At 39.2% G+C, this 346,820-nt stretch carries 292 protein-coding genes, 1 other RNA gene, 7 pseudogenes and 1 riboswitch (1 of these 301 running past the window's edge); of the genes and pseudogenes, 198 read left to right on the plus strand and 102 right to left on the minus strand.

Going from position 1 to position 346,820, the window contains the following annotated elements; translation table 11 throughout:
- Positions 1-470 carry the 3' portion of a LysR family transcriptional regulator gene (locus ASU03_RS04755; RefSeq protein ID WP_057830712.1) on the plus strand. It extends 448 nt beyond the left edge of the window, so only the last 470 of its 918 coding nucleotides appear in the window; its start codon lies beyond the left edge, outside the window; the stop codon is at positions 468-470.
- Between the two features lie 55 nt (positions 471-525).
- On the opposite strand, the gene ASU03_RS04760 is transcribed toward ASU03_RS04755, so the two are convergent.
- Complete coding sequence (locus tag ASU03_RS04760) at positions 526-1,203, minus strand: DUF2982 domain-containing protein (protein WP_057830713.1); 678 nt, start codon at positions 1,201-1,203, stop codon at positions 526-528.
- 51 nt (positions 1,204-1,254) lie between these two features.
- Positions 1,255-1,692 carry a DUF4124 domain-containing protein gene (locus ASU03_RS04765; RefSeq protein WP_057830714.1) on the minus strand — a complete coding sequence of 146 codons (438 nt, stop codon included), beginning with the start codon at positions 1,690-1,692 and terminating at the stop codon, positions 1,255-1,257.
- Positions 1,693-1,838: 146 nt separating this feature from the next.
- Between ASU03_RS04765 and ASU03_RS04770 the strand changes: the two genes are divergently transcribed.
- Complete coding sequence (locus ASU03_RS04770; protein ID WP_057830715.1) at positions 1,839-2,732, plus strand: peptidoglycan DD-metalloendopeptidase family protein; 894 nt, start codon at positions 1,839-1,841, stop codon at positions 2,730-2,732.
- Positions 2,733-2,746: 14 nt separating this feature from the next.
- Here ASU03_RS04770 and ruvX read toward each other — a convergent pair whose 3' ends face one another.
- The 9 genes from ruvX to ASU03_RS04810 all read right to left on the minus strand — a co-directional run bounded on the left by ruvX (position 2,747) and on the right by ASU03_RS04810 (position 10,444).
- The gene (gene ruvX, locus ASU03_RS04775; RefSeq protein ID WP_057830716.1) at positions 2,747-3,196 is read right to left on the minus strand and encodes a Holliday junction resolvase RuvX; all 450 of its coding nucleotides are present in this window, start codon (positions 3,194-3,196) and stop codon (positions 2,747-2,749) included.
- 89 nt (positions 3,197-3,285) lie between these two features.
- Positions 3,286-3,906 (minus strand): YqgE/AlgH family protein, encoded by a 621-nt coding sequence (locus ASU03_RS04780; protein WP_057831000.1) that lies wholly within the window; start codon positions 3,904-3,906, stop codon positions 3,286-3,288.
- 84 nt (positions 3,907-3,990) lie between these two features.
- Complete coding sequence (gene gshB, locus ASU03_RS04785) at positions 3,991-4,965, minus strand: glutathione synthase (protein ID WP_057830717.1); 975 nt, start codon at positions 4,963-4,965, stop codon at positions 3,991-3,993.
- A 163-nt stretch (positions 4,966-5,128) separates the two neighbouring features.
- Positions 5,129-5,863: a 16S rRNA (uracil(1498)-N(3))-methyltransferase gene (gene rsmE / locus ASU03_RS04790; protein ID WP_057830718.1), complete on the minus strand. Its 735-nt coding sequence runs from the start codon at positions 5,861-5,863 to the stop codon at positions 5,129-5,131.
- A 569-nt stretch (positions 5,864-6,432) separates the two neighbouring features.
- On the minus strand, positions 6,433-7,620 hold the full coding sequence (metK, locus tag ASU03_RS04795) for a methionine adenosyltransferase (RefSeq protein ID WP_057830719.1): 1,188 nt from the start codon (positions 7,618-7,620) through the stop codon (positions 6,433-6,435).
- A gap of 181 nt (positions 7,621-7,801) precedes the next feature.
- Positions 7,802-8,611: a glutamate racemase gene (gene murI / locus ASU03_RS04800; protein WP_057830720.1), complete on the minus strand. Its 810-nt coding sequence runs from the start codon at positions 8,609-8,611 to the stop codon at positions 7,802-7,804.
- 206 nt (positions 8,612-8,817) lie between these two features.
- On the minus strand, positions 8,818-9,189 hold the full coding sequence (locus ASU03_RS04805) for a thiol-disulfide oxidoreductase DCC family protein (RefSeq protein WP_057830721.1): 372 nt from the start codon (positions 9,187-9,189) through the stop codon (positions 8,818-8,820).
- 556 nt (positions 9,190-9,745) lie between these two features.
- Positions 9,746-9,927, minus strand: a non-coding RNA gene (gene ssrS, locus ASU03_RS19720) — 6S RNA.
- 169 nt (positions 9,928-10,096) lie between these two features.
- A complete protein-coding gene (locus ASU03_RS04810; RefSeq protein ID WP_231731488.1) occupies positions 10,097-10,444 on the minus strand; it encodes a cell division protein ZapA in 348 nt (115 codons plus the stop codon).
- A 164-nt stretch (positions 10,445-10,608) separates the two neighbouring features.
- Here ASU03_RS04810 and ASU03_RS04815 point away from each other — a divergent pair, with 164 nt between their 5' ends.
- The 7 genes from ASU03_RS04815 to gcvP all read left to right on the plus strand — a co-directional run bounded on the left by ASU03_RS04815 (position 10,609) and on the right by gcvP (position 20,755).
- A complete protein-coding gene (locus ASU03_RS04815; RefSeq protein ID WP_057830723.1) occupies positions 10,609-11,211 on the plus strand; it encodes a UPF0149 family protein in 603 nt (200 codons plus the stop codon).
- A gap of 46 nt (positions 11,212-11,257) precedes the next feature.
- Positions 11,258-12,622, plus strand: coding sequence for a Xaa-Pro aminopeptidase (pepP, locus tag ASU03_RS04820; RefSeq protein ID WP_057830724.1), 1,365 nt, complete (start codon positions 11,258-11,260; stop codon positions 12,620-12,622).
- A 178-nt stretch (positions 12,623-12,800) separates the two neighbouring features.
- The gene (gene ubiH / locus ASU03_RS04825; RefSeq protein WP_057830725.1) at positions 12,801-14,108 is read left to right on the plus strand and encodes a 2-octaprenyl-6-methoxyphenyl hydroxylase; all 1,308 of its coding nucleotides are present in this window, start codon (positions 12,801-12,803) and stop codon (positions 14,106-14,108) included.
- 52 nt (positions 14,109-14,160) lie between these two features.
- Positions 14,161-15,468 carry a UbiH/UbiF/VisC/COQ6 family ubiquinone biosynthesis hydroxylase gene (locus tag ASU03_RS04830; RefSeq protein WP_057830726.1) on the plus strand — a complete coding sequence of 436 codons (1,308 nt, stop codon included), beginning with the start codon at positions 14,161-14,163 and terminating at the stop codon, positions 15,466-15,468.
- 355 nt (positions 15,469-15,823) lie between these two features.
- Positions 15,824-16,912, plus strand: coding sequence for a glycine cleavage system aminomethyltransferase GcvT (gene gcvT / locus ASU03_RS04835; RefSeq protein WP_057830727.1), 1,089 nt, complete (start codon positions 15,824-15,826; stop codon positions 16,910-16,912).
- A 275-nt stretch (positions 16,913-17,187) separates the two neighbouring features.
- A complete protein-coding gene (gcvH, locus tag ASU03_RS04840; protein ID WP_057830728.1) occupies positions 17,188-17,577 on the plus strand; it encodes a glycine cleavage system protein GcvH in 390 nt (129 codons plus the stop codon).
- Positions 17,578-17,854: 277 nt separating this feature from the next.
- Positions 17,855-20,755, plus strand: a complete 2,901-nt coding sequence (gcvP, locus tag ASU03_RS04845; protein ID WP_057830729.1) for an aminomethyl-transferring glycine dehydrogenase — start codon at positions 17,855-17,857, stop codon at positions 20,753-20,755.
- 185 nt (positions 20,756-20,940) lie between these two features.
- On the opposite strand, the gene ASU03_RS04850 is transcribed toward gcvP, so the two are convergent.
- From ASU03_RS04850 to mads1, 5 genes are read right to left on the minus strand one after another with little or no spacing between them, the layout of a single operon-like run.
- Entirely contained in the window at positions 20,941-21,918 is a 978-nt protein-coding gene (locus ASU03_RS04850; protein WP_057830730.1) for a hypothetical protein, read from the minus strand.
- Between the two features lie 24 nt (positions 21,919-21,942).
- A complete protein-coding gene (locus ASU03_RS04855) occupies positions 21,943-24,120 on the minus strand; it encodes a DEAD/DEAH box helicase (RefSeq protein WP_057830731.1) in 2,178 nt (725 codons plus the stop codon).
- A complete protein-coding gene (locus ASU03_RS04860) occupies positions 24,114-25,568 on the minus strand; it encodes a Hachiman antiphage defense system protein HamA (protein WP_057830732.1) in 1,455 nt (484 codons plus the stop codon). Before ASU03_RS04860 ends, ASU03_RS04855 begins: the two co-directional genes overlap by 7 nt.
- Complete coding sequence (locus ASU03_RS04865; RefSeq protein WP_057830733.1) at positions 25,565-26,692, minus strand: MBL fold metallo-hydrolase; 1,128 nt, start codon at positions 26,690-26,692, stop codon at positions 25,565-25,567. The genes ASU03_RS04860 and ASU03_RS04865 overlap by 4 nt, the downstream gene beginning before the upstream one ends.
- 9 nt (positions 26,693-26,701) lie before the next feature.
- Positions 26,702-26,875: a methylation-associated defense system helix-turn-helix domain-containing protein MAD1 gene (mads1, locus tag ASU03_RS04870; RefSeq protein WP_057830734.1), complete on the minus strand. Its 174-nt coding sequence runs from the start codon at positions 26,873-26,875 to the stop codon at positions 26,702-26,704.
- 506 nt (positions 26,876-27,381) lie between these two features.
- On the opposite strand from mads1, the gene ASU03_RS04875 reads away from it, so the two are divergent.
- Positions 27,382-27,648, plus strand: coding sequence for a hypothetical protein (locus ASU03_RS04875; RefSeq protein ID WP_057830735.1), 267 nt, complete (start codon positions 27,382-27,384; stop codon positions 27,646-27,648).
- Between the two features lie 64 nt (positions 27,649-27,712).
- On the opposite strand, the gene istB is transcribed toward ASU03_RS04875, so the two are convergent.
- Together istB and istA are read right to left on the minus strand one after the other, a co-directional pair.
- Entirely contained in the window at positions 27,713-28,477 is a 765-nt protein-coding gene (gene istB, locus ASU03_RS04880) for an IS21-like element ISShfr5 family helper ATPase IstB (protein WP_057830736.1), read from the minus strand.
- Between the two features lie 30 nt (positions 28,478-28,507).
- A complete protein-coding gene (istA, locus tag ASU03_RS04885) occupies positions 28,508-30,052 on the minus strand; it encodes an IS21 family transposase (RefSeq protein ID WP_057831001.1) in 1,545 nt (514 codons plus the stop codon).
- Positions 30,053-30,608: 556 nt separating this feature from the next.
- On the opposite strand from istA, the gene ASU03_RS20580 reads away from it, so the two are divergent.
- Positions 30,609-30,761: a hypothetical protein gene (locus tag ASU03_RS20580; RefSeq protein ID WP_157465810.1), complete on the plus strand. Its 153-nt coding sequence runs from the start codon at positions 30,609-30,611 to the stop codon at positions 30,759-30,761.
- 256 nt (positions 30,762-31,017) lie between these two features.
- Positions 31,018-33,282: an ankyrin repeat domain-containing protein gene (locus tag ASU03_RS04895; RefSeq protein ID WP_057830738.1), complete on the plus strand. Its 2,265-nt coding sequence runs from the start codon at positions 31,018-31,020 to the stop codon at positions 33,280-33,282.
- Positions 33,283-33,831: 549 nt separating this feature from the next.
- On the opposite strand, the gene ASU03_RS04900 is transcribed toward ASU03_RS04895, so the two are convergent.
- Entirely contained in the window at positions 33,832-36,525 is a 2,694-nt protein-coding gene (locus tag ASU03_RS04900; protein ID WP_057830739.1) for a DUF1554 domain-containing protein, read from the minus strand.
- Positions 36,526-36,850: 325 nt separating this feature from the next.
- Here ASU03_RS04900 and ASU03_RS04905 point away from each other — a divergent pair.
- The 12 genes and pseudogenes from ASU03_RS04905 (at position 36,851) to ASU03_RS04960 (ending at position 50,779) form a co-directional block, all read left to right on the plus strand.
- Positions 36,851-37,830: pseudogene (locus ASU03_RS04905) on the plus strand (transposase).
- Between the two features lie 308 nt (positions 37,831-38,138).
- Positions 38,139-38,351, plus strand: coding sequence for a hypothetical protein (locus tag ASU03_RS04910; RefSeq protein ID WP_157465812.1), 213 nt, complete (start codon positions 38,139-38,141; stop codon positions 38,349-38,351).
- Positions 38,352-38,413: 62 nt separating this feature from the next.
- On the plus strand, positions 38,414-38,854 hold the full coding sequence (locus ASU03_RS04915) for a hypothetical protein (protein ID WP_057830741.1): 441 nt from the start codon (positions 38,414-38,416) through the stop codon (positions 38,852-38,854).
- A gap of 199 nt (positions 38,855-39,053) precedes the next feature.
- A complete protein-coding gene (locus tag ASU03_RS04920; protein WP_057830742.1) occupies positions 39,054-39,794 on the plus strand; it encodes a hypothetical protein in 741 nt (246 codons plus the stop codon).
- Positions 39,795-39,852: 58 nt separating this feature from the next.
- Positions 39,853-41,649, plus strand: a complete 1,797-nt coding sequence (locus ASU03_RS04925) for a patatin-like phospholipase family protein (RefSeq protein ID WP_057830743.1) — start codon at positions 39,853-39,855, stop codon at positions 41,647-41,649.
- 119 nt (positions 41,650-41,768) lie between these two features.
- Entirely contained in the window at positions 41,769-42,614 is an 846-nt protein-coding gene (locus ASU03_RS04930; protein ID WP_057830744.1) for a hypothetical protein, read from the plus strand.
- Between the two features lie 158 nt (positions 42,615-42,772).
- Positions 42,773-43,753 (plus strand): hypothetical protein, encoded by a 981-nt coding sequence (locus ASU03_RS04935; protein ID WP_057830745.1) that lies wholly within the window; start codon positions 42,773-42,775, stop codon positions 43,751-43,753.
- Positions 43,754-44,414: 661 nt separating this feature from the next.
- Positions 44,415-46,394, plus strand: coding sequence for a methyl-accepting chemotaxis protein (locus ASU03_RS04940; protein ID WP_057831002.1), 1,980 nt, complete (start codon positions 44,415-44,417; stop codon positions 46,392-46,394).
- A 489-nt stretch (positions 46,395-46,883) separates the two neighbouring features.
- Positions 46,884-47,760, plus strand: a pseudogene (locus ASU03_RS04945) (transposase).
- A 188-nt stretch (positions 47,761-47,948) separates the two neighbouring features.
- Positions 47,949-49,163: a DEAD/DEAH box helicase gene (locus ASU03_RS04950; protein ID WP_057830746.1), complete on the plus strand. Its 1,215-nt coding sequence runs from the start codon at positions 47,949-47,951 to the stop codon at positions 49,161-49,163.
- A gap of 342 nt (positions 49,164-49,505) precedes the next feature.
- Positions 49,506-49,724: a hypothetical protein gene (locus ASU03_RS04955; RefSeq protein ID WP_082627170.1), complete on the plus strand. Its 219-nt coding sequence runs from the start codon at positions 49,506-49,508 to the stop codon at positions 49,722-49,724.
- A gap of 572 nt (positions 49,725-50,296) precedes the next feature.
- Positions 50,297-50,779 (plus strand): FKBP-type peptidyl-prolyl cis-trans isomerase, encoded by a 483-nt coding sequence (locus tag ASU03_RS04960; protein ID WP_057830748.1) that lies wholly within the window; start codon positions 50,297-50,299, stop codon positions 50,777-50,779.
- A 245-nt stretch (positions 50,780-51,024) separates the two neighbouring features.
- Here ASU03_RS04960 and ASU03_RS04965 read toward each other — a convergent pair whose 3' ends face one another.
- A complete protein-coding gene (locus tag ASU03_RS04965; RefSeq protein WP_057831003.1) occupies positions 51,025-53,643 on the minus strand; it encodes a TonB-dependent receptor in 2,619 nt (872 codons plus the stop codon).
- 344 nt (positions 53,644-53,987) lie between these two features.
- Between ASU03_RS04965 and ASU03_RS19725 the strand changes: the two genes are divergently transcribed.
- The 3 genes and pseudogenes from ASU03_RS19725 (at position 53,988) to ASU03_RS04975 (ending at position 55,563) form a co-directional block, all read left to right on the plus strand.
- Positions 53,988-54,155, plus strand: a complete 168-nt coding sequence (locus tag ASU03_RS19725; RefSeq protein ID WP_082627146.1) for a Type I secretion system protein TolC — start codon at positions 53,988-53,990, stop codon at positions 54,153-54,155.
- Positions 54,156-54,294: 139 nt separating this feature from the next.
- Positions 54,295-54,462 (plus strand): annotated as a pseudogene (locus tag ASU03_RS04970) (carboxymuconolactone decarboxylase family protein); the annotation flags it as partial.
- A 303-nt stretch (positions 54,463-54,765) separates the two neighbouring features.
- A complete protein-coding gene (locus tag ASU03_RS04975; protein WP_057830750.1) occupies positions 54,766-55,563 on the plus strand; it encodes a Rossmann-like fold-containing protein in 798 nt (265 codons plus the stop codon).
- Between the two features lie 729 nt (positions 55,564-56,292).
- Here ASU03_RS04975 and ASU03_RS04980 read toward each other — a convergent pair.
- Complete coding sequence (locus ASU03_RS04980) at positions 56,293-57,081, minus strand: amidohydrolase (protein WP_057830751.1); 789 nt, start codon at positions 57,079-57,081, stop codon at positions 56,293-56,295.
- Positions 57,069-58,199, minus strand: coding sequence for a methionine aminotransferase (locus ASU03_RS04985; protein WP_057831004.1), 1,131 nt, complete (start codon positions 58,197-58,199; stop codon positions 57,069-57,071). The genes ASU03_RS04980 and ASU03_RS04985 overlap by 13 nt, the downstream gene beginning before the upstream one ends.
- Positions 58,200-58,697: 498 nt before the next feature.
- Here ASU03_RS04985 and ASU03_RS04990 point away from each other — a divergent pair, with 498 nt between their 5' ends.
- Complete coding sequence (locus ASU03_RS04990; RefSeq protein ID WP_057831005.1) at positions 58,698-61,589, plus strand: M16 family metallopeptidase; 2,892 nt, start codon at positions 58,698-58,700, stop codon at positions 61,587-61,589.
- 609 nt (positions 61,590-62,198) lie between these two features.
- On the opposite strand, the gene folD is transcribed toward ASU03_RS04990, so the two are convergent.
- Positions 62,199-63,059, minus strand: coding sequence for a bifunctional methylenetetrahydrofolate dehydrogenase/methenyltetrahydrofolate cyclohydrolase FolD (folD, locus tag ASU03_RS04995; protein ID WP_057830752.1), 861 nt, complete (start codon positions 63,057-63,059; stop codon positions 62,199-62,201).
- A 230-nt stretch (positions 63,060-63,289) separates the two neighbouring features.
- Here folD and ASU03_RS05000 point away from each other — a divergent pair, with 230 nt between their 5' ends.
- Together ASU03_RS05000 and ASU03_RS05005 are read left to right on the plus strand one after the other, a co-directional pair.
- A complete protein-coding gene (locus tag ASU03_RS05000) occupies positions 63,290-64,645 on the plus strand; it encodes a M20/M25/M40 family metallo-hydrolase (RefSeq protein ID WP_082627148.1) in 1,356 nt (451 codons plus the stop codon).
- 331 nt (positions 64,646-64,976) lie between these two features.
- Positions 64,977-65,699 (plus strand): class I SAM-dependent methyltransferase, encoded by a 723-nt coding sequence (locus tag ASU03_RS05005; protein ID WP_057830753.1) that lies wholly within the window; start codon positions 64,977-64,979, stop codon positions 65,697-65,699.
- A 103-nt stretch (positions 65,700-65,802) separates the two neighbouring features.
- Here the strand turns inward: ASU03_RS05005 and ASU03_RS05010 are convergent, their stop codons facing one another.
- From ASU03_RS05010 to ASU03_RS05020, 3 genes are all read right to left on the minus strand, one after another.
- Positions 65,803-66,753: a transporter substrate-binding domain-containing protein gene (locus tag ASU03_RS05010; RefSeq protein ID WP_231731490.1), complete on the minus strand. Its 951-nt coding sequence runs from the start codon at positions 66,751-66,753 to the stop codon at positions 65,803-65,805.
- A gap of 341 nt (positions 66,754-67,094) precedes the next feature.
- Positions 67,095-67,394: a hypothetical protein gene (locus tag ASU03_RS05015; protein ID WP_057830755.1), complete on the minus strand. Its 300-nt coding sequence runs from the start codon at positions 67,392-67,394 to the stop codon at positions 67,095-67,097.
- Positions 67,395-67,400: 6 nt separating this feature from the next.
- A complete protein-coding gene (locus ASU03_RS05020) occupies positions 67,401-68,069 on the minus strand; it encodes an OmpA family protein (RefSeq protein ID WP_057830756.1) in 669 nt (222 codons plus the stop codon).
- 514 nt (positions 68,070-68,583) lie between these two features.
- Here ASU03_RS05020 and ASU03_RS05025 point away from each other — a divergent pair.
- On the plus strand, positions 68,584-69,201 hold the full coding sequence (locus tag ASU03_RS05025) for a DUF5610 domain-containing protein (protein WP_057830757.1): 618 nt from the start codon (positions 68,584-68,586) through the stop codon (positions 69,199-69,201).
- Between the two features lie 97 nt (positions 69,202-69,298).
- On the opposite strand, the gene ASU03_RS05030 is transcribed toward ASU03_RS05025, so the two are convergent.
- Positions 69,299-71,092, minus strand: coding sequence for a DUF885 domain-containing protein (locus ASU03_RS05030; RefSeq protein WP_442855127.1), 1,794 nt, complete (start codon positions 71,090-71,092; stop codon positions 69,299-69,301).
- A gap of 559 nt (positions 71,093-71,651) precedes the next feature.
- Here ASU03_RS05030 and ASU03_RS05035 point away from each other — a divergent pair.
- Entirely contained in the window at positions 71,652-71,933 is a 282-nt protein-coding gene (locus ASU03_RS05035) for a hypothetical protein (protein WP_057830758.1), read from the plus strand.
- 751 nt (positions 71,934-72,684) lie between these two features.
- Positions 72,685-74,217 carry a DEAD/DEAH box helicase gene (locus ASU03_RS05040; RefSeq protein WP_057830759.1) on the plus strand — a complete coding sequence of 511 codons (1,533 nt, stop codon included), beginning with the start codon at positions 72,685-72,687 and terminating at the stop codon, positions 74,215-74,217.
- 143 nt (positions 74,218-74,360) lie between these two features.
- On the opposite strand, the gene ASU03_RS05045 is transcribed toward ASU03_RS05040, so the two are convergent.
- From ASU03_RS05045 to ASU03_RS05055, 3 genes are all read right to left on the minus strand, one after another.
- A complete protein-coding gene (locus ASU03_RS05045; protein WP_057830760.1) occupies positions 74,361-77,753 on the minus strand; it encodes a PKD domain-containing protein in 3,393 nt (1,130 codons plus the stop codon).
- 578 nt (positions 77,754-78,331) lie between these two features.
- The gene (locus ASU03_RS05050; protein ID WP_057830761.1) at positions 78,332-79,378 is read right to left on the minus strand and encodes an endonuclease/exonuclease/phosphatase family protein; all 1,047 of its coding nucleotides are present in this window, start codon (positions 79,376-79,378) and stop codon (positions 78,332-78,334) included.
- 80 nt (positions 79,379-79,458) lie between these two features.
- Complete coding sequence (locus ASU03_RS05055; protein WP_057830762.1) at positions 79,459-80,118, minus strand: peptidylprolyl isomerase; 660 nt, start codon at positions 80,116-80,118, stop codon at positions 79,459-79,461.
- A 512-nt stretch (positions 80,119-80,630) separates the two neighbouring features.
- Here ASU03_RS05055 and ASU03_RS05060 point away from each other — a divergent pair.
- The 5 genes from ASU03_RS05060 (at position 80,631) to ASU03_RS05080 (ending at position 85,390) form a co-directional block, all read left to right on the plus strand.
- A complete protein-coding gene (locus ASU03_RS05060; protein WP_057830763.1) occupies positions 80,631-80,891 on the plus strand; it encodes a DnaJ domain-containing protein in 261 nt (86 codons plus the stop codon).
- Between the two features lie 84 nt (positions 80,892-80,975).
- Entirely contained in the window at positions 80,976-81,437 is a 462-nt protein-coding gene (locus tag ASU03_RS05065) for a hypothetical protein (protein WP_197411196.1), read from the plus strand.
- A gap of 25 nt (positions 81,438-81,462) precedes the next feature.
- Complete coding sequence (locus ASU03_RS05070) at positions 81,463-82,110, plus strand: hypothetical protein (protein ID WP_057830764.1); 648 nt, start codon at positions 81,463-81,465, stop codon at positions 82,108-82,110.
- A gap of 59 nt (positions 82,111-82,169) precedes the next feature.
- On the plus strand, positions 82,170-83,099 hold the full coding sequence (locus ASU03_RS05075) for a hypothetical protein (protein ID WP_057830765.1): 930 nt from the start codon (positions 82,170-82,172) through the stop codon (positions 83,097-83,099).
- Between the two features lie 248 nt (positions 83,100-83,347).
- Positions 83,348-85,390, plus strand: coding sequence for a tetratricopeptide repeat-containing sensor histidine kinase (locus ASU03_RS05080; RefSeq protein ID WP_197411197.1), 2,043 nt, complete (start codon positions 83,348-83,350; stop codon positions 85,388-85,390).
- Positions 85,391-85,419: 29 nt separating this feature from the next.
- On the opposite strand, the gene ASU03_RS05085 is transcribed toward ASU03_RS05080, so the two are convergent.
- Together ASU03_RS05085 and katG are read right to left on the minus strand one after the other, a co-directional pair.
- Entirely contained in the window at positions 85,420-86,631 is a 1,212-nt protein-coding gene (locus tag ASU03_RS05085; RefSeq protein WP_057830767.1) for an EAL and HDOD domain-containing protein, read from the minus strand.
- 337 nt (positions 86,632-86,968) lie between these two features.
- Complete coding sequence (katG, locus tag ASU03_RS05090) at positions 86,969-89,191, minus strand: catalase/peroxidase HPI (protein ID WP_057830768.1); 2,223 nt, start codon at positions 89,189-89,191, stop codon at positions 86,969-86,971.
- 209 nt (positions 89,192-89,400) lie between these two features.
- Between katG and ASU03_RS05095 the strand changes: the two genes are divergently transcribed.
- Both ASU03_RS05095 and ASU03_RS05100 read left to right on the plus strand, forming a co-directional pair.
- A complete protein-coding gene (locus ASU03_RS05095) occupies positions 89,401-90,309 on the plus strand; it encodes a hydrogen peroxide-inducible genes activator (protein ID WP_057830769.1) in 909 nt (302 codons plus the stop codon).
- Between the two features lie 510 nt (positions 90,310-90,819).
- Positions 90,820-91,419 (plus strand): GTP cyclohydrolase II, encoded by a 600-nt coding sequence (locus ASU03_RS05100; RefSeq protein ID WP_057830770.1) that lies wholly within the window; start codon positions 90,820-90,822, stop codon positions 91,417-91,419.
- Between the two features lie 98 nt (positions 91,420-91,517).
- Here the strand turns inward: ASU03_RS05100 and ASU03_RS05105 are convergent, their stop codons facing one another.
- On the minus strand, positions 91,518-92,420 hold the full coding sequence (locus ASU03_RS05105) for a radical SAM protein (RefSeq protein WP_057830771.1): 903 nt from the start codon (positions 92,418-92,420) through the stop codon (positions 91,518-91,520).
- A 310-nt stretch (positions 92,421-92,730) separates the two neighbouring features.
- On the opposite strand from ASU03_RS05105, the gene ASU03_RS05110 reads away from it, so the two are divergent.
- Entirely contained in the window at positions 92,731-94,335 is a 1,605-nt protein-coding gene (locus ASU03_RS05110; RefSeq protein ID WP_057830772.1) for an ABC-F family ATPase, read from the plus strand.
- A gap of 161 nt (positions 94,336-94,496) precedes the next feature.
- Here the strand turns inward: ASU03_RS05110 and ASU03_RS05115 are convergent, their stop codons facing one another.
- The 7 genes and pseudogenes from ASU03_RS05115 to ASU03_RS05140 all read right to left on the minus strand — a co-directional run bounded on the left by ASU03_RS05115 (position 94,497) and on the right by ASU03_RS05140 (position 100,457).
- Complete coding sequence (locus tag ASU03_RS05115) at positions 94,497-95,117, minus strand: TetR/AcrR family transcriptional regulator (RefSeq protein WP_057830773.1); 621 nt, start codon at positions 95,115-95,117, stop codon at positions 94,497-94,499.
- A gap of 317 nt (positions 95,118-95,434) precedes the next feature.
- A complete protein-coding gene (locus ASU03_RS05120) occupies positions 95,435-95,665 on the minus strand; it encodes a hypothetical protein (protein WP_057830774.1) in 231 nt (76 codons plus the stop codon).
- 3 nt (positions 95,666-95,668) lie between these two features.
- Entirely contained in the window at positions 95,669-96,226 is a 558-nt protein-coding gene (locus ASU03_RS05125) for an alpha/beta hydrolase (RefSeq protein ID WP_057830775.1), read from the minus strand.
- Between the two features lie 489 nt (positions 96,227-96,715).
- Positions 96,716-96,883 carry a hypothetical protein gene (locus ASU03_RS20585; protein WP_157465814.1) on the minus strand — a complete coding sequence of 56 codons (168 nt, stop codon included), beginning with the start codon at positions 96,881-96,883 and terminating at the stop codon, positions 96,716-96,718.
- 183 nt (positions 96,884-97,066) lie between these two features.
- Positions 97,067-97,231, minus strand: a pseudogene (gene csrA, locus ASU03_RS21385) (carbon storage regulator CsrA); the annotation flags it as partial.
- A 340-nt stretch (positions 97,232-97,571) separates the two neighbouring features.
- The gene (locus ASU03_RS05135) at positions 97,572-98,948 is read right to left on the minus strand and encodes an MATE family efflux transporter (RefSeq protein WP_082627151.1); all 1,377 of its coding nucleotides are present in this window, start codon (positions 98,946-98,948) and stop codon (positions 97,572-97,574) included.
- Positions 98,949-99,413: 465 nt separating this feature from the next.
- Positions 99,414-100,457, minus strand: coding sequence for a choice-of-anchor H family protein (locus ASU03_RS05140; protein ID WP_231731491.1), 1,044 nt, complete (start codon positions 100,455-100,457; stop codon positions 99,414-99,416).
- Positions 100,458-100,603: 146 nt separating this feature from the next.
- Here ASU03_RS05140 and ASU03_RS05145 point away from each other — a divergent pair, with 146 nt between their 5' ends.
- The 7 genes from ASU03_RS05145 (at position 100,604) to ASU03_RS05175 (ending at position 108,421) form a co-directional block, all read left to right on the plus strand.
- Positions 100,604-100,885, plus strand: a complete 282-nt coding sequence (locus ASU03_RS05145; protein WP_057830776.1) for a PepSY domain-containing protein — start codon at positions 100,604-100,606, stop codon at positions 100,883-100,885.
- 17 nt (positions 100,886-100,902) lie between these two features.
- Positions 100,903-101,580, plus strand: a complete 678-nt coding sequence (locus tag ASU03_RS05150) for a response regulator transcription factor (RefSeq protein ID WP_057830777.1) — start codon at positions 100,903-100,905, stop codon at positions 101,578-101,580.
- An 80-nt stretch (positions 101,581-101,660) separates the two neighbouring features.
- A complete protein-coding gene (locus ASU03_RS05155) occupies positions 101,661-103,025 on the plus strand; it encodes an ATP-binding protein (RefSeq protein ID WP_057830778.1) in 1,365 nt (454 codons plus the stop codon).
- A gap of 169 nt (positions 103,026-103,194) precedes the next feature.
- A complete protein-coding gene (locus tag ASU03_RS05160; protein WP_057830779.1) occupies positions 103,195-103,614 on the plus strand; it encodes a hypothetical protein in 420 nt (139 codons plus the stop codon).
- A 521-nt stretch (positions 103,615-104,135) separates the two neighbouring features.
- Positions 104,136-105,974, plus strand: a complete 1,839-nt coding sequence (gene secD / locus ASU03_RS05165) for a protein translocase subunit SecD (RefSeq protein ID WP_082627173.1) — start codon at positions 104,136-104,138, stop codon at positions 105,972-105,974.
- Positions 105,971-106,891, plus strand: a complete 921-nt coding sequence (secF, locus tag ASU03_RS05170; RefSeq protein ID WP_057830781.1) for a protein translocase subunit SecF — start codon at positions 105,971-105,973, stop codon at positions 106,889-106,891. The genes secD and secF overlap by 4 nt, the downstream gene beginning before the upstream one ends.
- A 228-nt stretch (positions 106,892-107,119) precedes the next feature.
- A complete protein-coding gene (locus ASU03_RS05175; protein WP_057830782.1) occupies positions 107,120-108,421 on the plus strand; it encodes a DUF3300 domain-containing protein in 1,302 nt (433 codons plus the stop codon).
- Positions 108,422-108,502: 81 nt separating this feature from the next.
- On the opposite strand, the gene ASU03_RS05180 is transcribed toward ASU03_RS05175, so the two are convergent.
- Positions 108,503-109,414 (minus strand): LysR substrate-binding domain-containing protein, encoded by a 912-nt coding sequence (locus tag ASU03_RS05180; RefSeq protein WP_231731492.1) that lies wholly within the window; start codon positions 109,412-109,414, stop codon positions 108,503-108,505.
- Positions 109,415-109,599: 185 nt separating this feature from the next.
- Here ASU03_RS05180 and ASU03_RS05185 point away from each other — a divergent pair, with 185 nt between their 5' ends.
- Together ASU03_RS05185 and ASU03_RS05190 are read left to right on the plus strand one after the other, a co-directional pair.
- A complete protein-coding gene (locus ASU03_RS05185) occupies positions 109,600-110,409 on the plus strand; it encodes an isocitrate lyase/PEP mutase family protein (RefSeq protein ID WP_057830783.1) in 810 nt (269 codons plus the stop codon).
- Between the two features lie 374 nt (positions 110,410-110,783).
- The gene (locus ASU03_RS05190; protein WP_057830784.1) at positions 110,784-111,908 is read left to right on the plus strand and encodes a DUF3083 family protein; all 1,125 of its coding nucleotides are present in this window, start codon (positions 110,784-110,786) and stop codon (positions 111,906-111,908) included.
- A 309-nt stretch (positions 111,909-112,217) separates the two neighbouring features.
- On the opposite strand, the gene ASU03_RS05195 is transcribed toward ASU03_RS05190, so the two are convergent.
- A complete protein-coding gene (locus ASU03_RS05195; protein ID WP_057830785.1) occupies positions 112,218-112,694 on the minus strand; it encodes a DUF4442 domain-containing protein in 477 nt (158 codons plus the stop codon).
- A gap of 304 nt (positions 112,695-112,998) precedes the next feature.
- On the opposite strand from ASU03_RS05195, the gene ASU03_RS05200 reads away from it, so the two are divergent.
- The gene (locus ASU03_RS05200; protein ID WP_057830786.1) at positions 112,999-113,202 is read left to right on the plus strand and encodes a hypothetical protein; all 204 of its coding nucleotides are present in this window, start codon (positions 112,999-113,001) and stop codon (positions 113,200-113,202) included.
- Between the two features lie 93 nt (positions 113,203-113,295).
- Complete coding sequence (locus ASU03_RS05205; RefSeq protein ID WP_197411198.1) at positions 113,296-114,453, plus strand: helix-turn-helix domain-containing protein; 1,158 nt, start codon at positions 113,296-113,298, stop codon at positions 114,451-114,453.
- Positions 114,454-114,631: 178 nt separating this feature from the next.
- Here the strand turns inward: ASU03_RS05205 and ASU03_RS05210 are convergent, their stop codons facing one another.
- Positions 114,632-115,363, minus strand: coding sequence for a hypothetical protein (locus ASU03_RS05210; protein ID WP_057830788.1), 732 nt, complete (start codon positions 115,361-115,363; stop codon positions 114,632-114,634).
- A 181-nt stretch (positions 115,364-115,544) separates the two neighbouring features.
- Between ASU03_RS05210 and ASU03_RS05215 the strand changes: the two genes are divergently transcribed.
- Positions 115,545-116,174, plus strand: coding sequence for a DsbA family protein (locus ASU03_RS05215; protein WP_057830789.1), 630 nt, complete (start codon positions 115,545-115,547; stop codon positions 116,172-116,174).
- Positions 116,175-116,380: 206 nt separating this feature from the next.
- Here ASU03_RS05215 and ASU03_RS05220 read toward each other — a convergent pair whose 3' ends face one another.
- From ASU03_RS05220 to ASU03_RS05230, 3 genes are all read right to left on the minus strand, one after another.
- The gene (locus ASU03_RS05220; protein WP_057830790.1) at positions 116,381-117,100 is read right to left on the minus strand and encodes a DUF5677 domain-containing protein; all 720 of its coding nucleotides are present in this window, start codon (positions 117,098-117,100) and stop codon (positions 116,381-116,383) included.
- Positions 117,101-117,323: 223 nt separating this feature from the next.
- Positions 117,324-119,585 (minus strand): carbohydrate binding family 9 domain-containing protein, encoded by a 2,262-nt coding sequence (locus ASU03_RS05225; protein WP_057830791.1) that lies wholly within the window; start codon positions 119,583-119,585, stop codon positions 117,324-117,326.
- Between the two features lie 360 nt (positions 119,586-119,945).
- Positions 119,946-121,151, minus strand: a complete 1,206-nt coding sequence (locus tag ASU03_RS05230; protein WP_057830792.1) for a serine hydrolase domain-containing protein — start codon at positions 121,149-121,151, stop codon at positions 119,946-119,948.
- A 159-nt stretch (positions 121,152-121,310) separates the two neighbouring features.
- On the opposite strand from ASU03_RS05230, the gene ASU03_RS05235 reads away from it, so the two are divergent.
- The 4 genes from ASU03_RS05235 to ASU03_RS05250 all read left to right on the plus strand — a co-directional run bounded on the left by ASU03_RS05235 (position 121,311) and on the right by ASU03_RS05250 (position 126,492).
- Complete coding sequence (locus ASU03_RS05235; protein ID WP_057830793.1) at positions 121,311-121,667, plus strand: DUF2750 domain-containing protein; 357 nt, start codon at positions 121,311-121,313, stop codon at positions 121,665-121,667.
- Positions 121,668-122,122: 455 nt separating this feature from the next.
- The gene (locus ASU03_RS05240; protein ID WP_057830794.1) at positions 122,123-122,683 is read left to right on the plus strand and encodes a type II secretion system protein; all 561 of its coding nucleotides are present in this window, start codon (positions 122,123-122,125) and stop codon (positions 122,681-122,683) included.
- 646 nt (positions 122,684-123,329) lie between these two features.
- On the plus strand, positions 123,330-125,000 hold the full coding sequence (locus tag ASU03_RS05245) for a glutamate synthase-related protein (RefSeq protein WP_057830795.1): 1,671 nt from the start codon (positions 123,330-123,332) through the stop codon (positions 124,998-125,000).
- 166 nt (positions 125,001-125,166) lie between these two features.
- Entirely contained in the window at positions 125,167-126,492 is a 1,326-nt protein-coding gene (locus ASU03_RS05250) for a DEAD/DEAH box helicase (RefSeq protein ID WP_057830796.1), read from the plus strand.
- Between the two features lie 149 nt (positions 126,493-126,641).
- On the opposite strand, the gene ASU03_RS05255 is transcribed toward ASU03_RS05250, so the two are convergent.
- Positions 126,642-127,478, minus strand: coding sequence for a mechanosensitive ion channel family protein (locus tag ASU03_RS05255; protein WP_057830797.1), 837 nt, complete (start codon positions 127,476-127,478; stop codon positions 126,642-126,644).
- A 319-nt stretch (positions 127,479-127,797) separates the two neighbouring features.
- On the opposite strand from ASU03_RS05255, the gene ASU03_RS05260 reads away from it, so the two are divergent.
- Complete coding sequence (locus ASU03_RS05260) at positions 127,798-128,253, plus strand: DUF1456 family protein (protein ID WP_057830798.1); 456 nt, start codon at positions 127,798-127,800, stop codon at positions 128,251-128,253.
- Between the two features lie 1,191 nt (positions 128,254-129,444).
- Here the strand turns inward: ASU03_RS05260 and ASU03_RS05270 are convergent.
- Complete coding sequence (locus ASU03_RS05270; protein WP_057830799.1) at positions 129,445-130,350, minus strand: LysR family transcriptional regulator; 906 nt, start codon at positions 130,348-130,350, stop codon at positions 129,445-129,447.
- Between the two features lie 105 nt (positions 130,351-130,455).
- Between ASU03_RS05270 and ASU03_RS05275 the strand changes: the two genes are divergently transcribed.
- On the plus strand, positions 130,456-130,920 hold the full coding sequence (locus tag ASU03_RS05275; RefSeq protein ID WP_231731493.1) for a carboxymuconolactone decarboxylase family protein: 465 nt from the start codon (positions 130,456-130,458) through the stop codon (positions 130,918-130,920).
- A gap of 372 nt (positions 130,921-131,292) precedes the next feature.
- On the opposite strand, the gene ASU03_RS05280 is transcribed toward ASU03_RS05275, so the two are convergent.
- On the minus strand, positions 131,293-131,622 hold the full coding sequence (locus ASU03_RS05280) for a VF530 family DNA-binding protein (RefSeq protein ID WP_057830800.1): 330 nt from the start codon (positions 131,620-131,622) through the stop codon (positions 131,293-131,295).
- Between the two features lie 939 nt (positions 131,623-132,561).
- Here ASU03_RS05280 and ASU03_RS05285 point away from each other — a divergent pair.
- From ASU03_RS05285 to ASU03_RS05325, 8 genes are all read left to right on the plus strand, one after another.
- Positions 132,562-133,152, plus strand: coding sequence for a DUF3313 domain-containing protein (locus tag ASU03_RS05285; protein ID WP_269432993.1), 591 nt, complete (start codon positions 132,562-132,564; stop codon positions 133,150-133,152).
- A gap of 1,145 nt (positions 133,153-134,297) precedes the next feature.
- The gene (locus tag ASU03_RS05295) at positions 134,298-135,044 is read left to right on the plus strand and encodes a hypothetical protein (RefSeq protein ID WP_157465816.1); all 747 of its coding nucleotides are present in this window, start codon (positions 134,298-134,300) and stop codon (positions 135,042-135,044) included.
- A gap of 26 nt (positions 135,045-135,070) precedes the next feature.
- Complete coding sequence (locus ASU03_RS05300; RefSeq protein WP_057830804.1) at positions 135,071-136,015, plus strand: CsgG/HfaB family protein; 945 nt, start codon at positions 135,071-135,073, stop codon at positions 136,013-136,015.
- Between the two features lies 1 nt (position 136,016).
- Positions 136,017-140,450 (plus strand): FG-GAP repeat protein, encoded by a 4,434-nt coding sequence (locus tag ASU03_RS05305; RefSeq protein WP_057830805.1) that lies wholly within the window; start codon positions 136,017-136,019, stop codon positions 140,448-140,450.
- A 969-nt stretch (positions 140,451-141,419) separates the two neighbouring features.
- Complete coding sequence (locus ASU03_RS05310; RefSeq protein WP_057830806.1) at positions 141,420-142,502, plus strand: MipA/OmpV family protein; 1,083 nt, start codon at positions 141,420-141,422, stop codon at positions 142,500-142,502.
- Positions 142,503-142,514: 12 nt separating this feature from the next.
- Positions 142,515-142,946: a DUF3019 domain-containing protein gene (locus tag ASU03_RS05315; RefSeq protein WP_057830807.1), complete on the plus strand. Its 432-nt coding sequence runs from the start codon at positions 142,515-142,517 to the stop codon at positions 142,944-142,946.
- Positions 142,947-143,036: 90 nt separating this feature from the next.
- The gene (locus tag ASU03_RS05320) at positions 143,037-143,765 is read left to right on the plus strand and encodes a response regulator (RefSeq protein WP_057830808.1); all 729 of its coding nucleotides are present in this window, start codon (positions 143,037-143,039) and stop codon (positions 143,763-143,765) included.
- A gap of 46 nt (positions 143,766-143,811) precedes the next feature.
- Entirely contained in the window at positions 143,812-145,140 is a 1,329-nt protein-coding gene (locus ASU03_RS05325; protein WP_057830809.1) for an ATP-binding protein, read from the plus strand.
- Between the two features lie 398 nt (positions 145,141-145,538).
- Here ASU03_RS05325 and ASU03_RS05330 read toward each other — a convergent pair whose 3' ends face one another.
- A complete protein-coding gene (locus tag ASU03_RS05330) occupies positions 145,539-146,036 on the minus strand; it encodes a CreA family protein (RefSeq protein WP_057830810.1) in 498 nt (165 codons plus the stop codon).
- A gap of 372 nt (positions 146,037-146,408) precedes the next feature.
- Between ASU03_RS05330 and ASU03_RS05335 the strand changes: the two genes are divergently transcribed.
- Positions 146,409-148,475 carry a S9 family peptidase gene (locus tag ASU03_RS05335; protein WP_057830811.1) on the plus strand — a complete coding sequence of 689 codons (2,067 nt, stop codon included), beginning with the start codon at positions 146,409-146,411 and terminating at the stop codon, positions 148,473-148,475.
- Between the two features lie 426 nt (positions 148,476-148,901).
- Positions 148,902-150,827, plus strand: coding sequence for a methyl-accepting chemotaxis protein (locus ASU03_RS05340; protein WP_057830812.1), 1,926 nt, complete (start codon positions 148,902-148,904; stop codon positions 150,825-150,827).
- 254 nt (positions 150,828-151,081) lie between these two features.
- Here the strand turns inward: ASU03_RS05340 and ASU03_RS05345 are convergent, their stop codons facing one another.
- Positions 151,082-153,085 (minus strand): M13 family metallopeptidase, encoded by a 2,004-nt coding sequence (locus tag ASU03_RS05345; RefSeq protein ID WP_442855128.1) that lies wholly within the window; start codon positions 153,083-153,085, stop codon positions 151,082-151,084.
- Positions 153,086-153,578: 493 nt separating this feature from the next.
- Here ASU03_RS05345 and ASU03_RS05350 point away from each other — a divergent pair, with 493 nt between their 5' ends.
- Both ASU03_RS05350 and ASU03_RS05355 read left to right on the plus strand, forming a co-directional pair.
- A complete protein-coding gene (locus tag ASU03_RS05350; protein ID WP_057830814.1) occupies positions 153,579-154,103 on the plus strand; it encodes a phosphatase PAP2 family protein in 525 nt (174 codons plus the stop codon).
- 78 nt (positions 154,104-154,181) lie between these two features.
- Positions 154,182-154,508, plus strand: a complete 327-nt coding sequence (locus ASU03_RS05355) for a DUF2956 family protein (RefSeq protein ID WP_057830815.1) — start codon at positions 154,182-154,184, stop codon at positions 154,506-154,508.
- 66 nt (positions 154,509-154,574) lie between these two features.
- Here ASU03_RS05355 and ASU03_RS21390 read toward each other — a convergent pair whose 3' ends face one another.
- The 4 genes from ASU03_RS21390 to ASU03_RS05375 all read right to left on the minus strand — a co-directional run bounded on the left by ASU03_RS21390 (position 154,575) and on the right by ASU03_RS05375 (position 158,056).
- On the minus strand, positions 154,575-154,775 hold the full coding sequence (locus tag ASU03_RS21390) for an FAD-dependent oxidoreductase (RefSeq protein ID WP_057830816.1): 201 nt from the start codon (positions 154,773-154,775) through the stop codon (positions 154,575-154,577).
- Between the two features lie 50 nt (positions 154,776-154,825).
- Positions 154,826-155,161, minus strand: a complete 336-nt coding sequence (locus tag ASU03_RS21395; protein WP_057830817.1) for an FAD-binding oxidoreductase — start codon at positions 155,159-155,161, stop codon at positions 154,826-154,828.
- A gap of 195 nt (positions 155,162-155,356) precedes the next feature.
- Complete coding sequence (locus ASU03_RS05370; protein WP_057831013.1) at positions 155,357-156,325, minus strand: dihydrodipicolinate synthase family protein; 969 nt, start codon at positions 156,323-156,325, stop codon at positions 155,357-155,359.
- Positions 156,326-156,748: 423 nt separating this feature from the next.
- Positions 156,749-158,056: an NAD(P)/FAD-dependent oxidoreductase gene (locus ASU03_RS05375; protein WP_057830818.1), complete on the minus strand. Its 1,308-nt coding sequence runs from the start codon at positions 158,054-158,056 to the stop codon at positions 156,749-156,751.
- A gap of 153 nt (positions 158,057-158,209) precedes the next feature.
- Between ASU03_RS05375 and ASU03_RS21045 the strand changes: the two genes are divergently transcribed.
- The 8 genes and pseudogenes from ASU03_RS21045 to ASU03_RS19745 all read left to right on the plus strand — a co-directional run.
- Complete coding sequence (locus ASU03_RS21045) at positions 158,210-158,449, plus strand: hypothetical protein (protein ID WP_197411199.1); 240 nt, start codon at positions 158,210-158,212, stop codon at positions 158,447-158,449.
- Between the two features lie 91 nt (positions 158,450-158,540).
- Positions 158,541-159,554: a 4-hydroxyproline epimerase gene (locus tag ASU03_RS05385; protein ID WP_057830820.1), complete on the plus strand. Its 1,014-nt coding sequence runs from the start codon at positions 158,541-158,543 to the stop codon at positions 159,552-159,554.
- A 139-nt stretch (positions 159,555-159,693) separates the two neighbouring features.
- A complete protein-coding gene (locus ASU03_RS05390) occupies positions 159,694-161,226 on the plus strand; it encodes an aldehyde dehydrogenase (NADP(+)) (protein ID WP_057830821.1) in 1,533 nt (510 codons plus the stop codon).
- Between the two features lie 192 nt (positions 161,227-161,418).
- Positions 161,419-163,221: an MFS transporter gene (locus ASU03_RS05395; RefSeq protein ID WP_057830822.1), complete on the plus strand. Its 1,803-nt coding sequence runs from the start codon at positions 161,419-161,421 to the stop codon at positions 163,219-163,221.
- 90 nt (positions 163,222-163,311) lie between these two features.
- Positions 163,312-164,391 carry a proline racemase family protein gene (locus tag ASU03_RS05400; protein WP_057830823.1) on the plus strand — a complete coding sequence of 360 codons (1,080 nt, stop codon included), beginning with the start codon at positions 163,312-163,314 and terminating at the stop codon, positions 164,389-164,391.
- Positions 164,392-164,447: 56 nt separating this feature from the next.
- Entirely contained in the window at positions 164,448-165,542 is a 1,095-nt protein-coding gene (locus ASU03_RS05405) for a M24 family metallopeptidase (RefSeq protein WP_057830824.1), read from the plus strand.
- Positions 165,543-165,669: 127 nt separating this feature from the next.
- Entirely contained in the window at positions 165,670-166,620 is a 951-nt protein-coding gene (locus ASU03_RS05410; RefSeq protein ID WP_057830825.1) for an ornithine cyclodeaminase family protein, read from the plus strand.
- A 388-nt stretch (positions 166,621-167,008) separates the two neighbouring features.
- Positions 167,009-167,695, plus strand: a pseudogene (locus ASU03_RS19745) (transposase); the annotation flags it as partial.
- A gap of 61 nt (positions 167,696-167,756) precedes the next feature.
- Here ASU03_RS19745 and ASU03_RS05420 read toward each other — a convergent pair.
- Positions 167,757-169,871: a TonB-dependent receptor gene (locus ASU03_RS05420; RefSeq protein ID WP_082627154.1), complete on the minus strand. Its 2,115-nt coding sequence runs from the start codon at positions 169,869-169,871 to the stop codon at positions 167,757-167,759.
- 148 nt (positions 169,872-170,019) lie between these two features.
- On the opposite strand from ASU03_RS05420, the gene ASU03_RS05425 reads away from it, so the two are divergent.
- The 11 genes from ASU03_RS05425 to ASU03_RS05470 all read left to right on the plus strand — a co-directional run bounded on the left by ASU03_RS05425 (position 170,020) and on the right by ASU03_RS05470 (position 182,214).
- Positions 170,020-170,784 carry a hypothetical protein gene (locus ASU03_RS05425; RefSeq protein ID WP_157465817.1) on the plus strand — a complete coding sequence of 255 codons (765 nt, stop codon included), beginning with the start codon at positions 170,020-170,022 and terminating at the stop codon, positions 170,782-170,784.
- Between the two features lie 885 nt (positions 170,785-171,669).
- Complete coding sequence (locus ASU03_RS05430; RefSeq protein ID WP_057830829.1) at positions 171,670-172,800, plus strand: hypothetical protein; 1,131 nt, start codon at positions 171,670-171,672, stop codon at positions 172,798-172,800.
- A 5-nt stretch (positions 172,801-172,805) separates the two neighbouring features.
- On the plus strand, positions 172,806-173,258 hold the full coding sequence (locus ASU03_RS05435) for a hypothetical protein (RefSeq protein WP_157465818.1): 453 nt from the start codon (positions 172,806-172,808) through the stop codon (positions 173,256-173,258).
- Positions 173,259-175,265 carry a putative bifunctional diguanylate cyclase/phosphodiesterase gene (locus tag ASU03_RS05440; protein WP_057830831.1) on the plus strand — a complete coding sequence of 669 codons (2,007 nt, stop codon included), beginning with the start codon at positions 173,259-173,261 and terminating at the stop codon, positions 175,263-175,265.
- Positions 175,266-175,429: 164 nt separating this feature from the next.
- Positions 175,430-176,404, plus strand: coding sequence for a transposase (locus ASU03_RS05445; RefSeq protein ID WP_057830832.1), 975 nt, complete (start codon positions 175,430-175,432; stop codon positions 176,402-176,404).
- Between the two features lie 168 nt (positions 176,405-176,572).
- Positions 176,573-176,917, plus strand: coding sequence for a DUF4277 domain-containing protein (locus ASU03_RS05450; protein WP_269432994.1), 345 nt, complete (start codon positions 176,573-176,575; stop codon positions 176,915-176,917).
- A 216-nt stretch (positions 176,918-177,133) separates the two neighbouring features.
- A complete protein-coding gene (locus ASU03_RS05455) occupies positions 177,134-179,983 on the plus strand; it encodes a TonB-dependent receptor plug domain-containing protein (protein WP_057830834.1) in 2,850 nt (949 codons plus the stop codon).
- Positions 179,984-180,137: 154 nt separating this feature from the next.
- Entirely contained in the window at positions 180,138-180,932 is a 795-nt protein-coding gene (locus tag ASU03_RS05460; protein ID WP_057830835.1) for a substrate-binding periplasmic protein, read from the plus strand.
- Positions 180,933-181,220: 288 nt separating this feature from the next.
- On the plus strand, positions 181,221-181,487 hold the full coding sequence (locus ASU03_RS05465) for a hypothetical protein (protein WP_057830836.1): 267 nt from the start codon (positions 181,221-181,223) through the stop codon (positions 181,485-181,487).
- A 122-nt stretch (positions 181,488-181,609) separates the two neighbouring features.
- On the plus strand, positions 181,610-181,765 hold the full coding sequence (locus ASU03_RS21050; protein ID WP_197411200.1) for a hypothetical protein: 156 nt from the start codon (positions 181,610-181,612) through the stop codon (positions 181,763-181,765).
- 194 nt (positions 181,766-181,959) lie between these two features.
- Positions 181,960-182,214 carry a hypothetical protein gene (locus ASU03_RS05470; RefSeq protein WP_057830837.1) on the plus strand — a complete coding sequence of 85 codons (255 nt, stop codon included), beginning with the start codon at positions 181,960-181,962 and terminating at the stop codon, positions 182,212-182,214.
- Between the two features lie 339 nt (positions 182,215-182,553).
- Here the strand turns inward: ASU03_RS05470 and ASU03_RS05475 are convergent, their stop codons facing one another.
- A complete protein-coding gene (locus ASU03_RS05475; RefSeq protein ID WP_057830838.1) occupies positions 182,554-183,786 on the minus strand; it encodes a M24 family metallopeptidase in 1,233 nt (410 codons plus the stop codon).
- Positions 183,787-184,058: 272 nt separating this feature from the next.
- Positions 184,059-185,438 (minus strand): NAD(P)/FAD-dependent oxidoreductase, encoded by a 1,380-nt coding sequence (locus ASU03_RS05480; protein ID WP_057830839.1) that lies wholly within the window; start codon positions 185,436-185,438, stop codon positions 184,059-184,061.
- 182 nt (positions 185,439-185,620) lie between these two features.
- Here ASU03_RS05480 and ASU03_RS05485 point away from each other — a divergent pair, with 182 nt between their 5' ends.
- Positions 185,621-186,184: a pyridoxamine 5'-phosphate oxidase family protein gene (locus ASU03_RS05485; protein WP_057830840.1), complete on the plus strand. Its 564-nt coding sequence runs from the start codon at positions 185,621-185,623 to the stop codon at positions 186,182-186,184.
- Position 186,185: 1 nt separating this feature from the next.
- On the opposite strand, the gene ASU03_RS05490 is transcribed toward ASU03_RS05485, so the two are convergent.
- Entirely contained in the window at positions 186,186-187,220 is a 1,035-nt protein-coding gene (locus ASU03_RS05490) for a lipid A deacylase LpxR family protein (protein ID WP_057830841.1), read from the minus strand.
- Between the two features lie 331 nt (positions 187,221-187,551).
- Here ASU03_RS05490 and ASU03_RS21055 point away from each other — a divergent pair, with 331 nt between their 5' ends.
- The 3 genes from ASU03_RS21055 to ASU03_RS05500 all read left to right on the plus strand — a co-directional run bounded on the left by ASU03_RS21055 (position 187,552) and on the right by ASU03_RS05500 (position 189,635).
- Positions 187,552-187,713 (plus strand): hypothetical protein, encoded by a 162-nt coding sequence (locus tag ASU03_RS21055; RefSeq protein ID WP_197410255.1) that lies wholly within the window; start codon positions 187,552-187,554, stop codon positions 187,711-187,713.
- Between the two features lie 296 nt (positions 187,714-188,009).
- Positions 188,010-188,585, plus strand: coding sequence for an elongation factor P-like protein EfpL (gene efpL, locus ASU03_RS05495; RefSeq protein ID WP_057830842.1), 576 nt, complete (start codon positions 188,010-188,012; stop codon positions 188,583-188,585).
- Positions 188,586-188,726: 141 nt separating this feature from the next.
- The gene (locus ASU03_RS05500) at positions 188,727-189,635 is read left to right on the plus strand and encodes a M14 family metallopeptidase (protein ID WP_057830843.1); all 909 of its coding nucleotides are present in this window, start codon (positions 188,727-188,729) and stop codon (positions 189,633-189,635) included.
- Positions 189,636-189,744: 109 nt separating this feature from the next.
- On the opposite strand, the gene ASU03_RS05505 is transcribed toward ASU03_RS05500, so the two are convergent.
- Positions 189,745-190,920, minus strand: coding sequence for a flagella assembly protein FlgT (locus ASU03_RS05505; protein WP_057831014.1), 1,176 nt, complete (start codon positions 190,918-190,920; stop codon positions 189,745-189,747).
- 263 nt (positions 190,921-191,183) lie between these two features.
- Between ASU03_RS05505 and ASU03_RS05510 the strand changes: the two are divergent.
- Both ASU03_RS05510 and ASU03_RS05515 read left to right on the plus strand, forming a co-directional pair.
- Positions 191,184-191,498 (plus strand): annotated as a pseudogene (locus ASU03_RS05510) (FlgO family outer membrane protein); the annotation flags it as partial.
- Positions 191,499-191,652: 154 nt separating this feature from the next.
- Complete coding sequence (locus ASU03_RS05515) at positions 191,653-192,120, plus strand: LPP20 family lipoprotein (RefSeq protein WP_057830844.1); 468 nt, start codon at positions 191,653-191,655, stop codon at positions 192,118-192,120.
- 104 nt (positions 192,121-192,224) lie between these two features.
- Here ASU03_RS05515 and flgN read toward each other — a convergent pair whose 3' ends face one another.
- From flgN to flgA, 3 genes are all read right to left on the minus strand, one after another.
- Positions 192,225-192,671 carry a flagellar export chaperone FlgN gene (gene flgN, locus ASU03_RS05520; protein ID WP_057830845.1) on the minus strand — a complete coding sequence of 149 codons (447 nt, stop codon included), beginning with the start codon at positions 192,669-192,671 and terminating at the stop codon, positions 192,225-192,227.
- Positions 192,672-192,719: 48 nt separating this feature from the next.
- Positions 192,720-193,025 (minus strand): flagellar biosynthesis anti-sigma factor FlgM, encoded by a 306-nt coding sequence (flgM, locus tag ASU03_RS05525; protein ID WP_057830846.1) that lies wholly within the window; start codon positions 193,023-193,025, stop codon positions 192,720-192,722.
- 161 nt (positions 193,026-193,186) lie between these two features.
- Positions 193,187-193,879, minus strand: a complete 693-nt coding sequence (flgA, locus tag ASU03_RS05530; RefSeq protein ID WP_057830847.1) for a flagellar basal body P-ring formation chaperone FlgA — start codon at positions 193,877-193,879, stop codon at positions 193,187-193,189.
- A gap of 207 nt (positions 193,880-194,086) precedes the next feature.
- On the opposite strand from flgA, the gene ASU03_RS05535 reads away from it, so the two are divergent.
- From ASU03_RS05535 to ASU03_RS05620, 22 genes are all read left to right on the plus strand, one after another.
- Positions 194,087-195,016 (plus strand): chemotaxis protein, encoded by a 930-nt coding sequence (locus tag ASU03_RS05535; RefSeq protein WP_057831015.1) that lies wholly within the window; start codon positions 194,087-194,089, stop codon positions 195,014-195,016.
- A gap of 106 nt (positions 195,017-195,122) precedes the next feature.
- Positions 195,123-195,953, plus strand: a complete 831-nt coding sequence (locus ASU03_RS05540) for a CheR family methyltransferase (RefSeq protein WP_057830848.1) — start codon at positions 195,123-195,125, stop codon at positions 195,951-195,953.
- 150 nt (positions 195,954-196,103) lie between these two features.
- Positions 196,104-196,502 (plus strand): flagellar basal body rod protein FlgB, encoded by a 399-nt coding sequence (gene flgB, locus ASU03_RS05545; RefSeq protein WP_057831016.1) that lies wholly within the window; start codon positions 196,104-196,106, stop codon positions 196,500-196,502.
- Between the two features lie 2 nt (positions 196,503-196,504).
- Positions 196,505-196,936 carry a flagellar basal body rod protein FlgC gene (gene flgC, locus ASU03_RS05550; RefSeq protein WP_057830849.1) on the plus strand — a complete coding sequence of 144 codons (432 nt, stop codon included), beginning with the start codon at positions 196,505-196,507 and terminating at the stop codon, positions 196,934-196,936.
- Between the two features lie 2 nt (positions 196,937-196,938).
- Positions 196,939-197,094 carry a hypothetical protein gene (locus ASU03_RS22050; protein ID WP_442855123.1) on the plus strand — a complete coding sequence of 52 codons (156 nt, stop codon included), beginning with the start codon at positions 196,939-196,941 and terminating at the stop codon, positions 197,092-197,094.
- Between the two features lie 2 nt (positions 197,095-197,096).
- Positions 197,097-197,252, plus strand: coding sequence for a hypothetical protein (locus ASU03_RS22055; protein ID WP_442855123.1), 156 nt, complete (start codon positions 197,097-197,099; stop codon positions 197,250-197,252).
- 2 nt (positions 197,253-197,254) lie between these two features.
- A complete protein-coding gene (locus ASU03_RS22060; protein ID WP_442855123.1) occupies positions 197,255-197,410 on the plus strand; it encodes a hypothetical protein in 156 nt (51 codons plus the stop codon).
- A 2-nt stretch (positions 197,411-197,412) separates the two neighbouring features.
- Complete coding sequence (locus ASU03_RS20620; RefSeq protein ID WP_157465821.1) at positions 197,413-197,580, plus strand: hypothetical protein; 168 nt, start codon at positions 197,413-197,415, stop codon at positions 197,578-197,580.
- 38 nt (positions 197,581-197,618) lie between these two features.
- On the plus strand, positions 197,619-198,311 hold the full coding sequence (locus ASU03_RS05555; RefSeq protein WP_057830850.1) for a flagellar hook assembly protein FlgD: 693 nt from the start codon (positions 197,619-197,621) through the stop codon (positions 198,309-198,311).
- A 476-nt stretch (positions 198,312-198,787) separates the two neighbouring features.
- Complete coding sequence (gene flgE, locus ASU03_RS05560) at positions 198,788-200,092, plus strand: flagellar hook protein FlgE (protein ID WP_057830851.1); 1,305 nt, start codon at positions 198,788-198,790, stop codon at positions 200,090-200,092.
- A 214-nt stretch (positions 200,093-200,306) separates the two neighbouring features.
- A complete protein-coding gene (gene flgF / locus ASU03_RS05565) occupies positions 200,307-201,050 on the plus strand; it encodes a flagellar basal-body rod protein FlgF (RefSeq protein ID WP_057830852.1) in 744 nt (247 codons plus the stop codon).
- 68 nt (positions 201,051-201,118) lie between these two features.
- A complete protein-coding gene (gene flgG / locus ASU03_RS05570) occupies positions 201,119-201,907 on the plus strand; it encodes a flagellar basal-body rod protein FlgG (RefSeq protein WP_057830853.1) in 789 nt (262 codons plus the stop codon).
- Between the two features lie 38 nt (positions 201,908-201,945).
- Entirely contained in the window at positions 201,946-202,686 is a 741-nt protein-coding gene (gene flgH, locus ASU03_RS05575) for a flagellar basal body L-ring protein FlgH (protein WP_082627157.1), read from the plus strand.
- A gap of 117 nt (positions 202,687-202,803) precedes the next feature.
- Positions 202,804-203,895: a flagellar basal body P-ring protein FlgI gene (locus tag ASU03_RS05580; RefSeq protein ID WP_057830854.1), complete on the plus strand. Its 1,092-nt coding sequence runs from the start codon at positions 202,804-202,806 to the stop codon at positions 203,893-203,895.
- A 74-nt stretch (positions 203,896-203,969) separates the two neighbouring features.
- Entirely contained in the window at positions 203,970-205,094 is a 1,125-nt protein-coding gene (gene flgJ / locus ASU03_RS05585; RefSeq protein ID WP_057830855.1) for a flagellar assembly peptidoglycan hydrolase FlgJ, read from the plus strand.
- Between the two features lie 147 nt (positions 205,095-205,241).
- Positions 205,242-207,236, plus strand: coding sequence for a flagellar hook-associated protein FlgK (gene flgK / locus ASU03_RS05590; protein ID WP_057830856.1), 1,995 nt, complete (start codon positions 205,242-205,244; stop codon positions 207,234-207,236).
- Positions 207,237-207,245: 9 nt separating this feature from the next.
- Positions 207,246-208,463 carry a flagellar hook-associated protein FlgL gene (flgL, locus tag ASU03_RS05595; RefSeq protein WP_057830857.1) on the plus strand — a complete coding sequence of 406 codons (1,218 nt, stop codon included), beginning with the start codon at positions 207,246-207,248 and terminating at the stop codon, positions 208,461-208,463.
- Positions 208,464-208,684: 221 nt separating this feature from the next.
- Positions 208,685-209,857: a flagellin gene (locus ASU03_RS05600; protein WP_057830858.1), complete on the plus strand. Its 1,173-nt coding sequence runs from the start codon at positions 208,685-208,687 to the stop codon at positions 209,855-209,857.
- Between the two features lie 403 nt (positions 209,858-210,260).
- On the plus strand, positions 210,261-211,427 hold the full coding sequence (locus ASU03_RS05605) for a flagellin (protein WP_057830859.1): 1,167 nt from the start codon (positions 210,261-210,263) through the stop codon (positions 211,425-211,427).
- 142 nt (positions 211,428-211,569) lie between these two features.
- Positions 211,570-211,998 carry a flagellar protein FlaG gene (locus ASU03_RS05610; protein WP_057830860.1) on the plus strand — a complete coding sequence of 143 codons (429 nt, stop codon included), beginning with the start codon at positions 211,570-211,572 and terminating at the stop codon, positions 211,996-211,998.
- Positions 211,999-212,055: 57 nt separating this feature from the next.
- Positions 212,056-213,447: a flagellar filament capping protein FliD gene (fliD, locus tag ASU03_RS05615; protein ID WP_057830861.1), complete on the plus strand. Its 1,392-nt coding sequence runs from the start codon at positions 212,056-212,058 to the stop codon at positions 213,445-213,447.
- 178 nt (positions 213,448-213,625) lie between these two features.
- On the plus strand, positions 213,626-215,671 hold the full coding sequence (locus tag ASU03_RS05620) for a motility associated factor glycosyltransferase family protein (protein ID WP_057830862.1): 2,046 nt from the start codon (positions 213,626-213,628) through the stop codon (positions 215,669-215,671).
- Between the two features lie 46 nt (positions 215,672-215,717).
- Here the strand turns inward: ASU03_RS05620 and ASU03_RS05625 are convergent, their stop codons facing one another.
- The 13 genes from ASU03_RS05625 to ASU03_RS05685 form a co-directional block, all read right to left on the minus strand.
- On the minus strand, positions 215,718-216,482 hold the full coding sequence (locus ASU03_RS05625; protein ID WP_057830863.1) for an oxidoreductase: 765 nt from the start codon (positions 216,480-216,482) through the stop codon (positions 215,718-215,720).
- Positions 216,483-216,484: 2 nt separating this feature from the next.
- Positions 216,485-217,180, minus strand: coding sequence for an acylneuraminate cytidylyltransferase family protein (locus tag ASU03_RS05630; protein WP_057830864.1), 696 nt, complete (start codon positions 217,178-217,180; stop codon positions 216,485-216,487).
- A complete protein-coding gene (locus ASU03_RS05635; protein WP_057830865.1) occupies positions 217,177-218,160 on the minus strand; it encodes a Gfo/Idh/MocA family protein in 984 nt (327 codons plus the stop codon). Before ASU03_RS05635 ends, ASU03_RS05630 begins: the two co-directional genes overlap by 4 nt.
- On the minus strand, positions 218,160-219,209 hold the full coding sequence (locus tag ASU03_RS05640; protein WP_057830866.1) for a nucleotidyltransferase family protein: 1,050 nt from the start codon (positions 219,207-219,209) through the stop codon (positions 218,160-218,162). Before ASU03_RS05640 ends, ASU03_RS05635 begins: the two co-directional genes overlap by 1 nt.
- A 1-nt stretch (position 219,210) precedes the next feature.
- Positions 219,211-219,852: an acetyltransferase gene (locus ASU03_RS05645; protein ID WP_231731494.1), complete on the minus strand. Its 642-nt coding sequence runs from the start codon at positions 219,850-219,852 to the stop codon at positions 219,211-219,213.
- Positions 219,845-220,930 carry an N-acetylneuraminate synthase gene (gene neuB, locus ASU03_RS05650; protein WP_057830868.1) on the minus strand — a complete coding sequence of 362 codons (1,086 nt, stop codon included), beginning with the start codon at positions 220,928-220,930 and terminating at the stop codon, positions 219,845-219,847. The genes ASU03_RS05645 and neuB overlap by 8 nt, the downstream gene beginning before the upstream one ends.
- On the minus strand, positions 220,923-222,086 hold the full coding sequence (neuC, locus tag ASU03_RS05655) for a UDP-N-acetylglucosamine 2-epimerase (RefSeq protein WP_057830869.1): 1,164 nt from the start codon (positions 222,084-222,086) through the stop codon (positions 220,923-220,925). The genes neuB and neuC overlap by 8 nt, the downstream gene beginning before the upstream one ends.
- Positions 222,079-223,242 carry a LegC family aminotransferase gene (locus ASU03_RS05660; RefSeq protein WP_057830870.1) on the minus strand — a complete coding sequence of 388 codons (1,164 nt, stop codon included), beginning with the start codon at positions 223,240-223,242 and terminating at the stop codon, positions 222,079-222,081. Before ASU03_RS05660 ends, neuC begins: the two co-directional genes overlap by 8 nt.
- Positions 223,243-223,249: 7 nt before the next feature.
- The gene (locus ASU03_RS05665; protein ID WP_442855124.1) at positions 223,250-224,431 is read right to left on the minus strand and encodes a UDP-N-acetylglucosamine 4,6-dehydratase; all 1,182 of its coding nucleotides are present in this window, start codon (positions 224,429-224,431) and stop codon (positions 223,250-223,252) included.
- Positions 224,432-224,802: 371 nt separating this feature from the next.
- A complete protein-coding gene (locus tag ASU03_RS05670; RefSeq protein ID WP_057830872.1) occupies positions 224,803-225,114 on the minus strand; it encodes a hypothetical protein in 312 nt (103 codons plus the stop codon).
- 210 nt (positions 225,115-225,324) lie between these two features.
- Positions 225,325-225,693: a hypothetical protein gene (locus tag ASU03_RS05675; RefSeq protein WP_057830873.1), complete on the minus strand. Its 369-nt coding sequence runs from the start codon at positions 225,691-225,693 to the stop codon at positions 225,325-225,327.
- The gene (fliS, locus tag ASU03_RS05680; RefSeq protein ID WP_057830874.1) at positions 225,693-226,091 is read right to left on the minus strand and encodes a flagellar export chaperone FliS; all 399 of its coding nucleotides are present in this window, start codon (positions 226,089-226,091) and stop codon (positions 225,693-225,695) included. Before fliS ends, ASU03_RS05675 begins: the two co-directional genes overlap by 1 nt.
- Before the next feature lie 92 nt (positions 226,092-226,183).
- Entirely contained in the window at positions 226,184-226,468 is a 285-nt protein-coding gene (locus ASU03_RS05685; RefSeq protein ID WP_057830875.1) for a hypothetical protein, read from the minus strand.
- Between the two features lie 559 nt (positions 226,469-227,027).
- On the opposite strand from ASU03_RS05685, the gene ASU03_RS05690 reads away from it, so the two are divergent.
- From ASU03_RS05690 to ASU03_RS05885, 40 genes are all read left to right on the plus strand, one after another.
- Entirely contained in the window at positions 227,028-228,536 is a 1,509-nt protein-coding gene (locus ASU03_RS05690) for a sigma-54 dependent transcriptional regulator (protein ID WP_057830876.1), read from the plus strand.
- A 153-nt stretch (positions 228,537-228,689) separates the two neighbouring features.
- On the plus strand, positions 228,690-229,988 hold the full coding sequence (locus tag ASU03_RS05695; RefSeq protein ID WP_057830877.1) for a sensor histidine kinase: 1,299 nt from the start codon (positions 228,690-228,692) through the stop codon (positions 229,986-229,988).
- On the plus strand, positions 229,988-231,328 hold the full coding sequence (locus tag ASU03_RS05700; RefSeq protein WP_057830878.1) for a sigma-54-dependent transcriptional regulator: 1,341 nt from the start codon (positions 229,988-229,990) through the stop codon (positions 231,326-231,328). The genes ASU03_RS05695 and ASU03_RS05700 overlap by 1 nt, the downstream gene beginning before the upstream one ends.
- 235 nt (positions 231,329-231,563) lie before the next feature.
- Positions 231,564-231,926, plus strand: a complete 363-nt coding sequence (gene fliE / locus ASU03_RS05705) for a flagellar hook-basal body complex protein FliE (RefSeq protein ID WP_057830879.1) — start codon at positions 231,564-231,566, stop codon at positions 231,924-231,926.
- A 118-nt stretch (positions 231,927-232,044) separates the two neighbouring features.
- Complete coding sequence (gene fliF, locus ASU03_RS05710) at positions 232,045-233,763, plus strand: flagellar basal-body MS-ring/collar protein FliF (RefSeq protein ID WP_057831018.1); 1,719 nt, start codon at positions 232,045-232,047, stop codon at positions 233,761-233,763.
- Positions 233,756-234,811, plus strand: a complete 1,056-nt coding sequence (gene fliG, locus ASU03_RS05715) for a flagellar motor switch protein FliG (RefSeq protein ID WP_057830880.1) — start codon at positions 233,756-233,758, stop codon at positions 234,809-234,811. Before fliF ends, fliG begins: the two co-directional genes overlap by 8 nt.
- 41 nt (positions 234,812-234,852) lie before the next feature.
- Complete coding sequence (gene fliH / locus ASU03_RS05720) at positions 234,853-235,644, plus strand: flagellar assembly protein FliH (RefSeq protein ID WP_057830881.1); 792 nt, start codon at positions 234,853-234,855, stop codon at positions 235,642-235,644.
- 60 nt (positions 235,645-235,704) lie between these two features.
- Complete coding sequence (gene fliI / locus ASU03_RS05725) at positions 235,705-237,066, plus strand: flagellar protein export ATPase FliI (RefSeq protein WP_057830882.1); 1,362 nt, start codon at positions 235,705-235,707, stop codon at positions 237,064-237,066.
- Between the two features lie 52 nt (positions 237,067-237,118).
- A complete protein-coding gene (fliJ, locus tag ASU03_RS05730; protein WP_057830883.1) occupies positions 237,119-237,562 on the plus strand; it encodes a flagellar export protein FliJ in 444 nt (147 codons plus the stop codon).
- Positions 237,563-237,752: 190 nt separating this feature from the next.
- Positions 237,753-239,804, plus strand: coding sequence for a flagellar hook-length control protein FliK (locus tag ASU03_RS05735; RefSeq protein ID WP_057830884.1), 2,052 nt, complete (start codon positions 237,753-237,755; stop codon positions 239,802-239,804).
- Positions 239,805-239,942: 138 nt separating this feature from the next.
- Positions 239,943-240,494 carry a flagellar basal body-associated protein FliL gene (fliL, locus tag ASU03_RS05740; RefSeq protein WP_057830885.1) on the plus strand — a complete coding sequence of 184 codons (552 nt, stop codon included), beginning with the start codon at positions 239,943-239,945 and terminating at the stop codon, positions 240,492-240,494.
- Between the two features lie 124 nt (positions 240,495-240,618).
- Complete coding sequence (gene fliM / locus ASU03_RS05745) at positions 240,619-241,683, plus strand: flagellar motor switch protein FliM (protein ID WP_057830886.1); 1,065 nt, start codon at positions 240,619-240,621, stop codon at positions 241,681-241,683.
- 51 nt (positions 241,684-241,734) lie between these two features.
- Positions 241,735-242,133: a flagellar motor switch protein FliN gene (gene fliN, locus ASU03_RS05750; protein WP_057830887.1), complete on the plus strand. Its 399-nt coding sequence runs from the start codon at positions 241,735-241,737 to the stop codon at positions 242,131-242,133.
- 5 nt (positions 242,134-242,138) lie between these two features.
- Complete coding sequence (fliO, locus tag ASU03_RS05755; RefSeq protein WP_231731495.1) at positions 242,139-242,735, plus strand: flagellar biosynthetic protein FliO; 597 nt, start codon at positions 242,139-242,141, stop codon at positions 242,733-242,735.
- Between the two features lie 127 nt (positions 242,736-242,862).
- Positions 242,863-243,621 (plus strand): flagellar type III secretion system pore protein FliP, encoded by a 759-nt coding sequence (fliP, locus tag ASU03_RS05760; RefSeq protein WP_057830888.1) that lies wholly within the window; start codon positions 242,863-242,865, stop codon positions 243,619-243,621.
- 53 nt (positions 243,622-243,674) lie between these two features.
- Positions 243,675-243,944 carry a flagellar biosynthesis protein FliQ gene (gene fliQ / locus ASU03_RS05765; protein WP_057180217.1) on the plus strand — a complete coding sequence of 90 codons (270 nt, stop codon included), beginning with the start codon at positions 243,675-243,677 and terminating at the stop codon, positions 243,942-243,944.
- Positions 243,945-244,005: 61 nt separating this feature from the next.
- Positions 244,006-244,788, plus strand: coding sequence for a flagellar biosynthetic protein FliR (fliR, locus tag ASU03_RS05770; RefSeq protein WP_057830889.1), 783 nt, complete (start codon positions 244,006-244,008; stop codon positions 244,786-244,788).
- Positions 244,789-245,919 carry a flagellar biosynthesis protein FlhB gene (gene flhB, locus ASU03_RS05775; protein WP_057830890.1) on the plus strand — a complete coding sequence of 377 codons (1,131 nt, stop codon included), beginning with the start codon at positions 244,789-244,791 and terminating at the stop codon, positions 245,917-245,919. It begins immediately after the preceding gene.
- 93 nt (positions 245,920-246,012) lie between these two features.
- On the plus strand, positions 246,013-248,115 hold the full coding sequence (gene flhA / locus ASU03_RS05780; RefSeq protein ID WP_057830891.1) for a flagellar biosynthesis protein FlhA: 2,103 nt from the start codon (positions 246,013-246,015) through the stop codon (positions 248,113-248,115).
- Positions 248,116-248,175: 60 nt separating this feature from the next.
- Positions 248,176-249,741 (plus strand): flagellar biosynthesis protein FlhF, encoded by a 1,566-nt coding sequence (flhF, locus tag ASU03_RS05785; RefSeq protein WP_057830892.1) that lies wholly within the window; start codon positions 248,176-248,178, stop codon positions 249,739-249,741.
- A 46-nt stretch (positions 249,742-249,787) separates the two neighbouring features.
- Positions 249,788-250,630, plus strand: coding sequence for a MinD/ParA family ATP-binding protein (locus tag ASU03_RS05790; protein WP_057830893.1), 843 nt, complete (start codon positions 249,788-249,790; stop codon positions 250,628-250,630).
- Between the two features lie 43 nt (positions 250,631-250,673).
- A complete protein-coding gene (locus ASU03_RS05795; protein ID WP_057830894.1) occupies positions 250,674-251,393 on the plus strand; it encodes an RNA polymerase sigma factor FliA in 720 nt (239 codons plus the stop codon).
- A gap of 105 nt (positions 251,394-251,498) precedes the next feature.
- Positions 251,499-251,882, plus strand: coding sequence for a chemotaxis response regulator CheY (cheY, locus tag ASU03_RS05800; protein WP_082627176.1), 384 nt, complete (start codon positions 251,499-251,501; stop codon positions 251,880-251,882).
- 74 nt (positions 251,883-251,956) lie between these two features.
- Positions 251,957-252,700, plus strand: a complete 744-nt coding sequence (locus ASU03_RS05805) for a protein phosphatase CheZ (RefSeq protein WP_057830896.1) — start codon at positions 251,957-251,959, stop codon at positions 252,698-252,700.
- Positions 252,701-252,713: 13 nt separating this feature from the next.
- Positions 252,714-254,807, plus strand: coding sequence for a chemotaxis protein CheA (locus ASU03_RS05810; protein WP_057830897.1), 2,094 nt, complete (start codon positions 252,714-252,716; stop codon positions 254,805-254,807).
- Between the two features lie 66 nt (positions 254,808-254,873).
- Entirely contained in the window at positions 254,874-256,013 is a 1,140-nt protein-coding gene (locus ASU03_RS05815) for a protein-glutamate methylesterase/protein-glutamine glutaminase (RefSeq protein WP_057830898.1), read from the plus strand.
- Positions 256,006-256,752, plus strand: coding sequence for a flagellar motor protein (locus ASU03_RS05820; RefSeq protein WP_057830899.1), 747 nt, complete (start codon positions 256,006-256,008; stop codon positions 256,750-256,752). The genes ASU03_RS05815 and ASU03_RS05820 overlap by 8 nt, the downstream gene beginning before the upstream one ends.
- Positions 256,749-257,774, plus strand: coding sequence for a flagellar motor protein MotB (locus tag ASU03_RS05825; RefSeq protein ID WP_057830900.1), 1,026 nt, complete (start codon positions 256,749-256,751; stop codon positions 257,772-257,774). The genes ASU03_RS05820 and ASU03_RS05825 overlap by 4 nt, the downstream gene beginning before the upstream one ends.
- 53 nt (positions 257,775-257,827) lie before the next feature.
- On the plus strand, positions 257,828-258,616 hold the full coding sequence (locus ASU03_RS05830; protein ID WP_057830901.1) for a ParA family protein: 789 nt from the start codon (positions 257,828-257,830) through the stop codon (positions 258,614-258,616).
- Complete coding sequence (locus ASU03_RS05835) at positions 258,617-259,351, plus strand: chemotaxis protein CheW (protein WP_197411201.1); 735 nt, start codon at positions 258,617-258,619, stop codon at positions 259,349-259,351.
- Positions 259,352-259,411: 60 nt separating this feature from the next.
- Positions 259,412-259,906 carry a chemotaxis protein CheW gene (locus tag ASU03_RS05840; RefSeq protein ID WP_057830902.1) on the plus strand — a complete coding sequence of 165 codons (495 nt, stop codon included), beginning with the start codon at positions 259,412-259,414 and terminating at the stop codon, positions 259,904-259,906.
- A gap of 360 nt (positions 259,907-260,266) precedes the next feature.
- A complete protein-coding gene (locus tag ASU03_RS05845; protein WP_057830903.1) occupies positions 260,267-260,737 on the plus strand; it encodes a DUF2802 domain-containing protein in 471 nt (156 codons plus the stop codon).
- A gap of 139 nt (positions 260,738-260,876) precedes the next feature.
- Entirely contained in the window at positions 260,877-261,677 is an 801-nt protein-coding gene (locus ASU03_RS05850; RefSeq protein ID WP_057830904.1) for an MlaA family lipoprotein, read from the plus strand.
- Positions 261,678-261,781: 104 nt separating this feature from the next.
- A complete protein-coding gene (gene ribH / locus ASU03_RS05855; protein ID WP_057180237.1) occupies positions 261,782-262,246 on the plus strand; it encodes a 6,7-dimethyl-8-ribityllumazine synthase in 465 nt (154 codons plus the stop codon).
- A 61-nt stretch (positions 262,247-262,307) separates the two neighbouring features.
- The gene (gene nusB / locus ASU03_RS05860; protein ID WP_057831021.1) at positions 262,308-262,724 is read left to right on the plus strand and encodes a transcription antitermination factor NusB; all 417 of its coding nucleotides are present in this window, start codon (positions 262,308-262,310) and stop codon (positions 262,722-262,724) included.
- Positions 262,725-262,776: 52 nt separating this feature from the next.
- Positions 262,777-263,739 carry a thiamine-phosphate kinase gene (thiL, locus tag ASU03_RS05865; RefSeq protein WP_057830905.1) on the plus strand — a complete coding sequence of 321 codons (963 nt, stop codon included), beginning with the start codon at positions 262,777-262,779 and terminating at the stop codon, positions 263,737-263,739.
- A 52-nt stretch (positions 263,740-263,791) separates the two neighbouring features.
- Positions 263,792-264,265 (plus strand): phosphatidylglycerophosphatase A family protein, encoded by a 474-nt coding sequence (locus ASU03_RS05870; protein WP_057830906.1) that lies wholly within the window; start codon positions 263,792-263,794, stop codon positions 264,263-264,265.
- 568 nt (positions 264,266-264,833) lie between these two features.
- On the plus strand, positions 264,834-265,190 hold the full coding sequence (hpf, locus tag ASU03_RS05875; RefSeq protein WP_057830907.1) for a ribosome hibernation-promoting factor, HPF/YfiA family: 357 nt from the start codon (positions 264,834-264,836) through the stop codon (positions 265,188-265,190).
- Between the two features lie 171 nt (positions 265,191-265,361).
- Positions 265,362-266,612, plus strand: a complete 1,251-nt coding sequence (locus tag ASU03_RS05880; RefSeq protein ID WP_057830908.1) for an efflux RND transporter periplasmic adaptor subunit — start codon at positions 265,362-265,364, stop codon at positions 266,610-266,612.
- A 14-nt stretch (positions 266,613-266,626) separates the two neighbouring features.
- Positions 266,627-269,740, plus strand: coding sequence for an efflux RND transporter permease subunit (locus ASU03_RS05885; protein WP_057830909.1), 3,114 nt, complete (start codon positions 266,627-266,629; stop codon positions 269,738-269,740).
- 164 nt (positions 269,741-269,904) lie between these two features.
- Here the strand turns inward: ASU03_RS05885 and ASU03_RS19750 are convergent, their stop codons facing one another.
- Positions 269,905-270,054 (minus strand): DUF2986 domain-containing protein, encoded by a 150-nt coding sequence (locus tag ASU03_RS19750; RefSeq protein ID WP_082627159.1) that lies wholly within the window; start codon positions 270,052-270,054, stop codon positions 269,905-269,907.
- 60 nt (positions 270,055-270,114) lie between these two features.
- Positions 270,115-270,540 carry a hypothetical protein gene (locus ASU03_RS05890; protein WP_057830910.1) on the minus strand — a complete coding sequence of 142 codons (426 nt, stop codon included), beginning with the start codon at positions 270,538-270,540 and terminating at the stop codon, positions 270,115-270,117.
- A 161-nt stretch (positions 270,541-270,701) separates the two neighbouring features.
- Between ASU03_RS05890 and dbpA the strand changes: the two genes are divergently transcribed.
- From dbpA to ASU03_RS05915, 5 genes are all read left to right on the plus strand, one after another.
- On the plus strand, positions 270,702-272,108 hold the full coding sequence (gene dbpA, locus ASU03_RS05895; RefSeq protein WP_057830911.1) for an ATP-dependent RNA helicase DbpA: 1,407 nt from the start codon (positions 270,702-270,704) through the stop codon (positions 272,106-272,108).
- Positions 272,109-272,149: 41 nt separating this feature from the next.
- A complete protein-coding gene (gene zapE / locus ASU03_RS05900; protein WP_057830912.1) occupies positions 272,150-273,259 on the plus strand; it encodes a cell division protein ZapE in 1,110 nt (369 codons plus the stop codon).
- Between the two features lie 225 nt (positions 273,260-273,484).
- The gene (locus tag ASU03_RS05905; protein ID WP_057830913.1) at positions 273,485-274,324 is read left to right on the plus strand and encodes a DUF2884 family protein; all 840 of its coding nucleotides are present in this window, start codon (positions 273,485-273,487) and stop codon (positions 274,322-274,324) included.
- Positions 274,325-274,482: 158 nt separating this feature from the next.
- The gene (locus ASU03_RS05910) at positions 274,483-275,328 is read left to right on the plus strand and encodes a tRNA-uridine aminocarboxypropyltransferase (RefSeq protein WP_057830914.1); all 846 of its coding nucleotides are present in this window, start codon (positions 274,483-274,485) and stop codon (positions 275,326-275,328) included.
- Between the two features lie 228 nt (positions 275,329-275,556).
- Positions 275,557-277,059: a CoA-acylating methylmalonate-semialdehyde dehydrogenase gene (locus tag ASU03_RS05915; protein ID WP_057830915.1), complete on the plus strand. Its 1,503-nt coding sequence runs from the start codon at positions 275,557-275,559 to the stop codon at positions 277,057-277,059.
- Between the two features lie 125 nt (positions 277,060-277,184).
- Here ASU03_RS05915 and serA read toward each other — a convergent pair whose 3' ends face one another.
- From serA to ASU03_RS05945, 6 genes are all read right to left on the minus strand, one after another.
- Positions 277,185-278,438 (minus strand): phosphoglycerate dehydrogenase, encoded by a 1,254-nt coding sequence (gene serA / locus ASU03_RS05920; protein WP_057830916.1) that lies wholly within the window; start codon positions 278,436-278,438, stop codon positions 277,185-277,187.
- Between the two features lie 177 nt (positions 278,439-278,615).
- Positions 278,616-279,272 carry a ribose-5-phosphate isomerase RpiA gene (gene rpiA, locus ASU03_RS05925; RefSeq protein WP_057830917.1) on the minus strand — a complete coding sequence of 219 codons (657 nt, stop codon included), beginning with the start codon at positions 279,270-279,272 and terminating at the stop codon, positions 278,616-278,618.
- A gap of 776 nt (positions 279,273-280,048) precedes the next feature.
- A complete protein-coding gene (gene dapD / locus ASU03_RS05930; protein ID WP_057830918.1) occupies positions 280,049-280,891 on the minus strand; it encodes a 2,3,4,5-tetrahydropyridine-2,6-dicarboxylate N-succinyltransferase in 843 nt (280 codons plus the stop codon).
- A 55-nt stretch (positions 280,892-280,946) separates the two neighbouring features.
- On the minus strand, positions 280,947-283,583 hold the full coding sequence (gene glnD / locus ASU03_RS05935) for a [protein-PII] uridylyltransferase (protein WP_082627160.1): 2,637 nt from the start codon (positions 283,581-283,583) through the stop codon (positions 280,947-280,949).
- Positions 283,584-283,650: 67 nt separating this feature from the next.
- Positions 283,651-284,439: a type I methionyl aminopeptidase gene (map, locus tag ASU03_RS05940; protein WP_057830919.1), complete on the minus strand. Its 789-nt coding sequence runs from the start codon at positions 284,437-284,439 to the stop codon at positions 283,651-283,653.
- 109 nt (positions 284,440-284,548) lie between these two features.
- Positions 284,549-285,169, minus strand: a complete 621-nt coding sequence (locus ASU03_RS05945; RefSeq protein ID WP_057830920.1) for a DsbA family protein — start codon at positions 285,167-285,169, stop codon at positions 284,549-284,551.
- 409 nt (positions 285,170-285,578) lie between these two features.
- Between ASU03_RS05945 and rpsB the strand changes: the two genes are divergently transcribed.
- From rpsB to tilS, 18 genes are all read left to right on the plus strand, one after another.
- Positions 285,579-286,307, plus strand: a complete 729-nt coding sequence (rpsB, locus tag ASU03_RS05950; RefSeq protein ID WP_057830921.1) for a 30S ribosomal protein S2 — start codon at positions 285,579-285,581, stop codon at positions 286,305-286,307.
- A gap of 137 nt (positions 286,308-286,444) precedes the next feature.
- Entirely contained in the window at positions 286,445-287,293 is an 849-nt protein-coding gene (gene tsf / locus ASU03_RS05955) for a translation elongation factor Ts (protein WP_057830922.1), read from the plus strand.
- Positions 287,294-287,549: 256 nt separating this feature from the next.
- A complete protein-coding gene (gene pyrH, locus ASU03_RS05960; protein ID WP_057830923.1) occupies positions 287,550-288,281 on the plus strand; it encodes a UMP kinase in 732 nt (243 codons plus the stop codon).
- 99 nt (positions 288,282-288,380) lie between these two features.
- On the plus strand, positions 288,381-288,938 hold the full coding sequence (gene frr / locus ASU03_RS05965) for a ribosome recycling factor (protein ID WP_057830924.1): 558 nt from the start codon (positions 288,381-288,383) through the stop codon (positions 288,936-288,938).
- 223 nt (positions 288,939-289,161) lie between these two features.
- Entirely contained in the window at positions 289,162-289,857 is a 696-nt protein-coding gene (uppS, locus tag ASU03_RS05970) for a polyprenyl diphosphate synthase (RefSeq protein WP_057831023.1), read from the plus strand.
- 90 nt (positions 289,858-289,947) lie between these two features.
- Positions 289,948-290,811 (plus strand): phosphatidate cytidylyltransferase, encoded by an 864-nt coding sequence (locus ASU03_RS05975; RefSeq protein ID WP_057830925.1) that lies wholly within the window; start codon positions 289,948-289,950, stop codon positions 290,809-290,811.
- Between the two features lie 43 nt (positions 290,812-290,854).
- Complete coding sequence (gene ispC / locus ASU03_RS05980) at positions 290,855-292,075, plus strand: 1-deoxy-D-xylulose-5-phosphate reductoisomerase (protein WP_057830926.1); 1,221 nt, start codon at positions 290,855-290,857, stop codon at positions 292,073-292,075.
- A gap of 8 nt (positions 292,076-292,083) precedes the next feature.
- The gene (gene rseP, locus ASU03_RS05985) at positions 292,084-293,442 is read left to right on the plus strand and encodes a sigma E protease regulator RseP (RefSeq protein ID WP_057830927.1); all 1,359 of its coding nucleotides are present in this window, start codon (positions 292,084-292,086) and stop codon (positions 293,440-293,442) included.
- Positions 293,443-293,860: 418 nt separating this feature from the next.
- A complete protein-coding gene (bamA, locus tag ASU03_RS05990) occupies positions 293,861-296,395 on the plus strand; it encodes an outer membrane protein assembly factor BamA (protein ID WP_082627162.1) in 2,535 nt (844 codons plus the stop codon).
- Between the two features lie 118 nt (positions 296,396-296,513).
- Positions 296,514-297,032, plus strand: a complete 519-nt coding sequence (locus ASU03_RS05995) for an OmpH family outer membrane protein (RefSeq protein WP_057830928.1) — start codon at positions 296,514-296,516, stop codon at positions 297,030-297,032.
- A gap of 65 nt (positions 297,033-297,097) precedes the next feature.
- Positions 297,098-298,147 carry a UDP-3-O-(3-hydroxymyristoyl)glucosamine N-acyltransferase gene (gene lpxD, locus ASU03_RS06000; protein WP_057830929.1) on the plus strand — a complete coding sequence of 350 codons (1,050 nt, stop codon included), beginning with the start codon at positions 297,098-297,100 and terminating at the stop codon, positions 298,145-298,147.
- A 127-nt stretch (positions 298,148-298,274) separates the two neighbouring features.
- Positions 298,275-298,727, plus strand: a complete 453-nt coding sequence (fabZ, locus tag ASU03_RS06005; protein WP_057830930.1) for a 3-hydroxyacyl-ACP dehydratase FabZ — start codon at positions 298,275-298,277, stop codon at positions 298,725-298,727.
- A gap of 48 nt (positions 298,728-298,775) precedes the next feature.
- Complete coding sequence (gene lpxA, locus ASU03_RS06010; protein WP_057830931.1) at positions 298,776-299,546, plus strand: acyl-ACP--UDP-N-acetylglucosamine O-acyltransferase; 771 nt, start codon at positions 298,776-298,778, stop codon at positions 299,544-299,546.
- 73 nt (positions 299,547-299,619) lie between these two features.
- The gene (lpxB, locus tag ASU03_RS06015) at positions 299,620-300,786 is read left to right on the plus strand and encodes a lipid-A-disaccharide synthase (RefSeq protein ID WP_057830932.1); all 1,167 of its coding nucleotides are present in this window, start codon (positions 299,620-299,622) and stop codon (positions 300,784-300,786) included.
- Positions 300,787-300,839: 53 nt separating this feature from the next.
- Positions 300,840-301,493, plus strand: coding sequence for a ribonuclease HII (gene rnhB, locus ASU03_RS06020; RefSeq protein ID WP_057830933.1), 654 nt, complete (start codon positions 300,840-300,842; stop codon positions 301,491-301,493).
- 48 nt (positions 301,494-301,541) lie between these two features.
- On the plus strand, positions 301,542-305,099 hold the full coding sequence (gene dnaE, locus ASU03_RS06025; RefSeq protein WP_057831025.1) for a DNA polymerase III subunit alpha: 3,558 nt from the start codon (positions 301,542-301,544) through the stop codon (positions 305,097-305,099).
- A 78-nt stretch (positions 305,100-305,177) separates the two neighbouring features.
- Positions 305,178-306,134: an acetyl-CoA carboxylase carboxyl transferase subunit alpha gene (accA, locus tag ASU03_RS06030; protein WP_057830934.1), complete on the plus strand. Its 957-nt coding sequence runs from the start codon at positions 305,178-305,180 to the stop codon at positions 306,132-306,134.
- 38 nt (positions 306,135-306,172) lie between these two features.
- Positions 306,173-307,594, plus strand: a complete 1,422-nt coding sequence (gene tilS / locus ASU03_RS06035) for a tRNA lysidine(34) synthetase TilS (RefSeq protein ID WP_057830935.1) — start codon at positions 306,173-306,175, stop codon at positions 307,592-307,594.
- 419 nt (positions 307,595-308,013) lie between these two features.
- Here tilS and sstT read toward each other — a convergent pair whose 3' ends face one another.
- Positions 308,014-309,246 (minus strand): serine/threonine transporter SstT, encoded by a 1,233-nt coding sequence (gene sstT / locus ASU03_RS06040; protein ID WP_057830936.1) that lies wholly within the window; start codon positions 309,244-309,246, stop codon positions 308,014-308,016.
- Between the two features lie 183 nt (positions 309,247-309,429).
- Between sstT and ASU03_RS06045 the strand changes: the two genes are divergently transcribed.
- Positions 309,430-309,999 carry a PhnA domain-containing protein gene (locus ASU03_RS06045; protein WP_057830937.1) on the plus strand — a complete coding sequence of 190 codons (570 nt, stop codon included), beginning with the start codon at positions 309,430-309,432 and terminating at the stop codon, positions 309,997-309,999.
- A 196-nt stretch (positions 310,000-310,195) separates the two neighbouring features.
- Here ASU03_RS06045 and fur read toward each other — a convergent pair whose 3' ends face one another.
- From fur to ASU03_RS06070, 5 genes are all read right to left on the minus strand, one after another.
- Positions 310,196-310,639, minus strand: a complete 444-nt coding sequence (gene fur / locus ASU03_RS06050) for a ferric iron uptake transcriptional regulator (protein WP_057830938.1) — start codon at positions 310,637-310,639, stop codon at positions 310,196-310,198.
- Between the two features lie 173 nt (positions 310,640-310,812).
- The gene (gene fldA / locus ASU03_RS06055; protein ID WP_057830939.1) at positions 310,813-311,340 is read right to left on the minus strand and encodes a flavodoxin FldA; all 528 of its coding nucleotides are present in this window, start codon (positions 311,338-311,340) and stop codon (positions 310,813-310,815) included.
- Between the two features lie 32 nt (positions 311,341-311,372).
- A complete protein-coding gene (gene ybfE / locus ASU03_RS06060; protein WP_057830940.1) occupies positions 311,373-311,654 on the minus strand; it encodes a LexA regulated protein in 282 nt (93 codons plus the stop codon).
- 3 nt (positions 311,655-311,657) lie between these two features.
- On the minus strand, positions 311,658-311,954 hold the full coding sequence (locus tag ASU03_RS06065) for a DUF2788 domain-containing protein (protein WP_157465822.1): 297 nt from the start codon (positions 311,952-311,954) through the stop codon (positions 311,658-311,660).
- A 136-nt stretch (positions 311,955-312,090) separates the two neighbouring features.
- A complete protein-coding gene (locus ASU03_RS06070; RefSeq protein ID WP_057830941.1) occupies positions 312,091-312,879 on the minus strand; it encodes an alpha/beta fold hydrolase in 789 nt (262 codons plus the stop codon).
- Positions 312,880-313,013: 134 nt separating this feature from the next.
- Here ASU03_RS06070 and seqA point away from each other — a divergent pair, with 134 nt between their 5' ends.
- From seqA to ASU03_RS22065, 6 genes and pseudogenes are all read left to right on the plus strand, one after another.
- Positions 313,014-313,616: a replication initiation negative regulator SeqA gene (gene seqA, locus ASU03_RS06075; protein ID WP_057830942.1), complete on the plus strand. Its 603-nt coding sequence runs from the start codon at positions 313,014-313,016 to the stop codon at positions 313,614-313,616.
- A gap of 53 nt (positions 313,617-313,669) precedes the next feature.
- Positions 313,670-315,331, plus strand: coding sequence for a phosphoglucomutase (alpha-D-glucose-1,6-bisphosphate-dependent) (gene pgm, locus ASU03_RS06080; protein ID WP_057830943.1), 1,662 nt, complete (start codon positions 313,670-313,672; stop codon positions 315,329-315,331).
- Between the two features lie 370 nt (positions 315,332-315,701).
- Positions 315,702-316,883 (plus strand): thiamine pyrophosphate-dependent dehydrogenase E1 component subunit alpha, encoded by a 1,182-nt coding sequence (locus ASU03_RS06085; protein ID WP_057830944.1) that lies wholly within the window; start codon positions 315,702-315,704, stop codon positions 316,881-316,883.
- 2 nt (positions 316,884-316,885) lie between these two features.
- The gene (locus ASU03_RS06090; protein WP_057180321.1) at positions 316,886-317,863 is read left to right on the plus strand and encodes an alpha-ketoacid dehydrogenase subunit beta; all 978 of its coding nucleotides are present in this window, start codon (positions 316,886-316,888) and stop codon (positions 317,861-317,863) included.
- 30 nt (positions 317,864-317,893) lie between these two features.
- The gene (locus ASU03_RS06095; RefSeq protein WP_057830945.1) at positions 317,894-319,147 is read left to right on the plus strand and encodes a dihydrolipoyllysine-residue acetyltransferase; all 1,254 of its coding nucleotides are present in this window, start codon (positions 317,894-317,896) and stop codon (positions 319,145-319,147) included.
- 201 nt (positions 319,148-319,348) lie between these two features.
- Positions 319,349-319,399, plus strand: a pseudogene (locus ASU03_RS22065) (hypothetical protein); the annotation flags it as partial.
- Here the strand turns inward: ASU03_RS22065 and ASU03_RS06100 are convergent.
- Positions 319,386-321,245 carry a M2 family metallopeptidase gene (locus ASU03_RS06100; protein ID WP_197411202.1) on the minus strand — a complete coding sequence of 620 codons (1,860 nt, stop codon included), beginning with the start codon at positions 321,243-321,245 and terminating at the stop codon, positions 319,386-319,388. The pseudogene ASU03_RS22065 and the gene ASU03_RS06100 overlap by 14 nt on opposite strands.
- Before the next feature lie 1,032 nt (positions 321,246-322,277).
- Here ASU03_RS06100 and ASU03_RS06105 point away from each other — a divergent pair.
- The 3 genes from ASU03_RS06105 (at position 322,278) to ASU03_RS06115 (ending at position 325,255) form a co-directional block, all read left to right on the plus strand.
- Positions 322,278-322,910, plus strand: coding sequence for a TetR/AcrR family transcriptional regulator (locus ASU03_RS06105; RefSeq protein ID WP_057830946.1), 633 nt, complete (start codon positions 322,278-322,280; stop codon positions 322,908-322,910).
- A 237-nt stretch (positions 322,911-323,147) separates the two neighbouring features.
- A complete protein-coding gene (locus ASU03_RS06110) occupies positions 323,148-324,500 on the plus strand; it encodes a DEAD/DEAH box helicase (RefSeq protein WP_057830947.1) in 1,353 nt (450 codons plus the stop codon).
- A gap of 44 nt (positions 324,501-324,544) precedes the next feature.
- Positions 324,545-325,255 (plus strand): hypothetical protein, encoded by a 711-nt coding sequence (locus ASU03_RS06115; protein ID WP_057830948.1) that lies wholly within the window; start codon positions 324,545-324,547, stop codon positions 325,253-325,255.
- Positions 325,256-325,286: 31 nt separating this feature from the next.
- Here the strand turns inward: ASU03_RS06115 and ASU03_RS06120 are convergent, their stop codons facing one another.
- Positions 325,287-326,204 carry a GGDEF domain-containing protein gene (locus tag ASU03_RS06120; RefSeq protein ID WP_057830949.1) on the minus strand — a complete coding sequence of 306 codons (918 nt, stop codon included), beginning with the start codon at positions 326,202-326,204 and terminating at the stop codon, positions 325,287-325,289.
- A gap of 360 nt (positions 326,205-326,564) precedes the next feature.
- Here ASU03_RS06120 and ASU03_RS06125 point away from each other — a divergent pair, with 360 nt between their 5' ends.
- On the plus strand, positions 326,565-328,532 hold the full coding sequence (locus ASU03_RS06125; RefSeq protein ID WP_057830950.1) for a monovalent cation:proton antiporter family protein: 1,968 nt from the start codon (positions 326,565-326,567) through the stop codon (positions 328,530-328,532).
- Between the two features lie 83 nt (positions 328,533-328,615).
- On the opposite strand, the gene ASU03_RS06130 is transcribed toward ASU03_RS06125, so the two are convergent.
- The 10 genes from ASU03_RS06130 to ASU03_RS06175 all read right to left on the minus strand — a co-directional run bounded on the left by ASU03_RS06130 (position 328,616) and on the right by ASU03_RS06175 (position 339,532).
- The gene (locus tag ASU03_RS06130) at positions 328,616-329,767 is read right to left on the minus strand and encodes a patatin-like phospholipase family protein (RefSeq protein WP_057831027.1); all 1,152 of its coding nucleotides are present in this window, start codon (positions 329,765-329,767) and stop codon (positions 328,616-328,618) included.
- Between the two features lie 258 nt (positions 329,768-330,025).
- Positions 330,026-330,385, minus strand: a complete 360-nt coding sequence (locus ASU03_RS06135; protein WP_231731496.1) for a DUF3718 domain-containing protein — start codon at positions 330,383-330,385, stop codon at positions 330,026-330,028.
- A gap of 59 nt (positions 330,386-330,444) precedes the next feature.
- Positions 330,445-330,547, minus strand: a riboswitch (cyclic di-GMP riboswitch).
- Between the two features lie 229 nt (positions 330,548-330,776).
- On the minus strand, positions 330,777-331,433 hold the full coding sequence (locus ASU03_RS06140) for a 3-oxoacid CoA-transferase subunit B (RefSeq protein ID WP_057830951.1): 657 nt from the start codon (positions 331,431-331,433) through the stop codon (positions 330,777-330,779).
- A 2-nt stretch (positions 331,434-331,435) separates the two neighbouring features.
- Positions 331,436-332,161, minus strand: coding sequence for a CoA transferase subunit A (locus tag ASU03_RS06145; RefSeq protein ID WP_057830952.1), 726 nt, complete (start codon positions 332,159-332,161; stop codon positions 331,436-331,438).
- Between the two features lie 42 nt (positions 332,162-332,203).
- On the minus strand, positions 332,204-333,151 hold the full coding sequence (locus tag ASU03_RS06150) for a hydroxymethylglutaryl-CoA lyase (RefSeq protein WP_057830953.1): 948 nt from the start codon (positions 333,149-333,151) through the stop codon (positions 332,204-332,206).
- Positions 333,151-335,211 carry an acetyl/propionyl/methylcrotonyl-CoA carboxylase subunit alpha gene (locus ASU03_RS06155; protein ID WP_057830954.1) on the minus strand — a complete coding sequence of 687 codons (2,061 nt, stop codon included), beginning with the start codon at positions 335,209-335,211 and terminating at the stop codon, positions 333,151-333,153. Before ASU03_RS06155 ends, ASU03_RS06150 begins: the two co-directional genes overlap by 1 nt.
- Before the next feature lie 4 nt (positions 335,212-335,215).
- Positions 335,216-336,070, minus strand: coding sequence for an enoyl-CoA hydratase/isomerase family protein (locus ASU03_RS06160; protein ID WP_057830955.1), 855 nt, complete (start codon positions 336,068-336,070; stop codon positions 335,216-335,218).
- A 42-nt stretch (positions 336,071-336,112) separates the two neighbouring features.
- Positions 336,113-337,729, minus strand: a complete 1,617-nt coding sequence (locus tag ASU03_RS06165) for a carboxyl transferase domain-containing protein (RefSeq protein WP_057830956.1) — start codon at positions 337,727-337,729, stop codon at positions 336,113-336,115.
- 125 nt (positions 337,730-337,854) lie between these two features.
- The gene (locus ASU03_RS06170; RefSeq protein WP_057180416.1) at positions 337,855-339,024 is read right to left on the minus strand and encodes an isovaleryl-CoA dehydrogenase; all 1,170 of its coding nucleotides are present in this window, start codon (positions 339,022-339,024) and stop codon (positions 337,855-337,857) included.
- Positions 339,025-339,142: 118 nt separating this feature from the next.
- The gene (locus ASU03_RS06175; protein ID WP_057830957.1) at positions 339,143-339,532 is read right to left on the minus strand and encodes a MerR family transcriptional regulator; all 390 of its coding nucleotides are present in this window, start codon (positions 339,530-339,532) and stop codon (positions 339,143-339,145) included.
- Between the two features lie 309 nt (positions 339,533-339,841).
- Here ASU03_RS06175 and ASU03_RS06180 point away from each other — a divergent pair, with 309 nt between their 5' ends.
- The 6 genes from ASU03_RS06180 (at position 339,842) to ASU03_RS06205 (ending at position 346,302) form a co-directional block, all read left to right on the plus strand.
- Positions 339,842-341,026, plus strand: coding sequence for an acetyl-CoA C-acyltransferase (locus ASU03_RS06180; protein ID WP_057830958.1), 1,185 nt, complete (start codon positions 339,842-339,844; stop codon positions 341,024-341,026).
- 188 nt (positions 341,027-341,214) lie between these two features.
- Complete coding sequence (locus ASU03_RS06185; protein ID WP_057830959.1) at positions 341,215-342,372, plus strand: acyl-CoA dehydrogenase family protein; 1,158 nt, start codon at positions 341,215-341,217, stop codon at positions 342,370-342,372.
- Positions 342,373-342,515: 143 nt separating this feature from the next.
- On the plus strand, positions 342,516-343,304 hold the full coding sequence (locus ASU03_RS06190; RefSeq protein WP_057830960.1) for an enoyl-CoA hydratase: 789 nt from the start codon (positions 342,516-342,518) through the stop codon (positions 343,302-343,304).
- Positions 343,305-343,348: 44 nt separating this feature from the next.
- On the plus strand, positions 343,349-344,521 hold the full coding sequence (locus ASU03_RS06195; RefSeq protein ID WP_057830961.1) for an enoyl-CoA hydratase/isomerase family protein: 1,173 nt from the start codon (positions 343,349-343,351) through the stop codon (positions 344,519-344,521).
- Positions 344,522-344,630: 109 nt separating this feature from the next.
- Positions 344,631-345,521, plus strand: coding sequence for a 3-hydroxyisobutyrate dehydrogenase (gene mmsB, locus ASU03_RS06200; RefSeq protein WP_057830962.1), 891 nt, complete (start codon positions 344,631-344,633; stop codon positions 345,519-345,521).
- Between the two features lie 10 nt (positions 345,522-345,531).
- Entirely contained in the window at positions 345,532-346,302 is a 771-nt protein-coding gene (locus ASU03_RS06205; protein ID WP_057831028.1) for an SDR family oxidoreductase, read from the plus strand.
- Positions 346,303-346,820 lie beyond the last annotated feature (518 nt).

The following is a 346,820-nucleotide window of genomic DNA, read 5'->3' on the forward strand; positions in this document are numbered from 1 at the left end:
GAGCAACAGAGCAGTTGGCTGAATCAAGTTTGGTTTGCCGTAAAATATATAGCTGTAAAGGCTATACCGTGGCATCGCCGGTTTACCTTAAACGCTTTGGTGTGCCTACAACGGTAGCGCAACTCAGTGAACACCAGTGCATTTGTTATAGTAATTTAAAGCAAGCTAATAAATGGAGCTATAACCATAACAATGGCACACATAGCCAAGTTGCAGTGAAAGCTAAGTTATTATGCAACAGCGCTAGTATGGAGTTGGCTATGGTTCTTGCAGGTCATGGTATTTGCCGCTTACCTGAATTTGTTATGGAAGAAGCCCTGCAACAGCAACAATTAGTTATCTTACTTAATGATTATATTCCTCCCACTATTGATGTTTATGCAATTTATCCCAGTAGAAAACACTTATCACCTAAAGTACGTTGTTTTATTGATTTACTGGTTGAAAAAATGCCTAAGGTTGCGCTTTAACGATATTTTAAAAAATTTTATAGCACAACCTTTGCATGATATTTTTAAAGAGTGCTCAGCTATATTCAACAGATGATTGCATGCACTGTTTTAGTAAAGTACAAAACTCATTAAGCTCACGGTCAAGGGCGGTTTCAGGCAGAAACAAATGGTAACCAAAGGCTTTATGTAACACGGTACTGTGGTGAAGAAATGCGGCTAAGGGGCCGACGATTGACTCTCCTGAAGATAATTGAAAAGGCTCGAAATTAAGCTGGCCTTGCTCCAGGCTAATACACTGTTGTTGAATAGCAAAGGCTAATAATGGCCTTTGTTCATGAATCAGGCGATTGGCTAAGCGCGGCGAAATTTGCTTGGCCAGAGTCGATAAATGTTTTAGACGAATACCAATATAGGGTAACTGTACTTGTATAAAGCCTAAGCTTTCATTCATTAAAGCAATGCGCTGTATCTGTTGCCAGTTAACTTGCCAGTGGCCATAGCTATGCTGATATCTGATGCCTTGAGGATTAAGGCATAAACTATATTTTGGTTGCAGGTACTTAGCTAATCCCGTGATAAAAATGACCAATGAGGTAAGGTAGATAAAAATCAATACCAGCTGATATTGTCGCCAATAGCCTTGGCTAAAGACTAAGGTGATAATAAATAGCATCAGCGCTGTTAACATTAAAAACATGGCATGGTGATTACTTTGCGCTTTAATCTTTATAACAGGTAATTTACTTGTCATTAGCCACACCTCTCACACCTAGGAGCTTACCTGAGCAAAATTATTTTTAAGTTACCGACAGGTTTTCTTAATTGTCTTATTGAGTTTTTTCTTTTGAGCCGTTAGTTGCGCTTCACTTTTAAAGCTACGCTGACCATCAGGTGACATCATATAAATTCGACCGCCTTGACTAATGATTGCTAGCTGGCTTTTTAGTTGCTTGCAATAGCCTTTATTTTTTTTAGCTAACGTGGCCTCTTTTTGTGCTCGTTCAGCTTTCGCTTGCTTAGTCTCATTATAGTCTTGTTGCCACTGACTGTCTTTGCTGACTACATCAGCAATATTATGATTTTCTTTGAGCGTTATGGTGGTGATTTTTTCACCATCTATGGGCTTATCACTGAAGTGAACTTTGCCGTATTTATCGGTCCAGGTATAAATTTCAGCGGTTAAATTAAATGATAAAGTGCTGGCTGCTAGTAGTAAAATCGTGCCTAATAGTCTTAACATATTGATAAAATCCTTTTTAATGCTCTTTAAATCGTTATGCAAAAGCATGAGTTCTCATTCAATATAAACCATAACATAGCTTGATCAGTATATGGCAGTTTGCAGTGAATAGTTTTATCACTTAAGGAAAACAAGGACGGTTAACAATGAAAATGTTATTGGCATTAATGTTACTTGTTGCTGGTCTTAATATGGGCCAAGCAGGGCAAATGTATAAATACCAAGATGCTAAAGGCAATTGGGTTTTCAGTGATAAGCCGCCAGAAAAAGAACAAAGCTTTGAAACGCTAAGCTATACTCAAGCCAAAAAACCAAGCAGTAAAATTGAGCTCTATTATGTTAAAAATAGTGAAGGTTTTACCCTCCATGGCAAAAATAATTTTTATACAGCAATTGAAATCGGCTTTACCTCACCCGTGACCCAAAAAGAGATTCGAAAAGTGATCCCCGCACGCGATAGTATTGCTTTATTTCACAGTGATAAAAATACTAGCAAGGTACAGTATCGTTGGGCACTGGGTGACCCCCGCAGTGTGGCTGATAATTATCCATACCATGCGCCTTTTTTTTCACCTAAGGGGCATAGGATCAGCCAAGCCTTTAATGGCAGCTTTTCTCATACCGATGATTATAATAAATATGCAGTAGATATCGCTATGGATGTGGGTACTTACTTAACTGCTGTGCGAGCAGGTACAGTCGTTTGGGTGAAAGATGATTATCATATGAGTGGCACTACTCGCTACTTCCGCGATAAAGCTAATGTCATTAAAGTATTGCATGATGATGGTACTTTTTCATCGTATGCACATATCTTGATGGCTACTGCTTTGGTTAAGGAGGGAGATAAAGTGGCCGTTGGCGATAGGCTGGCACGTTCAGGGTCATCAGGGTTTTCTACCGGCCCACATCTACATTTTTCTATTATTAAAAATGCTGGGTTAAAAAATATTGCCATACCCTTTAAGTTTATTGATAAAAAGGGCAGAGCATTTACCCCCAAAAGAGCAATGATTATGCTCGGAGCCAGTAAACCCTAATGTGCTCTTTGCCATTACTCGCCATATTGCTGTGCAAAATAACTTTCAATAATAAGTCGGGCCGACTCAGCATCAATATTATCCTTTTTAAGGTTCTTAAAGCCACCACGAGCAAATAGCTGCTCTTTAGCATCGGCGGTGGTTAAGCGCTCATCTTGAAATTCCACATTTATACCAAAACGGCCCTGGATTCGCTTGCCAAACTTCTTAGCATCGAGAGTCAATTGCTGCTCACTACCATCCATATTAAGGGGTAAACCAACGACAATAACGTCAGGCTGCCACTCGGTCAGGTATTTAGCTAAATTGTGCCAATGTGGCATACCGTCGGTCGCTTTTATAGAGCCAAGAGGCGTGGCACTACCGGTCATTTCTTGGCCGACGGCAACGCCAATATACTTTTTACCAAAATCAAAGCCTATAACGGTACGTTGGCCAATAGGCGCTTTAGTTTTAGTCGACATTTTTTTCCTTGGGTGCAATCAGTAATTAAGGGAGCCATAGTTCAGGTCACAGTATTTTTGCTAAGAATATTTTAAGCAATAGCGTTGATTTAAGCGTGGCCAATATCTGAGGATAAGTGAGCGAGATCGATTCCCAGTATTTCAGTGGCTTTTTTCCAACGTTGCTCTATCGGCGTATTAAAAAGAATTTCACTATCTGCGGGCGCGGTTAACCACGAGTTGGCTTGCAGCTCTTGTTCAAGTTGACCGGGTCCCCAACTAGCATAACCAAGTGTTACCATAAATTGCTCTGGTTCTTTTTCAGTGCCCAAAGCCATAAGGATATCTTTTGAGGTGGTGATCATTAACTCTTTACTCAAGGTCAATGAACTACTCCAACCCGTTTGTGAGCTATGTAAAACAAAACCACGGTGTTGGGCAAGGGGGCCACCTGATAGTACTAATTGCTTTAAGCTATTCTTGCTATCAGTTACCGCCGTGGTCTGAGTACTATCACTGTTATCAGGCAAGTCACAACTGTCGTTTTTGGCCGCTTCTACTGGCTCTATTTGCTTAAGTAAATCCGATAAGGTGATATTTACCGGCAAGTTGATGATCAAGCCCATAGCACCACCTTTATTGTGTTCACAAATGTAAGTTACAGTCTTCTGAAAATAGGGATCAGCAAGGGTGGGCATGGCAATCAACAATTGATTTTCTAAACTCATCATTGATGGCGACTCACCTTGCTGCTGCGAACGGGTTAACTTTGTTTTAAATGCTGTTTTTTGTGGTTTGTCCATACAGTTTAGCTCTTATTTATTGATGTTATCTTCAATGGCATCCATTAACTTGCCGCTAATATTTATTGGATAAGCCGCTTCAATTTCACGAATACACGTTGGGCTAGTCACATTAATTTCCGTGATTTTATCACCAATAACATCAAGGCCAACAAATAATAAACCACGCCTTTTCAGTTCAGGGGCAATGGCATCAGCAATAGCCTTGTCGCTAACACTTAATGGTTGAGCAACGCCACGTCCGCCTACAGCCAAATTACCACGAGTTTCACCTTTAGCCGGTATACGCGCTAAACAATAAGGCATAGGCTCGCCATTAACAATAAGAATACGTTTATCACCGTCGGCAATGGCTGGCAAAAACTCTTGGACCATGGCATATTGCTCGCCATGGTTGGTTAAGGTTTCGATAATGACGCCAATATTCACGTCATCAGCTTTTATGCGGAATATTGACGCACCACCCATGCCATCAAGGGGTTTAATAATGATGTCTTTTTGTGTTTGGTGAAATTCGCGAATTTTTTTACTGCTACGCGTGACTAACGTTTTAGGGGTATAATCACTAAACCACGCGGTAAATAGTTTTTCATTACAGTCACGTAAACTTTGTGGTTTATTGACAATAAGTGTGCCTTCAACTTCAGCTCGTTCTAGCATGTAGGTTGCATAAATAAATTCAGTATCAAACGGTGGATCCTTACGCATTAATACTACATCTAATTCACTTACCGCGATATCTTGAGGGTCAGACAATTCATACCAATGTTCACTATCATCAAAGACTTTTATTCTGTGTGTCGTCGCTCGACATTGACCTTGTTCAAGGTATAAATCCTTCATTTCCATGTAGTACAGTTCATAACCACGTTTTTGGGCTTCAAACATCATCGCCATGGTTGAATCTTTGGCCACATTCACTTGTGATATAGGGTCCATAACCACGCCAAGTTTAATTGCTTGAGATTTTTTTTGTGTTGTTGTCATTATCTTTCCTGTTCAGTGTTAAGGTTAACCTTGCCTTTATCCTACGTTATTGATTTCGATAAGGGAACAACCCTATACGCCATCAATGTTTGCTTTCATGGCGCTTATCATTCTTCTGAATCTGCCTTGTTAAGTGGCTTGGTTATAGTCATAATTCGTGTATTTATTTAAGATCGCCAAACTTACATTGTAAGGCGGTAATTGCTGTTAAGGCAGCGGTTTCAGTGCGTAATACTCTTGGTCCCAGCAAAACATCAATAAAACCACTGTCATTGGCTTGCCTTATCTCTTCATCACTTAAACCACCTTCTGGACCTATTAACAAGCGAACGCGAGTGTTTTTCATGGGTAAACTCATGATGGAGTGTTGCGCTTTTGGCTGTAAATTAATTTTCAAAGCACTGGTTTGCTGTGTTAACCAATCCGCTAAAAATATTGGCTCAGCAACAATGGGCACATGGGTTCGACCGCTTTGTTCACAGGCACTAATGACAATCTTTTGCCATTGTTGACGCTTTTTCTCCAGACGTTCAGCGTTTAACTTTACCCCACAACGATTGGTAAATAAGGGCGTAATGGTATTCACACCCAGTTCAACGGATTTTTGTAAGGTAAAGTCCATTCTATCGCCACGCGAAATACCCTGGCCTAAATGAATGTTTAGTGGCGACTCACTGTTATTTTCTTGCTGGGCGATTACTTTCACTTGAGCTGATTTTTTGCTGACATTACACAATGTTGCCGTGTATTGAAACGGCTCTTCGCCATTAAATAGTGTGATGGTATCACCATCTTTTAGGCGTAAAACTCGCACTACATGAGTAAACGCGTCATCCGATAAAGTTACAGTTTCGTTTAGAGTAAATTGGCTTGCTTGATAAATTCTAGGGTTTCGCATAAGGAGTACTGTCTTTTTTTCGCTATTTTAGTCGTGTTGATGCAATATAAAATATGGGCGCTTAGGTTAAAAAGCAATGTGAGATTGAATAAAACTTTTTATTTTATCGGTTTCAATTGACTCGTTAGCCGATAACTTGTGCCTAACTTGAATTCTGACGCCTGATAAGACGATACTGAAGTCAGCACAAAAGGTGCCAGTAAATTTCACTGGTTAGTTCATTTTCGTGACGGTAGTTCCTCAGTTTAATTCATATTTTTTCTGGCCCACACGCGATAGGCAATGACTACCAAGCAAATACTGAAATAGCATGGGCTAAAAATGCCAAGGTGTTATTTAAAGCTTAGGGCAAAGGTTTAGGTGAAAATTAGATGCCGCTAGCTAGTCTTTATGACTAAAACATAAATGACTACAGCATAAACAAAAAATCCGGTACACCTAAAGGTATACCGGCTTTTTTATGTACAGGATGTACGGTAGCTAACGGAGACCGGATGTCTAGGAGTTAGCACAATACATAATTTCTATTTGCTCACTCGCAGAAAATAGTATCTTGGAGCTAACTGACGTTATAAACCCGCAGCTTTGCGTAAATCGTCTGCTTTATCGGTTTTTTCCCAGCTAAAAGCGGTGAAAGTATCATTACCGACAGTCATTTCATAGGGCTCACGACCAAAATGACCGTATGCCGCCGTTTGCTGATACATAGGGTGTAATAAATCTAACATTTTAGTAATGCCGTATGGACGTAAGTCAAAGTGTTCACGGACTATCTCGACCAATTTTTCTTCAGATATTTTACCGGTACCAAAAGTATCGATTGAAATAGATGTCGGCTCGGCAACACCAATAGCATAAGAAATTTGAATCTCACAGCGATCGGCTAGGCCAGCGGCAACAATGTTTTTAGCGACATAACGACCCGCATAAGCAGCACTACGATCAACTTTTGAAGGATCTTTACCCGAGAAAGCCCCACCACCGTGACGTGCCATGCCGCCATAAGTATCAACAATAATCTTACGACCGGTTAAACCACAATCACCTACTGGGCCGCCAATAACAAAACGACCTGTTGGATTGATATGATATTTGGTTTCAGGTGTAAGTAACTCAGCAGGTAATACGTGCTTGATGATATTTTCCATAACCGCACTGACTAAATCTTCTTGTTTAATGTCAGGGTTATGCTGGGTAGAAAGTACCACGGTATCAATAGCGATTGGTTTATTATCTTCGTAGATAAAAGTCACTTGTGATTTAGCGTCTGGACGTAACCAAGGTAAAATACCTGATTTACGCGCTTCAGCTTGGCGTTCAACTAAACGATGTGCATAGTATATGGGGGCAGGCATTAACGTGGGTGTTTCATTGGTTGCATAACCAAACATTAAACCTTGGTCACCAGCACCTTGATCTTCTGGCTTACTGCGATCAACACCTTGAGCTATTTCAGGTGATTGCTGACCAATCAAATTCATGATGCCACAGGTTGCGCCATCAAAACCAACATCTGACGAGGTATAGCCTATTGCACTAATGACATTTCGGGTTATTTTTTCTAAATCAACCCAAGCATTAGTCGATACTTCACCCGATATAATAGCAACACCGGTTTTTACCATAGTCTCACACGCCACACGGGCATATTTATCTTTGGCAATAATGGCATCTAAAACCGCATCAGAGATTTGATCGGCAATTTTATCAGGATGGCCTTCAGAAACAGACTCGGAAGTAAAAAGGTATCTAGACATAAGTCCTCAGAAAAATTTGAGTTATACAAAATAATGCGGCGATTCTACACCTGTTGAAAACAACTATCTAGCTTTTTTTACGCCTAGACGGCTAAACGGCTAAAATCATTTAAAAAATTATTACCCGCTGTTAATTATTCTGGGTTATTTGCCTCTAGGTAAAGCCTTGTTCGGGTGATTTTTATTCATTCAATGGCTGTAAAGTCAATGGTGCTTGCCATAGTTGGCTGAATATTTGTTCTTGCTGTTTAGTCGCCAGCGAGCTAAAAAATTGAGTCTGCCCTTGTTGTTTTTTACTAGCAGTTAAATTATTTTCAGCCAATTTTTTCATTAACTGCTGGGTAACAGGAGCGGCAGTTTCAATAATGCTAACTTGCTGACCGGCAATAACGCTTATTTGTTGTTGTACAAAAGGGTAGTGGGTACAGCCCAATACTAGGGTATCAATACCTTGCTTAACTAAGGGCTCGATATATTGTCTTAATAAGGCATTACAGGCGGGGCTGCGTTGTTTCCCTTGCTCAATAAACTCGACCAGTCCAGGGCAGGGCTGAATGAAAACTTGAGCACCATTATGGTGTAGGTCAATCAAGTCTTTAAAACGTTGATTTTCACTGGTTGCTTGTGTTGCTAATATGGCAATTTTTTTACTGATACTTTGCTTTGCTGCGGGTTTAATTGCTGGCTCAACACCAATGATTGGAATATTTACTTGTGCTCTTAGTTGCTCTATAGCATTAACTGTGGCGGTATTACAGGCAATGACTAGGGCTTTAACACCCTTAGCAAGGAGTAATTTTGCCATGCTATTAACGCGCTGGATAATAAAATCGACCGACTTTTCGCCATAAGGGGCATGGCGGCTATCGGCAAGATAAATAATATTTTCATGGGGAAGTTGCTGAGCTATACACTTGGCAATGGAAAGTCCACCGACACCCGAATCAAATACACCAATCGCGGCTGAGTTGTCAGTTGTTTTTTGCTTCATTTATTGCTTGCTCTTATGCTTGGCTTTTTTAATTAGTGGCTTGATTATGTTTTTTGCCTAGTGATGGTCTTTGCTCAATTACATAAATTAGCTTGTTCTGGGCAAATTGTATTGCTTTTATCAGCAAAAAATCAATACAAATTAATGTAGAAATGATTACATTCTTCATTTATCTATCACCCGTGGTAGTTAGTCAGTAAAATCGTTTACATTCTACCTTGTAACTTCAATCGCTTGGCGACTCTTTGGTGATAAATATGGGCTATTAACGGTCTAATTAATGGCAGGGATATAAAATAGGCCAGTGGCTTGAGCAGCCATATTCGCATCATTAAAACAATATAAGCGTCTAATTCCGATAAAATGGTCATGTCCGCAAGTTGGATATGCAGCTCTGTCAGCGCTTTAAAGGGATTTATACCTAAGGTTTTTAAATATTCATCTTGGCCCGTGATATCTAGCCACTTTACCTGCTTACCACCTTGACCCGCAAAGCGCTCATAGAAACGCCTATCCTTAATGCATTGCGGGCAAGCACCATCGAAAAATACGGTAATACACTTTTGCTTATTAGTCATAACAAGCTCAACTGTTTTTGCTGTTAAGATACTTTTATTGTAGCATTATTGTTTGCTTTGCTTTGCTTTGCGTTGTAGCGAGGAGTGCGGAAATATTGTTGATATGTGATTGTTCTGAAAAGAGAGGAGGTTGCTTCCATTAGTTACATTAGCGCGCAGGGAATTTAGTCCTGAACACCGTGTGCTTTGCTAGAGTCGTGCGGAAATATGATTGATATTTTCTTTAACAATAGAGGATAGATTGCTTCCATCAGTAACATTAGCGCCGCAGGGAATTTAGTCCTGAACACCGTGTGCTTTGCTAGAGTCGTGCGGAAATATGATTGATATTTTCTTTAACAATAGAGGATAGGTTGCTTCCAAGGTGCCGCAGGGAATTTAGTCCTGAACACCGTGTGCTTTCCTAGAGTCGTGCGGAAATATGATTGATATTTTCTTTAAAAATAGAGGATAGGTTGCTTCCAAGGTGCCGCAGGGAATTTAGTCCTGACTACCGTGTGCTTTCCTAGAGTCGTGCGGAAATATGATTGATATTTTCTTTAAAAATAGAGGATAGGTTGCTTCCAAGGTGCCGCAGCTAACTTTAGTCCTGAACACCGTGTGTTCAGGGCGGAAGTATCATGCTAACCGTAGGCTTCCCGATACGAGCCGGGCTTGCACAATAGCTAATAGTCAATTTCCTAAGGTAAAACTTATCGGCTCAGGGACATAGTTCGCACACAAACACCCCAGAAGACAAAACCAGTATAGCGAAAAAAATATCATCCAATAAGCTTTTTTTGTAATTTTTAACTGAATGTTGAGTAAGTATTCGTTTTGCTTTATTTTTAGGCTTTAACTGTGGCAAAAGGAGTTGTCGGTGTAAATCATAAATTAAGAAAGGGTAAAAAGAGTAAGCGATTAATACTTAGGCTATTTTTATATTCTTTGGAGCAATGGCTTGTTCTATGGTTGTTTGCAATAAAGCTATTTTATTTTGGTTTTCTTGTTGCTCTACCTTTAATTGCTGTTGAGCTTTCAATAAATCATTGGCTAAATTTAACGCAGTCATTAATAACTTCTGCTCGGGTGTGCAGATCGTTTTGCTCGCACCCGCTTTGCTTAAACGGTTAGTTAATTCTTGAGCCGCAGATAATAAGGCGCTTTCTTGCCCTATTGGACAAGCTACTTTCAGCTTGCGCTCAACAATGTTGATTTCTACTGTTCGTTGCGCCATTGACAAGAAATTCCAAGAGTTATTAATAATAATAGCCATAAGTGGAGTGTTTTTAAGCTATTATTTTTATAATAACGATGCTAAGCCTGCTATGCAAGTATTTAGCGTCTATTATCGGATTTTTCTGTTATTTTCCTTTTCTGTCATTTTCCCCAGTGATACCATTACTGACCATAACTCCCCGTAATTATAGAAAGTAAATCATGACCCAAGCAAACTCAAATAACGATGACAACAATAACTTAATGGATTTTCCCAGTATACAAGCCATTTTAACTAGCGAAGATGTAAGATCACATGCCAGTGAAATTCATGGTGTATTAACCGGCTTAGTTTGTGCAGGTTTTGAATTTGAAAATCAAGGCTATATGGTTATGCTTAATGATTTATTTAATGACGGTGATGGCTTTCCAACAGCCGTTAAAATAGCCCTTAAGCAAATGTATAATGAATTGTGGACTAGCATATTAGATGACACCTATAGCTTTAATTTATTATTACCTGATGACGATGATACTATGGCCGAACGTGGTCATGCTTTGAGTATGTGGGTACAAGGCTTTAATTTAGGTTTTGGTTTAGAGCAAAAAGATAGTCCGGTTGTTTCTGCTGAAGTTAAAGAAGTACTGACAGATTTTAGTGAAATTGCTAACTTATCTGATGAAATGGACGAAGATGAAGATACTGAACAAGCGTATTTTGAAATCAGTGAGTATGTCCGAATTTCAGCTATATTGTGTTTCAGCGAGTTAGCGACACCACCAAACCAAGAAAGTAACGGAACTAAGAAAAAAATAATTCACTAATTTTTTATGACCCTTAGCACAGCAATAAATAGGCGCGAGTAATTACATGAGCACTTCACCGTTAAGTAAATCAGCCATTAGCCAGTTACCTTTGACTGACTTTGCTCAGCATCGTGCCGCATTGATGGCGCAAATACCAAATAATTCAATCGCTTTATTTCCTGCGGCCAGTGAACTTACGCGCAGTAACGATACCGAATATGCTTTTTGCCAAAATAAAAACTTTTTATACCTAACCGGTTTTAATGAACCCGATGGTTTATTAGTATTGCTTAAAGATGAACTGGGTAAAGCCGAGTCTATTTTATTTTCATTAGCGAAAGAGCCTTTACATGAAATTTGGCAAGGGCGACGCATTGGCCAAGTCAAAGCGGTGCAAGACTATGGTGTTGATGAAAGTTTTGTCGTCGCTGAAATTGATAACCTATTACCTGATTATCTTGATGGCAAAAGCCAAGTGCTTTTTGGTTTTAGTGACCATAACTTTGCTGCGCAAGTGTTTACTTGGTTAAAGCAAGTAAAGAGCAGTATTCGTCAAGGGGCCAAAACGCCACAGCATCTAACCGATACTGACCCTATTATTGCTGAGCTACGTTTAATTAAAAGCGATAATGAATTGGCCTTAATGCGCCAAGCCAATCATATCTCAGGGTTAGCACATCAACGCGCCATGCAAAAATGCCAAGTGGGTAAATTTGAATATCAACTTGAAGCGGAAATCCTCCATGAATTTGCCCGCCATGGTGCTAGGCATCCAGCCTATGCTAGTATTGTCGCGGGCGGTGATAACGCTAATATTCTTCATTACACCGATAACAACGCGGTATTAAAAAATAATGAGTTATTACTGATTGATGCTGGCGCCGAATTAGCCGGTTATGCTGCCGATATTACCCGAACTTTCCCGGTTAATGGTAAGTTTACCACGGAGCAAAAATCCATCTATCAACTGGTACTTGATGCAAAAAATCTTGCGATTAACGCCATTAAACCCGGTATGTCTTTTGCCAAGTTAAACGTACTAACCAATGCCTTTTTAACGCAAGGTTTACTTGATTTAGGCATACTGAACGGTGATTTAACCGAGCTTATTAATGACAAGAAAATAAAGGAATACTTCATTCATGGTCTAGGTCATTGGTTAGGCTTAGATGTTCATGATGTTGGTGACTATCATATCAATAGTGATAGAGAGCAGCTGCGTTTATTTGAACCAGGTATGGTGATGACCATTGAACCGGGCATTTATATCCCCCTTAGTGATTTAGCTGTGGCAGAAAAGTGGCGTGGCATCGGTGTGCGTATTGAAGATAATATTGCCGTGACAGCACAGGGCTTTGAGAATTTAACGGCTAACTCACCACAAACCGTTGCAGATATTGAAGACTTGATGATAAAAACGCTAAAGTAATGGCTTGATTGTTGAATTAACGCGTATTTGCCTTTAGTTAGCCTGCCTATAGCAAGACAATGCTAGCAGAAGTTAAGTAAGCTTAAACAGGCAGGTACTAAAACTGGTCATCTAACTTAAATAATGATGCGGGCAAAAAAACATTAATACTCATTCTGATAAAACTAAGATTAACGCGATGGAACACAGTAACCAACATTTTGATGTCATTATCTCAGGCGGTGGCTTATCGGGTAGTTTAATGGCGTTAAGTTTAAGTCAATTATGCAAAACTGATGGCAGTTTTTTAACCATTGCCATCGTTGAAACTCAGACGTTTAAACAAACTAGCTCAGCAGATGACCATGCTTTATTTGATGCGCGTGTATTAGCGCTATCTCACGGTAGCGCTAACTATCTCGCTAAGTTAGGCGTCTGGCAATACCTGAAAGATGATGCCTGTGCGATTACCGATATTGATATTTCTGACCGAGGGCACTTTGCTAAAGCAAGGTTAACCGCCAAGGACCATGGTGTTAATGCCTTAGGTTATGTCATCGATATGGCGCTTATTGGTAAAGCACAATTAAAAGCCTTAAGTCAAAACACTAACATAAATAATAATATCCACTGGTTTAATCCAGACTCAATAGCGGATATCGACTGGCAAGGCCAAGGTCTAGACAAAGACCAATCACAACAGCAAAACGATAGCGACACTGATAAGACGAAAATTAAGGTTACCCTCAACTCAGGTAAAGTCTTATCCGCACAGCTATTACTGGGCTGTGACGGCGTACATTCACCGGTTAGAAAACTTGCCAATATCGACGTTACTTGTGCTGATTATCAGCAAGTTGCTTTAATTGCCAATGTCTCAACCAGCAAAGCCCATCAGCAAAAAGCCTTTGAACGTTTTACTGAATTTGGCCCAATAGCCATGTTGCCGCTCAAGTCAGTAAACTCGAGCTCATCAACGGATGGCGAGTCACGTTGTTCGCTGGTTTGGACCATGACACCCGCGCAAGCAGATGAAATTAATAGCTTAAACGATGATGCTTTTAAAGTTGCACTAGAGCGCGCTTTTGGTAGTTATCTTGGCGCGATCACGCATGTCGGAAAACGTGATACTTACCCCTTGGTATTATTGCAAGCACAGCAGCAAAGCTATCATCGTATGGCATTGGTGGGTAATTCGGCCCATACTATCCATCCTATTGCCGGCCAAGGCTTTAATTTAGGCTTGCGTGATGTTGAGGTTATGGCTGAATTAGTGACTAAGGCCGTGGCAGCAGGGCAAGATATTGGACGTTTTTCCTTGTTATATAGTTATCAACTAAATAGGGCGAAAGATCAACGCGAAGTGATTCAATTAACGGATTCACTGGTGACCTTATTTGCTAATGATCTACCACCACTGGTGCTTGGCCGCAATATCGGCTTACAGGCGCTTAATTTTATTGCACCGCTTAAAAATGCCTTAGTTAAGAAAACTATGGGTTATTAGGTACAGGGATTATTAGTCCATGGGCATTACTTGAATTTAACCAGAGAAATACATGCAAAAATTTGATGTGTTAATTGTCGGTGCCGGCATGGTGGGTTTAACCCTGGCATTAGCGCTGCGCCAAGCAAGCCAATTAAAAATTGCCTTGGTAGATAGCTCAGCCGTAACTGAGCTTGATGAAAGCATCGATGTTAGAGTCAGCGCCATTAATGTTGCCAGCAAAAATATCTTTACTAACCTAGGCGTATGGTCTGCCATTGAACATAGCCGCGTGCAAGATTATCAACATATGCATATTTGGGATAAAGCCGGCCTAGGTAAGTTAGATTTTTCCGCAAAAGACAGTACCCGCTGGCCACCTGAAGAAAGCTTAGGTTGGATCATTGAAAATAAAGTTATTCGCCATGCGTTATGGCAACAAGCCGAGCTTGATGAAGGCATTCACTTTTTTACCGATAATAAATTAGCTAGCATTAGTCATGGCGATAGTGAAGTATTTGCTACTTTTGCTCATGACAGTGCTGATGACAGTGCTGATGAAAGTGCTACTAAGCCAACGCCGCCTATTATTGCTAAATTGGTTGTTGGTGCGGATGGCGCTAATTCCTGGGTGCGTCGACAAATGGCTATGGCGATGATCTTTAAAGATTACGACCACCACGCCATTGTTGCCACAGTTGAATGTCCTCAAGGTCATCAAAACACCGCTTGGCAAGTATTTCTACCGACTGGGCCATTAGCCTTTTTACCGCTAAAGTCAGGGCAACCTTCAGCACCATTAGCCGGGACTTTATGCTCTATTGTTTATTCAACCTCACCGGATGAAGCTAAACGTTTAACCGCGCTTGATGCCAGTGATTTTGCTAAAGAATTAACGGCAGCCAGTGATGGTAAATTAGGTGATATTAAATTAGTCAGCGAGCGCTTCACTTACCCCTTAACCATGCGTTTAGCACAAGATTTTGTTAAAGGCCGCGTAGTGCTTATTGGTGATGCGGCTCATACCATACATCCACTTGCTGGCCAGGGCGTTAATTTAGGTTTACTTGATGCTGCCGCTTTAGCACAAACCTTAACGGCCAAGCTTAGTGAGTATGATGAAAGCCATGCGCAATGGGTTAATGTCGCCGACCTTAAAGCGTTTTCTCGCTGGCGTAAAAGTGAAGCAAGTGAAATGATTGCGGCCATGGCCGGCATTAAACAAGCCTTTGCCCCGCAGCAATCCGCGTTTAAATTACTCAGAGGTATTGGTATGAACCTTATCAACAACTTTTCGCCAGCTAAACACCTGCTGATTACCCAAGCGTTAGGTCTCAAGGCAGATCTGCCCGATCTTGCCTATCATAAAGACACACTTTAACGCTGCTTTAACAAGTAATGAAACTACCTAGTTAAGCAAGTCATGTTATGCGTTGCCCCTTTTTCAAGGACATAAACATTAAAAAAGGGGCAACTTGAATATGAGTCGCTCAGCCATGCTGAAACAGGCATTTTTAAGAAGATCGGCTATATATAATTATTGGCTTTTATTTGTTCTGTGGCTAGAACATCAAGATAATAGTGCGATATATTCCATAATACGCTTGATTTTGAAATATAATTCCGATATTACATAGAACACGGGTTTATATTTTTAAATTGTAACTTTTACTGTTGAATCAACGGTAAGTGACAGTTATAATTAGCCAACTTTGTCAATTCTTAGAGTGGAACACATGACTAATAAAACAGTATTACATGCAAAGCATTTAGCTTCAGGCGCAAAAATGGTTGATTTTTATGGCTGGGAAATGCCAATTAACTATGGCTCTCAAATTGAAGAGCATCATGCGGTAAGAAAAAATGCCGGTATGTTTGATGTTTCACACATGACCATTGTTGACGTGCAAGGCACAGATGCAAAAGCCTTTTTACGTCGTTTAGTGATTAATGATGTTGCTAAGTTAACAACCCCAGGTAAAGCGCTATACACCGGCATGTTAAATGAAGCAGGCGGCGTGATTGATGATTTGATCATCTACTTCTTCTCAGACACTAACTACCGATTAGTGGTTAACTCTGCAACCCGTGAAAAAGATCTTGCTTGGATGACTAAGCAAGCTACAGGTTTCGATATTACTATTACGGAACGTCCTGAGTTTGGCATGATTGCCGTACAGGGCCCAGAAGCTATCGCTAAAGTCGGTACTTTACTTTCTGCTGAAGAAAGTGCTGCTGTTGAAGGCATGAAGCCATTTTTTGGTGTACAAGTAGGTGATTTATTTATCGCCACTACCGGTTACACCGGTGAACTTGGTTACGAAATTATCCTTCCTGAAAGTGCTGCAGAAGATTTCTGGCAAAAATTATTAGACGCAGGCGTAGCGCCATGTGGTTTAGGTGCCCGTGATACTTTACGTTTAGAAGCCGGCATGAACCTTTACGGTTTAGATATGGACGAAAGCGTTTCGCCAATCGCAGCTAACATGGCCTGGACCATTAGCTGGGAACCAACAGACCGTGACTTTATCGGTCGTGAGGTATTAACCGCACAAAAAGCGGCTGGCGATCAACCTAAGTTGGTTGGTTTAGTACTGGAAGAGAAGGGTGTTTTGCGTACCGCGCAAAAAGTTATTACTGAAGCTGGCGAAGGCATCATCACTTCAGGTACTTTCTCGCCGACACTAGGTCACAGTGTTGCTTTAGCGCGTGTGCCACGTAGCGTAAAAATAGGTGATGTGGTTGAAGTTGAAATGCGTAAGAAATTAGTTAAAGTTACTGTTACTAAGCCAAGCTTTGTTCGTAACGGTAAAAAAGTATTCTAATTCGTCCGTCATACTAGTAACCGCAGTTTTATTGTCGGCATTGACTCAGCGCAACCACTTAGTAAACTAAGCTCAGCGCAATCACTTAGTAAACTAAGCTCAGCGCTTCGCAATTTGACAGCTTCACTGTGATTACTATTATTTAGGATGCGTTAACTAGTACATAAATATTATTATCTAGCGGTTTTTGTGCTATATAAATTACAGAAATTTAATCTACTTTCTAATTAAGTAGTGAATCAATTTACTAATAAAGTGAAATAGGAAAAATAAAAATGAGCAACATTCCTTCAGAATTAAAATATGCAACATCTCACGAGTGGGTTCGTCTTGAAAGTGACGGTACTGCTACTATCGGTATTACTGAACACGCACAAGACCTTTTAGGTGACATGGTATTTGTTGAATTACCCGATGTTGATGATTCAATCAGTGTTGGCGATGATGTTGCCGTAGCAGAATCAGTAAAAGCTGCTTCAGATATCTACTCACCTGTTTCAGGTACCGTTATTGCAATCAACGAAGAACTAGAAGATGCTCCAGAGTTACTTAACTCTGACGCTTTTGGTGGCGGTTGGCTATTTAAAGTTAAACTTGACGATGCAAGTGAGTTAGAAAACTTACTTGATGCTGAAGGTTATAAGAACTCTATCGACGCAGACTAATTTTTATCGGTCGTATTCTAAATTTTATACTGCATTGTCAGCGTAATGAGTTTTCATCACTTAGTACACTAAGCTCAGAAAACTCATCACTTGACTGCTTTGTCTAAAATCAGACTACTTACGATAATCGCACTCTTAAGCCTCTTTCTTTTTTTAAGAACATGAGGCTTTCTTTTATGCTAAAAAGCATAAAAGAAAATCGTATTGTTACACCAAGCTAAAGCTTGCTGATATTTTTTAAACTTACGTAATTTACCTACATTTAAGTGAAACTGTTATGACTTCAAAAGTAATTGTTAACTCATTATCTGAGTTAGAGCAAACTCAAGATTTTATCCGTCGCCACATTGGTCCAGATGAAGCACAAACCCAAGCCATGTTAAATGACATTGGCGCAGAATCTGTTGATGCCTTAATTGATGAAATCGTGCCGAGTGATATTCGCCTTGCTGATTTGCCAAACATTGAAGAAAGCAAAACCGAAGTACAAGCACTCGCTGATTTAAAAGCGGTTGCTAGCTTAAACAAGGTTAACGACACTTATATTGGTTTAGGTTACTACGGTACCTTAACGCCAAACGTTATTTTACGTAACGTATTGGAAAATCCAGGTTGGTATACCGCGTATACGCCGTATCAACCAGAAATTGCTCAAGGTCGTTTAGAGTCATTATTAAACTACCAACAAATGTGTATCGACCTTACCGGTTTAGACCTCGCTTCTGCTTCATTGTTAGATGAAGGCACAGCAGCTGCTGAGGCCATGGCATTGGCCAAACGTGTTTCTAAAAATAAAAAATCAAACCTGTTCTTTATCTCAGAAGATGTTTTCCCACAAACCATCGACGTTGTTAAACAACGTGCTGAAATGTTTGGTTTTGACATTATCATTGCACCAGCTAATGAAGCTGCGGATCATGATATTTTTGGTGCCCTAATTCAATACCCAGGCGCTTCAGGTGAAGTAACTGATATTAGCGAGTTAATTGCTAAAATTCATCAGAAAAAAGCCATTGTTGCTGTTGCTGCCGACCTGATGAGCTTAGTCATGTTGAAGTCTCCAGGTGAGTTAGGCGCTGATGCTGTTATTGGTTCAAGCCAACGTTTTGGTGTACCAATGGGTTACGGTGGTCCACACGCGGCATTCTTCACTACGTCTGACAAGTACAAACGTTCGCTACCAGGCCGTATTATTGGTGTATCTAAAGATACTCGTGATAAGCCTGCTTTACGTATGGCAATGCAAACGCGCGAGCAACATATTCGCCGTGAAAAAGCCAACTCAAACATTTGTACCGCACAAGTATTACTAGCCAACATGGCAGCGTTCTACGCGGTTTATCACGGTCCACAAGGTTTAAAAACCATTGCTAACCGTATTCACCGTTTAACTGACATTTTATCTTTAGGGTTAGCGACTAAAGGGCTAACAGCCGTTCACGCGAACTACTTCGATACCTTAACTTTTAACGTTGAAGCGGCTAACAAAGCAGAAATCATTGCGCGTGCTTTAGCTGCTGACTTAAACTTACGTACTGATGTTGATGGTCAACTTGCTGTTTCTCTAGATGAAACCACTACCCGTGACAAGGTAGCGACATTATTTGATGTCTTATTAGGCGCAGGTCATGGTTTAGAGGTTGCTGCCCTTGATGAGCAAATCGTCAGCTGTGGTCATTCTTCTATTCCTGCATCACTAGTACGTGAGTCTAAAATCTTAACGCATCCAGTATTTAACTCATACCATAGCGAAACAGAAATGCTTCGTTATATTAAAAGATTAGAGAATAAAGATTTAGCATTAAACCATTCCATGATTTCATTGGGCTCTTGTACCATGAAGTTAAATGCCACCGCGCAGATGATCCCAGTAACATGGCCTGAATTTGCTAATATGCATCCGTTTGCTCCAGCTGACCAAGTTGTTGGTTACAAAAAAATGATTGACCAACTAGGCGACTGGTTAATTGAGTTAACCGGTTACGATAACATCTCAATGCAACCAAACTCAGGCGCTCAAGGTGAGTACGCTGGTTTAATCGCTATTGTTAAATACCACGAAAGCCGTGGTGATGCACATCGTAACATCTGTTTAATTCCTTCATCAGCACACGGTACTAACCCAGCGTCAGCTCAAATGGTTGGTATGAAAGTTGTGGTGGTAGCTTGTGATAAAGAAGGCAATGTTGATATGGCCGACCTAACCGCAAAAGCTGAAGAATTACGCGATAACCTTGCTTGTATCATGATCACGTACCCGTCGACTCATGGTATTTACGAAACGACCATTGCTGAAATTTGTAACATCATTCATGACAATGGCGGTCAAGTTTACCTTGATGGCGCGAACATGAACGCCCAAGTAGGCTTAACGTCTCCTGGTTCAATCGGCGCTGATGTTTCGCATCTTAACTTACACAAAACTTTCGCTATTCCACACGGCGGCGGTGGTCCAGGTATGGGTCCTATCGGTGTTAAGTCACACCTAGCACCTTTCCTGCCTGATCATGCCTTAGTGAATATCACTGAAGCTAATAAAGGCAATGGCGCGGTATCAGCAGCACCCTTTGGTAGTGCCGGTATCTTATGTATCACCTATCTATACATTGCCATGTTAGGTAAAAAAGGCGTTACTGACGCCACTAAGTACGCTATCACTAACGCTAACTACTTAGCGACTAAACTTAGCCAACATTACCCAATTTTATACACTGGACCTAATGGCCGTGTAGCGCACGAATGTATTATCGATTTACGCCCAATAAAAGCAGAATCAGGTATTACTGAAGTAGATATCGCCAAGCGCTTAATGGATTACGGTTTCCACGCACCTACTATGTCATTCCCAGTAGCGGGTACGTTCATGATTGAACCGACGGAATCAGAGTCTAAAGTTGAGCTCGACCGTTTCATCGAAGCGATGGCTTGTATTCGTGATGAAGTGCGTAAAGTTGAGTCAGGTGAGTGGACCTTAGAAGATAATCCTCTACATAATGCACCACATACCTTAGCTGATATTACTGATACATGGGATCGTGCTTATTCGATTCAAGAAGCAGTATTCCCAGTACCAGCAGTAGCGAAAGATAAATTCTGGCCAACGGTTAACCGTATTGATGATGTTTATGGTGACAGAAACTTAATATGTTCATGTCCTCCGGTTGAGAGTTATAAATAGTCATTTTTCTGATGTGAGGATCGTTAATGAAGTTGGTTAACGATTTAATGAAGATGGTTATCTTAATGATGTTGGTTAACCTACATTAATCTGATAAAAAAAGACAAACTTATGTTTGTCTTTTTTTTAATTGTTTATTGGTCTTGAGTGCTAGCTGAAATGCTCTGTATTTCTATTTCTTAACATTAATTTGGTTTAATAATGTCTACCTCAACGGTCAAACAAGTATTTTCTTCTATGTCATCCACAAAAGTATCCCATGTCCCTGGCTCTACTCTTTTTGAGCAGTAGATAGATGCACACTTTAAAAATGCTTTTGATACTTTTAAAAGGTCACTTATAAAAGTGTCGAGCGATTCTGAATTATTTTCACCATAGGTGAGAAATATTGAGTCTCGATAGTTTGATTTTCCTCTAAAACGATTAGCTTGAACAAGAAAATTAACGCAACCTTCTGATAGAATTGTATCCCTATATTCTCGTGCAATTTTTGTTTTAAAGTTATCGACTTTCAGTGATTTAAAGTGGTCTGTTTCTTTAATTTGTGCTTCGGCTTTCCATAATTCATACCCATGTGTTCCTTTCAAGGATGAACATAAGCCCCCATAGGCCATAGTTTCATTACGAATAGTATTATCGAGAGTATATGAATTTAAACCTCTGTAACTTTTAATAATTGCTTCAGATTCTTTTTTTACCAGTGTAGGTATGGATAAATTAAACGGAGAGGGGATAAGTTCATTAGTAACAATTGATTCTTGCCACAACTTATTAACCATACTTAACTCATCCATATTATGATCATCATCATAATAGGCAAATAGCATAGCTTTAGCTGAAAAAACAATAGCATCATGCCAACATACTATAGCTGAATTACAAATATCATTTTTAAATTCCACATCGTTATTTAATGCGTTTAATGATGCTATATTCTGAAAAGCGAAGTGAATATTATCGAATACTTTTGTATCAAGTTCTCGGTTCTGTGCTCGTGTAGTGATATCACCATATAAACTATTGGCTTCATCTTGAATAGTCGGATGTTTATCAATAATTAAAGATAATGATCTTAACCAATTCATAGCCCCTTGAAACGCAAATTGTGGTTGTAAAAGTTCCTTAGATTGTTCTTGTAATCTATCTAAAAGCCATTGTGACATTTTTATATACTCCTTTATAAAGCTTTACATGTACTTTATTGCATTGTTTAAAATTTCATGCTCAAAACTGGATATTGATTGATTTCTACTAATTGTACCGATATTTTCTTTTATTTTGCGGATAACATCGTCAAGATCATCTTGCTCATTCAATTTGATATCATTGATTATTTTTTTGGAAATATAAAAAGGGATTCCGTATTCCTCTAAATAACTAAGTGCAGGTAACTCAAAAAAAGATTCTAGGTGAACTGCAAAGGAACTATAGTCACCAGGTGTATAAGAAAACCGTTCGAAAATTAATTTTTGTATATCATTGATTGCAAATATTATTTTGGGGAGATTATAGCCTACTAAATTACGCTTAAATTCGAATATTACTTGTACTGCATCGTCTACAGTATATTTGCTATCTTTAGACTTTCTATAGTTATATTCTTCAAGAATCATATCTTTATCTGATACGTTCCTCATAATATCTCGAATTCGACTATTCAATTGCTTAGTTGAACGGATACAACCTGACCCCATTGTTGTTACCTTAAAGTAGTCTTTCATAAGTACACATAAATGGTTTAGTTGATTTTTTGTAGGGTAAGCTTCTGTCCACTTCATTAATCGGTGCCATTTTCCGCATTTATCCAGAAAAACTTCAGCAAATTCTAGAAGTCTTTCTGGGGGGATCCCTTGGTGTTTATTCAATAGGGCAATAGGGAGAATAGTTTGATTTGTATAACGAGCAATTTTACGTTTTCCTGCATCATCTAGCTCCTCACTTATTTGCAATAACATTGAGTCTGACGCGTTATCACTTTGTGATACAATTGGAATATCTACGAAAGGAAGTGCTTCTTGAGGCTTATCTCCTAGAATATAGACATTCCCCACATAATGTTTAAACATTCTCCCACTTCTACCAGAGATATTATTAAAAGTGAAAGTATCTAACTTCTGATTACCAGTTAAACAATCATCATAAATTATAATGTTTCTGGCATTTGTATTCACTCCTTCAATCAGGGTTGAAGTGCATACTAAAATGTTAATCTTAGAGCTATTGAACATTTCAACAATTAATGAACCTAGAGAGCGAGGCAATTTTGCATGGTGGCACGCTACACCATGTTCAATGCCAGATGCAAGGTTCCAGTCTTGATGATAAACTTCTTTTAACCAATTAGATAAATCACTATTCTTTTTCGATTTTTGAATAATTCCTAAGTTAATAATTTTGTTTATCAGATTGTTTGCTCGTTTTGGTGATTTACAAAATATGACTGTTTGTTGCTCGGCCCCAACAGTGTTTAGAATTGAGGCTAAATGTATATCTCTTTCTTCATCTTTTATCTTATCTGTGCCTGTACTTTTTATCTCGTAATAAAACTCATTGGTTGAGACTGTTTTGAAGTGGTCATACTTTACTAGATTGCAGTTTAAACTTTTTTCAATACCTTCTGATATACCTGCTATATTCGGCCCTAGCATATAAAAGTGCTGGCACTGTTTATGTAATTTATGGAATGCTAAATTTAGACGATCGCATCTGTAATCATCTGTACTTGTAGGAGAAAGTTTATAAAACTCGTCTATGACAAAAAAATCTACTTTTTCAAGGTTCTTTGAATCAATAACTCTCTCTTGTGTATAAATAAACAGATTACGATCTGCTACCTTTTGATTAGATTGAGTTACTATTTTGTACTTATCATTATACTTATGGAGCTTTTTCTTTAGTTCATCGATTAAGGCGATGGTAGGAACCACTATTACAATATTATCAAATTTATTATCGGCAATTATAGCCTCTATAATTAAGCTTTTTCCAAAACTAGTAGGAGCGCTAAGTGCTACACTTTTACCGGACATTAACTTATGAAAAACTTCGGCTTGTTTTATATGAAATGTTTTATCAACTGATTCTGGTGCCGAAAACAATGTATGTCTAATTTTATCCTTAAAATCCAACATGTTTTCTTGTAGATATGGATAAAGGCCAAGCTCTCCAATTAGGAGGTCTAATAGTTTAGTTGTATTACCTAAGTCTTTTCTTCGTTCTAATAACCTTAAAACAATATCACGGATATCATTATTGACGGTATGGGTGTTATAAATGTCTATTAGATTAATAAGTAAACTTTCCCAACTTTCAAATTGTGGGTCTGTAATGTTTTCTTTAAAGTTCGATAAAGTCATTTCTAGCATAAAGATATCCCCTCCTTAAACTGACTAAATAGATCCAATGTGTTGTTTACTGGGAAAATAAAAACTTTTAAATCAAGTAGCTGTATTATTTCATTGGAAAATTTTTGTTGAAGTATAAGCCTGCATTCATCCATTTCCTTTTTAAGATCTTTTTCAAATTTATTTTCATCATAGTTCTGTATTGACTGACTATCATGAGTAATAAATATTGGAATAACGATTTTATCAAAACGTTGAAATATTGGAGTTGAACTGTCAGATATTTTTTTTAGCTTATCTTTAAAAGGCCAAGAGTCATCCATTTCTTCTGTTATTAGAATTAACCTTTTTTCAATATCTTTATGTGATAAAAGAGCACTAATATTATCAATAGCTTTGTTAGTAGCATCTTTCAAATTGTCTTTTATTGAGGATACACCCAACCATATTTCAATTTTTCCTTTTTCTAACACTATATGTGAACATGAAAAAGTAGAACCTATTTGAGTATTAAAAACTTTATTTACAATTGGAATGGTTTTGTGATTTTCTCTTATGGCTATGTGAAGAAATAAATCACTCATTACATCGATGTCGGCTTCCTTAAATAGTTCTAAAGCGGCTTTCATTTGAGAATGTACTCTATTTTCTAAACTTTTCTTTACAGAAGCCGAGAGGGCGTAATCGACAATCCACTCTTTTGATAGATCAATTAAATTATTAACTCTCCAAATTGAGCGATCGAAGCCTATATCTAAGCCCATCATGTTAGGGGTATCATTTTTACAGTCAATTCTTGTATAAAAAGGAGATGGTGGCTGGTAGGGAGGTGAATATTCTATTTCATCTTTAGATATGGCTTGAAAATTTAGCTCTTCAAATAGAACTGGTATTTCTCGTGCAATATCTTTAATTGAAATAACTTTAAGAATAGTTGAGGACCTTTGCACCACTAATACCCCTATTGAGTGGTCTTTATATAAAACTGGTGAGCCAGACATTCCTTGGTAATCATTAACATTTAAGGCTTGTGATAACTCAAAGCTATAGTCATGAGTCTGAATATTTGAATAATCATTAGTTACGAAAACATCTATTGGAGAGTGGATATAACCAGCTTCTATAGGATAACCGCAACTCTTAACCGCAGTTAATCGTGGAATGTTGACATCACCTAAAGGAATAAACGTAGATAAATTTTTGTTTGATAACCTCAATATTGCAAAATCCCAGCTTGAATCATGCTTTATTATTTCAAGATATGAAAATTGTTTATTTTTAAAGTCGTCGCTTGTTAAATAACAACGAAAAATATTACGGTTAGATATTAAGTGCTTAGCCGTTAAAACTAAATTTTCTGATATAGCGAAACAAGTGCCTCTATTGATGTTTTCATTATTTGCATCTGCCGCTTCTAAAATAAAAATAGAGTCAACTTGAAATTCAGTACTTATTTCTTCACAACTCATATTGTGACCTCTTCTTTATCGAAGTGAACAAATGCAGGGTTAGGTAAATCACTTAAACTTTTAATAAATGAATTTGGGATATTTTCGATTTCATAATTGATATATATATTAGTATTAGGTTTAGATGAATACTTGGAAATAATTGCTAACGTTTCTAAATCAGGGTGATTTTTCTTTCCATTTGTACTAATCAAATATTTATTACATACAACTCTTTTTATAAACTCTGAATTAATATTATGTTTACTGCCATGGTGAGATACTTTAATCGCATCAACATGTAACATATCTATTTTATTGGAATCCATCCATTCAATGATCGTTTCTATATGGGAGTCACCCAACATAAGTATTGATTTATCATTATTTCGTAAAATAAAAGAAAAACTTGTTTCGTTTGATATTGAAGTATCTCGTTCATATTCCTTGGCACATAGCTCATCTATACAAAAGGTATTATTACTTGAAATGTTGGTGTCTTCATCTTGAGTTTGAGAAAGAGAGTTTACGAAGGATTCAAATGCTTTTGCATGTTTACGGGTAATTATTTTTTTGCGAATCCCTCTTTCTTCTAAAATGTCTAGCCAAAGCAATTTTAATTTATTTAACGACTTTAATGATGGCCCTAAAATTTGAATTGAAATATCTTTTATTTTTATAGGCGTGTTAAAAGACTCTTGATGAATTGCTTTTAAGTTGTTGATATTGTTTATTGAAAAACCTTTTTTTTCAATAAGGTAAGATAATGATGTCCCTTCTGAAAAGCCAATATTAACTTCTGTATTCTTCACTTGAGAGAAGTTACTCGTAATAGCATCGTAATCAGCACCGTAATCACAATCCAGTTCAGTGTCCATTTGTGTTATTTGTTTAACACCATTAAAAAATACATTTGAAATGTTGATATCTTTATAAGCTTTATCATCAAGTAATTTGATAATTCCATTTGTATGATCACTGTCAATATGAGTAATAAATAGCGCGTCTATTACACTTATATCAACTAGGGATTCAGACCAACCTTTGTATGACGAGGCTGTACCTCCATCAATAAGCAGATTTGAAAGTCTTGTTTGCACTAAAAAGCAATCACCATTAGCAGCTTTATTCATCCTTACTTTCATTTTACATCCTTATTTATCTTTCTGCTCTTCTATCCACTTTTCCAAATCTATACGCTTAAAGCGCCAACTACCACCAACCTTAAATCCAGGTAATTTACCTTCACTTGCAAGTCGATAAGCAGTTTTTTCATTGAGCTTTAAATACTCAGCGATTTCTTTAATGGTTAATATTTCGTCTGTCATATCTATTGCTACCATCAAAATGTTTAAAATGATTAATACGATAATATGAGAAAATTGAGGAATAAACAAGAATTGCTTCTGAATTGGCTAAAAATATTTTTAAATGATTTTAACTGCCTTTTATGTCAGAAATTGCTAGCAATTATATCAATGAAAATATAACTAATTTCATCATTACGATTGACGGTTTTAAGCTTTACGTTCTAATTCATTGCTTTAACCATTATTAATATACAAATAAATATATAAAAGTGTCAAAAATCTTCGAGGTACATAATATTAGCAAAAATATATATTCTTATTAAACAAATGGTTGCGATGATTTTTGTGGTTGACGAGAAAATTTTAGGAGCTAAACTATAGATAAGAAATTAATGGTTGAATCTAAGTTATGTTAATTAAATATGTCTATAAGTTGGTTTGTAACATTGAAAAGCAGGAGGTTTTTTCTTGTCTTGATTTGAAGCTTTGTTTTTTTGTTTTATTTCGTTTTTTGGAAATTTTTCATGAAGGTTAAAATTAATAACGCCACTAAAATTATTACTGCTTGGTTAAAGTTACTTTCCAATGGCACGTATGATCCTTTGATTAAAGTTTGGTCAGGTCCCAAAGGAACACGTAGGCATTTTTTAAAAGGTATTAAAGCAAAGCGAAATCATCATTTTTTATCGGATGGTGAATATCGGTCAGGCATATATAATGAATCACTACCTAATGTTATCGACTATTTTGAGCAATTTCCTCTTTGGGATATAGAGTGCGTAATACCATGATGCCGATCGCTCAATACCATTCAAGCCGATCACTTTTTTGTCTGCCAGTAGACCTCAGTAAAATCTAACTTGAGTGATCGCCATCAGTCAAGGAATTTAGTTTTTTTCGCATTGATTCACCTTTTAATTCCAACTTTATTGCCCCGTGAACAAGCCGATCTAGAATGGCATCTGCATGGGTAGATTCTCCGATCATTTCATACCAATTTTCTATCGGTAATTGGCTGGCAATCAAGGTCGATTTCGTATCATATCTCGCATCAATTAACTCCAATAAATCACTGCGTTGTTGAGCCGTTAATGGCTCTAATCCCCAATCATCTAAGATCAGTAAACTGGCCGAGCTAAGCTTGTTAATTAGCTTGCGATAACTGCCATCTGCCTGTGCCAGAAACATTTTTTCTAATAGCTCTTTGAGCCTAAAATAGTAAACGCTATTCCCTTGTTGGCAGTGGTTTTGACCAAGCGCGCAAGCAAGGTAAGTTTTGCCACAACCCGTTGCTCCCGTAATCAAGATATTTTGATGAAGGCGAAGCCATTCCCCTTGTGCCAATGAGCGGATCTGGGTTTTATCTAGTTGTCGCTCTGCACCATAATTGAGTTGGCTAAGCGTGCCGCCAACTCTGAATTTAGCTTGTCGAGTTAAGCGCTCAATTTTTCGTTGATCGCGTTGTGTTATCTCAACATCAAGCAGTAAGCTTAATCGCTCCTCAAAGCTCTGCTCTACGTATAGATTGGGCTGTTCATACTGTTGCTGTAGCGCATCACGTATGCCGCTTAGCTTTAAGTTACTTAATTGACTATTCACTTGTTGAGTTATATTTTGCATAGGGTTTCCTTGGTTTTATGGGTATTGGGTTTAATGGTAATAGTGGTTTCCACGGATATTTTGATGGTCAATATCTCTCAATAAATCACCTTGAGCTTGTGGCAAGGGTTGCTTATCTAAGCCTTTTTCTAAGATAGTTTTCACTTGTTTAACGCGAGTAACACCTGTGGCTAGGGCGCGATGACAGGCGGCTTCTAGTCGTTGGTCGGTAAACTTCTTACCTAAACTTAATAAGCCCATACAAGCGCGGTAGCTTTGCTCTGGATGCTTCTTAGCTTGCATCAGTTGCATAACAAACTGCTCAGTTGAACCGCCGAATTTACTTGCCCAACGTTCAAAGCGTTGTGGCGTCCATTGCTGCTGTTTTTGATGAGCGATTGGCATATGCAGATCAAGCGTGGTGTGAGCACCTTGTCGGTGGGATCTTGGGTGAACAGCGACTTGAACACCTTGATGGTAAAGTGTCACCAATTGCCCTGTCGCATGGGCTTCAAGCTTTTTTTTTATCAAGGTATACGGCACTGAGTAATAGTGTTTTTCAACTTCAACATGGTAATCAATATGCACGCTAACTTGTTTGACCAAGGTGTAACTGTAAGCCTGCGTAGGTAGCGTTTTTAACGCAGGCTTATCAATGGCTTCAAACTGACTGAGCCTTGAACCAGGGTGCTTTTTCATTTGCCGCTGGTTTAAATCGATAAGTAGTTCTTGTATTTTTAAGTTGAGTTGGCGCAAGCTAAAGAAGGTTTCATTGCGAAGCCGCGCCATGATCCAACGTTCAACAATTTGCACGCCCACTTCAGCTTTGGCTTTATCCTTTGGTTTATAAGGTCTAGCAGGAACAATGACGGTATCGTAATGTGTCGCCAGTTGTTGATAGGTTGGGTTTAAATCAGGCTCATATCGGCAGGGTTTGGTTACAGCACTTTTTAAATTATCAGGGATCACCAGCTCTGGCACACCACCAAGAAACTCAAAACAACGGGCATGACTCATCACCCAATCTTCGAGTTTTTGGCTGTAGGTCGCTTCAGCATAGGTGTAATTAGATGCGCCCATAACGGCGACAAACACCTGTGCCGTGCGGCATTCCCCGGTACTGCCATCGACAATATTCATGGTTGGCCCACAGTAATCTACAAACAGTTTTTCACCTGCTTTATGATTTTGGCGCATCGATGGTTTTTGGCCTTTAAGCCATACCTTGTACTGGCGACAGAAGTGGGTGTAACTGTAAAACCCTTCTGCGTGCCGTTCTTTGTATTCTTGCCAAAGCAGCAATAACGTCATGGTTTTGGGTCGAAGCTCTTGCTGAACTAACGACCAGTCAGGAATGGTAAAGCCCTTTAATCGAGGCTTTGTTTTGAAGAAAGCTCGTTGCAGAGAGTGATCATCCCACTTCTCATCAAGCGGCCAGTAAGCGATGCCTAGCTCTGCTGATTTACAGGCATATTTAGACACGATTGAAGGTGAAACAGATAAGCTTTTTGCTATCTGACGATGACTGAGTTTACAGCCGTATTTTAGTCTTAAAATCTCTTTAAGTTTACGCATTGAAATAGGTGCCGTTGGCATGGTCATTCTCATCATCAAAAATGAAAAGAATAACGGTTAAAAACACCTACTGGCTAGACAAAAAAGTACAAAAATAGAACGATACTATTCAAGCCGATCACTTAATACCCTTTTGACCGAAAAGTGATCGGCATCGATGGTATTGAGTGATCGCGATGGATAGTATTAGGTGATCGGCTTAGAGGGTATTAGGTGATCGCGATGCATGAGAATATGCAAGTGCTAGTTCTCTTAAAGAATCACTTCAAAATTCGAATGTCAAAAAGCCTCACTTAAGTCCCGATATTTATCATGCTTGGTTAGGTGATATTCAAAATGGGGTAGAAGGTATAAAGTTTTATGAAGCCGAATAAAGCCGCTTTTACTTAAAGCTTTTGAGTAATAAATATAAACTTTATTTATATTTATTACTATGTATCTGAACAAATAATTTTCAGAAAGTTTTAAAAATACAAAAATAAAAATTTCTCAGCCAGTTACGTAACTGACGGCTATCAATTTTCTTTATAGATTACATATCACCCAATGTCGGGTTAATTAAATCTCGGAGAAAATCATGTCTAAGCCAAAATCAAATCAAACACCTATGACCACAAAAGCAGTTGCTCGCATTCAAAGTAGTGAGGCAAAAGCCGGTGGCGGTCAAGTGTCAACTAAAGGCTTTGCTGCAAGAGCTGCTCGTGCTGCCGCTAATAATAAAAACGGTTAAGGAGTCTGGACTGGGAAGTTGTTGACTTCCTAGTCCATTATTTTGATTATGTACGCATACAGTAAAGATAAAGAAATTAGTAAGTTGGTAAAACAATTAATTAAGACTGGTTGGGTGTTCAAGCAAGGGAAAAAGCACGGTTTAATATATGCCCCCAAAGGAGGTCGCATTACTGTTCCTTGTACACCGAGCGATAGACGCTCACACCTTAACTTCAAACGAAACCTTAAAAGAATTATGACAATGGAAGTTGATTATGCCTAAAGAAAAGCGCCACCCATTTATGACACCTGTTGAAATCGTACGTATTATTGCGAGTGTAATAGGAATTAAAGCATCAAATAAACAGCTAGATACATTTGCTTTCAAATACGACCAGCCTTATACCCTAGCTTCAAGTTTGTTCAAAGAGTCTGTTATAGCTCCTCTTTCTAAATTCATCAATAAAGACTTTTCTAAAAAGTTAGAAACTAAATTTGAATCAATGATGCGGGAATATATTGAATTGGTTAACTCAACCCCTATGGATGGTGTAACTAGAGCGGATACTGAAGTAATTCTTACCAGATGGATCCTCGATACTGTTGCTGTTGAATTCAACCTTTTTATGGGAAAAGTAATTGAAGGGCCAAATTATTTAACGAGAAATAACCTTCATCCTAACGGAATAACTCAGGCGTTTGATTGGTTATCGTCAAATGTTGAGTGGTGGGATAGCTTTCTTAAATTTATTCCAAAAGAAAAACGTCATCGTTTTAAGCTTTGGAAAAGTAATGATGAACTGCCAAAGCTATCTAACATAACAAATATTCCAGATTACCTTCCTAACTCTGAAGTTGAAGGGCATGAATGGGAAAAGATTAAAGTTGTTATTTTAGCTGCACGTTTTATTGATAACTTACAGCATAATTATGCTGATATTTACCCAGAAAAGTTAGTTAATGTTGCTGTATTGAGCTTAAAGCAAGTTGAACAATATATTTGGCATTTAAAGAAGAAAAATCAAGATTGGCTCAAGCCGATTGGGGAGCAGGGATTAGAGATAGATTACATTTTTTATAAGAAACATGACTATAGAGAAATCTCTGATGCAGAACGAAAACAACGCTCTAAAACGTTGATTGACGAGCTTGAAGTCTCAACATTTAAGTGCTCTAAATTTAACATGGAATATTGGCTGAGCTGGTATAGAGCTCGATGGCATGCTTTGAATGGGGAGCTTAAAGAAGCAAATACCCACTTTAAATTAACGTTTGAGCAAGCTTTATTTTTTGCTGGGCCATCGATGCCTGAAATTATAAAAGAAGCCCTTAGTATTGCTTCTAGCCTTAAACCTACACCAGATAAAGCTTTTATTAAGAGGTTAAAAAACTCTGCAATCCTATTTGGTATTGATATACCTTTGCATAAGGAAGATAAAAGCCAATTAGAAGCTAATCGTTTTGATAGTGTCGTTGAGGATTGGGAAATAAAATTATATGAAGCAACATTTCAGAAGCACTTTCCATCGACTTTACAGTTTAATATCAGTTCCTCAACTGCATCACAACGGATAGGACCATTATTAGGTGCTTTTGAGCAAAGCATTAAGCCTAATTTCCGAAGCCCAAATAAAAAAATAGTTGTTGGAGATACTTGGGGTAAGCAGATGCCTCAAATAGTCTACTTTTCATGGATGAATCAGCTAGAAACTGTTTCTCAATTGATTAATAAAGATGTAAATGTAAATGCACTTTCTGATTCCAATGAATCTGCATTACTTTTTTCTATCTTGCAAATGGATGTGTTGGATCAGGGTTCAAGCATGGATGATAGTTTATTTAAACTTATAACCACTATTAGACATCGCGAAGATGTTGTTAATACCAAAACATCGAAAAAAGAACTATTACCTCTGGTATGCGCTGTTGATACTGGTAGGCCAGAAGTAGTAGCAAAGGTTATAGAGATGGGAGCAAACGTTAACTTTAGAGGGAATACTGATAAACAATCTGCACTCTTCGCAACACTATCTAGGATTGGAATGATAAAAAGGCCAGATGTTAGTAAGGAACTGATAAAAAACCATCCTTTGAATGATGAATTATTAGATACTATAAGGAGGCACTCCAACGGCCTTATGGGGGCTACATTGGATGAAGTCAAAAGAAATTATGAGAAGCAATTACAAGATCCTCTATTTAAAAAACTTACAGACTCTGGGCATAACTTGATAGTAGACAGGGTAAAAGAGTTTATGACATTAGGTAACATGAGAGAAATCTCAAAGCTACTTATTCATGCTGGTGCTGACGCTAATGCTCGTCATAAAACAAGAATTAATGGGTTTACCCCGTTAATGCTAGCAGCAGAACTTGATGAAGTTGAACTATTTGAAGCCATGATTCAGCATGATGGAGACCCCAAATTAACTTCTGAACATCCTGAAACAGGGAGACCATTAGATTGTAGGTATATTGCTTTTGCTCATCAATCAAACAAGGTATTAAGGTACTTAGCTTCCCAACAGAAAATAGCATAAGTTGAATCTAGAGTTGTTGGTCACAAACTTTATTAAAATAAAGATCAAATCTACTTTAAGTAGAAAAGGTTAGTCACAGACTGTATTACAAAGAAGCTTAGAAATTAACTTTATAATTGAGGCTCTCTAGTCACAATCTTTATTAACAGTAACCATCTGATTAGTCATGCCCGAGGTTTTTATCGGGGATCCAGTATTTGACTGATAAAATAAAAAGGTGAATCAGAAATGGTTCGCCTTTTTTATTTATTTTTAATGATCACTTTGTGCGCATTATAGACATTAGATAAAAAACATTTCCCATATATTTTCTAATGAATTTGCTATTAGCATAAACCGTGTCATGTCCTTTTGCATGGAAGTCTGTATAATTTTTCGAGGTGTGTTACTGAGACGTATCATAATGGGCTGTTTTAATAGCGCTATTAAATGTAGTTTATTTGAATTACAAAGTGCCGTTAATTAAAGCGAAGCTCAAATTAAGTTCGCTTTATGATCTTACAAAAGGAGGAAAGGGAGTAACCTTTCCATTAAGTTTATCTCATCCTGTTATTGTTGAAGACAATACAGTGCTAACTGAGATGTACAACTGCTGCCATCATTTTGCCACCAATCGTTCCATGCACCAGTATCGTTAATTTTACCCCTAGCCCCTAAGTAGTGAGTACTTGGAGTCTCTAATGTCCAGTTATTACATGTTAGATCAAGTTGATAGCCACTTGGGTAGTCACTTATATAGTAAGTTGCCAAAGAACCATCATCATCTGACCCGGTCCACGCATAACCTGAAGTAATAATTCCAGATGCGGTAAGATTGATAATATTTGCTATAGAGCCATCGACAAGATCGTTCCAATTATTGGCGACAATTGTGCCATCAACTAATTTATAGGGATCAGTTGAATGGGCCAATCGTGATACTGCTGAGGTAGTGTTATCCGATAAAAATGCTTTAAACGTGCCGGACAGACCTGCAACGTTAGCGTCTGATTGACAGATCGCGTCTGCACCTGAAAGACCTCCCATCTTGCCTGTATGACCTTGGTTAGTAGTAAAAATAACTTTGGATGCTGAACCTCCACCAGAATCATCAGATAAAGTTCCATTTCCTGTGAGTTCAATATCATCAATGGCTATATCACCATTATAGCCTCCAATAGCCGTTGTACGGAATCTGACTTGTGTTACCAAATAAGAGCTTAAGTCAATATCAGCAACTGTATATGCTTCGGCTACTGTTGAATGTTGTTGGCCTTTAAGGTACCAAACATCATTAATCCATGACAGACCATCAAATACATCTACAGCAAGTTTATTTATATCAATACCATACATATGATATTTAAAAGTTAAATGAATATTCGAGCCGTTAGTAATAACAGGGCCATTTAGAATTGCGCTATCACCAGCTGTATTAGCATGGCCGGCTGATGTTTCTACATACAGATAGAAATTACTATTTTCTGCACCACTGTTTGGTCCCGTAGCAGTGGATGGGGTATTACCGGTATTTCTAAGCCATGAGCTTGTATCACCACTCGAAGTATTACTCCAATGGCCTAAATTAGCTTCAAAACTGTCCTTACTTATTACAGGTAATGCAATATTATTGCTTACATAAATTTCAAGTATAGCGATATCTGCTAAATCACCATCATGAACTTTAACCTCAAAAATATTAATACCTATGTCACTGGCACTTGGTGTTCCACTAAGATCACCATTGGTAGCAATATTTAACCAGCTTGGGCCAGAACCCTTACTAAATGTTAAGGGATCACCGTTACCATCAAAGGCATCTGAAGCCAGACTTTCATTATATAATTGATCTTGGTTTGCATCAGACTTATAGATAGGGTCAGTCAGAAACTCTGGCGCCATAGGGCCTGTTGGGATACTTTGTATTTTCAGGTTATCTAATGCTATGTCACCTAAATAACCACCAACAGCCGTCGCACGGAAGCGTATTTGAGTTATATCATAACCACTGAAATTAATTTGCTGATGTTGATAATATTCGCTTAAATTGACTTGCTGCTGACCAGATACGGACCAAAGATCGATCCAGTCTCCATTTGAATAAACATCAACCGCAAGCGTGCCTATATTTTCACCGTACATATGATAGTCAAAATCCAAATGAATATTGCCGCCGATAAAAGTAGGGCTTTGAAATATTGCACTATCACCTGATGTATATGCTCGACCAGTTGAAGTTTCCAGATAGATATAATTAGCACTATTTGAGCCACTTGACGGGCCGGTGTTACTTGAAGGGGTAGAGCCTGAACGCCTGGTCCAATCATTATTATCTGCAACAGTTACATTAGTCCAATCACCTATACCCAGTTCAAAGTCATTCTCACTGATAGTAATAGGCGCCATATTGTCTGCGACATCTAAGGTGAGAGTTGTATTGTTTGATAATTCCCCATCGGAAACACGAACAATAAAAGTTTGTAACCCAAAGTCGACAGGCGTTCCGCTTAGGTTGCCGTTAGCTGATATATTTAACCATGCAGCTCCAGAGACTTTATTAAAAGTTAAAGTATCACCATTTCCATCAATGGCGTAAGACGCAATAGAATCACTATAGGCTTGATCTTGGCGGGCACCTAGCTTGTGAATAGGGTTACTTGTAAACACTGGTGCGACTGGCCCTATTGGTTTACTCTCAATTAGTATATTATCAATAGCTATATCACCAAGGTAATTGCCCTTGGCGGTGGCACGGAATCGTATTTTAGCTACATTATAACTGCTTAAATCCACATCTACTGAAGTATAAGTCGCGGTATTACTGTTTTGCGTCGCTCCTACTTTCATCCAAACATTATTCAGCCAAATACCTGATGACTGTACATCAATTGCGAGCGTACCAATATTATTTCCATACATATGATAATCAAACTTTAAATTTATAGCAGTACCTGTTACAACGGGCCCTTCTAATATCGCGGTATCACCAGCGGTATAAGCACTGCCATTGGAAGTCTCTAAGTATACATAGTAGGTGCTAGCATTTGCGCCTGTACTTGGACCGGTACCTTGCGATGGAGTGCCACCAGAGTCTCTTGTCCAGTCTTTGTTATCTCCGCTACTGACATTAGTCCAATTACCAAGGCTAGATTCAAAGTTATCAGCATACAAAGTGGTAGCTTGAGTAATAAAGCTGCTAGTACAAGCCATAATTACCCCAATAAGAGATAATTTATTAAGTAAAGGTTTGGTTGAGGTTTTCATATTTAAGACACCTCCTGTGTCTGTTTGTGTTCGAATGGCCGTTAATGGCCTATTTAGGTGAAGTGTTGTTGTTGTTGTTGTTGTTGTTGTTGTTGTGCTAGTATCAAATCTATATAAATTTCAGATACTTGTCCATTGAAATAGTTGAGGATTGTAACTAACTATTACCCTATTAATCAACTAGTCATTTATATTATTGGAAAAATATAGGTACCAGAGTAAATTGAAATGCGAGAAAAAACTTAATCTGCCACCCATAATAACTTGTACATATTTACATCAATAAACTAGGCTTAATTTACCTTCATTAAGTCTGGTGATTATTATGCCTAAGCCTCGCTCGCAACAGATCAGTTTGTTAGATACCCCGTATTATCATATTTGCAGTCGTACGGTGAGAAAAGCGTTTTTGTGCGGTGTTGATAAAGAGTCAGGCATTAGTTATGAGCACAGACGTATCTGGATTGAAAAACGTATTTTTCAATTAGCTCAAGTCTTTGCTATTGATATTTGTGCACATGCCGTGATGCATAACCACTTACATATAGTGTTGCATGTTGATAGTGAACGCGCGAAAATCTGGTCAACGGCTGAAGTACTTGAACGTTGGCATCAATTATTTAAAGGCACATTACTCACCCAAAATATCAAAATAAACAGTCCCTTGATAAATTCCAACTTGCCATGGTTGAGACTACTGCGAATGTTTACCAACAACGTTTGATGGATATCAGTTGGTTTATGCGCTCGTTAAATGAGCCTATCGCCCGACAAGCCAATCGAGAAGATAAATGCACCGGCCACTTTTGGGAAGGGCGTTTTAAATCCCAAGCCTTGCTTGATGAGGGTGCTATATTGTCGTGTATGGCGTATGTTGATTTAAACCCCGTGCGTGCAGGTATTGCTGCCACGCCCGAGAAGTCTGATTTTACTAGTATTCAACTACGTATAAAATCAGCGATAAAAGGTGAGCAACCCAAAGCGTTACTACCATTCACAGGTAATGAACACCAACAAAAAAATAAAGGTATTCGATTTAGCCTACAAGACTACTTAACCCTAGTGGACGAGACTGGACGTATTATTCGTGCTGATAAAAGCGGCGCGATTAGCCAGAAATCTGAGCGTATTTTAGCAAGGTTACACATTAATGAAGAAAGCTGGTTAAAGCTGACCACAGAATTTGAATGTATGTTCACTGGCGCGGTAGGTACAGCCGAGCACTTGAGTGAATTTACCGAACATGTTGGCTTGCAGAGAACCCATGGTATCGTTAATGCTCAAGCCTGTTTGAATAGCGCGTAACCACCAACACAATCACGAATAAACCTACCTTTTTTTTTCTCTTTAAATGGCTGCTTTAACTCGCCTAAATTTTATATTTTGACTGTTTTAGTGTGTTAAGCCTACGGTTGATAACTATTCCTTAATAATTATCCGCTTTTAGCTGTGACAAATTTCATAGCTAGTCTGTTTTTTTTATCTGTGTTTCTCGTTATTTATTATGGCTGGCAGAGTGAAATCATTCCAGCAACATAAGTTTTCAGCTGTGCTACCTGCAGAAAAAAAAGAAAGCAGCGAAACAAACGGCAGCAGTAAAAGAAACCAGCTCAGTGCCATTTTGGTCTATGCCACATAATGCCGCAGAAAACTGGCCTGATCCCGCGCAAGATAATGAGACAGAACAAGTCAATCATATTTCAGCTGCGTTAATTAAAAAAACAAGGCGATCATCCCCAATTCTGGTCTGGCGATCATTCGTTTTTAGAGACTATGGAGCAGTTTTATCAGCAAACACAAAAGAAAAATCAAAAAACTTATTTTGATTTATAAAATGTAAATCGGTAACCTTGCAGCGCTGAAAATACTTTTGAATTAAGGATAAACAATGAAAAGACTTATCTTACCTGTGCTGCTGACTTCGACGTTGATATTCGTTGCTATTCTTGCCATCGGCGGCAAGACCGGAGACTCAGGGCAATCCCATCATATGAAACATGGTCAAATTGATGTCTCATCCTATGCAAAAATACCTGGATTATCTATACAGGTATTACCGGACGCGATGTCTGGTTGGAATCTTCATGTAGCGACCGAAAATTTCCGCTTTACACCTGAAAATATTAATAAAGAACCGGTTGAAGGTGAGGGTCATGCGCATTTATATATAGACGGACAAAAAATATCTCGTCTTTATGGTGCCTGGTTTCACGTTGCTTACCTTTCTCCGGGTTCCCATACCTTTAGAGTCACTTTAAATGCCAATAATCATTCTGAGCTGGCATTGAATGGCACAACGATTGCGGGCAGCAAGAAAATGACGCGGTAAACCTTAGTTGCATTATTACAATGAACTGTAAATCTGTATAAGTAATTGTAAGTAAATGTAAGTTATTGTAAGGTGATTAACGTCAACTATAAAAGATATTTCGTTGTAAGTTGTTAAATTTTAAACTAAAGGATAAAAATTATGAAAGGAAATATAAATCACTTAATGTACGATATGCCTGCTCGCTACAGGAGGGGGTATGCTTAAGAAGATAGTCATTATTTTCCTGGTAGGCCTGTGTCTTTGGAATTTAACGAAACTACCTTATATTATTCTGTTTGATATTAACGATATGACCGACGCATACGCCAGGCATGGATTAGAAGGCAGTATCAACCTGGGCCACTGGATTGACGGCTATCATGGCGGTAAGTTAAAAAGCCCGTCAATTAATTTCCTGGCGGTGCATGCTGTTATAGGCATTACAGTATTAATTATGATGGCAATGTCACTGGTCAAAACTGAATTACGCAGAAAATACGGTCTGACGTTTTTTCTCTTTGCGATCCTTCTGGGTCTGCATACGCTCCCCGCTGCACTTTTAATGGATAGTACTTTCAAGCGTTACCTGTTTTCGGGTACCTGTATCACAGTCATAGGTGCAGCCATTTTTGGTTTATTTGTCTTGAGGAACTATGAACGTTATCAACCCTCTTCTGAAAAGTATCTGCTAATCGCTTATTCACTGATCACTCTTGGCGCTTATGGCGCTGGATTTGCCGAATTTTTCCAGATCGGTAAAAATATCGTTAACTATGTGAAAACAAATGTATGGCCGGAATATGGCGACTTGCCTGATAAACTCTATGGACATACCTGGTTTGATACTATCCCTGAAATTGTCGGTTTAGCTGTATTTGTCCTGTGGATCCTGATTATTTGGATTATTATTCCAGTGAAACTGTACCGGACTTCCAAGCCTGATACGTTAAAAGAGTAGACAAGTACATATCTATATAGTCATTTAATAGCGTCAATTATTAAAAGGAGCAAGACTGATGCAGGAGCAAAAAAAATTGGGTTTGAGTTTATCCGGTGGAGGCTTCAGAGCCTCATTTTACCATATTGGTGTATTAGCGCGTATGGCCGAACTCGGTCAGTTAAAAAAGGTTGAAGTCATTTCTACCGTTTCCGGTGGCAGCGTTGTCGGGGCTGCTTATTACATATTGCTAAAAACGATGCTGGAAACCCATGACGATAAAGATCTCACAGATCAACATTATATTGATCTGGTTGCCGATCTCGAACATGCTTTTCGTTTATCTGTACAGAAAAACATACGGTGGAGAACATTCGCGAACCCATGGGCTAATATCAAAATGGGTAGCGACAAGTTTTCCCGCTCAGATCAAATCGGGATTTTGTATGACAAATTCATTTATAACAGGTTAATCAATAGGGATAAAAACCAGCATGACGGCGGGCTATTTTCCAGCATCAAAAACTTTTTTTCATTCTGGTTAGTTAATCCTATAACGAATATTACCCAGTTAAAAATTTATCCGAAAAATAGTCCTGATTTCCATCCTCACAAAGATAACAGCAGTCGAAATGCCAAAGTACCTATTTTAGTTCTCAATGCGACATGCTTAAATAGCGGGCATAACTGGGCATTTACGGCCAGTAATATGGGTGAGATTCCACCACTAGACCCTGATGTCAATAAGACTGATCGATACCTGAAAGTAAAATACACAGATATACAAAAACCCAGAGAAAAAGGCTTTCCTCTGGGTAAAGCCGTTGCCTCGTCGGCGGGTGTCCCCGGTGCATTTCCTCCTTTATCTATATCCAACTTGTATCCGGAGGGTCGCACCATTCAGTTAATTGATGGCGGTGTATTTGATAACATGGGTATCGCAGGTTTACAAAACGATCCTGAGATTAAAATCACGCATTTTATTGTCAGTGATGCCTCAGGTCAGGGGGAGTCCAGCGACAATCCCGCAAACGGCACTTTTAGCGTGGTACTCGGCACAACTAATTTACTGATGGCCCGGGTCAGAGAAAAAATGATCTATGGCTTAAAGCAGCAGCATGAAGGCCGGGTTGCCTATTTCCACCTTAACAGGGGCATGGGCAGTCAGGCACATGCTCCGATAGGGGCGCCCGAGCCTGTGAAGGATCCAGATACAACACATGAGTTTGATGTCGAACCAGAAATGCAACACGCGCTTTCTAAAATTCGTACTGATTTAGATTCATTTAGCGATAAAGAGATATATGCGCTGGAGCTGGACGGGTATTTGATGAGTAATAAGGAGTTGACCGCTTTAGGAGTAGATTTAGGCAGTACGGCCTCTGGTCTGAACCATGACTGGGCTTTTCAATCTGTATCCCTTTCAAAAACGAGTGACGATTACCAGGACTTACTGACCCATGTCAGTGTCGGCCAGCACAAGATGTGGAAACTCTTTAATTTTGGTTTTTTAAAGAGTGTTCAGGCATTTATCGTGCATTTGCCAACGCTGGCTGTGTTTTTAGGACTGATCACCTTGTTATATACCTATGTTAAGGTCTATTTAGAGATAGATATAGATGAATTTTTAGATAACAGATCTTTGATTTATCTTACCCTGGCCCTACTTGGGTTTAAGGCCGTAGAGTTGCTGGCCGAAAAAATGATTAAAGGGTCAGCAAAAACCCTCAGACTGGTGAAGTTTCTGACACGTATCCCCCTGGGGATCATCCGATACTTAATAGTACCTATTCTCATTTCACTGCCGATACTTGTCTACCTGGCAACAGCTAACAAGTTTTTTGTATATCAAGGTCGGGTTAAAAAGCTTGATTAAGATCAACTGGCTGATCCATTGATGGCAACTGCTGGCGGATCATCTAAGGATAATAATTGAGGTGCAGCACTGCGCCTCATTCGAAAATATAGTGTTATTAACAACAAGGAAATTAAGATATGAGTAATACTCAAGAAAATCATGAATCAGATCTCAGGCTGGTGGTCGAGAAACTCCGACTTATGGGCTACGCCGGTTTTTGGCTTGTGGTCATCACAGGAATTATACTCACCAGGCTCTTCTCTGGCATAAATCTGGATGATTCACTGCTCACCCAGGTTTTTGGCTATAACAATATCTGCGTATACTTTGACTTCGCTCCTTCTACCTATGTATTGCCGCTTGTCTGGGCCGTTACCCTGGTGTTACTGCTCTTATATATCGTGGTGCATTGGATGCGCATGCGAGAGGAAATGCAGGAAGGGACACTCACTCCGGCGCTGTATAAAACATTGACCAGCCTGAAGGTGTTCGAGGCCTTAACCTTTATCAGCTTCACGACTATCTTTGCGGTCAACCCCGGTGATCCTAATGATGGCACTTATACCCTAGTGATCCATACTATGCCGTTCTTCCTGTTGCAGTTGGGCATGGTATCACTTGCTATGTCGAACACCCTGCACGGCATTCGATCTGGCTACTGGCAACGGCTTGGGCTGCCGTCATGGTTTACTAAGGGCGCGATCGTATATTGCATCATTTTCGCTATGGTGGTAGCGTTTAAAATTCCTGTGGCAACAAATGCGATGGTGCTCGCGTTTATGAGTCCGCAAGAGCTTAACGGGCTTGGCAATAGCATTTGGTGGGAGCAGACTCCTTTACTTAAGAGCATCGCTATGTTCGCCGATAAGATGTTCCTGGTGTGCGCAGCTATTATACCTATGCTGAAGGCCACTTATCTGATCCGTTGCCACTCAGACAAGATTGATGTTGTGGTTCTTAGAACCCGGCTTGTCACGGCTTAGTGCCAGTTGCTGGTCTGGTTATCTTGAGTGAACTTAATCTGCGGAACTTTGAACTTGGAACTTAATCTGCGGAACTTAATCTGCCACCCATAATAACTTGTACATATTTCCATCAATAAACTAGGCTTAATTTACCTTCATTAAGTCTGGTGATTATTATGCCTAAGCCTCGCTCGCAACAGATCAGTTTGTTAGATACCCCGTATTATCATATTTGCAGTCGCACGGTGAGAAAAGCGTTTTTGTGCGGTGTTGATAAAGAGTCAGGCATTAGTTATGAGCACAGACGTATCTGGATTGAAAAACGGATTTTTCAATTAGCTCAAGTCTTTGCTATTGATATTTGTGCGCATGCCGTGATGCATAACCACTTACATATAGTTTTACATGTGGATAGTGAACGCGCGAAATTATGGTCAACGGCTGAAGTACTTGAACGTTGGCATCAATTATTTAAAGGCACATTACTCACCCAAAAATATCAAAATAAACAGTCGCTTGATAAATTTCAACTTGCCATGGTTGAGACTACTGCGAATGTTTACCAACAACGTTTGATGGATATCAGTTGGTTTATGCGCTCGTTAAATGAGCCTATCGCCCGACAAGCTAATCGAGAAGATAAATGCACCGGCCACTTTTGGGAAGGGCGCTTTAAATCCCAAGCATTGCTTGATGAGGGCGCAATATTGTCGTGTATGGCTTATGTTGATTTAAACCCCGTGCGTGCAGGTATTGCTGCAACGCCCGAGAAGTCTGATTTTACTAGTATTCAACTACGTATAAAATCAGCGATAAAAGGTGAGCAACCCAAAGCGTTACTACCATTCACAGGTAATGAACACCAACAAAAAAATAAAGGTATTCGATTTAGCCTACAAGACTACTTAACCCTAGTGGACGAGACTGGACGTATTATTCGTGCTGATAAAAGCGGCGCGATTAGCCAGAAATCTGAGCGTATTTTAGCAAGGTTACACATTAATGAAGAAAGCTGGTTAAAGCTGACCACAGAATTTGAATGTATGTTCACTGGCGCGGTAGGTACAGCCGAGCACTTGAGTGAATTTACCGAACATGTTGGCTTGCAGAGAACCCATGGTATCGTTAATGCTCAAGCCTGTTTGAATAGCGCGTAACCACCAACACAATCACGAATAAACCTACCTTTTTTTTTCTCTTTAAATGGCTGCTTTAACTCGCCTAAATTTTATATTTTGACTGTTTTAGTGTGTTAAGCCTACGGTTGATAACTATTCCTTAATAATTATCCGCTTTTAGCTGTGACAGATTTCAACCTAGTCTGTTTTTTTTATCTGTATTTAGAGTTATTTATTATGGCTGGCAGAGTTATTTATTATTTTATGTATATTTCAAATATTAAATATGGCTATAAAACATAAGTCCTGAGGTGCGACTTGTGTTTTTTGTATTTATAATTAATAAATACAATGTGTTACGTTATTTTTTGATGAGTATTTCATGTTGGTAAATTGCTCACAACCATAATAAAACGCGTAATTCTACCCGTTATTTACATTCATTTACACTCAAAAAAAATAACTATAATTCAAATAGTATATCTTGTGTCATAAAACTGTAACAATTGAAGGTAGAAGATATACAATAGCCAATCCATATTAGGTTAATGCAGATGTTGCTGTTGTTTTTTTGCTTTTTCCACAATTAAAACTATATTAAATAAAAAAAATTTCAGCAGGACTTATCGTTCAATGGAAGGACGCTGCTTAACAATTTACGCGCACAGCTTTGAAAATACCGGAACTAAAAAATAAAATTATGAAATTAAAAACTAAACTATTAACCACTTTTTTTGCTATTGCACTAACGCCTATGCTTCTGGTGGGTTTTATATCAAGTTATATCGCAAGTAGTGCTATTGAAAATCAAGTTTTTTCACAATTAGTTGCCGTTAGAGAAATAAAAAAATCACAAATTGAAGCTTACTTCGATGAACGAAAAGGTGATATTGAAGTACTCAGTGAAACTATTCAAAAGGTATTAAACTTTAGCTCTGCAGAGGCAATGAATATCTCCGCACATGATAACCATCAATATTTTGAAACATTTATTAATACCTATGGGTATTATGATTTTTTCATAATTGATGACGCAGGTGACATTTTTTATACGGTAACGAAAGAAGCTGATTACCAAACTAATTTAATTTCTGGTCAATATCAGAATTCTGGTTTAGGAAAATTATTTAGACAAGTGCAAGGCAATCATGCTTTTGGTATGTCTGACTTTAGTCGTTACGCCCCTAGCAACGATGACCCTGCAGGGTTTATAGCATTACCTTTTATAACCGACACAGGTGCATCTGTTGTGATTGCATTACAATTATCTATTGAAAAAATAAATGAGGTAATGCAACAACGGGCAGGAATGGGCGACACCGGCGAAAGTTACCTTATTGGTAGTGATTTATTGATGCGTTCAGACTCTTTTCTTGATCCTAAATGGCATTCAGTAACAGCCTCTTTTGCAGGTACTGTGGAACAAAATGGCGTAAATACTGAAGGCGCTAAATTAGCAATTCAAGGTAAAACAGGGCAAAAAATAATTATTGATTATAATGGTAATCCCGTATTATCTGCATTCACGGCCATTGATATTAATGGTATACGCTGGGGATTGTTATCAGAAATCGATGTTGCAGAAGCTTTTGAGCCAATAGAGACACTTCACAGGAATATATTTATAATCCTATTAATTTTTGTTGTAGTGATAGTTACGGTAGCACTTTCCATAACCAAGTCGATTATAACCCCATTAGGTGGTGAGCCAGATGAAATGAAAAGTATTTCTGAGACCATTGCTAAAGGTGATTTAACCGTGATATTTGACACTGAGCGAGAAGTTCAAGGTGTTTACGGTGCTATGAAAGACATGGTAGCTCAGCTTCATAGGGTGGTAAGTGAAATCATTGATAACAGCAATAATTTAGCAAGATCAGCTGAGGAGACTAGTGCATTAAGTTTACAATGTTCAGTGAGTTTAGATAAGCAACAATCAAGTATTGAACAAGTTTCTACAGCGGTGGAAGAAATGTCAACGAGTATTCAGGAGGTTGCAAGCAATGCAGTTAATGCGGCAACTTCAGCGCAGTCAATACAGCATTCATCCAATGAAGCAAACAATAGGCTAACACAAACCATTAATGACTTAGGTCAATTAGATAATGAAATTAGTGGTGCTAGCGAAGTGATTCAAACCTTAGAAACTGATTCAAATGAAATTGGCTCTGTTTTAGAGGTGATACGTGGTATTGCAGACCAAACGAATTTACTTGCACTTAATGCCGCAATTGAAGCTGCAAGGGCAGGTGAGCAAGGACGAGGTTTTGCTGTTGTTGCTGATGAAGTAAGATCATTGGCATCAAAAACACAAGAGTCGACTAAAAATATAGAAGAAATGATTGGAAAGCTGCAAAGAGCATCAAACGATGCTGTAAAAGCAATGACTTCTAGTCGAAGTATGTGTGAGAGCACCTTAGAAAATGCTCATGTTACCGCGAAAATGATACAGACAATGAATGGAGACATAGACAATATTAGTCAAATGACTGAGTTAATTGCAACTGCAGTTGAAGAGCAGTCTTGTGTATCTAATGAGATATCTCAAAACATTACTGCAATCAATGATGTTGCCTATGAAAACTCTGCAGCGGCTACACAGGTGTCAACGGCAGGGCAAGATATTAGTGTAATAGCATCTAAATTAAATCAGCTAACACAACAATTTACAGTGGCTTAGTTTTAGTTGTTTATTATTAAAGTGATAATAAACAACTAAAATGACAAAATACATGCAACGGTAATCGTAGCTTTAATTTTACTGTTTTTTTATTCTACCCATGCAAAGAATGGATTAACAGACAATGTTGGTGTTACTAATAATGACTTATGGAGATACTTAGAACAAAGTAGCGGTAATATTTCAGTGTCAGGGGGATTGATTATGTTTCTGATACTGGGTTTTATCTTGGTAGTTGGGTATCTAATGCTAGTTGGTCTGAGGGGATAAAATATGAACTCAACGTTTATGGTGGTTAGTCGTAGGCCTTTAGTAGTGACCACCTATGGTGAAGCGTTGCAGATAATCATAGAGTGAAGTGGCATAGTTAATTTGGCCACCTACTTTAGAGGTGTTATTACAAATATAACAGACACCCACTCAAATGGAAATAATGAGTGACTCGACTATGCTTTAATAATCATCGAATAATACTTATTGATAGTTATTATGGTTACAGCAAGAAAACAACAAATAAGCTTAGTTGATACACCTTATTATCATTGTGTTTCTCGTTGTGTTTCTCGTTGTGTTCGCCGGGCATATCTTTGTGGTGAAGATAAACTCACCGGGCAAAATTATGAGCATAGATGAGCAGCAAGCTAAGTCATGGACAATGCATGAAGTGATTAGCCGTTGGCATCAGTTATTTAAAGGAACCTGCTAACACAACAATATTAAGGGGTGAGCCACTTATTGACACCTTACAACAGGTCGTCGAAGAAACTGCCAGGGTTTATCGTCAGCGATTGATGGATATCAGTTGGTTTATGCGTATTTTAAATGAAACTATCGCTAAACAAGCCAATTTTGAAGATAAATGTACTGGACGATTTTGGGAGGGACGTTTTAAATCTCAAGCCTTGCTTGATGACGCTGCGTTAATAGCCTGTATGGCTTATGTCGATTTGAACCCAATTAGAGCTAAAATAGCTAAAACCCCATAAACATCGAACTACACCAGCATTCAACGACGAATAAATGCAGCGGTTAAAGGGAAACAAGCCCAACAATTACTGCCCTTTATCGGCAATCCAAGTAAGAACACACCCACAGGTTTACCGTTTGAATTAAGCGACTATATACAATTGGTTGATTTAACCGGCCGTTGTATTCGAGCCGATAAACGCGGTTATATTGAAAAATCCCAACCTGAAATATTAACCCTCTTAGGCATTAGCACCCAAAACTGGCTAGTATTAACCACTCAGTTTAGACAATGTTTCCATGGTGCGGTAGGTAGAGCGCAAGCACTTACGGATTTTTGCGAACATCAACACTTAAAAAACGAGCAACGGTGTCAATTTACCAAAAGTTACTTGCTTAATAATTAATACGCCCTCTAAATAAATTACTCACTTAAGGCTAATTGTGCCTTAAATTGGGTGAAACCTCTGTTTTATAAATTAATTTGAATACCCTCTTCGTCAGAAACAGCCATCTTGAATACGTCTTAAATATATTAAAGCATTCTGTTAGAATAAGAGGCTATTGATTAAAGAATACCGAGGCAGCATGTCAGAATTTCAAGCATTTTCACTTTTAGAGTCAATTATTGACCGCATTAGTCTTAAAGGCTATAAACAACCCACACCGATCCAAAAAGAATGTATCCCAGCGCTTATTAATGGCAATGATCTTCTTGGTATAGCGCAAACGGGAACAGGAAAAACGGCGGCATTTTCATTGCCTATTATCAATAATTTTGCACGAAATAAAATAGATATCAAAGCGAAGAGCACACGTTCGCTCATACTAACGCCCACGAGAGAGCTTGCCTCGCAAATAATGCAAAACATTGATGACTACGCTGATGGTTTAGGGCTTAAAACTAAGGTTGTTTATGGTGGTGTAGGAAGACAAACTCAAGTTGACTCTATCGCACTTGGGCTTGATGTTTTAGTGGCCACCCCTGGAAGGTTATTGGATTTAATTGAAACGGGCGATATAAATTTTAAGTCATTAGAAGTATTTGTGTTAGATGAAGCCGATACAATGCTTGATATGGGGTTCTTTAATGATGTGCAAAACATCATATCTAAACTGCCAAAGAACCGACAAACACTATTGTTTTCAGCTACTATGCCTGCTGAAATAGAGATACTTGCAGAAGCAATATTAACGGATCCAACAAAAGTTCAAATTACGGCTGAAACGGTTACTATCGACTTGGTTAATCAAAGTGTATACCATCTTGAAAAATCGAATAAAGTACCTTTGCTCTTTAATATCCTGAAAAACCCTGACTATGAAAAAGTGCTCATCTTTTGTAAAACAAAGTATGGCGCTGACATCATTGTTAAAGCACTAGAAAAAGCATCAATAACTGCCGCTAGCCTGCACAGTGGTAAAACACAAGCTGTTAGGGAAGAAGCGTTACAAAACTTTAAAGATTCTCATTTAAGAGTATTAGTTGCAACTGATGTTGCTGCTCGTGGCATTGATGTTGATAATATTACTTTAGTCATTAACTATAACCTTCCTGAAGATCCAAGAAACTACATACACCGTATAGGACGAACTGCTCGTGCCGGAAAAAGTGGCATGGCCATTTCATTTGTTGTAGAAAATGATATAAGGCAATTAACTACTATTGAAAATAGCATAGGGCAAGTCATTGCTGTTGTTACAGAACAGCCTTTCCATAAAGAGTTTTCTAAAGCGCCTATACCAGACAAGAAAAAGAAACAGGTTAAAAAAACAAATAGAACAAGAACAAAGAGAAAATAAGGACAGGCATAAATTAGCCAACTAAAGGTTTTCGTCTAGACTACAAATATCACCTCATCTCACGATGCGTTAGAGGTGCCTTTCTTTGTGGTAAAGGTAGGCACACTGGGCCAAACTTATGAGCATCGGTGTGATTGGGTATTAGGCGACAATTAGCTTGACCGGGAGCACTTAAAAATACGACTGGTCAAACTAATTTTCGTCTAATAATACCCTCTTCGACACCATAAAAATCAAAGTAAAAAAACATAGCAAAACATAGCAGACACCCACTCAAATGGAATAATAAGTGGTATCTACTATGCCTGAATAATCATCAATAAATTTCCATTGAAAATTGTTATGGCCACGGCAAGAAAACAACAAATAAGCTTAGTTGATACGCCTTATTATCACTGTATTTATTGTTGTGTTCGGCAGGAGTTTCTTTGTGGTGAAGATAAGCTAACAGGAAAAAATTATCAGCATAGGCAAGGGGGGGTCGCCGAAAAATTACATACATTAAGTGGCGTTTTGCTTAGTAGTACCTTTATTTTAGGCAAAACCTTTTTTGTGCGTTGATGTTAATTCTCATTTTGTCACCACAATCAAAGTGTAATTCTACGCGAAACTTATCGGTAAGCCTGCTTTTGATTATTTGGAGTGGGTGTCTGTTATATTTTTGTAAGCCTGCTTTTGATTATTTGGAGTGGGTGTCTGTTATATTTTTTTATATTTTTATATTTGGTTATATTTGTTATATTTATCGAGGGCTGCCGTTGTTCATGGACGATAAATTGGCAGGAATCGTGGTTTACGCTAGTTAGTAATTGAATGTTCTGCTGAGTGGGCGGCAAGGGGATTCCAAAGGGGCTTTTGGCGTGTAACGCCCCTTTGGGTGTGGTCGCCACCGCGACGCCAAGCTATTGAGTTTATTGCAAGCAATCTTAATAAATGGGGACATGGTTATCCAATTAAAACAATAGCGCGCTAGAGAAGATGAATTGCTTACTTTAAAGTCATGACTTTAAAGTAACTTAGCTATAAAATCAGCTTTCCAATTAGTAATAACAAAGTGAAAAATAACTTTTCAAAAAGCCATGCTTAATTTAATAAATCATAAAATATCCTACTTATTAGTCGAGAGTAAAAAGATGTTAATACGCAATTTGTTCGTCAGTTTTGCTTGTACCTTGATGTTTGCTTGCACCAATTCAAACAACTCTGCTAGCGTGTATAGTCCCGAAGAAATTAATGCACACTGGTTAACCATGAACCTTAAACGAGAGGGGGTGGTAGCCACTGACTCGGGGTTGCAGTACAAAGTTTTAGAGCAAAGTGCTGGTTGTAAACCTGATCCTGATTTTAAAGTTACTGTGCACTATAAAATGTTGTTAGCTAAATCGAAACGAATCATCGACAGTAGTTATCAACGCGGTAACCCCGATAAGTTTCAGCTATCTAAAATGATTAAAGGATGGCGTGAAGGCGTACCTATGATGAAGGTTGGTGAAACCTGGGAGCTTTATATACCGCCCCATTTAGCGTATGGCAGCAGAGGTTCACCAGGATCAGTTGCGCCCAATAGCGTGCTTATCTCGCAAATCACGCTTGTTGATGCACATTGTCAGGACTAGTCACTAAATCATAGAAGATATTAATAAACGGGGTCAGAGGAAATTATATGATTTGTCGCGGAAAAATATGAAATATAACCGAAATATAACAGACGAAATATAACAGACACCCACTCAAGGGGAATTAACCCGAATTTGATAAAAATAACGACCATAAAAAGCCGCATCATAAAATATGATGCGGCTTTATGTGTTACCCATTAACTAATAAATACAGTATTAACTTTTATTAGTATTGGTCCAGTCTAGAACTTGTAGCTAGCCTTAAAGTAGGCAAAACGACCTTGGCCACTATGAGCATTTACCGCAAAGCCCATAAAATCATGATAGGCAAAGGGGGGCTTTTCATTGAACAAGTTGGTTGCACCTAGGGTGATGGTTGTATTTTCAATGCCGTAATAATTAACAGAGGCATCCACAGTCACCATAGCATCCAAGGGGGCTAATATGGTGCCATCGGTTTGCACTCTCACAGATTGATCTTGCTGAAACTCAGCAATATAGTTAATCGCGACATTGGCGGTTATATCGTCAAGTGACCAGTCAACAGCCGTTGTCCAGCGAAATTGTGGTTGTTCAAAATCACCTTCTTTAACATTAATACGTTGACCGCCATCGGCATCAGGGCGTTTATCTTCATATTTTAATACGTAGTTAAGAATATATGAAAATCTAAACTCACCCATACCGGTTTCTAAGGCATATCTTATATCTAAATCAATGCCCGTAGTGGTTAAGTCACCGATATTTTGGAAGGAGTCGAAAATGGTGACTACCTCACCAGGATCATTGGCAATATTGGTTGGCAGACGAGTAACTACATTAGGATCATCACCAAAATTACTGAAAACAAATTGAGTATCAGAGTCAATGATGTTCTCAATATCATAGCTATAATAATCAAGAGAAAGCTCTAACGATTCAGTAATGTTATACATTAGACCAAAATTATAACTGGTAGACTCTTCCGGCCCTAAGTCTGGGTTACCTTCAAATATCGCGGTGTATTCTTGAGGTTCACAGGCTTTGTTAACATTACCCACCGCATCACAACGAATAGTATCCACTAAGTTAGGTGACTCATCGGTGCGGCCTAAACCAAGTTGTGAAAGTGATGGCGCTCTAAATGCAGTGCCCCATGAACCACGAATGGCGATGTCATCCGTTGCGCTCCATATAAATGAAACTTTAGGATTGGTGGTGGTGCCAAAGTCGCTGTAATCTTCATAACGTGCCGCTAGTTGTACTTCAAGGCTATCTATAACAGGAATCGCTAATTCTAAAAACATAGCGGTATTATCGCGAGCACCACGGGCAGCAGTGGATTCTGTACCAAATATTTCACCACGCAAGAATTGATCATCCGGATTATCGTTGATGGTTTCTTCGCGATATTCGGCGCCTACCGCGATGAATAATTCACCCGCTGGCAATTCCATAACCGGTCCTGAAATTTTTGCATCATAGGTGCGGTTGGTCGATTTACCCACACGTGTGGTGGTGGTTTCAATATAATCTAAGGCAGCTTGGCTATTTTGTGAGGGTTCAAACGGGTTCCATGAGCCATTATCAATGGATTCTTGTACACGACGTGAGTTAGGGAAACCATCAACACCACGTTCAACCGAGGTGCTCTTGATGTAACTATAGGCCATTTCCCAGTCCCACTCACCCAGTTCACCTTTTAAACCTAGAACCGTACGATAGTAATTGCTGTCCACTTGTTTCATGCGATTACCAATATCTACCATACGACGACGCATGGTTAAGTCTTGCTGATAAAATTCATGGTCAGGCAAGTCGGCCATGGGATGATTCGGGTTATCACCCGCCATAAAGAGTTCATTAAAGCTTGGACTGCCAGCACCTTTTACCGTGGTCTTGGCATTTTGCCCGTTTAATTCAACAAAAGCGCGCATATTATCGTTAATTTCATACTTGCCCATGTAAGTGAAGCTGAAACGTTCTGATGCCGGAATCATGGTCATGTGTGGTGCATAATCGTAGCGACATAAGGTGTCAACAATATCTTCTGGCGCACAAACATCATTGCCAAAGGTGTCGGCCATACGATTGGTTGGATCCGATTTCAGGGCTATGGTACCAGGAATACCCGATGAACTTCTAAAGTCGGTGGCATAAGGGTCGTTAGGTCGCCGCGCTGCTTGGTTAGCGGTACTTGAGTAGCTGCGATCGGCATAAAGGACTTCTTCACGATTAAAATAATCTAAAATAAAGGTATTGCTGGTCTGGTCAGTATGATTACCAAATACCAGGCTGATACTTTGTTCTTTACCACCACCATCGGCGGTATCGCCAATTTTAGCGGATATTTCCATGCCATCAATGTCATCACGCAGGATAATATTGATAACACCGGCGATGGCATCGGAGCCGTAGGTTGCCGAGGCACCATCTTTTAATATATCAACACGCTTTATGGCCGATAAAGGAATATTATTGATATCGACAAAAGCAGTGTCTATTCCCTTAGCAAATGGGCTAACCGATACACGGCGGCCATTGACTAAAATTAGGGTAGAATCAGCGCCTAAACCGCGTAAAGAAACACTAGAACCACCGTTAGCGGTATCATCACTGCTGTTTGCTTGGGTAGAAAAAGTTCCTTGACCCGCTATGGGTAATTTAGCAAATAAACCGATTAAATCGGTAACCCCGGTTTTAGCAATATCCGAGGCGGAAATACTGGTTACCGGTGAGGGTCCGTCCATATTATGGCGTTTTATGTGCGAGCCGGTCACTTCAATTCGTTCTATGTCTTCTTCATCTGCGGCAAAAGCACTTAAGCTTTGTGAAGCTAACAGCGCCGTGGTGATACACAAGGCTAGCGTCTTTTTTTTCATCGTAATAGTGTTTTTAACTTTCATCTTAATATTCCCATTCCATGTTTTTATTATTAATTGTCAAAGCTCTCGCTAGGACTTTAAAACTAACTTTTTGTTATTTAAGGAAAACTATAACAATAAAGTTATATCAAAAAGGTTCATCTAAATAAACCAAATATCATGGTAATGAAAAGGTAAATTGTAAAGAAATTTTTACATCTCGTTGCCAGGCCAGCAAAAACAAATGGGCAAGGTTAATTATAAAATATAACAAAATATAACAGACACCCACTCAAACAGAAATAATTGAGTGGTGCGGGACTGCTTGAATAATGACCAGGTAATGCTTTTTTAGCGTTATTGTGGCTACCGCAAGAAAACAGCACATAAGCTTAGTTGATACCCCTTATTATCAGTGTGTTCGGCGGGAGTTTATTTGTGGTGAAGATAAGCTAACAGGACAAAGTCATGGACATAGGCGAGGGTGGGTCGCCGATAAATTACATACATTAAGTGGCGTTTTTCCTTAGTGGGCCTTAATTTCAGGAAAACCCCTATTTTGTCCGTTGATGTTAATTTCCGTTTCGTCACCACAATTAAAGTGTAATTATACGTGCTACTTATCGGTAAGCCTGTTTTTTAAGATTTTGAGTGGGTGTCTGTTATATTTTGGTGCGTAATCGTGGCATTATTTCAGCGCAAGAAGTGGCCGAGTTTTTTGCTGTTGGTTACGGTCAACGTCAATTACTTGAAATCATCTTAGGCTTATCACAAAAAGTGATGAGCAACTACACCAACCATGTTGCTAGTACGCCACTTGATAAACCATTCCAATAATTCAGTTGGAAAAAATAATTTGCTAACTTGGTTTTACCTGTTAGTAAAAATTACTAGCACCGCCAGCCAGTCAAATAAAAAATAATTGATATTATTTATTGATAATTTTTAGGTGGGTGTCTGCTATATCGCTTTCATGAACTAACTTCCAGATCCTGATACAGAGCAGCCCTTTAAGGACTGCTTTTTAGTCTCTAAAATAGTGTTCTGTTGGAGCAATAAAATCGAATGTAACGTAAAAATCGCTTACAATAACACTTCATTCACCACTCTTGACTTAAACTCAATAAGCGTTAGTTATCTATGTATATCAATCCGGCTTGGCGCATATTAACCATTGGTGATGGCGATTTATCCTTTTCGCATTCATTATTGAAAAATTATCGTCCACACGTTTTAACGGCGACAATTTTTGATGAATACTCCTCATTAAGTGCTAAATATGGGGCGACACATTTGCAGCAATTAGCAGCGCAAGGGTGCAAGGTGCTCACCGGTTTTGATGTAACAAACAATCAAACATGGGGTGAGCTGGGCAAACATCAATATGATGCCGTTTTTTTTCAATTTCCTTTGTTATCTGCGTTTAACTCGGCTGAAGATTTTAAGCAGCAGTGCCTAAATGTCAGTGTAAATACCTTGCACCGCCGGTTATTACGGACTTATCTTTTAAATTGTTTTGATTACTTTTTAGATAGTCATGGCGCACAACTGGCCTTTATTACCTCAAAAGATGTTAAACCCTACCGGCAATGGCATATTGAACAATCGTTAACATTACATAGTGATATTCATTACCTGGGAAGTATGCCCTTTGACATAGAGAAATTTCCTGGCTACAAAATAAGAAATGTTGATCGAGATAAATATGTTAAAGATACTCAAGGCATCACTTATGTATTTAGCCGTCGTATCAGTAGCGAACTTGAGGACAAAATCAGTAAAGCCAATTATCTAGGTGAGGGTTATTGCCCTTATTGTCGAGTGGGTCCCTTTTATACCGAACAAGATAAACAGCATCATCTAGCCAGTAAAAAACATCAGAAAATGGCGCATTTTGAACAACAGTGGTTAGATGATGTAGCGCAGTTTGAACAATAACTCGATAGACTGTTGCATCGAGTTATTGTTATTCAATAAGAATTTGCTCAGTAAGTTAACCTGCAACTCACCAAACACGCCTTTAAACCATGCTGATTGATCGCTTGTATTACTCTTTTTACTTGAATCCAAGGTAGAGAGTTACCAATGTGTAAGGCTCTGTCGTAATTAAGTGTGGCTCAATGTGCAATACTTTGATTTAAGGGGGAGTATTGCTGATGAAATAAAAGTGAGTTTCTCAAGCATGGATGCTTGTGTAGAGCCTCAGGGATGGATGGATGCACGTGTCTCACTTGTTTACTCAACACATACCCAACGGCGGCATAACAATTCAGCATCAATTAACGACGAAAAAGCCTAGGTGTATCTATGTGCAAGACTCTTAGCGTACTAGATGTTCTGTATTTTCCCCTTTGCCATTGGTGTATTTTCTTTGATAAAATGGTCAGTAGTTATTATCGATTACTCAAAGTAATGACCCCCGCATATTAATTAAAATCTAAGGTTTTAATTAATATGGACGACTGCTGCTCTTTGCCTTTTACCGCTTTAACAAAATTATCGGTGGTATTTATTTTTTTTCCGTCGATTTCTACAATACGTTGCATCGGATAAAGCCGCCGCTCTTGTTTCTCCTTCTGGAATTCCTCTGAACTACGTATCCAGCTAAACTGAATGTAAGCAAGAAAAACATATGGTTAGGTTCTAAATGATTATCTTGTTCACTCATTATAACAATTCAAATTCATCTGCATCTAAAAAGGCGGGGAAGTCATCTTTAAATTGCTCAAGTGTGCTGAAATCCAGTTGTGTGGTAATGATTTGTTGTAGATTATCCGCCGCACAAACAATGGTTTCACCGGTAAAATCAATGATAGTGGTGCCACCAGAGTGAGGGGTATTGCTACCGTCTGCACCTATACGATTCACGCCAACAACAAAGCATTGATTCTCCATTGCTCGTGCTTTTAATAAGGTATCCCAGACATGTTGTCGCGCAGCAGGCCAATTAGCGACATTGATCATAAGGTCGTAATCTTGGCGATTTCTACACCAAACGGGAAAGCGTAAATCATAACAAACCAAGGGCAGTATTTTGATGCCGTTAATGGTGATTACTTTTCTATTGTTGCCTGGTTCAACATGGTCTTGCTCTTTACCTAAACGAAATAAATGACGTTTGTCGTAATGTTCAACCGTGCCATCAGCAAACACCCAATAAAAACGGTTCACTTTTTTATCGTTGTGGCTCACTAAAACACTGCCAGCTACTACGCAGTTATATTGTCGTGCTATTTTCTTTAGCCAGGCTAACGCAAGGCCGCCATCTTCGGGCTCTTGTACCTCGCTTTTATTAATACAAAAACCGGTCGAAAAGGTTTCTGGTAGCAATAATAAGTCGGCAGCAGCATGGTCAGTAAAGTGATTTTCAATAAGCTGTGCTAAGTCATTAAAATTGGCTGGTTGATCTAACCACTGAATATCGTATTGTACTGCGGCTATGGTTAAAGTTGACATAATATTTCCGCGGCTTTAAGTAAAGTGTCGTCATTTTTAGCAAAACAGAGTCGGATCACTTTATTGTTCTGCTGATAGGCTGGCCTTTGCTCTGCTGGATAAAATGGGCTGAGTGGAATGGCGGCAACACCTATTTCCTTGGTTAACCACTGACAAAATTCACGGTCATTGAGTGGTGATATTGCCGAATAATCCAATAATAAGAAATAAGTACCTTTCGAGGGCAGTAGGGTAAACCGAGAGTCTTGCAGTGCATTAATGAGCACATCTCTTTTTTGTTGATAGAAACTTGCTAGCTCGGTGATATGCGCTGGTTGCGCTTTTAACATTTGTGCAATGGCAATTTGTGCCGGGGTAAAAGAGCAAAAGGTCACGAATTGATGAATTTTTCTAAATTCAGCGGTAAGCTCATCGGGTGCGATGCAATAACCCATTTTCCAGCCAGTACAATGAAAGGTTTTACCAAAACTAGAGACGACAAAGGCGCGTTTAAACAACTCAGGGTAACGTAAAACACTCTCATGGCGTAAACCGTCAAAGGTCATATGCTCATATACTTCGTCGCTGATGACATACAAATTATATTGCTCAACCAAGCATTGTAAGGCACTAAGATCGGCTTGACTCAATATTGAGCCGGTTGGATTGTGTGGGCTGTTGATAATAATCGCGCGTGTTTTGGCATTAATGTTTTGTTCTACTACGGCCCAGTTTATGGCATAACTTGGCGCATCCAGGGTGATATGACGACAAATGCCTCCCGCTAGTTCAACGGCAGGCTCATAAGAGTCGTAGGCGGGGTCAAAAATTATTACTTCATCACCTGGGCTAACTAGGGTTTGTATCGCGACCCATAATGCTTCGGTAGCGCCCGAGGTAATAGTAACGTTGTTTAGCCCATCGATCTTTTGTTCATCGGCTAAATGCACTTGATACTGCCTATGCACCATGTTGGCAATTTCAGTTAACAGCTCAGGCAAACCGTTTGATGGTGAGTATTGATTCTTGCCTTCAGAGATGGCTTGATTAATTTTATCTTTCAAAAAAGCAGGCGGTTCAAATTCAGGAAAGCCTTGCGATAAATTAATGGCTTGATACTGATTAGCCATTACCGACATTTCAGTGAAAATACTGGTCTCTACATGAGGTAGTTTACTGGTAAAAGAAGATGACACTAAAGACGCCCTTATTTTTTTAGTAGTAAATGTTTAGGTGAAATAGTTTAACTGGCTACCGTTTAAATGGAAATCGCTTAAGTGGCGATTACTTAAATAAGGTTCAAGGGGTTTTGTAAATAGACAGTGAACCGATCAATCAATGTTATGACTAACGGCTTATTAGTTCAATCGTTATCCGCTGTTAATCGATAACGGCACAAAGTTAACCTTCAGTTTTTTCCGAGTAGAGCTAGGGGACCCCCCTTTTACGGTTGTCACTACTGCCACGCTAAGCAGCCAATAGACCCGCTTCATTTTCTGTCTTTATGGCGTGTAACTAATTTGTTACATGAGGTCGCAGCTTTAACTCGAAGAACTAATGAAAAACTGCACAAAGTTACATAAGATACCGTGATAATAATATAGGGAACTATGATGAAAGTTAAGATGAAAAATAAGATGAAAAAGAAATATTTGGCGGCCGTAATAGCCGCAAGTTTAACGTTATCCGCCTGCATGGCAACCACTGACGCTGACTCTAGCACTAGCGCGTCAATACAATCATCTGCAAATGAAGCCAATAAAGTCTTTAGCCAAAAATACTTATTCAAAAAATTAGCGAATGGTTTAAGTGTATTAGTGGTGAGAACTGACTATCCAGATCTTGTTTCCGTACAAATCCCGGTGTCAGTTGGCTCTCGCGATGAAGATGAAGTGGGTAAAACCGGCTTTGCACATTTCTTTGAGCATATGATGTTTAAAGGCTCAGAAAAATTTCCACAAGATGTTTATTCTGATTTATTTAAAAATGCCGGTGTTGATAATGGTGCTTACACAACCAACGATTACACCAATTATCATTTAGATTTTTCTAAAGCACATTTAGATAAAGTATTAGAAATTCAAGCGGATCACTTTAAAAACCTTAGCTACACAGCGGCACAATTCAAAACTGAAGCGTTAACGGTAAAAGGTGAATACTTAAAAAACAATGCTAGCCCCATTCGAAAGCTACTAGTGGCTGTGCGAAAAGAAGCATTTGAAAGTCATACCTATAAACATACGACCATGGGCTTCTTTGAAGATGTAGAAGCAATGCCTGAGCAAATGGCTTATGGTGAAAAGTTCTTTAATCAGTTTTATAAGCCTGAATATGTTTCTATAGTGATTGTTGGTGATGTTGAGCCACAAGCCACAATGGCTATGGTAGAGAAACATTGGGGCAGTTGGCAAAAAGGTGATTTTGTTAATGAAATCGCGCCAGAGCCAAAGCAAACAGCAGCAAAGTATGTTCATGAACAGTTTGATGGTTTACCTGGTCATTGGTTATTAGTTTCTTATAAAGGCTCTGATTGGCAACCGAAGGAAAAAGATCGCGCCGCTTTAGATTTAATTGCTGAATTGTATTTTTCAAAAAACTCAGTATTGTATCAAGAGCTAGTGGTAGATAAGCAATTGGCGAGCAAAATGTTTAACTACAATCCTGAAACAAAAGATGCTGGCTTACGTCATGTATTCATCAAAGTGAATGAAGAAAAAGATTTAGCGATTGTCCGTGATGCCGTGAATCGTACTTATGCGCAAGCTCGTACTGAGCTGGTTTCAGCCGAAAAGCTTGATAACTTAAAATCCAATTTAAAATATAGCTTTGTCAATAAGTTAGATTCTTCCGAGTCTATCGCTTCTACACTTGCCAGTTATATGCACTTTGATCGTGATCCAGAAACGATTAACCACCTATATAATAGCTTTGATAAGATATCGGCTGAAGATATCAAAGACATCGCCAATCAATATTTTGTCGATGAAAACCGCACTACAGTGACGTTATCAGCATTAGATAAAATTGCTGGCTTTGCAGAAGAAGTTGACTTAAACGGCGCGGTGGCAAAAATCGAGATGAACAAGGCTCACCCTAGTGCGCCGCTGTTTTCGGTCTTAGATAAAACGAATGACTCGCCGTTGATTGATATTAACTTCCTGTTTTATACTGGTGCGGCAGCAGATCCAGTCGGTAAGAAAGGTGTGGCGGCATTGACCGCGCGCATGTTAACCCAAGGAGGTTCACAAACGCGTAGCTATAAAGACATTCAGCAAGGTCTATACCCTTTAGCCGGACAGTTTTCGTCTCAGCTTGATAAAGAAATGATGTCGTTTACCGGTCGTGTTCACAAAGACAATGCCAGCCAGTGGTATCAATTGATCAGTGATCAATTATTGAATCCGGGTTGGCGTGAAGAAGATTTTAAACGTCTGAAAAAAGAGTTAATTGAGGGCATTAAATCAGGGCTTAAATCTTCTAATGATGAAGAGTTAGGCAAAGAGGTGCTTTATAGCAAGTTGTATCAGGGCCATGTTTATGAAAACTATAATAATGGTGATTTGTCTGACTTAGCAGCACTCACCATTGAAGATGTTAAAACCTTCTACAGCACACAACTTACCCAAGCTAAATTACATTTGGGTATTACTGGCGCTATGCCGAGTGCTTTAAAAGCCCAGTTAATCTCCGACTTAACCGCTTTACCTGTTGGTGATGAAAAACGCTTAATTATTGCCAAAGCACCGATTTTAAAAGGTCATCATGCGACAATTGTAGAAAAGAATGCGCAATCAACCGCAGTATCTTTTGGTTTCCCCATCGATACAATCCGCAGTGACAAAGATTGGGCCGCGCTTTGGTTAGTGCGTTCATATTTTGGTGAACACCGTAGCTCTAACAGCTACTTGTATCAACAAATACGTCAAGCACGTGGTATGAACTATGGTGATTATTCTTATATTGAATATTTCCCACGTGGTATGTATCAAACTAAGCCTGATGCAAACCTAGGCCGTTCAAGCCAAATTTTTCAAATTTGGTTACGTCCTTTACGTTCAAATAATGATGCGCATTTCGCCACACGTGCCGCTATATATGAGTTGGATAAACTGATTAAAAATGGCATGAGCGAAAAAGACTTTCAGGCAACACGTAATTATTTAACTAACTATGCTCCGCAATTAGTGGCTAGCCAAGACCAGCAGTTAGGTTATGCACTTGACAGTGAGTTTTATCAAACAGAAGAGTTTGTTAAGTACGTACGTGGTGAGTTTGCCAAACTATCATTAGCTGATGTCAATCGTGTTATTAAAGAGAACTTACAAACTGATGATATTCATTATGTTTTCATTTCAAGTGATGCTAAAGATATGAAGAAACGTTTGTTGTCTGAACAAGTATCACCGTTAACATATAACAGTGAAAAACCGGCCGAGCTTTTAGCTACCGATAAAATTATCGAAAGTTACCCGTTAACGCTACCGGCGAAAAATGTTGAAGTTATTGCGGTAGACAAGGTGTTTAAATAAGCCTTTAGTTAAGGTTTTAAACTAAGCTTTTAAATAAGTCCTAACCATAACTCAGTATTCAACTGACTGGACTACCCAGACGTTAATAAAACACCACGCTTGCCGTGGTGTTTTTGTTTTTAATAGACGGGAAAAATGGCGGCAGAGTAAATTTAATTGATTGCTCGCTGTGGTGACAGAATGCAAACTTCACGCTAAATATGAAGCGACTAAACCAGAGTAGGCGTGGTCATTCGCCGCTTTGATGTAGTCGCCACCGAAGCGGTGCAATTATCAATAAAAAGATAAATATAAAAGGCTGGCACGCCCTGAAATCAAGCTTGACTGAGATCTTGTCTTTTCTAATACTTTAGTTGAATTTATTGCTAATAATCATAGGTTATTCATTTGAAAGCAACGCCTATTTATCTTGGTGTTTCGGACTTTAATGTTGCGATAATAACGCGATGTAAAAAGTTCATGTAATGTTACTAATGCTATGTTTAATGTTTCGAGCAAATAAGTGGCTGCGGTTATATTTGTCTATTTTTACACTATAAAAAAACCAATAACAGCTTATTGGTTTTTAGTCGTAATAGACAATATAACTCAGCTTTCGCTGAGGTTTAGTTAAGCGTTAGCTCTTGCCGCTTCAACAGTATTTTTTAATAGGCAAGCAATCGTCATTGGCCCTACGCCGCCGGGCACGGGTGTTATTGCACCACAAACCTTTTCAACGGCAGCAAAGTCAACATCACCAACAAGTTTACCCTTGCCATTCTCATCTTCAATACGGTTAATTCCAACATCAATAACGGTTGCTCCTTTTTTAACCCAACTTGCTTGAACAAAATTCGGACGCCCAACCGCGGCTATTAAAATATCCGCTTGTCGACAAATTTCAGCTAAGTTCTTAGTGCGTGAGTGGGTAATAGTTACCGTACAGTGCTCTTGTAAAAGTAATAAAGCTACCGGCTTACCGACAATATTTGAACGGCCAATAACGACGGCATGCAGGCCTGATAAATCTTCACCTAAATGCTTTTTCGCCAAAATAAGACAACCTTGTGGTGTACAAGGAACTAATGCGCCTTTTTCTCCATTGAGTAAACGGCCAGAGTTCAGGGCATGAAAGCCATCGACATCTTTATGAGGAGCAATGGCAGCAATGATGACACTTTCATCAATATGTTTAGGTAAGGGTAACTGCACTAAAATACCATGTACGCTGTTATCATTATTTAATTGCTCAAGCTGTTCAAGCAATTGTTCTTGAGTGGTATCAACTGCTAATTTAATTTCACTTGAAATCATGCCAACTTCACGAGTTTGCTTAACCTTATTACGAACATAAATTTGACTGGCAGGATCTTCCCCCACCAAAACAACCGTTAAACTCGGGGTAATATTTTTGTCTTTTTTAAGTTGTGCTACTTCAATCGCCAATGTTTTTCGTAAATCGGCTGCAGCTTGTTTACCATCAATAATCATAGGTTGTTCACTTGTTTAAAAGTTGGAATAATAAAATATATGGGGTCAGAGTAAAATAAAAGTAAGTTTATCCGAGGCCAATTAAGTCGGGACAAGAATTTGGGGGTATTTTACAGTGATATAAGTAGAAACGTTAGTAGAATAACGGTGGTCAGAGTAAATTAAAATAATTTGAAGTCAAATCACTTTTAATAGATATTAACTGTAATTTAAATTTATGCCAGATAACGATGTTTAAAATAATAAAATCAACAGTACTACTTTTTTTAGCCGTTTCATTCGGCTATTTATTAGTGTCTCCATCAGCTATGAGTGCCGATACCAAAACAGCATTAGATATCAACGAACAGAACATAGTTAAACAAGTTGCATTAGGCTTGGGGCAAGCACTTACAGACATTGAGCAAGCGGTAAATATAAATAGTGGTTCGATGAACTTTAAAGGGGTAAAACAGGTCGGTTTATTGGCTAAGCAACAACTTTCAGCCATAGGCTTTGACGTACAATGGCTCGATGGCAGTGCCTTTAATCGTGCGGGTCATATTTTAGCGACTCACCAAAGTCACAATGAAAACGCCATTAAAATTTTAATGATCGGTCATTTAGATACTGTGTTTGCCAAAAATGATGATTTTCAAAAGTTTAAAATGCTCAGTAAAACACAAGCTGCCGGTCCAGGTGTTGCAGATATGAAAGGCGGTAATACCATTATCATCTCTGCGATGCGGGCATTAAAAAAACTTAATTTACTTGATAATGTCAGTATAAAAGTGCTATTAACCGGCGATGAAGAAAGCAGTGGTCGGCCTTTATCTTTATCAAAACAAGCCATAGTCGATGGTGCTATTTGGGCTGACATTGCCTTGGGTTTTGAAAATGGTGATAACAATATTAATACCGGCATGGCAGCACGTAGAGGTTATACCGGATGGACTTTAAACGTTGAGGGCAAACCAGCACACTCGTCGCAAATATTTAATGATGAAGTTGGTTATGGTGCAATTTATGAAACCGCGCGTATTTTAGAAGCTTTTAGAGCCCAGCTGGAACAAGAAGAAAACCTGACTTTTAATCCAGGCATGATCATAGGTGGTACTAGTATAGATTTTGATGTCGCTAAATCATCAGGCTCGGCCTTTGGTAAAAGTAATGTTATTGCCCAAAAAGCCAAAGTGAAAGGGGATTTAAGAGCCCTTTCAAACAAGCAGCTAAAAAGTGCTAAACAAACCATGCAAAACATTGTTAAAAATAACTTAAACCACACTCAAGCTGAGCTGATTTTTTCCGTGGGTTATCCACCTATGGCTCTCACCCAAGGTAACTTAGACTTATTGGCGCAATATAGCCAAGTCAGTCAAGACTTAGGCTATAACGTGGTAAAACCGGCAAACCCACGAAAAGCAGGCGCAGCCGATATTTCATTTGCAGCGGAACATGTTGATATGTCACTTGATGGTTTAGGGTTAATGGGCTCAGGAGCACATACTAAAAACGAAGTTGCTGATCTCACCACGTTAAATAAAAATATTGAAAAAACGGCAATTTTGATTTATCGTTTGGCTAAAAAAGCAGCTAAACAAAAATAACCTTTCATTTTCGATGAGTTTACTGACGTCTAAAAGTAAACTCATCGAAGACATCAAGCTCAAATAAAACCTACCTAACAATGGCCTTGATTGGCATACTTGCCCATTACTTCCCGCTTAATTTCTGCCCTTAACTTCGGTCTCTTTTATGACGAGTACGATTCAATGGGATATACCTTGTTAATAATCAAAAAAGCTTCTATTAAATTTCTATAATGGCAAATTATAGATTTATTATAAGACTATTTTTACTAACCTTGCTTCAATCGAGTTAAATAAATCGCAGTAAGCGTAGCGATTACATTTAAAACAACAATTGAAGGAAGTATTCATGCGAAAATTATTTTCACCCTTATTAATGGCGACTACATTATGTTCTCCGGCACTTATTGCTGCAGAGTTTTTACAAAGTATCAAACAAGCAATGTCGTCATATATTCGTACCGACAAAGAAAAAGCTCGAGATAGCAACCGAAAACCGGTAGAAACGTTGCAGTTTTTCGGCATAAAAGATGATATGAGGGTCTTAGAATTGGTTCCTGGCGGCGGGTGGTACACAAAGTTACTGGCACCAGCACTGCGCGATAACGGACAATTTTATTTAAGCCTTGGTACTAAAAGGCTTAAAGAGTCACTGTTGAAAAATAATCCTTTTGATAAAGTTAAGTTAGTTGGTAGTGAAGGTTATGACTTTGAGAATCTTAACTTTAATTTAAATGACCTCGATGCGGTATTAACATTTCGGAACTACCATAATTTTGATGAAAATGAACGTGTCAGCGTAAATAAAGCGGCTTATAATGCATTAAAACCTGGCGGAATTTATGGTGTAGTGGATCATACGCGCAGACATATGCAAAAGAAGAATGATGAAAATGGTCGTCGCTTTGACCCTGTGCTTGCCATTAAAGAAATTCAACAAGCGGGTTTTGTTTTAGTGGATTACTCTAGCTTACATTACAAATCAGATGACGAATTACGTTATGAAGTTGGACGAAAAACCGTCCGAGGTAACTCCGATCGTTTCACGCTATTATTCAAAAAGCCAGAATAGGCTGTTGTACTAGTCATTTAAGGTACTAAAAGTAATAAAGCTAATAAATGGCCTCAAAGGTGGTTTTACTTTGCTGCCATTATTCACAATATAAATCGTCGTATTATTGAGCTGGGTCTAGGTATTTTTTTTCAGAAAAATTCTCAGCTAAAAAAAATTGTAAGCCAGCTAATTGTTTATCGGAGAACCATTTTTTGTGTGCTTGGTAATAGTCTTTAGTTTGATGGATTTTGGCTAATATTTTATTAATATCGTTAATTAGCTCTTGGCCCAATTCACTTTTTGAACAGTTGAAATGTGCAATAAGGTAAGGGGGTGCATCAGCAATGGTGTATTGCTCTAGTAAGGGTTTTTGTGTTTCATTTGGAGTTATATTTACAGGTAAGGCGAGGACAAAATCAACGCGCGATTTATATAACATCGACGCTAGTGCCACTACTCGCTGATTGCCGCCACGGTAATAGATATTTGCTGGATTTATTTGTTTTATTTGCTGGTCAAGAAAATTACCAAAAGAGACATCCTGCGCAACACCCATAGTCTGTGCTGGTAATGTTTTAAAGACACTGGCAAGATCTTTGATTTCACCCTTGGTATTAAATAATTGACTAGGTAAAGCAGACTTTTGATTAAAGCGGTAAAGTTTATGGGTCAGGTAAAAGCTTTGTGGATCTGAAAAGAGTGAATATTCTCTACGCTCTTGTGTATTCGCTCTATTGGCGACACAGACATTATCTTTGCTGCTTAGTGTTTTAATTATTCGGGGTGCTGTTACTCGTACTATTCGAACATCATATTGTGGTGATTTTTTTAATTGTTGAATGATTAAATTTTCAATATAAGAAGCGGTTGACGTTTCAGCAGAATTTTTAGCTAATAGATCTATATTTTCAATCTTGTCTTCTACTAACCAAAGGATTTCTTTCTTGCTCACCTGATCATTTATTGGCTCACTTTGCGCCGTGGCACTATAAGTAACGCTGTAAAGAACGCCAATAAAAACAGTAAAGCTAATGAATGAGGCTAGCATTGGTGGTGAGGGAAATAGCTTCAAGGAAAAATCTCTTTTGAGTAAAAAAACAAGCTAATTCTAACTGTATTTTATTTAATAAAATAGCTTTCATCGCTGCAAACATATAAATATAAATCGTTGCATAAGTCACTTATCTACCCATGTTAACTCAAAAATAAATCACCTTATTGTTTTATTAGATTGTAGGGAAACAGTGAGTTCTCTTGAACTACATGCGGAACGTTCATGAGCAACATATTTACCTTACTTCGAGTACTGGCATTGCTCATCGGTTAGCAAACAGGGGTGTTTTACCCATTTAAAAAGCTCCTACATATATAGATGAGGAGCTTTTTATAAGGAGTGTTTTTAACCGTAAACAGTTAAGTTATTGGCGGACAACCTTGAACAAGCATAGCAACAGTGGCTGCAGATTTTATATTTTCGTAATATGAGCTAGCATCCGTTTCAGCGCTTGGCGCAATCACTAATCCTGACATCACCGCGATTTGCTTAAGCGTAGCAAAAGAAGTTTTGTCTGCCTCATAAGCAGCCAATGCGCTGGTTATTTGTCCACAAGAATAACTATTAGCCAAGCCTTTTGAATAAGCGCTTTGCAACTCTGTTGCGCTTTGGCATGCTGATAATACGATGATCATTAAAACTGAAAGTAAATATTTCATAGTTAATTACTCTGTAATTGGTAACAGAGTGATTTCTACTCTTCTATTAAGCTCTTTACCCGCTTTAGTCGCATTACTGGCTACTGGCTGAGTTTCACCAAAGCCAACTCTCTCTATTCTATCAGTGATAACACCAGCACCAATTAGGTAGGTAGAAACTGACTGCGCACGACGTTCAGACAAACGTTGATTAAGTGCATTCGAGCCCGAGCTATCTGTATGGCCAGCTACCACTATCAAGGTTTTGTCGAATTCTTGTAACACTAAAACAACTGAATCTAATACCGATAAAAAGCTTTGTTCAATATTAGTATTACCGGAAGAAAAGGTAATATTGCTCGGCATAATAAGGTTGATGTTATCTCCGTCACGCTCAACGCTAACGCCTGAACCACGTAATTGTTTTCTTAATTTAGCTTCTTGGCTATCCATGTAGAAACCAATGCCACCACCAATCGCAGCGCCACCGGCTGCCGCTTGTAAAATTCTACGATTTCTTTTACTAATATCGTCTTCATTTTTGTTGGCTAAATAGGCAGCTACTGCGGCCACACTAGCACCAATACCAGCGCCTTTGGCGGTATTACTGACTTTTTCCTCACCAGTATATGGGTCAAAAGTCGAACAGCCTGTTAGGGCAAGACACGTCATTAGCGGGATAGTAAATAATTTCATTTTTTTTCCTTAAAAAGTGTTTTATGGGTTTGGGGTTTGAATATGGTGCTTTAGCATAACTGCCATCATATTTTTAACGCTAGCTTTTTCAGATTCATCGCTCATACTTTTCGGTAACAGAGTAGAGGATAAATAGTAAAAAGACTTTAAATTATGGGCAAAGCTAACGGTATGAAGATAACAGTAGGTAATAAAACGGCGATTATATGTGTCTGGACTTGCCCATGTCCAGATGTATTTATCTTTAATTATCTTGGCTATGGCTATGACTATGGCTATGAGTTCTTGAGGCGAATAACCGTTGTTTTACAGCTTTTAGCTGTTTGACCCGTATTATTTATTTTTAAACTGGAAGGAAAATACCAACCCTTAACGTTAACACCGAAATATCAATGAGTACCCTGATGAAGAATAGAAACTTTTACTGTCCGAAATATAGTCAGATTAATACTTAAGTTATACTTCATCAGGCCGATACTTTTTATATAGGCGTTGAAAAATTAAGGTAGATATTATGAGTTCACCAATTAACCCAAATGCGACATTTAACCAAGATGTGCGTTCCTTAGCAAAAGCGCAGGATAAAAAAGAGCATGGTGCTATGGGACAGCAGGTATCGGAGCTTGCCAATAAGAAAAATATGGCCGAAGTACCAGAGTCTATTTATCTCAGCCAGAAAAAAAAACTTAATGCGGCGATTATAGAATCATCGCTGAAATTCAGCAAAACAGTCGGTGACCGGCCATTGTCACTGCTGTTAAAAACCGCCTTGCAGGGAATAAACGAAGCCCTTAAAGAGAGAGGGGTTGAGACTAGTGTTGAAGATGCTTATAAGTCGGGCATTGATTTTAGTCCAGAAGCAACAGCAGAACGTATTGTTGCCTTTAGCACGCAGTTCTTGGCTTCTTATCGAAAGCAGCATCCTCAAATGAATGAAGAGGAGTCATTAACTGCCTTTGTTGATATTATTCGTGCTGGCATCGAACAAGGTTTTGCTGAAGCCAAAGATATACTCGGTGGTTTAAAAGTATTAGCGGGAGATATTGCCCATAATATTGATAAAACCTACGAGTTAGTTCAACAAGGATTAAAGTATTTTGTCGATTCTTTTAGTAAGAAAGAGGAAGAGTAACTTAGGTTATTGCTTAAATAATAGGAGCAGAGTAAATTAAAAATAATCTTACTCTGCTCCTAAACTATTTGTGCAATAAGAAGTAATTGCTGGAAAACTACTGCGTCAACGTCTCTGCTATATAATCATCAATGAAACGTTCCAAAATATTAAGCGGAACTGCACCATTTTTTAACACTACATCATGAAAATCCCGTAGATCAAACTTATCTCCCAACGCGAGTTTTGCTTTCTCTCGTAATGATAAAATTTTCATCATTCCTACTTTATATGAGGTGGCTTGGCCGGGCATTACAATGTAACGCTCAATCTCAGAAACAACATCTGATTGTGCCATACCGGTATTCACTTTCATGTAATCAATAGCTTGCTCTCGGGTCCATTTTTTATAATGAATTCCCGTATCAACCACTAAGCGTACTGCTCTAAATAGTTCAGCTTGAAAACGGCCAATATTATCGAAAGGGTCGTCTTGAAAACCCATTTCCCATGCAAGGTATTCACTATAAAGCGCCCAACCTTCTACATAAGCAGTAAAGGGTGAAAACATTCTAAATAGTGGTAAGCCTTCTAATTCCATTGCAATAGCTATTTGAAAATGGTGACCAGGAATACCTTCATGATAAGCCAATGTTCGCATTGCGTATTTAGGTGTCGCTTTAATATCATATAAGTTCGCAAAGAAACGGCCAGGGCGGCTGCCATCGATGGCTGGCTGCTGATAATAAGCCCCTGGTGCGGTTTTTTCTTTAAATTCAGGAATTCTAACAACTTCCATGCCCGCTTTAGGTCGAATTCTAAATGCCGAGTTCAAGCCTGCATCTATTTCATCAAGAATTTTTTGATAATCAACCAGAATTTGTGCCCGGCCTGCATCACTGTCCTCGTAATAAAAGTTTTCTTGCGCAGCTAAATCTTCTATAGCGGCACTAAAGCCTTGAGCAACGTCATAGTTTTGCTCTTTAAGAATAGTCATAATGTCTGACTGAATACGATTTACTTCTTTTAAACCAAGATCATGAATATATTGAGGCGTGTAATCAGTGGTAGTGAAGAACTTTAACGAACTCGCATAAGCTTCCTCACCGTTAGGTAAGCGCCAGAATCCATCGTCACTGGTTGCTTTTGGCTTCAGGTTAGTAAAATAATCAATCAATAACGTGTAGGCCGGATGCACATAATTATTAATATGATCCTTGGCTGTAGCGAGCAGTTCAGCTTGTTCATCATCACTAATATTACCGCTTTCAGTCATTTTTTTCGCCAACGAGGTATAGAGAATATTTTCCTCTATTGGTTTACCGACAAAATTGTTCATTTCTTCAAGTACACGTTCAATAACAAACAAGGGTGGAATAATTCCTTTTTCTTCTCTTAATCTTATTCCTTCGAGTTCTTGAGTGAACTTAGCTTTCACTAACACTAAACGCGATAAATAGTTTTCAACATCATCGGTGTTATGAATTTGGTGTTGAGCTTCCATAAAGCTTGGGTAACCATTTTGTATGCCAAACAGCTGGTTTACTGGGTAACTATGATAGCGGAATTGTTCAGAGTCCTTGGCAAAATCCAGTAAATATAGCGCAATCTCTTTAGAGAGAAGGTCAGCCTCAGTTAAACTGTCATTTTCGTATGAATTGAGTGTTTTATGTATTTGTTTTAACTTAACATATAACTCATCGGCTTTAGCCAGGCTTGCGTCATCAAGTTCACCATTATGTCCAGTGATGCCCACTGACTCCAAAAAGCCTAAAGAGGTTAATGTTTCAGGGCTTTCAAATGCCATTTTTAATACTTCTCGATCGACAAAAGATCGAAACCGCAACGGTTTATCGGCATTCCATTCATAAGCGGCGAAACTGCTAGCAACCACTATTACGGTAAGCAGCATAACTCCAAGCCATTTAAAAATTTTTTTAATCATAATACCTTCTTAAGATGACGCTTATTAAATTATGCCAATCATAAGCTTAATAGTGACAATTTATTATTAAATTGACGTTAACAAACTAATAACTACAAGTAAAAGAAAATTAAGAATTAACACAATAAGTCATGTCATTCAAATATATAGCCATGTGACAGGTCAAAACGCCTCTGGATCGTAAACTCCTAGCGATAAAAGCAAACATGAGTAAATATATGGTAAACGAACAATGATAATTGTCGATAATGTGCCTCGTCAAAAAAGGCTGGTAATTGACTCTCTAGCTCAATAAGCAAAATAAGTTACATTTTCAGTATGTTTTTGCAAAAGATACTTACAGTGGAATAACTTACCCTGGGACCTTAGCTACTTTAACAATAAGTTGAGAATAAAATGAATGCATTAGCTTTAACGCGTCGACATCCTAATGCTTGTGCTCGTTTCTCTTAATCTCTTGGTATTATCGGGATGTGGTGAGTCAGAGGGGGTAAAAATATCCGAGCTGTAACCTGATAAGCCTGCGATGGGTCAGGCTGGAGATGGTACTTTGCAAGATGTTGTCGGTTTAATAACAGGTGCAGAGTTTATTAAATTACATACGGCTGCTAAAAATCCAGGTTATGCCTTAGGCTGGGTAGTTACGGATGGTAGTTTAGGGCACAACGGTAGTAATACAATGTGGTTAGCATCAATAGACATAAATCCGACAAAGAACATGGCGCTATTTATTGTTACCAATGCGGCAGATTTACAAAAAGATAAAAATAGTTTTGCAGTAAAAGCGGTAGATAAATTAACAAGTTAATTGGTAAAACGAGCCGATTCCGCATTTGCCAATCACCCATTGCTGTGCCTGTTCTCCCATAAGACATGGGTCTTAAAATAGCGTGTGGAACACCGGATTCAAATAAGCTTTTGCTGCGTAGCGATGGCGCGTGATCATTAACATGGCCTTGTCGGTCTGCGCCATGGCATAATGAACAATATTTTTGGTAGTTGGCTGAGGCAATTTTTGTTTGAATTATGGTGAGTTTTCTTGGTGGTGGTAAAGTGCCTAATTTGTGCTCCTGAGTGAATAATGCATTAGGCGCAATAAAAGCTAACAAACAGCTAAGGACTATGCTTTTCTGGAAAAATAAAGGCATCATATTTATGTCCTTATATTTTAGATAAGCTAATAGATTAACGAGCATAATGAGACGAAGCAATGTCTACCTTGGTGGTGAAAAATTTGCTAACATATTTTTTGAATTTCTTGGGCTGCTAGCAGCCTGCGTTGTTGCCAATGTCAGCCGATCTACTGCCAAGCCAAAGCACATTTCAAAACAGTTTCCAAGTCATAGCGTTAACCCTTCAATACAACAATAAAAGCCAAGGAAAATCTGAATTCTGCATATTGCAGTCGTTTCAGTATATAATAGTGCCCGCTTTCGAAAAGACTTGTGATGCAGTGCACATAAATCTTAATGTCGAGGGCTTGCGTTGTGAGGAAACTTAGACGTAGAACACATTGGTTTAACAAACCCCCGATTAGCAAGAAACCCGAGTAGTATGGCATGCAGATATTAGAAAAAGATTACCAGATTAACAGCGTCAATAAAGCTATTAGCGCAGGGGGAAATTCCATTATTGCGCTACCTACGGGGGGCGGTAAGAGTATCTGCATACTTAAATTGTGCCAAGCATTGTCCGACAAAAAAGTTGTAATAAGTTTACGTAATGCCGCCTTGATCCCACAATTATTAAATACGCTTACCTCTAATGGTCTGTCTGTTAGCGTGGTCAAATCTGGCTACGAGTATATAGCGGGTGGTGATGTGACTTTAGTGATGGAGCAGTCATTTGCTCGAAGAAAGTACCTCAATATAGAATGTGATGTACTGCTACGTGATGAATATCATGTCGGTTGTATGGGTGGTGTTTATATCGCGATGCGTGAAGAGCTAGCTCCTGACTTGATCATAGGCCTTACTGCCACACCCATTGATAGATTAGGCGTTTATATTGATAAGTCGATGATATTGATTGAAGAGACTACCACTAAGGAACTGATTGACTTAGGTGAATTAGCCAAGCCTGTTTACAAAGTTCCTAGCCTATCTCAAGAGATAGATTATAGTGCCGTCAAAATGTACCGAGGTGACTTTAGTGCCTCTGGATTAGACTGTATATTACTGGAGCATTGCTCCTTAGTTGCCCAGCAGACCGTTGATGATGCACTATCTCATGGTCGCAAGGTGATGCTGTTTGCTAACTCGATAAAACATGTCGAGGCGTTATCTGAGGCTTTTAATTTGCTCGGTGTTCAACATGAGCTGGTTCACTCTCAGCGCTCGGGTAGTGATAATGATGAAAGCATACGTAGATACAAGGCAAATGAGGTTAGGCTAATCATCAATATGTCTATGCTGACTATTGGCTTTGATGACCCTACTACCGATTGCGTGGTGTTAGCGCGACCTACCAAGATATTAAGATTGTATTTGCAGATTATCGGTAGGTGTTTACGTGCCTCAAAGGGCAAGGCTAATGCGTTAATTCTGGATTTAGCTCAATGTATCTCGACTCATGGTTTTGCCGAAGACTATAGAGACTTTACCCGTAAAACGGCTAAGTCGGCCGCTATCATGTCTGAGCGATTGAGTGTGACTAATATCGCTCAGTTTGTTGATGGCGAGTTCAGCTACGATGAATCAATAGAGCGTAAACTTGTCAAAAGAAAGCCCGCGGTTAATCGTAACAAGCCTCGGCCTACGTTAGTTGCTAACAAGGATCTTGTTGATAGTACTGCGAGTAAACGGGCTGCATCGTTAGCCAGACTTAACCCTAGAATGGAAAAACTAGTTAGCATCATAGAGTTGGTTAATATCGTCTATGAACAGCAAGACGAAAGTAGCAAGATGCTTGATGAGCTGGAGATGGTTAAGTTAGTTGCCCTGATAGGATTTGCTTATAGTGATGCCTTAGTTGATAGCTGCATTAAGTTAGTTGAGGATCAACACGCTCATAACAAATCAATTAGAGGTTTACTGCTTAGGGTTAGCAATTTGATAACCGCAATAGCGAGGAAAGACTTAGCAATAGCCTAAGTATAAAGAACCATTTATAACAAAAGGTGCTTAACGCTCTTTTTTTATCCGAACTATGAATGGAAAAAAGGGAACTAACTCACGCTAGCCCCCCATTGAATGGATTTATTAAAAATCGATTTTATCTTTATTTATCTTTATTTTTATTTACACTGGGCTGAATCAAACTCAACTAGGATAGTTGCGTTACTGCCGCCTCCTGTTAACTTAAGATAAGACCAGTAATTAGTGCCAGCAGGCAAGGTAATACAGTTAGTAGTACTACCATTACCTAATGATTTCCCATCATAATTACTGTTACTTGGCCAAGAGTTGTTACTGTATAATACGTCTAAATTACCCTGTCCATGGCCAGTAGTAATGGCTACTGATTGATGTGCAGAAACATCACCGATAGATAACCATATGGTGCTGTTACTACCTAAACAAGCTGCGACACCAGCGGTCAATGAACCACCCGTAATTGCTGCTTGTGATGCACAAGCATCAACCAGATTTGAACGCTGTGCACTAACAACAACCATCGCCGTATCTGTATGACTTGCTCCGTCGTTATCCGTAACGGTTAAAGACACAGAATAATTACCTACAGTCGCGTAGCTGTATATCGGGTTAGCATCTGCGCTTTCGCTATTATCACCAAAAGTCCAAAGATAACTCACGATGTTACCATCGGTATCTTTAGAGCCCATGCTAATAAAATTGATTGCGTCGCCAACGAAGGCACTATAATCACCATTAGCTACAGCTATAGGAGCAATGTTTTCGCTAGCCGTTATAGTTACCGTGTAATCTTCTGCTTCACCATCACCTAAATTACCACAAGCATTTGAAGGGGCATTACCATAGGTCATTACTACTCTCATTCGAGTTTGCACACCTGCCATACCGTTAGGAATAACAAGGTTAGCTGACACTGTACCTTGACCAGAAACACCACTCAGTAGTTTTTCAGAGGCATCAAAAATACCATCTTGGTTTAAATCAACCCAAGCAGCCCAATGTTCAGAGTAACTACCACCAGCGGTTAAGCTGAAAGTATTATTACCCGCTACCAATGGCATGTTGATCGCGGTGTTATTCGCATAACCCTCTTTACCACTATCATGAGAAATACCACCGGCAGTAACATTTGCAATCCATTCGTAACCCGTATTGCCGGTTACTGAACAATAATTACTCACTACTACTGGTGTTATGGTTGCACTCGTCATTACCGTCGTTGCTGCTTGGTTATTATCGGTAACGGTTAAGCTAACTTGATATTCACCTGCAGATTGATAACTATGGCTTGGATTTTCTAGTGTACTGGTAATACTGTCACCAAAATTCCATAAATAACTGGTAATACTGCCATCTTGGTCAAAAGAACCGGCACTACTAAAGTTAATAACCTGACCAGCATCTGCGGCATAAGGGCCATCTGTTTGTGCTGTCGGTGCCGTATTTCCTGATGTAATGTTCACTAAACTGGAATCTATTGCTTCATAACCATCGTTATCGATAATGGTTAAAGTGGCGGTAAAAGTACCTGAGTTAGTGTAAACATGGCTTGGGTTTTCTAAGGTACTGCTGTTGCCGTCACCAAAGTTCCAGTAAAAGCTAACAATATGGCCATTAGAATCTGCAGAGCCCGCGCTGCTAAAGTTAATCACTTCGTCAATTACTGCGTTATAAGCACCGTTTGCTTCAGCGATAGGTAAACCAAGATCAACAGTAGCCATACGTTCATAATAAAGTCTAAAAGTAGCCTCACTGTAATCTAAGAAAGGGTCAATCATGACATTAACGGTACCACCGCCAGCGCCAAACTCACAGAATTCACTCAAACGTGGTGCGCTCCAAGGACCACAATCTGAAACCGTAGTGGTTGGTACTGAATTAATACTCACATACATGTCTGGGTCGCCTTGATAGCCACCAGCTATTACCGCTACAACTCGGGTTGCATCACTAGGAACTTGAAATTGAAATAATTTTTTTGTACTGCCTGCAAGTGCACCTAAATTCGTTTCTTCAGCTAAGAAAATGCGTTCACAGCCATTACACAAGCTTGGATCGTCAACCGATAATACTTCTAACGTGGCATTTGAATAATCGGTAAAGGCATCGATGGTCGCGTAATAGCTTTGTGTTGTTGACGGTGAAGAGATGGTCACTAACTCAGGAGTACCTGGTGATTTAAATGAGATAAAATTAGCAACCCAATCAGTACCATTTTTACTTGGCGCAACGCCCTTACTAACATATAAATCAGGATCTTGATCAAAACCTTTTAAATATATTGCCGCCGCTTCAGTGCCTACAGGCATATCTATGATGAAAGTATTAGTTTCGCCTTTTAATGCCGACAAGTTAGTAAAGTCAACAATCAATTGCCCAGATGGCGCAGTATCTAAACCTGAACCATCCCATGAATGTGTGGCATTACTGGTATATGCGGACAACCCAACAGCAATAAGGTTATTATTGCTCCATAAAGGCGAACGGGTTGGACCATGCAGAGCCGCAGTCATTCGACTTACTTGCCCTTGGGTATACATGGCGTAGTTGTTAGAATAATGCATAAAGTTTTCAGTATTGGTAGGTTTACCCAAGCAATTCAGTGCATTATCTTGTAAAATACTGCTACTCATTTGTGGAGTATCACAGTTGTTATCACCGGTAATTGAACAGAAACCAGCTTGATGAACTGAACAAACATCACCAGCAAAAGTATGGGGTAAATTTAGCCAGTGACCAAATTCGTGAGTAAATATCGAACGGGAGTTTTCGTTGATGTTACTGCCCATAAAAGCACCGTTATAAACTACACGAGACAAACCGGCTTGAGACATACTTAATTGCGGATACCAAGCAACGCCTGAATTATTGGTGGCACCATCATTATATAGATCAGACATTATATAAATGTTCATATATTTGAAGTTATCCCAAGCATCGGCAGCAATGGCAACGTCAAGTTTTTCGCCGTCACCATAACCTGCTTGTGCACCATAACGCACAATACCGTTAGTTACATTACCGCTGGGATCTCTTTTTGCTAAGACAAATTCAATATTTAGGTTGCTGCGAATGGCGGCAAACTCGGCAGAAATAGGTCCATCAAGGGTATTGGTACCAAGAAAATCTTCATTGGTTTTATTTAACGCATCAATGATTTTACTTTCGGTTAAACAATAGGCACTGCTATCGCTACAATTAAATTCATTACCGTAAACATGTACGACCACAGGGATATAATAACGACCATCAACACCCGCACCATTAACTGCGGCAGCAGAAGTAGCTGAAGTATTAGACAGGGATGACATTTTAAACATATTTTTAGCTTGCTTTTGCTGTAATTGCAGCTCGTTTTCTTGTTGCAAATCGCCCCAGTTTTGCTTGTTTTCATCGGTACCACAAACCTGACTAGCAGCGTTAGCAAGTTGAATACTGTTAAATGTAGTTTCTTTTTGGCCCGCTAATGTGGTGGTAGTTGAAACCGCCAGCAATAGTGCCATCAAAGATGGGATTTTATTTAGACATGACATGAAATGTATCCTGTTTATATTGTTATAATTATCAAAACATTGAATCGCTAATTGCCTGCTTTTTTTAACCAAAACTTGGAAAAAAATAAAAGTCATTAGCGATTCACTTGGTTAGTTTATTGTTATATAAGTGCAAATTTTTCTAGATATCAGCGTAACTGAAGCAACATCGAGTGGTTATACGGATAGTATAGTTATCGATCAAAATTTACACGTAATTAACATACTATAAGCACAATATATTGTATACGTTATACTTTAATTTAAAGGGTTACTGATACTACTTGATTGATAAATATAGATATAATTTATATTTCGTTTTAAGTGAAATTGGCATATATTTCGTTTTAAGTAAAATTGGCATATATAGAGGTTTAGGTGAGTTGGTGATTGAATGTTCTGCTGAGTTGGGCGCTCTGGGAATTATTCACCACATCCATTTGGTTCTCCTGCAAGACAGGCCTGCTGCAGTTGTGAAAATTCCCCCCCTATATTTTGGTGGAAGGCAGTCGATAAGAAAACTGCAGACAATACATGAACTGTCGTTTAGGCCACACCCTAATTAATGATATTAACCATTATGATCTTAAGGTTAAGGTCACTAATACTATGCCATGATCGGTACTTTCGCCATCACGCGCGAAGATAGGATTAATTAAATGTCGGTCGTAAGTATCATAGTTACTGACTTGATAAAGACTGTCGTGATAGCTGGCATCAAATTCACATGACAATAAGATGTAATCGAGTACCGAGCTAGTATTAGCAAAATAATGTGTTGGTGTCCGCGGTACTTTTTCTGCTCGACCTACTGCTAGCTTAGTATTAGCTGCATTAGGTTCATCAGCTTCGTTCACTTCCTTAGCCAGCGCCAGTTGCAATAAATCCCAAGCATCATTTAAACAATATTTAGCCAGATAGGCATCGCGATCAATGTGGGAGACAAAACGTAAGGTATTGGTCAGTAAATGACTTAACACACCATCCGTTAAGCTATTATTGAAATCGCCCATTAAGACCATGGGCTGACCAGTAGTCTCTCGCCGCTCTATCATCTCAATCATTAATAACGTCGCTTCACTGCCACGTTGTATGGTTGAGCCCCAACTACCAGCCACTTGTGCTTTTAGACTGTCAATAATAGCTTGTTCTGGTGTTCTACTTTTATCTTGCTCATCGAGATCAATCATTGAACGCTTAGATTTAAAATGCACCACATAACAATCACAATTACCTAGATGAGGTACTGCAACCGTCGCTCTGATTATTTTTCGGCTAAAAGAAAAGTCACTGCTCAAACCTAATGTTTGGGCAAGGTCAGCATTAGGACGTACCGCATCAACCTCAACAATAGGATAGCGAGAGGCAATGGCGACCACAGGACGTCGATAAATAAAATCATCAATAACCTCGGGTTGATCAACCACGGCAAAATAATTATAGCCTTGCGCGGTAACCAATTCTTTTAATGACTCGGTACTAAACACTTCTTGAAAACCAATAATGTCAGGCTGATATTCACGTAAATAATCCGCTATCCATTTTTGTTTTTTATGCCATTGCTCGGCACTATAAATACGCTCAAACTCATAATAAGCATTGGGTGGCTCAAGGTAATTAAACAAATTGAAGGTGGCAATTTTAAGTTGCGTATCTACTACTGAGGCGGCTAATGTATCTGCTATAACGATAAGGTTAAATTCCTTTATTCACTGTCGGCTATACGAATTGAGGCTTTAATTATTTTAACTTCGGTTGTGGTTTTACCACGTCTACTGCCTAAGGCTTCAATTTTAGCTAAACTACCTTCTTCATCGTTAACAACTTTACCAAAAACAGTATGTTTGCCATCTAAAAAAGGTGTTGCTTTAAAGGTAATAAAAAATTGACTGCCATCAGTACCTGGGCCTGAATTCGCCATGCTTAACATGCCAGCTTCGCTATGATCTGCCGTACCTTCAAATTCGCCATCATATTTATAACCTGGGTTACCTGAGCCACTGCCTAAAGGATCACCGCCTTGCGCCATAAATCCTGGAATTACCCGATGAAAAATTAACTCATCATAGAAACCAAGCTTAGTTAAGTAAATGGTACTAGAAACATGCATGGGTGCTGAATCTGTTAATAGTTTGATGGTGAGGTTACCCTGGTTTGTTTGCAGCTCCCAAAAATAATCTTTGCCTTGGGTAAAGGTAAGTAATGGCGGTTTAGTTAATTGGGTTTTCCAACTTGGATCTGTTTTATCTATAGCTTGGTGAGTAATAAAACTCTCGGCTTGTTTTATGGCCGTATCGCCGTCACTACAAGCCGAGAGGGTGATTATTAAAAAAAGGCTAGCAATTATTTTATTGTTATTCTTCATATAAAAGGTCTTATGGTGTTATTTTAAGGGTTGAAAGTATTTTAACTTATCGGGTGTTGTCAGATGTTATCAGCTATCAAGTTGCAGATAACAGTATTCCCCATTATTTTTTAATGGCTGTGTTTTACTGAGCAAAGCTGGCGTTATTCACTTTTCCTGCTGCCATCATCGCGACATCCAATAAAGCAATAGTCTAAGCAAATCATTTAGCCAGCAGCAACTCTACCAAGTTTATTGACGATATCGGCAGTTATTGGTAATGATTTAGGCTATATGTGCCAATATAAGTCACTATATTAAATAACGTTAGCAAGAATGTTTTGATTAGATTAAAATAGCTATAATGGTTAACCCCTATGTTAGCTTTTATGTTTGGCCCAGGATAGATGTTAATAAACTATTCTCAGGGTCTTAGGTGGGCGTTATTGATGAAGCCCAGGCAATGCTTAACAGGCAAATAAATACAATGATGTTGTTAAGATAAAACGTCAATAAGAGGTCGTGGTAAATCTATGGATTATTTTGAACAGTTAGCTGTAGCTAGAAATGCAACGACGGTCGAGATCAAAAAAGCCTATCGAAAACTCGCTAATCAATATCACCCAGATAAAAATACTAGCACTGAGGATGGCGAGAAATTCCAATTAATTCAAAAGGCCTATGAGGCTATTTCGGATCCTAAAAAGCGTACTTTGTACCTGAAAAGTAACTATACCGTTATAGCAGATCCCCGAGTGGTAGCAGATTCTTTTTGGCATAATGCCTTGAGTTAAGCGTTAAGTTAAACGCCAAGCGAACTTATCACTTATAAAGCAGACAATACTCTCACGTATAAAACATGTAATTAGGAAATAACCTTGCACATTGAAAAATACATACCTGATTATTTAACTGATTATTTTTCTATGTATTTAGAAAATATGACCTCGTTAACTGATCCGGAAAACCCTGAATTATTATCAACATATTTAGCTAATTTATTTACACCGTTAAATACTACGCCTTTATTATTTAGTGGCATGGTTGATCAATTAGCCATGGCTATCACCACAAAAATTAAAATTGATAATAAAAACTTAGCGTTACTTGGCTTAATGGATGAACCTTCTTGGGCGGAGGTAAAGCCATTCGTTGGTGTACATACTGATGCCAGAGCCTGTATTACTGAACTGATGGCTCATGCCGAACAGGAGTTGAAAATTGCTGTTTTACTTATTCATTTTTATAAGTGCTACGATGCCACGCCTTTAAAAGCTGCCCCAGACAATTATGAACAAGTCGATGATTATGCATCGGATGATTTTGATGAGAACTACTAGTAGATTTACCTTCTAAGGAATAACCGTGACAAAAAATGCATTAACTCTGGCTACCGATATTATCGAAATAGCACAACAAAGCGGTAGACGCGCAGGTACTTCATTAGAGGCAATTGCTTCTGAAGAAGGTGATGAAAAAATGATGGCAGTGTTAAGCGAAATGGATATTTTAACCGTCGCTAAAATTGTCAGAGAACACGATGCCACCATTCCTTCTATCGCTACTTGGTTAATGGATGCCGAGTCTATTAAGCAGTTATTAAATGTTGAGCCCTCTTATTGGCAAAATATGGATGAAGACCATGTGTTTTGTGCGCAAACAGAAGCACAGAGTTTATTATCACAAATTTTTCTTTCTTCAGACGATGAAGAAAAACAGCTAGAAGTATTAAAAGCCATTGTTGAAGATGACTTTGGCCTATTATATTTGTCTCTGCCATTTGTTGGCCATGATTTTTCAGAACTCGAAGAAGACGAAGAGCAAGTATCAGGCAGTATTGAAGAGCTGTTAATGAAAATCAAATCCCTCGATGAAGAATCCTACCGTGAAGTTATGGTGGTTAGTAGCAATGGTACGTTAGACAATGTTGAAAAAGCGTTGAAAGATAATGCTAATAAACAAAGAGTGACATCAGTAGCAATAGATACCGATGACATGTTTGCACCACTTTGATGGGCAAAAAACTATTACCATAGCCTTAATCAACAGCTTACTATAACTAGGATTCATTAATGAGAATTGCAGAGTTAAGAAACCATCCTTTTCTACTTTTAGTGTTAAAAGACGGAGAAAATGACGGCTATTTTTCTTCGGAGTTTATCCATAAGAGCAAACAACAATTAGTTGATATGTCTTTGCGTATCGCCTCGGATAATTTATCGATAATTTATGCGGATCAAATTAAAAAAGGCTGTGAAATTGTTCTCGGTATTACCAATTTAGGTTTGTTAGATTTGTGTGATAACGATGCCGATAAAGCAAAAGAGATCATCAAGACTCAAGGCATTGTTTATTGTTTTAGAGCAGGTTGGGCTAAATATGCCCAATTAAAGAAAGTATCACCAGCATTTTTTGAAGGTATTTCGATCAGCAGTTATGCCTTAGCAATTAACGATACCGCTGACATTAGGCTTATGCATAACAATTTTATGAAAGAAAGCTATAAAAGTGCCAAGCTATTAGATGTTTATAAAAGCATTGCCGCGCGCTATAGCGCTAATGCCCTGCTGATTGAAAATGATGAAAATATACTGATATTTGAGTTACAACGTTTTCTTAATTCCGCGATTGCCTTATTACTGATCGATTCTGATAAAAAAGTATTTACCAGTTCTTTATATCAAAAGTTTAACACTTATCTGCTCAGTACAGAGAAAGACTTACTGCTGGAAAAGTTGGCGACTTGTATAGTAAAACTGACCGAGCAACTGTCGATACCCACTAGAAGTTATTTGCAAGAAATTGAGTTATTAGACTTTACTGAATTTAAGAGCATTATTAATCAACAAACTGATATCTCTATTTTTATTCAAGAAATATTAGAACTTCCTATAACACTAGCGGCCGAATTGAATGATGACTTTGAGGGTGGCTATGATTTTCATAGTGACGATGAAGATGATATCGCTTATTTAAGGCCAGATGTAGAAGAAAGCCCATAGCATTATTATAGTTTTAGGTAAGTAAGTACCAGTAAATGCATGTTTATTCAATTATGTGTTTGTTAAAGCCGACTTGGTGTTTTTCTATGGGCAAGCCAAGTCAGCCATCCCCCTTTTCATGCAGTCATCCCTCAGGCCGTAATGATCACTCTTTTCTAAAGTTCACTAAAGTCCCAGCTATAGGCCAATTAATTACTATAATTAAATTCTAATACTTGTAGCCAGTGGTTAATTGTCTAATGATGCTAATGAAGCAGACACTGTTAACTCTCTTTCTTTTCTTGTTTTTTTCCTTTGCTTGGGCTAATTATGAGAAAAGCCTTATCGAAAAATTAACCACGATAGAGTCGTTAGTTGTCTCTGAGCCTGAACAGGCACTTACCGCAATAGAGCAGTTAACAAAGAGCAAAGTAAAGTTAACGACAACACAAAGAGTTGAGATAATTAGGCATAAAGCGGTAGCTAATACTTACTTAAATCATCATCAAGTAGCACTTAAAACCATTGAAGAAGTAAAGGAAATCGCCAATTTAGCAAGTGATAAAATTTTTCTGTGGCATTACTACAACACAAAAGCCATTGTTTATTGGCATATGGATAGTATTGAAAAGTCATTGAGCACCCACTTAGAGGCCTATGGTGTAGTAAAAAGCATTACCGAGTTCAGTACTTATCAAGCTATTAGTGAAGGAAATATTGGGTATGCTTTTATCAAATTAGGTTTTTATAAACAAGCGGTTACTTATTTAGAGTCCGCGTTAGTAATAGTGTTAATGAATGATAATGTTGCTGTTTTGGCGTCAGCCTATAACAATCTAGGTGAAGCCTACTTAAAGGGGGGCAATTATATAAAATCTTTTGAGATGCTTGAAAAATCACTGGCGATACGACTTGAGCATAAGTTGACATTTCATTCCTCATTTTCTTATCAAAATATTGGCCTGCTTTATTACCAGAAAAAAAATTATCAGCAAGCAGAAACGGCTTTTAATAAGGCCATTGAAATAAGAGAGCAAGCGGGTTTTGTCAAAGGTTTATTGGTTAGCAAGTTAGCCTTAGTTAAGGTCTATATTGCCAGTAATAAATATGTATTAGCACAACAAGTGATTACAGTAGTGATAGTGACAGCGAAAACACAAAAAAACAATACCAGTTTATCAAAGGCTTATGACCTACAACGACAGATATATGCTGATAGCCAAGATTACCAAAGCGCTTATCAAGCCTCTTTACTTTATCAGCAAACCTTAGAGCAGGTGATCACACGTAAAACCAGCGATAAACTGGCTAGTTACCTCAATACATCGGAGTCAATTTATAAAGATCTCAATATATTAAAACTAAAAAAGAATGCTGAAATTAAAGCGCTGCAAGTTAATAGTGAGCGACAAAAAACAAAAATCATGCTTATTTCTGGTTTTTGTATGGTAATTCTTCTGGCTGTTTTTTTATGGACAGTGCAAAAGAGTAAAAAAGTCATCGCAAAAACAAACGCTAACCTATCTTTAACCTTAACTCAATTGCAACAAACTCAAGAGAAGCTCGTTAAATCGGGGAAAATGTCGGCGCTAACGACCTTAGTTTCTAGAATGGCGCATCAAGTAAATACTCCTTTAGGCATAGCCGTTACCGGGGTATCTCATATCCATGAAAAAGTTGAATGTTTTAGGAAACTAATTGCGGGGGGAGGGGTGAAGAAGTCAGAGATTAATTCGTTAATGGCTGACTTGAACAAAGGTTGTGAATTGTCTTCAAATTCTATAAATAAAGTCGCTGGCTTAATTAGTCAATTTAAAATGATTTCTGAAAATTTGGAGGCGGAAACGCAACAAGAGTTTGAAATTTTTGAACATGTATCTAAGCATACTGATTTAATTTTAATCTTGCTTAAACAAGATAAGCCCATCATTAATATCTCAGGCAGCAAGGTGCGGATATTAGGCTATCCAGAAGCATTGAATAAGGTTTTTAGCCAATTAATTGCTAATTCTATCGATCATGCTTTTGCGGATACCCTAAGCCCAGAAATAAATATTGAGATTGCTAAAGTAAAGGATCAGCTTGAAATTACTTATCAAGACAACGGTAAAGGCATTGATTCAGCGATGGTGAACGATGTTTTTGAACCCTTTTATACCACGACTATGGGCAATAAAAATTTGGGTATTGGACTAAGCATAGTATACAACCTAGTGGTGCAACTTATGCTGGGTAATATTCAATGTATACCCAAACAAGAGAAGGGCATCATGTTTTGTATCACTTTACCCCTGAAGGTAAAGTCAGCTTAGTTTAATAATAATGAGTTAAGGTGTGTGGCTTAGATACCTAAATCATGACACCATTGGCTAGCGTTGAGAAACTCTTGCTGAATGACTTGTTTGTTTAAGGCATTACTGGTAATTAATTGGTTAATATCACCATTTTTTCCTGAGATGAACGCAGTTGTTAACTTCAATAACTCGCCTAAGGGGCCTGCTTGTTTTAGTAACGCTTGTTCAATGGGGGGAGCCAAAGGCATGGTTTTGATTATTTGGGCCATGGGTATGGCCAACATCACTTCAATGGCACTGAGTAAACCGGTGATAAAAGCAAATTCACTCACCGATTGAAAGCTATTACTATGACTTAGCTCTGCCATCATTTTTCCGGTTATGAGTGCCTGTCGGCACACTTCATCTGCAGTATCTGATGTTAAATTTGATAGCGCTAAAATAGCGACAAATTGGCATAACTGATCATCACCTAAGTAGACCGCTGCTTGTTTTAGCGAAGTGATTTCAACCCTAGAGCCAGTTGAAACATTATTGACCATTTTCAGTAAACCTATACTGAGGTTGACATCGTGACTGATAATTTTAGTCACTTCGTCATAATTTATAGGTCTATTAAAGGTTTCACTTAATAACTGTAGCATTTTGGTTTTTTGGCTGGTTAGTTTTTGCCCCGCGACTATTTCCGGTTGATGATAAAAATAGCCTTGGAAATAGGTAAAACCGATTTCGACTAGAGCTTGTCTTTGGTATTTTGTTTCAACTCTTTCCGCGGCCAGCTTTATATTATAAGGCTTCATTCTAGGCAAGGCAGCAATTATCCGTTTGGGATTAATTTTTTCTAAGTTTACTTTTATTATGCTTATATAGGGAAATAACACGTCCCAGTGAATCGCTAAGTCATACTCAGTTAAAGCTATTTGGTAACCCTTGCCATGGTAATAGGCAATAATTTTCAATAAGTTTTTTGTCGGTTTTTTATGACCAACCAATTCAATCACTATGCTACTTTTATCAAACATTAACGGGTATTTATGAATTAAAGAGTACTCTGTGAAATTGATAAAGGCGACCTTGCCCATGCTTAATGTTTGTATATCACTATAAATATGGTTTTGGATAATTAATTTAGCGCTGGCTACGTTGGGATCTATTTCTGGGAATTTATTGTCAGGACTATCTCTAAAGAATAGCTCATAGCCAATGGTTTCTAACTTATGGTTTAATATGGCTTGGCGAGCAATATAGGTTTTTTTCATGGAATATTAGTGGTTGAACTGCTTTAGTTAACTATACACTTAACAAAGCGAATGAGTGATATTTTCAAGTGTTTTTTAGTAAAGCTACTAGGAAATACTCGGACAAAAATATTTTCGGAAATAGGCAAAGAAACTGAGTTATTCACCCGTTTTACTACAGTGGCTGGTGAGTGGCGTACCTGATGAAATAAAGCAGCGCCATATTAAACATTGTACTGCGGCGGATGCTGCATGGCGCAGGGATCAAAGGGGCATTAAATTTATAAGCCCGTATTAAAAAAGATTGATGAAATGAAAAAAGCGAGTACTCGCTTTTTATTTTAAGCTTATTTTAACGTTATTTTAAGTCAAAGCGATCTAATTGCATCACCTTAACCCAGGCGGCAATAAAGTCATTAATGAACTTTTTATCGGCATCGTCTGAGGCGTAAACTTCGGCAATGGCTCTCAATTCTGAGCTAGAGCCAAAAATCAAATCCACCGGGGTTGCTTGCCACTTTAGCTTGCCTGACGCGCGGTCATGACCTAGATAAATGCCAACGTTAGCTTCATCTTTACTCCAGACGGTCGACATATCCAGTAAGTTGACAAAGAAGTCATTGCTTAATACACCTGGTCTATTGGTGAATACCCCGTAAGATGAGCCGTCATAGTTGGCATCAAGTGAACGCATACCTCCAATAAGGACCGTCATTTCAGGGACATTTAAACCAAGCAAGTTGGCTTTGTCCACTAGCATTTCAGCGGGTGACATATAGCTCTCATCCGTGTAAAAATTACGGAAACCATCGGCTTGCGGTTTTAAGTAATTAAAGGATTTAATACTCGTTTGTGCTTGGAACGCATCAGCACGACCAGGAACAAAGGGCACGGTAACGTCAGTTCCGCCTTGTTTGGCTGCATTTTCGATGGCGGCTGCACCAGCTAAGACGATTAAGTCAGCGAGTGATACTTGGCTCGAAGACGATTGCTTATTGTACTTAGCCTGAATCTCTGCAAGTTTATCTAATACCTTGTTTAACTCTTTCGGGTTATTTACCGGCCAGCTATTTTGTGGCGCAAGATTGATACGAGCACCATTGGCACCACCGCGCATATCAGTGACTCTATGACTTGACGCTGACGCCCAAGCCGTTCTTACTAACTCAGCTGTGGTTAAATCCGAGTTAATAATTTGCTTTTTAAGCTTACTGATATCCTGGCTGCTAATCAGCGGCTGTGTTACCGCCGGTATAGGGTCTTGCCAGGTTAACACTTCACTTGGCACGTCTGCGCCAAGATATCTTGCTCTAGGGCCCATATCTCTGTGGGTTAACTTAAACCAAGCTTTAGCAAAGGCCTTATCAAACTCAGTTGGGTCATTTCTAAAACGCTCAACAATTTTACGAAAACTCGGGTCTTCCTTTAAGGCAATATCGGTAGTGAACATGATGGGTGCATGACGTTTATTGGCGATATGGGCATCCGGCACTAAATTAGCGGCTGCTTTATTGTCAGGAATCCACTGCTTGGCACCGGCAGGGCTTGTAGTCAGAACCCAATTAAATTTCATTAGGTTGTCTAAGTAGTTAGAGGACCACTGCGTTGGGGTAACCGTCCAAGCGCCTTCTAAGCCACTGGTGATGGTATCTGCGCCAACGCCTGTGCCACAGTTGTTTTTCCAGCCTAGGCCTTGGCTTTCAATCTCCGCTGCTGCTGGCTCTGCGCCAATACATTCACTCGATTTTTTCGCGCCATGAGCCTTACCTAAGGTATGGCCACCGGCAAGTAATGCCACTATTTCTTCATCATTCATCGCCATTCGGCCAAATGACATTCTGATATCTTGAGCGGCTAACAGTGGATCAGGATTGCCATGTGGCCCTTCCGGATTAACATAAATCAAGCCCATTTCTACCGCGGCCAGTGGGCCGGTTAAGTTACCCTTTTTATCTCGGCGCTTATCAGTAAGCATGACTGTTTCTGGTCCCCAGTAAACTAAATCGGGTTCCCAGTCATCTGTTCTGCCACCAGCAAAACCAAAGGTTTTAAAGCCCATGGACTCAAGGGCAACATTACCGGATAGCACCATTAAATCAGCCCAAGAAATTTTACGGCCGTACTTTTGTTTAACGGGCCATAATAATCGCCGCGCTTTATCTAAATTGGCATTATCTGGCCAACTATTTAGCGGGTTGAATCTTTGTTGTCCACCGGATGCACCACCACGACCATCGTGCACGCGATAAACACCCGCACTGTGCCACGCCATGCGTATCATCAATGGACCATAATGGCCCCAATCGGCAGGCCACCAAACTTTTGAATCGGTGAGCGTGCTTTGAATATCTTCTTTAAGCTGTGTTAAATCAAGGCTGGCAAACTCTTTGGCATAATTAAATTGTTCGCCGTAAGGATTTGATTCTGCGCCATGTTGGCGCAGTGAGCTCAGGTCTAGTTGTTCAGGCCACCAAAATTGATTGGTTTTTATGTCATTTGCAGCCAACGCCGTTGTAGGTAGTAGCAGTGATGACAGCGCAAGTGAAATTGCCGCGGCAATAGGTAGTGTTTTTTTTAACATATGGATATTCCTCTGACGGTATTAATAAGGCTAAATTTATTGATATAAAGTGTAGAAGTGAGCAGGTTTTTTTTCAAATTGATTAACTTGAAGATAAGCTTCTATTTTTTCAATGCTCAAAGAAGTGACTAATTTTACTTTTATGATTAAAATCATATTTATGTTCAATAAAAGCTAACATTAAATTTTCATTAGGTAATCATTAAAATATGATCACATTAAAACAACTGCACTATGCCTTAGCCATTGAAAAAACTTTACACTTTAAAAAGGCGGCAGAGGCGTGCAATGTCTCTCAATCAGCATTAAGTACCGCAATAACTGAACTTGAGAAACAGTTAGGGGTTATGGTATTTGAACGCAATAATAAACAGGTATTAGTCACCAATAAGGGGCAATTAATACTGGATAAAGCCAAAAAAGTGAAGTTGGAGTTAGACGAACTGTTACAAATAGCGCAAAGCGATCAACAATACTTTTCGAGCCCAATGGCCATAGGGGTGATCCCGACCATTGGCCCTTATCTGTTACCGAAAGTCTTACCCGAAGTCAGAAAACAGTATCCGAGCTTTAAATTAAAAATCATTGAAGAACAATCACATATATTAGTTGATAAGGTGCGCACCGGGGAAATTGATGCCGCTATACTGGCATTACCCTATCCAATAGAGGGGTTAATAAGTTTTGATTTTTGGCAAGAGGACTTTTATTGGGTTTGTCATAAAGATGAATGTCCGGAAGACGTTAAGGAAATTACCAGTGAAGAGTTAGAGCTTGATAAGTTGATGTTGTTAAAAGACGGTCATTGTTTAAAAGAGCATGCCTTAGCGGCTTGTCGATTACAAAACAAAAATCAATACACAGATTTTGATTCCGCCAGTTTACATACCTTAATTCAAATGGTCGCCGGTAAGCTAGGTACCACGCTAGTACCACAAATGGCATTAGATCAATTAACCTATAATGAATCAGAGCTGAGGGCTATTCATTTAAATGAACCCGGCCCACATAGAACCATAGCCTTAGTGATTAGACCCAACTATGTCAGGACCAAAGAGTTGACCATGCTAAAAGATATTTTTACTGAGCAATTAACCGATAAATGTAGTTTGCCTTAGTTCGATAAGGTACTTTAGTTTAATCGAAGTATATATTCGATATTGTTAAATTTACTGAATGATGAGAGTGGTGCACACTAGGTTCATCTTAAATAAACAAGGTGAACATTTATGAAAAGTATAATTAATCGTGTAATTAATCAGGTGGTTAGTACGGTAACAAGCAATATAAAATTAATTTTCACTGTCACGGGCGTTAAAAAATCTGTCCTTAATTGCAACTACTCCAATAATTATTATGGTGATCAGTATTGCCAGCAAAAGAGTAAATAAAACGGCTGACTATTAAGTCGGCACGGGTATATATGTTTCAGAGCCAGGTTCACCACAAGAAACTAATGATCCAGTTGGTGGTACGCATAACTAATAATGAAATTGTCGAGAATAAAATTCATACCAGTATAGAGGTTTAAGGTATAATATTTATACTTTAAATCAGCTAAGTTAATTGCTGGTTTCATGCTGAGATAACTCATTTTGGGTTAATAGTTTAATAGATAAGTAGTAGCTATGGCTGAGATACGAACAAGAATTTCATTAAAGATAGGTCCAAATAGTGACATTCCCGCTGAAATGGTGTCATTTAAGGATCTAGTTTCTGATAAAGAGCATGTTGCCTTGGTTTTGGGTCAGGCAGATACCTTGCAAAAAGTCCCTCTTGTTAGAATTCACTCTGAATGTTTAACTGGCGATGTTTTTCATTCATCTCGCTGTGATTGTGGTGAGCAACTTGATGAAGCGATTGCTCTTATGGCAGCTGAAGGGGGGGTAATTATTTATCTACGCCAGGAAGGCCGTGGTATTGGCTTATATAATAAGATTGATGCTTACAAGTTGCAATCCGAAGGAATGAATACTTACCAAGCGAATAACCATTTAGGTTTTGGTGATGATCTGAGAGATTTTACCGAAGCTGGACAAATGCTAGAAGCACTCAATATTCATCATTTGAAATTACTGACAAATAACGATTTAAAAGTTAAAGCGTTAACTGATTATGGCTTAAGGGTTGCCGAAGTTATCAGTACATCAACCTTTATTAAGGAAGATAATGTAGATTATCTCAAAGCAAAAATATCTGATGCGGGTCATAAATTGACATTAGATTAGTATTTTAGCTAAAAATAGCGAGGCAACGCCCTATTTTCTAAGATTGGGCTTTCATAATATACCAGTGCCACTTGTTTTTATTACTAACGCATAACCACTTATAAGCCTCGCTGCCATTCTTGTCTTAAGTTTGCCGTACTTGGCTGCTGTAAAGCCTGCCTTACTTGCCCCAAAAGCGCTTCCTTATCATGGCCTAAGACCCCTTTAAGTATTAAGTAGTTGGAGGCATGATCAGAGCGGAAAATGGTTTTCTCTAACTCAAGCTCTGATAACAGTACTTCCATTTCGCTAAATAACTCTTGCTGCGTTAATTGACGAAAGGGCTGCAATGAAGCTTGGCTGAACTTTTGTGCAAAGCGTTGTTCACCCAAAGGGAAAGACACCACCAGTGTTGATAAGTAATTAGGTTGCGCTTCATTCATCAATTTAGCTGAATTGATGGCGTGCTGACGTGATAGCTCAGGGCCGCCTAGACCATTTAAAATCATTACTGAGCTTTTCATACCCGCTTGTTTGATTTTCTTTAAGGCAATTAAGGAACTCTGGTAAGTCTCACCTTTGTTAATTAACGCCAGTACTTCATCGTCACCACTTTCACAGCCGATATACATTAACTTTAACCCTAAGGCTTGCAACTCAGCTAATTGTTCTACTGTTTTATTACCTAGGTTTCGCGGTAAGCAATAACTAGAGACCCGACCTACTTGTGGTAAATGCCGTTTGATTAACTCGAGAATTTCTTTTAAACGCTTGAACGGCAACATCATGGCGTCACCGTCAGCTAGGAATACCCGTCTGGTGGTAATACCTGAGTCAGCAACTTTGATAATTTCTTGCTCTATTAAGTCAATTTTCTTTGGTTTGAATTTTTTATTTTCGCTGGTATACATATCGCAGAAGGTACATTTATTCCAAGAGCAGCCATTAGTGATTTGTAATATTAGGCTTTTCCATTCACTTGGTGGGCGAAATACCGGTTCAATATAATTCAAAGGATACATAATAATTTCTGCTTAGTTAGGCGCAAGCTAAATGCGTAATTAATGACTCTACTGGGTCTTGTACTTAGCTTACTTTGTTAAAAGTAGTTTATCAGATATAGCCTATTTCATTGACTAATTTAATCCTAAACTCTACCTGTATATGATAACCCCATAATAAGATTACGGGACAATCCCCCAATCCCGCCATCATAAATGAGTTCGTTATTTGTACAATTAATCTAATTATCATTATCATTAGACCGCCAACTCAGCTATAATGCGCGACTTGAAAAATCCATGATCACTTTTTCGTTCGGAGTATAGGCTTATCATCACAACAAGTAATATCACCATGCAATTTGGCGCAGAGCCTTTGTTTGAAAATATCTCGGCTAAATTTGGCAACGGTCACCGTTACGGTTTGATTGGCGCAAATGGCTGTGGCAAGTCTACCTTTATGAAAATACTCAGTGGTGAGTTAACGCCAAGCTCAGGCAATATCTCGGTCAGTACCGGTAACAAAGTAAGTACTTTGGGCCAAGATCAGTTCGCATTTGAAGAATTCAATGTTATTGATACTGTGATCATGGGTGATATGCCTTTATGGAAAGTAAAGCAAGAACGTGACGCTATTTATGCCCAAGAAGAAATGAGTGAAGCCGATGGCATGCGCGCGGGTGAATTAGAAAGTGAATTTGCTGAAATGGACGGTTACACCGCTGAAAGTCGCGCCGGTGAAATCTTATTAGAAGCCGGCATTGATGAGTCTTTTCATTACGGTTCCATGCAACAAGTTGCCCCAGGTTGGAAGTTACGTGTTTTGCTTGCTCAAGCATTGTTTGCCAACCCTGATATTTTATTACTCGATGAGCCGACTAACAACTTGGATATTCATACCATTACTTGGTTAGAAGGTGAGTTGAACAAACGTAAATGCACCATGATCATCATTTCTCATGATAGACATTTCCTTAATGCTGTTTGTACACATATGGCCGATATTGATTACGGTGAATTACGTATTTACCCAGGTAATTATGAGTTTTACCTAGAGCAGTCTAGTTTATTACGTGAACAGTTATTATCAGGTAATGCTAAAAAAGTGGAAGAAATTGCCGAGTTACAAGACTTTGTTAACCGCTTTGGTGCCAATGCTTCAAAAGCGAAACAAGCCAGTTCACGCGCTAAAAAAATGGACAAAATTAAATTGGATGATGTGAAAGCATCAAGTCGGATTAGCCCTAAACTGGCCTTTGCCCCAGGTAAAAAAATGCATCGCCAAGCCTTAGAGCTGGAAAACCTAGGTCATGGTTTTGATGGCAAAGTGTTATTTGAAAAGGGTGACTTATTGCTAGAAGCAGGTGCCAAGTTAGCCATTATCGGCGAAAACGGTGTCGGTAAAACCACCTTGTTACGCTGTTTAATGAGTGAATTAGAACACAATGAAGGTGTGGTTAAGTGGTCTGAAAATGCTTCAGTGGGTTATTGCCCGCAAGATAGCGGTTCTTTTTTTGATAACGACTTAACGCTAATGGATTGGATGTCACAATGGCGTAGACCTTGTCACAACGATTTAAGTGTTCGTGGTATGTTAGGGCGTTTATTGTTTACCGATGATGATGCCAACAAAAAAGCACGTAACTGTTCAGGTGGTGAGAAGAACCGCTTGTTATTTGGTATGTTGATGATGGCAGATATTAATGTCTTGATCATGGATGAACCAACTAACCACATGGATATAGAAGCGATTGATGCTTTAAATAACGCCCTTAAAGCGTTTGAAGGTACACTAATCTTTGTTAGCCATGACCGTGAGTTTGTCTCAAGCTTGGCGACACGTATTATTGATATTAAAGATAAAAAATTAGTTAACTTCCAAGGTTCATTAGATGAATACCTTGCTAGTCAGATAGAAGCCAAAAAAGTAGCATAATAGTTAATGGTTAACGGTTAATTGTTAAGAAAACAACTGACACACGCTATTTTATTAGCGAGTGTCAGTTTTGACTTCAATGATACTTGTATACTTGAATATAGCCTTAATTTTATTGAATAACTAACGCTCAAAAATATATTTATTACTTTATCCGTGAATTAATTGTTGTTTACTTGATATTGCTTTAATAACCGGGCGACACTATTTTTAAATAAGGTGTCTGAGGTCTTAATTGGCGCTGTGTGTTGAGTAATAGCATGACCTAAATATAAGCTATAAAGTTCATAGGCTATAGCATCGCTTGTAATTTCGGCGGTTAACTTTTTTTGTTCAACACAACGCACAACTCTATGGGTGAGGTAGTTGAGCAATCTATTTTGTTGCTCAATGGTAAAGGTTCGTACTTTCGATGCGGGCCTGTTTTGAAATTCAACCACAGCCTTGATAAAAGGGCAACTTACTTGGTGCTCTTTAAACATCTCACTGGTCCAGTCGGCCCAGTTTTCTATTAGCCTAATTAAATGATCTAATGGATCTTCTCGCCACGCTGTTTTGATCACTCGCTCTCTAAATAAGTCTTCACCATATTGCAAGATAGCTATTTGCATATCTTCTTTATTTTCAAAGTGCGAAATAACATCCGTCCTTGATAAATTACATAATTTAGAAACCCTGCCTATGGTGATGTCGGCAAGGCCATACTGGCTGCTATATATTATGCTTTGCTTAAGTATTTCTAAACGGGTACGTTCGCCTTTATTCCTGAATACCAATTCCATTAATTTTGTTACCAGCTCAGAGCTGTCTTTGTAGGATAATAACAAATAAAATTTATGATGGTCTAGTCATTCTAAATAAAATAAATTTGTGCGGTTATTCTTTTACCAAGAAGCCACCAAGGGCGAGTGTAAAAGGCTTGTATGCATCGGTATTTATTTTGGATAAATGCTGCCATTCTCGGTAATCAATGCCTTGCCTAAAAGCCTTTTAATTCTCGCTGAGTGGCAAGAAAGTTATTGGACTTGGTATTAGCTAAGACCTGAGTGATGTTATTAATAACGTTAGTATCGCTTAGAATTTTGCTATGACCAAGTCCTTATGTTGCAATCAAGGTGTTTTTTTCTTGTTGCAAGAAACGGGTAACGTCGGTGAAGGGCGCATATCTATCTTGACGGTCGTGAATGAAGGTGATGTTTAATGCTAACTTATCTCGGTTGTTTTCTGTGGATAATTGCTGCCATGTTTTGCCATGTTTATGGCTAATACTTTCTAATACTCGGGTCAGTAGCTTTCTTGAAATCCCCGCTTGTTCTACTTTTTCAAACATTAATTAAAAAAAATTGATGGGGGATGAAATTAGGATTATTTTTTTGTTGGCCAGTAAATAACTCGGCAGGTTTAAGGTCGCAATAGCGCCCATAGAATGAGCAATAATGGCGTCAACCGTGATACGCTCTTCATTAAACTGTTCGATGAGTAATTCAAGAGTTTCAATAAAACTAAGTAGATGTGATTTGTTACCAGATGATCTGCCATGACCAATATGATCAATGGCGGCAACAATATAACCTTGCTCAGTTAAGGAGAGGATCATTTTTTGAAAGCTGTTACTAGTATCTCCCCAGCCGTGGCTGATAATAATTACCTGGTTACCTGAGCCAAACAGGTTTATGTGAACAATACCCATTGATGTTTGTAAGTTTAGCTCTTTATCTGGTTTGATTTGTTCAAAGTCATATTTACGTCGACTATAAGGTTTCATCAATATATTTTCGCCCAAGAAGGAGCTAAATCTAGGCGCTAGTGTGCTCAATATTGCGGTGAGCGCTCGTCCAATAGAAGATAAAGCAAATTTTGAACCGGTATTATTAAAGTAACTAAACTTCATTTTTATTATCCGTAAAATAAAATAGTACAACTGTGTTTTGTAATAGTTCGACTGTACTATTTTGTAAAGGGCAATATTATTATTGACTGTGTCACCAATTGACGAATGGTTAATGAATTATCGGTTATGAAAGCTCTGTTTTTCTGTAAATGATCCTGAGCAGGAGTTGGCTAGTAAGAGAAGGTTAGCAGGATGAGCTTATTAAGGGGGACCGGGATAAAGGTTCCCGGGCTTCAGTTTTATTAGTAAGCAGACTGTATAAATTATGTTTATTTTGAGTATTAATGTGGCAGCTTAGCGTCCTTGCTAGTTGATAATATCATTTTCATTAAATTTGTGTTCTTGTTGTGCTCAGGAAAAATATTTCAGGACAAGGCGTTCGATAGACCAATAGCTGGCTTATGTGGATTGAGAGCAACCTAGTCTTGGGATCTTTTAACCAGCATAAGTGGGCAACAACTTAGTGAAATTGGTATAAGCACATCATAACTATTTCTTAATGTACTTATCTCTAATTTTATAAACTGCTTGTTTACTGATACCAAGTGCTTTGGCTATGGTGACACCGCCATCACCGCTAAGTAATGATTTAATGGCTTTAACTGTTCTCGTGTTCTTATCTTCTGCTAGAAAGAGCTCAATGGCTTTCTTGTTCATGGCGACCACTCTACTGATATATTTTCGGGTCTAAGATACTGTGCATTGGTCAACTTATTGCCATATTACTAAAGGACTCACCTTGATTGATTAAGTTATCTTTCTAGACTTCTTAACTATAACTGTTGCCGGCTTAGTGTTGGATGGCTCTGGTTTTACCCATTTAACCGCAGGGGCAACAAGTTTTTCATCTTGAATCTTGTTGTATATCTCTTCACGGTGTACAGATATGTCTTTAGGTGCATCAATGCCAATGCGTACTTGGTTACCTTGTATGGCTAATATTGTTAGGGTGATATTATCACTAATGATGAGTGATTCACTGATTTTTCTGGTTAGTACTAACATTGCTTATTCCTTATTCCTTATTGCTTGTCATGAAGTTATGTGTATTTACCGGAACCTCGGTTCATTGGCAACGGATGTTATAGTGTAGACAACCAAAAGTTAACTGCTGTGGTGTCGTGTTTTGTTTCGAACTGTTGTCAAATGTATATAACTTGAGTATAGCTCTTGCTTATAGCGGGGAATACCGGGATAAATACTCCCAGACTTCAGTTTTATTAGTAAGCAGACTGTATAAATTATGCTTACTTTAATTATTAATATAGCATATTAGCAGACTTTGCTAGCTGCTAGCTTTACATTTCTTCAGGTCATGGTAACTATTTTTAGACGAGTGAGTACATTATAGATTTTCTTTTGCTAAATTTTCACTTAATGAATCATCCTGTGGCAAGCGCTTGTTAAATTCCCGTCTTAGAAAATAAAAGCTGACCGATGCTTGAATACATACTGTGGTTACCGAGACATACCAAAGCTGTTCAATTTGAAAGTCCTCTTGCTGTGATAGCCACAGGGCAGGGAGGATAAAGGTGATTAAACGTGTGGCTGTGCTAAATAAAGCCGGCATGGTATTACCTAGGGCTTGAAACATGCCAGAGCAGGTAAAAACTAACCCTGATGGCACAAAGTTCCAACAGATAAGCTGTAAAAAAACGACACTAATTAATAACACTTCTTGGTCATTAGAAAAGGCTTGCACCATCCATTCAGCTTGGCTTAAACAGGCTAGGGTGAGTATTGCCATCAATGAGCAGGTCATAATGGCAGACCAAGTAAAGGTTTCTCTCACTCTTTGGTATTTTTTTGCGCCAAAATTTTGCCCCGCAATTGCCGGCGCGGCAAAGGCAATAGCCATGGCCGGTAAAAATAACGATTGCATTATACGCGATCCCAAGCCAAATCCAGCTTGTGCATCCGCGCCAAAGGGTTGAATTAACCAATAAATAGTGCCCATATAAACAAACATTAAAAAGAACTCGCCACCGGCAGGTAAGCCAATAGCGAGTAGTTTTTTTATGCGCGCTGTATCAACTCGCCAAAGAGAAAAGTCGACGCTGACGTATTTCTCTGCTGTTTTAAAGTAATAACATAAAAGAATGACGGCAAAAACAACGGATATTGAACTCGCTAATCCTGCACCGGCAATCCCCATGGCATAGCCAGAGCCCCAGCCGGCAATCAATATCGGAGACAGGAGTATATTAACTAAAATAGAAAGTGTTTGAATGATCATAGTTGGCTTAACAATACCAGTGCCACGCAATGCTGAGCTAATCGAAACCATAACAAACTGCAATGCCATACAGGGAATAAACCAATGCAGGTAGGTTAAGCCCATCTGTACCGTTGCTAGGTCTTGTGAGATTAAATTGAGGTAAGCTTCGGCGCCTAAGTAGCCAATAATACAAACTACTAGGCCCGTGACGGTAGATAACATCATCGACTGGTTGAACGTCAGGTTAGCATCTTCTCTGTCTTTTGCGCCAACTGCATGAGAGATAAGTGCTGCAGTACTAACATTGAGTATTTGGGTGAGTGCAAAGATTAAAAACATAGCATTACCCGCTAAACTCAATCCTGCTAGGGCAGCAGCGCCTAATTTACCAATAAAATATAAGTCGACGATAAAATATAACGTTTGGATAAACATGCCTATCATCATGGGTAATGCCATGTTAATTAGATGTTTAGGGATTGAGCCTTGAGTAAGATCTTTCATGGTCGATGAAATCCATTGGTGACTGAAAAACTGAGAAGAAAAGAGGCAAACAGCCAAGCGCTATTAAGCGTATCTAACGGAGTAACATAGCGCATTTGTTTGCTTAAATAAATGCCAACCCCCTAATAACAGAGCACTAGCAGTAATTAATTATCTGCTCAGGTTATTTAGAGTCAATGCCACCATAAAGGTCAATGGTGAAGCCAGGTTGCTGGGCATAATCTTTTTGGGTTAAATTCAGGTACTATTCAGGTATTTATTTAGATAGCGAATGAAATGAGCTTGATCAATAAAACCAAACGGGAAAGCAATATCTACCCAGTTAAGGTCACTGTGCTGGCGTTGATATAAAAACGCTAATATATCCTCCAGCTTGTTAATCGATTGACATTGTTTAAGGGCTAATCCGGTTACTTTTAAAAAGCTGCGCTCTAAGGTACCTTGCGAACAGTGCAGGCTTGCCCCCTAATTCATTAATCGCCGTATTAGCCCGTAGCGGCAGCACTTGCGTTGCGGATACAACTGACGCATAGCTAATATCATCATGAGAATCATCAAGCCGGAGAGTGAAGCGCTACCACCATGAATATGAGTTTCTTGGTAATATTCAACATACTCAATATCATAATCACTACTCTCCAAGGGTAAAGCATATAAACTATTACTGTCATCACTGCTATAAGAAGCAATAATATTTGTGTAACCAACTTCATATAAATCGATGAGTACATCGTAATGATTAGGATTAAAGCCTTGGCTTAAGGTGCTATAGACTTCAAAAGCATCCTCTGAGCTTTCACCCTGAATAACAAAACTGTCGGTAGTGTAGTAATGCTGCCAAGGGCCGCCGTTTTCGCTTAAGTATAACTCGGCATAGACAACAGCCACATCATAAGGGTTATAGGTAATTAAATCGGCATCAAAGGTGACACTAAAAGTTTGATAGTAACCATCTAAATCATGGTCTGCTATTAACTGTGCATAGCCTTCATAAATGACAAAATTACCGTCACTGAAGCTTCTACTGGTATTGTCTACTTTTGGGTTATCAGCTATTTTCTTAAATAATCTGGCTGATATATGTTTGTGAGCTTGTTGTTTTTTTTGCTTGATAACTTCATCGCGTGTGCGGGCTAAGGCTTTATTTTGTGTTTGGTCGCTATCGCCAAGTATGACTCTATGCTTGATGGCTTGCATCAGTTGCTCTGCTGATAGCTTGTTAGAGGCGCTTGCTGATTGGCCGATAGAATAACTTTGCTCAGCAAAACTTGGCAATGTCATTAACAGCAAGGTTAACATTAAGCTTAACTGCAAGCTGGAGACTAGTATGGGGGATAACCTTGAACTTATGGGTGATGCTAGTTTTAATGTCAGTTGTGAAATAACATTTCCGGCCTTATTTAATGACTCTCTGGCAGATAAATGTCTGGGTAAATTGTTCATCATTAAATCCTTGTTACGTTGCTTGATACCATTAAAGCGCAAGTTAGATGAACTCAAGCTGAACATCTTGATAACTCCTAGCACAGCGACTAAGAAAATGTTCAGCCCTTGTTCAGCTAGTATTTCGTATCATTAAGGGAAACTTGGTTTATTTGCGAGCAGCATTCTTTTACACTGAGTGTTATATAGTATTATCTGCATTAGGGTTTGAGATGAAATTACGCGTTTTTTTATTAACACTGTTTATGAGTGTGCTGACCTTAAGCGCCAGCGATGCTTGGTCGGCAGAGAAGCAGGTTAATAAACAAGGCAATAAAAAGGTTATTAGCTCAAAACAAGCGGCAAAAATAGTACAAAAACAATATGGCGGTAGGGTGTTAAAAGTTAATAAACAAAAAAACAATGCCGGTTATCGAGTCAAAATTGTTAAACCTAATGGGCAGGTGATCTCTAAAAAGGTCAATGCTAAAACCGGTAAAATAGAAAAGAACTAGCTCCAGGGATAATTACCATGCGTTTGCTTTTAGTTGAAGATGATCCAGCCTTGCAGCATGAACTGCAACAACAATTAGTACGGCAAAATTACTCGGTCGATGTCGCTGCTGATGGTGAAATCGCTTTATTTCAAGGCCTTGAATATGACTATGATATTGCTGTGATCGATTTAGGTTTACCTAAAATGGACGGTACTACTGTGGTTAAAAAATTAAGAGAAAAAGGCCGAAACTTCCCCATTTTAATTCTTACCGCCCGGGATCGTTGGCAAGATAAAGTAGCCGGTTTAGATGCTGGCGCTGATGATTACCTCACTAAACCTTTTCATATCGAAGAACTCAGCTCTCGCTTAAATGCGTTGATCAGGCGCTGCGCGGGTAAGGCGAGTTCGACCATTAATAATGGTCCCTTTACTTTAGACACGGCTACCTCGCAAGTATCAGTAGAGCAAATAAGCGTTAATTTAAGTGCTCAGGAATTTAAAGTGTTTAAATATCTCATGTTGCACATAGGGGAAGTGGTTTCGAAAACCACCTTAACGGAGCACATATACGATCAGGACTTTGATTTAGACTCTAATGTTATCGAGGTCTTTATTAGACGTTTACGGAAAAAACTTGACCCTGACAGTAAACATAATTTTATTGAAACTAAGCGTGGTCAAGGCTATCGTTTAATTGACTTTACTGCTTAGGTATTTTCTTGCTGCCATTTTTAAAGCCTCGAATTAAAATTTATTTAAACTCTTTCTTCAATTCCCTTAAAGTACGTTTGATGGTGAGTCTACTGGCTATGGTGCTTATTATATTGCCCACCGTTGCGTTTATCATCATGAACTCATTTGAGAAACACATGGTGGGCAGCATAAAAAATGAATTAACTGCCTACAGCTATACCATTTTGGCGGTGGCAGAAGTCGAACAAGCTAGGCTCATCATGCCGGAAGCATTAATTGAAAATCAGTTTAATGTTAGTGATTCAGGCTTATATGCTTTTATCTCGCAGCAAGAGAGCAAGCAAGCGGATACAAATAATACGCTAAATAAGAAAAGTCTACATAACAAAAGTACCACTTTATGGCGCTCGCAATCTTTGCTTACCCTTAACTTACCCAATAAACTACCTAAACAATTAGTAACCCTGATAACGGGCGAAACAGCTTTTACTCGCATTGAAATTAATAGCTTACCGCATTTTATTTATAGCTATGCAGTAAGTTTTACTGATGATGAGCATAGCTTTCCCATGACGGTTCATATCATCAAAGATAAGCAAAGCTACTTACAACTCATTAGCGATTTTAAACAGCAACTTTGGCTTGGTTTAGCATTCTTAATGGCCATTATATTTTTGCTGCAACTGGTCTGGTTAATGTGGACACTAAAACCATTATCGACTTTAGAGCAAGAAGTTAAGGCGATTGAACAAGGTAAAGCACAAAGGTTAACGAGTGTTTATCCCAAAGAGTTATCGCCACTAACCACGCAGTTAAATCAGTTATTAGCGACTGAAGAAAAGCAAAGGCAACGTTATCGTAATGCTTTATCTGATCTTGCCCATAGTTTAAAAACACCCTTGGCAGTTTTACAAGCACAAAGCGATATTTCTGTGGTTAACCAAGAGCAAATTAATCGCATTAATTCAACCATTGACCATCAATTAAAGCGCGCACAAAGTGCTGGACATTCTTCTTGGCTGTTGGGCATTGCCGTAAAACCCGTGGTAGATAAGTTACTTAAGACCCTAGCTAAAATTTATCATGATGAAGATAAAAAAATAATCAGCAAGTTAACAGATAAACTGACCTTTAAATGTGATGAAGCGGATCTGCTTGAGCTGTTAGGTAATTTATTGGATAACGCTTATAAAGCAGCAAAAAGCGTTATTATGCTAACGGTCAGCCAGCAAGGTGATGTGTTAGTTATTTGCATTGAAGATGATGGTATTGGTATTAAAAAACAGCAAATCAGCCAAATACTAGAGCGCGGCGTTCGTGCGGATACTTATCAAGAAGGACATGGTGTTGGCTTAGCAATAGTGCGCGATCTAGTGGCCAGTTATCAAGGCAAGCTGCACATTGGCAACTCTGCAGCATTAGGCGGGGCAAAGTTTACCCTTACTTTTACAAGTATGGGCTAATGAATAACTAGCCAAAATATTATTCAATACCCAGCAGTATATCTTCAGCTGAAATTTTTCCTGTGTTTGATATTGTTAGCTGATTGATTGATGTTATTACTTGTCTTACTATTGAAAAAGTAATAAAGAACCCTATATCATTGAATATCTTAGTAGAGTGATTGTTTTCATGTGGCGTAAATTAGCAGTAATGTTATTTTTATTAGTATTAGCTCAAACCGCTAGTGCTTTGCCGATCTCAGAAAACATTGCTGATGACTCAGCTAATAATGTCTCCATTGCTCAAATTGACCAGCAAACAGCTCCATTTTTCGATAGTGATGAACCTGAAGATGTCTTTAATTTACCAAGATTAAATAGGCTTACTCCCTCACTATTTACTGCTGAAGTACAAACATCACCAAACTATGTATTAGTGGTCGAGTTTTTCAAAATAAAGCTAACGGCAGGTTTGTTTAAAAACCTGGCGAATCCACCGCTGATAACGCCTTGGTTTGAACAATTAAGTCACAAAACTAACTCATCTCGACTTTCCGGCTGGAAAGACGGTAACTTCTTGTATGCATCGCGCACTACTTACCACAGCTAATTCATTACTATACCCAAGCTACTTCAAGATGCTCGTTCAGGACGCCTGAGCGATTCATGATCAAGACGTGTATTTTATTAATGGTTGTTCAGGATAATATGCTCCTGCATTATCTATTAAGCTGCATCCATGCAGCGTCCTTAATGAACTACGCAACGATGAACGTGATTTGATCAGACGTCCCAGAAGGGCTGGTTTAGAAGCGCTTTATCCATCGTTATTGATTTCGATAAGGGAATAACCATTTTCTTCAATCAATGCCTTGTTTAAAGACGCTTCTAATTCCAGCTGAATCCTGCATCTTGAGGTTGCTTGGGTATACACAGTTTAATTAAATTCTACATTGGTATTTTTTGAACTGTAAAAATCAACTATTCCCCCTTTTTCCAATACTAATGGTAAACCATCAGTGACTTGCCGTATTTGTTTTTTATTATTTAAACTTTTTATTTTATTGAAAAATTTCAATGAGAAAATTGAGTTATAGCAACTCCGGTAAGTCTACATTTAGAGATTTTATGATGAATTCACGGACAACTAAGCAGGAAAAACCTGCTAAATGGCAAAATATTGTCATTCTTTTGATATTACTATTTATGCTTATTAGCGCATTACCCAACTTGTATTCTGATAAGGTGACTATCCACCTTACACATAACACTCATTCCCAACAAATGTCATCTCAAGGTATTGTTACTTTACTTAGTGAGCATAAATTTTCTGTTGATGAAATTCGAATATCTACAGCAAGTACCTCGATTACTTTAGCTAATAAAGCTGATCAGCAGGCTATTGAAAAACTGTTAACACAAGAGCTAGGTGAAAATTATGCCATTACAAGTTCAATAGAAAACACAGCTCCAGCATGGCTTAAATTATTGGGCGGACAACCAATAAAATTAGGTTTGGACCTAAGTGGTGGTGTTTTATTTGTACTTGATGTCGATACTGAACGAGCATTAGCGGATCGGCTAAAAGGTATTGCTCTAGAAATTAGGTCATTAGCGGTAGAGAGCCGCATCCGTATCGACAAAATATCACAACCGAATAACCATTCTATTATTATTGATTTTGCCCTAACTAAGCAAAGCACTAAGCAAAAAAATATAGATAAGCTGTTAAGTGAAATTAAGAAAAACCATCCAGAATTAACTCAAAATAAACGGGATGATAATCAAGTTTTTTTGACTTACTCCTTACCAGAGCAAGTCAAGTTTCGTCAAGATACGATGCAGCAAACGCTTAAAACCATGAGAGGGCGAATAGAGGAGTTAGGCATCACCGAAGCGGTTACCCAAAAACAAGGAAAAAATAGAATTCGCATTGAGTTACCTGGTGTCCATGATCCCGAAGCCGCCAAAAGGATTATTGGCGCCACGGCTTCACTAGACTTTTATCAAATGGCTGCCAATTCAAATGCTGTCGGTATTATTCAAATGCTTGATGACAATGGCCAAAAGCTAAGATTGAATGCTCAGGTGGTATTTTCGGGGAGCCATATTAAAAATGCTAAATCAGGTAAAGATGAAATGGGCATGCCATTAGTCAACCTGACGTTGGATAGTGTTGGCGGTAAGAAAATGTCTATGTTCTCTAAAAAGAATATTGGCAAACCAATGGTAACGGTATTTTCTGAGTTTTATCGGGATGCGAAAGATGAAATGGTTAAGAAAAGTAAGGTCATTAATGTAGCCACTATCCAACAGCATTTAGGCTCACAATTTAGTATTACCAACATGTCTAGCCCACAAGCGGCACAAGAACTTGCTTTATTATTACGAGCGGGCTCTTTGACTGCACCAGTAACCATAGTAAAGCAGCGTAGCATAGAAGCGACTCTCGGCGAGGATAATATAGCGCATGGAATTAAAGCGTTAACCATAGGCATTGCTTGTACTTTATTGTTTATGACCTTTTGGTATCGCACCTTAGGCGTTATCGCCAATGTAGCATTGGCATTAAATTTAGTCAGTTTACTTGGCTTAATGTCACTGCTTCCAGGTGCTGTACTGACACTTCCTGGCATAGCCGGTTTAGTGTTAACAGTAGGCATGGCAGTTGATACCAATGTACTTATTTTTGAAAGGATAAAAGAAGAGTTAAAGCGGGGGCGCCAAGTACTATCTGCAATTGAAAGCGGTTATAAAAGTGCATTCTCAACCATTCTCGATGCCAATATTACGACCTTGATCACCGGGATAATTTTATATTCCATCGGTTATGGTCCGGTCAAAGGTTTTGCCATCATTTTATGTTTAGGAATCTTAACCAGTATGTTCACTGGGGTATTCGTCTCAAAGGCGTTAACCAACTTATTGATTCGTGATAACAAGGCGCAATTACTTGGAGTTAAATTATGAATAACCTCACTTTAAAGCTAACAAAAAACTTGAGTAAGCTTCGAATTATAAGTGCCTATTTTGCTGCAGTAATGGTGCTAATTTCTTTATTGGGTTTATTTAGCCACGGACTTAACCTTGGTTTAGATTTCACTGGCGGATATTTAACCGAGTTCTCTACTCAACAATCGATAACTCAGCATAAAATGTCAGGGTTATTAACGTCATATTTACCCGATTCATTTCAGTTATCTTCTGCTGATAATGGTACCCATTGGAGCGTACAGCAAGCGGATAATGATATTAGCTTAAAAGGAAAAACATGGTTAAGTGAATTTTCGCAACAAAGCGGCTTAACGATCACCCCACAAGACTCCATTTATATCGGTAGCCAAGTAGGTGAGGAGTTAATTAACCAAGGCGGACTGGCGTTATTAACTGCCGTGATGGCGATACTGCTCTACTTATCTTTACGGTTTGAATGGCGCTTGGCTGCAGGCTCTGTCATTGCACTTTTCCATGACGTGATTATTGTACTTGGATTCTTTGCCTGGTTTGATATTTCATTTGATTTAACCATTTTAGCAAGTTTACTGGCAATTATAGGTTATTCACTAAATGATTCGATTATTATCGGCGACAAGGTTCGAGAAATAATGAAAAGAACGAAGGATAAAGATATAGATAGCATTATTAATCAGGCGATAAAAGCAACCGTAGCTCGCACCTTGATAACGTCTGGAACTACGCTGACTACGATATTATCAATATGGATTTTTGCTGGTGAATCGTTATCTGGCTTTGCTATTGCGCTATTTTTAGGCGTCTTAGTGGGTACTTTTTCCTCAATTGCTATTTCGGCGACTGTGCCTCAATTATTAGGACTTACCGCCGATTATTATCAAAAAAAGGAAGAGGATGTTTGTCCATTACCCTAATTGAACTTAGGGCGAATTTCTAGTTTTAGGGTATCTAGCGACTGACTCTATGGTGGATAGCTAGATACTTTGAGGCAGGTTCTTTGCGGTAAATATTAACTGCCAATTCTTCATCTTAAAGATGGGCAGAGTATTATCAGCTTCCCCCTAATAGTATTTGTTCAGCCTTTGTTCAGCTTCATCAGAGTACTCTAGTTTATATAATTAGTAATGAACAAAGGTGAGCTTATGTATTTTTATCAATCCCCATGGCATAAGGAGTTAAAACACCCAATGATAACATGGCTATTTTTGTTGTCGGCCTTGGTATTATCAACCACCGTTTATTCAACTAAGTCGTTGGCACAGGAACAACAAGAAACCTTGATATCTGCCGCTGAACTTGCACAAATTTTAGCACCTATTGCCTTATACCCAGATACCTTACTGACGCATATTCTTATTGCCTCGACTTATCCTATTGAAGTGATTGCCGCTGAACGTTGGCTCAACAAATATTCGGCTTTAACCGCGGCTCAAATAGAAAAAAAAGCACAACAAAAAGATTGGGATGCCAGTATTAAAGCGCTTTTGGTTTTTCCTCGAGTGATGGCTAAATTGAGTGAAGATCTTAGCTGGATGCAAAAGCTCGGTGATGCCTTTTTACAAGATGAAGCCAGAGTGCTAGCCAGTATTCAAACGTTACGACAACAGGCTGAGCAAGCAGGCAGCTTGGCTAATATGGATAATGTTAAGGTAATAAAAGAACAGCAAGTCATTATCATAGAGCCTGCACAGCCAGAAATTATTTATGTGCCTTATTATGATACTCGCGTGGTTTATGGCCGTTGGCACTGGTCCCATTACCCGCCGGTCTATTGGCATAACCCTCATTATTATTCGGCTCATCGTGGTCATTTTTATTGGGGCACTGGCATCCATATTAGTAGTCATTTTTTCTTTAGCGCCTTTCATTGGCAAAACCACCATGTAGTAGTGAATCACTATAACCGCCATGGTTATCACCCAAGAAAAAAAATAGTGACTAGTCATCATGCCAAGCGTTGGAGTCATCAACCTAAACATAGACGTGGTGTTGCCTACAGCAGTGGCCGAGTAACACAAAAGTATTATGGCGTACGTCCTAGCGTCCATCACAATAAAGTTGTGCGTAGCACTAGAGTTCACAGTAACAAGGTTCACCGTAATAAAGTGGTTCACAGTAGCAATGTTCACCGTAATAAAGTCCACAGTAAGTCGAGAGTGACGCAGACAAAAGTGGTTAACAAAACTGTGCATCAGGCCAGTCATAAGCATTACCGGGCAGATAAACAGCCACATCTTAACCATGCAGCGAATAACCAAACCAAGCAAAAGCACTTTACGCAATCAAAGCAGCATAAGCAGGTGCAAAGACAGTCGGTTTATCAGCATCCAGTGTCAAAACCCTCACCGAAGCAACCGTCAAAGCAAGCAATAAGGCAGTCGAGCAGACAAGCACCCAAACACCTAGTAAGGGGGAATAATCACCATAAAAGCAAGCATAACTAAGGCAAGTATTTATGGAGTAAATTAGCAGGAAATAGTCGTTACTTAGTGCTCATTAATAGCGTTAATATGGGGAGCTAAGATCTAATGGGCAAAGTTCATTTCAGCTGTTATCCAGTGGGTGAAAATTTTTAAGCGCGCTATTTTTGCGGAGTTAGCATCATAAACAAAATAGCGTTTTACCACCTTTGGGTGAGGGATGTTTACTGGCATAACAAGTTGCCCCGACTTTAATTGTTCAATACATAAATACCTGGCTGCCAGAGTAAAACCATGGCCGTTGAGTACCGCATTCAGTGCCATATCAGTGCTGTGCACCTCAGTCCATTGTTGATGGTTTTGATAGCATTGAGTATTACTGTGCTCAAACCAAGATGGCCAATCGTAGCAACCAGGATTATCTAAACTAACCAGCCATGTTTTCAGTAAATCCGCTGGGGTTTTAAAACTCATTGTTTTAGCAAGTTCTGCCGAGCACACCGGATAGACGGGGTCTTCACCAAAATATTCACAGCTAAGCGCCGGGTCGGTTTTTTTCTGTACATTGTTGCCAAAGCGAATGGCAAGATCAATATGCCGTTCTTTAAGATCTTCAAAGTGAGGGGACGACATTACCCTGATTTGTATATCGGGATATTGTGCTAAAAATTTATTAAGCTTTGGCATCAGCCATAAAGCGGTAAAAGCTTGGGTGGAGCTAATGGTCAAGCTGCCGGCTATTTCTTCAGTAGTTATCTCATTGATACTTTTTTCTATTATTTTAAAAGCTTGTTGGCTAGCACCTAGTAAGGTTTTTCCTTGTTGGGTTAAGAGCATGCTTTTACCTTTTCTTAAAAATAACTGTTTGCCTAGGTTATCTTCTAACTGCCGCATTTGTTGACTTACTGCCGCCTGTGAAATACACAGTTCGGCCGCCGCCCTACTATAGCTTTGATGTCGAGCAGCACACTCAAAGCTATGCAGTAAATTAATGTTTTTTAATATTTTTTTAATCATGATTTAAGATTATTGCAGGCAAGGTTATTTTTTAGTTGAGCTTGTATTATAAGTATAACTTATAATACAAGTCGATTTTTATCGTTGGTTGTTAAAGGAAGCAAGCCGCACAATGGCTTTAACAAAGAGCAACGGCCTACTTATAGGGTCTTACTTATAGGCCACTAACCACAGAGATAAAAATAATGAATACCACACCATTTACTTCACTACATCAACAAGCCAGCCCACTACTACTTTGTAATGTTTGGGATGTCGCCAGTGCAAAAACTGCCGAGAAACTAGGGTTTAGTGCTATTGGCACCTCAAGCGCTGCTATTGCCAGTATGCTTGGTTATGCCGATGGTGAGCATATGGCATTTGATGAATTACTATTTATTGTTAAGCGTATTACTGCCTGTTGTGAATTGCCGTTAAGTGTCGATATTGAAGCTGGTTTTAGTGACAATGCGCAAATAACTGCTGGTTATATTAAAGCGCTGGCAAAAGTAGGTGTGGTTGGCATTAATATCGAAGATAGCAAAGTAAGTAAAACTAACGAAGAGCGACTATTAATCAATGAAAATACCTTTGCCACTTATCTTGCTGCGATAACTAGCCAGTTGCTAGAAGATAGTATTAGCATTTTTATTAATGTCAGAACTGATACTTTTTTACTTGGTATAGCGGATGCGGTTAAAGCAACACAAAAGCGCGCCAAGTTATATCAAGTTGCCGGCGCGGATGGGTTATTTGTGCCATGTCTGGTGCAGGCAGAGGCGACTGCAGCCGTAGTCAACAGCACCACCTTGCCGGTTAATGTTATGTGTATGCGTGATCTAGCTGATTTTGCTAGCTTAAAATCACTGGGTGTTAAGCGCATCAGTATGGGCAACTTCCTCTTTGATGCTTTGCAAGATGACTTAGCTACAAGGCTTAGTAATATTGTGCAAAGCAATTCTTTTAAAGCAGTGTTTAAAGCAGTGTTTAAACCAGTATTTCAGCCGGTAATTTAACCTGTATTTAAGTCGTGTCATTAATCCTTATCTGCATTAATGACAGAGCAAAGTAATGGACTAAAAAACTAAGGTAATTATTGTCGTCCATTACTTATAGCATTAGCTTGGCCTGTTTTCTACTTGCTTAGGCAGGTAATAACCGTTTATTAGTGTGCTGCGCTAGTGTCAGCATCAGTCTTTATTGCCATGAACATGGGCACCGCAATGGTATGTAGCCCCTGTGGTGTTTTATATTAAATACAAGTGGCTATATGCCATTTCAAATTTGTCTAATAACAAGAACATATAGTATGAATTATCTATTTTGCCTATGTTATAAATGATAATTCAATTTACCTGACGCAAAATTAACAAAAGGCTGTAAAGGATATATGAGACGAACATCATCAATTTTAAAGAAACATAGATACGGGGAACGTGTATATTTACCTAGTGATGCCCGTGATAATCAGTATATTTTAGCTGAAATACCATTAACCGATAAGCTCATTAATTTAGTGTGTGGTGGTATTGATGAAACGTCAGCTAAGCCCTATCAAAAGTTCTATCAAACTTTATCACACAAAATATTTGAAATAGTTGAAGAGCATGGTCTACCCCATGTGAACTTTGTTGCCAACAATCGTCTTGTTAGAGTACGTTATGGTGGTGAACAGCAAGTATTACATACAGAGCAGCAATCTTTTTTCTTCTACTGCCCCGAACACAATAGTACCTTTAAAGGCTATTTTGATGGCTCAATTCGTGCCAGAAAAATTAAAATATTGTTTTTAGCGACTGGCCAAGAGCTTAGAGTTAATTCAGGTAAGTTCCATAATAAGGTTTACCAAGCGATTAAAGATATTTCAACATCCATTGGTTTGGCTGAAAATGAGATTAAATTGCGTGATCATCAACATTTAACCTTTGATATCTTTGCCAAAGATAAAGGCGGAGCGAATACCCTTAGCCATACCTTTAGAGAAATTGCCGATCGTTATGAAAGTCAGGGCCAGAGTCTTAGCAATGAGCATACCTCGGTTACTTACGTAGTTGCTAGTATCCCAATGGCACGTCGCTTATTAAAAGGTGCGGAAATTGATTATTTGTCTGATGAGCCATTTACCAAGCTTTATCAAAAAATAGAAAGTGCTTTTAATAAGTCGTGCCAGGCCAATAAAATTAACCAAGCTGCATTGCTTGCCAATGGTGTATCGCCATTTGTTCGTTATGATGAAAATGAAGTAGCAAATATTTCTGGTGAGTTAATTTATATCGGTGTCAATCCAAATAACGCTGAGACACGTTTTTGCGTACATTGGGAAGCAGATACGTTAGTTGATACGATCCGCTTGGTATTTTTTGCTGATAAGAGTGATGAAACACACCACAACTATGGCAAGTTTGTTAATCAAGCCATTGCGGCGGTGAGAGCATTTTCTGAAGAAGTGGATTGGAAAAAAGAAAGTGATGATATTATTGTCCGTGTACACCAACATATTATGTTGAATGTGTAAGTAACCTGAACTCTGGATAAGCAGCACTTGCTCAACATTCCACTTTATCTGATTATCAGCGTTAAAGCGTCGATAACATATATCGCGACTGATTTTGTAAATTTTATTCTTAATAATCGTAAGTTGTTGTTTTTACTTAACCATCAAGCACTCATTATCCAGAGTTCAGGTTAAGTATTAATAATACTATTTGCTATAAGTTATTTTTTATTTTAAATCCTGCATTTTAGGCAGGATTTTTTTGTCAGTAATCAAGATGAATTGGCAGGTCAGCTATATATGACAACCGATCTTATCATGCAAGTTCGATCACTTGCCCATGCCCTTTGCTTTTTTCCGACGAATATAAAGTGTACGATTCAACTTAGCCACTATATCGCCTTGTTCGTCTTTTACATAGACGGTAATTTGAGGCAAGTATTTTTCACCATTGGCGGTATTAGCAATAATATTGTCAATGAGTTGTTGATTAATGGAAAAATCTGCAATGACCTTACCTTTACCCGGCTTGATAAAATCAATGTCAGCTGATTTATCCCAGACCACGTATTGATCGCCTAACTGTGCCAGGATCATCAACATACAAAAAGGGTCGGTCATAGCGAATAAAGAGCCACCAAAATGGCTACCAACTGCATTTTTATTCCACGGACGTAGTGTTAATTCTACACGGGCCGTTTTAAAATCCGTTGAGATATGTTTAATGCGAATACCAGCAAAAAACAACGGTGGCCAGGCATTCATAATAAGGCGGAATAGCCACGCTTTTTTAAACAATAAATTCATTGATAGTCACTTAAGTGAAATAAAATTTAATTACATCGAATTGAATAATAACGTTTATATTACTCTCAACTCATTGTACCAGTAGGTTGACAGTAATATAAACGTTATAACTTGTAAAATCCAGTTAGCGCCTTGATGGTTGAACCTTTAGCATACTATCCTTGCTGCAGTTATTGGCGTGTAAGCACAGATTTAACTCGAGGACGGTCATTAGCATTGCTTTAGCTCAAGTTTGGTATGATCACAACTAAAGGCTAGGGCGCTTAAGCAACTCTTACAACATACCAAGCGGTTGGTTATTATCATGATCTTTAGTCGCTTATTTGGCTCAGGCACCTTGTGGAAAGAAGTGATGAATGATGATTATCATCATATTTATAAAACCATTATTCAAGAAGGCCTAGAGCTATTTGGCTATGTGTTTCTATTTATCGGTTCTTTTCATCAACTAAGAGAAGTGCAGAGTAAAGTGGCTAATAAGGCACAAATGAAGTTAATAGCAGTATAATCGTATTTTATCTAGTAAATCAACGGTAAAGTAAGCATTATATGGGGCACAAAGCCAGTTATGCACACTGGCTTATTTACCATAAAAAACCCCATGACCCAAAATACAAAGCCATTAATTCTCACCACCGCGGTTAATCGATTATTAAGAGAAAGTGATGTCCCGGCAACACTCACCATAGAGCAGTGTGCAACAGCATTGGCGATGAGTATGACTTCTTTTCGGCGTAAACTCAGCCAAGAAGAAGCTACCTTTAAACTTATTCAACATAAGTTTTTGAATGAGTTGTGTGTACATGCCTTATTAACTGAAAATGTTAGTATTAGCGCGTTAGTGTTGAAGCTGGGCTATTCTGAGCGAGCCACATTTGAGCGCGCTTTTCGTAATAAATTTGCCATAAGCCCATCGCAGTTTCGTGAGTTATCCCTTGTTGGTAACAACAAAAATAATCAGCAGAACTTAAGTACTATCGCACAAAACATGCCGCCCTTACCCGATAGCTGCCAGCTATTACTAAGTGAAAAAGATAAAGACAGTTTTGATTTGCACCGCGTGATAGCAATCATAGCTAACGATGCTATTTTCACCGGACGTATAATGGGGCTGGCCAGTAAAGCTATATACGGAAAAACTCCTAACAATATTGAAGAAGCGATTAGCCGAAATTTAGGCATAAATACCGTGGTTAATTTAGCCGTTATCTATGCAGTGAAAGATTCCTTAGCAGTACATGTAGAGCAAAGGGTTATTAATCAATGTACTCATGCTTTTTTGACCGCGCCTAAATTGTTTCAATTGCTGCGTAAGTCAGCCGGTATTGGGGTTAAATTTGATATAGCTCTTATTGAACAAGTGCTGGTATTTGCGTTATTAGGCATGTTATTACTGTGCCATAAAGAGGCAGTAAAACACCAACTTATGTTGCATTCACTGCAAGGAATTGATGATTTACATTCATTAAATCATCACCTTTATCAGGTAATGGATATTAGCATTTATGGCGCATCAAGCTTAATGCTCTCTTTATGGCATATCGATGCTAGGGTGATTAAGCAACTGAATCATTTAGATAAAGTGACTAAGCAAGCAACTAAAGCCAGTAGACATGATGAATTATTGTTGTTTATGTTATCTTGTTTATACGCGTTAGCAACGGGGCGTAAGGACTATAGTGAACTGGAACAAAAAGCTGAATTGTTAAACTTAGACGGTTTTACTGAGGTTAAGGCGTTATTATTTCTAGGTAAATAGCTTACCGGCAGTGACGGAATTTTTTGTCTTATTTGTAAAGCAGCTATTAATTAGCAAAAGGGAAACTTCCTCAGCCACTCTTATACCAGAGGGGGGCTGACCGAGAAAGTTATAATGAGCGGGTTTTGATTTTTACCTAGGGCTAACATATTAGTTTTATAGTAAATATTAGCTGGAGCTATTGACTTTTTCTATGCTGACGGCGTACTAATAATGCAAAAGCAAACATTGATAACGCGAACACTGAAGGCTCAGGGATATCGGTTGTTGGGCCGTTATTGACTTGTACTAAAGAAACATTATCAAGTAAACCACCAAGACCATTTTGCTTACCAAAGGCGCCAAAGCTTAAAGCCATTGTTTCTGATTGTGCGGTTAATAAAATCGATTGTACTGTCCAATTTGACTGTTTGTTACGTCTATCGTTGATGGAAAAATCAGCATCCATGTCTAAATCAAAAGCTATTGCAGCGTCATACCAAAAGACATTAATACCGTTGTCGTTTTTCTTATTGGTGCGCGCCTGATAATAAAACGTTAATAAATAGTCTGCGCCTATGGTGAGTGAAGCAAGTGTTTGTGTCATTACTGAATTTGAGGCGCCTCGACGGTGAGCATCAAGTTCAACATGGTTGCTACCATCAATTGATTTAGCAACAATATTTTTTTGTAATTCTATGCCATGACCTGCCGTGGTGACCCAACCTGGTAGGGTGTAAAAAACATCCCAGCCACTATTTTTATCGGCAAAGTCTTGTAAATCTGTTTGATGAACTAGGCCTTTAGCCGTTGAATTATCGGCAAATAGTAACTTTTCAAAACTGCCATTAGTGATCAAGGATGCACTCGCAATTGAGCTAGCAAGCAGCAGAGAAATAGAGTAAATAGTTTTACTAAGAGTTTTTAACATTGAAAATCATGTAAATAGCGTTAAGTTGCCGTTAGTATAGAGCTGCAAGAGCTGGCAACATATGGCTAAAGTGTCCAGTTTTTCCACTAAGTCAAACTCTCGCTGTTTATAATGAGTTTTTTGTCCTTGTTTTATCGCATTTAAGCAGTACCTAATTAATATTTTATCATTAAGGCTCTACATGAGTACCAAGTTATATTATCTCCATGACCCAATGTGTAGCTGGTGTTGGGGCTACCGTCCAGTTTGGGATGAGTTACAGAAAAACTTACCTGCTTCCATTTCGGTGGAATATGTTGCCGGTGGCCTAGCTGCAGATTCAAATGAACCGATGCCAATAGCGCAGCAAGACATGATCCAAAACCATTGGCGCACTATTACCAAGAAACTAGGCACCAGCTTTAATCATGATTTTTGGCGCGATAATATGCCCAGGCGCTCAACCTATAACGCTTGTCGCGCGGCAATTTCTGCCCATAAGCAAGCTTGCCAAAAGCCTATGATAGATGCCATTCAGCAAGGCTATTATTTACGGGCTTTAAACCCTGCTGATCTTGAGGTACTAATTGCTTTGGCAAAAGTGTTAAGCCAGCAACAATCTGTCAACCTAGATATTGCGCAATTTACCCATGATATTAGCTCTGCGGAAACCGATAAAGAATTAGCTAGGCAAGTAAATTTAGCTAGACAGTTAAGCCAGCAGGGTTTTCCTGCCTTAGTGCTTGAAAGCAAGGGCATACGCCAACAAATCTCTGTTGATTACCGTGATTATCGGTCAACGTTGGCAGATATTATGGGCAAGGTGGATTAGCGAGATAATAGTTACCATAGTTGCTAGAGCAAAGATTAATTTCAGCAATAAAAAAGCGATGGTGAACCGGGCTATTTACTGAACTTGGAGCTGATTCCTTCATGAATCAGCTTTTATATTTATAACCTATTGAATTCATAGCCCTAAAAACAAGTGCAATAGCAACTAATCGTACAGTTAGTGCCGTAAATACAAGAACTACCTTACTATTTAAAAGAATCTCGTAGAGAAACATAACTCTCAGTGTCAAAGTTTTTTTCTTCAAGTAGAGATATGAAGCTTTGAATACTCGCTCTAGCCGCTGTCGTTACTAAGAATTTTATATAGGATTCATTGTGGTCTTTAATAGATGAGGCTTGTCCATTATCTGTAAGGTGGTTTTGTTTCAAGGCACTTATATTCCCATGAGTATCCATACACAACCTGCCATATACAGCACGGTAAGCCCCCTCACTTTCTTTGCCATCAATCAAGTCATATTTTTTAAATTTATCATAGATACTTAATGTATTGGCCTGTGAATGCTCACTAATTTTACTTAGCATTTTTTCACAGAACTCTTCATTCAAATGATTAAAGTAAGGACTATTCTTATTACGACTGTATGACTGATAGCGTTTCTTTAGTTCGTTAGCTTCAGACCCAATTATATCATCTAGGTATGATTCATCATCCAGTAAGCAATGAAAATCCAACCATGTTTCAATTATGCTTCTTAAGACTATAGGAGCACTAACAAAACGCCTATTCTCAACTAAAAACATTAATTCATCACATAGTGAGTTTATGCGAACAAAAAGCAAAAGCAAAAACCCGTCACGCTCTGTGGCATTCCAGAATCTATTTTTTCCATTTTGAGAAGTAGAAATAAACCTTTCTTTTTCTTCAGAATATCTATTCCACGCTTGCAAATATTGGCTATTCATTTAACAGTCCTATTGTAAAAGGATTACTGCTAAGTCATTGTATTAAATAAACTAATCGTAAGCAGTGTCATATTGTCGCATTTTTAAGTGCATGATAAATAATCATAAAATAAACTTGTAACCAAAAATGTTAGCTTTTTAGCTCCCAGTTCAGTAAATAGCCCGATGTAGAACATCGCTTTTTTATTGAGTATGACGCTCAATATTTTACTAGGGCAAAAAACTACATTTGCCAAGCATAACTAAACTTAGTAAAGACAGAACGCTCATCTCGGGTCAGTTGAGTTAAGCTATCATCTTGATAGCCGCCATCGGAATAACCAAGAAAGAATAATGTTTGCGGGTTGATTTTATAGGAATAAATCAGCTGGCTGGAGAAAAACCTGTCTTGTGCATCTGGCAGGTCATCAGGGTCTGCCTCGGTATATAAAGCTACATCTCTGCTTATATCGGTATATTGCACTACAAGTTTGAGTTTACTGCGCATACTAAATTGATAACTGAGCCTAATATCAGCTTGATGGGCGGTAAATAATCGGCCATCATCAACATCTAGGTGAGAGTAGTTGTAGTTAATACTGGCATTAATATGTCGATTAACATCCCATTGGGTAAACGCTTCTATGTAAACCACATCGCCTAATTGTGCATTGGCAAAATCAATTTGTGTACCAAATTTGAAAAAGGTGCCAATATTGATATTGGCCACTGGCCTCATTTCAACAAAGGTTTTAAATTGTGTTTCTTTAAAGTATTGCTCTTCATACAATCTTTCTCTGTGCACTAGGCCAAAGTTAGTAAAAAACTGTTTTGTCCCTTGCATGGTGCCATGTATCTCGTACTCTTCTTCGAGTACCTGACCGTCTTGGTCGTAGGTTTTATCCCAATCGCCAAAATAGCCCCATTTCGTTAGGGCATCATTACTTTCACCGTAATAGGTACGGCGACCACCTAAGACTACTCGCTCGATATTACTGCGTGATTGAAAACCTAAATCGGCCCGAAAATCTTCGCTAATATTGGTGTAGCCGGCTTTTAAATTATAATCTCGGGTACCACGAGAATAATTCACCCTAAAAGCTGTGCCTGTTTGCTTTTCACTGACATCAAAGTCTTGCATCACTGCCGCGGTATTTTTAGTATCTGATTGGGCCACTTGGTACTGAATGTTATCATTTTGACTGAGCCAGTAGGTGCCATCAAATGACGCCAATGTGTTGTGATAATTGTCAGATTGCCTGTGAGTCATCAAGACACCGACATTGTTACGCTCACCAACATCCATTTTATAACGTGCTATAGCGATATTAGATTTTTCATCTAAAGTGGCAATATCCGAGCCTTGATTACCAGGCATTAAAAAGGAGGTGTTATTGTCATCGGCTAACATTAAGCCATAACTGTGCTCACCAGTTTTACCAGTTAACTTTAGCCCTACATCAGGATCGGCGATATTACGGGTATGGACAAAATTAAAATTAGTGGTATCAAAGTATGAGGCGCCATCTAAGAAAAAAGGCCTTTTTTCTGGGTAAAATAATGAATAAGTATTGTTAACATCCAGTTGACCGGCATCGGCTTCCACTTGGGAAAAATCAGGGTTTAGCGTCGCATTTAGTACGATATCTTGCGTTAAACCCCAACGAACATCTAAACCAGGCTCTACTTCAATATCACCGTTTTGCCACTCGCCGGGCAAGTCGGGTTTTTCATCTTTTCGTGATAAGGTAAGCGTTGGTGTTAATTGAAAGTTCTTGCCTGGTTTAATGTGCTCAAAACCAATTAGTTGGTGAAACTGGCAGAGGTTACACTCTATATCGCGATCAAACATATTGGTGGCCATTTTAATTTTGACATCACGGGGGTAATTTCGCAAACCGGTAATATTCCATACCAGTTTTTCATCCGAATCAGGGAAACGTAGCGCACTAAAAGGAATACTCATTTCAACCACATAACCAAAGTCAGTAATTTGTCCGGCACTTTCCCATATAGCATCCCACGAACTATCCTCGTGCCAACCATCAGTATCGTCCATACGAACATCGGCTTGTGCCCCTAAGGGGTTGACAAAAAACTCATAACCGCTGCGTTCATCGTTAAAGGTATCGATAATGATGGCGACGCTGTCATCAGCCCATAAACTATCCCGGTCTCGCAAGGATGCTCTAATATTTTCAGGATTGGGATCATAGGCGATAAAGGCAACGTTAAAAGAGCTGCCGTTTTCATAGAAGAACACCTCAGTTTTTACTGGCGAGGGCGTACCATCACCAGGACTCTTTTCATATTTCAATTCCATTTTTGTCGCCGTCTGCCACACGGCTTCGTCCATACGGCCATCAACCTTGATAACCGCTTTATTGTGGGTTAATTGATAACGTATTCTCTCTCCTTGCTTGGCAGCAAGATTTAAGGGCAGAGTGGCAATAACAAGAAGTAATAGCGTGATAGTCAATTTTTGGCTGTTTTTTATCAAGGACATAGAGAAATATTAAATATTTATAAGTTGTTTTTATTAGGGGTATTGTCGCTTGAAAGTTGGAAATGGTTTGTTACTAGATGTAACAAAAAGTAACTGACTGGTTTGTTTTAGGGGTAGTGTTGCTGTATATACAACAAGGCTACGACTTGTCTCGTAGTCTCATCACTTTATTTTATTTCTTAGCACTAACAAAATGTCATAAATATTGACGATTTTTACTCATTTTTGCGGTAAATATTAACAAAACAGTAACTGTTTTAACTCTTTAAGCTGAACTTTGCCTAACGGGCGTTATTGAGCAAAGGCTGTTTATCCAGAGTTTTGGGCCATTTAGTTTAATCTTTACCGCTCTCAGGTTATTTAAAGTGTACTCTTAGTGCGCTTTGTTAACGGTCGGCTAGACAAGCTTGCTACTTGGGACCAAAACTGGCTTGATATTTTACTGATGGCGTTTGATTCCGCGTTAATGAGTATGGCAAAACCTAGGTCTAAATCAGGTGAGTAGCCTATTTCAGCACGAAAACCTGCCACCCAACCGGAATGATAAATGATTTTTCGGCCTTTAAATTGGTAAATTCGCCAGCCATAACCGTAATGTGCATCGGTTAAATACTCACGCCAATAGCGCCGACGTAAATCTTTTTTCGTTCTGATCCTCGGTGTGGTTATTTCTGTTAACAGCGCGGGTGATAATACCTCAGGCTTATGGCCTAAATTGGCGATTAACCATTTAGCTAAGTCAGTAATACTGGCATTAATACCGGCGGCAGGCGCAACTTTATAATAATCAGGGGTAACTTTTACCGTACGCCAGATATATTCTTTAATCTCGCGACCTTGTTGGTCTTTTTTACCTGTTTTGACCCGTTTTCGAAGGATATGGGGCTTGGCCGTATTTATCTGCTTTTTATAAACATCGATACCCACTGAGGCGTGCGTCATATTGAGCGGGGAAAATACGCGTTCTTGTAATAAGCTGGCATAGTCTTTATCTTGGCTAGCTTCAATCGCCCCTTGCAACATACTGTAGGCTATATTTTGGTAGCCATAACATTTTTCTGGCGGACAAATCGGCGTAATACGTTCAAATCGACCGATAATTTTTTCCATGTCCCAGTTTTCATGGAGGAGATTATCAAAGGAATTTGGCATCAAACCCGTTGAATGACTTAACAGATGTTTGAGTTGTATTTTTTGTGCTGCGCCATCAGTGGCTAAAACAAAGTTTGGTACATATTTGGTAATAGGATCTGACAGGCTTAATTTATGCTCTTGCGCCAGCATGGTAGTTAGTGTGGCGGCAAAGGTTTTAGATACCGACGCTAAACGAAAAACAGTATTATTATCAATTTGATGGGACTTGGTTTTATCGGTATAACCAAAGTTTTCTAGGGCAACAATGTTATTGTTTTGTACTATGGCATAAGCGCCACCAGGAATACTATATTGCTTTAGTTGCTTACTTACTTGCAGTGAAAACTCATTATTGAACTGACTAATATTAATAGCTGATGAGGATAAAGAAAAAAATATTACTAGTAAAGCGCAGCTCATTCGAAAAAACATAGATGGCTCTCAATGTTAAAATGGCGCCAATTCTAGCCATTTAGCCGCCAAATAAAAAGGCTTTAATTTTACTGCCACTTGAGCGTTACGACAAAAGCATGATCAATGCTAGCAACTTCGCTATAATCAGCGCATTCAATTAATGAGAAGCAATGACCTATGAGCAATAATATACTGACCACCTTTTTGGCTGAAACAAAACCGACACAAGTGCTTTGGGCACTACAAGATAAAGCCAGTGAAGATTGGGTAGTCCTTGATTCGCCTAGCTTTGAAAACACCGAGGTGATGCCACTTTGGTCAAGTGCCAATTTAGCTCAGCAGCACTGTATTGATGAGTGGAGTAACTATGTTCCTTGTGAAATTTCCCTAGCAGATTGGTTTGAATTTTGGCTAGAAGACTTAAATGAAGATGGTGTTATTGTTGGTATTAACTGGCAAGGTGATGAGGAATATTTGGAAATGGAATTAAGCGATTTTACTCAAGCGCTGGCTGAAATAGAGTCGTTAAAATAAATAGCCCATGCAAGTAAAGTGAGTAAACTGGCTGTTTTTAAACTTTATCTACTCAATAGTTTTACCACCACAGCTACTGGTGCTTGGTAAAACTCTTTGGTATATTCTTGTGCGTTCAAATAGGATTTTATTTGTTTAGTCATTTTACCCGTATTACTACATTATAATGAAAAAACCACGTCTCATCACATAGACATGACATAAGAAAACAGGGTCAGTATTTGTTGAAAATATCGTCTTTTCAGTGTTATTCATCGGTTAGATAGTCCACTTATCTTGAGCATAGGTCGTTGTTTGCTTTCACTAGTATACCGCAATCTATTTGGGAAAATCATTTATCCATTATAGTTTAAGGGGGTAACACTTATTTAACTTTTAAGTGTTACATTCTTCAACTATTAATTATATTGCATGCAGTATACAATACCTAGGTTGTAATTTTTAGGTATGCAAACATGAGAGCAAAAGGATTCACTTTAATTGAGTTAGTCACTGTCATTGTCATTCTTGGCATTTTGTCTGTTACTGCTTTACCCCGTTTTATCAATCTAACTCAAGATGCTCACGATAGCGTTGCTCATGCTACCTTTGCTTCTTTTGAAAGTGCGGTGGATTTATACCACAGTTGCTGGTTAGTCAAATCAGCAGCAGGTCATGTTAAAGATCTAAAGTGCTTTGGCGCTGGCGATATAGACTCCACTGTTACGGGCTTTCCTTTAGGACAAGATACCGAACTTTATGGTGATAACGGTCAACAGTTAACGGGAGGTTTTTGTGCTGAGCTTTGGCAGGGATTACTCGAGCAAGACTTTAACATTGCTATGCATGCCGATAGTGCTTTTGGCGGCGAAAACGATATAGTTTATTGGTATTTTGGTGGCGCAATATCAGACCCTGATACCCATTGTTATTTCAATTATATCTCCGATAATCCCGCAAAAGGCCAAGAAAATTGGCAAATGCGTTATTACCCTGGTACCGGTAAAGTCAGTATAGTCAGAGCAACATTAAGTTAATTGTCACTAAACCACATTAAAGTCCCTTTATACCCGTTACCATTCAATATGCATGTTTCAGAGTGCTTGAGTAATTTCAATTCAAGGCGCTGTGATGAAATAATGGTTGTTCAGGAGAATATGCGTCCTGCATTCTCTAATAAGCTAGCATCCATGCAGCGTCTTATGAGTTACAGCAACGATGAAGTGATGTTGCTCAAACGCTTCTTCGATGGGTTTAAAATGACTTTATACCGCGTTAAATAATTAAACCATAGAGTGACTATGCTTACATTTTTTTCCTTGCCTAAAGCCCTTTTAATTCCCACTGAAATCGAGCACTTTGAATGGTGACGGGTATATATTTAGGTAGTAAGCCATTGCTAGCTAATTGGCCAATGGATAAAGCTATTTTTCCTGAAAAAAATACAGGGCTAACCGTCGTTACCGCTTAGCATTTCGGGCTGGTATTGTTAACTAGTTTGTCAGTGATGACATTGATGGATTTGAGCACTTTACTGTAATGACTGTGTTTAAAGCTATTTGTGTCTATATTTAGCTATATACCTAGATATTTATCTTATTATATAAACTAAGTCATGTTGATGTTTGCCTAGTTTATTGATCTAAGTTAACACTTTAAACGCTAATAAGTGAGGGCTATCAGATGGCTAAAGCAATAATTGCTGATATTAAACCCATTAAAGTCAATTTGCATAAAGAGCAAGAATACTACTTTTGTACTTGTGGTCGTTCACAAAGCCAGCCTTTTTGTGATGGCTCACATAAAGGTAGTGGGCTTAAATCACAGCGTTTTGTTGCCGAGGAAAGTGGCGATGCTTATTTATGTCGCTGTAAGCAAACCGGCAATGCACCTTATTGTGATGGCAGTCATAATAAATTAGGTAAAGAGCACATTGGTAAAGAAGGCGCCGCTGGCAAAACAGCTGTAGTCGCACAGCCGATAGATATTTTACCTTCAACTACTACACCTTTAAGTACAACACCTTCAAGCACTACACCTTTAAGTCATAATCCCGCTAGTCAAATGCCAGTTGCCAGTCCAACCAAAGAAGAGCCAACCGTTGAGTTTATCCATCAACTCGCTAAAGAGGGGCTAGCAGGCGTTGGCCAGCATGGCCCGATGACCTCCATGGGTGTACCCAGACATCAATTACCACATTGGGATGATTTACAAATAATGGTGGCGCAAATGGCGCGTAAACCACTCATGGAAGATGCCACCGTTGCCACTGAACTTATTATTGGTCCACAGGCTAAAAAACCCTTGCAGTTAAAGATCCCCTTGTTTGTTTCAGATATGAGTTTTGGCGCCTTATCCGAAGAAGCTAAAATTTCTTTAGCAAAGGGCGCACAGCTTTCGGGGACTGGTATCTGCTCGGGAGAAGGTGGCATGTTGCCGGAAGAGCAGGCCGCTAATGCTCGTTATTTTTATGAGCTGGCCAGTGCCAAATTTGGTTACGATGAAAAGCTATTAAAAAATGTGCAAGCTTTTCATTTTAAGGGTGGTCAAGCAGCAAAAACAGGTACCGGCGGGCATTTACCGGCCAGTAAAAATGTGGGTAAAATTTCACAAGTAAGAGGCATAACACCGGGGCAAGCGGTTATATCGCCACCCACATTTAAAGACTTGGTTAGTGTCAACGATTTTAAAGGCTTTGCCGATCATGTTAGAGAGATTACTGGCGGTATTCCTATTGGCTTTAAACTTAGTGCTAATCATATTGAGCAAGATATACAATTCGCCTTGGATGCCAGCGCAGATTACCTTATTTTAGATGGTCGCGGTGGTGGTACTGGCTCTGCCCCCGAGATGTTTAGAGACCATATCAGTGTGCCAACTATTCCAGCGCTTGCTCGAGCGAGACGTTATCTTGACAAAGTTGGCGCTAGTGGTCGAGTAACACTTATTATAACCGGAGGACTACGGGTGCCTATGGATTTTGTTAAAGCACTCGCTCTGGGGGCCGATGGTATCGCAATAGCCAACAGTGCTATGCAATCTATTGGCTGTGTTGCCGCGCGGATTTGTCATACCAATAATTGTCCAGCGGGTATTGCCACGCAAAATGCCGATTTACGTCAACGACTCAATATTGAAAAAGCATCGCAACAATTGAGTAATTTCTTTGATGCCTCTACACAGTTGATGCAGGTGATGGCACGTGCCTGTGGTCATCATGATTTAAAGCAATTTAACTTAAATGACTTGTCGACTTGGCACCGTGACATGGCGTTACTTAGCGGGGTGGATTTTTCCGGCGTTCTTGCTCCTGTGGATACTGCTCAAGGGGAACTTTCCCTGAGAGGAAGGTAAAAGTCACCGGCTAAAAGTAATATACTTGTTATAGCCATACGTTAACTTCTAGGCTTTGTCGATTGCTGCTATACTGCAGCAATTCTTATGCTGCCAGCCTTTATCTATTCGTAAGTTCTATAAAGTATGCTGAGCCAGTCATCTTCTTTTGCTCTTGAGACACCTTATGTCCTTCGCTACCCTTAAATTATCCGCGCCAATTTTAACCGCTCTAGCAGATTTAGGTTATGAAAAACCTACCGCTATTCAAAATAAAGCCATCCCTCACGTTTTAGCGGGTAGAGATATTATTGCCGCCGCACAAACAGGCACGGGAAAAACCGCCAGTTTTGTTTTACCTTTACTTGAGCAACTCCACAGTCGTTATAAAAAAACCGACCATAAACTGCGTGGTAAACGTATTCGTGCGCTTATCTTGGTACCCACTCGAGAGTTGGCGGTGCAGGTAGAAGTAAGTATCAGTCAGTATGCTAAGCATTTAGATATTAGCTCTATGGCAATGTACGGCGGTGTTGATGCACAAGCGCAAAAGCAACGTTTGATATGGGGGATAGATATTCTTGTTGCTACGCCAGGACGTTTACTCGACATGGCTCATCAACGAGCGCTGTATTTTGATGAGCTTGATATGTTAGTGCTTGATGAAGCCGATAGAATGCTTGATATGGGTTTTATTGATGACATTAATAAAATTATTGAGCGTTTACCTGAGCAGCGTCAAAATTTATTATTTTCTGCCACTATTTCTGATGATGTGCGTGGCTTAGCAAAAAGGACTATCCATAAGCCGGTGGAAATTTCCATTGGTAGGGATAGCGCTTCTAAGCCAAAAATTCAGCAGTGGTTAGTTACCGTAGATAAAAGCAATAAGTCAGCCTTATTGAGTCATTTAATCAGCACGCAAAACTGGCAACAAGCACTTATCTTTATTGAAACTAAACATGGCGCGGCCAAATTAGTAAGCCAGTTAGAAAAGCGCGGCATTACCGCTGAGTGTATTCATAGCGGCAGAACTCAAGATATTCGTGAACAGATACTTAGCGATTTTAAATCAGGAAAGATTAAGTTTTTAGTGGCAACAGGTATTGCTGCTCGAGGGCTTGATATTGGCGAGCTTAGCCTAGTGGTAAATTATGATTTGCCTGGGCAAGTGGATGATTATATTCACCGTATCGGCCGTACTGGCCGGGCAGGCGCGACAGGTGAAGCAGTTTCTTTGGTTTCTAAAGATAATTTCAGAGAGCTTTGCGCCATTGAAAGTCGGTTAGGTCATATTATTGAGCGCAAGGAATTTAGCGAATTTCCGGTGAAAAAGACCGTGCCAGTGTCTATTTTAAACTTTGAACCTAAAAATGATAAAGCGAAAGGTCGTCAATCGGCAAGTAATCAAGCTCGAAGTCCTAAACCTCGAAGCTTTAAACCAGGAAGTAACCAGCCGAAAGCAAACCAGGTCAAAAAGGCGCACACTAGGAGTCCGTGGCCAGCTAAATAAGTCTTTAAATCGACAGTGTCTTATCCGTTAAATAAAAACCGTCTTAATGTAAATATTTAGACGGTTTTTTGTTTTTTACTAGTTGTTTTTCACTATCTTATTTTACTATTAAGCTACTCATGAGCAGCCGTTATCACGACAAGGACTCGTTACGATTGAATCAAATGTACATCGCGTTGCGGGAAAGGAATAGTAATAGAATTTTTATCAAGCGCTTTCTTCATCGCTTCATTAACCTCAAAGTAAACATCCCAATAATGCTCAGGTAAACAATGTGGTCTAACAACAAAATTCACTGAGCTGTCAGCCATTTCAGAGACACCAATAAAAGGTGCTGGCTCTTGCATGACTTTGTCATTGCTAACTAAAACGGCCATTAATACTGCTTTAGTTTGATCAATATCCGCGTTATATGAAACGCCAATGCTTAAGTCAACACGAATCTTACCTTCAGCCGTGTAGTTAACCACTGGGCCGTTAGCAGTCGATCCATTTGGGATAATAATACGTTTTGACTGGGGTGAAAGTAAAATAGTATTAAAAATTTGTACTTCTTTGACAACACCTAAGTGGCCTTGAGACTCAATTAAGTCACCTACTTTGTAAGGCTTGAATATCATGATTAACACACCACCGGCAAAATTGGCTAAACTGCCTTGTAATGCCAAACCTACAGCTAAACCAGCCGCACCGAGAACCGCGATAAATGATGTGGTTGCTATACCAACCATAGAGGCAACAGAGATAAACAGTAGTAGTTTAAGTAACCAAGAAACCAAGCTGCCCATAAAAGGGATCAAGGTGGCATCAACCTTTGAACGTTCCATAGAAACTTTAACGAGCTTACTAATGCCGCTTATAATCCATAAACCAATCAGTAAAGTCAGCATCGATAAGGCTAATTTTGGCGCATAAGCTAGGCCAAGTTCATAGGCTTTCATGGTAAGGGTTTCAAGTTGGGTGGTAGATGTGTCTATTGTGCTCATTGATTTTCCTTTATTAACAATGATTAAAGTCGCTGATATTTTATACTTACTAGCAAAAAAAACAATGTATGCTTCTGAAAAATAGTATTTTTTATCATAATGCAGCTAATATTACGTTAACGTTAGCAAAATTCATTTTTGCAATCAAAGCACGCTTATCCGTTCATAGTCAGTTATAATGTCTATATCCATTGAAAGTTATTTCAAACAGCTATACCCGTTCAACTTCAAAGTGCTCCTGCACATGCGTTTGGAAGTAAAACGGGTATATACATAACTATTCAAGCAACTCAAGACACGACAACCCTTAGGTTTTTTAATGATTAATAATGATATCCTTCGCCGCCTCAGTACTATTTTTGAGCTGACAGATGAAAAAGTACGTACTATTTTTGCCTTAAGTGAATGTGAAATTAGTGAAGAGCAGTTAGCCAATTATTTTAAAGAAAAAGATGATGCCGCCTATCAAGAAATACTCGATGTCGAGCTTGCTAGTTTTTTAAATGGTCTGATTATTGATAAAAGAGGACCAAGTGATGGTCCGGTACGTCAAACAGAAGAGCAATTAACCAACAACATGATTTTTAATAAAATTAAAATTGCTTTGTCTTTAAAAGCCGAAGAGGTGATCAGCATCCTAGAATTAGCTGAGTTGCGTTTAGGTAAATATGAGTTAAGTGCCTTCTTTAGGAGTGTTAACAATAAACATTATAGAGATTGCTCGGATGATGTATTATCGACTTTTTTAAAGGGCTTGAAAATTAAATTTCAATAAAATGGTTAGCTAACGCTAACTTATCCTAGTCTGAACTCAGTTGCTCCGCTAACCTAGCAGGAATTAGCGGGCGGCGTCACTAAAGCGTCATATTTTTTTCATCTTACTTTTATATAACTCCCTTAAATTGACACTTACCGTTAGTGATAGAAGAGTCATTTGAATAATGAATATTAGCACTGATTTTCACTGACATTTAGCCGCTTTTTCTTTAGCTAAACATTCCCAACTGAGTTAAAAAACGCAGATATTGAGCGTTTAACGCCACCGGTTTGTGAATTTTCTTTCATCGCCACAATATGTGGCACGAGTGATTTTTGAAAAAAACTTTCTGAACTACAGATTATCTAATGGTATCTGGGAGTCAACTTTTACCACTAAGGAACATTGGCACTAGGTTAGGATTAGTGCCAAAAATTAAACAGCTTGGGGGTAGTCGGTTTATGATCACTTCTACCACTAAGCGAGATACCACTATACGATCACTAATACCACAGACCCACCTGTAGCATCAGCTTTCCTATCGAACAGTCTTTTGTACTTGTCGGCGAAAGTGAAATTTAATATTCAGATAGGATGTTATTTTTCAGAAATTTTATTGAAATCAGTCAGAACATTGTTTGCACTAAATTGTACGTAGAAAAAATGCTATAATCCCTGCAATTATTCAACAGAGATAGAGATAAGTAGTAATGCGGATCAAATTAACCCAAGACCTAATATGTGGCCATGACACTTTTTTAACTGGTGAAGAGTACGAGGCAGTCTTGATATTACCTCGATCAACAACTGTAGAGTTTGTTGCAAATTCGGGTAAAAAAATCAGAGCTTTTAGTTATGAATATGTGAAAGTAGTACCTGCAACAGACATCTAGCAAAATTAGTAATAGAATCTAAGCAAAACCACTGAAATTAATTTAGCTGATTAGTGAACTTCCCATAATATACTAGACATCTACAGTTTGACTTCTGTATCGATTTCCATTTATTGCTACATAAAAATCAGCTTGGTTTAATGTTGCTAACATTGAGCTCTGAGCCCCACAACGAATTAGAGCTAACCGTCAATTTTACCACATTGCTGACATTAGCATTTAATCAATAGCGGTGATTTGGATTAGATTTTGTATCAATAACAGGCTAAAATTGTGGACTAAAATAGGATAAAGTGAACAGCCCACTGTTTTAGTCCTATTTTATTTTCTGGTTATGTGTTTTATCAATTAAATAATCAATAAACAGCCTAATATTTGGGTTTGGATAGGGACTGTGTTTATATATTACATATACATTGCCACTAGAGCTTTCATTAAGAAATGAATCCCAATCTTTAAGGCAGACAACAAGATCCCCACGCTTTACAAAATCAGTTACCATCCAGTTAGCAAGTTGAACAACACCAAGCCCTTGCAAAGCAGCCTCCAACAATGGAGTTCCTCCCTTTGACTTTAAATTTCCACTAACGTGTACTTTTGCATTTCGCTGAGAGTTATTTAAATACCAATAAGTTCTTTGTCGTTGTTGATTTAACAGTAAACAATTATGTGATGATAGATCTTGAGGTTGTTCTATATTATCGTGTTTTGATAAGTAACCGGGTGATGCACAAATACACGTATGGTTAGAAAGTAGCTTTCGAGATTTTAAACTTGAGTCTTCTGGAATACCTATACGAATAGCTAAATCTATATTTTCTCCTCCAAGATCAACCATCTTATTATCTAATTCTATTTCAATATTGATCTTAGGGTATCTAGCTAAAAACTCAGGAATCAAAGGACAGATATTTAATCGACCAAAACTTTCAAATGTAGATATTCTTAAGCTACCTTCAGGCTCCATATTTTGATTAGACAGAGACATGAGTAAATAATCACTGTCAGCCACCAATTTATTAGAACCGTTTAAAAATATTGTGCCTTTATCAGTTAACAAAAGCTGCCGTGTACTTCGCTTTAGTAGTGTAATACCCAACTCAGACTCAAGTTTATCAATACATCGAGTTACTGATGACGGAGCCATATTTAATACTTTAGCGGCCTTAGAGAAACTACCGAACTCCACTACTTTTATAAAAATACGTGTTAACTTCAACATTTTAACCTTTGCGTTTTATGCAAAACTATTTGGTATATATTACGGGTTCTATATCTTTACGCAATAAGTAGAATGTGTTTTTTCAAACATAATAGAGAGAACCACATGCCAAGAATACCTTTTGAAAACATACCAAAGCCATTAATGAATTGCATGATAAAAACAGAACACTACCTAAAAAGCTTAAATATAATTGATGAATCATTCATGGAAATACTCAGATATCATGCCTCGATGTTAAATAAATGCGCTTATTGTATTGATATGCACTTTAAAGAAGCACTCGGTGCTGGTGAAACAGAGCTTCGTATTTATTCTTCAATTACATGGCGAGATGTTGCTTTTTATAGTGAAACGGAGAAAGCACTACTTGCATGGACAGAATCTGTCACGATACTCAATGATGAATCAAATAAATATAGACAACAAGCATTTGAGAACCTCAGTCAACATTTTAGCCAAGATGAAATTGCTAATTTAACATTAGCGATTATGCAGATTAACTCTTGGATTCGTCTAGCTAAATCTTTTGGTTTTGAAGCCGGAACTTATCAGATTGGACAGTATTAACGAATAAGCGATGCGGTAGCTGTACATTTAAGCTACCGTACTCATAACCTTTTATTACTGAGACTTTTCACTAATATGACACGAAAAATTCATTAGAAAATATATGGCAAATTATTTAAAACTAATGTCTCGAATGCGCACTTTGAAGTCATCCCAATGCAACTTCGCGACTGACGGCAATCGTGGTTTAGTTCACATAGAGGCTGAACGACTTATTGGCAAAAAGTCATCATCAAAAGCTTAAAGTTTTTATCTATGGGGAACGTCAGCTATCGGGAAACTGCTAGAGGAATGAGATTGTTAAGCCATGTCCGCTGTAGATCAAAACATACTAAAATTTTCAAATACTAAAGTCTTCAGTGTGGCATAAGTCTATTTGTTTTTCGATGTTGGCCAAACAAAGGGAGCGGGCTTGGTGGAAGTCGTTTCTGCTACTGCTGTATTCTGGGCGAGTATCCCCCTGATTAATTTCCCAGTTTCTTTATGCTTACTACAAAATGTTTTTAGGTATAAAATTTCAACTCTACTGCGTGCCCAAGGGGTTGTACGCAGAAATTTCAAACTTGATTTAAGACGCGGTTTATTGGTGAAACAACGAATATTAAGTAACTCACCCATCTTAACCCAACCAATTTTCTTCTCCAGTTCGGTTAGAATCTGTTCAAGTTTCACGCCGTGTAACGGGTCATTACTTTTATTCATAGTCAACCTAAAATCAAAAATAGCATTGTAACAAGTTTCCTAAATATTGACAGACTTATGCGTTTAACTCTCGTAAAAGTGCACCAAGAACTTTATGGAAAAGCTAATATCCTCAGTGAGATTGAAGCAGACCTTAGCTACAGCAACTCTGAACATTAGCTCACAGCCATACTTATAGTCCCTTTAACCATAGGAGCACTAATATGTATGACCTGATTCCATACCAAAAAAAATCTAGCTGGAATAAAGGAAAACTGGTTGGTCAAAAACTACCCCTAAAACTTGAGGAAGTTTGATCTATTAGAACAAGGCTTGATTTAGCAAATAATCTACGTGAATTAACGATGTTTAATTTGGCTCTAGACTGTAAATTAAGAGCATGTGATTTTATCAAGCTTAAAGTGATGGATATTACTCATGGCAAAAACATCCAATCACGAGCAATGTTAATTCAACAAAAAACAGGAACTCCTGTTCAATTTTAAATAACAAAAAAAACTCGAACAGCTTTACAAAAATGGAGCTTTGTTCGACACCAGCCTGACTAGGATGGAGGGTGATTCTTTGGCTTGAGATTAGCGGCTGGTGACTAACAAACCTAAACTTTACCGTCGGTCGGCAATGAGCTGTGAATTCAATCGGTGAATGCAACGCTATCCTTATACTAAATTAAGGAACGTTGATAGCATTTAGTGTAGCTGATTAAGTTGACGGTTACTGAATTTAATGTCAAGTTTGAAATATAAGTGAATTGGTATAGTTTCTTGGGTAATCAATTGGATAGGAATTACCGATACACCTACCTAATAGATTATTAAGTAAACATCTGAGGAAATAAGAGACGTTATGAAAAAAGTATTATTAAGCACACTGTGTATTTTGATGAGTGCTTGCTCATCCACTGATTTTGAGAAACTCAATCATTAAAATATTGGATTTATTGGAGACTATTCAAAATTTAAAAAAGTAGAAACTAATGATGGTCTGAAATCTTTTCGTTACGTGAGTGATAGACTTAAGTCTGGCATTTACGACAAAGTAATCATCGAACCTGTTGATTTTTATCCTAGTGAAGTTACTTCAGCACAGGTTACTTCAAAACTATTAAGAGAGGTAAAAGCCTACATTGATAAAAAGCTTGTTGATGCCATAGCTCTATCTTTTGAAGTCGTGGAAAAGCCCCAGGCAGGAACTATGAGAGTGACCCCTAGAATATCCGCCATCAAAACCAGTACTGGAGATGTCGAGTTTAAGGAGATGATTCCTATTGGCTCGGTCATTGCGCTGGGTAAGGCGGCAGCAGGCTATAGACATCAGAATATTGAAATTTATATGGAATTTAAAGCCACTGATAGCATTGATGGAGAGTTTATTGGTGGCACTGTCAAACAGGGCAAAGGAGCTGAAATATCTGGATCCAATGAAATAGTGACACTCGACCATGTTAAACCACTACTGGAAATTTGGATTGAGGATGTCAAAGATGCGTTTGAGAAACTACAAGCTTTACGTAAGTTGGAATCACAATAGCGTCTGAGGGGAAATGCTCTTTTGACACAATATATATCCATTAAAAATATAATAAAGGATAACAAATGAAACTTAATAGTGCTCTGTTAGTTATTGTTCTGGTGTTTATTAACTGTATGGTAGTTGCTAAAGAATCGATATCAGATAAAGAAGCAGTTTATGCTTGTGTTACCATGCACTAAATATTGTAAATAGCGAATGTCCGTTCATGGCACTCAACGGCCTGACAGCGTTTGCAATGGGCGCATTCATTAACGTCTAGCGGAAAAAGTGCAAACCTGTAACCACCGGGCGTCCGCTTTATGATCATAAACTTGTCGTTACCTAGATTTCTGTTTTAGTCAACTAAGCGTACTTTTTTGACGTTAGCTTTTTGTGAGGGAAAAACTACCAGTGTTCATTGTTCTAAGGTCACTAGCTACCACATTGCGGACGCTTTTTATGTACCCAAGTCACCTCAACTAAGGGGCAGTTTAGATACGAAAGCAGACCTTGATAAAAACCCTATTTTAATACTTAATGTGTACTGTTGGCATAAGGAATTAGATGCAACGAATGTCAGCTTTATGATCATAAATCTGACATTCGCGATTAGTTGCTCTTTAGCTCAACTAATCCCTATAAATAAGGTATTAACCTTTAAAAAATCAGATGGTAATTCGCCTTATGACCAAGTCAAAGTACAATATTTTGAACCACATAAAGTGAGGTGCTAAGTTACACGACTATAAAACAGGGGATAACGTATTGTTATTGAAAACTGATATGGAATCAGGACACGAAGATGTATTGGGACGCTTTAAACAGATTCATGAAACTGTCTTAGAATATAAAGTTTTTATTGATATAATTAATCGAAGCTAATAAAAATAAAAACGAGTTAGGGAAAACGGATGTACAGACAAGGCTCCATATTAACGATAGTAGCCCCGCTACTCTTCTTTCTCATACCCACACTAGTGCAAGCATTAACAGTGGATATTGTAAATAACGGGAGAGCCATATTTGCTAGCGAGAATAGCCCTTACTCGATTACGTTGACCGCTAAACCACACTCAGTTATTGATATATCTTGGAAGCTAACTTCACTGGGGCGGACTTTATCTAGCGGAGTACAGTCTATTAGACTCAATACAGGCACCAACGTGAAAGCCTATTTACCTTTGAGAACGCCGCCCGTTAAATCAGGGGTAAAGGTAAATGCTCAGTTAATCATTGACGCTGTTTACAGTTCCGACTCGACTATCAACAAGCATTATGAGTTTGATCTGGATATATACGGAGCAAGTATATTTGTACCTAAACAAAAAATGTATCAACAGCTCAATATTCAGTTATTTGATCCCGTAGGTCAAACAAGTAACATATTTAATAAGTTAAAAATTCCTTACAGTACATTGTCTAGATCGAAACTGATAAATTTCTCCGATAAAGGCCTCATTGTGATAGGTGATGGTGTAGATATTAATCAACACAGAGGTCTGCCGACAATATTAATCGAACTAGCCCATAAAGGGCATCAACTACTTATTTTACAACCTGCTTCTGTAACATTGCCATTGTCTGAACTCGCATCTGGTTTAGGCGCTAGCCCCCCAAATATATCTTTCTCGAATGAATCTGTAATTTCTAACTATATCCAAGACTATCAATGGGATAATGAGATAAGAATTAATCGCATTATATTAAATAGTAACCGTCAAGAAGTGTCTGCCCAAGTTATCGAGTCCAAACATGGTGGCTGGGATTGGTTTCATTTGAATTATAATCAATCACAAGGGAAACTTATTATTTGTATGTTGCCCTTTATTGATCAACTAGACAGAGATCCCATCAAACAAATTATTTTTGGTCAACTACTCAATTACGCCGGTAGTCAGCCAGAAAATTAAAAAATATATTATTAAAGGAATAAAAAATGAAAAAAATAACCCTACTATTTACATCGATTATCTTAACGTTCTTAGCCCCTGCAAACTCCGCCACTGGAGATTACGCAGTTTATCCTACTGCCATTTTTAACTTTGTTGAAAAGGGGCGAAACCTAAATGATATGGGAGAAAAAATTAGTAACGTTATTTTTGCTTCCTTGGTTGTTGACCCTAATATTACTTTAGTTGATCGAGAAGAGCTGGATAAACTTATAGATGAAGCCACCCTTAATTTATCTGGCATGGTAAATAGTCAACAAGCTAATCAGATTGGTCAGTTAACTGGCGCCAAAATAATTGTTACAGGCACGATATTTGAAATAGAAGACAACCTAATGATAGTCACTAAGATCATAGGTACTGAAACGAGTCGAGTTTTAGGGGCGTCCGTTAAGGGCAAGGTTGACGACAGTATTGTTGCATTGGCAGAAAGTCTATCAGTTAAAATTGCTAACATAATAAAGTCAAACGCTGGGACATTGGTAGCAAAGCCAACGAGTAGAAGTGACGATTTAGCCGCATTAAAAAAACAAGTTAACTCTACTAACCTTCCAAGTCTGACAATTAATATCAAGGAGCATCATATTAATAGGGCTTCAATAGATCCTGCGGCAGAAACCGAAATGATTTTTTATTCTTCAGAAGTTGGCTTTGAAGTATTTGAGAAAAATTTACCTGAAGCTAAAAAAGCCGATATTTTGATCATTGGGGAAGGCTTTACCGAGTTTGCTACACGTAAAGGGAATATTGTTGGCGTAAAAGCACGACTTGAAGTCAAAGCTATTGATCAAAAAACAAAAAAAATACTCGCTGTTGACAGACAAACGGTACTTGAAGTTGATTTAAGTGAAATGATTGCCGCTAAAAAAGCGCTTGCAAAGGCATCAGCTATGATTGCAGCGCGTATGTTACCTAAACTATCGGGTTTATAAAATGGAGAAGTTGGGATCACTTATAGATAAGCTCAACAAAGAGCGCCATATTGGAAAGTCTCCTCTTGCTAGGTCGTTATCCTTTTTTGTAATCATTGCGTTCATTTTGGTGATTATTCTTCAGGACCGTGGCGTTGATGTTTACCAAAGGCTAATAAATGCCTATTCATATTATTTTGTTAACTCACCGCATCAGGTCGAAAAACCTGCAAAGGTTGACGATATAATTAATGACGCGTATTCATTCCCTAAATTGGAGGCGACAATAACTCCCGAAAAGGAGGATGTTGACCAGAAATTAATTAATAAACAAGAAGCTAGCGTAATCCCAAGCATCGCTTTGCATACATTTGACTATTCTCAATATAGTCAAATACACACTGATGGCGATGAAAAAGCAGAGTTGCTTAGCTCTTTATTGATGATTGAGTTAGCTCAAAGCGATAAATTAGAACTGCTCGATCGTTCTCTTGTCTCTGCGCTTTTTTCCGAAAAATCTCTTATCTTAGCAAATCAGTTACAAGGTACGGAGCAAGCTGAACTAAAAAAGCTACCTCTTTCAGAGTACACTCTGATTGGCTCCTTGTTTTCAGTAGCAGCAGGAGACTCTTATAGCTTAAAGTTAGTTAATAATAGTACAGGAAAAGTGATCGGAGCCTCTAGGTTCAACTTCTCGATGAGCTCTATACAACACACTATCGAAAAATCGAGCCTCCTTGTCCATCAATGGTTAGCAAGCACAAAATCTATCGAGAAGCACAAAGTTACTTTGGCGCAAAAAAAGATAGCATTTGGGCATTTTATTGATATTAGCGACAATGATACCCAATTAAACCAAGGGAGATATATCACTGATCGACTCATTGAAGAATTTGTAACTGAGGATAACTATTCGGTATTATCTAGAACACAAATGTTTCCTCTGTTTTTCGAAGAATACCTTCGAATGTTTCAATTCCCTGATAAGTCCAATGAATCCAAACGAGCAAATACTAATTATTTAATTCATGGTAAATACAGAGTAAATGATTCAAATGCGGATCACGTACTTTCAATATACTTGTATTTTGACCTATTAGAGCAGGGTCGCGAGCTTGTAGTGTTAAATGCAGAGAATTGGGAGCAAGCATTCCTATTAATTAAAAGTGCCATTGTCGATTTTTTACCTAACGTTAATAGTGATATTACCGCAGAAAATATTGCAGAGTCTGAAAGGTTACTTATTGAAGCGATAGCTGTACGCGGACAAAGCTCAATAAAAAAACTTCTTTCGGGAAAAAGAGGTTTTTCTGAGTTTGATATTCATAGCTTCAGCACGACTACAGATCCTAAAATAATTGCGCCGGCAAAATTATTAATACAACAATCTTACACAGTCAACCCAGACAATCAATTCGCTAAACTAGCCCTTGCCAAAATTATGAGTGCTGAAGGTGAGACTGACTCAGTAGATAAAATGATTAGAGAAGTATTAAATAGTCAAACCGAAATTGCCTCAGCTATAGCTTTTAAATGGCTAAGCAATCAACGCTTTAAATTACGTGAAAATATTAGTGCGTCGGAATTCTACTCACTTGTAGACCCCGATCAAGCAGAACAGATAAACCTGCTGCTTCATAAAAAAAAATATTTATTGGGTGAAAACTATCCTAGATTCAATGAATCGAGGTACGCAAAACAAGTGTTTTTCCGTCCTGAAACTTTAAGTCTTGAAAGTTTATCCCCAGACATTTCTATTCAAATATTTGAGAAGCTTAGATATTTTTATTATTCCCCTGGGTGGCAGGGAAATTATATTCAAAAAGACAAACACAATATTGAAGCCGTTATTCACTCCGACATTGCTCGCATGGCAAGCCGGGTTTATATTACAACCAAAGCAAGATTGCCATCAATTGACATCTATGACGATGTACGATTAGAGTCTCAAATAAGAAGGCGCTCCAACCTTGAAATCGCAGTAGATGGCTTTTCCTCAAGCGCATTTTTAGACAGTTCTTATTTACGCTCTTTAATATTTCTTGGTCACAGCTTATGTCAAACAGGAATAGATCGTTGTAGTGCAGGACAAATGATTAATTCTTGGGTTGTAGATAATACCAAACCGAAAAATATCGAAGGGCGCGGTGGTTGGTACGTTAACGTTACACCCGATATTGAAAAAAGAGATCATCTGATATTCCTCGCCGCCGATGTACTCGATCGCGTACATGAGGCCAATTTTTCGGAGATGTTTAAAGATTCCTTAGTTTCTGATGCGTACTTTGTTAAAAAGTATAAAATCAAGTTGCAGGTACTTATTGATAAAGGTCGTTCAGATAAATCAAAAGAGCATGCCAAACGGACTGTCTATGCTTATCGTGATCTCATTCGAGCTCACTGTATTCAGCTTATGGAAGATCCTCGAGGTTTATCAAAACCTCAAAACTATGTACCCTCGATGGAGTCATTTGCAAAATTGGCGTCCAAAAGTGAAGAGTTAGCCTTGTTACGAAAATCTTTACTCGCCGATATAGCCAGACAATACCCTAAAGTATACCCCTACTTAATTATCAATACTTATCCAATTGCTCCTTTTATAATACAAGAGCAGAATGAAATGATCGCTAGTGTGGGTTCAGGGAAAATAGAGCCCATTAAAAAATCAAAATTTATGAGGCTAGCATTAGGTATTTTTGACAAACGAATCAAATTTAACAAGATTAAAGTGGCAGAAAGCTACATCCCCTACTTTAAAGACTTTTATGGACTGTCAGGAGAAACAGCAATTGATTTTGCTTACTTATATCACAATATAGGTGACTCAGTCCTGTCTGCTAAAATTTTAGCCTCTTTTGGTAAAAATGCTTTCCGCATCGATAATTTCGATTTACCTCAAGTTAATGGTGACTACGAACACAAAGGATTTGATAAACAAGGTCAATTGGTTTTTTCCAATACGGAAAATTCAGACATATTTATCACTTATAATACCAGACAAGTTTACGACAAGGATTATTCAATCATTCCTTATGACGTATATAACGCCACTAAAACAAATTATAGCCTTGGTGAAAATACCAGCAAATGGAGACTACACACCAGAGAAAAATATCCATATTCTGGAAACCAGAACCCTAAACGACCAGAAAAGTTTTCCTTCGGTAATCGCGGAAGGTTATCAGGTGATATGCAGTGGACGCCAGAGATTTCAATAAACCTTGAAAGTAAACTAGCCATAAAAAATAAGACGGTAGAAAATGCTTCCCCAGATAACGTCATTCCTATCGGAATTGAGCCTTTTCAGCCCAGTCGATTAAAGCAATCAGAAAATAATATAGAACGCATGTTTGCTGATGGTCTCAGATTTGAAAATAGAAGACAAGAATACCGATTTGATGCCAGTCAACAATTCGCAATCAAGGATTTTTCTCAAAAATCTGCTATTGGGCCACTGCGAGAATCTTACTTTAGTGCTTGGTTTGCCAAGAAAAGAAACATCAATACCGTAATGGAGCAATTATTCGATAGAGGTTACTTATCGGTTAAAGGAATACCATTATTCAATAACCGTCGGGAGTTGCGAATACAATTAAAAACTGATTTTTCAGAATATAACTATTCTGAACGCAGCAATATATTAAAAGCTCTGGATAATGCAAAAAAGGTAAATAACGCTGGGTATGCTGAAATTTACCATCGTAATGGAAATTCCTGGAGTCTAGCATTAACACTGAACCCCGAAGATGCTATTCCTAACCGAAAGTTTGGTATCTCGGTCGCCATAACCGATAAACAAGCCTTAATCTGTAGTTTTCAGGATGGCTTATATAGCTTTAAAAAGGTAGGTATTGAGTGGATTCAACAAAAGAGAATAAACGCCAGATGTAATCAAGTTGTCATGACCAATGATTGGGCTGCGGTTAGCTCACGGGAGAAAGTATCAATCTACAAAAATACAGAGGGATTTTGGCATAAAACACAGACCTTAATACCCGATAAATATCTAGAAAGAAAAGACCAAAAACACAACTTTGAGTACTTCGGCAATGCTTTAGCTATATGGAATGACACCTTGGTTATCGGTAACCGTTATGGAGGAGATAAACGCATAGGTGAAGTTTATATTTTTTCAGTAAAAAATAATGAATGGCAACAAACAGAAATATTAGCTCCAAATACCAGTAATTCTAATTTTGGTAGCTCAGTTGCAGTAAATGAAAATACCTTAGTTGTAGGTGAGTCAACTAATGGCGACTATAAAACACCAATATGGCAAAGTGGTTTGGTGTTTATTTATACCAAAAACAATTCTCTTTGGAGACTTACATCAAAGCTGGTAGCTAAAGATAGAACTAAAACGAGAGGATTTGGTAATCAGGTATTGTTAACAAGGGGTAAAGATCCAGCGGTACTTATTCTTTCAAGGAAAAACGTATTTCGATACGGCTTGTAACTGATCTCCCACCTCTTAAATGGACACAAAAATCAAATTAAAGATGGGATGTCGGTGTAAAAGCTAGGTAATACTGTCTACTCGTTGATAGTTTTTATCTCGGACGTTAGCGCCTTATAGTATATATTCTAATGTCAGCTATCCTTGAAGATAGTGGACATTAGAGTGGCATAGCTTTTGCCCCAAAAATTTAGCAATTAAAATTACACATCAAGGTCTTCTTTTAGCGGTCAGTTGACCTAAAGAACAGCAGATAGCTAACGTCCCCTTTGCGCACCAAGTTGCCATAAAACCTATGACGCTAAGTGCCCCGAAGTAAGATAAAGCTAGCCGCCATTATTGCTAATACTAATACTAATACTGATACTGACCAGTATTAAATTTTCGTTATAAAGACCTATCTTTAAGATAATCTTTATTATGGGAACGAATGAAAATGTCTAAAAAATCCAGAGATGAATACACCTAAAAAAATCCAATCTCTAACTCATTAAAAGCAAGATCCCCTTGATGACTCATATTATGTGGATGAAAGGAAATTCACCAGTTGAAGTGATAAAGTTGGCTGTCTGTTCCGCCAACGCTATTATTGTCTGGCTTTAGATAGCCTAATGTCGCCTGTTAGTAACTAGCCTGTTTTTCCCGTCTTAGCGTATTTCCTTTCAAAATGAACTGTTTCCAGCATTGCTTGTACCTCAAAGTATGGCTAGCCCATGAGCCAGTCATGAGCAGTTGTTGGCTGCTGTGATAGCTAAAAATACTATTAGTGATGAGAATTAATCGGCATACGCTCAAAGCGAGCCAACAAGCTTAATTAGCTTTTCCCCCATTCCTTCCAGTGTAAAGCAATGTTACTATCGCGTTAAAATATGATACAAATTGATACATCAGCTTAATTTGTGTTACGTCTATTTCTTCAGTGCTTAGTTAATATTACGGTTATCAAACAGAGACATTCACAGGGAATTTATGAAAAACTTAATTAAAAGCACCGTAGTCAGCTTAGTTGCCACCAGTGTCATTTTAACTTCATTTGCCGCGACCGCAGCAAAAGAGAGTGAAAAGAAAAATGTAGCACCAATAGAGCAAGTAAAAACAGTGGCAAAAGCTGATAAGCAAACAGAGACTAAAGCATCGGCAAAAGAGCTCGAAAAAGATACTGTAGCAGATAAAAAAAATCATGACCCTGATGAATTATCTTTTTGCATTGGTGACTGTGACGATGAAAAACATCAGGCGAAATTATCTTTTTGCATTGGTGACTGTGATGATGAAAAACATCAGGCGCACAGTTGTGAAGATGACGATGATGACTGTGAAACCATTCATCGATTTTTTCAAAATCGAAGAGACGGATTTTATGTTGATGTCAGTGCAATAAGTAGTGTTGGTGATGATTATGCCAATGCCGTCAATGCCGATACTGAGTCAGAATTTGATGTCACCATTAGTTACCGAGTGCAGTTACTAGGCTTGTTTATAGAGTCGCCAGGTATTAGTACTCGTCGAATTCAAGGTATGTATTCAATGCCTGCCTGGGGTGTTAATTTCTATAATAGTGAAGATTACTCTTTTGATTTGTTTTACCAATACAGTACTCGAGGCATTGAGGGCTTAGCGGGTATTCAAAGCCGTAATGAAGATGAACGTGCGGGTCTTAGAATGACCGGGTTTTATGACAACAGTCAGCTACAGATGATTTACTCACCTGTTAGTCGTAATGGTCAAGGCAGTGATGGAATTGAAGCTTCTATTTCATACAGTTATAACTGGCAGTATAGAAATACTAATTTCTATACTAATCTTGGACTGCAATATCGTTCAAAAGAAGTAACACCTTATGGCGTACAAACGTGGGCTGACGATAATTTATCAACCAAAGATGGTCTCAGCTACTCGGCCGAGTTAGGCGTCGAATACCCCTTAACTACCGATTGGGTAATCGGCAGTTATGTTGGTTATAACGCGCTGTCTGAACGCAGTATTGCCGCACGCCAAGACACCGTTGAAGACGGTTACCGTGCTGGCCTTTTACTAACCTTTATTTTTTAAGGGCCCATGACTATGCTCTCTACAAAAATGAACAAGCAGCTGCAACGACTGCTATTACAACTTAAAACCTCTTGTTTGCTGCTATTGTTGTTAGCCATCAACTCGGTAGCTAATGCGACCGAGATACAAGCGAGTATGCAGGTAAGTCCAGAGCAATGTGTTGCTATGCGTCAGGGGCAGGTTTGTTATGTTTCGGTGCAGTTAAGCTGGCAAGTTACTACCCCAGGCAATTATTGCTTATATAGCTCGGCAGCGGCTAAAGCACTTAATTGCTGGGAAAACACCACTGAGGGTGAATTTAAAAAATCATTTGATAGTAAGGTCAATTTAGAGTTTTCATTAAGGCGACAAAATGACAGTTTATCGGTAGCAACCGCGGTAGTTAAAATGGCTTGGGTACATAAGAAAAAAGGTCAGCCCAGAAAATCATGGCGCATCTTTTAACAGAAAAATACATTATAGATATATTTCCTGGGATAACCGCGGCTCTTTCAGTTGAAAGGACCACTAAGACAAACATAGGAGAGTTAAGACATGGTAGCGCAAACGGGCTCGCATATTTTATTAGTGGAAGACGATATCGATCTCGCACAATGGATAGCCGACTATTTAACCGCGCGTGACTTTAAAGTCACCATCTGCCACCGAGGGGATGAAGCGGTGGTTCTTATTGGCTCACTTAATCCTGATATTGTTTTACTTGATGGCATGTTGCCCGGTATGGATGGACTTGATGTCTGCAAGACAGTCAGAGCAAGCTTTACTAATCCTATCATTATGATCACCGCACGTGATGAAGAAATCGATGAGGTGCTGGGGCTAGAGATGGGCGCAGATGACTATATCACTAAGCCCGTTCGAGCCAGGGTATTGCTGGCTCGGATTCGCGCTTTATTGCGTCGTAAGGAAAAGTCTCGTACAGCGTCTAGCCGTGTTGATGAGTTGGCGTCTAATGGTGTACTCAAATTCAGCGGTTTGGTGATTAGTGCACAGGCCCGCAGTGTCATCCTTGATGGCGAGTCGATAAAAATATCCTCTAATGAGTTTGATGTTTTATGGTTTCTTGCCAGCAAAGCGGGGCAAGTGGTGTCTCGTAAAGAGCTAGTGAGCCACTTTCGTGGCTTTGATTATGACGGTTTTGATCGCTCCATTGACTTACGCATATCAAGGTTACGAAAAAAACTAAAAGATGACTCTTCCGAGCCTTTTCGCATTAAAACCATTTGGGGTAAAGGCTACTTATTTGCCAAGGATGTTTGGTAATTAGCGTTTTATGCCTTATTTTAGACAATTTTCAGGGTAACTCTTTATGCGTAATTTAACGCTTTCTTTACTGGCGGTAGTGCTTATCGCGACGATTGGTTTAGGTTGGATGTTTGATGGCATTTATGAGCAATACTTAACGCAATATAATGACCAAGAGCAACAACAATCAACAACACAGCAAGATACCATCAGTGTTTTAGAGCAAGTAGGTACTCACTTGGCGGTAACGCTGTCGGCGCTCGATAACCGTCAAGAATTTATTGATAAATGGCCAAGCAAAGGTATATTGTCACTACGTTTACAGCCTTTAACAAACTTTCCTTTACCACAAGCATTACTTGACGATTTAACGGCCGGCCAGCCGTTACTTCTTGAAACCGATGATAGTATTGCCTTGCATTTTTATCTTGCTCGTACGGATGAACTTTTGGTTTTAACCACGCTGCCACAAACCGCTAATCAAGGTAACGCCTTATTGCCTATCTTTCTAACCAGCTTGTTTTATTTGGCGGTATTAGTCTTAATGCTATTGTGGATTTATCCGTTAGTAAAAAGATTAATGACCTTACGACAAGCGGCAAAATCATTTGGCGAAGGTAATTTAAATCAGCGTATAAATGTTGGCTCTATCTCTTATATTCGTGATTTAGAATTAGAGTTTAACCGTATGGCGCAGCGTATTGATGATTTAGTTACCGATATAAAGTTACTCAGTAGCGCTGTTTCTCACGATTTACGCACTCCCTTGGCACGTATTCGCTTTGGTATTGATACCATTCAAGAAGAAGATGATCCTGTTTTACGCAAACGTTTTGAGCAAAGGATCAGTGATAATGTTGATGAAATGGTTGATTTAGTAGAAAGCTTGCTCAGTTACGCGCGTTTAGATCAAACCTTAATCACCCTAAATAAAGCCCCGGTAGATTTTATATCCTTGATTAACACCAGCATTAACAATAAAAGCCAGGATGAAATTCAACTAACATTCAATGCACCGAAAAATCCAGTATTCGTTGATGGCGATTTATCCTATTTGATGATTATGATGAGTAATTTATTACAAAATGCCTATCAGTACTGCCATAGTCAAATTCAGGTAACCGTGGTAGAGCAGGGCAGTCATATTATTGTCACGGTTAGTGATGATGGCCAAGGTATTGCTATCGGACAAAGAGAACAAATCATGAAACCTTTTATTCGCGGTCAAGGTAGCGATAAAAAAGTAAAGGGTTACGGTATGGGACTTGCCATCGTTAAGCGAATTGTCGAGTGGCATCACGGTAATATCAGTATTGATAACTCAGCAAGTTTAAACGGAGCACAATTTAGCATAACGCTGCCTAAAGCTTTAAAGTATAAGAAAAGCGAGTAGAGCCAAAGTTATATCAACAAACAACAGGCAAAAAAAAACCACGTTATAAACGTGGCTAAAATAATCAGTGTAAGGGAATACAAATGATTAGGAACTTGGTTATCACTTAGTAAAGCAGCAATTTCTCTCTCTACCAAGGATGTAGAGTAATTATACTAATTATTTTTCGATTGTAAAGTTTATTTGTAATTTAATTACATATAGTGTTCTTTTGTTTTGTTTTTATAGGGTTTAATCTGTTTTTGGTTTGTTTGTTGAGCTATACACGTGTATTTTGTTTGTTTTAAATTCACTTGTGATTATTAAATTACAATAGGAGTCGTTCTTGATGATGTGGTCTGGCAGGGCTAAGCTATCACGCATGGCTAGATTTGTGATAGCCATTTTAAGGTAAAATATTAATGTTTGATATTAACGACGGGCTCTATATAAGCTTTAGTTCCCCACAATGGCACGGTTGAAAGACTGTGCTTAAAGCTACCTGAGGTTTCTTTTGTCGCATACGATAAGTACATAAGAGTTTGGTTTTTAGCGTCAAAAATACGTCTTATTTTCATGGTTTTAAAAAAGATACTTTTTGATTTTTTAAAAATCACCTCGCCAGATTTACTTTTATCTATTTGAGCAATCATTTCAGCGGTAATATTACCTGTTTGTCGACAGGAAATTGAGCTGTCGCTAGGGTCTGATAAACTGAAACTCGCTTCTATACTGGCTACGTGGCAGGTAACACCGGTTACAACTGGATCAATCATGGTATTGAGTTTTATATCTTTGAGTGTGAACATGCCTAATGAAATATTACCAACATCATCATTTGATAAGCGATTAATGATGAAGAAAGTGATCACTAATAAGATGAGGATTGCACCGTAAATTTTTATCTTTTTTAACATGTTTATTTCCATTTAAATGGTTATTTTATTAACGTCACTGATGCTTTAAATGCCAATGAAGTGAGTAAATTATTTCTTGATCCGCCAAGACCGGCTAGATATTAACGGACATTGCTCTTATTTAAAATAAAAAAGTTATCATGGCCAAGGCTTCAAGCTTCTAGCTTCTAGCACCATCCGATAGTTACTTACCTAAACGGTTGAACGGGCTTTGGTTAACGCTTGCGACTAATGAACCAAGATATAAGGTAGAACCCAGTGAGCCCCCTGTGAAAGCTCGTTATTTTGTATACACTATTAGTCTTAATAAAAACCTTTAATCAAATAATGGTGAGTACATGTTTGGCCCACCTTTAGTCTTGGAGTAAACCAATGCGCTTTTTTTCTCGCTTTTCTTATCGATTAGTTTTAGCTGTTAGTGTCTTAAGCACACCATTTATCACGGTAGCTAATAGTCCTGTAGATAAAAACCTTTTCGAAGCTAAAGATATTTTCTCGTTAGAATATGCCAGTGATCCGCAAATATCTCCGGATGGCAGTAAGATTGTTTATATCAGAAATTCCAATGACATCATGACCGATAATAAGAATAAAAACTTGTGGTTGATTGATGTTAAAACTAAGCAGCAGTTGCCGATTTTTTCGGATGAGAAGCAGTATTCTCAGCCGCGCTGGTCAGCAGATGGTGAAAAAATTGCTTTTATCAGTAACCTAACCGGCAGTTACCAAATACATGTGCATTATCTGCAGCAAAATCGCACGGCACTTGTTAGTCAGCTACAAAGCGGCATTGCTAGTTTGACTTGGTCACCTGATGGTAAATGGCTAGCGTTTAGCCAACTTGTTGCTGGTCAGGCAACCGTGCTTGCAAAAATGCCGAAAAAACCCAAAGGCGCTAAGTGGTCTAAACCTGTGATTGTTATTGATAAAGCTTATTATCAAGCCGATGGACGAGGGTTAGTTAAACCGGGTTATAAGCATATTTTTGTGTTACCGAGTGACGGTGGAACGCCACGTCAGCTTACTCAAGGTGACTTTCATCACAGAGGAAAACTTACTTGGAGTCATAGCAGTGATGCCATTGTTTTTTCAGCAAATCGTATAAAAGATTGGGAATATAAGTCACTTGAAGGCAACTTGTATCAAGTGGCTTTAGCCGATGGTGAACTTAAGCAATTAACCTCACAGCCAGGTAAAGAGTTTAATCCTGTCTTTTCAGCGAATGGTAAAAAACTCGCCTTTTTATCTACTTCCAATGCTTTAAACCCATATCGTAATGCCAAATTGAACATTATGGATTGGAAAACTAAAAAAGTGACTAAGATTGCTAGTGACTTTGACCGATCAATAAGAGAGCCACAATGGTTATCTAGCTCACTATTAGCCATAAGCTATGATGATTTTGGTAAACGAAAGCTTGCTACCATTAGTACTAAAGGCAAAATAAAGGATCTAACCGATACGCTTGCCGGTACCAGTATTGGTAGACCTTATATCAGTGGTAGCTTTACCGCTTCAAACGAAGGCTATATGGCATTTACTCAAGGTAGTTCTTCTCGTCCAGCGGATGTTGCTGTCATTAATACCCGAAAAAAACTATCAAAGTTAACGCAATTAAATGAAGATTTATTTGGTCATAAAACCTTAGGTCAAGTACATGAAATTCGTTATAACTCGTCATTTGATGGTGAGCCTATGCAAGGGTGGTACATTACCCCGCCAAACTTTGATCCTAAGAAAAAGTACCCCTTGATTCTAGAAATTCATGGTGGTCCACATTTGGCTTATGGCCCGCACTTTTCCGCTGAATTACAACGATTCGCCGCACAAGGCTATGTGGTTTTCTATGATAACCACCGCGGAAGTAGCTCTTATGGTGAGCGTTTTGCCATGTTATTAAAATACAAATATAGCTCTATCGAAGACTTTGCCGATCATGACTCAGGTGTCGATGCCATGGTGGACTTAGGTTTTATCGATGAAAATAACTTGTTTATTGCCGGCGGATCTGCCGGTGGTATAGCCACAGCCTATGCCATTGGCTTAACCGATCGCTTTTCCGCTGCAGTTGTGGTCAAACCGGTTATTAACTGGTTAAGTAAAGTACTTACCGCGGATAGTGGTTTAGGGCAAATCCCGACGCAATTTCCTGGCATGCCATGGGAACATGTTGAGCATTACTGGAAGCGCTCACCTATGTCACTGGTGGGTAATGTCACTACACCCACTATGTTGATAACCGGAGAAGAAGATTTACGTACACCAATGGCGCAAACAGAACAATTTTATCAAGCACTTAAATTAAGAAAAATCGATACTGTGTTAATTAAAGTGCCGGGTTCACCACACGGTATTGCCGGTAAACCATCAAGAATGATTACAAAAATAGAGCATAGTCTTGCTTGGTTTGAGAAGTACACTAGCGTGCCAGAAAAATAATCTAGCTTTAGTCATGTTGCCATAAGTAGTTATCATGAAGACAATAGGATAACTACTTAAAAACTAAGCCTTACGGCTTGTTTTTTATCTGTTTTTTATTTTAGAAAAATGACTAACGGCCGATAACTCTATATAACTGTTAGTTTTTCATCATTTGAAATTAACAGTCTGCTTATGGAGAGTATTTTAAACCAGCCCTGCGGGGTCGTCTGAGCAAATCATGCTTTTAGTTGCCTCCTTTGTTAAGGGAATCATCCTTAATAAAAGAAGGCACCTTGATCATGAACCGCTCAAGCATCCTCAAGCACGCAGCTACAAGTAGCTTGGGGGATATATAGTCGGATATTTTAAGTTATTGTAAATTTTTAGTTCTTATTTTAGTCCCAGTATCAATTCGCTTTTACTTGCAAAGGAAGAGATTTATCTATGTTGAATTTAACTATTCGCCGTAAAGTTGTACTTACTACCTTGACTGCCGTGGTGCTATCTATTGTCATCGTTAGTGCTTTTGCTCTTAGCTCAAGTCGAGCCATAATTTTGGAAGCCGCCATTGAAAGAGAACTACCGGCAGCACTGGGTGAGGTTGCCAATGATTTAAAGGCACATTTGCTGTTACCCATTACGGTATCGCAAACCATGTCGACTAACCTTTATGTTCAGCAGTTTATTGCTAATGGAGAGCAACGAGGTGAGCAGCAACAAGTTATCTCTTATTTAAACAATATTCAGCGTGAATTTGATACCATTAGCGCTTTTATCGTCTCAGTCAATACCGGTCACTACTTCACCCCAGGTGGACTTTTTAAAACTTTATCGCCACAAGGTAATAATGATCAATGGTTTTATAATTTTATCAATAGTGGCAAGCAATATGAACTTGTTCTTGATATTGATGAACAAACAAATATCCCCACCTTATTTATTAATTACTTAATGAGAGTCTCAGGTGAGCCTAGCGCTATAGTGGGGGTGGGTTTATCATTAGAGAATATGGCGCAAACTATTAGCCAATACCGTCTTGCAAAAACGGGTAAGGTCTTTTTAGTTGATGAGCAGGGCAAAATAAAACTTCATCCGAATACCCAACTAATTGGCAAGTCTTTGGCTGATCTCGGCGTTAAAAATAGCCAGAGTTTGTTATCGAAAGCACAATTTACCTCAACTGAGTTTACCCGCAACGGGGTAACAACCCTTATGGCAAGTCGCTATATTGACAATATAGGCTGGTATGTCGTGGCAGAGGTTCCCAAAGAAGAGGTACTTGGCGCGTTAACTCAAGCGACTTGGAAACTCGTTATGATGGGGCTAATTATTGCGGTAATTTCTGCCTTGGTTAGCACTTGGCTAATCTCTCGGTTAATTTCGCCCTTTGGTCAGTTGGCTGATATGTTGGCCGAAATTGGTGAAGGTGGTGGCGACTTAACCCGTCGTTTAGATGATTCACGTCAAGACGAAGTAGGTATTATGGCAAGGGGGTATAATCAATTTGTTAGCCATTTAAGCGAAATAATGCAACAGGTTTCCAATACCGCTAATGAACTTGCGGTTGCCATTGAAGAAATAGACTCACAAGCTAAATCAATGGAAGCTGAAATTAATGAGCAAGTGAGTCGCGTTGAGCAAATTGCCACGGCGATGCATGAAATGGGCATGACCGCAGAAGAAATTGCCGGCAGTGCAAATAATGCCGCACAAAGTGCACAATCTGCTGATGCAACGGTGCAGCAAGGTAACGACTCGGTAGTACAAACCATCTCTAGCGTTTCAGCGATGAGTGCGCAGCTCATCTCTACCAGTGCTATGATCACACAATTGGCCGAAGATGCCCGCTCTATTGATACGGTTGTTGAAGTAATACGTAGTGTTTCTGAGCAAACTAACTTATTGGCCCTTAATGCCGCTATTGAAGCTGCCCGTGCTGGCGAACAAGGACGAGGTTTTGCCGTGGTTGCAGATGAAGTCAGGACCTTGGCATCACGCAGTCATGATTCGACCGAAGAGATCAGAAATATTATTGAAAAACTTCAAGCTAAAACAGAAGAGGTAGTTGCCGCGATTGCTCAAAGCACAGAGCTCAGTACTAACAGTCAAACCGAGGCGAGTAACTCAGGTAAACACTTAAAAAGTATTTCGGCAAGTATCGCTATTATGAATGAGATGAATTTGCAAATTGCTACGGCGACAGGAGAGCAATCGAATGTGGTCGGTGAAATTAATCCTCATGTTAGTGCCGTTGCTGATATTTCACGCGCCAATAGCCAGATAGTGCAGCAAACCTCTATTGCTTGTAGTGAGCTTAGAGAGAAAGCCATGCATTTAAATGAGCTAGTATCACGTTTTAAGTTTAATTAATATTAATGGCCTAAATATCCAATAACGTCGTTGCTTTCAATCACAATAGCTAGCTATTGCTCAATCAAGCGTCTTGTTTTTGAACATTTATTCTCATTGAATTTAATTGCTTTAACATAAAATTCATTTATTACAGCTTTCTCTGATAATAAAATTTAAAATATCATCCTACGAAATTAAAATGCCAGTCACATTATGACTGGCATTTTTAATCGGAGTTTTTCCGTTAAACGACTATTACTGTATTAACATAATTACCAAATGCGCACACGCTCATCTTCTGGTAAATAAAGCGCATCACCTGGTTGTACGTCAAAGGCTTTATACCAAGCATCGTGGTTACGTGGCGCTTGTGCACGGAAACGTCCTGGTGCATGTGTACCACCACGTAATTGGTTTAACATACTCTTTTCAGTACGTTTTTCTTTCCATACTTGTGCCCATGCTAAGAAGAAACGTTGGTCACCGGTAACACCGTCAATAATAGGCGCTGTTTTACCATTTAAACTCAATTTATAAGCATGGTAAGCCATGGCTAAGCCACCAACATCACCAATATTTTCGCCCAAGCTGTTACGGCCGTTTACAAAGTTATCTGGGATGGCTTCATACTTATTGTATTGCGCCACTAATTGATCGGTTTTTGCATCAAAAGCGTCCCTGTCTTCATCAGTCCACCAATTGCGTTGTATACCATTTTCATCAGACTTTGAACCTTGATCATCAAAGCCATGGCCCATTTCATGACCAATTACCGCACCAATGGCGCCGTAGTTAACCGCAGCATCGGCATTTGGATCGAAAAATGGCGGTTGTAATATTGCTGCAGGAAAGACAATTTCATTAAATGAACTGTTGTAGTAGGCGTTAACACGTTGTGGCGTCATACCCCAACGATCACGGTCGGTTTTCTTTAACTCTTTGGCGACGCTATCGGCATTAAAAAATTGACGTAGGTTTTTAATGTTACCTACTAAATCAGTTTTAGATATTGTTACCCCGTCAAACTCCTGCCATACATCAGGGTAACCAATTTTAGGGGTAAATGCGGCAAGCTTAGCATGCGCGTTAACTTTCGTTTCATCGCTCATCCAGTCAAGTCCGTCGATACGTTGGCCCAGAGCCGTACGTAAATTTTCAACTAGCTGCGCCATTTGTACCTTTGAGCTTTCAGGGAAGTAGCGAGCAACATAGACTTTACCAATAGCAAAACCTAATGATTCTGTGTTTGACATTTCACCAATAGCACGTTTCCAACGTGGACGGGGCTCTTGTTGACCATTTAATTCTGTACCATAAAAAGCAAAATTAGCGGCATAAATGTCATCAGACAATAAAGCTGCATTGCCACTAATGGTATGATAAGTTAAATAATCTTGCCAAACTGCTAACGTCTCTGAGTTGATTAAAGCAATCATGGCTTTTACCGGCTCAGGCTGAGAAATATTAAGTTGCGGCACTTTATAACCTGATTGAGCAAAGTAAGTATCCCAGTCAAAGTCAGGGTATTGCTTAGCTAAATCAGCACGTTTTACTTGATTTAAGCTTAAATCACGATTACGACGTTTCTCACGTGGCCAGTGTCCTTGGGCTATTTTCGTTTCCAGTGCCAAAACATGCTCGGCCCGTGCTTGGCCATTTTCAATACCGGCAAAAGCTAGCATAGTCGCAATATGTGCTGTATAGGCATTACGAATATCTTCAAAACGTTCATTGTCTTCTAAGTAGTAAGAACGGTCTGGCAGACCTAAACCACCAGCACCAATCGACATTTCATATTGGTTTGGATCTAAACGGTTAAACCACATATAGCCACCAATCGGAGACTCGGTCCCCGTTAACCATGCCTCACCAAAAATCTTGGTTAAATCACGGGTACTTTTTACTGCGCTAATTTGAGTTAAAGTCGCCTGAATAGGGCTGATGCCTAATTTATTGACCGCATCAGTGTCCATATATGCCTGATAAAAATCAGCAATTAGTTGTTCATCGGCGTTGAGACTGCTACGGCTGGTAATATCATCAATAATTTCTTTCACTTGTGTTTCACTGCGCTCAGCTAAAGCAGTAAAGGCACCAAAGCGCGTTTTATCGGCAGGCATAACAAAATTGTCATACCAAGTGCCGCTGGCATACATAAAGAAGTCATCACCGGGCTTTATTGCTTCATTGCGGGCGCTTAAATCAACACCAAAGCTACCAAGCTCTGCTTTGCTGGCGGTAACACTTTTATTGCTGTCATTACTCGCTTCAAACATGCCACAACCACCAAGAAAGGTAGCTGCCAAGGCAAGGGCTATCAAAGATTTTTTCATGAAATTGTTCTCTTTTTAAATTGATTTTTGTAGTTATCTACTAACTGGCTGTCGTTAATTAGTAAGCCAAGTAAACAGCGACATTAAAACAAGCCGCTTAACTTTTGTTTTGATACGTTATGCTTGTATTGGCTGCTTTATAATATTATTGCTTTTCATGAGCAGCCAATATTTATCGGCTTACCCTAGCATTCTTAACTCTACCATTTTCTCGTATGTTAAAAAAATGTCAACTAGGATGCGTTTAACGGTCGTGTTTATTCGATGAGATTATTGTCACAGCAACTTTACACACGGGTATCGTCAGGCAATTAAAACAAACATTGTCATGCAAGTTTGTTGTTAATAAAGTTAGATCCTGCTAAATGAACTTTGCAATTATTGCTTTGGCTAGGTATAAAGGCGACCTCGATTTATTATTTTATGAGTTAGTTTAGTGAAGACGTTTTTATTTATATTTTTATTACTGGTAACAGCTCCGGTACTGGCAAAGTCTAACCTGGGAAAATCAGGTGATATTATGCACTTACTTTTACCCGCTGTGGCTTTAGGTGCAAGCTTAGTGATAGAGGATAACTATCAAGGTAGTTGGCAGCTTATTAAGTCAGGGCTAGTGTCTCGTGTTGCAGTGGAAGGGCTAAAGTTCGCCGTAGATAAAGACAGACCAGACGGCTCTGGTGATGACTCATTTCCTTCAGGTCATACCGCCGATAGTTTTGCCGCGGCAACCTTTATTCAACAGCGTTATGGCTGGCAATGGGCCATTCCCGCTTATATCGGTGCCACTTTTGTTGGCTATAGTCGCGTACAAAGTGATAAACACTATGCGATAGATGTATTAGCTGGGGCTGCTATTGGTATTCTTTCAGGGTTATATTTTACCGAACCCTATTCAGGTATTACTATTTCACCTAACGCTAGCCGTGGTCATTATGGCTTAAACTTTAGTGGCACTTTTTAATGGGGCCTTGGCTAAGTAAGCGATTTTCATGGTGAATATGAAAACATCAAAAAAAACAGATAAGAGTAGCAGCAAACAATGACTAATAAAGTATCAAAAGAAACCCAAGAGCAAGCCCTGAAAGTGGCGAAAGGCAGACAAAAAAAAGGCCAAAGCAAAGAGCAAACCAAACTTATTGCCCAAGGAATTGAAAAGGGTATTAGTGAATATAAAAAGCAGCAAAGTAAAAAGTCTCGTGAGCGAGACAAAGACCGCAAGCAGCAAGTGAAACAAAAGCAACGCGCCGATGAAGAGCTAGCAGGTGTGGATAAACTAAGTGACGTTAACAGTACAACGAATAAGCTACCGTGGCTCTTATTAGGCTTAAGTTGGCTGGGTTTTATTAGCTACTTACTGCTTAGCTAATACACTTCAGCGCGGCTAGGCACCATGGTGCCTTTATTTTCCCTTGAAACGGTAGTTATCTTTATGCTAGTTAAAGCGACTTATGCAAAAAGCGCTTACGTAGATTTCGCTTGCTGGCTTAGTCACTAGCTGGCCAATAAGTTTGCCAGAAATAGCACCTTGCGTTAAGCCTAAATGTTGATGACCAAGGGCAAATAATACTTTGTCATGGTTTGGTGCTTGGCAAATAACCGGTAGAGAATCAGGCAATGATGGACGACAGCCCATCCAAGCTTCTTGCTCAGGTTTTTGTTCGCTTTCCTGTTTAGGACGCGTCTTTAAAATAAAGGGGCATTATCTTTTAACATCTCAGCGCGTTTATAATTTGCCGGTGCGTTCAGGCCGGAATATTCAACCTTACCTGCTAACCTTAAGGTTTTCTCCATCGGAGTAATGATAAAGCGGCGTTCAGCGGAAGCTACGGGGCGGGATAATAGGGTGGTATCTTGTTCGTTAATAGGTAAATGATAGTTAAGGCCCTTTAATAACTCTTTTGACCAAGCCCCACAAGCAACAACACAATGATCAAAAGTTAAGTTTTCTTGATCCGATTTAATAGTAACACCGAAATCACTCTGAGCTACTTGTGTGACTGCGCTTTGCTGGAAAGTCATGCCTTTGCTTTTGGCAAATTCGCTAAGAGCAACACTTAACGCTACCTGGTCAAATGTTTAGAAGAACTCAGTCAACCCGAGCCTGACATAGAATCATTGCTACCTTGGGATCTAAAAACTCGGTGCCAATCCGGAGACGGACACAAAAAAAGCCCCGTAAAAACGGAGCTTTCTTTTTTTGAATATTTGCAAGGATCAGTCTATTAAATCCAGAAGTTCAAGTCTTTCTTTTGCTAGACTATATCTTGCGCGGACATCATCAATTTGCTGTTGAGTTAATTTCTTACCAAAGGTACGAAGCCCTCCAGCAGCATCATTATGATGAATTCCCATAGCAAACTTAAGATATTCCATAAGCAGCGGCTGAGCATCAAGATACGATAGGGAATTCATAGCCTGAGAAATTTTGTTTGCCTCATCCCATTCTCCTTTTAAAACATATTCCTGCATAGTAACACTAGCTTTTGGGAAGATAGTACCTACACCTGTAATCCCACCGCATGCTCCAGCAAGTCCTGCATGTACAGTGACAGTGTCAACACCGGCCAAAATTTTTAAATCTTTGTTCTCTAACATCAGCGTCTCAATAGTTGAAACATCTGTAGTCGATATTTTAAGAGCAGTTACTGCAGGTAGAACAGAAAGTCTTCTAAGAACATCAGTTGAGAGTGCATGATAGCCGGCTGCATCAGGGTTGTTATAAGGCATAATTGTTACGCCTGCCTCTTTTGCAGTTGCTTCAGCAAGCGCATAGTACGCATACATTTCTTCATCAGAAGGAACCGCCTTAGTTTTTGGCGGCATGACCATGACTGTATCCACTCCAACCGTTGCGAGTCCTTCAATGATTTTGGCAAGCTCTTCCTTAGTTTCTGCCGCAGCTCCACTGATCAACGGGACATTGTATTCTTTAGCAACCTCAGAAAGGCATTTAAGTAAAGCAAGACGCTGTTCGGTGCTCAGGTAGCTATTCTCACCCAGAGTACCTGAAGCGACAAGTCCGCCCATTCTGCTTCCGCCCTTTCCCTGAGCTTTTAAAACACCTGCGGCCTGTTTTTGTGTTGCATCAAAGTCAATTTCAAGGGCACCGGATTCTGACTCTTTTAGCCAGGTAAACACGGCCGGCATCACCGTATATCGCCAATCTGTACTATTTGTTTCCATCATATTTTCTCTTGTTTAAAAATAATATTGAATATTGAATACATTATACCATTTAAATTACCTCAGGCAAAGCCGGAGGCTTATTGGGTTACGCCCAAAGCGTATTACATGCCAAACTTCAGTTGGTCCCCGAACTCATCATTTTTCTCTTGATTTCGGATATATACCCAAGCCACCTCAATCCTGCACTTTGATTGGTCACGGGTATAAACCTATGCGAGTCACCCCAGCATAGCTGGGGGGGTTATCAATGTTTAATTAAATTATGTCAATAAAACTATGCAAGCAAGCTTCAATTTTGGCTGTTGAATTTATCCTATTCATTAAGCGTTCTGTGAGATTTTCTACAAGTGATTTAGTTTGGTCATTTTTTTTCAAAAATGAACTGTTCAATTTTTACTGTCGCAGTTGCCTGAGTTAATGCTAGTTAAAGCGACTAATACAAAAAGGACTAACGTCAATTTCTGTCTTTTTCTTCGTGACTAATTGACCAATTAGTTTGCCGGTAATAGCTCCTTGGGTTAGACCTAAGTGCTGATGGCCAAGAGCAAAAAATATTTTATCGTGATTTGGCGCTTGGCAAATAACAGGTAAAGAGTCAGGTAATGATGGGCGACAACCCATCCAGCTTTCTTCTTTAGTTGCATGTTCAGACTGTTGTTCAGGTAAGGTTTTTAAAATAAACCTGGCATTTTCTTTTAACATCTCCGCTCGCCGATAATTTGCTGGTGCGTTCAGCCCTGCATATTCAACTGTGCCAGCTAGGCGCAATATTTTATCCATCGGGGTAATGATAAAGCGACGTTCCGCAGAAGCTACGGGGCGAGATAAGAGGGGCACAGCCTGTTCGTTAACGGCTAAACTCAAGCTATAACCACGTTCAGCCTCAATAGGCAGATGATAGTTTAAACCCTTTAACAACTCTTTTGACCAAGCCCCACAAGCAACAACACAGTAATCAAAAGACAAGCTATCTTGCTCTGTTTTTACCGTGACACCATTACCGTTATTACTAGCGCTCTGAGTTATGTTTGTTACGGCTGCTTGTTGAAAAGTCATACCTTTACTTTTAGCAAAGTCGGCCAGTGTTCTGCTCAATGCTAAGGGGTCAATGGTATGAGCAACATCAGTAAAAAATAAAGAATAATTAATATTGTCATGTAAGTTTGGCTCAAGCTTAAGTGTTTCTGTTCTGTCTAATAACGTTACGCTAATACCTGCGCCTTGATAGTGTTGATGCATAGCCTCCACTTTACTAATTTCATTGGTTTCAAATACTAATAAAGACCCCTGCATGCTAATTAAATGCTCTGCATTAGCCTTTTTCAATAATATTTGATAATGGCTGATGGCATTTTTATTGAGTGCTTGTATAGCAAGGGTGTTTTTAGCACGTAAACTTGGACGCATATTATTAAAAAACTGCATAAACCAAGGAATTGCTTTAACAAAGTGCTTAGCAGATAAAGACACAGGACCAAGCGGGTCAAGCAGTAACTTCGGCATTTGCCATAATAGTGAGGACTCGGCCAATGGAAATACTTGTTCAGTAGCAAAATGACCAGCATTGCCTTTTGAACAGCCCAAACCTATACCTTCTTTATCAAGTAAGGTGACTTGATAACCTAGACTTTGTAATTCTAAGGCACAATTTATACCAATAATTCCGGCACCAATTACCGCAACCGTTTGTTGTTTTTTATCTTTTTTTTGGTTTATATCTGTATACATTAATTTACACCTTGTGGTGGCTAGAGGTCTAAGTCGCTATTATTACTAGGTATTGCTACTGGCTATTAAGTAAGGAAAATTATACTTGCCATCTTAAACGGATTGTATACAATATACTTAAATTTGACTAGCAATAGTTTATCAAAATCAATTGTGTTACTAAACGGAATTATTGTCGAAGTAGACGTCGGATTTAACATCGACAGAAAAATCGACATTACTAATAGTTGTGAAAAGGTACAAAAACGATTGGTATATTATCACAAAGAATTTAGCGAGTTAACACGTGCGCCACGTATGCCGTTCATTGGTGAAGAACGTGCTAACGTTGAACGCATCTATAATGAAGCGGTTGCTGACCGCATCGATTTGAGCAAATTTAACTTAGATTAATTGCTTTATTAGCAATTGACGGGGAAGAACAGGAATTTAATTTCCGTGCTTTCCTTTAGTCAGTTAAAAAGGAATTATTATTGGGGACATTATGGTTAAGGGCACATTTTTTTGTATCGACGCACACACGTGCGGTAATCCGGTTCGTTTAGTAACCAGTGGTCACCCTCATTTAGTCGGTGAGACCATGAGTGAAAAGCGTCTAGATTTTATTGAACGCTTTGATTGGATCCGTCAAGGATTGATGTTTGAACCGCGCGGCCACGACATGATGTCAGGCGCGTTTTTGTATCCACCCTGTAGTGCTAATGCTGATGCGGCCATTCTATTTATTGAAACCTCTGGCTGCCTTCCTATGTGTGGTCATGGTACTATCGGTACTATTACCGCGGGCTTAGAAAATGGTCTTATTACCCCGAAAATCCCAGGAAAACTCATTATTGATGTTCCCGCCGGTCAGATTGCTATTGAGTATCAAGAAAATAATGGCAAAGTCTCTAGCGTTAAAATATTTAATGTCGCCGCTTATTTAGCACATCGTGACATCACTCTTGATATTCCCGGCCTAGGCCAGTTAATTGTTGATGTATCTTACGGCGGAAATTTTTATGTCATTGTCGAACCACAAGAAAATTTCCCCGGTATTGACCAATGGAGCGCTGCAGATATATTGAAGTGGAGCCCGATAGTGCGTGAAGTTGCCAGCAAGTCGCTTGACTGCGTTCACCCAGAAGATGCCAGTGTTAATGGCATCAGTCACGTTTTGTGGACAGGAATCCCACAAACCCAAGGCTCAGATGCCGCCAATGCGGTGTTTTATGGTGATAAAGCTATTGATCGCTCACCATGTGGCACTGGCACGAGTGCTAGAATGGCGCAGTTATTTGCCAAAGGTGAATTAGCTGTTGGCGATACCTTTGTACATGAGAGTTATATTGGTAGTCAATTTACCGGCAAGATTGAAAGCGTAGTTGAGCTTAATGCCTCAGGTAAGACAATCACTGCCATTATGCCGAGCATCGAAGGTTGGGCAAAAGTGTTTGGTAAAAACTGCATTACCATCGATGACGATGACCCTTATGCTTTTGGTTTTAGTGTTAAGTAGCGTAAGTAAAATGAATAACTCATTCATAACGAGTAGTAAAAATTTCAGATGAAGGGATAACGAGTCCTTTCGTTAAACCCAAATTATACCCAGTGTGCTTATTTGATAAGGGCACCAAGCAACATAAGTGAGTAAGAAGATGACAATAACAGGACAAAATTTAATTGCTGGCGAATGGTCAGGTAAGACTGAAGGTGGCTTTAAAGCTTTTAATGCCCAAACACATAAGGCAATTGATATTGAATTTGCTGATGCGACTGAGCTTGAAGTAAATACTGCCATCAACCGTGCAAATGAAGCTTTCACTTCTTATAGCCAGTTAAGTGCAACAAAACGCGCTACTTTCTTACGTGCTATTGGTGCGGAGATTCTTGCCTTAGGTGACGAGCTAGTTGAAACCGCTTGTGCTGAAACAGGTCTTCCGGCAATGCGCATTCAAGGCGAACGCGGCAGAACTATTGGTCAACTTGGACTTTTTGCTGATCTATTGGAAGCCGGAGAGTATCAAGGCGTTATTGAACAGGCTAACAACGATCGTCAGCCGTTACCAAAACCTGATACTCGTTTAGGTTATTTACCTTTAGGTGTTGTTGGTGTTTTTGCGGCAAGTAATTTCCCGCTTGCCTTTTCTACAGCCGGTGGTGATACCGCCTCTGCGTTAGCTGCAGGTTGTCCTGTGGTAATGAAAGCACACGCGGCACATCCTGCCACTGCTGAATTAGTTGCCAGAGCAATACTCAAAGCGATTGAAAGCTGTGACTTAGATCGCGGTGTTTTTTCCCTTATCCAAGGTAAAAACTATGCCATCAGTACGCAAATTGTTACTCATCCATTAGTTAAAGCCGTTGGTTTTACTGGCTCTGAACGTGTTGGTATGATTTTACAAGCGCAAATTCATCAACGCCCTGAGCCTATTCCTTTTTATGGTGAGCTAGGTAGCATTAATCCACAATTTATTATGCCGAATAAAGTTGCCCAAGACGGCGCTGAAATAGCACAAGGCTTAGTTGCTTCATTAATGATGGGCCAAGGCCAGTTTTGTACCAGCCCTGGCGTTTGGGTTGTAGTGGGCAGTGAAGACAGTAAAAGTTACCAAACCTTTATCACTTCAGCTAGCGAAGCGTTAGCGCAGCAAGCAGCGGGTGTTATGTTAACGCCAGCAATGTGTGCTAGCTACAATTCTGCTGTAGCAGAACGCAAAATACTTAGCGGTGTTAGCTTATTATCAACAGGTCAAGCTGGCAATGAGCAAGAATGTTCAGCGTCTTTATTTGCTACAGACCTAGCTACCTTTGCTAAAACACCATTACTACAAGAAGAAGTATTTGGTTTTAGCGCCTTAGTTGTCCGTTGTGCAGACATGGCTGAAATGATGCAGTTGGTTAGCCTTCTTAAAGGTAACTTAACCGCAAGTATTCATGGCTTAGACAGTGATTTAGCTACCTCGAAAGAGCTAAGTCTTAGCCTTGCCCATAAAGTGGGCCGCTTGATTTACAATCAAATGCCTACTGGTGTTGAAGTATGTGCCTCAATGAACCACGGTGGACCATTCCCAGCATCAACCAATATCAGAACAACATCAGTGGGCAGTGAAGCCATTAGCCGCTTTAGACGTCCTATCTGTTATCAAAATATGCCAGCAGAGTTGTTACCGACCTTGTTGAAAGATTAGTTTTAAGACCAAGTACACTTAGTGTGCTTGGTCTTTTTTTTAGCTTTAACTTTATTCTTTCAATATTACTTTCAACATTAATTCTGTTGATTTATGCAATGTGCAGCGTTACGAAAATCACCAGAATTAATGTTATTAACGAGCAATAATTAATAATAAAAATCTTCAATAATCAAAATGGTGGATAAGATAGTGAGCCAGACCCAACGAAGTCCTTTTCAGCAAGCTTTTTACGTTGCCAATACCATGGAAATATTCGAGCGACTTGCTTGGTATGGTATGTATACTTTGCTCGCCAGTTATATCATGACCCCCACCACTCAAGGTGGCTTAGGTTTAGGTAATACTGAGCGTGGCTTGATTATGGGTGTGGTGCCTTTCTTTCTTTACCTTTTTCCTGTGGTTTCTGGTGCATTAGCCGACCGATTTGGTTATCGGAAAATGTTTTTACTGTCATTCACCCTGATGGCACCGGGTTATTACTTTTTAGGTTACGCCAAAGATTTGGCCAGTTTTATGAGCATATTTATGCTGATAGCACTAGGTGCAGGTATTTTCAAACCTGTAGTAACTGCAACTATTAGCCGCACCACCGATGATACTAACCGAGGTTTGGGTTTTGGTATTTTCTATATGATGGTCAATGTTGGTGGCTTTTTAGGTCCGCTATTGGCGCCCATTATTCAAAAGAATTATGGTTGGCAAGCGGTGTTTGTTTTTGCCTGTATTTGGATATCAGTGAACTTTATCCCGGCATTATTTTTCTATAAAGAGCCTGAGCGTCATGGTAAAAATAAACCCTTAAAGCAAGTTTTTCATGAAATGCAGCTGGTACTTGGCAATATGCGTCTCGCCTTATTAGTAGTGCCCTTATTGATCATACTCGTGGCCTTCTATGCAGGTTATATAGACGCCGTATTTACCTTAATTGCCACGGTATTATTAATTGTTGGTGCCATTATTTGGGATGTTGCGGTGGCTAAGTTGGTCACTAAACCAAGCCAGCAAGGTGCACTCGCATGGTATTTACAAAAAATGAGTATAGGCAATAAACCGTTTATGGCGTACTTATTAATACTGTCGGGATTTTGGACAGTATATTTTCAAATCTTTATAACCTTACCTGTTTATATTCGTGACTTTGTTGATACTTCAGATTTGGTTTCATTACTGCATACCGTTAGCCCTTGGGTACATGATGTTTTAACTTCAGTGAATATTGATACCTTAAGTAGTGAAATTATGCGTTTGGCTGGCAAGTTTAATGATATTGATGCCTTGCAAGCTCAAGCTGCGCTAAAAGAGATCACTAGCACAATGGCTGCGCTAGATGTTCGTATTCCTGAGCAAGAAATTCTTAATAGCTTTGGACAAATTGCGTTGTCAATCAATGCCAACGACATCACAAGTGCTCAGGGGTTGAGTCAAACAGTTGCTGAGCAATGGTCAGACAAATATCGTCAAGTTAATCCTGCGACTATCTTAAGTTTAGATTTTCTGATGATTATTATTTTTCAAATTTTAATCAGTCGTTTTATTGATAAATTTAGCCCGCTACCAGCCCTTATTGTTGGTACTGCTATTTTATCCTTGTCTATGTTAATGCAAGGTTTTGCCCATGGCATTATCTTTGGTGGTTTGTTGGTAAGCTGTTCTGTTATTGTTTTTGCCGTTGGCGAAATGACAGCGACACCTAAGAGCCAAGAGTATGTTGCCTCTTTTGCCCCTAAAGACAAAGCGGCCATGTTTATGGGCTATTACTTTGTTTCTATGGCTTTAGGTAGCTTATTTGCTGGTTTGCTCTCTGGTTGGTTATATAGCTACTTCGCCGTAGAATTAAATAAACCGGAACTGATGTGGGCCATAATTGCCTGCTTAGGTTTTGTTACCTGCTTGGCTTTTTATCTCTTTAATAAGCACTTTGTTAGCGATATCAAGCAGCAACAGTTAGCACAAAAAGAGCCGTCAGCAGAGCCATCAGCAACAGTAGCTTAAGGAATTTGCTATAAGGCGATGTTGATTGCTAAAAATCATCATTGCCTAATAAAAGTAGGGTAGGCAATTAGTGAATGAAAGAGAATTACGATGACAAAGAACATCGCGCAAGCAGCTGAAAAATTTGAGCAGTGGCAACCTAAAAGCGAGCAAGAAAGTTTTTTAACCATTAATACCCTTGAGTGTCATACTGGCGGAGAGCCATTACGTATTATCACTAGCGGCTTTCCTGCGCTTAAGGGTGATACTATCTTGGCAAAAAGAGACTATTGCAAAAAAAACTATGATGAATTGCGCCGAGCTTTAATGTTTGAACCTCGTGGTCATGCTGATATGTATGGCGCCATTATCACGGATGCCGAGCGAGAAGATAGCCATTTTGGTGCGATTTTCATTCATAACGAAGGTTATAGCACCATGTGTGGCCATGCGGTTATAGCCTTAGCAAAAACCGCGGTAGAGTCAGGAGTGGTTGCCAGAACAGGTGATGTTACTAAGGTAGTTATCGATGTACCTTGTGGTCAAATCCATGCGTTAGCCTACAGTGAAAATGACGTAGTGACAAAAGTAAGTTTTCAATGTGTACCTTCATTTGTTTATGCCAAAGATCAACAAATTCAAGTTGAAGGCATAGGCAATGTTCAGTTTGATATTGCCTACGGTGGCGCTTTTTATGCTTATGTACAGGCATCCCCCCTAGGTTTATCGCTTGTCCCTGAGCAGCAAGAAAAGCTCATTGATTATGGCCAGAGAATTAAACAAGCCATTATTGAATCGTCAGCGCCAGAGTTAGCCATTAATCATCCAACAACCGCTGAGCTGAGCTTTTTATATGGCGTTATTTTTATTGATGACTCACCGAATGCTGGGGTGCATTCACGCAATGTTTGTATCTTTGCTGATGGTGAATTAGACCGAAGCCCTACAGGTAGCGGTGTTAGTGGTCGCATCGCCTTACATCATGCTAATCAGCAAGTCGCGGTAAATGAAGCCATAACCATTGAAAGTATTTTAGCCAGCTCATTTAGTGTCCGTGTTATTGAGACGCTCACCTTTGCTGGTTTTACTGCGGTGATTCCTGAGGTAACCGGTGACGCCTATATTTGTGGTAAAGCGCAGTGGCTTATTAATGCACAAGATCCATTGAAATATGGTTTTTTATTAAGATAAGCGATAGTTTAAAAATAGAGTAAATAAAAAGTACAGTCTAAATTTTGAGGATTATTATGAACTTAACTACATCACTAGGTAAATTACGAGATAAAGTACTGAACAAACCTTACAGTGCCATGCTGATCTTTAGTGATATTAATATCAGCTACCTTTCTACCTTTACCGGCCATGCGGCAACCATTTTATTAACCAGTAAAGGTAACTATTTACTGACTGACTACCGTTATTTTGAGCAAGCTAAAGTAGAAGCAAGCGACTTTAAGGTCATTTGCCGCGATAGAGCCAATCAAAGCTTAGCGTCATTAATTGAAGATCTGCTCTTCCAAGATGATTGTCAGAGCCTCTCATTTGAAAGTGACCATATTAGTGTGATGCAATGGCAACAAATTCATCAGCAGGTCAATCAATTAACTCAACTAGGCCAAATATCGCCCGTAAGTGGCGCGGTTGAAGAACTACGATTTATCAAATCGAACAGTGAAATAGCGTTAATGCAGCAAGCGGCTAAAATAGCCGATACGGCACTAGCAACCATGCTTAACTCGGTTAAAGTTGGCGTTACCGAGCGTGAATTGGCCATTGAACTTGATCATCAAATGGCGTTACTTGGCTCAGAGCAAGTGTCTTTTGCCACCATTTTATTATTTGGTGAGCGCAGTGCTTTGCCCCATGGTGTACCAGGAGATAGACAATTAAAACTTGGTGATATTATATTAATTGATTTTGGTGCTGTGGTGAACGGCTATCGCTCTGATATGACGCGTACTTTTATTTTTGGTCAGGCGAGCGCAGAACAAAAACATGTCTATCAACTAGTACAGTCAGCACAACAAGCGGCAATTGATGAAGTAGTTGAAGGTGTCTTAGGCAGTCATCTCTATCAGCAATCGGCCAATATATTACTTAACAGTGAATATAAAGAATACGTCGGTGAGGGATTAGGCCATGGCGTAGGTTTAGTTTTACATGAGCAACCTTTTATCGGCCCTGATTGTCATATTGCCATTGAAAAGGGTTGTGTTATTACCATAGAGCCAGGTATTTATATTCCTGGTTGGGGTGGTGTGCGTATTGAAGATGATGTGGTATTAACTGACGATGGTTTAAAAATCCTCACCAAGTCACCTAGAGGCCTGATTGAGCTATAGCCAATTTGTAGGCTAAGAGGGTAGTTTTAAGCTACTCCTAAATATTTACCTTAACGGTAGTTCAATGACTGCCGCTAAACACAAGCCAATACAGTATTTAAAGCATTAATCCGAAAACGAGATCACCATGAAAATTATTAGCGCCGAACAAGTTCACCAAAATCTAAACTTTAACGAGTTAATTCCCTTACTAAAACATAGTTTTAGTCGTCCATTTAGCATGCCACAACGTCAGGTTCATGCACTTGCACCAGAGCAAAGTGATAACCATGATGCTTTTGCCTTATTGCCTTCATGGAATGAAAAAGTGATAGGTAATAAGACCTTTACCTATTTTCCTGACAATGCCGTCAAGCATGACTTACCCGGTTTATTTTCTAAAATTATGTTGTTTAAACGCCAAACCGGTGAGCCGCTGGCGTTAGTCGATGGCACCAGTGTTACTTATTGGCGAACCGCGGCAATTTCTGCCTTAGCCAGCCAGTTACTTTCTCGAGAAAATAGTCAACATCTGATGTTATTTGGTACCGGAAACTTAGCGACTTACTTAGTAAAAGCGCATTTGACTGTGCGAGATATTAAGCAAGTAACTCTTTGGGGACGTAATAGCACGAAAGTAGCTGACTTGATTGGCGAATTTAGCGCGCTTTATCCTGGCGTTACTTTTACCGCCAGTGTTGATGTTGATATGGAAGTAGCGAGTGCTGATATCATTTGCTGCGCCACAGGTGCTAAAAAACCACTATTTGATGGCAAGCTAGTTAGTGCAGGCACACATATCGATTGTTTGGGTAATCACATGAAAGATGCTCGTGAGTGCGATACAGCAACAGTAACGCGCGCGAGAGTCTTTGTTGATAGCTTAACCAATACCTTAAATGAAGCCGGTGAATTACTGATGCCTATAGCGGAAGGTGCTTTTAATAAAGAAGACATTGTTGGCGAGTTGGCTGATATGTGTAAAGATCCGAAAATATTACGACAGTCAGAAGATGAAATCACGCTGTTTAAGTCGGTGGGCACAGCGATAAGTGATTTAGTTGCCGCACATCGCGTGGTAGAAAAGTTAGCTGACTAGTTTATTTAACCATGTATATATTTAGCTAGTATTTTTCAATGTTAGCCGTACTATGTAATGTAAAAAGGCGCTACCTTGATTAGAGGTCGCGCCTTTTTGTTAGCAGATATTTAGGATTTTCTCTTTTAACTTCTGTGGCTAGACATAAGTCGTGAAATTATCTCAATAATAGGGGGGAGGGCAGTCAACGATTTTGGTCAATGTACTGCTTTATATTAATCGACTTTTAAGAGATGAAGTGGAGATTTAGTTAGAAGTTGTCCAGACTAGGGGAATTAAGTGACATTATTTCTATTAGATTTTACCAATATTAACGATCACTTTGTGCGCTTTATAGTCCTTTCAGTCTTAATACCACCATAATTAACGTGTTCAGATCATGTGCCTGCATCATAGAGTGAAAGCTAAGCCAAGAAATCCCCATAAAAAACCGACGAGCTACACGGCTAAAAAGCGAATGAGGTGTGGCGTTGGGATATCAGCTACATGCCTACAACAGTGATAGGAAAACACTATTACCTGTATATGATTGAAGATATTTATAGCCGTAAAATAGTGGGCTGGGAAGTTCACTATAACGAAACAGGTGAGCAAGCGGCAGCGCTATTAGAGCGTAGTGTATGGACAGAGAAATGCTTGAAGAAAGACTTAGTATTGCACTCTGATAATGGAGCGCCGATGAAAAGCTTAACCATGCGAGCTAAAATGGTTGATTTAGGTGTTGTTACCTCACGCAGTCGCCCCAGGGTGAGTAATGATAACCCGTACTCAGAGTCACTATTCAGAACGGTGAAGTACCATCCACGTTGGCCTTCGGAGGGTTTTAAATCCTTAGATGAAACGCGTAAAAGAATTTGTGTCTTGGTATAACAATGAGCATCGCCATAGCAGGATCAAGTTTGTGACGCCATGCCAGAGACACGATGGTCTTGATGTTGGGATACTGGTGAAGCGGAAAGAGTTATATCAGACAAAAAGAAATGAGCATCCTGAACGATGGTCAAAAAGTGAAAAAAACTGGCAGCCAATAGGCGCTGTGGAGTTAAATCCAGATCAATACAAAGAAGCTGCTTAACAATTTAGGCGACAACTACCTTGAAAAACACCGCTATCCGAAAGTACACACACGTTGTAGATTACCAACTGTATTGGTATTCAACAAAAAATGATCTAGGTTCTGCAATACTTGGAAAGACTCCTAAAGTTCCTACTCCAGTAGGAGAGGCAAATGAATGAGCCAAATATTTCTTATTAAACAAGTTCTTTATACCTACCTTTATTTGATAATTAGTTTTACTCCCAACTAACGTAGTATTTGCTAAACCATAACTTGGAATAGATGCAGGTTCATAATTTTCAGCGTCCTGATACCTTTTAGACTGATAAGTCGATGCAAATGAAGCTAGCCATTCCCACCCAGCATAACTGGGAGGAAAGTAATTTAGTTGAAAGCTCATAGAGTATTTAGGAGCATTTCTTAATGTATTGTTTATTATGTCGGTTCGGTTAGCATATTCATCGTATACCGCTCTCAAGTATGCAAAGCTGGCTGTTATACTAAAGTTTTGGTAATACATTTTAAGTGTTGATTCGATGCCATATGAATGGGATTTTGCTGCATTTTCTACTCGAGTTATTGATAATTGTTGTCCCGGTGAAACCTTTTGCACTAATATTTGTAAATCGTCAAACTTTGAATAAAAAACAGCTGAATTAAATTGGATGTTTTGAGTATGATTTTTCCATTTGTATCCCAATTCAGCACTTGTACCTTTTTCATTATCAAATGGTTTTTGAGTCTCTTGTAGCGTACTTCCTGGTGAGAACCCTCCTGCTTTGTAACCAGTACTAAGACTGAGATATACTAAGTTTTTATTTTCAGTAAAATAACTAAGGTGTATATGCGGTGTGAAGAAATATTTCCTATATTCTTCCTTCATTTTGTATGCTTTCTTGATAAACTGACCGTCAATAGATGTTGTTCTTATCATTACAGACTTCTTATCTTTACCAATCCTTGCACCATAATTTATATTTATAAGGTGTAATTTGTATTCATTTGCTGCAAAAAAAGAATAGTGAAAGCTGTTGTTCTTTTGAAATGTACCACCATCAATAATAAACCCACTAAATTCAAATATTCCTGTTTCTTGCCGCTCAGTGTTTTCTGAATCTATATAAACACCTAGAACCCAATCTGTTTCCTTTGAATAAAGAGATAAGTTCGTACCAATTTGGCAAGAGCTTTCCATAACATCATTGAGTACATTAATATAATTGTCCGACACTACGCCAGGTAAAGGATTATCTAGATGGCTAAAGTCAAAACAATTACCACCAATGACTAAATCCCCCCCATAATTCGCGATATCACCCGAATATTGATAAGTGATGTTTTTAATGGTTCTCTGAATGGGTTCACGATCTATTTCGAAGCTATGCCAAGGGTTATTATTTAATTTGGGATAAAGTGTATTGTTCGAATTTCCAATTATTCCCCCTATTGTCCTAACACCGTTATTTGTTGGAGAGTCATGGTTATATGTTGCAATGATGCGATGTTCATTGTTATTGATTGTCGAATACACCGTACTCCAGCGAATAGCTAAGGATTTCTTACTAGAAAAAGTATCATTGTTAAGGTAATTAGTCACATAACCATCTTGTTGTATGTGATAAAGAGCGACTCTATTGGCAAAGTCACCGGATTCGATATTAATCATTCCTTTTAGATCAAAACCGTTTCTCGATAACAACCCTAGAGATAAATACCCTGTATCTTCGAATTCAGCTGGAGAGGAATATAATAAGATGGAGCCAGCTAAAGCACTTTTCCCCAAATAGGTACCTTGTGGACCTTTTAATATTTCAACGTGTTGTAAATCAAACAATGGCACGTTCTGACCTGCGGGCCTACCAATATATAACCCATTATAGTAATAGCTGATCGAAGAGTCGGCTGACGCGTTGTCGGCATTTGAACCTATGCCTCGAATGTAATATTGAGGCTGTCCTAAGTTAAAATCACCGTTAGATAATCCTGGTGATAGAAACTGCAAATCGCTGGTTTGTGATAGCAGTGATCGAGCAATATCATCATAAGTAATAACATCAATTGATGTTGCCATTTTTTGTGTAGAAATTAATTTTCGATGAGCTTTCACTTCTATAACTTCTATAGCTTCTATAGATAATTCTTGTGCGTATAATTCAGTTAAACAAAAAATAAGCATGCAAAGTAGAGATCTCATAATTCACCATATACATTTCTGTACTAATATAAGTTATAGAGCAAAATTACTGACTTTGTATATGTACAATGCATTCGTAAAAGCACTAGTATCAATTATCTTCTTAATTAATTTATGTTCGCTCGCTTTCGCCCAAACGTCGAAAGAGGTGGAAATAAATATACTTGCACCACAACTAGTCAATTCTTATAAGGAAGACGGAGTCACGTATAAGACTATTTCCAATTTTTTTGGTGGGATGAGTGACTATAGAGTGAAATTTCAATATCTTAGTTATAGCGATGGCTGGAAACTAATCAAGGATGGAGAGGACTTGTGTCATTTTTTTGCAGTACTTTGGCCTACAGATAAAAATATTTTATATTCTAAACATCTCACTCTGAGAATGAGAACACCTCATATTTTGATATACAAACAATCATTAATCAAAAATGGTTACAAGTATCCCTACAATGCAGAGAAAATATTGAAGGATAAGGATATTTTTGGAGCTATGATAAAAAGTAATAGATTTGACCTTCCACTATATAATTGGCTTATTCAGTTACTGTCTTCAGAGCAGGAACATGTATTGATCTCTGATTATTCTATTGAACAACTCTTTCATATGTTGGGAAAAAAAAGGGTTGACTATCTGATTATAAGTCCCGATACCGCAATATTTATTCCTTTGAAAAAACGAAAAGAAATTGCTTTTATCCCCCTTAAAAAAGAACAGAAGGTTTTTACTGAAATGCGTTTGATCTGTGGGCGGAGCCAAAAACACGAAGAATTTATGAGAGAAGCCAATAAGCATGCGGATACCTTATATAGTGATAAAGATTGGCTAAGAATATGGGGATATGTCAATTTCTATTTGCCAGACCACGGAAAAAAGTCTCTACAAGAGTTCGTAAAATCACAAGTTCAATAGTATTTACACAGATAGCTCCGTTGTTATCGATACAAAATATAATCCAACCTATCCAATAGCTGTAAAAACTAATGTCTGCCATGTTAAGGTTTTTAGATATCAGCCAGAGCACAAAACCTATCAACAGCTCAACATCTGAGGATTGATGTCTAAAAGGCTCACAATGTGAAAACCGCGGGAATCAACTTGATAGTTATAACCTGAGCCTGATGTACCTCCCCCGTAAGCAACGAATTAAAGAGTTGAGATAATAATCAATATTTTTATAAAAATTTCAATAGGTTAACTTATTTTAAAACACAATTTACCATGGCTAGTTTATCCGTTTTTCGTACAATGGCCATTCTTAAACTCCGTAAGTGACTTAAAATATAACGAGCCTGTAGAATAATTTGAGCGGATAAATCAATGGGAATGAACTTACTTTGACAAGATAAATCGGGTTTGTAGTTCACCATAAGGTTTTACGGTGGATGAATAATATCTATTAGATCACAGGCAAGATCACGAAACAAGGTTAAATAACAAACAATTAAAAATAATAAAAAGAACATGGAAATGTTCCTTTATGGAGAAACTCTACAGCCTCAACGCCGCGTTAAGCGGCAAATAAAAGAAACATTGGCGATTTCAGCCTATCACTTTTATGGGGTAGCACATTTTCAGGAAGAATGGATGTGAAAGCTTAATTCAGTTAACTGCTCGCTCCGTAGTAGGAGTGAGTACCGAGTTTGATTAATAGTATTTAGCTAAGATAAACTCATGCTCTCAACAATACTATTACAATACTGTTATATTAAAAGTTACAATATTTGCTAAAATATTTTTTACCACTTAGCATCATTTTTATACATCAACAAATTAGTTCAAATAGGATGTTTTATATTGCTGTCATTCCCCACCAATTTTTTAGTAAAAGCATTATTTGTCCTTTCAATTTTAGTGATTCCTGTAAAGGCTAACGCTGAAGTTGATTTTCTAATCTTTCCTGAGATTAGGCTCGACTATACTAATGACAACTCTTTTTCAAGAGACAACATCACACCTTCTTTTGACCTCTTTGCTGCGGGTAATATTGGCTTTATTAATATTCTCACCGAGGGTTATCTATCAGAAGATTTACAACATATTGAACGATTACAAATAGGCTTTAATATTACTGAAAGCGCTCGGATATGGTTTGGTCGTCATCATAATCCCTATGGCTATTGGCATACTCAATATCATCACGGCACATTTTTACAAACCTCAATAAGTCGACCGTCAATTGTTGAGTTAGGTGCCGCTGGAGGTATTGTAGCTAGCCATTCCACTGGTATTTTATTTGAAGGTGAACTAGAGCAATATACTTCTGCTTGGCATTATACGGTATCGATTGGTTTTACTTCGCTACTTGACCCTGCTGGCGGGGGGCATCATGGGGGTAATTCTGTATCATCTTTACATGATTTTGATATTTTTAATCCAGATCCCGATGAACATGACTTAGGCTATGCATTTAGACTTGCTTACCTACCAGACGCTTTAGCTGAAACTCAAATAGGCAGTTTTATCAATCATGAAAAAATTGTTCTCAAACCTAGTTCAGAGCAAATGTCCGAAACAATGCACGATAAAGCGACCAGCCATGGCAATGAAACAATCACTTTGGATATTTTCGGTGTATTTATTAATTATCAACAAGACGCATTGCACCTAATAACTGAAGCCTATTATTTTTCGTCAAAAGTGCCAACGGCAACGACAGTGCAAACAAATAATTTTTCTGCCGCTTATCTTCAAATAGAATATGCCTTGGATGAAAAATGGACGCCTTATATCAGATTAGATAGAACTTTTTCTGAGACTAATGACCCTTATTTAGCTTTATTAGATGGTTATCCTGTTAAGGCAAATACCTTGGGCATTCGATTAGATCTCTCTGGTAATAATGCCCTTAAATTAGAGTACTCGAAACGTGATTTTACTGATAACAATACTGAGTTATGGTTAATGAACTGGAGTGCAGTTTGGTGATGATATTGTCACAACGATTATCAACCACACTAATAACTACGCTATTATTGGGTGTATTACCGTCTATGCCCGTATTTAGTAAAGAGCTGGTTTTAGTGAGCGCTCATACCGCTAACTATAAACCCTTGTCATCATTTGAAGTACGAAAAATATTCCTAGGCTATCCAGTACAAAGAGCAAATACCCCACTGATTGCCATTAGAAATAAAAGTGATAAAGAGAGTTATCAAATATTTCTGCAAAAAGTTATCCATTTATCTGCTAGAAACTATGAGCGACGCTTGATGTCTAAAACCTTTCGCACCGGCACCCACACAGTATTAGCCGTAGAGTCATTATCCGCACTGAGAAAAAAATTAATTAACAATAAATTTAACGTATCTGTTATGTGGCTTGATGATGTTGTGCTCGATAGCAAGTTAAAAGTGATTCAAAGACTTTGGAAAGAAGATAATTAAATGACAAAATCCAATGTTTTTTCTAACTTAACCGCAAGAATGATCATGATTGTGATTATTATGCATTTGTTTTTTTTAAATATTCTGTATTTTGGCTTAGGTGCAGTTGTTGAAAAAGGCTATAAATCACAATTCGTTGATTATGTTCGGGCGGATGCTTTTAATTTTGCCGCTAATATGAGTGGTAGTTCCCCACTCATCTATAACATTAATACCCAAGCACTTGAAGAAGCGGTATTAACAGGTCGTACGGTATTTTTAAGAGTAATAGATAAAAACAATAAGGTTGTTGAAGAAATTGGGGCATTTGGCAAAGGTGGTAAATTTATTGAAGACTTTATCTTTGGTGGCAGCGCCGATAATATCTATCATATTGAAGCTGAACTACAGGACTTTGATCATCAATATCTAGGTAAAATTCAAATCGGCTATGATGAAACCGATACCCAAGAACAAATTGATTTAGCCTATCAAAGATGTTTTCTGTTTTCTGTCATTTATGCCTTAATCGCCTTTATATTTACCAGCTATTTTGGTCAGCGAATGACTAGGCCGATCCAAACGTTACAAAAACTGACACGAACCATCGCCCACGGTCATTACCATACTAAGGTTGAGGTAAAAACTAATGTGATTGAAATAGAGTCATTAGCGAATACTATCGAATTTATGCGTGAGGAATTAGTGGCGCAATCAGACTCAATGGAGCATTTAGCCTTACATGATAGTTTAACAGGTTTACCAAATCGGGTGTTACTACAAGACCGAGTTACCCAAACGGTGAATAGTGACATTCAAACAGAGCATCCCTGTGTCTTAGTTATAATAGATCTCAACCGATTTAAAGAAATCAATGACTCTTTTGGCCACTTAATTGGCGATAGTGTATTAAAGAAAACCGCTATTGGCTTAGTCAATTCGTTAAGATCAACCGATACCGTTGCGCGGTTAGGCGGAGATGAATTTGCCATTTTTCTTCCTGAGACTAATATAGCTACCGCCATGATCGTAATAGAAAAGATGGCGGCAGAACTTAGTCGCCCTTTTGAATGTGAGGGTCATTCAGTTATCTTAGGTGCCAGTATAGGTTTAGCCTCTTTTCCTGAGCATGGTTCAAGTTACGAAGAATTACTGCAAAAAGCCGATATCGCGATGTATGTCGCCAAGCGCGCGGGTATCAGCAGCCAAATATATCAAACTCATTTTTCTCAAGATGCACTGCTTCGACTAACCTTAATATCTGAACTTAAATTTGCCATTGAAAAAGAGCAACTCTTCGCTACTTTTCAGCCAAAAATCGATCTACAAACTAATGAATTAATTGGTGTTGAGCTATTAGTACGATGGCTACACCCAGAAAGAGGGGTAATTCCTCCCAACGATTTTATTGCTTCAGCAGAACGTGGCGGCTTAATATCACAACTTACTCAATGGGTATTACGCGCAGGAATAAAACAAGCGGCAGATTGGTATAAAAATGGCAGAAAAATTCCAGTTGCCATTAATTTATCACCAAAAAATCTTGTGGAAGAAGGTTTATATCAAGGCATTTTATCTTTACTTGAAGAGTACCAGTTACCCGCTAATTTATTAGAGCTGGAAATCACCGAAAGTAGTATGTTTGCCGATCCATTAACCGCAAAAAAAATTCTAGAAGATTTACACGCTGTCGGCATAAAAATAGCTATCGATGATTTTGGTACTGGCTATTCTTCATTAGTACAATTAAGAAATTTGCCTATTTCAATTCTTAAAATTGACCGCAGTTTTGTTTTTAATATGTCTACTGATGCCAACGACGCCGCCATAGTAAATGCAACTGTGTATATGGCTCATATGTTAGGCATGAAAGTTGTAGCCGAAGGTGTGGAAGATCAACAAACGTTAAACCAACTCAAAGAATTAAAATGCGATTTCGTCCAAGGCTATTTATTTGCAAGACCAATGAAAATTAGTGATTTCGAGCACTGGTATCAATCCAGCTATAATAATCACAATAACACTTAACTAATATAGAAATAATATAGCAGACACCCACTCAAATAATATAGCAGACACCCACTCAAATGGAAATAAAGAAATAATATAGCAGACACCCACTCAAATGGAAATAATGAGTGGCATCAACTATGCTCAAATAACCATCAATTAAATTTATATTGAGAGTTATTATGGCGACGGCAAGAAAACAGCAAATAAGCTTAGTTGATACACCTTATTATCATTGTGTTTCTCGTTGTGTTCGCCGAGCATATCTATGTGGAGAAGATAAATTTACCGGACAAAGTTATGAGCATAGACGTGCTTGGGTCGCTGATAAATTACAAGCATTAAGTGATGTTTTTGCGATTGATGTTTGTGCGTATGCGATCATGAGTAATCACACCCATTTGGTGTTGTTTATTGATGAGCAGCAAGCTAAGTCATGGTCAATGCATGAAGTGATTAGCCGTTGGCATCAGCTATTTAAAGGAACCTTGCTAACGCAACAATATTTACGGGGTGAGCCACTCATTGACACGCTTCAACAAGTTGTAGACGAAACAGCCAGGGTTTATCGTCAGAGATTGATGGATATCAGTTGGTTTATGCGTATTTTAAATGAAACTATCGCTAAACAAGCCAATCGAGAAGATAAGTGTACCGGCAGGTTTTGGGAAGGACGTTTTAAATCTCAAGCCTTGCTTGATGAAGCCGCGTTAATAGCCTGTATGGCTTATGTCGATTTAAATCCCATTAGAGCTAAAATAGCTAAAACCCCAGAAACATCCAAGTACACCAGTATTCAACGACGGATAAAAGCCGCAGTTAAAGGGCAACAAGCCCAACAACTACTGCCCTTTATCGGTAACCCAAGAAAGAACATGCCTACAGGTTTACCGTTTGAATTAAGTGACTATATCCAATTGCTTGATTTAACCGGCCGTTGTATTAGAGCCGATAAACACGGTTATATAGACAAAGCCCAACCTGAAATATTAACCCGTTTAGGTATAAGTCACGAAAACTGGTTGGTGTTAACTACACAATTTAGACAATGTTTTCATGGCGCTGTGGGTAGAGCGCAAGCTCTCACGGATTTTTGTGAACATCAGCACTTAAAAAAACGAGCAACGGTGTCAATTTGCCAAAAGTTGCTGGCTTAATCAACATGCCCCTTCTAAATAAATTACTTATTTAAGGCTAGTTGTGCCTTAAATTGGGTGAAACCTCTGTTTTACTAAATTAATTTGAATACCCTCTTCGTCACTATAATACTCAAAGTTAAACTCTGCCCAATGTAAATCAGTAACGATGATTTACTGATATTATGTATTAATTATTTTGAGTGGGTGTCTGGTGTTGTCCTTAAATATTTAAAAGTAGTTCCCTTATTAGACCAGTACATACCGCAAGAAGACAAACAAGAAATTATGCCCGGTGAGACAGTTAAGCGCATGATAATGAATGGACTTGGTTTTGCCAACAGCCCTTTGTGCCTCAGTCCGCATTTTTTTGCCAATCTACCGCTTGATCATTTACTTCGAGAAGGCGTAAAAGCCGATAACTGCAATCGGCATAAATTAGGTCGCACTTTTGCTCAGTGTTTTTATTTTGGCTGTGAAAGTCTATTTTCATCGATGGTCATGCAATGTACTTATATAAAATCAAAACAGTAGCCTAGGATTCTAATCAATGTCTGTTTGATGATCATCAAAAGTAAGCCTGACGCCACTGTGACTAATAGACAATTATTTCGGCTGTAAATCTAAAAGCCTTTAACTAGTCTATAATTTTTTAATAACTCTAAAAACACCAATAATAAGCGAAGCCTGCGAAAAACAATGAGGGTGAAACAAGTTATGTCATGTTTTAGTATAGTAAATAGAACTCGTATGCCACGCTTAACCTTTATACCCGCTTATACAATGTTGGTTAGTTTTACCGCCACAGTAAGTCTATTTTTATTCAGCTCTTTATTTGCTGTTGAAGCTCAAGATGCTAGTAATGAAGATGAAACCGATATTGAAGTAATCACCATAACGGGTTCAAGGATCCCTCGGGTCAATGCAATTTCCTCCTCCCCCATTATTAGCCTGAGCAATGAAGAAATCAAAATGAGCGGGAGCTTATCCTTATTAGAGTCTATTTATGATCTGCCAGTATTTGGTGCCGCACGAGACAATTCTAATACGGCCCGCAGTTCACGTAATATGGGTAGCCAACAAATGGATTTACGCGATTTAGGCCCACAACGTACCTTAGTATTAGTTAACGGCAAACGGTTGGCTCCCGCGGGGGTTGATGGCATAGTAGATACCAGTGCTATCCCTGTGGCTTTGATAGATAGGGTTGAAATAATTACCGGCGGTGCCTCTGCTGTTTATGGCTCAGAAGCCATTGCTGGGGTAGTTAATATTATCTTAAAAGATAATTTTGACGGCATCGAATTTAATGCCTATTACGGTATTACCCAAGAAGGGGATGGCGAACAATTTCGCCTTAACCTAACCACGGGCAGTGACTTTGCTAACGACCAAGGTTATGCCATGGTGCATTTAGATTACTCAGATACCAAAGGCATCATCAATAAAGACAGAGAAATCAGTAAAACAACAGGCGCTTTAGTCAGTAATCCCAACGATACTGGCCCTAATGACAGACTGCCTGCAAGTATCTGGCAAAGCGATTATGGCCGAAGTACCACCATTCCCTCTGGCAGATACAGTATTCCGGGGGTGGGAACCCGAGTCATTGACCCAATTACCGGACAATTAAGAAACTTTTCAACGCCAGCAGACAGATATCGTTTTAATGAAGGGCACCTAGCTGTGCCTTTACAAACGTTTAATGCTTACGCAATCGCACATTATGAGGTTGTTGATTATGCCCAAATTTTTTCTGAGATGTCTTTTTCCAATACTCAGTCTTTTAGAATTATTGAGGCGGCGGGTGAAACGGTATCGAACATTCCGCTCACTAATGCAAATATTCCTCAAGTTGTCTTGGATGCTATTACAGAAGGCAGCGAGCCCGATGCAACAGAACTCAGTGTAAGACGTAGATTTACCGAGTTTGGCCCCCGTAGCAGTAATTTTGAACGTAATGCAATAAGGGTATTATTAGGCGTAAAAGGGGACATTTCCGAAAATTGGCAGTACGAGACTTATTATCTCTACGGACGTTATACCGCAAGTAATGAAAATTTTGGTCGTATGCGCTTAGATCATTTAGCCGCAACTTTAGGGCCAGAAAACTGTGATAATTTTAATGCGGTACAAATTCAATCCCAAGCCGCAATGTGCCCGGGCTCTATCGATTTATTTAGCGAAAATAGCATCACACAAGAATATATTGACTTTATCGCTTATCAAGATATACGTACAGGTTACTCTCAACAACAAGTTTGGGCAGCCAATGTTAATGGCGATATTTTCGAATTGCCTGCTGGCTATATAAAGCTAGCCCTTGGCATAGAAAACCGTCAAGAAAATAACAACGATATCCCTTCCTCCATCATTCAGGCGGGACAATCTACCAGTAATTTAGCCCCACAAACCCAAGGTAAGTTTGATGTGAATGAGTTTTATGCTGAAGCCATTATTCCCCTTGTTGATAGCGATATAACCTTGATGAAAAAACTAGAGCTGACCACATCAGTCCGACTTTCCGACTTTTCGACGGTAGGGAGTTTAACCAGTTGGAATATCGGTATGTTTTGGCAACCTAGCCATGAGTTACGCATTCGTATTATGCAAGCTCAAGCGCATAGGTCCCCTAATATTGACGAATTATTTAGAGGCAGGAATGAAAGTTTTAATTCCGCTAGCGACCCCTGTAATAATGGCGGGTCACCAGGCGTTGTCGCCGATAACTGTGCAGCGTTAGGCATAGGCAATGACTTTGTACAACCTGAAAATCGAATTAGAAATGTAATAGCAGGAAATACCGATTTAAGTGAAGAGCAGTCTGATACCACCACACTGGGTATTATTTATACCCCACAAGATAATTTATTGCAGGGTCTTTCTCTTAGTATTGACTGGTTTAACATTGAGATTGAAAACGCCATTACCACCCCTGGGTTACAAACCATTATGGATTTATGTTATATGTCGCTTAATTTATCAGATCCTGCTTGTGATCTTATTACTCGAGCAGACGATGGCGAAATAACCGAAGTATTAAGAGGCGCTTTAAATACCGGTTTTATAACGACCAACGGGCTTGATATTGAAGCCAATTATCAATTTGATTTACCAGATATCGGTATTGGCGGATATGGCACGATATACACCCGCTTAAACTATTCTTTTCTTAATGAGTACGATGAAGAGTCGTTTCTTGGCAGTGATGTGATTCATAAAGCAGGCACGTTAGGCTTAGCTAAACATCAATTCGTATTAAACTTTAATTACACATTCAATGATTACTTTTTTAACTGGAAAATTAAATACATTGGTGAAGTACAAGTAGACCCAAACCGCACCGATGCTGACAATGGAGAAGTTATTCCCGGGCGTGGCATAGAAGAAATAGAAGGTTATAAAATATCAGGTAAAACTTATAGCGATGTGGCGTTTAAATATATGCATAATCCCTTTGTTGAATTTAGTTTTGGCATTACCAACCTCTTTGATCAAAAACTCCCTTTGGTTGTCTTAGGAGGAAGACAAAATACGTTGGCAGGGGTTTATGATTTTCGGGGGAGAGCGTTTTATTCGGGCATATCTGTTTTGTTTTAAACTATAATTATCACTAAATATCTCTATATTAGTGGAAAGTTTTTATAGATTTAAGCCAGTCATTAACCTTAAATAACTGTAGATGGATAATTAATAGCTAAACCTTGAAGTAAATTATTTTAGTTTTACAAAATGATATTAAGACCTATACATTATGATTACTCTGCAGTTTTTTAAATATAATATGATGCTAAAAACCTCTTTATATATACTTTTTATCTTTTTATTTACTGCTAGTCTGGCAGCTCAGGAGAGTGCTAGCCCAAAAGCATTTAAAATAGCCCTTGGTAACAATAGCGTGCCTTGGAATTGGCAAGAACACAATCAACACAAAGGCATTTTAATCGACATTATCAATGAAGCACTGGTCAGCCGAATGAAGATTAAGGTTGAACTACTTTTTTACCCTTGGAAACGAGCCCAACAAATGGTGAAGTATAATAAGGCTGACGCGTTAATTACTAACTTCACTGAAGAAAGAAAAATTTATTCCAATGCCGGTGAACACTATATTACCAATATAAAACGCATGATATTTGTTAATAAAAATGACCCTCTGATAAATGACATTGCTAAAGCTCAATCATTAAAAGATCTTAAAATGTTTACTATTGGTAATAATATCGGCAACCCTTGGGCGGCAAGAGTATTTAAAGGTTATAAAATAGCGTGGGCTTCGAGTGTTAGTAGAGCCTTAAAAATGCTGGAGAAATCTCGTTTTAATATTTTTATTGGCAACTCGGTGGCTACTCGGTATAAGTTAAAACAACTTAATATTACCAATGTAGTGATGTTACCCAATCAGTTAATCGATATTAAAGCGTCTCGCTATCAGTTATTGATTGGTAAAAAATCAAGTTATTTACATCTACTCCCTGAATTTGATCGCACGATTTTAGCTATGAAAGAAGATGGAAGTTTACAAGCCATCTTTGATAAGTATAAATAGGTTCGCACTATTAATTAGACACTTTAAACGTAAGCGTATGGGGAACGGCACCTAGCCGTGCTCAACGTTCCATTGAATTCACCACGCTAAGTGGACAACAATTGAGTACTGTTTATAATGTTTAATTAGAAAAATGTGCTTGGCATGAAATAACAGTATTTCCTTAAAAAATAAGGAAAAATCTCGTCTTTCAATGGATAATTAAAAAATACAAATTTATCAAACCTATTGATGATGCGTTAGTAAAAAGGTATTGTTGCCTCTTAACTTTCTAAGGATCATATCGTAATGGAAGAAAAAATCACCTTGGTAGTTGATTACCTGCAGACAGTTAAGACTCGCTGCACATACAATGCTGCTGCGAAAGCGTTGGGTGTTACACCGAAGGAGCTAAAGAAACTGTTAGGTAAGCGCAGGCCGGAAAACTCTTGGTTTGTTAATACGGGAACTGGCAATCCAGTTGGGTACACTGACGAAGAAAAACATCCGGACCTTCATCGTACAAAGCTTATTATTAAATCAGCGGAAGTTTTGACACGAAACCTAGATTTATAGAAAAGTTAACACCTTGCTCAAGGGCGACGATTTTAAGCGGGGCCTAGCCCTAAAAATACCCCTTAGCAAAGCTAGATGTTAGCAATTAGATACACCCCCTAAATTAATTCAAGAGTATTCAAATGGCGAAAAGCAATTACAATTATGAGAAGCGGCAGAGGGAACTTGCGAAGAAGAAAAAGAAAGAGGAAAAACGCCTGAAAAAATTAGAAAAGGTTAGTGAAGACCCCTCATCCGATGAGCCACTATTAGCGGATGATGAAAATACATCCATATAATTATGTCGTCTACTGTGCTCGTATAAAGATGCAACTATGCCGACATCTAAGTGGTGATCGGATGTTGAGAGGGTTATGTTTTTAACCAAAACAATAGAGCGCGTAAGTTACTGGAATCGTGTATCAACTCATTTTTCAGGGGGGATACTACCCATGAATAAATTTAGTAAGTCAGTTAAATTAGGAGTATTGTATTGCAAACTGTAGTCAAAAAATGGTTCCGAGATAAAGAATCTGGATTTCTGGATAACGGCAACGGCCCAGATATAATAGTACGTAAAGCCGATCTTGTTAATTGTGCTTTTTTAAAAGTTGGTGCCACTGTTGAGTTTGAATGCTACTCAGAAAAGCGAGGATTAATAGCCAAAAAGGTTAAACTTTCGAATCTGAAGCGGTCGCAACAAGGGATTCGAGATAATAAACCCTATCGCCCAGGTGTCATGACTTAAGTAATTAAGCGTAGAGCAAGGCGCTGCAATCTTATACTAAAAACGTCCAGGAAAAAATGGCTGCTAAATTTTTTTGCCGCTGAGCTGTGGCATTATCAATAAAAAATTTAATCTAAATTTGCATTAAGTGCCATCCACTTAATGACCGCTTTGTGGTATTCGTCAATAGTGCGTAGGAAGCTTAAATCTCATTAGTTGTAGCCATTCTCATTAGTTATTAATTAAACTATCAAATTAATGACTGAGTACCCTGCCGGTAAAAGGTACTCAGAGTTAATTTAAATGGTTTGTCGCGGCGTCGTCACCGCGACGCCAAACAGAGAATAGTTGCCGTTAAGGTTAGTTAGCTTCATAGCCAAAAGGGTCATCAATAGAGTGAGCCGGCTCACTAAACCATTTTGGTCCAGATTCAGTCATGTAGAAGTGATCTTCTAAACGCACACCAAACTCGCCATAAAGACACAGCATAGGCTCATTAGAAAAACACATGCCAGCAGCTAAGGGGGTTTTATCACCTCTGACTAAATATGGCCATTCATGAATGTCTAAACCAACGCCATGGCCAGTACGATGTGGCAGTCCTGGTACTTGATAATCTGGGCCATAACCTTGCGTTTCAAGGTAGTTGCGAGCAGCAATATCGACCGTTTCACAAGGGGACGCTATTTTGGCCGCAGCAAAGCCCTGCGCTTGCGCTGTTTTTTCATGTAACCAAACCGCACGTTGTTTTTCACTGGCTTCACCAAAAACATAACTGCGGGTTATATCCGAATTATAGCCCTGAACTAAGCAGCCAGTATCGATTAACACCATATCATTAGCATCGAGGGTTTTAGGCTCTTTTACCCCATGTGGGTAGGCGGTATCTTGGCCAAATAAAACAATACAAAAAGAGGAACCTTTAGGGGCGCCTAATTTTATATGCGCTTTGTTGATAAAGTCAGTGACTTGTGCGGTAGTGATGCCAAGGGTTAAAATTTTGGCTACGGCGCGATGTACTACCATAGTCATGTCTTTAGCACGTTGCAATAAGGCAATTTCGCTGGCAGACTTGATCATTCTACAACCGGCGGTAATACTTTTACTGCTGGTGAACGTTAACGTGATGTTTTGATCTTTTGCGGCATTCATCATGCCATCAACCGCGAAAAATGCTGTAGATTCATCAATGGCAAGGGTTCCTTGGGCACAGTTGTTTTTCTTCAGTACCTCCATAACAAGTTGATACGGTGACTCATGTTCATGCCAGCTAGCGACTTGTGCCTCAATCTGCATAAAGCCAGATAGTGTGCTTACTTCGAACCAAGGGGCGATATAAACTAAATTACCTTCTGCAGGTAATATTGCGCCGACTAAGCGCTCAGATGAGTACCAAGCAGTGCCAGTGAAATAGCTTAAATTAGTGCCAGCATTAATATATAAGGCGCTAATGTTTTGTGCACGCATTAGCTGTTGCGCTTTAGCAATACGCTGTTGATATTCACCTAATGAGATAGGCGTGATATCAGTGGTCATATCGGTTAATTTATTTAATTCTATTTCAGCTGTAGAGCCACCAATACCAATGGACATATTATATTTCCTTCAAAAATAATTAACTTTATGTGAGGTGTGTTTACTCAGCACTTAGCTGAGCGGCACAGTAATAAATTCATAGGTATATTGTATACAATATTTTCACTGAGACAAGTGTTAATCTAGGCTATTTCTCGGTCGTGCTGACACCGCATGTTAATATTTCATTTAGAGCAAACGGATTAATTACTTGCTCATTTAGCGAAAATCAACAGACTTACCGGCAGGCTGCGATAACGATTAACCTCGTTTTTAAAGTAGATAATCGTTTAAAACCAGCGATCTTTGACTTTACCGTACTGAAAGTAACCCCATTGACCAACACGTCTGAATGGCGCGAAGGGAAATGTTGTTAACGGGGTTTGGTAAATGGGTAAATTGGGTACTGTCACCCCCGCAACTTTTTGCGCCAAACGTTTACCTGCTTGTACAGAGAAAGATACGCCACTGCCACAATACCCCATGGCATAAAAAACATTACGCTGTTCATTTTGATAAACATGCGGCATGTCATCTAACGACATACACAACCATCCTGACCAGGCATAATCGTAACGCAAGGAGTCGAGAGCGGGAAAACTTGTTTTCAATACCGCAAGTAAGCGTTTGGCGTAGTAGGGGTCGGTAGCATTTTTACCGGTTATTGCCCCACGACCGCCAAATAAAATACGGTTATCAGGTAACTTGCGATAGTAATATTTCAATGCGCGTGTATCCATGATGACATTGCTGGTTAAAAAATTACAGGCGGCTAATTGTGCTGTTGTTAAGGGCTGAGTAACAATTATTTGTGATAAAACGGGTAATGTTTTGCTCTTGATCAAGGGGTGAAAATTCTTGGCTGAATAACCATTCGTGGCAATAACCACTTTTTTAGCTTTGACAATGCCGTTTGGCGTGTGCAATATTTGCAGGGTTTGGCTTTGTTGACCCGCTTTATGCGACGTTTGCTGCTGCCAATTTTCCACTGGACTGTCACAATAAATGCTGACACCAGCCTCTCTGGCAAGCTTTTGATAACCCCAAGCAAGTTTTAGTGGATTAAGCCCAAAACCATCTTGATAACGTATTGCACCATAAGCATTATGATCTGCCATATAATCCTGGTGTAACTGCTCACGTGTTAATACTTGGATATCATAGCCAAACATCTTTTTTTGCAAAGCTGCCGTCTCGATTAAACCTTTTAGCATACTTGGCTTGTGGGCTACGCGAATATAGCCACTGTCTTGTGGATCACAATCAATGCCCTCGCTAATTAAACTTTTGACGGTATCAACACCCGCACACATTTCTTGATAAATGCCACGCATAACCTCTTCCCCCCATTGCGATTGCATGCGGGCGTAGGATTTTCGGCCAGAGGACTTTAAAATAAAGCCAGCATTACGGCCACTGGCCCCCCAAGCTGTTCGGTTTGCTTCTAATACCGTGGCTTTGATACCGTGCTCACGTGCTAAGTGCAGCGCCGTTGATAAGCCGGTATAACCGGCACCGATAATGGCAACATCTACATTGATATCTTTATTTAACTGACCATCATCGGCTGGCGCATTTCCTAAGGTATTAGCCGCTGTGACGTCAGCCCAATAACTATTAGGGTAGGGCGCATTAGCACCAATGGATTCATCAAGAAGAGGATCGTACATGTTTTATCCTAAGTAGACTTTTAAGCGAGAGGATTTTAAACAACTCATTCGCTAAAATCAGTATAAAGTTGTTAAAGTTTATTCTTTTACCGTGATTTTACTGTAATTGTCGCCAGTGTTTTGTGAATATAGTGAGCTAACATTCAACACTAATTTTAATACAAAGGAGTGAAAGTCATACCATGGGACAACAATTTTCAGAATTAAATGCCAAGCATATTGAGTTTATTGCCAAACAAAAGCTTTATTTTGTCAGTACAGCCGCAGATACGGGCACAGTAAACGTGTCCCCTAAAGGCGGGGATAGTTTGCGCGTGATAAATGCCTCGACTATTGCCTGGTTAAATCATACCGGTAGTGGCAATGAATCAGCGGCGCATGTATTAATAAACCCACGAATGACGATAATGTTTTGTGCGTTTGAAGGTGCGCCTCTTATACTGCGAGCTTATGGCAAGGCCACTGTATTACATCAAGGTGATAGGCAGTGGGCGGAATATATAGCGCTATTTCCACAAAGCGTGGCCTCCAGACAAATATTCTTATTGGCTATTGACAAAGTTCAGTCATCTTGCGGTATGTCAGTTCCTTATTTTTCCTATGAAGCCGATCGTAACGCTCTTGCCTTGTGGTCAGATAAGCAAGGTAAAGCCGGTATTGAGCAGTACTGGCAAAAGAAAAATCAGCACAGCATTGATGGTTTTGCCAAGGATATAGTGAAAAAGTCAGCTCTGTTAGTAGAATAAATTACAGGCTAGCACTTAGCGTGAGTGAGCCGTAAGTATGCCAAGGTTTAATATCACTGTGATAAGCGCGGGTATAGCCATTCAGGCTCCAAGTGAGGGCAAAATTTTCTTGTGTCCAAGTGAAGCCTAAACTCGCCTTTGCTTGGGGATTTTTAAGTTCAACCGATGACTCATAGGGTAAGCTACCTTCAATAGACAAGTCATTAAACCGGTAGCCAAGGCCAAGTCGCGCAAAGGTGGTCAAATTACTGCCATCAAGGGCTTGCGTTATATTGCCTATATGGCCGAAGTGGTTACTGAGACGACCGAAAGTGTTTGCTAGCATTGTTCCCCAGCGAAATAAAAAACCGAGAGACGCTTGGGTATTTAGATTCCCTAACGAGATATGACTAAAACCACTGACTTCCCATTGCCAGTCGGTAAAATAAGTGCCTTGATATTTTTGCTTTCTATACCAGAGTGAGTCTACTTCATAAGCAAACTGAGCTGTGACTTGTTCTTCTACCTGATACTGCCAACCTTGAGGTATGGTTGAGCCGGTTATCTGATGTACTTTTTTTTGTATTTTTTCAGCCCTTGCTTTAGGGCCAATAACGCCCACAGCTAACCAGTTTTTTTGTGCAAAACTCGGGCTGTAATTTGCGGTGTGACTTTCTAACTCGACTAAACCAACATAAGGTCTATCATTGCTTTGAGAGTTCATTATGCCAATATCATTTGGTGTCCACATGCGCTGGGATACTTTTACTCCCCAGGCCGTTTGATTTTTATTTACCGGTAAACGCATACCATGTTGCCATTGAAGCCATATTGGCATGCTTGAGCTGAGGTGTTGGTGATATTGTCGCAGTGCTTTACTTTCCCAAGCTAAAGAAAAGCCATTGGTATAATTACCATCACTGGCAAATAGACCATCGTTTTCGAACTGAACACTTAATTGGCCAGCTTGTGCGGTAATGAGAACTACTGATAAAATCGTTAATAAAAAATAGACTGGGCAATAATTTTTTTTGCTGCTTGTGAGCGCTTTAATCATAGCAAACTCCTATTCTTTCAACACTACTGAGTATAGTGCGATAAAATCAATTTGCTGAAAATAACTCAATTGAGGTGAGTGTTTTCCGGCAACTAAAGCGGGGCTTTCTTAATAAAAGTAACGACAGCTAAGCAAACAGAGCCGACATTTACCTCCAATGGCTCATTATTATCAGGCTATATTTGCATGTTTTTATTACCAGTAGGCACTGAGATGTACAAAAAAATGTACTAAATATAATCGTTCTACTTTATTAAATAATGGATAAAACTTATTAATGAAAGGTCTTGTGTAATAATACAGGAGTGGTAACAATTTTTTGGAGGCTATTATGGCCCATGAGGAAAGACGTAATATGTCAAAAAATACTGATGCTAGTATAGATAATGGGAATAATGAACAAAAATCAACGCTAGAACAATTAGCCGATGCAAACCATGAAATTGAAGACTTAAAGTTACAAATCGCTTGGCTTGAGCGTTCTTACGAGTAGATTTTTCTAGCATTTATTCGTTTTTTTATTGCTGTTAAATAATAATTAAGTGAATGAGAATAATCACAAAAACTCAATAGATTGAAAAGGCAAATATAGGGTATATATTTGCCTTTTTTGTTGTCTGTCTGTGTTTAACTATGAAAATCACCCTGTTGGTTTTCACTTTATCGTATTTCACCTAAAAATATCATTATTCTATCGATAAGTTATTTGCATATCTATGTGTTCATGCTATTTTCCCTGCATTGTGTTTAAAGCAAGATTATTTATAATAAATTAGAGGAAGTCATCTTATGCCAAAGGCAAGTGATATAAAGAAAAATGCTGCGATAGAGCATAACGGTAAAGTGTTAATTGTTAGGGGTATTACTCGTTCTGTACCGCAAGGTCGAGCAGGCGGCAGTTTATATAGAATGCGTTTATACGACGTAGTTACGGGTGCTAAGGTAGACGAAACCTTTAAAGCTGACGATATGTTAAGTTTTGCCGATTTAAGTCGCCGCCCAGCAATGTTTTCATATATTGATGGTGATGAATATGTCTTTATGGATAATGAAGACTACACGCCATATAACTTAAATAAAGAGTCTATCGCCGATGAGGTTCTTTTTATTAATGAAGAAACGCAAGGGATCTCTGTCATCATAGTTGACGATTCGCCAGTGGCTATTGATCTTCCTAGCAGTGTCGAGTTAGTCATTACAGAAACAGACCCTTCGATAAAAGGCGCTTCAGCGAGTGCTCGTACTAAGCCAGCTATTCTCTCTACCGGATTAACGGTGCAAGTGCCTGAACATATCTCTACCGGTGATAAAATTAAAGTTAATACCGAAGACCGCAAGTTTATGGGACGTGCTGACTCGAAATAAAGTCTTGTTGCGGTAACTTAGTGCTTAGTAGCCAATAAAAAATGTCCAAATCTTTGGGCATTTTTTTATGCGGCTGGCCGGCGTTACTAAATATCAGGTCAACAGTTATTAACATTGCTGTTTGAACAATAAGGTTAAATTATGAGTGATTCAGTTTATTCTATTGGTACGCAAGGCGAGCCATGGGTGGATAAAGACAAGGCGTTATGGCTTGCTAAGCAAAATATTAAACGCTCTTACCAAGATGAAGTGCTAGCAAAGCTTGAATTATTAAGTTCTTCATTTGATATGATCCAATATGGCAGCTTGTCTATTGATGAAAGCCGTTATCCTTTATATGTCATGCAAAGTCAACATTGGCAAACGCATAATAAAACCGTGCTAGTGACGGGCGGTGTACACGGTTATGAGACCAGTGGCGTGCAAGGGGCAATTCGTTTTCTTGAAACTTGTGCTAAGGGCTTTAGCGAACAGTTTAATATTATTGTCGCGCCTTGTGTTAGCCCGTGGGGTTATGAAACCATTAATCGTTGGAATAATAAAGCGATAGACCCAAACCGTTCATTTTATGCTAATAGTCCGGCGCAAGAATCGGCGGCACTGATGGCTTTTATTGTGGAACTGGATATTGATATTGCTATGCATATTGATTTACATGAAACCACTGATAGCGACAATAGCGAGTTTAGACCGGCACTGGCCGCCCGAGATGCTAAACAGCATGATAACTGGAATATTCCCGATGGTTTCTATTTAGTCGGGGATGCAACCAAGCCTGCCGCTGATTTCCAACGGGCGATTAACCAAGCTGTAGCAAAGGTTACTCACATTGCCCCCGCTGATAGCAAGGGTAAATTGATAGGTGTTGAACTTGAGCAAGTTGGTGTTATAAATTATGCTGCAAGAGCGTTAGGCTTATGTATGGGCTTAACAAACGCGCCCTATGTCACTACCACAGAGGTTTACCCTGATAGCGCTCGGGTTGATGATGAAAATTGTATTCAAGCACAAGTTGCAGCGATATCGGCAGCAATAACCTTTATCCAATAGTTATCTAATATTTACTTCAGACTTAACGAATATAAAAACGCCTACTAAATTGATTCTTAGTAGGCGTTTTACTTCATAAGTAGGCCTCGCGGTTAGGCTTTATACGTTATTAATTCTCATAACGTACCGCTAAATCATCGACTTGAATATTACCAAATAACCGGCCATCAGGTGTCGCTGCCGTAGCCGTTTGCCTGGTTAGTTTGGTTACCTTTACTTTATAGGGGCTTAAGTTAAATCCAGCATAGGACTTGCCAGAGTTGTTGGTAAAATGAGTCAGGTGTAATAAGCTAAATTCATCACCTATTTTTAACCCATGATCCCTGCCTAAGTTAATGGTGACTTGGTTACCGTTCACTTGAATGATTTTGCCTCGGCTAGGCTCACACATAATATTTTCATCAATATCTTGAATAACGCTGTCGATAATATTATTAACCATTAGGCCATATTCACTGTGCCAAAATGCCTGACCATTGACATCCACTTTCATGCGCTTACTAAATGTCCATGGCGCAGAATTTTGATAAGAATCTTGCCAAACTAATTCACCATTTAGGCCGTTATATAAATAGAAGCTAATGGCAAAATTTCTAGGGTAAATACCTTGTTGCCAAAATAACCAGCTATTAGTGGCTTGTTGATCAAAAGAAGTATTGGTGATTTCACTAAACATAATATATTGGCTATCGGTACTTTCACTTAACGATTGCGTTAATTGCGCTATTTTATCACTGGCTAAGCTGTTATTAAGGCGAGAAAATTCCGTTTTATTATTTAGTATGCTACTGGTTTTAGTATAAGCACTTTGTTGATTTAGTTGTTCAGCCAATTTACGCATAACCGCTTTATCAATGAGGTAAATCTTACCAATATTAGCTTGCTCTCTATGTAATAAATGGCTGCGGGTAATGAGCAAAGATTTTTTAAAGTTTACCGCAAAGCATTTTTTATCTTGAGGAAATATATCTACGCGAATTGTGACAGTGATAAGGTTGTCGCTGTGTATTTCATCAATTAGTTCAATGGAGTTGACACTACCACTTGCCCTGATGCTGATTTTATCTTGTGTCAGTAAGCCATTGACCACTTGTTGCACACTCGACACACTGGCCCCAGAGACAAGCAGCGCTTTCTTAAGTGCATTTTCCATCGCTTTAGTGCGAGCAAACTCGATACTTATATCATTGGTGCGAGCATGTCCCTGTGTCTCATACCACTGACTGCTAACAGAAAAACTGTACAACAAGCTGAGGAATGTTAATTGTTTGATGAGTTTGTGCATAGTTTTTTTCATCTTCCTATTTAGCTTTAACCTTATTGACTTATACTTTCGGGCAAGCGTTTTTTTATCGACTAATATCGATTATGCATATTTCATGCCTTTCATATATTCGTTAATTTATCTGGCACTTAATTATTGGCTTAGAATGTGCATTATTTATAAGTATGAAAATGAATACAATTGGGCTAAGTGTGATAATTGTTGGGCTTAGGCTTGAGAGGTACACCATGAGATATTGGCTTGGCAATTAGCTAGCGCAAAGCTTTATTCACGAACTGAAACGCCACGGTATCGTGGTGATCGACTTTAACTCTACTGGCCATATTCGTGTGACAATAAAAGGTGATTATGTCTTTAGTCGAGGCGGGTAAGAATTACCTGAACGTCAGATAATTGACTATGGGGTTTATGGCACCATGATTGAGCAAGCAAATGGTCTTTTAGTTCGTGCTCGTATGATTGGCATTCAATCTAAAGTGGTGGTTGCTACGGCGCAATTCTTTATTTCTGTTTGGGTGTTAGGTGATGATATGAGTCATAGTGAGAATGTGAAAATGAGAGATGGCATGACTATTTGAGGTCATGCTATGTTGTCTAACGATGAACTTACGGTAATTATACAAAATTAACAACTATTTCAGTAGCTTAATTCGCTATCTGAATTTAATGTCTTAATTGAGTAGGATAATGAATAATGCAATTTTATCAGCGACTAACGCTAAAGGAGTATATATGAGTAAATCATTAATTCGTGTCATTTTTATGACCAGTGTACTTTGCTTTACTAGTGCTTGCTCCCTTGTTTACGACAAACATGTACAGTGGCAAACCGTAAAACCAGATAACTTTCCTGTGCTTTATGCGACAGGTTTTGCACCGATAAGCCTGCAAAAATCAACACATAAAACTCAGCGGATGTTAATGGCCATTAAGGCGTCAAAAATTGCCGCTTATGCAGAGTTAGCGGAGCAAGTTTATGGTCAGCAAGTTACCGGTAAGGTAACCATGGCTGACTTATTAATTGAAGATCAGCAGTTAATGGCTTCGGTACAAGGTATTATACGCGGTGCTAAAGTAGTGAAAAGTTATCCTGTTGGTGACGTTTATACCACGGAGTTACTGCTAGATTTTGAAGATGTATATAATATTTATCAAGTAAATCAAAATAGAAAAGAAATTAAAGCGGTAACTCACTTTTAATTCCTGTGGTCTATTAAGGACAAGTACTTAATATCATATATTGGCAGACCATTTTAAAAGGCGTTAATCATAATGATTAACGCCTTTTTGTTGCTGGAATAAGCTTAGGCTTTTAGCCCGATACTTGACAGTCCAGCACTTTTTTTACCCTTACTGTTATAAGTAATGGCGTTTTTATTATGGCTTTCTAATAGGCTTGTTTTCATGCGCTCGACAGCAAGTTGTGACTGTTGGATGATTTGGCCATTGACCAGATTTTTCTGTTGGCAACTCTTTAATAATTCGGTGATTTCTGCGAGTTGTTGCGTTAATTTCCCTGCGGCTTTATCTTGAGCGAAGCCTTGATGTTGAGATATTTTTTGGTCTAGTTGCTGAATGGCTATTAACTGGGTATTTTTTTCTTGGCTGATAGCAAGCAGCGCTTGTGGATCGTGTTGCTGTAATATTTGTTTTTCATTCGCAATTATCTGACCCAGAGCGGTTAACTGTTGATGTTGTTGTATTAACAATTCATTTGACGTTAATTCTTTGGGATTTGACCCTGATAACATAAGCTTGCCTTTGATTTTTTACTAAACGATATACCTTACAGTCTATCGTTAAATAAGATTAAATTCAAAGTTAGCAATATTGGCTGCTAATTTTTCTGGATTGATTTTATAATCACCAGCACTGATAGCTTTTTTTAATTCATCAATTTTCTTTTGATTTATTACCGGTGCATCCGCTGCTTGTTTTTGTAATTCATTAAGCTGTTTTGCTTGCGGAGTAATTGACACTGAATCTTGTCCGGCACTTTTTACTTGTGCACTATTCGAGGCCGTTTGAACCGATTGCTGCTTTACCTGCTGCTGAGTCTGTTTAACTTGATTGTTTGCATTCAAGCTATTGATATTTATAACCATAATTTCATCCTATAACAATGAAATGATATTTTAAATGAGTCTGTTATCTTGTTATCGGCCATCAGCGGAATAACTTTAGCTAAAAGTACATTAAAACATAAATAACCTCACAGTGAACTTAGCTGCAAAATTATTTGTTACCTAGAGTTTTTGTACCTAGATTATAGATGAATTATTACTTGGTTAATAGCTTTGACCCGTGGGGTAATGATTTTTTTTGAACGGGTATTTCTTACTTTGATCTGCTCATTAATATTACCAGAGCTTAATGCCACACCTTGGCTTTTGATAGTGAAGACCTCTGAGGAGACAATAATCGTTACCACATCACCCTTACAAATTAAGCAGATACTTTTTTTACTAATGGCTTTACCTTTAGCTATACGTCTTTTAGCCTTAGCGCCAAAAACAATGGCGGTATCGGTTAATTTATCACCACGTATTTTGTTAATAGCGATGTAAGCTAACTCGACATTACTTTCGTCAAGCTTGTCTCCTTGGTTAATTGTACTTTTTGCAATTAAAACCGCTTTAGTTATTTCTATTTTTGCCGATAAATATATTTTCCATGGTGTTGGTTCATCACAACTAATTTTTATATTTACATTTCGTGTACTGTTTTTATCATGTATATTTGCTGTTAAGGGTATATTACACGGTTTAATGATAATCCTAGGGTCTAAGTGAGCAACCGAAATACGCACTTTTTCTTCGTTAGTTGAAGGAAATATTTCGATTAAATAGGTGGTCGCGAAGCGTTCGATAAACGCACTGTCTAGTTCGCTTGCCGCACTAGTTGCTGGCTTAATAAGCAGTAAACATAAAGAAAATAAAAAATGTTTGGTATGTCGCATATATTTTGTTATCTATCGTTAAGTAAATGCAGATATTCGTCTATGCTTAACCTAGGTTAGTGCTATAAAATGAGGTTAAATCGTGCGTCAATTATCAGGCGCTTAGTGTGAATATCAACTCTATATTTTAAATACAATTCAAGAATTGTGCCTTAAATGTTTATTTTTTTAAAGACAATAAAGGGTACGGTGTTACATGAGGTTTATATGGCAGGCATACTCGATTCAGTAAATCAGCGCACGCAACTTGTCGGCGAAAATAGATTAGAATTACTACTCTTCAAACTTGTCGGTAGGCAAATTTTTGGCATTAATGTTTTTAAAGTGCGTGAAGTGATGCCATGCCCGAGGTTAACGGTATTACCGAAACAAGACCCTAATATTAAAGGCGTAGCTCATATTCGTGGGCAAACTATTTCTGTTATTGATTTAAGTAAATCAACGGGCGGCTTGGCAATCGAACAAACGGCGGATAGCTTTATTATTATTGCTGAATATAACCGAAGCGTGCAGGGCTTTCTCGTTGCTGGCGTTGAGCGAATAGTAACCTTAAGTTGGACTGATGTTATGCCACCACCCGAAGGGGCAGGTAAATCCAGTTATCTAACGGCAGTCACTGAAATAGATGGTCAAATGGTATCAATTTTAGATGTTGAGAAAATTTTAAATGAGATTAATCCTGTTTCAACGGAGTTAAGTGAAGATGTCATTGATGCCAGTGTTGGTGAAAGTCTAGGTGATAAGCTGGTTTTGATTGCTGATGATTCAATGGTGGCACGAAACCAAGTTAAAAGGGCATTAGAGCCATTAGGTATCAATATGATTTTAGCTAAAAATGGTCGTGATGCTCTAGATCAGTTATTGGCGATTGAGGCAACGTGTGAACATAGTATTACTGAAAAAGTTGCGCTAATGATTTCTGATATTGAAATGCCCGTAATGGATGGCTATACCTTAACGGCAGAAGTCAAAGGTAATGACCGCATGGCTAAAATGCCTATTATATTACATACCTCGCTAAGTGGGGTATTTAATAATGCCATGGTTAAAAAAGTGGGGGCAGATGATTTTATTGCCAAGTTTCACCCCGATGAATTAGCTACCGCTGTAAAAAAATGGCTAAAATTAGAAGATTAACTCTTTATAAAAATTAAAATAAAATTTCAAAAGCATTTGACGTGAATTTATATATTCCCATTTTAGTAAATTTAAATGAGTACTTCGAAATAAACAGGAAGCTATTGTGTCAGCAAGACAACTTGATGAAAAAAGTTACAACCAATTTAGAACGTTTTTAGAGCAGCAATGTGGCATTGTGCTCGGTGAAAATAAGCAATATTTAGTTAAAAGCCGCCTAGCGCCATTAATGGCTAAATTTGAAGTGAATTCATTGGGTGAATTAGTCACTCGGACACTTTCCCCGGTAGAGCGGCAATTACGTGCCGCAGTCATTGATGCTATGACCACAAATGAAACCTTATGGTTTCGAGATGATTACCCTTATAAGTTATTGCAAAGTAAATTATTACCTGATTTTGTCAATAGAAAAACCCCCGTTAAAATTTGGTCCGCAGCAAGTTCTTCTGGGCAAGAGCCCTATTCTATTGCGATGTCAGTACTGGAGTTTCAACAAAAAAATCCCGGAGCATTCCCTCGTGGTGTGCAGGTCATAGGTACCGATATTTCAACTACTATGCTAGAGCACTGTAAATACGGTCATTATGATAGTTTAGCACTTGCTCGTGGTCTATCAGAGGAGCGTAAAAAACGCTTTTTTGAAAACGGTGATAACGGTATGTTGAAGATTAAGGATCAAGTCAAGAATATGGTCAATTTTAGGCCGCTTAATTTGCTGAATAGCTATAGCTTGATGGGTCGTTTCGATATTGTTTTTTGTCGTAATGTACTTATTTATTTCTCACCAGAAATTAAAGCAAAAATCATTAGTCAAATTCATGGCGTATTAAATCCTCAAGGCTATTTGTTTTTAGGTGCCTCGGAATCTCTATCAGGAATAAATCAAGATTTCACTATGTTACGTTGTAATCCTGGTATTGTTTATCAGAAAAAATAACCCTGTCAAATATCACTCATCGCTAGTGACAATAGCTGCTAGCAAACAGTAAACACCTTCATTTATATTCCTTTAAAACAGCTTTGTTAAAACCTTTGGCATAAATATTGAATGTTATTTAGCTATAACGTGAATCATCGTGAGGCTATTATGGCTATAGGATTTGATCAAGGCTTTCAATTACACTCCCAAGGCATGCTTATCCGTGCCCAACGTGCAGAAGTTATTGCCAGCAATATTGCCAATGCGGATACCCCAGGTTACAAAGCAAAAGGGCTTGATTTCAAACAAGCACTTACACAAGCCGCAAATAAGCAGCAAATGGGCATGTCTCGTACCAATGAAAAACACTTTGATGTACGCACAGAACTCAATAATTCAGTAAGTTTTCGTGTACCAAATCAGCCTGATACTGGGGATGGTAATACGGTAGATGTACAAGTGGAACGAAACTTGTATCTAAAAAACTCATTAGAGTATCAAGCAAGTGTGCAATTTCTTAATGGCAAAATAAAAGCTATGAAAAAAGTGATTAGCGGAGGTCAATAATTATGAGTCTTTTCAACGTATTTGATATCACGGGTAGTGGTATGAGCGCACAATCAATCCGCTTAAATACTACGGCGAGTAATATTGCCAATGCAGAAAGCGTTAGTAGTAGTGCCGATAAAACTTACCGCGCTAGACATCCTGTTTTTGCCGCTGCCATGCTAGAAGCTGCCGCAGGACAAAGAGCAAGTGACGGTAGTAGCGTAGGGGTTACTGTTTTAGGGATTGTTGAAAGTGATAAACCGCTAAATGTTGAATATGCACCTAATCATCCCATGGCCGATAAAGACGGTTATATCTATAAGCCCAACGTTAATGTTATTGAGGAAATGACTAATATGATATCAGCATCGCGTTCCTATCAAACGAACGTGCAGTTAGCTGAGTCGGCGAAAAACATGCTCAATAAAACCTTAATGTTAGGGCAAAGATAATAATGACTTATAAGGCAGTGATTAATTTTGTTGATGAGGAAATGAATGATGTCACTAATACCGTACTATCAGCATCGCGTTCCTATCAAACTAACGTGCAGTTAGCTGAGTCGGCGAAAAACATGCTCAATAAAACCTTAATGTTAGGGCAAAGATAATAATGACTTATAAGGCAGTGATTAATTTTGTTGATGAGGAAATGAATGATGTCACTAATACCGTACTATCAGCATCGCGTTCCTATCAAACTAACGTGCAGTTAGCTGAGTCGGCGAAAAACATGCTCAATAAAACCTTAATGTTAGGGCAAAGATAATAATGACTTATAAGGCAGTGATTAATTTTGTTGATGAGGAAATGAATGATGTCACTAATACCGTACTATCAGCATCGCGTTCCTATCAAACTAACGTGCAGTTAGCTGAGTCGGCGAAAAACATGCTCAATAAAACCTTAATGTTAGGGCAAAGATAATAATGACTTATAAGGCAGTGATTAATTTTGTTGATGAGGAAATGAATGATGTCACTAATACCGTACTATCAGCATCGCGTTCCTATCAAACTAACGTGCAGTTAGCTGAGTCGGCGAAAAACATGCTAAATAAAACCTTAATGTTAGGCAAAGATAATGAAAAATATTGATAGGTCACTGAGTTTACTGCATAACGTAGGAGTGGGTAATGGAAACAGTTAAAGGCACTAACCCGTTAGAGGGACTTCGTTGGAAAAAAGAAGAATATAAAGAGGTTGAAAAAGATAACGGCATGCTGACGCAAGCTGATTTCTTTGCGCTGTTAACTCAAGAACTAGCGAATCAAGATCCAACCAAACCAGTTGATAATAACGAAATTATTTCTCAAATGACCGCCTTTTCAACTACTGATGGTGTACAAAGGTTGAATGATTCGTTTGATATCTTTGCCAGTTCTATGACGTCTAGCCAAGCACTGCAAGCTTCCTCGCTGGTTGGTCGAAGTGTTTTAGTTGAAGATAATGTCTTTGGCATGGAAGAGGGGCAATCGATAAAAGGTAAACTGGTTTCAGACAAACCAGCCAGTAACGTAAAAATTTATGTTGAAAATATTGCCGGTGAAATCATTCAAACTGTGCAAGTAGGTAAGGTCGATGCCGGCGGAATGAACTTTACTTGGGATGGTCAAACCGCAGAAGGTGAACCTGCTCCCGAAGGTGCTTACCGTTTCCGTATTGTTGGTTTGGTTGACGGTCAAGCCTCTGAATTAGAGGCGATGACATACCGTAAAGTAGATAGCGTAACGTTAGCAGGTGCTGGCGGTAATATTATACTGAATCTTAACGGCGGTAGCTCCATGGTATTAGCCGATGTAGTTGAAATATCGGGTGGTGATAGTTAAGTTTTGAGTAAAATAATTAAATAGAAAGTATAAATTTCACCTGACAGAGTAATAACAAGCATTTAACTGCCCAGGTATTTAGCAAAATAACGATTTTTTAAGAGAGTTAGATTATGTCATTTAACTTTATTGGTGCATTAAGCGGTTTGTAACCGTGAAGTATTTAAGCGGGTTTACAACATCATAATTAGTTTAGTTTGTTGTCGCCGAACGACTTTTTAAGAGAGTTAGATTATGTCATTTAACTTTATTGATGCATTAAGCGGTTTGTAACCGTGAAGTATTTAAGCGGGTTTACAACATCATAATTAGTTTAGTTTGTTGTCGCCGAACGATTTTTTAAGAGAGTTAGATTATGTCATTTAACTTTATTGGTGCATTAAGCGGTTTGTAACCGTGAAGTATTTAAGCGGGTTTACAACATCATAATTAGTTTAGTTTGTTGTCGCCGAACGATTTTTTAAGAGGATTAAATTATGTCATTTAATATTGCATTAAGCGGGTTAAACGCCGCACAAAAAGACTTAGATGTTACATCAAATAACATTGCCAATGTCAACACGGTTGGCTTTAAAGAGTCCCGAACTGAGTTTGTTGATGTTTATGCTGCATCTTTACTGGCTGGAGGTAAAACTAAAGTAGGCGATGGTGTTTTAACGGCGGATGTTGCTCAGCAGTTTTCCCAAGGTAGTATTCAATTTACCAATAACTCCCTTGATTTAGCCATTGCCGGTAATGGTTTTTTTGTCACCGTACCTGAAATTGACAGTTTAGATACCTCTTACACCCGTGCTGGTCAATTTAAATTAAACGACAGTAACTTTGTCGTTAATTCATCTGGTGGTTATTTATTAGGTTTTCCAGTTAATGCTGATGGCTCTTCTTCATCGGTAGCGCTAAGTACCGCATCGCCTTTACAAATACCGACAGCTTCTGGCGCACCATCAAAAACAAATGAGGTCGATGTTAAGATGAATTTACCTGCGGGTGACTCTATACCCGCTTTTGGCTTTGATCATACTGACCCACTAACGTATAACAACTCGACCTCGGTAACCATTTTTGATTCGTTAGGCGACAGTCATGTGATGACTTATTATTTTGTGAAATCAGCGCCGAATACTTGGGATATGTACGCGGCCGTTGATAACCAATTGGTCGATATTACAGGAGGGCCTGTTAATAATGGTGCTGGTATTAACGGCGCACAATTAACCTTTCTTCCTAATGGTGATTTCAATACTCAAGTTCCCGCTCTTATCCAAACAGCACCATTAGGTACGACGATATTAAGTAATGGCGCTGATCCTAGTCAGCAGATTATTGTTGATTTTAATTTAGATGGCACGGGGCCAAATGTTAATGAGCCAACACAATATGCTTCTAGTTTTGAAGTAACCTCATTAGAGCAAGATGGTTTAGCGGTAGGTCGATTAACCGGTATCGACATTGATAGCGATGGCCTTGTGCGTGCCACTTATAGTAATGGTACCTCAGAGCCTTTAGCACGTATTGCTTTAGTTAGCTTTGCCAATAATCAAGGGCTCACTCAAGTTGGCAATAGTTCATGGAAAGAGAGTATTGTTTCCGGTGAAGCGTTAGCCGGTGAAGCGGGCTCAGGTACTTTTGGTACCATTAACTCCTCAGCATTAGAGCAGGCTAATGTTAATTTAACTACCGAACTTATTGATTTGATTTCTGCACAGCGAAACTTTCAAGCCAACTCGCGAGCACTGGAAGTTAGTAACCAACTAAACCAAACTATCTTACAAATTAGATAGTTTTCAAAACCTTTAAACTTTTTGGCACAGAGCATACGCCAATAAGTTAATCATAAAACTGTTAGTGATGAGTTTGTCTAAACTCCCTAGCAGTTTTTTTATGCTATTTAATCAATTAGACCATGTCAGTTAGTTGCTTAGTAAACGTCTTTTAAATAGCTGGCACTCTCCTTGCATTTGTTCAGTATAACCTTTTATATTTTGGAAAAACATTATGGATAAGTTGCTTTATATCGCCATGAGTGGCGCTAAACAAAACATGCAAGCCTTATCAATAAATGCCCATAACTTAGCGAATGCTACAACTACTGGCTTTAAGGCAGATTTAGCACAAGCGCGTAGTATGCAGGTCTATGGCGAAGGGATGCCTTCGCGTGTTTTTTCAATGACAGAGCGTGCTAGCCAAAATTTTGACTCGGGCTCAATCCTTCATACGGGGCGTTCACTAGATGTTGCCATTGCGGGAGACGGTTTTTTTGCGGTACAAGCCGAGGATGGTCAAGAGGCCTATACTCGCGGTGGTCATTTTCGTTTAACGGAAACAGGCGCCTTAGAAACTAACGATGGTGAATTAGTCATTGGTGAAAATGGCCCTATTATCTTACCGCTACCAGTAAATAATATTCAAATTTCTCGTGATGGCACCATCATGGTTCAGCCTGAAGGCGCGCCAAGTAGTGTGCAAGTAGAAGTGGCTCGTATCAAACTAGTTAACCCGGACGTACGTTTAATCGAAAAAGGCAATGATGGTCTTTTTCGCGCCAAAGATGGTAGGCAATTAATTGCCGATATTAATGTTAACGTCCTTGGCGGATCATTAGAGTCGAGTAATGTTAACCCCATTCATGAAATGACCGCCATGATTTCTTTGCAGCGACAGTTTGAAATGCAATTAAAAATGATGAAAACCGCAGAGGAAATTGACGCAAGTGCAGCTTCGTTATTACGTGCTTTTTAATTATTAGTATCTTTCAGTTAATATTTAGCTGTTTTCAAAAACAGTTACCAGTCAATCAGAGGTGATGTATGAACCCAGCATTATGGATCAGTAAAACCGGCTTAGATGCGCAAAATAAAAACATTGCGGTAATCTCTAATAACCTAGCGAACGCGAGTACCGTAGGCTTTAAAAAGAGTCGAGCGGTTTTTGAAGACTTACTTTACCAAAATCTTAACCAGCCAGGTGGTCGCACGGCACAAGATACGGAAGCACCGTCAGGTTTAATGATAGGTGCGGGTACCAAAGTGGTCGCCACTCAAAAAATTCATACTCAAGGTGACATGATTACCACAGATAACGCCCTTGATTTGATGATTCAAGGCGAAGGTTTTTTTGAAATTCTTATGCCAGATGGTAGTTCAGCTTATAGTCGCAATGGCCAATTTACCATGGATGATGAAGGTAATCTGGTTACCCCAGGTGCGGGTTACCTTCTGCAACCACAAGTGACCATTCCCGAGGATGCGTTAAGTATTATTATTTCTCAAGATGGTGAAGTGTCAGTAACACTGCAAGGGCAGGCTGATCCTGCCGTGGTGGGTCAAATTAACTTAATTAACTTTGTTAACCCAACGGGTCTTCAGCCAGTGGGGCAAAACTTGTATACCGAAACTGCAGTAAGTGGCGCGCCCCAAGAAGGCGTTCCTGGTCTTGAAGGTTACGGCATGTTGGTACAAGGCGCGTTAGAAACATCCAATGTAAACACCACTGAAGAGTTGGTTAACTTAATTCAGAGTCAGCGCATCTATGAAATGAATTCAAAAGTGATTTCTGCGGTAGATCAGATGCTGAGTTATATCAATCAGCAACTTTAGTACAAGTTTTTAATTGAGTGATTGCACAGGAGGCAGTGATGAAAAACACCAAAATATTAAGACAAGTTACTTTACGCAAAGGGTATTTACCCCAAGTGAAGTTACTTTCAGCTTGCTTCTTAATTGCGGTTACTACCGCTTGTAGTAATACCGTCGAATTAAATAGAGTTCTACCCAATGATCCTGACTTTGCGCCAATAATGCCAGAAGAAGAAGAAGAGCACATTGTGCCAACGGGTTCTTTATTTAAGCCCCATTACGTTAATAATATTTATTCAGACTCTAAAGCTCACCGTGTTGGCGATATTATTTCAGTGATTTTAAGTGAGAAAACTCAAGCCAAGAAAAATGCTAAAACTGAGTTAAAAAAAGAAAATAAAAGTTCGTTAGATGCCGTTACTGGCTTCGGGGGGTTCCCCGTTACCATTAATGGCGAGTCATTACAGTTTGGTGTCAGTCAGAGTTCTCAATTTAAAGGTGACTCAAAAACCGACCAAGGTAACAGCTTAACGGGCCATATATCAGTACATGTGCTCAGGGTGCTACCCAATGGTAACTTAATGATTCGCGGTGAAAAGTGGTTAACCTTGAATAATGGCGACGAGTATATTCGTTTAACGGGTGTTATTCGCTCTAAAGATATCAGTTCCAACAATACCATTTTATCAACTAAAGTCGCCAATGCGCGTATTCAATATGCGGGTACCGGTAGTTTTGCGGATACTAATGAGCAAGGTTGGTTAGTTAAGTTTTTCAACAGTTCTTGGTGGCCCTTTTAGTTTTCTGCAAAGGGACAAAGTAGGCTTTGCTGCTAACGCATAGCCTGAGTCCTGAAATCTAGTTCAAGGTGTTAGCTTAAAATATTAGTTCAGGTGTTAATTTAAGGTGGAAATCTAATGAAAGTAGTAATAAACACATTTATCCTTCTGGCATTATTGGCATCCTTGTCAGTAAGTGCCCAGCGTATTAAAGATTTAGCCGATGTTGCTGGGGTGCGATCAAACCAGTTAATTGGCTATGGTCTAGTGGTAGGTTTACCGGGTACAGGTGAGCAAAGTCCGTTTACCGAGCAAAGTTTTAAAACCATGTTAAGTAACTTTGGTATTACTATGCCGGCAAACCTAAAACCAAAAATAAAAAACGTTGCTGCAGTTGCGGTACATGCCGAATTAAGAGCTTTTACCAAATTAGGCCAAACGATAGATATTACTGTCTCTAGTATGGGCAGTGCCAGCAGTTTACGTGGCGGCACCCTATTGCAAACAATTTTAATGGGCCTCGATGGTAATGCTTATGCAGTCGCGCAAGGCTCTTTAATCGTTAGTGGTTTAGGTGCGCAAGGCCTAGATGGCTCACAGGTATTAGTCAATATTCCTACGGTTGGGCGTATCGCCAATGGCGCGATTGTTGAGCGAGAAGTGAAATCCCCTTTTTCATCCGGTGATTATATAACCTTTAATTTACGTCATTCTGATTTTACTACCGCTAAATTATTGTCTGATACTATCAATGATCTTATTGCTGGCTCAGCCAAAGCCCTTGACGCCACCTCAGTGCGGGTTAGGGCTCCTCGAGATGTTAGTGACCGAGTGAGTTTTTTATCGGTACTGGAAAATCTTGAATTTGAGCCGGCTACACCAGCGGCAAGAATTATTGTTAATTCACGTACTGGTACCATAGTGATTGGCTCTGAAGTGAAACTACTGGCGGCAGCGATTACCCATGGCGGTATTACTGTCACCATTAATGAAGTGTTAGATGTTTCTCAGCCTAATGCCTTTGCCGAAGGCGAAACCGTGGTTACTAATCAATCATCAATCAATGTAAGCAACACCGACGCCCGTATGTTTGTCTTTAAACCTGGGGTTACCTTAGAAACCTTGGTACGTGCTATCAATGAAGTTGGCGCTGGCCCTGGCGATGTTATGGCTATTTTAGAAGCGTTAGATCAAGCGGGTGCAATACAAGGCGAACTCATCATCATTTAATTAATTATTCTCCTTGTTGCTGTATCGCTCAACTTAAGCGTCTTTAAAAATGTTACTTACAGGGTACTAAAATTATGGATATCAATTTAAGCCAAAACCACAACTTTGCTCAAGCGCGTAATGCCCTAGATCTAAATGGCTTAAATGCTATCCGTCAACAATCGCGCGCAACCGATGATGAATCAAAACAAGCGGCGTTAAAAGAAGCGGCGCAACAGTTTGAAGCTATCTTTATGAGAATGCTACTGTCAAGTATGCGTAAGGCGCAAGACGTACTGGAATCAGACAGCCCCTTTAATTCTGAATCAAGTAAATTCTATCGCGACATGCATGATCAACAAATGGCGATTGAATTATCTTCCACGGGGTCTTTAGGGTTAACGGACTTAATTATTCGGCAACTTGGTGGTGATAGTGGCGGTTTCACGCCTAGCTCTGTGTTACGTAATGATGGTAATTTACCCTCCTTTCACCAGGTTAACTCGGCCGATGATAAAGTTGCTAATAGCAGTAAAGGCGATAAAGACAAGCAACATAACTCCTTAGTAGAAAAAATGTTGATGGATAAAAGCCAAATTAAGCCAGATATCGATATTCCATTTGCCGGTAGCTATCAAGCTATTCATAGTGTCAGTCGCCAAGTTATCAGTGCCGTTAGCCAACTTCCTATCAATGCGGCTAGCCAAGCTCAAAGCGTCAATATTTCAGCGCCTATAGCAGTACACAACTTTAATGAGCCAAAAGACTTTGTCAGCGCTTTAATTGCACCAGCAAAAAAAGTTCAACAGAAGCTCGGTGTGCCTTTTGAAGTTATTATTGCCCAAGCGGCACTTGAAACAGGTTGGGGGAAAAAGATAATTAAAGGTCAAGATGGAGCTAGTTCAAATAATCTCTTTAATATAAAAGCTGATTCTCGTTGGTCTGGCGATAAAACAACCAAAGAAACCTTGGAGTTTGAGCAAGGCACTATGGTTAAAAAATCAGCGCCATTTAGAATGTATCAATCACTCACTGACAGTGTTAATGACTACATAAACTTCCTTTCAACCAGCGAACGCTACCAAGAGGCATTACAAAAACCTGGCAATGTGGAACACTTCCTGCAAGGTTTACAAAAAGCAGGTTATGCAACTGATCCTCAATATGCCGATAAAATACTCGGTACCCTGAAAACAGTTACTAACCTTTTAGCGAAGTAAATTATCGCCGTAAATAAGCGAAGAGTACGCCAAGGCAAGTAGCCAATTTCTATTGCGGCAACCTTCAACAAATTTATTTATAGTAAGACATATAACTGATTCACCAGAGCGTTTATCACAGTATGTATTGTTATAGGAGACGACATTATGACAGTGAATTTATACCAAACCGGTGTCAGTGGCTTAATGGCCGCTCAACAGCAGCTGGCAACAACAGGTCATAACATTGCCAACGTAAATACTGAGGGTTATACCCGCCAACGAGCCGAGCAAAATTCTGCCTTGGGTATTAATAATGGCAGTAACTACATTGGCTCAGGCACCTATATTCAAGATATAACCCGTCTTTATGATCAATTCTCTCATAAAGAGCAACTATTAACGCAAAGTAACCTAAGTAATGCCGATTTACTCCATGCTCGGTTGACACAGCTTGATCAAGTTATGGCGGCTTCAGGTAATGCGATTGTTGGCTCCTTAGATAACTTCTACCAAGCACTAAATGGTGTTGCCGATAATCCTAACGATTCAGGTTTACGCAGCATAGTGCTCAATCAAGCTGGTATTTTAAGTAATAATCTCAATGAGCTAACCAATAATTTCGATAGAATGAGCAAGGCAGTTAATGGTGAAATAGAACAAATTGCCAATAGAATTTCCGAAATATCACTAGAGATAGCGAAGATAAATGAAACCATTTTATCTTCGCAAAATTTAAGCCAAGGTGGCCAACCTAATGACTTACTTGATAAACGTGATCAACTGATTGGTCAATTAAGTGAGTTTACCCGAGTTACCACGGTCGAAGATGGCAATGGGGTGCTGACCGTAATGATAGGGCAGGGAACTACTTTAGTTGCGGGTATTACGCCGATGACCTTGCGAGTAAAGGCTGGCGACCCTGATACACAAAAAATACAGCTAAGTCTAGTCAGTAATAATAGTAGTGTCGCTATAAACGGTACAATATTAGGTGGCTCATTGGCCGCTAATTTTGAATTTAGAGATGAAAATCTCAGTCAAATTCGCACTGAAATAGACCGTTTAGCGATGGCAATATCGGCAACCTTAAATGATAGCCAGGCCAGTGGTTTAGATTTAAATGGCGTACAAGGTGCTAATATTTTTACCGATATAAACACCACTCAATTACAGCAAGGTCGAGTATTAGTCCCCTCAAGAAATACGGGCACAACGCAAGCACAAGTGACTATCAACGATGTCTCGCTATTGCCTACCGATGAATTTGAAATTCGTTTTGATGGCGCCAATTTTACCTTATATAACTTAACCTCGGGTGGTAGTGAGAACTTAGGAGCTCCAGGCGCGGGTGTGCCAGCAGGTACACATACACCTACATCACCTGATTATGGTTTTTCATTTGTTGAAACTGGTGTACCTGTTGCCGGTGATATTTTTGTCATTATACCAACAAAAAATAGCGCCGCGTTAATGCAAACCACGTTAACCAATGGCAATGCCATCGCTGCCAGTGCCGCTATTGCGGTAACGCCATCAAGTAACAATGTCAGTGATGGTAAGGTGGAAATCACCAATGTGACTAACCCCGTGGCTGCGAGAAGCTATGATGTTACGGTTGATGTTTATGAAAGTGCACCAGGTACCTTTAGTTACCGTGTTTATGATACGGCAACACCGCCACCAGCACCAACCATTGCCGCGGGTACTTATGCTGCCGGTGCTAGTGTTTTAATTGATATCCCCGCAGGTACGCCTGATTTTCAAATTGAAATTAGTGGTGACCTTGTGGGCTCAGGGACTAATGCCCGTGAAACCTTTACCTTAGGTGACGCCTTTGGTGTCGGTAATGGTAATAATGCCGTTTCTATGGCAAAAACCCAAGAACTAGGGGTAACTAATGGCGGTAGAGAAACTTTTAGTAAAAGTTTATCCGTATCAACCTCAGTGGTGGGTGCTAAAGCCAGTAATGCTAATTTATCTGCCGATACCGCTCAAGCCCTTTATACCCAAGCTTATAATCGTAATCAAGCGTCCTCAGGGGTTAACCTTGATGAGGAAGCCGCCAACCTGATGAAGTATCAGCAAGCCTATCAAGCAGCATCACAAATTATTTCTACCGCTAATACCCTTTTTGACACTATTCTAGCCGCGGTAAGGTAAGGAATTTCTATGCGAGTATCTACAGCGCAGTTTTACTTACAAAGTGTTCAACTGATGAATCAAAAGAGCTCCGAAATTAATGAGCAGATGGCCCATTTGTCCAGTGGTAAACGGGTGTTAACGGCTAAAGATGATGCCGTGGCTTATGGCACTTTGGCTGGCTATAAAAATGACTTGGCAAATATTGAAAAATATAAACGCAATATCAACCAGGCCGAAAGTCACAACAGCTTTCAAGAAGTTGCTTTTGCTGGCGCTGAAGATATCCTAAATGATATTCAGCAACGTCTGCTACAGGCTAATAACGGTGCTATGTCTAATGAAGACTTACAAACGCTAGCTAAGCAAGTTCGTCATAGTTTTAACCAGTTGTTTGATGTTGCCAATAGTCAAAATGAAAATGGCGATTATGTTTTTTCTGGCTTTCAAACTGAACAACAACCCTTTAGTCAACAAGTTGACGGTAGTGTTTTTTATGGCGGAGATAGCGGTGTCAGAGAGTTGCAAATAGCCAGAAACATAAAAATACCCACCAACCAAACCGGCGATGCTGCTTTTATGAGGGTTGCCAATGCCATTGGTGATTTCAGTGCCAATTATCCCACAACACCCTCTAATAGCTCAGGTATTGCCGTTGAAAGTGCCAACGTAACAAACCGCGGTACATATAACACCAGCGCCATACCACATGATTATACCTTTACTTTTGGCCCCGGTGCGGCAGATTTGAATGTACTAGACAGCGGTGGCGCGAATGTTTTTACCACAGGTGCTTATGTTGTTGGGCAAAAAATTTCCTTTGACGGCATTGAGGTTACTTTAATCGGCAATCCTTTGCCGGGTGACAGCTTTACTCTCAGTGAAGAAGAAGATATTAGTGTTTTTTCCACCATCAATAATGCCATAGCTTGGATGGAACAAGGCTCTGTTGCCACCAATCAAGAACAACATCAAGTAGATTACAACACCATTTTAGAGCAACTGAACTCGTCCATGATTCATATCACTTCAAGGCGAGTGGATTCCGGTATACGGCTGCAAGTCCTTGATAGTCAAAAGGATAGGCACCTTGATTCAGAGCTAAGTCTAGCGACTGGGCAAGCTAACATTGAAGATTTAGATTTTGCCAAAGCTATTTCGGAGTTTGAGCAAGCAAAAATCGCTTTGCAGGTATCACAGCAAACGTTTAGCAAGGTACAAGGTTTAACATTATTTAATTATATTTAATTATATTTAATTTTTTAGAATAGTTAATGAAAGTGGCATTGTTTATGCTTGCTTAATAAGCAATAGCAAAGCTATTGCAAGGTAGTAACAAAAATAACAAATAGCTGACGGTAAATATAATAACACCCAGCGGTTTTTATTAATAAAGAAAGAAAAGAGCAGAGGCTTGCCTTAACAAGCTTCTAATAACACAAAGTAAACGTACACATTAGGAGTTCATTATGGCTTTATCAGTCGTTACTAACGTCGCATCATTGAATGCGCAACGTAACTTAACCAAGTCAGGTCAAGGGCTTGCCACATCAATGCAACGATTATCATCGGGTATGCGTATTAATAGCGCGAAAGATGATGCCGCTGGTATGCAAATTGCTAACCGCATGACTTCGCAAATCAATGGTTTGGCGGTAGCTCAACGAAATGCTAATGATGGTATTTCAATGGCACAAACTGCTGAAGGGGCGATGCAAACTTCAACCGATATTTTACAACGTATGCGCGAACTAGCATTGCAATCGGCTAACGGTTCAAACTCTGCTGGCGATAGAGAGGCTCTACAAAAAGAAGTGACGGCTTTAAAAAATGAGCTAACCCGAATTGCGGAAACAACACAATTTGGTGGCACTAATTTACTTGATGGTAGTTTTGGTACTAAAGCATTCCAAGTAGGTACAAATTCAGGTGAAATGATTACCATTGGCTTAAGAGATATCAGTGCGGATAGCCTTGGTGCTGTTGGTGTTCGTGAAGTTACCGCCGGTGGTGCTGTTACTCTGGCCCAAGGTGATGTTGCGGGTCTTCAAGATGGTGATGGTACACTAACTGTGGCCGTATCTGGTCAGTCCATTAGTGTTGATATGACTAGTGTTACAGATAACGTAAGCTTAACTAGCGCAATCAATGCGGCAGGTAATGGCTTAGGTATCACGGCTACCTTAAATACAGCAACCAGTGTTATAACTTTTTCAGGTCAAGTGGCAGGCTCTGCAACTACAGATACAATGGTTATTGCTGGGACAGATGACACGGGGGGAGCGCTTACGGGTGTAACCAGTGCCATTGCAGTCACTACTGATGTTCATACCGATACCATTGATATCTCTACTGTGGCAGGAACTGCGGATGCGTTAAAAATAATTGACCAAGCATTACTTGATATTAGCGATAGTCGAGCCAACTTAGGTGCGGTGCAAAATCGCTTTAGTCACACTATTGGTAACCTGGCTAACATTCAGGAGAATGTATCAGCATCGCGTAGTCGAATTCAAGATACTGATTTTGCAGTTGAAACGGCCATATTGACGAAAAACCAGATATTACAACAAGCAGGTACCTCAATTTTAGCGCAAGCGAATCAAATACCACAGGCAGCCCTTAGTTTACTTGGTGGTTAATAACATAGTAGTCATATCGTTATTTAAACCATCACTTTTTAGTGATGGTTTTTTTATTTTATGTTTTTGGATTATCATCAAACTCCCACCATTCAGTTTGTCACTCTTTGGTTATTTCGATTATCATTTAAGCCAGAAATTTGTAATGTTTCACCTAGCTATATTGCTTAACACTTCATAACTGGCAAGGGTTGTTAAAGGATTATTTATTACAGAGTATTTTTAATACACCATAGCTACTATCTATAAAGTCTATATTCCAACTATTTATCCTTTTACATAAAAACATTAAAGTTATTTTAAACCCTGCCGTTAACTTAATTAGCAAGGGGCTTAATTAGTAAAAAATACAGCTCTGAAGTGAAAATTTAAACACATTATTTTTATACTTAGGAGTTTCATCATGGCTTTATCAGTAATTACCAATATATCATCATTAAATGCGCAACGTAATTTATCTAAATCAGGTGGAGCACTGGCCGAATCAATGCAACGCTTATCATCAGGTATGCGAATTAATAGCGCGAAAGATGATGCGGCAGGTATGCAAATTGCTAACCGCATGACTTCACAAATAAATGGTTTAGCGGTAGCTCAACGAAATGCCAATGACGGTATTTCAATGGCACAAACTGCTGAAGGGGCGATGCAAACTTCAACCGATATTTTACAACGTATGCGCGAACTAGCATTGCAATCGGCTAACGGTTCAAACTCTACGAGTGACAGAGACGCACTACAAAAAGAAGTGACCGCCCTGCAAACCGAATTAACCCGTATTGCGGAAACAACCCAATTTGGTGGTACCAATTTACTGGACGGTAGCTTTGGTACTAAGGCGTTCCAAGTAGGCTCTAACTCAGCAGAAACAATCACTATTGGCTTAAAAGATATCAGCGCGGATACCCTTGGTGCTGTTGGTATGCGTGAAGTCACCGCCGCCGGTGCTGTTGTTTTGGCCCAAGGTGATGTTGCGGATCTTCAAGGTGGAGACGGTGCACTAACGGTTGCCGTATCTGGTCAAACCATTAGTGTTGATATGACCAGTGTTACAGATAACGCAAGCTTAACTAGCGCAATCAATGCGGCAGGTAATGGCTTAGGTATCACAGCAACCTTGGATGCAACAGCTAGTACTATAAGTTTTACAGGTCAAGTGGCAGGCTCTGCAGTTGCAGATACAATGGTTATTGCTGGGACAGATGACGCGGGGGGAGCGCTTACGGGTATAGCAAGTGCCATTGCAGTCACTACTGATGTTCATACCGATACCGTTGATATCTCTACTGTGGCAGGAACTGCGGATGCGTTAAAAATAATTGACCAAGCATTACTTGAAATTAGTGATAGTCGTGCCAACTTAGGTGCGGTACAAAATCGCTTTAGTCATACTCTTGGTAACTTGGCTAACATTCAGGAGAATGTATCAGCATCGCGTAGTCGCATACAAGATACTGATTTTGCAGTTGAAACGGCCATATTGACGAAAAACCAGATACTACAACAAGCAGGTACCTCAATTTTAGCGCAAGCGAATCAATTACCACAGGCTGCATTAAGCTTACTCTAATGATGGGGGAATAATTAGGTAATTACATCGTATTGATTTATATCGAGAAGGAGGAGTGATGACACATCTTCCTTTTCGCGTTTAATTTAGTACTAAATTCACTGGTTACTTTTGAGTAAAATAAGTCATTAAGGGGGTTATAATGAGTGTAGAATTAACAGGAACGGCTATTGATATTTTGCCAGTTAAACCTCCACAGGTTCAAAACAACGAACATCAAGCTATAAAAGAATTTACTGATTCAACATTGAGTGTCGAAAATAAATTAATTCGAGCTAATGAAGCCGAAGAGACTCAACGTATTCATAATGTTAGTGAAGAAACAGCACAACAAGAAAAGGTAATGACTGTCCATCAACTTGAAAATGTGGCTAAACAATTGCAAGAGTTTATTGGGACGATGAACCGAGGTCTAGAATTTTCTGTTGATGAAGACTCTGGGCGAGATGTGATTAAAGTGATAGATAAAGAGTCAGGTGATATAATTAAACAGTATCCGTCTGAAGAAGTTTTGTCACTGGTTGCTAAGCTTTCTGAAGCAATAGGTAATTTTGTCGACTCTAAAGTTTAGCCATTAATTAAAATGGTACATGGCGTTATTTATTGAAGGGTTTTAGGGGGTATTGTTATGTCGATTACATTTCAAGGATTAGGTTCAGGTCTACAAATTGGTGAAATAGTTGAAGCTATTGTTGGTGCTGAAAAAGTACCCTATGAATCCCGTCTTAACTTTCAAGAAGCTACCACCAGAGCTGATATTTCTGCAGCCGGATCCCTTAAGTCTGCGTTAGAAGATGTACAAAACGCGATTGCAGGTATAGCGGATGCTGACAAGTATCAGCTACGTACAGTAAAAGGTGCTGACGACTTTATTTCAATAACTTCTAGCAGTAAAGCCGGTATCGGAACCTATGATATTAGAGTAGATGTCCTTGCTTCTGCCCACAAACTCGTCTCCGAGGAAATTGACAGTGATGAAGCGGTAGGCGAGGGAAGTTTATCATTCACTTCTGGCGAAAACACCTTTACGATTAATGTTTCTGCTACAGAAACGCTTGCAGAAATTCGTGATAAAATAAACGACAGTACAGACAACGAAACGGTTAATGCCACCATTATTACCGATGATAATGGTCAACGGCTAGTCTTTAGTAGTAAAGAAACCGGTGTTGCTAATGCTATTACCGTTACCGTAGATGATGTTGGTGATAATAATAATACTGATACGCTCGGTTTGTCTCGTTTAGCCTCAGCCAATTTGATCGAAGCAACTCAAGCTATTGATGCCCAAATAACGATTGATAACACTGTTACCATTAGTAGCTCCACTAATGAATTTATCAACGTCATTGATGGTATTGATATTACCGCAAAAAAAGTACAAAGCGTTGATGATGGCGACAGTCAAGTAAGTATTACCGAAGATAATAGTAATATTGAAGAAGGTCTGGAGGCATTTGTTTCTGCATACAATAAACTTGTTGACTTAAATAGTAACTTTGGCCAAGTTGGTAAAGGGAAAAGCGGGGTCATGATTGGAGACTCATTATTGCGCGGAGTAATGTCAAAAATTAGAAATGAATTTACCGCAAGCTTTGACTTTGGCAGTGATGGAACGTTGACACTTTCCGAACTCGGTATTAGATCTGACCAGTATGGAAAAATGAGTATCGATAGTGACGTTCTAAATGAATTTATTCATAATAATGTCGATAATGTTCAGCAACTTTTAGTGGGTACAGAAAGTAAACCCGGCTTTGCCGGAACATTGACAACGCTGCTCGACTTTTATACCAAGTCAGATGGTTTACTTCAGGGACGAATTGATAGTAAAGAGCTTAAACTTGACCAAATAGATGATGACCGAGAAGCCTTTACCCGAAAAATGGACTCACTTGAAGCACGCTTATACACTCAATATAATGCTATGGATTTGTTGGTTGCCGGTTTAAACGCCACCAGTACTTACTTAATGGCGCAATTAGATAATATGCCTGGAGTTGTTCGTAATAATAATTAATGGTTTAAATTATTATTCTCTCAGTCACAAACTTTTATTATACTTATTCTTTATTTGAAAAGTTGAATTACCGTTCTCATACTTCCACTTGGTCATAACTTCTTTTTCTCTTCTTTTTTACTTTAATTTCAGTATGTTATTTGTTATTTTATATAAAACATAGTCTTGGAGCAATACTTTGGATACCACAACAATAACCATAAAAAAAATGTTATTAAACGCGACCTTAAAAGCTAATTTAGATGCGTTAAAGGTTTTTCTCCCAGCAATATATGAAATGTTCAAAAATTATACTCCGGTAGATGCTGGTGTGGTAATTAATGATGAAGGTAATATCGATCTCTTTAACCAACAGGCATTTGTTTATAGTGGGAGGCCAGAACAATTTGCAAAAGAACAAGTAGCGTCGTTTATAAAAACACCACTTTTTTTCGATTTGAAAATGGACGAGATTAGTGGGAGTAAAATACTTTATGATCACCAACGAGTATTAGAAGCTATTGAAATAAAAAGAAAAGAAGAAGTTACAACTCCTGCAACTTTTAATGAAAAAAGGCTTGATTTCGTGTGTATGGTAGGTGTTGGGCTTGGTTACCAAATAGAAGAACTACTAATTCAAAAACAAGTTCAGCATTTGTATTTGTGTGAACCATCTAAAGATATCTTTTATGCAATGCTTCATTGCATCGAATTCCGGCCGATTTTTGAACATTGTATTGCCAATGGTGGTGGAGTTACCATTAATACCGGCAATGACTATGACAATATGTTAAACGGAATTGATGATGTTTTAAAACGGATAGGCAGATTTTATTTACCCCGTTTTTATGTTTACAAACACTATGACAGTGCTACCACTGAAAGTTTTATTAGCAAACTCAAAAAGATTGGCTATAGGTTCGCTTTCGGTTGGGGCTTTATGGAAGATGAGATTATTGGTTTTCGTCATACCTTAGCGAATTTAAAGCTAGGCTACAAGGTTTGTAAAAAACCGTCAGAGTTCACTAACAAGGACCCTAACCGTGCTGTATTTATCGTTGCTAATGGCCCATCATTAGACTTTTCTTTAAAATTTTTAAAAGAAAATCAAGATGACATTATCATTGTCAGTTGTGGTACGACATTACGTGTATTGCTAAAGCATAATATAAAACCGGATATTCATGTTGAAATGGAGCGTCCTGTTGAGATGTTACCTTTTATAGAGGAAATTGAACAGCAGCAAAAAAACTCAACTATTAAATTAAAAGATATTCAAATAGTAGCGCTTAATACCGTTTATCCTGAGCTATTAAAGAAATTTAAAACGCCCTTGTTGCTTAATAAACTTAATGATGCCGGTGGTGAGTTTATTGATGCCTTAGATGTTTCGAATGTATACGCTAGACCACCCCACTCTAATCCAACATGCCCTAATACCGCAGCAACACTTATCGTATCTTTAGGTTTTAAAGAAATATACTTTATTGGTACAGATTTTGGTTATGTCAGTAATGAATATCATCATTCAAAAGATAGCATTTATTATGAGAAAGCCTATAGATCAAAAGCGAAAGAAAAAGATGGAAAAGATGTAATAGATGATCTGATGAATCGAATAGATGGTTTGATGAATCAGGATTTTCAATGTAAAGGAAACTTTCGTGATTTGGTCTTTAGTAATCAAATTTTTGATGCTTCTAGAAAGCAAATCGAATATTTAATTTCTAGTAATACAGACGTCCAGGTTTATAATTGTGCTGATGGTGCTTTAATCAAGCATGCAAAGCCGATGAAAATAGAAAATATTAATTTAATTAGTAATAATCAATCCAAAGAACTACTTCTAAACAAACTGTTGTCTGATGCTTTTGATAACAACGCTTTTACTAAAAAAACATTGGATAAAAGCATAAAAAAAACATTTTATGTATTAAAGGTCACTTTGGATCAATTAATGCTAATTATTAAGCAAAAGGTTAACTCAAGAGAAGAGTTAGCTGATTTATTTGTAGCTCAACATAAATTACTTAGGCAGCTGTTGTTCCGTAAGGAATATCAGTTTAATTACTGGATGATACAAGGTACTTTTCAGTACTTACAAACGTATATAATGAGTAATACTTTAATGTATGATGATTTGGTAAAACGGAATGAATTTATGAATCACAGTCTTTTGTTATTTAGAGAACATGTTGATTTATTATATAAAAAATTAATTGATCAACATGAATTGTCAAGTTAGCCTAGAGTGGTTATTAGTTTAAATAGTTCTATATTACAGAGTAAAGCTAAATTGTGAAGCCATCGTCAATAATAATATTCTGACAGTTTATGTATTGTGAACTGTCAGACAGTAAAAATGTAATGGCGCCCATCATATCCTTTGCCTCTAGCATACCTTGTCCTAACGTTTGCGCTTTGTATGCCTGTTGAAAATTATCTGGCTGAGAGTCTAACAATCCACCAGGGCTAATACTATTTATCCTGAAATTAGAGTTTTTCACATAGGCGACTACATACTTATTTAGGTGCTGTAAAGCCGACTTTATTGCTGCGTATTCCACTGGCATAGTCAAGGTGGTATTATCATAAATATCAAATTTAGGCGCAACTACGCCATAGATTGAAGAAATATTAACCAGTGAAAAAGGTGTATTGTATTTTGAAAAGTATGCGGCACATTGTTGACTAACAAGAAAAGTCGAGCCTAAATTTAAAGCGACGTTTTCATTAAAACTAGCTAAGGTAACATCATAAAAATGAGCACCGTATGTTTTATTTTTTGGGTAGGCGCAACTAACCACACCATCTATATCGTCAAGTAAATAAAAAAATTCTTTTACGTTTTTTTCGTTATTAATATCAAGGTGTTGAATAGATAAATTACTGTCATTTAGGCCAACATCCATTTTTTCTAACCTTGATACTAAGTTATCGGTATCAATATCTGTAGCAATGATTTTTGCTCCAGATTTTAACAGTGATTCTACAACTTTAGACCCCAGAAGGCCTCCAGCACCAATGATTACTATGTTTTTATTTTCTAAGCGCAAAGCTAATTACCTTTTGTTAAATTTAAAATAACTTCTGCAAGTTTAAAGTCGTAAATATCATCAATATCAATAGCGCGTTCTTTAGGTACTTCTATACTCGTGATCTCGCCGTCAAAAATATTTGAATAATTCATTATAAAGTTTGGTGAAGCTGAATATACTACTGTTGTCATATCAAATACTGTCGGCGCATCTTGTCGACGTGATATGGTGCAATCAGGTTTATTAACTAACGCCACCCGACCTTTACAATCAATCTTTACCATATTAAAAAATGGACTTCGGCTAGCAGGAGTAACCGATATACATATATCGGCTTGGGTAGTTGACCGTTTAGTTATAGCATCTTTGACATCTTTGACACTTCGAAGAGGACTTGTTGCAGGAAGGCTGACAAATTCATCAAAGTTACCATATTTTGCGGTTACCCATTCAATAGCATGGCGCCAAGCCAACCATTCAGGACTTTGATCGCCAGCTAGCTCTTGTGGGCGTTGAATGACTATAGCACCTGCCGCTAGAGCAATATCTGCAATTTCAGCATCATCGGTAGAAACAAATACTTTATCTAAAATCTCGACTTTTTTTGCAGTTTCAATTGAGTAACATATTAAGGGTTTACCACTAAGAGGCATAATGTTTTTTCGAGGTAGCCCTTTTGAGCCTCCTCGGGCAAAAATAAATCCATGAGCGATCATAAAGTGCCTCCAAAAACTGCCTTTTCTTTAATTTTTTCTATTAATGTTATTGTTTTGCATGCTTGAAATAATGTGGGGCATTGATTTTCTTTATGATTAATTAATGAGTCAAAATCCGCTAGCATGTCTAGGTACATCTTGTTTTTGTCCCACTCAGGTTGACTGTATAGTGTTTTATCACCTTCTAGGGTATGCAGTGTTATGGTGTTATTAAGTAAATCCCAATCTAATCGTCCTTTGCTACCGATAAAACTACATTTACGTTGAGGCTGTTTTTGAATGAAATCCAAATGAATATTACAAACACAGCCAGTTTTTGAAACAAGTACTATATCGGCAAGCTCTTCAACGTCAAGTTGTAACTCAGTTGAATTACGTAGGTGAGCATAGTGAAAATCCATATCGCCTAAAATCCATTGTAAATAATCAAGCTCATGGCTTAACTCAAGTAAAGCGCCGCCCCCTAAATGAGCATTAGCCGATACTGATTCTCGGTAATCTTTCGTTGGGCGCCAATGGGGAAGGAACTGCCCTATGTTTATTGATGCGTTATAAATATACCCTATAGTTTTGTTTTCTATAAGCTGTTTAATAATAGGTGCTGACGATAAGTAGCGTAGACAATAGCCAACAGCTACAGGTGTGTTGTGTAATTTAGCAATATCTAAAAGGGCTATCGCATCGGCTGACTTTACCGTCACAGGTTTTTCTATTAAAACCGGGATACCGGCTTTTATTAAAGGGATTGCATGACTTGAATGTAGGGTGGCCGGCGATGCAATGATTGAAAAGTATGGTTTCTCATCAATTAACGCTTCAAGGCTATAGACGATTTTATCGGCATTTTCCACTTTGCTATTTGGTTGTCGTCCACTTGCCGACATTGCTAGTATTGTGGCATTTGGGTAGGACATTTTTAAGTTTTTTCGATGCCGCTGAGATATATTTCCTAGACCTATTACCCCAATGCTTAAAGTCATTAACTTAAATCCAGTGAGCTAATGTCAGTTTGTGCTTTATTAAAGTCATCTATACGGCCGATATCTAGCCAGTAATCTTGAAAATGAAACATCATAACTTTATCGTCAAGGTACTTTTCAAGTAATGTTGGCATATCTATTTTTTCATTTTTTTTGACACTGTTGACGATTTTTCTGCTGATCACATAGATACCTGCATTTACATGAAACTTATGTATCGGTTTTTCTTCCATGCTTATTATTTGCTGTCCTTTACTTTCAATAACGCCGTAAGGCACTTGGTATTCATATTCGCGTACGCACATTGTCGCATTGGCTTTAGTTTCATCGTGAAAATTCAGTAATTGTACAAGGTTAACTGTGGTTAATACATCGCCATTCATCACTATAATGGGTAAGTCAGGTAAATCTTTAGGTAGAAGCCCTAATGCACCGCCTGTACCTAAGGGGGTTGTCTCATGGATATACTTAATCGAAACTCCCCACTTATCACCATTACCAAAATAGTCCTGGATCATTTCAGCAAGGTAGTGAGTGGAAATATAAAAGTTATGGAAGCCTGCTGAAATACAATTAATCAAAACCGTTTCTAAGATTGGTTTAGAGCCTACTTTTAAAAGTGGTTTGGGGCAGTTTAACGTTAAGGGTCTTAAACGTGTGCCAAGGCCGCCAGCCATAAAAAACACAGGGTTATCGTATTGTGTTTTTTGTATAAGTTGATGCAGAGTTTCTAAGCCGACCACTTGACCATCTTTTACTATAGGAATAGAGAGTAATCCCATTTTATTCATCAGGGCTAATAATTCAGTTCTGGGTGTATTAATCAGAGCGGTTGTTGGTGTGCTAAACATGATCTCAACGATTGGGGTGACTAATGGTTTACCGTTGATGAGTGCTCTGCGGATATCGCCATCAGTTACCGTGCCAAGTAATTTATTTTTATCACCTACCACTAAAGCAAGCTTCAAGCTTGCTTTGTCAATTACCTTTAAAACTTCTCTAATACTTGAAGAAGGTGCAACTAATATATCTTTCCATTTATTATTCATATCACTTAACAACCTTTTTTGTAATACAAGCAGGGAAACACACTGTATTTTCTTCTACATCTTTAGTGATCGTAGCGCCAGCGCCAACAACAACATTAGCACCAATGTTTATCGATTGAATAATAGATGCCCCTGTGCCAAAGTGCACATTGCTTTTCGATGTTACTTGACCACTTAGAACTGCTCCAGGAGCAATATGATTATTCTGCCCCAAGCGACAATCATGATCAACAATAGCACCCGTATTGATAATACTATTGGCACCGATGTTAACCCCTGTCTGAATAATAGCACCGGCCATCACCTGTACACCTTTTCCTAATGTTGCATAGTCTGAAACGATGGCATTTTTTGAAATGACTGTTTCAAATTCATAACCTAATTCAACAAAATATTGATATAAGTTGGCTCGTAATCGACTGCCGGGTAATGAACCTACACCATTAATCAAGCTTATTGCCTTTTTATCGAAATTTAAAACGTCATCATCACGGCACAAATGAGCAATACCATTGAATACGTCATTGATAGGTAACTCCTTGGGGCTTATAACGGCAATCACTTCCCGTTTGTTTTGGCGTAATATATCAAACAATACTGCTGCATGGCCGCCACTGCCGATCATAACTAGCGGTTTAGTCAATTAACACATCCCCAGTTTGATAATCTTTACGAGCAACCTGCTCTAATAATGTCCAAAAAAGATACGGACTTAGCCCAATACCGGGACGTTTTATCTCAATGTTATCTTTTGTTAGTTTTTCTCCTGCGCGTATTGGCCGAGCAGCGACTAAACTTTTCCGAGATAACGCCTTATTTTTCACCTCGGAAGGTCGAGGGGCTTTTACACCATCGCCTAATGCTTGCTCCACATTACGAATCGCATTAACCATATCGGTCAATTCCTTGGGTTCCAACGATGCCTTATGGTCTGGACCTTCCATAGTGTTGTCCAACGTAAAATGCTTTTCAATTATTACCGCACCGCGCGCTACGGCGGCAACCGGCACGGTTATTCCTGCGCTATGATCGGAATAACCCACAGGTAAATTAAATGCCAAAGTCATGGTGTCCATTGCCTTTAGGTTAATATCTACCATGGGCGCAGGATATTCGGAAGTACAATGCAATAAGGTCACTTTTTCTTGTAATGCTTTTTGGCCTGACTCTGAAAAATAGGCTTTTTGAAAAGCCTCAATACTGGGCGCCGCTTCATTAGATGCAGTATAACCAAAAGCTATCACACCTAACGTTGCCTCAACTTCAGCCAAAGAAGCCATGCCGGTGGACACTATTAAGTCACAGCCTGTTTGGGCGTGCTCTAACACCAAAGGTGCGTTGGTGAGCTCTCCAGAAGGGATTTTCAACCTTTTCAGGCCAAGTTCATTTACCAAAAACGCAAGGCTTTCTGAGTCAAAAGCGGTAGATAAGAATTCAATATTAAGTGCATCGCATTGAGCTAACAGTTTATGATGTGCCTCATAACTCAACTCTAAACGAGAAAGCATCGTTAATTGGCTTTCTTTTTTACCTGTATTATTGATCTGGTATTCACATTGTTCAGCAGTTGCCGTAACTAAATTCTTTGCCTTAAATGTTTGGAATTTTACGATGTCAGCACCAGCAGTAGCAGCAACATCAATTAATTTCTTAGCTAATTCGATATCGCCGTTATGGTTAACACCAGCTTCTGCAATTATTAACGTTCGAGTATTATTCATCAATTTTATGATCCGTGAATGTTTTGATATTGAAAGCTGGTAGTTCAAGGTGCGCTAATATATCTACTATCGTTTGAGCTGCACCCCCTTTCCCGTATGGATTGATAGTGTTTTGTAAGGACTCTTTAAAGCTCACTTCACAGCTTTTATTGATTGCATTTGAGATACTGTCTTTATTCATTTCAACGTCAAGTACGGACGATGCTCTTGGTCGACCTTTTTGTCGCGTACCGATATTAATGGTAGGAACATTAAAACTAGGCGCCTCAATGATACCGCTAGAAGAGTTACCGATTACACAATCAACAAATTCCATGATGGAAATATAACGCTTAAAGCCCAACGAAGGAATTATCTTTATATTGCTCAGGTTTACGATCGACTGCCATTGTTCGATAATATTATTCCCGCCGTTATCAGCATTTGGATAGGTAATAATATATGTTAGCTGGGGGTTTTCAATAATGGCACTGATTAGTGACGATATATCATTTTCAGATGAGTTCGCTGTTTTTGTTACAGGGTGATAGGTTACTAATGCTATTGGTCCACTCAATACGAAATCAAGACTGCTTTCTAATTCATGCTTTGTCATTCTGGGTGCGTTGATAATATTATCAACGCCAGGAGAACCTACGACGAATATGCTGCTTTTTCGTTCTCCTAATTGTTGTATTCGTTTGGCAAACTGCTCAGCAACAGGAAAGTGGATATTTGCCATTTTTGTAATGGAGTGTCTGATTGAATCGTCAAATGCACCCTCCGTAACCTCTCCTCCATGGATGTGAATCAATGATATATCTAAGAACATAGCAGCTTGAGCTGCTGCGAACATTTCATAACGATCTCCTAGCACCAGAATTGCGTCTAAATTACTCCAAGTAAAGGCGTCAGCAAAACTCATGGTTGCAATGCCTACTGATTTAGCGATACCAACTTTTGAAGATGAAGATAGGAGCATTTCAATGGACACGATATTCTTAACGTTGTTATCTCTTAGTTCTGATATGGTATATCCGTATTCTGGTGAAAGGTGTGTACCACATGCAAAAATACATGTTTCAAAGCGATCATCGTTTTGTAATAACTCTATTGTTCTTGATAGCAGCCCATACTCTGCCCTTGTACCAGTAACTATTCCAATTTTTTTAGACATGCAGGGGCTCTTTAATATCTGTTGGTGAACTAGGGAGGTTAACTAGTCTTGTTTCAATGAATTCTGAATTTATAAGCGGACCTCTAAAGGCACTTTTAAACATCGGCAACCTGTGCATCAATTGCCAAATAGGCCTTGTCATCACACCACTGGCATTCGTTTCTTTAATTAAGGTGTCACGGCTAGCCACGTCAGGGCAAATAATGGCATTTAACCAATAATTTGATTGGCAATGCTTGGGTTCTTTTACAAAGCTAAAGTCAGAATTTTTGAAAAATGCCTGATAATGATGTGCCAGTAATCGCTTTCGCTTAAGGAAATCCGGTAACGTTTCCATTTGTGCACACCCTAGTGCAGCATTGATATTAGGTAAGCGGTAATTAAAGCCAGGTTCGTCGTGGAAAAATTCAAAGGCATGAGGCTGTTTGGCCATTGTGGTTATATGTTTGGTATGCGCCCCTGCATTTTTACTATGGCAGAGAACCATACCGCCGCCCCCTGTGGTAATTATTTTATTGCCATTAAAGCTGATGGCCGAATAATCACTGAAAGTGCCCGTATGTTTACCTTTATAAAACGAGCCTAAGCTCTCAGCTGCATCTTCGATTAAAACCAAGTTGAATTTTTTACATATTTTCAAAAGTCCGTCTAATTCAACCGGGTGACCAAAAGTATGCATCGGCATAATCGCTTTAATTCGTTGTTGGCTGTGACGATGAATACATTCGCCATCGGCATTTAGCGAAGAATTTTCTTCCAAATAGGTTTCAGTTGCCTGAGGGCATAGGCCTAGGGTGTTTAGCGATACATCGACAAATATTGGCGCCGCTCCCATATGGTAGAGCGCGTTGCAGGTTGCTACAAAGGTTAATGCTTGTGTAATGACCAGATCACCATTTTTTATTCCTGCCATATATAAGGCAGTATGTAAGGCTGAAGTACCATTTACGACAGCAACTGCTTTTTTTGCACCAGTAAACTGTTCTATTTGTTGCTCAAATTTATCGACATATTGACCTACGCTGGATACAAATGTCGACTCAATAGTATCAACTACATATTGTTTTTCATTGCCATTAAAAGTTGGAGCATGGAGCGGAATAAACTCATTGCTTTGATAGGTGTCCCTAATAAATTGGATCAGTGAATTAGTCATAGGAATTTTACATCTTACCGTCTAAGTATTTTTTTGTTTCCAGGTGCCTAAAATTAGGGATCATTTGGTGAAAAAGACTGACTATTTGTTCTTTATCCCAGCACATCGTTTTACGCATCTCCTTAATTTCACGTTTAAACATCGTGATTTTATCGGCATCATAGATAAGGTCATTTTTAATGATGCCTAAACTTTCAAAACGAGTCATATCTAGAGTTTCATTATGGGTAAAAAATTCTTCAAAATCTTTTTCACCTGTGGTATCGCTAGCGCTAAATAGACAAGGCCACTTACCTTGCTCTGGTAACGTTTTTACTAATTTTCTGGCTTCATCTTCACTTTCACACAAATGGGGTTGATAACCTAGTTGTTTCAAATACTTTACGGCAATATCAGCAAAGGAAACTAGATGTAATGCCTTGCTTAATTTAGGGAAGAAAATATCTCTGTTATCACCGAAAATACACGACATCAGGCATAGTTCCCCCGACTCCTGAGGAGTAACAAAATAACGTTTTATATCGTTAGGGGCGGCAATTGGTTGATGTTTTTGAATGCGCTGGTTAAAACCGTGTAACAAAGAGCCATCTGAAAAAGCAACATTTGCAAATCGAGCGGTGGAAATAGAGATATTTTCACTATGCTTCATTAGGAACATTTCCATAATACGTTTTGACGCCCCCATCATATTTACAGGGTTAGCGGCCTTATCAGTAGAAACGCAAAAATATTTTTTAGTGCCATTTTTAATGGATTGTCTTATTGTTTTGTCGGTATTAAATATATTTACATCGATCATGCGCATTAAGGTGAAGGGGTCTTTTTCACTGCGCACGTGTTTTAATGCCGACAGATTTAATACGTAGTCATATTTACCATCAGCCTTGATGAAAGCATCATACTCAATAGATCCTATATCTAAAGCATATGTTTGAAAATCACCGTCAATATAACCAAATGAACTGCGGATATCGCGAACCATTTCTACCATGTTGTTTTCGCTAATATCGACAACGTGAAGTTTTTTTGGTTTTCGTTTGAATATTTCTTTAGTTACCGCTTGACCAATAGAGCCGGCAGCGCCAAGAACTAAAAAGGATGAGTTGGCAATAACGTCATTAAGTTTTTTTTCATATAAAATCATGTCGTTGATAAATAATTTTTCTGTACGGCCTATAAGTGGCAACATGGAATTCACCTTTGACGTTATACTATTGTGTTGAATATTCTATTTTTTAACAAAACCATAGCTTGAGGCTGGTCACTGCATATATGTATTTATTGCTTGATACGCTTTGCTTATTTAACTCTCACGTTTATTCTTAGCAACTTTTTTTTTTATACTTAACTTGAATCGTTGTATAAGCATATATACCTATGATTAAAAACAATTCTATTATATTACACAAGAATAAAGCAAGTTATGTGCCTAATACTATTGATAAACAACAAAACATTGTAAAAAAGTTTAGGGAAGTTGATAAATATGAGTTTTGTTGCCAAAAGACTTGAAGAATAAGGTGTTTTATAAATATTAAACCGTGGGGCATTTTTGTAATGCTATAGCAGAGAAGATATTTTATTATAAAGTTCTGTTGCTTGATCCTTGGTTAAATTACCAACAGAGCGAGCTCTACCTATGGTTGAGTTGACGCTTATCACTTCATTGGCAATATCTTTGATTTCGCTTACTGCTTTCACTTGTGCTTCTTTTTGTTGTTTTTCAAGTCCGAGCTTTGATATTTCTACAATGTCTTTTGCATAAATACCTAAATCAGGTTTCAATGGTTTTTCTTTGCTGACTTCTTCCGATTTTGGCATGAAAGCTCGCTGTATCACACTACTTGCCGTCAATGGATTTGCAATTGACATAAGTTACTCCAGCATTTCTTAAGAAAGTCAGTCATTGGAAACTTTCTTCTGTTAATTAGCTAAGTATAGTTTGTATTGTATGAAAATTAAACGATTTGGGTTCTAGTCTTAGTTCTGAGTTTATTTCTAGAAATAGTGAGTTAAAAATAGAACAAAGTGAAAAAATTGACGGTATATTTTTATATATGCTGTTGGATTTGAGCCAGATGATTAATATTTTTGATAAGATTTAGATACTTTTTTGCTTTTTTTAATTCTAATGATTTGTTCAGCTAATATTTTCTTGCAAGCTTGAGATATACTTGATATTTCATTATCAAGTGAAACCATTTCATTTAATAAGGTAAGCTCTTGTGCTACATCGCTAGTTGTTTTTTGATCGAATAAACAATGGATTAAACTGTCTCTTTTAGACATTAACTCTGTTAGCTCATTATCTGTTATTGATCTACCTGTCTTAGATTCATTGGTAATGGTTGTGTTTTCTTGGGTTTTTTTTTGCACAATGAGTATTCGCGACAACAGTTGTCGCGACACTTCATTTATTTGCTTAAGGGCTTTTTTAGTGTTATTTACCACTAAAAGCTCACCTGATTTTGGTTTTCTAGTGGGATAGAGTCCCAACCGGCTTTAATCGGCAGAAGTATTTGAATGATCTCTTCGAGCTTTTCAATATTATTATCAGCACTCGCGACAAGTAATTGTTCTGAACAAAAGGTGTAAAGTGATGCTAAATTATTCGATATTTCTCCACCTTTTTCAAAATCTAACGACCCTTCTAAAACGCCAATAATAGCAATAGCATTCGATAGCTCAGTACCTTTTTTATCAAAATCATTTTGTGAGATAGCGCCTTTGGCAGTAGCTATATTACCTAATAATTGTTGAAATAACATAGCTACTAATTGATAAGGTGAAGCTTGTTGAGCAGTGCTCTTGTTTGTTTGTTGGTACTTTTTAAGTGATGCATGTGTCATAGACACCTCCAATAGCTATATAACTTTAAGTATAGAAAACTAATAAAATTGAAACCATAGATTTAGTTATAACTTAACGGATAAAATTATGACTAAGTTAAGGGTTGATTATTAACGGTTACCGCAAAGCCTTCTTTTTTAGCTTTCTCAAAAGCTTGTTGTAGTACATTATGTGTGATCTCTTCAGCACTATTCACTACGCCATTGTTTAGTACTTCAATATTATCCCAACCGCAAGTGACTAGATATTCTTCTATTTGTGTGAGTTGCTGCTCAAAAGGCATCTCCCTTGAGAACATAGTAAACTCATGTCGAGTACCTTTGGTGAACTCTTGATTATCATGCATTAATTCAGCAGTGCCATTTATGATCAACATTTCATTATCCTACTTTCACTAAAATATGGTTATAAGCTTACTCTTACCTGTTATGCTTTTTTTATGCCAATTGTTTTTTTTAATATTAAGTATACTTTATCTTTTTGATTTTACGTGTTTTAAATTTTATTTTGTTAGCATTTTTTTATTGAGTAGGCGTTAATCAATTAGTTATTTAAATTACCTTAACTATATATATCAAATTTTTGACATATATATCTGTGTAACGGTTTTAGTTATGGAGAACCTGATTTTATGCACACCATCTAAGGCACTTTACCTTATCTTACTTAATATCAATGTTGCTTGATGTCTAGAATATTCACAGAAAATATGTTCTGTATTTTAATATCACTTTATCGGCAAAAGACTAAATATCTTTACTTTATTTTTATTAAACCAATAGGTAGGGTCGGGGTAAATTATGGTATATGACAAATAAATGACGATTAGGCGTCAATTTTTTGTTGCTTATATTTAATTAACGGCTAAAATTGCCACTGTCGCTATAAAACGACATTAAAAATAATACCTTAGCATTAATAATAAAGAATCAGTTATGAATGAAACGGCAACATTAGTAGGCCACAAACAAATTTTAGTGGTAGATAATGACGCAGGCAGAAGTGAGCAGCTTAGTACTGTGCTGGCCTTTGTCGGTGAGCACTTTAGCCATTGCTCACAAGAGCAAGCGGTTGAAAAACTGGCAGATACTAGCCATATTCTTACGGTAATATTAACCGGAAATGTCAGTAGTGATTGCGCTAACTTAATTAAAGCTAAGCCCAGTGTGCCCTTTATTCTTCATGATGTATTGGATGCTAATGAACTAGCGAGTAATGTTAATGTTATCGGTACGCTGTTTGCTCCCCTTAACTACGCTCAGCTGACCGAGCTTATTCATCACTGTCATCAATACCATAATAAATTACCGCGCAAGGCGATGAAATTAGGTAATAGCGCTTTGTTTCGCTCACTTATTGGCAGCAGTGAGCTTATGGCTCAGGTACGTTTTTTAATTGAACAAGTCGCAAAAACACCGGCCAGCGTTTTAGTACTCGGTGAATCAGGCACGGGTAAAGAGGTGATCGCGCGTAATATCCATAACTTATCGGAACGCGCAAAAGGGCCTTTTGTACCACTAAACTGTGGTGCCATTCCTGCGGAGCTATTAGAAAGTGAGTTATTTGGTCATGAAAAGGGTGCTTTTACCGGCGCGATTTCTACCCGTAAAGGTCGTTTTGAATTAGCGGAAGGCGGCACACTATTTTTAGATGAAATTGGTGATATGCCTCAACCTATGCAAGTAAAACTGCTCAGAGTATTACAAGAGCGCACTTTTGAGCGTGTCGGTGGTAGTAAAAGTATCAAAGCCAATGTCCGTATTATTGCGGCTACTCATCAAAATTTAGAAGCAATGATTAAAGCGGGCACTTTTAGAGAAGATTTATTTTATCGCTTGAATGTCTTTCCTATAGAGACACCGGCATTGCGTGAGCGAAAAGAAGATATTCCGCTGTTATTAAAAGAACTTCTGACACGCTTTGAACATGAACAAGGGCGAACGGTGCGTTTTACTGAAAAAGCCATCGAGTCGCTAATGGAGCACCCGTGGGCAGGTAACGTCCGTGAATTATCAAATTTAATTGAACGTATGTTGATCATGTATGGTGAGCAAATCGTCGATGTTGCTGAGCTGCCCTTTAAATATCAGCATATTGATGTCCAAGCTTATAACCCTGAATACCCTGAAGAGTTACAAGAGCAAGATGTTATCAATGCGCTTTTCTCTGGTTGTGATGATGACGAAGATGATGAAATTAGTGATGAAACTCAACTAGCGGCGCCAGCGATAAATGCACAGCAAAATGCTGCTGATACGGCCATGTTACCCTCAGACGGTTTAAATTTAAAAGAGCATCTTGCTGATTTAGAAGTTTCTTTAATTAAACAATCGTTAATTAAACATGACTATGTCGTTGCCCGAGCGGCGGAAACTCTCGGTATGCGGAGAACCACCTTAGTTGAAAAAATGCGTAAATATGACTTGCAAAAAGCCAGTGACTAATTGGTCTTAGCGCGTACCTAAGGTCAATAGATTGACGGCTGTTTTTAGCTTGTCTTTGTTTGTTGTTTGTTTATCTGTTTGAAATTTATAATGAAAATTATGGCATAGTAAATGCTTGGTAGGTATTAGATAGTTTTACTAGAGTACCTAGTTATGGCACAAGTTATGGCACAAGCAATCCCTTCAGCAACCACTCCTATGATAGAGTCAGGCGCCATTACCGCGTTTAATGCTATTAAGGTCGTTGAGACGAGTAAAGCTGTTTTACTCGAGCAAGAAGCGTTCCCTGGTGAATTAGCGGCTTTGAGAGCACAAGTCACTCAACCTAAAGAGTCTGGTTTTTCTGTCAATACCATTGCTAGCACTAACCATGCTCATAGTTCAAGCCCAGAAAAGCAGCACCCTAGTGATAGCTTATTAGCAGATCAGCTAATAGAGCTTATGCCAACCGGCTTAGTTATGCTTGACGGTAATGGCATTGTGATCAAGATAAACCAAGTGGCGATAGACTTACTCGATGAGCCCATCCTTGGTCAGCCTTGGTTTAATGTTATAGCCCGTTCATTCAATCCACGTGAAGGTGATTGGCATGAAATATCACTTAAAGATGGTCGCCGTGTTAAATTAGAAATCACCAGTTTAGGCGCTCAGCCGGGGCAGTTAATTCTGATTACCGACCTTACCGAGACCCGCCTTTTACAAGATAAAATAGCGCAGATGCAGCGTCTTTCTTCATTAGGTAAAATGGTTTCAACCCTAGCTCATCAAATTCGCACGCCATTATCTGCGGCAATTTTATATGGTGAAAACTTAATCAGTAATAAATTAGCAGAATCGGCACGTGTTGATTTTCAAAAGAAATTAAACGCCCGCTTACATGATTTAGAGCAGCAAGTGAATGATATGCTGCTGTTTTCTAAAAGTGGTAAAGAACAGGTTGTTGCTCCTCTAGCCGTTAACGCCTTGATTGATGATGCGGTGCATTCTATGGATGCTTTAATAAGTAAAGCGGGTGCACAAGTCAAAGTACAGTACTGTGAACATGAGCTTTATATCCTAGGCAATAAAAGTGCCTTAACAGGCGCGATGCAAAACTTATTGCATAACGCCTTAAATGCCATGACCGTCTTACCGGCAAGTAGTGCCGCTAAAATAGTTGCCCCCTTGATAAATATTCAAGTGTATAGCCAAGACAATCATTTATATTTAAGTGTTAAGGACAATGGCCCAGGTATAGATGCTGAAATTCGTGATAAAATTTTTCAGCCTTTTTATACCTCAAGCAGTAAAGGCACAGGGCTTGGTTTAGCGGTGGTTAAATCTGTGGTTAACGCTCATCAAGGTGAGGTAACTTTACTTAACGAAGCTAATGCAGGTGCACATTTTGTGATTAAATTACCGCTGCTAGAGCAGGGTAGTGTGATGAAAAACAATCCAGAGGGAGAGTGCTAATGGCTGAACATAAAGTTCTTGTGGTGGAAGATGATGCCGGTTTGCGTGAAGCCTTGGTTGATACCTTATCATTAGCAGGTTATCGCTGTGTAGAGGCCGATTCTGGTGAAGCTGCTTTATTGCTGTTGAAAAAACAGCAGGTTGATATTGTTGTCAGTGATGTACAAATGGGAGGCATGTCTGGTTTATCTTTACTTAAAAGTATTAAAAGTAAACAGGTGAATTTACCGGTGTTACTGATGACGGCCTATGGCACCATTGATGATGCGGTACAAGCGATGAAAGATGGCGCTTGTAACTATATTGCCAAGCCCTTTGCGCCGCAAGTGTTACTCAATATGGTCAGTCAATATATTCCGCCCAAAAAGGTGAATAAAAATGAGCCCATCGTGGCCGATAAACGCTCATTAGAATTACTGGTTTTGGCTAAAAAAGTTGCCAGTACCGATGCGTCTGTAATGATCCTTGGTCCCAGTGGCTCAGGTAAAGAAGTGTTAGCCCAGTATGTGCATCATCATTCTAAACGCAGTGCTCAACCTTTTATCGCCATTAACTGCGCGGCCATTCCTGAAAATATGCTTGAAGCCACCTTGTTTGGTTATGAGAAAGGTGCTTTTACCGGCGCCATCCAAGCCTGTCCAGGAAAGTTCGAACAAGCGCAGGGCGGCACTATTTTACTTGATGAAATAACCGAAATGGATACAGGGCTACAAGCTAAAATTTTACGGGTATTGCAAGAACGCGAAGTAGAACGCTTAGGTGGCAGAAAAATCATAAGTCTAGATGTACGTGTTATTGCTACCACTAATAGAGACTTACAAGCCGCAGTAAAGGATGGTCTCTTTCGAGAAGACCTTTATTATCGTCTTAACGTTTTCCCACTCACTTGGCTACCCTTAGCTGAGCGAGTTGATGATATCTTTGTGTTGGCGCAACACTTAATCTCCCGTCATTGTCAAAAAAATGGCGACCCCATACCTGAGTTTTCGAGGGCTGCGCGTAGTAAACTTAATGCTTATCATTGGCCAGGTAATGTCAGAGAGTTGGATAATGTTATCCAACGGGCACTTATTTTACATACCGACAAGCTTATTGATGCGGACGATTTGATGATTGAAAACTTTGATACCGCATTAGTGATAGAGCCAGAGCGAGTGACGAATACTGACGATAAGCTTGGTAGTGAATTGAAATTGCAAGAGCATCAAATTATTCTTGATACCTTACAAGCCTGCCATGGTAGTCGCAAAGCGGTGGCCGATCGCTTAGGCATTAGCCCACGTACCTTGCGCTATAAAATTGCAAAAATGCGTGACTCAGGTATTGAAATTCCCGCATAAATTATTCAGTAAAACTAGCTATTATCACTAACTGCTAGTTATAGCCAAATTACTGTTCTCCCCCCGCTCTGACAAAATCAAAAGCTATTATTGTATCCCTTAGTAAAGTAGCTTTTGATTATTACCTGCTAATCCCCCCCCTTTACAAAACTAAATAATGCTTTTGGCACTATGCTTGCAGTCTCATTGTCATACCTAAGTTTAACGTAAAAAAATTGACAAAAGTGAGCGCACTATGGATATCAAAAGTAACTCTCTCTATAGCCAAATGCAAAGTATGTCGCTACAAGCTATGGGTAACAAATTACCCTCGGTTGATGCCATGGGTGTTAATGGTCTTACTGATAGCAGCGTGGGGAAAATCAACGATTCAAGTAGTAATTTTGGTAACATGCTAACAGATGCCTTAAAAAGCGTTAATGAATTACAACAAGAATCAGGACAACTGAAAAGATCTTTTGAAATGGGCGACTCTAATGTCACGCTGGCAGAGGTGATGATTGCTTCCTCTAAATCAGGTATCGCTTTAGATGCCACGGTGCAAATACGCAATAAATTTGTTGAAGCTTATAAAGAAATTATGAGTATGCCAGTATAATTTAACTGGCTTAAATTAGTTAAATCTGAGTATCTGAATTAAGTTACCCTAAGTTATTAAATAAATTTTGTCGTAAAAAACAGTACAGCGGAGAAGTGACGTGGCAGATACAAACGCAATGGTAGCAGCTGATAGCAGTGGTGATATGCTCGTCAGTGAAGCTGATAGTGCGGGAATGGAAGAGCAAAAATCAGGCTTTGCTGCTTTATTAGGTAATGTCGATATTTTAAGACAAATTACCATTGTGGTTGCCTTGGCTATTTGTTTAGCTATTGCGGTATTTGTTATTATGCTGGCTAATGAGCCTGAATACCGATTTTTGACGAAATTACCCACGCAGCAGCTTATTAAAACCATGGACTACCTTGATGCCAATCAAGTGGAATACCGTCAAGAAAATAACACTATTTCAGTACCTACCGATGAATATCAACATGTTAAGTTATTACTTGCTCGTGAAGGTTTAACCGATGAGGCTTCACAAGGTGTGAATATTTTAATGCAAGATATGGGCTTTGGCGTTAGTCAACGCCTTGAGCGAGAACGCTTAAAATATGGCAGAGAGCAACAATTGGCTAACACGGTAGAACAACTAAATAGTATTAGCCGTGCTAGAGTTTTATTAGCTATCCCACGTGAGAATGTCTTTGCTCGGCGCGAAAAAACCCCATCTGCTACTGTGGTGTTAACTATGCGACGCGGCAAGATTTTATCCGATGAAGAAGTTGATGCTGTGGTTGATATTATTGCTTCGGCCGTGCAAGGTTTAAGGCCAAACCGGGTCACGGTTACCGATCAAAACGGTCGTTTACTTAATTCAGGCTCACAAAATTCGATTTCATCACGCTCTCGTAAAGAGTTTGAGATTGAACAAAAGCGTGAGCATGAGTACCTAAACAAGATTGATAGCATTCTTATCCCCATTGTTGGTTTAGGAAATTATACCGCACAAGTTGATGTCTCCATGGATTTTACCAATGTTGAAGAAACATCGCGCCGTTATAACGCTGACTTACCCGCATTGCGTAGTGAGATGAGTATTGAAAGCACTAATATAGGTGGCTTTTTAGGTGGCATCCCAGGCGCGTTAACCAACCAACCTCCTCTTGAATCTGCTATACCTGAAAATGCCATTGGTGGACAAAAGAAAAGTATGCCGAGTAGAAGACATTCAGAGTTGACTAAAAATTATGAGCTTGATGAATCGATTAGTTATACTAAGTCACAAACCGGTATTATTAGGCGTGTCAGTGTTTCTGTAGCACTTGATTATGTTGCCAGCACTGCCACAGCAGCCACTGAATCTGGTGTCGATGCTCCAGTCACTAGCTTAGTACCTCGTTCCACTGCTGAAGTCGCTAGTATTCGACGATTATTACAGGGTAGTATTGGTTTTGATTTGCAACGTGGCGATGTTTTAGAAGTGCTAACCATTCCTTTTAATCGTCCCGATTTTGGCGTTGTCGCCGAGGTTCCTATCTGGCAACAACCTTGGTTTGTTAAAGTGCTAAAATTAGTATTAGGCGCCTTGGTTATAATCGTTTTAATATTGGCGGTTGTTCGTCCTATGCTGAAACGTTTAATCTACCCAGAACGAGCACCAGAAGATTATGGTGATAAATCACTGGATAGCCATATTGATTTAGGTGATGAAACTATGGATATGCTGACCTCAGATTTTGATGCGGGTGCGGTAGGTTTTGCGCCAGATGGCAGTCTACAGTTACCTGATCTTCACCGAGACGAAGATGTACTTAAAGCGGTTCGTGCGCTAGTAGCAAATGAGCCAGAATTATCATCGCAAGTAGTGAAAAGTTGGTTGAACGAAGATGAGTGATGAACAAGAAGTCGGTGAATTAGCCGCAGCCCCGGCAGGCTTTGATGTAGAAAAATTAGAAGGCGCAGAAAAAGCGGCCATACTATTGCTTAGCTTATCTGAAGAAGATGCTGCACAAATATTAAAGCATCTTGAGCCAAAACAAGTACAGCAAGTGGGTACTGTTATGGCGGCAATGCAAGATTTTACCCAAGAAAAAATCACCGCGGTACATAAACTCTTTATTCATGAAATACAAAATTTCTCTACCATTGGTTTTAAAAGTGAAGAGTTTGTTCGAAAAGCGTTAACCGCGGCACTTGGTGAAGACAAAGCCGGTAATTTAATTGATCAAATTGTCATGGGTGGTGCTGCTAAAGGCCTTGATTCATTGAAATGGATGGATTCTAAACAAGTAGCCAACATCATTCGTAATGAACATCCTCAAATTCAAACCATTGTTTTATCATACCTTGAGCCAGAGCAATCTGCTGAGATCATGAGTCAATTCACCGATAAAGTCCGTTTAGACTTAATGATGCGTATTGCCAATTTAGAAGAAGTGCAACCAGCAGCCTTGCAAGAATTAAATGAGATTATGGAGAAACAATTCGCGGGTCAAGCCGGCGCACAAGCAGCGAAAATGGGCGGATTAAAAGCCGCCGCAGATATCATGAACTACCTAGAGACGAACGTTGAAGGTATGTTAATGGACTCAATCCGTGAAAATGATGAAGAAATGAGTCAGCAAATTCAAGACTTAATGTTTGTCTTTGAAAACCTTGCCGATGTTGATGATCGTGGCATGCAAGCTATCTTACGTGAAGTACAGCAAGAGGCCTTAATGAAAGCGATTAAAGGCACTGATGAAGCGTTAAAAGATAAGATAATGAGTAATATGTCTAAACGTGCCGCGGAAATGATGATCGATGATTTAGAAGCTATGGGCCCTGTACGTATAAGCGAAGTGGAAGCAGCGCAAAAAGAAATTCTGGCGGTTGCACGACGATTATCCGACGCAGGCGAGATTATGCTGGGCGGCGGTGGCGGCGGCGATGAGTTTTTATAAGATAAAACTAGCTTAGCTCAGTGGAGTATAAGGGTACACTAATGTCAAAATCACCAGTTCGTATTATAAAAGCATCACAAGAGACTGCCATGGACGTTTGGCCTTTGCCAAATATCCAAGGACAAGTTAGCTCAGCAGATAAAAATAAAACCAATGCTTTTGGTAAAAAAAGTCACTGGGTTTATGAATCACCAGAGTCTGAAGAAGCTGAGCCACAACCACTGACAGCGCAAGAAATTGACGATATTCGCATAGCTGCCAGTGAAGAAGGCTTTAATCAAGGTAAGGAAGAGGGCTTTACTAAAGGTTTTGAAGAGGGTAAAGCTAAAGGGTTAGCAGAGGGAACAAAACAAGGTATTGTAGAAGGTACTGAGCAAGGTTTAGCCCAAGGCAAGGAGCAAATTGAACAACAAAGTGATCGTTGGCAAAAATTAATTGAACAATTACACCTACCATTAGCGAATGTGGAAAAAAATGTCGAAGAACAGCTTCTTAATTTGGTTTTACAGCTAACAGAAGCGGTGGTTTTACATGAAGCTAAAACTAACCCTGACATTTTAATGACGGCCATAACTACTGGCATCAAAAGTTTACCTAGTAGTGATGCTCAAACACAAATATGTTTAAACCCAAACGATATTAGCCTAGTCGAAGCTCAATTTGGCGCTGAGCACATTGCCGAGCAAGGTTGGCGTTTACTGCCAGCACCCCAACTGCCTCAAGGTAGCTGTCAAATAGAAAACAGTACCTCAAATATCGACTTGCAAATGAAAGCAAGGCTAAAGCAAGTGCTGGAACCTTTCTTTCAAGATGCTTTACATCAAAGCTCTTGATTTTTTGTCGCGCTTGATTCTTTTTCGTTTTAATTTTTTATCTTAAGGTAAATAAACACTATGGTTGATAGCTTACGTCTAACCGAGCGACTTAAAAACAGTCAACAATTTATTCATGACTTTAAAGCGCCCGTTGCTGGTAGGTTAGTGCGTGTTGTCGGTTTAACCCTAGAAGCCGTAGGCGTGAAAGCACATGTTGGTAGTCAATGTCTTGTTGAAACAGCACACGGTGATTTACTTGCTGAGGTTGTTGGTTTTGCTCAAGACATTACCTACTTAATGCCAGAAGAAAGCCTTCGTGGTGTTATGCCTGGCGCACGAGTGTTACCTATTTCCAGTAAATTTAAAGTACCTTTATCCATGGACCTACTCGGCCGGGTAATCAACGGTGTCGGCAAACCCATTGATGGTAAAGGGCCGATAAAATCAGATGATGATTATCATCATGATAGTAAACCCATGAACCCACTATCTCGACGAGCAATCACCGAAGTACTTGATGTAGGTGTACGTTCTATCAATAGCTTTATCACCATTGGTAAAGGCCAGCGCATGGGGTTGTTTGCTGGCTCAGGTGTTGGTAAAAGTGTGCTTATGGGGATGATGACACGGGGAACCTCGGCCGATGTTGTTGTCGTTGGCTTAGTGGGTGAGCGTGGCCGAGAAGTAAAAGAATTTATTGAAGAAATTTTAGGTGAAGAAGGGCTTAAGCGCGCGGTTGTTGTTGCCGCTCCGGCAGATAATTCCCCTTTAATGCGCCTTAAAGGTTGTGAAACGGCCGTACAAATAAGCGAGTATTTTCGCGATCAAGGTTTAGATGTCTTGTTACTGCTTGATTCATTAACACGTTACGCACAGGCACAACGTGAAATTGCCTTAGCGGTAGGTGAACCTCCCGCAACAAAAGGCTATCCGCCGTCAGTTTTTTCTAAATTACCGCAATTAGTTGAACGTGCCGGTAATGGCGGCGAAGGGCAGGGCTCTATAACGGCATTTTATACGGTATTAACCGAAGGTGATGACTTACTAGACCCTATTGCTGATGCTGCGCGCGCTATTTTAGATGGTCATGTGGTCTTGTCCCGAGAGTTAGCCGATGCAGGACATTACCCCGCGGTCAATATTGAAGGCTCTATATCACGGGTTATGCCTATGGTCACTGATGATGAACATCAAGATTTGGCCAAGCAGTTAAAGCAAATGTATTCCCTTTATCAGCAAAATAAAGACCTCATTGCCATAGGTGCTTACACCAAAGGCAATGATCCACGCATTGATCAGGCGATAAACGTGCTACCAGTGATCAACTTTTTTTTACAGCAAAAAATTAATGAGATTATTCCTTATGATCAAAGTATTGCCCAGTTGAAAGAAATTATTGCTGCGGCACATGCGCAAAATAAACAGCAAGCACAGAGCTAGTTGTTGATATAAGCATATTGATGCAAAAGTATTGACTTAAAGGGTACAGCAAATGGCAATGAAGCAACTTGATACCATATTAAAGTTTGAAAAAGACAACGAACAACGTTGCGCCGATCAATTGAAATTAGCTGAAAATGAGTATCAACAAAATATTACCCGTTTACAAGGCGTGGCAGACTACCGCTTAGAATACATGAAACGATTAAGTCAACGAGCAGAGCAGGGCTTAGACAGTGCCACTTATAGACATTATCATGCTTTTATTGCCAAACTTGATACCGCTGCCAAGCAGGTAGAAATTGCTATGCGACAAGCAAAATCCTTGGTTGAGCAAAGTAAAAGTATTTGGCTTAAACAACGGCAAAAGGTGAAAGCAGTTGAGCTATTACGTGATAAACGTTTGCAAAAAATGGCGATAGCAGAACAAAGAGCTGAACAAAAAATGTTTGATGAAATAGCCACTCAACAATTTGTTCGACGCGCTTTACGTTAGTTATTTTGGCTATAACATCCGTTATAAATTTAATAACTGGAATGATTATTGCTTACTTATCTAGAGACCAGCTAGTAAAGCGCTAGTACAGGGTTTATATCGCGCACAGATGAAAGTGACCGGTGACAATAGTCAGTAATACACAGTGCGATTTTTATTATTTTAGCTAATATCAACGATTGGAATGACTATGCAATCAGCAAGTGTTTTACCTGTTTTTGTATCACAAGATACTGATTTAAAGAATAAAAGTAATTCTGTGTCTTCTGGTGAACAAGATGGTGAGGCCGACTTTTCTCGTTTAGTTGCCCAACATGTCAGCGATGACAGTAACGTGACCAGTGATAAAGAGTCGCAACAAAAAATTGTATCAGCTTCGGCAACGCATGGTAATGTTATTGCCGCCAACGGCAAAAATGACACAGATGAAGTCAAAAATGGCCAAGAAAGTGACTCTTCAGGGCAAGCTGGTGTTGATAATGCCAATCAAGACAATAGCGAACACTCGCCCGCAAATAATGTTTTGGCGACAGCGGATGATAAAACCACAGCAAAATCACCTAACAATAACGCCTTAGCTGAGTCTGAGCAGTTTATTGCTCTGCTTTATAATAGCGATCAAACGTTAACTAGCATGACCGAAAAATCAACAAAGAGTGAGCCCGTTAATAGTAAAGTCGACATTGCGGAGGCTAAACAGGATAAAAGCGCAACAGAAGCTAATGAAACGGGTAAATTAAATGAGCGAAATACAGTTGAACTTAACGTTGAACATAAGCTCAAGGCGTTTTCAAAAGAGGAGTTACTCGCTCAAAGCCAGCTGAAAAATGTTGGTTTTGCACAGCAACCTAGCGAGCAACTACTAAAAAATTACCAACAATCACTGCAAAGCATCAGCAACAATCAAAGTATAACTGGCGAGCAGTTAACGAATGCCCAGTTAACTGCAGCTCAACTGAATAATAAAGCTACCGATTTAGCGAACAGTGTTTCAGCAACCAATAAAAGCCAACTTACCGAGCAAGTAGAGTCGGGTTTATACCCATTGCCCGTTGGTAATGATAAGCTAACCGCCGCAGAGGTACAGCTTCTTGCTAAAGAACTAATAGCTAAAGAGTCATTAGCTAAAACTAAAGCGCCCCTAAGTGAAAAAAATGTCACTTTATCAGCTAAACCCCCAGGTACAAATAGTGCTGAATTACCAGTTTCCGCATCGGATGCAACTGAAAAACAGCTACCTTCTGTCACTAAAGTAGCGAACCATACACTCGAGGCCATGCAAAATAAAGCCAGCAATAATGAACAACAATTCGTTGCCAAAGCCGAGTTCGAAACTAACTCGGTTAATTCAATATTAAGCAATGTTAGCGCAGATAAACCCATAGCAGAACGAACTACACCCTCGATAATACCGCATGAATTTACCGCTAAAGAACAGCCCGTTGCGGTTCAAGCAAAACAAGTCAACTTGAGCAATGCTCAAGTTCAAGGGCTGCAACAGGCTCAGCAGCAACCAGCAATACCACTAGTCAGTAGTGAGCAACAAGCTATTGATGATGCTGAGTATGCTGAAACTCTGCTGTTGTCACAAGAGCAACCGGTCGAGCAAGGCATGAAAACAACCAGCAAGGTTAGTGACAATATGGCCACACGTTCTTTCTCTGAGTCACAAGCATTAGCCATACAAGCAACCCAAGCTAAACAAAGCACTGATGCCTATATTGAGCATCAAGCAGTTGAAGTACTAAGTCATAATGTTGCCAGTGATATCGCACAAATCCAGACAAACAAGGTGCAACTTCACCAAGAAAGCCTTGCTATTTATAGAAAAGATTTTGCCGATGCGGTAAAAGATAAAGTCATGATTATGATCAGCCAGAAGTTACAACAATTTGATATCACCTTGGACCCACCTGAGTTTGGTAATATGCAGGTGCGCGTTAATTTACAAGGTGAGCAAGCTACGGTTAATTTTATCGTGCAAAACCAGCAAGCAAAAGAAGCATTAGAGCAGAATATGCAGAAATTAAGGGATATGTTGGCGGAGCAGGGTGTCGATGTCGGCGACGCTACTGTTGAGCAACAAAGTCAGCGGAAAAATAATGATAAAAATAATTTAAATCAAAGTAATGACCGGGCAGCATTGTTAACCAATTTAGATGAAGACGAGCATAGGGTAGAACACGCCTTATCCGCTAAGTTGTTCGATTCTTCGACAACGGGCGTAGATTACTACGCTTAATTGACTAAAATGAAGTTAAGTTGGTGAAAACACATTGGCTCAAAGACTATTCAAGGATATAGTCTATCAATTAATACTATGTCATTCATTAGTCACTATTATTTTGACTATTAATGGCGGTAAATTTAAAGGATTCTCATGGCAGACGAAAAAGAAAAGGGTAAAGAAGGTGAGTTAGAGCTAGATAACTCAGGTAAAAAGAAAAAAATGATCATCATCATCATTGCTGTCGTGGTTTTACTTGCGGGTGCAGCAGCGGGTTACTTTTTTATGAGTGGTAGTGATGCAAGTCAAGCAGAAATTACTGCAGCATTAGATAGTGAGGGCAGTGAAGTTAAAGTAGCTAAAGCTAGTTCAGGCGCTCATTTGGGTACCGCTTTATATGTACCAATGCCTAGAGCCTTTCGTTTTAATGTTCCTGGCGCAGCGCGCGACCGTTTTGTCGAAATACGTGTACAATTACTTGTTCGCGGTGGCGATAATGAAGAGAATGCCAAAATGCATATTCCGTTAATTGAAAGTACTTTACTGAGTGTTTTCTCTCAAGCCAACGCCGATGATTTGGCAACCAGTGCCGGAAAAATCACTTTAAAGCAGCTGTCATTAGTGGCTGTTCAAAAAATCATGACAGATGTCGAAGGTGACAAAACTGTAGAAAAAGTACTGTTTACTGGTTTTGTCATGCAATAGCTAGCTGAGCATAGCAGCACAAGTCAACAGTACAGATTAATAGCGTTAAAGTAATCATTAAGTAGCGAGTTAAATTGCTACATATTTTGATACTTATATTGATAACAATGAAAGAGACTATCGAGTGAGTGATTTATTATCCCAAGACGAGATTGATGCCTTACTACATGGTGTTGATGATGTTGAAGATGAGGAAATAGTTGAGGATGTCGTTAAAGACCATGACGGACCCTCTGATTATGACTTCTCTTCACAGGATCGTATTGTTCGTGGCCGAATGCCAACATTGGAAATGGTCAACGAACGTTTTGCTCGCCATATGCGTATCAGCTTATTTAATATGATGCGCCGTACGGCTGAGGTTTCTATTAATGGCATTCAGATGATTAAGTTTGGTGAGTACATACATACCTTGTTTGTACCGACAAGTCTGAACATGGTGCGTTTTCGTCCATTAAAAGGTACGGCATTAATTACCATGGAAGCTCGCTTGGTTTTTATACTAGTCGATAACTTTTTTGGTGGCGATGGCCGCTATCATGCAAAAATAGAAGGTCGTGAATTCACTCCGACAGAGCGCCGTATTATTCAAATGCTGTTAAAGCTTATTTTTGAAGATTATAAAGAAGCTTGGTCACCGGTAATGGATGTTTCGTTTGAGTATTTAGACTCTGAAGTGAACCCGTCTATGGCAAATATTGTTAGCCCTACAGAGGTGGTGGTTATCAGCTCCTTCCATATTGAGTTAGATGGCGGTGGCGGAGATTTCCACATCGCTTTGCCTTACTCAATGCTCGAGCCTATACGTGAGTTGCTTGATGCGGGTGTGCAAAGTGATAAAGAAGACACCGATATGCGTTGGTCAAAGGCATTGCGTGATGAAATTATGGATGTGCCAGTCGCTATTAATACGAAGTTTATTGAGGTTGATATACCTTTACGACAAATTATGGAATTACGAGCAGGGGATATTATACCCATTGAAATGCCTGAGCACGTTATCGTACTCATTGAAGACCTACCGACTTTTAGGGCTAAGTTAGGTAAAAGTCGAGATAATGTCGCCTTGAAAATTGTATCGAAAATTAAACGACCTGAGTCAGTTAAATCTGAATTAACCATTTTAACCAAAGGTGGTAAACGCCTTGATAGCGATGCTGAACTGCACCTGCTTGACGAAGACTTATAAACGAATAAGTCCACCTAGTATGAACAAAATTTATAAATTGAGGCCAGTGGTATGAGTAACGACAAAGATGAAGACCTAAGTATGTGGGATGAGGCGCTAGATGAACAAGCTGAAGCCAAAACCGCCGGTGCAAAAACGGTAGAGCTTGAAGAGCTAACCGAGGAAGAATCGCCTATTACTGGTGAAGAAAAGCGGAAGCTTGATACTATTTTAGATATACCGGTGACAATTTCTATGGAAGTAGGCCGAAGTCATATTAGCATTCGTAATTTATTGCAATTGAACCAAGGCTCAGTGGTTGAATTAGACCGGGTAGCGGGTGAGTCACTTGATGTTTTGGTGAATGGCACCTTAATAGCCCACGGTGAAGTTGTTGTGGTGAATGATAAGTTTGGTATTCGCTTAACCGACGTGATTAGCCAAGTTGAACGTATCAAAAAATTAAAGTAGCTCGTATGATGAGCGTTTCCCTTGGTATGAATAAAGATATCTGCTCTATGATAATAAAAAAAATACGTATATTCTTAGCTATTAGTTGTTATTTCCTTTCTTTGCTGGCTTTAGCCGAAAGTAATGCCACTGAAAATATTCCCAATGAAAAATTCGCGGTAGCGCAGGCTATTGGTCAAAAGTTTTTAGTGGATAATGACACTGGCCCTGAAGGGGTAACTCGACCCGTTTTTTTAGATGGAAAAACGGTAAAAAACAGCCCTGAGGTAGGTAAGCATGTTGGGGCTAATATGGATCCAGGCAGTATGATCTTATCTTTGTTGATGGTTTTAGCGTTAATTATTAGTTGTGCATTTGTACTTAAGCGCTTTAACGTTTCCCAACAAGGCATGAGTCAACTTAAAGTTATCACCAGCCTGTCGTTAGGGAATAAAGAGCGGTTGATGGTAGTGCAAGTGGGTGAGCAACAATTACTGCTAGGTGTTACCGGTCAAAAAATCAGCTTGTTGGAAAAGTTATCAGAGCCATTAGCTCAGCAAAGTATTAATACGGCAGATTTACCTAAAAATATATTATCTTTTTTGTTAGCTAAAAAGTCGTAGTGGCTATTGTTTTAAAAGTTATAACAAGTGCCTTAATTGACCACTTGTTATTAGATAAAATCAACATCATATTATTTTAAAGTTTGCCGCTAACTTAGGCTTATAAATTTAGGACGTTCAGGGAACCATGAAAAGAATTTCGTTATTCATCATCATAGCTTTATCCTTACTCAGTATGAGTTTTGACGCTCTTGCCGGTGATCTATCGTTGTCGGCCTTAACGCTCACTACAAACCCTGATGGCTCGCAAGAGTATTCAGTAAATCTACAAATATTGATTTTTATGACTGCGCTAAGTTTTATCCCTGCTGCTATCATAATGATGACCTCATTTACTCGAATTGTGGTGATTATGTCCATTTTACGACAAGCTTTTGGTCTTCAGCAAACACCGTCGAATCAAGTGATTATTGGACTGACGCTCTTTATGACACTGTTCATAATGACGCCAGTATATAATGAAATAGATAGAACGGCCATTCAGCCCTATATAGCAGACCAGTTAACGTCCAGTGAAGCCATCAATCTGGGCAAGATACCGCTGCGTGCTTTTATGTTGGAGCAAACCCGTATTAAAGATCTTGATACCTTAGCCGGGATGGCTGGTATTGAAGCGGTAGATAAACCAACCGATTTACCTATGACCGTCATTATCCCTGCTTTTATTATCAGTGAATTAAAAACCGCTTTTCAAATTGGTTTTATATTATTTATACCTTTTTTGATCATCGATTTGGTTGTCGCCAGTATATTGATGGCCATGGGCATGATGATGCTTTCGCCCATGATTGTATCTTTACCTTTTAAGCTGATGTTATTTGTTTTGGTTGATGGTTGGAACCTTGTTATTGGCACCATAGCAACCAGCTATGGTATGGGTAGTTAGCGAGACTGCTTCACTAGCATTTAAGAAAAATGGGGTATACAAGGGAGTAGCTTATGGGACCTGAAATCTATGTGGATATACTAGGTGATGCTTTATTACTCGTTATCGTACTAGTAAGTGCTATCATCTTACCCAGTCTTGCGGTGGGATTAATTGTGGCTGTTTTTCAAGCAGCTACTTCAATTAATGAGCAAACCTTAAGCTTTTTACCAAGATTAATTGTCACTTTACTTTCTCTGATATTTGGCGGACATTGGCTATTACAAAAAATTATGGACTATACCATTCGACTCATTGCTAGCATACCCAGTGTCATTATCTAATGGTTAACGTGGTGTTAGCTCTAAGTGTTACTGGTAATATACTCGATATTGGTAGCTGGTAATGGAATTTACCGAGTCCGTTATTAACCAATTTATGGCAGATCTTATTTTGCCCTTTAGTCGTATCTCTGCCTTGGTTATGACCATGATAGGCTTTAGTGCTCAAACCATTCCAATGCGGGTAAAACTTTTTTTATCCTTAGCCATAACCGTTGCTATCATGCCGGCCATCCCACCCGTTAAAGATATTGATTTAATGTCTATCAATACGGCTATCTTACTGGGACAACAGATGATTATCGGGATTATGCTTGGCTTTGTCACTATCATGGTAGTTAACACTTTTACCTTGGCAGGGCAAATTATTGCCATGCAATCAGGTCTTGGTTTTGCTTCATTAATTGATCCCGCAAGCGGTATGAATGTCCCAGCTGTTGGGCAATTCTTTTTAATTTTATCTTCACTGCTATTTTGGGTGATGGATGGACATCTGGCTTATTTACATTTTATTGTCGCCAGCTTTGAGACCTTACCTATTCCAACCGAGCATTTATCCAGCATCAAATATAGAGAAATCGTTGAATGGGGCAGTTGGATGTTTGCTACCGCGCTATCTCTTGCTTTAGCACCAGTAACGGCGATGTTATTGATAAATTTTTCCTTTGGTATTATGACCAGAGCCGCGCCGCAATTGAATATTTTTGCTATTGGCTTTCCCATCACCATGCTGGCAGGTTTACTTATTATGTGGCTAACCTTTGGTAATTTTCTCACTCACTTTGAACTGCAGTGGCAACGGGCACTAGATTTTAGCTGCTACCTTATTGATTGTCAGGCCACATAGATGGCTGACTCTGATAGTGGTGAAAAAAGCGAAGAACCCACGGCAAAAAAACTAACCGATGCCCGTAAAAAGGGTCAAATTGCCCGCTCTAAAGATTTAGGCACTTTTTTTGTTTTGGTTGGCAGTGCTTGCGCCATGTTACTTATGGGGAAATCTTTAGCCACCTCAATGGCTAATATGATGACTCATATGTTTAGCTTAACGAGAGAAGAGGCCATGGATGTCAATGCGCTTTTTAAAGTGATAAATGATGGTATCTTTCAAGTTGTCCCCCCCTTAATGTGGATATTCGTTATCATTATGCTCGCGGCCTTTGTGGGTAATACTTTACTTGGTGGTATGAGTTTTTCGTGGGAGGCGATGATGCCTAAAGCAAGTCGGCTCTCCCCTATGGCTGGCTTTAAAAGAATGTTCGGGGTACAAGCAGCGGTCGAGTTGTTTAAATCAATCTTAAAGTTCTTTGTGGTTTTTATTGTCGCTTATTTATTACTTAATGGTTTGTTTGAACAAATTTTAGGGTTAAGTCGAGAAACTATTCCCGCTAACTTTGAACATGCAACGACTATGCTGCTGTGGATGTTCTTAGTGTTGGCCTTATCGATAGGCATTATTGTGGCTATTGATGCGCCGTATCAAGTTTGGAATCATAACCGCCAACTAAAAATGACTAAGCAAGAAATTAAAGATGAACATAAAAGTTCAGAAGGTAGTCCTGAAATGAAAGGCCGTATTCGTCGGACGCAATATGAAATGTCGCAACGACGTATGATGGCTGATGTGCCCGACTCGGATGTAGTCATCACTAATCCTACCCATTTTTCTATTGCGCTTAAATATGATGCCGCGGTAGGTGGAGCCCCAGTGTTGGTCGCTAAAGGTGTTGATGAAATGGCCATACATATCCGCACCATTGCTAAAGAGCATCAAGTTGAGATTATTCAATCAGCGGCCTTAGCACGCTCAATTTATTATACTGCCGAAGTTGGTGAAGATATTCCTGAAGAGCTGTTTGCCGCTGTTGCACAAGTGTTGGCCTTTATCTTCCAGCTCAATGAACATAAAAAAGGTAAGGCTAAAAAACCAATTCCAGTTACTAAAGATCTGCCTATCCCCGATGACTTTAGATATTAGCGTGAACAGAGCAAGTAAATAGACGCGGTAAGCTCTTTTGGTATAAGAATTGCTACCTCATGATAACTGTCAAAAAAACATCATGAAGTAGTAATGCAATTAGTCGCTTATTTTAATCAATTTGATAAATCGAAGTTACGTCATCTGACTGGGCTGGGTACACCTATTTTGGTCATGGCCGCCCTAGGCATGGTTATGTTACCTATGCCCGCTTGGTTATTAGATATCCTGTTTTCTTTTAATATAGCACTATCTCTTGTTGTTTTACTCATTACTGTTTACACCTTAAGACCCCTTGATTTTGGCTCTTTCCCGGCCGTTTTGCTCGTGGCAACTATTTTACGTTTAGCACTGAATGTCGCCAGTACCCGGATAGTGCTATTAGAAGGTCATGAAGGCCCAGATGCCGCGGGTAAAGTTATCGAAGCCTTTGGTTCTGTCGTTATTGGTGGCAATTATGCGGTCGGCTTAGTGGTATTTTTAATCTTAATTATTATCAACTTTGTGGTGATCACTAAAGGTGCGGGCCGCATTGCCGAAGTAACAGCGCGTTTTACCTTAGATGCTATGCCGGGTAAACAAATGGCCATTGATGCCGATTTAAATGCGGGGTTTATTACCCAAGAAGAAGCAAAAGATCGCCGTATAGAAGTGACCAATGAAGCCGATTTTTATGGCTCAATGGATGGTGCCAGTAAATTCGTCAAAGGTGATGCCATTGCCGGAATTCTTATTTTGTTCATTAATATCATTGGTGGCTTAATCATTGGTATGGTGCAACATGACCTAGCCTTTGGCGAGGCAGTTGAAATTTATACTGTTCTGACTATTGGTGATGGCCTTGCTGCGCAAATACCAGGTTTATTATTATCGGTTGGTACCGCTATTGTTGTTACCCGTCAAAACACGGCCCAAGACATGGGTGAACAAGTTAGCAGCCAATTAGGCCAAGAAAAGTCGCTTTATATTACCGCAGGGGTGATGTTTGTTATGGGGGTTATCCCCGGTATGCCACACTTTGTCTTTTTATTATTTTCGGCCATGATTGCGGCCACTGCTTTTTTTGGTGCGAGAAAAAAAGAAAACAAAAAAATTGCACAAGAAAAAATAGCCGAAGAAGCACAGGTGCAGCACCAACAAAAAGAAGAGGACGTGAAAGAATTGGATTGGGATGATGTCAATCAGGTTGATATTATTGGTCTAGAGATTGGTTATCGTTTGATCCCCCTAGTGGATAAAGCGCAAGGTGGTGAACTACTGAGCCGTATTAAAGGGGTACGAAAAAAGTTATCGCAAGAATTTGGCTTTTTAGTGCCCGCAGTACATATCCGAGATAATTTAGATTTAGACCCAAACAGTTATCAAATATCACTTATGGGTGTTGTTGTTGGCACGGCCGAAATTCGTCATGATCAGGAGCTCGCCATTAATCCTGGACAAGTTTTTGGTAAGCTTGAAGGCGTAGCGACAAAGGACCCCGCTTTTGGTCTTGAGGCCACTTGGATTAATCAAAATCAACGTGAACAAGCACAAACGTTAGGTTACACCGTCGTTGATTCGGCCACCGTATTAGCAACGCATTTAAGTCAGATATTAACCAATAATGCTGCTCAGTTGCTAGGACATGAAGAAGTACAAAACTTATTGGACTTACTTGCTAAAAGCTACCCTAAGTTAGTGGAAGGCTTTATTCCTGATACCCTGACTTTAGGCACGGTTGTTAAAGTACTACAAAGCCTTATGAACGAAGGTGTTGCGGTACGAGATATGCGTTCTATAGTGCAAACTCTGGTTGAATATGGACCGAAGAGCCAAGATGCCGAAGTTCTCACTGCAGCGGTACGAATAAGTTTAAGAAAATTTATTATCCAAGATCTTGTCGGTGGCGCAAAAGAAGTGCCCGTCATAACTTTGGCTCCAGAATTGGAACAGATGTTGCATCAGTCTATGCAAATGGCAGGAGATGATGGTGCCGGAATTGAACCTGGTTTAGCGGAGCGCTTACAAAAATCATTAACTGAAGGAGCAAACCAGCAAGAAATGGCTGGAGATACGCCAATTTTATTAACGTCGGGAATTCTGCGTCAGGTTTTGGCTAAGTTTGTTAAATACACCATACCAAGTTTACGCGTGATTTCTTATCAAGAAATCCCTGATGACAAACAAATTAAAATCGTTAGTGCTATTGGGCAATAACAATAAGTTAAACGTATGCCTGTGCAACGTTTTAACTAAGAGCAAAGGTAGAGGTTAGCTATGAAGATTAGACGTTTTGTTGCCAAAGATATGCGTACTGCATTAACACAGATTAAGGAAGAACTTGGCGTTGATGCGGTAATTATGTCTAATAAAAAAATTCCAGAAGGTGTGGAATTAATGGCTGCTGTTGATTATAACCAAGCCGTGCCTCCGGCAAAATCCCCTGAGAAGAGGGCAGCAGAAGCTGAAGTACAACTGAATTCATTGAGCCCAAGAGAAGTCAGTAATGATGTCGTTAGCCTGGGTCAACAAACACAGCGGCACAATAATACGTCATCTTCGTCTTTATCCTCAGTGGTAAGTGATAATAACGCGGAAGATGTACCCGCTGATAGCTTATCAGCATTACTTAATCGTCAAGTGCAACATCCGCCTCAGTACCCGTCAAGCCATCAAACAGCTCAGCAGCAAGACAGCGGCCTTGATAAAACGACTATAAAACAGCAACTCAAGAGTTTTACTGACCGTCTTAATCAACCCGATACTGATAGATTGCCGCCAACGATAGCAGAGCAAGGCGCTAACGCGGAAGATGTTCAAGATGATGACCAGATAACGGCTATCGTATCGAATAATATATCAAGCCCAAGTCCCTTAGCCGTTGATGTCAATAATGATGTCCAGGTGTCTTCACAAGATTTTGTCAAGATGCAGCAAGAGATGGCCTCAATTCGTTCATTACTAGAGCATCAAGTTTCAGGTTTAATGTGGCAAGATATGGCGCAAAAAAATCCACAACGCGCAGTACTGGTCAATCGTTTACTGGCTTTAGGGCTGAATGAACAAATTGCCGATCAAATTGCCGGCTATGTACCTGAACAGTCGACTGCAAAGGAAGCCTGGGCGCAAGCAACTCAACTTATTGCTAAGCAAATTAATACCACACAAAATGATATTATCACTCGTGGCGGCGTTGTTGCGCTAGTTGGCCCAACAGGGGTAGGTAAAACTACCACCATAGCAAAACTTGCTGCAGGTTTCTCGCAAGTACATGGCAGCGATCAAGTGGCTCTTATTTCTACCGATACTTTCCGTATTGCTGGCTTTGAGCAATTAGCCACGTATGGCAAGATTATTGGCTGTCAGGTGAGCCTTGCTAAAGATAGCCAAGCATTAGATACTCTGTTACAGCAATACTCTAAGAAGAAATTAATTTTAATTGATACTGCTGGCATGGGACAACGTGACATTCGTTTAGCCGAACAATTAACCGCCTTAGTGGCGAACGCTAGGGTTAGAATTCGAAATTATTTAGTTTTAGCGGCTAATACACAACAGGGTGTAATGCAAGAAAACGTAGATCGCTTTAAAAAAATACCATTATCGGGTTGTATTTATACTAAACTCGATGAAAGTATCAGTATTGGTGAAATAATTACAACTTCGATTCAAAATGGCTTACCAATAGGGTATCTTACTGATGGGCAAAGAGTTCCAGAAGATATTAAAGTTGCAAATGCTGAGAAACTAGTTACTCTGGCAGATAAGATGGCAACTAAGTCAGTAAATAACAATGTAAGTGTAATGCGGCCAATGCCAGTTGCTCATGCCGCAATAGTATAAGGTTCTAGCTAGTAGCTAAATAGATATGATTAGAAGTAATAATTAAATGATAGATCAAGCGAGCGGCTTAAGAAAGATGCAAGACCTACAGCAAGTTAAAGTCGTGGCAGTTTCAGGCGGAAAAGGTGGCGTTGGTAAAACCAACACTGCCCTTAATACAGCCGTTGCTTTAGGGCAACAGGGTAAACGAGTTTTAGTGCTTGATGCCGATTTAGGCCTGGCAAATGTCGATGTGATGTTAGGGTTAAGAGTAAAGCGTAACTTATCTCATGTATTATCAGGTGAATGTGAGCTTGATGATATTATTATTGAGGGACCCGCAGGGATTAAGATTATCCCCGCAACATCCGGTTCACAGTCTATGGTGGATTTAACGCCATCAGAGCATGCCGGTCTCATTCGAGCCTTTAGTGAAATGAAAACGCAGTTCGATGTATTGATAATTGATACCGCGGCTGGCATTTCCGATATGGTGTTAAGCTTTACCAGGGCTGCACAGGATGTCATGTTAGTCGTTTGTGATGAACCCACCTCTATTACTGATTGTTATGCCTTAATGAAATTACTCAGCCGTGATCACGGTGTCTTTAAATTTAAAGTTGTTGCTAATATGGTTCGTAGTCCTAGAGAAGGACAACAACTTTTTGCCAAATTAACAAAAGTAACTGATAGGTTTCTCGATGTGGCTATAGAGCTAGTCGCGGTAATACCCTTCGATGAAAATGTTCGCAAATCAGTACGTAAGCAACAACTGATTGTGGAAGCTTATCCTCAATCTCCAGCAGCGTTAGCTTATATTGATTTAGCCACCAAAGTTAGCCAATGGCCAGTTCCTAAACAAGCTTCAGGACACCTAGAATTCTTTATTGAGCAGTTACTAGGGAACTAAATAACTGAGTAATTAAGCATGTCTTCAATGAGAGCAATAATACGTGGTAAAAGCAAATAGCTACAATAGTCTAATTGATAAAACAGCTTTGCTTGAACAACATGCTGTTTTGGTCAAGCGCATTGCCTACCATTTACTGGCAAGGTTGCCAGCAAGTGTGATAGTCGATGACTTAATTCAATCGGGTATGATTGGTTTATTTGAAGCAGCCAACAATTTTGATAACAGTAAAGGCGCTAGCTTTGAAACGTTTGCTGGTATTAGAATTCGTGGTGCTATGCTTGATGAAATACGTCGAGGCGATTGGACGCCACGTTCTGTTCACAAAAATAGCAGAATGATAAGTGAAGCAATTAAACAACTCGAAGCGCAACGTGGTCGAGATGTTTCTGATATTGAAGTGGCTGAAAAACTTGATATTTCACTAAATGACTACCATCATATATTAAGTGAAGTTAGTACAGGAAAAATACTCGGTATTGACGATTTAGGCGTTAATGAAGATGCGATAAAATCAGCTGATAGTTGCCGTGGTGATGATCCATATCATAGTATTGAACACAGTGCTTTTAAAAAAGGCCTAGCTCAATGCATTAGCTCTTTACCCGAGAGAGAAGCTTTAGTACTGTCTCTATATTACGATGAAGAATTGAACTTACGAGAAATAGGTCAAGTTCTTGATGTAAGTGAATCAAGGGTAAGCCAAATACATAGTCAAGCGATGCATCGTCTAAAAGCACGCATGCATTCTTGGCAAAGTTAGCTAAAATTGTCAGCTGAGCGCTTACTATAAAAATAACTACCTTGTTAGGTAAAAAAAGTATACATAGAAAAACTAATTAATTTGAATGTTTTGCCGGAGGGTGCCTTGGATAAAAATATGAAAGTGCTTGTTGTTGATGACTTTTCAACCATGAGACGTATAGTGAAAAATTTGTTACGAGATTTAGGGTTTACCAACATTCAAGAGGCGGATGATGGCAATACAGCTTTACCTATGCTTCAAGGTGGTAATTTTGACTTTGTGGTAACAGACTGGAACATGCCCGGCATGCAAGGTATCGATTTGCTAAAAGCAATCCGTGCAGATGCGAGCCTATCACATATCCCAGTATTACTTATTACCGCAGAAGCTAAAAAAGAACAAATCGTGATGGCAGCTCAAGCAGGTGTTAATGGCTATATTGTTAAACCTTTTACCGCCGCAACATTAAAAACTAAGATAGAGAAAATTTTTGAGCGCTTAGCTTAATGTGCGAACTTTAGTTAGCACATTAGTGCTTAGCTAAAGTAAGGTTTTGATAAATATTGTATTAAGGACTTTGCATGACTATAGCTATGACGGGGCGGATCTCATTAGAGCAAGCGAAATCTGTGGTTGAGTTTTTAGAATTAGGTCAGCAAGATGAAGCAAATGCTATTATTGCTGAGATTCAAAACCCAATCAATTCGGAACTTTTTGCTGAAATTGGTAAATTAACACGGCAGCTTCATGATTCGTTAACAAATTTTCAGTTAGACTCTAGGTTGTCTGATCTCGCTACCTCAGATATCCCCGATGCCAAAGAACGGTTGAATTTTGTTATTACCAGAACAGAAGAAGCCGCTAATAAAACGATGGATGCAGTTGAGGCTATTTTTCCGGTGGTAAATACTATGGCCGAACAAGTAGCCGCCGTAAATCCCTCATGGACTAAGTTGATGAATAATGAGTTAGACTTAAGCGAGTTTAAATCATTGTGCCTTGATATCGATACCTTATTAAAAAATACCGGTAAAGAAACCCAACATATACATAGTTTAATGACTGACGTGTTAATGGCACAAGATTTTCAAGATTTAACGGGCCAAGTCATTCGTAAAGTTATTGACCTAGTACGAGAAGTGGAAGAAAGTTTAATAAACATGTTAACGGCTTTTGGAATCTCTGCTGAACCAGCGCAGGAGAAAGCACTGCCTAAAGTAGGTAAAAATCTTGTTGAAGGACCGATTATAAATAAAGAAAATAGAGATGATGTAGTAGCAGATCAAGATGATGTCGACGATCTTTTGTCAAGTTTAGGATTTTAATGGGAGTTACTGCATGTCTTTTGAAGCAGATGAAGAAATTTTACAGGACTTTTTAGTAGAAGCGGGTGAAATCTTAGAGTCACTTTCAGAAGAGCTGGTTGAGCTCGAAAATGACGTAGATAATGCTGAGTTATTGAATTCGATATTCCGTGGTTTTCATACTATTAAAGGGGGTGCCGGTTTTTTAAATCTTGGAGCACTTGTTGATGTCTGTCACGGTGCAGAAAATATATTCGACCTTTTACGTACTGGGAAACGCTCGGTTAATCCTGAACTAATGGATACTATATTATCCGCATTAGACTCGATTAATGACATGTTTGTTCAGGTACAAAGTCGAGAACCTCTTGCTCCAGCAGATGCGACATTAATAGCTGAACTCGAGACGTTGAGTCACCCCGAAGGCGTAAACACTCCATCAGCTAGCCCAAATGTTATTAGCTCGGTGTCTGAATCAAGCTCAAATGATGAAATGAGTGAAGATGAGTTTGAGCGACTCTTAGATGAATTACATGGTTCAGGTAGTGTTCCTACCTCCCCTACACCCTCTACTACTAGCGCCATTGGTTCAAGTGATGAGATCAGCGATGATGAATTTGAATCATTATTAGATGAATTACATGGCCAAGGTGCCTTTTCTGCTGATGCAGGGGAGACAACAAACAGTAGCATTAGTAGTTCAAATGGTGATATTGACGATCTGGAGTTTGAAAAATTATTGGATGAACTTCATGGTAAAGGTAATGCCCCCAAAGCTACAGCTACTTCGATAACTCATGCTAATGTAAGTACAGCGCCTAACATTACTAAAAAAGAAGAACCTGCATCGCCTCAGGCTAAAACTGTCGCCAAAAAATCTCCCGCGAAAGCTACTAAAAAGGCTGCGACACCTGCACCAGCAAGCGAAACAACCGTGCGAGTGGACACCAAACGACTTGACCAAATAATGAATATGGTGGGGGAATTAGTCTTAGTCAGGAATCGCTTAATGAGCCTAGGCTTAGTTTCAGATGATGAAGAGTTGAATAAAGCGGTTACTAATTTAGATGCGGTAACCACCGACCTTCAGGGCGCTGTCATGAAAACACGTATGCAGCCAATTAAAAAGGTTTTTGGTCGTTTTCCTCGTGTCGTTCGCGATTTAGCTCGTAGTATGAAAAAAGAAATATCACTAATTTTAGAAGGTGAAGAGACTGACTTAGATAAAAATTTAGTGGAAGCTCTTGCTGATCCTTTAGTGCATTTAGTTAGAAACTCCGTAGATCATGGCATCGAAGATCCAGATGTTCGTGAAGCTATGGGCAAACCTAGAGAAGGTACCGTTGTCCTATCGGCTTCACAAGAGGGCGATCATATATTACTCACCATTAAAGATGATGGTGCGGGCATGGATCCTGAAAAATTAAAAAGTATCGCTATTGACCGTGGTGTACTTGATACCGAGTCGGCTGCTAGAATGTCAGATAAAGAAGCCTTTAGTCTTATTTTTGCTCCAGGGTTCTCTACTAAAACTGAAATTTCTGAGGTTTCGGGCCGTGGCGTCGGCATGGATGTGGTGAAAACCAAAATCACTCAACTTAACGGTACGGTAAATATTGATTCTGAGCTAGGTGTAGGAACAGTACTTGAAATTAAAGTGCCATTAACCTTAGCGATACTACCGACATTAATGGTCGTGGTCGGTAAACAAACCTTTGCTTTACCACTTTCCGCTGTTAATGAAATTTTTCACTTAGACTTATCTAAGACTAACAATGTTGATGGGCAACTGACCATTATAGTTCGAGATAAAGCTATACCCTTATTTTATCTCGATCAGTGGCTAGTGCGTAATTTTGTGGAGAAAACCCGTGATAAAGGTCATGTTGTTATCGTTCAACTTGGAAATCAACAAGTTGGATTTGTCGTTGATAGCCTAATAGGTCAAGAAGAAGTTGTGATTAAGCCACTTGATAGGTTACTCCATGGAACGCCAGGAATGGCTGGTGCAACGATTACCAGTGATGGCGGTATTGCACTCATTTTAGATATAGGAAATCTACTAAAATATTATGCAAAAAAATCACCTGTTAATAAAAAATTACGCATTAATGATTCCCAAAAATAATATGTTTTTTGTATTACCAAGTATGACTATACAGCGTGAATTAAGTAGCGTTATCAGAGAGGTTAAATGGCCTACAAGGTACTAGTTGTTGATGACTCTAGCTTTTTTAGACGTAGAGTTACTGATATTCTTAATAAAGATCCAAAATTGAACGTTATTGATGTTGCAGTTAATGGCAAAGAAGCAGTTGAGAAAGCTATATTGCTAAAGCCTGATGTCATCACTATGGATATAGAAATGCCAGTGCTTAATGGTATCGACGCTGTAAAGCAAATTATGGCGAAATCGCCAACAGCAATATTGATGTTTTCATCGCTAACACATCAAGGGGCTAAAGCAACCCTTGATGCACTTGATGCCGGAGCTTTAGATTTCTTACCGAAAAAATTTAGTGAAATTGCAAAAAACACCGATGAAGCGGGTAGTTTATTACGGCAACGGGTTGTTGAAATAGCACGAAAATCTAGCTTTGAAAAACCGAAAGCCGCGAATCAGACTGGGGTTACCCGTCCGCCCATAGCAAAAGTAAGGTTGACAGCAAACGTTACAAAAACGTCAAACTCCTATACTCCGGAATTTTCCTCGGCACTTAAAGATAAAAAAACACTTAAGCGTAGCTCTGGTAAGGAATACAAACTCTTAGCTATTGGTACTTCAACCGGTGGTCCAGTAGCACTGCAAAAAATATTGGTGCAATTGGATCAAGATTTTCCATTACCTATTATTATTGTTCAGCATATGCCTGCGGCATTCACTGCAGCTTTTGCCAGTCGTTTAAATACCTTGTGTAAAATATCAATTAAAGAAGCAGCGGATGGCGATGTACTAAAACCTGGTTGTGCTTATTTAGCTCCAGGTGGTCGGCAAATGATTATTATTGGCAGTGAAAATTCAGCAAAAATCAAAATTCTCGATGATGACTCCCCAAAAATTACTTTTAAGCCGAGTGTTGATATCAGTTTTGGCTCAGCAGCTAAAACCTTTGCCGGTAAAGTGCTTGGGGTGATTCTTACAGGCATGGGCTCTGATGGTAAAGAAGGGTCGAGGATGTTAAAAGCTAAAGGCTCGACCATTTGGTCGCAAGATGAACAATCCTGTGTTGTTTATGGTATGCCTCAAGCGGTAGATAAAGCTGGCTTGTCTCAGTTGTCCTTGCCACTAGATTCAATAGCGGCCTCAATGGTTAAGGAAATTGGCCATGGATAAATTGAGTGTAGCAGGTCTATTTATTGCAATTTTTGCTGTTTATTTTGGCTTCACTCTTGATGGTGGTCACCTGTCCGCTTTATTTGAGCTACCCGCTTTTATTATTGTTTTTGGCGGTACATTAGGTGCAGTTATGCTGCAATCGTCAATGATGCAGTTTACTCATGCAATATCATTACTCAAATGGGTTTTTTCTCCGCCTAAATACGATATGGATCGTGGTATAAATGAAATTGTAGATTGGGCAACTAAGGCGAGAGAATCAGGATACCTTGCTTTAGAAGATACCGCCTTGGAAATTGAAGATAGCTATACCCAAAAGGGACTTAATTTGTTGGTTGATGGTGTTGATCTTGAAAATTTTAGAGTTGCGCTAGAGTTAGACTTAGATATTTATCGAGAACATAACCTGCGTTCTGCCAATGTATTTGAAGCTATGGGTGGCTACAGTCCTACCATTGGTATATTAGGTGCAGTACTTGGCTTAATTCACGCTATGAGTAATCTAGCTGAGCCGGAATTATTAGGGCAGGGTATTGCAACCGCTTTTATTGCAACGATTTATGGGGTAGGTTTTGCGAACCTGCTCTATTTACCGATAGCAAATAAAATACGAGCTATTATTCATCAACAAACCATGTATCGTGAAATGATTTGTGAGGGGTTGGTATCCATTGCTAATGGAGAGAATCCTCATGCGATTGAAAATAAACTATCAGCATTTAGGTTAGATCGATGAATCGGCTGCGTAATCGAAGACACACGATAGAGCATGATAATGTACATCGTTGGTTAGTCTCTTATGCAGATTATATGACATTAATGTTTGCCTTGTTTGTGGTGTTATACGCAATGGCAATGGTGAAAGAAAAGCCTTTTGAGAGTCTTACAGAATCACTTGGTCGTGTCTTTCAAACTTATGAAGATAAGAGTAAAAACCGAGGGCATGGTGATGGTGTCTTGATGGTTAATACCAGTAAAACGAATAAAAAGTTATTTGGCAATGGTATTTTAGAGGTTGCCGGACCGGAAGTACTTAATAACGAAAGAAGCTTATCTAACATCTCTGATGCGCAAGTAGGAAATAACTTAAGTTCCTTAGAAGAGGAGTTACATACCGCTTTATATGAACTGGTTGAGTCTGGTTTTGCCCAATTACAAATAGATGGTGATTGGTTAGAGATAGAGTTAAATAGTGCTTTATTATTTCCCAGTGGTTCCACATCAGCCACACTTTCTGCTGAGGCGATTTTATCGGCAATTTATGACGTCATTGGTCAAGCCAGTAACTTTATTAGAGTACGAGGTTATACCGATAACCAAGTAATAAATAATGAAATATTCTCTTCAAATTGGGAGCTATCTGTTTTTAGAGCGACAGCAATTTTGAGGGTATTAGAAAAACTAGGTCTAAATCCTGCTCGCATGGCTATTGAGGGTTATGGTCAATATTACCCCAGTGCAGATAATTTAACCGTACAAGGTAGAGCTAAAAATAGAAAAGTGGTTATTGCTATTTCTAAATATGGTTTAGAGAAAGCGAATTTACTCATTACTCCAACCATTGATTTACAAAGCATTGAAGCAATAACACCAATTAACGGTTCAAATGAGCTAAGTATTGAGCAATCGAATAATATCAAGGTGATTCGTCTGGATAACGGTGGTATTCGTATAACTACTCGTGGTGATGATGACGTTGAACAATTACCAGAGAGTCGCCCCTTAAAAGAAAAAAAAGCTAATAATGCTATAGAGTAAATTAGCTATCAATATGATTAATAAAATTAAATAAATGTAAGTGAGTATTGCTCTTGATAGTTTGGACCATTGCAAATCAAAAAGGTGGTGTTGGTAAAACCACTACAACTATAGCTCTTGCCGGGGTATTAGCTGAGCAAGGTCATCGAGTATTATTAGTTGATACCGACCCTCATGCGTCATTAAGTTACTATTTTGGTATTGAATCAGAAGATTTAGATTTGAGTGTTTATAACTTATTTACTCAGGTTTCAACCAGAGAACAAATTTTACAAACCTTATGTCCTAGTAGGTATCCTAATATAGATATTTTACCCGCAACTATGGGGCTAGCGACGCTGGATCGCTCTTTAGGCACAAAAGGTGGCATGGGCTTAGTTTTAAAAAAAGCGGTGCAAAAAGTAGCTGACAGTTATGACTATGTATTAATTGATTGTCCGCCCGTACTTGGTGTCCTTATGGTAAATGCCCTGGCAGCGGCAGATCGTATTATAATTCCTGTGCAAACAGAATTTCTGGCATTAAAAGGCTTAGACCGTATGGTCAAAACGATGGAGATTATGCAAGGCGAACAAGAAAGTCCTTTTAAATACACCATAGTGCCAACCATGTTTGACAAACGAACAAAAGCTTCTATTTTAGCGTTTAAAAAACTACAAGAAGACTATACTAATGAAATATGGCCGGGTGTAGTACCCGTTGATACTAACTTGAGAAATGCCAGTTTCGCTCAAAGAGTACCTTCAGATTTTGCCGCAAACTCTCGAGGAACATTAGCCTATAAAAGCCTTCTGAATTATTTAGTCAAGCAAGGCCTGAAGAATAATGAGGTTGAATGCTAAATGAGTAAATCGTTACCCGCGAGTCATAATGTAATGAAAACCTACCTGTCAGAACTACTTACAGAGCCTGACATTGCTGAAGAGTTATCACACCAGCGCATTAAACCGCCAGCTAGAAAACCTTTGGCGCATAAAGTGGATGCTGACAATCAATCATTAGAAAAATTGCTTAAAACAGTCAGTGAGCCTAAAGAAGAAACGGTTGAGGTGGCAAAGGTTGATTTAGTCCCCATTTCTACCGATAAAAGCCGTGCTCAAGCTATGGTCAATAAACAGGAAAGCTACCGTCAAGGGGATTTTCAAGTCATGTTTTTTGATGTCGCGGGGTTAATCCTTGCTGTTCCTCTGATTGAGTTAGGTGGCATTCATAAAGTTGATAAAACCAGTAGTTTAATGGGTAAACCCAGTTGGTTTAAAGGCGTTATGCTTTATCGGGATGAAAAAATTAATGTTGTCGATACTGCTTTATGGGTTATGCCGGAAAAATGTGACGAAAAACTAATGAATTCGCTGAATTATCAATATATTATCATGTTAAATGATAGCCCTTGGGCCTTGATGGCGGAAAACCTAATCGATACAGTTGTGTTACGTCAAGATGAAGTAAAATGGGTAGACTCTAATAATAAAAGGCCGTGGTTGGCGGGCTTAGTAAAAGAAAAAATGTGTGCCTTACTCGATGTAAGTGCTTTGATTCAATTGCTTGATAAAGGTATTGATATCTATCAAAAATAGTAAATTATAGTTGTCTATATTTCAGACAGTTTAAAAGTAGTAATTTGAGGGGCAAGTAATATGTCAGATGAGAGAAGAAGTAAAAGTGATAAAGTTGACGCTAGTGATGAAGTGCTGCAATGGGTAACCTTTAAGTTACAAAATGAAACTTACGGTATTAATGTTATGCAGGTGCAGGAGGTTTTACGTTATAGTGAAATTGCTCCGGTACCTGGTGCCCCTCTTTATGTACTTGGTATCATAAATTTGCGCGGTAATGTTGTCACCGTTATTGATACCCGCTGTCGATTTGGTTTAGAGCCTTGTGATATTACCGATAATACCCGTGTGGTGGTTATCGAATCGGAAAAACAAGTTATAGGGATCTTAGTTGATAGTGTTGCTGAAGTTGTCTATTTAAAGTCTTCAGAAATAGATGATGCACCCAACGTTGGTAATGAAGAAAGTGCTCAGTTCATCCAAGGGGTATCAAACCGTGATGGTGAATTACTTATTTTAGTAGATTTAGATAAACTACTTTCAGACGATGAGTGGGATGAACTCAAGCAGTTTTAATACTATTATTTTCAGCGCTAGATATTGTTGACCTAAGTTTAAGCCTGTATATACAAAGTATTCACTTATACCTGTTACCTTCAAGATGCATGTTTCAGAGTGCTTGAACAATTTCAATTCAAGGCGCTGTGATGAAATAATGGTTGTTCCATTATGAGTTACAGCAACGATGAAGTGATGTTGTTCAAACGCTTCTTCGATGGGTTTAAAATGACTTTATACCGCGTTAAATAATTAAACCATAGAATGACTATGCTTCCATTATTTCCCTTGCCTAAAGCCATTTTAATACCCACTGAAATCGAGCACTTTAAATGGTGACGGGTATATACGTTTAAATTTATTTAAGGCCAAATTCCAATGTCATTGTTAGCCGTCCCGATAATTTCTGTGTTAGCGCTATTCCTTGTAGTGCTTTCTAGTACAGTATTTTTTATCTATTTAACTAAGCTTAAACGTAAATTATCTATGCTAGATATAAAAATGCAAAGTTCTGTTTTATTTGTTAACGAATTACAAAGCTTAAATAACAAGTTACAGCAAGAGTTTGAGCTCATGGCGAGCAATAGTGAGCAGTTTGCTATCGAAAATAGTCAAGTTTCGATACAATTAGAGCATAGTATTAAAAAATTACAGCAGCAAGCTATCGATCAACAGCAGCTATTAAGCCAATGGCAAGAGAGCCAAGGGCAGAATAAGTTTTATAATCGTGCTTTTATATTAGCAGCCAAGGGTGCCAATATAGAGGAAATTATCAGTGAATGTGAATTACCTCGAGCAGAAGTTGAAATGTTGCTTTCCGTCTACCATCAACGTGCTCGCTCTCAATAAATAATTGTTACCAACTTTTACTTAATGAAACTAAATATAGTAAAACTGCGTTGAAACGTTATTCACCCATCAATTGATTTCATGTTAAACTGCCGTCGTTTTCTCATGCATATCATGTAACGGCAAGGACCTTCGCCCTGTGAGCTCAGCCATAACCCCATATTTTCGACTCTTTATACTTGTTATTATTATTACTCTTGCTGGTTGTACGTCAACACAAAAACAGCAAGAGCAAGACGATTTTTCTGATGACGCTAGCTTAAGGGATTCTAGAGATCCCTTTGAAGCGATTAACAGACCTTTTTGGACTTTTACTTGGGATTATGTCGATAAGTATATTGCAAAACCCTCATCAGAAGTTTACACAACGTACACACCGCCATTTTTACGGACTGGCTTATACAATATGGCGTTAAATTTAAACGAGCCTGCAAGTATTATTAATAATGCCTTGCAGTTAAAGTTTACTGCTGCGGCCAAAAATACCGGTAGATTTGTTCTTAATTCAACGATTGGTTTATTTGGATTTTATGATCCCGCCAGTGATTTTGACTGGTCAGGAGAGCAAGAAGAGTTTGGTGAAGTATTAGGTACTTACGGAATTGGTGATGGACCCTATATTGTTATCCCGGGTTTGGGACCAAGCTCTGTTCGTGAAGAAGTGGGGGATTACATCGATGGTCTTTATTGGCCCATGGTTGTTATTGATTTTTGGCCTAATATGGCTCGCTTAGGCATATTAGCTTTAGAAAAGAGAGCGGCCGTTCGAGATCAAGAGCAGTTAGTTATCGAGTCCGAAGATCCCTATGAATTTATTAAAAATGCATATTTTCAAAATATGAATTATAAACTTTACGACGGTGATCCTCCTATCATCATTAATGAAGCTGAAGAGGACGAAATAGATGCCTTACTTGATGATTTTGATGAGAGCTACTAGCTCAAACTCTTTTATTAATAAATAGAATAAACGAGTACCTATGCTGATAACAATTTGTTAGAATTGCGGCAATTTTTTTAGATACACTATATTGGAATAATTAAATGAATATCATTGAAGGTTCGTTTGAAGCAAAAGGTAAAAAATTTGCTATTGTAGTATCACGTTTTAATCACTTTATTGTTGATAGTTTGTTAGACGGCGCAATTGACGCGCTAAAACGCCATGGTAATGTTAATGATAACGATATCACAGTAGTTCGTGTACCTGGGGCATATGAGTTACCGCTAGCGGCTAAAAAATTGGCAGCAAAAGATACCTTTGATGCCATTATTGCTATTGGCGCAGTTATCCGTGGTGGTACACCTCACTTTGAATTTGTTGCTGGTGAGTGTAATAAAGGTTTAGCACAAGTTTGTTTAGACGCTGAAATTCCCGTTGCCTTTGGTGTGATTACCACAGACTCAATCGAACAAGCAATTGAACGAGCTGGTACTAAGGCCGGTAATAAAGGCGCTGAGGCAGCTCTTAGCGCATTAGAAATGGTAAATGTTTTAGCTAAAATTTAATTTTCTATTTTCTACATTATTCCTAACATTATTCCTAAACTTAAGAAAAGTGGCACCTATTGTGAAACCGTCTCCTAGAAGAAAAGCCCGTGAGTTAGCCGTACAAGCTATCTATTCATGGCAAGTGAGTAAAAACCCAGTAAATGATATTGAAGTTAACTTTATTGTCGATAACAGCAAACGCCGTTTTGATATTGAATACTTTCAATTGTTATTACGCGGTGTAACCGCCAATATTAGTGATATAGATGCGGCTATTTCGCCTCATGTTGATCGTCCACTTAAGGATATTGATCAAGTGGAAAAGGCGATACTACGTGTGGCCGTGTTTGAGCTGAAAGATTGTACGGATGTACCTTATCGTGTGGTGATAAATGAAGCTATAGAGTTAGCTAAGTCATTTGCTGCTGATGATAGCCATAAATTTGTTAACGGTGTTTTAGATAAAACCGTAAAGTTAATTCGTCCTCAAGATTAATCTATTCGTAGCAACTTATTAGTATCAATCTATTAGTAACTAAAGGCTTAGCATGAAAGAGTTCGAGTTAATTAAACATTTCTTCACCAAACAAAAAGTTAAGCGTAAAGACGTTGAGCTTGGTATAGGAGATGATTGCGCTGTTTTAGCACCTATTGAGCATCAAAATATAGTGGTAACGACAGATACATTAGTAGCTGGCGTACATTTTCCTTTTGATACAAGCCCCAGAGCCATTGGCCATAAGGCGGTAGCGGTAAATTTATCTGATATTGCCGCAATGGGGGCTAAGCCAAGTTGGTTGTCTTTAGCGTTAACGCTACCGGAGGTGGATGAAACTTGGCTAAAAGAGTTTTGTGAAGGTGTCTTTGAATTATGTGAGTTTTACAATGTAGAGCTCATAGGCGGAGATACTACTCAAGGGCCATTAAGTATTACTATTACCGCGCAGGGGTTGACGCCTCAAGGCAGTTATTTGACACGTTCTGGTGCTAAAGCGGGGGACTGGCTTTATGTTACCGGTGAACTCGGTGATGCAGCATTAGCTTTACAGCAAATTACCGGTAAAGTCGAAATTGAGCCACAGTTTACTAGCATTTTAAGAAAAAAGCTTGATTATCCAAAGCCAAGAATTTTGGCCGGACAAACGCTGCGTGAATATGCTTCGGCAGCGATAGATCTTTCCGACGGATTAATGGCTGATTTGGGACATATATGTCAAGCATCCAATGTCGGCGCTAATGTCGTGCTCGATGCCTTACCTCTTTCGACTATCATGCGAGATAGTCTTCTCAGTGATGATGCCATCACCTTGGCATTATCGGGAGGCGATGATTATGAACTCTTATTTACCGTATCTGAAGATAACAAGGTGGGTATGGAAACTGCAATGTCTCATGCAGGGACACCGATTACTTGTATAGGACAAATGAATGCCTCCCAAACTATTTCAACCACATTAAATAATAAAGCTATACCTATCAATACTGCTGGTTTTGAGCATTTTACCGAATAGCTTATTTTAGCAATTTACGAATCAATCACTAATAAATTAAGCAGTTAATTCTATGTCGGCTAAAAATAAACAGGTTAAGTTTAATCTTGCCAATCCAATTCAGTTTTTAGCGTTAGGTTTTGGCAGCGGTTTAGCGCCTAAAGCACCTGGAACTTTTGGTACGCTGGCCGCGGTGCCTATATTCCTACTTATGAGTGGCTTGACGCCATTAATATATGCCTTACTCGTCTTAGTTGTTTGCATCTCGGGTATTTATATCTGTGGCAAAGCGGCGAGTGATGTTGGTGTACATGATCATGGCGCTATTGTTTGGGATGAGTTCGCTGGGTTTTTTATAACTATGTTCATGGTACCAGTGAGTTGGCAGAGTGTCTTGGTCGGTTTTGTTTTATTTAGAATATTTGATATTGCTAAACCTTGGCCAATATCCATAGCGGATAAAAAGCTAACGGGTGGCTTTGGTATCATGTTTGATGATGTACTGGCAGGTGTATTTGCCCTAGTAATCATGCACCTTATTTTCTAATCGTTTAAGACACTTTTAATTACCAAGCTTTATCACAGGCTAACGGCTAAGGCTTTAGTTAGCAAGCAATTGCTTATTTGACCTATCATTACTTCAGAACAATAGTATTTTCACCACTTTTACGCTAAGTTTAAAGCAGGTAATAAGTGCAGTTGATGATAAATAATGGCTTTTGTAGTAATTCTATTATATCTATTGCCAGATATGAGCTATGTCAGAGCTTCACAATAGTGCTGAAATTGTTTAGAACTAGTCATCTATAATGAATTTAACGCTGTTAGTAGTGCTCGGACAACTTGAAAAAGAGCGGGTTTTTAAAGACCTAGGGGCGGCTTACTGATTGATAACCGCTGTATTACTAGTAAACAGTAATTTACCGGTAAGGCTTTAAATCCTATTTGAGCAGGCAATAATTAAATAAACGTGGTATTACCGCAAAATATTTAGCCCTATTACTTGTTTTTTTCAGCACTTGCCCTCAGGTCTATTATTAGGTTGCACATTATTATTTAAGTAAAGTGCCATTTAGGTAAAATAGTCATTAAGTAACAGTAAAAAAGGAATACCTATGAAAATAAATCTTTCTGGTCATCACGTAGAAGTTAATGATTCAATCAAAGAACATATCGAAGAAAAATTCTCTAAAATAGCGAGCCACTTTCCAACACTAATAGCCTTAGATGTAATTATTTCTAAAGAACATCATAAATATCAAGTGGAATTAACGACAAATTATGAAGGTGGCCGTATTTCTACCGCGGGTACAAATGAAGTAATGTATCCTGCTATCGCAAATGCAGCCAAAAAGTTAGATGCTGCGCTTAAACATAGAAAAGGCCAGCTTAAAGCCAATTTACACGCAAAACCTGATGCTACTACACCTGAAATTGCCCATGAGAAGGTTCAAGAAATGAACTTATCTTAAGGTTCAGACCCTTTCAAAACCAGAATAGCTGTTGAACTTTGTTCACAGCTTTTTTTTTGAAAAATTTATAACATATTCATAAGTAGTACAAATAATTACTGTTATGAATACCCGCTGTGTAATAATCAAAGCCATTAATATTAAAAGCATTAACCCACAAGGAATTTTTTGATGCTAAAACCCTTTTTAAGACAACCCAATAGCTCTTTATTTACCACGAGTAAACTTGCATTGATGGTGTTTTTCTCCCTGACATTAAGTGCTTGTGGTAAACCAGAAGTTAAGGTGAAACCACCAGCGCCAGCGGTTTCTGTCTACTCAGTTAAAGCACAAGCCATTGGTGGATATCGTGAGTTTGTCGCACGAACAGAACCTTTCAAAGAGGCTGCCTTACGTGCCCGTGTTGAAGGGGAGTTAATTGCCCGTCATTTTAGAGAAGGCAGTAATGTCGAACAGGGTCAAATATTATTACAAATCGACCCTGCCGCATACAAGGCAGCATTATCAGCAGCAAAGGCAGATTTAAGTTCTAGAATATCAGGAGAAGAAAATGCCAAGCGTAACTTAAAGCGAGCCAATGAACTTATTAGTGATGGTTATATTTCTCAATCTGACTATGACAGGTTAACCACAGAAGAGTCACAAGCTAGATCAGCGGTTAAAGCTGCAGCAGCGTCACTTGAAAAAGCTGAACTTGATTTGAGCTATACCACAATCAAAGCACCTTTCTCCGGTCGCATAGGTAAAGTAAATTACAATATCGGCAATATCGTTGGCCCAACAAGCAACCCCTTGGCAACCTTAATTATAAGTGATCCTATTTATGTCAGCTTCCAAGTTGAAGAAAGCTTTTACATTTCTTACTTGCAAAAAAATCAGGGCGCAAGAACTGGCAACGAAGGTGAATTTGAGCTATCGCTACGTCTGCCAAATAATTCTACCTATCAAGAAAAAGGTAAGTTCGACTTTGCCGATACTAAAATTTCCCAAGGTATGGGTACCGTTGAACTGAGAACTGTTTTTCCTAATCCTAGAGATATCATCTTACCAGGACTATTTGTTACCTTGATTGTTGAAACACGAGATAAAGAGGAAATGGCACTAATTCCACAAGCGGCAGTACAACAAAATCAACAAGGTAAATTTGTCTTAATTGTTGGTAAAGATAATAGGGTCAAACTACGTCACGTAGTCTTAGGGCGTCGAATTAATGCCATGTGGGTTGTTGAAAAAGGTGTTGCTATTGGTGAGCAAGTGATAGTTGCAGGTTTACAAAAAGTTCGCCCTGGTGTTGAAGTGAATGGCGTTAAAAAACAGGTTAATCCACTAACAGGCACAATCACAGATTTTAATGATAAAGCAACAAATTCTGCCAAAGCTAATGATGTAAATATTAGCCCAAACGCTGCAGTCGATAAGTAAATAAGGACGATTTTATGATCAGTAAAACTTTTATCAATCGCCCTAAATTTGCGTTTGTTATCGCTATTGTTATCACGCTTGCTGGCTTAATTGCCATGAGTGTGTTGCCGGTAAATATGTATCCAGAAATAACACCGCCTCAAGTTCAAATTTCTGCTGTCTATCCCGGAGCCAGTGCGCAAGTGGTGGAAGAATCAGTTATTAGGCCGATTGAAGAACAAATTAATGGTGTAGAAGATATGATGTATATCGAATCTTCCGCTTCAAATAATGGTAGAGCGGTTATTACGGTATTTTTCAAAGTCGGAACCGATGGTGATATTGCGCAAGTTAACGTGCAAAATAGAGTCGCCTTAGCGACCAGCTCTTTACCTGCAGAGGTCACTCGTCAAGGGGTTTCTGTTAAGAAAAAGTCTAGTTCAATGTTGTTAGGCATCAACTTATTTTCTGAACAAGAAGGTATTGACCAACTCTTTTTAAGTAATTATGCCTCTAACTATTTAATTGAGTCTTTAGGGCGTATTCCAGGTGTTGCCTCAGCAGAAATTATGGGTGAAATGACCTATAGTATGCGCGTCTGGTTAAACCCAGAACGCATGGCATCTTTAAGTATTACTGTCACTGAAGTGCAGCAAGCATTACAAGAGCAGAATATGATAGTTGCTGCAGGTAAATTCGGGGCTAGCCCATCGTTACCTAACCAACAATTTGAGTACTCTATTCAAGCCAAGGGTCGTTTACAAACACCAGAGGAATTTGGCCAAACAATCATTCGAGCCCAACTCAACGGTAACTTTATTCGTTTAAGTGATATAGCTCGTTTGGAATTAGGTGCACAAGACTACTCAACACAAGCAAGATTAAATGGTAAAGAAACTGCATTTCTTGTTATCTACCAATTACCTGATGCTAATGCCACCAAAGTCGCTTCGTTAGTAAAAGCTAAAATGAAAGATCTTGCGCAGCGTTTTCCTGATGGCCTAAAGTATGTTATCCCATACGATACCACTAAGTTTATCGACCGCTCCATTGAAGAAGTGATGATTACGCTATTTCAAGCGATAGCCTTAGTGATATTAGTGGTGTTTTTGTTCTTGCAAAATTGGCGTGCCACCATCATTCCAACCTTAGCAATCCCTGTTTCACTAATAGGTACTTTTGCTTTTATGCTGCTGATGGGTTATTCAATTAACACCATTACCTTATTTGGTTTAGTACTTGCTATCGGTATTGTGGTAGATGATGCTATTATCGTTATCGAAAATGTTGAACGTATTTTAAAAGAAGAGCAGTTGCCGATTAAAGAAGCGGTAAGCAAAGCGATGGAGCAAGTCTCAGGACCTATTATTGCCACAACCTTAGTACTGCTTGCTGTTTTTGTGCCCGTGGCTTTTATGCCAGGTATTACCGGGGAATTATATAAACAATTCTCAGTGACTATTTCATTTGCGGTAATCATTTCTTCAATTAATGCCTTAACCTTAAGCCCAGCACTTTGTGTCGTATTATTAAGCGCTGAAAAAATGAAACCTATTCGCTGGTTAATACCCTTCGAACGTCTTATTACTAAGGTAACGGGCGGCTATACCAAAACCGTTGCTTTTATGCTTAAACGTCTTACCCGAGTAGGTCTTTTTGTCGGCTTATTATTTATTGGTGCAGGTTGGTTAACAACAGCAGTACCAACAGCATTTTTACCTGCGGAAGACCAAGGCTACCTTTTTGTTGATGTACAGCTACCAGATGCCGCGTCAAGTAATCGTACTCAGGCGGTATTAGATAAGATCACCCCCATCATTTTAAACGACGCAGCCGTTGAAGATATTATTACCGTGTCAGGATTCTCACTAATTGGCGGTGCTGGTTCAAATAATGGTCTAGCGATTATCCTCCTGAAAGACTGGGACGAGCGTACCGCGCCTGAATTAGGACTAAAGCAGCTAATTCCACGCTTAATGGGGCAACTATGGACTATGCCTGATGCGCAAATCATGGTGTTTAATCCGCCGCCTATTCCAGGCCTTGGTAATAGTTCAGGCTTCGATTTTAAATTACAAGACAGCGAAGGTCGAGATCCAGCCGAGTTAGCGCAAGTGATGAACGGTCTCATCTATGAGGCTAATCAAAGGCCTGAATTAACACGGGTATTTAGTACCTTTAGAGCCAATGTACCGCAGTATTTTTTAGAAGTAGACCGTAATAAAGCCAAAGCACAAGGTGTCGCCTTATCTGATATTTTCGCTACTTTACAAGCGCAATTAGGTTCTCTATATATTAATGACTTTAGTCAATTTGGCCGAACCTATCGGGTCATTATACAAGCGGAAAGTAAGTATCGAAAAGACCCTACCGATTTGCGTTATTACTTTGTCCGTAATAAAGATAATGAGATGGTGCCATTAACCACCTTGGCCACCATTAAGCCCATTTTAGGGCCGACAACCATCAATCACTTTAACTTGTATCGTAGTGCTAGTATTACAGGTAATGCTACTCCGGGTTATTCGTCAGGACAGGCTATTGATGTCATGGAAGAACTAGCGAGTAAATTACCGCAAGGATATATTTACGAATGGTCGGGACAGTCTAAACAAGAGTTAGAAGCAGGTAACTTAGCGCCTATCTTATTTGGTTTAGCTATTCTATTTGTTTACCTATTCTTAGTGGCTCAGTATGAAAGTTGGACTATTCCCTTTTCGGTCTTAGCGGCCGTACCTTTAGCGCTATTTGGCTCAATGTTGGCACTTTATACGGTTGGTATGGCAAATAATATCTACGCGCAAGTTGGCTTGGTATTATTGATAGGCATGTCGACTAAAACCGCCATTTTGATCGTTGAGTTCGCCATAGAGCAAAGAGCGGCAGGAGAGACCATCATGAATGCAGCGCTTAATGCAGCACGAATGCGTTTTCGTGCGGTATTGATGACGGCTTTTTCCTTTATTCTCGGTGTGTTACCCCTAGTATTTGCTACAGGTGCTGGTGCAGGTAGCCGAGTTTCTTTAGGTATCACTGTACTTTCAGGTATGATCGCAGCGACACTGTTTGGTACTTTACTGGTACCTTATTTCTATTTAGTGATTCAGCGTATGCGAGAAAAAATTAAAGGAAACCCAGATGTTAGCTAAAGGTTTTACCACCGCCTAGCATCAAAAAAGGGCACATACTATATATTAATAGTATGTGCCCTTTTTATTTGATTGCTAAAAGTCTCACTCTAAATGCTAAAGCAACTAACTAGCAATATTGATAACCGTTTAGCATATATTCAGCATGAATTTAGCCGTAGACGCTACTCGGACTCTTGTGTAGTCTCTGCTTCATCAAGTTTAGCTCTATCGGCTTTTGATACATACTTAGGTTTATTAGGGGTATGTAGCTTGGCATTCATTTTTTTAACCTTCTTTTTCAAAATATTATTCATCTTCTTTTTTCTATTCATTTTCTTATCTCTACATAAAAACTAAAAATTATCTTGTATTTTGCTACTAATTATTGGGCACTAAAAAATAATGACCACAAGCATTAAAGGAAAATAGGGGTATAACACCGTTGGTTTTAATGAATTACTAACATACTGGCTAATAAGTGCCTTGCTAGTTGGACGATTTATTTGCCACTGTTTGTACATTAAATAAGGTTGCATTGACTCAGAAGTCTGTTCAGCCTCATTTAGCGCTAATTTATCTTCTATCAGCATTATCGCATTTGCAGTACGACACTGGAAGGTTTTCCAAATACCTTCTTGTAGCCAAAGCACAGCGATTAGTAGTAAGGCAACAAGCGCGGTCAATGAAAAGGTGAAGGACAACAAGGTGATCGCGGTGGCAACCAGCTTGATAATTAAGGCATAATTTTCATAACATTCATGATTGTTATGCAAGGTTTGCCATTGCTGGAGTAATAACTGTTTTGAAACTGTCGTCATAGGGCTGAATATACTGGGGTTGAGCAAAAATTACTGTTATTATGCGCGCATTACCTTGCTCTTGAAAGTTTTCTTATTTATGTAATGAAAGCTTTCTTATCTTTTAGCCTAGCGCTTAGCTAGGCCATATAGCCAATTACTATCATTCAGAGGCGTTTATTTTGAGTACTAATTCAACTACTTCATCGTTAGCTTTTACTTCGTTAAGCTTAAAAGAGGATTTAGTTAAAAACTTATCGTCCCTTGGCTATGAGAAAATGACACCCATTCAAGCGAAAACATTACCTGAATTGCTTAAGGGAAAAGATGTTATTGGCGAAGCAAAAACCGGCTCAGGTAAAACCGCAGCTTTTGGTTTAGCATTACTTAACAAATTAGATGTTAAAAAATTTCGCATTCAATCAATGGTAATTTGTCCAACCCGTGAACTGGCTGACCAAGTGGCGAAAGAGTTGAGAAAGCTAGCACGTGGTATTCATAATATTAAAATATTGACACTTTGTGGTGGCACACCCTTTGGTCCACAAATTGGTTCTTTAGAGCATGGTGCCCATGTTATTGTTGGTACCCCGGGTCGCCTTGAAGAACACGTTATAAAAGGCACCTTACAATTAGAACATTTAAACTTGTTAGTGCTAGATGAAGCTGACCGTATGTTAGAAATGGGCTTTCAAGCGGCACTTGATAATATTATTGGTCGTACACCACTTGACCGTCAAACGTTACTTTTTAGTGCCACTTTTCCTGAGCAAATCATGTCCATTAGTGAAAGTATTATGACAGATCCTGTGATGGTGAAAATCGGTGCTAGTGAAGACCAATCAACTATCAGTCAAAAGTTCTTTAAAGTAACTGATGATGACAGTCGCCTAGATGCGTTACGTTTATTGTTACTGGACAAGCAAGTTGAATCGACTGCTATTTTTTGTAATACCAAAAAAGAAACCAAGCAAGTTGCTGACGCCTTACATTTTGATGGCTTTAGCGTGTTAGCTTTACATGGCGATTTAGAGCAGCGTGATAGGGATCAAACCTTATTACGCTTTGCCAACAAAAGTGCTTCAATTCTTGTCGCTACTGATGTTGCTGCACGTGGCTTGGATATTGATAGTTTAGATTTAGTGATTAACTATCATATTGCCCGCGATAGTGAAGTACATGTACACAGAATTGGTCGAACAGGACGTGCCGGCAGTAAAGGTTTAGCTTATTCACTCTTTAGTGACAAAGAAAGTTATAAAGTTGGTTTACTCGAAGACTACCTTGACGCCGTGATCACCCCTGAGCCATTACCATCATCAGCTGTACTTGGTTATGAACGTCCACAAGCTAAAATGGCAACCATTCAAATTGATGGCGGTAAAAAGCAAAAAGTTAGAGCTGGAGATATTTTAGGTGCACTTACTGGTGATAATGGCATTAAAGGCTCAGAAGTGGGCAAAATTTCGGTACTTGATAACAAAGCCTATGTAGCTGTTACTAAAGGCGCGTTAAATTTAGCGTTGAGAAAGATAACTAAAGGGAAAATGAAAGGGCGTACCTTCAATGCCCGTCACTTAACTTTTTAATAAGCTAACGTCTAAATTAAAAGCCAGATGAAAAAAGTTAAATGAAAAAAGCCTACCAAGAGCTGCTTGTCAACAAGCAGCTTTATTTTGATGCCGCTCAAACACAAGCCGTTGATGCTTTAGTTTTACTATCTCAGCAGCTGATTGAGCGACAGCAATCCCCAAAAAAGTTAAAAAAACCCATTGCAGGCTTATATTTTCATGGCCGAGTAGGTCGCGGTAAAACCATGCTGATGGATTTATTTTATCAGCAATTACCCATAACAAAGAAGAAGCGCATCCATTTCCATCACTTTATGGAAAGTGTCCATCAGCAACTCGCCCAGTTAACCGGGCAGTCAGAGCCTCTTAGCCATATTGCCAAAGCATGGGCAAAAAATATTGACCTACTATGCTTCGATGAGTTTTTTGTCAGCGATATTGCTGATGCTATGCTACTTAGTGGTTTGTTTTCCGAACTATTTACTCAAGGTGTCACGCTTGTTGCGACCTCTAATTGTCAACCGGAGCAGTTGTATCGTAATGGCTTACAAAGAGAGCGCTTCTTACCCACTATTGCCTTGCTCAAGCAATATTGTCAGGTTATCTCTATTGATGGCGAAGTGGATCATAGACGAAGTAACCTTGCTAAAAACGCCATTTATGCTAATTATTTTTTATTAGCTAACCAAGGTGATAAAAAATTAAATGCCCGCTATAAAAGTGTAACAAAGGGTGAGCCGTTAGTTGCTGGCGAAATAGAGATTAATCACCGACCGCTGAGTTATTTAGCTCAAAGTGATCAGGTTATTTTTTTCGACTTTTTTGCTCTGTGTTCAGGTCCACGTAGTCAGCGAGACTATATGGCGCTAGCGCAAGACTTCTCCACGGTATTTATTGCCAATGTACCACAATTTTCAGGTAAATTAGTACCCGCGGTGTTTTCAGGCGTTGAAGATAATTATCAACGAAGTGGTGTTTTAATGGGCGATTTACAGCAACTTGATGACGAAGCGCGAAGATTTATTGCCCTTGTTGATGAGTTCTACGATCAAAATGTCAACTTAATCGTTAGTGCTGCAGTTGATATCTTTGACCTTTATCAGGGGCAGCAACTTGCCTTTGAATTTCAGCGCTGTCAGTCTCGATTAATGGAAATGCAAAACGGCTGACAATTTTCTATTAAAACTAAAAGCTAAAAAACTAATAACTGGTCAACTTGACTAATTAGTTTACATTTTATTAGTCTCCTTATATTGATTTTTCTTCATCCGTTTGATATTTATATAAAAATAAACTTGGCACTATGCTTGTAAAGCCCTACAGGTAATTGTAATCAATAGACTCGCTCAACGGGTACTAACCCCCGCTGACTTTAATTTCATAAGGATAGAAACATGACTTACTTTCATCGCACCTTACTAGCAAGTGCACTCACGGTCTCACTGGCATCATCAACGATATATGCCCACCAATCATGTGATGTTGATTTATCGGCCAGCTTCACTATCAACCCTAACGCCATTGAGTTTTTACATGATGAAGGCGAAAATGATGGTAAAAAGCGTAGTTTATATAAAATTATCGAGGGTGAAAAACTTATCATTGATAAGCAAAGTATTGTGCTAACCGAAACTCAGCAAGCATTGCTGCAAAAGTATGATGAAAAAATTCGCCAGCTAGTCCCGCAAGTTAAAAGTGTTGCCATTGAAGGTGTTGATTTGGCGGTTGAAGGGGTTAATCTTGCTTTTAATGCGCTATTGGGTGAAGGTAACAGCGTCGCCGCTGATTTGACCCAAGAGTTAACCAAAATTCGAGCTCAAATTGTCGCCAACCTATCCATTGAAGATGGCATTTCTGTCGGTGTTGATGGTTTAGCCAGCGAAGAGTTACTGGGTAAAGATTTTGAACAACGTATTGAGTCGGTAGTGGAAAAAGCAGTGTTAAACTCTATGGGCAGCATCTTAATTGCCATGGGCCAGCGCATGGTAGCAGCAGATGGTGAGCAGCAAAGTTTTGTAACACGATTGGAGAATTTTTCCGATACCATAGAGCAAGAGATGACAGCTAGGGTTGCTAAAATTGAACAAAAGGCCCTGGCACTTTGTCTCAGTATTGCTGAAGTGGATGCGCTAGAAGAGCAACTGAAAGATGAAATTAAGCTGCTTGCTCATATCAATGTTTTTACCGTGACAGTTGCCCATGATAAAGATGAGCATCATGCGAGTGCAAAGTAGCGGCTAAGTTGTGGTATAAAGGCATATAGCTCTTAGCTATGTTGTCTAATTATTGCCAGTAATTTAACCGCTAAAAGACAATATAAATATTGCTCAACACTAAGGCTCTGCACTGATATAATTGCCGAGTCTTTTTTTATATTTTAATTTAGTGAAACATGCACGCTGTCCATCAATTACATCAATACCGTAAAAGCATCAGTACTACCACCTATAAAGCCAGAGGCTATAGGGTCATTCGCTGCCAACTTTGCCAGCTAGCTCAGCAGTTTTGTATCTGTGCGCTAGCACCCAATCAAGAGCATGTGCAGACAACGGCAGGGTTCTTATTGCTTATGCATGACACTGAAGTTTTAAAACCGAGTAACACCGGCAAACTTATTGCCGACATTATTCCGGATAGTTTTGCTTTTTTATGGTCTAGAACTAAAGTGAATCCAGAGTTATTAGCTGTGCTTAATGATGAAAAGTGGTTTCCTCTGCTGGTTTTTCCGCAAGAATATGCTGGCGATGACCGTAAAGTTTTTACTAACAAGGTTATTTGCCCTAAAGGGAAAAGGCCACTATTTATTATGCTTGATGGTAGTTGGCGTGAAGCCAAAAAAATGTTCCGTAAAAGTCCGTATTTAGACCGTTTTCCCATGGTGTCCTTTGATGCAAGAACGGCTATGCCCGCGGTACTTGGTACTTGTCATAGTGACAGTAACAAGCAATTATCACCGGTAGGTCAAGACTCTCGCTATACCGTCAGAAAGACTGAGCTTGAGCATCAGTTTTCCACTGCAGAGGTTGGCGCTAGAGTGTTAGCTATGCATGGCGAAACTAATAATGCTCAGCTACTGGATTTATGGTTTGATGTTTTCAACTTTCAATATCAAAAAAGTGTCTGTCAGCGTAACAAAGGTAATGTGAATGCCTTAGAAAATTATCAAAGTTTTATTAACAAGTTATACCCAAACCACCGCAATATGCCGGATTCAGCAGCCATTGAATCGTCATTATAAATCTGCAGTTAACGTTAAGGTAAACAGGTACTTAGCTTTACCTTGTAAATATTAGTTTGCAAGTGCCTGCTCGTTCAGCGTTTTTTCATTGCTTTAAAGCTAGCACTTAGCGAATTAAAGTCTTAAGTTAACTTTATTCTACTCAATGTGGGTGGCTATTGAACTTTCATACAGCAAAGAGCAACAGTCGCTAATATTGTGCTAATAATAATTACATAAAGGCTTATTATGACTATCAAAGAAATCCCACTCATTATAAATGGTGAGAAAGTTCGCTCTAAAACCGATACTTGGTTGGATGTACTGAATCCCGCGACCCAAGAAGTTGTTGCTCGTGTACCGGTAGCAACCCGTGAAGAAGTTGCAGCTGCCATTGCTAGTGCAGAGCAAGCCTTTAAAAGCTGGTCAAAGGTTTCTTTAACAAATCGAATGCGTATTATGCTTAATTTCCAGCACTTGGTACGTGAACATAGCCAAGAGCTGGCTGAGTTAATTACCTTAGAGCATGGTAAAACTTTACCCGATGCGGAAGGTGAAGTAGGGCGCTCACTTGAAGCTATTGAAAATGCTTGTTCAATTACCCGTCTACAATTAGGGGAAATTGCCAACAATTCGGCCACAGGTATTGATACTTATACCCTGAATAAACCCCTTGGTGTTGGTGTTGGCATTACGGCCTTTAACTTCCCATTAATGTTGCCCGCTTTTATGTTTCCGCCGGCCATTGCTTGTGGTAACACTTTTGTATTAAAACCATCCGAGCAAGCCCCCTCATCAACCATACGCTTTGTTGAACTTGCGTTAGAAGCGGGTATCCCACCAGGTGTTCTTAATGTCATCCATGGTGGCCCTGACGTGGTAAACCAACTTATTGAAAGTGATGCGGTTAAAGCGGTATCGTTTATTGGCTCTACTGCGGTAGGTACCCACGTTTATAATCTTGCCTGTAAACATGGCAAACGTGCACAAGCTATGATGGGCGCTAAAAATCACATGGTGATCATGCCTGATGCTAATAAGGACAGAGCAATTAATGATTTATTAGGCTCAGCTTTTGGGGCCGCTGGTCAACGTTGTATGGCAAATCCAGTCACTATTTTAGTGGGTGAAGCACGTGAGTGGTTACCTGAAATTGTTGCACGTGCCAAGTTGATGAAAGTTGGCCCAGGTACACAACGTGATGCTGATTTAGGTCCAGTGGTTTCGCCACAAGCTAAAGCTCGTATACTTAGCCTGCTTGATTCTGGTGTTGCTCAAGGCGCGGAATTACTTGTTGATGGCCGGAACTGTCAAGTTGATGGCTACCCTAATGGTAACTTTGTTGGGCCAACGTTATTTAGTAAAGTCACCACAGATATGGATATTTATACCCAAGAAATTTTTGGTCCGGCTTTATGTGTATTAGAAGCAGATACTTTAGATGAAGCGATAGACATTATTAATGCGAACCCTAATGGTAATGGCACCTCATTATTTACGTCTTCAGGTTGGGCCGCTCGAAAATTTGAAAATGAAGTTGATGTTGGTCAAGTGGGTATAAATGTTCCTATTCCTGTACCGGTGGCTTTCTTTAGCTTTACCGGCTCCCGTGGCTCAAAACTAGGGGATTTAGGACCTAATGGTAAGCAAGTGGTAAGTTTTTGGACCTACACTAAATCCGTAACGGCTCGCTGGTTTGAACCTGATCATCAAGACGGCTCAACCATTCATACCACCATTAGTATGAAGTAAAAGCGGACCATTTAAGTTATCTCAGTAAAAATTAAAAGGGTCACTACAGTATAGTGACCCTTTTTTATTCGTTAAGCGCTTTATTTACTGAGCTAAATTAAAGCACTACTGTGCATAAAGTCGTTTTAATGCAGGATTCTGGCGCGAATAGTGCCTTCAATTTGTTTCAATTCTTTTAATGCCTGCTCACTGTCTTGAGAGTCAATATCGATAACAACATAACCAATTTTGTCATCGGTTTGTAAGTATTGCGCGGCAATATTAATATTGTGCTCAGCAAAAGCCTTATTGATTTTAGTTAATACACCGGGTTGGTTATGGTGAATATGTAATAAGCGACTAGTGCTTGTTAGACCTGGGATAGTGTGATCAGGTAAGGATACTTCCGGGAAGTTAACCGCAGATAAGCTTGAGCCATTATCTGAGTACTTAGCAAGCTTAGTTGCCACTTCTAAGCCAATGTTTGCTTGCGCTTCTTTTGTGCTACCACCAATATGTGGTGTCAAAATTACATTATCAAAACCGCGTAAAGGTGAGATAAACTCATCATCATTACTTTTAGGCTCAACAGGGAATACATCTATAGCAGCCCCAGCTATTTTTTTACACTCTAACGCTTGTGCTAAGGCGTTAATATCAACCACAGTACCACGAGAAGCGTTGATAAAAATTGCGCCATCTTTCATTGCTGAAAACTGTGCTTGAGCAATCATATTGTGAGTTTGTGCTGTCTCTGGTACATGTAAACTCACTACATCTGCTTCAGCAAGTAATAACTCTAATGTTGGCGATTGGCTGGCATTACCGAGCGGTAATTTAGTTTCGACATCATAAAAGCGTACTCTCATGCCTAACGTCTCGGCCAATATGCCTAATTGCATGCCAATATGACCGTAACCAATAATACCGAGTACTTTGCCACGCGCTTCTACCGAGCCTTCCGCCGATTTAAACCATTCACCGCGATGTGCTTTGGCACTTTTTTCAGGAATACCACGAAGCAATAATAGTGCTTCACCCAGCACTAACTCAGCCACAGAACGAGTATTAGAAAAAGGGGCATTAAAAACAGGTATGCCGAGATTTTGTGCTGCTTTTAAGTCAACTTGGTTGGTGCCAATACAAAAACAACCAATGGCAACTAACTTATTGGCGTGGCTAAGTACTTTATCCGTTAATTGAGTGCGTGAGCGGATGCCAATAAAGTGAACATCAGCAATTTTTTCAATTAACTCACTTTCTGAAAGCGAGGTTTTTAACGATTCAATATTTGAATAGCCTTTTAACTTTAATTCTTCAATAGAGCTTGGGTGCAAGCCCTCAAGTAATAAAATCTTAATTTTGTCTTTTGCTAATGAATTTTTGTTGGCAATGGTCATAAACTGGTTTCGCTTATCCTGAGTTAAAAGGTCAATACATATTTGTTTAGATGGCTAGATATCTAAAATAGAAGTTTAACATATCATATAGTGTATAGACTCTAAAGAACTTATTAAGCATATTTAGGCATAAATATGCTGAATAGTGAATATTCTGCTTAAAAGGGGCGGGGGGAATTATTGGATTACTTTAATACCATCACTGCTGCCTAGCACGAGTATGTCAGCGCCACGAAGGGCAAACAAGCCATTAGTTACCACACCGACAATTGCATTAATCTGAGTTTCTAGTGCTTTTGGGTCAAGAATTGTCAGATTGTGAACATCAATAATAACGTTGCCATTGTCCGTGACTACTCCTTGACGATAAGCCGGGTCACCTCCTAACTTAACCAATTCGCGGGCAACATAGCTGCGTGCCATAGGGATAACTTCAACCGGTAAAGGGAAGTTACCCAAAACCTTTACTAGTTTTGACTCATCGGCAATACAAATAAATTTTTTGGCGACCGCAGCAACGATTTTTTCACGGGTTAATGCGGCGCCGCCACCCTTAATCATTGCCATATGGTTAGTGATTTCATCGGCGCCATCCACATAGACATCTAAGACACCAACACTGTTTAAATCAAATACTTCAATACCGTGCGCTTCTAAGCGTTTAGTTGACTCTTGCGAGCTTGAAACAGCACCGGCGATTTTGTCTTTCATTGTCGCCAGGCCATCAATGAAAAAATTAACGGTTGAGCCCGTACCAACGCCGACGATAGTATCGTTTTCAATGAATTCTAATGCCTTGATAGCGGCTGCTTTTTTCATTTCATCTTGAGTCATGTTATATGCCTTATTAGCAAACTCTTGCTGTTAAAGTGAGCCTAAATGGCCTTTTAAGGGCCTTAAAAAAGGCAATTATAACACTAAATAATCTGATAGTTATAGCAAGCTAGAGTCTTTTTGTGCTAAGAGATTTAGCCATAATGCTTATGGCATTAGTACGGTTAGTTAAAGGTAACTTTAGTTAGGGACTTGAACTTTGGCTATTATTTTTACGCCTGTTCGGTTGTTGTTTTGGTAAATACAGGGGTTGTTGAGCAAGTGCCGCTTATCCAGAGTTCCGGTTATTTAGCTATTTCTGGTCGTTAATATTTAATCTTACTTCTTGGCGCTGCCTATTGAGGCATGGCACTAATGACTATGGCATTGATATCTAGCTCGATAAGCTGAGCATAATGAGAAATGACTCGAGGGGTTGTTATCGCGGGCATGTTTTTCACCTTTAATCTGGATACCGACGAAAGTCCTATCCGGCAGATAACTCGCCTGCCGCTTGGCAAAGGCTAACATCATACGTTGATCTTCAGGTATAGGTTTGTTGAGTAAAGCAAACATTAATTGATGATCTGAAGACGCTGCTTTTTTTATTGAGCGGACATCATATGAAAATGATTAATAATAACAGCTGAATAGCTGGTTATGATCAGCTGAGTATGCGTTTCCTTTAATTGGCTAATAAAAAAGCTTGCTAGGGTGTTATTATTAGCAATAACTCCTGAGCAAGCTTGATTAGCCAGACTAGTGTCAATTTTTTAGCGCTTTAGCGCATACTAAAGTTACGACTCTTCAGCAACTGAGCGTAGTAGCTCATTTATACCTACTTTGGCGAGCGTTTTAGCATCCACTTTTTTGACGATAATAGCCGCATATAAACTGTATGTACCACAAGCTGAAGGTAAGTTACCCGGTACTACAACTGAGCCTGCAGGTACGCGGCCATAATGAACTTCACCGGTTTCTCTATCGAAAATACGGGTACTTTGGCCGATATAAACGCCCATAGAAATTACCGCACCTTCTTCAACTATCACACCTTCAACAATTTCTGAACGTGCGCCAATAAAACAGTTATCTTCAATGATGGTTGGACCCGCTTGTAACGGCTCTAAGACCCCACCAATGCCGACACCACCAGATAAATGCACGTTTTTACCTATTTGTGCACATGAGCCAACGGTAGCCCAAGCATCAATCATACAACCTTCATCGATAAAAGCGCCGATATTAACAAAGCTTGGCATTACCACCACATTCTTACCAATAAAACTACCGGTGCGCACACTTGCACCCGGTACAATACGGACACCATCGGCGGCAAACATAGCCTTAGTGTAACCATCATATTTCATCGGTACCTTGTCAAAAAAAGTACTTTCTGCACCATCAATGACTTGGTTATCCCAGATACGAAAAGAAAGTAGTACCGCTTTTTTAAGCCACTGGTTAACCTGCCATTCCCCTGCTACTTTTTCGGCAACACGGGCACTACCATTATTCAATGCTGCTATAGCTTCAATTACGGCATTTTTAATCTCACTTGAAACGGTTGCTGGGGTAATACTGGCTCTTTCTTCAAAAGCTTGTTCAATCACGCTAGCTAAGTGCTTTAACTCTGTCATTAGGCTTTCCTATTTGAAATTTCAAAGGTGTTATAGGTGTTATAAAGGCGGTAACTCAATCAATCTCCTGTGTTAACCGTATGGCTAAATCTTCTTGCTCTTGACTGGTTAGCGCATTATTTTCTAGGGTAGAGATAGTAAATACATCATCAGCTTTTTCACCAAAAGTTGTTATTTTAGCTGAATGGATATTAATCTGCTCTTGTTGAAAGACTTGGCCAATATTTGATAACAAGCCGGGTCTATCTAAAGCGATTATTTCAATCATGGTACGATTCTTCGCATGTATCTTGATAAAATTAACGCGTAGCGGTACTTTAAATTGTTTGATCTGTCTGGGTAATTTAGGCTCAGGCAGGTAACAGACACCTTCTTGACCTAGCTTATCAACTAAGGCTTGGCTAATTTCTTTAGTGTAGAAACGCTCTCGTAGCGGCTTATTCCGGCTATCAAGCACGACAAAGGTATTTACGGTATAGCCTGTTTTAGTGGTAATGATTTTGGCATCATGAATAGAAAGTTTTTTAGTGTCCAAAAAGGACACGGTATTGGCGAAAGTATTGCTTTTTTCTTTAGTGAAAATAAATACTTCTGTGCCACCTCGATAGGGCTCAGGGCTAATTAGCACCAATGGCTTTTCTCTATCGTGTTTAAGTATATTTTGACATTGCCTGGCTATTTGTTCAGGTGAATAACGTAAAAAATAATCTATTTTAAATTCATGCCATAACGCTTTAATCGCATGTTCATCGATATTGTTTTTACTTAATATAGCTAATGCTTGTTGTTGGTTTTCTCGAATTTTAGAGCGTATTTCTACGGGTTTTTCTAAGCCATGACGAAAAGCGCTTAAGGTATTAAAGTACAGTTCTTCCAGTAGATTGGCTTTCCAGTTATTCCACAGGCTTTCATTGGTGCCACGCATGTCGGCAACGGTTAAACAATAGAGGTAATTTAGATGCGCTTCATCACGGACAATTTCCCCGAAAGTGCGAATGACATTTTCATCAGTAATATCGCGGCGCTGAGCGGTAACAGACATTAATAAATGATATTCAACTAACCAGGCCACCATATTACTATCATGTTTACTCATTTGATGCGACAAACAGAAATTTAACGCATCTACCGCACCTAATTGAGCATGATTGCCACCACGGCCTTTACCTATATCGTGAAAAAATCCGGCCAGATATAGCACTTCCGGTTTGCGAATTTTTTGGGCTATTTTACTGCACAGAGGAAATTTATGGTTGTGCTCTTTTTGGCTGAACTGATATAAATTCTTAACCACTCGGTAGCTGTGTTCATCGACTGAATAGGCATGGAAAAGGTCGAATTGCATTTGACCAACAATATTGCGCCATAAGGGTAAATAGGCACCGATAATACTGTGTTTGTGCATTAAGGTTAATGCTAAACCTAAACCTCGGGGATGACGAATAATTGCCATAAACATGCGACGACATTCAGCATAATCAATTAACCCTGAAATTAAACGTCGTCGAGCATTACGCATTAATCTGATGGTGTGTGAATGTATACCTTTAATTGCTGGCTCTTGCGCGATAATTAAAAACATTTCAATCATTTTTACTGGCCGCATAAAAATACGATCATTGCGAGTATTGATTAAGGTATCCACTAATTCAAAATCTTGATTGATAATACTAACGCTGCTCTGCTCAGGCTTTTTGATGATAGCTTGTTCAAAATGCTGTAATAGCATGGTATTTAATTCAGTCACTCGGGAAATAATCCGAAAGAAGCGCTTCATCATACGCTCAATGGGGGCTTTACCTTCATCACCAAAGCCCATCATTTTGGCTACATCCGCTTGGTAATCAAATAAAAGCCGGTTTTCATTACGCCCAGCCACAAAGTGTAGGGCAAAACGCATGCGCCAAAGGTAATCTTGAGATTCTAACAATTCGAAAAATTCATTGGGATAGAGATAATTATGTTCAACTAACTCTTCCAAGGAGTCGGCGGAAAAATGTCGTTTGGCCACCCAAGCAATAGTTTGGATATCACGTAACCCCCCAGGATTTGCTTTTAAATTGGGCTCGAGTGTATAGGCAGCACCGCGATATTGTTGGTGTCTTTTTTCCTGCTCTTTGCACTTAGCGAGAAAAAATTTTTCTGATGTCCAAAAAACATCTTCATTCAGTAATGGCATTAACTGCTGAGTAAGTGCCTCATTCCCCGTAATTTGTCGCATTTCCATTAAGTTTGTCGCAATAGTGACTTCTTTTACTGCTTGTTTTAAGCACTCTTTAATGGAACGAACACTATGGCCAATATCAAGTTTGATATCCCAGAGTTGGGTAATGAAACTTGATATTTTTTCTTCTAATTCTACGTTAATTTGTTCTTGTGTTAATAATAATATATCAATGTCTGATTGTGGGTGTAACTCACCACGACCATAGCCACCAACTGCAACTAAGCTAATTTGAAACTCATCAAGGTGGTGCTGACACCAGAGCTTTGTTAAAATGGCATCAACAAAAGCAGCGCGTGCTGATAAGAGGTCACTTATATCATTATCGATAAAAACGTCTTTTAACCATTCTTTAAATGCTTGGCTTAATAAACAGATATCGCGGGTAGATAAAAAGTCAGCACTAAGGGCTAAGTTTTCAATAAAATGTGCGGGCACTATAGGTGCTGATACTGGCTTACTGGTCAAGAGCTTACCCTTTATCTATTCGGTTAATCTGTTAGGCCTTATCTTTTTGCAGCTAATTGTTTAAATATTAGTTGTGTAATAGACGAGCAATGGTTTCTTCTTTGCGCAAGGTTAATATTTCACAACCTGTTTTGGTCACCACTATGGTGTGCTCCCATTGTGCAGATTTTTTACCATCAGCAGTGAAAACAGTCCAGTTATCTGTTTTATCTAAAATTGTATTAGCGCGACCTAGGTTAACCATAGGCTCGATAGTAAAACACATGCCAACTTCCATCTTGGTTTTGTCATTGTTTTTATAGTGGACTATTTGTGGCTCTTCATGAAATTCTTTACCTATACCGTGACCACAATAATCTTTGACGATAGCATAGCGGCCAGATTTTTTGATGAATTTTTGGATTGTTGTGCCAATTTCACCAAAGGTAGTACCAGGCTTTACTTTTTTAAGTGCTAGGTATAAAGACTCTTGGGTAATGCGACATAGGCGGCTATCTTCAAGAGATGCTTCACCTAGGATAAACATCTTACTGGTATCACCATGATAACCGTCTTTTATCACGGTAATATCGATGTTGATAATGTCACCATCGATTAACACGCTATCATCAGGAATGCCGTGACAAACGACATGATTTATTGACGTACAAATCGATTTTGGAAAATCATGATAATTGAGCGGCGCAGAGATGGCATGTTGTACTTTGTCAGTATATTCTGCACAGAGGGTATTTAACTCATTAGTACTAATACCAGCTTTTACGTGCGGCGTAATCATTTCTAACACGTCAGCGGCTAATTGCCCAGCAATACGCATTTTAGCGATTTCTTCTTGGCTTTTTATGGTGATGGCCATGTTGTTCTATCTCTTTAAGTTTGCGTTAGCGGCATTGTTTTTTCCGCTATGCTTTTAATTGTTGTTTTTTCATCATAAAAGATGAATTACTTGCCGATAAGATAGCAAGTTAACTGTGTTTATTTAACTCTAATTTTATCGCGTCAATAAAATCGTCTGGGTTTTGTAAATATAAATTATGATTAAGTAAAATCAACTCATCGTTGATAGCCAGTAGCAAGGCCGGTATAGCTTGAGTTGCTATGATTTCTTGTAGCGCGTAGATCTCATGCACTTGCGCTACGGCATCATTAGTCAATTTGCTTTTATTAAAAACTTTTGCGGGTACCGATAACTTAAATTCATTAACAATATGAGTAAAATCAGCTTGCTCACTCAGTTGCTTGCCTTCACCAAAATGTGCTGCTTGTAGCGCATTTAATAAAGACAATGCTTGATTTGAGGTTTTATTTGTCGCCCAAGTCATTAAATTTGCACACAAGGTAGAGTCTCGCCCTTGTGTTAATGTTTTCATATAGTCAGGGGAAAAACTGACCGATGAAAGCTCTTTGACTTGCACTATCTGTTGTTTAGTAATTACATTCTCACCGTCAGCATCAGAAAAGTAGGCGCTATGCCATAAATTCAGTGATACTTGGGGTAACGATTGCTTTACCGCATTAACTAAAGGGGTTGCGGCATAACTCCACGGACAGTGACTGTCATAAATAAAAAATAATTCTGCTGACATAGTTACTCTACAAAAAAGGGATGGTTTGGTTGAAATATTTAGCTGTTAGATGATTTTAACTCGCCTTGAGTTAATATCCCACTATAAATCACCCTTTAGTGATAAATCATTTATATCTCGCTAAAGAGGGTGTTTTGTGGTATAAAGTGCGGCGCTAAATTATTAGTTAGGGTGTTCGGTCTATATTTTGTACCTTAGATCAGAGCATTTAGCTTGGTTTGGTGACAATTTAAATCGACGAATTAATCGAGGGGTTTTGAAAACTTTTTGGTTTATCAGTCATTATTATAAACTCACATACATCCACTAAAGGTATACCGGGGTGCTCAGCTTTAAGGTTTTAGTCTTAGGCAAATAAGAGTCGTGTATATTGGGTGTATGAACGCTTAACCCCATAAAGGAAAAGACAATGTCAAACGTTTCAATGCGCGATATGCTTAAAGCTGGTGTTCACTTCGGTCACAAAACACGTTACTGGAATCCAAAAATGAAGCCGTTCATTTTCGGTTCTCGCGATAAAGTACATATCATCAACCTTGAAAAAACTGTGCCTATGTTCAATGAAGCACTTGCTTTTGTAAGTAACGTTTCATCGAAAAAAGGTAAAGTGTTATTTGTCGGTACTAAACGTGCTGCAAGTGAAGCAATCAAAGACGCGGCAATTAAATCTGACCAATTCTTCGTTAACCATCGCTGGTTAGGTGGAATGTTGACTAACTGGAAAACAGTTCGTCAATCAATCAAACGTTTAAAAGATTTAGAAGCGCAAAGCACAGACGGTACTTTTGAAGCCTTAACTAAAAAAGAAGCGTTAATGCGTACTCGTGAAATGGAAAAACTTGATAAAAGTTTAGGTGGTATTAAAAATATGGGTGGTTTACCTGATGTTTTATTTATCATTGATGCTGATCACGAACATATTGCTGTTAAAGAAGCAAACAATCTTGGTATCAAAATAATTTCTGTTGTTGATACTAACTCTAACCCAGATGGTATTGATTACATCGTACCGGGTAATGATGATGCTATTCGTGCAGTAAGTTTATACTGTAACGCTGTTGCTGACGCTGTAATAAGTGGTCGTGAGCAAAACATCGTTGTACAAGCTGAAAAAGACGGTTTTGTTGAAGCTGAATAATCTCAGTTATTAACACGTTTTATTTTGCTATTGCCACAAAAGCGTGCTTTTGTGGCAACTTATTTAATATTTATTCCCAACGCCTAAGTTAGTATTAGCACCGCGACGGGGATAACTGAAAACCGAGGAATTTACTCATGGCAATTACTGCTGCAATGGTTAAAGAATTACGTCAACGCACAGCTGCGGGCATGATGGATTGTAAAAATGCGTTAACAGAAGCTGACGGTGATATGGAACTTGCGATTGAAAATATGCGTAAGAACGGTCAAGCTAAAGCGGCTAAAAAAGCAGGTAATATTGCTGCTGAAGGCGCAATTATCATTAAAATATCAGCAAACACAGCGGCATTAGTTGAAGTTAACTGTCAAACTGATTTCGTCGCTATGGATGAAAACTTTTTAGGTTTTGCCAATGCCGTTGCTGATGCTGCACTGGAGTCAAAAGTTTCAATTACTGAGTTACAAGCACAATTCGAAGAAAAGCGTGTTGCTTTAGTGACTAAAATTGGTGAAAACATCAATGTTCGTCGTGTTGAATATGTAGAAGGTACTAACTTAGCTTCTTATTCTCACGGTGCTAAAATTGGTGTGGTTGTTGCGGGTGAAGGTGATGCGGAAGCGTTGAAACACATCGCTATGCACGTTGCGGCAAGCAAACCTGAATACCTTACTCCAGATTCTGTTCCTAGTGATATCGTTGAAAAAGAGAAAGCAATTCAAATTGAAATCGCAATGAACGAAGGTAAACCTCAAGAGATTGCTGAGAAAATGGTAACAGGCCGTATGCGCAAGTTTACCGGTGAAGTTTCTTTAAGTGGTCAAGCTTTCATTATGGAGCCAAAGAAAACTGTTGGTGAAATATTGAAAGAAAAAGGTCTTACCATTTCTGCTTTCGTTCGTCTAGAAGTCGGCGAAGGTATTGAGAAGAAAGATGAAGATTTTGCTGCTGAAGTAGAAGCACAAATTGCTGCTGCTAAAGCATAATTCTATTTTTTTTGATGTCTTAGCTTTATTGCTATGACCGTCTGATAAGATGAATTACTAAAAACGTCTACCTTGGTAGACGTTTTTTTATGGCTGATTTTTAATGTTTAGCGTGAAGTTGGCTTATTTACCGAAAAAAAAAGAGTTTTTTCAGTTTAGCCTTTCGTGTCTAGGCTAAACGTATTAAAATAGCCGCGGTCTTTTGACCTTGGCTCTATTTTGCTTAATTACCTAACTGCTACAGGAAATTTTCCCTATGACAACCAATCCGAAACCTGTTTATCGAAGAATTTTATTAAAACTCAGTGGTGAAGCACTGATGGGAGAAGAGGGTTTTGGTATTGATCCTAAAGTACTTGACCGTATGGCTCAAGAGATAAAAGAGCTGGTGGAAATGGGCATCCAAGTGGGTCTCGTTATTGGTGGTGGCAATTTGTTCCGTGGTGCAGGTTTAGCTGAAGCCGGCATGAATCGTGTTGTTGGTGATCAAATGGGTATGCTCGCCACCGTAATGAATGGTTTAGCCATGCGTGATGCCTTACATCGTGCTTTTGTTAATACCCGTTTAATGTCAGCGATAGATTTAGCGGGTGTATGTGAACGTTATAACTGGGCAAATGCTATTAGCTTGTTGAAATCTGGCCGAGTGGTTATTTTTTCTGCCGGTACCGGTAATCCATTTTTTACAACAGATTCAGCTGCTTGTTTGCGTGGTATTGAAATTGAAGCCGACGTAGTATTAAAAGCGACTAAAGTGGATGGCGTCTATTCAGAAGATCCAGTTAAAAATCCAGATGCTGAGCTTTATACAGAGCTAAGTTATGATGAAGTCCTTGATAAAGAATTAAAAGTAATGGACCTAGCGGCCTTTACTTTAGCACGCGATCACAATATGCCGATTCGCGTCTTTAATATGAATAAACCGGGTGCGTTGAAATCTGTCATCATGGGTGGTAGCGAAGGTACAATAATTAGACACAAGTCATAACTTTTCGATACTTAGCTTAAAATTAAGTGCGAATAAGCCAAGCCAAGGTAAGTAGCTTGCTGGCTACAGTTAACTTGATAATATTTAGGGAATATAAACGTGATAGATGAAATAATTGAAGATGCTCAAGAACGTATGGGTAAGACTATTGATGCTTTAAAAAGTAGCTTGAATAAAATAAGAACAGGACGTGCACATGCCTCCTTATTAGATAATATTGTGGTGCAATATTACGGTATGGACACGCCGTTAAATCAAGTGGGTAATATTTCGGTTCCTGATGCACGCAGCCTATCGATTACTGTTTTTGATAAAGGCATGATTGGTGCGGTTGAAAAAGCGATATTAAAATCTGACTTAGGTTTAAATCCGCAATCAAATGGCACTTTGATACGTATTCCCTTACCACCTCTGACCGAAGAGCGTCGTAAAGACTTAGTGAAAGTTGTCCGTGGCGAAGCAGAGGGTGGTAAAGTGGCGATTCGTAATATCCGCCGCGATGCTAACTCGGATTTTAAAAGTTTGCTAAAAGAAAAAGAAATCAGTGAAGATGAACATCATCAAGCTGAAGACTCAATTCAGAAAATTACCGATACTTTTGTTAAGCAAATTGATGAAGTCCTTATGAAAAAAGAAACAGAACTGATGGAAATATAAGTTAGTCCCTTTAAAACGCCAGCTTGCTGTTAAAAAGCCAACTGGCGTTTTGCTTAAGTGCGATTTAATACATTAATCGTGACTTTAATGTGCATGATTTAAATAAGTGATGACTTAAATAATTAATGGAAAATTGTTACGTGGTAATTGTTAAGTGAGTAATAGCAACGTCTTAGCTGAGCAAGCTGAAAATAAAAACATTCCTCAACATGTAGCTATCATCATGGATGGTAATGGCCGTTGGGCACAGCTACAAGGCAAAGGACGAGTGGCAGGACATAAGGCCGGTGTTAAATCAGTACGAGCTGTGGTTGCTAGTGCTCGAAAAGCTAAGGTTAAAGCCCTGACGCTTTTTGCCTTCAGTAGTGAAAATTGGCAACGCCCCGCAAAAGAAGTTAGTGTACTGATGGACTTGTTTATGTATGTTTTAACTAAAGAAGTTAAACGTTTGCATAAACATAATATTCGCTTTCAAGTGATAGGTGATTTGAGTCGATTTTCTGATAAATTACAGCAGAATATTGCTAAATCAGAGCAACTTACTGCCGGAAATACTGGCTTGGTATTATCGGTGGCAGCAAATTATGGTGGTCGATGGGACATCGCCCAAGCAGCTAGGAAACTTGCTAGTGATGTTCAACAAGGCACAATGTTACTTGATGATATTAATGAGCAGACACTTAATGCACAAACCTGCCTAGCCGATCTGCCTGTACTTGACTTATTGATCCGCACCGGTGGTGACTTTCGCATAAGTAATTTTCTTTTATGGCAAGCCGCTTATGCTGAACTATATTTTACCGATATATTATGGCCCGATTTTAATGAAGCACAATTTGATCAGGCAATAAACTGCTTTGACCGGCGAGAGCGCCGTTTTGGCAAAACCGGTGAACAAGCAATAAACGAGCAAAGATAAATAATAACAGCACGCCAGAATAATGATACTCACAGCTTGCATGACTATCAAAGTCTATAACAACAGTCTATAAAAATAAAAGGGTAGCCCTTGTTAAAACAAAGAATTATAACGGCTTTAATATTAGCACCAGCCGCAATAACAGCTATTTTCTATTTACCTATAAGCTACTTTGCTGGGCTTTTAATGGCCATTATCGCTATAGGAGCCTGGGAGTGGGCTCGTTTTATCGGACTAACTAAGACCATACAGCGTTTAGCCTATGTATTGGTTACCACAGCATTAATTGGGCTTTTATGGCGGTATTTACCAGTAGATATCGCTTGGTTCACTATCACGGGTTTACCCTATGAATTGACCTTATTATTGTGGTTAAGTGTTATTTGGTGGTTTTTTGCTGCTTTATTAATGTTTTCATACCCCAAGTCCAGCACGTTGTGGGCGAAGAATAAACTTGTTATTGGCTTATTTGGTTGGTTAACCTTAGTGCCAACTTGGCTTGCCTTTATGATTTTACGGACTCACAACTACACGCTTGATGAGTACCAAGGCGCGCAGTTATTGATGTACTTATTTATGCTGGTGTGGAGTGCAGATATTGGTGCTTACTTTGTCGGTAAATCAATGGGTAAACATCAGCTTATGCCCAATGTTAGTCCAGGGAAAACGATAGAAGGCTTCATTGGAGGGGTGTTTTGTGCGGCAATATTAACCCTTGTTGTCGGTATGTCATTACACTGGTCTAGCGAGCAGTTTATTTCTGCCTTACTGGTTACCGTATTGATCAGCTCTATTTCTGTTATAGGTGACTTAACTGAAAGTATGTTTAAACGCCAAGCAGGTGTTAAAGATAGTGGCGCAATCTTACCTGGCCATGGTGGTATTTTAGATAGAATAGATAGTTTAACGGCAACGGCACCAGTTTTTGCGCTTTGTTACCTATTACTTGCTTGATAATTTTCACAGTACTAGCATTTTGATTCATTGAGGTAAAAACGTGTTAAAACGTCAACTTTGTATTTTAGGTTCCACAGGCTCTATTGGTAGTAGTACTTTAGATGTGGTGCGTCTTCATCCCGATAAGTTTCAAGTGATCAGTTTAGCAGCGCATGCGAGCGTTGACATAATATTTAAGCAATGCCTTGAATTCAAACCTCAGCAAGTCGTACTGGTTTCAAGTGAACATGCCGAGTTATTGTTGCAAAAGCTTGAGCACGTTAATGTTAATGACATTACGGTATTATCAGGGGAGCAAGCCTTAATTGAACTTGCTCAATGTCAATCTACTGATACGGTAATGGCTGCCATTGTCGGCGCTGCGGGTCTATTGCCCACGCTTGCGGCAGTGAATGCGGGCAAGCGAGTATTGTTAGCAAATAAGGAAGCTTTAGTGACCTCAGGCGCTATTTTTATGGCGGCGGTAAAAGCTTCAGGAGCAGAACTACTGCCCATTGATAGTGAACATAATGCCATTTTTCAATGTCTGCCCTCTCACCAGCAAGGTAATCTTGGTGAATGCCAATTGCGTGCTAGCGGCATCAGTAAAATACTATTAACCGGCTCGGGTGGTCCTTTTAGAACAATGGCCATTGAACAACTAGAATCGGTAACGCCTGCACAAGCTTGTGCACACCCTAACTGGGATATGGGCCGTAAAATATCAGTCGACTCAGCCACTATGATGAATAAAGGCCTCGAGTTTATTGAAGCTAAGTGGCTGTTTAATGTTGAACCTGAAGATATTCAAGTGGTATTACACCCACAAAGTACCATACATTCCATGGTGCAATATAAAGATGGTTCAGTGATTGCCCAAATGGGTAATCCAGATATGCGCACGCCAATTGCCCATGCTCTGAATTTCCCTGAGCGAATAGAGTCGGGCGTTGCACCGCTGGACTTCTTTAAAATTGCCTCTTTTGAATTTCAAGCCGTTGATTTTGCTAGGTACCCTAATTTGAAGTTAGCTATTGATGCTTGTAAACAAGGTCAAGCTGCTTGTACCGCGCTTAATGCTGCGAATGAAATTGCCGTGGCAGCTTTTTTAGCCGAAGCAATAAAATTTACCGATATATTTAAAATAAATGAAACTTCTGTGAAAAAATTTGTCTCAGAACAGGTAGAAAATATAAATGATGTGATTGCCCTTGATAAGCAAGTGCGCATTTTTGCACAAACATTATTAGCTGGCCTTAAGGTCAGTAATGTTAACGGATAATATGTAATATGTTTGATTTTTTCTGGAACCTAGCATCGTTTGTTGTCGCCTTGGGCATACTCGTCACAGTACATGAATATGGTCACTTTTGGGTCGCGAGAAAAAACGGCGTCAAAGTTGAGCGTTTTTCTGTCGGCTTTGGTCGGGCAATCTGGCGAAAAACAGCTAAAGACGGTACTGAATATGTTTTGGCCATGATACCACTCGGTGGTTATGTCAAAATGCTGGATGAACGTGTCGATGATGTTCCGCCTGAAGATAAAGATAAAACCTTTAATGGCAAAACGGTTTATCAACGTATAGCCATAGTTGCGGCTGGACCCTTAGCCAATTTTATCTTTGCTTTTTTTGCTTTTTATCTGATGTTCTTAATAGGCGTACCCGGTGTAAAACCTGTGATTGGTGGTATAGCGCCAAGCTCCATTGCGGCTAAGGCTGAGCTAACCAAGAATAGTGTAATTGTCAGTATTGCCGGTAATGTGACTCGTGATTGGCAAGAGGTTAATCTGGCATTTATTGCTCAAATTGGTAATGAGAACATTAGTATCAAAACCAAGCAAATCGATAGTCAATATGTGGCAAGTTTTATTTTAGATACCCGTAATTGGCAGTTTTCACCGGATAAAACCTCAGCATTAACAAGCTTAGGCATTATCCCTTTTAGGCCGAATGTACATAATGAATTATCAGCGGTGGCAAAAGAAAGTCCTGCCGCCTTAGCTGGTCTATTAGTGGGTGATAAACTAATTTCAGTGGCTGATGTTGAAACACATAACTGGTTAAGCTTTGCTAAGGAAATAAAACAGTATCCATCCAAAGAGGTATTAATCACCATCAATCGAAATGGAGACATACTGACATTACCGGTGACACCTAATAGTATTGAGCAAGCGGGAAAAAATGTTGGTTTTATCGGCGTAGCCCCTAAAGTAGATGCGTGGCCAGAGACACTATTAATTGAATTGAAATATGGCCCTATTGAGGCGATAAAAGAAAGTGCTCAACGAACGTGGAATTTAACCACCTTAACCTTGGGTATGATAGGTAAGTTGCTCACGGGTGACATATCGGTTAAAAATTTGAGTGGTCCCATAGGTATTGCTCAAGGAGCTGGTAACAGCGCAAGCCATGGTTTTGTTTATTTTTTAGGCTTTTTAGCGCTAATTAGTATTAATTTAGGAATAATTAACCTTTTACCGCTACCAGTACTTGATGGCGGACACTTACTCTATTATGTTATAGAGCTTTTAACGGGGAAAGAAGTGCCCGAGAAGGTTCAAGAGGCTGGCTTTAAATTTGGCGCCTTAGCCTTATTGATGTTAATGGCCATTGGTTTATTCAACGATTTTAGTCGGGTTCTAGGCTAACGAAGCTGGTTTTAAATTTTGGCCTTAGCATTATTGATAATTACTTGCTGTTAACACGGCAACGAGATTATTTAACGATTTTAGTCGGGTTCTAGGCTAACGAAGCTGGTTTTAAATTTTGGCCTTAGCATTATTGATAATTACTTGCTGTTAACACGGCAACGAGATTATTCAACGATTTTAGTCGGGTTCTAGGCTAACGAAGCTAAGAACTGCACTTACTCTGCTGTTGGGATACGAATCAAAGATTAATACTGGGAAAGAAGTGCCAGAAAAGGCCGATGGCAAGTAGTGTGTCTTAGTTTACTAGGTAATACCGCTTGTTATTTACGATTTTAGTTGAGAATTAGCGCAATAGTAACGTCTTGAGTGTGTAGCTAATAGTTTTTATAAAAAGAAGTAACGAAGTTTATAATATATGATCATGAAAAAAATTGCCTTTGCCCTCCTATTAGGTGCGCTAGGAACAACACAAAATGCTCAAGCTGGAAAAGGCTTTCAAGTTAAAGATATTGACGTTAAAGGTCTGCAGCGTGATGCCCTAGGAACATCAGCTAAAAACACTCAAGCTTCTTCAAGCTTTCAAGTCGAAGATATTGAAGTTAAAGGCCTACAGCGTGTTGCTTTAGGTGCAGCGCTAACCCACATTCCCTTCAATGTTGGTGATAACCTTAATGACTTTCGGATATCACAATCAATAAAGGCCCTTTATCAATCAGGTCACTTTAATGATATCCGTGTTTATCGTGACGGTAACCGCCTGGTCTATCGGGTAAAAGAGCGAGAGACTATCAGTGAAATTATTTTTGATGGCAATAATGACCTTAAAGATGAGCAGTTAACTGAAAGTCTTGATGGTAGTAATATTCGTGTTGGTGAAACCCTTGATCGTACCGTCATTGCTGGCATCGAAATGGGTTTAGAAAATTTTTACCATAGTGTCGGTAAGTACAATGCTAAAGTTACCGCTAAAATTACCCACTTACCGAGAAATAGAGTTAATTTAGAGTTTACTTTTGTCGAAGGTGATTCTGCGTCTATTAAGCAAATAAATATTATCGGTAATGAAGTTTTTTCTGATGCGGAAATATTAGATAAAATAGAGCTCACCTTTGATTCTCCTTGGTGGAATTTTATGGCACAAGATAGGTACCAGAAACAAGCCTTACAAGGGGATATGGAAACTATTAATAGCTATTATCTTAACCGGGGCTATTTGCGTTTCAAAGTAGACTCAACCCAAGTCTCAATGACTCCGGATAAAAAGGCAGTGTATATCGCTCTTAATGTCAGTGAAGGAGAGACCTATAGCATCAGTGAAGTTGATTTTGTTGGTGATATGGCTGGTTTTGAAAATACCATACGTGCTATTAATCCTCTGCAGTCGGGTGAATTGTATAACGGCGCAGAAGTCACCTATACCGAAGACGTTATTAGTAAGTTTCTAGGACGCTATGGTTATGCTTATCCTAAAGTGACTATCATTCCAGAAATAGATGATGAAAACCATACGGTTAAATTGTCTATATCGATTGACCCCGGTAAACGTATTTATGTTAATCGCATTAATTTTACCGGTAACCATGTGACTGCCGATCATGTATTACGCCGTGAAATGCGTCAAATGGAAGGCGCTTGGTTATCTAATGGCGTGGTAGAATCGTCGAAGTCTTGGTTGATGCGTTTGCCTTATATGGAAACCGTGGAGTTTGAAACCAAACAAATTGAGGGCGAAGACGATTTAGTTGATATCGATTTTACCGTTAAAGAGCAACCCTCAGGTTCATTCAATGCGGGTATAGGTTACGGCTCACAAACAAAGTTAAGTATTAATGCGGGTGTTCAACAAAATAACTTCTTAGGGACGGGTAATCAACTTGGTTTTAATATAGCGAAGAATTATTATCAAAAAAGTGCCACCATTTCTTTTACCGACCCTTACTTTACCGTCGATGCTATTTCCCTTGGTGGACAAGTTTACTATAGCGAATACGATGCCGGTAATGCCAATATGGTTGAGTATAATAATAAAACCTTTGGTCTGGGCCTTAACTGGGGCTTTCCGGTCAATGAATATCTAAGGTTGAATTTTGGTGTCGGTTGGAAGTACAACCAAATATCACAATTACAAGCCTATGATCAAATTCAAGATTTTTATGATATTTATGCCGATCCAAATGACCCCGATGGTCAATTAGCCTTTAAAACATTGGATTTAAATGCGGGTTTATCTCGTAGTACTTTAAACCGAGGTACCTTTCCTACAGCAGGTTCAACGCAGCGATTTAATGTTAAAATGACTTCGCCAAAATCCGATTTACAGTATTTTAAAATAAACTATGATGCCAAATTTTATTTTCCTTTAACACGTAGTCAAAAATGGTCGGTGTTAACCCGTATACAGCTTGGTTATGCCAATGGTTATGGGCAAGTAGATGGCAATGATCAACTGTTACCTTTCTGGGAGAATTTTAGTGCCGGTGGTGACACCTTACGTGGTTTTGAGAATAATACTATTGGTCCGCGGGCAATATATCGTACCCCGCAATCAATACCTGGCGGCTGTTGCTTAGGGCCAGATAATGACTCTATTTATGTCAATGAACGTTCGGTTGGTGGTAATGCCATGGCAATTGCCGGCATAGAGCTGATAGTACCGACACCATTTTTAGATGAAAGTTATGCTAACAGTGTTCGTACCAGTATATTCTGGGATGTGGGTAATGTTTGGGATACTGAATTTAATATAGATAACTATGCTAACTTAGACCCGGCTGAATATGAGAAAATTGCTGATTTTTCTGATCCAACACGTTTTCGTAGTTCAGCAGGTATTTCTATTCAATGGCTTTCGCCAATGGGGCCAATGATATTTAGTTTTGCTAAATCAATTAGGGAAGAAGAAGGCGACGATACAGAATACTTTGGCTTTAATATTGGTAAAACATTTTAAAGTACTTTTTAAAGTAGCTTTTAGCTGCGTAATATCAATAAATCTTGCTATATTAGCCGACATAAATAATTTTCCGTGTAAATAGTAAGAAAAAAATAATAAATAAAGGGGAACAACGTTGAATAAAGTTATCAAAACTATGGTTATGGGCGTAGCTGCGTCAGGTATATTATTAGCAAATACAATCATGGCTGCTGAGCAAAAAATTGCGGTAGTAAATTTTCAAGAAATAATGGGGAAAATTCCGCAAACAGCTGCTTTAATGCAAAGCTTAGAAGCTGAATTTAAAGATGATAAAGCTATTATCACTCAGCTTGAAAAAGACATTAAATATTATCGAGAAAAACTTAAGCGTGATGGCTCATTAATGAGTGTTAAAGAAAAAGAAGAGTTAGAAGTTAAAATTAAGTCATTATTTCAAGAATACCAAGTTAAAGGTAAAGCACTACAACAAAAAGCGACTCAACGTCAAAACCAAGAAACCAATAAAATTATCGCCTTAGTACGTAAAGCGGTCGATAGTATTGCCGCTAAACAAGATTATGATTTAGTGCTTTCTCAACAAGCCGTTGTTTATTCTAAACCCAATGCAAGTATTACTGACCTTGTAGTAGAGCATGTTAGTAAGCTTAAATAACCGCATAAATATCATTATCATTAATATTGGTGATTGTTTTAATCATCGAGGTAAGAGGCACTGATATGACTTATACGTTAGCTGAAATAGCTATCAAGCTTGAGGCCAAATTGATAATACCAGCACAGCTGGATGAGTCAAAGGTAGCCCTAACTCAAATAAGTAGCTTAGCAACGTTAACTAATGCGGCAACCGGGCAAGTGGCTTTTTTAGCCAATAATAAATACCAACCACAACTGAACTCAACTAAGGCGAGTGCAGTTATTCTAGCACCTGATGCGGTAGAATCCTGCCCAGTCAGTGTTCTAGTAATGGATAACCCCTATATGGGCTATGCTATACTCGCTAATTTGCTTGATAACACGCCAAAAGTTGCTCTGGGTATCCATGCCAGTGCGGTTATTGCTGACAATGTTGCTATTGGTAATAATGTCAGTGTTGGCGCTAATACCGTCATTGAATCTGGGGTGAAATTAGCGGATAACGTCAGTATTGGTGCTGGCTGTTTTATCGGTGAAGGAGTCAATATTGGTGAGGCGAGCACGCTTTGGGCAAATATTACTATTTACCATCAAGTACAAATTGGTCATCACTGTTTAATTCAAGCTAATACCGTTATTGGCTCTGATGGCTTTGGCTATGCGCCAGTTAAGGGACCCTATAAATGGCATAAAATCCCACAACTGGGTAGTGTTATTATTGGTAACCACGTTGAAATTGGTGCGAGTACCACCATTGACCGAGGTGCACTGGATAACACCGAAATACGAGACGGTGTAATTTTAGATAACCAGATACAAATTGCTCATAATGTTATTGTTGGTGAAAACACCGCTATGGCCGCTTGTAGTGTTATTGCGGGTAGTACTGTTATGGGTAAAAACTGTACCATAGCAGGCTTGGTTGGCGTAAATGGTCATATAAATATTGCCGATAACTGTGTTTTTACCGGCATGGCTATGGTCACTAAAGATATCAGCCAAGCCGGTGTTTATTCTTCTGGTATGCCAGCCGTACCAAATAAAGAATGGAATAAAACCAATGCTCGGGTGAAACGACTTGAACGCTTAACTAAACGAGTAAAAGAGTTAGAAAAATTACTCGCGAATAACTAGCTATTAGCCCAGTCAATGCGTAAAATACGGGAAAGTTACTGCCATCATACAAGATAACGCTGACGCAAAGATAGTACACGATTAGTTCACTATTAACTAATCGTGTTAGCCAACAAGGAATATTCATTTGGACACTGTAAAAAAACCAATCGATCTTAACGAAATTAAAACACTAATACCTCACAGGTACCCGATGCTATTAGTGGATAAAGTCGTTGATCATGAACCAGGGAAATCGTTACACGCCATAAAAAATGTCACGATTAACGAACCTGTTTTTAATGGCCATTTTCCAGAGTTAGCAATATTTCCGGGTGTTTTAATTTTAGAAGCCTTAGCACAGGCAACGGGTATTCTTGGCTTTAAAAGTAGCAAAGGCCGTGGTAAAAATGAAATGTACTTATTTGCCTCTATCGATAAGGCTAGGTTTAAAAAGCCAGTATTCCCAGGCGATACCCTGCACTTGCATGTTGAACTTCTAAAAGAGCGTCAAGGAATGTGGAAATTTTATGGTGAAGCACGGGTTGATGGCGAGGTGGTTTGTAGTGCCAATCTTATGTGTGCACGTCGCACTTTATAACGTTTATTTAATAATAAATGCACACCTATCCAGTAGAAGAGTAAACTCATGATTCATCCTCAAGCTATTATTGAGCCAGGCGCTGTTATTGGCGAAAATGTTGCCATCGGTCCCTGGACTTATATTGCCGGTAATGTAGTTATTGGTGATAACTGTGAGATTAGCTCACATGTGGTTATTAATGGCCCAACTCGGTTAGGTAAAGGTAACCGAATTTTTCAATTCGCCAGTATTGGTGAAGATTGTCAAGACCTTAAATACGCAGGTGAACCAACAGAGTTGGTTATTGGTGACAATAATACCTTTCGAGAGTCATGTACTATTCACCGTGGCACGATTCAAGATAATAGTATTACCCAAATAGGCAGTAATAATTTATTTATGGCCTATACCCATGTTGCTCACGATTGTGTGGTTGGCAGTCATTGTATTTTTGCTAATAATGCTTCTATTGCCGGTCATGTGCACGTTGGTGATCATGCTATTATTGGTGGCATGGTAGGTGTACATCAGTTCTGCCATATAGGCGCACATAGTTTTATTGCCGGTAATGCCTTAATACTTAAAGATGTGCCTGCCTATGTTATGGCGTCAGGGCAACCAGCAAAACCTTTTGGCTTAAATAGTGAAGGGCTAAGACGTCGTGGTTTTTCTAATGACACCATATTAACCATTAAACGTGCTTATAAAATAATGTACCGCCAAGGTTTATCCGTTGCCGAAGCATTAAACAAAATCAGTGAAATGCCAGCACAATCTTCAGAATTACAACTGTTTTGTGACTCAATCAAAACCTCTAATCGCGGCATCATTCGTTAAAGAACTGCCGTTAATACCTGCCTTAGGAGCTACCTAATGCAGGTACCGTTAACTTTAAGTACTTTTAACGCCTATGACTGCTCAGAAGAAAACCTCTCTCCAACAAGTTGTCTTTGCTATTGTTGTTGGTGAACATTCAGGTGATACCCTAGGCGCAGGCCTGATAACTTCATTACGTATAACACACCCTAATGCTAAATTTATTGGTATTGGTGGCCCCAAGATGCAAGTACTGGGTTTTGAAAGCCTATTTGCCATGGATGAATTGTCTGTGATGGGTTTGGTAGAAGTTCTTGGCCGTATCCGACGTTTATTACATGTCCGTAAAACCTTAAAAAATTATTTTACTAGTAATAAACCCGATGTTTTTATTGGTATTGATGCGCCTGATTTTAACATTACTCTTGAGTTAAAGCTTAAGGCCGAGGGCATTAAAACAGTACATTATGTTAGCCCATCCGTTTGGGCTTGGCGTGAAAAACGTATTTTTAAAATAGCCAAAGCAACCGACATGGTGTTGGCTTTATTGCCCTTTGAAAAAGCCTTTTACGATAAACATAATGTGCCTTGTACTTTTGTCGGACATCCTCTTGCCGATGATATCCCCATGCAAAGCGATAAAGCGCTTGCCAGAACTAAGCTAGGTTTAGCGCAAGACAAAAAGATTCTCGCGCTTATGCCCGGCAGTCGTAGTGGCGAATTATCCCGCTTACTTAGCGACTTCTTTGCCAGTGCCAAGCAATTACAGGCTCAAGATAGTGACTTGCTTTTTGTTGCTCCTATGATTAGTGCACAACGTGTTGAACAATTTAATGCCCTTAAAGCTGAGCTTGCCCCTGATTTACCGGTTAAAGTCATCCTCAATGAAACTCAAGCCGTGATGGCAGCCAGTGATTGCTTATTAACCGCTTCAGGAACAGTTACCTTAGAAGCTGCTTTAATTAAAAGGCCCATGGTGATTTGTTATAAGTTTAGCCCAGTAACTTTTTATTTAGCACGCTGGTTGGTTAAGTTGAAATGGTTTTCTTTACCTAATCTATTAGCAAATAAGTCTTTAGTACCTGAATTATTGCAAAAACAAGTGTGCCCAGACAATATTGTGCCGTTAATTAAAGAGCGTTTATATCAAGACCAAAGTCAACTTAATGACAGTTATCAGGCCATTCATCTGCAATTAAAGTGTGATGCAAGTGAGCAAGCTGCCAAGGCAGTACTTGATGTTTTATCGACAAAACCCTAGATAATGTATAATTTCAAGCCATAGTAATTAATCAATAATATAAGACTAAATTTATGCCGAGCAAACAAATATTCCCTAAATTTGAGTATCCCGTCGCCTATTGTATTGCCGGTGTAGACGAAGTTGGCCGTGGTCCTTTGGTCGGCGATGTCGTTACTGCCGCCGTCATCCTAGATCCTGATAACCCCATAGAAGGGCTAAAGGATTCTAAAAAGCTGTCAGAAAAGAAAAGAGCTCAACTTTCTATTGAAATAAAAGCCAAGGCAGTTGCTTGGTCAATAGGACGAGCAAGCCCACAAGAAATAGACACCTTGAATATTTTACACGCCACCATGCTCGCCATGCAACGTGCGGTATCTGCCCTTACTGTAGCGCCTGACTTTGTTCTTGTTGATGGCAATCGCTGCCCAACATTTTTAAGTACAGTTAATGATGAACAGAATAAAAACATCAAGATCGCCAGCCAAGCGGTGGTAAAAGGTGATGCCCGAGTTGCCGAAATAAGTGCTGCTTCCATTATTGCTAAAGTAGCTCGCGATGATGAGATGATCGCCTTAGATAAACTCCACCCTGAGTATGGTTTTGCTAAACACAAAGGCTATCCAACCAAGTTGCATTTAGAGAAAATTATTGAGCATGGTGTACTTGATTGTTATCGACAAAGCTTTAAACCTGTCGCTAGGGTTTTAGGTACTATCCATGAGTAAAATCATGAGTAAAATCATGAGTAAAGGCATGACAAAATTATGACTGAGATGCATACCGAAGAAATAGTAACGGAAGAGTCAAGCGTCTATCAGCCGCCTAAATTTATCCACTTACGTGTGCACAGTGATTTTTCTATGTGTGATGGCTTAAAAAAGGTCAAACCGATAATTGCTCGAGCTGCGGAGCTCAATATGCCAGCGATAGCGCTGACTGACCAAACTAACTTATGTGGTTTGGTAAAATATTACCATGCAGCTCACAATGCCGGTCTCAAGCCTATTATAGGCTGTGACCTTTGGGTGAAAAGTGATGAGTTGGCGGACGAGCTTTCACGAATAGTGGTGCTTACCACCAACAATGTTGGTTATAAAAATATCACTGAACTTATCTCTAAAGCCTATTTACGTGGACATATACAAAATAAAGCCGTTATTGATAAATCATGGCTGATAGAATACAAAGAAGGTTTACTCTTACTTTCTGGTGGTCGTGAGGGTGATATAGGAAAAGCCTTGCTAAAAGGTAATGCTGATCTTGTTAATGAGATGGTTAGTTTTTACCAGCAACATTTTGATCGTTGTTTTTTTATTGAGTTAGTGAGAACGGGTCGCGAGGATGAAGAAAACTATATTCACCTTGCCGTAGCCCTTGCAGAACAGCAAGATTTGCCCGTGGTTGCTACCAATGAAGTGATGTTTCTTTCACCAGAAGACTTTGACGCCCATGAAATTCGTGTTGCCATTCATGATGGTTTTACCCTAGATGATAAGAGGCGTCCTAAGCGATACAGTACTGAGCAGTATTTACGCAGCGAAGCCGAGATGTGTGAGCTGTTCAGCGATATCCCCGAAGCATTAGCCAATAGTGTCGAAATAGCAAAACGCTGTAATGTTACGGTTACTTTAGGTGAATATGTCTTACCAGACTTCCCAACCGAAGGGCTGGAAATTAATGACTTCTTCATTAAAGTATCAGAAGAAGGTTTGGAAAAACGTCTTGACCAGCTTTTTGATCGTAATGGCGATGACTTTTCTGACATTAGAGCACCGTATGACGAGCGTTTAAAAATAGAACTCGAAGTGGTTAATAACATGGGTTTTCCCGGTTATTTCCTCATAGTAATGGAGTTTATCCAGTGGAGTAAAGACCACAATATTCCTGTAGGCCCTGGGCGAGGTTCAGGTGCCGGCTCTCTGATTGCCTATTCGCTTAATATTACCGATATTGATCCCTTGAAATATGACTTATTATTCGAACGCTTCTTAAACCCAGAACGTGTTTCCATGCCCGATTTCGATATCGATTTCTGTATGGACAGGCGTGATGAAGTTATTGATCATGTGGCCGAGCTTTATGGTCGTGATGCGGTTTCGCAAATTATTACCTTCGGTACTATGGCGGCGAAGGCCGTTATCCGTGATGTTGGCCGTGTATTGGGTCATCCCTACGGTTTTGTTGATAGACTTTCAAAGCTTATTCCAACGACCCCAGGCATGACCTTAGCTAAAGCCTTTGAAGAAGAACCTAAGTTACCCGAGCTCTACGCTCAAGATACTGAAGTCAAAGATCTTATTGATATGTGTCGTATTCTTGAAGGTACAACACGTAATGCGGGTAAACATGCGGGTGGTGTGGTTATTTCTCCGACCACTATCACAGATTTTGCGCCACTGTATTGCGATGAGGAAGGTAAAAACCCGGTTACCCAGTTTGATAAAAACGATGTTGAAGATGCAGGTTTAGTTAAATTTGATTTCTTAGGTTTAAGAACACTGACCATTTTGCAATGGGCCATTGAAATGGCTGATGCAAAATTACTTAAAGTCGGCAAAGATCCTATTGATATCACCAAGATAGATCTTGAAGATAGAGCCTGCTATAAGATACTACTTGCCGCGAAAACGACGGCAGTATTCCAACTTGAATCTAGCGGCATGAAGTCGTTAATTGATAAGTTAAAACCTGATTGTTTTGAAGATATCATCGCACTGGTGGCTTTATTTCGCCCAGGGCCTTTGCAATCAGGCATGGTTGATAACTTTATCGAACGTAAACATGGCCGTGAAGAGGTCAGTTATCCCGATGAAAAGTGGCAGCATCTTGACTTAAAACCTGTGCTCGAACCTACCTATGGCATCATCTTGTATCAAGAACAAGTGATGCAAATTGCGCAAGTTCTAGCGGGTTATTCGCTGGGCGGTGCCGACATGCTACGGCGTGCCATGGGTAAGAAAAAACCGGAAGAAATGGCTAAGCAGCGCGCCGGCTTTGAACAAGGCGCCAGAGATCGAGGCGTTGATGGCGAATTGGCGATGAAAATCTTCGATTTAGTGGAGAAATTTGCCGGTTATGGTTTTAATAAATCCCACTCTGCCGCTTATGCCTTAGTTTCCTACCAAACATTATGGATGAAAACCCATTTTCCTGGACCTTTTCTAGCGGCGGTAATGTCGGCAGACATGGATAATACCGAGAAAATTGTTATCTTGGTTGATGAATGTAGCAATATGGGCATCGATTTATTGCCCCCAGACGTTAATGCCGGACAATACAAGTTTACCGTCAATGATGACGATCAAATTGTCTATGGTATTGGCGCCATTAAGGGGGTCGGTGAAGGCCCAATTGAAGCTATTATTTCCGCACGTCAAGCCGGTGGACCCTTTAGTGACTTATTTGATTTATGTGCACGCTTGGACTTAAAAAAGACCAATAAACGTGTTTTACAAAAATTAATAAAATCAGGTGCCATGGACGCCTTAGGTCCCAAGTATCAAAAGGGTTCAACCACGGAGCAAGGAGCTAACCGAGCGGCACTATTTGAAAACCTGCCCGAAGCTATTAAAGCGGCAGAGCAACATGCCAAAGCTGAGTCATTAGGCCAAAATGATTTATTTGGCTTAATTAATGATGAGAAAACTGATTCCAGACAAGCGTTTAAAGAAGTTAAAGCCTGGTCTGAAGAAGTTTGGCTTGATGGTGAAAAAGAAACCTTGGGGCTTTATTTAACTGGGCACCCGATCAATCGTTATTTAAGTGAAATAAAAAAATATTCGACTAGTCGGCTCGTTGGCATGCAGCCAACCGGTCGTGATAATCAAGCGGTCGCCGTTGGATTAGTCATTGGGGTACGGGTGTTAGTCAATAAGCGCGGGCGGCGCTGGGCATTAGTTACCTTAGATGATAAGAGTGCCCGTATGGATATTCGCCTGTTTCCCGATGACTATGATCGCTTTGCTGAGTTGCTGGTAAATGATGCTATTTTGGTTTGTAGTGGACAGGTCAGCTTTGATGATTATTCAGGTGGTAATACAATGACCGCTCGGGATATAATGACAGTCACTGACGCGCGCGAAAATTATCTTAGCTCTATTGATATTAAAGTCGATAACAGCTTGATAGCTGATAACTTTATTGAAAAGTTTGCCCAGGTATTAACGCCTTTTAAAGAAGGTACCTGTCTGGTAAGAGTTTTTTATCAGCGCGAAGAAGCTCAAGCTATACTTGAGCTCGGCGTACAATGGCGAGTAACGCCGACCGATATGTTGTTATATGAATTAAAAACATTGCTTGGTGAAGACAATGTCACCATGGAATTTAAATAACTCGCTATTGAAAGGTATAAATTTTAATAGCGTAAAACGATTTTAAAAATTAACTAGATTTATTAGGTAAAAATAAGCATGTCATTAAACTTTTTAGATTTCGAGCTGCCTATTGCTGAGCTTGATGCAAAAATAGAAGAGCTAGAGTTAGTCAATAACGGCCAAGAACTTGATCTTGATTTAGACGATCAAATCAAGCAACTGCGTGAAAAAAATAAAGAACAAACTAAAAAAATATTTGCCAACCTTGACCCCTGGCAAACCGCGCGTGTGGCACGTCATCCCCAACGTCCTTACACACTGGATTATATTCCTCGTATTTTTACCGAATTTGATGAGTTAGCCGGAGATCGCGCTTATGCTAATGATAGAGCTATTGTTGGCGGTACTGCGCGCTTAGATGGTCAACCAGTGATGATTATAGGTCATCAAAAGGGCCGAGTAACCTCTGAAAAAATCAAGCGTAATTTTGGTATGCCACGTCCAGAAGGCTATCGAAAAGCCTTGCGTCTAATGGAAATGGCCGAACGCTTTAATATGCCGATCATCACCTTTATTGATACACCGGGTGCTTACCCAGGTGTAGGTGCAGAAGAGCGAGGCCAAAGTGAAGCTATTGCCCGTAACTTAAAAGTAATGGCGCGGCTAACGGTACCTATTGTTTGTACCGTTATTGGTGAAGGCGGCTCGGGTGGCGCACTGGCGATTGGTGTTGGTGACAGAGTAAACATGTTGCAATATGCTACATATTCAGTAATTTCCCCAGAAGGTTGTGCCTCTATTTTATGGAAAACAGCCGACAAAGCCCCTACTGCGGCGGCTGCAATGGGCATAACCGCAACACGTATCAAAGAATTAGATCTGATCAATAGTATTGTTGAAGAGCCATTAGGTGGAGCACATCGCGATGTAGATCTGATGGCGGCTCATTTAAAACAAGCGCTTAAGAAAGATCTAGCCGAGTTAGCAGGCTTAAGTAAAGAAGAGCTTATTGAACAACGTTATGACAGATTAATGTCATTTGGTTACTGTTAATGAGTACTGCCAACGGCAACTAGCTGTTGGCTTTTTCTATGCAAAAAATAGCCTCAGTCATTCACGCTACCATTAAAAAATATCTCCAACCTTACGGAGATATTGAGCTTATTATTGCCTACAGTGGTGGGGTCGACTCACAAGTGCTCTTACATGCCATAGCGCATTTAAAAAAAAATAAAGTTATTACTAATGCTATTACGGTTTGTCATGTTAATCATGGACTCAGTGATAATGCTTATCGCTGGCAAGAATTTGCTCAGCAAGAATGCGCTAAACTGTCATTTAACCTTATTGTTAAAAAGGTGCAGGTGCAGGTGCAAGCACAGCATTCGCTTGAAGCCTTGGCACGAGAGGCAAGATATCAAGCGTTAAGATCAGTGAGCAACAAGAAATCATTAATTTTAACTGGCCATCATAGTGATGATCAAAGTGAGACTTTTTTATTAGCACTTAAACGTGGTGCTGGTTTGAAGGGGTTAGCGGCCATGGCAGTAGTCTCTCAACTTGGTCAGCATTTATTGGTTCGTCCTTTACTGGCTATTTCTCGTCCAGAAATAGAAGCCTATGCTAAAGCTCATCAGCTTAGTTGGGTCGAAGATGAGTCAAACCTTGATACTTGTTTTGATCGTAATTTTATCAGGCAACAGCTTATGCCGCTTTTACGTCAACGCTGGCCCAGTATTAGTAACACCATTAATCGCAGTGCTAGCCATTGTTTAGCGGGACAAGAGTTATTAGATGAACTGGCTGAGCAAGACTTGAGCCTATGCAGAGCCAGTGAGCTGAGTTTGCATATTGAGCAGTTAAAGTTTTTATCAATAGCACGCTTTAATAACCTCATTCGCTTTTTTATGGCACAACATGCTTGCTTGATGCCAACGACTGAGCAAGTTAAGCAAGTTAGACTGCAGTTAGAGGCCGGCGATGATAAAAACCCACAAATTAAAGTTGGACAACAGTTTTTTCGCCGCTTTAAAGGACAATTGTTTTTAACGCCAGACTATAACGATATTAGTGACTGGCAAGGGCAAGTCGACCTCTGTGAACGCGTCTATTTACAAGGTAACCGACCTCAAGGTAATGGCCAGCAGAGCAAACGTTTATTGATTTTACCGGATAACTTGGGTGAGTTGGTTTTTAATATTAATAGCAAAAAAAATAACAATCAAGATAGGGCAATGCTCAGAATTTGCTTACCTAAACAAGGGCAGCAAGTCAGTGTTCGTTTTAGTCATCATAATCCTAAGTGCTTGCCTGATTTTAGACAGCATTCTCGTAAGCTCAAGAAGGTACTACAAGAGTTAAATATTGCCCCATGGCAGCGTAAACGCATTGCTTTTTTATATTATGATAGTGAGTTGGTCGCAGCGATAGGCCATTTTATTTGTCAGCCCTTTATTGCTAATGACAGCGAAGCAGGCATGCTTATATCATCATCAGTTTCCGATAATAATTAAACTAATAAAAATTAACTACATAAGCTGAGCTCTGGATAATGAGTGCTTGATGGCTAAGTAAAAACAACAACTTACGATTATTAAGAATAAAATTTACGAAATTAGTCGCAATATATGTTATCAATGTTTCAATTTATTCGATTATCAAGGCAAAACGTTTATGAATAACAGGTTATTAATCGACGTTTTAACGCTGATAATCAGATAAAGGGGAATATTGAGCAAGTGCTGCTTATCCAGAGTTCAGGTTACATAGTGATACTGATATAAGTAATGAGCATACCCTCCCTAGACGCTAAATATTAAAAAATAAAAAGGCGGCCAGTACAATTTTGTACTGGCCGCCTTTTATTTTATGGCTTGTTTAACGTTTAACGTTTAGCTAATTAGATGTTCAGCTAAATGGACGAGGTTTAAGGTTACTTTAAGCTCTTCGTTATATGGTGTGATGCTGCCGCTGAAAATACTACATCCGTCGAGCTATTCAATGCAGTTTCGGCTGAGTCTTGAATAACACCAATAATAAAGCCAATAGCAACAACCTGCATAGCAATGTCATTATTGATGCCAAATAAGCTACAGGCTAAAGGAATAAGTAATAAAGAGCCACCAGCCACACCCGAAGCGCCACAAGCTGAAATAGAGGCGACCACGGAGAGTAATATCGCGGTGCCAAAACTTACTTCAATATTTAAACTATTTGCTGCCGCCAATGTTAATACGGTAATGGTAATAGCAGCGCCTGCCATGTTAATAGTTGCGCCTAATGGAATCGACACCGAGTAGGTATCTTCATGTAAAGCTAACTTTTTACATAAGGCCATGTTCACCGGAATATTTGCAGCTGAACTACGGGTGAAAAATGCGGTAATACCTGACTCTCTAAGGCAAGTAAATACTAAAGGATAAGGGTTTTTCTTGGTGATGATAAAGACAATAAGAGGGTTTACTAATAAAGCAATAATTAACATAGCGCTAAGTAACACGGCAACCAAGTGCGTATATTCGCCTAGAGTACTAAAACCCGTAGTCGCAATGGTATCGGCCACTAAACCAAAGATACCCAGTGGCGCAAAGCGTATTACCATGCGGACAATACTAGAAATAGCTTCGCTTAAGTCATGCACCATGGCTTTACTTGACTCACTAGCATGTTTTAATGAAAAACCTAAACCCAAGCCCCAAGCAAGTACAGCGATGAAATTACCATTAGCAATAGCCGTTATTGGATTCTCAACCACTTTAAAAGCCAGCGTAGCCAGCACTTCGGTTAATTTTTGCGGCGGATTAGCGCTAGCTCCGGCTAAATCTAAGGTCAGCACAGTGGGGAAGGCAAAACTTAATAATACCGCTATAAAGGCCGCACTTAGGGTACCTATTAAATATAAGCTAACGATAGGTTTTAATTCGGCACTACTATCGAGTTTTTGATTAGCAATAGCGGAGGTAACCAATACCAGCACTAGAATTGGAGCAACCGCTTTTAATGCGCTAACAAATAAACTGCCGAGCATGCCAAATTCCTTGGCTGACTCTGGTGATATGGTGGCAAATAGGCTAGCTAAAATAATTGCGATAATTATTTGGCTTACCAAACTGGTCGACTTTAATTTTTGAAAAAATGATGTATTAGGTGTTGTTGCGCTGGTCATTGTTTAGCCTGTTACTCGGTGATTATTATTTATGAGGGAGGTTTTATCATTGAAGAATAGTCATTGTCTAGAGCTATTCGACCAACGAGGAGAATTAACCGCTAAAATGACTTTAGTCATAGAAATAAAAGACCATGCGGGTATAATTGCGCCATTAATATAATGATCACCTTTGGAAACACTATGCCTGCAGAACAAGCATTAAAGAACCGTAGTAATAATAACTGTGAACTATGTACTAGTAACGATGCCTTGGTCGTTTACCCGGTACCACCAACAAGTGATTTAAGTGCTCAGCAGTCTATTTATATCTGTCAAAATTGCTTATCACAGATTGAAGGACAAAGTGAGTTAGACCTTAACCACTGGCGCTGTTTAAATGACAGTATGTGGAATCAAGAGCCTGCGGTGCAAGTTATGTCTTATCGAATGTTACAAAAACTCTCTGCGGAAAGTTGGGCACAAGATGCCTTAGAGATGATTTACATGGAAGATGAGGTGAAAAAGTGGGCCGAGCAGGGCATAGCCGCAGAGCGTAGTAATGGACCTACCCGAGATAGTAATGGTACAGAATTACAAGACGGTGATAATGTTACCTTGATTAAAGATTTAAAAGTCAAAGGGGCAAACTTTACCGCCAAGCAAGGTACCATGGTACGTGGTATAACACTCACGGAGAACCCTGAACATATTGAAGGTAAGGTGAATGGTACTCGTATTGTCCTAGTATCTGCTTTCCTGAAAAAAGCCTGATATCAGCTTAACGATTCTAATCGACTCAATGTTCGCGGTTGCTCTATGAACAAGTGATGCCAAGGTATGCTTTAATTAGCTAGGTTCAAACAATAAAAAACGCTGTGATAGTGATATCACAGCGTTTTTTGTTTAGATAAGGTGTAAGTCGTTAGCTAAGTGAATCATTAGCGGCTAGCTCAAACGAGAAAACTATTTATTGATGATTTTTTCTGAAAGACTCACAAGCCTCTTGATCTTCACATTCACCATAAAGGTATAAGCTATGATTGGTTAGCTTTACCTTGTTAGCGACGGCAATATCTCTTTGTCTTTGCTCAATCACGTCATCTTCAAACTCGACTACTTTACCACACTTTAAACAGACCAAATGGTCATGGTGCGCTTTATGAGCTAATTCAAATACTGACTTGCCACCTTCAAAATGGTGGCGGGTAACGATACCAGCATCATCAAATTGGTTTAATACTCGGTATACCGTAGCTAAGCCAATTTCTTCCTTTTGCTCTAGCAATATTTTATAAACATCTTCAGCACTGATGTGCTGATTATTTGGCTGTTGAAGAATACTAAGGATTTTTATTCTAGGCAGGGTGATTTTTAATCCAGCTCTTTTAAGTTCTTCGTTTTGTTCAGCCATATTAAGTCTCTAAAGTGATTAAGTAATGTAATATCAAAATTATAGGGGGTTATAGAGAAAGAGAAAAGCTTTAGTTTTATTCTTTGGTGAAATTATTAGTATTGTATAAAAAAGCTAAAAATAAAGCCCATTTAATCAGCTTTATTTCTATTATACCCCTGAGTAATGTAAGGTTATTTGGCAAATTCAGCCAAACACATTTCATCATTCAATTGCACGAGCCATTTATTAACACGTTCTTCAGTCAATTCACTTTGTCTGTCTTCATCAATACACAGACCGATAAAATTATTTTCATCAATAAGGGCTTTTGATGCTTCAAACTCATAGCTTTCGGTTGACCAGTTGCCAACAACGATAGCACCTTTACTCTCAACGATATCTCGTAATGGCTCCATTGCATCACAGAAGTATTCGGAGTAATCCTCTTGGTCACCTAGACCATAGATAGCAACTAATTTGTCGGTGAAATCAATTTCTTCTAAATCAGGTAAAAAATCATCCCAATCACATTGGTTTTCGCCGTAATACCAGGTAGGAATGCCTAAAATCAGTAAATCAAACTCAGCAATTTCCTCTTTAGTACTTTTGGCGATGTCTTTAACTTCAACCATGTTTTTGCCAAGTTTCTTCTGGATCATCTTTCCAATTGCTTCAGTATTACCGGTATCACTGCCGAAGAATAAGCCTACGATTGCCATGAAATTTTACCTTATGATGCTTTCTTAAAAAATTACTTAACGTGTGCGGCTAATGACTCTATCAGCAGCGCTTCTATTAATTCACTTCGACTCACTTGTTGAGTGTTAGCTAATTGCTCTAATTGTTCGAATAAACTGTGATGAACTTTAAACTCTACCCGCTTTAAGCCATTGTTTTTATCGCGTTTAACTTGATTTCGTTTATTAATCTTTATTTGTACGCTGCGAGAATGAGGGTTAGTTTTCGGGCGGCCAGGGCGTTTGTCATTATTGAATAAATCAATAGTGGTTAAATCGGTTATTTCTTTTGCCATGAGTTAACCCATACCCTGATTTTCCCAGACAAACTGGATAATACCCTTAACCACAAAACCGAAACAGCCAAAAAATAAAACAAAGTATACGACCACTTTACCCATTTTTGGCACATCGTTTTTATTCATCAAATCATGCATGGATAAGCCAATAAAACCAAAGATAAAAAGGAAAAATAAATTCAGGCCAATAGCCTCAATAAGCTCAAAATGTTCTACTAGCATAGCGATTGATTGTTTCTTATACACTAAGGCCGAAAACATTAAGGCCAAAAAATTGGCGGGATTATAGCATATCATTTACCCCAAGCCATTAGCATTTCTACCTAACGGTTAAATATTAACAATAGTGTTTGTTGGTACTCAGTATTTTGAACTTCATTAACGGTAGTAAGGTAGACTACTAAGTGTCATTTTTATATAGATTTATCAGTCGTTAACTCTTAATGAAATCAATCACGATTTTGTTAAAGGCTAGGGTTTTTTCTGCATGTAGCCAATGTCCAGCGCCTTGAATTATTTTTGCTTTACTATGGGGAAATAAGGCCAGAATAGCCTCTCTGTGTCCAGGTAAAATATAATCTGAATTTGCCCCCTTGATAAACAATGTTTCCCCATTATAGGGTGCTTGATTGGCCATTAGTTTGTTGGCTCGCATTATTTGCGGATAGCATAAACTAATGTTACTGAGGCTGCATTTGAAAGCGAATTCACCGTGTGAATTAAGCGCTAAATTACGTAATAAAAACTGTCTAACCCCTAGATTATCGACAAAGGGTGCAAGTTGCTCATCAGCATCTTTTCGCTTAAATACTTGCGATAATTGGATAGCTTGTAAACCTGCTATTATCTTTAAATGGTGTGGTGGGTAACTCACCGGGGCAATATCAGCTACCAGTAATTTACCAATACGCGCAGGTTGCGCTAAAGCAACTTGCATCGCTATTTTTCCGCCCATAGAATGGCCAAGCAATAGACAAGTATCAATGTTTAAATGGTCTAATAAATTGATAATGTCTTGTGCTAATTCAGAGTATTCCATGCTGTTAGCATGGAATGAATCGCCATGATTTCTTACGTCCACACTGGTGACACAATAAGTCTTACTTAAGGGTTTTGCTACCATGTTGAGGTTTTCTAAGCTACCAAATAAACCGTGAATAAGCACAAGGTGTTCACCCGTGCCAGTTTGCTTGTAATTCAGTATTTCGGGTTGTTTTGTCATGGTCTACTTAGTTTGTTTTGTCCATTATTGACAGTATTGTCATATTTTTAACGACTATTTGCAAATAAATGAGTTCAACAGACTCTCATTTCACTATATAATATTGCCGCGAATTATTTAAGTTAAGGGTAACAATGAAAAACATCGAAATAGATGAAGAGCTTTATCAATACATCGCCACGAATACACAATATATTGGCGAAAGTGCTTCTGCCATTTTACGTCGTTTGCTAAAGTTGGATTTAGCAAACGACGTTGCCGCCGTTACCGTTAATGAAATTTCAGATGAAATTGAAGTAAAAATTGCCCTTGAGTCTGAAAAAGCAGTAGTGCATGTTGAAACTGTCGTAGTCAAAAATCCTGAGGCAACTAAGCGGATGAAAGCGGTGCCGGATAGTCATGAAACTGTGTTTAACTTTATTAATAAAGAAGAGTTGGCCATGCAACGTGGTGCTGTAGGACGTTTTTTATTAATCCTCGCTGCGTTATACCGAGCTCATCCAAAACAGTTTGGGGTAGTCACCGAGATCAGTGGTCGTGATCGCTTGTATTTTGCTAACAGTGAAAATAAATTAGCAGAAAGTGGCAGTAGCACTAAACCTCGCCAAATACCCGAAAGTCCTTTTTGGGTTATCACAAACTCTAACACCACGCGTAAAAAAATGATGTTAACCAAAGCCTCAATTTCATTAGGTTATAGTGACCTTGATGTTGAAAAAATTCGTGAGTTACTTTAACTAAATTGTTGAATAGACTATAACTAATAGCCATTAATCATTAAGAAACATATATGAGTGTCCATCCTTTTGCCGGTAAACCTGTTCGTCCTCAAGATAGAATTAATCTTGGTCAGCTAGTTAGTGACTACTTTTTACAAACCCCTGATGTTAGCTTAGCAGCAGAGCAAGTGAGTTTTGGTACCTCAGGTCATCGTGGCAGTGCTAGCAAACGTAGTTTCAATGAACAACATATTATGGCTATCTGTCAGGCTATTGCTGAGTATCGCCAACAACATGCTATCCATGGTCCGTTATTTTTAGGTAAAGATACTCATGCGTTATCTGAGCCGGCTTTTGCCAGTGCCATTGCCGTACTTATAGCGAATGGCGTTAATGTCGTTGTACAAAGCGACTCTTTATCAGGAAGGGGCTTTACCCCAACGCCGGTGATTTCTCGTTTAATCATTAGTCATAATAAAACACAGGCTGAACAGCTTGCTGACGGTATTATTATAACGCCTTCACATAATCCACCTAGCGATGGCGGTATTAAATATAACCCTCCTCATGGCGGCCCAGCGGAAGGTGACATCACCAAACAAATAGAACAACGTGCCAATGAATTAATTGCCGCCGACTTAGTGGATGTTAAACGCCTTGCTTACCAAGAAGCATTAACATCACCTTTACTTGTTAAAGAAGATTTTATTAATCATTATGTTAATCAGCTTGACCAAGTTATTGATATGAAAGCTATTGCCAAAGCTGGTATCCGTATTGGCGCTGACCCTCTTGGCGGCTCTGGTATTGATTATTGGCCTGTTATTGCTAAGCGCTATCAGTTGAATATTAAGGTTGTCAATGAAGTGGTTGACGCTAGTTTTGCTTTTATGCCTCTTGATAAAGACGGTAAAATTCGTATGGATTGCTCATCAAAATATGCTATGGCTGGCTTAATTGCCATGAAAGATGATTTTGATATCAGTGTTGGTAATGATCCAGACTTTGATCGCCATGGTATCGTCACCCCTAGTGGCGGATTAATGAACCCTAATCATTACCTCGCTGTCGCTATTCATTACTTAATGACCCATAGAAATTGGCCAAAAAGCTGTAAAATAGGTAAGACCTTAGTGTCTAGTTCACTCATTGATCGCGTTGCCAAGCAACTTGAACTACCTTTAGCAGAAGTCCCCGTTGGCTTTAAGTGGTTTGTTGATGGTTTAGCCGATGCCAGCTATGCCTTTGGCGGGGAAGAAAGCGCCGGCGCTTCTTTCTTAGCACGTGATGGTAGTACTTGGACCACAGATAAAGATGGCTTTATCTTGGCTTTATTAGCGGCAGAAATACTCGCCGTTACCGGAAAAGATCCTTACCAATATTATCTTGAACTTGCTAAAACTTTAGGTAAACCCTGTTATGGTCGCGTTGAAGCTGTTGCCTCGCTGGAGCAAAAACGTGTATTAACCGCGCTATCAAGTGATGATGTTAAAGCCAAAACCCTTGCCGGTGATAAAATTATCCAGGTGCTTTCCCATGCACCAGGTAATAATGCGGCCATAGGTGGCATAAAAGTGGTTACCGACAATGGTTGGTTTGCTGCCCGTCCTTCAGGTACCGAAGATATTTATAAAATCTATGCCGAAAGCTTTATTGATGATAAGCACTTGCAAGTTATTATTAGCGAAGCGCAAGCTATGGTCAGTGCTTCATTCAAAGCTGCTGGTTTGTAAGTAACAACTATCAAAGAGTTATCACTAGGCTATTGCCAAGGCTAAGTGATAACTCATCTTTATCTTAATACCTTCCTATTGCTATTCCTTAACACCAGTGTAAAGAATATTGCTCACTTTTTGTGACTCGCATGGCAACTCATTGCCGCCATTTATTGAATGTCAGTTGACGTAAAGGTAAAGTTAAATGAGGTTATTACTTCATACTATACCTAGGTATAAATTAGCTATACTAACAAAAAATAATTAATAGTTAATAGCCATTTTCTTTAATTTACTGACCATTAAGGGTGAGTAAATCAATTTGGTATCAACTTTCGCAGACTTTAACCGCAATAGCTTGCGCGTTAGGGGACAAGAAGAGAACATTATGAGCACAGAACTTTATAATGATGGACCCGTAGTGCATAAGCCTACTTTTATCGACGGACACAGTGTTGAAATTCCTGAATTGAGAATTTTACAACAAGACGGTACAACCTACCCCAATGCTGATTTACCAGACATTGACCAAACGTTAGCAATAAAAATTTATCATACCTTTGCCTTTCATCGGGTATTCGATGAACGCATGGTGGCATCACAGCGCCAAGGTCGTTTAAGCTTTTACATGACCGCATTGGGTGAAGAGGCTGCAAGTGTTGGTGGTGCTGCGGGATTACAACCACAAGATATGATCATGATGCAATATCGCGAACAAGGTGCATTAATGTTCCGCGGTTTTAGCCTTAAAAACTTCATGAATCAACTTTTCAGTAATGCCGACGATTTAGGTAAAGGTCGTCAAATGCCTATTCATTACGGCTCAAAAGAACTGAACTGTATGACGGTATCTTCTACGCTTGCTACGCAAATCCCACAAGCAACGGGTTATGCTTATGGACAAAAGTTACAAGGTCTTGATGCAGTAACCATTTGTTACTTTGGTGAAGGCGCTGCTTCAGAAGGCGATTTTCATGCGGGCTTAAATATGGCAGCAGTACAAGAGGTGCCGGTTATCTTTTTCTGTCGAAACAATGGTTATGCAATCTCGACGCCTGCTGATGAGCAGTTTAGAGGTAACGGTATAGCCTCTCGTGGAGTTGGTTATGGCATTAAAACCATTCGTATTGATGGTAATGATATTCTTGCTGTGCTAAAAGCCACACAAATTGCCCGTGCTTATGCGGTAAAAGAGCATAAGCCGGTATTAATTGAAGCGATGTCTTATCGTCTTGGCGCTCACTCCACTTCGGACGATCCATCAGGTTACCGTACCAAAGAAGAAGAAGCTAAGTGGCAAGCGAATGATCCTATTTTACGCATGAAAAACTGGTTAGTTAAACAAAATTGGTGGGATGAAGCGCAAGAAACCGCTTTATTTGAAAAACTCAGAGAAGAAATATTAGCCGCGGTAAAAGTGGCTGAGGTCATTGATAAACCGCACATAGATACCATGATAACGGATGTTTATGATGTGCCATCGGCACAGCTGCAAGCTCAATTAGATGAGGTGAAAGCTCACATTAATAAGTATCCAGAAGCTTATCCATTTACTGCGGGGAAATTTTAATCATGGCACAACTTAATTTATTACATGCCATTAATAGCGCGCTAGATATTGCCATGGCCGAAAATGAGCGCACGGTTTGTTTTGGTGAAGATGTTGGGCATTTTGGTGGCGTATTTCGTGCCACCAGTGGCTTACAAGAAAAATACGGCAAAGCACGTTGTTTCAATACACCGCTAGTAGAGCAGGGCATTATTGGTTTTGCTAACGGCTTAGCTGCCCAAGGCAGCGTTGCCATTGCTGAAATTCAATTTGCCGATTACATTTTTCCTGCCTTTGATCAAATTGTTAATGAAGCGGCTAAATTCCGCTACCGTACCGGTAATGAATTTAATGTTGGTAAACTCACTATTCGTACTCCATACGGTGGTGGTATTGCCGGTGGTTTATATCATAGTCAATCGCCAGAAGCTTATTTTGCTCATACACCAGGCTTAAAAGTGGTTATCCCGCGTAACCCGTATCAAGCGAAAGGTTTATTACTTGCTTCGATTCGTGATGATAACCCCGTGATATTTTTTGAGCCGAAACGTTTATATCGAGCGTCGGTTGGTGAAGTACCAGAAGAAGATTATCAGTTGCCATTAGGTAAAGCTGAAGTGGTACAAACGGGTACGGATATCACTTTACTCGCTTGGGGCGCACAAATGGAAATCATTGAAAAAGCCGCACAAATGGCCAGTAACGATGGTATTTCTTGTGAAGTGATCGATTTACGTACTATCTTGCCTTGGGATATTGAAACCATTAGCCGCTCTGTTATGAAAACCGGTCGTTTACTTATCAGTCAAGAAGCACCTTTAACCGCAGGCTTTGCCAGTGAAATTGCTGCTACCATTCAAAATGAGTGTTTCTTACACCTAGAGTCGCCTATTGCTCGTGTTTGTGGTCTAGATACGCCATACCCATTAGCGTTAGAAAAAGAGTATGTAAGCGATCACTTAAAAGTATATGAAGCTATCAAAAAAACCGTTAATTTTTAACGATAATTCCCTATTAACAGGAAACAGCACATGAGTATTGATTTTATATTACCTGATATTGGCGAAGGTATCGTTGAGTGTGAACTTGTCGAGTGGTTAGTAAAAGAAGGTGAAACTATTGTTGAAGATCAGCCTATCGCTGATGTAATGACGGATAAAGCCTTAGTCCAGATTCCTGCCATGTATTCAGGTGTTGTGGAAAAACTGTATTATAAACAAGGTGAGATTGCTAAAGTGCACTCGCCACTTTTTTCTATGATTGTTGAAGGTGAAAGTAGCAGTAATGAGGCAGAGGCAGTTACCGCTGAGCCAGAAGTCAAAGTAGCTGAGGCAAAGGCAACTGCTTTAGCTGAAACACCAAGCCCTACGACATCAGTATCCTGCGAGCTTAGTGGTAATAACACCAATCCAGCCAAGGGTAAAGCTCTTGCAAGTCCAGCCGTTAGACGTGTTGCTCGTGAACTTGATATTAACATCCACCAAGTTACCGGCAGTGGCAAAAAAGGTCGAGTTTATAAAGATGACGTCGTAGCTCATAGTCAAAGTGGTCAAGGTCTTGTTCCAAAGGTTGTTGCCGGAGGTACTCGAGTAGAGCCTATTCGCGGTATTAAGAAAGTGATGGCAACAGCGATGCAAAATAGTGTCAGTACTATTCCACACTTTACCTATTGTGAAGAGATTGATTTAACGGAACTCATCGCTTTACGTGGCGAGTTAAAAGAAATTTACGCCAAGCAAGATATTAAATTAACCATGATGCCCTTCTTTATGAAGGCAATGTCATTAGCGATTAAAGAATATCCCTTGGTTAACTCAAAAGTGAATGAAGACTGTACAGAGCTTACTTACTTTGATGATCACAATATTGGTATGGCGGTAGATTCTAAAGTTGGCCTACTTGTTCCTAATATTAAGCAGGTGCAAACTAAGTCAATATTAGAGTTAGCGAACGATATTATGCGCTTAACAAGTGATGCTCGTAGTGGCCGTGTTGCGAGTGAAGATTTGAAAGGTGGCACTATTACCATCTCTAACATTGGTGCAATAGGTGGTACAGTAGCGACTCCTATTATTAATAAGCCGGAAGTGGCTATTGTCGCCTTGGGTAAATTACAAAAATTACCGCGCTTTAATGAGCAAGGTGAAGTAGTAGCCCGCAGTATTATGCAAGTGAGTTGGTCTGGTGATCATAGAGTGATTGATGGCGGCACGATTGCTCGTTTTTGTAATCTATGGAAATCATACCTAGAGAAACCAAGTCATATGTTAGTACATATGAGCTAACTGCTAAAGCGCTATTTACTCTATAAAAGCTATATTAAGCTCATAAAAAAGCCCCGTTATCATTGGTTAATACCTAAAGATAACGGGGCTTTTTTAATAGTTCATGTTTAGACTAATTTGCTTTATAGCAAGTCCATTAAGTGAGTTCTCGCTGAGTGGGAAGAAACTTATTGGAATTGGTATTAGATTAACCTTGCTCAGTTGAACAAGGTTAATCAGTTTAACGAGTGCTTAAGCCTTAAAAACCACACTGTTTACCTTGGTTTTTGTTTTTCAACCAAAGATGTAATGGTGCGAAGTAATCTAAAATCGCACTAGCATCCATTTGTTCACTACCAGTAATAACTTTGTAAGCTTGCTGCCACGGTTGGCTTGAGCCCATTTCTAGCATGGTATTAAGTGCCGCACCCGCTTCTTTAGAGTTGTAAATTGAACAGCGGTGAATCGGGTCAGTATTACCTGAAATTTCACATAAAGCACGATGGAATTCAAATTGTTGAATGTGTGCTAAGAAATAGCGGCTATAAGGCACACCACCGGGTACGTGGTATTTAGCACCTGGATCGAATGCATTGACATCGCGCTCGATAGGGGCTGCTACACCTTGGTACTTCTCACGTAATTCCCACCATGAGCTGTTGTAGTTTTCAGGGGTGATTTCACCGGAGTAAACTTTCCAACGCCATTGATCAACCATTAAACCAAAGGGAATAAAGGCAATTTTATTCAGGGCTTGCTTCATTAATAAACCAATGTCTTTTGATTCATCAGGAATGGTATCAATTAAGCCGATTTCCTTTAAGTATTTAGGGGTAACTGATAAGGCAATGGTATCGCCAATAGCTTCATGGAAACCGTCATTGGCACTGTTTTGGAAAAATACTGGTTGGTCTTTATAAGCACGTTGGTAGAAGTTATGACCTAACTCATGATGGATAACGTTAAATTCCTCACCAGTTTTTTGGATACACATCTTGATGCGAATATCATCTTTAGCATCTAGATCCCAAGCACTGGCATGACAAGTGACATCCCTGTCGGCAGGTTTAGTAAATAATGAGCGGCTATAAAAAGTTTCTGGTAAGGCGTCAAAACCAAGGGAGGTAAAGAAGTTTTCCGCACCACGAACCATGTCTATTTCATCATAATTATGAAGGGCTAATTGTTTAGTAATATCATAACCAGGATCGGCATCTTCAGGAGCGACTAAGTCGTAAATATTCCCCCAAGATTGCGCCCACATATTACCTAATAAATGAGCCGGAATAGGTTGGTCTTGTGGGACTTTATCGGTACCGTAAGTTTCGCCTAACTCAGTTCTCACATAACAATGTAAGTCATCATATAGAGGTTTAACTTGACCCCAAAGTCGGTCTAACTCTTTAGCAAAATCATCAGCAGGCATATCATAATTTGAACGCCACATAGCACCTAAATCTGGGTAACCAAGACCTTTAGCGCCTTCATTAGCAAGCTCTGCTTGGCGGATATAAAGGGGTTTCATTTCTGGGCTAATTTCACGCCAGCCTGACCACATCTCAAGTAGTTCATCGTAATCGCGAGAATTGGCCATTATAGCGGTCATATCGCCTAAGCTAAGTTTTTCACCCGCCTTAGTGGTATAGCTACCTTTACTATAAATGCTGCCAAGCTTAGCGCCTATGGTGGCAAGCTCAGCTGATTTACTTGGGTCTTGTGGTGCGGGCATAACTAAGCGTTGTTTTAAAAAATTTAATTGACGGCGTTGTGTGGCATTAACGTCTACCTGATCAAAAGTAGCGGCTTTCATGGCGTATCTCACACCAGCATCGGTAGACTTTTGATCGGCATCAGCGGCTAAGGCCGCTGTGTCTTCGGTGATAAAATTGGCATATATCCACGCGGCACGTGAACCTTCTAGGTTCAGTGTTACCATTTCTTTGGCTACACCATCTAAGAATTTTTGCGCATCTGCCGAGGTTAATGTTACTTGTGCACTGACAGAGGGCACTTTTTCTACTGAGGTTTGTTGACTTGAACCTTGATCACACGCGGTTAAAGAAGCGGCAATAATTAAAGCAAGACCGGTAAATTTAAATGTTTTTTTAATCTGTTTCATTTTTATAATCATTATTAGATCAGTTGTTAGGTGGCGCTAGTATATAAAAATGTATGCTTGATACACAGTTTATAGGGAAAATAGTTACTTCGCACTGGCAAGGTCAAATTGCGGGTAAAAAAAAGCTCATTCAAAGGAATGAGCAAACTACAACATGAAACAAGGTTCAAATATAAAAATAATAACTAACAAAAACATTTAGATAAAAGGAAGCCAAGCTCGGCAGGCAGGGTTTAACTCACTGCTTGCTTGAAACTGGGTTAATTATAAATGTTATAGCTGTGTTTTACTGTATAGATAGGGTAACGTTTTGTAACAGCATGCTGTTGTTCGCTGTAATTTAACCTTGTTACGCGATAACTTAGCACGGCTAAGGTCAAATTTAGGGCAAAAAAAGCTCATTCAAAGGAATGAGCAAACTACAACATGAAACAGGGTTAAAATGTAAAAATAAACAAACAAAAACAATGATATAAAAGGGAGTCAGCTCGACAGGAAAGGATTAATTCACTGCTTGCTTGAAACTGAGTTAATTATAAATGCTCTAGCTGTATTTTACTGTATAGATAGGGTAACATTTTGTAATAGCATGCTGTTGTTCGCTGTAATTTAACCTTGTTACGGGAGAACTTAGCACGGCTAAGGTAAAATTTCGGGCAAAAAAAAGCTCATTCAAAGGAATGAGCAAACTACAACATGAAACAGGGTTGAAATATAAAAACAAAAACAAAAATAAACAAAAAACAATGGTATAAAAGGGAGTTAAGCTCGACAGGGGGTATTTTACTCACTGTGTGCTTGAAACTGAGTTAATTATAAATGCTCGGGTTGTGTTTTACTGTATAGATAGAGTAACATTTTGTATAGAGTGTTATGGTTTGCTATTTTTTAATGATTTTAATATCTAAATTTTTAAAAGCTTGACCTTTTTACAAAAAACACGCTATTTTAAACGGGTGTTTAAACTGGCTGTTTATATTTAGTGCGATTGCTATTAAATCGGCTAAACAGCAAACATTTAGAAGTTGAAGTATGAGTACCAAAAATAAAATATTAGATGCCGCCGATGTACTTTTTGCCGATAAAGGTTTTAATGGTACATCTTTAAGAGAAATCACCAGCCAAGCTAATGTTAATTTAGCGGCCGTAAATTATCATTTTGGCTCTAAAAAAGAGTTGATCAAAGCCGTGATGTCTCGTTATATGGATGAATTATCACCGCAATTAGAGTCTGCACTGGCATTAATATGCCAAGCCGAACGTAAACCGAGTTTACAAGAGGTTTTTTATGCGTTTATCGAGCCGTTACTCAAGCTTAATGAGTTTAAAGAAAACGGTACCAGCACCTTTTTGCAGTTATTAGGACGAGGCTATACCGACAGCCAAGGGTTTTTACGTTGGTTCCTCACAACCCAGTACCCGGATGTGTTCACCAACTTTACTAAAGCAGTAAAAAAAGCTTACCCAGAGTTGAGCACTGAAGAAATGTTTTGGCGTTTACATTTCACCATGGGCACTATTGTTTTTACTATGTCATCAAGTGAAGCCTTGATTGATATTGCCCAAAATGACTTTAACAATCAGTTAGATATTGCTGGAGTTATCGAGCGTGTTATTCCTTATGTTGCTGCGGGTGTTGCCGCGCCGATTACTCATTATAACTAATATTTTATAGCGTATTAGCTGTGGTTTACTATCAAGGATAAACCCTCTCATTCACAACCTTAGCGGAGGAACTGCTGAGCTAGCGTGCCCGCCTAGCCAACAACAGTTTAATCTCTAAATTAACGGGCATGCTAATTAATCAAGACTAGTTCTGTTTTTAACAAAAATATGTATTATAATCCCGCCCCATTATGCTATTTCAGTTTTTTACGCGTTTATTTAGGGTTTAGGTGACATATGAGTGTTGATGCAATTGGCTTATCAGCGGATTTATTAAAAGCGGTTAAGGCCTGTGGTTATAAGAATTTAACCCCCATTCAACAAGAAGCTATTCCTGTTATTCGCCAAGGCACAGACCTTTTAGCGAGCGCACAAACAGGTACCGGAAAAACAGCAGCTTTTAGCTTACCCATTTTAGATGCCATTGCTAAAGCCAACCATGCAGCTCACAGTGCTAATACTTCGGGCAATGAAAAAAGCGCCTCAGGTCAAGCACTTCGCGCGTTAATATTAACGCCAACCCGTGAGCTGGCCAAACAAGTTGCTGATAACATCAAACAATTTAGTCAATTCATGCCGATAAAAACTGCCGCTATTTATGGTGGCGGTAAAATGGCCTCACAAACTAAGATGCTAAAGCAAGGACTTGACGTTTTAGTTGCCACACCTGGTCGTCTGTTAGAGCACTTAGCCTTGCATAATGTAGATTTATCACAAGTGAAATTCCTTGTTTTAGATGAAGCCGATCGCATGCTGGATATGGGTTTTTTAACCGATATTGAAAAGTTGATGTTAGCGATTAAACATAACCATCAAACGTTAATGTTTTCCGCCACTTTTTCAGAACGGGTCAAATCATTAGCCAATCAATTGTTAAAGACGCCAAAGACCATTAGCGTTTCTAGAGAAAACACCACATCAGGTAAAATAAAGCAATCAGTTTACTGGGTAAGTGAAGCGCGAAAACGTGAATTACTTTCTGAGTTGATCGGGGTGAATAACTGGCAGCAAGTACTTGTTTTTGCTGGCACCAAAGAAAGTGCTAACCTCTTAGCAAAAGAGCTAAAACTTGACGGTATTAAAACGGCATTATGCCATGGCGATAAAACCCAAGGTGCAAGAAATAAGGCCTTAGAGCAATTTAAAGAAGGTAAAGTGCGCGTATTAGTGGCAACCGATGTTGCTGCTCGAGGCTTAGATATTGAAGATCTTCCCTATGTAGTTAACTTTCATTTACCCTTTTTACCTGAAGATTATGTCCATCGTGTTGGCCGTACGGGCCGGGCGGGAAAATCAGGAACGGCTATTTCTTTAGTAAGCCCCAAAGATGAACGTTTCTTAGGCAATATTGAAGAGCTTATTGGGCGGAAATTTGAACGTATTGTCGTACCAGGTTACGAGTTTAATCGCCAAGAAGCCGAGGCTTATCAAGAAGAAAACATTAAGCGTGAGAGTAAAAATAGATATCGTGCTACCCAAGAAAAAAATCAAAACGTAGCTAAAAAAGACGTTAAAAGTAAAGCACAGCAGAAAAATAAAATGGCACGAACTAACAGTAAATACAATAGTAAAATTAAAAGGAAGCGCTAGCTTTTAGCTGAGCACGTTACTCATTGTCAAATTGCCATACCAACATGGATACCCCAATAGCACCAGTAGCAATAATTGAAACACCTTTTAGTAAAAGGCATTGTTGCTGGTTTTGTGGTGAGCCTAGCCAAGTAAGTTTTATTTTTCCAGCCATCAGTGCGACTTCTGCTAATGAGACTAAGCAATACTTGTTACGCTCATGCTCTCATCCCGTGATATCTGTGCCAACTTGCTGTGAGTGTCAACAACTGGCTAAAAAAAATCATGAAGACAATATTTGGGCCGTTAAACACTTGGTAAAACGCCAATTGTTAAAGCGCTATGCAAAAGACCTTGCTATCGGTATTCAGTGGTCTGAGCAAGAATTAGCGAGTAGTGAATTTGAGCAAGGAAACTTTGCCGGTTTTGCCCGAAGCGCTTGGTTTATGTATGAAGTGGCCAAGGAGAGAGTTAACTATTTAGGCTGGCCATTAGTGGTTCATGGTATTGAACTCAATGAGGATGAGTTAGTTGCAGCTGATACCTTTAGCTTTGATGGTGTCTTGTATCCCTCATTAGCTGAGGCGATTAATCACTATGCCAAGGTGTTTTTATTAGATGAGCCGTATGTTATGGCTGTTTTACAATACATGAGTCATGGTGATATTGATGAAAAATCATTTGCCCAAGCCGTGCGTTTTTGTCGACTATTAGTGAATGCCACCGCGAATGAACGTAAAGTGGCCTTTAAGGCGCTAATTAATAACATAGGCTAATGGTAAATAGAGATAACCAGATCAGCTTTCTTTAGACCACACTTAAATGTGCAGTCGCTTTCATTTTACTTTGGTATAAAACTTTATCTGCACGCTCAAAGAAACTCATTTCATTATCAGCCCTATTCATAAAAGTTGAACCTAAACTGCAACTTAATTGATATTTACTTAACAATACATTGTTAGCTAATGCCAGGTTTATTCTATTTTCAATAATGGCTAAGGCGCTATCGTTAGCATTTTCGACGATAATGGCAAACTCATCGCCGCCAAATCTAAATAAGCTGTCCGAGTCACGAATACACTGACGTAATACATTGGCAAATTCTCGTAAGGCTAAATCGCCGGTTGCGTGGCCATAACAATCATTAATCGCTTTAAACTTATTTAAGTCACTTAAGACCAAACCAACCAAACTATGATGGCGGTTAGCATTATGCATGGCGCGTTTTAATTGCTCATCAAAATATCGCCGATTTCCTAGCCCTGTTAACGCATCTTGCATGGCCAGTTGCATCGCAGCATGATAGGCAATCGCATTTTTAAGTGGGTGCAATAAACATAGGTGCAGTTGCTGTAAAACTTTATAATTAGTTAAACTGATCGGACTATTAATGCCATAGCTGAGGGTACCGATAAAATCATCGGCAATTTTCAAATCAAATCGGCGCTCTTTTTTAGCTTTCCTGCTACCACGTAATGCCTTATTGAAGCTTTGACTTTTAAAATAAAGCCCAGAAAAATCAACGTAGCGTGCTGCTTCTACGGCAAAAATATTTAATAATGTATCTATGTCCAGTGTGGTTTGTAATTGCGTCATAAAGTCTAATACTTGACGTTTATCATAAACAGTTTCAGTAAGATTTTCTGCAACAAGCGCATCAGTACCCAATGAACTATAGGTATTGAATGGTGAGAATCTATTATCAAGTACGTTTAGTGTTTGCATACGACAACCTCATTAACTATATCTTTTAACGCCAATTATTCAAAAGTTACTGCTAAAAGAGCATATTTTGACGTTATTTTTCACTACTTATTTAAAAGCAAAAAATGTACCATTTTGTTGGGATGTATCGTTTTTTAGGTCAAAGAGAGACTATTTGTGCAATCTAGTACTTTAACTAATTGAAATGTAGTTTTTTTTGTTGTTAAAATACTTTAATGCTGGGTAAACTATAATTATTGCAACTAGCTCTTGCCTTGAGTCATAGCTTAGACGGCAAAGTATTGCCGCTTGGCAAATAACGTCAAGTTTTTAGCTATTACTTGTACTTAGAAATGAACATAACAAAATAAAGGAAGTTGTGTGAGCGGTTATTTTGAAATTCTTGCCATATTAACCTGTGCTGTATTTGTCGTATGGCTATTTCGTCGGTTGAAATTACCAGCTATCTTAGCGTATTTAGTTGCGGGTATGATCGTGGGTCAACATGGCTTAAATATCGCTAATGAGCAAGCCGATTATGATCACTTTGCCGAGCTAGGCATTGTTTTTTTACTCTTTACCTTAGGGCTGGAATTCTCATTACCTAGACTAATGGCCATGCGCCATCTAGTGGTCTCGGTCGGCAGCTTACAAGTGGCTATTTCTTTACTTATCTTTATGGTCGCGGGATTGGCTTTTGGCTTAAGTTTATCGGCAGCTTTTGTCGTTGGTAGTATATTAGCCCTCTCCTCAACCGCGATTGTTATTAGGCAACTCAGTGAAAGTGGCGCCATGAAGCGCAAGTCGGGGCAACTGTCTGTTGCTATTTTACTTTTCCAAGATGTTGCGGTAGTACCCTTATTAATTGTTATTCCTATGTTGGCACTTGATAGCCAGAGTTCCATGGTTTGGGCATTAATGCTTGCTATGGTTAAAGGGGTAGTGGTAGTCGCATTATTGTTATTTGTCGGTAAATGGTTACTGCCAAAAGTTTTTAATATTATTGCGCAAGTTCGCACCGATGAGCTTTTTGTTTTAACTACCTTGTTAGTTACCCTTTTAGCTTCTGCTTTCACCCAGTGGTTTGGTTTATCAATGGCCTTAGGCGCATTTCTTGCTGGTATGATGCTAAGTGAAAGTGAATATAAACATCAACTTGAAGCGGATATCAGACCCTACCGTGATATCTTATTAGGCTTGTTTTTTATTACCGTTGGCATGAAGCTAGATGTCGGCTTAATATTATCCTCACCTTTTAGTTTATTAAGTTTGATGCTCTGTTTTATGTTGGTCAAAGTTATAGTCATTAAAACGCTGGCAATTAGAGCGGGAGAGTCAGGTAAAGATGCTTGGGCATCTGGGTTAATGCTGGCGCAAATGGGGGAGTTTGGTTTTGTGTTAATTGCTTTAGCCAGTAAAAGTCAGGTCTTATCACTTGATGTCGCCTCTATGTTACTCGGTGCAGGAGTACTTAGCATGGCGATCACCCCTTTTATGATTAACAATGCTAGATCTTGGGCGCTATTTTTAAGTCAAGAAAAGACCGCAGAGACCTTAGATTTATCAGAATTACCGGAAAATAATGTATTGGCTGATCACGTCATTATTTGTGGTTTTGGCCGTATTGGTCAAACAGTAAGTCGCTTCCTAAAACAAGATAAAATTGATTTTATCGCTATCGATGTCGATCCACTGCGTACACGAAAAGCCCGCGAAGCTGGTGAGAAGGTACTCTTTGGTTCCTGTCGGCAAACAGAGGTACTAAATGCTGCTAATTTAGCCGAAGCTAAACTGGTGGTTATTGCTTTTGGCAATGATAAACAATCCCTTGAGGTGATTCAAAAAGTAAGAAGCATGAATGAAAAGGTGCCCATTTTAGTTAGAACACGTAACGATGACCAACTTACTGCGCTTAAAGCGGCTGGTGCCAATGAAGTTGTGCCGGAAAGCTTAGAGGGTAGTTTAATGTTGGTGTCTCAAGTCTTGTCATTATCAGGCGTACCTTTTTCTCGTATTATGCGTCGTGTGCAAAAAGAGCGTAAAAATCACTATAACCATCTGCATGGTTTTTTTCAGGGCGAGCAAACCGATATGAGCCCTGACGGCATTGACCGAATTGAATTTGCTCATGCAATACTCATCAATAATAATTCTTTTGCCTGTGGTAAATCACTTGCTACCTTAGCGCTAGATCAGCGCCGCGTGCATATTGTCGCCTTACACCGAGGTGATGTGGAAACAGAATCACCCGCATTAGAGACTGTTTTACAAGATCAAGATACCCTAGTTGTTAGAGGAAAACCGCGCCGAGTGGAACGAGTTGAGCGTTACTTACAAGAAGGCGGCTAGTATCTGCCTGAGCTTATTAAGCGAGGACAATACTTGCTTCGCAAGGCGTCTCTTTTTAAGCAACAACATAAAACTTGTCTATTTTAAATGTCTAGAAAGGCTCTAATGGCTTGCTCTTGCTCCATGGCGTCGGCGAAGCCTAACCTGATCAATTCACCACAAAAATTTTTCTCAAATAATAAGTAACTGATGATACTCGACTCTGAGTCATTCCCTATGCCAACACCGCGTAAAAGTACGCGAATAGATAAGGGTAAATCGTAGTAATACTGACTAGCAATAGCATTAAAGTCATGGCTCGGGTTAATGACAAAGCTATCTATGTGCTTTAACCCTTCATTATCTTTTCTATTTTTAGCGGATATTAGCTTGAGGGTTGAGTTAATACGGGCCATGCGTTCGAGATCGCTATGCATAGTATCAGCAAAGATAGAGTCCAGTAAATGACCGGCAATCGTTGCCGAACTGGGTGGGTGGGGATTATTTTCTTTGGCATGTAAAGGCTCTTTGGGTTGATCTACCCCAATAACAAATATTTTTTTTGCCCCTAAATGTATTGCTGGGCTTAAAGGTGATAACTGATGCACTGAGCCATCACCAAAGTGTTGATTTTTAATTTTTACCGATGGAAATACCATGGGGATTGCTGCCGAAGCCATTAAATGCTCGGTGTTTAGCTGACACAATTCCCCGCGTCTTTTAACACGTGACCAAGGTTGTGCCCTACCATCAGATTGATAAAAGCTAATAGAGTCACCATTGCTATAACTTGATGCGGTAATGGATACGGCGGTTAAGTAGCCACGGGCGATATTTTTATCAATACGGTTAAAATCTAGTATTTGGTCAAGTAACTCTCTTAGTGGCGCATTGTTTAGTAAACTGCGCGGTGATCTATTGGCATAATCAGCTTGAAAGCTCGCTAACATACCTTGGCTTATGTGACTAAATACTCTAACAGGGTCACTATAGTAGATACTCGATATATTAAAGTTTTTCCATGCCCATTCTAGTTTTTTTACTCCCAAATGATAGCAAGAAGCATAACAGGCAAGTGACGTGGTATTGATAGCTCCGGCCGAGGTACCACAAAGAATAGGAAAGGGAATGCCATGGTTTCTTGGGATAAACTTTGCTATCGCGGATAATACGCCAACTTGATAAGCTGCCCGGGCACCACCACCCGTTAGCACAAGAGCATTTTTACTATTAAGGTAATTTCTTTTTAGTGTCATAGATAATAAGTCGTTTTTTATGATTTTTAATGACTGGCACAAATATATTTCTTAACTGGCTTCAATGACTTAAGTGTAAGTGCTTTTTATTTACTTCGCTAGGAAATAGCAAGATTATTATAGGAGAGAGATTTTATTTCAAACAAAAAAAAGCCAGCAGTCGCTGACTTTTCAAATGACATAGAATTATTAAATAGTATTGCTTTTACTCATCCGTATTTATTGCTAAAAGGTATTAACGTCTACTTTAAAATAATTTTAACTACTAACGCGAGCGTTAGCAGCGTCTATCAATGGTTGCGATCCAGTTTGCAGGAATGCTAGGTTAGCCGAAACAACTTTCTTTGGTAATTTTGAAATCATCAAAGAACCTGTTTTTACTGAGCCTGAAGTTGATGCAAACTCTAATAAGTTTTTTCCATTACACTGAATACCGTTGAAGATACGACGAATTTTTAATTTATTCGTTTTTAAAAATGAACGCATGCGTTTCTTGTCATCGGATGCCACGTACTGACATAAACTTGTCGCAATGTCAGCAGCTTGTACCTTTGGTGTTGTTACAACAGACGTTAATGTTAAAACAGTGATGGTTGAAGCTATTAATAATTTTTTCATTTTAAAAACCTTAAATAATGGAGTTAATAAAAGAAAAAACCACGGGATGTACCTGTTAACGAGGTGACTCCGCTGTCGTAGATTAACTTGCTATAAAGCAAATCAACCCTTAGACCGGTGGTTTTGCGTAACACGTTTTCGCGTGTTTTGCCTTTTCTTTGTCAATAGTAAGTATCACGCAATTGTTAGCAAAGTGCAAGTTAAATGGGCGGAGTTGGCTACTGCCAGTAAAAAGCTAGGCGTTATTGAGATAAATTTTTACTCGGCCAATAAAAGTCAACATCTTGATTAATATTGACTTTTTAGTAGTGTCAAGGGGGGGGGCTTACTTATTTTCACCTGTGATCTAGAGTATATATTTAGTTACAAAGTTGTGTAATTTTGTACATAATTACAGTTTCATCTCTGGTATATCGCCACTAACAACAAGTTCACCTTCCGTTAATTTAATTATTTCTTCAACGGAAACACCAGGGGCGCGTTCAAGTAAATGAAACTTCCCGTCCTTAATTTCCATAAAGGCTAAATCGGTTAATACTTTTTTAATACAAGCTCTACCGGTTAAAGGCAGAGTGCAGTTTTTCAGTAACTTTGATACCCCATGTTTAGACGCGTGGGTCATAGTAACAATGATATTTTCTGCCCCAGCAACTAAGTCCATTGCTCCGCCCATGCCTTTGATCAATTTACCAGGAATCATGTATGAAGCGATATTGCCATTAGCATCCACTTCAAAGGCGCCTAGTACAGTTAAATCGACATGGCCGCCACGTATCATGGCAAAAGATTCCGCTGAGTCAAAGATTGAAGCACCCTTTACCATAGTAACCGTTTGTTTGCCGGCATTGATAAGATCGGCATCAATTTCATCTATTGTTGGAAACAGTCCCATACCCAGTAAGCCATTTTCTGATTGCAACATGACTTCAATATCTTGTGGAATATAATTTGCTACTAGCGTCGGAATACCTATGCCTAGATTAACGTAATAACCATCTTTTAGCTCTTGGGCAACACGCTGGGCGATTTGTTCTCTTGATAAAGCCATGGTTATGTTCCTTTTACTTCATGCAGGTCTGCAGGGCGAGTAGTACGTTGTTCGATGCGTTTTTCAAAGTTGCCTTGAATAAGGCGGTCTACATAGATACCTGGGGTATGAATTTGATCTGGGTCTAAGCTACCAACTTCAACAATTTCCTCTACTTCAACGACGGTAATTTTACCGGCAGTCGCCGCCAAAGGGTTAAAGTTACGCGCTGTTTTTCTAAACACTAAATTACCATATCTATCGGCTTTCCACGCTTTTACAATGGCAAAGTCACCAATAATGGCTTCTTCTAGAATATAATCTCTACCATTAAAACTGCGTACTTCTTTACCCTCTGCTACGGGGGTACCGACACCTGTGGCGGTGAAAAATGCCGGTATACCAGCGCCACCAGCGCGCATTTTCTCTGCCAGTGTGCCTTGTGGGGTTAATTCAACTTCTAATTCTCCCGCCATCATTTGACGTTCAAATTCAGCATTTTCACCCACATAAGAGGCAATGATTTTTTTAATTTGACGGTTTGGTAGCAACATGCCTAAACCAAAGTCATCCACACCACAGTTATTTGACACTAAGGTTAAACCTTTAGTGCCTTTACGCTTTATTTCGCTAATTAAATTCTCTGGAATACCGCATAAGCCAAAGCCACCGGCAATCACTGTCATGTTATCGGTAAGTCCAGCCAAGGCTTCTTCGTAGCTTGCTACTACTTTGTCAAATCCTGCCATCTTTATCTCCTATTACTTTATTCTGAATCGATTATTGTTGTGCTAATTTTTCTGTTGTGCAAGGTATGCGGTTGATACTTTAGAAATTGGCGGTTTGCCTAATTTTTTACTGATAAACCAACCTGCTTGCAGCAACTTATCAAAATCTATATTCGTTGTTATACCTAAACCATTAAGCAGGTAAACGACATCCTCTGTGGCAACGTTGCCTGATGCACCTTTAGCATAAGGACAACCGCCTAAGCCCGCAATAGCGCTATCAATTACTGAAATACCAAATTGTAGAGCGGCGTAAATGTTAGTTAACGCCTGGCCATAGGTATCATGGAAGTGAACCGCTAGTTGAGCACTAGGAACACGGGCACTTACCGCCTGTAACATCTTTGTTACGCTAGCCGGTGTACCAACCCCTACAGTGTCACCAAGGGATATTTCGTAACAACCCATGGCATATAACTTTTCTGCCACCATGGCAACTTGCTCTGGGGCAATATCACCTTCATAGGGACAACCGACTACACAAGAAACATAGCCTCGTACTTTAATATTACGTTTTTTAGCATCCGCTATAATAGGTGCAAAACGTGCAATACTTTCTTCGATAGAACAATTAATATTTTTTTGACTAAAGCTTTCTGAGGCAGCAGAAAAAATGGCAATCTCATCGGCATTAACCGCCATCGCAGCCTCATAGCCTTTCATGTTGGGTGTTAAAGCCGCATAGACTACTTTGCTGTTACGCTTTATGGTGGCAAAAACTTCCGCAGAGGTTGCCATTTGTGGCACCCATTTGGGGGAAACAAAACTGCCACTTTCGATATAACTTACGCCAGCATCACTTAAAAGTTCTATTAGCGCGACTTTATCGGCAGCACTGATAGCCTTGCCATTAATGAGAGCTTCATTTTGTAAGCCATCTCTTGGCCCTACTTCAACAATCTTTACCTTAGTTGGCAATTTCGGAGCTAGGCTCATCTGTTGATTAGCCATTATTTATCCTCAGCGTCTTTTGAAAATACTAATAATTCTGTGCCACCACTCACCATGTCACCGGCACTGAAAAACACTTCATTGACTATTCCGTCACTTGGCGCTTTGATGGTGTGTTCCATTTTCATCGCTTCCATGATCATTAGCGGTTGATCTTTAGTCACGTGCTCACCAGGGGTTACCAAGACACTAATCATAGTGCCATTCATAGGTGCGGTTAAACCGCCATGGTGATCATCATCCTGATTTTGTCCATGGTCAGGCAATACTTGGCTAAAGCTAAAAACGCCGTGCTCTTGATAAAGGCTTATGCGGTTATCAGTTTTGTTATGCGTAACTGCAACAATACTTTGGCTACGATGACCATCGATAGTTACCGTGATTTTTTCACCTTCAATTTCACCCTGACAATCAACAACGTGGCTAGTGACACCATTACCCTTAATGGTGATCAAATAATAGCTAGCACTGGCTTGACGCTTTTGCTCAATGGTAACGGCGTATTCAATATCATTGTAAGCTAATGTTAATGAGTGATTATGGGGTTCATTTAAACGCCAAGCGTTTGTTATATGCCAAGGTGAATGGGGATCATTACTTTGTCTTGCTAGCGCTTTGGTTTTATTTTCAAGGTCGAGTATTAGGTATAAGGCGGCGGTAGGTAATTGTTTGGTTAATAACTCATCATTTTGCTTTTCATTGGCTTGATGAAAAATAGCTTGGTGATTTTTTTCAATAAAACTTGTGTCTATGTCGGCATTTTTAAAAGCCTCTGTGGTAACCAGGTTATATAAAAACTCGATATTGGTGGTAACGCCTTCAATGCGATATTCACGTAAGGCTTTGGCTAAACGTTGTAAGGCTTTTTCCCTACTTTCATCCCATACAATCAATTTTGCAATCATGGGATCATAAAAAACACTGACTTCATCACCTTGACGAACCCCAGTATCGATACGCACATGTTTACTTTCTACGGGTGTTTTTAATAAATTTAACTGCCCAGTAGCAGGTAAAAAATCATTACTCGGGTCTTCGGCATAAATTCTTGCTTCAAAGGCATGACCCGTTATGGTTAATTCTTGTTGTGTTTTTGGCAACTTTTCACCGGCGGCAACACGTAATTGCCACTCGACTAAATCTTGTCCCGAAATCATCTCGGTTACCGGGTGCTCTACTTGCAAGCGGGTGTTCATTTCCATAAAGTAAAATGAGCCATCAACATCAAGTAAAAACTCAACCGTACCAGCGCCTTGATAACCAATCGCTTGGGCAGACTTAATTGCTGTTTCACCCATTTTACTACGCAGAAATTCACTCATGCTAAATGCTGGCGCTTCTTCAATCACTTTTTGGTGACGGCGCTGTACCGAGCAATCACGCTCAAACAAATACACCGCATTCTGGTGATTGTCGCAAAAGACTTGAATTTCAACATGACGAGGTTGCGTTAAATATTTCTCAACCAACATGGTATCGTCACCAAAGGAAGACATTGCCTCACGTTTGGCCGCAGCAAAACCTGCAGAGAATTCATCTTCACTCCATACTTGGCGCATACCTTTACCACCACCACCTGCGGTGGCTTTAAGTAGTACCGGATAACCCATAGCATCTGCTGCCTGTTTTAAGGTGTGCTCATTTTGATCATCACCATGATAGCCTGGTACTAAGGGTACTTTAGCTTTTGCCATGATGTTTTTGGCAGCAGACTTTGAACCCATGGCTTCAATGGCTGCCACAGGAGGGCCGATAAAAGTAATATTCTCTTGCTGACAAGCACGACAAAAATCTGCATTTTCTGATAAAAAGCCATAGCCAGGATGGATAGCTTGCGCGCCAGTTTTCTTGGCCGCGGCAATCACTTTCTCTATCACTAGGTAACTTTCGCGCGAGGGTGAGGCGCCAAGATAAACGGCTTCGTCGGCCATATGTACATGTAAGGCATCTTTATCGGCATCAGAATAAACGGCGACCGTTAAAATACCCATTCTTTTGGCTGTTTTTATGATGCGGCAAGCAATTTCACCACGGTTAGCAATTAATATTTTACTAAACATCTATTTATCCTTCGCTGTCTTTACTGAGGTGACTGCCGGTTGTGGCACTTTGTTGCCAAGCAGGACTACGCTTATCAAAAAAAGCGCTAAGGCCTTCTTGTCCTTCACTTGAAACTCGAATACTGGCAATACGTGCACTGGTGTCGCTGAGTAGCTGTTCGTTGATATCTTGATAAGCAACATCAAAAGCGAGTTGTTTCGCTTGCCTCATCGCTTTTGGGCTATTGTTAAGCAAGGTGGCTATCATTTTATCTACCGCGGGCGTTAACTCCTCTGCCTCGACCACTTCATCAACTAAACCAAGTTGCATGGCTTTATCAGCAAAAAATCGCTCAGCAGTTTGAAAATATCGTCGTGACGCTTTTAAACCTATGGCATTAACAACATAAGGACTTATGGTTGCAGGAATAAGCCCTAACTTAACTTCGCTTAAGCAAAAACTGGCTTTATTGCTGGCGATAACTATGTCACAACAACTGGCTAAGCCAACAGCACCGCCAAATGCAGCGCCTTGAATTTTAGCAATGGTTGCTTGTGGCATAAAATTTAACGCTTTAAGCATTTGCGCTAATTTAGTGGCATCTTTGAGGTTATCTTCATAAGAATAACCGGCCATACGTTTCATCCACGCTAAATCAGCGCCAGCACTAAAGCTTTTACCATTAGCCGCTAGCACCATGATTTTAATATCGTCGCGCTTAGCAATATCATTGAAAATATCGGTTAAGGTTTTGATGATAATGTCATCAAAAGCATTGTGCTTTTCAGCGTTATTAAAAGTAACGGTAGCTACGCCATTATCGCTTACTGTATAAAGCACTTTCTTTGACTTATTTGAGTCTGCTGTGTCAATCGACATACTTTTTCCTTTACGCTTATAATCTTGCCCCGTGAGGGCACGTTACATTCTGAAAATACCAAATTTAGTGTCTTCAATGGGTTTGTTTAGTGACGCTGATATGGCTAAGCCTAAAACTTGACGGGTATCAGCGGGGTCTATAATGCCGTCATCCCATAAACGCGCAGAGGCATAATAAGGGTGACCTTGGTGTTCATAGTCGGCAATAATCGGTTGTTTGTATGCTTCTTCTTCGGCATCACTCCAGCTTTCACCTAGTTTGGCTTTTTTATCTCGGGTAACTTGTGCCATAACACCTGCCGCTTGTTCGCCGCCCATTACTGAAATCCGAGCATTTGGCCACATAAATAAGAAGCGTGGATCATAAGCTCGACCACACATGCCGTAATTGCCAGCGCCAAAGCTGCCACCAATTAAAATAGTAAATTTGGGGACTTTCGCGGTGGCAACTGCGGTTACCATTTTTGCCCCGTGTTTTGCAATACCACCTGCTTCATACTGTTTTCCGACCATAAAACCGGTAATATTTTGTAAAAACACTAGTGGTATTTTACGTTGCGCACACAGTTGAATAAAATGAGCACCTTTTTCAGCTGACTCACCAAATAACACGCCATTGTTTGCCACGATTCCCACCGGGTAACCAAAGATACTGGCAAAGCCACATACCAGGGTACTACCATAAAGTGCTTTAAACTCATCCAAATTACTGCCATCAACTATACGGGCAATAACTTCACGTACATCATAAGGCTGGCGGGTATCTTTCGGGATGATGCCGTAGATTTCATCGGCTTGGTAAGCAGGCTCTACTACATTAGTAAGCGATTGAATATTAAGATTTATCGGTTTTACTCTATTTAAGTTTTTAATCGCAGCGCGGGCAATATTAAGAGCATGATGGTCGTTTTGGGCGTAATGATCGGTTACCCCAGAGGTACGACAATGTACATCTGCACCCCCTAATTCTTCTGCGCTAACTATTTCACCGGTCGCGGCCTTAACCAATGGCGGACCAGCTAAAAAAATAGTACCTTGCTCTTTAACAATGATTGATTCATCAGCCATGGCAGGAACATAAGCACCACCCGCAGTACAGGAGCCCATCACCACAGCAATTTGAGGGATATTGTTGGCCGACATATTGGCTTGATTAAAGAAAATTCGACCAAAGTGCTCTTTATCTGGGAAAACATCATCTTGGTTGGGTAAATTTGCACCACCTGAGTCTACGAGATAGATACAAGGCAAGTTGTTTTCTTGTGCTATAGCCTGTGCTCTAAGATGTTTTTTTACCGTTAACGGGTAGTAAGTACCGCCTTTAACGGTGGCATCATTAGCAACAATGACACACTCTTGTCCGGAAACGCGACCAATACCGGTAATAATGCCGGCACAGGGTACGTAGTCGTCATAGACTTTATAAGCGGCTAATTGTGATAATTCGAGAAAAGCGGAACCAGGATCAAGTAGTGCGTTAACTCGGTCACGCGGCAACAACTTACCTCTGTCTAAATGTCGTTGACGACTTCTTTCACCGCCACCTAGTTTGACTTCACTGAGTTTTTCACGCAAATCATCAATTTGACTTTGCATATGAGCAGCGTTATCGACAAAGTCTTGGCTGCGAGTGTTTATTTTACTTACTATTTTTGCCACGGGAGAGCCTTATTAATTAGTTTATTAATGTAGGAGGGATTTATTCCCGACTGTTATAAACAATCGCGGTTGAAACTGCTCCTACATAATTGCCTTTATTTCAATGGCAATTGCTGAAAAAAGCGCTACTTAGATTCGTTGAACAACTCACGACCAATTAACATTCTACGGATCTCTGACGTACCAGCGCCTATTTCATACAATTTAGCATCACGTAATAAACGCCCAACCGGGAACTCATTGATATAGCCATTACCGCCTAATATTTGAATCGCATCTAATGCCATTTTTGTCGCCAATTCTGCGCTATATAAAATAACCCCAGCAGAATCTTTACGGGTGGTTTCACCACGGTCACAAGCTTGAGCTACGTTATAAACATATGAACGAGCAGCATTCATTTGTGTATACATGTCGGCAATTTTTCCTTGAATTAATTGAAATTCACCAATGGCTTGACCAAATTGTTTTCTGTCATGAATATAAGGAACAACATTGTCCATACAAGCAGTCATAATACCTAGCGGACCACCAGAAAGTACTACACGTTCATAATCTAAACCGCTCATGAGCACTTTTACGCCACTGCCGACTTCACCTAAGACATTTTCTGCGGGTACTTCACAGTCTTGAAACACTAATTCACAGGTGTTTGAGCCGCGCATACCTAGTTTGTCTAATTTTTGATGGCGAGAAAAACCGGGGTAATCACGTTCGACAATAAACGCTGTTATACCTTTTGAACCGGCATGGATGTCTGTTTTGGCATAAATAACAAAAGTGTGCGCATCAGGACCATTAGTAATCCACATTTTGGTGCCATTTAAGACGTATTTATCACCTTTTTTAATGGCACTAAGTTTCATGCTTACTACATCTGAACCGGCATTGGGCTCACTCATTGCTAATGCGCCAATATGTTCACCTGAACATAACTTAGGTAAATATTTTTCTTTTTGTGCTTGTGTACCATTACGGTTAATTTGATTAACACAAAGGTTAGAATGCGCGCCATAACTTAATCCAACCGAAGCACTTGCGCGGCTGATCTCTTCAAGGGCAATCACATGTTCCATATAACCTAAGCCACTACCGCCAAACTCTTCTGCAACGGTTATGCCTAATAAACCCATATCACCAAACTTACGCCATAAATCATTTGGAAATTCATTATCAATATCTATTTGTGCTGCGCGTGGCGCTATTTCATCACGGGCAAAAGCATTCACCTGATCGCGAATCATGTCGGTTGTTTCACCTAAATTAAAGTTAAGTGAATTGTATCGTGAAATCATGATTTTTCCTCTTGTTGAACTCAGCCAGACAATGAAAAACAGTGCCGAGCAGGTAACGTTAAATGGGCTTAGTTTTATTTATATTTTTATAATTCATTGTGCTGTTAAATAAATTTTCCTACAGTGTTTTGAGGATACTATTACAGTTATCCTCTAAGTCATTAAGTTCAATTAAAACCGCGCTAATATCATTAAGCTGTTGTTTTAAATCACCTTTCTTGTTAGTGATCAAGGTCATTATGCTAGTTAACTGTATCGCACTGGTTTTATCAGCATCATAAAGCTCAAACAAACGACCGGTTTCCGCTAACGAAAACCCTAGTCGTTTACCACGGAGAATCAACTTTAGTCGAACTTTATCTCGTTGGTTATAAATTCGAGTCTGACCTTTTCTTGCCGGAGAAAGTAATCCTTGGTCTTCATAAAAACGTATGCTGCGGGTGGTGATATCAAACTCTTTCGATAAATCACTGATTGAATACTTTATCGAAGTCAGTTTTTGGCTCATGCAATATTTACTCAATAAAATTATTTATTGATTTATCTTATATGATGTTTACGTTAACGTAAAGTTTGTTGAGGTTATACCTTGTCGCTAAAGTTAAGCTGACACTTCCTCTATGATTAGCCATACCCTGATGATTTTATAGCTATCTAGTATAGGAAAGTCTGTAGCTAGTTGCTGTAATTAACTGCTTACACTTTATCAATTGCATGGAACATAAGCCTTTAAGTTTACGTTGGCGTAAAGCTATTATTAAGTTAGGCTTGAACAATTACTAATTATTATTTCTGATTAAATGTGTTGGAGAACCGAATGTCATCATCTGATCCTATTGTTATTGTTTCCGCGGTAAGAACCCCTATGGGCGGTTTTGGCGGTTGCTTTGCCAGTGTTACTGCGCCTGACCTAGGTGCTAATGCAATTAAAGCTGCAGTCGCTCAAGCTAACTTAGCCGCTGACCAAATTGACGAGGTCATTATGGGCTGTGTTTTACCTGCTGGTTTAAAACAAGCACCGGCTAGACAAGCTGCAATTGCTGCGAATTTATCTTTATCAACCGTTTGTACCACTATCAATAAAGTGTGTGGTTCAGGTATGAAAGCTGCTATGCAAGCACACGATGCTTTACTTGCTGGTTCTATCGATATAGCAGTGGCCGGCGGTATGGAAAGTATGAGTAATGCGCCTTATATTTTACCTAAAGCAAGAACAGGTTTGCGTATGGGCCATGGCCAAGTCATTGATCATATGATGCAAGACGGTTTAGAAAATGCGTATGACGGCATTGCTATGGGCTGTTTTGCTCAAGATACTGCTGATGAAGCAAACTTTACTCGTGAAGCTATGGATGAATTTGCCATACGTTCACTTAGTCGAGCTAACCAAGCGATTGAATCGGGTGCTTTTAAAAATGAAATAACAGCCGTGACGGTGAAAAATCGTCGTAGCGAAGTGGTTATTGATACCGATGAGCAACCAGGTAATGCACGCCCAGATAAGATTCCTTCGTTACGTGCAGTCTTTAAAAAGGGCGGTACTATTACTGCCGCTAACTCTAGCTCAATTTCTGACGGCGCAGCAGCGCTGGTTATGATGAAACTATCTGAAGCAAAATCTCGTGATTTAACACCACTTTGTAAAATAGTTGCCCATGCCACTCACGCACAAGCACCAAGCGAGTTTACTGTGGCACCGGTAGGAGCTATGAGTAAAGTGTTAGCTAAGGCTAATTGGTCTACCGATGATGTTGATTTGTTTGAAATTAATGAAGCCTTTGCCATGGTAACTATGTTAGCGGTTAAAGAAATGTCATTAGATATTAATAAAGTAAATATTCATGGCGGCGCCTGTGCGCTCGGTCATCCATTAGGTGCAAGTGGCGCCCGTATTATGGTGACCTTAATTCACGCTTTAAAAAATAAAGGTTTATCTAAAGGGGTAGCTTCCCTTTGTATTGGCGGCGGTGAAGCAACTGCTATTGCCTTAGAAATGCTGTAACTGACCACCTTCATGCTTGTATAGCCCAATTTATGTGGGGAAATTTGCCCAGCCAAAGATTGGCGACAAAGGTGTAAACACGATGTTTGGGCTAATGACTCGCGTCAGCGCCGTGCTTTTTCCTTTAACATGAACCATACAACTTAAAGCTGAATATATATAGATGCCTTTTAAGATAGGAATTACTGATGAATTTTGATTTGACTGAAGACCAGAAAATGTTTGCTGAAACCGCCAAGCAATTTAGCGACAGCGAATTATTACCGAATGCTGCCAAGTGGGACCGAGAGCATACCTTTCCAAAAGATGTCATTGCTAAAGCTGGGGCGTTAGGTTTTTGTGGCTTATATGCACCAGAAGAGGCCGGTGGTTTAGGGCTTAGTCGATTAGACTCATCAATAATCTTTGAACAACTATCCATGGGTTGTACCACTACAACGGCCATGATGACTATTCATAATATGGCAACATGGATGATTGCAACATGGGGCACTGCAACAATAAAAGCGGCTTGGTGCCCAGCGTTAGTTACTGGTGAGAAGTTAGCATCCTATTGTTTAACAGAGCCAGGCTCTGGCTCTGATGCAGCATCACTTAGTACCAGTGCAAAAATTGACGGTGACCATTATATTATCAATGGCTCGAAAATGTTTATTTCAGGTGCCGGTGAAACCGATGTTTTAGTTGTAATGGTGCGCACAGGTGAAGCGGGTGCCAAAGGTATTTCTGCCGTGGTTATTCCCGCTGACGCCGAAGGTGTTATTTATGGTAAGGCAGAAGAAAAAATGGGTTGGAATGCCCAACCGACTAAGCAAATTACGTTTGATAATGTTAAAATCCCACGAGAAAATTTACTTGCCAAAGAAGGTGAGGGCTTTTCTCTTGCCATGAAGGGACTTGATGGCGGTCGTATTAATATAGCTACTTGCTCGATTGGTACTGCGCAACAAGCGCTAAATACTGCCACGACTTATATGCAAGAACGTCAACAGTTTGGTAAACCCATTGCCGCTTTTCAAGGTTTACAATTTAAACTAGCCGATATGGCAACTGAGTTGGTCGCTGCAAGACAACTTGTGCGCTTAGCTGCTTATAAATTAGATCAAAACGATCCCGAGAAAACCGCCTATTGTGCCATGGCAAAACGGTTTGCTACAGATATAGGTTTCCAAGTTTGTGATGCAGCCCTACAAATTCATGGCGGCTATGGTTATATGAAAGAGTTTCCATTAGAGCGTCACTTTAGAGATGTTCGTGTTCATCAAATTCTTGAAGGTACCAATGAAATCATGCGGGTGATTATTGCCCGCCGACTATTGACTGAAGGGGCAGGACAAATACTTTAGGCAAAGTCTCCCGATAAGGGCGTTTAACGTCCTTTTTGTTCTAGCTATAGATTTAAGCTAAAGCCCAAATAAGACTCAAATCAAAGTTAATATAACAGCCCATATAATAAGTACCAAGCAAAGTACCTAGTAGAGGAAAGAAAATGTCTGATTATTCATCACAGTTTTTAACTGTAGAAGTTATTGCCCATACCGCCGTTGTTACCTTTAATAATCCACCCGCGCACACTTGGACGGCACAGAGCTTGGCAGACCTTCGAGATTTGGTTTTGTCGCTCAATGAAGATAAAAATATTTATGCCTTGGTCTTAACGGGAGATGGCGGTAAATTTTTCTCAGCCGGCGCTGATCTTAATGTTTTCGCCGATGGCGATAAACAAGTTGCGAAAGATATGAGTGATATTTTTGCTCAGGCATTTGAAACGCTAGCTACTTTTCGCGGTGTTTCAATTGCAGCGATTAATGGCTACGCTATGGGCGGAGGGCTAGAAGTCGCCTTGGCTTGCGATATCCGTATTGCCGAAGAGCATGCCGTAATGGCATTACCTGAAGCAAGTGTTGGTTTATTACCTTGTGCTGGTGGTACACAAAACCTTGCCTTACTGGTCGGCGAAGGTTGGACCAAACGCATGATCTTGTGTGGTGAGCGAGTTAACGCTGATAAAGCACTAGCCATTAATTTGGTTGAAGAAGTTGTTGCTAAAGGTGAAGGCAAGCGTGCTGCCATCGCTTTAGCTGAAAAGGTTGCCAAGCAAAGTCCGGTCGCAGTAGCTGCTTGTAAACATTTAATACAAAAGAATCGCGTTATGCCCATTGAGCAAGCCCTGCCACAAGAGCGGCAAGCGTTTGTCGACTTGTTTGACTCACTTGATCAAAAAGAAGGCGTACAAGCTTTTCTAGATAAACGTAAGCCTGTCTGGCTAAATAAGTAGTATTGATACTTTAAAACCTAAACAGCATATAAATAGGAAAAATTATGACGGACGTAGTTCTTTTTCATGAACTTAATTGTGATAACGGTAAAAAGGTTGGCGTGATCACCCTTAATTCTCCTAAATCACTCAATGCTCTCAGTGGCAAGATGATTGGCCTACTTTACCCACAGTTGCTTATCTGGCAGCAGCAACAAAACATTGCTGCGGTGTTTTTGCAAGGCGAAGGTGAGAAAGCCTTTTGTGCCGGCGGTGATATCGTCCATTTATTTGATGCGATGAAAGGTAATGCAATAAAAGGTAGCACCAGTAATAAAGATAAAACGACAGCACTGATTGCTGACCAAACTTTCGCGCCAGAAATTGAAGAATATTTTACCCAAGAATACCAATTAGATTATTTAATTCATACCTTTAACAAACCTTTTATTGTTTGGGGCAGTGGTATTGTTATGGGGGGGGGCTTAGGTATGCTTGTTGGTGGCAGTCATCGAATTGTCACCGAAAATTCACGTATTGCTATGCCAGAAATTAGTATTGGTTTATTCCCTGATGTCGGTGGCAGTTACTTTCTTAATAAAATGCCTGCTGGCTGTGGTTTATTTCTTGCGTTAACCGGGGCATCAATAAATGCTGCCGATGCCAAGTATTGCCAGTTGGCCGATTATTTTATTGAACAACAACATAAAGATAACTTTCTCAATCAACTTCAAATGATTAATTGGGGAGAGACCATCCCATTAAATCACGACAAAGCATCACAATTATTGCAAGAGTTTGAACAAGGCTCAATCAGTAAACTGCCCACTTCACAATTAAGAGAACATCAAACACTCATAAGCCAGGTTGTGGATAACCAAGGCTTGAGTGAAATTGTCGCTGCTATCTTAACTATTGAAAATGAAGATAAATGGCTAAGTAGAGCGAAAAAATCGTTGAAAAATGGCAGTGCCTTGAGTGCCCAATTAGCTTATACGCAATTAAAATTAGGCAAAGGCCTGTCATTGGCCGAGTGTTTTCGCATGGAATTGAATTTAGCGGTTAAATGTGGACATTTCGGCGAGTTCCTTGAAGGTGTCAGGGCATTATTAATTGATAAAGATAATAGTCCACAATGGCGATATCCGTCTATTGAGTCAATTGACAGCAAGGTGCTGGCTTGGTTTTTCGAGTCTAAATGGTCAAAAGCAGCACATCCACTGGCTAAACTTGGCTAAATCTTGCTTAACACAGACTAAGGCAAAGACTTAGTGCTGAGTTAGCACTTGGTTCATCGACAAGATATATAACAACGATAATGACAATAATAATTTAAAAGGAATACCCATGGCAAATATCGCTTTTATTGGTTTAGGTAATATGGGCGGCCCAATGGCTATTAATTTAGCTAAAGCGGGTCACCAAGTTTGTGTTTTCGATCTTTCAGCCGAAGCTGTGGCTCATGTTGTTGCCGCAGGAGCTAGTACTAAAGCCAGTGCTATAGCATGTGTGCAAGGCGCACAATTTGTTATCTCAATGCTGCCAGCAGGTAAACATGTTGACGCGGTATACCTAGCAGAAAATACCGGACTGATTAATCATATTGAAGCGGGCTGTTTAGTTATTGACTCATCAACAATTGATGCTGCTACTTCGTGTAAAGTCGCTAAAGCTTTAGCAACAAAGGATATCAACTTTGTTGATGCGCCGGTTTCTGGAGGTGTTGGTGGTGCGGTAGCCGGTACTTTAAGTTTTATGGTCGGTGGCAGCACTGAAGAGTTTGCTCAAGCTGAGCCGATCCTGATGGCTATGGGTAAGAATATTTTTCATGCCGGTGTCCATGGTGCCGGACAAATTGCCAAAGTATGCAATAACATGCTGTTGTCGGTATTAATGGTCGGTACCAGTGAGGCATTACAATTAGGGATTGCCAATGGCTTAGACCCCAAGGTGCTATCAAACATCATGAGTAAAAGTTCAGGCAGTAACTGGACCCTTGATGGTTATAACCCTTGTCCAGGTGTTATGGACAATGTACCTGCCTCGAATGATTACCAGGGTGGTTTTATGGTGGATTTAATGGCTAAAGATTTAGGTTTAGCCATGGAAACCTCCTTAGCAAGTCAATCTTCTACCCCTATGGGGGCGTTAGCGCGAAGCTTATACGCTATGCATGCAGCCTCGGGCAATGGTAGTAAAGATTTTTCCAGTATATTTAAACTATTTAATAAAAAGTAAGTTGAGACAAATGAAATTACAAGATAAAACAATCGTGATTACGGGTGGTGGTCAAGGACTTGGTTTGACTATGGCTATGAGCTTTGCCCAAAGTGGCGCAAATATCGCGTTAATCGATTTAAACGAACAGCAACTAAAAGAAAGTGTTGAACAAGTTAAAGCTGCTGGCCATAACAGCGTAAAAGTTAACTATTACCTAGCTAATGTCTGTAAAGAAGCTGAAGTAGAGCAAACTTTTCAACAGATCAATGAAGATTTTGGCGGCATTGACGGCTTAGTTAATAATGCCGGTATTTTACGTGATGGTATGTTTGTAAAAGCAAAAGACGGTGTTGTCGTTAAGAAGATGTCTTTAGCAAGCTTCCAAGCAGTGATTGACGTTAACCTCACTGGCGTGTTTTTATGTGGCCGTGAAGCGGCAGTTCACATGATTGAAGGTGGCAAAGCCGGTGTTATCATTAATATGTCATCCATTGCCCGTGGTGGGAATATAGGCCAAACCAACTATGCTGCAGCAAAAGCGGGTGTGGTTGCTATGACAACAACTTGGGCAAGAGAGCTAGGCCGTCACGGTATCCGAGTAGCTGCTATTGCTCCAGGGGTGATCCGCACAGCAATGACAGATGCAATGAAGCCTGAGATGCGCGATCGATTAGAGAAAATGAAACCTGTTGGCCGTTTAGGTGAAGCAGAAGAAATTGCCCATACGGCGAAATATATCTTTGAAAATGAATTTTTCACCGGGCGTGTCATTGAAATTGATGGTGGCCTTTGCATGTAACGTGGTCTTTTAGTCTATACAGGCTGTTTTTAGCGCGATACTTAGCCGATTAGTCACTACTTTGTATGATATTTATGCGAACGAACCCTTATTAGTAAACAAATAAAAATAAGTATTGTACTAAATGAAAAACTCTATAGAATGCGCATCCAGTTCCAAGGGGTTCAGGGAAAATGAACCATCAACGAACTGTTTTGATAAGTTATCTACTTCCTTTTAAGGTAAATCAGCTAACTTAAGCTAACGTTTTAAAGTGTTTTAAAATACTTAACTTTTAATTAAAATAAACGTTGACATCAAAACTCGGAAGCGTACAATGCGCATCCTGCTTCGGGCAAACGGCAACGTTAGCAAGGGGCGAAGGTACTTAGCGAATGCGACTAAGACCTCTTTTCTTTAACAATTAGTTATCATGCAATTTGTGTGGACACTCACATTAATGTTGTTTTACATAGTTTTCCTTTCGGGGAGAACAAAAACGCTTAATGAATGATGTTCATGCAAATAAATATAAGTTA

Source organism: Colwellia sp. TT2012, from assembly GCF_001440345.1.
In the GTDB taxonomy this organism is placed as follows: Bacteria; Pseudomonadota; Gammaproteobacteria; order Enterobacterales; family Alteromonadaceae; genus Colwellia.

Coding starts and splice junctions, on each gene's coding strand:
- ASU03_RS04760 (WP_057830713.1), bottom strand. CDS start 1,203: ATGACAAGTAAATTACCTGTTATAAAGATTAAAGCGCAAAGTAATCAC.
- ASU03_RS04765 (WP_057830714.1), bottom strand. CDS start 1,692: ATGTTAAGACTATTAGGCACGATTTTACTACTAGCAGCCAGCACTTTA.
- ASU03_RS04770 (WP_057830715.1), top strand. CDS start 1,839: ATGAAAATGTTATTGGCATTAATGTTACTTGTTGCTGGTCTTAATATG.
- ruvX (WP_057830716.1), bottom strand. CDS start 3,196: ATGTCGACTAAAACTAAAGCGCCTATTGGCCAACGTACCGTTATAGGC.
- ASU03_RS04780 (WP_057831000.1), bottom strand. CDS start 3,906: ATGATGAGTTTAGAAAATCAATTGTTGATTGCCATGCCCACCCTTGCT.
- gshB (WP_057830717.1), bottom strand. CDS start 4,965: ATGACAACAACACAAAAAAAATCTCAAGCAATTAAACTTGGCGTGGTT.
- rsmE (WP_057830718.1), bottom strand. CDS start 5,863: ATGCGAAACCCTAGAATTTATCAAGCAAGCCAATTTACTCTAAACGAA.
- metK (WP_057830719.1), bottom strand. CDS start 7,620: ATGTCTAGATACCTTTTTACTTCCGAGTCTGTTTCTGAAGGCCATCCT.
- murI (WP_057830720.1), bottom strand. CDS start 8,611: ATGAAGCAAAAAACAACTGACAACTCAGCCGCGATTGGTGTATTTGAT.
- ASU03_RS04805 (WP_057830721.1), bottom strand. CDS start 9,189: ATGACTAATAAGCAAAAGTGTATTACCGTATTTTTCGATGGTGCTTGC.
- ASU03_RS04810 (WP_231731488.1), bottom strand. CDS start 10,444: ATGGCTATTATTATTAATAACTCTTGGAATTTCTTGTCAATGGCGCAA.
- ASU03_RS04815 (WP_057830723.1), top strand. CDS start 10,609: ATGACCCAAGCAAACTCAAATAACGATGACAACAATAACTTAATGGAT.
- pepP (WP_057830724.1), top strand. CDS start 11,258: ATGAGCACTTCACCGTTAAGTAAATCAGCCATTAGCCAGTTACCTTTG.
- ubiH (WP_057830725.1), top strand. CDS start 12,801: ATGGAACACAGTAACCAACATTTTGATGTCATTATCTCAGGCGGTGGC.
- ASU03_RS04830 (WP_057830726.1), top strand. CDS start 14,161: ATGCAAAAATTTGATGTGTTAATTGTCGGTGCCGGCATGGTGGGTTTA.
- gcvT (WP_057830727.1), top strand. CDS start 15,824: ATGACTAATAAAACAGTATTACATGCAAAGCATTTAGCTTCAGGCGCA.
- gcvH (WP_057830728.1), top strand. CDS start 17,188: ATGAGCAACATTCCTTCAGAATTAAAATATGCAACATCTCACGAGTGG.
- gcvP (WP_057830729.1), top strand. CDS start 17,855: ATGACTTCAAAAGTAATTGTTAACTCATTATCTGAGTTAGAGCAAACT.
- ASU03_RS04850 (WP_057830730.1), bottom strand. CDS start 21,918: ATGTCACAATGGCTTTTAGATAGATTACAAGAACAATCTAAGGAACTT.
- ASU03_RS04855 (WP_057830731.1), bottom strand. CDS start 24,120: ATGCTAGAAATGACTTTATCGAACTTTAAAGAAAACATTACAGACCCA.
- ASU03_RS04860 (WP_057830732.1), bottom strand. CDS start 25,568: ATGAGTTGTGAAGAAATAAGTACTGAATTTCAAGTTGACTCTATTTTT.
- ASU03_RS04865 (WP_057830733.1), bottom strand. CDS start 26,692: ATGAAAGTAAGGATGAATAAAGCTGCTAATGGTGATTGCTTTTTAGTG.
- mads1 (WP_057830734.1), bottom strand. CDS start 26,875: ATGACAGACGAAATATTAACCATTAAAGAAATCGCTGAGTATTTAAAG.
- ASU03_RS04875 (WP_057830735.1), top strand. CDS start 27,382: ATGAAGGTTAAAATTAATAACGCCACTAAAATTATTACTGCTTGGTTA.
- istB (WP_057830736.1), bottom strand. CDS start 28,477: ATGCAAAATATAACTCAACAAGTGAATAGTCAATTAAGTAACTTAAAG.
- istA (WP_057831001.1), bottom strand. CDS start 30,052: ATGCCAACGGCACCTATTTCAATGCGTAAACTTAAAGAGATTTTAAGA.
- ASU03_RS20580 (WP_157465810.1), top strand. CDS start 30,609: ATGTCTAAGCCAAAATCAAATCAAACACCTATGACCACAAAAGCAGTT.
- ASU03_RS04895 (WP_057830738.1), top strand. CDS start 31,018: ATGCCTAAAGAAAAGCGCCACCCATTTATGACACCTGTTGAAATCGTA.
- ASU03_RS04900 (WP_057830739.1), bottom strand. CDS start 36,525: ATGAAAACCTCAACCAAACCTTTACTTAATAAATTATCTCTTATTGGG.
- ASU03_RS04915 (WP_057830741.1), top strand. CDS start 38,414: ATGAAAAGACTTATCTTACCTGTGCTGCTGACTTCGACGTTGATATTC.
- ASU03_RS04920 (WP_057830742.1), top strand. CDS start 39,054: ATGCTTAAGAAGATAGTCATTATTTTCCTGGTAGGCCTGTGTCTTTGG.
- ASU03_RS04925 (WP_057830743.1), top strand. CDS start 39,853: ATGCAGGAGCAAAAAAAATTGGGTTTGAGTTTATCCGGTGGAGGCTTC.
- ASU03_RS04930 (WP_057830744.1), top strand. CDS start 41,769: ATGAGTAATACTCAAGAAAATCATGAATCAGATCTCAGGCTGGTGGTC.
- ASU03_RS04935 (WP_057830745.1), top strand. CDS start 42,773: ATGCCTAAGCCTCGCTCGCAACAGATCAGTTTGTTAGATACCCCGTAT.
- ASU03_RS04940 (WP_057831002.1), top strand. CDS start 44,415: ATGAAATTAAAAACTAAACTATTAACCACTTTTTTTGCTATTGCACTA.
- ASU03_RS04950 (WP_057830746.1), top strand. CDS start 47,949: ATGTCAGAATTTCAAGCATTTTCACTTTTAGAGTCAATTATTGACCGC.
- ASU03_RS04955 (WP_082627170.1), top strand. CDS start 49,506: ATGGCCACGGCAAGAAAACAACAAATAAGCTTAGTTGATACGCCTTAT.
- ASU03_RS04960 (WP_057830748.1), top strand. CDS start 50,297: ATGTTAATACGCAATTTGTTCGTCAGTTTTGCTTGTACCTTGATGTTT.
- ASU03_RS04965 (WP_057831003.1), bottom strand. CDS start 53,643: ATGAAAAAAAAGACGCTAGCCTTGTGTATCACCACGGCGCTGTTAGCT.
- ASU03_RS04975 (WP_057830750.1), top strand. CDS start 54,766: ATGTATATCAATCCGGCTTGGCGCATATTAACCATTGGTGATGGCGAT.
- ASU03_RS04980 (WP_057830751.1), bottom strand. CDS start 57,081: ATGTCAACTTTAACCATAGCCGCAGTACAATACGATATTCAGTGGTTA.
- ASU03_RS04985 (WP_057831004.1), bottom strand. CDS start 58,199: ATGTCGGTAATGGCTAATCAGTATCAAGCCATTAATTTATCGCAAGGC.
- ASU03_RS04990 (WP_057831005.1), top strand. CDS start 58,698: ATGAAAAAGAAATATTTGGCGGCCGTAATAGCCGCAAGTTTAACGTTA.
- folD (WP_057830752.1), bottom strand. CDS start 63,059: ATGATTATTGATGGTAAACAAGCTGCAGCCGATTTACGAAAAACATTG.
- ASU03_RS05000 (WP_082627148.1), top strand. CDS start 63,290: ATGTTTAAAATAATAAAATCAACAGTACTACTTTTTTTAGCCGTTTCA.
- ASU03_RS05005 (WP_057830753.1), top strand. CDS start 64,977: ATGCGAAAATTATTTTCACCCTTATTAATGGCGACTACATTATGTTCT.
- ASU03_RS05015 (WP_057830755.1), bottom strand. CDS start 67,394: ATGAAATATTTACTTTCAGTTTTAATGATCATCGTATTATCAGCATGC.
- ASU03_RS05020 (WP_057830756.1), bottom strand. CDS start 68,069: ATGAAATTATTTACTATCCCGCTAATGACGTGTCTTGCCCTAACAGGC.
- ASU03_RS05025 (WP_057830757.1), top strand. CDS start 68,584: ATGAGTTCACCAATTAACCCAAATGCGACATTTAACCAAGATGTGCGT.
- ASU03_RS05030 (WP_442855127.1), bottom strand. CDS start 71,092: ATGCTGCTTACCGTAATAGTGGTTGCTAGCAGTTTCGCCGCTTATGAA.
- ASU03_RS05035 (WP_057830758.1), top strand. CDS start 71,652: ATGGGTCAGGCTGGAGATGGTACTTTGCAAGATGTTGTCGGTTTAATA.
- ASU03_RS05040 (WP_057830759.1), top strand. CDS start 72,685: ATGCAGATATTAGAAAAAGATTACCAGATTAACAGCGTCAATAAAGCT.
- ASU03_RS05045 (WP_057830760.1), bottom strand. CDS start 77,753: ATGTCATGTCTAAATAAAATCCCATCTTTGATGGCACTATTGCTGGCG.
- ASU03_RS05055 (WP_057830762.1), bottom strand. CDS start 80,118: ATGAAGAATAACAATAAAATAATTGCTAGCCTTTTTTTAATAATCACC.
- ASU03_RS05060 (WP_057830763.1), top strand. CDS start 80,631: ATGGATTATTTTGAACAGTTAGCTGTAGCTAGAAATGCAACGACGGTC.
- ASU03_RS05075 (WP_057830765.1), top strand. CDS start 82,170: ATGAGAATTGCAGAGTTAAGAAACCATCCTTTTCTACTTTTAGTGTTA.
- ASU03_RS05080 (WP_197411197.1), top strand. CDS start 83,348: ATGAAGCAGACACTGTTAACTCTCTTTCTTTTCTTGTTTTTTTCCTTT.
- ASU03_RS05085 (WP_057830767.1), bottom strand. CDS start 86,631: ATGAAAAAAACCTATATTGCTCGCCAAGCCATATTAAACCATAAGTTA.
- katG (WP_057830768.1), bottom strand. CDS start 89,191: ATGTTAAAAAAAACACTACCTATTGCCGCGGCAATTTCACTTGCGCTG.
- ASU03_RS05095 (WP_057830769.1), top strand. CDS start 89,401: ATGATCACATTAAAACAACTGCACTATGCCTTAGCCATTGAAAAAACT.
- ASU03_RS05100 (WP_057830770.1), top strand. CDS start 90,820: ATGGCTGAGATACGAACAAGAATTTCATTAAAGATAGGTCCAAATAGT.
- ASU03_RS05105 (WP_057830771.1), bottom strand. CDS start 92,420: ATGTATCCTTTGAATTATATTGAACCGGTATTTCGCCCACCAAGTGAA.
- ASU03_RS05115 (WP_057830773.1), bottom strand. CDS start 95,117: ATGGAATTGGTATTCAGGAATAAAGGCGAACGTACCCGTTTAGAAATA.
- ASU03_RS05120 (WP_057830774.1), bottom strand. CDS start 95,665: ATGTTTGAAAAAGTAGAACAAGCGGGGATTTCAAGAAAGCTACTGACC.
- ASU03_RS05125 (WP_057830775.1), bottom strand. CDS start 96,226: ATGAAGTTTAGTTACTTTAATAATACCGGTTCAAAATTTGCTTTATCT.
- ASU03_RS20585 (WP_157465814.1), bottom strand. CDS start 96,883: ATGAACAAGAAAGCCATTGAGCTCTTTCTAGCAGAAGATAAGAACACG.
- ASU03_RS05135 (WP_082627151.1), bottom strand. CDS start 98,948: ATGAAAGATCTTACTCAAGGCTCAATCCCTAAACATCTAATTAACATG.
- ASU03_RS05140 (WP_231731491.1), bottom strand. CDS start 100,457: ATGTTCAGCTTGAGTTCATCTAACTTGCGCTTTAATGGTATCAAGCAA.
- ASU03_RS05145 (WP_057830776.1), top strand. CDS start 100,604: ATGAAATTACGCGTTTTTTTATTAACACTGTTTATGAGTGTGCTGACC.
- ASU03_RS05150 (WP_057830777.1), top strand. CDS start 100,903: ATGCGTTTGCTTTTAGTTGAAGATGATCCAGCCTTGCAGCATGAACTG.
- ASU03_RS05155 (WP_057830778.1), top strand. CDS start 101,661: ATGGTGAGTCTACTGGCTATGGTGCTTATTATATTGCCCACCGTTGCG.
- ASU03_RS05160 (WP_057830779.1), top strand. CDS start 103,195: ATGTGGCGTAAATTAGCAGTAATGTTATTTTTATTAGTATTAGCTCAA.
- secD (WP_082627173.1), top strand. CDS start 104,136: ATGAATTCACGGACAACTAAGCAGGAAAAACCTGCTAAATGGCAAAAT.
- secF (WP_057830781.1), top strand. CDS start 105,971: ATGAATAACCTCACTTTAAAGCTAACAAAAAACTTGAGTAAGCTTCGA.
- ASU03_RS05175 (WP_057830782.1), top strand. CDS start 107,120: ATGTATTTTTATCAATCCCCATGGCATAAGGAGTTAAAACACCCAATG.
- ASU03_RS05180 (WP_231731492.1), bottom strand. CDS start 109,414: ATGATTAAAAAAATATTAAAAAACATTAATTTACTGCATAGCTTTGAG.
- ASU03_RS05185 (WP_057830783.1), top strand. CDS start 109,600: ATGAATACCACACCATTTACTTCACTACATCAACAAGCCAGCCCACTA.
- ASU03_RS05190 (WP_057830784.1), top strand. CDS start 110,784: ATGAGACGAACATCATCAATTTTAAAGAAACATAGATACGGGGAACGT.
- ASU03_RS05195 (WP_057830785.1), bottom strand. CDS start 112,694: ATGAATTTATTGTTTAAAAAAGCGTGGCTATTCCGCCTTATTATGAAT.
- ASU03_RS05200 (WP_057830786.1), top strand. CDS start 112,999: ATGATCTTTAGTCGCTTATTTGGCTCAGGCACCTTGTGGAAAGAAGTG.
- ASU03_RS05205 (WP_197411198.1), top strand. CDS start 113,296: ATGACCCAAAATACAAAGCCATTAATTCTCACCACCGCGGTTAATCGA.
- ASU03_RS05210 (WP_057830788.1), bottom strand. CDS start 115,363: ATGTTAAAAACTCTTAGTAAAACTATTTACTCTATTTCTCTGCTGCTT.
- ASU03_RS05215 (WP_057830789.1), top strand. CDS start 115,545: ATGAGTACCAAGTTATATTATCTCCATGACCCAATGTGTAGCTGGTGT.
- ASU03_RS05220 (WP_057830790.1), bottom strand. CDS start 117,100: ATGAATAGCCAATATTTGCAAGCGTGGAATAGATATTCTGAAGAAAAA.
- ASU03_RS05225 (WP_057830791.1), bottom strand. CDS start 119,585: ATGTCCTTGATAAAAAACAGCCAAAAATTGACTATCACGCTATTACTT.
- ASU03_RS05230 (WP_057830792.1), bottom strand. CDS start 121,151: ATGTTTTTTCGAATGAGCTGCGCTTTACTAGTAATATTTTTTTCTTTA.
- ASU03_RS05235 (WP_057830793.1), top strand. CDS start 121,311: ATGAGCAATAATATACTGACCACCTTTTTGGCTGAAACAAAACCGACA.
- ASU03_RS05240 (WP_057830794.1), top strand. CDS start 122,123: ATGAGAGCAAAAGGATTCACTTTAATTGAGTTAGTCACTGTCATTGTC.
- ASU03_RS05245 (WP_057830795.1), top strand. CDS start 123,330: ATGGCTAAAGCAATAATTGCTGATATTAAACCCATTAAAGTCAATTTG.
- ASU03_RS05250 (WP_057830796.1), top strand. CDS start 125,167: ATGTCCTTCGCTACCCTTAAATTATCCGCGCCAATTTTAACCGCTCTA.
- ASU03_RS05255 (WP_057830797.1), bottom strand. CDS start 127,478: ATGAGCACAATAGACACATCTACCACCCAACTTGAAACCCTTACCATG.
- ASU03_RS05260 (WP_057830798.1), top strand. CDS start 127,798: ATGATTAATAATGATATCCTTCGCCGCCTCAGTACTATTTTTGAGCTG.
- ASU03_RS05270 (WP_057830799.1), bottom strand. CDS start 130,350: ATGTTGAAGTTAACACGTATTTTTATAAAAGTAGTGGAGTTCGGTAGT.
- ASU03_RS05275 (WP_231731493.1), top strand. CDS start 130,456: ATGCCAAGAATACCTTTTGAAAACATACCAAAGCCATTAATGAATTGC.
- ASU03_RS05280 (WP_057830800.1), bottom strand. CDS start 131,622: ATGAATAAAAGTAATGACCCGTTACACGGCGTGAAACTTGAACAGATT.
- ASU03_RS05300 (WP_057830804.1), top strand. CDS start 135,071: ATGAAAAAAATAACCCTACTATTTACATCGATTATCTTAACGTTCTTA.
- ASU03_RS05305 (WP_057830805.1), top strand. CDS start 136,017: ATGGAGAAGTTGGGATCACTTATAGATAAGCTCAACAAAGAGCGCCAT.
- ASU03_RS05310 (WP_057830806.1), top strand. CDS start 141,420: ATGAAAAACTTAATTAAAAGCACCGTAGTCAGCTTAGTTGCCACCAGT.
- ASU03_RS05315 (WP_057830807.1), top strand. CDS start 142,515: ATGCTCTCTACAAAAATGAACAAGCAGCTGCAACGACTGCTATTACAA.
- ASU03_RS05320 (WP_057830808.1), top strand. CDS start 143,037: ATGGTAGCGCAAACGGGCTCGCATATTTTATTAGTGGAAGACGATATC.
- ASU03_RS05325 (WP_057830809.1), top strand. CDS start 143,812: ATGCGTAATTTAACGCTTTCTTTACTGGCGGTAGTGCTTATCGCGACG.
- ASU03_RS05330 (WP_057830810.1), bottom strand. CDS start 146,036: ATGTTAAAAAAGATAAAAATTTACGGTGCAATCCTCATCTTATTAGTG.
- ASU03_RS05335 (WP_057830811.1), top strand. CDS start 146,409: ATGCGCTTTTTTTCTCGCTTTTCTTATCGATTAGTTTTAGCTGTTAGT.
- ASU03_RS05340 (WP_057830812.1), top strand. CDS start 148,902: ATGTTGAATTTAACTATTCGCCGTAAAGTTGTACTTACTACCTTGACT.
- ASU03_RS05345 (WP_442855128.1), bottom strand. CDS start 153,085: ATGTTTGAAGCGAGTAATGACAGCAATAAAAGTGTTACCGCCAGCAAA.
- ASU03_RS05355 (WP_057830815.1), top strand. CDS start 154,182: ATGACTAATAAAGTATCAAAAGAAACCCAAGAGCAAGCCCTGAAAGTG.
- ASU03_RS21390 (WP_057830816.1), bottom strand. CDS start 154,775: ATGGGCTGTCGTCCATCATTGCCTGATTCTCTACCGGTTATTTGCCAA.
- ASU03_RS21395 (WP_057830817.1), bottom strand. CDS start 155,161: ATGACTTTCCAGCAAAGCGCAGTCACACAAGTAGCTCAGAGTGATTTC.
- ASU03_RS05370 (WP_057831013.1), bottom strand. CDS start 156,325: ATGGAAACAAATAGTACAGATTGGCGATATACGGTGATGCCGGCCGTG.
- ASU03_RS05375 (WP_057830818.1), bottom strand. CDS start 158,056: ATGTATACAGATATAAACCAAAAAAAAGATAAAAAACAACAAACGGTT.
- ASU03_RS05385 (WP_057830820.1), top strand. CDS start 158,541: ATGGTTAAGGGCACATTTTTTTGTATCGACGCACACACGTGCGGTAAT.
- ASU03_RS05390 (WP_057830821.1), top strand. CDS start 159,694: ATGACAATAACAGGACAAAATTTAATTGCTGGCGAATGGTCAGGTAAG.
- ASU03_RS05400 (WP_057830823.1), top strand. CDS start 163,312: ATGACAAAGAACATCGCGCAAGCAGCTGAAAAATTTGAGCAGTGGCAA.
- ASU03_RS05405 (WP_057830824.1), top strand. CDS start 164,448: ATGAACTTAACTACATCACTAGGTAAATTACGAGATAAAGTACTGAAC.
- ASU03_RS05410 (WP_057830825.1), top strand. CDS start 165,670: ATGAAAATTATTAGCGCCGAACAAGTTCACCAAAATCTAAACTTTAAC.
- ASU03_RS05420 (WP_082627154.1), bottom strand. CDS start 169,871: ATGAGATCTCTACTTTGCATGCTTATTTTTTGTTTAACTGAATTATAC.
- ASU03_RS05440 (WP_057830831.1), top strand. CDS start 173,259: ATGACAAAATCCAATGTTTTTTCTAACTTAACCGCAAGAATGATCATG.
- ASU03_RS05445 (WP_057830832.1), top strand. CDS start 175,430: ATGGCGACGGCAAGAAAACAGCAAATAAGCTTAGTTGATACACCTTAT.
- ASU03_RS05455 (WP_057830834.1), top strand. CDS start 177,134: ATGCCACGCTTAACCTTTATACCCGCTTATACAATGTTGGTTAGTTTT.
- ASU03_RS05460 (WP_057830835.1), top strand. CDS start 180,138: ATGATTACTCTGCAGTTTTTTAAATATAATATGATGCTAAAAACCTCT.
- ASU03_RS05465 (WP_057830836.1), top strand. CDS start 181,221: ATGGAAGAAAAAATCACCTTGGTAGTTGATTACCTGCAGACAGTTAAG.
- ASU03_RS21050 (WP_197411200.1), top strand. CDS start 181,610: ATGGCGAAAAGCAATTACAATTATGAGAAGCGGCAGAGGGAACTTGCG.
- ASU03_RS05475 (WP_057830838.1), bottom strand. CDS start 183,786: ATGTCCATTGGTATTGGTGGCTCTACAGCTGAAATAGAATTAAATAAA.
- ASU03_RS05480 (WP_057830839.1), bottom strand. CDS start 185,438: ATGTACGATCCTCTTCTTGATGAATCCATTGGTGCTAATGCGCCCTAC.
- ASU03_RS05485 (WP_057830840.1), top strand. CDS start 185,621: ATGGGACAACAATTTTCAGAATTAAATGCCAAGCATATTGAGTTTATT.
- ASU03_RS05490 (WP_057830841.1), bottom strand. CDS start 187,220: ATGATTAAAGCGCTCACAAGCAGCAAAAAAAATTATTGCCCAGTCTAT.
- ASU03_RS21055 (WP_197410255.1), top strand. CDS start 187,552: ATGGCCCATGAGGAAAGACGTAATATGTCAAAAAATACTGATGCTAGT.
- efpL (WP_057830842.1), top strand. CDS start 188,010: ATGCCAAAGGCAAGTGATATAAAGAAAAATGCTGCGATAGAGCATAAC.
- ASU03_RS05500 (WP_057830843.1), top strand. CDS start 188,727: ATGAGTGATTCAGTTTATTCTATTGGTACGCAAGGCGAGCCATGGGTG.
- ASU03_RS05505 (WP_057831014.1), bottom strand. CDS start 190,920: ATGCACAAACTCATCAAACAATTAACATTCCTCAGCTTGTTGTACAGT.
- ASU03_RS05515 (WP_057830844.1), top strand. CDS start 191,653: ATGAGTAAATCATTAATTCGTGTCATTTTTATGACCAGTGTACTTTGC.
- flgN (WP_057830845.1), bottom strand. CDS start 192,671: ATGTTATCAGGGTCAAATCCCAAAGAATTAACGTCAAATGAATTGTTA.
- flgM (WP_057830846.1), bottom strand. CDS start 193,025: ATGGTTATAAATATCAATAGCTTGAATGCAAACAATCAAGTTAAACAG.
- flgA (WP_057830847.1), bottom strand. CDS start 193,879: ATGCGACATACCAAACATTTTTTATTTTCTTTATGTTTACTGCTTATT.
- ASU03_RS05535 (WP_057831015.1), top strand. CDS start 194,087: ATGGCAGGCATACTCGATTCAGTAAATCAGCGCACGCAACTTGTCGGC.
- flgB (WP_057831016.1), top strand. CDS start 196,104: ATGGCTATAGGATTTGATCAAGGCTTTCAATTACACTCCCAAGGCATG.
- flgC (WP_057830849.1), top strand. CDS start 196,505: ATGAGTCTTTTCAACGTATTTGATATCACGGGTAGTGGTATGAGCGCA.
- ASU03_RS22050 (WP_442855123.1), top strand. CDS start 196,939: ATGACTTATAAGGCAGTGATTAATTTTGTTGATGAGGAAATGAATGAT.
- ASU03_RS22055 (WP_442855123.1), top strand. CDS start 197,097: ATGACTTATAAGGCAGTGATTAATTTTGTTGATGAGGAAATGAATGAT.
- ASU03_RS22060 (WP_442855123.1), top strand. CDS start 197,255: ATGACTTATAAGGCAGTGATTAATTTTGTTGATGAGGAAATGAATGAT.
- ASU03_RS20620 (WP_157465821.1), top strand. CDS start 197,413: ATGACTTATAAGGCAGTGATTAATTTTGTTGATGAGGAAATGAATGAT.
- ASU03_RS05555 (WP_057830850.1), top strand. CDS start 197,619: ATGGAAACAGTTAAAGGCACTAACCCGTTAGAGGGACTTCGTTGGAAA.
- flgE (WP_057830851.1), top strand. CDS start 198,788: ATGTCATTTAATATTGCATTAAGCGGGTTAAACGCCGCACAAAAAGAC.
- flgF (WP_057830852.1), top strand. CDS start 200,307: ATGGATAAGTTGCTTTATATCGCCATGAGTGGCGCTAAACAAAACATG.
- flgG (WP_057830853.1), top strand. CDS start 201,119: ATGAACCCAGCATTATGGATCAGTAAAACCGGCTTAGATGCGCAAAAT.
- flgH (WP_082627157.1), top strand. CDS start 201,946: ATGAAAAACACCAAAATATTAAGACAAGTTACTTTACGCAAAGGGTAT.
- ASU03_RS05580 (WP_057830854.1), top strand. CDS start 202,804: ATGAAAGTAGTAATAAACACATTTATCCTTCTGGCATTATTGGCATCC.
- flgJ (WP_057830855.1), top strand. CDS start 203,970: ATGGATATCAATTTAAGCCAAAACCACAACTTTGCTCAAGCGCGTAAT.
- flgK (WP_057830856.1), top strand. CDS start 205,242: ATGACAGTGAATTTATACCAAACCGGTGTCAGTGGCTTAATGGCCGCT.
- flgL (WP_057830857.1), top strand. CDS start 207,246: ATGCGAGTATCTACAGCGCAGTTTTACTTACAAAGTGTTCAACTGATG.
- ASU03_RS05600 (WP_057830858.1), top strand. CDS start 208,685: ATGGCTTTATCAGTCGTTACTAACGTCGCATCATTGAATGCGCAACGT.
- ASU03_RS05605 (WP_057830859.1), top strand. CDS start 210,261: ATGGCTTTATCAGTAATTACCAATATATCATCATTAAATGCGCAACGT.
- ASU03_RS05610 (WP_057830860.1), top strand. CDS start 211,570: ATGAGTGTAGAATTAACAGGAACGGCTATTGATATTTTGCCAGTTAAA.
- fliD (WP_057830861.1), top strand. CDS start 212,056: ATGTCGATTACATTTCAAGGATTAGGTTCAGGTCTACAAATTGGTGAA.
- ASU03_RS05630 (WP_057830864.1), bottom strand. CDS start 217,180: ATGATCGCTCATGGATTTATTTTTGCCCGAGGAGGCTCAAAAGGGCTA.
- ASU03_RS05635 (WP_057830865.1), bottom strand. CDS start 218,160: ATGACTTTAAGCATTGGGGTAATAGGTCTAGGAAATATATCTCAGCGG.
- ASU03_RS05640 (WP_057830866.1), bottom strand. CDS start 219,209: ATGAATAATAAATGGAAAGATATATTAGTTGCACCTTCTTCAAGTATT.
- neuB (WP_057830868.1), bottom strand. CDS start 220,930: ATGAATAATACTCGAACGTTAATAATTGCAGAAGCTGGTGTTAACCAT.
- neuC (WP_057830869.1), bottom strand. CDS start 222,086: ATGTCTAAAAAAATTGGAATAGTTACTGGTACAAGGGCAGAGTATGGG.
- ASU03_RS05660 (WP_057830870.1), bottom strand. CDS start 223,242: ATGACTAATTCACTGATCCAATTTATTAGGGACACCTATCAAAGCAAT.
- ASU03_RS05665 (WP_442855124.1), bottom strand. CDS start 224,431: ATGTTGCCACTTATAGGCCGTACAGAAAAATTATTTATCAACGACATG.
- ASU03_RS05670 (WP_057830872.1), bottom strand. CDS start 225,114: ATGTCAATTGCAAATCCATTGACGGCAAGTAGTGTGATACAGCGAGCT.
- fliS (WP_057830874.1), bottom strand. CDS start 226,091: ATGACACATGCATCACTTAAAAAGTACCAACAAACAAACAAGAGCACT.
- ASU03_RS05685 (WP_057830875.1), bottom strand. CDS start 226,468: ATGTTGATCATAAATGGCACTGCTGAATTAATGCATGATAATCAAGAG.
- ASU03_RS05690 (WP_057830876.1), top strand. CDS start 227,028: ATGAATGAAACGGCAACATTAGTAGGCCACAAACAAATTTTAGTGGTA.
- ASU03_RS05695 (WP_057830877.1), top strand. CDS start 228,690: ATGGCACAAGTTATGGCACAAGCAATCCCTTCAGCAACCACTCCTATG.
- ASU03_RS05700 (WP_057830878.1), top strand. CDS start 229,988: ATGGCTGAACATAAAGTTCTTGTGGTGGAAGATGATGCCGGTTTGCGT.
- fliE (WP_057830879.1), top strand. CDS start 231,564: ATGGATATCAAAAGTAACTCTCTCTATAGCCAAATGCAAAGTATGTCG.
- fliF (WP_057831018.1), top strand. CDS start 232,045: ATGGTAGCAGCTGATAGCAGTGGTGATATGCTCGTCAGTGAAGCTGAT.
- fliG (WP_057830880.1), top strand. CDS start 233,756: ATGAGTGATGAACAAGAAGTCGGTGAATTAGCCGCAGCCCCGGCAGGC.
- fliH (WP_057830881.1), top strand. CDS start 234,853: ATGTCAAAATCACCAGTTCGTATTATAAAAGCATCACAAGAGACTGCC.
- fliI (WP_057830882.1), top strand. CDS start 235,705: ATGGTTGATAGCTTACGTCTAACCGAGCGACTTAAAAACAGTCAACAA.
- fliJ (WP_057830883.1), top strand. CDS start 237,119: ATGGCAATGAAGCAACTTGATACCATATTAAAGTTTGAAAAAGACAAC.
- ASU03_RS05735 (WP_057830884.1), top strand. CDS start 237,753: ATGCAATCAGCAAGTGTTTTACCTGTTTTTGTATCACAAGATACTGAT.
- fliL (WP_057830885.1), top strand. CDS start 239,943: ATGGCAGACGAAAAAGAAAAGGGTAAAGAAGGTGAGTTAGAGCTAGAT.
- fliN (WP_057830887.1), top strand. CDS start 241,735: ATGAGTAACGACAAAGATGAAGACCTAAGTATGTGGGATGAGGCGCTA.
- fliO (WP_231731495.1), top strand. CDS start 242,139: ATGATGAGCGTTTCCCTTGGTATGAATAAAGATATCTGCTCTATGATA.
- fliP (WP_057830888.1), top strand. CDS start 242,863: ATGAAAAGAATTTCGTTATTCATCATCATAGCTTTATCCTTACTCAGT.
- fliQ (WP_057180217.1), top strand. CDS start 243,675: ATGGGACCTGAAATCTATGTGGATATACTAGGTGATGCTTTATTACTC.
- fliR (WP_057830889.1), top strand. CDS start 244,006: ATGGAATTTACCGAGTCCGTTATTAACCAATTTATGGCAGATCTTATT.
- flhB (WP_057830890.1), top strand. CDS start 244,789: ATGGCTGACTCTGATAGTGGTGAAAAAAGCGAAGAACCCACGGCAAAA.
- flhA (WP_057830891.1), top strand. CDS start 246,013: ATGCAATTAGTCGCTTATTTTAATCAATTTGATAAATCGAAGTTACGT.
- flhF (WP_057830892.1), top strand. CDS start 248,176: ATGAAGATTAGACGTTTTGTTGCCAAAGATATGCGTACTGCATTAACA.
- ASU03_RS05790 (WP_057830893.1), top strand. CDS start 249,788: ATGATAGATCAAGCGAGCGGCTTAAGAAAGATGCAAGACCTACAGCAA.
- ASU03_RS05805 (WP_057830896.1), top strand. CDS start 251,957: ATGACTATAGCTATGACGGGGCGGATCTCATTAGAGCAAGCGAAATCT.
- ASU03_RS05810 (WP_057830897.1), top strand. CDS start 252,714: ATGTCTTTTGAAGCAGATGAAGAAATTTTACAGGACTTTTTAGTAGAA.
- ASU03_RS05815 (WP_057830898.1), top strand. CDS start 254,874: ATGGCCTACAAGGTACTAGTTGTTGATGACTCTAGCTTTTTTAGACGT.
- ASU03_RS05820 (WP_057830899.1), top strand. CDS start 256,006: ATGGATAAATTGAGTGTAGCAGGTCTATTTATTGCAATTTTTGCTGTT.
- ASU03_RS05825 (WP_057830900.1), top strand. CDS start 256,749: ATGAATCGGCTGCGTAATCGAAGACACACGATAGAGCATGATAATGTA.
- ASU03_RS05835 (WP_197411201.1), top strand. CDS start 258,617: ATGAGTAAATCGTTACCCGCGAGTCATAATGTAATGAAAACCTACCTG.
- ASU03_RS05840 (WP_057830902.1), top strand. CDS start 259,412: ATGTCAGATGAGAGAAGAAGTAAAAGTGATAAAGTTGACGCTAGTGAT.
- ASU03_RS05845 (WP_057830903.1), top strand. CDS start 260,267: ATGTCATTGTTAGCCGTCCCGATAATTTCTGTGTTAGCGCTATTCCTT.
- ribH (WP_057180237.1), top strand. CDS start 261,782: ATGAATATCATTGAAGGTTCGTTTGAAGCAAAAGGTAAAAAATTTGCT.
- thiL (WP_057830905.1), top strand. CDS start 262,777: ATGAAAGAGTTCGAGTTAATTAAACATTTCTTCACCAAACAAAAAGTT.
- ASU03_RS05870 (WP_057830906.1), top strand. CDS start 263,792: ATGTCGGCTAAAAATAAACAGGTTAAGTTTAATCTTGCCAATCCAATT.
- hpf (WP_057830907.1), top strand. CDS start 264,834: ATGAAAATAAATCTTTCTGGTCATCACGTAGAAGTTAATGATTCAATC.
- ASU03_RS05880 (WP_057830908.1), top strand. CDS start 265,362: ATGCTAAAACCCTTTTTAAGACAACCCAATAGCTCTTTATTTACCACG.
- ASU03_RS05885 (WP_057830909.1), top strand. CDS start 266,627: ATGATCAGTAAAACTTTTATCAATCGCCCTAAATTTGCGTTTGTTATC.
- ASU03_RS19750 (WP_082627159.1), bottom strand. CDS start 270,054: ATGAATAGAAAAAAGAAGATGAATAATATTTTGAAAAAGAAGGTTAAA.
- ASU03_RS05890 (WP_057830910.1), bottom strand. CDS start 270,540: ATGACGACAGTTTCAAAACAGTTATTACTCCAGCAATGGCAAACCTTG.
- zapE (WP_057830912.1), top strand. CDS start 272,150: ATGAAAAAAGCCTACCAAGAGCTGCTTGTCAACAAGCAGCTTTATTTT.
- ASU03_RS05905 (WP_057830913.1), top strand. CDS start 273,485: ATGACTTACTTTCATCGCACCTTACTAGCAAGTGCACTCACGGTCTCA.
- ASU03_RS05910 (WP_057830914.1), top strand. CDS start 274,483: ATGCACGCTGTCCATCAATTACATCAATACCGTAAAAGCATCAGTACT.
- ASU03_RS05915 (WP_057830915.1), top strand. CDS start 275,557: ATGACTATCAAAGAAATCCCACTCATTATAAATGGTGAGAAAGTTCGC.
- serA (WP_057830916.1), bottom strand. CDS start 278,438: ATGACCATTGCCAACAAAAATTCATTAGCAAAAGACAAAATTAAGATT.
- rpiA (WP_057830917.1), bottom strand. CDS start 279,272: ATGACTCAAGATGAAATGAAAAAAGCAGCCGCTATCAAGGCATTAGAA.
- dapD (WP_057830918.1), bottom strand. CDS start 280,891: ATGACAGAGTTAAAGCACTTAGCTAGCGTGATTGAACAAGCTTTTGAA.
- map (WP_057830919.1), bottom strand. CDS start 284,439: ATGGCCATCACCATAAAAAGCCAAGAAGAAATCGCTAAAATGCGTATT.
- ASU03_RS05945 (WP_057830920.1), bottom strand. CDS start 285,169: ATGTCAGCAGAATTATTTTTTATTTATGACAGTCACTGTCCGTGGAGT.
- rpsB (WP_057830921.1), top strand. CDS start 285,579: ATGTCAAACGTTTCAATGCGCGATATGCTTAAAGCTGGTGTTCACTTC.
- tsf (WP_057830922.1), top strand. CDS start 286,445: ATGGCAATTACTGCTGCAATGGTTAAAGAATTACGTCAACGCACAGCT.
- pyrH (WP_057830923.1), top strand. CDS start 287,550: ATGACAACCAATCCGAAACCTGTTTATCGAAGAATTTTATTAAAACTC.
- uppS (WP_057831023.1), top strand. CDS start 289,162: ATGGATGGTAATGGCCGTTGGGCACAGCTACAAGGCAAAGGACGAGTG.
- rseP (WP_057830927.1), top strand. CDS start 292,084: ATGTTTGATTTTTTCTGGAACCTAGCATCGTTTGTTGTCGCCTTGGGC.
- bamA (WP_082627162.1), top strand. CDS start 293,861: ATGATCATGAAAAAAATTGCCTTTGCCCTCCTATTAGGTGCGCTAGGA.
- lpxD (WP_057830929.1), top strand. CDS start 297,098: ATGACTTATACGTTAGCTGAAATAGCTATCAAGCTTGAGGCCAAATTG.
- lpxA (WP_057830931.1), top strand. CDS start 298,776: ATGATTCATCCTCAAGCTATTATTGAGCCAGGCGCTGTTATTGGCGAA.
- lpxB (WP_057830932.1), top strand. CDS start 299,620: ATGACTGCTCAGAAGAAAACCTCTCTCCAACAAGTTGTCTTTGCTATT.
- rnhB (WP_057830933.1), top strand. CDS start 300,840: ATGCCGAGCAAACAAATATTCCCTAAATTTGAGTATCCCGTCGCCTAT.
- dnaE (WP_057831025.1), top strand. CDS start 301,542: ATGCATACCGAAGAAATAGTAACGGAAGAGTCAAGCGTCTATCAGCCG.
- accA (WP_057830934.1), top strand. CDS start 305,178: ATGTCATTAAACTTTTTAGATTTCGAGCTGCCTATTGCTGAGCTTGAT.
- tilS (WP_057830935.1), top strand. CDS start 306,173: ATGCAAAAAATAGCCTCAGTCATTCACGCTACCATTAAAAAATATCTC.
- sstT (WP_057830936.1), bottom strand. CDS start 309,246: ATGACCAGCGCAACAACACCTAATACATCATTTTTTCAAAAATTAAAG.
- ASU03_RS06045 (WP_057830937.1), top strand. CDS start 309,430: ATGCCTGCAGAACAAGCATTAAAGAACCGTAGTAATAATAACTGTGAA.
- fur (WP_057830938.1), bottom strand. CDS start 310,639: ATGGCTGAACAAAACGAAGAACTTAAAAGAGCTGGATTAAAAATCACC.
- fldA (WP_057830939.1), bottom strand. CDS start 311,340: ATGGCAATCGTAGGCTTATTCTTCGGCAGTGATACCGGTAATACTGAA.
- ybfE (WP_057830940.1), bottom strand. CDS start 311,654: ATGGCAAAAGAAATAACCGATTTAACCACTATTGATTTATTCAATAAT.
- ASU03_RS06065 (WP_157465822.1), bottom strand. CDS start 311,954: ATGATATGCTATAATCCCGCCAATTTTTTGGCCTTAATGTTTTCGGCC.
- ASU03_RS06070 (WP_057830941.1), bottom strand. CDS start 312,879: ATGACAAAACAACCCGAAATACTGAATTACAAGCAAACTGGCACGGGT.
- seqA (WP_057830942.1), top strand. CDS start 313,014: ATGAAAAACATCGAAATAGATGAAGAGCTTTATCAATACATCGCCACG.
- pgm (WP_057830943.1), top strand. CDS start 313,670: ATGAGTGTCCATCCTTTTGCCGGTAAACCTGTTCGTCCTCAAGATAGA.
- ASU03_RS06085 (WP_057830944.1), top strand. CDS start 315,702: ATGAGCACAGAACTTTATAATGATGGACCCGTAGTGCATAAGCCTACT.
- ASU03_RS06090 (WP_057180321.1), top strand. CDS start 316,886: ATGGCACAACTTAATTTATTACATGCCATTAATAGCGCGCTAGATATT.
- ASU03_RS06095 (WP_057830945.1), top strand. CDS start 317,894: ATGAGTATTGATTTTATATTACCTGATATTGGCGAAGGTATCGTTGAG.
- ASU03_RS06100 (WP_197411202.1), bottom strand. CDS start 321,245: ATGAAACAGATTAAAAAAACATTTAAATTTACCGGTCTTGCTTTAATT.
- ASU03_RS06105 (WP_057830946.1), top strand. CDS start 322,278: ATGAGTACCAAAAATAAAATATTAGATGCCGCCGATGTACTTTTTGCC.
- ASU03_RS06110 (WP_057830947.1), top strand. CDS start 323,148: ATGAGTGTTGATGCAATTGGCTTATCAGCGGATTTATTAAAAGCGGTT.
- ASU03_RS06115 (WP_057830948.1), top strand. CDS start 324,545: ATGGATACCCCAATAGCACCAGTAGCAATAATTGAAACACCTTTTAGT.
- ASU03_RS06120 (WP_057830949.1), bottom strand. CDS start 326,204: ATGCAAACACTAAACGTACTTGATAATAGATTCTCACCATTCAATACC.
- ASU03_RS06130 (WP_057831027.1), bottom strand. CDS start 329,767: ATGACACTAAAAAGAAATTACCTTAATAGTAAAAATGCTCTTGTGCTA.
- ASU03_RS06135 (WP_231731496.1), bottom strand. CDS start 330,385: ATGAAAAAATTATTAATAGCTTCAACCATCACTGTTTTAACATTAACG.
- ASU03_RS06140 (WP_057830951.1), bottom strand. CDS start 331,433: ATGGCTTTATCAAGAGAACAAATCGCCCAGCGTGTTGCCCAAGAGCTA.
- ASU03_RS06145 (WP_057830952.1), bottom strand. CDS start 332,161: ATGGCAGGATTTGACAAAGTAGTAGCAAGCTACGAAGAAGCCTTGGCT.
- ASU03_RS06150 (WP_057830953.1), bottom strand. CDS start 333,151: ATGGCTAATCAACAGATGAGCCTAGCTCCGAAATTGCCAACTAAGGTA.
- ASU03_RS06155 (WP_057830954.1), bottom strand. CDS start 335,211: ATGTTTAGTAAAATATTAATTGCTAACCGTGGTGAAATTGCTTGCCGC.
- ASU03_RS06160 (WP_057830955.1), bottom strand. CDS start 336,070: ATGTCGATTGACACAGCAGACTCAAATAAGTCAAAGAAAGTGCTTTAT.
- ASU03_RS06170 (WP_057180416.1), bottom strand. CDS start 339,024: ATGATTTCACGATACAATTCACTTAACTTTAATTTAGGTGAAACAACC.
- ASU03_RS06175 (WP_057830957.1), bottom strand. CDS start 339,532: ATGAGCCAAAAACTGACTTCGATAAAGTATTCAATCAGTGATTTATCG.
- ASU03_RS06180 (WP_057830958.1), top strand. CDS start 339,842: ATGTCATCATCTGATCCTATTGTTATTGTTTCCGCGGTAAGAACCCCT.
- ASU03_RS06185 (WP_057830959.1), top strand. CDS start 341,215: ATGAATTTTGATTTGACTGAAGACCAGAAAATGTTTGCTGAAACCGCC.
- ASU03_RS06190 (WP_057830960.1), top strand. CDS start 342,516: ATGTCTGATTATTCATCACAGTTTTTAACTGTAGAAGTTATTGCCCAT.
- ASU03_RS06195 (WP_057830961.1), top strand. CDS start 343,349: ATGACGGACGTAGTTCTTTTTCATGAACTTAATTGTGATAACGGTAAA.
- mmsB (WP_057830962.1), top strand. CDS start 344,631: ATGGCAAATATCGCTTTTATTGGTTTAGGTAATATGGGCGGCCCAATG.
- ASU03_RS06205 (WP_057831028.1), top strand. CDS start 345,532: ATGAAATTACAAGATAAAACAATCGTGATTACGGGTGGTGGTCAAGGA.